We start from the raw sequence: 431,010 nt of genomic DNA, 5'->3' as shown, positions 1-431,010 counted from the left end.
ACTCCATTCGAGAGTGCTGTGAGAGGTTCACTCGAAGGATCACACGGTGACCGCTCTCGTGCTGGCAGCCACACGCTGCCGGCGACAGTCCTGGTCACCGAGTTACACCACTCTATGGGGCACTACTCGCGACCTCGCGAATACTGCCGCACACCCCGCCACGAATTGGGTATTCCGAGGCTACGTCCCTGGCCAACACATCAATCCGGGCCACTTACGGAACCGGCTGAAGTCGACGTTCAGCACCCGTGCTGCCAGGCTCGGCACCCTGCACGAACTCACCCGACTCGCGCCAGCCGCCATCTTGGCCGATACGTTGGGCTACTCCCCCGCCACCATCGAGCGACACGCGCTAGCTTCGGCAGCTGCCTACGCCAGATACGTGTCGATTCTCGACGAACACGACTGACTTAGCGCACGTCGGTCTACTGAACGCTCGTAGCTGGAGTACTTAACTCACTTCCTAGTCTCGACCCTCCTCGAGTTGGCGTACGCGACCGGGTCGCGACATGATCGGAGGGTGGACATCTTCGCTGCGATTGCAGATGAGCGCCGCCGACTATCCGAACAACTCTCGATTCTCACAAATGACGAACAGGCAGCCCAAAGCCTCTGTAATGCCTGGACTGTGCACGATGTGGTCGCGCACCTCACCATGCCGCTAGAAGTCAGTATTCCAAAGTTCGCGATCGCCATGATTCTTGCCGCCGGAAACTTCGACCGCGCAAACGAACGTTTGACGCGACGGCAGGCCGCCCACCCATTCGAGGAGCTCATCAGGATTCTCGATCAGAAAGCCGATACTCGGTTCACACCGCCAGGCGAAGGTCCCGAGGCGCCGCTGACCGACGTCCTATTACATGGGCTAGATATCCGATGGCCTCTCGGCTTGCCCTACGACATCCCTAGCGACCGGGCCCTAACGGCGCTCAACGCGGTAGCCAAGGCCCCGTCAGGGATCGTTGGCAAAGGAACGATGAGCGGCATCCGCTTCGAGGCCACGGATCTTGACTGGACTCATGGAACCGGCGCCACGGTCCGAGGACCTGCACCCGCGCTACTGCTTGCGATAACAGGCCGTGGCACTGCGCTTAGTGCGCTAACTGGCGACGGCACTGAATTGCTGCGCACCCGGATTGCACCGTAGTGCATCCTCGGCTAATGGCCATCGGCTGGCGCACGCTGCGAGGCTCAGGTATCTCGTACATGGTCCGCGATGTGGCTGTATCCTAAGCATATGGCTATCGATGAGAATCTTTCTCAACGAGTACGCGTCCTTCTCTCCGACCACGCGCCGACAGAGAAGTCGATGTTCGGTGGTCTCGCATTCATAGTGAACGGCCACATGACGGTTGCAGTGGGAGATGACGGACTGCTCGTGCGGGTGGATCCTGATGCAGAATGGCTTTCCTCCGACCCGCGCGCCGGCGACGCCATGCCCGGCCGTCCAATGCGAAACTGGCGCTCGTTCGACGTCGATTCCGAAACTGAGGATTTGCCGGCTCTTGTTGAGCATGCCCTTGAGCAAGTCCGCGCGCTACCCAATAAGTAGTGCGCCCGGAACACTCAGTCGGTGGTGCTCTCGCGGGCAGCCTGGCGAATCTGTGAAGATGGGTGCTGGGTGGCTATGGCCAGCAGTTTAGAAACTGCTGGCACGTCCGAAGGCGTGTGGAGCCGGGGAACGATCGATGCGGCGCTCCAAGTTCCGCCAGTTTCCAGGACCTCCGACAGGACTGTCACGATTTCTAGAGATGCGCGATCGGCAACGACCAGCTTGCTCAGTCCGCCGAGTGCCGCGTTGCGTACGGTTTCGTCTGCGTCACCCGCTAGGGCGAGAAGAAGTTCGGACTCTGCCTTGTCGCCGAAACGCTCGATGATCCGTGCACTTGCCGCGCGGCAAGCACTATCGCCGCAGAGAAGTTTTCGTATCAAGGATTCGCGGTAGGCCTCATCCGTGAGTGCGGCGAGTGCTTCGGCGGCGAGACCTCGGATGTCTTCGCTATCATCGGAGAACGTTTGCGCTGGCTCTCGGCTCCGAAGAGTGGACGTGGCTTCGACTAGTTGTGTCTTGACGGAATCAGTGAGTGCAACTCCATGGATGGCGAGTACTTGCAAGGCGGCAGACTGTTGTCGAGGTAGGACCCTGGGAGCTGTCAACAGAGCTTCGATACGATCCCACCGCACACTCGAAGGGTGCCAGACACCGAGCAAGGTCAGTGCGTGACCGGGGTCGAGGCCGCCACGCCCGTATGCGCCTTTGCTGGCTTTCGCGATGAGATCGTCGACGGCGCTGCACAGGCGGTCGGCGAGGGCGTTGACGGCGTCGGTGGGCAGCGTTCGCACGTCGTCGATGGCTTGGAAGATGATCAACTCCCCGGCCTGGGCTCGTTGAAGGATTTGCTCACGGCTTTCCTCGATTGCAGGAGCAGCGATCGCCAGGAATTCCTCGCGTAGGTAGGGTGCGTCGCCCTCAGCCCGGATTGCCGCGCGCTGTCGGTCGTTTTCACGCCAGGCGGTTTCGGGAATCGCACGGATCAGCGGGGCGAGTGTCTGCGCGGTTCCATCGTCGGTGACCGGTGGTTGGTCGAGGAAGTAGTCGATCACGTTGTGAAGGGCGTCCTCGCTCAACGTCCAGACCATGGCCTTCAGTAGATCGATGATCTTGTAGAGCACGATGAATGTAGGCCGAACACGTTCCCTGTACGCCTGTGGCTCTTGGAGAGTCGCTAAGGCCCACGTGCAGATTTGGTCGGCGTATGCCGGTTCGAGAACGTCGCCGGCGGCCGTCAGAAGTTCGATATCTGCCGAAGCGGTTGTTCGGGTTGATCGGGACAAGTTCACGTCACTCGCCGAGATCCTGGCGGCGATTGTTGGACCCCTGCGCACGATGTGTCGAGTTGCGCGCGCAGTGCTCGTGCTGTCACCGGAGAGACGGAGAAGAGTGAGCTGCCCAGCGATTTTGCCGGGATTGTCTGTGGGGTCGGTAGTGACAAGGAAATGCTCGGCGAGAGCGCCGATTGCGCCACGCCATCCGTCATGGTCAGCAGCGCATGAGGACAGCAACGCGGCGGAGAGGAGTCGTTTATGGGCGGCGTCTGAGTTCCCGATCCTAATCGCCGTATCTTCGCTCCACCTCCGGAATTCCTCCGAGAGATGAGCGGACAGGCCGTAGGACATCACCTGTGTTCTCCACCAGGACGCTGGGTTGTCACCCCGCTGGATGGTGTTCGCGATGTCGCCCTGCATCCAGCCGGTTGCCTTGAACGACGTCATCGCACACGTTCCTGCGATGGCCGCGGCTGTGGCGTCTGACGGTGCTTCCCTGTGGATGCGCTGGGCCTTCATCGCGAGGTCGAAAGCCTCCTCGTGTCGTCCGACCTCTAGCAGCGTCCGTGCTCGTTGAGCTTCGAGCCATGCGTGATCCACCGGGGAGTAATCGTCATGTGCAAGGGCGTCGTCGAGCACCTCGAGCGCCGCATCAGGATCGTTCTCGTCGAAGTGATAGACACAGCAGAGGACGGATGCCGCGGCGCGTTCAGACGGCGTCAAATCTAAGTCGGCTAGCCGAAGTAGGTCGGCGGGCTCTCCTTTGTAGTGCCGGAGATGAAGAGCGGCAGTAGCGCGCCAGCACCAGTCCTCGGCCTTTCGTGCAGCGCCGAGGGCCAGGCCCTTCTGCTGAGCGTCACTCTCTCGTGCGATTGGTAGGCTCATCGGTTCCAGAATCCGTTCGAGGTCGTCCCGGAACAGCATTTGCATCGCGAGGGCTTCGACCCCAGTGATCGAATCTGGGGCAAGGTTCGGGTGGGGTGCGATGAGTCGGGGTGTGATGAGGGCATGCCTGATTCCGGCTGCTGATGCGAGGTGCGCGGCTCCGGTCCACGCCGTCCCGTCCCAGGCCGGGGTTGGAAGCTGTGTCAGGGCAACGTCGGAAAGTGCTTCGTTGTGGTTGGCGTCAACTGTTTGTGAGGCCGGCACAAGCATCTTTGCACCCTTACCGGTCGAGACGACTTGCTCGGGGGTGATGTGAACCCAGTACGTGAGGTTGCTGTCTTGGTCGCGCAGGGCCATCACGTGCGGTAGAGCGTGCCGGAGCCAGTAGTCGAAGTGTTCACGGTCGTCCTCGGTAAACCACCACCCGGTGATCGTGCCGTCGGAATCCTTTTGCGGTGATCTGAAGTAGGACGGTCCCGTCTTGACCTGGGCACCCATCACGGCGCCGAGTTCGTATCGGCGGGCGTCCCGCGGTCGCAGATACAGGTCGGTCCCTGTGTCGTGCCGGCTATCGATCACCCCACCCCAGCCCAAACGCTCGAACTGCGCCAAGACCTCAGACTCACCCGAACTTCCCGTAGCTTCGTTCTTAGGCGCCCGCACCTTCGCCTCCTCCGTTGCGATGTCCGCGACAACGCGGACATCGCGCGCTCTCAGAGCCCACGATATACGGCGCAGGGGTTCGCGTGTGGTCAGCGATCACGGGCCGTTCACGAGTCGGCAAGAGCCGGGATTGCCCCATCGTAAACCCCGGCAGATTCGGTTCTGAATCGTGACTTGAAGAAGCAGCTCGTCCTACATCGCACGTCTCGTTGTCAGTCAACTAAGACGAGTGAGACCGATGAAAGGTGTTGTTCTGCTGTCAGTTTCCGCCGTTCGAAATCATCTCTGGTTTGCGCCAGGTCAGCGAGTACCTGAACAACGGGAGCTTCTTCCATGAGACTCCCGGGAGCTCAGCGACGGCGGACCGATATATCTCTTGGTACGAGTGTGCCGGCGGCCAGACTGTCGGCGCGGAGTGTTCCCAGAGCCCGTGACGCCACGGACAGCCATCGGTGCTGGATGACTCCAACTGCATCCATAGCGAAGTCACTCCAGCGAGTCGGCCGTGCGAGTCCAACTACTACCAAGACCCCACCAGGTGAGGTCAGATCGGCGAGACGACGTAGAGCGGCCGATAAGTCATCCAGATGGTGCAAGGTGGCCACGGAGGCTACGACGTCGAACTGTCGGTGGAACTCATGCGTCATGACATCGCCGACGACGAAGTCGACCGCATCGAACTCTGCGCGCGTGGAACCCACGATGTCTCGGTCGACGTCAATCGCCGTGACGTCAGGAAGTCGTTGGGCCAATTCCCTTGCGAGGAGTCCGTCACCCGTCCCGACGTCGAGCGCGGAGACCGCTCCCGCAGGTATCGCCCCTAGCACGATTCGGTGATAGTGGATGTTGTGGTTCCAGCGTTGCTCGATCGGCTGACTCACACTTCCGATGGTAACTACAGCGACAACTCGCCCTACCTCAACACGTCTCGTTACCAGTTGCGAGTGCAAACAGGTGAGACGACTCGTCCTGTTACCTGCCAGCCGAGTTGGCGATCTGTCAGCCTAGTTGGCGCGGTGTTCGTTATGCCGCCAATGCCTGCTGGGGCGGCTTGCGGCAGTCTTGTGCTCGTTCTGATCACGCAGCCTGACTGCCCCTTGCTGGGAAATTCCTGAAACATGCCCCATGGTTAGGCTGTGGCTACAACGAGCCACCCCGGAAATATGTCACCGTGACGAATATCTGAGTGGGTGCATGTCGCCGTCAATCAGTCGCGGCGGTGCGTATTCTCGCTAGGTTTGAACCTTTGCGAGTTTGCGGGCAGAATTCCGGCATTCTGGTCAGCCCAGGTCCACAGCCCTTCGAGTGCCGCCCCCAGTGCCATGCCTCGGTACCGCGTTGCCACACCTCCGCGCCACCGGTCGTGTCGTATTCGTGACGAGCCATAGCCTGACAGTTGGCCATCCCAAGGATCCTCCGCATAGCGATTGCGTAGGCAGCAGAATGAGAACCTAGCCAACGACTTTGACGCTCAGCTAACAGTTGCCGCTGTTGCGACAGCAGATGCCGCTTCCGAAGTGTGAGGTACCGAGAGTACGTCTTGTCGTTCTGGTCGACGGCTTTCCAGCAACGAAATAATCGCTGTGCGTGGCTCGAAAAGAAGAACCGCTTCTTTCAGAGCTCGTCTCCCACCCCTTCCCCCTTGGCTTGAGCTCCCTCCCAGCGTGCTGTGGGTCGAATCAACGTAGTGTTCACGAACATGCCATGAATCGCCAGCCAGGGCCACAATGTCACTACTGCTGAGCCCATTGCTTGCATCAGCGTCAGGGAATGTCACCAGCACCCTGCACGATCTTTCTCGAAGAGCGCTGAGGAGTTGTGCCATAGCGCTAGAGGCCTGAGCTTTCATGCTGAAGTCGGACGACTCTCGATATCCGCGCGCAGGTGACCTACCTGCGCCAAATACGCCATTCCAGCCACCTCGAGAAATTCCCTCTAGCACATGGTAAAAGCGACTGTACTGAACAGCGGAATAAGGAGGGTCGCAGAACACAAGATCTTCGTCACCCAGACTAGATACGGCTTCGAGAGCGTCACCCACACGAGCTTGCCCCTTCACCTTTGCATGCCGTGCTGCGAGGATTGAGACTTGTCGTTGACATTCGTGGACAGGGTCTCTGCTCCAGGCGGACTTTATGTATGGCAACAATTTGGGGGTGGGTTGAAACGGCTGCGCAGTGTGTCCGGGAGCGGCTGCGCAAATGCTAGCCGTATGGAGCAGAGCGGCGAGACATAGTGTTCGATCGGGTTCCTCTTTCGGAAGCTCCTCATACAGTCGATCTAGCGAATACGCTTGTTGCGGCGAGAAATAGTGCCCCCCATAATGCTGAGTTACAAATCCGACGCCGACTGTTCTTTCGGAACTACGTCGGGATCGTAGGACAGTCGCCTTTCCGAGGCGCGCAATTGGCTCGCGCAGAGCCTCATAGATCGCATCGTCGAGTAGCCCCCTACCCACGTCCGCCGTCCACTTGTTAATAATCGGACCGTCAGTCTGAGGGCAATCCCGGCCCGTAATGCTCTCGGCAAGTATTTTCGAGTAGTGCTGTAAGTCAACACTCAATACAGGGATGTTGATGTTCTCCGCAACGTAGTGGCTGACAGAGCCAGAGCCAGAGAACAGATCCACGAACCGCGAGGCGCCCGCGCTAGACGCGACGAGGATCTCCCCCAACTCTCCTCGGAGTAGGGCGCTCTTGCTTCCCATATACTTCACGCGAGCGCTCCGACTCTCTGTGTCATGCTCACTCCAGACCTCAAGCGAAACTCCATGCGACTACACGCTCCGCCTGCCCAAGAGTTAGGAGTTGGGATCCGACGGCATTGAGGAGAGCATGCGGGCTCGCATAAGTCGTCGAATCAAGTGTCACTCGGGCATCTTCGATATCTGACCAAAGATCGAGCATGTCCTCCGGGAGATCATCGGCCTCCCAGAGCCCACGAACGACGCTGAGCGACTGGACCCACGGTGCGATGTTCGCCTCCGAAAGTCCTGAGTCTTCAAGGAGGTGCACGCATGATCCGGTAGCCAGCCGCAATAATACGGATGTTCGAGAAAGCATTGCTTCAATGAACTCAGCTGGTTGAACCGAGTTGTTACCCGCGTCGAACAGAGCCGATAGAACAGGTTGAGCGGGCATCGACAGAAGTTCTTGGAAAAGAGCGGTACCCGGAATCGACGCAGGAGCGACATGCCGGAGCCAATGTTCCCACTCAGTCCAATCGATCTCACCGGTGAAATCTCCGCTGTCATCTACTTCCTGATGAGTAGGAGCATACGATGCCTTGAGAACGTCCTTTAGTAGAAGCTGATCCATAATAGGGAAAGTTCCACGGGAACTCGGCTCAAGCACCTGCCAGAACCTTGAAACCGCACTAGCAGTCACCTCAACGCTAAGATCCTCGATGACCAGCCGGGTGGGCGTATAGCTCGCCGTGTTTCGCCGGGAACGGTCATTTGCGAATGACTGCAGATCGAACGCCATACGAGTCAGAAGCTCAGAAACTACCGAGTTCACACCACCAGAAGGCATATTCTGCGCCCAAACACTAAGAGTTGTTCCGCCTGGTCGCAGAACTTTGGAGATCAGCGACTTTGAACGAACCTGATCGTTCCATGCCGACAAATACATCCAAGCCGCGCTATGAGTGGGATCTTTTGTCACGAGATCGACCGCGCCGCCAGCTGTCAACACAAAATTAACGCTGTTGCCAATATAGATCCCTTCCGAGGCAAGGAGAGAGATAGCCCCCCTCAGTTCGGCGTAATAAGTGAGATGCACGGCTCCGTGGAGGTCGCCACGTATCAACGCATCGATGGCGCGACCAAGATACCCCCAAGAGTCGCCACAGTGAACAAAGGAGCTCGCAGCCAGATATTTTGCAAATTCTCCTTGAGTCGCGGCAGGAACAGTTTTACCGTCGGCTTCGATACGGTCTTGTGCCATCTGGCTATATGGGTTGTTGGAGTCAAGCCATTCGGCAGTTTCCGGAATTGAGATGCTGCTCAGGGCATTGATGACTTCTTGACGCGAGGCTCGCTCAAGAAACGTGCGTTTTGCAGCACTCAGGGGCTGCTGTATACGAGCTGCCACTTCAAGAACCGAGGTAGTTTGCCGCACTTGCAATGTCAGTAAAACTAGACGCTCGCAAATGATTGGCTAGCTGCGACCGGAGTTCCTTATATCCTCCGCTTCCGCGCAGCGCTGCTTTCGCTAGCCGTGCCTGCTCGTCAAGATCGGGGGCACCACTCGTCCTCCAGTCAAACGTTGTCAGCGCCTCGCAAAGATGATTCAGGAACGCCAACACCGGCTGTTCTTTTAGCGTCTCCGCTGTGACCGCAACGTTCTCAGGAGTGACATCAGCAAAATCGGAAAAATCTTGCCAATCAGCGAGCTTCAGCTCTTTCTGTCGAATGAAACAGAGATCATTTACTATGTACTGGAAACCTCGCACGCCCTGGTCGGTAGCGAGCAAAGTATGCGCACCAGTAAACGCGGGATCATGGTACGTTACTCGAACCTCACTCAGATCGTCTAGTTCGGCGGCCTGTTCTCGCAAGATCTCCGCCCACTCAGGCTTCGCTTGCTTGGTCTTCTCCGCAAGCAGCTTCCAAGCAGTTAAGAGAAATGCCGACTGCTGCAATCTGGACCAGGAAAGCCCATCGCTACTGTCAGGCGTTCCACCGAAGATTCCTCCCGGTCCCTTATATGATCGCCATGATTTAACCATGCTCGCTGTCAAGCTGCGAATGAACGCCGCCTGAGTCACCGGCCCGTTCTCTTTTCGCGTCCCCCCAAGCATGTTGATTCGGCGGTACCAAGGACTATCAGGGCTAGACCAAAGTGCCTCTGTAAGCTCCTGTGCGCGGCTTTCGCGATAGACATGTACTACTTCGCCACTCTCTAGCCAGTCCTGCTCGCGGAGCAAAGGGTAGAGATCGAATGCTAGTGAAGGATTGATCTTCTTGGGCTTGATGTTAATTGTCCAGAAGAGGTAGGCCTGCCAAGATATATCCAACCCGTGAAATGCGACTACTGGCAGATAATAGTCTTCAACATCTGCATCGTCATCGTCATCGTCGAACGCGAAGAGCCGGTGCTGACCATCAATGACCTCAATAGGTGGGATTCGATCCCCATCATCTTCTGCCAAAGAAGGCAGGTATAGCGATGCGGAGGTCGATTCCGCATCGTCAGTGACGCGAATTACGTTGTCGGCTGTCGCGGTTTTTCCGGATCGGATATCGCCCTCTGTGAGAATATTTACCACAACCGCCGTGGGTAGCCACCCTGGCTTCTTAAGGCTGTCGTTCTCTGTGTTACGACGCTTCGCGTCACTGAGGCCAGACCAAGGGTATCCACCCTCGACGTATCTCCTAATTTCTTCGCTACGTTCCGGGTCATGCTTGCGCTGAATACCCAGATCGTCTTTTCGGGGTGCGATGACGTCAGTGGAACGACGATAGATCCCCGCAAGCTTGCGTAGCTGCGAAGCGGGGAGAGAGAACAAGTAGAAGTGTTCTTTGGGGCGCGCTTGCCTCTGTGATTCATCGTAAGTTAGCTCGTTCCACTCGGCTAACCACTGCCGTACGCGCAGAGCCGGGACCGGTGCCGATGGATCCTGCTGTGCCACCCTGGTTCTCCTCGTTCAAAGTCTGATCGTCCACTAGACTATCGCGCCCGTCTGACATAGGCCCAGCCAGGCGACTCCGTGGCGACAGGTTGGCGACGTCGAGCCTTCACAAGGCGGGCACCGATGGCTGGGTCTCGATCAGTTCAACGGCACGCTGGCGGACCTCGTGGTAGCCAGCGAATGAGGCGAACGTTGGGCCGTCAGCGCCAGCAGGGACCAGATACTCGTCAATGCTGTCGTCTCCGACGCCCTCATCTCGGTACCTGACCGGACCCTGATCGAAGACCCGCTGCACGCCGTCGACCTCGCTGAACTGAACCGTGTTTCCGACGGCGACCTCGACAGGAGGTTCCCCCGGCACGAACCGAATCCCAGCGCCGTACTCGATAAGAAGTCCGTCATCGAGAATCTTTCGGATGATTGCAACCTCGGGAATCTCCGGCCAAGCACTCTTAGGAACTACCTCCCGCCTCGCTCACTTGCGCACTTCCCTCACGGGGCTTGAAATCTCGAGCTCTCGCCAGTCGGGGACGAGGGCGGTCATCATGGCGGTGAATGCCTTGCCGTGGGAGCGGTAGCGCAGGTGGAGCAGTTCGTGGACCACGACGTAGTCCTGGAACTCCTCGGGCATGTCGACGAGATCGCCGGCCAGGGTGACAACGCCGTCAGGTGCACAGGAGCCCCACTTCGTCTCCAGCTCAGCAATCACGATGCGGGTGGGATTCACGCGGATCTTGGTCGCCCAGGCCATCGCCCTGCGGGTGAGCACCTGATCCGCAGTCAGGATCATCTTGGGCCGCGCCATCAGACCTTCTCCAGCACGTTCATGACGTTCTCGATGATCCCGTTGCATGCCTTCGCGGGAACCCTGTTGTCCAAGAGCGGCTTGTAGAGGCCGCTGCGGAGGCGGCGACGCTCGTCCAAATTCTGCTTCCAGTGCGGGAACTGATCGACGGCGACCTCGATGGTCGTCGCGATCCACTGGATGTCTACCGTCGAGCTCTCCAGCGCGGGCTCCTTGCTGAGTGCCGCATAGATGCCGAAGGCACGATCCGACAGCCCAGCCTTCTTCGCGAACTCACGCAGCCGGTCCTTCTCCTCGGCGATTGCCTTCAGCTCGTCGAGAGCGGCTAGCCCGTTGACCTTGCGCTCTTCGAGGTTTTCGATGACGCAGTCCGCCTTCTCCTTGATGCTCTGGAGCACGACAGCAGCGGCAGGATTGTCCTCGATTTCCTGCCGCAGACCGCGTAGGAGGTTGTAGACCTTTTCCTCCGGTGGTCCGTCGTCCTTACCGATGGCTTCCAGTGTCTGGACGTCGAAAGTGGCAACTTTGCTGAAGCGGCCGAGACCTTCCTGGGTCGCGCTCTCCTCGATCAACCGTTTGGTCTTGTACTCCAGGTCGGCGGTGAAGCCGCCCACGTCGGAGTATGCATTTCGCACAGCGGCGTACAGCACGGAGAGCCGCTTGTATGTCGCGATGTGGTCGCGCAACTCTGCTGACGGCGAGAGGATCTCCCACAGAGACTCGATGTCGCGGTAGGCGTCGAAGAACTCCTTGCGAGCGTCCTCGGTCAGGAACTTGCCGTAGACGAGACTCTCCAACTGCTCGTCGGCTCCCTGACCGCTCTCGACCTGGAGGTACTCGGTCGACGCCACGTCGATCTTGTCGAGCAGATCGGCCAGCAGCACGTCGAGGTCTTCCAGCGCGCCCTCGACGTCGGATGAGTCGAAGCGCAACGCCTTATGTAGCTCTTTGAAGATTCCGACGAAGTCCACCACCAGGCCGACCTTCTTCTGGACTCCCTCGCTGTCGACGTAGGGGCGGTTCACGCGGGCGAGCGCCTGGAGCAGCACGTGGTCGCGCATCGGCTTGTCGAGGTACATCGCGTACAGCACCGGCGCGTCGTATCCGGTCAGCAGCTTGTCGGTGACAATCAGGATCTTTGGCTGCTGGTCAGCCTTCTTGAACTGGCGGCGCACCTCCTTCTCCCGGTCATCCGAGAGCTGGAGATCGTGGACATCCGGCCGCTCGACGACGTCGTTGGCGTTCTTGCTATAGACGACCTCGGACCATTCGGGCGGCAGCAGGTCATCGAGAGCGCGCTTGTACTTGGCGCACGTTTCCCGGTCGACGGCAACGAGGAACGCCTTGTAGCCCAACGGGTCGACGTTCTCCTTGAAATGGTTGGCGACGAACTCGGCCACCTGCTTCACGCGACTGTCTGCACCAAGGAAGGTGCGCAGGCCGACAGCCCGCTGGAGTACCTTGTTGAGCTCCTCCACGTCAGTGATGTCCTCGTCATTGGCGAGGGCGTAGAACTGTTCGTCGAGGTCCTCTGGCTCCATGGACATCGTGGAGGGAGCGAGCATGTACTTGATCGGCAGCGTCGTCTCGTCGTCGATGGACTCGATGATCGAGTACTTGTGCAGATAGCCCTTCTCGTCCTGTGCGCCGAAGATCTGGAACGATCCCGACCCTCCGCCTTGCGTGCCCCCGACAGGAGTTCCGGTAAAGCCGATGATGGTGGAGTTCGGTACGGCGGCCATCAAGTAGGAGCCGAGGTCCGCAGCGACAGAGCGATGCGCTTCGTCAATGAAGACGAAGATGTTGTCCCGGTCAGAGCTGTCTTTCCGGATCGTCTCGAACTTGTGGATCATCGAGACGACGAGCCCACGGAAGTCTGAGTCGAAGATGTCCTGCAGGTCGTCCCTGCTGTGCGCCCGCCGGACGGGGATGTCGTTGGCCTGCATCTCACCAAGGAGCCTGTCGACCCACTCCTTGAGCTGGCCCTCCAGCTCGGTGCGGTCGACGACAAGGATGACGGTCGCGTTCTTGAAGCGGTCCTTCTGGCTCAGGATCAACTGCGCCGCGGTAAGCAAGGTGAATGTCTTGCCTGAACCCTGGGTGTGCCAGATCAGCCCACGGTTCTTCGTCGAGTCGGCGCAGCGTTCGACAACGGCGTCGACAGCCCCGCGCTGGTGCTCGCGGAGGACGGACTTCCGGGTCTCGCCGTCCTCGACGTAGAAGAGCACCCACTCGCGAAGGGTGCGCAGGAAGTCGCTTGGCTCGAAGAACGCCTGCACCGCGTCGCGGTAGGACTCGTCGCTCGTGTGCTTCCACTTGAAGAGCATCCGGCGGTTAACGTTCCAGGTGACGCCGTACCAGTAGTCGATCAGGTGTGTCTCGTTGTGGAGCTGTGCCTGTGTGAGGAGCTCAGGTGTCTCCTTCTCGTAGCGCCGAAGCTGGGTAACCGCCTTCGTCAGGGCGTCGCGATCTTTCGGGTTTTTGTGCTCGACGATCGTGATTGGGATGCCGTTGACGACGAACATGACATCGGCTCTGTTGCCCTTGGCGCGTGCCGGCGGCTCAATCCTCCACTCCCAGGTGACCTGCAGCGCGTTTTGGTCCGGAAAGCCGTATTCGACGACCTGCACTGGTCGCTGTCGCTGCTCGTTCTCGTCGTTCCACTGTCGCTCTCCGCGCAGCCATCGCAGCACCTCGCGGTTGCCCTCGATCGTCGCCGGGAGAGCCTCGATACTTTCGACGATCGCCCGGGCCTGGTCCTCGGACAGCCATGGGTTGAACTCTCGGAGCTTGTCCTCCAGCACTTCGGGGAACAGCATGTTCGCCCGGCCACGCCGCATCCCCTCGGCCTCTTCGGGCGTGAGCTGCTCCCACCCGACAGCCGACGCGTGCTTCACCATCGGGAACTGCACCGACTTGGCCTCGGAGATCTTGATCGGCGTCATGCAGCGCTCCCCTCGAGCGTCGGCAGCGCACTTAAGTCGAGATCCTCAACCGAGACCTCCCCGGTCATCAACTTGTACAACAGCGACTTGAAGAGCTGGTCGAGTACGTCGCGCTTGCGACGCTGCAGGTCGATCTTGCGGTCGAGAGCGTCAAGCACGTCGGCGATCTCCTGTTGCTCATCGGCAGTGGATGGCACCGGCACGTCGATCGTGCGCACGATGTCGAGGTTCAGGTTTTGCTGTTGTCCACCGTGGGCGAGTGAGCGAATCGCCTCATACCGCGACGTCAGATAGTGGTAGAGGTACCTCGGCAGGACATCGTCATCCTTCGGGGTCATCGCCGCACACGCTTGGTTGCAGGTCGCCTCGATACCCAGGATCCCGACCTTCCCTCGCGTTACGCCCTGCCCGTACATGGCCAGGAGCAACGTGCCCGGCGGGAGTAACTTCGCAGCAGAGCCATCGAGCCCGGCCGGCGTGATGTGCTCTTCCGTCTCGGTGATGACGGCATACTTCACCTCGGTCGTCTTGACCCACGGGATCGTGCCATCAAGCCAGTAGGAAGCGTTGCCTCGCGATGGCGTACCTCCGGAGACAACCGAGAAGTGCTTATCGATGGTGACCAACTCCCAGCTCCCGGGAAGCGGGCCGATCTCTGTGTCCTTCTGAGCTTCCGCCCGCAGTCCCTGTGCGAACAGTTGTTGCATCGCTGCAGCCTTCAACTGGTCGAGATTGGCCAAGACAGATCGCTGAAGATCCACCGCGCGACGGAGAGAGTCCAGCACATCGGCAATCTTGGACTGTTCCGTCTCGGGGGGCACGGGTACAGGGATACGGTCGATCTTGCTCTTGTTGAGGGTGTTCCCCTTGATCTGCCGATCCTGAAGTTCTTTGTAGTCGAACTGCGAAAGGAAGTAGCCGAGAAAGCGCTGATCTACCCCAGGACGCGGGAAGATCGAGATGATTGCCTCATTGTGCGCCGCGGGGATACCCAGCGTGGCAACCTTTCCAATCGTGAGCTTGAAACTCATTAGGAGCGTTCCGGCAGGCACGAGCTTTCCTCGGAACACATCGTCAAACGCCTTGCGACTTGCGCGCTCCTTGGTGTCTGTCACGACACCAAAGGGTTCGAGGTCCGAGATTGATACCCACGGAATGTCTTGATCCGACTTGGCCCAGTAGTCGGCGTTCGCGCGCGCTGGCGTCTTCCCGACGCCATAGTCGGCTACTTCTGCAAACGGCCGGATCGGCCAGGGGCCCTGAGCAGTCACTTGACATCCCCCGATGCTGCGAGCGGCCCAAGCAGCTTCAGCAGGTCCGCGGTTAGGCCGGCATCCTCGCCAGTCAAGAGGTCGAGTTCGGCGAGCAAATCACCGACATCAAGTCGGACGACCGCGCCTCCGTTTCCAGCCCATCGGCTAGGGCTGAGGTTGTAATCCGCTTCGGCAGCCTGGGCGCCGTCGATGACTGCAACTTCGCCTTCGACAGACTCACCCGCATTGAAGAGCCGCGCGAGGCCGGCCACGTCTTCGTCGGCGAGGTGGTTCTTAGGCTTGCCCTTGGTGAAGCGTTTACTAGCATTGACGAGCGTGATGTTGCCCTTCTTGGACTCGGGCTTGCGCTTGTTGAGCACCACGATCACGCCTGCGGCGGTGGTGTTATAGAAGAGGTTGTCCGGCATGAGGATGACACCCTCAATGAGGTCCTGCTCTACGAACCACTTGCGGATGTTGCGTTCCTTGTCCTCGTTCTTCGAGCCGGAGCCGCGAGTGACAGCGCCGGTGTCGAGAACCACGGCGGCACGCCCTCCGTCCTTGAGGACCGAGAGGGTGTGCTGCAGCCAGGCCCAGTCGCCCTTGCCCGAAGTCGCCCCGCCATTCCTGATGAAGCGGTCGTAGGGGTCGTCCTCGAAGATGCTAGCGCCAAAGGACTGGTTCCACATCGGATTGGCGACGACGAGGTCGAACTGGTCGAGTGAGCCCGACGGCGTACGGAACTTCGGGTTAATCATGGTGTCGCCCCGGCGCAGGTCAACGTCCATATCGTGGATGATTGCGTTCATCCGCGCGACCGCATAACTCTCGGCTTGGAGCTCCTGTCCGTAGAGCTTCAGAGGCACCTTCGCGGTCGGATCGAGCTCGTTCGCGACGAGTTGGAGCTTGATAAGGAGCCCAGCCGATCCGCTGGCGTAGTCGTGGCAGGTCTGGCCGGGCTTCGGGCGCAAGATCCGGGCCATGAGGAAGCCAACCTCGGTCGGCGTGAAGAACTCGCCAGCGCTCTGGCCGGAACCCTCGGCGAACTTGCGCAGGAGGTACTCGTAGGCACGACCGAGGAAGTCCGGTTGCACATCAGCGAGGCCCAGTCGGTAGCGCGGATCCGAGAAGGTCTCGACGACACCGTTGAGCTTGGCAGGGTTGATGTCTCGCTCGCCGTTGCGCTCGGCCGCGAAGTCGACGACGTCGATGACGCCTGCCAGCGTCGGATTGAAGCGGACGACCGCACGCACCGCCTTGGTCAAGTGCTCTCCGATGTCGCGGGGGCGGGGCGTGCGACCGCGCTCGTCGTCCGGCCAATCGTACTGGTCGCGGCCACTGATGACTGCCCATCGAGACTCGGGCGGGAGGTAGAAGCGGAGGAGATCATGGTCGTTGTCGGCGATCTCGACGGCGACCTCGCGGTCGCCGTACTCCTCGGCCAGGCGGTCGATCTCGTCGTCGAAGACATCGGAAAGGCGCTTCAAGAACAACAACGGGAGCAGGTAGTCCTTGAACTTCGGCGCGTCCTTCTCGCCGCGAATCGAGCAGGCCGCGTCCCAGAGCATCTGCTCCATCGGCTTAGTGGTCGGCGTCGCCGACTTGGCCTGACGGCCGCGACGCCGGGCCACAACCGCGTCGCCCGTGTTCGGGACGTCGCCGACGTCGACGCCGGCCTCTTCGGCCAGTGCAGTGATCTTGGCCAGTTGGACCCGCTGCGGCTTGTTGGCTCCTCCCTCCCACCTGTTGACCGTGGCGAACGAAACCCCGATCCGCTCAGCCAGCTCAGCCTGTGTCAGATCAAGCGTGGCGCGAATAGCCTGAAGGAGGGCGGGAACGGCCGAAACATCTGTCATGCGTGTTATGTTTGCATAGTGATATGACATTCACAAGCGCATCGCGTGACCACCAGAAGGAGGGGTCTGCATGCGAGGGCTTCCCGACGACGACCATCTCGACGGACCCCACGAGTTTCACGTCTTGTCTCGACCACAGCGAGTCGCACTGCCGATCCCTTTCGGCGCTATCGGCGGGGCCTTGGCAGTCATCGAGGACCAATTTCAGGTCTGGGGAGGCGCAACTGCCCACGCCGATCCCACTCGCGCTCAACGGAGCGGTACCCGACGCGTACGCCAGCATCCTTAAAATCGGACGTCCTACCGTCGCCAGGATTCGACCGTTACGACGCCGGGCCAAACGTCATCGTCCTGTGCGGCCCGGGGTCCCTGGACGACCTTGCGCTGCTCTGGAACCTACGTGGGGCGCGGCGGGCGGACGTGTGATGCCCTGTTGTCCTTCCGCTCGACGCTGTCACTCCCGCGGCCATACGGACCCTCATTGGGCACACGAGCGTGTCGCTCGGAACGGATTCGCTCACCGGTCTGCGTGCATCACTAGCGCGAGCATCGACGTCGAAGCAATCAACGAGCGGCTTGGCGCAATCTTGGAGGGAGACCGCCCACTCGTTGCCATCAGCGCCCTCGACTTTGGTCATCCAGGCGGCTGCCATCGCGACGATGTGCTGGTGTGGCGCGAGGGCCGCGCGCAGCTGACCTCACTGCCTGCCGACAGCCATCTCGAAATCTCCCAGCGCGGGTCGATGAGTGCCCTCACCCGAATGATGTACGACCTCGCAGTACCGTCCAGCCCCTTCCCTCACGTCGCCGACGTCCGCGTGGATCCATCCACCGACACCTTCGCACCGGTGGCAGGTGCACGACGACTGCGAACTGCCGTGACTGATCCGCCTGAATCAGGGAGCATCTTCCGGGGGCCGCGACGCACATCGCAGATTTTCGCCGAGTAGCCTGTCACGCCAGCAATGAAGTTTCGAGACGAACACTCAGGTCATCCGCGCCAACTAGCTGGCCAACTCGCCAACTCCCCTGGCAGGCGACACTTTGCCAGCCGAGTTGGCGAATGTTGCCGATGTAGTTGGCAAGGCGTTCGTCATGCCGCCAACGTCCGCTGGGGCTCGTTGTGCGGCCGACGTTCGCCGGGCGGCTTGCGGCAGTCTCGTGGTCGTCCTGACTACGCAGCTCGACCACCACTTGCTTGGAAAATGCTGAAACATGCCATCTTTTAAGCTCTGACTACAAGGGTCGCCTCGTAATGTGTCACAGTGACGAATATTGGAGCGGGCACGTGTGCCGCCGTTAATCAGTCGCGTCGTCGCGCGTTCTCGCCAGGTTCAAGCCTTCGCGAATTTGCGAGCAGAATTGCGGTATTCCGGTCGGCCCAGGTCCACAACCCTTCGAGCGCCGTCCCCAGTGCCAGGCCTCGATGAGCTGTCAGCTCGTAGCGTTTGTCCGGCAATTTCTCGACGATCCCTACATCGGTAAGGGTTGCGAGTCGGTCCGCCAGCATGCTTGAAGAACAGTTACCCATCCGTCGACGCAACTCCAGGAATCCGAGCGGCCCAGGCTCAAGCTCCCACACCGTGCGCAGCATCCAGCGCTGCCCCAGCAGTTCCATCGCCGCGTACACGCCTGCTTCCGAGCCCGAGGCCTCGCTGCCTTTGCCTGTTGCGTTTCCCATTTCGAACCACCATACTCGTACTTCGAAATAAGAAGTAGTTCTAAATTAGAAGTATGGGAGCGGTCAGTGGACAGCCGACGAACGATCCTAGTCACCGGCGCGTCGCGCGGGATCGGAGCCGAGACGGCCCGACTTCTCGCTGAACGGGGAAACCACGTCGTCATCAACTACAGAGAGAAGCGCAAGCGTGCGGAGGACCTAGTCAGCGAGATCGCCGCCGCAGGCGGGCTCGCAACCGCGATACAGGCAGACCTGAGCAAGCCCGCGGATGTTTCGGAGATGCTCTGTACGATCACCAAAGCGCACGGAGGTATCGACGGACTTGTGCTCAACGCTTCCGGAGGGCTTGAGCGGGGCACTCCTGACGACTACCCGATGGCCATCAACCGGGACGCGCAAGCACATCTCCTCGATGCTGCGCTACCGCACCTGCGCGCCACCGGTCGTGTCGTGTTCGTGACGAGTCATCAAGCCCATTTCGTGGACCGTCATGAAGTCCCCAAAGATTACGAACCCGTAGCCGTGAGCAAGCGCGCCGGCGAAGACGTGATCCGCGAGCGACTACCCGTGCTGCTAGGAGCCGACGTTGGACTCTCTATCGTCTCAGGGGACATGATCGAAGGCACGATTATCGTGAGGCTGCTTGAACGGCGCGATCCTAACGCAGTAGACGCTCGCCGTTCGCGCGTGCCGCTTCCCACCGTCGAGCAGTTCGCGAGGGCGGTGGCTGACGAGGCTGTACGGCGCGACCTCGTTCCCCGAACCCTATTCATCGGCGGTAGCGACTACCTCGCCGGATCGCTGTAGTCAGAATCCCGCGTGTTCGCTGTTTCGAACCTTTCGGGCGACACGACCGCACCGCGTAGCCTCGGCTGCTGCATGGTCTCCGGGATGGACAGCCAGCTCTCTACCGCGTTCCGGGCGATCGACTCGACCGTCCTTGACCGACAAAAGACGCAGCGCTGGCCACCGTGGCAGACCACCGTGGCAGACCACTGTGGCGAGCTGACGGCGACCGTCCGGGTCGTCGTCAGGCGACGCGGACGGACGCGCGGACGAACATCGAACCCGACTCCGTGACGTCAAGGTAGACCGGCGGCCCGCCTGGACGATCGAAGAGGCGAACTCCGTCACCAAGCAGCACCGGCGTGAGGTAGACGAGGACCTCATCGAGCTGCCCCATCTCCAGGCATTGTCGAGCGATGCTCGCCCCCAGCACACTCACGACCTTGTCGCCCGCCGCGTCCTTTGCCGCTGATATCGCGGTCTGCAAGTCGTCGACGAAGGTCACCCCTGGGACGGGAGTCTCGGGTAGGCGGTGTGTAAGCACGATCATGGGGCCGTCGTACTGCCCGTCGTAGGCGCCCTCCTGGTCGGTGTCGGCATTGGGATCGTCGCCGTCATAGGTACGTCGCCCAGACAGAACCGCACCTACCGCATGGACCAATGGGTTCATCTCGGGCTCGTCGTTGGACTGGTCACCCGGCGGCCCGGACGCGGTGCTGAGCCAGGACATGTCTCCCCCTGCTCTGGCGATGAATCCGTCCAAAGATGTGGCGCACTGATACTGCACGATGCTCATGATGACCTCCACTGGTCGATACGGGCGCGTCCTGTACTGATCGTCGCCACACGACGACTACGCCAGTGCGAAGGCGCCACCGTCACCGAACGCATGCACCAGAAAGCGATCAGCGATCAGCCGATGCGACTCGGTGTCCGGGTGCAGGCGATCGGTCAGCGGATGATTCTCGGCATCCGCCGAACCGAACAGCTCGAGGCCGTCCAGGTGGTGGATGTTCGCGTCGTGCGTCGCCCGTAACTCGACGATCCTCGCGATCTCCTGGCGGATCGTGTGGAGAGTGAGCTTGCCCGCCCTCACCTCATCAGGATCTCCGGTTGCCCGGTAGCGGATGCAACCGTCACCGAAGTCGGTCGCCAACGGGCCTGGTGTGTCCTCCTGGATAGCGCAGTGGATCGGCGATACAAGCAGCAGCGGTGTCGTCGGATGGCCCTTCCGGATGGTGTCCAGAAAGCCACACAAGACCGGTGTGAACGCGCGCATCCGCATCACGTCACCGTTGACGATGTTGATACCGACTTCGAGGCTGATCAGATCGGCCGGCTGGTCGCAGATCACGCGGGCCACGAATGGATCGAGCATGGCACTGCCGCTGAAGCCGAGATTCGTCAATGCCATCCCGCCCTCACGGGCAACGCGCGCAGCCCAGGTGCTCGTCGGGCTCATGGCGTTCGAGCCCTGGCTGATGGAACTGCCATAGTTCAACCACTTGCGGCGGTACTCATCGACAACCGGCTCGATCAATCCGTCAGTCCGCAGGGCGATGAGCTCGATGCGTTCGTAATGCGGCAGCCAGATCTCAACGGTCTTCTCGCCTGCCGGGACTTCGTCGAAGCGAATCGTGTGGTCCGGCCCCTGCTCGATCTCAGTGGTCCCGGTCACGGCATCGACGATCAACGCCGTGCCGCCTGCCGATTGGACCTGCGCGATCAGCTTGCCCCCGACCATCAGGTCGAAATATCCGTCGGGACGAGGAGTCACACCACGGAACGCCATGTGCGTCCGACGGGCCATGAGCTCGATACGTGTCGCAGAGGTACGGAACGCCAGGCGCACCCCCGCCGGCTGTGCCTGCGTCGAGAGCAGTTGTGGGTCCGCGTATTCGCGCGCCCATCCGGGCAGCCGGCACGGGACGACGCCGCGCTCACCGTCCTCGACGTCCAACGCGCCGTGCAGCAGATCCGCGGTGATCGGAGTGTGGTGGTCCAGCCTCGATGCGCTCACTCCCCGATGCTAAGCGATGACGACGCGGCTGTGGACTGCCCGTGGCACCCAACCGCTGCTTCACTCTCCCGCTGCGAACTCGGCCAGCCGTTGTCAACGGCGTGAATTCGTCCTCCGGCCGGAAGATCAGCTCGGCGATCGGTCCGGTCAGCGTCACCTCGACGCCGCGCGCCCTCTACTTTCACGCCCGCTGTCTGTGCCACCTTCGATTAGCCCGACGCCTTGGATTTACTTGCCGGAACTGGAGCTCCCTTGGGCGTCGCGGGAACGTCCTTCGTCTTCGGTTCGCCGCCGAGTGCCGACATGGACTTCCATTGCTCCCAGTCGATGATCTAGTCGTAGATGTCACCGTCGGCCTCCGACAGATCGAGCCGCGTTCCAGTCACCCCGACGGGGTCACCGTAGACGGCTGTCTCGAAGTACTGCTGCGCCCTCAAGTGACACCTTGATGCAATCGTTGGTGACGTTCGACGCGCCCCGGACACCAAGCGTCTCCGGGTTGGCGTGGATGAACTCGCCGTTGTTGGAGATCCAGACCGCCCAACGCTCGGGAATGTCGAAATACCCGGCCTCAGGGTTGGTCATGTTGAACTGTTCGTACTTCTCGCTGACCACATGGATGCCCGACTTGGTCACGTTCCGGTCGAGGTCACCTGTGCCGTAGCTGCACGGCAGTCTCATCAGAGGGGCCCGTCACGAATGACGACGATCTGGTGCGACGCCGCGTCCGCCTTCACGATCTGGGATCGTCCGATCACGAGATCGCACCGCGGTATTCGCCACAAGGCATCGCCTGCGCGCGACGCCAACAGTTGCGGCGTCCCAACCCCACGATCCGTTACTAGCCAGTCGCCGGGGTCTGAATGAGCTACTGACGGCCTTGATGGAGTGCGTCAGTGGCCGATTTGTACATGGTGGCCTTGATTGCACCGAGGGTGCCGCGGTCCTTCCCCGCAATCGGTGTCAATCGAGCCGTAGCGGCAGCCACAAGCGCGTTCTCCGGAGCAGTTTCGTCCACCAATCCTGCCGCCAGCGCGTCGGGTGCGTTGTAACGGTGACCGGTGGTCATTGCGGTGGTCGCGGTCTGCGGAGTGAGCTTTGCCTGAATCAGAGCGGCCATTCCTGGGGTGAAGGGGATGTTGATGTCGACCTCGGGGAAGCAATAGTAGCCGCGGTCCTCACGCATCGTCCGGTAGTCGTGGGCGATGGCGAGCATCGCCCCCGCGCCGAAAGCGTGGCCGTTCACCGCTGCGACCGTGGGCAATGGGAAAGTCAGGATTCGGTTGAACAACTCCTGAACCTGGTCGACATACCACTCGGCGCGGTCGCCGTTCGACATCAGCCATTCCAGGTCCAAGCCGTTGGAGTAGAACTTGCCGACGCCGATGGTGATCAACCCGCTCGCACCGGTCTCGATCTCGTCTAGATGTCCATTGATCGTCTCGAGCCAGTCAGGCGAGAAACGGTTCTCATCGTCGCCGAGAGTCAGTACCGCAAAGTGGTCGTGGTATTCGAGGTTCGTGGCCATAGGGCTACTCCTTCGGTCCGTCGTTTGATTCGGTGGATAAGGACACTCGTTCGGGCGGAGGAACTTTCAGCACCGCACGTACGGCATACGCAAGGCGTTCGCGAACTAGAGGATCTGGCGTTCGTTCACCTCGCAGCAACAGCGCTGAGGGCAATTCGACGACACAGTCTTTGATGATCGCCACGGCTTCGCGGTCGGCTCGGCCCCATGTCATTTCCGAAAGACGAATGAGCATGTCGGTGACGGACGTGTCGAGACTGCGAAGATCGTCTGCGACCTCAGCGGGGATGTCAGCCGAACCAAGAAGCTCGTTGCGGGAGGCAACCAGCAGGAACCGTCCCGACCGCGGAGAGTCGAGCAAGAACTGAGCCGGTGCATCAGCAGCGGCAACTACGGCATCGACAGCCGAAGCATTCTCCGAGTTGAATGCGGCGGCGACCGCATTGGTCTGAAGCGCTAAGAACGCACGTGCAGCCCGAACCCAGACTCTGCCCATCAAACCCGCTCGCGAACCGAACGCATGATAGATCGCGCCGTTGGAGACGGACGTCAGCTCGGACAGTGAGCGAACGGTGACCGCGGCAGGACCTGACTCAACCGCCAACTGTTCAGCGGCGTCCATCAGGTGGTCGAGGTCGTGAACACGTGGGCGAGGCACACATCAAAGATAACAGAGCGGTCGCTCTGGAAACTAGATGCGACCCGATTAGCCCGATGCCTTGGACTTGCTTGCCGGAACTGGAGCGCCCTTAGGCGTCGCGGGAACGTCCTTCGTCTTCGGTTCGCCGCCGAGTGCCGACATCGACTTCCATTGCCCCCAGTCGATGGTCCAGTCGTAGATGTCGCCGTCGGCTTCCGACAGATCGAGCCGCGTTCCGGTCACCTCGACGGGGTCGCCGTAGACGGCTGTCTCGAAGTACTGCTGCGCGCCCTCAAGTGACAGGTTGATGCAACCGTTGGTGACGTTCGACGCGCCCTGGACACCGAGCGTCTCCGGGTTGGCGTGGATGAACTCGCCGTTGTTGGAGATGCGGACCGCCCAGCGTTCGGGGATGTCGAAATACCCGGCGTCGGGGTTGGTCATGTTGAACTGTTCGTACTTCTCACTGACCACGTGGATGCCCGATCGGGTGACGTTTCGGTCGAGGTCACCTGTGCCGTAGCTGCACGGCAGCGTCATCAAAGGGGCCCCGTCACGAATGACGACGATCTGGTGCGACGCCGCGTCGGCCTTCACGATCTGGGATCGTCCGATCATGAAATCGCTGGTCACATCTGCCGCACCGTACGCGCCTTCGCCCATGTCAACTCCGTAGAGCTTGGCGTCCATTCGTACCTTGGTGCCCGGCGCGAAGTATTCTTTCGTCCGCCAGTGGGCCCGTGAGCCATTGTCCTCGCCGAGCCATGCCCAGGCGCCTTCGGTAGGAGGCGTGGTGGTGACGGTGAGTGCCTTCTCTACGGCCTCCTTGTCCTCGATCGTCCCGTCGAACTGCAGGATGATCGGTGTGGCGATGCCGACTGTCTGCCCGTCGGCGACGTTCACCACCACATTGATCTGCGAGTCGGGGGCCAGTGTGGTGAACGTGCCGCGCAACGGCGCTTTCTTACCGTTGTCGCCGATCGCCGTTCCGCGCCAGGTGTACTCGGCGCCGTAACCGAGGGGTTCGCTGACCGTGAAGGTCTTCCGGTCCGGGGACTGCTCCCCCTTGACCGCTGTGCCCTGTGCATTGACCAGCGCCACGTCGCGGCCGAGCCGACCGGCTTCGACGCTGACCGAGATCGAGCCGACCGGGTTGACGCCGGTCCCGCCCAGGTCGGGATTGTATGTCAGTTCCGGGCCGAGCTCCTGCTGAGCATCGTCGGTCGAATCGATTCCGCACGCCGCCGCGACCAGTCCGAGTGTGCCGATGCCGGCCGCCGTGAGGAAGTGGCGCCGAGTGAGGTCTTGCGAATTCATTTCTCGCAGCCTACCCGCGGTTTCTGGCAAGAAGCTCATCAGCGACTGTCAGGTCGCCCACAGCCCGAGGAGCACGTCCGTCTCGACGGAGCGTCAGGCGGTGTCGTTCGTCGCGTCCTGCTCGCCGCGACCGAGATGCTCGATGTGATAGATCGCCTCATCGAGAAGCATGGCGACGTGGTTGTCGTAGAGCCGATACGTGACACTTCGCCCGGTGCGGGCACCGGTCACCAGGCCTAGAGCCCGCAGCAGCCGAAGTTGATGTGAAACCGCGGATTGCTCCATGTCGACCGCATCGGCCAATGCAGTCACTCCGCATGGCCCATGACGTAGTTCGGTCAGGATTCGGAGCCGACTCGGTGTTGCCAGCGCTTGCAAGGTGGCCGCCACCGTCGCCGCCGATTCGGCGTCGAGATGTGCTGGCGGAGTTGACCTGCCCTCGATTCCATGACCCACCCTCGCACTATAGCTCGGGCGTACATATGTAGACCTCTTCATATGTACGTGTATTGTCGGTACCGACCGCCCACATGACGACCCGAGAAGGCTCGATGGCAACGACTATGGCTCTGCCGACGCAGTCGTCTGCGGCTGACGCACGTTCCGACAGAACGACGAACATCCTGTCGATCAGCGAAGTTCGTTGGGCAGCAGTGTCGTTCGCGCTGTTCCTGCTGGGGCTGGCACTGCAACTGTCGTCGGCGCCAGAGTGGATGTTCTGGGCGGCGTACCTGGCGTGTTACGTCGCGGGCGGATGGGAACCGGCCTTGGTAGGCCTGCAGGCGCTTCGGTCGAAGACTCTCGACGTCGACCTGTTGATGATCGTCGCTGCGATCGGAGCCGCCGGTATCGGCCAGATCTTCGACGGCGCATTGCTGATCGTCATCTTCGCCACCTCCGGCGCATTGGAGGCAGCACTCACCCAGCGCACCGCCGATTCGGTCCGCGGGCTCCTCGCGTTAGCGCCTGAACAAGCGGTGCGCATCGACGAGCGTGGCGTCGAGACCACAGTGAACGCCGCAGAGTTGAGGATCGGAGACACGATCGTGGTCCGGCCCGGTGAACGGATCGGTGGCGACGGGGTGGTGACCGCGGGTGCCAGCGAGGTCGACCAACAGACGATCACCGGTGAATCGGTACCAGCACCGAAACGACCCGGCGAGGAGGTATACGCCGGAACCACCAATGGAACCGGCGCTCTGACCGTTGAGGTCTCACGCGATCCGTCCGACACCGTGATTGCGCGCATCGTCGCGATGGTCGACGACGCCTCGTTGACCAAGGCGAAGACTCAGTTGTTCATCGAGCGTGTCGAGCAGTATTACTCGAGCATCGTCGTGACAGCCACCATCGCCATCTTTGTGATTCCGTTGCTGTTCGGGGCCGACGGTCAATCGGCGTTGCTGCGGGCAATGACGTTCATGATCGTCGCATCACCGTGCGCCGTGGTTCTGGCCACCATGCCGCCGCTCCTCGCGGCCATGGCCACCGCCGCCCGCAACGGCGTCCTGGTCAAATCCGCCGTCGTCATGGAACAACTCCGCAACGTCGACGTGGTCGCCTTCGACAAAACCGGCACCATCACCGAAGGTCGACCACGCGTCCACACCGTGCGAACCCTGCCCGACGGTGATGTCGATCCGGTCGAGATCCTGGCGCTCGCTGCCGCAGTGGAAAGGCGCAGTGAGCATCCACTCGCCGCTGCGATCATGACCGCAGCGCAACTCCAAGCCGTATCCGTTCCCACCGCAACAGATTTCGACTCCGCTCCAGGAATCGGTGTGCACGGCCGGGTCCAGGGTCAACGCATCGACGTCGTCCGCCCGCACGGCCGGCTCCCCGTGGGAGCAACCGAGGTCGTTGCCGAACTCGAACGAGCGGGACTGACGGCGGTCCTGGTGTCCACCGACGACGTCGCCATCGGCGTGATCGGATTGGTCGACACGATTCGCGCTGACAGTGAACGCGCTGTCGTCGAACTCTCCACACTCACCGGCCGTACTCCCCTGCTGCTCAGTGGTGACAACTCCACCCTCGCGACCACGATCGCGAACAGTGTCGGCATCAGCGACATCCGATCGGGGCTCCTCCCGGGCGACAAAGCCGACGCCGTCGCAGCCCTGCAACGCGATGGACGATCGGTTCTCGTCGTCGGAGACGGCGTCAACGACGCGCCGGCCCTCGCCACCGCGCACACGGGTATCGCTATGGGCCGCAAAGGTTCCGACCTCACCCTGGACACTGCGGACGCAGTATTGATCCGCGACGAGCTTGCCGCGTTGCCCAATCTGATGCGCCTGTCGCGGAGGGCCCACCGGGTAGTCGTCGCCAACCTCGTCATCGCGGCGTCATTCATCATCACCCTCGTGATGTGGGACCTGACAGCCACTCTCCCCTTGCCACTTGGCGTCGCAGGTCACGAGAGCTCGACCGTCATCGTCGCTCTCAACGGCATGCGACTGCTGTCCCAACGAGCGTGGAGTGGACCAAACCGCTAGCCAGGCACGACTTTTCGTACAACTGCACACGGCACCGAGACGAGACCGCAGAATCACGACAGTGTGCGCGGCACGTCCAACGCGCACGACTCGGCATTCGGGAGTGAGTCTGCCAGGAACTGTGTCTGCGCCATCATCCGATAGCCGGACATGGACTCGCGGAACACCTCGATCGACTCCTCGGGATGGACCGAGTCGATGACCGCGTGGGGGCCGATCGCGTTGAACTGATGGCTCACCCCACGCGGCACCTGCATGTCGACGAACGCGCACGGCGGCACGATGACGTTGTACCGAGTCCGATCCATGCCGGGTTCGGTGTCAGGAAGGTCGTCCGCGAAGGCCTCGAGCCGGAAGTCGGTGACGCCAGGGACTTCGGTGACGATGATCGGAGACAAACTACTCACCCGGACCTGCGTGTCCGGTCCCGTCATGATTCGCACCAACCGGAGGCCGGTGTGGAGATGCATCCGCGAACAGAGGTCACGGTCGGTCACATCGTAGAAGTCCATGATGTATCGGTCGGCGACGTAGTCGTCGAACGGCTTGTCGATCATGTAGACATCGCCCTCCTCGAACACCTGGGAGCGAGTGACCCCGTCCTCGTCGGGTGTCGTGGCGGCGGTGCTCGCCTTGCCTCGGGTGACGACGGCTGCGAACGCCGAGACGACGGCGAGTGCGACGTCGGGCTCGAGTCGTAGAACCGGGGTCACCACGTTGTGCGATGCGTCGGTGAAGTCGACCAGGTCGATCACCTCGTCGACGGCGTCGGCGTCGGCCTTCATCGGGCCCCCTCCCCCGTCGGCATCGCTGGTCATCGGCCCACCTCGAACGACTGCAACCACATCTCCAATGTCAGTACCAACCACAGCTTTCCGCCGTGACGCGGAAGCAGGGCGCCGTCCTTGCGGAGCCATGCGCGAACGGTCGCCGGATTGAGGAGTCCGCGGTCACGTGCGGCCCGGCTGTCGAGCACGTCGTGCGTGAGGTCGCGCAGCGGCCCGTCGAGCCACTGCTGCACCGGGACCCGCATTCCGCTCTTCGGCCTGTCGACGATCGTCGCGGGCAGCAGGTCGCGGACAGCCTCTTTCAGAATCCATTTCTCGCTGGTGCCGTACAGCTTCTGTTGCGGCGGAATCCGGAACGCATAGTCGATCACGCCACGGTCGAAGAGCGGCGCTCTCCCTTCGACGCCGCTGGCCGCCGTCAATCGTTCGACCTTCGTCAGGATGTGGTGAGCGCCTTTGGTTCGCAGGTTGGTGTGCAGCAACTGGTTGAGCAGACTGCGCATCGCTCCGCGCTCCAGGTACGGCATCAGGACGTCGGTCGGCGGCGCCGTGGCCTCCAGTTCGGCGAGTGCGTCGGCAGTCAGGAGTACCGGCAGGTCGTCGAGACACTTGCGGTAGCTCGTGAGGTACGCCGACGCTCGCGCGGCCGTCCCCTCCTGGCGACGGAAGAGCTCGAAGATCAGCATCGGCAGATTCTTGGGCCCGCCGAAAACCGGGTCGCCGCCCTCACCGTTCAAGATCACGGAATGGCCGTGCGCGGCAGCGGCTTCGGCGAGCATGAGGTTCGGGACGGTCAACGGGTCACCGACCGGACTGTCGAGAAGCGCGACGGTCTCGGCCATGCGCGCCGCGATCGCGTCTCCGGGCACAGTCAGCACGTGCTGGTCGACGCCGCAGTGCGCCGCGACGAGACCGGAGTAGCCGAGTTCGTTCGGTGTATCGGTGTCGAACGCGATCGAGTACGTAGTCACCGGATGATCGTGCAGCTTAGCGGCGAGCGCCGTCACCAGGCTGGAGTCGACACCGCCGGACAGTAGGACGCCGACGGGCTCTGCCTCGGGCAGGCGACAGGCCACGGCCTCCTCCAGCCGTTCGCGCAGCCCGAGCGCGTGATGGTGGGCATCGCGCGGATCGTCGACCTCCACGGGCTCCCAGAACGTCTCCTCGACGGTTCGGCCGTCCGGGCACAGACGCAGTGCACGTCCGGGGAGAGCTTCGGCGATGCCGCAGAAGAAGGTCTCCGCACCAGGCAGGTAGGCGAAGGTGAGGAACGATCGGACCGCGCGGACGTTCAACCTGTCGTCGCACCCGGGAACGCGGGCGAGGCTGCGGTTCGATGTGGAGACGGCCCACCGGTCGCCCGTCCGGGCATAGAACAAGGTCCGCGAACCGACGTGATCGCGGAGCAGAACCAGGTCGTCGCCGTCGACGATCGCGACGGCGAACATCCCCTCGACCTCTGCGACACCCGGCAGACCGCGTTCGCGGTAGACGTGCAGGAGTAGTTCGGCGTCGGATATGTCGTCCGGGACGCCGCCTGAGAGCCGGCGCCGAATCGTCGGCGCGTTGAAGACCGTCGCCTCGCCGACGGCGGTGAGATCACCTACGACCAGAGGACCTTCCGCGACGCCGGGGCCAGGGACGAGCATCGGGACGCCGTCGATCACGCTGAATCTAGCCAATGCCGTTCCTTCTCACCCGAAGTCGCCGCCGTCGTCCCCGTCGCCGCCCCAGTCCGAGTAGCTATCGCCGCTCGATCCGTCCCCGCCCGAACCGCCACCCGGGACCCCGCTGCTGGCCAGCAGATCGGCCTCTTGGTCCGGAGTCAGAGCGTCCGGCGGGTACACGAGAGCGCCGATCAACGCGGCACCTGCGATACCTGTGATCGCGGCACCCAGACGACCGCCGAACCGCGACTTGTTCACCGTCAGAACACCGTCGCTCCACATCGTGCGGCCGAAGCCGTTCTCCCGTCCGTAGATCACGACGCCGTCGGCGTGCGTCCGTTTGACGATCTTGCGGCTCAGCGCTACGTCGGTCCCAGACCGGCCGCGGTCGTCATGCCACTGAATCTCACCGCCGGGAGTGCGGCTCCGCCATTCCTGGCGCCCGTCGGAGTACCGCCGGTACACCGTCCCGTCGGCCAGAAGTTCATCGATGTACGTGGCTTCGTTTGGTTGTTTCGATGTCATCGCGTCTCTTTCGACACTGTTATCGCTGGGGCCAGGTGAGGAAGCCCGCGGACCGGGCGGCGGGCAGGTCGACGAGCGGCTCGCGGCGGCGGTGGACGTCTCGGACCAGACGATGCACACTGCGCAGAAGCACTGCGGGCGCGACGGACTCAACTTCGACGCAGCTCTCCTCGCGCCACCCCGATCGGGTCAGGTGCAGCGGTGCGGTCTGCGACCGTCGAAGTCCGATCGGTACGACGATCGCTGACTCCGGGAGTCCGCCCGTCTCGGCGACTGTCTGGGGCAGGGCGAGACCGACGGACGAATCGTCATGCAGGACGTAGACGCGTGCCCCTTCGTCGGTGACGGAGGTCGCGTCCAGCATCCGCACCAGACCCGGATCGAGCGGGAGCTCGCCGACACTGATTACCGGGCACGCGGACTCCATCGGCAGACTGTTCGCGCGGAGCATATCGGCCACCGCAGACGACTGGCAGACGAGTATCCGGGGCAGTGCGTAGTCGAAGAGATCGTCCTCCGTAGTCGAGTTTCCCAGCTCAGATGTTGCCGACTCAGGCGGATCCAGAAGGCCATCGATGCTGCCGCACCGGTGCAGCCAGCCCTCGAACACACCGATCGGGATGAGCGCCGGCACGGTGAAGGGCAGGCGACGCGGCAGGAGGTGCGCAGGCAACAGCACGCGACAGAGTTCGTAGTACAGCTGGCGCTCGGTGAAACGCAGTCCGGTGGGCCGGCCCGCACGGGCTGCGGCGTAGCGCACCAGGCCGCTGATCAAACGGTCGGCCATGTAAGGAATCCGACGGTCCGGCCTTCGGCCGTGCCGGGCTCGAAGCGGTCGACAGCACGATTGACGGCTGCGATCAGTTTGCGCGGGGGCACCGCAGCTACTGGTGTCCACCAGCCGATCTCCAACCAGGCACGTTCGTCGTCGGAGAGGTCACCCGGGAGGGAGGCCGCGGCATCGCTCGACAACGTCGGCTCACGTAACCAGACGCGTGGCGGCTCGGCAGCCATCGCGGTCCGAGGGGACAGCCCGACGTCGACGGCCAGCGGGCCGAACCGTCGTCGCGCTTCGGCGACCAGGCGCAGTCCGGCAGGGCTCGCATCGTGAATCACCAGGACCGGCATGTTCGGCGGAACCTGATCGGGGTGCAGCGCGAGGATCAGGTCCCGTTCGCGCACGACATCGTTCCACGAGATGCAGACCAGCACGCTTCGGCTGGGGCAGAGCACCGCATACCGGGGCGACGCCGCATGCTCGATCGGTGCTCGCCGCTCGTCGACAAGTCCCGGAATAGTGGTGCCGTACACCGATTTCCATCGATCATCGACTGTCGCGGCGAAGTCGTCGAGCGAACCGTCCACCTCGATGCGGCGATTGCGCAGCATAGACGGACGCCGCAGGCCGTTGATGATCATGCTCAATGCGATCAAGCAGGCCGATCCGATGAACAGCCAGGCGACGAGTGTTCCTCCGGAGACTCCGATGAGCTCGGGACCGACGATCAAGGCCACGGGAAGGCCGGGAGTGAGCGTCAGAAAGAAGATCGCTGCGGCTGTACCCCAGAACGCGGACAACCATGGCGAGTCGAGGTGGGTCTCGAGCGTTCGCTTACCTGCGGCATACCGGAACTGTTCGTAGGTGAACCGTAGTCCTTCGTCGGTGCGGAGTTTGTCTGCCAGACGGAGGGTGCGGAGGTCGTTCAGTTGGAACGCCGTGCTCTTCGGCTCGAGGGCGAACTCGCGATTGCACTGGCTGCACGTGTAGTCGGGCCGCTCGCGGTATCTGACATCGACGCCACAGTGCGGACAGATCACTGACGCTCCTTCATGGCGGTCGCGGTAGTGCCGCGACAGGTGTCCCCCGTTCGGGTCACTATACGAGAGTTTCGCGAAGTGTGTCATCTGACCGGCGCTGGTACCGGACGTTCAGTCGCTGCGTCTAACAGGCGCTCGCCTACGTCACTCGGACGGGACGACCTGCCCGTTCACCGTGACGGTGACTTTGCCGGTCTTGGTGTCGTGGGAGATCGAGCCGTGCTCGAAGCGCGTCGTCTGTACGTGACCGCGCGTCTCGACATCGCTGGCGACCGGTCCGAGCGGCCCCGCAGAGCCGTTCGTGCCGACGAGGGTCGGGACGCCCTGATCGTCCCGTTCGACGTTCCACGCGTCGCGGATCTTGCCGTACGTCACGTATGCGGGCGTGCCGGATCGATCGCTCCGCGCCGTGATCACCCCGCCCTCGAACTGCTGGTAGACCACGCCGCTTTCGCGGGTCCCGGCATTGCGTGATCCGGTGAGCGGAAGTCGCAGGATCTTCTTCTCGGCCTCCGTCGCGGACGAGTAGCGCTCGGCGATCGGTCCGGTCAGCGTCACCTCGACGCCGCGCGCGCCTTCTACTTTCACGTTCGCTGTCTGCGCCACTTTTGAGGCATCCGACGTCGGTGACGTGCTTTCCGGAACCGCCGTGTTCGATGCGGAGGTCTCGACCGAGGATGCCGCAGGGGACGTCGAGTCGCTCTCGTCGGCGCCGCACGCGCTGCCGATCAGCACGATGGCCGTCGCTCCGGTGATGACGCCGACTAAGCGAACGCTCGCGATACTCCTCATGAGTCCCTTTCGTCGCGCTGTCGACGCAGGTGCTGCGTCGGGCATGACAGCGTGTTCTACGTGTGCGATGCGCGATGCACCGCATCGACCGTGCCATAGTGATCGGCACCACGCGAAATCGGGTTCTCGGCACTGGCCTTGGGGTCTGCGACGGGCTCCGCTGTACGCTCGCCTGTAGATAACGATTTTCGTTTACGTTTGACCGGGAGTTGCGGTGGGTACGATGCTGCGTGGCTACGCGTGGGTGCTGGCGCTGGGCACGGCTGTGCTGATCATGACCGTGGTTCTTCTCGCACGTTCGACGGTCTCTGCTGCCGCCCACCCTCCACAGGCGGCTACGCCGCCCACGACCGCCACGACGTCTCCTGTACCGATGGACCCGCAGTGCGCACGCGGCGACGATGAACGCCGAATCGTCGTGAGCGTGGCGCAGCAGCGAATGTGGCTGTGCGAGCACGGCCGCTCGACCCGATCGTCTCCGGTGACCACTGGTCGCTCGGCCAGCGGTCACGGAACTCCGATCGGGAGTTGGCGCATCGTCAGTCACGAGACCGCACGATTCCTCGAAGGTCCCGGCTACCGAATTCGAGTCAAGTATTGGCTGCCGTTCTTCGGCGACGTCGGCTTCCACGACTCGCCCTGGCAGCGATTCCCGTACGGGGACCGCGAACAATACAAGACGCACGGATCGCTCGGATGCGTCCACGTGCCCGGGCCGATGATGGCCGAGCTCTACCGATGGACGCGAGTCGGGACCGCGGTGACGGTTGAGCGTTGACGGCCGTCACAAGTGTCTCGTCGCCCCTCGGAACGCTCAACGCGTCGGCTCCCGCTAATAGTCCGGACAATAAGCGGGAGCCGACGCGGTATGCGTGGCTGGCGAGGGTCTCGACTCCGCTCGACCAGCGTGAGGGTCTCGACTCCGCTCGACCAGCGTGAGGGTCTGCCCAGTTCAGCCACTAATCTTCCCTGGTCCGCGTACGGTCGGACGTAGTCGCCACGATCACCGGCTTCGCTCCCCTCTCAGCCCCGTTCGAAGCCGCGTGCACGAGCGGAAGGGTGGCCAGTCTGATGAACTCGAACAGTTTCAATGCCCGGGACCAGATCGACGTAGGTGGCACAGCTTACGAGATGTACCGGCTCGACAGGATCGACGGCTCGAGCCGTCTGCCGTACAGCCTCAAGGTGCTTCTGGAGAATCTGCTTCGCAACGAGGATGGGCATCTTGTCACCGACGCGCAGGTCGAAGCGTTGCGCGACTGGGATCCGAAATCCGAACACAACCCGGAGATCCAATACACCCCGGCGCGCGTCCTCATGCAGGACTTCACGGGTGTTCCGTGCGTCGTCGACCTCGTCGCCATGCGAGACGCGATGACTGCCCTGGACGGCGATCCGGCGAAGATCAACCCGCAGATTCCGGCGGAACTCGTGATCGACCACTCGGTGATCGCCGACGCGTTCGGCGGGCCGGATGCGTTCGATATCAACGCGCAACTGGAGTTCAAACGGAACAAGGAGCGGTACCAACTTCTGCGGTGGGGCCAGCAGTCGTTCGACGACTTTCTGGTGGTCCCGCCCGACACCGGGATCTGCCACCAGGTGAACCTCGAGTACCTGGCGCGCGTCGCCTTCACCCGGGACGGCGACGGCGTCACGCAGGTCTATCCTGACACTCTCGTCGGCACCGACTCGCACACGCCGATGGTCAACGGCCTCGGAGTGCTCGGCTGGGGCGTCGGCGGCATCGAGGCCGAAGCAGCGATGCTCGGGCAGCCGATGAGCATGCTCATCCCCCAGGTCGTCGGAATCCGGCTCAGCGGCGAACTGCCCGACGGCACCACCGCAACAGACCTCGTTCTGACAGTCGCGGAACTCCTGCGCGGAATCGGCGTGGTCGGCAAGTTCGTGGAGTTCTTCGGGCCGGGCGTCGCCAATGTGCCGCTGGCGACTCGCGCGACGATCGGCAACATGAGCCCCGAGTACGGATCGACGGCGACGATGTTCCCGGTGGACGCCGAGACCCTCGATTACTTACGTCTCACCGGGCGCGACGAGCACCAGATCGAACTCGTCGAGGCCTACACGCGGGAACAGGGCCTCTGGCACGACCCGGCTCACACTCCCGACTTCTCCCTCGTCGTCGACCTCGATCTGGCAACGGTCGAACCGTCGATCGCCGGACCGACGCGGCCCCAGGACCGCATTCCGCTCGGCGACGCGCCCCGGACCGTGCTCGGTTTGCTCAGCGAAGCCAGCGACGGATCACGGTCGGCCAGCGACGGTGTCGACAACGCGTCCGCCGACTCGTTCCCGGCGAGCGATCCGATCGCGCTGGGTTCCAGCGACGGCGACGACGCTCCCCCACGGCACACTTCTGACGAGCAACTCACCGCGAACGCACAACTCGGCTGGCCGAGCGATCCGGCCGACGTGATCATCGGCGGGACCAAGGCCATCGTCGACCACGGCGACGTCGTCATCGCGGCGATCACCTCGTGCACCAACACGTCGAACCCGGCTGTCATGCTCGGCGCCGGACTGCTGGCCAAGAAGGCGGTCGAACGCGGGTTGCGGACCCGCGCGTGGGTCAAGACGACCCTCGCACCGGGGTCGCGCGTCGTCACCGACTACTTCGAGCGCTCCGGACTGACGCCCTACCTGGACGAGTTGGGGTTCAACCTGGTCGGTTACGGCTGCACGACGTGCATCGGAAACTCCGGACCGCTCATCACCGAAGTAAGCGAAGCCGTCGGGGCCAACGACCTGAACGTCTCCGCGGTGCTGTCGGGCAACCGAAACTTCGAGGGCCGTATCCACCCCGAGGTGAAGATGAACTTCCTCGCCTCCCCTCCCCTGGTGATCGCGTACGCGCTCGCAGGCAGCCTGCACACAGATCTGCTCACCGAACCGCTGGGGACCAACGACGACGGCGAGGAGATCTACCTCCGTGACATCTGGCCGACCGGCGAGGAGATCAAGCGGGCGGTCGACGAGAACGTCGAAGCCCGCATGTTCACCGACGGCTATTCGGATGTGTACGCGGGCGACGACAATTGGCGTGGCATGAGCGTCCCCGACACTGCCGTCTACGACTGGGACGACGAGTCGACGTACATCCGGCAGCCGCCGTACTTCGACGGCATGTCTCGCGAGCCAGGCGCAGTGCACGACATCGACGCGGCGCGTGTCCTGGTCAAGCTGGGCGATTCGGTCACGACCGACCACATCTCGCCCGCCGGAGCGATCAAGAAGGACAGTCCCGCCGGTCGGTACCTCGCCGAGAAGGGTGTCGCACGATCGGACTTCAACTCGTACGGTTCACGCCGAGGCAACCACGAGGTGATGATCCGCGGAACGTTCGCGAACGTACGGCTGCGCAACGAACTCGTCCCCGGCGTCGAAGGCGGGTTCACCGCTGCGTGGCCAGGCGGCGAGCAGACCACGATCTACGACGCGTCGATCACATACCAGGAGCAGGGCGTCCCGCTGATCGTCATCGCTGGGAAGGACTACGGGTCGGGATCCTCGCGGGACTGGGCGGCCAAAGGCACCAGGTTGTTGGGTGTACGCGCCGTGATCGCGGAGTCGTTCGAACGGATCCATCGCTCCAACCTCATCGGAATGGGCGTGCTGCCGCTGCAGTTCCCGGACGGCGAGACGGCGAAGTCGCTGCACCTCGACGGCGACGAGACCTATTCGATCTCCGGGATCATGGCCGGAGACCGACTCGCCGACGAGGTCACCGTCACCGTCGAGAAGGACGGGCAGAGCCGTGTGTTCACGGCGACTGTCCGGATCGACACGCCCGCCGAGGCCGCGTACTACCTGAACGACGGAATCCTCCCGTACGTGTTGCGGAGGCTATTGGCCGGCGACTGACGCCCAGCGCTACTGAGGTTCGCGCACCAGCCGCGGCGCCAACTGAGCCGGTTCGAGCTCGGAGCCTCGCCGCAGGTCGGCCATGGCTTTCTGCGCGTAGGAGACCAAGCCTGCCGCGTCGATTCCATATGGCACGGGACCCTCATGGCTCTCGATGCGACGTATCGCGCGCTCGAACAGCGAGAGTGCACCCTTGGGGTTCCCCCGTTGTACGTGCGTGACTCCGACCGCCAATTGCGCCAACCCCTGCCACAGCATGCGCTCCTCGTCGGGACAGCTCTTCCACGCACCTTCGAGGACTTCGTGCGCGTTGAACGCGAGGCCCTGATCCAGGAGGTCCTGCGCCCAGGTCAACGATTCGGCAGGCGGCAGATCGAGGTCGTCGGGAATCCGTTCGACGCCGATGCTCCCAAACGGGAGCGGTCGGCCGAGCCGGTCGCGCGGTCGTGAGTTGCGGGCACGGCCATCGTCGTCGCGATCGCGTTCGAGTTCGCCGGGAGTGGGCATGCACCCATCGTCGCACTCATCGCCGACGGAGCAGGTTCCAGAGTGAGATCAGAGCCAGACTGAGATCAGGGGACGACCACGACCGTGGACACCGGAACACTGGGACGGGTGGTGTGCACGGTGAGCCGCACGCGTCCTGAGCCCGTGCCCACGTATGTTTCTGCCGGGTGGATGCCATTGTTGGTGGCCCGCACGAACTTCTTGACCGTTCCGGACTTGCCGGTGCGGAAGTTCTTCCAATCGATCACCGCGGTGGTGTTGCAGGCCAGGATGGTCGGCGCCCACTCACCGAGCGGGGAGAATCCCTGCGCGAGACGCAGTTTGACGCTGTGGGTCTTGCCGGGCGTGGATTCGTAGCGCCACAGCGGGCCGTCGAACGCCGTGCCGTTGGCGCTGAGAATCCCGGCGCACACACCGTCGCCCAGCGTCATGACCGGGGGCAGGTTGACGGCTCGCATGACGCATGAGCGTGGGCCGACATTCGATGACCCGAGCATGCAGGGGCTCGCGCCCGGAGCAGCATTCGCGGCACCCGGTGCGGTGACCAGCAGCGCAGCTCCGAGGATACCGATGGCGGCGGCAGATAAGGATTTGCGTGAGGTCGACATACCTGGATATCGCACTGTGACCCACGATGATTACATCGTTCGGCCGACAGATCTGTAGCCGTACGCTGAAGGGCGAGCCAGTCCGCCGGACAATGAAGGAGAACCGATGAAGATCGCAGTCCTTGGAGCGACCGGAACTGCGGGTCGATCGGTCGTGCGCACCGCACGTGCCGCCGGTCATGACGTGATCGAAGCGTCGCGGGCCACCGGCGTCGACGTGCAGACCGGTGCCGGACTCGCGGAGACGATCGCGGGCAGCGACGCCGTGATCGACGCCTCCAACCCCTTTCCCGCTGACCCAGACGCGGACGTGGTCGAGGTGTTCGCCGACGCGAGTCGCCGCATCGTCGGCGCGTGCGAACAGGCTGGCGTTCGGGCGCTCGTCTACCTCTCGATCTGCAACATCGATGCCGACGCCTTCGACGACTTCGGCTATTACGTCGCCAAGCGGGCACAAGAGAAGGTTGTCGCTGCCTCGGCGGTGCCGCATGCGATCGTCCGTTCGGCGCAGTGGATGGAGTTCGCACTCAATCCCGCCGCCGTCGAGCAGTTCGACACTGGTGTACGAGTTCAGGACTGGGTGATCCAACCGATCGCGGTGGCGACGGTGGCCGACGTTCTGGTCGACACCTGCGCCGATGTGCGAGACCATGAGATCGCAGGACCCGAGCAGATCAGGCTTCCGGATCTGACCGCTCGTTACCTGCGTACGATCGGCGACCCTCGGACCGTCGACGGTATTGCGGCGCCGATTCCTGAACTGTCCGAAGGCGTTCTTCTCGCTCCCCCGAACGCCGAGATCCTCGGTCCCGGCCCGGACGAATGGCTCGCCGGTCTGGAAGCGTGACTGAACGAAGCGGCCCGGCGTGGTCACGCGACGGACTCAGCGCCCAGTGGTGTCGTCGATCTGTTCGCGCAGGATGTCTGCATGGCCGGCATGCCTACCGGTCTCCTCGATCATGTGGGCCAGCGCCCATCGGACGCTCGGCGCCCGCTTCCCAGGCTGAGGCCGTGGAAGAGGTGCAGCGAGATCAGTGCACCCGTCGAGCACCTCATTCGCTCGTGCCGTGGCATCGCGATAGGCGGCGAGCACATCGGCGACGCTGTCCGATGACGCAGCTCGAAACGTCGCCGGCCAGTCAGTGACGGCCTCGCCGAGGAACGTCGCACGTTCGACGAACGTCAAGTGATTGAGCACGCCGAGAAGGTTCGTGCCCGAGGACACCGCAGCCGTCCGGACTCGGGGTTCCGGAGCGCCGTCGACCTTCGCTGCGATCGAGGAACGCAAGTAGTCGAGGAAGCCGCGGAGTACCTCGACCTCCGTGTTGCCCGTTCGTGGTGGCGGGGTGTCACGGCGTCGCCGTTCGGTGGGAGGCACGCGATTCCTTCTTCCTACTCGCGTCAGCGCGTCGTCGTACACCGTTCAGTCTCAGTGCTGTCGGCACAACGTGTCCGGGTTCTTGCCGTTCTGGCAACACGCGGTCGTGGTGTGGTCCGTGACGACTACTCAGTCCCTTCGACGCGCAGGTGCAGGTAGCGTCGAGTCATGACTCAACGACGCGTAAGTGTGTGGCAACCATTCTTCCTCGCGGGTGACAGCCGGACCGCTGTCGTCGACGCCGCGCGTGAACTGGAGAGTCTCGGCTATTCGAGGATCTGGTCGTCCGCCGGCTTCGGTTCGCATGTGCCAGCACGTTTCCGCGAGATATTGGACGGGACGACGGAGATCGGGGTCGCCACCGGGATCGCCAGTATCTGGCACGTTCCGGCGGCGGACGCTGCCGCTTTCACCGACTCCGCGACGCGCGACCACCCCGACCGATTCCTGCTCGGACTCGGAGCGAGTCATGCCGTCGTCGTGGACGGCGACAGCGCCAAGTACCGCAAGCCGTACTCGAAGATGGTCGAGTACCTAGACGCTCTCGACGCCGCTGGACAGACACCTGAGCAACGAGTACTCGCCGCGCTCGGACCGAAGATGTTGAAACTGGCACGCGACCGTTCGGCTGGCGCACATCCCTACTTCACCACCGTCGAGCACACCGTCGCGGCGCGTGCGGCCCTCGGACCGGATGCTCTCCTGGCACCCGAAGTCGCGGTAGTCCTCGACGACGACCCGGCCACCGCTCGCGCCACCGCCCGGCAGTACACGACCGGGTACCTTGCGCTGCCGAACTACACCAACAATCTGCGCAACTACGGCTGGACCGACGCCGACTTCACTGACGGCGGAAGCGATCGGCTCGTCGACGCTCTCATCCCGTGGGGATCGATCGACGACGTCACGGCAGGCATCGAGACGCATTACACCGCCGGCGCGGACGAGGTGACGATCCAGGTCCTCAACGGCGGCAACGTCGGAGAGTTCCCCGCGGAGGAGTTCCGGGCGCTGGCCGGCGCGTTGATCTGAGAGGTTGAGTGGGGGGTCGACTTCGCTTGACCGGCCAGGGTTTCGACTCGCTTCGCTCGCTCAACCAACTACAAAGGAGCGGCGGCCGGGGGTTTCGACTCGCTTCGCTCGCTCAACCAACTACAAAGGAGCGGCGCGGTCAGCGGACAAGGATCACGTGGAGGTTGCGGGGGCCGTGGACGCCCTCGACGCGTTGCAACTCGATGTCGGAAGTCGCTGACGGCCCGCTGATCATCGTGGTCGGGCGTTCTGGAACGAGTCGTCGGATCGCCTCGGGCACACCTACTTCCACTGTCGATAGGTCGACGACGCAGACGTGTAGGTCCGGGACGAGGGTCAACGCTCGACGTCCTTGGTCGAGGCCGCCGTCGAGGAAGATGGTGCCGGTCTCGGCGCAGGTGACACAGGACCCGGTGACCACGCCGTCGAGCGAGTCGAGCTGCGGTGCCGGTACGTCGGGCGAATCCACCACCACTTCTCCGTCGAACTCCGCGAGCCACGAATCATCGAGTCCGGCAGGAACTCCCACACGCTTGACTCCCGCGTCGTGGAGAACTCGTGCAACGGTGCCCGGAACGTCATCAGAGGTGCACGGGTGCACCGTCGCCTTGTAGTCGACCAACCGGTCGGTCAGCAGTTCTTCGAGCTCGTCCTTCGGCATCGACCGTCCGGTTCGATACTCGCGCGGAATCTCCTGGGGCACAGGCGGCGCCAATTCCAGTGCATCACGGATACGGCCGAGCACCACGTCGCGAGAGGTCATTCGCCAGCCTCCTTGCGTGCGTCGTCGATCTCGCGACGTCCTTCATCGGAGTTCCACCACTGCCGGAACGTCTGCTTCGGCGGTGACGGGATGTCGCGCGCGTCGGTCCAGCCGCTCAGGGGTGGCGGGAGCGCCGAGATCTTCCCCTTCTTCCCCGCCATCAGACGGCCCAACCCGGCGGCCTTCTGTGCGGCGGTGAACTTCCCTGCCGACGACATCGCGATGGACGCCGCCCGCATAGCGGCCGCCTCCGCCCCGAACGCCGCCTGTTGAACCTTCTGATGTCGCAGTTCGACGAGCAACGACGGGATGTCGATCTTCACCGGGCACGCGTCGAAACACGCGCCGCAGAGACTGGACGCGAACGGCAGCGACGAGTTGGGGTCGTGGCTGCCGTGCATCCCGGCGAGCTGCGGAGTGAGGACAGCGCCGATCGGTCCCGGATACGTCGAGCCGTACGCGTGTCCCCCGGTGCGCTCGTACACCGGGCACACATTGAGGCAAGCCGAACAGCGAATACAGTTCAGCGCTTCCCGCCCGATCCCGTCGGCCAATGATGCACTGCGGCCGTTGTCGAGCAGCACGAGATGGAAGTTCTGGGGACCGTCATCGGGCGTCACTCCCGTCCACATCGACGTGTACGGATTCATCCGTTCGCCCGTCGACGACCGCGGCAGCAGTTGCAAGAAGACCTCGAGGTCGGCGTACGTCGGCACCACCTTCTCGATGCCCATCACCGTGATGAGCGTCTGCGGCATGGTCAGGCACATGCGCCCGTTGCCTTCGGATTCGACCACGCCGAGCGTGCCGGTCTCGGCGACGCCGAAGTTGGTGCCCGAGATCGCGACCGGTGTGGTCATGAACTTGTGGCGTAAGAACTTTCGCGCGGCAGCGGCGAGGTTCACCGGATCGTCGTCGAGGTCTGGATCGACGTCGCGCATCTCGTTGAGGAAGATCTCGCGGATCTCCGACCGGTTCCGGTGGATCGCGGGAACCAGAATGTGTGACGGAGTGTCGTGGCCGAGCTGGACGATGAGCTCGGCGAGGTCGGTCTCGTACGCCAGGATGCCCTCGGATTCGAGATGCTCGTTGAGGCCGATCTCCTGGGTCGCCATCGACTTGACCTTGATGACCTCGTCCGAGCCGGTCTCGCGAACCAGCCGGGTCACGATCGCGTTCGCCTCGACGGCGTCGGTCGCCCAGTGCACCACTCCGCCGCGCGCGATGACCGCAGCCTCGAACTGCTCGAGCAGTTCGGGCAGCCGGTTCATCACATCCGTCTTGATCGCCGAACCGGCGTCGCGCAACTGCTCCCAGTCCGGGAGTTCGCCGGTCACTTCCAGCCGCTTCTCGCGGATCGTGTGCGTCGCCTTGCCGATGTTCCGGCGCAACTGGGAGTTCGCGAGCTCGTGGTGAGCGGCGTCCGGGAACGACTCGGTTCCCCGCAGGTTGCCCGCCCCCTCTGGAGCGCGTGGCGGAAATGCCGGCGTCGGCAGCGCGACCCGCGTCATGCCCGCGTTCCCGTGCTCATGGTCCCTGCGTCCTTGCCCACTGCATGTTTGTCCACCGACGCCAGGATCTCCGCGAGATGCACTGTCCGGGTTCCCATCTGCAGGCGCGTCATCCCACCGCCGATGTGCGTCAGGCACGACGAGTCGCTCGCGCAGCAGTATTCGGCTCCCGTGTCGCCGACGTTGCGGATCTTGTCGGCGAGCATCGCCGTGGACGTCTCGGCGTTCTTCACAGCGAAGGTGCCGCCGAACCCACAGCACGAGTCCGCCTCCGGCAACTCGACGAGGTCGATATCGCGGACTTCTCGCAGCAATTGAAGGGGCTTGTCGCCCACCCTCAGCATGCGGAGCGAATGACAGGTGGGATGATAGGTGACCCGATGCGGGTAATAGGCGCCGACGTCGGTCACGCCGAGGACGTCCACCAGGAGTTCGGAGAGCTCGTAGGTCTTGCCTTTAACGGTCTCGACCCCGTCGCACAGGATCGACGTCCCGTAGCGCGACGCGACGATCTCGTGCTGATGACGGACCGACCCCACGCATGACCCGGAGGGTACGACCACCGCGTCGATCGACTCGTCGCTGAAGCACTCGACGTAGTTCTCCACCAGCGGCAGCGCGTCGGGCTGGTAGCCGGTGTTGACGTGCATCTGTCCGCAGCACGTCTGCCCGGTCGGGAACACCACCTCGTGGCCGAGTCTGGTCAGCACCAAGGCGGTCGATTTCACTGCCTCAGGAAACATCGTGTCGCCGATGCACGTGGCGAACAGGGCGATTCGCATATACGGCTCCCGGTAGTGGTCGGGGTTGTCGACTCAACCGTAGACCCGTGCCGGGACGGCCCTCAGGATTTCCGACAGAGGCCATGTTTCATAGCGACGTCGCCGGGATTGATACATGTTTCGACTAACCAGGACGGCGCCGGAATATCGGTCGTACGGTGAGATCATGGCCTCTACCGTGGAGAATCCCGACGCGTCGATGCGCTACGGCTCGAACGCGTCCAATATCGCCGACATCTTCGAGCCCGTCGAGGCGACCGATTCGCTTGTCCTCCTGCTGCACGGCGGGTTCTGGAACGAGACGGACCGGATCCGTACCTGGGACGCAGGACATGCTCTCGCCGCAGCGGGGCATCTGACCGCGTCGGTTGGGTACCGGCATGGTCCGGGCAGTTGGTCATCGGCTTTCGACGACGTCATCGCTGCCATCGATCAGATTCAACTGAGCGGTCGCGAGTGGACCGTCGGCCACGAGGCTCCGCGGAAGATCACGCTCGTCGGACACTCGGCGGGCGGGCAACTCGCACTGTGGGCCGCGAGCCGGTCGAGCCTGCCCGCCGGCAGTCGGTGGAAGACCGACGATCTGCAGGCGACGGCTGTCGTGGCGCTCGCCCCGATCGCCGATCTGGCATTGGCCGCCGAACTCGGTATCGGCGACGGCGCCGTGCAGAGGTTCCTCGGCGGGTCGCCGTCGGACGTCCCCGACGCGTATGCGGCGGCGGACCCGGCTGAGCTCAGCTCGTCGATTCCCGTCCGCGTCCTCCACGGAGCCGATGACGATCTCGTGCCTGTCGAACTGTCGAAACGGTACGCGGAGCGGGCGGGCGCCCGGGTCGCTCTCGATGTCCTCGACGGCGTCGAGAATGCGGAGTGGGGCGACCCGTCGTCGGATGCGTGGCAACGCGTCATCGCCGCAATCGGCGAGGTGACCGGCTAGTCCGTTACCGGCGGCTCGGGCAGCGTCATGTCTGCGAGGCGTCGCTGATCGAGGATCGACGTGATCGCGACCATCCGATCGTCGTCGACCGTGCAGGCCATGACGCTGATCGGCTTTCCGCCGGGGCTCCACGACATGATTCCCGGTTGTCCGTCGACGAGAACGCGTTCGGCGAGTACGCGCGATTGTTGGCCACGCCGCACCGTTTCGACCACATGATCTGCGCCGATCGTCACCGACTCGCCGCGAGCGGTGACCTTGCGCCACGTCACGTCCGGGTCGAGTACGCGAAGCAGGCCCTCGAAGTCTCCGGTTCGAGCTGCGATGAGGAATGCGTCGACCACGTCGCGCTGCCGGTGTCGCTCGCCGTCCGTCTGCGGCGCACCCCGCACTTTTCGACGAGCTCTGCTCGCCAACATCTTGGTTGCGTCGGGCGACTTGTCCAGAATCGAGGCGATCTCGGCGAACGGGACCGCGAACGTGTCGTGCAGGACGAACGCCAGCCGCTCGTCGGGTCGTAGCGTCTCGAGCACGACGAGGAGCGCCGTGCCGACGTTGTCGGCGAGGACGGCCTCCTCCTCGGGTGAGCGCTCGTCAGTTCTGGTCACGACCTCGGGGAAGTCGTGATCGATCGAGACTTCCCGGCGTCCGGCCCTCGAGCGCAGGGTGTCGATACAGATCCGACTCACAACGGTCGTCGACCACGCGGCCAGATCGTCGATGGAACTCGGATCGTGTCGGTTCAACCGGAGCCACGCCTCCTGGACCGCGTCCTCCGCGTCGGAACGCGATCCGAGCATGCGGTACGCGACTGCGGTCAGGCGGGATCGTTCAGCGTCGAAGGTGTCGGCCAGACCGTCGTGTTCGGTCATCGGTTACCTCTCGTCGGTTCGGTTCGTCAGTACTCATGACGGTTCCTCACGACCCGAGGTAACCATGAAGGAGGTTCTGATGAATACGACTCTGTGGATTATCACGTCTGTGCTGGCTGTCGCGTACACGGTCGGTGCAGGCAGTCAGTTGCTGATGTCGAAGGAGAAGTATCGGTCGTTGGCCGAGAGCCAGCATTGGGTGGACGACTTCAGTGCGGGCCAGATCAAGGCGATCGGGACGATCAAACTGATCGGGGCGATCGGCCTGGTTCTTCCAACCGTGGGGAACGTTGCGCCGGTGCTCGTACCGCTGGCGGCGTGCGGCCTCATGCTGTTCATGGCGGGTGCGGCGACGACCCGATTCCGGCGCAGCGAATGGGCGCTGATGGCAGGTGACGTCGTCTTCTTGGCGCTCTTCGGGTTCGTCGCGTGGGGACGATTCGACCTCGCGCCGTTCGTCTGACGAGCGGTGCGGATCTCACCCGGCGGGATCTCAGATCGTGTCGGCCAGGAACCGACCCGTCACGCTCTGCGGGTTCGCCGCGACTTCCTCCGGAGTGCCGGTCGCGACCACGCGGCCGCCGTCGGCTCCGCCTGCCGGCCCCATGTCGATCACGTAATCGGCGTTGGCGATCAGGTCGAGGTCGTGTTCGATGACGATCACGGTCCCGCCCTGATCGACTAGACGCTGAAGCACGCCGAGCAACGTTCGCACGTCCAACGGGTGGAGTCCGACGGTCGGTTCGTCGAAGACGAACACGGTCGCGTCCTGACGACGACCGAGGTCGGACACCAGCTTCAACCGCTGGGCTTCGCCGCCGGAGAGGGCGGGCGTGGCCTCCCCCAGCGTCAGATAACCGAGGCCGACATCCCGCAGTGCGGTCAGCTTGGTGCGCACCGACGGCAGATCGGTGACGTGGACGTACGCGTCGTCGATCGACATCGCGAGCAGATCGGGCAAGGCGACTTCTCGCTCCTTCGTCGCGGACGCACGCAGGTGGGTCCACGCCTGTGGTGCATATCGGCGACCGCGACATTCGGTGCAGTCGATGTCGACATCAGGCAGGAACTGGACGTCGAGCGAGATCTGGCCTGTCCCCTCGCATCGCGGACAGCGGAGAGATCCGGTGTTGTAGGAGAAGTCGGATGCGGTGAGCAGGGCAGTCCGCGCGGAGTCGAGGCGGGCATAGGCGCGGCGGAGATCGTCGAGCGCTCCGGAGTACGTGCCGACGGTGGAACGCACGTTGATGCCGATCGGTGTCGCATCGACGACGTCGACCCGCTCGATCCCGGCGCGGTCGATCCTGGAGACGTGCTCGGGGATTCGCTCGCGCAGGGCGGGGACGAGACTCTCCAGGACGAGCGTCGTCTTGCCGGAACCAGACACTCCCGTCACCGCGGTGAGCCTGCCGCGCGGCATCGCGACGTCGAGACTGTGCACGGTGTGCATGGGTGTGGTCTCGATCGTGATGGCCCCGAAGTCGAATACCGCTGCCGGAGAGCACTTCTCCCGTACGACGACGGTCTCCGTCCCGGTGAGGAAGCCGCCGATGCGCGAGTTCGGATCCGCGGCCACCTGATGGACGTTCCCTTGCGCGATCACCCGGCCGCCGTCGCTTCCGGCACCGGGACCGATCTCGATGAGATGGTCGACGGCTCGGAGGACCTGCGGGTCGTGGTCGACCATCACGACGGTGTTGCCGCCCTGCACGAGATCGTCGAGGACCCCATGCAACCCGACGAGGTTCGCCGGGTGCAGGCCGATGGACGGTTCGTCGAGCACGTAGAGGACGCCGGTCGTCTCGTTGCGGACAGCTCGCGCGAGTTGGACGCGCTGGCGCTCCCCCGTCGACAACGAGTCGCCCGCGCGGTCGAGCGTCAGATAGTCCAGGCCCAAGTCCACCAGGCGTCGCGCCATCCCGATCAGCGTCGACACCAGGACCTCGGTCATCGGCCGGAGATCGCCGGGGATCTTTGTGCCGAGGCTCCGAGCCCAGTCGACGACGTCGTGCAAGGCGAGGCCGGTGACGTCGGCCAGGTTCTGGCCGTCGATCTGCGGTGCACGTGCCGCAGGCGACAGCCGTGTTCCGCCGCAGTCCGGACAGGTGTGTTCGGACAGGAACCGACTGACCCGCGACAACCGCTTCTCGGTGTCGGCGCGTTTGAGTTCCTCGGTGACGGTCAGACGCGCGTTGCGGAACGTGAAGTCCAGATCATGGACGCCCTTCTTCGAGGCAACCGCGATGTGCTTCTTGACTTCGGGACCGTCGAGGACAGTCTCTTTCTCGTCGGCCGTGAGATCCCGCCACGGGACGTCGGTGCGGACTCCCATCTCGCGAACGATCTGCGGCTGCACGCGAAACCCGTAGACCTGCCAGGGAATGACGGCTCCGTCGTCGATCGACTTGGTCGGATCAGGGATCAGTGTCGCGTCGTCGACAAGCCGGACAGAGCCCAGACCCTCACATGTCGCGCACGCGCCACCGGAGTTGAAGGCGAGCTCCTCGGCGCCTGGTGCGAGGAAGCTCGCGCCGCATGTCGGACAGACGATCGGCACCTCGGCGGCCGCGCTGAACGTCGGCTCCTGTCGATGCCCGTTCGGGCAGACGTGCGCGGCCAGCCTCGAGAAGATCAGCCGGAGCACGTTGAGGAGCTCGGTCGACGTGCCGAACGTCGAACGAGGGCCAGGCAACGCGGGCCGCTGCCGAAGGGCAAGAGCCGCGGGCACGTGCGACACCGCGTCGATATCGGCTCGTGGCGCCTGACCGATGCGCCGACGGGTGTAGGTCGACAGGGCTTCGAGGTAACGCCTCGATCCCTCGGCGTACAGCACGCCCATCGCGAGTGACGACTTGCCCGACCCCGACAGTCCGGCGATGCCGACGAGCCTGCCGAGCGGGATGTCGACGTCCACGTCGCGCAGGTTGTGCACGCGAGCGCCGCGGATCTCGATGACGGTCGGCTGGTGGCGCGTCGATGATGTCGTCTCGGTGGTCCCCACAACAATCCAGCATTCCAGCCGTCGGGTCCGCGTGCTCGCCGAAACGCGGTGTTGCGTTCACTGACCGGTTCGTCCGCACGCCGTCTCGGCGTCGAGCAGTGCCGACACGCGCGCTGCAGCCTCGGTCAGAGCCTGTCCGAATCGCCCGCGTTCGGCTGGCTCGACCGACGACCGAAGGACACCGAGCTGCAGTTCGTAGTCCGGTCGTCCTTCGTGGAAGATCGGAGCCGCCAGGTAACTGATCGGCAGCGGCTCGTCTACTAGGAGATCAGCGGAACGGTATGCGCGTGAGCTCAACTCGGCGAGCTGGCGAATCGCCGATCGGCGAACGGTCGGCTCGATCAGCATCGGACCGACTGCGCTCAGCAGGTCGGCGAGCGACTCAACGAGCGAGGCGTCCGACGACGCCGGTCGATACGCTGCGTACCCGAGGTCCCGGACGGTGGCGAGGACTCCGGACGCGCGTTGGCGGACGTCGGGTGCGCGTCCGCGCCACTGTGCCTGTGCCTTCGACGAGCGCCACGCCATAACAGCCGCAGCGGTCGGATAGGACACCGTCAGGGTCTGCCCGAGCCCGAGGCCCGGAACCGGGCGCGCCTGCGAGTGCACCTTCGCTACTACCGTCATGCGGTCGTCGCTGATGCGACTGACAGTGACTCCGCAAGTAGTGGCCGCGACCAGCTCGTCCAGGACGGACACGACGTCCGGCGTGATCACGGACGCGGGCCCTGCCGGACTGCTACCGAGGCCCGCAGCTCCCGGACCGAGACGGTAAGCGCGGGACGCATCACGTTCGACCCAGCCCGCGGCGTCGAGTTCGGAGAGGATCGCCGACATCGTCGGCCGTGCGACACCGACGGCGTCGGCGATCTGCGCGATCGTCAGCGGGGCGTCCGAAGCCGCCAGATGTTCGAGGGTGTCGACCACCCGTCGGGTGGGTGGCGAACCTGGCACTGTGCCCCAGCCTTCCTATTGCCTGCGCATGTCGACACGGCTACGGTGTGCCGGATACTCACATCATAGAAATCGAATATTCGAATCACAAGGGAGCGGCACGTGCTCGACGCGTTCAAATTAGACGGAAAGACTGCCATTGTGACGGGCGCGGGCCGTGGTCTCGGCGCGGCGATCGCCGTCGGTCTCGCGCAGGCCGGTGCGGACGTCGTGATCTCGGCGCGGACCGAGAGCGAGCTCGCTGAGGTCGCCCAGCAGATCCAGGCGTGCGGGCGACGCGCCGTGTCAGTGCCGCTCGACCTCGCTGCCGACGAACCCGGCAGACTCGTGGACGCGGCAGTAGAGGCGTTCGGACGCGTCGACATCGTCGTCAACAACGTCGGCGGTGCCATGCCCAAGCCCTTCCTGGACACGCGAGTGAAGGACCTCGAGCGGGCGTTCTCGTTCAATGTCGGTACTGCGCACGCACTTTCGCTCGCGACAGTCCCGGTGATGCTCGCGAACGGCGGCGGGTCGATCATCAACGTCACCTCGTCGATGGGCAGGCTCGCCGGCCGCGCGTTCCTCGCGTACGGGACCGCGAAGGCGGCACTCGCCCACTACACGCGGCTGGCCGCCGAGGACCTCGCGCCGAAGATCCGAGTCAACGGGATCGCTCCCGGCTCGATACTGACCTCGGCGCTGAGTTACGTCGCCGACAACGACGAGATGCGCACCGAGATCGAGACCAATACGCCGATGCGGCGGATCGGCAGTCCTGACGAGATCGCGGCCACCGCGGTGTATCTCGCGAGCCCGGCAGCCGGATACGTGACCGGAAAGATCATCGAGGTCGACGGCGGACTCGAAGCTCCCAACATCGCCCTCCCCATCCCCGACCTGTGAGGACCGACGATGTCCCTTCTCGAGACCGTCCGTGAGATCGAACAGCTCAAATACCGGTACCTGCGCGCGGTCGACACCAAGGACTGGGACGGGCTGGCCACGACCCTGACCGAGGACGTCCACACCGCGTACGGAACCAAGATGGGCGGCCGCGACCTGTCGTTCACCGATCGGGACGCGGTACTCGCGTATCTCCGTCAGGCGATGGGCGGATCGATCGTCACCGAACACCGCGTGGACCATCCGATCATCGAGGTGGACGGTGAGACCGCTGCGGGCAGTTGGTATCTGCAAGATCGAGTCCTGGTCCCGGAGTACGACACGATGATCATCGGAGCGGCGTTCTACGACGACGAGTACCGCTGGACCGACGACGGTTGGCGGATCAGCAAGACCGGGTACGAGCGGACCTTCGAGGCGGTCGGCAGCCTGTCGGCAGGCGGGTGGAAGGTGCATCCGGGTCCGGCGATTCACTGACGCCGGGCGTCGAGTAGTTTCACAGTCCATGGTCGACCGAATCGCAAGCCCGTCCGACGGAACGTTCGACCGGAGGTTCGTCGACGACCTCGACGAACTCCTGCGGTGGCGGCGAGACGTGCGACGGTTCCGCACCGATCCCCTCGCTCCCGGACTGCTCGACGAGGTCCTGGCGTCGGCGGAGCTCTCACCGTCGGTCGGCAACAGCCAGCCGTGGCGCTGGGTCGAAGTTCGTTCCGCGGAGCCGCGCGCGAGCGTCACCGCATCGTTCGAGCGGTGCAACGCCGAAGCGCTCGACGGCTATCGGGGCGATCGCGCGAGGGCGTACGCAGGCCTCAAACTGTCGGGTCTACGCGACGCACCCGTGCATCTGGCGGTGTTCTGCGCGGCCGCAGGCGATCAGGGACACGGCCTCGGACGGCGCACGATGCCGCAGACCCTCGAATACTCCGTCGCCACCGCTGTCTCCACGCTGTGGCTGGCCGCGCGTGCCCGCGGAGTCGGCGTCGGCTGGGTGTCCATCGTCGATCCCGACGATGTGGCCGACGCACTGGGTGTCCCCGACGACTGGTCGCTCGTGGCGTACCTGTGCATCGGGTACCCCGAGGCCGACGACGACGTCCCCGCACTGGAACGCGCCGGATGGCAGGCTCGCACGGACTCTCAGACTCGTTATCGAGTGGTCTAGAGAGTCCGTGCGAGGCTGGCTCAGCCTGCGACCTGGACCGGCTTCTCCTTCAGCTCACGTAACGCGGTCCGAAGGCCCCGGCGCTTACCCGTCACCGGGTCGACGCCGAACTGCTGCTGCACGCCCTCGCGGACGGCGAAACGCAGCTCCGATGCGGTCTCCGGAGCATCGTCTGACGTCGCTTTGAGGAACGCGTCCGGCAACGCCAACTTCGCGATCGTCCGGAACGACTGGAAGTACTGAACCAGGATCGATCCGCTCGTATACGGGAGGTCGTACTTCTCGCACAGTTCACGGACTCGCACGCCGATCTCCTCGTACCGGTAGCTCGGGAGGTCGGGGTACATGTGATGCTCGATCTGATGGCTCAGATTGCCGGTCGCGAACCGCATCACCGGGCCTGCATTGATGTTCGCCGATCCCAGCATCTGCCGCAGATACCAGCGTGCCTGGTCTTCGGTCTCGTACTCCTCGAGCGTGAACTTCTCCGCTCCGTCCGGGAAGTGACCGCAGAAGATCACCATGTACGTCCAATAGTTTCGGATGATGTTGGCGGTGAAGTTCGCGGTGATCGTCGTCTTCCAGTTGAGACCGGACAACGCGGGATAGACCACGTAGTCCTTGGCCGTCTGCTTACCGACCTTGCGCGCGATGATCCGGAGATCCTTGAACGCCTGACTGAGCGTCTTCTCCTTCTTCCTCAGCTTCTCGGTCTCCACATGGTGCAACGCGACGCCGAACTCGAAGAACGTGCCGAGCATCAGGTTGTAGAAGGTGTTGCCGAGGTTCCACCACTCCCAGGGCTGGTCCCTGGTGACGCGCAGGATTCCGTACCCGACATCGTCGTCGAGTCCGACGATGTTCGTGTACTTGTGATGGACGAAGTTGTGGGAGTGCTTCCACTGCACGCTCGGGCAGGTGCTGTCCCACTCCCACGACGACGAATGGATCTCCGGATCGTTCATCCAGTCCCACTGGCCGTGCATGACGTTGTGGCCGAGTTCCATGTTCTCGATGATCTTGGCTGCCGACAGCGCCGCCACGCCGAGCGCCCACGCGGGCTTCCGGTTGCTGAACATCAGCGCGACGCGGCCCGTGGCCGCCAGTCCGCGTTGCAGGGAGATGGCGCGATGGAGATACCGGGCGTCCTCCTCGCCGCGTACCTCCTCGATGTCGCGACGGATCTGGTCGAACTCGGCGCCGAGTGCCTCTACGTCGGCTTCGGTCAGGTGCGCATACCGATCGATGTCGGTGATAGCCATATATTTCGCCTCCTTACAGGTCGATAGTGCATTCGCCGGAGACACTGCTCACGCAGGTCTGGATTCGCTCGCCTTCACGGTGTTCTTCGCCGCTCCGGAGGTCGCGTACGTAGCCGCCGGCGAGCGGAACCACGCAGGTCTGGCAGATCCCCATCCGGCATCCGAACGGCATCTGCACGCCGAGTTCCTCACCGGCCTCGAGAATGGTTGTCGCACTGTCGATCTCCGCTGTCTTCCCGGACTTGGCGAAGGTGACGGTGCCGCCCTCGCCGCCAACGTCGGTGCGGGCGATGGCGAAGCGCTCGATGTGCAGGTGATCGCGCATGTCGGCGGCAGAGAAGTGCTCCTCCACCGAGTCCAGGAGCGCGACCGGGCCGCACGCCCAGCAGATTCGGTCCCGCCAGTCGGGGACGCGGGACTCGAGTTCCGCCGTGTCGAACTTGCCTTGCTCGCGCGTCAGTTGGAGTCGGAGATCGTACGACTCCATCCCGGCGTTGAGGCCCTCTAGTTCGTCGAGAAAGATCACGTCTTCCTTACTCGGCGCCGAGTGGATGTGGACGATGTCGACGGCCGCGGACTGCGATCGGATCGAGCGCAGCATCGCCATGACGGGCGTGATCCCGCTGCCCGCCGTCACGAACAGGATCTTGTCGGGCAGTGGCTCCGGCAGGTGGAACTCGCCCTTGGGCGCGGCGAGCCGGATGATGGTGCCCGGCGCCACGCCGTCGACCAGGTGTGTGGAGAGGAAGCCGTCAGGATTGGCTTTGACGGTGATGGTGATGACGTCATCGACGGTGTCGCCGATCGACGTCAGCGAGTACGACCGCCAATGCCAGCGGCCGTCGACCTGTAACCCGATGCCCACGTACTGGCCCGCGTGGTACGTCGACGGAAAACCCCATCCGGTGCGGATGGTGACGGTGGCCGAATCCTCGGTCTCGCGCTTCACCTCGAGGATCTCGCCCCGCAGTTCGCGCGCCGACCACAGGGGGTTGACCAGATGTAGATAGTCGTCCGGCAACAGCGGTGTGGTCGCTCGAGCGAGCAGGCCGCGGACGATATTAGCGGTCGGGCTCTTCGCCTCGACACCGGCAGCGGGGCGTTTGCTCCACTTCAGCAGATCCACATGGACTCCAATCCTGAATTAATCGCGACTCTACATGCAGGTGAGTGGTATGGATCACAGTACCCGTGGTGTAGCGACCGGGAACACAGGTTGTCACTTCGTGACGAAGCCTTTGTCCACCATCCAATCGCGGGCGACGTCGGCAGGCTCGACTCCGTCGACGTCGACCTTCCGGTTCAACTCGGTGATCTCCTCTGACGTGAGGGCGTCCATCACGGGCTTGGTGACCTGACGGATGACGGGGTAAGCGTCCGCCGTCTCCTTCCGCAGTGACACGGCCGCGTTGTAGTGCGGGAAGAAACTCTTGTCGTCGTCGAGCAAGGCGAGGTTCAGGGCCTTGATCCGGCCGTCGGTGGTGAAGACCTCGCCGAAGGCGCAGTTTCCGTTTGCCGTGGCCTGATAAATGATGCCGGTCTGCAGGATCTGAGTGCGGACGTCCGCCGGTGAGAAGCCGTAGGCGCGCGCCATGCCGGGGAATCCGTCCTGCCTGCTGCGGAACTCGGTCTCCAGACAGGTGGTCGCGGCCCCTGGATCGCTCTTCACCAGGTCGGCGTACTGCGAAAGCGTGTGGACGCCCGTCGCGCGCTGATTGCTCTGGTTCACGGCGAGGGCGTACGTGTTGTCCATCGGCGCCACGTTCATCCAGACCACGTCGTTGCGTTCGAGGTCTTCGTCGCGCACCGCTTCGAACTGGTGCTGCGCGTCGGGGATCGGCTTCTCGTTCCCGAGATAGTTGATCCAGCCGGTACCGGTGTATTCGATCGAGATGTCGACCTGTCCGGCGAGCATGGCGTCACGCGCCGAGTTCGACCCCTGGATGTTCGTGAGGTCGCGGACGTCGGCGCCTGCGGCCGACAACGCGAACTCGAGGATGTAGCCGAGGATCACCTGCTCGGTGAAGTCCTTGGATCCGACGGTGATCTTGGCGCCTTTTAGTTCCGGCTGCTCGGTGATCGAGCCCGGGTGGACCTTGAGCGGCACGGCGCCGCCTGACTGCAGACCGCAGGCGACGGCCGATCCGAGCATCGCCACCGCGAGCACTCCGGCGACCAGTGCACGGAGCCCGCGTGTGCGAGCGGTTCGGGTCGCCCCGATTCTGTTGTTCACCGCAATCCCTTCGGTCCCAGATAGCGCTCGGCCAAGGCTCCGCACCAGTCGACTACTAGAGCGAGGCAGACGGCGAGGATCGCACCGGTGATCAGGGTGACGTTGTCGCGCAGCTTGTAGCCGGTGTCGATGAGGATCCCGAGTCCGCCCGCGTCCACCAGGAAGCACAGGGTCGCAGTGCCGACGGCGAGGACGAGGGAGGTTCGCAGTCCGGCGAGAATGAACGGGACGGCCAACGGGAGTTCGACCTGACGCAGGACCTTTCCCTCCGACATCCCCTGGCCCTTCGCCGCGTCCTTGGTCGCTGCGTCCACCTCATTGAGGCCCAGGATGCTGTTGCGCAGCACCGGAAGCAATGAGTAGAACGCGACGGGCAGGACGCCGATCCAGAATCCTGTCGTGGCCGTCCAGAGGAAGAACAGGACCAGTAGGCCGATCGCGGGCGCGGCCTGACCGATGTTCGCGATCCCGACGAAGATCGGTGCGAGCCAACGGAATCGGCTGCGCGTCACGAGTATCGCAACCGGGATGGCGACGAGCAGCACAATGGCTGTGATCGCGAGGGTCAGCATCAGATGCTCCACGACCAACTGCCCGATGTACGACGGGTTGATCGTGGCTTTCTGGGTGTCCGTGAGATCCCGGCTGAACGCCCAGACGAGCACCCCGACGACGAGCACGACGACCACGGCCGGTTGGGCCACCAGTTGGATGACTCCGGCTCGACCGACTCTGGCCTCGGTCGAGGCAGTCGAGGCAGTCATCGTTCGGTGTCCCCGGGTGCGGGTTCGGAGATCGCCGGATCGTCCTGATGGACCTCGCGGAGGGACCTGATCGTCTCGACGAGAGTCTCGATGGTGATCACGCCGACGTAGCGGCCACGTGAGCCGGTGACCACGGCGGACGCGTAACTCTCAGCGAGGATCGCCTCCAGAGCGTCTTGGAGGGTCGACGCGGTGGTGACGGTTTCGCCGAGCGGAAGTCCAGCGTCGGCCAGCGAGGTCGCGCGATCCAGGTGGGAACTGTTGACCCACCGGACCGGGCGGTCCTTGCCGTCCAGGATGACTCCGTAGTCGGTGATCCGGCTCGCGAAGTCGGCGATCGAGTCGCCCTCGTGAGCCGTCGGCCGTTGCTCGACGTCGACGTCCCGAACGCGCGTCAGATTGAGCTGCTGCAGTGCGGCGCCGTGACCGACGAAGCCTGCGACCGTGTCGTTGGCGGGATTGGCGAGAATCGCCTCGGGAGAGTCGTACTGCAGGATCCGGGACTGTTCGCCGAGGACGGCGATCCGGTCCCCCAGCTTCACCGCCTCGTTGAAGTCGTGTGTCACGAACACGATCGTTTTACGCAGTTCGGCCTGCAGCTGCATGAGTTCGTCTTGGAGCAGGCCGCGCGTGATGGGATCGACGGCGCCGAACGGCTCGTCCATGAGAAGGACCGGCGGGTCGGCGGCGAGGGCGCGCGCCACTCCGACTCGCTGTTGCTGGCCGCCCGACAATTGACGCGGATAGCGGTCGGCGAACTGAGTCTGATCGAGGTTGACCAGATCGAGGAGTTCGCTGACCCGGGCGTCGATTCGCTTCTTGTCCCACTTGAGGAGTTTCGGGACCACCGCGATGTTCTGCGCGACTGTCATGTGCGGGAACAGGCCGCCCTGCTGAATCGCGTAGCCGATGCTTCGGCGGAGCTTGTTGGCGTCCAACGACAACGCGTCGCGGCCGCCGATGGTGATCGTTCCCGAGGTCGGTTCGATGAGCCTGTTGATCATCCGCATCGTGGTGGTCTTGCCGCTGCCGGACGGGCCGACGAAGACGACGATCTCCCCGGCGGGGATCGTCATCGACACGTCTGCGACGGCAGGCTCCGACTGTCCCGGATAAGTCTTCGACACATGGTCGAGCACGATCTCCACTCCGGAGATGCCGTTGTCCGACGGTGCGCTCTGTTCGCTCAACGGATGCCTTTCGATGTGGTGAGGCGGCCGATCAGAACGTAGATCCCGTCCAGGATGAGGGCGAGGATAACGATGAGAACAGTGCCGGTGAGGGCTTGCGGAACGGCAGTCGGACTGCCGACGCGCGAGAGGCCCGAGAAGATCAAGTTGCCCAGACCCGGCCCCTTCGCGTAGGCGGCGATCGCGAGGATTCCCATCGCCATCTGGGTGCTGACCCGCATACCGGTCAGAATCGACGGCCAGGCCAGACGTAGTTCCACCCGGGTCAGCACGCCGAGTCGGTTCATTCCGATTCCGCGGGCCGCATCGGTGATCGACGGGTCGACGGCTCCGAGCCCGACGATGGTGTTGCGAACGATCGGCAGAAGCGAATAGAGCGTCAATGCGATGACCGTCGGCGGTACCCCGAGCCCGAGAATCGGAATGAGCAGACCGAGAAGTGCGAATGACGGAACCGTCAGGATCGTGCTCGACAAAGCGGTGGCCAAAGCCGATCCCGCCGGGCTGCGATAGACGATAATTCCGACGCCGACGCCGATCACAGTGGCGAGTAGGAGACATTGAAGGACTGCACTGACGTGCAGATATGAATCAACCGCCAGCTGTGATCTGCGTTCGCTTATGAAATCCCAGATGTCATTCAGTGGAGTTCTCCTCTACTCGAGGATTACATTAGCCCACCATTTGATCCGGTAGAACCAATTGCGCTCGCCTAGGCCGATTCCCGCGGCATTCTCGGGCGTTCGGAGAATCTCAGGACTCTCCCCTGGCCTGTTCACGCAGTTCGAATTTGAGGACCTTTCCGGTCGGTGTCCGCGGCAGATCATCGACGAAAACGATGTCTCGCGGAACCTTATAGCCGGCGAGTAGTTTGCGGGCGTGCGCGATCAGGTCGTCGGCGGACAGGGACTCGCCCGACCTGCGTTCCACGTACGCACGCGGTCGTTCGCCCCACTTCTCGTCGACCACGCCGATTACCGCGACGTCGAGGACCGCGTCGTGGCTGACGAGCGCCTGCTCGACCTCGACGGTTGAGATGTTCTCACCACCCGAGATCACGATGTCCTTAGCCCGGTCCTTGAGCTGCACGTAGCCGTCGGCATGCATGACGCCGAGGTCGCCGGTGTGGAACCAGCCGCCTGCGAACGCCTCCTCGGTCGCCGCCGGGTCTCGAAAGTAGCCGGCCATCACGTTGTTTCCGCGCAACACGATCTCGCCCATCGTCGCACCGTCCGCGGCGACGTCGTTCATCTGATCGTCGACGACTCTGGCCGCTTCCGCCTGGACCATTCCGACGCCTTGACGGGACAGCTTCGCCGCGCGTTCATCGGCGGGCAGATCGTCCCATGACGACTGGTACTCGCAGATCGTGTACGGCCCGTACACCTCGGTCAGTCCGTAGACGTGGACCACCGTCACACCGATCGCTTCGAGCTGCCCGATGACGGTCGGCGAGGGCGGCGCACCCGCGGTGGTGATGTTGAGCGGTCGATCAAGGACGTGGGCGCGATCAGAGCTCACGATGGTGGTGCAGACGGTCGGTGCGCCGCACATGTGGGAGACGCCGAGATCGTCGATCGCGTCCCAGACCGCGTCGGCGCGTACTGCGCGGAGGCAGGCGTGGGTGCCGGACGCCTGGGTCACGGCCCACGGCGTGCACCAACCGTTGCAGTGGAACATCGGCAGGGTCCACAGGTAGCGGGTCGCGGGGGTGAACCGGTTGTGGAAGGTCTCGCCGAATGAGTTCAGGTAGGCCCCGCGGTGGGTGTACATGACCCCCTTCGGCTTACCCGTGGTTCCGGAGGTGTAGTTGATGCTGATGACGCGGTTCTCGTCGTCCACCGTCCACGGAATCGGCGTCGGGTCGAGCGACTCGGCACGTGCGAGGTAATCGGTGTACGCGACGGCGCCTGCGACGGCGGCGTCCGATGGAGTCGGCCCGAACTCAGTGTCGACGATCTCGACGAGCGTCGTCAGCCCGGAAACCTGCCCGGCGATCGCGGCGACGACCTCGCGGAACTCGGCGTCGAAGAACAGAGTGGTGACCCCGGCGTGGTCGAGGATGTAGACGAGTTCAGGTCCCGCGAGCCGCGAGTTCAACGCGACGAGGACGCCGCCCGCCAGCGGCACGCCGAAGTTCGCGACGAGGGTCTCCGGAAGATTAGGCGTGAGGAATGCGACGCGGTCACCGTCGTCGATGTGATCACGCAGGACATGGGCCATCGCCTGAGCCTCCTGCGCGAAGTTGGAGTACGTCCACCGCCGGTCGCCGTAGACGATCGCGTCTTTGTCGCCGAAGACGTCGCCGGCTCGTTCTAGGAAGCGGAGCGGGCTCAGTTCACTGCGGTTCGGGACGGGTGCGATCACGGCTTCCTCCAGGAGACGGTCATGAGACGGCTGTCGGTTCTCGACGGTAGGTCGACCGAGCATGCGATCTCTACCCCCGAAAGTGGGTAAGGTTGCCGGGCACGATCGCGAAGAGGGACGTATGGAACGCACAGACCGTGGGGAAAGTCCCCTGGGGGACCTCAAGCGCCCCAGCGATGCCGACGCGTTGGCCGCGGCGTTGCGCGCCGGTGGTCGTGGCGCGGGTCTGCCCGTCATGTTCGGCGGCATCGTCGGCGACGGTGCGAGCGCACTGCTCACCGGCTTCGTCGGCACCCGCAGTCGGATTCTGCAGAATCTCGTGATCGACTCTGCTCGTGGACTGGGCGGTCGCGCGATCGCCGAGGGGCGAGTCGGAGTGGTCACTGATTACGCGAACTCGTCTGAGATCACCCACGAATACGACCGGGAGGTGGCGGGTGAGGGAATCGAGTCGCTGCTGGCCGTCCCCGCTGTGGTGCGCGGCCGTACCCGTGCGGTGATCTACGGCGGTCTGCGACGGGTGGAGCAGATCGGCGACCTCGCCGTCAACCGGATAGTGACGTCCGCGGCCAGGCTCGCCGGCGAGATCCAGATCCGCGACGAGGTGGACCGACGAGTGTCTGTCATCGCCGAATCTGCTGCAGCGCAACCTGGTTCGGTGCCGACCGGAGTCTCCGAAGCGATCATCTCCAGCTACGTGGAACTCGCCGACATCGCACGTTCGACCACCGACCCGCAGATCGCAGGGCGGTTACGCGACGTAGAGACCCTGCTGCGCACTATCGGCACAGAATCCCGCGAATGCGGCCCGCGACTGTCCCCGCGCGAGTACGACGTGCTCAGTCACGTCGCGCTGGGCTGCGCCAATGCCGAGATCGCCGACCGTCTCGGCCTGCGGCCGGAGACGGTGAAGTCGTACCTGCGAGCAGTGATGACCAAGCTCGAAGTCCGGAACCGGCGGGAGGCCGTCGTCGCCGCACGTCGACACGGACTGCTGCCCTGACCAGGGTGATTGACAGGGATTCCGACGCTGTCTAGTTTTGGTGACAGGTGTTACCAGTTTATTAGATCGACTCCCCGGAACAGAGGTCAGCCCGATGAGTGCCGTCATCCCCCGCAGGCATCCCGCCGCTCCGTCGCGCGTCCCGATCGGGGTCGACGCGTTCGCACGAGTGCTGCGTATCCGTCCCGTCACCGAAGTGGAGTTCGCACGCCTCGGCGAGGCGCTCACCGAAGGCGACCCGCTGATGGACGACGTCGTCGAGAAGATGATCGAGGGCGCAGGCGTCGGTGCACTGCGGCCAATGTTCGAGCAGGCTCTCGAGCACGGCATCGACTCGGTTCCCGATGCGCCGGACTTCCTGCGCTCGTTCTTCGAAGTCATCGAGGACACTCCCGACTGGGTCGACGCCGACAGGCTCGAGGTCGCGGCGCAGACCATGAACGGCGGTGGATGCGACGGGCTGTACATCGCCCGCGACGTCGCGCTCGTCGGCGGATACGCCTTCTCTGGTTTCAATCAGACCCTGCTGCGCACGGGGGCGCTCGAGAAGGGGTCGAACACTCGCTTCGCCGAGACCTCGCAGTGGGCGCTGGACGTGATCGCCGACGGCGGCCTACGCAAGCACGGCGTCGGCTACCGCTCGACGCTGCGTGTGCGCTTCATCCACTCGCTCGTTCGCCGTCACGTCGCCGCCATGGACGACTGGGACTCGACGCAATGGGGTCTGCCGATCAACCAGACCGACATGGCTGCGACGATCGTCGGCTCGCTGATCGCACCGATGGTCGGCGGCCTGGGTATGGGGTTGATCAACACTCCGTCCGAATATCGGGCGGTCGCCCACCTGACTCGGTACGTCGGCTGGCTGATGGGCGTCGCTGACGAGTTCTTGCCCGCCGACTTCCGGGACGGAATCAGAATCCTCCACCACACCTCGGCCGCGCTGTCCACGCCCGACGAGACGTCTGCTCAGCTGGCTCGCCCGATGGCCGAGGATCCGATGTCGTGGAACTATCCGTTCTTCGAGCAGGCTCGCCGTCGCATCGCGAAGTCGCAGCACCTGTCCATCAGTGCCTTCTTCCTCGGACGCTCTGCGATGAGGACGCTCGGTCTGCCGACGCGCACCCTCCCCTGGTATCCGATCCTGCGGGTTCCGGTGAACCTCGCGCGGTCGATCGCGGCACTCCTGCCAGGTGGCCGACTCCGCGCATCTGCCCGTGGACGCGACCAGCAGTTGCGTTTCATGCGGACGATGGAAGAGACGCCCGTCACGATCGGCGAGACCACGCACCTGTCGCAGCACGCGGCCTGACCTGCGAACACTGCCCCCTCCGTGCATCTCGCACGGAGGGGACTGTGCTATTCGCGCCCGTTGCCCGACTTTATTTAGCTGAATACAACTAATAATGTTCGTCACCTCGGAGTGTGAGGAGGACGACGATGAACGACATACGCGCGGACGAGATGTCCGCGGACGACGTTGCAGGCATGTACCGCGACCTGACGAGGATCACTCGCACGCTGCGCGCCAAAGCGTCCAAGGCCGGACTGACCGCGAGCGCCGCGGCAAGCCTGTGGACGATCATCAACAACGCCCCCATCCGGGTGACCGCACTCGCTGAAGCCGAATCGGTGTCGGCGCCGAGCATGTCCAAGATCGTCGCGAGTCTCGTCGAACGCGGCTATGTCGAACGCGCCGACGACCCCGATGACGCTCGCGCGAAGCTCGTCCAGCCCACGAGTCAGGGGCGGGCGGTCATCGCCGACATGCGCCTGGTCCGCTCCCGCGCACTGGCCGATGCACTGGAGACGCTGTCTCCGGCTGAGCGAGACACCGTGGAGAGCGGGCTGCGCCTGCTCTCGACCGCCCTCGCCCCCGGACTCGAGCACCGCACCCCAGAGAAGGGCACAACCGCATGACCTCCGCCGCCACGGCGACACAGTCCGCAGACGTCGATCCACACTACAAATGGATCGCGCTGTCGAACACCACCCTCGGCATGCTGATTGCGACGATCAACAGCTCGATCGTGCTCATCGCCCTTCCCGACATCTTCAAAGGCATCGGCCTCAATCCGCTGACGCCGTCGAACACGAGTTACCTCCTGTGGATGATGATGGGGTTCCTCGTCGTCACCGCCGTGCTGGTGGTCAGCTTCGGCAGGCTCGGCGACATGTTCGGCCGCGCCCGCATGTACAACATGGGCTTCCTGATCTTCACGATCTCGTCGATCTTCCTCGCGATCACCTGGTTCGACGGCGCCGAGGCTGCTATCTGGCTGATCGTGTGGCGTGTGATCCAAGGCGTCGGCGGAGCGTTCCTGATGGCCAACTCGTCGGCGATCCTCACCGACGCATTTCCTGCACATCAGCGCGGACTCGCGATGGGTATCAACGGCGTCGCCGCGATCGCGGGCTCGTTCCTCGGCCTGCTCGTCGGCGGCCTCCTGGCCCCGATCCAGTGGCATTACATCTTCCTCGTCTCGGTTCCGTTCGGGCTCGTCGGCACCGTGTGGGCTTACCTCAAACTCCGGGACACAGGTGTTCGCACCAAGGCGAAGATGGACTGGTGGGGCAACCTGACGTTCGCGATCGGCCTCATCGCGATTCTGGTCGCCATCACGTACGGCATCCAGCCGTACGGCGACTCCGACATGGGCTGGGGTAACCCGCTGGTCCTCGCCGGCCTCATCGGTGGGTTCGTCGTCCTGGCGATCTTCGTGTGGATAGAGACACGGGTGGAGAGTCCGCTGTTCGAACTCAGCCTGTTCCGCAACCGTTCGTTCACGGCGGGAAACGCAGCGAACCTGATGGGCTCGATCGGCCGCGGCGGACTCCAGTTCATCCTGATCATCTGGCTGCAGGGCATCTGGCTGCCGCAGCACGGATACGACTACTCGCAGACCCCGTTGTGGGCAGGCATCTACATGGTCCCGATGACCATCGGGTTCCTGCTCGTGGCACCGGTGTCGGGCGCATTGTCGGACAAGTTGGGCACCAAGTGGTTCACCACCATCGGAATGCTGATCACCGCGGGCACCTTCGTCGCGCTCATCATGCTGCCCGTCGACTTCGCCTATCCCGCGTTCGCGGTCGTACTCCTGATCAACGGTGTCGGCATGGGACTGTTCGCGTCGCCGAACCGCGCGGAAGTCATGAACTCGCTGCCCGCATCGTCGCGTGGCTCCGGCGCGGGCATGATGACGACCTTCCAGAACGCGGCGATGGTTCTCTCCATCGGTCTGTTCTTCTCGCTCATGATCGCCGGCCTCTCATCCGGTCTGCCCGACGCGATGTTCTCCGGCCTCACCGCGAACGGCGTGCCTGCCGATCAGGCGAACGCCGTCGCGAACCTGCCGACCGTCGGCATTCTGTTCGCGGCGTTCCTCGGGTACAACCCGATCCAGGAATTGCTCGCGGGGAGCGGTTCGATGCCGGGCGTCGACATGGACCATCTGACGGGCCTCGACTTCTTCCCTCATCTGATCTCCGACCCGTTCGCCGACGGACTCGCCGCGGCGTTCTGGTTCGCCGTGATCTGCTGTGTCCTCGGCGCGATCTTCTCGCTGTTCACCGGAGGCGGGAGGCCGGAAGCGGTCAGTGTCGTCGTCGAAGCGGAACCGCGCCACCACGAGTCCCTCGGCGAAGAACTCGCTGCGACTGCGTCGGCGGCGAGCGGTGAGTCACCGTCCGAACTCGTCGAGTGATGTTCGCTGTGTCGTGACCGCTCGGGTCAGGCGCCCGTGTACGCGGCCAGATGCTCACCGGTCAGTGTCGATCGATCTGAGACGAGGTCGGCGGGCGTGCCCTCGAACACCACGGTGCCGCCGTCCTGCCCGGCACCCGGGCCGATGTCGATGATCCAGTCCGCGTGCGCCATGACCGCCTGGTGGTGTTCGATGACGATCACCGACTTGCCTGCGTCGACGAGGCGATCGAGCAGGCCGAGCAGCTGGTCGACGTCGGCGAGGTGCAGCCCGGACGTCGGCTCGTCCAAGACGTAGCTCGTCGCCTTGTCGGCCATCGCTGTCGCCAGCTTGATGCGTTGCCGTTCGCCACCCGACAACGTCGTCAACGGCTGGCCCAACGTCAGGTAGCCGAGTCCGACGTCGTGCAGACGGACGAGGATCTTGTGCGCGGACGGCGTCCGGGCATCGCCGTCTGCGAAGTAGTCGAGAGCCTCGTCGACGGACATGGACAGCACTTGGCTGATGTCCTTACCGGCCGCGCTGTATTCGAGGACGTGCGCGTCGAAACGTCTTCCCTCGCAGTCGTCGCACACGGTCGCGACTCCCGCCATGGTCGCCAGGTCGGTGTAGATGACTCCGTTGCCCTTGCACGTCGGGCACGCGCCCTCGGAGTTCGCGCTGAACAGCGCGGGTTTGACGCCGTTGGCCTTCGCGAACGTCTTACGGATCGGATCGAGAAGGCCGGTGTAGGTCGCGGGATTACTCCGCCGCGATCCACGGATCGCGGTCTGGTCGATCGTGACGACGTCGGCCGACGCAGGCATGCTGCCGTGGATGAGCGAACTCTTGCCGGAGCCTGCGACGCCGGTGACGACGGCGAGGACGCCGAGCGGCACGTCGACGTCGACGTCGCGCAGATTGTTCGCCGATGCGCCGCGGATCTCGATGGCACCGGCCGGTGTCCGGAACTCGTCCTTGATCGAACTGCGGTAGCCGAGGTGCCGTCCGGTCAGGGTGTCGCTCGCCTCGAGGCCTGCCACGTCTCCCTCGTACCCGATCTGTCCGCCGTCGGCGCCTGCTCGGGGGCCGATGTCGACGGCGTGGTCGGCGATCGCGATGGTCTCCGGTTTGTGTTCGACGACGAGGACTGTGTTGCCCTTGTCGCGCAGCCGCAGCAACAACGCGTTCATGCGGGCGATGTCGTGCGGGTGCAGTCCGATGGTCGGTTCGTCGAACACGTACGTGACGTCGGTCAGCGCGGAGCCGAGATGGCGAATCATCTTGGTGCGCTGCGACTCTCCCCCGGACAAGGTGCCTGTCGGACGGTCGAGCGCGAGGTAGCCGAGCCCGATCTCCACGAACGACTCAAGCGTCGAGTGCAATTTGTCCAGGAGCGGAGCCACGCTCGGGTCCGACCGGTCGCCGATCCACGCTGCGAGGTCGGAGATCTGCATCGCGCATGCGTCGGCGATGCTCACTCCGTCGATCCGGCAGTCGCGCGCATGCGCGGCCAGTCGGGTGCCACCGCACTCGGGGCAGGTGTCGGCGGTGACCGCACGTTCGATGAATGCACGGATGTGTGGTTGCACCGAGTCGATGTCTTTGGACAGCATCGATTTGGTGATTCGGGGAATCAAGCCCTCGTAGGTGATGTTGATGCCGTCGACCTTGATCTTGACGGCCTCCTTGTACAGGAGGTCGTCGAGTTCACGTCTGGTGTACTCCCCGATCGGCTTGTCGGGATCGAAGAATCCCGAACCGCCGTACACGCGGCCGTACCAGCCGTCGGCGCTGAATCCCGGAACGGAGATCGCGCCGTCGTTGAGCGACTTGTCGGCGTCGTAGATCTGTGTCAGGTCGATGTCGGACACGTTGCCCATGCCTTCGCAGCGCGGGCACATTCCGCCGAGCCGTTCGAACGACGCCTTCTTGCTCGTCGTGGTGCCGTCCGCCCGCTTGCTGTCCGTCCTGATGACGCCGCCGCCGGACACCGACGGCACGTTGAACGACAACGCGTTGGCCGTGGGGACCGACGGCGTTCCGAGCCTGCTGAAGAGGATCCGCAGCATCGAGTTCGCATCGGTGATCGTGCCGACAGTGGACCGCGGATTCCCGCCGATCCGTTCCTGGTCGACGATGATCGCCGTGGTGATCCCGTCGAGCATGTCGACGTCGGGGCGCGCGAGGCTCGGCATGAAGCCCTGGACGAACGCACTGTAAGTCTCATTGATCAGCCGCTGGGATTCGGCGGCGATCGTGCCGAACACCAGTGAGCTCTTGCCGGAACCGGAGACACCGGTGAACACCGTCAGACGCCGTTTGGGCAGTTCGACGCTGACGTCCTTCAGATTGTTGACGCGCGCGCCGCTCACGCGGATGCGGTCGTGAGTGTCTGCCTGCCATGCGTGCTCGACCATGCGAGAACCCTAATACGGACTGCCCGATCAGTCCCGGACCAGGAGGCCTTTGACCGCCTTGTCGACAGATGACTTCGTCGAGGCGTCACCGATCGGGCTGATACCGATCGCAACCGTCATCGGTGAGCTGTCGACGATCACCACGACGACGTCGTCCCCGGAGATGCCGGCAGGCCCGCCGCGTACCGGGATCGATGCGTTGAGCAGCGTGTAGTCGGTGTCCCGGTTCTCGATCTTGGCGTTGGTGACCTGCCCGAAGTCGAGGGGACCGACCGTCACCGTGTCGTATCCGGGTCCGGTGGACAGGCATTCGATGAATTTGCGTGCTATCTGCTCGGTCTCATCCCGGAAGTTCGTCGGCAGGACGCCGACGGCGATCTGGGCGACCCACGAATTGGAGCCCGAGGGACGGCCGAGCGTGACGCCGTCCGCCTGGGTGACGAAGGGATAGCGCGTACCGCGGTCCGCATCCCAGCCGCTCGGCATCTCCGCGGTCGGGATGGAGATCTTCCCCGACGAGAGTTGCCGCGTGGACGAGTTCGATGCCGGCCTGCCGTTGACACACCGGGTCGGGACCCCGCCGACCACAGCGGGGTCAGTGGCACCGGTAGACGGCGACGTCGTGACCGACGACGGCCCCGTGGTCGTCGACGTCGTGGGATCCGCTGTGTCGCTCGCGTCGTCGTCGCCGGTCATCGCCTTGACCGTGAACGCGAGTCCGGTCGCGAGCGCAGCGACGAGCACGATGGCGCCGACGATGAGAGCGATCTGCTTGCCGCGCCCTCCCCCTCGACCGGGGCCACCCGTGCCGCCGCCCGGTCCAGTGGGCGGCCCAGGCGGTCCGCCGTAGGGCGGCTGTTGCGGGCCGTAGAGGTTCGATCCGTATGGATTCGATCCATATGCTCCCGGTGCGGGCGGGGCGGGTGTCGGCGTGAACGGGCGTGGTCCCGGCCCCTGTGGTCCCGGCCCCTGTGGGCCAGCAGCCTGGGGATTCGGCGCCTGGGGATTGTGGTTGCCGTACTGCGGAGCCCCGTGGGGATACGGCGTCTGCTGCCAACGGTCGGCGGGTCCGGATGTCGGGACCGGTCCGGGCGCTTTCATCAGGTCAGGCGGGCTCACCGGGACGGGTTGGGCCTGCTGCGGTGGAGTTGCGGGACCACCAGACGCGGCAGGCGGCGGAACCACGGGACCCGGGTTGATCATCGTCGCAGGGAACTGCGGGGCGGCAACCGACGACGTACGCAGTGCAGCGCCCAGATCCCGGGCGAAGTCCATGCACGTCGGGTACCTGTTGACGGCGCGCTTGTCCATGCCGCGCGCCAGAACGGCGTCGACCTCGGGAGGGAGATCCGGTCGAATGCTCCGTGCGTGCGGGATCGGCGCGTTCAGATGAGCGTTGATGATCTCGGTCGGCTTGCGCTCGGGATAGGGCGCGCGACCGGTGAGGAGCTTGAACGCGGTGCACGCGAGTGAGTACTGGTCGGTGCGTCCGTTGAGATCGTCGCCGCGCAACTGCTCGGGCGAGGTGTACTGGATAGAGCCGACCGTCAGATTGGCTGCCGTCAACGCGGTGTCGTTCCCGATCGTCCGCGCGATGCCGAAGTCGGTCAGGTAGATCTTGTGACGCGTGGCCGACGTTCCGTCGATGAGGATGTTCGCGGGCTTGACGTCGCGGTGCAGCAGCCCCTTGGCGTGCGCGTAGTCGAGCGCGTCGGCGACCGCGGTGACGACGTCGACGACGTCCTGCGGCGCGAACGGTCCGGTCTGCTTCATCAGCGCGTTGGCATCCGAGCCGGGGATGTACTTCATCGCGATCCAGAGTTGCCCCTGGTCCTCGCCTCGGTCGTAGACACTGACGATGCTCGAATGGTCGAGGCCCGCGGCCAGGTCCGCCTCTCGAGTGAATCGCGCCCGATAGGTCGGGTCGTCGGTCAATTCGATCGGCAGCACCTTGATTGCGTCCTGGCGTGGTAGCCGCGGGTGCTGAGCGAGGTACACCTCACCCATGCCACCGGCGCCGAGGACGCGCACGACGCGGTACTCGGCGAAGAGCTGTCCCGGACTGAGCATGGATACAGACTAGGGCATGCGTTCAGGCAGTCTGCTCGGGCGCTCTGAGCACCATTTGGTCGACGGACCACACCGCGCACAGAGCCGCCGCGACGCCGAGCAGTAGCCCGCCGACCGCGTCCGAAGCCCAGTTCATGCAGAGGTAGACGCGCGCGGCGCCCATTCCGAGCGCAGCGCACGCCGTGGCCGCCACTAGAACCGCTCGGGCCCTGCTCCGCCCGTTCGGGTGGCTCTTCCCGGCCGTGGTCACGAGTGCTGCCACAAGCAGCAGAGCGGTCAGACCGGCCACGTGCGTCGACGGGAATGCGGGGGTCGCCTCCGGACCGTCGAGCTGCCATCCGACGGGTGGGCGGGGACGGTCGACGACCCGTTTCACGATCTCGGAGACAGCCACCGCCCCCCAGGCCGCGCCGATCACAGCTGCCGGCCTGCCGATCGCCCGATCGCGGACGGCTAGGACGAGCGCACCCACGCATGCCAGGACGACGATGGTCACCGGCCCGGCGACGGTGGAGTATCCGCTGGCCAGATCGATCAACCAGTCGCTCGGATGGCGCCGCACGAAGCGGATCACGACGCGATCGTCGTGCAACGGTCGGGCAACTATCGCGACCGCGATCGCCACGACGACGAACGCACTCGCGGACGCGACGGCGCCGACGATTCGCGGGCGACGTCGCGGTGGGATCTGCATCAGACTCGGCTTCCGAACTCGTGCGTGATGGACGGTGTGACCACAAACTGTGCCATCGACTGAACACCGCCTGAGAGGTGGGCGGATTCGACCTCGTCCGGTCGTCGTTCGCACTAGCGTGGGGAGCGTTGCCGATCCCGCCACGTGGACCGGTCTGATGAGAGGGCACATGGACCGCATCGACACTGTCGCCGGACCGATCGGCGCAGATCAGTTGGGAGCTGTGCTCACCCATGAGCACGTCTTCGTCGTCCAAGAGGACTTCCGACTGAACTATCTGCGCGATTGGGACGAGGGCGCCGAAGTCGAGCGGGCGGTCGCCACCGTGGGCCGCCTCAAGTCGGCGGGGATCGACACCATCATGGATGTGTCGGTGCTCGGCCTGGGGCGGAACATCGAACGCGTCGCACGGGTCGCTGAGTGCGTCGACGTGAACATCGTTGCGGCGACGGGTTTCTTCACGTTCAACGACCTGCCCTTCCAGATGCATTACACCGGGCCGGCGCTCGGGTTCGACGTCCCTGAACCGCTCGACGCGATGTTCCTGCGCGATATCACCGACGGGATCGGGACGACGTCGGTCAAGGCAGGTTTCCTCGTGTGTGTGATCGAAGCCGAGGGGCTGACTGTCGGAGTGGAACGGGTCATGCGCTCGGTCGGCAGGGTGGGGGCCCAGACGGGGCTGCCCGTGGTCGTCCACACGAATCCGCACACGCAGTCGGGCCTGATCGCGCAGCGCGTCCTCGCGGAGGAGGGGATGGACCTCACGCGGGTGATCCTCGCGCACAGCGGAGACTCCACTGATCTGGACTATCTGATGCGCGTCGCCGATGCGGGATCGGTGCTCGGGATGGACCGTTTCGGGCTGGACCTGCTGCTCCCCCATGCGGACCGGGTCGACACCGTCCTGGCACTGATCGACCGCGGTTACGGCGACCGGATGGTGCTCTCGCAGGACGCGTTCTGTTACAGCGACTGGTTCGACCAGAAGGCGATGAACGTGGTCTCAGACGGGTGGGACTACTTCCAGGTGACGAGCCGAGTGATCCCCGACCTGCGTGGGCACGGAGTGTCGGAGGAGGTCATTTCGACGATGCTCGAGGGTGTTCCGGCTCGCCTCCTGTGCCCGCCGACCCTCGAAAGCGCCGAACAGATTCCGCCGTTTTCGAGAAAGACTGGACTGAGTCCAGAAAATAGGGCATAGTCGAGGCATGGTCATCGACGAGCACACCAGCGCCCTCCGGGGTGCAGGACTGCGAGTGACCAGGCCGAGACTCGCAGTGCTGCAGGCGGTCGACGCTCATCCGCACTCGGACACCGAGACCATCCTGGCCGGTGTGCGAGAACTGCTGGACGGGGTCTCGAGACAAGCGGTATACGACGTGCTTCGCGCACTGACGGACGTCGGGCTGCTCCGGCGAATCCAGCCCTCGGGACATGTGTCTCTCTATGAGACACGCGTCACAGACAACCATCATCACCTGGTATGCCGGTACTGCGACAAAGTCATCGACGTCGACTGTGCCGTGGGCCCCGCGCCCTGCTTGACCGCTGCTGACGACCACGGCTTCGTCATCGACGAGGCCGAAGTCGTCTACTGGGGCGTCTGCCCCGACTGTGCCGTCTCGGGTTCGTAGTCAGGCTCGACGACTCGTCCGATCAGCACACCACCCGATCCGCAAGCTCAGCCCAGATCAGATCAATGTGAACAAAGGAACAATGTGACTGACCAACAGAACGCCCCGATCGTAGAAGAATGCCCAGTGGCGCACGGCCCGTCGATGCAGCCGCCGACGGCAGGCGGTGGAAACCGTGACTGGTGGCCCGGCCAGCTGAATCTCAAGCTTCTCGCGGAGAACCCTGCCGAGGGCGATCCGAATGGTCCGGACTTCGACTACGCGAGCGAGTTCGAGTCTCTCGACCTCGCTGCAGTGAAGGCCGACCTTCAGTCGGTGCTCACCGATTCGAGGACCTGGTGGCCTGCCGACTACGGCAACTACGGTCCGTTGTTCATTCGCATGGCATGGCACGCCGCGGGCACCTATCGAGTGGCCGACGGTCGCGGCGGCGCCGGGCACGGCATGCAGCGCTTCGCGCCGCTGAACAGCTGGCCGGACAACGCGGGCCTCGACCGTGCGCGTCGCCTGCTGTGGCCGGTCAAGAAGAAGTACGGCGCAAAGCTGTCCTGGGCCGACTTGATCGTGCTCGCGGGCAACGTCGCGCTCGAGTCCATGGGATTCGACACGTTCGGCTTCGGGGGCGGCCGCCCCGACAAGTGGGAGCCCGAAGAGATCTACTGGGGCCCCGAGAAGATGTGGCTCGACGATCAGCGATACAGCGGTGACCGCGATTTGGAGAATCCTCTCGCCGCCGTCCAGATGGGCTTGATCTACGTCAACCCCGAAGGACCGAACGGGGTTCCGGATCCGTTGGCCGCAGCCAAGGACATCCGGGAGACGTTCGCGCGGATGGCGATGAACGACGAGGAGACGGTCGCACTCATCGCCGGTGGCCACACCTTCGGCAAGACGCACGGCGCAGGCCCCGCAGACGACGTCGGCGAAGCTCCGGAAGGCTCCCCGATGGGACAGATGGGCATCGGCTGGAAGAGTGACTACAAGTCGGGCGTCGGCGCCGACGCGATCAGCTCCGGCATCGAGGGCGCGTGGAACAGCACCCCGATCACGTGGGACAACAACTTCTTCTGGACGCTGTACGGCTACGAGTGGGAGACCTACACGGGGCCGGCAGGCGCAACGCAGTGGCGGCCCAAGGACAACGCGGGATCGACGAGTGTCCCCCACCCGGCCGACCCGGACAAGCGACTCCAGCCGATGATGCTCACCACGGACATCGCGCTGCGCGAGGATCCGGAGTACGGCAAGATCTCCCGCCGGTTCCTGGAGAACCCGCGCGAGTTCGCCGACGCATTCGCCCGTGCATGGTTCAAGCTGACGCACCGCGACATGGGACCGCGCGCCCGCTACCACGGCCCCGAGGTTCCCGAAGAGAAGCTGATCTGGCAGGACGTCGTCGACGCGCCAGAAGGCCCGCTGCCGCGCGAGACCGACGTCGCCGAGCTGAAGCGACGGATCCTCGCGTCCGGACTGACTGTGGCACAACTGGTCTCGACCGCGTGGGCGTCGGCTGCGTCGTTCCGCGGCAGTGACTACCGTGGCGGAGCCAACGGTGCACGCGTCCGCTTGGAGCCGCAGCGGAACTGGGCGGTGAACGATCCCAAGGCTCTGGCCGAAGTCCTTCCCGCACTGGAGAAGATCGCCGAGGAGTTCAACGCGGCATCAAATGCGAACGTGTCGGTCGCCGACATCATCGTCATCGGCGGCGCGGCAGCCATCGAGCAAGCTGCGGCGGACGCCGGGCACACCGTGACCGTTCCGGTCGCGCTTGGCCGCGGCGACGCCACGCAGGAGCAGACCGACGTCGAGTCGTTCACCGAGATGGAGCCGCGGTGGGACGGTTTCCGCAACTACGTCGCCAGCGACGTCGCCACGGAGGCTGAATACCTGCTCGTCGACCGTGCTTACCTGCTGCAGCTCACGCCGCCGCAGATGACTGCCCTGGTCGGCGGTCTGCGAGTGCTCGGCGCGAACCACGGCGGATCGACCCACGGCGTCTTCACCGATCGCCCGGGCGTCCTGTCGAACGACTTCTTCGTGAACTTGCTCGACATGGATACCGAGTGGGTCGAGCAGGCCGACGGAACGTTCGTCGGCGGCGTTCGCGACACCGGCGAGAAGAAGTGGACCGGCACGCGTGCCGACCTGGTCTTCGGTTCCAACTCGCAGCTCCGTGGCGTCGCCGAGGTCTATGGCGCCGACGACGCGGGCCGCAAGTTCGTCGAGGACTTCGTCTCCGCGTGGAACCAGGTCATGAACGCCGACCGCTTCGATCTGCACAACTGATCGAGCGGGTCCCTTGTTGATCGAGCGGAGTCGAGATCCCGTATGCACGTTGTGGTCTCGACTTCGCTCGACCTGCGTGGTGGTGAGTTAGAGCGGCGGCTGCTTTTTGCTGATCGAGCGGAGTCGAGATCCCGTGCGCTCGTTGTGCTCTCGACTTCGCTCGACCTGCGGGGTGATGGTGCGTGATCGTGTGCGCACGTTGTGCTCTCGACTCCGCTCGACCGGTGCGTGATCGTGTGCGCACGTTGCAGTCTCGACTTCGCTCGACCTGCGGGGTGATGGTGCGGTCTCGACTCTTCTCGACCCCAGCGTGGGACCAGCAACGGAAGTCGTCGAGCGTGACGCGCGATACAGTCGGCGGCATGAGACTCGGACTACAGCTCGGATACTGGGGCGCGCAGCCGCCGCACAATCATCGTGAACTCGTCGGGGCGGCCGAGGAGCACGGCTTCGATGCGATCTTCACTGCAGAGGCGTGGGGGTCGGACGCGTACACCCCGCTGTCCTGGTGGGGCGCAGACACTCAGCGTCTCAAGCTCGGCACATCGGTACTTCAACTGTCGGCGAGGACGCCGACAGCGTGCGCGATGGCGGCATTGACTCTTGACCACCTCTCTGGCGGCAGGCACATCGTCGGACTCGGCGTCTCCGGACCACAAGTCGTCGAGGGCTGGTACGGACAGCGATTCCCCAAGCCGCTCGCACGCACCCGCGAATACATCGACATCATGCGGCAGGTGTGGGCGCGCGAGGACGTGGTCACCAGCGACGGCCCGCACTACCCTCTTCCGGTGACAGGCGAAGGGTCCACCGGACTCGGAAAACCACTCAAGCCGATCGTGCATCCGCTGCGCCGCGACATCCCGGTGTACCTCGGAGCCGAGGGCCCGAAGAACATCGCGCTCGCGGGCGAGATCGCCGACGGATGGCTGCCGCTGTTCTACACACCTCGACTGGCGGATCAGTACAACGAGTGGCTCGACGAAGGTTTCGCGCGACCCGGAGCACGACACACGCGCGAGACGTTCGAGATCTGTGCGACCGCCCAGATCGTGCTCACCGACGACCCGGACGCTGCGTACGCCGCGGTCAAACCGTTCCTAGCGCTATATATGGGCGGCATGGGCAGCGAGGACACGAACTTCCACGCCGAGGTGTATCGCCGGATGGGCTACGCCGACGTCGTCGACGAGGTGACCGCCTTGTTCCGCGCAGGGCGCAAAGAGGAAGCCGCGCAGATCATCCCGAACGAAGCGGTCGACGATTCGGCGATCATCGGCGACGAGGCGCGCGTCCGTGAACAGATCGGGGTGTGGGAGGCAGCGGGTGTGACGACGATGCTGGTCTCCCCCGGCACGCCGGAGGAGATAGCGACTCTCGCGCGGGTCGCTGGGTTAACGGAAAGTTAACGACGTACCAACGGTGATTGACGGCGGGTGGATTCTCGGTTACCTTGGTGTGGACTGAAGAAGACGGAGGAGGACCCCCGCAATGCGAAAGAGCACCAGTCCGACGCTTACGTCGACACTCCGCGGCTACAGCCGCCGTATCAACAAGATGATGACCATGAACAACTCCGACCGCGTGGCACTCCAGTTGTCGAACTCGCCGGTCGCAGTACTCGGTCCCACGCCACGGCGTCGTTGATACAGACCACACACCCGCACCAATCGGGCCCCGACCACAACGGTCGGGGCCCGATTCGTGTCACGACAGTCGACGGCACGCGTCGCCGTTCGAGTGACGTCATTCTGGTCGTGGCACACCGCTCGTGAGATGCCAGTAGCCGCAGCGGCATTCGTAACACCGCAGAGACGGACGAGTTCGGGACGCTCGGGTGATCGCCAGGATCGCACCGGTAACGGCCGCGTAGTCCGGATACGCGATCTTCTCTGGTGTCGGGCAGACGATTGCGGCCGTGGTCACGGGACGTCGTCGACGGCGAGGTCGAGACGAGGCAGCTGCGGTGCTGAGCTCGACACGACGATAGAACTCTTCCAGTTCGTCGTCGTCGAAGAGCGCCATGCTCCCGATTTTAATCCCCGGCGGCCGATTCTCGATCCCGGCAACCTTGATCCCGTCAACTACGCGTCGTCGGAGTCGTACCGCGGCAACACGCGGTAGACGGTCAACTCTTTCGGTACGCCCTTTGCGCGGAACCGCCGCTTCTTGACGACGAAGCGGTCGGAGTCGAGGTCGGCGAGCGTCGCGTCGCTGACGTAGACCTCCCCCGAACCTGCCGCGTCGCAGACGCGAGCCGCGATGTTCACGTCGACGCCGATGAAATCGTCTCCGACGGCGCGCGGCTCGCCGGTGTGCATTCCGGCACGCAACGACGGGCGGTGACCGTTCACGGTGATCGCGGCGACCGCCTCGCCGCACTCGTTGGCGGCCTCGACTGCTTGTGCGGCATCGACGAAAACTGCCATCGTGCCGTCACCGAGGGTCTTGACGACGTGTCCGCCGTGACTGCGAATGACGCGTGTGCACGCATCGTTGACCTGTTTGAGGAGATCGAGGACCTGGTCGTCGCCTGCCCGGAGGGCCCAGGAGGAGAAGCTGACGAGATCGGTGAACAGGATCGTCACGGGTACGGGCGTGTCGCTTATCGACGGCCGTCTGCGTTCGATCAGGTTCTGCCACAACGACACCGACGCGAGGCCGAGTTCGCGGGTCGCACTCGGCCTGCCTGCCTTCGTGTCGCCGATGAGGCGGGCCAACCGGTCCGAGGTGCGCTCGGCGGTCGGGAAGACGGGGGTCTCGGGCGGGGCGAGCCTGCGGGCCAGGCGCGCGGCGCGTACCGCGGCATCGGACGAGTCGGTTCGTGACAGGAAGTCTCCTGCCCGATGCAGGGACGACGACGCGTCGTCGTCGGACGGCGCATCCGAGCGCGGTGGGGTCACGGACCAGATTCTACGGCGATGCCTGCGACTCTGCCTTCGTCCACCCGACTACAACCCGATAATTAGCCAACGCTAACCTAAATTGCATTTGCAAGCTCTTCGGAAAGAAGGCTCCCTCCCATGCCATCAACGACTTCCGCCTTGCGCCAGTCCTCACGCCGAACCGGCAGTCGCTGGCTGGCGGCCGGTGTGATCGCCGTGCTCACGTTCACAGCCGGGTGCTCGAGCCGTGCGGAGTCGACTGACTCCGGGGTCGGCGACTCGGGTTCGCTGACGATCGTCGACCAGCGCGGCACAACGGTGACGCTCGACGGCCCGGCCGACAAGGTTGCGTTCACAGTGATGCCTGCACCGGCGATCTTCGCCGCTGTCGACCGCAGCTACGACCGCATCGTCGGAATCAACGAGTCGACGCTCGCGGCGAACAAGGGCGGAATGTTCGCCACGATGTTCCCTGAATCGGCGTCGTCACCGACCGTGGCCGGCAATGACTTCGTGCCAAACGTCGAAACCCTCTTGCAACTCTCCCCTGACGTCGTCGTGCAGTGGGGCGACCGCGGCACCGGTGTGACCGAACCGATCGAAGCGGCCGGAATGCCCGTCGCGGGGCTCGAGTACGGCACTCAGGAGGATCTGGAGAAGTGGATCACGCTCTTCTCGGAGATCGCGGGCAAGCCAGCGCGCGGTGAGCACCTCGTCGAATGGCAGCACACGAAGATCGCCGAGATGCGGGAGCGCGTCGCCTCGGCCAAGGGCGAGCGGCCGCGCGCGATGATCTTGTCTAAAACGGGCGACACCTACAGCACCACGACCGGCAGCGGGTACGACGGATTCCAGTTCGACCTCGTCGGCGCCGATCTCGTTTCGAAGGATTTCGTCTCGGACTCGGGTCAGGTCAACGCCGAGCAGATCCTCTCGTGGGATCCCGAGGTGATCATGCTCAGCGGGTTCGATGAGAGCACGCCGGCCGACATCTACGCCGACACCCGGCTTGCGTCGACCAGTGCGGTCAAGAACAAGCGCGTCTACAAGACCCCGCTCGGCGGCTACCGCTGGCAGGTCCCGAGCGCTGAGTCGCCGCTGATGTGGCTGTGGATGAATCACATTCTGTATCCGGGTGAGCGTTCCGGCGAACTGCGCTCGGAGATGAAGTCCGCGTTCGACGATCTGTTCGCCTACGACATCTCTGACGATGAGATCGATCAGGTCCTGCGTCTGGACTTGAACAGGGAGGCCGCGGACTATGACCAGTTCCTCCGCTGACGTCGTATCGCCACCGACACCTGCTCCGGTATCCGTGGCGTCGAAGCGACGCCGACCGGTAGCTACGAACACCGTGCTGTTCCTTGCCTTCGGAGTAGTACTGGTGGTCGTCGCAGTCGGCGCACTGGCCGTCGGGCGTTATACGGTCCCGGTCAACGAGATCGTCCGCATCCTCACCAGCCAGGTGTTTCCGATCAGGCAGACCTGGTACCCGCAGGAGTACTCGACCGTCATCGATGTCCGATTGCCTCGGGTGCTGCTGTCGGTGCTCATCGGCGGTGGCCTCGCTCTGACCGGTGCGGTGATGCAGGGTGTGTTCCGCAATCCACTCGCCAGTGCTCAGATGCTCGGCGTGTCGTCAGGCGCCTCGTTCGGCGGCGTGCTGGTCCTGCTCACCGGCGCCGGTGGAGCCGCACTCGTCGGTGGAGCGTTCTTCGGCGGCATCGCTGCCCTCCTGCTCGTCCTCGCGATCGGACGAGCGGTGCCCGGGGCTCCGCTGCTCATGATCATTCTGGGCGGCACCGTCGTCGGTGCGATGTTCCAGTCGATGGTCTCGTTCGTCACCTACATCGCCGATCCGTACAGCGAACTCCCGTCGATCGTCTTCTGGTTGATGGGATCGCTCGGGACCGCGACCTACAGCAAGGTCCTCATCGCCGCCGTCCCGATCCTGGTCGCGGGCACCGTGATGCTTGCGCTGCGGTGGCGCCTGAACATCCTCGCGATGGGCGACGAGGATGCGACCGCGATGGGAATTCGGCCCGGAGTGCTGCGTGGCGTCTTGCTGGTGTGTGTCGCCCTCTTGACCGCTGGTTCGGTCGCGGTCGCGGGGGTCGTCGGCTGGGTGGGTCTTGTCGTACCTCATTTGGTGCGGATGATGGTCGGCCAGGACAACCGGAGAGTTCTTCCGATCAGTGTGCTGCTCGGTGCCTCGTATCTGACGGTCATCGACACGATCGCGCGTTCGGCCACGAGTGCAGAGATCCCCATCGGGATCCTCACCGCGATCATCGGAGCCCCGTTCTTCGTGCTCCTGCTGTTCAAGAACCGGTCAACGCTGTGGGGTTCGGATGTTTGAGGCCACCTCGATTTCGTATCGCTACTCCACCGGCCGACCGTGGATCTTTCAAGACGTGTCGGTGACTGCCGAGGCCGGGCAGGTTCTCGCCGTGCTCGGGCCGAATGCTCGCGGCAAGACCACGATGCTCAAATGCCTGTCGGGTCTGCTGCGTCCGGTGTCGGGCTCGGTCACCATGTCGGGTTCGGTGGGCTATGTCCCGCAGTCGCACTCGGTGGCGTTCTCCTTCAGCGTCCTGGACATCGTGCTCATGGGACGCGCCCGCAAGGTTCGGATCTACAGCGCACCGTCGTCGAAGGACCGTCATGCGGCCGAGCAAGCGTTAATCAGAGTCGGCGCCGGACATCTCGCGCAGCGGGAGTACACCGGGCTCAGCGGCGGTGAGCGGCAGCTCGTGCTGATCGCGCGAGCGCTAGTCTCCGAGTGCGACACCATCGTGCTGGACGAGCCGGCGTCGGCCCTGGACCTGCGTAATCAGGCGGGTGTGCTGACCGCCCTGCGAGCACTCGCCGATGACGGCATGTGCGTGGTCATGACCACGCATCACCCCGATCACGCTCTGCACATCGCCGAGCGCTCGATGCTGATGGTGTCGTCCGTCGATCAACGTATCGGTGCAACACAGGAACTGCTGACCGGCGAATTGCTGACCGAGATGTATGGGGTGCCGATCGTGACGTCGGACGTCGACACGCCCAGCGCGGTGCGACGCCTCGCGGTACCAGACTTCGGAAAGGGGGTCTCGGCATGCGAATTCTCAAGGCGCTGATGGCACCGCGACGAGGCGAGTCGGTCGACGGATTCGACGAAGTAGACGTCTACGACCTGCCTGCGCTGCTCGATCGGGATGTGGCAGGCGTCTACCTGACCGGTGACGTCGACCAGGAGTTCCTGGCGGAGCATCGGGCCCTCCTGACCGAGTTCGTGCGCGACGGCGGCCGCGTGCTCGTGAACGGGCATGTGCAGCGAGCCTTCCTCGACGGTTTGACGCGTTGGCGCAAACTCGATTTCCGCTCCCCCGCCGATCTCGTTCTGACGCGCGCCGCTCACCACCCGGTCTGGGCGGGCATCGATCCGCTGGCGCTTCTCTACAACAGTGGTCGCCGCGAGCCGGTGCCCTTCGAGGAGTTGGAGCGGATCGGTGTGGCCGGCTTCTACGGTCGGGGCTGCTACCTCGATCTTCCGGAGAACGCGCGAGTCGTCCACACGATCGGGCGTACGTCGGCGCCGATCGACTACGAGTACCCCCTCGGTGCCGGCCGGGTCCTGGTGCACGGCGGGAACGATCTGCTCCAGTTCTCGGCGCCGCACCGCGGGACCGCAGCCCTCGGCCCCCAGATCATCGATTGGCTGGAGGGCCGATGACCACTCGAATGGTGTTCTTGCACGGCGGAAGTCACTCTCATTTGGCAACGCTCGCCGATCCGGCGCTCGCTCCATACCGGCTGGCTGGGTTGCATGTGCGGACCGGCGATCGTGAGTCGCTCCGCAGCGCGGACGTACTGGTAGTAGCCGACCGTCTTCGGCCCGATCTGTTGACGCCGTGGGCAGATGAGATCCAGAGCATCCTCGAACGGGGCGCCACGGTGCTGATCTTCGGCGAGAATCATGTCGGCGACTGGCTTCCCGCCATCACCGAGCATCCGCGCCCGACGATCTTCTGGTGGTGGCGCACCGGTGAGGACCATCGCTTGCGGACCCGCGCACCGGATCATCCGGCGTGGGAGTTCTTCGCGGAGCGGGCCGTCATCTGGCACTACCACGGGGTTCTGGACGCACCGGAGAGCGCGGTGAGTCTCGTCGACCTCCACACCGAGGCTGGTGAGCGCGACGGTTCGATCCTGTTCATCGATGAACAGTCGACACCAGGCAGGTTCCTGGTCACCACGATGGACCCGGTGTATCACCACGGTTCGGGCTTCATGCCCGGCGCCACCCAAATGTTGTATTCGGCTCTGCAGTGGGCCACGAGAGGATGAACAGTCGCATGTTGACCGTGTTCGAGAACGGAATGTCGATCGACTTCACCGTCGAAGACGTGGATCGCTACCATGGCCCGGGCTTTCCTGGTGGTGTGGCGCATGGGTTCTGCGCGATGTCACACGCCGTCGCACTGCTCGGCGACGTCGAACGACGCCGCGTGCGGGTGCGGACCGCGTTCCCGGGGCCGGGCGGTCGTGACGCCGTCGAGATGGTTCTACGCGCCGTCACCGGCGATCGCTTCGTCGTGGACCCGGACCTGGCGAAACCCGAACGCGGCGCGACGCTGGCCCGGTATGTGTGGGTGTTCGACTATGACGGTCGAACGGTGGCCCTGCAGATCTGCGACGACGGTCTGGTGACTGACGAGTTCATCGCACTCGGAAAGAAGGCGGACCGCACCGAAGACGAGGATGCTCACCTGGCTGTGCTCAAACGGGAGATGACCGACCGCCTCCTCGCTCGGCCCGTCGGCGAGGTTTACGAGGAGATCCACGCGCCCAACTAAACTCTGCCTTCGGACTCTGTCTCGGATCGGGCTTCGGCATTCGTGCCGGCGTCCCTCCTGTTGGCCCAGACACTCGACGCTGTCGCCGCCCCGATGAACACGATGCCGATCAGGCCGGTGACGAGCTCGGGAACCTCGATGCTCTTATCGACGCTCACCAGCATGATGACGGCGAGGGCTCCGATCGCCCAATGCGCTCCGTGCTCGAGGTAACGAAATTCCGAGAGGGTACCGGCACGCACGAGGTAGATCGTGATCGAACGCACGAACATCGCGCCGATGAAACCGAGCCCGAGTGCGATCAGGATCGGGTCCGAGGTGATCGCGAACGCTCCGATGACCCCGTCGAACGAGAACGACGCGTCGAGGACCTCCAAGTACAGGAACAGGAACAACCCCGCCTTGCCGACGGCCTTGGTCGCCTCGCTCGGCCCGGACGACGCATCTCCTGCCTGCCCGTCCGGTTCGTCTGTCTCGATGAGTCCGGTCAGGCCGTTGACGACGAGGTAGGTGAAGAGCCCGAGGATGCCCGCGGTCAGCACCGAGACCGTGTCGTCTGCGGCGGTGAACTGGGCTGCGATCACGAGTGCGCCCAACGAGACGACGGTCGACGCGCCCGGGATGCGTCCGATGCGTCCGAGTGGCTTTTCGATCGGGCTCAACCACGTGACACCTGAGTCGTCGAAGACGAAGTCCAAGAACAGCATGATCAGGAACATGCCGCCGAACGCTGAGATCTGGGGGTGCGCATCGGTGAGGAGCGTCTCGTAACTCGGTGAACCGTCGGCGAAAGCTGCGGCACCGTCGCTCGGCGGGTTCAGTGCGAGGTCCATGGCGTCCACCGGGTTGAGCCCCGAGGTGGCCCAGACGATGACCAGGGGGAACAGCAAACGCATGCCGACGACCGCGATGAGGATGCCGACGGTGAGGAAGATCTTCTGCCACATCGGGCTCATGCGTTCGAGGACGGTCGCATTAATGACGGCGTTGTCGAACGACAGCGAGATCTCGAGGACGCCGAGGATCGCGCACAACGCGACCCCCGACCATCCGGCGTACAGATATGCGACGGCGAGGGCGATGATCGTGACGACGAACGAAGCGCCGAACACCCGCGCGATCATCGCAGGCGTTCCGACTCTTCGGCGAGCCTGACGAGCTCGTCCGCCATCGACCCCAGGGCGCTGTGATCGGCGTTCTCACCGATGGCGGTCCGAATGTCCTGAGCTGCGCAGCGCAACTCGAACAGCCGGTCGCGGAGTGACTCGGCCTCCTCTGCGGACAGGATCAGCGCGTCGCCGGGAATAGCCGTGCCTGCAACAAGCGTTCTCTGTTCGTAGGCTCGTTGGCGGCAGGATCGCTTGCAGTACTTCCGCCTGCGGCCCGATTCGGAGTCGACCATCTGTCGTCCGCACCAGGCACATGCATACGGTCGCTTGTGTTGGGACGTCAAGGACACTCCGTGGACGTTACTCGCATGATCGGACGCGTCTGCGCATCACCGCCGAGTGACGCGTAGACTGGTCTGGATCATCTGTCTGTTGAGAGGAACCATGAATGGCTGATCGAGTACTGCGCGGTAGCCGACTCGGAGCGGTGAGCTACGAGACCGATCGCGACCACGACCTCGCACCGCGGCGGATCGTCCAGTACCGCACCGACAATGGTGAGATCTTCGACATCCCGTTCGCCGACGAGGCGGAGATCCCGTCGAAGTGGCCGTGCAAAAACGGTATGGAAGGCACCATTCTCGAAGGCGCTGAGCCGGAGGAGAAGAAGGGCAAGCCCCCGCGTACCCACTGGGACATGCTGCTCGAACGACGCTCCGAGGAGGAACTCGACGTGCTCCTCGCCGAGCGACTCGACTTGCTCAAGCAGCGCAGGCGCGGCGGAACCGCTTAAGAGAACATCAATACAGGACGGCCCCGGCTCACGCCGGGGCCGTCCTGTTTCCGGTGTTCAGTCGCGTCGGCGGTCAGCGTCGCCGTTTGGCAAGGCGGCCCTGGATTCCCCAGCGCGCGACGTTGATGAACGACTCGGCGATGACGCCCCCGTCCATCTTCGACTCGCCGATGGCGCGTTCGGTGAACGTGATCGGCACTTCGCGGATCGTGAATCCGTGCTGCAGGCTGCGCCAGGCGAGGTCGATCTGGAAGCAGTACCCGGCCGACTCGACCTCGTCCAAGCCGATTTTCTCGAGTACCTCGCGACGGAACGCGCGGTAACCTGCGGTGATGTCGTTGATGTGGACGCCGAGCGCGAGACGTGCATAAGTATTGGCGCCCTTAGACAGGATTTCGCGACGCTTAGGCCAGTTGACGAGTGCTCCGCCGGGGACGTACCGGGAGCCGATGACCAGGTCGGCGCCGTCGTTGATCGCGGCGAGCAGGCGGTGCAACTGCTCCGGAGCATGCGAGCCGTCGGCGTCCATCTCGATGATCACCTGGTACTCGCGGGCCAGTCCCCACGCGAATCCGGCGAGGTAGGCCTTGCCGAGGCCGTCCTTCGCCGTGCGGTGCAGAACATGGATGCGACCGGCTGTGTCGTCGGCGGCGAGTCGGTCGGCGACGTCGCCGGTACCGTCCGGACTCGAGTCGTCGACGACGAGCAAGTGGATGTCGCCGAGCGAGGTGAAGAGTCGATCGACGATGAGCGGGAGGTTCTCTCGCTCGTTGAACGTGGGTACGACGACGAGAGCCCGGGCTCCGTACTTCCCGACCACGTGCTGATCGTTACCGCTCATCGTGCTCCTCCGTCTGTGTGCCGCGCTCGCCCTGCCCCGCTTCGTTGCTCGAGCGGTCCTCCCCGCTGATCGAGCGATCCGTTCCGTCGTTCGAGCGGCCCTTTCCGCTGATCGAGCGGAGTCGAGATCCACCGGCGAACATTTCGAGGCTAGTCGTTGTGTACAACGCGTACAAAAACCCGAGCACCATGACGACCAGTACGACCCGCTCGGGCCAGGGGCCGGCCCATACCGCTGGAGTGGTCCCCTCGCGCAGCTCGAGCGGACTCTGCAGGATCGCAGCCTCGAACAGCCCACTCTGGTCGATGACCGATCCGTCGGGCCTGATCAATGCGCTCAGTCCGCTGGTCGACACCACGGCGACCGACCGGCCCGTCTCGACGGCGCGGACCCGCGACATCGCCAACTGTTGACTGCTCATGTCGGTGAGGCCGAACGTCGCGTTGTTCGTCGGTACGTACAGGAACTGTGCGCCGTCGTCGACGGCTTTCCTCGGTGACCGGTCGAAGGCGACTTCCCAGCACGTGGACACGCCGATGCGGACGTCGCCGCGCGAGGTGTGCGCGGTGATGACGCCCGGCCCGCTGCCCGCCTGGAAGTTGCCTGCGCGGTCGGCGTACGACGAGAAGTGTCGGAAGAAGTCGCGCCACGGCAGGTATTCGCCGAACGGCTGAATGATGTGTTTGTCGTACCGGTCGGACGGCTCTTCGTCGGCGACGCCGCCCTGCAGCCCCCACAGCAAGACACTGTTGGTTGGCCCCTCTTCATTGGGCATGAGGGTTCCGAGAGCCAGCGGTGCACCGGACGCGGTCACCGCGGTACGGATCTCAGTTGCGGCGTCCTGGTTCTGCAGCGGCGGGATGTCGGAGGCGTTCTCCGGCCACAGGACGACGTCGGGCTGTTCGCGCTGGCCCGCGCGTACCTGGCGAGCCATCTCCAGAGTGGTGCGGACATGGTTGTCCAGAACGGCGCGGCGCTGTCCGTTGAAGTCCAGTCCGAGACGCGGCACATTGCCTTGAACGGCTGCGACGTCGAGCGTCGACGTCGGGTGCGTTCCGGGCGCCCCGGTTCCGAGGAGGACGCCGCCCGCAATGAGCGGGACGAGGACGGCTGCAGCAGCGGCGCTCAATCGCTTCCAGGACAGTCGCTGCAACGACGGCGTTGCGCCGCGCGCGGCCACTGCCGACAGCACCAGCGACGCAGCGCCCGCACCGACGAGGGTGATCAGGAACGACACCCCCGGTGCGCCGACGACCGACGTCGTCGGCAGAAGCAGGCCCGAAGTCTGACTGAAAGCCGCTCGCCCCCAGGGGAAGCCGCCGAACGGGAACGACGAGCGGACGGCTTCGACACCGGTCCACGTGATCGCGAACCACAGCGGAGCCCACCGCAAGCGCATGGTCAGCGTCGCGATGGCGCCGAACGCCGCGAGGTAGAGCGCCATGATCGCGGCGAGCGCCAACCACGGCAGCGGGCCGACGTATTCGCCGATCCACGGGAGAAGCGGCACGAAGAACACGAGGCCGTAGACGAATCCGGCGAGTGCTCCGACGCGAACGCGAGGACGTCCCACTCGCAGCACGGCGTACAAGACCCCGAGCGACAGCGGAGCGAGGAACCAGAGGTCCCGGGGCGGAAAGGCCGCGAACATGAGTCCGCCGCCCGCCGCAGCGCCTGCCAGACGCCACGCCCAGCCGGGGAAACTCACGCAGTGGGCCGTTCGTACACGATCTCGCCTGAGATCGCGGTGCGGACGCACTCCGGCAAGCGGGCTCCGGGCTCGACGTTCGGCAGGGCGGGCACCCGGGAACGCGGGTCGGTGGACCACCGTTGGACGCTCTGGTGCGATGCTGCGACGACCAGGTCGTCGACGTCCCACACCGCGTAGTGTGCGGGTGCGCCAGGCACGAGGGTGCCGGTCAGACCGTCGTTCACACCGCCTGCTCGCCATCCGCCTCGGGTGCACGCGGCGAACGCCGCGCGCGGCGAGATCGCATTGGTCGGAGTGTGGTGGTGGACTGCGGCTCGAATGCTCGCCCACGGATCGATGTCACACACCGGTGCGTCGCTGGAGAAGGCCAGCGCCACACCCGCGCGCGCCAGTCCGGCGAAGTCGTTGAGCGTCGGGGCGCGCTCTCCGAGGCGGTGGATGTACAGGGCGTCGTCGCCGCCCCAGGCGTGGTCGAACAACGGCTGCATGGACGCGATGACACCGCAGCGCGCGAACAGCTCGGCTTGATCGGAGGTCACCATCTCAGCGTGCTCGAGGCGGTGCGCACAGCGAGCCAGTGCCGGGGTGCCGAGTTCGTCGGCGACAGTGCTCATCGCCGCGGCGACAGCGGCGACGGCCCCGTCGCCGATCACGTGGAACCCGGCCTGAATGCCTGCGAGGGTCGTGGCGCGCAGATGGGCGGTGATGGTCTCCTCGTCGAGATAGCTGACTCCGTATTCGCCCTCGGCGTCGGAGTACTCGTCGATCAGCCACGCAGTGCGCGAACCGATCGCCCCGTCGATGAACAGGTCTCCTCCCAGGGCGTCCGCGCCCATCGCGGACATCACGGCCCTGGCCTCCTCGAGGCTGCTGACCGGCTGTCCCCAATAGCGGCGGACCAGAACGGGGTGATCGAGATTGGCGACCGACCGGAAGTCGTCGACCCCGCTGATGTCGGGGCCGCCGTTCTCGTGGACGGCCACGACACCCCGTGACGCGGCGTGATCGAGGGCTGTCAGCTGCGCGCGCCGCCGTGCCTCGGGGGTGGTGAGACCACGCGCGGCGGCGCGGACTCGGTGGTGGGCGTCGGCGACGAGGGGCGCCTGCGCCTGATAGCCGGTCGCCGCTTCGATGCCGTGGACGAGGTCGCGCAAGGCGCTCGACGCGACTGCCGAATGCTCGTCGACGCGCGCCAGGTAGACGGGCCGGTTTCCGGCGACGGCGTCGAGGTCGGCCGTGGTCGGCGGGAGTCCCTCGGCGTCCGAGCCGTCCCAGGTGGACGAGTCCCAACCGAGCCCCCACACGATCGGGTCGTCCGAGGTCTCGAGGAAGGCTGCGAGCCGATCGAGGCAGTCGGTCCGGCTGGTGGCCCCGCTCAGGTCCAGTCCGGTGAGGCGTAGACCGGTGTCGGTGAGGTGGACGTGGGAGTCCACGAACGCGGGCGCGACGAAATGCCCGTCCAAATCGACTATCTCGGCGTCCGGATGGAGCGCGCGACCGACGTCGTCGGTCCCGACCCATACGACGATTCCGTCGGTGATCGCGAAGGCAGTGGCATCGGGTACGGCGGGCGAGGAATAGACAGTCCCGCCGAGGAGCAGTTGCGTCGTCACGCCTTCGATTGTGTCAGGGTCGGGCCGCGGGCGGCTCGGGTAGGCCGGGCACGTCGATGTGGACTGTGCCGTCGGGGCGACGCTTAGTGACGTCGACGACGTCCGACGTCTCGTCGATCACGCTGCCCTCGACCGTTCCGTCCACGTAGCGAGCGCCACCGCGACGTCCGCCGAGCGGCCCTCGTCCACCTGTCACCAGGACGGATGCGCGGCGCATCATGCCGGCTTCCACAGCCGGACTGAGGACCTTGCGGGCGGGCGGCGTCATGAGGATCAGCCCGACGACGGTAGACACGACACCCGGCAGGATCGTGAACAGCGCGGACCCCGCGAAGAGGACGCCGTCGCCCGCCGGGCGCGCGCCGGTGGGTTCACGGCGCGCCGCGCTGCGCAGGTCGGCGGTCAACGTACGGGCACGGCGGCCGAGAACCGCGAAGCCGACGGCTGCCGCTCCGATGGTGATCAACAGCGCCCACCCGAATCCCAGGAAGTGGGTGAGCGCCCAGAACGCCGCGATCTCCACGACAAGGTAGGCCACGATTGCGAGCCTGATCATGCTTCGTCACTCTCCGATACACGAGGTGGTGTTCACCTGTGTAACGCATCGTGGGCCGTGAGAGTTCCCGATCGCGACGATCGTCAGTCTTCGGACCGGCCTTCGATGTCTCCTTCGGCTTCGAGATAGACCTGTCGCAACTGGTCCAGGAGCTCCGGCGGCGGCTGTTTCCACATGTCTCGCTCGACGGCTTCCAGGAGTCGTTCGGAGATGCCGTGCAGCGCCCACGGATTGGACTGCTCGAGGAACTCGCGGTTGGTCTCGTCGAGGACGTACTGCTCGGTGAGCTGCTCGTACATCCAGTCGGCGACGACGTCGGTGGTCGCGTCGTACCCGAAGAGGTAGTCGACGGTCGCCGCCATCTCGAAGGCTCCCTTGTAACCGTGCCGACGCATCGCAGAGAGCCAGCGCGGGTTCACCACCCGCGCCCGGAACACGCGGGAGGTCTCCTCGTGCAGGGTGCGGGTGCGCACGGAATCGGGCCGCGTCGAGTCGCCGATGTAGGCCTCGGGGTTCTCACCGGTCAGTGCGCGGACCGTCGCGACCATTCCGCCGTGGAACTGGAAGTAGTCGTCGGAGTCGGCGATGTCGTGTTCGCGGGTGTCAGTGTTCTTCGCGGCGACGGCGATCCGGCGGTAGGCGGCTCGCATGTCGTCGACGGCGGCCACTCCGTCGAGGTCACGTCCGTACGCGTAGCCACCCCACTCGGTGTAGACGGCGGCGAGGTCCTCATCGGTGCGCCACTGCTTGGAGTCGATCAACTGCAGCAGGCCTGCGCCGTACGTGCCTGGTCGTGAGCCGAACACTCGGGTGGTCGCACGGCGCACGTCGCCGTGCTCGGCAACCGCGGCGCGCGCGTGCGCCGCCACGTAGTTCTGGTCATCGGTCTCGTCGGCGTCGGCGGCGAGACGCACGGCGTCGTCGAGCATGGTGACCACGTGCGAGAACGCATCACGGAAGAATCCGGAGACGCGAATGGTCACATCGATACGCGGACGGCCGAGTTCTTCTGCGGGCACGAGTTCGAGCCCGGTGATCCGGCGGGACATCTCGTCCCACACGGGTGCGACGCCGAGCAAGGCGAGGATCTCGCCGACGTCGTCGCCGGAGGTTCGCATGGCGCTGGTCCCCCACACCGACAGTCCGACCGACGCCGGATACTGGCCGTGGTCGGCGAGATAGCGTTCGACCAGTGAGTCGGCCATCGCGCGGCCGGTCTCGAACGCCAGCTGCGACGGGACGGCCTTCGGGTCGACGGAGTAGAAGTTGCGGCCGGTCGGCAGCACGTTGATGAGACCGCGTAACGGCGACCCGCTCGGGCCCGATTCGATGAACCCGCCGTCGAGCGCGTGGAGCACCTGATCGATCTCGCGGGACGTCTCACGCAGTCGCGGAATCACTTCGTGGGCGGCGAACGCCAGAATCTGCCCGACCTGGTCGGGGTGTCCATGTGCTGCCGCGGCGACGGCGTCGTCGGACCAGTCCCCTGCCGCGCAGGCGGACACGACTTCGCGGGCGATCGCCTCGACACGGTCAACCTCGCCGCGGACCGACTCGTTCTCGACGAGGCCGAGGGCTTCGCGCAGGCCGGGCAGAGTCTGTGAGCCGCCCCAGATCTGGCGGGCACGAAGCATCGCGAGGACCAGGTCCACCTCGGTCTGGGCGTCGGGCGCCTGACCGAGGACGTGGAGGCCGTCCCGGATCGCAGCGTCCTTGATCTCGCACAGCCAGCCGTCGACGTGCAGCAGCATGTCGTCAAACACTTCTTCGTCCGGTCGCTGCGCGAGGCCGAGGTCGCTGTCCATCTTCGCGGCCGTCAGCAGAGTCCAGATCTGCTGGCGGATGGCGGGCAGCTTCGCCGGGTCGAGCGCCGAGATGTTCGCGTGCTCGTCGAGCAGTTGCTCGAGACGTTCGATGTCGCCGTACGACTCCGCGCGCGCCATCGGCGGAATCAAGTGATCGACGAGCACGGCGTGTGCCCGGCGCTTGGCCTGGGTGCCCTCGCCCGGATCGTTCACCAGGAACGGGTAGATCAACGGCAGGTCGCCGATGGCGGCGTCGGTGCCGCAGTCGGCGGACATGCCGAGCGTCTTGCCCGGCAGCCACTCCAGGTTGCCGTGCTTGCCGACGTGGACGATCGCGTCGGCGCCGAAGCCCCAGCCGTCGACGTCGGTGCGCGAGGCCAACCAGCGATAGCTCGCCAGGTAGTGGTGGCTGGGCGGCAGGTCCGGGTCGTGGTAGATCGCGACGGGGTTCTCGCCGAACCCACGGGGCGGCTGCACGAGCAGGACGACGCTGCCGAACGTCATCGCGGCGATCACGATGTCGCCGTCGGCATTGTGAGTCCGGTCGACGAACAGTTCGCCGGGTGGCGGCCCCCAGTGCTCGATCACCGACGTGCGCAGCCCTTCGGACAGCGTTGCGAACCATGACGTGTACTCCGCGGCCCCCACTCGTATGGGGTTGGCTGCGAGTGCGTCCTCGGTCAACCAGTCCGGGTCCTGCCCGCCCGCGTCGATGAGCGCGTGCATCAGCGCGTCGGGGTCGTCGTCCGCGGGCGTCGCGCCGAGGCCGGGGATGTCGGCGCCGTCGCCGAGGACGTAGCCTGCGTCGCCGAGCGCGCGGAGCAGGTGGACGAGGCTGCGCGGAGTGTCCAGGCCGACTGCGTTGCCGATCCGGGCGTGCTTGGTCGGGTACGCCGACAACAGCAGCGCTACCCGGCGGTCGGCGGTGGGCAGATGACGCAGGCGGGCGTGTCGGACGGCGATCCCGGCCACTCGCGCACAGCGTTCGGCGTCGGGCGCGTAGAACGGCAGTCCGTTGTCGTCGAACTCCTTGAACGAGAACGGAACGGTGATGATGCGGCCGTCGAACTCGGGGACGGCCACCTGGCTGGCGACGTCGAGCGGCGAGACGCCGTCGTCGGCTGCTTCCCAGTCAGCGCGTGAACTCGTCAGACACAGTCCTTGAAGGATCGGGATATCCAGTGCGGCAAGCCGTTCAACGTTCCACGCCTCGTCGTCGCCGCCAGCGCCCGCGGTCGCGGGCGTCGTACCGCCCGCGGCGAGGACAGTGACGATCAGCGCGTCGTACGTACCGAGCTGGGCGATCAGGTCGTCGTCGGCGGCCCGCAACGACGCGCAGTAGACCGCTTCGGCGGTCGCGCCGAGGTCTTCGATTGCCGCGCACAGAGTGTCGACGTACTCGGTGTTCCCCGCCAGATGCTGTGCCCGGTAGTAGAGGACGCCGACGCGCGACGCGGCACCGAGGCCGCCGACGACGTCGCGAGCGTCGCGGTCGAGCACTCCCCACGCGGGCGTCTCGACGGGCGGCGCGAAGCCGAGACCGGTGAGCAGCACGGTGTCGGAGAGAAAGTCGTGCACGGCAGCGAGATTCGCGTGACCGCCCGCGACGAAATAGCTGTGGGCTTGCGCGGCGACACCGGTGGGCACGGTTGAGAGCGCCATCAGGTCCGGGTCGGGGTTGAGTTCTCCGGAGAGCACTACGACCGGCGTCTGATGCGACAGGACGGCGTCGAGGCCCTCGTCCCACGCACGACGCCCGCCGAGAATCCGGACGACGACGAGATCCGCGCCGTCGAGCAGGCCGGGGATGTCGTCGAGCAGGATTCGGCTCGGGTTGGCCACCCGGTACTCGGCCCCGCAGGTGGCGGCGGTGCGCAGGTCGGTGTCGGACGTGGACAGCAGCGTGATCACGAGGTTCGCTCCTCGCCGGGTTGGCGCGCCCGGCATCGTTGGGACCGACCGGATGATTCCGGTCGATCGACGTGGGTCTGGCTCGAGCCGTCGTCGTTCGGCTCATACAGTGGCGCGTCCGCGCCGGCGTCACACCGGCTTCCACGTCGATTGTTCCCGCTCAGCGTATCTGTGCCGACGCCGCCTAGTCTGGACGGGTGAGTACTTCTGCGACCGGTCCCGCGCCTGATCGCTGCCCCGGCGTGTTCGCGACGCACGAGGCGGCCGACGGTCGGCTTGCCCGCATCCGGATTCCCGGCGGTGTGATCGACGCGGCAGCGCTCGACTCGCTGGCGGCAGCCGCCGACGAGTTCGGTGACGGGACCATCGAGATCACCGTGCGCGGCAATCTGCAGGTCCGCGGGATCGAGGCCTCGCGGGTCGACGAGTTCGGCGCGGCGGTGCGCGCTGCGGGACTGGCGTCGGACGCCGACCACGACCGAGTTCGAAACGTCGCGATGTCGCCGTTCACCGGCCGAGTCGGGGGCCTGACGGACTTGCGGCCGGTGGCCCAAGAACTGCACGCACGGCTCGTCGGAGCATCCTGGTCGACCGTGCTCTCAGGTCGGTTCTGGTTCGGTCTGGACGACGGGCGCGGTGACGTCCTCGCCCGCGCCGCAGACATCACCGGAGCAGCGATCGACGCCGACAGCTCGGTGGTCGTCGTCGGCGGGGTCCGCGTCGGTGAACGGGTCGCCCACACCGATCTGGCTGCCGCGATGATCGAGGCGGCATCGGCGTTCGCCGAGATCGCCGAGGGGGTATGGCGAGTCGCCGACCTCGACGACCGCCGCCACGGCGCGCTGTACGAGCGCCTCGGCCTGCGGGACGAGACGTCGCCTGCTGCACGAGTCCCCGAATCGCGGGTCGGCTGGTTCATACAGGCCGACGGCCGGGTGATGCTCGGAGCCGTCGTGCCGTTGGCTCGGCTGACCGCGCAGCAGGCGCACTTCGCCGCGGCGGTCGGCAGTCCGATCACCGTCACGCCCGAACGAGAGCTCCTCATCGGCGACCTCGACGAGGCGGTGGCCGACACCGTCGTCCGCGTCCTCGCACCGCTGGGGTTCGTCTTCGACGCGCAGTCTCCGTGGACCGCGCTGACAGCGTGCACCGGAGCTCCGGGCTGCGGTAAGTCGTTGACCGACGTTCGCGGCGATCTCGGCCTCCACGTCGCCGGACTCGACCCGGAAGCGGGTCCGCCGCACCCCGAGCACTGGCTCGGGTGCGACCGAGGCTGCGGAACACCGACCCGATCCCATGTGCGAGTGCTCGCCTCGTCGGACGGGTACATCCGCACCGCGCGGCACGGCTGACCCGCCAGACGAGTCCCGCAGGGTCACTCAGTACTGTCGAACGCATTATGACCGACTACATCCGTGATGGTGCCGAGATCTATCGGCAATCGTTCGCCACGATTCGAGCAGAGTCGGATCTCGGCCGCTTCCCGGCCGACACCGAACCCGTCGTCGTGCGCATGATCCATGCGTCCGGGCAGACCGATCTCGCCGCCGACGTCGTCGCGACACCCGGCGTGGTCACCGCGGCCCGCGCCGCACTGGCAGCGGGTGGACCGATCCTGTGCGACACGAACATGGTCGCGTCCGGAGTGACGCGCAAGCGCCTTCCTGCCGACAACGAGGTGCGGTGCCATCTGCAGGAGCCGGGCATCGCCGAACTCGCCGAGAAGCTCGGCAACACGCGTACCGCTGCCGCACTGCAGTACTGGCGAGACGACCTGGCGCGGTCCGTCGTCGCGATCGGCAACGCGCCGACCGCGCTGTTCGCGCTCCTCGATCTGATCGACGAGGGCTGGCCGCGTCCCGCCGCCGTCATCGGGGCGCCGGTCGGTTTCATCGGGGCCGCCGAGTCGTGCGCGGCGCTCGCCGCGCGGTCCGACCTCGAGTACATCACCGTGACCGGCAGGCGCGGCGGTTCGGCGATCACCGCCGCGGCACTCAACGCGCTCGCGAGCGTGGTCGAGTGAGCGGCAAACTCTGGGGTGTCGGGCTCGGGCCCGGCGACTCCGAACTCGTAACAGTCAAAGCGGCGCGGGTCATCGAGCGGGCCGACGTGATCGCGTTTCACTCTGCGCGCCATGGCAATTCGATAGCACTGTCGGTGGCGCGGCCCTACCTGCGCGACGGCCAGACTCACGAGCGGCTCATGTATCCGCTGACCGTCGAGACCACCGATCATCCGGGTGGTTACGCCGGGGCGATGAGCGACTTCTACACCGAGAGCGCCGCCCGTCTCGCCGAGCACCTCGAAGCCGGTCGCGACGTCGTTCTACTCGCTGAGGGCGATCCGCTCTTCTTCAGCTCGTACATGCACATGCACAAGCGGCTCATCGACCGTTTCGAAGCCGAGATCATTCCTGGAGTGACATCGGTGAGTGCGGCGTCCGCCGCCGTCGGCATCCCGCTCGTCGAGGGCGAGGAGACGTTGACGGTTCTTCCGGGCACTGCCGAGCCGGGCGAACTCGTCGCCGGATTCCGTTCGGGCAAAGCGCTCGCCGTGATGAAGCTCGGGCGGACGTTCACGAAGGTACGCGACGCGTTGGCGAAGGCGGGCAGGCTCGACGAGGCGTGGTACGTCGAACGCGCGTCGACCGCCCGGCAGCGGGTGGAGCGCGTCGCCGACGTCGATCCCGAGACGGTCCCCTACTTCTCGCTGATCGTCGTTCCCGGTGGGCGCAATAACCCGTACGCCGGGGAGTCCTCGACCGCAGGCGAGGTGGTCGTCGTCGGGCTGGGCCCCGGACCCCTCGATCAGACGACCCCGCAGGTATCGGCCGAGCTAGCCGCGGCCACCGACTTGATCGGCTACACCACCTACCTTGCTCGCGTCGCCGCGCGACCGGGCCAACGAGTGCACGCCAGTGACAATCGAGTCGAGGCCGAGCGCGCCGAGTACGCCCTCGACCTCGCGTCCCGCGGGGCTCGGGTCGCCGTCGTCTCGTCGGGCGATCCGGGTGTGTTCGCGATGGCCGCCGCTGTCAGCGAAGTGGCGTCCGAGCCGCCGTGGCAGCACGTGCCGGTGCGGGTGGTCCCCGGTGTCAGCGCGGCGCACGCCGTCGCCGCCGCCGCGGGCGCTCCGCTGGGACACGACTTCGCCGTGATCTCGCTCTCTGACCTGCTCAAGCCGGGCGCTGTGATCGAGGACCGGCTGCGGCACGCGATCGCAGCCGATCTGGCCGTCGCGATCTACAACCCGGCGTCGTCCAAGCGGACCGAGCAGATCCAGCGGTTGAAAGAGATCCTCGCGGAGACTGTCTCCGCTGACCGCGTGGTGATTCAGGGGCGCGACGTCGGAGGTCCAGGCGAACGACTGACCGTGACGACCGCCGCCGACTTCGACCCGTCGACCGTCGACATGCGGACCCTCGTGATCATCGGCTCGTCGACGACAGTCGCCGCCCGGCGACCGGCAGGCGATCTGGTGTTCACGCCGCGTCACTACGGGCGCTGATCTCGTTGCTACGAGCCGCGTTACCCGTATGTGGTCACTAGGCTCGTAGCAGAGTGTGAACACGTGTCGCGGCATCGTCGACGGTCGACACCGAGGTGATTCCCGCGGGCTCGGTCGGCCGGTCGACGACGACGACCTCGATGCCCCGATCCGCTGCGGCCTGAAGCTTCGCCGCCGTCAGATCGCCACCGCTGTTCTTCGTGACGAGCAGATCGATCTCGTTGCGTTCCAACAACTCTCGTTCGCACTCGAGGGTGTATGGCCCCCGCGACCGGAGTAGCTCGTGGTTCGGCGGAAGAGTCGTCTCAGGAGCGTCGACGACGCGGATCAGGAACCAGACGTCGTCGACACCGGCGAACGCGGCGACGTCTTGACGGCCCGTCGTGAGAAGCACCCGACCGCCGCGTTCGGCGACGACGGCGGCCGCCGCGTCGACGTCGCGCACGTGCGTCCAGCGGTCCCCCGGTGCCGGCGACCACGGAGGACGCGCCAGGCGCAGGTAGGCGACATCCGAGTCGGCACAGGCGGCGGCCGCATTCGAGGTGATCCGCGCGGCGAACGGGTGTGTCGCATCGACGACGACCCGTACCGCGTTCTCGCGTAGGTAGCGCGCGAGTCCCTCGCTGCCGCCGAAACCACCGATCCGGACCTCGCCGACGGGCAGTCGCGGATCCTTGACCCGTCCCGCCAGCGAGCTGACGAGATCGGTCCCGCCGTCGAGCAGGGCAGCCGCGAGGTCTCGCGCCTCGCCGGTGCCCCCGAGGATCAGCACGTCAGGCATCGTCGAGCGTTCCGTCGGTCCGCAGCTTCTGCATACGGGCGTGCGAGTACAAGTAGCTGTCCACCAGGTCAGGATGCGCCGCGCCGTCCAGGGCGCGTCCGACGAAGATCACCGCGGTCTTGGTGATGCCGGCCTCGGCCAGAACCTGCGGGAGTTCGGCCAGCGGCGTGCGCACGATCTGTTGGTCGTCGCGCGAGGCGAACGCGACCGTCGCGGTGGGACAGTCGGCGCCGTAGTGCGGCGCCAGCGCGGTGACGATCTGCGCGGTGCGATGTGCGGCGAGGTGCAGCGCGAGCGTGACTCCCGTTTGCGCGAGTGACGCGAGGTCCTCCCCAGGCGGCATGTCCGTGGACAGTGTGGACACTCGCGTGATCAGCAGGCTCTGCCCCACCCCGGGCACGGTGAGCTCGACGTCGAGGGCGGCGGCTGCGGCCGCGAATGCCGGCACGCCGGGAACCAACTCGTATGGGATGTCCAGGTCCCGTAAGTGCCTGAGCTGTTCGGTGAGGGCCGAGTAGAGGGCGAGATCGCCTGAATGGACTCGCGCGACGTCGTGCCCTGCACTGTGTGCTTTCGCGATCTCGGCGACGATCCGGGTGAGGGGCATCGTGGCCGTGTCGATGGCGACTGCGTCGTCGGGCAACAGGTCGAGGAGCTCACGCGGGACGAGTGAGCCCGCGAACAGGCAGGTCTGAGATCGTCGGAGGCGGTCGGCTCCGCGCATTGTGATGAGATCGGCGGCGCCCGGGCCCGCACCGATGAAATAGACGGTCATGCAGGTTCTCCGGTCTCGGTCTTCACGGCCGTCCACTGGACGATGGGCAGTGCGGGCCGCCATGCGGTGGAGCGCCCCAGCGGGGCGGCCCGTTCGACGCTGACCCGAACCAGTTCGCCGCCCCACCGGTCGGCGGCGTCGACGACGAGCCGCTCGGTCTCCAAGGTCACCGCATTGGCGACGATACGGCCGCCCGACACCAGTGAACGCCAGGCGATCCCGAGGACGTCAGCGGTCATTCCGCCGCCGATGAAGACGGTGTCGGGCTTCGGCGCACCGGTCAGTGCGGCGGGCGCGGCGCCCCGGAGGTCGAGCCGATCGGCGACGCCGTGACGACGTGCGTTCTCCAGGACGTCCGCGGCTCGCTCGGCGTCCGACTCGAAAGCGACGACTCGCCCCGACCTCGTGAGGCGGAGCCACTCGATGCCGATGCTCCCCGCACCCGCACCCACATCCCAGAGGGTCTGCCCTTCGGCGGGGCGCAGTGCGCTGACGGTCAGGGCCCGCATCGGTCGTTTGGTGATCTGTCCGCGGTGGACGAAGTCGTCGTCGTTGAGGCCGGGTGCCCGGCTGCGAGCGGGTCCGACACAGTCGACCGCGATGACGTTGAGTGCGGACGGAGCACCGGTCCAGGTGTCGGCGCGGCCTGCGTGCGCGCGCTCGGTGTCGGCGCCGAGATCAGACAGGACGGTGAAGGGTGAGCCTTCGAATCCCTTGTCGACCAGGAGGTCTGCGACATCGGCCGGCGTGGTCGCGTCCCGCGAGAGGATCAGGAGCGCCGCGCCGTCGGTCAGATGTGCGGTGAGCGCGTCGACCGGCGAGGTCACCAGGCTGACCACCTGTGTGCTCGCCAGATCCCAGCCGAGGCGGGCGGCAGCGAGCGTCGCACTCGACGGATGGGCGAACACCCGGACGCGCTCGGCGCCGAACGCGCGGACGAGTGAGGTTCCGACTCCGTGAAACATCGGGTCGCCGCTGGCGAGGACATGAACGGGGGCGTCCAGATCGGACGCGGCGAGTTCGGCGAGGTGCGCGCTCATCGGGCTGCGCCACGGCACGCGCGTCGCTCCGATGTCGTCGGGCAGCAGGGCGAGTTGGCGCTTCGAGCCGTAGACGACGAGTGCCTCAGAGAGCTCGGACCGCGCGATCGACGACAGCGACCTCCAGCCGTCGGCTCCGATGCCGACCACGACGACGTCAGCGGTCACCGGGATGTCAGCGGTCAACGGGATGTCAGGGCTCACCGGGACAACCGTCGCCAGATCGCGCGCGGGACGAGGCCCATCGCGAAGGCGACAGCGCGTAGCCGACCTGGAATCCAGACCTCGCCACGCCGCCTGCGGTAGGCGACGGCGACGGCATCGGCGACTTGATCTGCGGTCACCGACATCGGCGCAGGCTCCACGCCGGAGGCCATCAGATCACGCGTCATCGCGCCGATCACGAAACCGGGACGTGCAAGCAAGAGGTGGACACCGCTACCGTGCAACGCATCTGCGAGTCCGCTTGCGAAGCCGTCGAGCCCGGCCTTGGTCGAGCCGTACACATAATTGGCCCGGCGGACCCGCACTCCCGCGATGGACGAGTAGATGATGATCGTGCCCGAGCCCTGTTCGCGGAGGGCGACGGCGAGCGGTGTGAGGACACTGATCTGCGCGTAGTAGTCGGTGTGTGCGATCTGGAGGGCGTGCTCGACGTCGGTCTCGGCGCGAGCGCCGTCGCCGAGGATGCCGAACGCGACGATGGCCGCCTCGATCGGGCCGTGGTCGGCTACGAGCTTAGCGATGAGAGCTGTGTGGGTCGCGACGTCGTCGGCGTCGAAGGCGACGGTGTGCACACTCGTCGCGCCCGCGGCTTGAAGCACGCGGGTCTCGACGCCTAGGTCGTCGGGCCGTCTGGCCGCGAGCACCACCGCGTTGCCTGCCGCGAGCCGGGCTGCGGTGGCGACTCCGATCTCGCTGCGTCCGCCGAAGAGCACGATTGTTCCCACCCCTGCAGTATTCCAGTCGATCGTCGGCGATTGTCCAGACGCTAGTGTCGAACTCATGACGCGCACTCTCGCCGACCTCTCCCCCGCAGCTCACGACCTGCTCACCGAACGGCATCTCGCGACTCTCGCGACGCTGCGAGCCGACGGAACACCGCATGTCTGCGCAATCGGATTCACAATCGACTTCGACGAGGGAATCGCGCGCGTGATCACGTCCGGGGGAAACCAGAAGGCGGTGAATGCTGCTCGAGGCGGGTACGCCGCGTTGACGCACGTCGACGGTGCGGTGTGGATCACCGTCGAGGGGACGGCCCGCGTTCTCTCCGATGTCGACTCCGTCCGCGACGCGGAGGCGCGGTATGGACAGCGCTACCGCACGCCCCGGGAGAACCCCAAGCGCATCGTCATCGAGGTTCAGGTGGAACGGGTCCTCGGCGCGCGGTCGATGTTCGCACGCGAGGAATGACGACGCTGCGGGGTCTTCTGGAGCGTCGGCGATCGACGAAGGCGTACCGCGACGATCGGATCGACTCGGCTGCGGTGCGCGATCTCGTCGCCACAGTGGTCGGACGGTCAGCCGACGGTCGCCGCGGACACGGTTCGGCGCACGCCAGGTACGACGTCGAGGTCACGCTGATCACCCACGCGGTGGACTCTCTGGCATCGGCCGCGTACCGCTATGACCATGTGCACGACGAATTGGTGACCCTTGCAGCCGGCGACTTCATGGCCGACGTGGCCAGGGGAACTCTCGACGCCGATTGGGTGGAACACTGCCCGGCGGCCCTCGTACTGTCTGCCGACACTGCAACCGCGGACACGGTGTTCGCCGATCAAGGGCCCCATCGGGTACGAGATTCTGCTGGATCGAGACCGGCCTCATCGCCCAGAACATCTACCTCTGGGCGGCCGAGAATGGACTCGGAACGGTTCTGATCGGCGGCCTCGACGATCAGGCGATCGCGGCCGCTAGCGCGCCTTGGCTCGGACCGGCGCAGACGGTCACAGCAGTGATGCCGATCGGCATTCCCCAGTTCTAGAGCTGCACCAGACTGTGCGGCCGTGTGTTCAACGGCTCGCAACCGTCGGCGGTGAGCACCACGATGTCCTCGATCCGGGCACCCCAGTCGCCGCTGAAGTAGATGCCGGGTTCGATGCTGAACGCCATGCCTTCTCGGAGTACTTCATCGTTGCCCCCGACGATGTACGGCTCCTCGTGCACCGACAGACCGATACCGTGTCCCGTCCGATGAATGAACTGATCACCGTAGCCGGCTTCGGCGATGACGTCTCGGGCGGCGGCGTCGATCGATTGGGCCGTCACTCCCGGACGTGCCATGGCGACCGCGGCCGCCTGTGCGCGTTCGAGGACGTCGTACACTGCTGCGATCTCGGGACGCGGCGGGCCGAAGCAGTAGGTGCGGGTGGAGTCGGAGTTGTAGCCGGGGTCGACGGGGCCGCCGATGTCGATGACGACCACGTCGTCGGCGGTAATGACTCGATCGGAGTGCTCATGGTGCGGGTCGGCCCCGTTCGGGCCTGATCCCACGATGATGAACTCGGCGACGGTGTGGCCCTCGGCCAGGATGGCGGCGTCGATATCGGCGGCCACCTCGGCCTCGGTGCGGCCGGGCTTGAGGAACTCCCCCATCCGAGCGTGCACGCGGTCGATCGCCGCACCCGCACGACGCAGCGCCTCGATCTCCGCGTCGTCCTTGATCATCCGGAGTTCGCGGAGAACTGCGGTGGCCAGCTCGGGAGCGTGCGACGTCCGCGCCGACAGTGGGACGAGATGCAGTGCGGGCAGCGAGTCGGACACCGCGATCCGACTGTCCGGCCCTAGACCCTCGGTGGCCAACGCGTACTGATCCTGCCCGTCGACCCAATCGACGACGTCCACCGGGAGGTCGGCGATCGCCGAGTCGCGCAGCGATGCCAACTCGAGGCGAGCGGTGACGATCCGTGCACGGCCCTCGGCAGGGAGGACCAGTGCGGTGAGCCGTTCGAAGGTCTCGGCTGGTGAACCGGTCAGATATCGGAAGTCCGGGCCGGTGCCGACGACGATCGCGTCGAGGCCTGCGTCACGGGCGAGGGCGGTCGCGCGCTCCAGTCGTTGGGCGTACACAGAAGAGTCGAATCGAGCTGGCATGCGCCCCAGCGTATTGCACCGATGTGCGACAGTGGTGTCCATGACCGGATCGGTGATGCTGCTCGACGGCGCCAGCCTGTGGTTCCGTTCCTTCTACGCCCTGCCCGAGAAGATGACGTCACCGGACGGGCGTCCGGTGAATGCACTCCGCGGATTTCTCGACACCATCGCCGCACTCGTCACCGAACATCGACCGACACGCCTCGTCGTCTGCCTCGACGTCGACTGGCGTCCGGCGTTCCGTACCGACTTGATCCCGTCCTACAAGGCGCACCGAGTGGCCGACGACAGCGCCGGAGCGAGCGACGCCGAGGACGTCCCCGACACGCTGACGCCGCAGGTGGACATGATCACCGAGGCGTTGCGGTGCGCGGGCATCACGACGTCGGGCGCGGCCGGCTGCGAGGCGGACGATGTCATCGGCACCCTCGCCTTCGATGAAGCCGTGGACGCGGTCCTCGTCGTCAGCGGCGACCGGGACCTTCTCCAAGTGGTGGCCGACGATCCGGTGCAGGTCCGCGTGCTCTACGTGGGCCGCGGTCTCAAGAACGCCGAACTCATGGGTCCCGCGGACGTCGCGGCGAAATACAACGTGCCGACCGACCGCGCCGGGACCGCGTACGCCGAGATGTCGATCCTGCGGGGCGACCCGTCCGACGGCCTGCCCGGAGTGCCCGGCATCGGCGACAAGACGGCAGCCAAGCTGATCACCGAGTACGGCGACCTCGACGCACTCGAAGCAGCGGCCTACGACGCGGGATCGTCACTGACGAAGCGGGCGCGCAACTCGATCGTCGAATCGAAAGACTATCTGGCAGCTGCACGCGTCGTGGTCGCGGTCCGCACCGACGCAGAGACGACAGAGAGTCGCGACGACGACCGGCTCCCGACCACGCCCGACGACGTCGACGGTCTCCGGGCTCTCGTCGCCGAACTCGGTGTCGACAGCAGCGTCAATCGGCTCGCCACAGCCCTGGGGTGGGACGAGACGTTCTAGCGCGCCACCGGGCGAACCGACCTCGCGCAGAACACGTCAGTTCGTCGGACGCGACACCTCGTAGGTTCCGTCAGAGTCCTTGACGGTCACGGTGACGTGCTTGTTGGCTCCGTTGACGGTCACCGAGCAGGTGAACGTGGTGCCTTCTTCGACCTTCTGGCCGCTGGGGCAGTTGACGTCCTTCACATCGGAGATCCCGTACCCGTCGGGCTGGGCTCCGGTCAGAATCTCTTGGACCCCCGACTGGACGGCGTCCTGGTTGAGCCCGCCCTGCGCCCACTTGGGCCATAGGAACGCGGTGATCAACAGGATCGCGGCGATGAGGACGACCGCACCGCCGATGATCCCGATCAGCTTGGCCTTGCCGCCACCGGACTTCGTGCCTGCGTCTGGTTGCGGCGCATACGGGTTCAACGTCGGATCGGCCCCGAACTGCTGCTGACCGGGCTGCTGGGGCTGGCCGGGCTGGCCGTATGCCGGGGCGCCGTACTGGCCCTGCTGCGGGTACTGGCCCTGCTGGGCTTGGCCGTATTGGGGCTGCTGACCGTATTGAGGCTGGCCGGCCGCGCCGTAGGCGGGAGCGCCGTACTGTCCCTGCCCCTGCTGACCCTGCTGACCCTGCTGACCGAACTGACCCTGCTGACCGTACTGGGCCTGCTGGCCGTACTGGGGCTGGCCGGCCGCGCCGTAGGCGGGAGCGCCGTACTGAGTCTGGCCCTGCTGTGGCGCCTGACCGTATTGCGGCTGCCCCTGCGGGGTCTGGCCGAACTGGGGCGCCTGCTGGACCGTCGTTGGATCCGACTGGCCGGGCGGCTGCTGGATCGGAGCCTGGCCGAACTCTGTCGGCTGGTACGCAGCCTGCTGATCGGCAGCGGGGCCCGCCGAAGTCGCGGACTGCTCCGACTGCGGAGCAGGCGTGGCCGGCAGCTGCGAGATCGTCGTCGCCTCTGAGTCCTCGGTCGGCGCGGGAGTCTCTGGAATGGTCGGGCGCTCGACGATCGAGGTCTTGTCGTCGTCGGGCGTGCCCGCGTCAGTCGGCTCGTTACCGTTGGTCATCTCGGACCTCTCCTCGTCAATGTCACATGCCCGCCCGGTTGGTGTCCCAAATGCGTGGTGGTGTCCCAATTTCGTAGTGCTGTCACGGTACCGCAGCGATGTACCCGCCGATCGGTACGACTCCTCGGTGTCGAGAGGTCAGTCGAGTTCCGAGGCGACGACTCCGCGGCGCACTCCGGCCACGGCCCGCTTGGCCGCGCCCGCGAGCGGAGCCTGTGGATCGACGCTGCCGCGGATCTGTTCCAGCAGGTCGATGACCTGCCGATTCCAGCGGACGAAGTCGCCGGGCGACAACTGGTTCCCCTGCTCGGTCGCGGCCAACAAGGCCTCACGCAACGAACGCCCCGCGGCCCACGCCGAGATCGCCGCACAGAAGCCGGTATCCGGTTCACGCGTTTGAACGACTCCGTGTCGTTCCTGGACGCGGTTCGTGGCCTCCCACACCTGGAGCGTGCCGGTGAGCGCGTCGCGTAACTGCCGGTTTCCAGGCATCGAGTCGACACCCCCGCCGTACGACTCACGTCGAGACTGGAACAGCACCGCGGAGACCACGGCAGCGAGGTCCGGCGGCGACAACCGGTCCCATACGCCTGCCCGGATGCACTCGGCGACGAGGAGGTCGCTCTCGCTGTAGATGCGTCGCAGCACCGACCCGGTGGGAGTCACGCGAAGGGTGTCCTCGTCGTCGCTCTCCTCCACGTAGTTCAACTCCAGCAGTACCGCGACGACGGCGTCGAAATCGGTCTCCAGCTGGGAGGTCCGCTTCTCGACTGCGGCCTCCAATGACTCGACCTCGCGTTGGACGCGAGCGCGGCGCTCCGCGAGCCGGAACAAGTCCTCTAGGCCCGCGGCCTTGTGTACCGGGTGACGGCGCAACTGACCGCGCAGTTCATCCAACTCGTGGTCGGTCGGCGCAGCCTTCTTCTTTACCCGGCCTCGCGGCCGCTCGATTCCCGAACTCCGGAGGGCCGCCGCGATCTCGCGGCGAGCGTGACGCGTCCGCGTGTCCTTGGGGACGCGCAGGTTGCCGAGCACCTCGGGCGGGTTGACGTACTCGGTGGTTCCGACGCGCCCCACCCAACCGTCCTCGCTCAATACGAGCGGCTTCGGGTCCGCGCCCCGCCACGCCGGATCGAGGACGACGGCCAGTCCGCGATGACGCCCCACCTGAACCGAGACGACGTGTCCGCGCTTCAGCGCACCGAGGTCCTCAGCGATCGACTGTTCGCTGTCGAGCCGTCGGACGAAACGCTGAGCACGCTCGCGCTCCTTGATGGCTCCGCGTAGCTCCACGTACTCGGTGAACACGTCGGAGTCGAGCGAGTGTCGGCTCGCCGCAGCGTCGAGCTCGAGGTCGATCTTGCGCATCGAGCGTGCTGCGGAGTCGAGCTGCCGTGCCTGGCCGACGACCGAGCGATCCGTCTGGAACTGGGCGAACGACTGCCGGAGCAGAGCCCGCGACCCCTCCAAGCCGAGCCGGTCGATCAGATTCATCGCCATGTTGTATTCGGGAGCGAACGAACTCCGCAATGGAAAGGTCCGGGCGCCGGCCAGTCCCGCGACCCGTTCGGGCTGCACTTCGGGCGTCCATACGACGACCGCGTGTCCTTCGACGTCGATGCCGCGTCGCCCGGCCCGGCCGGTGAGCTGCGTGTACTCCCCCGGCGTCAAGTCGACGTGCGACTCGCCGTTGTATTTCACGAGGCGTTCCAGAACAACGCTGCGGGCAGGCATGTTGATACCGAGGGCCAGCGTCTCGGTCGCGAAGACCACCTTGACCAGGCCGAGCGTGAACAGTTCTTCGACCGCCTGCCGAAACGTCGGCAGCATCCCGGCATGGTGCGCGGCGAAGCCTCGCCGGAGACCTTCCCGCCATGAGTCGACGCCGAGCACGTCGGCGTCTCCCGGAGCCAACTCGGTCAGATGACGGTCGACGACGGCGTCGACACGGTCCGCCTCCTGCGGTTCGAGCAGGCGCAGATCCGACCGCAGGCACTGTCCCAACGCGCCCTCGCATCCCGCGCGGGAGAAGATGAAGGTGATGGCGGGGAGCAGCCCCTCGTTCTCGAGCATCGAGATCAACCGCGGTCGTGACACTCCTTGGGTCCGGTTGCCGCGCCGACCGCGCTCGCGAGCCATCCGATCCCGGTACGACTCGACGGCGTCCGGGCTGACCACCCGGTGTTTGATGTACCGAGTCAGCTCCGGATTGACCTGCGGCTTGCTGCCGTCGTCGCGACGACGGCGGTCGAACAACTCGAACATGCGATTGCCTACCAGCATGTGCTGGTGGAGCGGGACCGGTCGGTGTTCGTCGACGATCACGGCGGTGTCGCCGCGGACGGTGGTGATCCAGTCGCCGAACTCCTCGGCGTTGCTGACCGTCGCCGAGATGCTGACCACTCGCACACTCAGATCGAGACCGAGGATCACCTCCTCCCAGACCGCACCGCGGAAACGATCGGCGAGGAAGTGGACCTCGTCCATCACCACGTGCGAGAGGCCTGTCAGCGTCGACGAGTCGGCGTAGATCATGTTGCGCAGCACTTCGGTGGTCATGACGACCACGGGTGCCGACGAGTTGATCGAGTTGTCGCCGGTCAGCAGTCCGACGTTCTCGTCGCCGTGCACGGCGACGAGGTCGTGGTACTTCTGGTTGCTCAGCGCCTTGATCGGAGTCGTATAGAAGCATTTGCCGCTGTGGGCGAGGGCCAGGTGGACGGCGAACTCGCCGACGATCGTCTTTCCCGCGCCGGTGGGTGCGCACACGAGGACGCCGAGACCGCCCTCGAGGGCTGTGCAGGCGCGGATCTGGAACGGATCGATCCCGAAGTCCAGACGTGCGGTGAAAGCAGTGAGTTCCGGTCCTGTGATGTCGGCGTGCGTAGTCATCCCCTACAGGATGTCATCGAATGACGACGTCTCGCGCACCGAACTCGCGTTGCCGTGCGAGCCCGCGCGGATCGGCGCCGGACGATCGAGTCGTGATGCGGACTCGGAACGGTCCACCTCCTCGAGCGGCGCGGCCTCGTCGTCGTCGACGTCCATCCAGTCCGGGCTGCGCTTGGCCTTGCGACGGTCGTGGAGACGGGAGAACTGGATCGCGAGTTCGAGGAGCACAGTGAGCGCGGCGGCGAGCGCCAGCATCGTGAACGGATCCTGGCCGGGCGTCACAACCGCCGCGAAGACGAACATCCCGAAGATCAGGCCGCGACGCCATGCTTTGAGCCGCTCGTACTTGAGGACGCCGACGATGTTCAACGCGATGATCAACAGTGGAAGCTCGAAACTGATGCCGAACACGATCAACAGATGCAGCATGAAACTGAAGTACTGGTCGCCCGAGAGTGCCGTTACCTGGACGTCGTTGCCGACTGTCAGCAGGAACTCGAACGCCTTGGCGACGACGATGTAGGCGAGCACCGCGCCCGCGACGAACAGGACGGCGGACGTGGAGACGAAGGAGATCGCGTACTTGCGCTCGTTGGAACGCAGACCAGGCGTGATGAATCGCCACAACTGGTAGAACCAGACCGGGCACGCCAGCACGATGCCTGCGGTGAGCGCGACCTGCAGCCGCAGCATGAACTGGTCGAACGGACCCGTCGCGAGGAGGCGGCAGGCGCCGTCCGGAGTGAGTACGGCGCGCGTCGAGGAGGGAAGCTCGCAGTACGGTCCGCGAAGGAGTTCGCCGAGCGATTCGATACGCCAGGGACCGTGGCTGTACCAGATGAAGCCGACGATGGTCGTCAGGACGATGACGCCCAGGGAGACCAGGAGTCGATACCGGAGCTCGTACAGGTGCTCCCGCAACGGCATCGTGCCGTCGGGGTTCAGTCTGCTGCGTCGTTGGCGGGGATCGAGTCGGCGGAAATTGATTCGCACGCGCGTGTCAGGACGCGGCTACGCCGACTTCTTGGTCTCGTCGGTGACGTTCACATTGACGTCGACGTCCGACTTGCCGGCCTTGAGTTCGTGCGGTGCGTCAACGCTCGGGTCGGCTTTCGACTTGTCGTCGCCGTCGTTGGCCATCTCGGCCATCTCCGACTTGAAGATGCGCATCGAACGCCCGAGGCCACGTGCCGCTTCCGGCAGCTTCTTCGAACCGAACAGCACGACGAGCACGACCAGCACGATTGCCCAGTGCCACCAGGAAAGGGCGCCCATGAAGAAACCTCCGATAGAGAAACACGATGTACACGCTCACTGTACTCGCTGGAGTGCAGTCCGTCCGGACACGAGTGGTACACACCGTGCCGGACTGCATCATCGACGGTAGGAGTCAGTACCGTGCGCGGGCCGACCGGGCCGTCGCCGTGACCGCCGCCGCGACGTCACCGTCTTCCGTGGCCTCCAGGAGTCGGACGCGACCACCGAAGCCGAGGAGGAAGCGTTCGAGCCACTGCGGCGAACCGTAGCGGAGAGTCGCGGCGACCGGAGCGTCGTCCGGCACCACGTCGAGATCGTCGTCGGCATCGGCGGCGTAGTACTCGAGCAGCCACCGTGCGTCCGGGTCGATCTCGATCCGGACGGTCGGCAGATCGTCGGGCAACGCCGACGAGCCTGCCGCGACGGTGCGCGCCGGTGCCCGATCGGGCGGCGACGACGGCTCGTCGCGCGGCTCGGCTCGAAGGACTCGGTCGAATCGGAACAGGCGGACGGCGTCCGACGATCGGCACCACGCCTCGAGGTAGCTGTGGCCGTCGACCGCCTTGATCATGATCGGGTCCACGACGCGTTCGGTCACCTCGTCGCGGCTCGGCGTGTAATACCGGATGTCCAGGGCCACGGACTCCGCGACGGCAGCACGGATCGCCTGCCGGACCGGATCGTCGGCGACCACGGCCGCGGCAGCCGAGGCCGACGTGTGCGACTCCCCAACGGCGTCTTCGATCTTCGCCATGGCACGCCGCACTGCGTCGGCGTCCACCGCGCCGGTGTCGAGCAGCGTGCGGAGCGCGATCAGAAGCATGTTCGCCTCGGTGCCCGTCAACTTGAGCGGCCGGTCCATGCCTGCGGTGAAGCCCACGTGGACGTATCCGCTGGAGAACTCGATGTCGATCAGATCGTCCGGCATGTATCCGGGCAGGCCGCACAGAAACAGCTGCTCGAGGTCTCTCGTGAGTTGCTTCTGGGTGAGGCCGAGATCTGCTGCGGCAGTGGACAGCTTGATTCCCGGACGGGCCAGGAAGTACGGGACCATCGCGAGCAGACGCGACAGCCGAGTGGGCAACGTGCTGCTCATCGCGGATCTCCTTCCGGACCGGCGAGTCGGTCGAGTTCGGCGATGACAGTCGCCCGGAGGTCAGCGGGTTCCAGGACAACGGCGTCGGCGCCGGCGCTCAACACCGCGCGAACGACGCCGACGCGCGATCGGACGTCGATCTCAGCGACGTCGCCTGCTTCGGAGCCCAGGACGTGCGGGGTGACCGACCGCGCCATTCGGCGAAGTCCGTGCGCACGCTCGCTCGCCAACCACACGCGCGCCGTACCGCCGGTCGAGTCGTCCGCCCGCGACACGGCCTCGTCCACCAACGCGTTCAGATCGAGTCCCGCGGGGACGTGAACGGCGCCTCGATCGGAGTCGGCAGCGACGTCGCCGATGCGGGAGATCCGGAAGGTGCGGGTCGCGTCTCGATCCAGGTCATGCCCGATCACATACCAGCGGCCTCGGTTTCCCACGACGCCCCACGGTTCCAGGCGTCGTGCGGCGCGACCGCGCGTGGACCGATGCGTGAAAGTGACGGACTGCGCGGCACCGATCGCATCGATCAATCCGCGGATCGCGGTCTCCGATCCCATCGAGCGCGGGCCGCCGGCTTGGACGACTCCGAGTTCGTCGGGGGCCACGACGTCGACGCCCGACGCCCGGAGCTTGAGGACAGCAGTCTGCGATACGACTGCCACGTCCGGTTCGTGCCAGACTGCGGCGGCCGCTGCGACCGCCGCTGCCTCGTCGGTCTCCAACCGGATGTCCGGGAGCGCGTAATCGTCGGGTTTGATGAGGTATCCCTCGTCGCCGACGCCGTTCCTCCCGGTCTCTACCGGAATGCCGAGTTCACGGAGTTCGTTCTTGTCACGTTCGAGCATGCGTTTGAACGTGTCGTCGCCCTGGCCGGTGTCGCTGTAGCCGATGACGTTGGCCCGCAGATAGTCTGCGGTCACGTACTGGCGCGTCGACATCAGACAGATGACGAGGTTGAGCAGTCGCTCGGCTTTCGGAGTGGATGCCACGCGGTGATCCTAGATCCTAAAGAGACGAGATCAGTCGATCGACGCGCTCGTCGACGTTTCGGAACGGGTCCTTGCAGAGGACTGTCCGCTGAGCTTGATCGTTGAGCTTCAAATGGACCCAGTCGACCGTGAAGTCCCGCTCGGCCTTCGTGGCCGCTGCGATGAACTCGCCGCGAAGCTTGGCGCGGGTCGTCTGCGGCGGCGTGCCGACCGCGGCGTCGATCGCGTCATCGGTGACGACACGAGCAGCGAGGCCCTTGCGTTGCAACAGGTCGAAGACCCCTCGGCCACGACGGATGTCGTGGTACGCCAAGTCGATCTGGGCGATCTTCGGATCGGAGAGGTCCATGCCGTGCTTGTCCTGGTACCGGCGGAACAGTTTCTGCTTGATGACCCAGTCGACCTCGGTGTCGACCCCGCTGAAGTCGTCGGACTCGACCGCGTCGAGCATCCGACCCCACAGGTCGACGACCCGGTCCATCACCGGATCCGGGGTGCGGTTCTCCAAATGCTTCACCGCGCGCGCATGATATTCGCGCTGGATGGCGAGGGCGGTGGACGTGCGCCCGCCCGCCAGTCGGATCTCCCGGCGGCCGGTGACGTCATGGCTGATGTCCCGGATCGCTCGGATCGGGTTGTCGAGCGCGAAGTCGTGGAACGAGATCCCCGACTCGATCATCTCCAGTACGAGGAGCGCAGACCCGACCTTCAGCATCGTCGTGGTCTCGGACATGTTCGAGTCGCCGACGATGACGTGCAGCCGCCGGTACTTCTCGGCGTCCGCGTGCGGCTCGTCGCGCGTGTTGATGATCGGCCTGGACCGAGTGGTCGCCGACGACACGCCCTCCCAGATGTGGTCGGCGCGTTGTGACAGACACATCGTCGAATCCTGGCCGACGCTCAAGACCTTGCCTGCGCCGCAGATCAGTTGGCGGGTCACCAGGAACGGGAGGAGGACGTCGGAGACTCGACCGAACTCCCCCACTCGGCTCACGAGGTAGTTCTCGTGACAGCCGTACGAGTTGCCCGCCGAGTCGGTGTTGTTCTTGAACAGGTAGAGATCGCCGCCGATCCCCTCGTCTGCGAGGCGGTTCTCCGCGTCGACCATGAGGTCCTCGAGGATCCGCTCTCCTGCACGGTCGTGCGCGATGAGCTGTTCGACGGAGTCGCATTCGGCGGTCGCGTACTCCGGATGCGACCCGACGTCGAGGTACAGGCGGGCCCCGTTCTCCAGAAACACATTCGACGACCGCCCCCAGGCGACCACCCGTCGAAACAGGTAACGGGCCACCTCGTCCGGGCTGAGCCTGCGCTGCCCGTGCGAGGTGCAGGTGACACCGAACTCGGTCTCGATGCCCATGATCCGGCGTTCCACGTCAGTCCTCTTTCACTTGCAGATCAGTCTTTCGTTAACAACTCGGCGACCCGCTGGTCGGTGAGCCGCTTGAATGCGCGGCGAGGACGCGTCCGGTCGAGGACCGCGGCCTCGATCTCGGCGACCGGGAGCATCGTCGCGGCGGCGTCGCCCGCAGCGTCGCCTTCTTTGGGTGCCGCGAGGGCCCGCGCCGACGCCGTCAGTGCCTCCTCGAGCGTGAGCCCGGTGCGGTACGCGTCCTTCATCGCGGTGACGATCGGCTCGGTGGCGCCGCCCATGACCAGGAACGACTGCTCGTCGAGGATCGACCCGTCGTAGCCGATGCGGTACAGCTGGGACGGCTGGTCGGTCCCGACGCGGCCGACTTCGGCGACGCACAGCTCCACCTCGAACGGCTTGGCCTGTTCGGTGAAGACGTTTCCGAGCGTGTTCGCATAGGCGCTCGCCAACGACAATCCGGTGACGTCGGCGCGATCGTACGAGTAGCCCCGCAGGTCGGCGAGTTGAATGCCCGCCTTGCGGAGGCTCTCGAACTCGTTGTACTTGCCGACCGCAGCGAAGCCGATCCGGTCGTAGATCTCACTGATCTTGCGCAGCGTGTTCGACGGATTGTGGGCGACGAAGAGCACGCCGTCGCGGTAGGTCACGGCGATGACGCTGCGCCCGCGGGCGATGCCTTTGCGCGCCAGCTCCGAGCGGTCGCGCATGATCTGTTCTGCACTGGCGTAATACGGGAACGTCATCGTCGGTCGCCTCCGTCCTCGTGCGCCGACCGCCGTCGGTCGACGACGGCCTGCGCGGCATCGGCGATCGACGTCTCGGCGACGTCGTCCGCGCCGTCCGCGTCGATGCGGACCGCGGTCGGGAAGATCCGGCGGACCAGGTCGGGGCCGCCGGTCGCGGAGTCGTCGTCGGCAGCGTCGTAGAGTGCTTCGACCGCTACTGCGAGAGCGTCGTCGGCGGTCATGTCGCTGCGGTACAGCTTCTTCAACGACGAACGCGCGAACACCGACCCCGAGCCGATGGCTTCGTAGCCGCCTAGTTCCTCGTGCCGTGATCCGGCGACGTCGAACGAGAAGATCCGCCCGTACGACGGCTCGGTCTCGGTGTCGGTCGGCTGGTATCCGACCAGGAGCGGGATCGCCGCCAACCCCTGCATGGCCGCCCCCAGGTTGCCGCGGACCATAGAAGCGAGCCGGGACGCTTTGCCGTCCAGCGTGAGTCGGACGCCTTCGATCTTCTCGTAATGCTCGAGTTCGACAGCGAACAGTCGCACCATCTCGATTGCGATACCCGCCGTCCCCGCGATTCCTGCCGCCGAGTACTCGTCGGTGATGTAGACCTTCTGCACGTCGCGGGTCGCGATGAGGTTGCCCATCGTCGACCTGCGATCTCCCGCGAGGATCACGCCGCCGAGGTAGCTGACGGCGACGATCGTCGTACCGTGTGGGATCGACTGGGCGGCGTCGGCGGGCACCGAGGTTCCGGCGGACGCGCCGGGCAGCCGGTCGGGCGCGTTCACGCGGAGATACTCGGTGAACGAGGAGATGTCATGCCCGGACTGGCCGCCGACTCCGGCGATCACTCCCCGCCCTTCTGCACGTACGCGCGGACGAAGTCTTCGGCGTTCTCCTCGAGCACGTCGTCGATCTCGTCGAGCAGATCATCGGTCTCGACGGCGAGCTTCTCGCGACGTTCCTGCCCGGCGGCGGTGCCGCCTGCTGCCTCGTCGTCGCCCGAACCGCCGCCTCGCTTCGCCTGCTCCTGCGCCATCATCGCCTCCTGAAGAGTGGTTGTCCTTCAACACTACCGGGGCGCGGCGGCGTACGACGTGGCGAACCGCCGGTCAGTCGGCCGTCAACTGGTCGACGAGCTCCACCGCGGACCGTGCGGAATCGAGGAGTTCGCCGACGTGAGAACGGGTGCCGCGCAACGGCTCCGGCATTGGAATCCGTACGAGTGAATCGGTGCCGACGTCGAAGATCACCGAGTCCCAGCTGGCTGCCGCGATGTCGGCGCCGAAGCGCCGTACCGACTCGCCCCTGAAGTACGCACGGGTCGACTCCGGAGGCGACGACACGGCAGCCATCACCTGCTCCTCGCTGACCAAGCGCTTCATCGATCCGCGAGCCACGAGTCGGTTGTACAACCCCTTGTCGAGACGGACGTCTGAGTACTGAAGGTCGATGAGCTGCAGACGGGACGCCGCCCAGCCGAGCCCCTCGCGGGTGCGGAAGCCTTCCAGGAGACGCAGCTTGGCCGGCCAGTCGAGGATGTCGGCGCACTCCATCGGATCGCGTTCGAGCCGGTCCAGGACGTCGGCCCACGTCGCGATCACGTCGGCGGCCCGCTGGTCGTCGGCCGCATGCTCGTCGTGGTGCGCCGAGACGCGCGCCAGGTACTCGCGCTGCAGGGCCAGGCCGGTCATCTCACGACCGTCCACCAACGCGACCGTCGCCCGCAGAGTCGGGTCGTGGCTGATCGTGTGGACGGCGTCGACCGGTCGGGCGAGGGCGAGATCGGTGAGGTCGACGCCCGCCTCGATGAGGTCGAGGACCAGCGATGTCGTACCGACTTTGAGGTAGGTCGCGGTCTCAGCGAGGTTCGCGTCGCCGATGATCACATGCAGGCGGCGATACTTGTCGGGGTCGGCGTGCGGTTCGTCGCGTGTGTTGATCAGACCGCGTTTGAGGGTCGTCTCCAGACCGACCTCGACCTCGATGTAGTCGGCGCGCTGGGACAGCTGGTAACCGGGTTCTTCGCCGCGTTGTCCGATTCCGACGCGGCCCGAACCGCAGATCACCTGCCGCGAGGCGAAGAACGGCATCAGTCCGACGATGATCGAGTCGAACGCCGTGTCGCGCCGCATCAGGTAGTTCTCGTGCGTGCCGTACGAGGCGCCCTTGCCGTCGATGTTGTTCTTGTAGAGCTGCAGGCGCGGAGCCCCGGGCACGCTCGCCACGTACCGTGCGGCCTCCTCCATCACACGCTCGCCGGCCTTGTCCCAGATCACGGCGTCGAGCGGATCGGTGACCTCAGGCGCCGAGTACTCGGGGTGCGCGTGGTCGACGTAGAGGCGGGCCCCGTTCGTGAGGATCATGTTCGCGGCGCCGATCTCGTCGGCGTCGATGATCGGTGCGGGCCCCGAGTGGCGGCCGAGGTCGAAGCCTCGGGCGTCCCGCATCGGCGACTCCTCCTCGTAGTCCCACCGGGTGCGACGTTCGCGGCGCGGGACCCCGGCCGCCGCAGCGTACGCGAGGACGGCTTGCGTCGACGTCATAATCGGGTTCGCGGTGGGGTCCCCGGGTGCCGAGATACCGTACTCGACTTCGGTGCCGATGATGCGCTCCATGCGCCCCAGCGTAACGGGACCTGCGACAGCGCCGCGAACTCCGTCGACTCGCCAGACGCTAGCGGCGACGGAGACGCAGGCGCGAGTAGACCAGCGCGGTCAGAAGGACCGCCATGAGTAGCAGGACGCCATATGCGAGAGTGCTGTGCGCGACGGTCGGCTCCCACCATGGGTACTCCATGCTCTCCCCCGGCCGGGCCTTGACCTGGCTCGCCTCCGGGTTGATCTGCGGGATGTCGACGGCTTGAGCGGCCGCCGTATAGCCCCAGTAGGCCGGGAATATCCAACTGAGCTGCGCAGCGCCCGCCGCGGAGATCGGGAACAGGCCGCCGCAGAACACGAGCTGAACCATCACGACGATCACCAGAGGCGGCATCGTCTGCTCGTTGGAGCGCACCAACGACGAGATAGCGAGACCGACCAGCGTGCTCACACACGCGAGTGCGGCGATCGCCGCCAACAACGCGGCAGCGGGCGGCAGCACGACACCACCGACCTCGGGGACGTCGCGCAGACCGTAGGTGATACCCAGCATGATCGCACTCTGCACCGTCGTAAGCAGGAAGAAGACGACGACCTTCGCCGCGAGATACGCCCCGGGACGTAGACCGACGGCGCGTTCACGCTCGAAGATCGGACGTTCGCCGACGAGATCACGCACCGTCAACGCCGCGCCCATGAACGCCGCGCCGATGACCAGAACGACCAGCAGTTGGATTGCTTCGACGGGGTCCTTGGAGATGGTCGACCCCGGTTCGAGTCCGGGTTCGCTCGAACTGATCCCGAAACCGGTCGACCCGGGAATGACGAGTGTGAGCAGCCCGAGCACGATCGGCAACACCAGCAGGAACACCAGGTATCCGCGGTCGGCGAGGATCAACCGGAGTTGCCTGCGGAACACCGTCGACGTCTGCCTGCCCGCGCTCGCCTGATGCACCTTCACCGGAGGCCCTGCCGCCGGGGTCGGTGCGTGCGAGGGCGGATGCGGGTGTCGGCGGCGATAGTTGTCCCACGCCACGTCGGGCTGGTCCGCGGTGAACGCGAAGATCTCCGCCCAGTCTGTGGTCCCGAGTTCGGAGCCGACGTTCTTCGGCGCACCGCAGAACGCGGTCTTCCCGCCCGGAGCCAGGAGCAGGACCTGATCGCATAGGTTCAAGTACGTCAGGGAGTGCGTGACGACCAGGACGACGCGGCCTGCGTCGGCGAGGCGGCGCAGCGTCTGCATGACCTGACGGTCCAACGCCGGATCCAGGCCCGACGTCGGCTCGTCGAGGATCAGCAGCGACGGTCCGGTCAACAGTTCCATCGCGACCGACGCGCGTTTGCGCTGGCCGCCGGAGAGCTTGTCGATTCGGGTCTCTACGTGCTCGGTGAGCTGCAATTCGCTGAGCACGCCGTCGATCACCTGGTCGCGGTCGGCCGTCGAGAGATCGGCAGGCAGGCGGAGCTCGGCGGCATATCGAAGCGCCTGCCGCAGAGTCAGTTTGCGGTGCAAGACGTCGTCCTGCGGGACCATTCCGATACGAGTGCGGAGCGCCTCGTACTCGGTGTGCACGCCGCGTCCCTCGAACGAGACCAGGCCGACTGTCGGGTTGCCCAAGCCGGCGACGATCTTCGAGATCGTCGACTTGCCAGCGCCCGAGGGGCCGATGACGGCGGTCAACGATCCAGGCGCCGCAGTGAACGAGATGTCGTTGAGCAGCGTCTTGCCGTCGATCGTCAGGGATACGCCAGAAACCTGGACGCCGCCGGCCACGTCGTTCTGCGGACGGCCGCGGAGCAGCGTGCCGCCCGACATCACGAAGTCGGAGTTACCGATCGTGACCACGTCGTTCTCACTCAGCCGGTGCGCCATGACTCGCTGACCGTTGACGAACGTGCCGTTGACACTCCCGAGGTCCTCGAGGAGGAGGCCCTGCGGCGTCGACGTCAGCTTCGCGTGATGGCGGGACGCGAGCACGTCGCTGACCATGATGTCGTTGTCCGGGGTCCGGCCGATCGACTGTGTCCCCGACAACGCGATCGCCTCGCGTCCACGGAGACTGTCGGGGACCTCGAAGATCGCCGATGCGTTCTGGTGGAGCGCGGCCAGGTGCGGAGCATCGGCGAGTTCACCGAACCGCGGCGCCGACGCAGACGTCAGCCCGCGCGTCATGTCCTGCCGGGTGGAACCGGGTCGGATCGGGTCGGGCGGAACCGAACCGTGGTTGACCGGATCGGGCTGCGACGGAAGCGGACGGGACGGAAGCGGACGTGGCGGAAGCGGCTGCGACGGAAGCGGGTGTGACGGGGGTGCGTGTGGACGCGGCGTCTGCGCGCGGACCGGCTGCGACGGCGGAGGCGGCGCGGAGGCCGATCGCGGTGGTGCAGGCGGCACGATCGTCGGCGCGGCCGGGCGCAGCAGTGTCAACTCGAGGACCGGACCGGTCTGGCCGTCCCCCAGATTGATGCGCGTGCTCCCCGCGACGACGACCACGTTCTGACGGACTCCGCCGACGTACATCCCGTTGGTGCTGCCCGCGTCGATGACGTGCCAGCCGGTATCGCCAGACCATTCGATGGACAGGTGCCGCCGTGACACGAGGGGATGGTCGACCACGACCTCGTTGTCCGGCGTGCGCCCGAGCGAGGCAGGCGACGACCGGAGGGTCTGCGGCGTCCCTTGACCGACGCGGACCTGCAGCGGGGCGATTGCGTGAGTGTTCATCGCAGATCACCCTATCGGCTGCCCGAACGTACACCGTTCAGCGAAACGACCTTCGCGAACTACAGATACTGTCCAGTGTTCGATTCGGTGTCGATGGCCCGGCTGGCACCGCTCCCCTTGCCGGTGACGAGCGTGCGGATGTAGACGATCCGCTCGCCCTTCTTCCCGGAGATGCGCGCCCAGTCATCGGGGTTGGTGGTGTTCGGCAGATCCTCGTTCTCGGAGAACTCGTCCAGGATCGAATCCATGAGGTGACCGATCCGCAGACCGCGCTGACCACTCTCCAGATGCGCCTTGATCGCGTACTTCTTGGCACGATCGACGATGTTCTGAATCATCGCGCCGGAGTTGAAGTCCTTGAAGTACATGATCTCTTTGTCGCCGTTGGCGTAGGTGACTTCGAGGAACCGGTTGTCGTCGGTCTCGGCGTACATCCGCTCGACGACACGCTGGATCATCTCGTCCACGCAGGCCTGCGGCTGACCGCCGAACTCGGCGACGTCGTCGGGATGCAGCGGCAGGTCGACGGTCAAGTACTTGGAGAAGATGTCGATCGCCGACTCCGCGTCCGGGCGTTCGATCTTGATCTTCACGTCCAGGCGACCAGGCCGCAGGATGGCCGGGTCGATCATGTCCTCACGGTTCGACGCGCCGATGACGATCACGTTCTCCAGGCCTTCTACGCCGTCGATCTCGCTGAGCAACTGCGGGACGACCGTCGTCTCGACGTCTGATGAGACGCCCGAACCACGGGTGCGGAAGATGGAGTCCATCTCATCGAAGAACACGATCACCGGCGTCCCCTCGGACGCCTTCTCGCGTGCACGTTGGAAGATCAGCCGAATGTGTCGTTCCGTCTCGCCGACGAACTTGTTGAGGAGTTCGGGGCCCTTGATGTTGAGGAAATACGACTTCGCCTCGGCTGCGTTGTCGCCCCGGTGCTCGGCGATCTGGCGTGCCAGCGAGTTCGCGACGGCCTTCGCGATGAGCGTCTTGCCGTTGCCGGGAGGACCGTACAGCAGAACGCCCTTCGGCGGACGCAGCGAGTACTCGGCGAACAGATCGCTGTGCAGGAACGGGAGCTCGACGGCGTCGCGGATCTGCTCGATCTGTCGGCGGAGACCGCCGATGTCGGTGTAGTCCACGTCCGGGACCTCTTCGAGGACGAGATCCTCGACTTCGGCCTTCGGGATGCGTTCCAACGCGAATCCGGCCTTGCCGTCCACCAGGAGCGAGTCGCCCGGACGAAGTTTGCGCTCGGACTCGCCGCCTTCGGCGTCGTGCACGAGATTGTCGGCCAGGTGCACCACCCGCTCTTCGTCGGTGTGCCCGACGACCAGCGCGCGGTGGCCGCCCGCGAGCAGCTCGCGCAGTGTCGAGATCTCGCCGACCTCGTCGTACCCGAGGGCTTCGACGACCGTCAGAGCCTCGTTCAACCGCACCGACTGTCCGCGGCGCAGAGTCTGCACTTCGATGTTCGGCGACACCGTCAGACGCATCTTGCGACCGGAGGTGAACACGTCCACATTGTCGTCGGACGCGACTCCGAGAAGGACGCCGTATCCGCTCGGCGGCTGGCCGAGGTTGTCGACCTCCTCACGCAGCGCGATCAACTGTTGGCGTGCCTCTTTGAGCGTCTCGAGCAGCTTCGCGTTACGCGTCGTCAGCTTCTCGATCCGCTCCTGCGGAGTATCTCCTTGCGCACCGGACTCCGTCGTGGGGGTCATCGGTCCTCCTTCGTCGACGTACCTGGTTCTACGCTACCCGCGTGTCGGACGACGCTTCACGCGGAGCGTTTCGGTCCCGTCGGCGAGTCGTCGCGCCGTGATGAGGAAGGCGGTGTGGCCTTGCATCCGGTGCTCGGGACGCACGGCGAGGCCGACGGCGCTCCAGTCTCGGACGAACGACTCCCACGCGCGCGGCTCGGTCCAGCACTGCAGTTCGCGCAGACCTTCCATGACCTTGGACAACTGCGTGACTGTCGCGACGTAGACGATGAGCACGCCGCCCGGTCGGAGCGTCTTCGACACGAGTTCGAGCTGCTCCCACGGTGCGAGCATGTCCAGGATGACGCGGTCGTACTGATCGGCGGGATCGTGGTTGGCGAGATCGTCCACCACGAGTCTCCAGTTGTCGGGCGCCTGCCCGAGGAAGGTCTCGACGTTGCGGACCGCGTGCTCGGCGTGGTCCTCACGCACTTCGTACGAGAGCACTGAGCCCTCGGATCCGACGGCGCGGAGCAACGCGAGAGTGAGCGAACCCGAGCCCGCACCGGCTTCCAGGACGCGGGCTCCGGGGAAGACGTCGCCTTCGGTGACGATCTGTGCGGTGTCCTTGGGATAGATCACTTGCGCGCCCCGCGGCATCGACAGGATGTAGTCGGTGAGCAGCGGGCGCAACGCCAGGTACTCGGTGCCGTTGACCGTCGTCACGATGGAGCCCTCGTCGGCTCCGATCAGGTCGTCGTGCTCGATCCCGCCCTTATGGGTGTGGAACTGTTTCCCCGGATCCAGTACGACGGTGAACTTCCGTCCCTTGGAGTCGGTGAGTTGGACGCGGTCGCCCTCGGCGAATGGGCCGGTCGTCGGCATCGGAGTGAGTGTCCTTCGGGTCGAGAGCAAGGTGGAACTGCCCCAAGCATAGAGTGACGTTCATGTCCGACTTCGCACCGGCAGCACCCAGTTACTACCGGCCGATCGCAACGCCCGACGCCGCCGATCCGACCTACGACTACTTCCTCCCCACCGAGGCGACCGTCAGCGTCTGGTCGTCGGAGATCCAGCACGGCGGTCCGCCCGCAGGCCTGATGATGCGTGCGATCACCCGTGCGGCAGGCGACGACCCGAAGGCCGTCACCCGAGTCACCACCGAGATCCTCGGCGGTATGGGTCTGGGTGTGAACCGCGTCCGCACCACCGTTCTACGGCCGGGTAAGAGGATCTCGCAGATCGCGGCCGACCTGGAGGTCCAGTCGCCTGCCGGTGAGTTCCGGCCCGTCGCGCGCACCGTGGTGTGGCGCATCGCCACCGGCGACTCGTCGCCCGTCGAGCACCTTCCGCACCCTCCCCTGCCTGCCGGCCCGGACGACCTTCCGCAGATCCTCGGGTTCCCCGACGAGGGCGACGACGCTGTCCCGTGGGGCACGTTCGGATTCATCGGCACAACGGTGCTCGCACGGCAGGAAGGACGCAACGGCGAGACTCCCGCAGTCTGGATCAGACCGGCGATCCCACTGCTGGAAGACGAGGAGATGTCACCGCTCGAATCGGTGTTCACCGTCCTCGACGTAGCGAACGGAGTCGGAACGCGACTCGATCCGACGAAGTGGTCGTGGATGAACGTGGACACCACCGTGCATCTCGTCGCCCAACCGACGAGCCCGTGGCTGGGCCTGGACGCCGACCTCGCGATCGGCGCGACCGGTTACGGCGCGAGCTTCGCCGACCTCTATGACGTCACCGGCTACCTCGGACGTTCCGCGCAGACCGACATGATCGCCCCGAACTGACTCGATCGACGGATCGGCGTGTCCAGCGACGCCTCAGAAGCGGCAGCTGCGGATGTCCGACGCCAGGATCGCTCGGACTCCGAGTTCGGAGAGTTCGTCCATCACTGACTGGTGCGTCTTGCGCGGCACCATGGCGCGCACGGCGAGCCAGTCGGGATCGAGCATCGGCGACACCGTCGGCGACTCGAGCCCAGGAGTCTGTGCGACGGCGGCGTCGAGCAACGACTTCGGGCAGTCGTAGTCGATCATCACGTACTGCTGACCGAACACGACGCCCTGCACGCGGGCGATGAACTGCTTGGCGGCCTTGGACGCCTCCGCCGTCTCCGGGTTTCGGATGAGGACCGCCTCGGAGTCGCACAGCGAGTCCCCGAATGCGGTCAGGTCGTGCAGACGCAGGGTACGACCGGAACCGACGACGTCGGCGATCGCGTCGGCGACCCCGAGCTGGATGGAGATCTCGACGGCTCCGTCGAGCCGAATGATCTCGGCTTCGATGCGCCGCTCGGCGAGGTCACGACGCACCAGATTCGGGTACGAGGTGGCGATCCGCTTGCCTGCGAGGTCTTCGACCCCCCAGTCCTGGTCTGCGGGCGCGGCGTACCGGAACGTCGACGACCCGAACCCGAGAGCGACCTCTTCGATGACTTCGGCACCGGAGTCGGCGGCGAGGTCGCGACCGGTGATGCCCAGATCCAGAGTTCCGGCCCCGACGTAGATCGCGACGTCCTTCGGACGGAGGAAATAGAACTCGACGTCATTGGCGACGTCGATGACCGACAGATCCTTCGGATCAGAGCGCTTGCGGTAGCCGGCTTCGGAAAGGATTCCGGAGGCGGCCTCGGACAGAGCCCCCTTGTTGGGGACGGCGACACGCAACATGAGTGAAGAGTTCCTAGAGGTAGCGGTAGACGTCGGCCGGATTGAGGCCGCGTTTGATCATCATGACCTGGAGCCAGTAGACGAGTTGCGAGATCTCTTCGGCGAGCGACTCGTCGGACTCGTGTTCGGCCGCGAGCCACACCTCGCCTGCCTCTTCGATGATCTTCTTGCCGAGCGTATGGACGCCCGAGTCCAGTGCGGCGACGGTGCCGCTGCCTTCGGGTCGGGTCTCGGCCTTGTCGGCCAGCTCAGCGAAGAGTTCGTCGAAGGTTTTCACATGTCGTATTTTCGCACGAGCGGCGCATCGCCGACTGACCGGGCGCTCATTGCTTCGACCCCTCCTGACCGGGGCGCGGCGACGACCCACTCGCCGATGCTGTTTCCGCAGGCTGCGGAGGGGCACTGAGTCGACCGAGCGCAAACGTGGCGACACACATGAACGCGAGGCTGGCGACGACGACGAAGTCGCCGAACGTCGAGATGCGCAGATGCTCGTGGTAGATCGACAGTCCAAGACCCATTGCGATCATCGGTTTGAGAACGGTCACGGTCGGCAGGGACGTCTGCACGTCACCCGCCTGGTAACTGGACTGCTGCCACAGAGTGCCCAAGGTCGCGGTCACCGCCATCGCCCAGAACTCCCAACTCGACAGACCGTGGAAGAAGCTCTCGCCGAACGCATCGACGACGGTCTTCGTGAACGGTGCCGAGAACCCGAGCATGAGTCCCGCGGCGACCGCGAGGATCAGCGACCGATTGGTTCCGTGCGGCAGACGACTCCCGCCGAGGACACAGGCAGACACCACGACGACCAGGAAGATCAACGGCGCGATCCACGAGGCGAACGAAGGCGCGGTGATGCCCTCGGACGGCTCGCCGAACACCATGAAGAGCACGAGAGCGACGATCAGGACCGTCGCCCACAGCCATTCCGCGCCGGTGAGGCGTCGGCGCTGGACGAATGCGGCGAGCGGGAGCGCGAAGAGCAAGGTACTCACCAGCAGCGGCTGCACGAGGAGCAGACTGCCGACAGCGAGCGCACCGGCCTGCACCGCGAATCCGGCGATGTCGGCGGTGATCCCGAGGAGCCACACTCGCCGTCGGACGAGTTTGGCGAACAGCCCGACACCGACGCCTGCCGCGTCGTCGTCGGACAGCCCATCGGTCCCCTTCTCCTGAAGCACCGCCGCGACCGCGAACAACAACGCGGCGACCAGCGCCAGAACGACGGCGAGTACGTTCACGCGTCCTCCAACCTTCTCGGATCGGCGATATCCGGCGATCGCCGTGAATGGAGATTAGCTAATCCGAGTCCATTTGTAGCTGGTTGAGCGGTTCTCTTTTGTAGTTGGTTGAGCGAGCGGAGCGAGTCGAAACCCTCGGTGGCCGGCCAGACTGATCAGGCCAGGGCAGCGACCAGATCGTCGAGAGACAAACCGACCAACGTCTCTCGGAAGGTGTACGTGGCACGCGGAGGCACGTCGATCGACGACGGGACGACGATCGCTTTGACGCCGGCCGCGAACGTGGCGGCCGCCCCCGTAGGCGAGTCCTCGACGGCCAGGCACCGCCCGATCGGGGCGCCGACCAGTTCGGCCGCCCGCCGGTAGATGTGCGGCTCGGGTTTGCCTGCCTCGACCTCGTCGCCGCACACCGTCGTGACGAACCGTTCCCGGCCGATCGTCTCGAGGAGGACGTCGGTCACTTCACGCATGGTGTTCGTGACCAACACCATCGGGATCTCCGCGGCGGCGACGAGGTCGAGCGCGTCGACAGCGCCCGGACGCCACGGCGGACCGCCCCCGAACTGTTCGAGCACGCGCTGCACCATCCACGCCTCGTCCGTCTCGAAGTCGCGACCGCTGTCGGGCACGAGCGCGGCGTCGTACACCTTCGTCATCGCGTCGACCGAACTGTTGCCCATCGTCGAGTCCCGCAACGCTGCCGTCATCTCGATGCCCAGCCGTTCGGCGAACTCGACGAGTACTTTCTCCCACAACGGCTCCGTGTCGAGGAGGGTGCCGTCCATGTCCCAGAACACGGCTTGCGGCAGGCGCACATCATCGGTCACTGGAGTCCTCCTGTGGGGTCGGGCGCGAGCGGGTCCGACCCCACCTTAGGCAATGCAGGCGACTTCTGTGCCTTACGTGTTGAAGTACTTGGCCTCCGGGTGGTGCAGGACGAACGCGTCCGTCGACTGCTCGGGATGCAACTGCAGTTCCTCCGACAGTTCGACGCCGATTCGGCCCGGCTCCAACAGGTCGATCATCTTCGCTCGGTGTTCGAGATCCGGGCACGCTCCGTAGCCGAACGAGTAACGCGCACCGCGGTATTCGAGATCGAAGAAGCCCTGGGTACGGTCCGGGTCCTCGTCGGCCATCACACCCTTGGTGAAGGCGAGTTCGCTGCGCACCCGCTGATGCCAGTACTCGGCGAGAGCCTCGGTCAGCTGGACGCCGATGCCGTGCACCTCCAGGTAGTCGCGGTACGAGTCGGCCGCGAACAGCTCGTTCGCGAAGTCGGCGATCGGGGTGCCCATCGTCACCAGCTGGAAGGGCAGCACGTCGACGCGGCCGTCGGCGATCGCCTGCTCGCGCGAGCGGATGAAGTCGGCGATGCACAGGAACTTCGACCGCTGCTGGCGCGGGAAGTCGAAGCTGTGACGGATCGGCGAGGTCGGGTCCTGCGACTCGAGGACGTGCACGACGTCCCCCTCGCTGACTGCCGGGAAGTACCCGTACACCACTGCCGCGTGTTGCAGGATGCCGCTCGTGGACAGCCGGTCGATCCATTCGCGGAGTCGGGGCCGCCCTTCGGTCTCGACGAGTTCCTCGTAACCGGGTCCATCGTCGCCGCGGGTGCCGCGCAGACCCCACTGTCCGAGGAACAGGGCTCGCTCGTCGACCATCGCCAGGTAGTCGGCGACCGGGATGCCCTTGACGATCCGCGTCCCCCAGAACGGCGGCGTCGGGATCTCGTTGTCGGCGGCGATGTCCGACCGTGCGGGCACCTCGACGGGCACCTCGGCGGCCTTGCGCTTCTCCGCGATCCGCTTGGACCGCTCGCGCCGCTCCCGGCGCTCGGCGACCTTCGCTGCAGCCGCCTTGGCTTCGGGGCTGTCCGGATCGGGCCCGTCACCACGTTTGATCGCCATGATCTCGTCCATGAGGGTGAGCCCCTCGAACGCGTCGCGGGCGTAGCGGACATCGCCGTCGTAGACGTCGGCCAGGTCGCCTTCGACATAGGTGCGCGTCAGGGCGGCTCCGCCGAGGAGCACGGGGATCTCGCTCTTGCCGCGCGAGTTCATCTCCTCGAGATTCTCCTTCATGACGACCGTCGACTTCACGAGCAGACCGGACATGCCGATGACGTCGGCGCGGTTGTCCTCGGCCGCCGACAGGATCGTGGCGATCGGCTGTTTGATGCCGATGTTGACCACGTCGTAGCCGTTGTTGCTCAGGATGATGTCGACGAGGTTCTTACCGATGTCGTGGACGTCGCCCTTGACGGTCGCCAGCACGATGCGGCCCTTGCCGTCGTCGTCGGAGGCCTCCATGAACTGCTCGAGGTGCGCGACGGCGGCCTTCATGACTTCGGCTGACTGCAGAACGAACGGCAACTGCATCTGACCGGAGCCGAACAACTCGCCGACGGTCTTCATACCGGCGAGGAGGTGGTCGTTGATGATCGCCAACGGCGGCACCGTCTCCCGCGCCTCATCGAGATCCTCGACGAGGCCGTTGCGCTCGCCGTCGACGATGCGCTGCGCGAGGCGTTCGAACAACGGCATCCGGGCCAGCTCCGCTGCGCGGGACTCGCGGGCAGACGCCGCGGAGACACCCTCGAAGAGTTCCATGAGCGTCTGCAGCGGATCGTAGCCGCGATCGTCGGGACCGTCGGTTCCCGGCTCGCGACGACGGTTGTACACCAAGTCGAGGGCGGTCTCCCGCTGCTCGTCGGCGATACGCGCCATCGGCACGATCTTCGAGGCGTGGACGATCGCGGTGTCCAGACCGGCCGCCACACACTCGTGCAGGAACACCGAGTTCAGTACCTGGCGAGCGGCCGGATTGAGACCGAACGAGATGTTCGAGACGCCGAGCGTGAAGTGGATGTCGGGGTGCGACTCCTTGAGACGGCGGATCGCTTCGATGGTCTCGATGCCGTCGCGGCGGACTTCTTCCTGCCCGGTCGAGATCGGGAAGGTGAGGGCGTCGATGATGATGTCCTCTTCGCCCATCCCCCAGTTCTCGGTGAGGTCGGTGATCAGCCGCTCGGCGATGGCCACCTTGTGATCGGCGGTGCGTGCCTGTCCCTGCTCGTCGATCGTCAGCGCGACGACGGCGGCTCCGTGTTCGACGACATGCGACATGATCTGGGTGAACCGGGAGTCGGGGCCGTCGCCGTCCTCGTAGTTCACCGAGTTGACCGCGCACCGCCCGCCGAGGTGCTCGAGGCCTACGCGGATCACGTCGGGCTCGGTGGAGTCGATCATGATCGGGAGCGTTGACGCGGTCGCGAACCGGCTCGCCAGCTCGGCCATGTCGAGCGCTCCGTCGCGACCGACGTAGTCGACGTTGAGGTCGAGCATGTGCGCACCGTCGCGCGTCTGCTCCTTCGCGATCTCGATGCACTTCTGGTAATCGCCGGCGATCATCGCCTCGCGGAACGCCTTGGATCCGTTGGAGTTGGTGCGTTCGGCGACCACCAGGAAGCTGGCGTCCTGGTCGAACGGGACCGCCGTGTACAGCGACGACGTCTCCGAGACGTGATCGGGCGTGCGCTCGCGGGCCTCGAGGCGACCGACCGCCTCGGCGACCTGGCGTACGTGCGCGGGAGTGGTACCACAGCAGCCGCCGACGAACTGCAGACCGTAATCGGTCACGAATCCCGACAGTGCGTCGGCGAGTTCGGCAGCCGTCAGCGGGTATTCGGCGCCGTTCTTGCCGAGGACGGGAAGGCCGGCGTTCGGCATCACCGACACGGGCACCCGCGAATGCTTCGAGAGGTACCGCAGGTGCTCGCTCATCTCGGCGGGGCCGGTGGCGCAGTTGAGCCCGATGACGTCGACGCCGAGGGGTTCGATGGCGGCGAGGGCCGCACCGATCTCCGAGCCGATGAGCATCGTGCCGGTCGTCTCCACGGTGATGTGGGCGATGATAGGCAGGTGACGGCCGAGTTCGTCCATGGCCCGCCGAGCTGCGACCACTGCGGCTTTGAGCTGCAGGAGGTCCTGGCAGGTCTCGATCAGGATGGCGTCGGCTCCGCCTTCGAGCATGCCGAGCACGCACTCCTGGTAGGCGTCGCGGATCGCGGCGAACGTCGTGTGACCGAGGCTGGGGAGCTTGGTGCCCGGTCCCATCGAGCCCAGCACGAACCGGTCGGTTCCGTCGGCGGACGGACCCATCTCGTCGGCCACGCCGCGCGCGATGGACGTGCCCTTGTAGGCGAGTTCGCGGATCCGGTCGGCGATGTCGTAGTCGCCGAGGTTCGACAGGTTGCAGCCGAACGTGTTCGTCTCGACCGCGTCCGCACCTGCTTCGAAGTAGCGGCGGTGAATGTCGGCGAGCACATCGGGGCGGGACTCGTTGAGAATCTCGTTGCACCCCTCGAGACCGAGGAAGTCGGCATCCACATCGAGATCGGCGTTCTGCAGCATCGTGCCCATGGCTCCGTCGCCGATCAATACTCGACGCGACATCGCCTGCAGGAATGTCGAGTCGTAGTCATTCGGTCGAGTTGAGGAGAAAGGCATGCCCCCAGGGTAGTTCGCCGCCGATCGCCGTTGCCCGTAGGCTCTGCCCAGTGAACTCTCCGCGACCCTCTGGACTCCCCGACCTGCGCAGGCCGGTCATGATCGCTGCCTTCGGCGGGTGGAACGACGCAGGCGACTCCGCGACCGCCGCCGTGGAACATCTCGCTCTGACCTGGGACGCCTCTGATCTCCGCGAGATCGACGGCGAGGAGTTCTACGACTTCCAGTCGACGCGACCGACGATCGCACAGGTCGACGGTGTGACCAGACGCATAGAGTGGCCGACCACCTCCGTCTCGTACGCCCGACTCCCCGACTCCGACCGCGACATCGTGTTCGTGCTCGGACCGGAGCCGAACTTGCGGTGGCGCACATTCGCCGGGCGCGTCGTCGAACTCGCCGACGCACTCGGTGTGGAGCTCGTCGTCATGTTGGGGGCCTTGCTGGCCGACACTCCGCACACCCGTCCGGTTCCGGTGTCCGGTTCGGCGGAGACCACCGAGGCCGCTCAACGATACGGACTGTCGCCCAACAAGTACGAGGGGCCGACCGGCATCACGGGCGTCCTGCAGGACGCGTTCGTGCAGGCCGGCGTCCCGTCGGTGTCGCTGTGGGCCGCGGTCCCCCACTACATCGCGCATCCGCCGAACCCCAAAGCCGTTCTCGCACTGTTGAACCGGTTGGAGCCGATCCTCGAGGTCGCCATCGACACGGGACCGCTCGCCGAGCAGGCGCAGCAGTGGCAGGACGCCGTCGACGAGATGATGTCCGATGACGACGACATGTCGGCCTACGTCCGTGAGCTCGAGGAGAACGAGGACGAGGACGCGGCAGACGACGCGCTCACCGAGGTGGACGGTGACACGCTCGCCGCCGAATTCGAGCGTTACCTGCGCAAGCGCAACGACGAACTGTAGGGGTCAGCCGATCCGTTCGATCTCGACGACCGGTGTCGTGATGCGCCAGGTGCGCACGTCCGGGTCGTCGGCGGCCGCGACCCAGAACTGGGCGGGCCCGCCGACGGTGCACTCCTTGACGCCGAGGAGTGGAATGTCCTGCGAGTCGCGACGCAGTTCGCTGACCTCCCACTTCTCGTCCGAGTGGCGTCCGACGCCGGGCGCGCGGAGCAATGTCATCGCGTCGAAGTCGAGCACATAGGTTGACGTGTGCGTCACGACGGTCCACACGCCGTCGGCGGTTCCTTCGGGGATCGTGGTGGTACGCGGCATGCCGGTCACCCCCGCGGTGCGATGTCGACGCCCAAGAGCGCGTCGACGGCGTCGGCGACGAGTGCGGCAGCGTCCGTGGACGATCCGATGCCGAGGATCGCGTCCGCGGCCCAGGCATCGACCGCGGCGAGCGCCTTCGGCGTGTCCAGATCGTCGGCGAGGTGCTGGCGCAGGCGAGCGACCGTGTCGGTGGCGTCGGGTGCAGTGGCCACCGCTGCGGCACGTCGCCACGTCGTCAGGCGCCGCTCGGCGTCGGACAGCACCTGGTCGGTCCACATCCGATCCTGACGATAGTGACCGGTGAGCAGCCCGAGCCGGATGGCGCTCGCGTCCACGCCCTTCTCACGCAGTACCGAGACCTTGACCAGATTGCCGAGACTCTTGGACATCTTCTCGCCGTCCAAGCCAATCATCCCGGTGTGGACGTAGGTGCGGGCGAAGCGGCGTTCGCCGGTCGCGGCCTCCGCGTGCGCTGCGGAGAACTCGTGGTGCGGGAAGATCAGGTCGCTGCCGCCGCCCTGCACGTCGAACGCCATGCCCAGTCTGTTGAGCGCGATGGCCGAGCACTCGATGTGCCAGCCCGGTCGGCCGTCACCGAACGGCGACGGCCACGCGGGCTCGCCGGGACGCTGGACTCGCCACAGCAGGGCGTCGAGCGGGTTCCGCTTTCCGGCACGGTCCGGGTCGCCTCCGCGTTCGGCGAAGAACGTCGCCATGGTCTGCGCGTCGTAGTTCGACTCGTAGCCGAACTGGGCCGTCGCATCGACGCTGAAGTAGACGTCGGGATGGTCCGGGTCGTCGACGACGTACGCCGCCCCGGACTCCAAGAGTGTGCTGACGGCGTCGACGACCTCATCGATCGACTCCACGGCCCCGATGTAGTCGCGGGGAGGAAGTACCCGGAGAGCCGCCATGTCGCCTCGGAACAGGTCGATCTCCCGCGACCCGAGATCGCGCCAGTCGATGCCGTCACGCTCAGCGCGCTCGAACAGCGGGTCGTCGACGTCGGTGATGTTCTGAACGTAATGGACCTCGTGCCCTTGATCGCGCAGCACCCGGTTGATCAGGTCGAACGTCACATATGTCGCCGCGTGGCCGAGGTGGGTGGCGTCGTACGGCGTAATACCGCAGACGTACATCCCCGCGACTGGTCCCGGCGCAAGTGGCTTCACCTGCGCGTCGGCGGTGTCGTAAAGGCGGAGAGCCGGTGCGGTGCCGGGCACGGAAGGGATCTGGGGCGACGACCACGACTGCATGCGCTCAACTCTATGTGTGATGGACACGGCAGCGGAATCGGGGCCGTCAGAAATTGGACATTCAGAACGGCGGCCAGGGAATCGCCCGCTGCGACGGCGGAAACGGAAGCACTCCGTCGTCGCCGAGTGCCCGCGCGCGGCGGGCGACTGCCGAGATCTCCTCGTCCGTGATCAGACTGGCGAGTCGCACGGTCAGCACGTCGTCGGGATCGTCGAGTCGTTCGGTGAGTTCGCGCAGATCGGCGGCGAGGTCGGCGGGCACAGGTTGGCCCGACCAGCCCCACAGGACGGTGCGGAGCTTGTTCTCGGTGTGCAGGCAGATGCCGTGATCGATCCCGTACAGGCGACCGTCGTCGCCGACGAGGACGTGCCCGCCCTTGCGATCGGCGTTGTTGACGACGACGTCGAACACGGCGAGTCGCAGTAGTTCCGGACGGTCTTCGTGCACGAGGGCCACCAGGCGGCCCTCCTCGTCGTAGGCCTGGAGGACAGCCATCTGGTGCTCGGCGACGTCGTCGACGGGGACGAGATCGACCGGATCTGGCCCGGTGGTCTCATCGGGCACGTGGATCCATCGCTGGACCATTCCGGGGCCGAGGTCGACGTCGGCCGGACCGTCGTCGCGCAGTACGGTCTCGGGAACGAGATCCCAGCCCAACGCGTCGCTGATCAGGTAGGACGCGACCTCGCGGCCGGCGAGGTGTCCGTCGGGAAAGTCCCAGAGCGGAGCCTCGCCGCGGATCGGTTTGTAGACGCACATGAAGTCGTCGTCGCCGGCGGACACACGGCAGGCCAGCGTCAGGTTGCTCGCTGTCGGAACACGCCCGAGCAGGGCGAGGTCCCCGCTCGCGAGGACCTCGAGAACATCGGTGTTCACTCGCTCGAGTCGGGGTCAGAACCGTCGGGTTGGTCGTGCGTGCCAGAATCGGGACCAGCAGTATCGGGACCAGCAGAATCCGGGCCAGCAGAATCCGGACCGGCAGAATCGGGAGCGTCGGATTCTGGATCGAGGTCTTCCTCGACTTCGAACGCCGTGTCGAATCCGGGAATCACCCGTCCCAGTGCCGCGAGGACGTCGGGATCGATGAACTCGACGGACCGCGAGAACTCGGCGTCCCGTTTGTAGCCGTTGCTGCGCGCACAGATGTGCCCGCTCGGGTCCAGCGGCTGATCGCACAACGGGCACAGCGGCCGACCGGCCGAGATGACGCGCATCGACCGCGCGCTGAACTCCCGAGCTGCGTCGGCGCTCAGAAAGATGCGGACCGTGTCCGGTCCCTCGTCGGTGTCGTCGAGGATGACGCTCTCGTCCAGCGGCTGCTCGGTGATCGCCAGCAGTTCGACCACGACTGACGACTCCTCGGCGTCCCAGCCCAGTCCCATCGAGCCGACGCGGAACTCCGAGTCGATCGGCATGGTGAGCGGCTGCGTGTCGGCGACGACGTCGGTCTCCGGCGGCACCGCTGCGCCGAATCGGCGGGCGACTTCGTCGAGCAGGTAGCCGAGACGGTCCGCCAGGATCAGGACCTGCTGCTTCTCCAACTCGACGCTCATCAACCGCTGTTCCTGCGTCACCTGTAGGAAGAATGTCCGATCGCCCGGCTCGCCGACGGTCCCCGCGACGAAACGGCTCGGCGTCCTGAACTCATGAATGGTGCGCGACACGTCTAATTCGCCTTCCTTGTCATCGTCTTCACCGTACCCGCGGACTCACGCACCCGCGCCGCCTCCGACCTCCGCGTCCGAGCTGGGACGCGGAGCGGGCAGGCTGAGGGACCCGCTGTTGTTGAGCGTCAGCACGTACGGACGGTCGGCGGCGTACCGGATCACCGTGATCGATCCCGGATCGACGACGACGCGTTGGAATGCGTCCAGGTGCATGCCGAGGGCGTCCGCGACGATGGATTTGATGACGTCTCCGTGCGAGCAGGCCAGCCACAGCCCCTGCCCGTCGTCGCCTCCGTACTCGCGGTCGAGTTCACGGACGGTTGCCGTGGCCCTGCGTGACACGTCGCCGAGACCTTCGCCGCCGGGGAACACCGCATGCGACGGTTGCCGCTGGACGACCTTCCACAACGGTTCGGCGACCAGATCGGTCAGCTTGCGTCCGCTCCACTCGCCGTAGTCGACCTCGGCGAGTCCGTCGACGGTCACCTCTGGAACGCCGTCGAGACCGGCCACCAGCGGCGCGACGGTCTCGGCGCAGCGCTGCAACGGCGATCGAGCGACCGCGCGTAACCGCGGAACGGCGTCGCCGAGTCGTTCGACGAGGCCCTGTGCCTGCGAGCGGCCCTTCTCGTCGAGGGCTACGCCCGGGGTCCGGCCCGCGAGGATTCCGGAGGTGTTGGCCGTCGATCGTCCGTGTCGGACGAGGATCACCGTCATGGGTTTCAGGCTACGGTGTCCCGCTCGGCGAGGACGTTCCGGTCACGGCGATCAGGTGGTGATGACGCCTGCGGTGAGGAGGATGAGAACGAGGAGGCCGAGCGCGATGCGGTAGGCCGCGAACCAGCCGAGGGAGTGATCGGACACGAACTTGAGCAGCCAGGCGATCGAGATGTAGCCGAGGACGAACGCGATGAGGGTGGCGACGAGGATCTGCGGCCCGGAAGCGCTGACTCCGGTGCCGTCCGGCGAGAACGCGTCGGGAAGGCTGAACAGACCGGACGCGAGGACCGCGGGTATCGCGATCAGGAACGAGAACCGGAACGCCGCCTCACGCTTCATCCCGAAGAACAGGCCGGCACTGGCCGTGCCGCCCGACCGCGAGACGCCGGGAATGAGCGCCAGGCACTGAGCGAGGCCCATCGCCAGGGCGTCGCGCGGCTTCATCTGATCGAGGGACTTGCCTGGCCGTTGCGCCGCGGTCATCTCCGCTGCCAGGAACACGAACGAGAATGCGATGAGCATGATCGCCACGAGCCACAGGTTTCGGCCTGCGGTCCGGATCTCGTCTTTGAAGACGAATCCGAGGAGGCCGATGGGGATCGTGGCGAGAATCACGTACCAGCCGAGGCGGTAGTCGAGACCACGACGCTCGGTGTTCCTCAGGCCGCCGAACCACGCCAGGATGATCCGCCAGATGTCCTTGGCGAAGTAGATCAGCACTGCCAACTCGGTGCCCAGCTGCGTGACCGCGGTGAACGACGCGCCTGCGTCCTGGCCGAACCACACCTGCGACACGATCCGCAGATGCCCGGAGGACGAGATCGGTAGGAATTCGGTCACTCCCTGCAATGCGCCGAGCACTACGGCCTGCAGCCAACTCATCGATTCGATCACGAACGTGGATGCTACCCATCCATCCGTGATTCTGGAGGATCGCGCAAGATGGAGGGCATGCGTGTGCGAACCAGATGGACGGCCGGATTGATGGCGGCGGCAGTAGCTCTGACCCTGACGGCCTGCGGATCGGACTCCGGGGACTCCGATTCGTCCCAACTCGACACGCTTCCGCCCGCGACCGCCGCACAGTCGCCGACCGGCACGGCGCAGCCCGTCGGCACGGTCGTTCCGCAGGCCGCAGCTCAGAGGATCGCCGTCGCGGGCGCGACGACTGCGGTGCTCGGCGCCGACGGGCGCACCGTGACTCTGCACGCGACGCCCGGCGGCACGGACGGCGCCGCACCGCGCCCGGTCGGCCTGCCGATCGACGGCGTCGTCGATCTGGTCGCGGTCGACGACCACTTCTTGGCCGTCGGTCCGAAAGGGTTGGTTCGCATCGATGCGGACGGCCGCACCACGCTGACGGATGTGCCGATCGATTCGCCGCTGTCGTTGGCGGTCGACGGAGACAAGGTCCTCGTCGGTACGGAGAAGGGCAAGTTACTCGTCCTGTCGACGACCGGTGAACGCCTGCACGAGTACGGCGGGTATGCGCGCGTCGACGACGTCCTCGTCGCCCCCGACTCTGCGACCGAGGTCTCCGGCCAGGTCAGCGTCCTCGACCGAGCACAGTCCGCCGTGCTGCCGATCGACATCGACAACGGCGACCGCAAAGCGTCGCTCCGCGCGGGCAACGGCGCCACCAACGCCGTCGTCGACCGGTTCGGCCGAATCCTCGTGACCGGCACGCGCGACGACGAGGTCTACGCGTTCTTCGGCGAGCCCATCATCATGCGGCTGCGCCATCCGACGCCCGCCAGCCCGTTCGCTCTCGCGTACGACGAGACGCAGAATCTGCTCTGGGTCTCGTCGACGGCGGAGAACGAGGCGGTCGCCTACGACCTGTCTCGAGGCGACGCCCGTGAACGCGGCCGAGTCGCGACGGTCGGCCAGGTGACCGCGATGACGGTGGACCCGGCCAGCGGACGCCTACTGATCGCATCGGGCCGCGGTGACGGACTACAGGCCGTCGCTCCCGACGCCATCAAGCCGTGATGTTCCCCAGACCCGAAGGCGACACCGTGCTGAGCACTCTGAACCGACTCGCTTACCCGACTCTGCGCAAGCTGATGTTCCTGATTCCGCCCGAACGAATCCACCGGATCATCGCTCGGACGATCTCGGTGGCTGGCCGGCTGCCCCTCGTCCGGACAATGCTGTCTCGGATGTTCGCCGGGACCGATCCGGCGTTGCGCAGCACCGTGTTCGGGGTCGAGTTCCCGGCACCGATCGGTCTCGCGGCTGGCTTCGACAAGTCGGCCGAGTGCGTCAACGCGTGGGGTCAGCTCGGTTTCGGTTACGCCGAGATCGGCACGATCACCGGTCAGGCGCAGCCCGGCAATCCCGGTCCACGACTGTTCCGGCTTCCCGCCGACCGCGCGCTCATCAACCGAATGGGTTTCAACAACCCGGGCGCGGCCGCTGCGGCCGGCCGACTGTCGCAGGGCCGTCCGGGCCCGGTCCGGGCGCCGATCGGCGCCAACATCGGGAAGACCAAAGTCGTTCCGCTCGACGGCGCGGTCGACGACTACCGGCTGTCGGCGCGACTGCTCGGGCCACTCGCCGATTTCGTCGTCGTGAACGTCAGCTCGCCGAACACTCCCGGACTGCGCGATCTGCAGGCCGTCGAATCATTGCGGCCGGTGCTGGCGGCGGCCCTCGAGGTCGCGTCGGTGCCGGTGCTGGTGAAGATCGCACCGGACCTCTCCGACGACGACGTCGACGCCGTCGCCGACCTCGCTGTGGAACTCGGCCTCGCGGGCATCGTCGCGACGAACACGACGATCGGTCGCGGCGGCGTCGCGACGCCGCGAGCCGACGTCGACGCGATGGGCGCCGGCGGACTGTCGGGCCCGCCGGTCGCCGATCGGTCTCTCGAGGTGCTCCGTCGCCTGTACGCCCGGGTCGGGGGTCAGCTGGCTCTCATCAGTGTCGGCGGCATCGAGACAGTCGATCAGGCGTGGGAGCGCATCCGGGCAGGCGCAGACCTGCTGCAGGTGTACACCGGGTTCATCTACGGCGGACCGGTCTGGCTCCGCGAACTCCACGACGGCATCGCTGACCGGCTGCGCTCGCACGGCTTCGCGTCCTTGTCTGAGGCAGTCGGCTCCGAGACTCGCTGACCTGTCTCGCTGGTCGAGCCCCACCGCTGGTCGAGCGGAGTCGAGACCCGTCCCGCTGGTCGCGACCCCCGCTACTCCCCCGGCAGCTCGAACACGGCGGACAGCGTGCCGCGGGCGATGGCGCGCGAGAACAGGTTGAACCCCAAGAATGCGGGGCTCGACCCGTCGGGCAGTTCCAGTGACTCCACGTCGACGGCGTGCACCGCGAAGATGTAGCGGTGCGGGCCGTGTCCGGGAGGCGGACCGGCGCCGACGAACTGTGCGAGTCCGGCGTCGTTGACGAGTGTGACGGCCCCGGCGGGCAGATCGCTCGAGTCGGGCGAACCCGCGCCCGTCGGCAGCGACGTGGTGGTCGCCGGGATGTCGTAGACGGCCCAGTGCCAGAACCCGGACACCGTCGGCGCATCGGGGTCGTAGCAGGTCACGGCGAAACTCTTGGTGTCCGCCGGGAATCCCGACCAGCTCAGCTCGGGTGAGACGTCGTCGCCCCCGGCACCGAAGATTCCCGACACCTGCGGAGTCGGCAGTGTCTGGCCTTCGGTGAAGTCGTTCGACGTCACGGTGATGTCGGGCAGCCTCGGCAGAACCGAGTACGGGTCGAATGCGGTCACGATCGTTTCCTTTCGCCCTCCGCGGCCACGGCCGAACCGGTCAGCAGTGGTGGAGGAAATGCTCAAGAACCTTGGTACCGAACAGAATCGAGTCTACCGGCACCCGCTCGTCGACTCCGTGGAACAGCGCGGCGAAATCGAGTTCCGGCGGCAACTGCAGGGGCGCGAAGCCGAAGCACCGGATGCCGAGTTTGGCGAATGCCTTCGCATCGGTGCCGCCGGACAGCATGTAGGGCACGGTCCGCCCGTCGGCGTCGTGTGCGACGACGGCGTCGTTCATCGCGTCGACGAGGTGGCCGTCGAACGTCGTCTCGTAGGCGTCGAGGTGAGTGACCCATTCGCGGGTGATGTTGGGCCCGATGAGTTCGTCGATGGTCGCCTCGAACTCCTTCTGCCTGCCGGGAAGCACGCGGCAGTCGATGACGGCTTCGGCCTGCTGCGGGATCACGTTGGCTTTGTATCCGGCCGACAGCATCGTCGGGTTCGCGGTGTCGCGCAGCGTCGCGCCGACGATTCGCGCCAGGTTGCCGATCTTGAACAGCGCCGACTCCAAGTCGGGTGTCTCCGGGCTGAAGTCCAGACCCGTCTCCTCCGAGAGCGCCTTCAGGAACTCCGACACCGACTCGGTCATCACGAGCGGGAACTGGTGTGTGCCGATCCGGGCGACGGCAGCGGCGATCTCGGTCACCGCGTTGTCGGTGTGCAGGAACGAACCGTGGCCCGCGGTGGCGTTGCACGTCAGCTTCATCCACGCCAGCCCCTTCTCCGCGGTCTCCACGAGATACAGGCGGCGGGTCGTGCCGTCCGGCCGGTCGACGGTCAGCGAGAAGCCGCCGACCTCGCCTACTGCCTCGGATACGCCGTCGAACAGTTCCGGACGGTTCTTCACCAACCACTGCGACCCCCACGCGCCGCCCGCCTCTTCGTCGGCGAGGAAGGCGAACATGAGGTCGCGCGGGGGCACGGTGCCGTCGCGCTTGAACTGGCGCGCCAACGCCAGGACCATTCCGGCCATGTCCTTCATGTCGATGGCGCCGCGGCCCCAGACGTAGTCGTCTTGGACGGCGCCCGAGAACGGGTGGACGCTCCAGTCCTCGGCCTGCGCGGGAACCACGTCGAGGTGGGCGTGGATCAGGAGTGCGCCGCGGTCGCGGTCGGCGCCTTCGAGCCGAGCGAAGACGTTCGCCCGCCCCGGCATCCCCGATTCGACGTACTCGGTGGTGTAACCGACCTCTTCCAACTGCTGCTGCACCCAGCGGGCGCACTCGGCTTCCCCGACCGTCGTCTCGGGCACTCCGGTGTTCGACGTGTCGAACTGGATGAGGCTGCTGACGATGTCGACGACTTCTTCGGTTGCTTGAATCGGGGTCACACCCTCAATTACTAGGCGATTTGGGATACCGGGGCAACCTTGGTTATTGTTGTCGAGCACGAGCGAAACGCCCGTGCAACAACTGAATCGAGTCCGAGTGGCGGAATGGCAGACGCGCTAGCTTGAGGTGCTAGTGTCCTATTAACGGACGTGGGGGTTCAAGTCCCCCCTCGGACACACTTGATATGAGCCGCGACATCGTGCAAACGATGTCGCGGCTCGTTTCGTTGTGGGGGTTCGCTCCTCCCAACGACGTTCGCTCCCCTCCCGAGGGGAGTGAACGTCGTTGAAGTGAGCGGAGTCAGAATCCTGCTTGGTCGACGATCTGTTCGGCGGCGAGCGCCGGGGTCAAGGATCCGTCGAGGACAGCGGCTTCGACGTCGCGGCGCACGGCTCGGACACCGGGCGCGGCGTCGATCCGGCTGAGCACCGTCTCGCGCACCATCGTCCACATCCAGTCGACCTGCTGCTGGGACCGACGACGAGCGAATTCGCCAGCCTCGGTGAGGACGTCGCGGTGCTTCTCCACCGCCTCCCAGAAGCCGTCGATCCCGGTCTTGTCCATGGCGCTCATCGTGAGGACCGGCGGCGTCCACAGCGCATCGTGCGGATAGATGAACCCGAGGGCGTTGCGCAGTTCTCGAGCCGCTCCCCTGGCCTCGTTGACGTGCTTGCCGTCCGCCTTGTTGACTACGACGATCTCCGCGAGCTCCAAGACGCCCTTCTTGATGCCCTGCAGCGAATCGCCAGTGCGCGCGAGCGTCAAGAAGGTGAACGTGTCGACCATGTTGGCGACGCTCACCTCCGACTGGCCGACGCCGACGGTCTCGACGAGCACCACGTCGTAGCCCGCGGCTTCGACGAGGACGATCGTCTCGCGGGTGGCCTTGGTGACGCCGCCGAGGTTGCCGGAGGTCGGCGACGGACGCACGTAGGCCTCCGGTGCGGCGGAGAGCTGCCCCATCCGGGTCTTGTCGCCGAGGATCGAGCCGCGCGTACGGGTCGACGACGGATCGACGGCGAGGACCGCGACTCGGTGTCCCTGCGAGATGAGGTGCATGCCGAGCGCTTCGATGGTCGTCGACTTGCCCACTCCGGGCACTCCGGTGATGCCGACCCGGAACGACTTCCCTGCGTGCGGCGTGACCTGCAGCAACAGTTTCTGCGCTGCGTCGCGATGGTCCGGGCGGGTCGACTCCACGAGAGTGATCGCCCGCGCCAGATCCGCGCGACGCCCCGCCAGCACACCGGCTGCCAGGGCGTCGACGTCGATCGGGCGGCGTTGTGCCGCGCTCATACGCGTCTCCTGATTCACTTGTCGCGCGAAGCCAGCTCCACGCCCAGTTTGTCGGCCAACTTCTCGATCAGGCCGATCGCCGAATCGGCGATGACCGTACCGGGCGGGAAGATCGCCGCCGCGCCCGCTTCGTACAGCTCGTCGAAGTCGCCGGGCGGGATGACGCCGCCGACGACGATCATGATGTCCTCGCGACCGACCCCCGCGAGCGCCTCGCGGAGAGCCGGCACCAGCGTGAGGTGGCCCGCGGCCAACGACGACACACCGACCACGTGGACGTCGTTGTCGGCGGCCTGCGCGGCCACCTCCTCGGGCGTCGCGAACAGCGGGCCGACGTCGACGTCGAAACCGAGGTCGGCGAACGCCGTCGCGATGACCTTCTGTCCGCGGTCGTGACCGTCCTGGCCCATCTTGGCGACGAGGACGCGGGGACGCCTGCCTTCGGCCTCGGCGAACTCGTCGACCACGGCCAGAGCCTCGTCGATGTTCGACACCGCATCACCCGCTTCGTTCTTGTAGACGCCGCTGATCGTCTTGATCTCGGCCTGGTGGCGTCCGAAGACCTTCTCCATCGCGTCGGAGATCTCGCCGCCGGTCGCACCCGCACGAGCCGCGTCGATGGCGAGGGCCATCAGGTTGTTGCTCAGATCGCTGCCACCGGGCTCTGCGGCCGCGCGAGTGAGATCTGCCAGCGCGGCATCCACCGCGGGCTGATCGCGTTCGGCGCGCAGCTTCTCCAGCTTCGCGATCTGCTCGGCGCGGACCTTCGAGTTCTCGACCTTGAGGACCTCGATCTCCTCGTCCTGCTCCGAGCGGTACTTGTTGACGCCGATGAGCGGCTGACGACCCGAATCGATACGCGCCTGGGTGCGTGCCGCGGCCTCTTCGATACGCAGCTTCGGCAGCCCCTCCTCGATCGCCTTGGTCATACCGCCCGCGGCCTCGACCTCCTCGATGTGCGCACGCGCCTTCTCCGCCAACTGGTGGGTGAGCCACTCCACGTAGTTCGAGCCCGCCCACGGGTCGATCGGCCGAGTGGTCCCCGACTCCTGCTGCAGCAGCAGCTGGGTGTTGCGGGCGATGCGCGCCGAGAAGTCCGTCGGCAGTGCGATCGCCTCGTCGAGCGCGTTGGTGTGCAGCGACTGCGTGTGTCCCTGCGTCGCGGCCATCGCCTCGATGCAGGTGCGGGCGACGTTGTTGTAGGCGTCCTGCGCGGTCAACGACCAGCCGGAGGTCTGCGAGTGGGTGCGCAGCGACAGGCTCTTCGGGTTCGTCGGCTCGAACTTGGCGACCAGCTCGCTCCACAGGAGACGGGCGGCGCGCAGCTTGGCGACCTCCATGAAGAAGTTCATGCCGATGCCCCAGAAGAACGACAGTCGCGGAGCGAACTTGTCGATGTCCAGGCCCGCTTCCAGACCTGCGCGGATGTACTCGACGCCGTCCGCGAGGGTGTACGCGAGCTCCAGATCGGCGGTCGCACCAGCCTCCTGGATGTGATAGCCCGAGATCGAGATCGAGTTGAACTTCGGCATCTTGGTGCTCGTGTACGCGAAGATGTCGGAGATGATCCGCATCGACGGCGTCGGCGGATAGATGTAGGTGTTGCGGACCATGAACTCTTTGAGGATGTCGTTCTGGATGGTCCCGGCGAGCTTCTCGGGCGGCACGCCCTGCTCTTCGGCGGCGACGACGTAGAGCGCGAGGATCGGAAGCACCGCGCCGTTCATCGTCATCGACACCGACACGCCACCGAGGTCGATGCCGTCGAACAGTTGGCGCATGTCGAGGATCGAGTCGATGGCGACACCGGCCATGCCGACGTCGCCCGCGACGCGCGGGTGGTCGGAGTCGTAGCCGCGGTGCGTCGCGAGGTCGAACGCGACCGACAGCCCCTTCTGACCGGCAGCCAGGTTGCGACGGTAGAAGGCGTTCGACTCGGCCGCCGTCGAGAAGCCCGCGTACTGGCGCACCGTCCACGGCTGATTGACGTACATGGTCGGGTACGGGCCGCGAATGAACGGAGCCTCGCCCGGAATCGAGTCGAGGGGGTAACCGCCGTCGGCGGCCACCGCGTCGCGGTCCGCGCGCGTGTACACCGGGCGAACCTCGATCTGCTCGGGCGTGTCCCAGGTGATCTGATCGGCTGAGTAGCCGTGGGCGCTCGCCAGGCCTTCGGTGAGTTCGTCGCCGGTGCCTGCCGGGGCGGAGGGCGCCGTCAGTTCGACGTCGGCGAAACTCGGAATCGTCGTGTCACTCATGTGGTCACGCTCCCGCAGTTGCAGTAGTGGCGGTGTCAGAGGTCGTCTCGTTCAACAACGTGTCGAGCAGGTCGGTCAGGACCGCGACCGCGTCGATGCCGACCTTCAGGTGGCCGTCGACGGTCTCGTCTGCGGTCCATTCGCGTTCGGGGCCTGCGACCAGGAGTCGACGGACGCCCGCCGCACGGGCCGCAGCAGCAGCGGCGGCTCCGTCGTCCGCGTAGCGCGACGTGGTTCCGCACAGGACGGCGACGTCGCTCGCGTTCGCTTCGACGGCTGCACCGATCTCGGCCGGCGTCAACGGACCGGGGTTGACCGCGTCGATGCCACCCGCTGCGAGGAGGTTCGCGACGAACGTGGTTCGACCGTTGTGCTCGGCGATGGGACCGAGTGGGAGCATCAGCACCCGTGGACGCGACGGCGCCGAATCGGCGCGGTCGCGCAGGGCCTCGAACCGGCGAGCGACTCGAGCCAGATTGGGCGTCGCGGTCGGCAGGTTCTCAGTGTCGGCAGAGCCTGCGGCCAGCGTGGCCTCGCCGAGGTTCGGGAACTCGCTGACACCGGTGACCGGCGCGGTGCGGTGCGCGACGGCGTCCTCGCGGGCGGCGAGCGCCTGCGACACCTGGGCGGCGACGTCGCCGCCGTCGAGTGCGGCCCGGTAGCCGCCCTTGCTCTCGACATCGGTGAAGACGGCCCACGCTGCTGCAGCGAGATCGGCGGTCAGAGACTCCACGTACCAGGAGCCGCCTGCCGGATCGAGGACGCGGCCGAGGTTCGACTCCTCGAGAAGGACCAACTGCGTGTTGCGAGCGATGCGGCGGGTGAAGGAGGTCCGCGAGGTCCGTGCGTCAACCGGGATCGCGGCGTCGAAGGTGTGCACGGTGACCTGGTCGGCGCCACCGACCCCGGCGCCGAACGCGGCGACGGTGCTGCGCAGCATGTTCACCCACGGATCACGCTGGGTGAACATCGACAGGTCGGTCACCGCGTGGGTCACCGCGGCACCGGACTCGGGTGCGCCGAGCACGTCGGCGACGCGTGCCCAGACCGTGCGGAGCGCCCGCAGTTTGGCGATGCCCGCGAACTGGTCGTCGTCGATGGAGACGGCGAACATGACCTGGGCGAGCGCGGCGGCGGTGTCGAGTCCGGCGGCGACGGCGTCGCGAACGTGCGCGACCGCTGCTGCGACGACGAGACCCAACTCTTGGGCGTTCGACGCCCCGGCCTGCGCGAAGTCGGTCCCGTCGACGCGGAAGGCGCGCACGCCTGCGGGTGCTTCGGCGGCGAGCGCTGCGGCGTCGGACGTCGACACGCTCGGGCGTCCCGAGAACGCCGCCGTGTACGGCGACAGGCCGAGGCTGTGGGTGGTCGCGGCCGTCGTCGGAGCCTTCTCCGGTGCGGCGGGCGCCGACTCGAGGGCGGCGAGGAACGCACGGGCTGCATCGACTCCGTCTGCACCGGCGTCGAGGGTCACCGGCATCAGATCGAGGTAGATCCCGGCGAGCGCAGCTGCGAGGTCGTCGGCGCGCAGGCCGTCGCCGATCTCCAGCCACAGGCCGCTGGTGCCGTTGGCCGACGCGTCGAGGATCGACTCGTTGAGTGCGGACGGGTCCGTCTCGCCTGCAACGTCGCCGAAGCGCTCGGTGACGCGCCAGCCCTGGGTGACGTCTCGTGCGGGATCGGCGCCGCGGACGAACGGAAACGCACCGGGCACGCCGGTCTCGTCTGCCTCGTCCTTTCGGGTGTAGAGCGGGCGAACGACCACGCCGTCTCGAGTCGGGGTCGACAACAGCGCCTCAGGAGTGTCGGACAACTCTTCGGGAGTGACGCGTGCCGATTTGGCCAGCACACCGGCGGCCGCTGTCGTCCAGCGGTCGTACGCCTGGCTCAGTCCGGGATCCACCGGATTCTCACCTGCCGTCATGGGTCAGCAGCCTTCCGTCGTACGCGAATAGAAACGTGACGCAAGCACCTTAACCGATCGATCGCTCGGGCACGGCACCAGCCTGTGACCTCCATCGTAAGATCAATGTCGATGAGCCCTGATGCACACGGCCGAGAAGGCTTGACCGAGGAAGCCGTCGCACTCGAGGGTGCGACGGTGCTCGACGCACCGCCCGAATCGGCGATCGAGGGGCGGTCCGCGACGACGCGCCGAGTCGTCGTCGGAGCGGTCGTGGTTCTCGCTCTGCTGGCCGGTGCGTACTTCGTTCCGTTGCCGTCGATCGCACAGGCCCGAGAGTGGTCCGACAGCCTGGGTGCGTGGTTCCCGTGGCTGTTCTTCGGTGTCTACGCAGCGGCGACGACGGCTCCGATCCCGCGAACACCATTCACCGTGGCGGCTGGCGTGCTGTTCGGACCTGCGCTCGGATTCGGCGGATCGTTGGCAGCGGCCACGGTCGCCGCCGGTGCTGCGTTTCTGCTGGCGCGCAGGCTCGGCCGGTCGAGGGTCGCACCCCTGCTGTCCAAGCCGGTTGTTGCGACCGTGGAACATCGATTGGCACGACGCGGCTGGCTCGCCGTCGGCTCAATGCGTCTGATCCCGGTCTGTCCGTTCTCGCTCGTCAACTACCTGTCGGGGTTGTCTGCCGTCCGGCCGGTCCCCTATCTCCTCGCCACGGTGGCGGGGTCGGCCCCGGGCACGGCCGCCGTCGTGTTCCTCGCCGACGCGTTGACCGGAGAGACCCATCCGGCGATGGTGTTCGTGTCGGGCGCGCTCTTCGCCGTCGGTCTGATCGGACTGATCGTCGACGCTCGACTACCCGTCAATGACTGAGCATTGATTATTCACTATCAAGTTTCTATCATTGATTTTTACATATCAATCGTGCAGGCTTGATGAAGGAGAGGTGGGCCGTGTTCGTACTCACCGTGGATCAGCGTGCCAGCCGATCCGACCGAGATCGGGTCCCCGATGTGCTCGAGCGGTATGCGTCGGCCCGGACCGTCCGTCCGTTCGATCGCACCGCTGGAGACGAGATCCAAGCCGTGTTCGACGCCGCCGACGAAGTCGCCGCGATCGCCGTCGACCTGGCTGTCACCGGTGGGTGGAGCGTCGGCGTCGGCATCGGTGACGTCGACCTGCCGCTGCCCGCAGCGACACGTGCGGGCCGTGGCCGGGCATTCGAGGCAGCCCGGGAGGCCGTCGAGACCGCCAAGCACGACCGGCGCCGGATACGGGTGGTCGGAGCCTCCGACTGGGCTCCGCACGCTCAGACCGCAGCCGCAGTCCTCGTCGACATCCTCGCTAGCCGTTCGGACGCAGGCTGCGCCGCCGTGGACTTGATGCGCACCGGCGTCACCCAGGCGCGCGCAGCGCAGACCCTGGGCATCACGCCGCAGGCCATGTCCGCGCGTCTCGCCGCAGCCGGCTGGGATCTGGAACAGCCAGCCGAAGACCTCCTGATCCGACTCCTGACCGAGGCGGACGCGTCGTGATCGGAGCAGGGATCGCTGCAGTGACAGTCCCGGTACTGCTGGTCGTCGCCGTGCTCGTGTCCGTCGTCGGCGCCGTGATGCGTGGGCGTCTGGCCGCCGATGCCGCGATCACCGATCGCACCGTCCTGGTGGCCGACGGCGTGACCGCCGCGGTCAGCGCCCTCGTCCTCGTGATCGCCGCCGTTCTCGCATGGGCGGCCGACTCGGTCTCGGACGGCCCGTTCGCCGTCGCCGCGGCCCTCACGGTCGTCGCTGCGGCCGGGACCGGGAGCAGTGTCGTCCGCCTCGTGTTGGCCGCAGGCGGGATCCCCACTCGCGCCGACAATCACGACGACCCGAGCGGCGACGAACCCGATCAGACGCCGCTGCGCGGCGGCCGGATCATCGGCGTGCTCGAACGGGCCAGTGTCGCCGCGTGTCTTCTACTGGCGTGGCCCGCGGGCCTCGCAGTGATCTTGGCTGTCAAGAGCCTCGCTCGGTTCTCCGAACTGCGGGCGCCCCGCGCGAGCGAGCAGTTCATCCTCGGCACGTTCGCGTCGGTGATGTGGGCATGCGGCGTCGCCGGGATCGGTTGGCTCATCGCCGTGTGACGCCAGCCCTCATCACTGATCTGCCCTCATCAGGAATCTGCCCTCATCAGTGATCTGCAGCGTCCGGCCCAACCGTCACGAAGTCGATGAGTTCTTCGACACTCCGCAACAACGGGACCTCGAGGTCCCGAAAGTTCGACACCCCGGCCAGGACCCGACGCCAACCGTCGCGCGGCGACCCCCAGCCGAGTTCGTCACAGATCCCGGTCTTCCAATCGGTCCCCATCGGGATCGTCGGCCACGACGTGATGCCGACCGACGCGGGCTTCACCGCCTCCCACACATCGATGTAGGGGTGACCGCACACGAGGACGTTCTCTCCGACCTCCGCCGTCAGCTTGGCTTCCTTGGTGCCTGCGACCAGGTGGTCGACGAGCACGCCTGCCCGCCGGTTCGAGGCCGGCCCGAACTCGGCGAGCGCCTCGTCGAGATTGTCCAACCCTTCGAGACTCACCACGACGACGCCTTCGGCGCGCAGATCGTCGCCCCAGACTCGCTCGAGGAGCGTCGCATCGTGCACGCCCTCGACGAAGATCCGGCTGGCGCGCGCCGTGCGTGCGCGCTGCTTGGGGATCGCGCGGGACCCCGACGCGGTCTGGATCGTCTCCGGAGCGTTGGGTCCTCGGCCCTTCGGCTTGACCAGGGTGACCGGCCTGCCGTCGATCAGGAACGCGGCCGGATACATGGTGAACACTCGCACCCGGCCATGCCGGTCCTCCAGTCGCACCATGTCGCCGGAATAGCTGCGTTCCAGACCGACCACCGCGCCGCAGAACCCGGTCGCGGCGTCCTCCACGACGAGATCGCGCTCCGCAGCCACCTCCGGCGCCTTCGGCTTGCTCTTGCGGGGAGAGGCCAGCACATCGCGGCCGTAACGATCGTTCATCACGGTCGACAACCCTATGGCATGCGACCGGCCGACGGGGTGAGGCGCTCCGCGTATCGTTGGCAGGCGATGACCACTCCAGGAATCACCATGATGAGGGCCTGGCCGACGTCGACTCTCGCGGTCTGGGCGGCGGCCCGAGACGCCGGTCGCTGTGCGCCCGACGACGTCCTGCACACGCTCTACGATTTCGCGCAGGCGCACGAGTTGGACGGGATCTCGACTCCGCTCGATCGACGGGATGGGCTCGATCAGCAGGGTGGGCGCGATCAGCAGGATCGCGGCGCGCTGGCGCTCCTCGGGGTGCTGGCCGGCAATGCTCACCTCGCGGTACGGATGCCCGCTCCCGGCGACGCACAGGGACTGCCGCCGGATTCTCTGACTGACTCCGCGATGGCCGCGGGCGAAGTCCTTCTGATCGATCCCCGGCCCGCGGGCGCAGAGGGGCCCGTCGACGCGCTGGCATTGATCGCGCGCGGCACCCCCGAACGCTGCCGGTGGTCGTTGACGCGGTCGCAGACGCCGATCGCCGTCGACCGACTGTCCGCGGATCTGCCGCTCGGCGAACTCGAGTACCAGTTGCGTGACGCCGTCGGCCAAGCCGCGCAGATCATCGCGCAGCTGTCCGGGGCACGAGCGGCGTCGCCCGCCGACTTACGGGACGCACTCGCGGGAATGACGCAGGCCCGACGCATCGACCTTCCGCCACACGACAACCCGCGGGTGGACCGGGTACTCGCTTCGGCCGCTCAGATCGACGCCATCGTCGCCCTCGCAGGCACGCCCTCGGTCGGGGTGACCGGGACGCAGCACGAACTGGCCGACGAACGGCTTCGCAGCCTCACCGCGCTGACGCGTACCGCGCGTACCGCCGCAGTCAATACGTGCATCGTGGACTTCCGGCGATCAGTCAGAAGCTGACGGCGACGCTGCGCCCACTGAACGGCCGGGTCGCCTGACCGGGACGCAGCAGTCCGGCCGACAGATGCCGCCGTTGTCTCCGCAACCCATCGCGGTGACGTCGCCGCCGCCGTCGACGTACCGCTCGATCAGGTCGGCGACCATCGCCACGAAGCGCCGGGACGTGCCGGCGGTCGCGACCCGTACGTACTCTATGCCGAGCTCGACGGCGAGGTCGGCGGCTTCGGTGTCGAGGTCCCACACCACTTCGAGATGGTCGGAGATGAAGCCGATCGGGCACACCACCACACGTGACACGCCGTCCGCGGACAGCTCGCGCAGATGGTCGCAGATGTCGGGAGCGAGCCACGGGATCTGGGGCGGTCCCGACCGTGACTGCCAGACGACGTCGAACTCGTCGATGCCGACCAGGCCCGCAACAGCTGCGGACGCATCGGCGACCTGCCGGGAGTACAGGCGTCCGCCGTCAGCGACGGGCCCCGCGGCGCGGTCGGCCGATTCCGGGATCGAGTGCGCCGTGAACACCAGCCGAGGCTGCGGACCGTCCGGGAACTCGTCCAGAGCGGCGCGCACGCCGTCGGCGACCGCACCTCGGAACTCGGGCTCCTCGCAGAACTGCGGCAGCTTGCGCAGGACGACGGGTCTCGACCCTTCGACTCGCTTCGCTCGCTCAGGACGGCGCTCCGCTCGACCAGCGGAATCGAGACCAGCCGAATCGAGGGCCTTCTCGATGTCCTCGTGGTACTGCCGACAACCGGAGTAGCCGCCCCACGCGGAGGTCGGGAACACGAGGATCCGGCGATGGCCGTTCGCCACCATCTCCGACACTGCGTCAGCAGCGAACGGATGCCAGTTGCGGTTACCGAAGTGAATCGGCAGACCTGGCCGTCCCCGCCGGTCGAGTTCGTCGCTCAGCGCCTCGATCATGTCCAGATTCAACCGGTTGATCGGCGACACCCCACCGAAGTGGAGGTAATGCTCCACCACGTCGTCGAGACGTTCGGGCGGCACTCCCCGACCGCGTGTCACGTTCTCCAGGAACGGTCGGACGTCATCGGGTCGGTCGGGGCCGCCGAACGAGAGGAACAGGACCGCATCGAACGGCGCGTCTGGCGCGGTCACGTCAGGAGAGGAAGTCGTCCGGGAACCAGGTGTTGTGGCTCGCGCCGCCGTCGACGTAGACGATCGACCCGGTGGTCGCGGGCAGGTAGTCCGAGAGCAGCGTGCACACGCTGGTGCCGACCACGCTGGGGTCGTCCACGTTCCAGCCGATCGGCGAGGCGCCGTCCCAGTACTCGTTGAGCATGTTCAGCTTCTTGGCGTCGTCGGTCGCAGTGCCCGAGATGGCCTTGGCGGCCAGTGTCTTGATCGGACCGGCGGCCACCAGGTTGGAGCGGACTCGCTTGGCCTCGCCGACCTCACGGGCGACGTAGCGGTTGACCGACTCGAGGGCGGCCTTCGCGACGCCCATCCAGTTGTAGTCCGGCATCGCGGTGCGCGGATCGAAGTCCATGCCGACGATGGAGCCGCCCTCGTTCATGACGGGCAGCGCTGCCCGGGCGAGCGACGCGTAGCTCCACGCCGAGATCTCGAACGACCGCGCGACGTCGGGGCCGGGGCCCTCGAGGAACGGCACGGCGTCCGGTCCCATCAGAGTCTTCGGCGCGAACGCGATCGAGTGGACGACGCCGTCGATGCCCTGCGGAGCGAGCTCACGAACCGCGTCGGCCAACGCACCGAGGCTCTCCTCGTCGGTGACGTCGAGTGCGATCGCAGGCGGGACCTCCTGCGGGAGGCGCTTGGCGATGCGGTCGATGAGACGCAGACGCTCGGGGATGCCGGTGATGATCACCGTCGCCCCCTGCTCCTGCGCGACCTTCGCGGTGTGGAACGCGATCGATGCGTCGGTGATGATGCCGGTGACGAGAATCGTCTTACCGTCGAGAATGCCGGTCACGGAGTGCTCCTACTCGGGATGTTGGGAATGCTGGGACGAGCCGGGCTCAGTGGCCCATGCCCATGCCGCCGTCGACGGGCAGCACCGCACCACTGATGTAGCCGCCCTCGTCGGACGCCAGGAAGCTGATGGCTGCCGCGACGTCTTCGGGCTTGCCGGTGCGGCCGAGCGGGATCGCCTGCTTCGCCATCTCGATGTACCGGTCTTCCATCCCGGCGGTCATGTCGGTGTCGATGAAACCGGGCGCCACCACATTGGCGGTGATGTTGCGCGAACCGAGCTCGCGGGCGATGGATCGAGCCATGCCGATCAGTCCGGCCTTGGACGCCGCATAGTTGGCCTGTCCCGGGACGCCGGACATCGCGACGACCGATCCGAGGAAGATCATGCGACCGAACTTGGCGCGCTGCATGCCCTTGGTCGCGACCTTCGCACAGCGGAAGGCCCCGGTCAGGTTCGCGTCGATGACGTTGGTGAAGCTCTCTTCGGACAGACGCATCAGCAGCATGTTGTCGTCGATGCCTGCATTGCAGACGAGGACCTCGACCGGCCCCTGGTGCTCAGCGACCTCGGCGAACGCGCGCTCGACCGACGCGGTGTCGGTAACGTCGCACTGCACACCGAACAATCCGTCGGGCACGCCCGAACCGCGGTGGGTCACCGCGACCTTGTGTCCGTCGGCGGTCAGCCGACGCGCGACGGCCAGTCCGATGCCGCGGTTGCCGCCTGTCACGAGGACCGAACGCGGAGTCTGCTCAGGGGTCTGTGTCGTCTCTGCCATGGTGAATCAACCTATCTCAGGGCGAACGCTGCTGCGAACGCGGTCTCGGGGCGGTCGGGCGGGCGGTGCGATCAGGGAAGTCTGCGGTTGAGCAGGAGTGCGGCCATAGCGCCCAGAACCGCGAGCAACGTCCCGGCCAGCAGCCAGGGGCGCGAGTTGTCGCCGCGTTCCTTCTCGTAGCCGATCTGCTTCTGCAGGGTGTCGTACACCTTGTTGAGTTCGTCGAGGCTGGACGCGGTGAAGAAGTCACCCTGCGACAGATTCGCGATAGTGCGCAGCGACTCGTCGTCGACGGGTACGCCCACGCGTTCGACCCCGCCGCCCGGCGCCTCGATCTCGACGGTTCCGTGCAGGGTGCCGAAGGAGATCGTCGATACCGGGATCTCCTCCTCTTTGGCCTTGCGGGCTGCGGTGAATGCGCCTCGCGGGTCGTCCGGGCTCTCCGGAACGGTCTGTTTGCCGTCCGAGAGCAGCACGATCCGGGCCGGCGGTGCGGCGTCGTCTCCGCCGAGCGCGGCGTTGAGGGTCTGGACGAGTTGCAGCCCGGCGAAGATGCCTTCGCCGGTGGCCGTCTTCTCGGCGAGCTTCAGATTGTCGAGCGCCGACTTCGTTCGATCGTGGTCCGGTGTCGGCGAGACAAGCGTGGACGCGGTGCCCGCGTACGAGACCAGACCGAGGTTGATGCCGTCGGTCAGGTCGTCGGCGAACCGCTTGCCAGCCGCTTGAGCGGCCTGCAGACGTGACGGCGCCACGTCGGTCGCCTTCATCGACTGCGAGACGTCGACCACGAGCACGACAGTCGCGCGGTTGCGCGCCACGTCGCGTTCGGCGATCGGTCCGGAGAGCGCGACCGTCAGCAGCAGCAGCCCGACGGCGAGGATCGCGAACGGTACGTGGCGGAACCGGTCAGTCTTCGACGGCGCCACTGATTTGAGGACGTCCATGTTCGAGAACGCGAGTGCGCGAGCCTTGCGCTTGCGCAGCACATAGGCGTAGACGCCGACGAGTGCGACGACGAGCAGGATCGAGAACAGCCACCACGGGTGGGCGAACCAGTCGCTCATCGGGCCACCCCCGCCGCCATCCCGCGTCGTCGTTCGCCGACGAAACGCACGGTGTCGGCGATCCAGTCGCGGTCGGTGCGCAGCGACATGACGGGTCCGCCGCTCCCCCGGAACTCCCGATGGACGAGATCGCGATGTCCCTGCGCGGCGGCCGCGAAATCGGTGCGCAGTTGTGGCGTTGCGTCGACGTCGAGCAGTTCACCGGTCTCGGCGTCGCGCAGCGTCAGCTGGCCGACATCGGGGATCTCCAGATCACGGGGGTCGAGGACCTCGACGCCGAGAAGTTCGTGATGGGCGCCGATCGCACGCAGTGACCGTGTCCAGTCCAGTGGACCGAGGAAGTCGCTGACGACCACGGCGAGGCCTCGTCGACGCAGCGGACGTCGTAACGCCTCCAGACCTGCGGCGAGGTCACCGCGGACACCCGGCGTGCTGCGTTCGGTGGTGGCGACGGCCTTGAGGAGCGCCCGATCGTGCGCTCGGCCGGCGCGCGCGGGAATGCGGACGATGTCGTCGCCGGTCACCACGATCGCGCCGTGGCGGTTGCCGCCGCCCGCAGTGAGGTGCACGATCGCCGCGCAGGCCGCGACTGCGAGATCACGTTTGGTGCGCTCACCGGAGCCGAAGTCCAGGCTCGCCGACGCGTCGACGACGAACCACGTCTCGAGTTCGCGGTCGGCGATCATCTGGCGCACGTGCGGCGTCGACGTCCGCGCCGTGACCGACCACTCCATGCGGCGGATGTCGTCGCCGGGCTGGTACGGGCGCGCCTCGCCGGGTTCGGACCCCGGGCCCGGGATCAGGCCGAGGTGCTCGCCCTGGAGCACCCCGTCCAGCTTGCGACGGACAGTCAGCTCGAGGGACTTGAGCGCCGCCGTCAATTGCGGATCGTTGAGGGTCCCCTCGTGAAAGGACGGGTAGCCGCTACCGACCGGCATGACCCTGCTGATCCACACCGCTCGACTCAGGTGCCTGCGGTTGCACCGGCTGCTGAACCTGCGCTGCCGGCTGGGGCGCTGCCTGCTGGGGTACGGCCTGCTGGGGCTGCCCGACGGGCGTGGCGCTGACCTGCGGCAGTCCGACCGTCTGCATGATCCTGGTGATGATGTGGTCGGCGTTGACCTCGTCTGCGAGCGCGTCGTAGCTGAGGACCAGGCGGTGGCGAAGCACGTCCGGAATCACTTCGACGACGTCCTGCGGAATCACGTAGTCGCGGCCGTGGATCAACGCGAGCGCGCGAGCCGCGGCGACGATGCCGAGCGTGGCGCGCGGCGACGCACCGTAGGCCAGCCACTGCTCGACGTCGGTCAGTCCGACCTCTGCCGGGCGCCGCGTCGCGTTGATGACGCGGACCACGTAGTCGACGAGCGCGTGGTGCACGAACACGTTCGCGGCCTTGGCCTGCAGCAGCTTCGTGGTGTCCGGGTCGAGGATCTGCGTCGCCGACGGTGGGATGTTGCCCATTCGGTAGACGATTTCGCGTTCCTCTTCGACGGTCGGGTAGTCGACGAGGACTTTGAAGAGGAAACGGTCGCGCTGAGCTTCGGGGAGCGGGTAGACGCCCTCGTTCTCGATCGGGTTCTGAGTGGCCATCACGAGGAACGGCTCGGGCATCGGGTACGTCGTGCCGCCGATGGACACGTGCCGTTCCGCCATGACTTCCAGCAGCGCCGACTGCACCTTCGCGGGTGCGCGGTTGATCTCGTCTGCGAGCAGGAAGTTCGCGACGACGGGGCCGAGCTCGGTGTCGAACTCCTCACGGCCTTGCCGGTAGATGCGCGTGCCGATGAGGTCGGTCGGCACCAGGTCCGGCGTGAACTGGACACGCGAGAAGCTGCCGCCGATCACGGTCGCGAACGTCTCGACCGCAAGAGTCTTGGCGACGCCGGGCACGCCCTCCAGAAGGATGTGCCCCTTGGCGAGGAGCCCGACCAGGATCCGCTCGACCAATTTGTCTTGTCCGACGATCACGCGTTTGACCTCGTACATCGCGCGTTCGATAACCTTCGAGTCCTCGGCGGTGAGTGCCAGGTCCGGACTGTCCGTTGAAGTCAAGCGTTCGCTCCTGAAGATCGGCGTGCGTGGTTCTGGAGACCACAGTAGCGGTCGGCCCGCGGTCCTCGCCGTTCCACACGCGCTGATGTCGTTCCCGGCGTCGACGCAGCCGCCGCGTACCGAGCTGCCCATCCGTCCGCTCGCGGCGTCAGAGCAAGCGCACCACGTTCGGCGTCGCGCCCGCGGTCCGCACCGGCGAGATCTTCACGACGTCACCCGACTGCGGAGCCTCGATCATCGTGCCGTCACCGAGGATCAGCGCGACGTGCTGGCTGGCGCCGGGGCCGTAGAAGATCATATCGCCGCGGCGCATCTCCGACAGCGGAACCTGCGGGCCCGAGGTGTACTGGTAGCCGGTGTAGTGCGGCAGATCGATGCCGACGCCCGCGAATCCGTAGATCATCAGCCCCGAGCAGTCGAAACCGACCTTCTGGTAGTCGCCGTAGCTGTCGGCGACACCGCCGTCGCGGATGCCGAGAGTGGGCCCGTTGGCGTCGCCGCCGCCCCACGCGTAGGTGACGCCGAGCTGCGACTTCATGCGGTCGACGACGAGGTTGATCGCCTGTTCGCCGCGCAGCCCCGGACGGACCTGACCGGGGGCGCCGCCCTGCCCGCCGAACAGCGAGCCGAGTGAGCCGTTGCCGAGTCTGGTCAACGTGTTGTTGTCGCCTTCTTCGAAGAGGCTCGTTCCACCGATGCCGAGTTCGTCGAGGAGCTGTGAGTGCGGGATCTGCTGTTTTCCGACGAGGCTGGCGAGCAGTGCCTGTCCGGTGTCGGTGGCCAGACGTGCAGCAGCTGCTGTGGCCTGCGCAATCGCGTCGTCGCCTGCGACGGGCTTGGCGGGGATGGCGTCCACAGCGCGCTCGAGTCCGTCGGTGACCTCTGTCGGTGCTCCGGGAACCAGGGGCCGGGCAGGCGTGGTCTTCTCGGTGGCGCGTTCCTTGGCGGCAGGCTTGCCGCGCAACTTCGCCAGGCGGGCGGTTAGCGAGTCTCGCTGGCCAGCGAGTTCGGTCCGTTGAGTCTGCTGGTCGCGGACCGCCGACTGTGCGGCCTTGTACGCGGCCACGGCGTCGTCGCGACGCGCGGATGCGTCGGCCGCCGCTTCGACGCTCTGCTTCTTGGTGACTTCGGTCGCCGCCACTCGGTTGGCCTGCTGGTTGCGGGCGACTTGGAGTCTGCGGATCACGCCTTGCTGTTGGCGGGTCACCTGGTCGACGGCGGACATCTGCTCCAGGACCTTGTCCGGATCGTCGGAGGCGACGTACTTCGTCATCGCGCCACGGTTGTTGCCCTGGCGGTACACGGAACGGACGAATTCGTCGAACTCGTGCTGCGCACGCTCGACGTCGCCGCTCACCTTCTCCAGCGACGATTTGGCTCCGGTGTTCGCTTGGACGGCGAGGTGCCGAGCGGCGACCGCGTTCTGGAAGTCGACGAGCGACTTGTTGACGGTCTCTTGCCTGGCCGCGACCGCGTCGGCGAGTTCAGTGAGGTTCTGGTCGACGTCCGCGATCTGATTGATCAGCACCGCGACCGGATTCGACTTGGTCGGTTCAGCGATCGCGGGACCGGCGCCCAGGAGCGAGGCGAGAGCGAACGCTCCCACCACGCTGCCGCGTCTGGTCCACCGCGTGCCCGTATCAGCTCGCATCTACCGTGTACTCCCTTAACAATCGTCCCCCGCACACCACAAGTGTCCTCTGAACCGTACGTCACTTACGCAACACTGAAAACTGTGGTCAGCGAATTACAAAGGCGTGATTACCTGCACAAACGCAGTGAACAGCACAAAGTGGCGGCGGCTGACGTCGTCACATTTCGATAACACGCGATGGGCATGACAGAACCGGCCCGGTCGAGCGCGGGCGGACCGAATGCGGGCGGTCGAGAAGACGAGGGTCGGGAACCCGGTGAGTCAGGACGTGCGGTCGCCGCTCTGATCGGGTGCAGCGGCGACCGTGTCGTCCGGGGAGTCCGCACCCGACGCGGTGTCGTCCGCCGACTCCGACCGGCGTCGCCCGGTCAATCGAGCAGCGACCGCGCCGAGGATCACCACGACCATCAGAGCGATCGTCACCATCGTCCAGTCGACGTTGGGGTCGGTCGCCTTCTCGTAGATCTCGCGGGCGGCCTGCGGGACCGGCGCTCCGGTGGTCTTCTCGGCCGTCGCGTCCTCGATCTGGACTCGGCTGAAATCGGTGGAGCTGGTGCCGAGTCCGCCTGCACCGAAGACGAGGACGGTACCGCCCGTGGAGGTCTGGATCTCGTGCGCGATGTCGCGGTAGACCGTGAACGGCACATAGTGCTTATCGGTGACGAAGACGAACAGGTCGTGCCCGTCCGCTTTCGCCTCCTTCACGAGCTTCGTCAGCTCGGGAGTCTGATCGGCAGGCGCCACGACACCCGTCGCCTTCAGCTTGGCGGTGACCGCCGCGAGGTCGATGTCGGCCCAGGCGTCAGCGGGTCGTACGCCCACGGGATCGGGGGCAGCGACGGTGAACACGACCGGATCCGGACTCATTCGCAGGCTTCCTCGTCTCAAGTCGGGTGGCGGCGGGCTGTCGGCGTCGAGAATACGGCAGGACGTCGGCGCGACCGGCGCGCAGGTGAACTCGGCGCGTCGACTCGGCGTTCCACGCAAACCAGTACGTACGTACTGCTAGGATGGAGAGCGTAGTGAGACGGCGAAGACCCGTTCGGTCTCGCGACACTTCACGAACTTCCGGCGGCGCAGCCCGTCGCCGGTCAGCCCGAACAGAGTGGAGCACACATGAGCAACAATTCATTTGGAGCCCGCGGCACCCTTGAGGTCGGTGAGAACTCGTACGAGATCTTCCGCCTCAATGCAGTACCCGGCACCGAGAAGCTGCCATACGCATTGAAGGTACTCGCCGAGAACCTGCTGCGTACCGAGGACGGCGCCAACATCACGAGCGATCACATCAACGCACTCGCGAAGTGGGACCCGAGCGCCGATCCGAGCATCGAGATCCAGTTCACCCCGGCCCGCGTCCTCATGCAGGACTTCACCGGCGTTCCCTGCGTCGTCGACCTCGCGACCATGCGTGAGGCCATCACGGCACTCGGCGGCGACCCGAACAAGGTGAACCCGCTGTCCCCCGCCGAGATGGTCATCGACCACTCGGTGATCCTCGACGTGTTCGGCACGGCCAACGCCTTCGAGAAGAACGTCGAGCTCGAGTACCAGCGCAACGGCGAGCGCTACCAGTTCCTGCGCTGGGGCCAGGGCGCGTTCGACGACTTCAAGGTCGTCCCCCCGGGCACCGGCATCGTCCACCAGGTCAACATCGAGTACCTGGCCCGGTCGATCATGGTCCGCAACGGCCAGGCGTACCCCGACACCTGCGTCGGCACCGACTCGCACACCACGATGGAGAACGGACTCGGCGTCCTCGGCTGGGGCGTCGGCGGCATCGAGGCCGAGGCAGCGATGCTCGGTCAGCCCGTCTCCATGCTCATCCCGCGCGTCGTCGGCTTCAAGCTGTCCGGCGAGATCAACCCGGGCGTCACCGCGACCGACGTGGTGCTCACGGTCACCGAGATGCTCCGCGAGCACGGTGTGGTCGGCAAGTTCGTCGAGTTCTACGGCAAGGGCGTCGCCGAGGTGCCGCTGGCCAACCGCGCGACCCTGGGCAACATGAGCCCCGAGTTCGGTTCGACCTGCGCGATCTTCCCGATCGACGAGGAGACCATCAACTACCTGCGCCTGACCGGCCGCGACGACGAGCAGCTCGCGCTGGTCGAGGCGTACGCCAAAGAGCAGGGCATGTGGCACGACCCGGAGCACGAGCCGGTGTACTCGGAGTACCTCGAGCTCGACCTGGGCACGGTCGTCCCGTCGATCGCCGGCCCGAAGCGTCCGCAGGACCGCATCCTGCTGTCCGAGTCGAAGGTCGCGTTCCGCAAGGACATCCACAACTACGTGGAAGAGGGCACCACGCCGCACACTCAGCTCGACGAGGCCGTCGAAGAGTCGTTCCCGGCGTCTGATCCGGTCGCTCTCTCGTTCGCCGACGACGGCGCAGTGAACGTCCGCTCCGCTGCCGACGGCGCCGAGGGTCGTCCCTCGAAGCCTGTCGAAGTGAAGTCGGCCGAGCACGGGAACTTCGTCCTCGACCACGGCGCCGTCGCGGTCGCGGGCATCACCTCGTGCACCAACACCTCGAACCCGTCGGTCATGATCGGCGCAGGCCTCCTCGCCCGCAACGCGGTCGACAAGGGCCTCGCCTCCAAGCCGTGGGTCAAGACCAACATGGCTCCGGGCTCGCAAGTCGTCACCGACTACTACGAGAAGGCCGGCCTCTGGCCCTACCTCGAGAAGCTCGGCTTCTACCTCGGCGGTTACGGCTGCACCACGTGCATCGGTAACACCGGTCCCCTGCCGGAGGAGATCAGCGCCGCGGTCAACGACAACGACCTGACCGTCACCGCAGTCCTCTCGGGCAACCGCAACTTCGAGGGACGCATCTCCCCCGACGTCAAGATGAACTACCTGGCGTCGCCGCCGCTGGTCATCGCGTACGCACTCGCGGGCACGATGGACTTCGACTTCGAGTCGCAGGCACTCGGCCAGGACACCGACGGCAACGATGTCTTCCTGAAGGACATCTGGCCGTCCGCGCAGGAGATCGACGACACGATCAAGAACGCGATCAGCCAGGACATGTTCCGCAACTCGTACCAGGACGTGTTCGCCGGTGACGAGCGCTGGCAGAGCCTGAGCACCCCGGAGGGCAACACCTTCGAGTGGGACGACAAGTCGACCTACGTCCGCAAGGCTCCGTACTTCGACGGCATGACCGCCGAGCCGGAGCCGGTCTCCGACATCACGGGCGCACGCGTGCTCGCACTGCTCGGCGACTCGGTCACCACCGACCACATCAGCCCGGCGGGTCCGATCAAGCCGGGCACCCCGGCCGCCCAGTACCTGGACGCCAACGGAGTCGCGCGCAAGGATTACAACTCGCTCGGCAGTCGTCGCGGCAACCACGAGGTGATGATCCGCGGCACGTTCGCGAACATCCGTCTGCAGAACCAGCTGCTCGACGGCGTCTCGGGCGGCTACACGCGCGACTTCACGCAGGAGGGCGGCCCGCAGTCGTTCATCTACGACGCGTCCGTCAACTACAAGGAAGCCGGCGTCCCGCTGGTCGTCCTGGGTGGCAAGGAGTACGGTTCGGGCTCCTCGCGTGACTGGGCTGCCAAGGGCACCGTCCTGCTGGGCGTCAAGGCCGTCATCACCGAGTCGTTCGAGCGCATCCACCGCTCCAACCTCATCGGCATGGGTGTGGTCCCGCTGCAGTTCCCGGAGGGTGAGTCCGCCAAGACCCTCGGGCTCGACGGCACCGAGGTGTTCGACATCGAGGGCATCACCGCCCTCAACGACGGTGCGACGCCGAAGACCGTCAAGGTGACCGCGACGAAGGAGAACGGCGAGAAGGTCGAGTTCGACGCGGTCGTCCGCATCGACACGCCCGGCGAAGCCGACTACTACCGCAACGGCGGCATCCTGCAGTACGTCCTGCGGAACATGATCAAGAGCTGACGGGGCGAGTGCAACGACAGGAGTTGTAACAGATGCCACGGGTCAGCGATGACCGGCTCGCCGCGCGCCGTCGGGAGATTCTCGACGGTGCGCGGCACTGTTTCGCCGAGTTCGGCTACGAGGGCGCCACGGTCAAGAGGCTGGAAGAGACGACGGGCTTGTCGCGCGGCGCGATCTTTCACCACTTCAAAGACAAAGAGGCCCTGTTCCTCGCGCTCGCACGCGAGGACGCCGAGCGAATGGCTGATGTGGCGGCACAGGAGGGTCTGGTCCAAGTCATGCGCGACATCCTCGCGCGGCCGAAGGACTTCGACTGGCTGAGCACACGCCTCGAGATCGTGCGCAAGATCCGGAGCGATCCGGGATTCCGCGCAGCGTGGGAGGCACAGTCTGAGGATCGCGAGCGGGCGACGCTCGCACGTCTGGAGCGCAAGCGTCAGGCGGGCAGTCTCCGCAACGACGTCCCGCCCGAGGTCCTGGTGACCTACCTGGACGTGATCCTCGACGGCATCGTCACCCGCCTGGCGTCCGGCCAGTCGACCGACGATCTGCACGCCGTGCTCGATCTCGTCGAGTCATCGGTGCGCAAGCCGCGCTGAGGACTGAATCCACGTTGAAATGTCGACGTCTCGACTCCCACCGGAGTCGGGGCGTCGACATCGTGCTTTCCGGCGCTTTCGCGCGGACGCTCGGCTACCGTCTCAAGTGTCACCGAGACATAAGGAGCCTTACGTGTACCCAGGAACTCACGCCGCGGCCACCCCCGACAAGGCCGCGATCATCCGGCCGTCGACGGGTGAGACGGTGACCTATGCCGAACTGATGGACGCGTCGACGCGGATCGCGCATCTTCTGCGCGACGATCTGGGTCTGGTCCCCGGCGACACGGTCGCGATCGTCTCGGACAACGATCTGCGGGTCTTCGACGTGTACTGGGCGGCGATTCGCAGCGGGATGTACGTGACTGCCGTCAACAATCATCTGACGGCGCCCGAAGTGAACTACATCCTCGAGGACTGCGACGCGAAGGCGCTCTTCGCGTCGTCTGCCGTGGCCGGCGCCGTCGAACGCGCCCACGAGATTCCGGCGCTGAGCGACGGGGCCCGACGCATCGCGTGGGGCGATGCTCTGAACGGGTTCGCCGACTACGCGCAGGTCAAGGCGAACGCGTCGGCCGAAGCGTTGACCGCCCAACCGCGCGGCATGGACATGCTGTACTCGTCGGGCACCACGGGCCGCCCCAAAGGCATCAAGCCGAACATGTCCGACGTCCAGGTCGACGAGGTCCCCGACCTGATCTCAATGGTCTTCGGGCCGGTGTACGGATTCGACACCGACACCGTCTACCTCTCTCCCGCGCCCGTCTACCACGCGGCTCCACTGCGCTACTGCGCCATGGTGCACGCTCTCGGCGGCACCGTCGTCCTCATGGATCGCTTCGAACCGGAAGCCGCACTAGCGCTGATCGACGAGTACCGGGTCACGCACAGCCAGTGGGTGCCGACGATGTTCGTCCGGATGCTCAAACTCCCCGAGGACGTCCGCGCGAAATACGACGTGTCGAGCATGAAAGCCGCGATCCACGCCGCCGCGCCGTGCCCGGCCGAGGTGAAGAAGGCGATGATCGAGTGGTGGGGACCGGTCATCAACGAGTACTACGCGGCCACTGAGGCCGCGGGCGTCACCTTGATCGGCTCACAGGACTCCCTCGACCGACCGGGATCGGTCGGAAAAGCGGTACTCGGCGTCGTCCACATCTGCGGCGACGACGGCGCCGATCTGCCGACCGGCGAGGTCGGAACCGTGTACTTCGAGCGCGACGAGATGCCGTTCGCGTACCACAACGATCCGGAGAAGACCGCTGCCGCACAGCATCCGGAGCATCCGAACTGGGCGACAACCGGGGACCTCGGGTATCTGGACGCCGACGGCTTCCTCTACCTGACCGACCGCAAGGCCTTCGTGATCATCTCGGGCGGGGTGAACGTCTACCCGCAGGAGGCCGAGAACGTCCTCATCAACCATCCGTCGGTGTACGACGTCGGGGTGATCGGTCTGCCCGACGAGGATCTCGGCGAGGTCGCGACCGGCTTCGTCCAACTGGTCGACGGAGTCTCCGGTTCCGATGACCTGTCCGCCGAACTGGTCGAATACGCGAAGGGTCAGTTGGCCGCCTTCAAGGTGCCGCGCACCGTCCGCTTCGTCGACGAGCTGCCGCGAACGCCGACGGGGAAACTCGTCAAGGGTGATCTGCGCAAGCAGGTGCTCGGCTCCGCCTAGCTCACGCGGCGTGTCCGGCCCCGGGCCTGTCGGTCATTCAGATGACCGACAGGCCCGGTTCCGGCCGTAACCGATCGTCTCCGATGAGCGACGTACTCCATGTCGGGAACCACCGCCGTGGTGCGTGTGTCACCCGGCCGTCCTCAGGAGACGGACATGATCAGAACCCTCCATCGGATACTTCTCGCCGTCGCTGCCGTGGTGATAGCGCTGGTCGCAGCCGCCGCGCTGACGTCGCCTCCGACGTCCGCGGAGCCGGACACGACGACACCTGCTGAATCGACGACGAGCGAGACCACTCCAGCACCCCCGACTACGACACCCCCGACCACCAAAACCCCGAGCACCACATCCCCGAGCACCCCGCCCTCGAGCACCACGCCGTCGGAGGCCGGCCTGGGCACCGTCACCGTGCAGGCGATCGATCTCAAGACCAACATCCCCGTCTCCGGAGTCGGGGTGGACCTCACCTCGGGCGACGTCGTGAAGACCGTGAACACGTCGGCGAGCGTCGAGATGCCTGCGGGTGTCGTGTCCGCGACGATCACCGCGATACCGGACGGCTACGACTTCGACAGGTCGTGGATCGACCCGTCGAGCGTAAATCTGCCTGTAGGCGGCACCGTGTCGTTCGTCGTCTCCCTGGGCCGTGAAGGTCAGGTCGGCGCGGTGTCGATCACCAAACGCGACGCGGTCACCGGAGCGCTGTTGCCCGGCGCACGCTACCGCATCTCCACGGCGCACAGCGACCAGAGCCTGATCCTCTCCACCAGCCCGTCTGGCACCGGAGCCGTTCACCTTGCCCCCGGCGGCTACACGATCCAGGAGGTCGGCGCACCGGCGGGCTACCTGCTCGACTCGACTGTCAGGTTCGTCGCCGTGAACCCGTCTCAGACGCGGCACCTGGAACTGTACGACTCCCCGATCGAGCAGCCGGTGATCGTCCGCGACCCGAACGGTCGGGTGCCGCTCACGTCGATACCCACCGGCCGGACGCACTGATGTCGGGCGTCCAGCGGACTCTCTCCTGCCTGACTCTCCCCTGCCGGGCACTAGTCTGGACCGTCGCCGCTGTGGTGTTGGTGGCTACCGGCGCCTGCGGCTCACCGGATTCCGCCTCGGAGGCCACCGCGGCTCAGTCCGACCTTCGTCCTCCGATCACCGCTGTGTCGCACGAACCGTCCACGCCGACGAGGGTGGTCATCGACGGCCAATCGGCTCCGACCCAGGCAGTCGCCACCGATGCGCAGGGGACGCTGCTGCCGCCGACCGACGTCGCGCAGCTGGGGTGGTGGGTCGACTCGGCGCTGCCGGGGTCCGGAGCGGGAACCATCGTCATCGCCGGACACGTCGACGACGTCGCGCAGGGCACCGGCTATGCGGCTCGGTTCGGGAAGCTGACCCCGAGGAGCACCGTGACGATCGACACCGCCGACGGCGGGCATCGGGCGTACCGGGTCGCGCGTGTGGTGGATGCGCAGAAGAAGGGCACCGGCGGCGACGCAGTTCCGTTCGACGAGCTCAATCGGCTCGACGGGCCGGAGACCCTGGCGCTGGTCACCTGCGGCGGTCCGTTCGTCGGCCCACCGCTCGGCTACCGCGACAACATCGTCGTCTTCGCTACGCCGGACTGACCGCCTCAGCTACGGCTAACTCGCTGGTCAGGCGAGTTCGATGAGTTCCTGGTACTCGTCGGACCAGTGGTCCTCGGTGCCGTCGGGCAACAGGATGACGCGCTGCGGCTCCAACGCCTCGGCCGCGCCCGGGTCGTGGGTCACCAGGACCACGGCGCCGGTGTAGCTCCGGAGTGCTTCGAGCACCTGCTCGCGGGAGATCGGGTCAAGGTTGTTCGTCGGCTCGTCGAGGAGCAGCACGTTGGCTGCCGACGACACGAGACCGGCCAACGCGAGACGGGTCTTCTCACCGCCGGACAGTGTTCCGGCGGGCTGCTCGAGCTGCGGCCCGGTGAACATGAACGCACCGAGGAGACCGCGGAGGTCCTGCTCGCCCGCATCGGGTGCGGCATGGCGGATGTTCTCCCACACGGACGCATCGTCGTCAAGCGTGTCGTGCTCCTGGGCGAAGTAGCCGATCTTGAGCCCACGGCCCGGTTCCAAGCCGCCGAGATCGGGCTTCTCCACTCCCGCGAGGAGTTTGAGGAGCGTCGTCTTACCCGCACCGTTGAGGCCGAGGATCACCACGCGCGACCCCTTGTCGATGGCGAGGTCGACACCGGTGAAGATCTCGAGCGAACCGTACACCTTGGTCAGGTTGGACGCGATCAGCGGCGTCTTTCCGCACGGTGCGGGCTCCGGGAACCGGATGTGCGCGGTCTTGTCGGACACCCGGACCTCGTCGAGGTCGTCGATCATCCGCTCGGCACGCTTGAGCATCTGCTGCGCAGCCGTCGCCTTGGTGGCCTTGGCTCCGAGCTTGGCGGCCTGTGTGCGTAACGTCGACGCCTTCTTCTCGGCGTTCGCGCGCTCGCGTTTGCGTCGCTGTTCGTCGGTGGCGCGCGCGTCGAGGTAACGCTTCCACGTCATGTTGTAGACGTCGGCCTCGCCGCGGACCGCGTCGAGGAACCACACGCGGTTGACCACGCCGGCGAGCAGGTCGACGTCGTGACTGATCACGACGAGTCCGCCCTCGTGGTTCTGCAGGAAGGCCCGCAGCCACGTGATCGAGTCGGCGTCGAGGTGGTTGGTCGGCTCGTCCAACAGCAGAGTGGTATCCGACTTGCCCGAACCGTCGGACGCAGCGAAGAGGATGCGCGCCAACTCGATACGACGACGCTGACCACCCGAGAGAGTCCGCAACGGCTGTTCGAGCACGCGGTCGGGCAGGCCGAGGCTGTTGCAGATGCGGGCGGCATCGGATTCGGCGACGTAGCCGCCGAGGTTCGAGAAGCGCTCCTCCAGCTGGGCGTACCGCGAGATCGCCTTGTCTCGCACCTTGTCGTCGGCGGCCTCCTCCATCAACGTCTGCTGCTTGCCCATCGACGACAAGATCTCGTCCAGGCCGCGCGCGGAGAGCACCCGGTCTTTGGCGAGGACGTCGAGGTCGCCCTCTTTCGGGTCCTGCGGGAGGTATCCGATCGGGCCGGATGCGCGGACGTCGCCCGCGTACGGCTGGGTCTCCCCGGCCAGGATGCGCAGCGACGTCGTCTTGCCCGCACCGTTACGACCGACGAGTCCGATCCGGTCGCCCGGCTGGATGCGCAGGTGGTCTCCGGGCGCTGACAGCAGAGTCCTCGCGCCCGCTCGAACTTCCAGGTCAGTCGCGGTGATCACGAGGATCCATCGTACGGATGACCGGCCGGTATCGGCGAATCGAGAAACGTGGGGCACCACACCCCGAGTTCCATAAGTCGAGATATGCTCACTGGGACCCGGACTCGACGAGAGGCGATCGATGCGCGCTGCAATCCTGAACGAGATCGGCGGGGACCTCACTGTGCGCGAGGTGGCCGCCACGGACCTCGTCGCAGGCGAAGTCCTGGTGAAAGTGCACGGGGTGGGCGTCTGCCACACCGATCTGACCGTCATCGACGGCGCGCTGCCGCAGCACACGCCCATCGTCCTCGGCCATGAAGGCGCTGGCGTCGTCGAAGCCGTCGGGCCCGGCGTCACCGAACTCGAGGTCGGCGACCACGTGGTGTGCAGTTTCACCTCCTGCGGCCGCTGCCGTCGCTGTTCCGTCGGGTCTCCGGCGTACTGCACCCGGTTCGCGTCGCTCAATTACGCGGGCGTCCGGTCGGACGGGTCCACGACCCTGGTCGATCCGGCCGGCGGCCGGGTGCACGGCAACTGGTTCGGGCAGTCGACCTGGGCGACGCACGCGGTCGCGAGTGTCGCGAACGCGGTGCGGGTCGATGCCTCGCTGCCGATCGAGCTGCTCGGCCCGCTCGGGTGCGGTCTGCTGACCGGCGCGGGCGCGGTCCTCAACGTGCACCGGCCCAGGACCGGGCAGAGCTACGGCGTCTGGGGCCTCGGTCCCGTCGGACTCGCGGCGGTGATGGCCGCGAAGTCGTCCGGGTGCGACGCGATCGTGGGTGTCGACCCGAACCCGGCTCGGCGCGCACTCGCACTCGACGTCGGCGCGACCGCCGTGTACGAGCCTGCGGACGACCTCGCGAAGAACCTCGTCCGCGAGACTCGGGGTGGCCTCGACTTCACGCTCGAAGCCGTCGGGACGCCTGCGGTCGTCCACCAGGCATTGATGTCTCTCGCGTCGCCGGGGTCGTGCGTCACCGTCGGGTTCCGCGGCCCGAAGAACCCTGTCGAGGTAGATCAGGGACATCTGCTTCAAGGGCGTTCTCTGCGTGGTGTCATCGAAGGCGACGCCGATCCGCACGTGATGATTCCGCGTCTCGTGCAGATGTGGTCCGACAGCGAATTCCCATTCGACGCTCTGATCACGACGTATCCGTTCGACGACATCGCGTCCGCTGTCGCCGACTTCCGGACGGGCGTCGTCGTCAAGCCGGTGCTGCTGCCCTAGCGTCCAGCGACTTTGACCTAGCGTTCAGCGCCAGTGCCCTAGCGTTCAGCGACTTTGACCTAGTGTTGCGGCTGTGACCACGATCTACGACCTCGCCGTCGTCGGCGCAGGCCCGGCGGGACGGTCGCTCGCACACCGGGCATTGGCCGCCCGGCTGCGGGTGGCCGTCGTCGACCCGGCTCCCGACCGGATCTGGTCGGCGACGTACGGGGTCTACACCGCCGACCTCCCGGACTGGTTCGACGATTCGGCCGTCGCGGCGTCGGCTCCGACGGTCACCGTGTTCACCCCGACGGAACGAGTGATTCCCCACGGGTACGCGATCGTGGACACTGCGGTGTTCCAACGCACGCTGGGTATCGACGGCGCAGACGTGCGTGTCTGCTTCGCGCTGGCCGTCACCGCGTCGACGGTGACCTGCTCGGACGGCCGGCAGGTGCGCGCCACGCACGTGGTCGACGCGCGAGGAGCCCGGTCCGTCGACCATCAGAGCGGTCCTCGACAGACTGCGGCCGGATCCGTCGTCCCCTCCGACGACGCGTCGATGGTGTTGATGGACTGGCGGCCGGCCGGCCGCACTCCCCCCGACACGGCCCGGTCGTTCAGTTACCGAGTGGCGTTAGGCGGCGGACGACGTCTCGTCGAGGAGACGTGCCTGGCCGGCAACCCGCCCATCGCCGTCGACGCGCTCGCCGAACGGAGTCGGGCACGCAATGGCCGTCCGCTCGTGGATGACGGGCTCGACGAAGCAGTCGACTTCCCGCTCGTGGCCCGAACGACTCCGTGGCGGCGTGTCGCCGACGAGCCGCTGCGGTTCGGCGCGGCGGGCGGACTGATGAATCCGGCGACGGGATACAGCGTCGGACAGTCGTTGCAGGCGACAGACGTCGTGGTCGAGGCGATCGTCGCGGGGCGCGATCCCCACGCCGCACTGTGGCCGCGGCGAGCGCGGCTGGCCTACCGACTGCGCGTTCTCGGGCTCACCGTCCTGCTGTCTCTGGACTCAGACGACGTGGTGGCGTTCTTCGACGCGTTCTTCCGTATCGATCCGAAGCTGCAGCACCGCTACCTGTGCGGGCGGGACGACGCCGTCGGCGTTCTGCGGGCGATGGCTGCGGTCTTTCCACGGTTGCCGATGCGGCTGCGCCGACGAGCCGTGGCGGCCGCAGCATCGGGGCAGCCGTCTGCGCCTGTCACTGATCCAACTCTTTGAGGAACCCGTACTGCGCGGAGATCTGCTCCTGCGCGTCCTTCAGATCCGTCCCGTAGACCTCGCCGACGTACGGACCGACGGCGACGAAGCAACCGGAGCGATCGTCCCTGGTCATGCATTGCGCGACGTTGAGGTCCTGCGGACTCGCCGCCTTGCGCGACGTCTCGTCTTCGAAATCGGCGACGAGAAAGTCGATCCAGCCCTCGGCCTGCTCGTGACTGGCAGCTCTGTAGGCCTGGGTGCCGTTCCACGCGAACTGCTCGATGCCCGCCCTCTTCAGCGCTGCCAACGCGGCCGACTGATCGCTGTAGAACAGAGCAGCGGCGCGCTGGCCGTACACCGAACCGGTCAGCGGGTTGCCGCTGTCGTCACTGACCGTCCCGGTCAACAGGTTGTCCGGGTCGATGCTGCGGTCGTCGCTCTCCGGTCCCATCGCGTCCAACAGTGACTTCTGTCGGTCGTATGCGGTCTTGACGATTCGCTCGGGCCAGTCGCGGTCGGGGGCGTCGGCCCACGTGTAGATGAGTCGCTGCCCGACTGCGGTGAACGCGGCAACTGTGTGCTTGCCGCGCTCGCCGTCGTGGATGGTCACCGACTCGGCGGGCATTCCGGGAATGCGGACTCGCTCGTAGTTCGAATACTCCCGGTCGTCTTTGAGCATCGAACCGGACAACTGGCCGACGGAGGCGGAGGCGGCTTCTGCGTCGCTGAACACATACACGGCGTGGTTGATGCCGGTGTCGTTCTTCGTGCCGTTGCCGGACGACAGCGTGAATCCGTACTGGAAGTCCTTCATCACCGGTAGCCGATCTGTGTCCGGGATGACGGTCTGCGTGTTGGTCACGCTCGCCAGTGATTGGGTCGGCATCTTGCCTTCGTCCATCACCGGATCGAGGTCGTGCGCGAAGATCATGTGCTCGGCGAGTCGGGCGCCCCGCAGTTTCGCCCACGCGATGTCGGAAGTCGCGTCGCCTGCGGGTGCGGTCTGCATTGCCCCGTACTTGCCGGTCTGCAGTTCGATCGGACCGCGCGTCGGGGTTCCGTCGACGGAGCAGCCGGCCAAGACACAGGTCACCGCGGCCGCGGCCGCGACCAAAGACTTTCGCATGCTGCGATAGTACGGGTAGCCCGACGTGGCTCCTCCCAGCGAATGACTCGCCGGTGAGCCTCGTTACTCGCTCTGGCCGCTCTCGCGCAGGGCCTTCTCCACGTCGAGCTCCTTGAGCTGCTCGATCAGCGAATCGAGGGCCTGCGGGGGAAGCGCGCCTGCCTCGTTGAACACGAGGTGCCCGTCCTTGAACGCCATGATGGTCGGGATGGATCTGATCGACGCCGCGGACGCGAGCTGCTGCTCCGCCTCTGTGTCGACCTTGGCGAAGACGATGTCGTCGTGCTTCTCCGAGGTCGACGCGTAGGTCGGTGCGAACTGCTTGCAGGGTCCACACCATTCGGCCCAGAAGTCGACGAGGACGATCTCGTTGTCGTTGACGGTCTTCTCGAAGTCCGCTCCGGTCAAATCAATGGTTGCCATGTGTGTATTCAACACCGTCGCGGTCGCCGCGTATTCCATCGGCGGCGAAGGTCGTGAATTCCGGCGCGGTCAACGGCCCGACGCCGCCTCCCGTGCGGTGCGGACGTCCTCGGTGAGTAGGTCTGCGGTGAGCATCGCGCCTGCCAGGACGCCTTCACTTGCGGCCGTCGCGACCATCGCGGCGAGATTCCCCGCGTTTCCGGCAGCCCACACGCCTGGGACCGATGTCGCCCCGAATTGGTCGGTCGGAATCATCACGCCCATCGGATGATCCTCCGGTCGCCCACCGAGGCGCTCGTAGAGGTCGGTGCGCGCCGTCATCCGCGGACCGACCACGACCGCGTCGACGGCGTGCGGCTCACCGCTCACGCGGACTGCTCGGACATCCCGCCCGTCGACGTCGACGCGTTCGACGTCGCCGACGACCACTGCGACACCCATGGCGTCGAGATCGGTGCGCTGCTCGTCCTCGAACTCGACGCCGTTGGCGAATACCGTTGTCCGGTCGGCGAGACGTGCGAACAGCAGCGCCTGGTGGGTGGCCTGCGGTGCGTTCGTCGCGATCACGCCTACTCGGAGCCCGACGACCTCGTACCCATGACAGAACGGACAGTGCAGGACGCCGTGTCCCCAGGCCTGGCTCACGCCGTCGATGTCGGGCAGTTCGTCGAGAAGACCCGTGGCGAGGAGGATCCGGCGTGCGGCGACCGACCGTCCGTCGTCCAGGTCGAGGACGAATCCCCTGTCCTCGCTGTCCTCGCTGTCCTCGCTGTTGCGCGTGGCGTCGCGGACGGTCCCGTCTGCGAAGTCCGCTCCGTAGGAGGCGGCTTCGGCTCGGCCTTCGCGTACGAGTTCGGCCGGCGCGATCCCCTCCCTGCCGAGGACGTTGTGTGCGCCCGCCGCGGGCAGGTTCCGTTGACTGCCTGCGTCTACGACCAGCACCGACCGCAATGACCGACCGAGTGCCACGGCTGCGGAGAGTCCGGCCGGTCCGCCGCCGACGATCACGACGTCGTACGCCGTCTGTTCGTTCTCATGAAGTCTCATACGGTCAACGGTAGGCAACATATGCCGCAAACGCATACACTATTGCCTATGACGCAAGAATTGCCGAATGGCCACGAATCTCCGGATGACGTAGACGTACTGGTCCGACAGCGCATACGCGGCCTCCGGGTCGCTCAGGGCTGGACCTTGGACTCGCTGGCCCGCCGGTGCCATGTGAGCCCGTCGACGCTCTCTCGGATCGAGACCGGGCATCGCCGGGTGGCATTGGACCAGCTGGTGCCGATCGCCCGAGCGCTGGGCACCACGCTCGACCAACTCGTCGAACCGGTCGGTGACGACGACGTCGTGATCCGCCCGGAGCCTCACCAACGGCCGGGCGTCCTGACCTGGCTGCTGTCCCGCGATCGCGCCGAGAGCGGTGTGATCGTGGCGAAGATGAGACTCTCACCTGTCCCCGGCCCGGTGGCCGAGCAACGCGTCCACCCGGGGCACGAATGGTTCACGGTGCTCGCCGGCACGGTGCGACTGCATCTCGGCGACCGTGTCATCGACGTCCAGGAAGGCGAAGCGGCAGAATTCGACACGATGACGCCCCACTACTTCACGGCCTACCGCAAGAGCGCCGAGATCCTCACGATCTTCGACCGCGACGGCGAGCGAGCGCACCTGCACGACGACTGACCCGCGAGCGAGCGGTGCCAGCCGCCCGACCCGCGGGTCAGTGGTGTGGGAGAAAGTCGTGTGTCAGACGGTGAAGCCGAGGGCACGCAACTGCTCGCGGCCGTCGTCGGTGATCTTGTCCGGTCCCCATGCGGGGATCCACACCCAGTTGATCTCCATGTCGGTGCACAGACCGCTGTTGACGAGAACGCTGCGCGTCTGGTCCTCGATGACGTCGGTCAGCGGGCAGGCGGGCGACGTGAGCGTCATGTCGATCTTCACTGCGGCCTCGTCGTCGACGGCGACCTCGTAGACGAGGCCGAGATCGACGACGTTGATGCCCAATTCGGGGTCGACGATGTCGTACATGGCTTCCAGGACGTCGTCCTGGCTGGGTAGCGAGGTCTGAACTGCGTCGGTCATTTCATGCTCCAGTCTTCTCGGCGACGCTCTGTGATACCGCGTCCTTGAATGCCATCCATCCGAGCAACGCACATTTTACGCGCGCCGGATACTTGCTGACGCCTGCGAAGGCGATGCCGTCACCGATGACGTCCTCGTCGCCGCTGTCCTGGCCGCGCGAGGTCATCATGGTGTTGAACGAGTCGAGAGCGGCCATCGCGTCGTCGACGGGCAGACCGACGACCTGGTCGAACAGCACCGATGTCGACGCCTGCGAGATGGAACAGCCCTGGCCGTCGTACGAGATGTCGGCGATCGAGTCGTCGACGACACAGACCCGCAGGGTGATCTCGTCCCCGCACGTCGGGTTGACGTGGTGGACTTCGGCGTCGAACGGGTCACGCAGACCGCGACCGTGCGGATGCTTGTAATGGTCCAGGATCACCTCCTGGTACATCTGATCCATTCTCATCAGCGTCCTCCGAAGAAATTCTGTGCGACCTTGATCGCATCGGCGAGGGCGTCGACTTCGTCGAGCGTGTTGTAGAGGGCGAACGAGGCGCGCGCGCTCGCGGCGACACCGAACTTCCGGTGCAGCGGCCACGCGCAGTGATGGCCCACTCGGATGGCCACACCCTCGTCGTCCAGGACCTGTCCGAGGTCGTGGGCGTGGATGCCAGCGACGTCGAACGAGACGGCTCCGCCACGTGCGACGGCGTCAGTCGGGCCGACGAGTCGCAGCCCGTCGATCTCGGTGAGTCGCGCCAATGCGTGCACGACGAGATCGTGCTCGTGTGCCGCGACGGCGTCCATGCCGATGGCCTGAAGATAGTCGACTGCCGCGCCGAGCCCGACGACCTGCGAGGTCATCGGCACACCGGCCTCGAACCGCTGCGGCGGGGCCGCATACGTCGAACCCTCCATGGTGACGGTCTCGATCATCGAGCCGCCGGTGAGGAACGGCGGCAACTGATTCAGCAGCGACGTCTTCCCGTACAGGACGCCGACCCCGGAGGGGCCGAGCATCTTGTGCCCGGAGAACGCCGCGAAGTCGACGTCGAGTGCCCGGAAGTCGACGGCCGCGTGCGGCACCGACTGGCAGGCGTCGAGCACGACGTACGCACCGACGGCGCGAGCACGCGACACGAGCTCGTCGACGTCGGCCACGGCGCCCGTGACGTTCGACTGGTGGGTGAACGCAACGATCTTCACGGTCTCGTCGAGGACGAGCGAGTCGAGGTCGATCCGACCGTCGTCGGTCACCGAGTACCACCGGAGGGCGGCCCCGGTGCGACGCGCGAGCTCCTGCCACGGCACGAGGTTCGCGTGATGCTCGAGTTCGGTGACGACGATGGTGTCGCCTTCGCCCAACGTCTTTCCGCCGAGCAACGGCGCGGATCGATCGTCGCCGAGGGTGTACGCCACGAGGTTCAGCGCCTCGGTCGCGTTCTTGGTGAACACGATCTCGTCCGCCGACGCGCCGACGAAGGAGGCGATGGCTCCGCGCGCGTACTCGTACGCGTCGGTCGCCTCCTCGGCGAGTTGGTGGGCTCCGCGGTGGACGGCGGCGTTTCGGTTCAGCAGGAAGTCGCGTTCGGCGTCGAGCACCTGCAGCGGCCGTTGTGACGTGGCCCCCGAGTCGAGGTAGACCAGAGGCTTGTCGTCACGAACGGTCCGCGACAAGATCGGGAAGTCCGCGCGAACGGCGGCGACGTCGAGACCCGTTGCCACAGTCATCGGGCTACTTCGCGACGGCGGCGGTGAAGCGCTCGTAACCGCTGCGCTCCAACTCGTCGGCCAGCTCGGGGCCGCCGGACTCGACGACGCGTCCGTTGACGAACACGTGGACGAAGTCGGGCTTGATGTACTGCAGGATCCGCGTGTAGTGCGTGATCAACAGGAGTCCGCCGTTCTCCCGCTCGGTGTACCGGTTGACGCCTTCGCTCACGATGCGCAGCGCATCGACGTCGAGACCGGAGTCGGTCTCGTCGAGGATCGCGATCTTCGGCTTCAGCAGACCGAGCTGGAGCACCTCGTGGCGCTTCTTCTCGCCGCCCGAGAACCCTTCGTTGACGCTGCGATCGCCGAAGGCCTGGTCGATGTCGAGCTCGTTCATCGCTTCGCGGGCTTCCTTGACCCAGTGGCGGAGCTTGGGAGCCTCGCCGCGGACAGCCGTCGCAGCCGAGCGCAGGAAGTTCGACATCGAGACGCCGGGAACCTCCACCGGGTACTGCATGGCGAGGAAGATGCCTGCGCGGGCACGCTCGTCGACGCTCATCTCGAGGACGTTCTCGCCGTCGAGCGTCACGGTGCCGGAGGTGATCGTGTATTTCGGGTGGCCTGCGATCGCGTACGAGAGCGTCGATTTGCCTGAGCCGTTGGGGCCCATGATGGCGTGCTTCTCGCCGGACTTGATGGTCAGGTCCACGCCCTTGAGGATGTGGATCGGCTCGGCGTCCGGGTCGGAGGCCGAGACGTCGACGTGCAGGTCACGGATTTCGAGGGTAGTCACTGGAGTCTCTGTTTCCTTCGTGAAGATGTGGAAGTCGGGTGGCTCAGGCGCCCGCGGTCTCGAGCTCGGCTTCGATGGCCGCTTCGAGCCGCTCGCGGAGCTCGGGGACGGAGATCTTCGCGAGTACCTCGCCGAAGAATCCGCGGACGACGAGCCGTCGCGCCTGGTCTTCGGGGATGCCGCGCGACTGCAGGTAGAAGAGCTGCTCGTCGTCGAATCGTCCGGTCGCGCTGGCGTGGCCCGCGCCGACGATCTCGCCGGTCTCGATCTCCAAGTTCGGCACCGAGTCGGCGCGCGCGTTGTCGGTGAGCACCAGGTTGCGGTTGAGCTCGTAGGTGTCGGTGCCCTCGGCACTCGGGCGGATCAGAACGTCGCCGATCCACACAGTGTGCGCCTCGCCGCGCCTGTCGACGGAGGTGTCGCCCTGCAGGGCGCCCTTGTAGGTGACGTGCGAGCGGCAGTGCGGCGCCGAGTGGTCGACGAGGAGCCGCTGCTCCAGGTGCTGACCGGCGTCGGCGAAGTACAGACCCCACAGTTCGGCGTTGCCGCCGGGCCCTTGGTACTGGACGTGCGGAGACAGCCGGACGAGGTTGCCGCCGAGGCTGATCGCGAAGTGACGGACGTTGGCGTCGCGTCCCACCGAGATGTGGTGCGCGGCGACGTGGACCATGTCGTCGGCCCAGTCGTTGACGTTGACGACGGTCAGATGAGCGCCGTCGCCCGAGATGACCTCCACGTTCTCGCCGACCGTTCCGCTGCCCCGCTGATCGAGGACGACGACGGCCTTCGAGAACGCCTCCGCGCGGATCTGCAGGTGCGTGTACGCGACCTCGCCTTCGCCGGGCCCGTCGAGGGTCACGAAGATAGGCTTCTCGATCTGCGCGTCCTTCGCGATCGTGATGATGCGCGCCGTGGTGAACGACGAATACGCCTGCGCCGCAATGCGGTCGAACGGTACGCCTGCTTCGCCGAGACGCGAGTCATCGCGCTCGACGAGCTCGGACGTCACTCCTTCGGCGACACCGTCGACCTCATAGTCGACGGTCGCCGTGGCCGGAGCCGTTCCGTCGTGCAGGCCGCGGAGGCGACGGAACGGAGTGAACCGCCACGCCTCTTCGCGGCTGCCCGGCACCTCGAACGCATCGACGTCGAACGAGGTGAACATCTCGCCCTTGTTGACGACGATGTCTCGGCGCTGGGCGGACCCGGTCGGGGCAGCACCAGTCTGGGTGAGTTCAGCCATTGTCAGCCGACCGATCCTTCCATCTGCAGTTCAATGAGCCGGTTGAGCTCGAGGGCGTACTCCATCGGGAGTTCCTTCGCGATGGGCTCGACGAACCCGCGGACCACCATGGCCATCGCCTCTTCTTCGCTGAGGCCGCGGCTCATCAGGTAGAACAACTGGTCGTCGCTGACCTTCGAGACGGTCGCCTCGTGGCCCATCGTCACGTCGTCCTCACGGATGTCGACGTACGGGTACGTGTCGCTTCGGCTGATCTGGTCGACGAGCAGCGCGTCGCACTGCACCGTGGAACGACTGCCGTGCGCGCCCGGGTTCACCTTGATCAGGCCTCGATACGAGGAGCGTCCGCCGGCGCGAGCGACCGACTTGGAGACGATGTTGCTCGACGTGTACGGCGCGAGGTGCACCATCTTGGAGCCGGTGTCCTGATGCTGGCCTTCACCCGCGAACGCGACCGAGAGCACTTCGCCCTTCGCGTGCGGGCCGGTCAACCAGACCGCCGGGTACTTCATGGTGACCTTGGAGCCGATGTTGCCGTCGATCCACTCCATGGTGGCGCCCTCTTCGGCCTTGGCGCGCTTGGTGACCAGGTTGTAGACGTTGTTCGACCAGTTCTGGATGGTCGTGTAGCGGCAGCGGCCACCCTTCTTGACGACGATCTCGACGACTGCGGAGTGCAGCGAGTCGGACTTGTAGATCGGTGCGGTGCAGCCCTCGACGTAGTGCACGTAGGCGTCTTCGTCGACGATGATCAACGTCCGCTCGAACTGTCCCATGTTCTCGGTGTTGATACGGAAGTACGCCTGCAACGGGATGTCGACGTGGACGCCGGGCGGAACGTAGATGAACGAGCCGCCGGACCAGACCGACGTGTTCAGCGCGGAGAACTTGTTGTCGCCCGCGGGGATCACACTGCCGAAGTACTCACGGAAGACGTCTTCGTGCTCACGCAGGCCGGTGTCGGTGTCGACGAAGATGACGCCCTTCTCCTCCAGGTCCTCGCGGATCTGGTGGTAGACGACCTCGGACTCGTACTGTGCCGCGACACCTGCGACGAGGCGCTGCTTCTCCGCCTCGGGGATGCCGAGACGGTCGTACGTGTTCCGGATCTCTTCGGGCAGCTCTTCCCACGACTCGGCCTGCTTCTCCGTGGACCGGACGAAGTACTTGATGTTGTCGAAGTCGATACCCGAGAGGTCGCCGCCCCAGCTGGGCATCGGCTGACGATCGAAGATGCGCAGCGCCTTGAGTCGCTGCTCGAGCATCCACTCCGGCTCGTTCTTCTTGTCCGAGATGTCGCGGACGACTTCCTCGGACAGACCACGCTTGGCGGCAGAGCCTGCGTCGTCGCTGTCTGACCAGCCGTATCCGTATCGGTCGAAGGAAGCGATCGTCTCTTCCTGGGACAGCTGCGGGGTGGCGGGATCGGTGACCGTCATCGGGGGACCTTTCCATCGGGGTTGTCGGCGACGAGGGGCTGCGACGTCGCCTTCGGGTCGAGTGTGCTGTGTGGTCGTGAAGTGCCGGGTTCTGAACTATCAGGCTTCGGCGCGTCGGGTTCTGGCAAGTCCGCCGGGCGGTGGACCGGTACGTGCGTGCTGCACACGCAGTCGCCGTTGGCGATGGTCGCCAGGCGTTGCACGTGCGTGCCGAGGAGTTCGGTGAACACCGCCGTCTCCGCTTCGCACAGTTCAGGGAACTCCGCGGCGACGTGGGCCACCGGGCAGTGGTGCTGGCACATCTGAACCCCGGAGCCGACCTCGCGGACGTCGGCCGAGTACCCCGCGCCCGTCAGGGCCGAGGCGATCTGCTCGACGGTGGCGATGACCGAGCCGGACTCGGCGACGGGAGTCACTCCGGCGACCAGGCCGTCGACCCGCTCGCGCGCGAATTTCTCCACGGCGCCCTGGCCCGCGACGTCACGGAGCGACCGCATCGCCGCACCCGCGAGATCGTCGTACGCGTGACGCAGCTTGCCGCGTCCTGCCGGACTGAGTTGGAACCATTTCGCCGGGCGGCCGCGGCCGCCCTTGCTGAATCCTGCGGGTGCGAGTTCGACGTCGCCGCCGTCAGTGAGATTGTCGAGATGCCTGCGGACTCCCGCTGCGCTGATACCGAGGCGCTCCGCGATGTCGCTCGCTGTCATCGGTCCCTCGTCGACCAGCAATGACACGACGGCTTCGCGGGTCTGGCCGTCTGCGCCAGATCCCTCCGCATGCTGTTGCCACAGCAGTCGCCTCGAGTCGGTCATGCTTTTCACAACACAAGTGTGACGTAATTGATTCCCGCTATCCAGCAAGGGTGACCTAATCGCCCATGCCGTCGGCGCGGCGTTTCGCCGCGACACCGTGCACGAACGGATGGCGCTCGCGAACCGATACAGTGCTCGTGTGCCAGAACTCCCGCTGTTGCGCCGAGGCCTCGACTATCTCGGCGTCGCCCGACCCGCCGTCGTGCGCGACCCCGACGCTACCGGCGAATACGGCACCCGGCTCGCGCGGATGCATTCCGACGAGACCGAAGTCGGCCCGCTCAATCCGCTCGAGAAGTCGCGTCTGCGGCGCATCCAGTTGTTCGGCACCACCGGAGCCGTCCTCATTCTGATCGGTTCGCTCGGCACCGGCATGCTGCCGGTGCTGCAGAACCCGATCGTCGGCGTCCGCATCCTGTCACTGCCGTCTCGGATGTATTCGACGGCGCTGACGGTGTCCATCGGCGGCATGATGATGCTGGTGCTCGCCTGGCTGCTCCTGGCCCGATTCACCGTTGGCCGGTTCTCTGTCGAGGTCGCCGAGCATCGCAGTCCGGCCCGTCGCATGTCGCGGAGCCAGATCTATCAGACACTCGTCATGTGGACCGCTCCCCTGGTCCTCGCGCCTCCGCTGCTCAGCAAGGACGTCTACTCGTATCTGGCCCAGAGCGCCATCGCCTACCGCGGCATGGATCCGTACACCTACAGCCCGATGCGCGGACTCGGCGTCGACCACGTGCTCACGTTGTCGGTGCCGAACCTCTGGAAGGACACGCCCGCCCCGTACGGTCCGCTGTTCCTCTGGATCGGCGAGCACATCACTGCGATCACGGGTGAGAACATCACGGTCGCCGTCCTGTTGCACCGCGTCGTCGCGCTGTTCGGCGTCGCGATGATCGTGTGGTCCCTCCCCCGGCTCGCACGACGATGCGGGGTGTCGAGTGTGACCGCGCTCTGGCTCGGCGCGCTCAACCCGCTGCTCATCCTGCATCTGATCGGCGGCATCCACAACGAGGCGTTGATGCTCGGCATGATGCTCGTCGGCATGGAGTGGTGCTTCCGCGCCATCGACGCCGCCGACCCGCTACGTCGAAAAGACCGAATGCTTCCGTCCCGGACGGGCTGGATACTGATCGCAGGCGTCGCCCTGATCGCGGCATCCGCGATGGTGAAGGTCTCGTCGATGCTCGCCCTCGGGTTCATCGGAATCGCCCTTGCACGACGCTGGGGCGCGACACTCCCGCCGCTGCGGAACGCTCCGGCCTCACAGTGGTGGGCGCGGTCGAAGACGTCGATGGCTGCACTGGTCAAGTCGGCCTCGTTGCTGTTGTCGATCACGGCCAGCGTGATCGTCGCCATCTGCTACGCCACCGGACTCGGATTCGGCTGGACCGGCACGCTGAGCACCGGCGGCATCGTCCGATCCTGGATGTCGATGCCGACGCTCCTCTCGGTGGTCGCAGGCCGGGTCGGACTCTGGCTGGGCATGGGCGAGCAGACCCAGGCCATCCTCGACATCGCCCGCCCCATCGGACAGTTGATCGCCGCGGTGCTCGTCGTCCGATGGCTGCTCGCCTGCCTCGCCGGCCGGGTGCATCCGCTCGGCGGTCTGGGAATCGCGATGGCGACCTTCGTCGTCTTCTTCCCGTTCGTGCAGGCCTGGTACCTGCTGTGGGCGATCATTCCACTCGCCGCATGGGCGACCACCCGCTGGTTCCGCATCGGCACGGTGGTCATCTCCGCGATCATGTCCGTCGTCGTGATGCCGACGAGTTCGGACACGCCACCGCTCGTCGTCGCCCAAGGCCTGTTGACGGGCCTGATCATGGTCGCGATCGCAGCGATGGCGTTCTTCATCGACAGCCCGCTCCGCCTGTGGCTGTGGCGACGCCGCCGAACGCGGACTCGCTGACGCGCACGACCCGGTGACAGCGTTCTCGAGCGCGTCCCCGACACTCTGTGCGCCCGCGCACACCGCCGCGACCCACTGCCCGCTCGCGGCCATGACTCGCTTAGGCTGATGATCGTGCGCAACGCCCCCACCTCTTCGAACGGTATGGCCGAACGTGCCGCGGGCGAGACGACGCTGAGCATCCGCGGTCTGGTCAAGCGGTACGACGACACCGTCGCCGTCGACGGACTCGACCTGGACATGCGCCGAGGCGAGGTCCTCGCGCTCCTGGGCCCCAATGGCGCGGGGAAGACCACGACCGTCGAGATCTGCGAGGGATTCGGCCGAGCCGATGCAGGCGATGTCCGTGTCCTGGGACTCGACCCCGTGTCCGACAACGACGCCTTGCGCAGCCGCATCGGCGTGATGCTGCAGGGCGGCGGAGCCTACCCGGGTGCGAAGGCCGCCGAGATGCTGCGACTGTGCGCGTCGTACTGCGCCGATCCACTCGATCCGGCGTGGCTCATGGACGTCCTCGGCATCGCGGACATCGCGACCACCCCCTTCCGCCGACTGTCGGGTGGACAGCAGCAGCGATTGTCGTTGGCGTGCGCACTCGTCGGGCGGCCCGAGCTCGTCTTCTTGGACGAGCCGACGGCCGGCCTTGACGCTCACGCCCGAATCATGGTGTGGGAACTCATCTCCCGACTCAAGTCCGACGGCGTCTCAGTGCTGTTGACGACGCATCACCTCGAAGAGGCCGAAGAGCTAGCCGACCACATCGTCATCATCGATCGAGGTCGCGCGGTCGCGTCGGGGACCCCGGCCGACCTGGTACGAAGCGGAGCCGAAGGCCAGCTGCGGCTCACCGCGGAAGGCGTCGACCACGACGCTCTGAGCGCCGCCCTCCCGGCGGAGTACCGGTGCACGCGCAGCCAGGCGGGCGACCACCTCGTCCGCGGCGGCGACATCACTCCGCAGATCGTCGCCGCGGTCGCCGCCTGGTGCGCCGCCAACGACGTCCTGGTGACGTCCCTGACGGTGGACACCAATTCACTCCAGGACGTCTTCCTGGAACTGACCGGCCGCGAGGTGCGCGCATGACTGAGATCTCCCACGCCGGTCCCAACCGTTTCCCAGCGGGAACGTTCACACCTGCCCCGGCGCCCGCGCCGTTGCTCGCCATGATCGCGGCGCAGACGCGCATGGAGTTGACGTTGCTGCTGCGCAACGGCGAACAGCTGCTACTCACCATGTTCATCCCGATCACGCTCATGGTCGGTCTGAGCCTGCTGCCGATCGACACCGGATCCGGTGACAGCACTGCAGCCCGCGCGACGACCTTCGTACCCGCGATCCTCGCCGTTGCGATCATGTCGACGGCGTTCACCGGGCAGGCGATCGCCGTCGGATTCGATCGACGGTACGGCGCACTGAAACGGCTCGGCGCCACGCCGATCCCTCGCTGGGGCATCATCGCGGGCAAATCCTGCGCCGTCATCCTCGTCGTGGTCCTGCAGTCGGTGATCCTCGGCGCCATCGGCCTGGCGCTCGGCTGGCGGCCGTCGATCGGCAGCCTGCTCCTGGGTGCGGTCGTCGTCGCCCTCGGCACCGTGGCGTTCGCGGTCCTCGGCCTCCTGCTCGGCGGGACGATGAAAGCCGAGGTCGTCCTCGCGCTCGGCAACTTGATCTGGTTCGTCCTGCTCGGACTGGGCAGTCTCGTCGTCTTCGACGAGCACGTTCCCTCGGTCGTCCACTGGGCGGCCCGCTGTTCACCGTCCGGCGCTCTCACCGAGGCGCTCACGCGGGCACTCGACTCGTCGGTGGATCTGTTCGGCATCGGCGTGCTGGCGGCCTGGGCGGTCGTCGGCGGCGCTCTCGCAGTGAGGTGGTTTCGCTTTCAATGACATCGTCGACCAATGAGCAGCCCGGCGAGCAGTCGTTTCTGCGTTCGTGGGCAGGATTCCGGACGCCGTCGCGCCGGTTCCTCTACCGCTGGGCCATCGCCGACCTCGCGGCGAACATCCTTCTGGTCGTGACCGGTGGCGCTGTCCGAGTCACCGACTCCGGACTGGGCTGCCCGACCTGGCCGCAGTGCACGTCGGGCTCACTGACTCCGCATGCCGCCATGGGCATCCACGGGGTCATCGAGTTCGGCAACCGGATGCTGACCTGGGTTCTCGTGGTCGTCGCCATCGCGACGTTCGTCGCCGCGATGCGGTACCTGCCGGTCGACCGCCTCGCGCGCAGGCTGGCCCTCGGTATCGGACTCGGCGTTCCGTTGCAGGCGGTCGTCGGCGGCATCACGGTGTTGACCGATCTCAACCCGTGGATCGTCTCGTTTCACTTCCTGGCGACGATGCTGATCATCTCGTTCGCGACCTGGCTCGTGGTGCACACCGATCCGAGGCGCGCGAACGATGTTCCGTCGGAGGCCGCACCGGTCATCACGCGGATCACGGTCGTCGCGGCGTGGGCCGTGTACGCGGTCACGTGGGTGACCGTCTACCTCGGCACGGTCGTCACTGGATCAGGTCCGCACGCAGGTGACATCGACTCCAAGCGCAACGGACTCCAGCCGACGCAGGCCACACAGCTCCACGTCGACGCCGTGTGGACTCTCGTCGGGATCTCGGCGGGCCTCATCGTCGTCGCGGTGGTCGCCCGTCTCGCCGTCCGCCGGGCGACGCTGGTCTTCGGCGGCCTGATCCTGCTCCAGGGTCTTCTCGGCTACATCCAGTACGCGACTGAACTGCCCGAGTGGATGGTCGTGCTGCACATGTTCGGCAGTGCCCTGCTCATGTCCGGAGCCACGTATCTCTTGGTGACCGCGATCCGGTCGAGTCGCGCGGCCACGCCGGTCCCCGCCTAGCCGAACGCGTTCTCCACCCCCCACGCTGGTCAGTCGAGGATCTTGCGGTTCCGTGCCTTCGGGAAGCGCTTCTGACCGGCGACCCAACCGGCCATCTTGCGCCAGTGCTTGGGCGTGACGTTCGCCGCGGACGTGAGCTCACGATCCCATTCGGCGGTTTCGAGGCCGTCGACGGCGTCGACGACGGCTTCAGCGGTGGCCACGTCGGCGACGACGCGATCTCCGAGGAGCCCGCCTTCCTCGCCTACCAGCGTCACCCGGACGCCTGCCTGTCCGGTCGGCTGCAGGACGGCCTTCGCGGACCCGCCCGCAGCGGCCACGAAGCCGCGGATCGACGAGACCACGTCGGACGGGGCAGTCGCGGGCGTCTTCTCAGCGGTTTCTTCAGTCATGCGGGTGATCATACCGGCGTGCCAGAATGAGGTCATGCGCGCGATCCATGTGACAGCTCACGGCGGCCCGGACATTCTCGCGGCGGTCGACGTCGCCGATCCTGCGCCCGGCCCGGACGAACTCCTCGTGCGCGTCGGTGCGGCCGGCGTCAACTTCGTCGACACGTATTTCCGGTCGGGCCTGTATCCGTCGACGCCGCCGTACATCCCCGGAGCCGAGGGCGCAGGCGAAGTGATCGGCGTCGGCCCCGACGTCACGGGTTTCGGCCTCGGTGACCGGGTCGCATGGTCGGATGTTCCGGGCTCGTACGCCGAGGTGGCGGTCGTCCCGACGAGTCGGGCGCTGCGCGTCCCGGACGGCGTCGCCGACGAGGTCGCCGGATCGGCGCTGTTGCGCGGGCTCACCGCCCACTACCTCCTCGACGGCAGTGCGCACCCGCAGTCCGGTGACACGATCCTTCTGCACGCCGGTGCCGGCGGTGTCGGGCTGATCCTCACGCAATGGGCTGTGTCCCGGGGCGTCTCGGTCATCACGACCGTCTCCTCGGATGCGAAGGAAGAACTGTCCCGTGCGGCGGGCGCCGCGCACGTGCTGCGGTACGACGACGACATCCCCGCGCGCGTGCGCGAACTCACAGACGGACACGGAGTAGCCGTGACCTACGACGGCGTTGGTAAGTCGACGTTCGACGCATCGATCGCGTCGACCGCGATCCGTGGCACCGTGGTCCTGTTCGGTGCGGCGAGCGGCCCGGTTCCACCCTTCGACCTGCAACGCCTCAACGGTGCCGGATCTCTGTCGGTGACCCGTCCGACCCTCGCGCACTTCATCGCCGAACGGTCCGAACTCGAGTGGCGGGCCGACGAGTTCTTCGGCGCGATCGCCGACGGCGTCCTGGACGTCTCAGTCGGTCAGACGTTTCCGCTGGCCGACGCCGCGGACGCTCACCGCGCGCTCGAATCCCGTGCCACGACGGGCGCGACAGCGCTGATCCCGTGACTCCCTGCTCGCTTAAACGCTTCCCGCGACGGTGGGCAGTTCCCGCTATTGACCAAGCCAATAGCGACAGTCCCGCGACGTCGCGGGAACCGCGACGCGCCGCAGCTTACGAACCGAAGTAGGACGAGATGGGCGCCAGGTTGATGACGGCGTCGACAGCGAGGCCGCAGAACAGCAGCGCGAGGTACTCGTTGGAGACGAGGAAGATCTTGAGCGGCTTGAGTTCCACACCCGCTCGGGTCTGCACGTACAGCTTCGCGACCCACCAGATGAACCAGACACCGGATGCGACGGCCACCACGAGGTAGATCCAGCTCGTCGGCGGGATCAGGAACAGCGACGTGATCACGGTGAGCACCGTGTACACGAGCATCTGGAAGGTGACCTTCTCGTCGGAGGCGATCACCGGGAGCATCGGAACCCCGGCGGCGCGGTAGTCCTCGCGGTACCGCATAGCCAACGCCCACGTGTGCGGCGGCGTCCAGAAGAACACGACGAGGAACAGCACGAATGGCTGCCAGCTCAGATCGTGGGTCACCGCGGCCCAGCCGACCAGCGCGGGCATGCACCCGGCTGCACCGCCCCAGATCACGTTCTGCCAGGTGCGGCGCTTGAGGATCAGGGTGTAGACGCCCACGTAGAACGCAATGGTGATCAGCACCAGGATCGACGGCAGGAACGACCGGTTGCCGTCGTCGTCGGCCGTCCCGAAGTACAGGACCACGAACGACGCGGCAGCCATCACGATCCCGAAGATCAACACGTTCCGGATCGGCACCGCCTTACGTGCGAGCGGGCGCTTCTGGGTGCGCTTCATCTTCTGATCGATGTCGGCGTCGGCCACCATGTTCAGGCTGTTGGCGCTCGCCGCCCCCATCCAACCGCCGACGACCGTCACCAGGATCAACCAGATGTCGATGTGCCCGCGGTTCGCCTGAAGCATCACCGGGATGGTCGCGATGAGGAGGAGTTCGATGACTCGCGGTTTCGTGAGCGCTACGTACGCCAGAACCGTTGCCCGCACCCGAGCCAATCCGGTGGACTCAGTCACGGCGACACCGGCGCTCTCCCGAGTCCTCACACATGCTCCTCACATCAGCACAGCCGTGTCTGGACGCGTCCACGTCGACGGCTACTACAAGCGATGGTAGACCGGGGCGCAGTCGCCGGAGGAATCGGGCGGACACAGGTGCGACGACCGCCACACCAGACGATTACCGGCAGCCGCGCACACACCATGCTCGCACCGCTAGGCTGGAAGTCACCATTGTCCGCGGGGGCAGAAGCCACAGACGCACAGGAGACACCACGATCGTGCCCATCACCGATGAGATTCGCGCGCTGACCCGACCCGTTCACCCGTCCGACTGGACCGATGTGGACACGAAATCAGTCGACACCGCCCGCATCCTTGCCGCCGACGCCGTGCAGAACTGCGGCAGCGGCCACCCCGGCACCGCGATGAGCCTGGCTCCCCTCGCCTACAGCCTGTACCAGCGCGTCATGCGCCACGATCCGACCGACCCGGCATGGGTCGGTCGCGACCGTTTCGTGCTCTCGTGCGGCCACTCGAGCCTCACCCAGTACATCCAGCTCTATCTCGGTGGATTCGGGCTCGAGCTCGACGACCTCGTCGCACTGCGCACGTGGGGCTCGCTGACCCCCGGCCACCCGGAGTTCCGCCACACCAAGGGCGTCGAGATCACCACCGGCCCGCTCGGCCAGGGTCTCGCCTCCGCAGTGGGCATGGCGATGGCGTCGCGCCGCGAGCGCGGCCTCTTCGATCCGCATGCGGCCACAGGCGAGAGCCCGTTCGACCACCACATCTACGTGATCGCGTCCGACGGTGACATCGAAGAAGGCGTGACGTCCGAGGCGTCGTCGCTCGCGGGCACGCAGCAGCTCGGTAATCTCGTTGTCTTCTACGACGCCAACGAGATCTCCATCGAGGACGACACGAAGATCGCCCTCTCCGAGGACACCGCCAAGCGCTACGAGGCGTACGGCTGGCATGTGCAGACCGTCCAGGGCGGCGAGAACGTCGCAGGCATCGAAGAGGCGATCGACGCGGCCAAGGCCGTCACCGATCGTCCGTCGATCATCGTGCTCCGCACGATCATCGGGTTCCCGGCGCCGAGCAAGATGAATACGGGCGCCGCACACGGTGCCGCGCTCGGCGCCGACGAGGTGGCTGCCACGAAGGAAGCCATCGGCTTCGATCCGTCGAAGAACTTCGACGTCGCCGACGACGTCATCGCGCACACCCGCGGTCTCGCTGAGCGTGCGGCCGCTGACCGCGCAGACTGGCAGAAGGGCTTCGATGCCTGGGCCGCAGCCAACCCGGAGAACAAGGCACTGTTCGACCGCCTGTTCGCGGGCGAGTTCCCCGACGGCTGGACTGACGTCTTCCCGACGTGGGAGCCGGGCGACAAGGACGTCGCCACCCGATCGGCGTCCGGCAAGGTCCTCGGCGCACTGGCACCCGTTCTCCCCGAACTCTGGGGCGGCTCCGCCGACCTCGCGGGCTCGAACAACACGACGATGACCGGCGAGCCGTCGTTCGGTCCGGAATCGATCGCGACATCGTCGTGGAAGGCCGAGCCGTACGGCCGGACCCTGCACTTCGGCGTCCGCGAGCACGCCATGGCCTCGATCCTGTCGGGCATCGTCCTGCACGGCCCGACCCGCGCGTACGGCGGCACGTTCCTGCAGTTCGCCGATTACATGCGGCCTGCAGTCCGGTTGGCGTCCCTCATGGAGATCGACCCGATCTACGTCTGGACCCACGACTCCATCGGCCTCGGCGAGGACGGTCCGACCCACCAGCCGATCGAGCACCTGGCTGCGCTCCGCGCGATCCCCAATCTCGACGTCGTGCGCCCCGCGGACGCGAACGAGACCGCGTACGCATGGCGTCACCTGCTGACTCGCCGTGACCACCCGGTCGGCCTGGCGCTGACCCGTCAGAACGTGCCCGTCCTGGCCGGCACCTCGTTCGAGGGCGTGTCGCGCGGCGGCTACGTGCTCGCCGACACCGATGGGACTCCCGACGTGGTCCTGATCGGCACGGGGTCCGAGGTCCAGCTCGCCGTCGAGGCGCGCGAGTCGCTCGCCGCCGACGGCGTCAAGGCGCGCGTCGTGTCGATGCCGTCGATCGAATGGTTCGACGAGCAGGACGCCGACTACCGCGAGAGCGTGCTGCCCGTCGGCGTGCCCCGCGTGAGCGTCGAAGCAGGCATCGCGATGCCGTGGCATGCGGTCGTCGCGGGCGGGGCGATCGTCTCGCTCGAGCATTACGGCGCGTCGGCCCCGTACCAGAAGCTGTACGAGGAGTTCGGCCTCACCGCCGACGCCGTCGCCACCGCAGCTCGCGGCCTGCTCGGTCGCTGAGCGTCACAGATCACCCCTCCCCCAAGATCTGGAGCAGAATTCATGACTCAGAACAGCAATCTCGTCGCGCTCTCCGAAGCAGGCGTCTCCGTATGGCTCGACGACCTGTCGCGTGACCTCATCTCGTCCGGCGGACTGCAGGAGCAGATCGACACGCGCAGCGTCGTCGGCGTCACCACCAATCCGGCGATCTTCCAGAACGCGATCTCGTCCGGCAGCAGTGCCTACGCGGCGCAGATCACCGAACTCGCGAAGTCGGGCGCCGATGTGGACGCCGCGCTCACCGCGATCACCACCGACGACGTCCGGTCCGCCTGCGACGTCCTCGCCCCAGCGTTCGAGGCGTCGGGCGGCGCCGACGGCCGGGTGTCCATCGAGGTGGATCCGCGTCTGGCGCACAAGACCGCCGAGACCGTCGAACAGGCAGTCGAGCTGTGGAACCTGGTGGACCGGAAGAACCTGTTCATCAAGATCCCGGCGACAGCGGCAGGCGTTCCGGCGATCGCCGATGTGATCGCACAGGGCATCAGCGTGAACGTGACCCTGATCTTCTCGGTCGAGCGTTACCGCGAGGTCATGGACGCCTACCTCGACGGACTCGACCGCGCTCTGCGCAACGGCCACGACGCCGGTTCGATCGCCTCGGTCGCATCGTTCTTCGTCTCACGCGTGGACTCCGAGATCGACAAGCGACTCGACGCCATCGGGACCCCGGAGGCCCTCGAGTTGCGCGGCAAGGCCGGGCTGGCGAATGCGCGTCTGGCCTACGCGGCGTACCAGGAGGTCTTCGAGACCGAGACCAGGTTCCCGGATCTGCAGGCGCACGGCGCGGTCCCGCAGCGCGCACTGTGGGCGTCGACCGGCGTGAAGAACCCGGAGTACCCGGACACGTTGTACGTCAGCGAGCTCGTCGCACCGAACACTGTCAACACGGTGCCCGGTAAGACCCTCGAAGCGTACGCAGACCACGGCTGGGTGAACACCGAGTCGATCATCGGCCGCGGCCCGGATTCGCGTGCGGTGTTCGATGCGCTCACGGCCGCGGGCGTCGACCTCCCCGATGTGTTCGCCCTCCTCGAGCGCGAAGGCGTCGAGAAGTTCGAGCAGGCCTGGGACGAGCTGCTCACCGCGACAGCGGCGCAGTTGGACGCCAACCGCTAGCGCACGCGAGATCTAGAGAACTGTCAGACGAAGCGACGGAAGGCAATCAGCGTGCCTCGAAAGGCCCAGCCGGAATGGACCAACCCGCTTCGTGACCCGCACGACCGACGGCTCCCGCGCATCGCGGGGCCGTCGGCGTTGGTCATCTTCGGCGTGACGGGCGATCTGGCCCGTCGCAAGCTGATGCCTGCCGTCTACGACCTGGCGAATCGCGGGTTGCTTCCGCCGAGCTTCGCGCTGGTCGGATTCGCTCGCCGGGATTGGGCGCACGAAGATTTCGCGCAAGTGGTCCGCGAGGCGGTCGAAGCCAACTGCCGCACCGGTTTCCGGACCGAAGTGTGGGACCGGCTGTCCGAGGGCATCCGTTTCGTGTCGGGCACGTTCGAGGACGACGAAGCCTTCGAACAACTACAGAGCACGCTCGCTGATCTGGACCGAGACCGCGGCACCGACGGCAACCATGCGTACTACCTGTCGATCCCGCCGAACGCGTTCCCCGTCGTGCTGAGTCAGTTGCGACGCACCGGGATGGCCGACGAGTCCGGCGACTCATGGCGGCGGGTCGTCATCGAGAAGCCGTTCGGGCACGACCAGGAATCGGCGATCGAACTCAACGAGCTCGTGAACAGCGTGTTCGCCGAGGAGTCGGTGTTCCGCATCGACCACTACCTCGGCAAGGAGACGGTCCAGAACATCCTGGCGCTCCGTTTCGCGAACCAACTCTTCGATCCGCTGTGGAGCTCGCATTACATCGACCACGTGCAGATCACGATGGCCGAAGACATCGGATTGGGTGGCCGCGCAGGCTATTACGACGGCATCGGTGCAGCGCGCGACGTCATCCAGAACCACCTGTTGCAGTTGCTTGCACTGGTGGCGATGGAGGAGCCGGTGTCCTTCTCGCCACGCCATCTGCAGACCGAGAAGATCAAGGTCCTGCAGTCCACGCGCAATATCCTGCCGATCGACCTGAACTCGGCGCGCGGCCAGTACGCCGCGGGCTGGCAGGGTTCCGAACCCGTCGTCGGACTCAAGGACGAGGAGGGGTTCGCGGCCGACTCCACCACCGAGACGTTCGCGGCGATGGCCCTGGAAGTGGACACCCGCCGGTGGGCAGGCGTGCCCTTCTACCTTCGCAGCGGCAAACGCCTGGGTAGACGAGTCACCGAGATCGCTCTCGTCTTCAAACGGGCGCCGCATCTGCCGTTCGACGACACGATGACCGCAGAGTTGGGCCAGAACGCACTCGTGATCCGCGTGCAGCCCGACGAGGGTGTCACACTCCGCTTCGGGTCGAAGGTCCCCGGATCGTCGATGGAGGTGCGTGACGTCAACATGGACTTCAGCTACGGCGGCGCATTCACCGTCTCCTCGCCTGAGGCGTACGAGCGTCTCCTGTTGGACGTGCTGTTGGGCGAGCCGTCGTTGTTCCCGGTGAACGAAGAAGTCGAACTCAGTTGGCAGATCCTCGACCCGGTCCTCGCCGAATGGGCCGCGTCGGGCACGCCCGACGAGTACGAGTCGGGCACATGGGGGCCGCAGTCGGCGGACACGATGATGAGCCGGACCGGGCGCGCGTGGAGGCGACCGTGACGGGCGCCCAGAACAGGAGCCGTCGATGATCGTCGACCTGCCAGACACGGATACCACCACGATCAGCAAGAAGCTCGTGCGCATGCGCAGCAGCGGCGGCGCCGTGACGCTGGGACGCGTGTTGACACTGATCATCGACGTCGACGCGGGCGATGCCACCGAGGACGCCGTCGAGGCGTCGAACGGCGCGAGCCGCGAGCACCCGTGCCGAGTGATCGTCGTGTCGCGCGGCACCAGGGACGGCGAGTCACGTCTCGACGCGCAGATCCGCGTCGGCGGCGACGCGGGAGCGTCCGAAGTCGTGTTGTTGACGCTCTCGGGGCCACTCGCCGAACATCCGCACGCCGTCGTCACACCGTTCCTTCTCCCCGACACGCCGGTCGTCACCTGGTGGCCCGGCCGTGCACCCGACAATCCGTCGAAGGATCGCCTGGGACGGCTGGCGTCGCGCCGCATCACCGATGCGCGCAACGCAGACGATCCGACGGCGTTCCTCGCGGCCCGACGGTCCGGGTACTCCCCCGGCGACACCGATCTCGCGTGGTCGGCTCTCACCCCGTCCCGGGCGCTGTTCGTGTCGGCGCTCGACCGACCGCCGCACACCAAGATCACCGGAGCCGAGGTCACCGGGCCGCTCGACATGCCGGGGCTCGACATGTTCGCTGGCTGGCTCGCCTCGGCACTCGACCTCCGAGTGGTCCGCAAGCGAGGGGGGCTCGCCGTACGGCTGGCCCGCGAGGACTCCGAACTCGCGATGACGGTCAACGACGACGGGACCAGCGGCACTGTGTCGAGCACCGGCCACCCGGACGGCCGCGTCGCCTATGCGAGCCGGACGACGGCCGAGTGCCTTTCCGAGGAACTCCGCAGTCTGGATGCGGACGAAGTGTACGAGGCGGCCCTGCGTGGCCTGCCAACCGTGGAATACGAGGAGGCGCCGTGACATTCCCCGACGGCCGGACAACCCCCGACGGCCGACCCGAGACCCTGGTCTTCGATTCTTCCGCCGAGTTGATCGAGACGGCTCGAGCGCGGTTCGTCGACGTCATCACCCGCGCGCAGGAGTCGCACGGCGTCGCGTCGGTAGCCCTGACCGGCGGCTCCAACGGAATCGGACTGTTGAAAGCACTCGCCGCCGACTCCGGGGACATCGCGTGGGATCGTGTCGAAATCTATTGGGGCGACGAACGTTTCGTCCGGAGCACAGATCCTGAACGCAATGCGGGTCAAGCATTCGACGCACTGTTGTCATCAGTTCCGGTCGACCCCGCGCGCATCCACATCATCGCGCCGTCAGACGGCGAGTTCGGCGACGACGTCGAAGCCGCAGCCCGCGACTACGCCCGCTTGATCGGCCCCGAGACCGTATTCGACGTCCACCTGCTCGGCATGGGCGGCGAAGGACACGTCAACTCGTTGTTCCCGCACACCGCGGCCACCGCCGAGGACTCCGCTCCGGTCGTCGCGGTGACGGACTCCCCGAAACCGCCGCCCGTCCGCGTGACACTGACGTTCCCGGTGATCAATCGTTCACGCGAGGTCTGGCTGCTCGTGTCCGGCGAGGAGAAGGCGCAGGCCGTCGCGGAAGCTCACCGCGGTGCGGCGCGCGCCGACTGGCCGTGCGCAGGCGTCGACGGCGCCGAGGCGACCGTCTGGTTCCTCGACCGCGCCGCCGCGTCCCAGTTGGACTGACCTCCCAATTGGACTGATCTCCCAGTTGGACTGACCTCCGGGCCGGACCAGTCGCCTAGCCGCTGTTCCGTAGCGCTGTCGCCAGACCGTTCATGGTGAGTTGGATCCCTCGACGGATCCGCGGGGAGTCCTCGCCTTCCCGGAAGCGGCGCAACAGTTCCACCTGGAGCAGGTTGAGCGGTTCCAGGTACGGGAAGCGGTTGTAGACCGAGCGTTTGAGCGCGTCGTTGTCGGCGAGGAGGTCGTCGCTTCCGGTGATCTTGGCGCACCAGGCGATCGTGCGCTCGTGCTCGTCGACGAGCATCGAGAACACTCGCTCCCGCAGTTCGTCGTCCGGTACCAGGCAGGCGTAGCGGTAGGCCAGACCCATGTCGCTCTTCGCGAGGACCTGCGCCATGTTCGACATGACCGAGCGGAAGAAGGGCCACCGTCGGTAGTAGTCGGCCAGCGTCGCGATGCGGCCCGGGTCGTCGCCCGCCCACGCCGAGAACGCGCTGCCGGTGCCGTACCAGCCGGGCAGCATCACGCGGCACTGCGTCCACGACAGGACCCACGGGATGGCGCGCAGATCAGAGATCTCGGTGGTCTGCTTGCGCGACGTCGGCCGACTCCCGATGTTGAGGGCTCCGATCTCCGACAGTGGCGTCGACGACGTGAAGTACTCCACGAAGCCGGGGGTCTCGTGGACCAACGCCGAGTACGCGCTGCGGGCCGCCGCTGCGATCTCGTCGAAGACCTGATACGCCTGTTCGGAGTCGTCGCCGAGGCCTTCGACGTCCAGGAGAGACGACTCGATGGTCGCGGCCACCAGCGACTCGAGGTTGCGACGGGCCCCGACCGCCTCGGCGTACTTGGCTGCGATGATCTCGCCCTGCTCGGTGAGACGCAGCGAGCCCTGAACCGCCCCCGGCGGCTGCGCGAGGATCGCGTCGTAGCTCGGCCCGCCGCCGCGGCCGACCGTCCCACCGCGACCGTGGAACAGTCGGAGCCTGACTCCCGCGGTCCGAGCAGATTCCACGAGGTCGAGTTCACCGCGATAGAGCGCCCAGTTCGCGGCGAAGTAGCCGCCGTCCTTGTTCGAGTCGGAGTACCCGAGCATCACCTCGTGGGTGTCGCCCTGGCTCCGAACGAGCGCCCGGTAGAAGTCGAGGGCGAGGGTGTCGGTCAGGATCTGGGCTCCGGCCTGCAGATCCTCGATCGTCTCGAAGAGCGGAACCACTCGCACGCTGCACGACGGCGAACCGTCACCGGCGTCGTAGAGCCCGGCCTCTTTGAGGAGAATCAATGCTTCGAGCATGTCCGAGACCGACTGGCACATGCTGATGATGTAGTCGGGGACGGCCCGAGCGCCGAACCGGTCGACGGCCGCAGCGGCCGCGTGGACGACGCCGAGCTCCTTCGTCGCCAGCTCGCTCAAGTGTGCGTCGCGGCCGCTCAGCGGGCGTCGCGACGTCAACTCCGTCGCCAGGAGGCGCACCCGCTCGTCTTCGTCGAGGGCGGCGTAGTCCGGGCAGACGCCCGCCCAGGCGAGCAACTCGCCGACGACCTCCTCGTGAGTGTCGGAGTTCTGTCGCATGTCCAGACCCGAGAGGTGGAAACCGAAGGTGCGCACAGCTTCTCGTAGAGACGCGAGACGATCGTCGGCGATGGCGTCGTCGACGACGGCGCGCAGGGCCGCATCGATGACGTCGAGGTCGGCGAGGAACGCGGCGGCGTCGGCGTACGGCGGCGACACGGATGTCAGTTCACGATCGGCAGGCGCGACGAAATCGTCTCCGAGCGTCTGTTCGGCGCGTGCCAAGAGCCGTGCGCGGACGGCGGTGACTGCGGACCGGAAAGGCTCGTCGTCGACTCCGTCGGGGTACTCCGGCGCGAAACCATCGCCCAACGCGCTCAGATCGTCGGTCACGCCCTGGACCAGTCGGACCGACATCGCGAGTTCCTGGTGCAGCTTCGCGAGTTCGTCGAGATGGTGCCGCATGACGGTCCGGGCCGCAGACGTCGTGGCCTCGGTGACGATGTCGGAGTTGACGAACGGGTTCCCGTCGCGGTCTCCGCCGATCCACGATCCCATGGCGACGACTGACATCGACTCGAGCCCGGCAGTCGGGAACGTCTCTTCCAGCGCGGCCCGCACATCGTTGTTGAGGGCCGGGACGACGTCGAAGAACGAGGCGTCGTAGTACCGGAGGCCGGTGGTGATCTCATCGCTGATCGTGAGTCGCCGCATGCGGATCAACGCGGTCTGCCACAGCATCAGGATCTGACGGGAGATGTCGCGGGTGATCGCCGCGTCCTCGTCCCCGGTTAGTTCGCGGCCGCCGCGCTGCCGCATGAGGTCGGTGATGCGGTTCTGGGCGTCGGAGATGCTGCGCCGACGGGTCTCGGTGGGGTGCGCGGTGATCACGGGCACGACGTGCGCGTCGCCGAGCACGTCGCCGACGTGATCGTCGGAGAGGCCGGCGGCGGCCAGTCGGGCGAACGTCGCTCCCAACGACGACGCTTGCGGCTCGTCGCCCGCCAGCACGTGAATCCGACGGCGCCGCTCGCGATGGAGGTCCTCGGCGAGGTTCGCCAAGAGTGCGAAGCTGGTGAACGCCCGGATCACGGGCATCAGATCCTCGACTCGCCGTCCGTCGTACCGCTGCGCGAGATCGTCGCGCGTGACATCCGCGTATCTGATGCCGAACGCGTCGACCCGCGAGTTCTCGACCAGCTCGAAGACCTCGTCGCCTGCCTGGCTTCGGATCACGTCGCCGAGGAGGCCGCCGAGATATCGGATGTCGTCGCGTAACGGCTCGGTCGCCGCACGACCGGAGTCCTCGACGACGATGCGGTCGACCATCGGAGTGGAGATCGCGTGACGGATGGAGTCGGAGTTCGCACCGGATGCCATGGCACCCAACGTACTCGGCGCCACTGATCGCAGCAGCGCATCGCACCACCGACGGACCCACAGCGCTCAGGCCGCGCATCCGTCTACGCGGACTGCACGGCCTGAGCGGTGTAGATGTCGCGCAGGATGCGCGGAGGTGCGGGCGGAGTCAGGCGCCGAACTTGATGTCGAGGCCGATGCCGATGATCAGGATCACCCAGAGCAGGCCGACGAAGATCGTGAGTCGGTCGAGGTTCTTCTCGACGACAGACGAACCCGAAAGGCTCGACTGGACGCCACCGCCGAACAGCGACGAGAGGCCGCCGCCCTTGGCTCGGTGAAGCAGAACCAGCACGATCAGCAGGAGGCTGGTGATGATCAAGCCGATGTCGAGCGCGAGAGTCACGAGTCGATGGTCCTGTCAGTCTGTGGGTTGCGGCGTGGCAGCCGCCGGAAAAGCACTGTGGCAGGTCGCTCCGCACGGAAGCAACCTGCCACAGTCTACGCGATGTGATCGCGAATCAGAGCAGCGGCCCGCCTGCCGCGACGGCCGAGAGCTGAGCGAACTCGTCCGACTTGAGCGACGCGCCTCCGACGAGGGCGCCGTCGACGTCGGCCTTGCCGACGATCTCGCCGACGTTCTTCGCGTTGACACTGCCGCCGTAGAGGACGCGAATCGAGTCGGCCGTCGCCTTGTCGGCCAGTTCGGCGAGCGCACCGCGGACGGCTGCGCACACCTCTTGCGCGTCGTCCGCACTGGCGACGCGTCCGGTGCCGATCGCCCACACGGGCTCGTACGCGACGACGACGCTAGCGATCTCGCTGGCGCTCAATCCGGCGAGCGACGCTGTGATCTGCTCGACGTTGTACGCGACGTGCTCGCCCGACTCGCGGACGTCCAGACCTTCGCCGATGCAGACGATCGGCGTGAGTCCGTGCTTGAGCGCAGCCTTGGTCTTCGCCAGGACGGTCTCGTTCGACTCACCGTGCAGCGTGCGCCGCTCCGAGTGGCCGACCACCGCGAACGTGCAGCCGAGCTTCGCGAGGAATGCGCCGCTGATCTCACCGGTGTACGCCCCCGAATCGTGCTCGGAGACGTCCTGCGCACCGTAGGTCAGCAGGAGCTTGTCGCCGTCGACGATGGTCTGGACGCTGCGGATGTCGGTGAACGGCGGGATGACCGTCACATCGACCTTCTCGAAGTACTTCTCGGGAAGGGCGAACGAGATCTTCTGCACCAGGGCGATCGCCTCGAGGTGATTCAGATTGCACTTCCAGTTGCCCGCGATGAGCGGCTTGCGGCCACCGGGAGTGTTCGACGCTGCCATCAGGGCTTCACCTCCAGAACGGAGAGGCCCGGGAGTTCCTTGCCCTCCAAGTACTCCAGCGACGCTCCGCCACCGGTCGAGATGTGGGAGAACGCCTCGTCGGCCAGGCCGAGAGCGCGCACGGCTGCCGCCGAGTCACCGCCGCCGACCACCGAGAACGCGCCGTTGGCGGTCGCCTGCGCGATCGCCTCCGCCACCCCGCGGGTGCCTGCCGCGAACTTCTCGAACTCGAAGACGCCGGACGGACCGTTCCAGAACACGGTCTTCGCACCGGTCAGCACCGTGGCGAATCGCTCAACGGTGCCCGGGCCGATGTCGAGTCCCATGCCCTCGTCGAAGCCGTCGGCCGTGTTCACGATCGTCGTCGACGCGTCCGGCGCGAACTTGTCGGCCACCACCACGTCGTGCGGCAGGTGGATGACGTCGCCGAACCTGTCGAGCAGGTCCTTGCAAGTGTCGATCATGTCTTCCTGCAGCAGCGAGTCGCCGACCGCGCTGCCCTGCGCCTTGATGAACGTGAACGCCATTCCGCCGCCGATCACCAGGGTGTCGACCTTGGGAGCGAGCGCCTCGATGACGGCCAGCTTGTCCGAGACCTTGGAGCCGCCGAGGACCACCGCGTACGGGTGCTGAGCGTCGTCGCCCGCGATCTTCGCCAGCACGTCGACCTCGGTCGCGACCAGGTCGCCCGCGTAGGCAGGCAGCGCCTTCGCGACGTCGTAGACCGACGCCTGCTTGCGGTGCACGACTCCGAAGCCGTCCGAGACGAAGGCTCCGTCGTCGCCGACCAGCTCGACGAGGGCCGCGGCGAGCTGTGCCCGCTCGGCGTCGTCCTTGCTGGTCTCTCGCGGATCGAATCGGATGTTCTCCAGCAGCAGGACGTCACCGTCGGTGAGTCCCTCCGCACGGGCGAGAGCATCACTGCCGACGACGTCGCCGGCGAGCTGGACGTTACGGCCCAGCTCCTGCGACAGACGAGTGGCGACAGGTGCGAGTGACAGAGCCGGATCCGGCTCGCCCTTCGGTCGACCGAGGTGCGCGGTCACGATGACCTTCGCGCCGGCTTCGACGAGCTTCGTGATCGTCGGCGCCGACGCGACGATGCGCCCGGCGTCGGTGATCGTGGAGCCCTCGAGCGGAACGTTCAGGTCCGAGCGCACCAGGACGCCGCGCCCTTCGACGCCGTCGGCGAGGAGGTCGGTGAGTGTACGTACCGCCATGTTTACAGCGACTTGCCGACGAGGCCGATGAGGTCGACGAGGCGGTTCGAGTAGCCCCACTCGTTGTCGTACCACGACACGGCCTTGACCTGATCGTCGATGACCTTGGTCAGACCCGAGTCGAACAGCGAGCTGTGCGGGTCGGTGACGATGTCGCTCGAGACGATCGGCGCATCGTAGTACTTGAGGATCCCCTTCAGCGGGCCCTCGGCGGCAGCCTTCATCGCTGCGTTGACGTCCTCGGCGGTCGCCTTCTTGGCGAGGTGCGCGGTGAGGTCGGTGACCGAGCCGGTGGGGATCGGCACGCGCAGCGCGTAGCCGTCGAGCTTACCCTTGAGTTCCGGCAGGACCAGGCCGATGGCCTTGGCTGCACCGGTTCCGGTCGGCACGATGTTGATGGCGGCGGCGCGGGCGCGACGCAGATCCTTGTGCGGGCCGTCCTGCAGGTTCTGATCCTGTGTGTAGGCGTGGATCGTGGTCATGAGGCCCTTGACGATGCCGAACTCGTCGTTGAGGACCTTGGCCATCGGACCGAGGCAGTTCGTGGTGCACGAGGCGTTCGAGATGATGTTCTGGCTGCCGTCGTACTTGTCGTCGTTCACGCCCATCACGATGGTGATGTCCTCGTCGGACGCGGGAGCGGAGATGATGACCTTCTTGGCGCCCGCGTCCAGGTGGCCCTGAGCCTTGGCGCGCGCGGTGAAGATTCCGGTCGACTCGACGACGACGTCGACGCCCAGGTCGCCCCACGGAATCGAGGCCGGGCCTTCCTTGACCTCGAGGGCCTTGATCCTCATGTCGCCGACGACAATGGTGTCGTCGCCCTCCAGGCTGACGTCCTGGGGCAGACGGCCCAGGATGGAGTCGAACTTCAGCAGGTGTGCGAGCGAGGCGTTGTCGGTCAGGTCGTTGACCGCGACGATCTCGATGTCGGTGGTTCCCAGCGCCTTCTGCGCCTCGACGGCGCGGAAGAAGTTACGGCCGATACGGCCGAAGCCGTTGACGCCTACGCGAACAGTCACTGTTGAGCTCCTTAGCGGTGTGTGAAGGGCCGTGGCTTTCGCACGGCCCGTTGGGGTCCAGCGTAGTGTGCGCCGCACCCGAGGTCACCAAGTGGTCTCGGGTGTGACGACACCCACGAAGGGGACGGGGTGACGCCTACGCGTCGTCCATCAGATCTGCGGTCACGGCCGACTCCGTGTCGGGCAGCCCTTCCGACCGTGCCTTCTTGTCGGCCATGGACAGAAGACGACGGATGCGGCCCGCGACGGCGTCCTTCGTCATCGGCGGATCGGCCAGCTGACCGAGTTCCTCCAACGACGCCTGACGATGTTGGACGCGCAGGCTTCCGGCGGCGACCAGGTGGTCGGGCACCTCGTCGCCCAGGATCTCGAGCGCACGTTCGACCCGGGCTGCTGCGGCGACGGCTGCGCGAGCCGACCGGCGCAGGTTCGCGTCGTCGAAGTTCGCGAGCCGGTTCGCGGTGGCCCGGACCTCGCGCCGCATCCGACGCTCCTCCCACACCAGACGCGTGTCGTGTGCACCCATCCGGGTGAGGAGTGCACCGATGGCCTCCCCGTCGCGAATCACGACGCGGTCCGCGCCGCGGACGTCGCGGGCCTTCGCCGTGACGCCGAGCCTGCGGGCGGCCCCGACGAGGGCCAGTGCCGACTCCGGTCCGGGGCAGCTGACCTCCAGAGCCGACGACCGACCCGGTTCGGTGAGCGACCCGTGGGCCAGGAAGGCGCCTCGCCATGCGGCCTCGGCGTCGCCGACAGTGCCGCCGACGACCTGTGCGGGCAGACCCCGCACCGGACGTCCGCGCATGTCGAGAAGACCGGTCTGTCTGGCCAGGCCCTCACCGTCTTTGGTGACACGCAGAATGTAGCGCGCACTTTTGCGCGCGCCGCCCGACCGGAGCACGTGCACATCAGCCGAGTAGCCGAACAGTTCGTGGATCTCGTACCGAAGCCGCCGCGCGACGTTGCCGAGGTCGACTTCGGCCTCCACGATCACCCGGCCGTTCTGGATGTGCAGATCCCCCGCGAAGCGCAGCAGCGCCGACACCTCGGCCTTCCGGCAACTGATCTGGGTCACCGCGAGACGGCTCAGCTCATCCTTGACGGAACCTGTCATCGCCACTGGTCGTAGCCTCCTGTAATCAACATGATCCTCCCCGACATGCCCACTGCGGTGCTCGGTCACGAGAGCGGACGGCCCACAGTGCAATGGGAGCCACATTACCGGTCACGATCTGCGCCCAACAGCCGAGCCAAGGTCTGAGCCGACTTGCGTGAATCGTGCTCGTGTGTACCGGGCACCGCGAGATCGGCGACCACCAGACGTGCCCCGAAGGATCCGGCCGCACGTTCGAGGTGGTCCCGCTCGGACCCGGCGGGGACCGAGGCCGCGTCGACGACGACGTCGTCCACACGCATCGAGTCGGCATGTGCGTGCAGCACGTGCAGATGCCGTTCGACGGAGAACCCCGTGGTCTCCCCCGGTTCGTTCGCGAGGTTGACGAACAGCACCTTGCGGGCCGCCGTCGCACGGAGTGCCTCCACCTGACCAGGCACCAGGACGTGCGGGATCACGCTGGAGAACCAGGACCCCGGTCCGAGCGTCACCACGTCGGCGGCCATGATCGCCTCGATCGCCTCCGGGCACGGGGCCGGCTCGTGCGGGATCACCCGGACCCGACGGACCTTTCCCGGTGTGGTGGCGACGGCGACCTGTCCGCGGATCACCCGGCTCATCCGCGGATCTGATTCGAGCCCGGACACGTCGGCTTCGATGACCAACGGCACGGTCGCCATCGGCAGGATCCGTCCGTCGACGGCGAACAGGTCGACCATCGCGTCGAGCGCCTCGACGATGTCTCCGGTGAGTTCCTCGACGCCCGCGAGCATGAGGTTCCCGACGGGATGTCCGGCCAGCGCTCCGTAGCCGCCGAGCCGATGCTGGAGGATCCGAGACCACCGCTTGTGTCGGGCAGCGGTCGCCGGATCGCGAGCGAGTTGGTCATCGATCGCGGCAGGCGCACCCATGAGAGCCGCGAGCGCCATCCGCAGGTCGCCGGGCGGGACGCCGCCCAGCTCGTTGCGCAGACGCCCGGACGATCCCCCGTCGTCGCCGACGGTGACGACCGCGGTGACGTCGGGGGTCAGATACCGCACCGCGGTCAGCGTGTTGAACAGTCCGTGCCCGCCGCCGAGCGCAACTGCCTTCAGCGGGACGCGCCCGTCGTGCGCACCCGTCATTCGCGCCCCAGGTCCCGGTGCGTCACCTGCACCTTGTATGCGGGTTCGCCGTCGTCCTCGGCGACCTCTTCCAGACGTCGGGCGAGTTCGCCGGACATGGCAACACTGCGGTGCTTGCCGCCTGTGCACCCGACGCCGATCGTCATGTATCCCTTGCCTTCTCGCCGATATCCACGGGCGACGATGCCGACAAGGTCGACGTACCGCTCCAAGAAGTCGATGGCGTCGTCCTGGCCGAGGACGTAGTCGCGGACGGGAGCGTCCTGCCCGTTGTGGTCCCGCAGCTCCGGAATCCAGTACGGATTCGGCAGGAACCGCACATCGATGACGAGGTCGCAGTCGATCGGCAGTCCGTACTTGAATCCGAACGACTGGACCGCAACCGTGAGAGCACTGCCGCCGACGTTCGGGAACGAGCTCTCGACGATCGCTCGCAAGCGAGTCGAGCTGAGGTTCGAGGTGTCGATGACAGTCCCGGCAGCGGACTGGACGTCGGCGAGGAGTTGCCGTTCCGCCGTGATCCCCTCCCCGAGGGTCCCGTTGCCCTGCAACGGATGTCGCCTGCGAACCTGTTCGAATCTGCGGACGAGGGTCTCGTCCGACGCGTCGACGAAGATGATGCCGGTCCGGGTGCCCGCAGCTTCGAGGTCGTCGCGGAGTGCAGCGATCGATTCGCCGAACGACGAGTGGCCTGCCCGCACCACCATCGCGATCTTCTGGTTCTGGACGCCTTCGGCGCGGACTTGCGCGATGACCTGTGCGATCACCGAGACCGGAACGTTGTCGGTGACGTACCAGCCGTCGTCTTCGAGGACGTTCGCCACCGACGTCCGCCCCGCACCTGACATGCCGGTCACGAACAGGACCGTCGTCAGTCCGTCGTTCTCAGCCATGAGCCGGTTCCTCCTGTGTCGACGGGTTGGTCTCGCTCACGGCATCCCGCACGCTCGCCTCTCCTACGCTCGTTTCGTCCCTCAATGCATCGTGCACCGATTGCGCGGTCGCCGCTCCGATACCGGGGACCTGGGTGATCTCGTCGACGCTCGCCTTGGTCAGGTTCGCCACCGACCCGAAGTGCGTCACCAGCGCGGTGCGCCGGGTGGCTCCGAGCCCCGGGATCCCGTCGAGGGCCGACGCCGTCATCCGTTTGCTGCGCTTACTGCGGTGAAAGGTGATCGCGAACCGGTGGGCTTCGTCCCGTACGCGCTGGAGCAGGAACAGTGCTTCACTGTTGCGGGGCAGGATCACCGGTTCATCATCTCCCGGGACCCACACTTCTTCGAGCCGTTTCGCGAGCCCGATGATCGCAACGTCGGTCACGCCGAGTTCCTCGAGGACGGTCGCAGCCGCGTGCACCTGGGGCGCGCCGCCGTCGACCACGAAGAGGTTCGGCGGATACGCGAACTTCCGAGCCTTCTTCGCTGTCCCGGCACCTGTCTCGGTCTCGGTAGCCGCCCCGGTCTGTGTCCCTGTCTCTGGCCCTGTCCCGGCGCCGTCGACGGGCGGTGGGGCCGCGTCGTCGACGAGATGCCGCAGGAATCGGCGGCGGGTCACTTCCGCGATCGATGCGACGTCGTCGGAGTGACCGTCGCCCGCGGCCTCCTTGATCCCGTAGTGCCGGTAGTCCGACTTGCGGGACAGGCCGTCTTCGAACACGACGAGGGACGCGACGACGTCGGTGCCCTGCACGTGCGAGATGTCGATGCACTCGATGCGAAGCGGTGCGACGTCGAGTCCGAGGTACTCCTGGAGTTCGGTGAGCGCCGCCGACCGGGTCGTGAGATCACCTGCGCGCTGCAGCTTGTGGCGGGCCAGCGCGTCGGATGCATTGCGCTCGACGGTGGTCATCAGGTTCCGCTTGTCCCCGCGTTGCGGGACACGGACTTCGACGCGTGCACCGCGGCGTTCGGACAGCCACTCCTGCATCCGGGCCGTGTCGTCCGGCAGGAACGGGACGAGAACTTCCCGCGGGATGCCGGAGCTCATCTCCGACTCCGCGCCGTAGAACTGGGTGAGGAAGGCCTCGATCTGTTCGGCGGGGGTCGCGTTCTCCTGCACTTCCACGACCCACCCGCGTTCGCCTCGGACTCGACCGTCCCGGACGTGGAAGATCTTGACGGACGACTCGAGTTCGTCGCCGACCATGGCGATGACGTCCGCATCGGTCCCGGTGCCCAGGACCACCGCCTGCTTCTCCATGGCTCGTTTGAGGGCCGAGACGTCGTCGCGAAGCCGAGCCGCCCGTTCGAAGTCGAGTTCCTCAGCGGCGCCGGCCATCTCGCGTTCCATCCGACGGATGAGACCGTCGGTGCGCCCGGCGAGGAACTCACAGAAGTCGTTCGCGATCTGACGGTGTTCTTCGGCCTCGACCCGCCCGACGCACGGTGCGGCGCACTTGTCGATGTAGCCGAGCAGGCACGGCCTGCCCATCTGCTCACTACGCCGGAACACTCCTGTCGAACACGTCCGGACCGGGAACACGCGCGTCAACAGGTCGACGGTCTCCCGGATGGCCCAGGCGTGCGAGTACGGGCCGAAGTATCGGACACCGGGTCGGCGCACCCCGCGGTAGACGAAGACCCGTGGGTACTTCTCGTTGAGCGTCACCGCCAGCATCGGATAGGTCTTGTCGTCGCGGTACCGGACGTTGAACCGCGGATCGAATTCCTTGATCCAGTTGTATTCCAGTTGCAGCGCCTCGACCTCGGTGCCGACGACAGTCCACTCGACTGATGCGGCGGTCGTCACCATCTGCCGGGTGCGCGGGTGCAGCCCGGTGAGGTCGGCGAAGTACGACGTCAGGCGAGACCGTAGATTCTTGGCCTTGCCGACGTAGATCACGCGCCGGTGCGAGTCACGGAACTTGTACACGCCCGGATCGGTCGGTATCGACCCCGGAGCCGGACGATAGGTCGACGGGTCTGCCACGGACTCCAGGGTAGTCCGGTCCTCTGACACGTCTCGGTCGGCCGCATCGCGCCTCGCGTGCGGTTCAGCGGGCCGGCGCGTATTCGCCCTGCAACTCGCGGAAGCGCGTCATCGCATCGATGGCGCGCTCGCCGTCGCGCGCCTGCACGGCCATCACCGGAACGTGCTCGTCGTACGGCAGGAGGAGGTGCGCCGACCAGCCCTTCTCCGGATATTCGAGGCCTTGCACCTCGTCCCAGCCCCATACGCGTTCCCCGACGAGGTTGCGGACGCCGACGCCTTCCGGTCCGACGCACAGCCGTGACCGGGTCAGGAGCAGGACGGCTCCCGCGATGACGAAGCCGACGGCGATGAGACCGATCTTGTCCGACCAGCCGACCCCGACACCGGTGTACGAGATGTCCAGGAGCAGACCGAACGTCAAGTGGATCGCGATGACGACCCCCGCCACCCAGTACGCGACGCGCCGGATCCAACGGGGCGTGTACACCAACACCCACCCGTCAGCGGTCACCTCGCGGTCTGCGGCGCTCACGCCAACTTCCGGAGGGTCAGCGCTGACGCGATCGCCGCCGTCATCGCTTGCGCGCCCTTGTCCTCGGCCGAGCCGGGTAGGCCGGCGCGGTCGATCGCCTGCTCCTCGGTGAGTGTGGTGAGCACGCCGTTGCCGACGGGCGTCGACTCGTCCAGCGATACGCGCGTCAACCCGGCGGTCACCGCGTCGCACACGTACTCGAAGTGCGGGGTGCCGCCCTTGATGACGACGCCCAGCGCCACGACGACGTCGTGCGACCGAGCGAGCGCCTGGACGATCACCGGAAGTTCGATCGCTCCGGCCACTCGTATCACCGTGGGATCGGGCGCGCCCGCGCGCTCCGCGGCCCGCACCGCGCCGTCGAGCAGCGCCGTGCAGATCGTCTCGTGCCACTGCGATGCGGCGATCGCGATCTTCAGACCGCCTGCATCCTCGAGATCGAGTGTGGGTTCGCCGTGCCCGCTCATGCGCCTTCGCCCTTCCCTCGGACCACCGAGTCGCCGACCGCGGTCGGATCCTCGAAGTCGTCGAGGCCGTCCAGCAGGTGTCCCATCCGGTCCCGTTTGGTCTTCAAATACCGCAGGTTCTCGGCGTTGGCGCGCAACGGCATCGGAACCCGGTCAACGATCTGCAAGCCGTATCCGTCGAGGCCGACGCGCTTGGCGGGATTGTTGGTGAGCAGTCGCATCGACCGGACGCCGAGGTCCACGAGGATCTGAGCGCCGAGCCCGTAGTCGCGGGCGTCGGCGGGTAGCCCGAGTTCGAGGTTGGCGTCGACGGTGTCCGAGCCTGCGTCCTGCAGCTGGTAGGCCTGCAGCTTGTGCATGAGGCCGATGCCGCGGCCTTCGTGCCCACGCATGTAGAGGACGATGCCGCGCCCCTCAGCCGCGACCATCTCTAGGGCCGCGTCCAGTTGCGGTCCGCAGTCGCACCGAAGCGAACCGAAGACGTCACCGGTCAGGCACTCCGAGTGGACGCGGACGAGGACGTCCTCGCCCGTGTCGCCGTCGCCTGCGATGTCGCCCATGACGAGCGCCACGTGCTCGGCCTCGTCATACGGACTGGAGTATCCGACCGCACGGAAGATGCCGTGGGTGGTCGGGATCCGGGCCTCGGCGATGCGGTCGACGTGCTTCTCGTGCCTGCGTCGCCACGCGATGAGGTCGGCGATCGAGATCATGGCGAGGCCGTGCTCATCGGCGAAGACACGGAGTTCGTCGGTGCGTGCCATCGACCCGTCCTCCTTCTGCGAGACGATCTCGCAGATGGCGCCTGCAGGCCGAAGACCGGCGAGCTTGGCGAGGTCGACGGCGGCCTCGGTGTGGCCGGGGCGGCGGAGCACGCCGCCTTCCTTGGCGCGCAGCGGCACCACGTGCCCGGGGCGGGTCAGGTCGTGGGCGATCGCCTCGGGGTCGGCGAGCAGCCGCATCGTGGTCGCGCGGTCGGCGGCGCTGATACCAGTGGTGACGCCCTCGCGGGCGTCGACTGTCACGGTGTACGCGGTGCCGTGCTTGTCCTGGTTCTGGGAGAACATCGGGGGCAGGCCGAGGCGGTCGCAGTCCTCCCCCTCCAGCGGCACGCACAGGTAACCGGACGTGTATCGCACCATGAACGCGACGAGTTCGGGAGTCGCCATCTCCGCGGCGAAGATCAGATCGCCTTCGTTCTCGCGGTCTTCGTCATCGACCACCACGACCGCTTTGCCTGCCGCGATGTCAGCGACTGCGCGTTCGACCGAGTCCAACTCGACGTGGTTCTCGTTGCCTTCGCTCATCAGAGCTGTCCTCCGTCCGTGCCGGCGCTCTGCAGGCGCTCGACGTACTTCGCGATCACATCGACTTCTAGATTGACTCGTGCACCGACCGCGATCGCGCCGAGCGTGGTCTCGGTGAGCGTCGTCGGTATCAACGACACTTCGAGCCAGTCCCCGTATTCCCCGTCGTCTGCGCCACGTCCGATACCGGAGACAGTCAGCGAGATCCCGTCGATCGTGATCGAGCCCTTCTCGACGACGTACTTCGCGAGGTCTGCGGGCACCGCGACTCGTACGACGGTCCAGTTCTCGCTCGGCGACACCGAGACCACCGAACCGACGCCGTCGACGTGGCCTTGGACGATGTGGCCGCCGAAACGGCCGTCCGCGGCCATCGCGCGTTCGAGATTGACGGGTGCACCGGCGGCGAGCGCGGCCAGTGAACTCCGGGTCAACGTCTCGGCCATCACGTCAACGGTGAAATCCGCTCCGCCGAGTTCGACCACGGTCAGACAGACGCCGTTGACGGCGATCGAGTCGCCGAACGAGGCGTCACTGGTGACGAGGGGCCCGCGAATGCGGAAACGTGCTGCTTCTTCAAGGTCTTCGCGGCCGACGATCTCGCCGCGTTCCTCAACGATTCCGGTGAACACCGTCTCTCCTTTGCACGTGAGCGCTCGGGACAGACAGGTCGCGGCACCGTACCGCGCTGTCGTTCTCTCGTATCCGGACTATGACCGTCGGCTCCGGAGTCACACCGGAATCTGCTGTCCCCGCACACATGGTGCGGGCGCTCGCGGGCTCGACCCGTTGCCGGGCATCACCGCCGGTGGGGACTTTCACCCCGCCCCGAGAACTACCTTTCGAAGGTAGCACGACGTGCGTGCGCCGTGTCACCCACACCGGCTCCGGCCTGCAGTGTTAGTTCAACTCACTCCGGGCCGAATCGTGTGCCACCGGTCAGTCGAGTTCGCGGATCAACTGCACGAACAGGTCGTCGCCGAGTTCGGTCACGGATTCACGTCGGAAACGGTGCGCCTGCGTCAGCGTCGACACGGATGCGTCGTCGACGGCTGCCGCACCGGCGCCGAGGACCGTCGGCGCGAGGTAGACGTGGACGTCGTCGACGAGATCGGCGACGAGGAACGCGCCGATGATCGACGGGCCGCCCTCGACGAGGACGTGGAGCGCATTCGGAAGCGCTGCCAACGCTGCCGCCGGATCGTGGCTGCCGACCTGCACGAACGGCGACGCCGCGTCGCGCAGACGCGCGGTCGCGGGGATCTCGCGGTGTCCGAGCACGACTCGCGTCGGCTGATGCGCGTGGAGCGAACCGTCGGGGCGACGTGCAGTGAGCGACGGGTCGTCGGCCAGCGCCGTCCCCGTTCCGACGACGATCGCGTCGAGGGTGGCGCGCTGACTGTGTGCGTGTTCGCGGGCCTGCGGTCCGGTGATCCACTGGCTGGTCCCGTCGGGCGCCGCGGTCCGTCCGTCGAGGGTCGCGGCTATCTTCGCGGTCACGAGGGGTCGGCCCCGCTCCTGCACGGACAGCCATGCGCGCAGCGGCCCACGGCGGACTTCCGGCTCGAGTACGCCGCTCGTGACGTCGATGCCCGCCGCTCGCAGAGTCGCCGCTCCCCCGCCTGCGGCCGGGCCGGGATCGTCCACGCTGTAGTGGACGGCCGCGACACCGGCGTCCACCAGTGCCTGCGCGCAGGGTCCGGTGCGACCGGTGTGGTTACAGGGCTCCAACGTGACGACCGCGGTGCCGCCCATCGCCCTCTCGCCTGCGTCACGCAGGGCCATGACCTCGGCGTGCGGCCCCCCAGGCGGTTGAGTGCGCCCTACTCCGACGACCAGTCCGTCCGCATCGAGGATCACCGCACCGACCGGCGGGTTCGGCGAACTCGTGCCGCGGGCTGCGGCCGACGCGGCGACGGCCCGACGCATCGCGGTCTCGATCACGGCGATCAGACCACCGTGCGTGCGGCGGTCGCCTTGCGTCGCAGTTCGGCGACACGCGCGGCCGGGTCGTCGCCGCCGTACACGGCAGACCCTGCGACGAAGCAGTCCACCCCTGCCTCGGCGGCCTGCTCGATGGTCGAGTCGGCGATGCCCCCGTCGATCTCGACCAGCAACTGCAGATCGTCGCGGTCGATCACGCTGCGGATCGTCCGGACCTTGTCGAGCACCTCCGGCATGAACTTCTGTCCCCCGAATCCGGGTTCGACGCTCATCACCAGGAACGTGTCGAAGTCCCGGAGGATCTCCAGGTACGGCTCCAGCGCAGTCCCGGGCTTGATCGCGAGTCCGGCCTTGCCGCCCGCAGCTCGAATGTCGCGGGCGACGCTCCGCGGATCGTCGGTGGCCTCCGCGTGGAAGGTCACGTTGTAGGCGCCTGCCTCCGCGTAGGGCGGCGCCCAGCGGCCCGGATCCTCGATCATGAGATGACAGTCGATCGGGATGTCCGTCGCCTTCAGGATGCTTTCGACGACCGGCATCCCGAGCGTGAGATTCGGAACGAAGTGATTGTCCATCACATCCACGTGCACCCAGTCGACACCGGGGTCGACATCGGACGGACCGACCGCCGCGATCTCGGTCGCGAGATTGGCGAAGTCGGCGGAAAGGATGGACGGAGCGATCATCGGTGCCGGGCGGCCAGGGTTGCACATGCGGAGAAGTCTACGAGAACCGCGAGGACGCGCGGGAACCACTCGTCGGCACGTCGAGGAACTGTTCTGCAGATCGCTGCACTACGTGCGGAGACCAGGCACGGTGCGAGCTACGCCTTCCGCAGCACCGACACGAACATCGCGTCCGTGTCCTGCCGGTGCGGCCACAGTTGGACGTGCGGACCAGCGCCGAGGCTCTCCGCCACGGTCATGTCGCCCGCGACCATTGGCCGCGCATCGATCGGCTCCACGCCGCCGACCGCGCCGAGCACAGCGTCGACGACCCCGGTCGTCTCCGCCGGATGCGGTGAACAGGTCGAATAGACCACGACGCCGCCCGGCCGGACCAGGCGCACCGCTTCGGTCAGCAACTGGGTCTGCAGCGCCACGAGCTCCGGAATGTCCGCGGGCTGCCTGCGCCAACGCGACTCCGGTCGACGCCGCAGCGACCCGAGACCCGAGCACGGTGCGTCGACGAGGATCCGGTCGTAGCCGGGTTCGAGCCCGCTGTCGCGCCCGTCTGCGACATGGACAGTCACGGGCAGCTCGTCGACGATGTTCTCGATCAGTCGTGCGCGGTGTTCGGACACCTCGACTGCGTCGACGTGCGCGCCGTCGAGGTCGGCGAGCGAGCCGAGCAGTGCGGCCTTGCCGCCGGGGCCTGCGCACAGGTCGAGCCATCGGCCGGTGTCCTCGCCGACCTCGGCTCGGGCTACCGCGAGAGCCACGAGCTGACTGCCCTCGTCCTGCACGCCTGCGAAACCGTCGCGCACGGCGTCGAGCGCCCCCGGGTCGCCTTCCGGCAGGTACACGCAGTACGGCGAGAGGCGCCCTTCCTCGCCGCCGCTGACCAGCGCCAACTCCTCGGCGGTGATCTGTCCGGGCCGTGCGACCAGATGGACGATCGGTCGCTCGTCGTCGGCGGCGAGCGCAGCCTGCAGCTCGCCGATCGAGCCGAGAGACTGAGCGAAGACGTCGGCGATCCAGCGTGGATGGGCATAGGTGAAGGCGAGGTTGCCGACCATGTCGTCGGCCATCGACGGCGCGACGGTGTCGATCCACAACTGCTCATCTCGCTGAGACACCTTGCGCAGCACCGCATTCACGAAGCCGGCCTGCCCCATGCCGTATGCGGCGCGCACCAGGTCGACAGACGTCGACACGGCTGCGTGCGATCCGATCCGAGTGCGGAGCAACTGGTACGAGCCCAACCGCAGTACGTCGAGCAGGTCGCCGTCGATCTCCGAGATCGGCCTGCCGGCAGCGGACGCGATGATCTCGTCGAGGACGCCCGACGTACGGGCCGTGCCGTACGTCAGTTCCGTGGCCAGCGCCTTGTCGCGACGATCCAGCTTCCGCTCGCGCAGGAGGCGCGGCAGCAACAGGTTGGCGTACGCGTCGTCACGCCGGACCGCTCGGAGGACGTCGAGTGCGACGGTACGCGCGGGGTCCACCGCCTTGTCTCGAGTCTTGGGGTCCCGGGTCTGTGTGCCCCGAGTCTGTGGGCCCCGAGTGTTGGGGCCCCGCCCGCGTCCGTCCTGTGTCATGCGAGCCGTCCGTTCTCTTCGAGTCGTGTGCCGCGTGCCCAGTCGGCCGCGTTCATCGCCTTCTTGCCTGGAGCCTGAACTGTTCCCAGGCGCACCGCGCCAGATGCGGTTCCGACGAACACCGACTTCTTCGTGACCCCGAGTTGTCCGATCTCGAGGGGGCCGGGAACTGCCGGGTCGTCGTCCGCGGGAGTCACGGGACCGAGTTTGAGTCGAATGTCGCCGACCGCTGTCCACGCGCCCGGAGCCGGGGTGTGGGCGCGGACAGCGCGGTCGATCAGGTGGGACGGCAGATCCCATCGGACGCGCGCGTCGTCGACGGTGATCTTCGATGCGTGGGAGACGCCCGCTGCGTCCTGCGGCACGGCGGCGAGTTCCCCGACGGCGATGGCGTCGATGACGGCCTTGGTCAGCCCGGACCCCGATTCGGCGAGTCGGCCGAGGAGGTCTCCCGCCGTGTCGGTCGACCGGATCTGTTCGGTCAACGTCCCGTAGACGGGGCCGGTGTCCAGACCTGCTTCGAGAGCGAAGACGCTGGCTCCGGTGATCTCGTCGCCTGCGGCGATCGACGCCTGCACGGGCGCCGCGCCCCGCCACGAGGGCAGGATGGAGAAGTGCAGGTTGATCCAGCCGTGCGACGGCAAGTCGAGCACGTCCTGCGGAATCAGCCCACCGTAGGCGACGACGACACCGAGGTCCGGAGCCCACCGAGCGAGGGTCTCAGCGACGTCGGCGTCGGACATGCGGCGGGGGGTGGACACCTCGATGCCTGCCTCGTCCGCGACGGCTCCGACCGCCGAACGCACGGTTCGCCGACCGCGGCCTGCCGTCGTGTCGGGACGCGTGATGACCCCGACGACGTCATGGTCGGGTGAATCGATCAGTTCTCTCAGGGTCGGTACCGCGACGTCGGGGGTGCCCGCGAAGACGAGTCTCATAATCAACCAATCGTAGGCGGGTCGATCTGGACCCGGATGCCCGCGGTGTCGTCGTGCCGGGCGTGGCGCACGTTCTGTCCGGCTCGCAACGCGTCAGCCAAGTGCCATCCGCCGCTTCTCGGCGCCCGCAGCAGCAGCCGTTCGACATCCCCCTCGGCCTCCATCCCGGCAGGCCTGCGTACTCCGCTCGGCAGCGGAACCGGGCCGAGTGTCTCCGCGCCCGCGGGCAGATCGAGCATCTCGACGAAGGAGGTGATCGCCAGTCCTGGACCGTCGATCGACGCCATCGTCACTGCGGGCGGGAAGCCGAGTTCGTGTCGCTGGGCCAGATCTGCGGCCGCGAATCCGACGGGGTTCCACGAGATCAACGCCTGCACCGCGGGACCCGCAGCATCGGCGACCACCACTACCCGCCCGCCATCCGCTTTGCACCGGACGAGGGATGCGATGTCCATCCACATCCGCATCGCGTCCTCACCTGCGCGAAGGTCTTCGCGGTCTAGCTGAGCCCAGGTGTCGAGGAGGATCGCGGCGCCGTACCCGTCGGGGGCGCGCGGCGCCGATCCCGGGGTCGCCACGACCACGCGCGGGCCCTCCGGGATGTCATCGACGATCTTGGCTCCGCCAGAAGTCACGATCGGGACCCCGGGGAACGCCCGACCGAGTTCCTCCGCGGTCCGCTTGTCGCCGACCATCAACGCGCGCACCGTCCGGGCTCCGCATGCGGGGCAGACGAAGCGCAATTCCGGACGGCCACACCATCGGCACGACAGGTCGCCGCGGTCGTTCATCGACAACGGGCCCCGACACTGCCGACACCGGGCATGAGTTCGGCAGCGCGCACACGCGACAGACGGCAGATATCCGCGTCTGGGAACGCTGAACAGGACGGCGAGACCTGCGGAGAGCGCATTGCGCGCGGCGTCGAACGCCGTTGTGGGGATCCGTGCCGACCTGGCGAGCGGATCGCCGCCGAGTCGTCGATCGTCTTCGGCGATGCCCTCGATCCGCGGCGCAGCGGCGCGTACGACTTCGCGCGAGGCGACCAGGTCGTGTGCCCACCCGGATTCGACGAGTGCCTGCGCCTCCGCCGTCCGGGAGTGTCCGCCGATGAGCATGGCCGCGCCTGCGGCGTGTGTGCGCAGCACTGCGACCTCGCGCGGATGCGGATAGGGCGATCTCGGCTCGTGCAGACTCGAGTCCCCGTCGTCGAAGATCACCGTCAACGCGAGGTCCACCACCGGCGCGAACACGGCGCTGCGTGTGCCGATCACCACCGAGGCCTGTCCGCGTAAGGCCGCCAGCCACCGCCGGTACCGCGCGGCGGGTCCGAGTCCGGCCGCCAACGTCACGCATCGATCGCCGAGCAACCGGTCGCAGGCCGCCGCCAGCCGATCGAGATCGCGTTGGTTCGGGACGACGACGATCGCGCCTCTCCCCGACGCCGCTACCGATGTGACGAGTTCGGCGATGCGTTGCGCCCAGTCGTCTCCCGGAAGCACTTGCCACACCGCCCGGGGGCGCCTGTCATCGACGACCGCTCGGACGAACGACTCTCCTGCGGGGTACGGCGCCCAGCCGCCCAGATCCGGTGAGGCGACCGGTGCGGCCGGCCCCGCAGCGACGCCCTCCTTCTCGACGCGCGCATGCCGAGGCGGGATCGCGAGTCGCAGCACATCCGGGAGTGTTCCCGCGTACCGCTGGGCGACGGCGCGACAGGCTTCGAGCAGCTCGTCGGTCAGCACGCGTTCGGGTGAGACGACGCGATCGAGCCAAGACAGGCGTCCCCCGTGGTCGCTGGTCTCCAATCGCTCGAGCAGGTACCCGTCGACCAGGCGCCCCGCGAATCGGATGCGGACGCGGACGCCGGGCTGTGCAGCGGCATCGGTCTTCTCGTCGACGAGGTAGTCGAACGGCCGATCCAGATGCGCCACCGACAGCATGGGGAGCACTCGCGCTACGGGACGCTCCGCCGCAGGCATGCGCCGGTTGCGGTCACTGGTGTCGCTCACAGTGGTGCAGTCCTCGTCGTCGGCTTGCAAGATCTCGACTCCCCAACCGCTGGTCGAGCGGAGTCGAGACAGCCACGCTGGTCGAATGCCGTCGAGGCAGCCACGCTGGTCGAGCGGAGCCGAGGCCCCGTTACAGCCCAGCGGCCTTGCGCAGTTCAGCGACGCGGTCGGTCCGCTCCCACGGCAGGTCGACGTCGGTACGGCCGAAGTGTCCGTACGCGGCGGTCGGTGCGTAGATCGGCCGGAGCAGGTCGAGATCGCGAACGATGGCTCCGGGACGCAGATCGAAGACCTCGGAGATCGCCTTCTGGATGGTGCCGGGGTCCACCTTCTCGGTGCCGAAGGTCTCGACGAACAGACCGACCGGAGCCGCTTTGCCGATCGCGTAGGCGACCTGAACCTCGATGCGCGTGGCCAGTCCGGCGGCGACGGCGTTCTTGGCGACCCACCGCATCGCGTACGCCGCGCTGCGGTCCACCTTCGACGGATCCTTGCCGGAGAATGCGCCGCCGCCGTGACGCGCCATGCCGCCGTAGGTGTCGACGATGATCTTGCGGCCGGTGAGACCGGCGTCGCCCATCGGCCCGCCGAGGACGAAGCTCCCGGTCGGGTTGACGAGCAGGCGCGGGTTGCTGGTGTCGAGTGCGACCGGCAGTTCGAGTTCGTCGAACACAGCCTGCAGCACGTGCTTGCGGATGTCCGGGGCCAGCATGTTGTCGATGTCGATGTCGGCGGCGTGCTGCGTCGAGATGACCACGGTGTCGAGCCGGACCGGTGTGTCGCCGGCGTACTCGATCGTCACCTGAGTCTTGCCGTCCGGGCGCAGGTACGGCAGGACGCCGGTCTTACGGACCTCGGTGAGGCGACGTGAGAGTCGGTGCGCCAGCGCGATCGGCAGCGGCATCAGTTCGGGAGTCTCCGCTGAGGCGTATCCGAACATCAGGCCCTGGTCGCCTGCGCCCTGACTGTCCAGGTCGTCGTCGCTGCTGCCGGTCCGCTTCTCGTGCGACGAGGTGAGGCCCTGTGCGATCTCCGGCGACTGCGCACCGATGGCGACATTCACTCCGCACGACGCGCCGTCGAAACCCTTGGTGGACGAGTCGTAGCCGATCTCCAGGATCTTCTCGCGCACGATCGACGGGATGTCCACATAGCCGAGCGTGCTGACTTCGCCTGCCACGTGCACCTGTCCGGTGGTGACCATCGTCTCGACCGCGACCTTCGCGTTGGGGTCGGCGGCGAGCAGCGCGTCGAGCACTGCATCGCTGATCGCATCGCAAATCTTGTCGGGGTGTCCTTCCGTCACAGATTCGCTGGTGAACAGTCTGGACGCTGAGGCGGTCATCGGTTCCTCTCGGGATGCTCAATCACAGGGATCATCCCCTGCTGACGTAAAACTCAGAACAAGCGGTGTTGTTCGCCTAACTATGAGGCACGACGGCGGCGACTTCGTCAAGGATTCTGCTCGCCATCAATGTCTTCGAACCGAATGGGAGTGCGGTCTCGTTGCCCTCCGCAGTGAGGATCCATCCGGCATTGTCTTCGGTGCCGAACGCTTTACCGTCTCCGACCGCGTTCACCACGAGTAGATCACAGCCTTTTCGACGTAGCTTGGCACGCCCGTGGTCGAGTACTCCGCCGTCTTCGTCGCCGGTCTCGGCTGCGAAGCCGACGATGACGGTCTGGCGCGGAATGTCGCCGGCCGCTCGTGACTGCACGAGGCCTGCGAGGATGTCGGGGTTGGTGTCCAAGTGGATCGGGGCCGGCCCCTCGGCGCCCTTCTTGATCTTCGATCCCGCGATGTCGACAGGGCGGAAGTCCGCGACGGCCGCCGCCATGATGACGACGTCGGCGTCGCGTGCACGGCGGGACATCTCACGTTCGAGTTCCACAGCGGAGTCGATGTCGACGATGTCGACGCCTGCCGGCTCACCCGGGTCGCTCGTAGCGCCTGCCACCAGGGTGACGTGAGCTCCGCGTTGCGCAGCGGCTCGCGCCAACGCGTAGCCCTGCTTCCCCGAGCTGTGATTGCCCAGATAGCGGACGGGGTCGAGGGCCTCGCGAGTGCCGCCCGCGCTCACCAGGACTTCACGTCCGGCGAGGTCGTAGGGAAGCGCGGAGGCTCGATCGAGGAGAAGGTCGCCGATCAACCCGATCTCGGTCGGCTCGGGCATCCGGCCTGCACCCGTGTCGGCGCCGGTCAATCGTCCGTTCGCCGGTGTCATCACGGTGACGCCGCGCTCACGAAGCGTTGCGACATTCGCTGTGGTCGCCGGGTGCTGCCACATCTCGGTGTGCATCGCGGGAACGAACAGCACGGGACACGTCGCGGTCAGCAACGAGGCCGTCAGCAGATCGTCGGCTCGACCCGCGACGGCGCGCGCCATCAGGTCGGCGGTAGCGGGAGCAACGACGACGAGGTCTGCCTTGCGGCCGAGCGCGACGTGTGCGACCTCGTCGACATCGTCGAAGACCTCGGTGCTGACGGGGTTACCCGACAGAGCTTCGAACGTCGCCGCCCCGACGAAGTTCAACGCGGCTCGCGTCGGGACCACCCGAACATCGTGCCCAGCTTCGGTGAAGTGACGAATCACACTGCACACCTTGTAGGCGGCGATCCCCCCGCCGACCCCGATGAGGACGTGCGACACCGGCCGGCCTACTCGCCTTCGGTGTGCTCGAGCAGATCGGAGTGGATCTCACGCATAGCGATCGAGAGGGCCTTCTCCTGGACGCCGGGCTCGACGAGCGGGCCGACGTATTCGAGGATGCCCTCGGCCAGCTGGTTGTAGTAGTCGTTGATCTGACGCGCGCGCTTGGCGGCGTAGATGACCAGCGCATACTTCGACGAAGTGCGCTCAAGCAGTTCGTCGATCGGCGGGTTCGTGATCCCCAGCGGGGTGTCGTACACGGGCTCGTCGACGACGGCCTGATCGATCTCGGTTTGAGTGCTCACTCACATCTCCTGCGCAGTATGTTCGGCCGACCGCATTTCCGACCGCGGCCCGACCAGCAATTTTAGCAATTGTTCGACGGTTTCGTCGACATCGTCGTTCACGACGACGTGCCCGAACTCGTCTTGCGCCGCCATTTCGACGCGCGCTGTCTCCAGGCGGCGCTCGATCACGTCGCCGCTCTCGGTGCCTCTGCCGGTGAGTCGTGAGACGAGTTCGTCCCAACTCGGCGGCGCCAGAAACACCGTTATCGCCTCGTCCAGATGCTCGCGGACGTTGCGTGCACCGACCAGATCCACTTCGACGAGAACGGGACGGCCTTCGGCCATCGCCTGCTCGACGGGCGCGCACGGAGTGCCCGAACGTTGGAGTCCTCCGTGAATCTCCGCCCACTCGAGCATCTCGCCCGCGTCGATCATCTCGTCGAACGCTTCGCGGGTGACGAAGTGGTAGTCGCGGCCGTCGATCTCGCCGGGACGCGGAGCACGTGTCGTAGCCGACACGCTGAAGTGAAGTTCGGGAAGTTCGTCACGGAGTCGGCGGACGACCGTGGACTTCCCGACGGCCGAGGGGCCGACCAGTACAACTAGTCGACCCCTCGATCGGGTGTTCGCGTCGGGCACGCTCAGGAGCTGAACTTCTCGAGCAGCGCCTTACGCTGACGGTCGCCGAGTCCGCGCAGACGGCGGGTCGGGGCGATCTCCAGCTCGGTCATGATCTCCTGCGCCTTGACCTTGCCGACCTTGGGCAGGGCTTCGAGCAGCGCGGAGACCTTCATCTTGCCGAGGATCTCATCGTTCTCAGCATCGGCCAGCACCTGCTTGAGATCGGTGCCGCCTCGCTTCAGGCGTTCTTTGAGCTCGGCACGCACGCGACGGGCTGCAGCCGCCTTCTCGAGCGCAGCAGCGCGCTGCTCATCAGTCAACTGGGGAAGAGCCACGGTTCCTCCGTCTTTCGTTTCTACGGGTTCAGTTGGTCCGCTCGACGCTATCAATATCGACCGGTGGTTTCGCCGCGAGGATCGTTCGTGACCCCCACGGTCTTCGGCGATCGTAACGCTCGCCGCCGAGACCAGCACAAACGGTACCCGCTGCGACCGACACTTTGCACCCTCGGCCCCGGGCGCGCCGCGGAAAACTGTCAGGTAGTACCGTGTGCGTCCATGCTGAACGACCTGCGTACCCTCGCCCGTGTCCTTCGGGACGATTACGCGCCTCGATCCGCGACCGAGTCGGTGATCGTCAGCGACCGTCCGCACGGACGTCTCCGCAGGTACGGGAGCCGCGAGCACCTCGATGCGGCTCGTGCGGCCGGCCGTGTCCCCGTGCTTCTGGTTCCCCCATTGGCGGTCCCCGCGAGCTGTTACGACCTCGCTCCCGGAGTCGATCCGGCGAACTCGGTCGTCGAGTTCCTCTTGTCGACGGGAGCCGTCCCGTACGTCGTCGACTTCGGTGACGCGGCGCGCGGTCTCGGTTTCGAGGACTACTTCGACGGTTTCGTTCCGCGTGCGATCGCCGACGCCGTCGGCGATTTCCGGGCCGGTCCCGGCACGGTCGATCTGCTCGGTTGGAGTCTGGGCGGAACGCTGTCGTTGTTGACCGCCGCCCACCGTCGAGACCTGCCGATCCGGTCGATCATCACTGTCGGCACCCCGTTGAACTACTCGAAGATGCCGATGTACGGCGCGGCGAGCAAAGTCCTCGCACCGACTGATGGGAAGCCGATCGACTACGTGTTGAAGGCGCTCGGCGGCATCCCCGCTCTCCTGGTCCAGCTGTCGTACCGAGCGACGGCGTGGCAGCGCGAGCTGCGCAAGCCGAAATTCATCCTCGACAACCTCGACGACCACGATGCGTTGGTTCGCATGCAGGTGATCGACCGTTTCCAGAACGCTATGCCCGGTTATGCCGGCAAGGTGAGCGAGCAGATGCTCGTGAATCTGGTGGTGCGCAACGAACTCGGCGAGGGGGTACTTCATCTCGGCGGTCATACGATCGATCTGCGCGCCGTGTCCGCCCCGGTGTTCCTCGTCGGCTCCCATCGCGACGCGATCGTCAGTTATGCGGCCGCACGTCACGGTGAGAAGCTCCTCACCTCGTCGTCGCACGTGGAGTTCCACACGATCGAGTCCAGCCATCTCGGCCTGCTGACGGGACCTGACGCGCAGCAGCACACGTGGCCCGCGATCGCCCGCTTCCGCGAGAACCTGGTGTCCTCCCCTGCGTGATCAAAGCTGTCGCGCAGCCTAATAGTGGTTGAGCAGCACCTTCTTGTAATTAGTTGAGCGAGCGCACCCCTGCAGTTGGTTGAGCAACGCCTTCTTGCAGTTGGTTGAGCTGCGTTTTCTTGCAGTTGGTTGAGCGAGCGGAGCGCGCGCCGTCCTGAGCCCCGTCGAAGGGTCGAAACCCCTTACTGCACCGACCAAATCGACCGACCCCCAGCGAACATGCCCACGCTCAAGCGACCACAACGCATCCAGAACGAGTCTTCGACTCGCTCCGCTCGCTCAGCCAACTACACGACGGCGCGAGTCGACCGGGGAACGCATGGACATCGCCGCCCGCAGGTAGCGGTCCGAGAACTCGCTCCCCCGCAGTTGGTTGCACAGCGTCTTCTTGTCGTCGGCTGAGCAGCGCTTTTCTTGCAGTTGGTTGAGCGAGCGAAGCGAGTCGAAACCCCTACCGCACCGACAGACTCGACCGAGCTTCACTGAGCTGACCGAGACAGATCCTCCGACAGCGATCGACCTGATACGACAGCTCGAAATTCGAGAGGCAGGGCACTCGGCGGCGAGTGAGAACGAACGGGGCTTCGACTCGCTTCGCTCGCTCAACCAACTACAGGACGGCGCGTCGACCTGTTGACCGCACGCCCGTCGCCTCCCGCACGTAGCCGTCCGAGAACTCGCTCCCCTGCAGCTGGCGAGCGAGCGCCGTCCTGAGCCCCGTCGAAGGGTCGAAACCCCCTACCGCACAGACCATCTCAATCAGCATCCAGGTGATCGGACGGACGGTAGCCGCGCTTCGAGAGCGCGGGAAGGAGGTCGAACCGACCGGCGATGAGCGCCTCACGCTTCGCTCGCGACCAGCCCTGTACCTTCTTCTCGATCGCATACGCCTCGCCGACCGACTCGAACTCCTCGCAGAACACGAGGACCACGGGCAGTCGCTCACGCGTGTACGCAGAGCCACGGCCGGACTGATGCTGCGCGAATCTGCTCTCGACGCTGCGGGTGCTCCCGACGTAGTACGAGTCGTCGGAGCACCGGAGGATGTACATGTATCCGCTCATTGGTCGAGCGTCGTCGACATCGGTCGGATGCGGAAGTGCGAATTCCACAGGCGGGGTTTCGACCACGCCTAACGCAGCGCGTGCTCGATCTCGTCTCGCGTGGACTCCACGGCGGAGCGGAGCGCTGCGGCGTCGGGGCCCGCACGCAGGATGCTGCGGCTCGCGGCGGGCAGCAGCCACGAGAGGTCTGCATCGGCGAAAATGCGCGCCAGGTCAGCGGCGGTAGCGCCCTGCGCACCGAGCCCGGGCGACAGGACCGGGCCGCCGAGAGCACTCAGATCGAGCCCGTGCTCGCGGGTGGCTCCGACGACGACGCCGACGGTCCCAGAGCTCTGGACGTTGACCGCGGCCGCCGAGTCGACGATCGACTGCGCGACTGTGGTTCCGTCAGCCATGGCCGTCTGCACCCCGCCGCCGTCCGGGTTCGACGTGCGGGCCAGTACGAACACTCCCCGATCGGCGGCTCGGGCCGCTTCGACTGCGGGGTCGAGTGAGCCGAATCCAAGATAGGGCGACACTGTCACAGCGTCGCTGCACAACGGCGACTCGTCGTCGAGCCAGGCCGTCGTATAGGCGGCCATCGTGGAACCGATGTCGCCGCGCTTGGCGTCCGCGAGAACGATCGCCCCGGCGTCCCGGCACCCGGCGATCGTCTCCTCGAGCACCGCGAATCCCGCAGAACCGAACTGCTCGAAGAACGCGACCTGCGGCTTCACGACGGCGGCTACGGGAGCGATCCCGGCGACGCAGGCCTGCGCGAAGTCGCGTAAACCCTGAACCGACACCGGAAGACCCCATTCGCGCAAGAGCTCCGCATGGGGGTCGATGCCCGCGCAGAGACGGCCGCGCGCGGCGACCGTCTCCGCGTAACGCGAACCGAAGGTCACGGTCGGCCCTGCAGCTCGGCGTGACGTCGTTGCAGCGACGCGACGCCCATCGTCGCGCCGATCGCCGCCTCGATGCCTTGAACTGCGGCGCCTGCGCCCGACACGGTCGTGATGCAGGGAACCGTCGCGCCGATCGCGGCCGAGCGGATCTCGTATCCGTCCACGCGAGGACCCGACGTGCCGTACGGGGTGTTGATGATCATGGCGACGTTGCCCGCCTTGATCTCGTCGATCACGGTACGCTTGCCGTCGGCCGACTCGGCGCCCTTGGCGACGGTCGCCACCTCAATGCCGTTGCGGCGCAGTACGTCTGCGGTACCGACCGTGGCCATGATCTGGAAGCCGAGGTCGGCGAGGCGCTTGATCGGGAACAGGATGGACGCCTTGTCCCGGTCGGCCACCGACACGAACACGGTGCCCGACGTCGGCAGTGCGCCGCCTGCACCCTCCTGCGACTTCGCGAACGCCCGACCGAAGTCGGCGTCCAGGCCCATGACCTCGCCGGTCGACTTCATCTCCGGGCTCAGCAACGAGTCGACGCCTGTCCCGTCGGCGCGCCGGAACCGGTTGAACGGCAGGACAGCCTCCTTGACGGCGACCGGGGCGTGCGCGGGCGTGGTCGAACCGTCGCCCGACTCGGGCAGGATGCCTTCGGTCCGCAGTTCGGCGATCGTGCGGCCCATCATGACGCGGGCACAGGCCTTCGCCAGCTGCACGGCCGTCGCCTTCGACACGAACGGGACGGTGCGGCTCGCCCGCGGATTCGCTTCGAGGACGTAGAGCGTGTCGTCGGCGAGCGCGTACTGGACGTTCAGCAGGCCGCGGACGCCGATGCCTTTCGCCAGGGCTTCGGTCGAGGTGCGGACTCGCTCGATGACGGCGGCAGTCAACGTGATCGGCGGCAGCGCGCACGCCGAGTCGCCGGAGTGGATGCCTGCCTCCTCGATGTGCTCCATGACGCCGCCGATGTAGATCTCGCTGCCGTCGTACAGGGCGTCGACGTCGATCTCGACGGCGCCTTCCAGGAAGCGGTCGACGAGAACGGGACGGTCGGCGGAGATCTCGGTGGCGCGCGAGATGTAGTCGGCGAGTGCCTGCTCGTCGTACACGATCTCCATGCCGCGACCGCCGAGGACGTACGACGGGCGGACCAGGACCGGATAACCGATGCTCGCCGCGATGTCGCGGGCGCCGTCGAACGTGGTCGCCGTGCCGAACTTCGGCGCGGGGAGGTTCGCCTCGGTGAGGACGCGGCCGAACTCGCCGCGGTCCTCGGCGAGGTCGATGGCCGCTGGGCTGGTGCCGACGATGGGCACTCCCGCGGCCTCGAGCCGGGCCGCCAGGCCGAGCGGCGTCTGACCGCCGAGTTGGACGATCACGCCTGCGACGGTGCCCGACTCGCTCTCCGAGTGGTACACCTCCATCACGTCTTCGAACGTGAGCGGCTCGAAGTACAGCCGGTCCGCGGTGTCGTAGTCGGTGGACACGGTCTCCGGGTTGCAGTTGACCATGACCGTCTCGTACCCGGCCTCGCTCAACGTCATCGCGGCGTGGACACACGAGTAGTCGAACTCGATGCCCTGCCCGATGCGGTTCGGCCCCGATCCCAGAATGAGCACCTTGGGACGCTCGGTCTGGACGGCGACCTCACTCGTCGCCGCCGGATCGATCTCGTAGGCGCTGTAGTGGTACGGAGTCTTCGCCTCGAATTCCGCAGCGCATGTGTCGACGGTCTTGTACACCGGTCGCACGCCGAGTCCGACACGGAACTCGCGGGCCTCGTCCTCGTCGGCGAGATCACTGCGGAGCGCCGCGATCTGCCGGTCCGAGAGTCCGGTCGACTTCGCGATGCGCAGCAGTTCCTCGTCCAGGACGTCGGCGTCGCGCACGCGGTGCCCGATCTCGCGGATCCCGTCGATCTCGGCCAGGAACCACGGGTCGATGGCGGTCACCTCGTAGAGGCGCTCGATCGACACGCCCGCCTCGAGCGCCAGCATCAGCTTGTGCATGCGACCGTCGCGCGGGACCGCGATATCGGCCAGGAGTGCTTCGACGTCGAGCGTCGCCGGGTCGGGGCGGTCCGCCTCGGTCCAGAACCCGGCGGCCTTGGTCTCCATCGAGCGCATCACCTTGCCGAACGCCTCGGCGAAGCTGCGGCCCAGGCTCATCGCCTCACCGACCGACTTCATGGTGGTGGTGAGAGTGTCGTCGGCGCCGGGGAACTTCTCGAACGCGAACCGCGGAGCCTTGACGACGACGTAGTCGAGGGTCGGCTCGAAGGCGGCCGGCGTCACCTTGGTGATGTCGTTGGTGATCTCGTCGAGCGAGTAGCCGATGGCGAGCTTGGCCGCCATCTTCGCGATCGGGTAGCCGGTCGCCTTGGACGCGAGGGCCGAAGACCGCGAGACGCGCGGATTCATCTCGATGACGACGAGGCGTCCGTCCTTCGGGTCCTGCGCGAACTGGATGTTGCAGCCGCCGGTGTCGACGCCGACTTCACGGAGGATCGCGATTGAGAGGTCGCGCATGATCTGGTACTCGCGGTCGGTCAGGGTCATCGCCGGAGCGACGGTCACCGAGTCGCCCGTGTGGACGCCGACCGGGTCGACGTTCTCGATCGAGCAGATGACGACGACGTTGTCCTTGTTGTCGCGCATCAACTCCAGCTCGTACTCCTTCCACCCGAGGATCGACTCCTCGATGAGCACGTTGGCTGTCGGGGACGCGGCGAGCCCGCCGCCCGCGATGCGGTCGAGGTCAGCGTCGTCGTAGGCCATGCCGGAACCGAGTCCGCCCATCGTGAACGACGGGCGCACCACGACGGGGAAGCCCAGATCGTCGACGGTCTTGCGGACCTCGTCCATCGTGTAGCAGACGGCCGAGCGCGCACTCTCGCCGCCGACTTCGGCGACGATGTCCTTGAACATCTGGCGGTCCTCACCGCGCTGGATCGCGTCGAAGTCGGCGCCGATCAGCTCGATGTCGTATTTGGCGAGGATTCCTTTGTCGTGCAGGCCGACGGCCGCGTTGAGCGCGGTCTGTCCGCCGAGCGTCGCGAGAACGGCGTCGATCGGGTGTCCGGCGGCCGCCTCGGTCTGGATCACCTTCTCGATGTACTCGGGGCTGATCGGCTCGACGTACGTGGCGTCGGCGAACTCCGGGTCGGTCATGATCGTCGCCGGGTTCGAGTTGACCAGCGACACGCGCAGGCCCTCGGCCTGGAGGACGCGGCAAGCCTGGGTGCCCGAGTAGTCGAACTCGCAGGCCTGGCCGATGACGATCGGGCCGGACCCGATCACCAGGACGTGGGAGATGTCAGTACGACGGGGCATTACGAGAGGGTCCCTTCCTGGGCGGAGTTCTCCATGACGTGGACGAACTTGTCGAAGAGGTTGGCTGCGTCGTGCGGTCCGGACGCGGCCTCGGGGTGGTACTGGACGGAGAATGCCTTGCCGGAGAGCAGTTCGACGCCTTCGACCACACCGTCGTTGGCGCACACGTGCGAGACGCGGGCACGGCCGAGAGGCGTGTCGAACTCTTCGCCCGGTTCGCCTTCGATCGCGAAGCCGTGGTTCTGGGAGGTGATGGCGATACGACCGCTGACGGTGTCCAGGACCGGGATGTTGATGCCTCGGTGACCGAACTTCAGTTTGTAGGTGTCGCGCCCGAAGGCCCGACCGAGGATCTGGTTACCGAAGCAGATACCGAACGTCGGCAGACCCGAGTCGACGATCTCACTGGTCAGCTCGACCGCGGCGTCGGCGGTCGCCGGGTCGCCAGGACCGTTGGAGAGGAAGAAACCGTCGGGGTTCAGTGCCTTGATGTCGGCGAAAGTGGCGGACGACGGGAGGACGTGCACTTCGACGCCACGGGCTGCGAGCATGCGGGGCGTGTTGGCCTTGATGCCCATGTCCAGGGCTGCGACCCTGAACTTGGCCTGTCCGCCCGCGGCTTCGACGACGTACGGTTCAGCGGTGCTGACCTCGGCGGCGAGATCGGCTCCGGCCATCGACGGCTGGGCCCGCACGGTCTCGAGCATGTCCTCGGTGGACCGCAGTGCGTCACCGGAGAAGACGCCTGCGCGCATAGAGCCGTTCTCGCGGAGCACGCGGACGAGCGCTCTGGTGTCGATGCCTGCGATCGATACGATGCCCTGGTCGGTCAGTTCGCCTTCGAGGGTCGAACCCGCACGCCAGTTGGACACGCGACGGGTCGGGTTCCGCACGGCGTACCCTGCGACCCAGATCTTTCCCGGATCGTCGTGGTCGATGAAGTCGGCCGACCAGGTGACAGCCGATCGCTTGCCGAGAAGGCTTTCGCTGTCCTCGGTGTTCCAGCCGGTGTTGCCGATCTGCGGAGCGGTCGCGACGACGATCTGCCGGTGATAGCTCGGGTCGGTGAGGGTCTCCTGGTAACCGGTCATCGCGGTGCAGAACACCGCTTCGCCCAGAGTCTGACCGATGGCCCCGTAGGCCAGACCGGTGAACACCTGACCGTTCTCCAGCACCAGTACTGCCTTGCTCATCTAGTCTTCCTTCTTCGTGTCGGTGCCGGACTCGTTCTCCGCGTTCGGGAGGTCTTGCTCCTCGGCGGCCGCGAATGCCCGTTCGTTCAATTCGGCGTAGGCCTCGACCCACTCCGGGTACGTCGTCTTGTCGTCGCCGCGTAGGCCGGAGTCGATCGTGACGCCGGTCGGCAGGGCCCACCGGATCACCAGGACACCGTCGCGGCTCATCACTTTGCCTGCGAGACCGTTCTCGGTGCGGACCGCGACGATCGATTCTCGGGGGATCCAGATCTCCGATGCGCCGCGCCGCGCCATCAACAGACCGCCGGGGTACTCGGTGAGTTCGGCAGTGGCCCGGTCGCCCTTGTCGCCGACGGCGACCCGGTTCTGCCAGCTCGGCGCCAGAGTGCTGCCGACGTACAGGCCGGTGTGCGGGCCACGGATCGGGATTCCGAGCTCGGCGGGCGTCGCGGGGAACTCGCCGACCGTGTCGGCCTGACGGCGTCCTCGGTTTCGCCAACCGAGGACGATGAGCGAGACGAGGAGCAACCAGATCACGAGTGCGACGACCGCGATGACGAGGTAGTACTGCCAGCTGTTCATGTCCAGTCTCCTGACGTCCGCTGCGCCGTGATCCGTCCACGCAGGACGGTCGCCTGCACGACGCCCGGCAGTGTCATCTCTTCGTACGGAGTGTTCCGTGATCTGCTCGCCATCTCGTCGCCGCGGACCGTCCAGTGCGAGTCCGGGTCGACGATCGTCAGATTGGCGGGTTCGCCGACCGCGATCGGCCTGCCCTGATCGTCGAGCCCGACGATGGCGGCGGGGCGTTCGCTCATCACGCGGGCGACGCCGCGCCAGTCCAGGAGACCGGGCTGCACCATGGTCTGGACCACGATCGACAACGCGGTCTCGAGACCGAGCATGCCGGGCCTGGCCTGCGAGAACTCACAGCATTTCTCTTGCGACGCATGGGGCGCGTGGTCGGTGGCGACGCAGTCGACCGAGCCGTCGGCGAGCGCCTGCCGGAGCGCTTCGACGTCGCTGGCCTCCCGCAGCGGCGGGTTGACCTTGTTGACGCCGTCGTAGGTCTCCAACCGCGAGTCGTCGAGCAGCAGGTGATGCGGCGTCACTTCGGCGGTGATCTCGATTCCCTGCCCGCGCGCCCACTTGAGGAGTTCCACGGTGCCTGCAGTGGAGGCGTGCGCAACGTGCACGCGCGCTCCGGCGTCCCGGGCGAGGAGCGCGTCGCGGGCGACGATCGACTCCTCGGCGGCCCGTGGCCAGCCGGCCAGACCGAGTCGTGCCGCGGTCGGGCCGTCGTGGGCGACGGCTCCGACGGTCAGTCGTGGGTCCTCCGAGTGCTGCGAGATCAGGACGCCGAGTCCCGTCGAGTACTCGAGCGCCCGCTTCATCAAGACCGGATCGTGCACGCATTTGCCGTCGTCGCTGAACAGGCGCACGCGAGCCGCTCCCTGCGCCATCATCCCCATCTCGGCGAGCTGCTCGCCGACGAGGCCGACGGAGACCGCGCCGACGGGGTGGACGTCCACGAGGCCGACTTCCTGGCCGAGTCGCCATACGAGGTCGGTGATGGTCGAGTTGTCGGCGACGGGCGCAGTGTTGGCCATCGCGAACACGGCGGTGTACCCGCCGCGGGCCGCCGCCGCCGATCCGGATGCGACGGTCTCGGTGTCTTCGCGGCCGGGTTCGCGCAGATGCGTGTGCAGGTCGACGAAGCCGGGGAGCAGCACGCCTCCCCCGCCGTCGACGATCTCGGCGCCCTCGGGCGCGTCGAGTCCCTGGCCGATCTCGGTGATGACGCCGTCGACGACTGCGATGTCGACCGGGTCGCCGTCACCGTAGGGCCGGACGTGGGTGATCAGGGCCGAACCGGTGACGGTCACTGCTTCTCTCCTCGAAGGTCGGGCGTCTGGGACTCGACAGCGCGACTGTCGACGGGAGCATCGTGGCCGCTGGCGGATTCCTCGGCGCCCGCGATGAGGCGGAAGAGGACGGCCATGCGGACGTGGACGCCGTTGCGGACCTGTTCGAGAACTGTCGCCTGCGGGATGTCGGCGACGTCGAAGCCGATCTCCATGCCGCGCAGCATCGGACCCGGATGGAGGAGCACGACGTCGTCGCGGAGCATCGCCGTCCGGGCGTCGGAGAGCCCGTATCGGACGGAGTACTCCCGGCTGCTCGGGAAGAACCCGCCATTCATGCGTTCGGCCTGCACGCGAAGCATCATGACCGCGTCGGCTGCAGGCAGTTCCGCGTCCAGGTCGGTCGCCACGCGCACCGGCCAGGTGTCGATGCCCGTCGGCAGCAGCGTCGGCGGTGCGACGAGGACCACCTCGGCGCCCAGCGTCGACAGCAGCATCGCATTGGATCGGGCGACGCGCGAGTGCAGGACGTCGCCGACGATGACCACGCGGCGGCCCGCTATGCCGCCGAGGCGCTGGCGGATCGTGTACGCGTCGAGCAGCGCCTGGGTCGGGTGCTCGTGCATGCCGTCGCCCGCGTTGATGATCGACGGCCCGCTCGATCCCGGGATGCCGAGTACATCGGTGCCGTCGTTCGTCCACCGCGCGATCTGGGCGGCCGCCCCCGACGCCGGATGCCGGACGACGAGTGCGTCGGCTCCGAGTGCGCGCAGTGTCTTCGCGGTGTCCCGGAGCGATTCGCCTTTGTTGACCGACGACGTCGACGCGCTCACATTGATCGCGTCGGCGCTCATCCATTTGGCTGCGACTTCGAAGGAGACGCGGGTGCGTGTCGAGTTCTCGTAGAACACGGTCATCACGGTTCGCCCGCGCAGCGTCGGAAGCTTGCGCACCTCGCGACCGGCGAGCGCCTGCTCGAACCGCTGTGCCTCGTCGAGGATGTCGATCGCCTCGTCGTGTGAGAGGTCTGCCGCGGAGAGCAGGTGCTTCATCGGAGCACCACCTCGTCGAGGCCGTCGTGCTCGTGGAGGTGAACCTGCACGTCTTCGCCGCGCGCGGTCGGAATGTTCTTGCCGACGTAGTCGGCGCGCAGCGGGAGCTCGCGGTGACCACGGTCGACGAGGACCGCGAGTTGGACGGCGGCCGGACGACCGAGGTCGCGCAGTGCGTCGAGTGCCGCTCGTACGGTTCGTCCGGAGAACAGTACGTCGTCGACGAGGATCACGAGGGCGCCGTCGACGCCGCCTTCGGGGACCAGCGTGCGCTCGAGCGGACGGTGCGGTTTGTCGCGCAGATCGTCGCGGTACAGCGTGATGTCGAGGTAGCCGGTCGGCACGTCGACGCCGGTGAATTCGGCGATCTTCGCGGCCAGACGCCGCGCCAGGGACGTGCCGCGGGTAGGGATGCCGATCAGGAGGACCCGGCGCGAACCGGGTGCGTCCAGAGCGGTCTTCTCGATGACTTGATGCGCCATCCTCGCCACCGTGCGGCCGACGTCTGACGCGTCGAGCAGTACACGGGTGTTCGAGTTGTGGGCATCATCGACCGGCGGAACCAAGCCGACCTCCTTCTCCGCCTCACTGGACGGTCCGTTAAAGGATTAGCGCTTGTTGAAGAAGTCTACTCCGCCGAGGCTGCGGCGCGGACCTGAGGGGCGAGTTCGGCCACTCGGCCGAGCACCCCGTTGATGAACGCGGGCGACTCGTCGGTCGACAGCTCTTTGGCGAGCTTGACGGCCTCGTCGATGACGACGTTGATGTCGACGTCGTTCGCGTACAGCAACTCCCACACAGACAGCCGCAGGATGGCGCGGTCGACGGCAGGCAGACGGTGGAGCTTCCAGTTCTCCAGATGCGACGAGATGACCGCGTCGATCTGCGCGGCATCCGATGACACGCCTTCGACGAGAGTGACGGTGTACCCGGTCATCTCGCCGACTGCGTCGTGCTCGCCGAACCATTCGCGGCGCTCTTTGACCAGTTGGGTCGCCGGGACCTCCTTGGCCTCGGCCTCGAACAAGATGTCGACTGCACGCCCGCGCATGCGGTGGCGGCCCTTAGCTTCACTCACTGATGGTTCTCGTTACTACTGGTCTCGATGTGGTCTGGTCAGCTGTTGACGCGGCCGAGGTAATTGCCGTCGCGCGAGTCGATCTTCAGCTTGTCTCCGGTGTTGATGAACAGCGGAACGCTGATCTCGGCTCCGGTCTCCAAGGTGGCGGGCTTGGTGCCACCGGTCGACCGGTCGCCCTGCAGGCCCGGGTCGGTGTGGGTGACGATGAGCTCCACGGTGACCGGCAGGTCCACCGACAGCGGCTCGTCCTCGTGAGTGGAGACCTGCACGCTCATGTTCTCGAGGAGGAAACGCGCGCCGTCGCCGAGGACCTCGGGCAAGATGTTGATCTGCTCGAAGGTCTCGCCGTCCATGAAGACGAAGTCGGCGCCGTCCTTGTAGAGGAAGGTCATGTCGCGACGGTCGACCGTCGCGGTCTCGACCTTGACGCCCGCGTTGAAGGTCTTGTCGACGTTCTTACCCGACGTGACGTTCTTGATCTTGGTGCGCACGAAGGCCGGTCCCTTACCGGGCTTCACGTGCTGGAATTCCATGATCTGCCACAGCTGGTTGTCCATCTTCAGAACGAGCCCGTTCTTGAAATCGGCGGTCGTCGCCATGAATGTTCTCCTTGCGGTTGTTCGTCTCTGTCTGCCGGGCCGTGCCCACAGACGTTGTCTACAGTTCGTTCAGGGTCTACCGGGCGGGTCGGGGCCTATAGGGCGGTCAGGGCCCGGGACGTCGCCGTCAGCGACGTCGCTCCGGTATCGGTGACCACCAGGGTGTCCTCGATCCGCACGCCGCCGCGGCCCGGGAGGTAGATCCCGGGTTCGACGGTGACCGTTGCGCCGTCAGGCAGTGTACCGCTCGCAGCGGCACCGATTCCCGGCGCTTCGTGGATCTGCAGGCCGACACCGTGCCCGAGGCCGTGCACGTAGTACTCGCCGTATCCCGCGTCGGCGATCACCGTGCGGGCCGCGGCGTCGATCCCGGCGAGGTCGGCGCCGACGGCGAGTGCGTCTCGTCCGGCCTGCTGCGCGGTCGCGACGACGTCGTAGATCTCGCGCTGCCACGACTGCGGCTCCCCGAGCACGAAGGTGCGTGTCATATCCGAGTGGTACCCGCCTGCCACGGCGCCGAAATCGATCTTGACCAGGTCGCCGACCTCCAGGACGGTGTCCGTCGGACGGTGGTGCGGGACCGCCGACCCCGCTCCTGCCGCGACGATGGTCTCGAAGGCGACGGCGTCGGCCCCACGCTCGTACATCGCCCATTCGAGGTCGCGGGCGACTTGGCGTTCGGTGCGGCCCGGCGCGATCGCACCGCGCTCGACGAGGGCCGCGAGTGCGGCGTCGCCGATGGCGCACGCCGACGTGATCAACTCCACTTCGCCGTCGTCCTTGCTGATCCGCAACTCCTCGACCGCGTCGACGACCGGCTGCAGATGCAGACCGAGCTCTGCGGCGAGTTCGGTGAGCCGGGCGAATGCAGCGACGGTAACGACATGACCTTCGATCGCTACGTGTGCGCCGGGCCGCTGTTCGGCGACCGTCCGCAGCAGCTCCCTCGGACAGTCTCGCGAGATCGCGGCGATCAGGTCTGGGCTCTGTTCGGCCACCTGTGTGACGTATCGTCCGTCCGTGCCGATCCGGTCGCCGTCACGCGAGGGCCCCGTCCACGCCAGGACCGCCCCGTTGCTGCCGGTGAAACCGGTCAGGTACCGCACATTGTTCAGGTCGGCGACGATGATCGCGTCGACCTCATCGACCGCTGCGGAGTCCGCCAGCGCGGCGCGGCGTGAGGCGTTCGTATTACTCATCGGTATGTCTCCATTGTTGAACATGTTCCATCCGGCTACTGTGTCCTACATGACTTGGCTTATTCGTGGCGTCGTGATGTCCATTGTGCAGATCGCGGCACGCCTGATTCTCGGTGCCGTCGTGATCGCTGCGCCGTTGTCGAAGACGCTGTCCACGTCGATCGCACTCGCCGCCGTCGTCCTCATCGCCATCGTCTGGGGCGGGATCGACGGGATCCGCGACGCCCGAGCCAACGCCGACCCCGACGACTACGCGGATCTCACCGTCCGTTGGCTCAAGGCAGGCGTCTTCGCTGGGTTCGTCTCGTGCCTCGTGTGCTGGATAGTCGGCACCGCCGGGTGGTTCAACGGCATCGGCCAGGCATCGTTCCCGATCGAGATCGTGGCAGGCACGTCGTTCATCACCTTGATCGTCTTCGTTCCTGCCTTCTTCGGCGTCTCCATCGGCCGCCTGATCATCCGCCGCGAGCAGCGCAAAGCCGAGAATCGCGCACAGGAGCAGGCCGAGGAGCAGACCCAGCAGATTCCCGTCTCCGCCTGAATCACGCCTGACCGGTAGTTCTGGCCGTCGCCCGCCTACGCCTCGCGTAGGCGGGCGACGTGTGTCAGAGGAGGATCGCGCCCCCGCCGGACGGTTTGGCGCCAGAGACCGCCGAGTACGCCGCTGCGATCAGCGACGGGTCCGGAGCCTCCAGCCGTCCCGGCTTGGCCAGGCCGTCCAGGACGACGAAGCGCAGCATGCCGGACCGGTTCTTCTTGTCCCCCGCCATCGTCTTCAGGAGTGCGCTGAGAGCATCGTCGTCGTACGACGTCGGGAGTCCGACGAGTTCGAGGATCGTGCGGTGCCGGTCGGCCGTCTCGTCATCGAGTCGACCGGCCAGACGCGCGAGTTCCGCCGCGAACACCATGCCGACCGAGACCGCGGCCCCGTGCCGCCACTTGTACTGTTCGCGACGCTCGATCGCGTGCCCGAGCGTGTGGCCGTAGTTGAGGATCTCCCGCAATGACGACTCTTTGAGGTCGGCCGACACCACGTCGGCCTTCACCTGCACCGAACGACGGATCAGTTCGGGCAGGACGTCGCCCTTCGGGTCGAGGGCTGCGGTCGGATCGGCCTCGATCAGATCGAGGATCACGGGGTCGGCGATGAAACCGGTCTTCACCACCTCGGCGAATCCGGACACGACCTCGTTGTGCGGCACCGTCTCCAACGTCGCGAGGTCGATGAGGACGGCGTCGGGTTCGTGAAACGAGCCGACCAGGTTCTTACCCGCATCGGTGTTGATCCCGGTCTTGCCGCCGACCGCTGCGTCGACCATCGCGAGGAGTGTCGTCGGGACGTGGATCACGCCGATGCCGCGCATCCAGGTCGCGGCCGCGAAGCCCGCGAGATCGGTGGCCGCGCCACCGCCGAGGCTGATCACTTTGTCGTTGCGCATCATCCCGATTCGGCCGAACACCTCCCAGCAGAACGAGGCGACCGACAGGTCCTTGCCTGCTTCGGCATCGGGGATCTCGACGCGGTGCGCGTCGAAGCCCCGCTCGGCGAGATACGCACGGATCTGCTCGGCGGTTGCGGCCAGTGTCGGCTGGTAGACGATCGTGACGCGGTCGGCGCCGTTCGCCGCAGCCGCGACGTCGTCGAGCAGCCCTCGGCCGATCGTGACGTCGTACGGCGACGCTGCGCGGACTGCGACGGTGACCGGTTCGGTCATGAGTTCTCCTGATCAAGTCGGCGGATAATGGCTGCCACGACGGACGACACCGGTTCGGCAGCATCGACGACGTGGGTGGCGACTGCCCGATAATGCCCGGTACGAGCAGCGAGGATGTCCCGGTAACGGCCGGCAGGATCGTCGGCAGCGAGCAACGGACGGTCCGAGTCGCGGACCCGCGCAAAGCCGTCGTCGGCGCCGATCTCGAGATAGACGACGTGGTGACCGACCATCGCGGCACGGATCGCAGGCACCGTCGGCGAGCCGCCGCCGAGCGCGACGACGCCACGGGCCGACGCGAGCACATCGCCGACGACGTCGGCTTCGATCCTCCGGAACCCGTCCTCGCCCTCGGCTGCGAAGATCTCCGGGATGCTGCGTCCCGCACGTCTCGCGATCTCGGCGTCGGTGTCCACGAAGTCGACTGCCAGGCGCTCGGCGAGCATCCGTCCGACCGTCGACTTCCCGGACCCCATGAAGCCGGCCAAGACGACGGTCGGTCTGTCAGCGGGGGGCCAGTCGGGCACTGGCCGATCGGTCATGGACGCGGTGGACGCGAGTTCACGGCGTCCTGGTACGCGCGGACGTTCCGCTGCGTCTCGGCCACCGAGTCGCCGCCGAACTTCTCCAACGCCGCCTGCGCGACGACGAGTGCGACCATCGCCTCGGCCACGACTCCGGCGGCAGGCACCGCACACACGTCGCTGCGTTGGTGGATCGCGCTCGCCGGCTCGCCGGTGGTCATGTCGACGGTCGAGAGGGCGCGCGGCACCGTCGAGATCGGCTTCATCGCGACGCGCACACGCAGATCTTCGCCGTTGGTCATGCCGCCTTCGAGTCCGCCTGCCCGGTTCGTCGACCGGAGTACGCCGTCGGCGCCCGGAACCATCTCGTCGTGCGCCTGGCTGCCACGGCGTCGCGCGGTCTCGAAGCCGTCACCGACTTCGACGCCTTTGATGGCTTGGATGCCCATCAGCGCCGCCGCGAGTCGCGCGTCCAATCGAGTCTCGCCGCTCACATGGGAGCCGAGACCGACTGGAACAGCGGTGGCGATGACCTCGACGACTCCGCCGAGCGTGTCGCCCTCTCGTTTGGCTGCTTCGATCTCCTCGATCATCGACGTCTCAGCGTCCTTGCCGAACGCGCGCACGGGGCTCGCGTCGATGGCCTCGAGGTCGTCCGGCCGCGGCGGAGGACCCGCGTACGGTTCGCTGTCGCCGATGGAGACGATGTGCGACACAATCTCGATGCCGAGGACCTGCTTGAGGAAGTTGCGTGCGACGGTCCCCGCGGTGACCCGCGCCGCCGTCTCGCGGGCGCTCGCCCGTTCGAGGATCGGGCGAGCGTCGTCGAATCCGTATTTGAGCATGCCCGAGTAGTCGGCGTGGCCGGGGCGCGGCCGAGTCAGCGCGGCATTGCGCGCCGTGCCTGCGAGTTCGTCCGCGTCGACCGGATCGGCCGCCATGACCTTCTCCCACTTGGGCCATTCGGTGTTGCCGATCTCGACGGCGATCGGTCCGCCGAGCGTCCGGCCGTGGCGAACACCGCCGATCACGGTCACCTCGTCGGCCTCGAACTTCATTCGGGCGCCGCGACCGTATCCGAGTCGGCGTCGAGCCAACTGTTCGGCGATGTCGGCGGTGGTGATCTCCACACCCGCGACCATTCCCTCGACCAGGGCAACCAGGGCCGGTCCGTGTGATTCTCCGGCAGTCATCCAACGCAGCACACGTCGATTCTTCCAGAGTCCGCGGCAAGCGCCGAATTCGCCGTCTTCAGGGCCCGCTCACCGCACGACGAGTACGGTCGCCCCGAGGAGGACGGCGGCCCCGACCAGCGCCGGGCCGTGTGCGGTGACACGCCGTCGGGTCACCGCACTCACTGCCAGGGACAGCACTGCGGCGAGCACCACCGTCAGCAACGCTGCGGCTGGGATCCCGACTGCTCCGCCGACGACTACCGCGAGCTTCACATCGCCGCCTCCGCACGCCCGGAACACGAACGCGCACAGGTACACCGCTCCACACGCGAGCCCGGCGATCAGGACGCTCGGCGCGACGACGCCCACCGCGACGACTAATCCGATCGCAGGCAGTGTGATCGCGTTGGGGATTCGCCCGGTCCGCGCATCGATCACCGCGCACACCACCGACACCGCGACCAGGACGAGAGTGACGAAAGGCATGAGTCGAGCATCGTCGACGGCGACGCCGGTGCCAACTGCGTTGTCCACAACCGGCGAGTAGGGGTTACGGCAGGTCGATACCCACGGCGGCAGCCATCGCAGCTTTGGGCGCTGGCTTGCCGGTGAACCGCTCCACCTGGTTGTACGCCTGGTGGAGGAGCATCACTAGGCCGCCGACGACGGTGCCGCCTGCGTCGGCGACGGCGGCCGCGAGAGGTGTCGGCCACGGATCGTAGATGACGTCGACGAGCCGCGACGTCGCTGCGACCGACGACGCGAGGATCTCAGCCGCCGAGGCGGGGACGGTGGAGACGGTCACGTCGGCCGACGTGCACGCGTTCCGCAGGTCGCTGCTCGGAGCGAAGTCGAGCACCTGCGCGTGTACCGACAGTCGCTCGGCGAGTTCGAGGACGCCGCTGGCTCGGCCCGCGTCGCGCGCCACGACGACGACGTCGGAGACTCCGGCTTCGGCGAGTGCCGCCAGCGCGGGCCGAGCAGTGCCGCCCGCGCCGATGAGGACCGCGCGGGTCGGCGGCTGCGCAATTCCCGTCTGGGCGAGCGCACCGGTCACCCCGTCGACGTCAGTGCAGTCGGCCAGCCAACCGTCTGCAGAACGGACCAGTGTGTTGGCCGAGCCGATCAACTCGGCGCGGTCAGTGACGGCGTCAGCGAACGCGAGCGCCGCCGATTTGCACGGCATCGTCACTGAGTAGCCGATCCACTCCGGGCCCGCCTCGCCGACGGTCTGGGCGAGTCCGTCCGCCGTCGTATCGATCGCATCGTACGACCACCCGTCCAGCCCGAGCGCGGCGTAGGCGGCCCGATGCAATGCAGGCGATCTCGAATGTCCGACCGGCGAGCCGAGCACCGCTGCTCGACGAGCGGGCGGTGCGCTATTCACAACCGACCGTCAGGAATTTGTTGCGGCACGCCACCTGACGGTTCTGTTTGTGCTTGTCGAAGGTCTTCGCGAACAGCGTCGTACCGTCCTCGTCGACCGTCACGAAGTACAGCCACTTCCCGTCGGCGGGGTTCTCCGTAGCGTGCAGCGCACGGTCGCCGACAGCGCCGATCGGCGTCAACGGCAGCCCGTCGTGTTTGTACGTGTTCCACTCGTTGTCGTTGTTGTACGCCGCACCGTGTAGGTCGTTGGCGCGGACGTCCGCGGTGTAATTGGCGGTGGAGTCCATCTCCAGACGCTGGTCACGGTCGAGCCGATTCAGGATCACGCGGGCCACCTTCGGGAAGTCGACCTCCTTGCGCGCCTCCCCCTCGACGATCGACGCGACGGTGAGCGTGTCGTACGGCGACAGGCCGGAATCGTTGCCGCTCAACAGCCCCCAGGCCGTGTAGCGCGTCTCGCTGCGCGTGATGAGTTCCCGCAAGATCTCTCGAGCGTCGAGCGTCGGATCGATGTCCTCCCACGCCCCGGACGCGATGAGCCCCTCGATGCGACGGTGGTCGCCGGTCAGCTCTTCGACCTTCTCCCGCGCCCACGACGGAACACCGAGTTCGTCCGGTGACGACTCGGCCGCAGCCTCTTCGAGTTGCGCGACGGTCACGCCGTACTCGGCGTCGTCGGTCTTTATGGTCGTCGCCCCGGCGATCATCTCGAAGATTCCCGGCCGAGTGTGTCCACCGGTGCTCTCCTTCGAATCGAGCTGGAGGCCTTCGGGCACGATGATTCGGCCGACGCGACGGTCGGCCCCGCTCATCATGTCGATAGCGCTCTTGGCGGAGATCCCCTTCGGCATGTCGTAGAAGCCTGCCGCGACGCCCGGGCCGGACTCTGCGGCGTCGACGAACGCACGCTTGCTGCCGACGACGCCTGCATCGGCGAGGGTCTGTCCGACGTCGCGGATCGCGGCGTCCTCGGGAACATGGACGAGAACCGAGCCGGAACCGGTCGCACTGTCGTAGTCGGTCCGTGAGTCGAACACACCGAGCCACTTGAGTCCGAGGCCGGCGATCACGAGGATCACGATCAGCGCGATGGCGCCGACTGCGAGCAGGACTCGCTTGTTGCGTCGACGGGCAGGCATCGCGCCGCCGACTGTCGGCCCGTCCCCATAGCCCCCGTCCCCATAGCCATCGTCCCCGTCCCCGTAATCGGAGTCGAGGAAGTCGGGTTCCTGATCGCTCTCGTCGACGGGCGGGTAGACCGGTGTCTCGCGTGAGTACTCGCCGACCTCTCCGGGACGGGATTCCAGGACGTCGAACGTCGGCTCGGCTGGCCGCTCGGGCGCACGCTCGCGCGCTGCCGCCGGCTCCGGTTCCCACTGCGGGTCGGGCGCGGCCGCCGTATCGGCCGCCTCCTGCCCCGCAGTTGTGAACGGCACCGCGTGTCCGGCCGGCCGGACACGGTCGATCGGTCCGGTCTGCACGTGCGATTCGGCGTCCGGGGCAGATCTCGACGGCCGAGGCGGCTGGACGGGCTGTGCGGGTGGTGCGGGCGGGCCGGGCTGGCGCGGCGGCTCGGTGAACTGGGTCCGCGGCTCTTCCGAGCTCCGGTAGCGGACCTCGAAGTACGGCGACGTGCCCGGGGACGGATCCGGGGTCCGGTACTCGATTGTCGGATCGGGAAGTGACTTCTCGACGCGCACGATGGGAATGCTTCCCGTAGTCGTCGGGTCACCGGGGCCTCGTCGACGTCGGTGCCTGTTTGCGGCCTGCGCCGATGGGCGGTCGGTGAAGTACCGCCGGGAGTCGTCATCTCCCTGCCCCCGGCGGGACGTCGGGTCTTGATCACTCACGTGCGTCGATCCTCCTCATCGGTGAACACCTCACCGGTGCGCGTCCAACCATCCCTGCAGAATAGCCACTGCTGCGGCCTGATCCACGACGGCGCGCGCGTCCTTCGCTTTAACGCCGCTTGCCCGTAATGCCGTAGTTGCGGTGACCGTGGTCAACCGTTCGTCATAGAACTCGATCGGTGCGTCGCGTCCGGCGTCGCGGTCGCGGACCTGTGTGTCGAGAGCGCGCGCGAACCCACGTGCGACTTTCACGGCTCGCCCCTCGGTGTTGGCGAGGGTCCGCGGAAGTCCCACGACGATCCCGATCACCTCGTATTCGTCGACGATCTCGACGATCCGGGCGATGTCACTGCCGTCTTTCGCGCGCCGCACCGTCTCGACCGGCGTGGCGAGGATCCCGTCCGGGTCGCACACCGCGACACCGATGCGGACGCTGCCGACGTCGATCGCGAGACGACGGCCACGAGGCGAGATCATCGACCCCCGACGACGTCGCGCAACCGGACCAGCGCGGCGTCGACGCCCGAGGCGTCCGTGCCCGACCCTTGAGCCAGGTCGGGCTTTCCGCCGCCCCGACCCGCGACCAACGGCGCGATCTCCTTGACGACGTCGCCTGCCTTGATCCCCGCGGCCCGCGCGGCGTCGGTCGTGCCGACGGCGAACGGGACCTTGTCGCCGTTCGCGGAGAACAACGCTACGACTGCATTGCGATCGGCGACACGTCCGCGCAGATCGGTGACGAGGGTCCGCAGACCGTTCGCGTCCACACCGTCGGCGACACGACCGGCGACGACGAGTGTGTCGCCCACGGTCTGCGCCTGGTCGATCAACCCGGACACCGCAGCCCGCGCCTGCTCGGCCTTCGCCGAGTCGAGCGCCTTCTCCGCGTCGCGCAGACGCGCGACGAGCTGCTCCACACGGCCTGGAACCTGATCGGACGGTACCTTCAACGACGAGGCGAGACCCGCCATGAGCGCCCGCTCCTTCGATAGGTAACGGAACGAGTCCATGCCCACGTACGCCTCGACCCGTCGGACGCCCGATCCGACGGACGACTCCCCGATCACCGTGATCGGCCCGACCTGTGCCGAGCTTCCGACGTGCGTGCCTCCGCACAACTCCATGGAGAACGGTCCGCCGATCTCGACGACACGCACACGGTCGCCGTAGTTCTCGCCGAAGAGCGCCATCGCGCCCATCGCCTTGGCCTTGTCGAGATCCGTCTCGAAGGTGTTGACCTGGAAGTTCGACTCGACGGCCTCATTGCTGATCTGCTCGATCTGTGCCCGCTGGTCGTCGGTGAGTCCCGTCGCCGAGTGGAAGTCGAACCGCAGGTAGCCCGGCCGGTTCAACGAGCCGGCCTGGGTCGCCGTCGGCCCGAGGATCTGACGCAGTGCCGCGCCGACCAGGTGGGTGCCCGAATGCCCCTGGGTCGCCCCGTGACGCCATCCGGCGTCCACGCTGGCCAGGACTTCGTCGCCCTCGGCGATCTCGCCTTCGTCGACGACCACGCGGTGCAGCCACACCTGCTTGCCGACCTTCTGCACATCCTTGACCGACAGCCGGACGCCGTCGGACGTGGTGATCTGTCCCTGGTCTGCGGTCTGTCCACCTGCCTCCGCGTACAGCGGGCTGCGATCGAGGACCACTTCGAGTTCGGTGCCGGGCGTCGCCGAACGCACCCGCTCGCCGCCTGAGACGAGGCCGACGACCCGAGCCTCGGAGACGAGTTCGTCGAAACCGGTGAACACGGTCGGGCCGCGGTCCAGGAAGTCGCGGTAGACGGTCTGATCCGTGTGCGACGACTTCCGCGACGTCGCGTCGGCCTTCGCGCGGCTGCGCTGCTCGGCCATCAACTCGGCGAACCCGTCCCGGTCCACCTGGAGGCCCGCCTCCGACGCCATCTCCAGTGTCAGGTCGATCGGGAAACCGTACGTGTCGTGCAGCGCGAATGCGTCGCCGCCGCTGATCTGCGAACTCCCGCTCGCCTTGGTGGCGTCGGCGGCTTCGGAGAACAGTTTCGAACCTGCCGCGAGAGTCTTGGAGAAGCTCGCCTCCTCCCCGACCGCGACCGCGACGATGTGCGCACGCTGCTGCTCGAGCTCCGGGTACGACGGACTCATCAGGTCGACGACGGCGTTCACAATCCGCCCCATCGTCGGGTCCGACGCGCCCAGCAGCCGCACCGAACGCACCACACGCCGCAGAAGCCTGCGCAAGACGTATCCGCGGCCGTCGTTGGCCGGGACGACGCCGTCGCCGATCAGCATCACCGAGGTGCGGGCGTGGTCGGCGATCACGCGGAACCGGACGTCGTCCTCGTTACTGCCGGTGCCGTATCCGCGACCGGTCACTTCCGCGGCCAGGTCGATGATCGGCCTGCACAAGTCGGTCTCGTACACGTTGTCGACGCCCTGGAGGAGGCACGCGACGCGCTCGATCCCCATGCCCGTGTCGATGTTCTTCTTCGGCAGCGGCCCGAGGATCTCGTAGCCCTCCTTGCCGCCGCCCTCACCGCGGATGTTCTGCATGAACACGAGATTCCAGATCTCGATGTAGCGGTCCTCGTCGGCCTCCGGGCCGCCCTCGACGCCGTATTCGGGTCCGCGGTCGTAGAAGATCTCCGAGCACGGGCCGCACGGGCCCGGCACACCCATCGACCAGTAGTTGTCCTTGAGTCCGCGACGTTGGATGCGCTCGGACGGCACACCGATCTCGTCACGCCAGATCGTCTCGGCCTCGTCGTCGTCGAGGTAGACGGTGGGCCACAGCCGCGTCGGGTCGATGCCGTAGCCGCCCTCGTCGACGGGATTGGTCAGCAGCGTCCACGCGAAGGTGATCGCCTCGCGCTTGAAGTAGTCGCCGAACGAGAAGTTGCCTGCCATCTGGAAGAACGTGTTGTGGCGGGTCGTGACGCCGACTTCTTCGATGTCGAGCGTGCGCACGCACTTCTGCACACTGGTCGCACGGTCGTACGGCGGCGTCTGGTCGCCGAGGAAGTACGGCTTGAATGGGACCATGCCCGCGTTGACGAACAGCAGGTTCGGATCGTCGAGAATCAACGATGCGCTTGGCACCTCGGTATGTCCGGCCCGGATGAAGTGATCCAGGAACCGCTTCCGGATGTCATGCGTCTGCACTGCGGATGTCCTTCGTCGAGAATCGCTGATGGTTCGGGGGCGAGTTTACCGGGGCGCGGTTCACCGTCTGCGGGTACGGCTCGCGACTCCGCGGATGATCGAGCGCAACTTGCCCACGCGGGTTACCAGTTCCCGTTCGAAACCGTGATCGGTCGGAGTGTAGTAGTCGACGCCGACCAGTTCGTCGGGCGGATACTGCTGCGGCAGAACACCGTCGGGGTCGTCGTGCGGAAACCGGTAACCGATGGCGTTGCCGAGCTTCTTCGCGCCCGCATAGTGACCGTCGCGCAGGTGGGCGGGCACCGCCCCGGTCTTCCCCGCCGACACGTCTGCTGTGGCGGCCCCGAGTGCGGCGGTCACCGAGCCCGATTTGGGGGCAGTCGCCAAGTGGATCGTGGCCTGCGCCAACGCGAGTCGGGCCTCCGGCATGCCGACGAGTTGCACGATCTGTCCGGCGGCCACCGCAGTCTGCAGCGCCGTCGGGTCGGCCATCCCGACGTCTTCGCTCGCGTGGATCATCAGGCGACGTGCGATGAACCGAGGGTCCTCGCCCGCCACCATCATCCGGGCCAGATAGTGCAGCGCCGCGTCGACGTCCGAGCCGCGAATCGATTTGATGAACGCACTCGTCACGTCGTAATGCTGATCGCCGGACCGGTCGTAGCGGACGGCGGCGCGGTCGATTGCCGCTTCGACGTCCGCGACGGTGATCTGACCGTCCGAGGCGCCGTCGGCGCTCGCCTCCAACGCCGTCAACGCTCGTCGAGCGTCACCGCTGGACACCGCGACCAGATGGTCGAGTGCTTCGCCGGTCATCTCGACCGAGCCGTCCAAGCCGCGCGGATCGGCCACTGCCCGCTCCAGGACCGTCCGTACGTCCCCGTCGGTCAGCGACCGCAGATGCAGGACCAGGGACCGGGACAGGAGCGGTGCGACGACCGAGAACGACGGATTCTCCGTCGTCGCTGCGACCAACAGCACGATGCGGTTCTCGACGGCGTCGAGCAGCGCGTCCTGCTGGGTCTTGGAGAAGCGATGGACCTCGTCGATGAACAGGACGGTCTGTTCGCCCTGCACCAGGCGTCGCCGGGCGGCATCGATGACGGCTCGGACCTCTTTGACGCCCGCGGAGAGCGCCGACAACGCCTCGAAACTGCCGCCCGTCGCCTGACTGATCAGCGACGCCATCGTCGTCTTACCGGTGCCGGGCGGGCCGTACAGCATCACCGACGATCCACCCGAGCCCGCGATCAGCCGTCGAAGCGGCGAGCGTTCACCGAGCAGGTGGTCCTGCCCGACGACCTCGTCGAGCGTCGTCGGTCGCATCCGCACCGCGAGCGGCGCCGACGGAGCGGGTGTCTGCGGCGTGGTGCGACTGCCGGTACCGACGTCGTCGAAGAGGCTGTCCGACCCGGTCATCGGTGCCCGATCACTCGAACCAGAGTCGTTGCAGTGCGCGTTGCACGTCGTGCGCGACGGCGCTCACCGATTCCGCGACGTCGCCGCCGACCGAGTCGTCGGCGTAGACCGCGAGGTCGGCCCACCGCGCGGTCACCACCCGCGGATCGCTCGTGTGCAACGCCCAGTCGTGACCGGACGTGTCCGATTCGAGCATCCAGTAGGTTCCGAGCCACGTCCACAGCGTCCGCGCCGTCAGGAGCAGCGTTGCGAGGGTCACGTCGTCGTTCAGCGCGGGCCACAACGGTCCGGCCTCCGAGCGCCACGCGTCGACCAGCGCCGACTCCAACTCGACCTGATGTTGCAGCGCCTGGTCGGACAGTGCCGACGGGAACGTCGTCAACGCGTATCCGACGTCAAGCGGGGCATCACGGAAAGCGCCCCACTCGTAGTCCATGAACTGGACGCCGTCCTCGTTGATGAGGATGTTGTCGGGACCGACGTCGCACGGACTGAACGCGCGGAAGCGTCCGTCGTCGAAGAGATCGAGTCCCGCATTGAGGACCCGCCGGAACTCGACAGGGACGTCGACGCCGATCTCGGAGGCGACCTCGTCGGCCCGCCGAACGGACGACGACGCCTGACTGCCGATGCCCGCGAGACTCAGCGGGCCTTCGACGGTCCGAGCTCCGGAGCCGCCTCGCCCGCTCACGCGGAGAAGGGCGCGGAAGTCGTCCTCGCCTCCGTAGGTTGCGGCGTGCATCCGGCCGAGCGCCTGTCCCCACGCGCTGACGCCGCGGCGGACCTCGTCGATGTCCGCAGATGCGAGCAGGTCGAGCATGCCGCGGCCGTTGCCCAGGTCGGTCAGGACCAGGATCCGCGTGTCCAGGTCGGATGCGAGGAGTTGCGGTCCGGGGCGCGACGCCGTCGGCAACGCCGTCGCATACCGGTACGACGCGATCTCGCGTAACACCTGGCCTGCTTCGGAGTTGTCGTCAAACGCCTTGACCACGAGGGTGCGGTCGAGGGAGACGGGGTTGTCGGCGACGCGGACGCGCACCACGGTGCTGCGTCCGGACCCGCCGAGATCTTCCGGGTCGTCGATCCGAACCTGACTCCCCGCCCGACGCGCGAGGACGTCCTGCGCCGCGTCGAGCACGGAGTCGATTCGATCGTGTGCCACAAGGGTCATGACTCACTCAGGCGTTGACCGCCTGTCCCTCCTGGGCCGCCTGGCCCTGTTCCTTCTTCGGTGCGGGCTTCGCGTCGATGCCCGACTCCTTACGCTGTGCAGCCGTGATCGGCGCGGGCGCGTCGGTCAACGGGTCGACGCCGCCACCCGACTTCGGGAAGGCGATCACCTCGCGGATCGACGACTCGCCCGCCAAGAGCGACGTGATGCGGTCCCAGCCGAAGGCGATGCCGCCGTGCGGCGGAGCGCCGTAAGCGAAGGCGTCCAGGAGGAAGCCGAACTTCTCCTGCGCCTCTTCTTCGCCGATGCCCATGATCGCGAAGACCCGTTCCTGTACGTCGCGACGATGGATACGGATCGAACCGCCGCCGATCTCGTTGCCGTTGCAGACGATGTCGTAGGCGTACGCGACTGCGGAGCCCGGATCCTCTTCGAGGCCGTCGAGGCACTCCGGCTTCGGCGAGGTGAACGCGTGGTGCACAGCGGTCCAGGCTCCGGATCCGACGGCGACGTCGCCCGCAGCGGTCGCGTCGTCGGCGGGCTCGAACATCGGTGCATCGACGACCCAGGTGAACGCCCAGTCGCCGTCCTTGATGAGTCCGAGCTTGTTCGCGATCTCGCCGCGGGCCGCGCCGAGGAGGGCACGCATCGGCTTGGTCGGGCCTGCGGCGAAGAAGATGCAGTCGCCCGGCTGCGCACCGACGTGTGCGGCGATGCCTTCGCGTTCGGCGTCGGAGATGTTCTTCGAGACGGGACCGGTCAGGCTGCCGTCTTCCTGGACCAGTACGTAGGCGAGCCCCTTGGCCCCGCGCTGCTTGGCCCATTCCTGCCACGCGTCGAGCTGGCGACGGGGCTGCGAGGCTCCACCCGGCATCACGACGGCGCCGACGTACGGCGCACGGAACACCCGGAACGGGGTCTCGGCGAAGTACTCGGTGCATTCGACGAGTTCGAGGTCGAAGCGCAGGTCGGGCTTGTCGCTTCCGAATCGGCGCATGGCGTCGGCGTAGGTGATGCGCGGGATCGGTGCGGTGATCTCGTGCCCGATCAGCTTCCACAGCGAGACGAGGATCTCCTCGGCGAGCGCGATCACATCGTCCTCGTCGACGAAGCTCATCTCGATGTCGAGCTGGGTGAACTCGGGCTGGCGGTCGGCGCGGAAGTCCTCGTCGCGGTAGCAGCGAGCGATCTGGTAGTAGCGCTCCATGCCCGCCACCATGAGCAGCTGCTTGAACAGCTGCGGGCTCTGCGGAAGCGCGTAGAAGCTGCCGGGCTGCAGGCGTGCGGGCACCAGGAAGTCACGCGCTCCCTCCGGGGTGGAGCGCGTCAGCGTCGGCGTCTCGATCTCGACGAAGTCGTGTCCGCCGAGCACAGTGCGGGCGGCAGCGCTCACCTGCGAACGCAGGCGGATCGCACGCGCCGGCCCCTCACGACGAAGGTCGAGGTAGCGGTGGCGCAGGCGCGCCTCTTCGCCGGGCTGCTCGTCGAGCTGGAACGGCAACGGCGCCGACTCGTTGAGAACCACCAGTTCGCGCGCGTTGAGCTCGATGGCACCGGACGCCAGCGCGGAGTTCTCACTGCCCTCCGGACGCGCTTCGATCTCGCCGGTCACCTGCACGCAGAACTCGGACCGCAGTCGGTGCGCGGCTTCGGCGACCTCGTCGTCACGGAACACCACCTGGACCAGGCCCGAGGAGTCGCGGAGGTCGATGAAGACGACCCCACCGTGGTCGCGGCGTCGTGCCACCCAACCGGCGACGGTGACAGTCTGCGAGGCGTCCTCGCGGCGCAACGATCCAGCGAAATGCGTGCGGAGCACTGGGTTCCTTCCTGATAAGGACAAGATGATCTCGTCACAGTCTACGTTTCGGGTCGGACAATGCGACATCTGGATCCGCTCCCGCGACGATGCTCCATAAGGCGCAGCGCACCGGCTAGCCTGACTCCATGACTTTCCAGGGAAGCGGGCCGCTCGACACCAGCGGAGTCTCGGCTGGCGGCGGTGGCGGCGGTGGTCGGATCGCCATGGGCGGCGGCCTCGGTCTCGTCGTGACCGTCGTCGCGCTGCTGTTCGGCGTCAATCCCGGCGACCTCATGGGCGGTTCGGGCTCGATGGGCTCGCAGCAGTCGGCGACGGACCAGTCCGAGCTGCAGCAGCGCATCGAGTCGTGCACGAGCATCGATCAGGCCAACTCCGACGACGTGTGCCGGCTGATCGCCACCAAGAACAGCCTCAACGACGTCTGGCCGACGCTCATGAACGGTTACACCGATCCCGACATGAAGATCTTCTCGGGCGACATCAGCACCGGCTGCGGCGCGGCGTCGTCGGCGATGGGACCGTTCTACTGCCCGAGCGACGAGACGGCCTATTTCGACCCGAGTTTCTTCCAGGAGCTCAAAAGGATGGGTGGCTCGGACGGCCCGCTCGCCCAGGAGTACGTCGTCGCCCACGAGTTCGGGCATCACATCGAGAACCTGACCGGCGTTCTCGCGAAGGGCCAGCGGATGGGCAACGACGGCTCGGTCCGCATCGAGTTGCAGGCCGACTGCCTGGCGGGCGTCTGGGCTCAGCACGCCGACGACGGCCCCGACGCGATGCTCGCTCCCCTGACCGACGACCAGATCGCCTCGGTCATCCAGACCGCGAAGGCGATCGGCGACGATACGATCCAGGGTTCGGGATCGAACCCCGAGGGCTGGACGCACGGCAGCGCGCGCCAGCGTCAGCGCTGGTTCACCACCGGCTACCAGTCCGGCGACCCGAGCCGCTGCGACACCTTCGCCACCGACGACCTGTAGACGCGAGTTCGCTCACTTCCGCCCCGTCCGCGCACACGCGAAGCGGGGGGGGCCCCCCCCCCGGGGGGGCCCCCACGCCTCTACGGTGAGCGGACACCGAGTCTCTCGTAGTGCGCTGCGAGCTTCGGCACCATCAGTCCCCGGCCGAGATCGGACCAGATCCACCGTGCGACGTCGAGGCCGAGTTCGCGGAGTTCGTCCTCGCGGATCTTCTCGCGGATGACGACGTCCTCCGGCGCTTCGCCCTTGCGCATCTCGCGGCGATACTTCACGAGGCCGTCGAACTCGCCGACGAACACGTCACCGATCCCGAAATCGCAGAATGCGCGACGACCCGAGCCCAACCGGTACTCGACCTGCAGATCTGGAACAGGCAGTCCCGCGTCGATCATCTGCGCCCTGCTCCACGACTCCCCGGGCGAATCGGAGCGGTCGTCGGCAAGCCGATAGGCGCGGCGTGCGAGAGCGACGCCGTGTCGACTCGCCGCGAGCAGTCGCTCGATGTCCTCACGGTCGGCCGCGGTCCCCACGGCGCCGTCGAACACCGTCAGTGCCTGCGGGAAGGTGCCGGCCGCGAGAGCGACATCGACCGCGGTCCGCGGCACGCTGGTCACCAGTACCCCGTCCACCTCGACGACGTCCTCATCGGGAAGTCGGCCCGAATGGATGATCCGTCGGGACCGTCTGGACCCTCCGGCGTCCCGTCCGGTCGTCACGTGGACGTGCTCGTGATCCGGGTAGAGCAAGGCAATCCGGTGGATCGCCGCCGCCGAGTCGTGACTGAGCACGGGCCGTCCCGGCCCCGAGGCCGCCGCGACGCATTGTGCGCGGTAGAAGACGTCCGCAGCGTCGTCGCGCCCGGCGAGGTCTGACGCGAGGATGTATCGGCCACGAGCGACAGCCCGCAACTCACCCGCGTGCAGAGCTCTCGCGATCCGCCGCTCAGTGAGTCCATGCTCGAGAGCGAGTTCGCGATGCACGATTCGGTATCGATCGACCGGCCACATGCGAACAGTGAACGGCAGTCTCGACCGAACCGCACCCCCGTTATCCACAGGCGCGCACTCACGCGGCGTCCGCTCACTTGCGATGCGCTCGCTCCTCTCCGGAGGTGAGCGAACGGCCCCGAAGTGAGCGAACGACGCCGAAGTGCGCGAACGCGTCAGCTGTCGAGGCGGCGGCGGACCTGGGCGAGGACGTCGTCGATGGACACCGCCTCCTGCTCGCCGTTGGCGAGGTTCTTGATCTCGATCACTCGGTCGTCGAGTTCGCGTTCGCCGAGCACGAGAGCGAGGCGCGCGCCGGAGCGGTCGGCAGCCTTCATCGCGCCCTTCAGTCCGCGATCGCCGTACGCGAGGTCCACCGAGACACCCGCGGCGCGAAGGTCTCCGGCGAGGTTGACCATCGCCGACTTCGCTGCGGCGCCGAGCGGCACGCCGAAGACCTGGACGCGGCCTGCGCCTGCGACGGAGACTCCCTCAGCCTCCAACGCGAGGACCGTACGGTCGACGCCGATACCGAATCCGATGCCCGACAGCTCCTGCTTGCCGCCGATCTGCTTCATCAGACCGTCGTAGCGGCCGCCGCCGCCGATGCCCGACTGCGCGCCTAGTCCGTCGTGCACGAACTCGAACGTCGTCTTGGTGTAGTAGTCGAGGCCGCGGACCAGGCGCGGGTTGATCTCGTACTTCACGCCGAGACCGTCCAGGTGGGCTTTCACGTGCTCGAAGTGCTCGCTCGCCGAATCGCTCAGGCAGTCGAGCATCAGCGGCGCGTCGGCCGTGGCCGCGCGCACTTCGGGGCGCTTGTCGTCGAGGACTCGCAAGGGGTTGATGCGGGCGCGTTCCCGAGTCGGCTCATCGAGGTCGAGACCTAACAGGAACTCCTGCAGCGCTTCTCGGTACTGCGGGCGGCACGTGTCGTCGCCCAACGACGTCAGATCGAGGCGGTAGCCGGTCAGGCCGAGCCTGCGGTAACCCTCGTCGGCGATCGCGATGACCTCGGCGTCCAACGCCGGATCGTCCACGCCGATCGCCTCGACGCCGACCTGCTGAAGCTGACGGTATCGACCGGCCTGCGGACGTTCGTAACGGAAGAACGGACCCGAATAGCAGAGTTTCACGGGTAGCTGTCCGCGATCCAGACCATGCTGGATGACGGCACGCATCACGCCAGCGGTGCCTTCCGGACGCAGGGTGACCGTGCGACCGCCGCGGTCGGAGAATGTATACATCTCCTTGCTCACGACATCGGTCGACTCGCCGACCCCGCGAGCGAACAGCGCCGTCTCCTCGAAGATCGGCAGTTCGATGTGGCCGTAGCCTGCGCGGTACGCCGCGTCGGTCAGCGCATTGCGAACGGCGAGGAAGTCCGCCGAAGCGGGCGGAAAATAGTCCGGAATGCCTTTCGGCGCGGAGAACTCGCTCACAGTCCGTAACGTCCCTTCTTCTGTACATCGGGCAGATCGACGAGAAACGGATTCCCGGTGCGTTCGGCGCCGATCGTCGTCTGCGGTCCGTGACCGGGCAGGATCACCTGGTCGTCGTCGCGCGGCAGCAGTTTCGCCGCGATCGAGTCGAGTAGTTGCTGGTGGCTCCCGCCGGGCAGATCCGTGCGTCCGATCGATCCGTTGAACAGTACGTCGCCGGAGAAGCAGACCGAGATCCTCTCCCCCGTCTCCGGGTCGGCCGGCAGCTCCGGGGTCAACAGAACGCTGCCGCGCGAATGGCCTGGCGCATGGTCGACGGCCCAGCGGACGCCTGCGACTTCGACGTCCTCGCCGTCGACGAATTCGACGACCTTCTGCGGTTCGACGAACTCGAGGTCGCCGATCATCGACGACAACGCCGACCCGATGCCCATTCCGGGATCGGTGAGCATCGGCCGGTCATCCGCGTGAATGTATGCGGGAATCGAGTACTCGTCGGCGAGTTCCTGCGCGTTCCACGTGTGATCGAGGTGCCCGTGCGTCAGGAATACGGCCACCGGCGTCAGCGAGTACTCGTCGAGCACCGACCGCACATTCGGTGCGGCGTCTTGACCCGGGTCGATGATGACCGCATCTGAGCCAGGACCCTCCGCGACCAGATAGCAGTTGGTCTGAAACGCTCCGGCCGGAAATCCCGCGATCAGCAACAGACGTCACCCTTCTTCTCGTGTCTCAAGAACCATTGTCTCATCGACTGATCAGACCACTGCGATAGCATGGGGCCGCCCCGCGCGGACTCCCGCCGCGGACATCGCTTACAGGAGGTTCCACCAGCGTGTCGACCAACGAAGAGCGTCGCGACGCCGCCCGCCGCAAGCTCGAAGAACGGCTGGAGCGTGAGAAGCAGGCCGCGAAGAAGCGTCGCCTCTCGATGATCGCTGCGGCAGGCGTCGTCGTGGTCGCGATCGCAGCGGTCGGCGGCTACTTCTGGTGGCGTTCCTGGGACAACGACCGACACACCACGTGCGACTACGCCGATGCACCCGCAGATTTCCCGGGCGAGATCAAGAAGCTTCAGGACATGATGCCGCAGATCCCGCAGGAGCAGAAGGCGGGAGCCGAGGCCTTCCTCACGACTCTTCGCGAGGGCGCGGCCAAGCAGCGGACCTCGCCGAAGCCGGAGTCGCGGACTCGGAACACTGGGACCGCGGAGTTGACTCTCGCCACAAACAAAGGCGACGTGGTCGTCGACCTCGATCGCAGCCACGCCGCGTGCAACGTGAACGCGATCATGTCGTTGGCCGACAACGGCTACTACGACAAGACGTCGTGCTTCCGTCTCGCCCAGAGCCCGACCCTGTCGGGTCTGCAGTGCGGCGACCCGACCCGCACCGGTATCGGCACCCCCGGGTGGCACTCCCCGGATGAGGCTCCGGACCACTTGGAGATGACGCCCCCGGACCCGCAGATGGCGCAGATGGGCATGTCCCAGTCGCAGATCACCTATCCGCGCGGAACAGTCGCGATCATCAACTCCAACAATCCGCAGTCGCAGGATCCGGCCGAGCAAGCGAACACCGGCAGCGCGAACTTCATCGTCTTCACCAAGGACTCGACGCTCTCGACACCGCTCTCGGTAGTCGGCAAGGTTTCGTCCGAGGGGATCAAGGTCATCGACCAGATCGCCAAGGAAGGCACGATCATCGGCCCCAACTCCACCAAGGAGAACGGTGTGCCGAAGGCCGACCTCGAGATCACGAAGGCGTCGGTCAGCGACTCCGAGTGACGGCGCGTCCGCAGGCCAGCCGTCTCGGTCAGTCTGCGGAACCGTCAGCCTGCGGAGGTCACTCGGTAGACGTCGTAGACGCCTTCGACGTTCCGGACCACGTTCAGGACGTGGCCGAGGTGCTTCGGATCGGCCATCTCGAAAGTGAAGCGGCTGATCGCGACCCGATCGCGGCTCGTCGTCAATGACGCCGACAGCAGGTTGACCCGTTCGTCGGCCAACACGCGCGTCACGTCCGACAGCAACCGGTGACGGTCGAGTGCCTCCACTTGAATCGCGACGAGGAACACCGCACTGGTCGTCGGAGCCCAACTGACCGGGACGAGACGCTCGGGCTGAGACCGGAGCTCCTGCGCGTTGGTGCAGTCGGCTCGGTGAACGCTGACACCGCCTCCGCGCGTGACGAATCCGAGGATCTCGTCGCCCGGCACGGGAGTACAGCACTTGGCGAGTTTGACGAGCACGTTGTCGATGCCCTCGACGACGACGCCGCTGTCGCCCACGCTCGGTCGGGTTCTCTGCGCGGTCGACGGGGTCGCGCGGTTCGCGATCTCCTCTTCGGCGCCTTCGACGCCGCCGAGCATAGCGACCAGTCGGTGCACCATGCGACCGGCGGGCACATGGCCCTCGCCGACAGCTGTGTAGAGCGCGTCGACGTCGTTGAATCCGAACTCCTTGGCGACCGCCATCACGGAGTCGCCGGACAGAAGACGATGCAGCGGGAGCCCGCCGCGTCGTACTTCCTTGGCGATCGCCTCCTTGCCTGCTTCCAGTGCCTCTTCGCGACGTTCCTTGGCGAACCACTGCCGGATCTTCGCTTTGGCGCGCGGCGAGACGACGAAGTTCTGCCAGTCCTTGCTCGGCCCCGCGTTCTCGGCTTTAGAGGTGAAGACCTCGATGACTTCGCCGTTCTCCAGCGGACGCTCGAGTGCGACGAGGCGCCCGTTGACGCGGGCCCCGATGCAACGGTGTCCGACCTCGGTGTGCACGGCGTAGGCGAAGTCGACCGGTGTCGACCCCGCGGGAAGAGTCACCACGTCGCCCTTCGGCGTGAAGACGAAGATCTCTCTGACTGCCAGGTCGTAGCGCAGCGACTCGAGGAACTCCCCCGGATCCGCGGCTTCCCGCTGCCAGTCGAGAAGTTGCCGCATCCACGCCATGTCGTCGACTTCGGCGACGTCGGTCGCCTTGCGCCCCTTGCCTTTCCGCCCCTCCTTGTAGCGCCAGTGCGCGGCGATGCCGAACTCGGCGGTGCGGTGCATCTCGTGAGTACGGATCTGGATCTCGAGCGGCTTGCCCTCCGGCCCGATCACCGTGGTGTGCAACGACTGGTACACCCCGAAACTCGGCTGCGCTATGTAGTCCTTGAACCGACCGGCCATCGGTTGCCACAACGAGTGGACGACGCCGATCGCGGCATAGCAGTCCCGGACCTCGTCGCAGAGGATGCGCATGCCGACGAGGTCGTGGATGTCGTCGAAGTCCTTGCCCCGGACGATCATCTTCTGATAGATCGACCAGTAGTGTTTGGGTCGTCCTTCGACGTTCGCGTCGATATGAGCCCCGCCGAGAGCATTGTCGAGGTCGGTCTGCACCCGCGCCAGGTACGTGTCCCGACTCGGCGCGCGATCGGCGACGAGACGCACGATCTCCTCGTACTTCTTGGGATGCAGGATCGCGAAAGAGAGGTCTTCCAATTCCCACTTGACCGTCGCCATACCGAGGCGATGTGCCAGCGGCGCAATCACTTCCAAAGTCTCGTGCGCTTTGCGCGCCTGCTTCTCGGGCGGCAGGAAACGCATGGTCCGCATATTGTGCAGGCGGTCGGCGACCTTGATCACGAGCACGCGGGGATCGCGCGCCATCGCGATGATCATCTTGCGGATGGTCTCGCCTTCAGCGGCGCTTCCGAGCGCGACCTTGTCCAATTTCGTCACGCCGTCGACGAGGTGCGCGACTTCTGGACCGAAGTCCTTCTCCAGCTGTGGCAGTGAGTAACCGGTGTCCTCCACAGTGTCGTGGAGCAGTGCGGCGACCAGCGTGGTCGTGTCCATGCCGAGGTCGGCGAGAATCGTCGCCACCGCGAGCGGATGCGTGATGTACGGGTCCCCGGACTTCCGCATCTGGCCGGTGTGGTGCTCCGCGGCGACGTCGTAGGCCTGCTGCAGGACGGCGACTTCTGCCTTCGGATACACCGACCGGTGCAGCGTGACCAGCGGTTCAAGCACTTGCGCCACGCCGCCGCGCGGCGCCGCCGTCATCCGGCGCGCGAGTCGTGCCCGCACGCGCCGGGAACTCAGCGGTGCAGCTGTGTCGTCAGCGCGGCGCGCGGCATCGGGTTCGCTCATGGTGCGAGTCTAGGTCACTCGTCGACGGTGATTCATATCACCCTTGACAGAGGTTGTGCACGCGCAGGTCGCCGCCGCCCGCGGCCTCGATGCGAGCGCGCCCCGGGAAACCGCTCAGTTCCATCACGACCGCGACGTCGGACACCAGAGCACCCATCTGACGAAGCAGATCGAGTGTGGCGCAGAGAGTTCCACCGGTCGCGAGGACGTCGTCGACGACCGCCACGCGTCGCCCGGCGAAATCGATACCGGATGCGGGCACCTCCAGTCGGGCCGAACCGTACTCGAGGTCGTAGTCGACGCCGATGACCGGTGGAGGCAGCTTGCCGCCCTTGCGCACGGCGACGACCCCGATGCCGAGGTGGTGGGCGATCGCGCCGCCGAGCAGGAACCCGCGGGCATCGATGCCTGCGATCAGATCGGCTCCTGCGCACGCGTCGGCCAGTGCCGTCGTTACCGTCCGGAGCCCGTCCGGCGCGGCGAGGACCGGCGTCAGGTCTTTGAACTCCACACCGGGTTCGGGAAAGTCGGGCACGAGACGGGCATGTGCGTCGATCGCCGCCCGAGCCGACTCCAGTCGGTCGCGCACCTCGGCGGTTGCGGTTCCTGCACTCATCCGGTGACTCCCCATCGATCCATGTTCCATCCGGTTCCCGAACGCCCCATGCCGGGCACCACGCGTTGCACCGCGTCAGACGCCTCCCGCCCGCGGACTGCGCCGTAGAGCGGGATCGTCGGCAACTGATCCCACGCCTGGGTGTCGATCGTTCGCAACAGCGGCAGGCGGGCGCTGTCGCTGGCGGTCTCGGACAAGCCGGTGATGGCCTTGCCGACCGCGCCGTTGCGGTACCCGGACAGATTGAGCGGGTCGCCGGGGTACAGCGCGTAGACGGCCGGGATACCGCTTGCCGTGCCCGAGGCCGCGAACGTGTCGCCGGAGGACAGGAGCGCGTCGGCGCCCTTGCCGAGGTCCGTCACAGAGAAGTCCGGTGACGACACGTCTTTCACCGTGAGGCCTGCGGGCGCGCAGGCATCCGAGATCGACTTCACGACGGCGGCCGACGTCTTGCTGCCCGCCGGGTAGCCGATGCGGACGACGGGCTTTCCGCTGCCGCCGTCGCCGGAGTTCCGCTCCTCGAGGAGCGTGCGGGCGCGGGCGACGTTCGACCGCGGGTAGCGGCGACCGAACTGCACGTTCAACGACGGTCCGAGCGAGTCGGCGGGTCCTGCGCTGCGCAGACTCCACACGATCCCGTTCGATCCGTGGTCACGAGCGAGTCGGCTGCGCGGCATGCAGGTGGCCAGCGCCTGCCGGACCTTGACGTCGGAACCGGTGCCGGTCCGCGCGAAGACCAGGTTCGTCACGGCGAGCGGCCGTACGTCGCGTGCCGCGCTTCGGTCCGTGTCGGTGGGCGCGGCTTCGTTCCCGGCCACCTTGTCGGCTTCGGCGACGTCGGCGGTGTCCGCGACGTCGACGACGCCGTCCTCAACCGCCTTGGCTCCGTCGGTGCCGAGTGGCCACACCGTCACGTCGCCCAGGACGGGCTTCTGGCCCCACCACTTCTCGTTGGCGACGAGCCGCAGACCGCGGTCCGTGGTGTAGCTCTCGACTCGGTACGGCCCGGAGGCCACGAACTTCTCGGGGTCGATCTCGTCGCCGGGTTTCAACGCGAAGCCGGTGTTCCACGCGTCGGCGATCTTCGCGATCGCGCGACGGTTCTTGCCGTTCAGCGTCCCGACGACGTCCGGCACGCCCGCGAGACGACCCACGACGTGCGCGGGCAGCAGGGTGCCCGCGCCGAACAGAGCCCGCCATTCGCGGTACGAGCTGTCCTTGTCGAACGTCACCGTCGCGGTCTTGGCTCCGGGTCTGCAGTCCACCTTGTCGATGTCGCGATACCCGGCCCGGGTCGCGGCGTCGAAGCCGCGCGTCATCCCGCCGAGCGCGGAGGCGGCGAGCACGAGGTCGTCGCACACCATCGGTCGGCCGTCGGAGTACACCGCGTCCCGGTTGAAGTCGTAGCGCACGGTCATCGGCGACGTCTCGGTGAGCGTCGCCGTGCCGATGTCGCGGTCGGCGACGATCTGCCCGTCCGGCCCGATGAACGAGAATCCGGGCAGCACGCGCGTCAACGCCATCAGGCCGCCTTCGGCGTATCCGTCCGGAGTGTTCACGTTGTAGTCGGAGACGCGCGCATCGATCAGGTAGTCGATGCTCGACCCCTTCTCGTCGTCACCGCACGCCACCAGCATCGTGCCCGCGGCCGCGAGGGCCGCCGCGAGTGCTGCGACCCTTCGCAGCCGCGACCCGCTCATGCGCTCGCCACCTTCTCTCGGCGCGCGAGCACCTTCGCCGTGTGACGTTTGACGTCCTTGCGACGTTCCTTGAGCGACACCAGCATCGGCGATGCGAGGAACACCGACGAATAGGTGCCGACGACGACGCCCACCAACTGGATCAACGCGAGGTCCTTGAGGGTGCCGACCCCGAGCATCCACACCGCGATCACCATGAGAGCGATGATCGGCAGCACCGAGATGACAGTCGTGTTGATGGACCGCATCAACGTCTGGTTGACGGCGAGGTTCGTCTGTTCACCGTAGGTGCGACGGGAGGTCGCGAACACCGATCTGGTGTTCTCCTCCACCTTGTCGAAGACCACGACCGTGTCGTAGACGGAGAAGCCGAGCACGGTCAGCAGACCGATCACCATCGCCGGAGTCACCTCCCAACCGACCAGGGAGTACGCACCTGCAGTGACGACGACGTCGAACAGGAGTGAGACGAGCGCCGCAGCGGACATCTCTCGGTCGAAGCGGACCGCGATGTAGATGAACACCACGACGAGGAACACCAGGAGCGCGATCACCATTTTGCGGGTGATCTCCGCGCCCCACGTGGAACTCACGTCAGAACTGCTGACGTCGGCGAGCGTCAGCTCGGGTTTGAACGTGTCAGCCAGCGCATGCGCCAGTTTGCCCGCATCCTCCGCCGACATGGTCTCGGTGCGCAGCTGAATGGTCGCGGAACTGCCCGCGCCTGCCGTCTGCACCGATTCCGGTTCCTGACCGAGCGTGTCGGCGAACACCTTGCTCACCGAGTCGGTGGTGATCGACGACGAGACCGCAGGCAACGACACCTGGGTGCCGCCCTCGAAGTCGATGCCGGGCGTGAAACCGCGGAAGACCATCGACAGGATGCAGATCAGCATGATCACGGCCGAGACCGTGTACCACGTCTTGCGCCTGCCGACGATGTCGAAGGCGCCTGTGCCCGTGTAGAGGCGGGACAGGAACGAGCGGTTCTCGGCGGCGACGTAGTCCTCGTCGGCCCAGACTGTAGTTGGCTTCTCGTCGCTCACAGCGTGTCCTCTCCCGCGCCCGACCGCGTACCCGCGGAAGTGCGGCGTCTACGCGCGACTTCCGAGACAGCGCCCAGACCGTTGATGCTCGGTTTCGACAGGAAGGCTGTCCGGCTCGCCAGCACGACCATCGGATGCGTCACCAGGAACACGATCACGACGTCGATGATGGTGGTCAGGCCCAACGTGAACGCGAAGCCCTTGACCTGGCCGACCGCGAGGAAGTAGATGATCGCGGCGGCGATGAAGCTGACAGCGTTACCGGTCCAGACCGTGCGGCGGGCACTCTGCCAACCGCGGTTGACGGCGGACCGGAACGATCTGCCTTCACGCATCTCGTCCTTTATTCGCTCGAAGTAGACGACGAACGAGTCGGCGGTCATACCGATGCCGATGATCAGACCCGCGATGCCCGAGAGGTCGAGCGTGAACCCGATCCACCGGCCGAGCAGGACGATCAACCCGTAGACCATCGCCGAGGCGAGGATCAGCGACAGGAACGTCAAGAATCCGAGCATCCGGTAGTACAGCAGCGCGTACAGCAGCACGGCGAGCAGCCCCACGGCGCCTGCGATCAGTCCGGCCTTCAACGAGGAGAGGCCGAGCGTCGCCGACACGGTCTGCGCGTCGGACGTCTCGAACGACAACGGCAGCGAACCGTACTGGAGCGCGTTCGCGAGTTCTTGAGCTTCGCCCTGCGTGAAGTCGCCGGAGATCTCGGTGGTGCCGATGATCGCCGAGTTGATGGTCGCGGCGCTCACGACCTGGGTGTCCAGCACCGTCGCCGTCGTCTTGCCGACGTTCTTTCCGGTGTAGTCGGCCCACGTCTTCTTGCCGTCGCCCTTGTAGTCGACGGCCACGACCCATTGGCCGCTCTCGTTCTGCTGTGCCTTCGCCTGATCGACGTCGGTGCCCCTGATGATCATCGGCTCGAGCAGGTACACCTGCCCGTCCTTGTCACCGCAGGCGACGAGATACTGGTCGGGCCGGTCGTAGCCGACGAGCGGATCGACGGCGTCCGGCGAACAGTTCACCTTCGCCATCTCGGCCTGCAGTCGCTGCATCTGGGCTTCGTCGGCTCCCGCGGGAGCCTGTCGCGCCTTGCGCGCAGCGTCGATGGCTGCCGTCTGCTCCTCCGGCGTCATCTGGGACACCTTCTTGGCGTTCGGGTCGGCCTTCTGCGGCGTCGCGGGCGTCTGTGTCACGACCGGGCGGATGTACAGACGCGCAGTCTGACCGAGAGAACGGGCCTGTTTGCCATCGTCACCAGGCACGGTGATGACCAGGGTGCTGCCGTTGACGACGACCTCGGACCCACCGACGCCGAGCCCGTTGACGCGCTGCTCGATGATCTGGCGGGCCAGGTCGAGCTGACTCTTCTCCGGGGCCTTGCCGTTCTCGGTACGCGCGGTCAGGACGACTCGGGTACCGCCCTGCAGGTCGATGCCGAGCTTCGGCTCCGCCTTATGGTCTCCGGTTCCGAAGACGATCGCGAAGATCGCGACGAGCACGGCGAGAAAGCCCAGGATCGGAACCCAGGGGGAAGTCTCTCGCTGTGCGGTGCGTCGCGCGGTGAGTGGGTTGTTACTGCTCACGTTGCGGCGGCCTACTTCTCTTCGGGCTTATCGTCACCGGACTCGTCACCGGACGACTTGTCGAGGTTCGGCTTTCCGGAGGTCGAGCCGCCGGCCGCCGACTCACCCGAGTCGAGGCCTTCGAGGCTGTCCGGCACGTGGAAGTCGTCGGCGGAGCTCTCGTCGAGGGCGGCCTCGGTCGACGGATCGGCGACCGTCTCCCGGATCGCGAGACGGTTCCATTCGGTCACGACGCCCGGTGCGATCTCGATCTGCACGACGTCGCCGTCGGAGGAGTCCACCACGGTGCCGAACAGGCCGGACTGGAGTTGGACGCGGGTGCCGGGTCCGACGGAGGACTGCATGTCTGCGGCCGCCGCTGCGCGCTTCTTCTGGTTGCGGACGCTCACGAACATGAACACGGCCATCGCAGCCAGCATCAGCGGGATGATCAATGAGGATGACATGCGCTCCAGTGTGCCAGGCCCGGCGCTCGCACTGTGCAGCGCACACGCCGAGTGAGGCGAGGACCGCACCACCGACTCCGCGGTGACATGTCGCTGAGCAGGCCGAGGGCCTGCACCGTACTCAGTCGAACAGTGTCTCCTCGCGTGCACGCACGCCGTGAACCTGGTCGATGGCATCCGGCGGAGCCTGCAGACCCAGGTGATTCCAGGCCGCTCCGGTCGCCACGCGGCCACGCGGTGTCCGAGCGATCATCCCCGCACGGACCAGAAACGGCTCGCACACCTCTTCGACGGTGGCCGGTTCCTCGCCGACCGCGACGGCGAGGGTCGACACGCCGACCGGTCCCCCGCCGAAACCTCGGACGAGTGCGCCGAGTACCGCGCGGTCGAGACGGTCCAGTCCGAGTTCGTCCACGTCGTAGACGGCCAATGCCGCACGAGCAGCCTCGACGTCGACCCGGCCATCGCCCCGGACCTCCGCGTAGTCACGGACCCGACGCAGCAGGCGGTTCGCGATACGCGGGGTTCCGCGCGAACGTCCCGCGACCTCGGCCGCGGCCTCCGCATCCATGTCGATGCCGAGGATCGTCGCCGACCGCACGAGCACCCGCACCAATTCGGCAGGCTCGTAGAACTCCATGTGGGCGGTGAAACCGAACCGGTCGCGCAGCGGACCGGTGAGCGCGCCCGACCTGGTCGTGGCGCCGACCAGGGTGAACGGTGCGACTTCGAGTGGGATGGACGTCGCGCCCGGCCCCTTGCCGACGATCACATCGACGCGGAAGTCCTCCATCGCCAGGTACAGCATCTCCTCGGCGGGCCGCGCGATCCGATGGATCTCGTCGATGAACAGCACGTCGCCCTCGACGAGGTTCGAGAGCATCGCAGCCAGATCGCCTGCCCGCTCCAAAGCCGGCCCTGAGGTGATTCGGATGGCCGCCCCCATCTCGCTCGCGATGATCATGGCGAGCGAGGTCTTGCCCAGTCCGGGCGGACCCGACAGCAGAATGTGGTCGGGCGTGCTCCCGCGGGCCCGGGCCGCGTGCAGCACCAGTTCGAGCTGTTCGCGGACTTTCGGCTGGCCGATGAAGTCGCCGAGGGTGCTCGGCCGCAGGCTCGCGTCGAGGTCGCGGTCGGCCGGCACGGCGTCCGGCGACAAGAAATCGTCTGACGTTCCGCCGAAGGCATCGGTCATCGTCGAGGTCCGAGTCCGGCGAGTGCAGTGCGCAACAAGGTCGACGAGTCTGCGTCGGGCTGGTGCGCCAACACCGCCGCCACCGCTTGCTGCGCCGCGTTCTCGGTGAACCCGAGCCCGATCAGAGCCTCGGTCACCTGTCCGCCGACGCCGACCGCGGGTGCACCGGACACCGTCGAGCCGACCGGGCCTGCGTCGACCTTGTCGCGCAGCTCCACCACGAGGCGCTCGGCGACGCGTTTTCCGATGCCCGGCACGGCGGTCAACGCCTTGGCGTCCGATTCCGCGAGCGCACGACGCAGACTGTCCGGTTCCAGGACGGCGAGCGTCGCCATCGCCAGACGTGGTCCGACGCCGGTGACCGTCTGCAACAGCCCGAACAGTGCGCGAGCGTCCGGGTCGGTGAAGCCGTAGAGCGTCATCGAGTCCTCGCGCACGATCATCGAGGTGAGCAGTCTGGTGTGTTCGCCGCGAACCAGGCGACCCAGCGTCGGCGGGGTCGCGAGCACGCGATATCCGACACCGGCGCATTCGACGACGGCGTGGTCGAGTGCGATGTCGACGACTTCTCCGGACACGGACGCGATCATCGTGCCGCAGCCTCCTCCTGTGCCGCCTTGACGCGTGCACGATGACGGTCCTGCGCGGCCTTCGCCTGCGCAGCTGCCGCTTCCATCCGCTCGTTGACCGGACCGCGCCAGCAATGGCAGACGGCGAGCGCCAACGCGTCCGCGGCATCCGCAGGCTTCGGCGGCTTCTGCATGCCGAGGATACGGGTGATCATCAGGGTGACCTGCGCCTTATCGGCCCGGCCAGAGCCGGTCACCGCAGCCTTCACCTCGGACGGGGTATGAAAACGCACGGGGATGCCACGTTGGGCTGCGGCGAGGGCGACGACGCCTGCCGCCTGCGCAGTGCCCATCGCCGTACTCACCTGCCGTTGCGCGAACACGCGCTCGACAGCCACCACGTCGGGATGGTGGGTGTCGAGCCAGTGTTCGACAGCACGGTGGATCGCCAGGAGTCGCTCGGCGAGATCCATATCGGACGGGGTGCGGACCACGTCGACGTCGAGCGCCGTGACCTTACGTCCGCTCCCCGACTCCACCAACGCGACGCCGCACCGGGTGAGGCCGGGATCGACCCCCATCACTCGCACCGAGTACCGACCTCCCAGCAACCGCGCCGCGCCTGCCGCAGCGAACGTTTGTTCGATATCGTATCAGTCGTCTTCGAGCTCGGCGAGCACCTCGTCGGTCAGGTCGACGTTGCTGTAGACGTTCTGCACGTCGTCGGAGTCTTCGAGTGCGTCGATCAGCTTGAACACCTTGCGTGCGCCGTCGGCGTCCACGGCGACCTCGACCGAGGCACGGAAGTCGGGCTCCGCCGAGTCGTAGTCCATCCCGGCCTCTTGCAACGCGGTGCGCACGGCGATGAGGTCGCCCGGCTCGCTCACGATCTCGAAGGTCTCGCCGAGGTCGGAGACGTCCTCGGCTCCCGCGTCGAGCACGGCCATGAGGACGTCCTCCTCGCTCTGCCCGGCCTTCTCCATCGTGACGACGCCCTTGCGAGTGAACAGGTACGACACCGAACCCGGATCGGCCATGTTGCCGCCGTTGCGGGTCATCGCGGTGCGGACCTCGCCTGCTGCGCGGTTGCGATTGTCGGTGACGCACTCGATGAGGACGGCCACACCGTTGGGCCCGTAGCCCTCGTACATGATCGTCTGCCAGTCGGCGCCGCCGCCTTCTTCGCCGCCGCCGCGTTTGCGGGCGCGTTCGATGTTGTCGTTGGGCACCGACGACTTCTTGGCCTTCTGGATCGCGTCGAAGAGCGTCGGGTTGCCTGCCGGATCACCACCACCCGTGCGGGCGGCCACCTCGATGTTCTTGATCAGCTTGGCGAACATCTTGCCGCGCTTGGCGTCGATGACCGCCTTCTTATGCTTGGTGGTGGCCCATTTGGAGTGGCCGCTCATGGTGGTGATCCCTTCGGTTTACGCCCGCTCGCCGTGACCGGCCGAGCGGAGTGACTGTCAGATTCTACGCTGCGCGCACCAGGTCGACGAAGTACCCGTGCACCCGGTGATCGCCGGTGACCTCGGGGTGAAACGACGTGGCCAGCACGTTCGCCTGCCGCACGGCGACGACTCGCCCGGCGGCCGGTCCGGTCGGCACCGTGGCGAGGACCTCGACCCCGTCGCCGACGGACTCGACCCACGGGGCCCGGATGAACACCGCGCGCATCGGATCGGCTCCGGGCGCGTCGGTGATTCCTGCGAACTCCAAATCGGTCTCGAACGACGCCACCTGCCTGCCGAACGCGTTGCGGCGGACCGTGACGTCGAGCGCGTCGAGGTGCCGGGCGTCGGGCCGGGTGTCGAGGATGTTCGAGGCCAGCATGATCATGCCGGCGCACGACCCGTAGGCGGGCAGCCCCTCTCGGAGACGAGACACGAGCGGATCGTAGAGGTCGAACACGCCGAGCAGTCTGCTCATGGCCGTCGACTCACCGCCCGGAATCACCAGTCCGTCGACCCTGTCGAGTTCGCTCACCCGGCGGACGGCCAGGACGTCGGCACCGGCCGCTCGCAGGCCTTCGGTGTGTTCCCGGACGTCGCCCTGCAGGGCGAGCACCCCGATCAGTGGACTCACTTGTCCCCGGCCTTGTTCTTCGCAGTCTCGTCGTTACCGGCCGATCGGTCCACGATGACGCTCGCCTTCGTCTCGGGCACTCCGGTCCGAGCGAGTCCCTCCTGCGTCACGGCGGCCACCATGCGACCGCCGCGGTCGTAGATCCGGCCCTGAGTCAGAGCGCGGGCGCCGCTCGCCGACGGCGAGGTCTGGTCGTACAGCAACCAGTCGTCGGCGCGGAACGGCCGCAGGAACCACATCGCGTGGTCGAGCGACGCGCTCTGCAGCATCGCGTCGGGGTGGGCGACCTTCGCCGAGCCCAGCAGCGTCATGTCGCTCATGTACGCGAGGGTGCAGACGTGCAGCAGTTGATCGTCGGGCAACGGTTTGCGATAGCGGAACCACACGCGCTGCTGCGACGCGAACCAGCCGTGGGTGACGAGCTGATCCCCGGGAACCACGCGGACGTCGAAGTTGTCCCACTCCGCGAGCAACGCCTTGTTCGGACCTTCGATGTCTCGGCCGTCGACCAGCGACTCCGGTTCCGGAGCCTCGGGCATCGTGTCCTGGTGTTCGATCCCCTCGTCGCCCGCAATGTGGAAGGACGCCGACATCGAGAAGATCGTCTCGCCGTTCTGCACTCCGTTCACGCGGCGCGTCACGAACGACCTCCCGTCCCGGATGCGGTCGACGATGAACACCGTCGGCTGATCGGGTTTGCCGGGACGCAGGAAGTAGCCGTGGAGGGAATGCACGCGGAACTCGGGAGCGACGGTGCGGGTAGCGGCGACCAACGCCTGTCCGGCGACCTGCCCGCCGAATGTTCGGCGCAGCGAGCTCACGAACACGCTGCTGCGGAAGATGTCGTCGTCGATGCGTTCGACTGCCAGGATGTCCTCGATGTCTGCCACAACTCGCATTATCCCTCAGTAGCTCCGCGCGAACATCGTCCGCCCTGCTGCAGGGAGTCGTACGCGTCGGTAGTGTCGCTTCCATGGCTGAACGTGAGCAGGTCTCCGCCCCCACAACCGACACTCCCGAAGACCCGATCCCCGAGATGTCCGCCGCTGAGGTCACCGCCCAGCTGCGTACCGTCCTTGACGGACGCTGGGCGGCGACGCGAGACGTCGTTCGCGACCAGATCCAGGCCGCAGGCCTGGTCCCGAAGTCGGGCGTGTCGATTCCCGACTACCGCGCGAACATGCTCGACGCGATGCACGCGATGATTCCTCTCGGGTTCCCCGCCGACGGTTTCGCCACCACGCACGGCGGGACCGGCGACGTCGGCGCCGCCGTCACCGCCATCGAGGAGCTCGGCTACGGCGACCTGTCGTTGATGGTCAAAGCAGGTGTCCAGTGGGGTCTGTTCGGCGGCGCCGTCGAGAATCTGGGGACCGAGCGCCACCACGAGAAGTATGTGCGCGGGCTCATCGACTTGGACGTACTCGGCTGCTTCGCGATGACCGAGACCGGCCACGGCTCCAACGTCCAGGCCTTGGAGACCACCGCGACCTACCTGCCCGAGTCGGGCGAGTTCGAGATCAATTCCCCGACGCCGAGTTCACGCAAAGACTTCATCGGCGGCGCCGCCCAGCACGCGCGCTACGCCTCGGTGTTCGCGCAGCTCATCACCGCGGGCCCCGGTGAGGAGCCGACGGGTCACGGCGTGCACTGCTTCGTCGTCCCGATCCGCGACGCCGACGGCAACGACCTTCCGGGCGTCACCACCTCAGACTGCGGACTCAAAGGCGGTCTGCCCGGCGTCGACAACGGCCGGATCGTGTTCGACCACGTCCGTATCCCGAGAGAAGACCTGCTCAACCGTTACGGCGACGTCGCGGCCGACGGCACGTACTCGAGTCCGATCGAATCGCTGAACCGACGGTTCTTCACCATGCTCGGCACGTTGATCCGCGGGCGCGTGACCGTCGGCGCCGCAGCAGGCGCCGCGGGCCGACTCGGGCTGGCTCTCGCAGTGAAGTATGCCCTGGTTCGCAGGCAGTTCGCGGCCCCGGACAGCGAGGAAGAGCTCGTCCTCCTCGACTACCGCACCCACCAGCGTCGACTCCTTCCGCTCGTCGCACGTGCATACGCGTTCGCGGTCGCGCAGAACGAGGTGGTCGCCGAGCTCCACGAACTGCAGTCCGGCGACCCGGCCGACGCCGACCCCGACGAGGTCCGCAAACTCGAGGTCAAGGCCGCGGCGATCAAGGCCGGACACACCGAGCTCGCCTCTCGAGCGATCTCCGAGGCGCGGGAGGCCTGTGGCGGCGCCGGTTACCTCGACGAGAACCGACTTCCCCTGCTGCGCGGCGACATCGACGTGTTCACGACGTTCGAGGGCGACAACCTCATCCTGCGGCAGCTCGTCGCGAAGCAGCTTCTCACCGCGTACGCGGGCGACATCAGCGATCTGGACGCGGTCGGCTGGATCCGATTCGTCGCGTCGACCGTCAAGGACATCGCCTTGGAGAAGACCGCGGCCCGGCAAGTGGTGCAGACGCTGCTCGACGACTCCGACGAGGACCCGGAGAACAGCGACCTCACCCACCCGGGAACGCAGCTCCGACTTCTCCGCAACCGCGAAGACCATCTGCTGCGTACCGCGGCGAACCGGATGCGCCGCGCGCAGGACGACGACGCCGACGCTCAAGAGGTGTTCACTGCGACTCAGGACCACCTGATCAAGGTCGGCGACGCTCACATCGAGCGTGTCGTGTTGGAGAGCCTCGTCGACGTGATCGGCACGGTGACCGACAAGCAGACGCGGACCCTGCTCAAGCGGGTCCGCGATCTGTTCGTCTATTCACTCGTCGAAGACGACCTCGGCTGGTACTTGATGCATCGTCACGTCTCGGTGGAGCGGGCCAAGGCCGTCCGGCGCGGGGTCAACGATCTGTGCGGGACTCTGCGTCCGCATGCTGAGCAGCTCGTCGATGCCTTCGGCGTTCCGGACGTTGCCCTCGACGTCCCCATGATTCGGCACGGCTGACTCCACGCCTGGCCGGTCGCCGCAGGACGGTCACAGCTCTTCGATGTCGATGATGTCGTCCTGAATCGCGCGGGCGACGAGCGCGGCCTTGGTGGAGGCCGGGCGACCGATGTCCGAGTACTTGGCGCGGATCCGCGTCAGGTGGGTGTTGACGGTGCCGAGCGAGATGTGGAGTTCCTCGCCGCACGCGGGCTTCGAGTCGACCATCAGCCAGGTGCGCAGGACCTCGACCTCGCGGTCGGTCAGCGTCGGCCGCGGCAGTTCGGGAGCGATGCTTCCGATCGGATCGCTCTCGGCGGCGACCGGAGCCAAACGTCCACGGCGGCGGAGCGGAGCCTCGACGTAGACGGGGCGGCCGGGCAGTGGCATCACGCGTGAGCTCAGGCGGGCGAGCGCCTCGCGGCGGCGGGCCTCTGCAGTTGGCTGGCGGACTGCTGTGCGGGTGGCGGTCTGGTATCCGGGGGCGGTGTGGATCGCGGCGACGGTCATCTTTCTTCCCTTCCTCGGTGCCCGGGACCGGTCGATCACCGGGCTGATGAGAAGAACGTTATGGTGGTCGCGACCATAACGCGATGGGGAGAACTACCCATGGTTAAATGGCAGGTCAGAAGGCATTTTTCCGAGGTGTCGGCGGGTCGGTGCCCACGGTCTCCCCAGTGCCGATCACCTGGTCTGGCAACCGCGTGCGGCGAGCAGGACAGGTTCTAGGCGCCCGCGGGAGGCTGGGTGTTGCGCGCGTACTCGGCGTCGAGCATCGGGAGGTCGCCGCGTCCGATGAGACCGGTGGACAGTGCGTATTCGACGAGTTTGAGACGTCGGTTCGATGCGAGACGTCCGCCACCTGCCCGCATCCCACCGACACCGATGAGGTCGAGCTTGTCGCAGACGTTGTCGAGTTTGCGGTTGAACTTGGTCAGCGACCACCCGAGCCGCGCAGCGGCTTTCGCCGAACTCGGCAGGGTGCTGGCACCGGTTCCGTCGTGTCGGAGGATCGCCTCGGCCAGCACGAGCACGGCGAGTTTCTGGCTTTCCGTGAAGTTCGGTACGCCGCGCGTGGTGTCGCCGCCGACGGTGGTCGTGCCGACCGGCGGAGCGACCGCGGGCGCACCGGCCTGTACCTGAACCTCGTAGGTCGTCGGTCCGGCGCTGAAGACGATGCTCGTTCTGCCGAACACGAGGGGCATCCGTGCACCGGGTCCGAGGGTCGCAGTGAATCCGAGGTCGGCCGCGGTCACCGTCGCCGACAGATGGGTGCCGAGATTCGTCAACCACCACATGCCGTTCTCGTCGTGCAGGAGCAGGAATCGCCGATGCAGGTACGGATTGTCGTCGACCGTCAGAGTCGCTTCCCGCCCGATGTAGAACGGCTGACCGGGTACCACGGGATACCGTTCGCCTACGAACTCGACGAACGTCGTGCCGTGGCCGGCCGGCTGCACCGTTATCGACTCACCGTCAGTGCGGCGACTGTGACGTTGTCATGTGCTCCGCTTTCCAGCGCGGCCTCGACCAGCGCCGCAGCGGCACGCTCGACGTCGCCGTCGGCCGACTCGACGACGGAAGCGATCTCGGAGTCCTCCAATTCGCCGTCCAGCCCGTCCGAGCAGAGCAGCACGATGTCGCCGGGCACCGCGGCGAACGCGAAGTAGTCGGCGATCGGCTCGGCCATGCCCGCCCCGAGGGCCCGAGTGATCACGTTGCGGCGGGAGTCGACGCGTGCCTGCTCCGGAGTCAGATACCCGGCCTCGACCAGTTCCTGCACCTGAGAGTGGTCGACGCTCACCTGAGTCAGCGCCCCCTGCGAGTACAGGTAGGTGCGCGAGTCGCCGATGTTGAATGCGACCCACGCCGCGCCGTCATCGCCTTCGGCGAGAAGCACGCCCGTCGTCGTTGTTCCCGCTCGACGGCCGGACTCCGATGTGAACGACCCGATCTTCTCCTGCGCCTGCACGAGTAGTCCGGCGACTGCCGTGCGGGTCGTGTCGAAGTCTTCGCCGACTGGAGCGTCGACGAGCGTCACGAGCGCGGCTTCGCTCGCCAACTCGCCACTGTCGTGTCCCCCCATGCCGTCGGCGACGAGGTAGCGGCCCGGCTGGGCCAGCGCGGCGTCCTCGTTGGCTTCACGGACCCGACCGACATGGCAGACCACCGACCAGTCGACAGTGACGTCGCCGACCTGATCACGTCCGGTCTGCGCCTCGTCACGCAAGATGACGGAGTCGTCCATGCTCACCTCTCCCTGAGTGCCCCTGACTCATGAGTCCATAGATTCATCGGCCGCGCTCGGCGACCCGATCCTGCCGTGTCTCGCGGCTCGCTGCCGCAGCACGAACCATGCACGACAGACTAGTCGAGATCGTCGTTGCTCGGTTCACCAACCGCGTTCCGCGAGCCGGTGGGGCTGCGGCAGTTCGTCGACGTTGATGCCGACCATCGCTTCGCCGAGACCGCGCGAGATGTTCGCGAGCATGTCCGGGTCGTCGTGGAACGTCGTCGCCTTGACGATCGCGGCCGCGCGCTGAGCGGGGTTACCCGACTTGAAGATGCCCGAACCCACGAACACGCCCTCGGCGCCGAGCTGCATCATCATCGCGGCGTCGGCCGGGGTGGCGATGCCGCCCGCGGTGAACAGCGTGACCGGAAGCTTGCCTGCCTTCGCGACTTCGACGACGAGATCGTAGGGCGCCTGCAGTTCTTTGGCGGCCACGTACAGCTCGTCCTCGGGCAACGAGGTGAGGCGGCGGATCTCCTGGCGGATCTTGCGCATGTGAGTCGTGGCGTTCGAGACGTCGCCCGTGCCCGCTTCGCCCTTCGAGCGAATCATCGCGGCGCCCTCGTTGATGCGGCGGAGCGCTTCGCCGAGGTTGGTCGCGCCGCAGACGAACGGCACGGTGAACGCGAACTTGTCGATGTGGTTCTCGAAGTCCGCCGGGGTCAGTACCTCGGACTCGTCGACGTAGTCCACGCCGAGGCTCTGGAGGATCCGGGCCTCGACGAAGTGGCCGATACGGGCCTTCGCCATGACCGGGACCGACACGGCTTCGATGATTCCGTCGATCATGTCCGGGTCGCTCATCCGCGAGACGCCGCCCTGGGCACGGATGTCGGCGGGAACCCGCTCAAGCGCCATCACGGCCACTGCGCCCGCGTCCTCGGCGATCTTGGCCTGTTCCGGGGTGACCACGTCCATGATCACGCCGCCCTTCAGCATTTCGGCCATGCCGCGCTTGACACGGGCAGTACCGGTTGCCGGAGTGTTCTGCGGATCAGTGGTCACGGGCGGTGCTCCTTGGTCTCAGGGATCTCAGTGATCTGAGCTGGTCTCGGGTGAGACTGACGCATCAAGTAAACCCGATCGCCGCGCAGGCGGCCAACGGCGGGTCGTCGGATTCGAGACGTGCGCCACGTACGGGCTCATCCCCTGGTCACTCGTTCGGTGATCTCGAAGTAGTCCGGCTGGAGCGCGTGGCCCGCCAGGTGCAGCCATCGGACCATCCGTCGACCGCGGAGCGACCTCGCGTCGCGCACGGCGTCGTTGTAGAAGCGGCGCGCCATCGTGACTCTCGTCTGCGCTTCGGCCAGCTCCGACGTCAGTGCGGCCGAGCGGTTCGCCGGGTCGGTGTGCGCGATGGCCGCCGACAGGAGATTCTCGGCTACCTCGCGGGCCGCCGGGGCGGCGGACTCTGCACTGTCGGCAGCACTCAGGAGTGCGTCGGCCCCCGTGGCCTCGGGCTCGGCCGCAGCGATCGCGCGGGCGACCACGGCGCGGCGCTCCAACGCGCCGAACAATGCTTGACGCGCCAAGTCGACCCGGATGTGGAGGCGATTCAGGCGGGACGCTCGCGTGGCCGACAGGATGGCGAGCCAGACGACACCGAGGACGACTACGGCGCTGATGAGGACGGTCGTGGCTGTGGCGGTCATGCGGTGACTCCGACGGATGGCATCAGTCCGACACCACCACGGGACCCGCGTTGAACGTCACGGTGTCGTAGACGTTCTGGATCTGGTCGGCGACCCGCGACCAGTCGTACAGATCGGCGCGTTCGTGTCCGCGCGCGACGTAATCTGCACGCAGTTCGTCGTCGCGCAGCAGGGTGATGACCTCGTCGGCGAGCGCGGTCGGCGACCCGGTCTTCACCAGGCGTCCTGCCCGACCGCCGTCCAGGACTCGGGAGAAGGCGACGAGATCGCTGGCGACCACAGCGGCGCCCGCGGCCATCGCCTCGACGAGCACGATGCCGAAGCTCTCGCCGCCGAGGTTCGGTGCGACGTACACGTCGCTGCTGCGCAGTGCACGAGCCTTCGTCTCGTCGTCGACCATGCCGAGGAACTTCAGGTGTCCGGCGAGGTCGCCGGCGCGTCTACGCAGAGCAGACTCGTTGCCGCCGCCGACCACCAGGACCTGCACGTCGGGGAACTCCTCGACGATGCTCGGCAGCGCGCGCATCAACACGTCGACGCCCTTGCGGGGCTCGTCGAACCTGCCGAGGAACATCACGGTGCGTCCGGCACGCGGATAGCAGTCGAGCGGCCGGACTCGACCGAACGACGCAACGTCCACCCCGTTGGGGATCTCGACCGCATCGTTGCCGAGAGACTCCATCTGCCAGCGTCGGGCGAGCTCGGAGACAGCGATCTTGCCGCGGATCCTTTCGCGGAACTGACGCAGCATCGAGTCGAAGAGCGCCAACCACATCGATTTCGTGGTGGCCGTGTGAAAGGTCGTGACGATCGGCCCGCTCGCCACCATCAACGAGAGCATCGACAGGCTCGGTGCGTTGGGTTCGTGCACGTGCAGCACGTCGAACTCGTTCACCGCGATCCACCGACGCAGGCGGTGGTAGGCCTTCGGCGAGAACGTGACCCGCGAGACCGAGCCGTTGTACGGGATGCCGAGCGCCGGGCCCGCAGAGTCGACGTAGTCGGGCAGGACGACGTCCGTTCCCGCCGGGGCGAGGACGCGCACCTCGTGGCCGCGGCCGATGAACACTTCGGCAAGTTCGACGACGTGTGCTTGGACTCCGCCCGGCACGTCGAACGAGTACGGGCAGATCATGCCGATCTTCACGCGTGCCTCACTCGATTCCGAGCCTGGCCCGACGTTCCGGAGACCAGTCGGCCTCCCACAGCGGCTGCAGCATGTGCCAGTCCGCGGGTGCGGTCGCGATGTCCCGGGTGAACGTGTCGGCGAGACGTTGTGCGGTCGGTCCGACTCCGCCTGCGGTGTCGATGACGGTGCCGCAGTTCAGATGCGACTTCCCGACCCCGTCGTACCGGTGGTGCACGGCGTGCAGGACTGCTCCGGTCTCGATCGCGAGCTTCGCCGATCCGGCCGGAATGCGGGTCTTCTGACCGAACATGGTCACCGGAACGCCGTTCGCAGACAGGTCGCGGTCGGCCATCAGGCAGACCAGGCCGCCGGCGCGGAGACGTTCCGCGAGCAACGTGAACGGCGGCTGTTCCCCACCGGTGAGCGGGAACACTTCGAAGCCGAGCGATTCGCGATAGGCGACGAACTGGTCGAACAACGACTCCGGTTTGAGGCGTTCGGCGACAGTCGAGAACGCACCGTGGGTCTTCACCAGCCACACGCCCGCGATGTCCCAATTCCCCGAGTGCGGCAGTGCCATGACGACGCCGCGCCCCGACTGAACGGACTCGGCCAGACGGTCCCGGTCGTGGTCGCTGACCGTCACGCTCGCGACGATCTCGTCCGGGTCGGTCGTCGGCAGCCGGAACGCCTCGCGCCAGTAGCGCGCATACGAGCGCATCGCCTCTTCGACGAGCTCGCCCGGAACATCGTCCGGTGTCGTGCCGATGACGCGCGCGAGATTCTTGCGGAGCTGTTCCGGTCCCCCGTTTCGCTTACCGGCTAACGTGCCTGCCGCGTCGAAGACGCCGCGCGCCACCGACTCCGGCGAATACTTGACGGCAGCCCACCCGGCTCGGTAGCCGAAGTCGGATACGACGTCGCCCAGTCCACCCAGCACGCGGTCAGGCCTCCTCAGTCGAATCGTCGGCCGCAGCGGGAGCGGCCGGAATGAGATCACGTGCGCCAGGCGAACAGTAGATCGACCACATGCGTTGTGCGACGGTGATCAGGCTCAGTACGGCGAGCGCCCACATCGCGACGTGGACGGCCCACCACCAGTGCAGGCCGGGGAAGTCGGTGAGGCCGGTGCCGACGAGCACGATGATCAACCGGTCGGGTCGTTCGATGAGTCCGCCGTCGCCGTTGAGTCCCGCGGCCTCGGCGCGCGCCTTCGCGTACGAGATCACCTGAGACGTCACGAGACAGATGATGGTCGCGATCAGCAGGAGTTGGTGCGGTTCCTGAACCGCGGCCCACCAGGCGATGGCGCCGAAGATCGCGCCGTCGGCGATCCGGTCGCAGGTCGCGTCGAGCACCGAACCGAACCGGGTGCCGCCGCCGCGTGCGCGAGCCATCGCGCCGTCGAGCATGTCGAACATCACGAACGCCCAGGTCACGAGTGTCCCCGCGAACAGGTGGCCCTGCGAGAACAGCCAGATCGATGCCGCGACCGTCACCACGGTGCCGATGATCGTCATCAGGTCCGGTGTCAGGCCGGTGCGGATGAGGGCTCGGCCGATCGGCAGTGTCACCTTCGACACCGATGCCCGGCCTTTGATGCTAAGCACTGTGTGGTCCCCCGAGGTCCGTCCACGCCTGCGCGAGAAGCGCGCGTGTGTCGTGAAGCAGTTGTGGCATCACCTTGGTGTCGCCTACGACGGTGATGAAGTTCGCGTCGCCCGTCCATCGTGGCACAACGTGCTGATGCAGATGCTCGGAGAGCGAGCCGCCTGCGGCGGCGCCCAGGTTGAGTCCGACGTTGAACGCGTCCGGATTCGACACGGACTTGATGACTCGGACCAGATGCTGGGTGAACGCCATCAGCTCGTGCGACTCATCGACGGTCAGATCTTCCAGGTCCGCCACCTGCCGATACGGCACGATCATCGTGTGGCCCGGATTGTACGGGTACAGGTTGAGCACTGCGTAGACGGATTCGCCGCGCGCGATGATCAAACCCTCCTCGTCGGTCATTCGCGGGATGTCGAGGAACGGGTGCCCGGTGAGCTCACCGCCGTCGGACGCCTTCTTCGGCGCCGCCGCCGTGATGTAGCTCATCCGGTGCGGCGTCCAGAGTCGTTCGAGCGCCTCGCGCGCCGACCCGTCCGCCGCGGTCATCGGCGCTTCCGCACGAGCTCCAGGAACTCGCGCATCGTGTCGGCGGTCGGCGAGTCGTTGCGGCGCGACTCCTCCCACTCGTCGATCGCCACCACCGCGTCGTCGACGTCCACCCCGTTGAGCTGAGTACCGTCGCGGAACCGGAAGCTCACCGCGTTGGCCTCGACGTCGCGTTCGCCCGCGAGCAGCATGAACGGGACCTTGGCGGTGGTGTGGTTGCGGATCTTCTTCTGCATCCGGTCGTCCGAGTGGTCGACTTCGGCGCGCACCCGGCGGCTATTGAGCCGGTTGATCGTCGTCTGCAGGTGGCCTGCGAACGTATCGGCCACGGGGATGCCGACCACCTGGACTGGCGAGAGCCAGACCGGGAAGGCCCCGGCGTAGTGCTCGGTGAGAACGCCGAAGAATCGCTCGATGGAGCCGAAGAGCGCGCGATGGATCATCACCGGCCGCTTCTTGGTGCCGTCGGATGCCGTGTACTCGAGGTCGAAACGCTCGGGCAGGTTGAAGTCGAGCTGGATCGTCGACATCTGCCAGGTGCGTCCGAGCGCATCCTTGACCTGCACGGAGATCTTGGGACCGTAGAAAGCGGCGCCTTCGGGATCGGGGACGAGTTCCAGACCGGAGCCCTCGCCGACCTTGCGCAGGGTCTCGGTCGCCTCGTCCCAGACGTCGTCCTCGCCGACATACTTCTCCGGGTCCTTCGTCGAGAGCTCGAGGTAGTAGTCGTCGAGACCGTAGTCCTTGAGGAGTTGCAGCACGAAGTTCAGCGTCGTCGTCAGCTCGTCGACGACCTGTTCTTGCGCGCAGAAGATATGCGCGTCGTCCTGTGTGAAACCGCGTGCGCGAGTCAGGCCGTGGATGACGCCGGACTTCTCGTACCGGTACACCGACCCGAATTCGAACAGTCGCAGCGGAAGCTCGCGGTACGAACGGCCACGCGAACGATAGATCAGGTTGTGCATCGGGCAGTTCATCGGCTTGACGTAGTAGTCCTGGCCGGGCTTGCGGATCTCGCCGTTCTCGTCGTACTCGGCGTCGAGCTGCATCGGCGGGAACATGCCGTCGGCGTACCAGTCGAGGTGTCCGGACACCTCGAACAGATTGCTCTTGGTGACATGCGGGGTGTTGACGAACTCGTACCCGGCGGCCGCATGCTGTTCGCGCGAGTAGTCCTCCATCTCCTTGCGGATGATGCCGCCCTTGGGGTGGAACACCGGCAGTCCCGAACCGAGCTCGTCGGGGAAGCTGAACAGATCCAGTTCACTGCCGAGGCGACGATGGTCGCGCTTCTCGGCTTCGGCGAGCCGGTCCAGGTAGAGGTCCATCGCCTCGGTCGACTCCCACGCGGTGCCGTACACGCGCTGGAGGTCGGCCAGGCTCTGGTCGCCGCGCCAGTAGGCGGCCGAGCTGCGGGTCAGTTTGAACGCCGGAATGTACTTGGTTGTCGGCACATGCGGGCCGCGGCACAGGTCGCCCCACACGCGGTCGCCCGTCCGCGGATTCAGGTTGTCGTAGGCGGTGAGCTCTCCCCCGCCGACCTCCATGATCTCGTCGTCGTCGGCTGCGCCCTTGTCGTCGATCAACTCGAGTTTGAACGGCTCGTCGGCGAGTTCTTCGCGCGCCTGGTCCTTCGACTCGTAGACGCGACGAGAGAACTTCTGCCCCGACTTGATGATCTTGCGCATCGACTTCTCGAGCGCTTTGAGATCGTCGGGCGTGAACGGCTCGTCGACGGCGAAGTCGTAGTAGAAACCGTCGGCGATCGGCGGCCCGATCCCCAACTGCGCCTTCGGATTCAGATCCTGCACCGCCTGGGCGAGGACGTGCGCGGCGGAATGGCGGATCACTGAACGACCGTCGTCGGAGTCGGCGGTCACCGGCTCGACGTACTTGTCGGTGTCGGGCGTCCACGACAGATCGCGGAGCGTGCCGTCGGCCTCTCGGACGACGACGACGGCCTGCGGTCCCTTGTTCGGCAGTTCAAGGCCCTCGGGGAGTTCGGTGTCCCGCATCGCTGCGCCAACCGTAGTGCCCGCCGGAACCCGCACGGTCTCGGGAAGGCGAACTCGTTGGACGGACGCGACGTTGTCGGGCACTTGCAGACTCCTGTGTTCCTCGGACTGACGACATGAAACTGTCGAGCCTGATGGTATCGGTTCGCTCCGAGCATCGCCGGACCGCACCCGCACGCCGATCGAGCGGAGTCGAGATCCCCACCTGCCGATCGAGCGGAGTCGAGATCCCCACCTGCTGATCGAGCGGAGTCGAGATCCCCGCTCGATCAACAACACCACCCCGTTCAGCGAGGCGGCGTCGTCAACTCCACATAGCGCGCGAGGTGGCGGTCGGTGCTGCCGTACTCGTACTGCATCGCGGCCAGGCGTTTGAAGTAGTGGCCGATCGCGAGTTCCTCGGTCATCCCCATTCCGCCGTGCAACTGCACTGCGTTCTGACCGACGAAGCGGGCTGCGCGGCCGACGGTGACCTTGGCCGCCGACACTGCGCGCGCTCGTGCCTCCGGGGCGGCGTCCAGTCTGATAGTCGCGAGAAGTGATGCGGCAGAAGCTTGTTCGACCTCCATCAACATGTCGACCATGCGGTGGCTCAGCACCTGGAAGCTACTCAGTGGCACACCGAACTGTTGACGCTGGTTGCTGTACTCGACGGTGTCGTCGAGTACCTTGCGCATCGCGCCGACGGCTTCGGCGCAGATCGCCGCAGCCCCGTCGTCGACGGCCCGCTCCAGCGCGGAGGCCGCCTCGTCGCCGGTGGCGAGGAGTGCATCGCTCGGGACCCGAAGGCCCTCGAACACGATGTCGGCCGCCTGGCGGTCGTCGACGGTGCGAATCGCGTGCGCGGTGACGCCGTCCGCCGCATCGTCGTACGGGAAGACGAAGAGGCCGATTTCGTCGTCGATCCGTGCGGTTGCGATCAGGTGGGTCGCCAGCGGTGCGTCGACGACCAGCGCTTTGGAGCCGTCGAGCACCCACTGGTCGCCGTCGCGCCGAGCGGTGGTCAAGACCGAGGTCAGGTCGTCGGACGAGTCCTCGGCCGCCGCGAGTGCGACGATCGCGTCGCCTGCCGCGATCTGTTCGGCGACGGCGTTCGCGACGTCGGAGCCGATCCGGGCGAGAAGTCCGCCCGCCACGACCACTGTGTTGACGTATGGCTCGACGACGAGTGCATGGCCGAGCGCTTCGGCGATGACCATCGTCTCGACCGGGCCACCGCCCATGCCACCGACGGATTCGGGCAGCGTGGCGCCCAGGATGCCGAGTTCTTCGGCGAACGCCTTCCATGTCTCTGGCTGCCATCCGGCACCTGTCTTGACCGCGGTCCGCGATGCCGCGAGCCCGTACCGGTTGGCGAGGAAATGAGTGAGTCCGTCACGCAGCAACTGCTGCTCTGCGGAGAGGTCGAAGTCCATGTGTGTCAGAGCCCCAAAGCTGCTTTAGCGAGAATGTTCCGTTGAATTTCGTTGCTGCCCGCGTAGATGGATCCAGCGCGGTCGTTGAAGTAGTGCAGTGGCGCGACGGCCTGCCAGGGCTCACCTCCCGCGTATCCGTCGACGGGCGGCGTGAACTCGGCGATCGGCCCGCCCGGCGCAGCGACGTGCGGCTGGTAGGCGCGTCCGTAGCGGCCGGCGGCCTCCATGGCGAGTTCGGTGATCGCCTGGCTCAGTTCGGTGGCGAGCACCTTGCCCATGGACGACGCCGGGCCTGGGTTCTTTCCCGCGGCGACGGTGGCCAGCGCGCGGTACTCGAGGATCTCGAGCACCTCGGTGCGGATGCGGGCGTCCGCGAGTTTCGCGGCGAACAGCGGATCGTCGACGAGGCGCGCGCCGCCGGGGGTTCGTTGCTCGGTGGCGTCGGACGTCAGGTTCTCGAGCATCACCTGGAGTGCGGGGGCGGCCGCGCCGCCACCGCGTTCGAATTCGAGGAGGTATTTGGCGACCGACCAACCGTCGTCGATCGTGCCGAGGACACCCGACTTGGGGACGCGTACTTGGTCGAAGAAGACCTGGTTCTGCACCTCTTCGCCCGATGTCATGACGAGTGGCCGCACTTCGATGCCCGGCGACGTCATGTCGATGAGGATGAAGGTGATGCCCTGCTGTTTGCGTTCCAGGCGTGAGGTGCGGACCAATGCGAACATCCAGTTCGCCTCGGTGGCGTGCGTCGTCCAGATCTTGCTGCCGGTCAGGACCAGATGGTCACCGTCGTCGACGGCCGCCATACTGAGCGACGCGAGGTCCGAGCCGGCTTCCGGCTCGGAGTAGCCCTGGCAGAAGAAGACGTCTCCGGTGAGAATTCCCGGAAGGAAGTAGTCCTTCTGCGCTTCGGTTCCGAACTTCATGATCGCGTGGGCGACCATCCGGATGCCCATCGGCGACAGCGCAGGCGCGCCGGCGAGGGTCATCTCACGGCTGAAGATGTAGTGCTGGGTGAGACTCCACTCGCAGCCGCCGTATTCGACCGGCCACGCGGGTGCGGCCCATCCTCGCTCGTGAAGGATCCCCTGCCACGCCATCGATGCTTCATGGTCGGAATAGACGCTGGTCATCAATCGGCCCGCCCGCTCAAGGTCGGGCGTCAGCTTCTCATCCAGAAAGGCCCGGACCTCGTCGCGAAATGCGATGTCTGCCGGGGACCACTCCACATCCATGTGTTTCCCTTCGACCGGCACCACGCCGGCGTATCTGATAACAACCGTTCTCGGATATGAAACGTCGGCGTCCGAACGTTTGTCAAGACGGCGCGATCGTCGCCTCCGGATCGCTCTCGACCCGTCGTGACCGCTTGGTCCACACCAGCGTGACGGCGATCGTGCCGAGAAGAACGATCGGATAGGCGCCACTCGCGAGCAACTGCAACGGCAGGTGCCAGCCCGCCGTCGGCGAACTGATGAACCCGCGGAACGCCCCGAACACCATGCCGTCGAGGAACTCGCCTCGCGACCCGAGGATCGGCACGACAGTCGGCTGCGTGTACGCGAAGGTCAGAGCCACGATCGCGGCGGGCGCCGTCCACCACGCCCAGGTCACCGGCCGCGCACGGCGCGCCTGGTCGGCGGCGTGCACGGTTGCGACCAACAGGAGTGGCACAACCCAGACCCAGTGGTGCCCCCAGGAGAACGGGCCGACCGCGCAGGACGTCATGCCGGTGATCGAGATCGCGAGGAGGTTGGCTCCGGCTCGGTACGCGACATGCGCCGCCCACAGCCCGAGAACTCCGACGACGAATCCGACGGGCAACCACAGCCACGACGGCGGGTGCGCCACATCGAAAGTCTCGAGCCGTGCGAAGTAGCCGTGGAACGTCTGGTTGGCAGACGCGTCGAGCCGACCGATGCGTTTGGTCTCGGACACCTGGTCGGTCCAGAAGCGTGTCGCTTCGTCGCCGAGAACGAGGACACCGACCACGACGGTCACGACGAACGTGGCGACGGCGATCGCAGCAGCACGGAACCGTCTGGTCGACAGCAGGTCGGCGACGAAGAACAGCGGGGTCAGCTTGATTCCGGCGGCGAGGCCGACGCCCAGGCCACGAAGTCGTTCACTCCGCACGCTCAGGTCGAGGATCACGACCAACGCGAGGACGAGGTTGATCTGCCCGTTCCAGAGGGTCGTGTGAACGGGTTCGAGGACGGTCGACGCGATCGCCGCCAGGACCGTGAATCCCACCAGCCGTGCGTCGACCCGGAATCGCATCGCGTGCATCGAGACGCCGATCACGAGCAGCAGGCTCACGACATTGCCGATGTTCCACAGCAGCAGTGCGGTGTGCGCGCCGAATCCGGCAAGCGGCACCATCAGGAGTCCCGCGAACGGCGTGTACGTGAAGCGCCAGATCTTGTAGACGGGCAGGTCGTAGAGCGGATTCCCGTTCCACACTGCAGTTCCCGCGCCGCGGTACACGCGGGTGTCGATGCCGTTGTGGAACAGTCCGTACACCGGGTCGTTGAACGGTGCTGCCCAGATGTGCCAGCAGACAGCCAGCACCGCGGCGCACGCCGCGATGACGATCAGCGTCGTAGTCGTCGAGCGCATCGACGAGCGGTCTCTCACCACACGATGGTACGTCCACCCCCTGCCTCGGACACGTGCAGACACAGTCGTGACCGAACCTTCCCGTCTGCCCTGTTCGTCCAGGTCATGACGCTCGCCGCGCCGCATTGCTCGCGCCAGTCGAGCCGCCCCCGCCGGTCGAGCCGTTCCGCCGGTCGAGCGAAGTCGAGACACCCCGCCCCATCACCTACCGCGCCGCACTCTCAATGTGTCTTAGCAGCCTGTGCTGAGCATGCGGAAACGTATTGAGAGCGCGACGACGCATTTGAGCGTGCGACAACCGCCCCGGGGGGGCACACTGCACCAACGAAAAACGCCCGACATCGATTGATGTCGGGCGTTTCACCTTGTGGTCCCGGCTGGGATCGAACCAGCGACCTTCCCGGTGTGAACGGGACGCTCTTCCACTGAGCCACGGGACCGTATCGAGTTGTCGCGCAGCAGCTGCAGCGCAGCGCTTCGCACGAGGGATGAGACTACACACTCTCGCGCAGGCACGGCAAATCCCCTCACGGCCTGCCGGATCCGCCGTCGAAGGCCCATTCCAGACGGCGCCCCACCCGGTCAACGAGCTCCTTCATGTGCAGAAACACATAGCTGTAACTCTCTCACCAGCCGATTTGTCATCACGCTGTCTGTACCTATAGTGTTCTGTCCGCTGGCGAGCAGCCCACAAGGCGAGCTCACCAGCATGCGGATGTGGCGCAGCTGGTAGCGCATCACCTTGCCAAGGTGAGGGTCGCGGGTTCGAATCCCGTCATCCGCTCGGAGCGAGTTTCTCGCCTCGTGGTGGCGTGGCCGAGTGGTGAGGCAACGGCCTGCAAAGCCGTGCACACGGGTTCGATTCCCGTCGCCACCTCCACCACAGATTGATCCCGCGCGATTAGCTCAGTGGGAGAGCGCTTCCCTGACACGGAAGAGGTCACAAGTTCAATCCTTGTATCGCGCACCATCGACGAAGACCCGCTCATTCGAGCGGGTCTTCGTCGTTTTCACGCTCTCCTTACCGTTCCTCGGACGTCGAATGCAGGTGCTGTTCATATCCCCGACCACCCGATTTGGCATCGGCGACGACGACCGGATAGAGTTTCTTCTCGCTGGCCGACAACAGTTCGGCCATGCGGTGCGGATGTGGCGCAGCTGGTAGCGCATCACCTTGCCAAGGTGAGGGTCGCGGGTTCGAATCCCGTCATCCGCTCGGAAACGAGTTCGATAAGAAATCTCGTCACGGTGGCGTGGCCGAGTGGTGAGGCAACGGCCTGCAAAGCCGTGCACACGGGTTCGATTCCCGTCGCCACCTCCACTGGAGAACAACTTCACAAGACTTGCGCGATTAGCTCAGTGGGAGAGCGCTTCCCTGACACGGAAGAGGTCACAAGTTCAATCCTTGTATCGCGCACCATCAATGAGTACAGCCCCGGCCTTCCACGGCCGGGGCTGAACTCTTTCTCGTGTCGAGCGGCGTCAGCCGGATCCGACCGGCCTGCGTGACGGCGAGGTCGTTCGGTCCGAGCACCTCCTGCTACGGCAGCGGAGCCTGCCTGTTGTCGAGTTCGTCGACGGCGAACCAAGGACTGGATGCGGCAGTTCGTCGACGTCAAACCGTTGCCATTTCCGCCGTAGTTCCCACGAACGGACTACCGGCGGGCACGCTGCAGGGCGGCCCCGAGCACGATGGCGGAGCCCACGTACTCTGGCGGGTGAAGAACGCCGGTCACCGGGCGATCGACCGCACCGACTCCCTGTGCGCAGGTCGCGTGCCCGACGACCGCTCAGCCCTGTTTCCGGCCTTCGTCGCCCCCGATCGCCCAGTGTAAGGACTTCATAGCCGTGCCAAGCCTCGCGATGCTGTTCCAGAGCCGACTCGACCCGGACCTCACGGGTGAGAGGCTCAGGCAGCAGATGCTCGCCGACTTCCCCGACCTGAAGCCGGACTCGCTGTCCGTCGATGCTCCCGAGAGCGTCGACGAGGACCGTCCGCTCACGCTGTCGTACGACGACGCGTTGATCGCGGTGATGAGCGTTCCGGCCCCGGTGGGCGACGACCTCCACGAGATCGCTCAGTACAGCCGCCTGTGGCCGGATTCGACAGCCGTCCCGACGTCGTACGACGCGCACACGATCATCAGCGTGATCCGTCCGGGCGGTGACGCCGCTTCACATCTGACGGCGATCTCGGATGCCGCGCTCCTGTCGAAGGCGATCGCCTCGGCCATCGCGGTGAGCGACTCCATCGTCGCTGTCTATTTCGGCAGCGCGAATCACGTGATCGTGCCCGAGATCTTCCGAGACCTCACGCTCGAGACGCTCCCCGATCCGATCCTGCCAGCGTGGGTCGCGTTGAACGTCGCTCCGCGCAGCGCTGACGGAGTGATGACCGGACATACCCGCGGTCTGGACATGCTCGGTCTGATGGACATCGAGATCGTCGAGTCGCCCGAATCGGCCGAGGAGACATTCGCGCGGCTCGCGAACATCGCGATCTACCAGCTGCAGAGCGGACCTGTGATCGGCGACGGCGACTCGCTCGGCACCACCGACGACGCCGAACTGTTCGCTCTGCATGCACCGTCTGCGTTGAACCCGGAGAAGACGGTTCTGCAGTTGACCTTCGCTGCCGGCGACGAACAGCCGGTCGCCGCGACCGCCGTGGAGCCCGAACGCAAGCGCGGTTGGTTCCGACGGAAGTAGACGGATTCGACAACGAGGACGGTGGTCGAGAGCATTGTCAGAACTGCACACTATGGTGTGCATCATGGCGATCGTTTCCTTCTCGGAGTTACGTTCCGGCCAACGCCTGTCCGGTCGGTGGCGTGATTCGGTCGATCTGATCGCCGTGACGCCGTCAGGCGATGCGGCGGCAACACTCGTCGTCCGCGATTCCCGGCTCGGCGTCCGCGAAGAACTCGTCTTCGCCGACGATCTCTCGCGGATCGTCATCGAGACCACGTCGGCCACCTCGTGGACGTTCGACGCAGACCCTGCCGCGTTCCGGATCGCCACGGAGGCACTTCGCATCTCGAAGACGGCCGAGCACGACCCGATGGCAGCCGTCGGCACCAGCGACATCTCGCCACTACCCCACCAGATCCGGGCGGTTTACGGCGAACTTCTTCCACGGACTCCGCTTCGATTTCTACTGGCCGACGACCCCGGTGCAGGCAAGACTGTGATGGCCGGCCTGTACGCAAAAGAGCTACAGCTCCGTGGCGACTTGACGCGGATGCTGATCGTCGCGCCCGGCGGACTGGTCGAGCAGTGGAAGGAGGAACTGCTCACCAAGTTCGGAATGGTCACGACACTACTCACCCGAGAGCTGATCAACGTGAGTCCCGGCGGCGATCCGTTCGGCGAGCATCCGCTGATGATCGCCCGCATGGATCAGCTCGCACGCGACCCCGAGTTGATCGGCCATCTCGAACACACCGAGTGGGATCTGATCGTCGTCGACGAAGCGCACCGGATGTCGGCGAGTTGGCAGGGGTCAGATCTGGAGGTTCGGGAGACCGAGCGATTCAAACTCGGTCGGGTCCTGGGTTCGGTCACTCGCAACTTCCTCCTGATGACGGCCACACCCCATGCTGGAAACGACGACAATTTCGAGCTGTTCCTCTCGTTGCTTGACGAAGACCGTTTCGCTGGTCGGCGACGCGGCGACGCATCTGTCGACACCTCCGGTCTGATGCGTCGCATGATCAAGGAGGAACTACTGACTTTCGAGGGGCGGCCACTCTTTCCGGAACGAATCGCAGAGACGGTGCCTTACGAGTTGTCTGCGGGTGAGAGCGAACTGTACGAGGCCGTCACGCAGTACGTCCGCGTAGAGATGAACCGTGCGCAATCGTCACCGGACTCGCCGAAACGCCGCACAGTCGGGTTCGCGTTGACGGTCCTGCAGCGGCGTCTCGCGTCGAGTACTCATGCGGTCTTGCGCAGTCTGATCAGGCGTCGAGACCGATTGGCCTCGCGCCGAGCCGATCTCATCGCCGGTCGCATTCCGGTCGACGACCGAGTCTCACTTCCCTCCCCCGATCTTCTCGACGATCCCGACGAGTTCAGCGCCGAGGAGTTCGAACAGTTGGAGGAGGAGGTCGTGGACGCCGCGACGGCCGCCCGCACCGTCGCCGAGCTGGATACCGAAATCGCAATTCTCACGGACCTCGTCGCCCTCGCCACTCGCGTCCGCGATCGCGGTGACGACCGGAAATGGGCCGAGCTGCGAGGCCTGCTGACCGACCGTGGACTGCTGCGGGATGCGGGCGGGGTGCCTCGCAAGCTGATCGTGTTCACCGAGCACAGGGACACTCTCGACTACCTCGTCGCCCAGATCCGCAATGTAATCGGGTCCGACGATGCCGTACTGACCATCCACGGCGGCACACGACGGACCGATCGGGTCGCGGTGCGCGAGCAGTTCACGAACGAGCCCGAGCGGTTGGTTCTGGTCGCAACCGATGCTGCTGGCGAAGGCTTGAATCTGCAGGCCGCTCACCTGATGGTCAACTACGACCTGCCGTGGAACCCGAACCGGCTGGAGCAGCGCTTCGGGCGCATTCACCGTATCGGTCAGCGCAATGTCTGCCGGCTGTGGAACATCGTCGCGTCGGACACCCGAGAAGGACAGGTGTATACGCGGCTCCTGTCGAAGATGGAACAACAACGAGCCGCGTACGGCGGCAAGCTGTTCGACGTCCTGGGCGAGGAAGCGTTCGGCGGGAAGCCTCTCCGAGACCTGTTGTGGGACGCAGTCCTCTACGGCGACGACCCGGCACGGCTCGACGAGATCGAACGCGTCGTCGACACCGAGGTGGCAGCGGGCTGTGAGGCGTTGGTGTCCGAGCGCGCTCTGGCACGCGAGACCTTGGAACCGCTCGAGCTGGATCGGCTCCGAAGGCAGATGGACGAGGCGACAGCCCGCCGTCTGCAACCGCACTACATCGAACAGTTCTTCGCCAGTGCGTTCGCGACGTTCGGCGGACGGTTGATCAAGCGGGAGAAGAATCGCTTCCAGATCTCCAACGTTCCGGCGTCGTTACGGAACCGTCCGGCCCGTCGCGAGCATGCGTGGCGACCGGTGACCCGATCGTACGAGCGGGTCACATTCGAGCCGACTGCTGTGTCATCGGCGGCCACGCGTGCCGATCTTCTGGCTCCCGGGCATCCGTTGCTCGACACGCTGCTCGACTCCCTGGTGGAGCGCGACCGCAGTCTGCTCGTCGCAGGCTCGACACTGTTCGACCCATTTGACCCTGGGACGACGCCACGCGTCATAGTCGCGGTGACCTCCGAGGTCGTCGACGGAGCGGGCTGCGTAGTCGGTCGGCGCTTCTCGTTCGTGTCAGTGTCGTCGGACGGTTCGGTGATTGACGCAGGTACCGCGCCTCAACTCGACTTGCAGCCGCTTCCCGACCCCACGCTCGCGAAGAAGGCGGTCGACGCGCTCGGATCGTCGTTCACGGACGACGCAACCCGATGGTTGACGGGCACCGGAGTTCCGGCGCACCTTTCGCAGGTCCGCGATCGGATCTTCCCGGAAGTAGATCGGGTGGAGGCGGCCGTGCGATCGAGACTGGTCGAGCAAGTGAACTATCTGGATGCGGAGGCAGCGCGACGCCGCGAGGAGGCCTCGTCGGGGCAGGTTTCGCGCCGGCGGCGCCGGATCAGTCCGGAGCGGCTGACCAGGCAGGCTCGTGAGTTGGAGGCTCGGCTGTCGCATCGGTTGACGGAGTTGGCTGACGAACGGGCGCTGTCGGCGCGTCCACCACGTGTGGAGACTGCGTTTGTCGTGGTGCCTGCCGGATTCGTGGGCGGCGACGTCGGCCGATATGCGAAGGACACGATGCTGACCGATGCACGCGCGGTGGCAGCGGTGTTGGCTGCGGAGCATCGCCTGGGGCGTTCTGCCGAGGAGATGCCGCACAACAACAAGGGGTACGACGTACTGTCGACGTCTGCTCGGTTGTCGGACCGCTCGCGACCGCCGTCGATCTTCATCGAGGTGAAGGGGCGGATCGCGGGTGCGGACAGTGTGACGGTCTCGTACAACCAGGTGATGCACGGTCGGAATTCCGGGAAGAATCACCGCTTGGCATTGGTCGCCGTGAGTCCGGAGGGACCGGAGTTCGACGAGGTGAGATACCTGACGAACTACTTCCACGACGTCGAGTTGGGTGATGTGGACGTGAGCAGCGTCCAACTCGATTGGCCGAAACTGTGGCGGAAAGCCTCGGCGCCGCACTGAGCGGAGTCGGACGACCGCGTCAGAACTGCGGTTCGCCCCATCCCGCGAACTCCGCTTCCTCTGCACCGCGGGCACGGCGGTTGGCCGCCCGGATCTGCATCCGGTAGCGGTGTTTGGCCTGAGTCCGGGTCAGCTCCCGTTGCGGCCCCGGGCCGACCTCGTGTCGCGCTCCGCGCGTCGGTGCGGGATGGTTGCACGGCAGGAGACCGAGTTCGGGCAGGAGCCAGGTGTTGAGCGCTTGACTGCGGACGGTGAGGCCTTCCGGGGTGGTGACCTCTGTCCATATGGTGCCGTTGGCGTCGACGATCTGGTCGTCGACCCAACCTGGAACATGGGTTTTGAGTCCGTGATGGAAGCGGCACTTCGGATTGAGGTTGCACGGACAGGTCGGTCCGCCTGACGCAGGATCGATATGGTCGTACTCCTGGACGTGGTCGAGGTCGCATTCCCACGCCGGTGCGTCGCAACCGATCATCGAGCATTGGCCGTGAAGCGTCCGGACCGCGGTGTCACAGGTTGCGGTCGGTCGGTAACCGTTTCCTGCTTGCGCGCTGCCGTCCATCAGATCTCCGATATCGAGATCGCGCGCGACGGTATCGCTTCGGCCCGCGATCTCGCGTGCGTGGTCGCCGCTGATCGGACCGAACCCGTCGAGGTAAGCGGGAGTTTCAGCTTCGCCGGTAAGGGTTTCGCGGCGGGCGACCACGTGGAGAACGATCTTGGCGCAACGCGCGGCAACCTCGTCGTCGGAGAGACGGGCCGGGCACTTGTCGTTGCCGCACCGGCAGGTGAACTGTGCGCCGCTCAATCGCGCGACGGCTGCGTCCGAACGACGGACTTGCTTGGTGCGGGGATCGTCGGCGCACACCCCCTCAGCGACGGCGTCGAGAGAGCGCATGACGAGGGCAGCGTCCTCGGTGGTCGCGGTGATAGTGATGCCACTGAGTTCGCCGTCGACGGGCGCGGTGATGACCCGCTTGCTGATCTTGGCCGCTTCGCGGGCTGCGCGAGCAGCGTCAGCGTCGTGCTCGGCGACGATCCCGTTGACGATCTTGGTGACGCGGTCCTTGGAGAGTCCTCCCACTCCGCGCAGCCGGTTGGCCGACTCGTGATCGATGACGGCCAGGACGTCATCGTCGAGCACGGCTTCGGTCTGGGCAAGCGCGGCGTGGAACCAGACCGGGGTGATGACACCGTCGCGCATCAGCTTGCCGAGTTCGGGGACTCGCTCGACGCAGGCGATGGCGCGATCGACGAACCGCTCAGCGGTGTACTGCTTGGAACCAGTGAGGACTGCGTATGACGCAGCTGTCTGGCACATCGGATCGTAGACGCGCGAGAAGCTGTCCGCGCCGACCGCGTCAGCGACGTTGACCTTCTTCTGCCACACCCGGTACGCGGCCACATACCGCTGCCACAGCATGAAGCCCTGGAACGAGTCCGCACGAGCTGCGAACTGCAGCAGCGCCGCCTGGTCGGCCTCGACCCCGTCCTCTGATTGAGGCATGGCGATCCGAATCACGATCGAGTCGCCCTCGACCGAGATGGTCGACGCCGCTTGGTCTCTCAGCGTTGTCCTCATGGCGACCTCGTATTCGTGTTCGAACATACATTCGATTCTAATGCGTCGGCGCTGGTAAATCAATAGAAAATTTCCGATCCATCCCCCTCGTTGAGTAATGACAACTTCGTTGTGCAATTCTGTAACGTTCACCTCCACCCCAAGTCTTGAACTGAGGAACCGTGTCGAGTAATGCACAACAAGTTGGTCGTCGTAAGTTGATCGAGGTCAGCATCCCCCTGCAGAAGATCAACGAGGAGTCCGCGCGTAAGCGCCCAACAGCGCATCCATGGAGCATGGCCTACTGGTGGGCCCGGCGACCACTACCCACGACCCGTGCGATCTTGTTTGCCCAGCTCGTCGACGATCCCAAATACCGACCAGATCTCTATCCGACTGTGGAACTCCAGGACGCGGAGCGCGCAGACCTGTTTCACCTCATCGATAGGCTTGCCTCATACGACCGCACCGGTGACGATTCCGCGATCGCAGCGGCGCGAGCAAAGATTCTAGAATCGACGAACGGGAACCCGCCGCCCATACTCGACATGTTCGCTGGCGGCGGTTCAATCCCGATAGAGGCACAGCGACTTGGCCTCGATGTTCTCGCTACAGACCTCAACCCGGTTGCAGTCCTCCTCAACAAAGCACTGATCGAGATACCACCGAAATTCGCCGATCAGCGACCTGTGTTCCCCTGCGCCGCCGATGAAACCATTCAGGACTGGCCCCGCGCAACTGGGCTCGCCGAGGACGTGCGACGGTACGGCCAATGGATGCGCGACGAAGCCGAGAGACGCATCGGCCACCTCTACCCGAAGGCGACGTTGCCAGACGGTTCGGAAGCAACCGTGATCGCCTGGATCTGGGCCCGCACAGTGACCTGCCCCAACCCGGAATGCCAGATCGCAATGCCTCTCGTCCGATCCTGGTGGCTCGGAAAGAAGAAGGCCAAAGAGGCATATGTCGTGCCGGTGGTCGATGGCAAGACCGTTCGATATGAGATCGGACATGACCTTGCCTACGCACCGACGCCGGAAAGCGACGGGACCGTCGGACGGCAGGGTGCGTCATGCATCCGCTGCGGGACCGCTGTGCCGCTCAGATACATCCGCAATGAAGGACAAGCCGGACAGATCCGCGCGCAGTTGATGGCCACCGTTGCAGAAGGACAGAGACGAAGGATCTATCTGGAGCCGACCGAGTCGCATCAGAACGCGGTCGCGATACCCGGGCCGTTGAGCACACCTGACGGCGACCTACCGAAGAACCCACGAGACTTCAAAACTCCGAACTACGGGATGACAACCTTCGCATCCCTCTTCACTCCACGCCAGCTCACCGCACTCACAACTTTCAGCGACCTCGTCGGCGAGGTGCGCGAACTCGTCGTCCGCGACGCACTCGCCCACGGAATGGCGAGTGGGGATCGACTTGACGCTGGTGGAACCGACGCATCTGCGTACGGGGATGCCGTAGCAACATACCTAGGTTTGGCAATCACCCGGTGCACTGATCAAGGATCGACGATCACGACGTGGCACAACAGAAATGAGCAGATCCGCTCGACGTTCGCGCGGCAGGCCATTCCCATGACCTGGGACTACCTTGAGCCAAACTTCTTGGGCCGGTCCATCGGATCGTGGGACGCACATCTCAAATTGGTGACAGGCGCGATCGAGTCATTGCGTCCCACAGTGCACGGAATGGCCCGTCAGGCCAACGCAATCGACACCATCTCGAATCAGCTCATTTCCACCGACCCTCCGTACTACGATAACATCGGCTACTCCGATCTCTCCGACTTCTTCTACGTGTGGCTGCGTCGTTCCCTGAAGGACGTCCACCCCTCCATCCTCTCGACGATGCTCGTCCCGAAGACTGAGGAGCTCGTCGCGAACCCGTACCGCCACGATGGGAAAGCCGGTGCTCACAAGTTCTTCGAGGACGGCTTCCGTGAGGTGTTCCGGCGCGCGCGAGAGAATGCGTTCGACGACTTCCCGATCACCGTCTACTACGCGTTCAAACAGCAGGACGCGGCGAAGTCTGGTCAAGCATCAACCGGTTGGGAGACCCTGCTCGAAGGGATGATCACCTCCGGCTGGCAGATCACCGCCACGTGGCCGATGCGTTCCGAACTCGGCAATCGCATGCTCAGCCAAGGCACCAATGCTCTCGCCTCGTCCATTGTTCTCGCCCTCCGTCCGCGGCCCGAGAACGCCCCGCGGATCGACCGCCGCGGCTTCCTCGCGCGCCTGCGGCGAGAACTGCCGAACAAGCTCCGCGAACTTCAACAGGGCGCCATCGCTCCCGTCGACCTCCCTCAGGCCGCGATCGGCCCGGGCATGGCGATCTTCTCCGAGTACAGCGCGGTCCTCGAGGACTCCGGATCGAAGATGACTGTCCGCACCGCATTGGAGCGGATCAACGTCATTCTCGACGAGGTACTCGGCGAGTTGGAGAACGACTTCGATGCCCCGACGCGGTTTGCCCTCACGTGGTACCGCCAGACCGGGTTCGATACGGGCCGCTTCGGCGACGCCGAGTCATTGGCCAACGCGCGCGGCATATCGCTCAACGCGCTCGAACGCTCGGGAATCGCGATCAAGGGCGGCGGCAAGTTCGGCCTAATCGCTCCTGTCGATCTGGCCGCCGACTACGATCCGTCGACCGGCACCTCGATCAGCGAGTGGGAGGTCGTGATGCACCTCGTCCGCGCACTCGACACCGAAGGCATCCCGGCCGCAGCCGGACTGCTGGCCCGCGTACCAGAGTCCGTCGATCCCGACCTGTGTCGTGAACTCGCATCCCTGCTGTTCAAGCTGGCAGAAGATCGAAAGTCGACCTCGCACGCGAACAGCTTCAACGGTCTCGGTGCCGCGTGGCACGACATCGCGCGGCAAGCGCGGACCTCCGGCGGCGTACAGGGCATGCTGACGTAAGCAACCGTCAGCGGCCCCACCACTCACTGGTAGTTCCACCGCGCCCCCGCTTCGGTCAGAGCTGTCCGATATCCTCCATTCTTGAATGCACACTCAGTAGTGCATTCAAGATTGGAGGAACTGTGGCTGCCAGTAATCGGGATCGGATTCACGCTGCGTTAGAGCTTCTCGGACCCGCACTGAACAGTTTTCTCGACGAGACGGTGGGCGCCGACCTCGACGCTCAAGGATTCGACGGTGGGTGGATTGAGATCCTCCGCGCAGTGAAGTCGCCCAATGCACACTCCGACAAGAAATACAGTCCCCTCGACCCGTACGACAGCCTTCGCATGGTCACCGACAGCGTGCCCTACAAGTTCAAACGCGGCTGGGACCCGATCGGCAAGCGGCTGTCACGCGCGGACACGGGCCGAGCTACTCAACTGCTCGATGTGCGCAACCGCTACGCACATCACGAGCCGTTCTCCAACGACGACGCGGCGTACGACCTCGATACCTGCCACCGCTTCCTCCTCGCGATCGGTGCACCGAAAGAAGCCGCAGAGGTCGCGAGGTTTCGCGACGACGTGCGTGCGATCGGCGCACGACAGGCCGACGACCGCGCTGCGCGCAAGCAGCCGAGTCTGCAAGCCGGGTCCGACAGCTTGCCCGCCTGGCGTCAGGTGATCAGCCCGCACCCGGACATCCAGAGCGACCAGTTCAACGCCGCCGAGTTCGCCGCTGACCTGTACACCGTTGCCAACAAGAGCGGCCGCCACAAGACCGAGTACACCGATCCCGCAGAGTTCTTCGGGCGCACCTACCTGACCGAAGGGCTGCGCGATCTGATCACCCGCAACGTCGCTCGCCTGACCGGCGACGCCAATGCGTCGCCAGTGGTCAACCTGCAGACCAACTTCGGTGGCGGTAAGACGCACTCGATGCTCGCTCTATGGCATCTCGCCTCCGGCGAGCCGAGTTCGTCGTTCGGCGACGACGTCGCACCGCTCGCGCAGCCGCTCGACTCGCTGCCGCACGGCGTCCGCCGAGTCGCACTCGTCGGCAACCAGATGGTGCCGGGCCGCGAGAACGATGAGGACAGTCGCCCGAACATCCGCACGGTGTGGGGCGAACTCGCATGGCAGTTGGGCGGGCGCGACGCATACGAGATCGTGGCTGACGCCGACCGCTCGTCGACAAACCCGGGTTCGTCGTTGCGGGAGTTGTTCGAGGCGTACTCGCCGGCCGTCATCCTGATCGACGAATGGGTCGCTTACGCACGACAACTGGTCAACGCGACAGGGCTGCCGGCCGGCGACTTCGACACCCAGTTCACCTTCGCCCAGACGCTCACCGAAGCCGCACGCGCGATCCCCGGAATCCAGGTCGTCATCTCCATCCCCGCATCTGCGAGTGCCAGCGACAACGATGACGTCAACGACGAGGAAGTCGGCGGCGAATACGGTCGCGAAGCCCTCTATCGATTGAAGAGCGTCGTCGGGCGCACCGCCGATCAATGGCAGCCCGCGAACGCACACGAAAGCTTCGAGATCGTGCGGCGGCGCATCTTCGCCGCCCCCGACGCAGAAGCCTCCGCGACCATCAACAACGTCGCCAAGCTGACCGTCGACTTCTACCGCAAGCATCACACCGACTTCCCATCCGAGGTTCGGGACTCGCAGTACATCGACCGGATCAAACAGTGCTACCCGATCCACCCGGAACTGTTCGATCGCCTGTACCAGGACTGGTCAACGCTCGACCGCTTCCAGCGCACCCGCGGAGTCCTGCAACTAATGAACCGAGTCGTCGGAACGCTTTGGCGCACGCAGGATTCGAGTGCGTTGATCATGCCGGGCACCGTCCCGCTGGGCGACGCCGACGTGGTCTCCGAGATCACCAAGTATCTCGGCGACGAATTCAAAGCGATCATCACCACCGACGTGGCAGGGACCGAATCGGTTCCGTATCGCGTCGACAAAGACAATGAGTACTTCGGCAAGCGGGGAGTCTCCCAGAGGCTGGCTCGATCCGTGTTCATCGCTGCCACACCGGGACTGCACACTGCTCACAAGGGCGCTGAGAAGGCCCGCATCTTCCTCGGCACTGCGCTCCCCGGCGACGTTCCCGGCAGCTTCCACTCGGCACTCGACGCGTTGACCGGGTCGTCGACGTACCTGTACACGGAGTCGTCCCGATTCTGGTACGACACCCAGGCCAACGTCACCCGGGCTGCCCGCGACCACGCCGCCGGGCTCGCACCCGCCGACGTCTGGGCCGAAGTGGAGCGCCGGCTCACCGTCCAGCGAAAGTCGACCAACGACCGGGTCTTCGCGGGCATTCACGTGTTCCCCGACTCGGCAGACGTGCCCGATGAGACCGAGGTCCGGCTCGTCGTGGTTCCCATGGAATACACGCACACCGCTCGCAGTGGTCAGCTCACCGCAGCCCCGTGGGCGGCGAATCTGACCGCCAACCGCGGGAACGCGATCCGCACCTTCAAGAACTCGATCGTGTTCCTGGCCGCGGAGGAGAAACGAGTCGGCGAACTCGACGGCGCCGTCCGAAACTATCTTGCATGGAAGTACGTCGCCGACAGCGCCGACGATCTCGGTCTCGGCGGCCAACAGACCAAGCAGGCCGTCGAACGACGCGGCGCAAGCGATGACATCGTCGATTCCCGGCTCCTTGAGACATTCAGTTGGGCGCTCTACCCCGACCAGTCCGAGGGTGAGGCCACATACCGGATCGAGACCAGCAGCGTCACCGGCAGTTCGACCGATCTCTACCTCCGCACCAGCACCAAACTCGGCGAGGACATCGCGACGACCCGCGCATCGACGACGATCGCGCTCGACCTGACAGGCTCTCTGTCGAGCGCGTGGTTGTCCGGGCACCTCGAGGTCGGCCAGCTTCTCCGGTATTACGCCACGTACCCGTACTTGGCACGCCTGCGGAACCGCGATGTCCTGATCAACGGCCTCTACTCGGTGGCCGACGATCCGATCACCTGGCAGCAGTACGGTTTCGCGTTCGCCGACGGATACGACGAGGCCGCCGGGGCCTACATCGGTCTGCACCTGCCGACCGACGAAGCGACCCTCCACATCTCCGACTCGACACTGATCGTCCAGCCCGACATCGCTGTTCGTCAACGCGACGAGGAGGTCCGTCGAGCAGGGGGACGAGGCAACGGGACGGGAGACGAAGGAGCGGGACACGACGGGTCTGACAGCGCCGGGACAGGCGAGAGTGACAATAGGAAACGCCGCTTCTTCGGCTCCATCGCCCTCGACGACACCTACCCGGCGAAGAGCTTCAACGAGATCTACACCGAAGTGCTCAGCCACCTGGCTGGAGACGGCAGACTCGAAGTCCGACTCGAGGTGACTGCCGAGAATCCAGACGGATTCAGCGACCGCACCAAGCGCACTGTCTCCGAGAACGCGAGTGTCCTCGGATTCGAACAGGCCGAGTTCGAGGAACGCTGAGGTCTCCGGGATGATCCGCGCGTCGCTATCATGTCAGGAGTGAACTCTCCGACCGTCGACATCGTCACCGACCCCGGATACGCAGAGGACGTGGCCGCCGTCGCCGCCGCAACGTTCCCGCTCGCCTGTCCGCCGCACTCGTCCCCAGAGGACATCGCGGCCCACATCGACGCACAGCTATCGCCCGCCAAGTTCGTCGAGTACATCGCCGATCCCGCCAAACAGGTGCTGGCGGCCCGAGACGACGACGGGAGCGTTATCGGTTACGCCCTGATCGTCTACGGGAAGCCCGACAGCGTCGACGTCCTCGCCGCGATCGAGTCGACCGACAGCGGCGCGGCGGCGTTGGCCGCAGGCACGCTCGCCGAGGTCTCGAAGATGTATGTGCTCCCCGACCACCATTCGTCACACAACGCGACCCGACCGTCGCACGCATTGATGCAGGCGACGCTCGACGCCGCACGCAACCACGGAGCCGACTACGTGTGGCTCGGCGTCAACCAACTCAACGACCGCGCACAGAAGTACTACCGGAAGACGGGATTCGCCGAGATCGGCACCAGGACATTCGACATGAACGGGTCCATCGAGCAGGACTTCGTGATGGGCCGGTCGGTGTAGGTCGGGGGTCTCGACTCCGGTTCTCCTGAGCGGAGCCGAAGGGCTCGACCAGCGGACGGGGGCGCTACCAGCGACGGACGGACCTACGCGTCGGCCTCGGCGAAGCGTGACAGGGCCAGGAGACGAGACGTGGCACGCAGGTACTTCTTGCGGTAACCGCCGGCGACCATCTCCGGAGTGAAGATCTCGTCGAGCTTCACGCCCGACACGCTGACCGGGATCTCCGCGTCGTACAGGCGGTCGGCGAGCGCGACGAGGCGCAGGGCGACGGCCTGGTCCGAGGCGGGACGCAGGTCCTTGACGCAGACGAGGGCGACGCCGTCGACGAGCGACTTGTACTTCGACGGGTGCAGCTTGGCCAGATGCGCGACGAGTTCGTCGAACGTGTCGAGAGTCGCGCCATCGGTGGCGGCGGCCTGCTCCTCCAGCTGGGCGTCCGTTGACGGCTCCGGGGCAGGCGGGAGGTCGCGATGCCGGTAGTCCGGACCGTCGACGCGGAGAGTCTCGAAGATCCCCGACAGCTTCTGGATCTCGCGCAAGAAGTCCTGCGCGGCGAACCGTCCCTCGCCGAGCTGGCCGGGCAACGTGTTCGACGTCGCGACGATCGAGACGCCGCGCGCCACCAACTCGGTCAGCAGACGGGAGACGACCATCGTGTCGCCTGGATCGTCGAGCTCGAACTCGTCGATGCACAGCACGCTGTGATCGGCCAGACGCTCGAGGGCGTCGATGTAGCCGAGGGCGCCGACGACGTTGGTCACCTCGCCGAACGTGGCGAATGCTTTGGGGCCCGGCATCGAGTGGTAGACGGACGCCAGCAGGTGTGTCTTACCGACACCGAAGCCGCCGTCCAAATACAGACCGATGCCCTCGGGCGTCGACGCCTTGCGGAACAGACCCTTCTTCTTGGCTCCCGTGCGCACCTTCGATGCTCGAGCGACGAAGTCGCGGGCCGCGGCCACCGCAGCCGACTGACTCGGCTCGTTCGGGTCGGGGATGTACGAATCGAAGCTCACCTCGTCGAACATCCTCGGAGGAACCATTTCGCCGATGAGTTGGTCGGGAGCCAGAACAGGATTCCGGTCGCTCAGTCGTGCCAGCATCCGGTAAGGGTAGCGAGGACATGGATGATGGACTCATGTTCCTCATGCAGAAAGCGACAGACATCACAGAGTCGGACCTGGCCCGGGTGTTCGCGTTCCCCGCCACTTCCGCGCCCACCGTGCGCGCGACCATGGTGGCGAGCATCGACGGGGCGGCGACGATAGACGGCCGTTCCGGCATACTCGGCGGCGACGGCGACCAACTCGTCTTCCACACGATGCGCCGACTCGCGGACGCGATCGTCGTCGGAGCCAAGACAGCGATCCTCGAGGGATATGGGCCGGCGAAGTCGGACGACGACACCCCGCCCCCCACTCTCGTCCTGACCTCTCGCAGCCTGGACATCCCGGACGACTTCACGACCGCGGCAGCCCCGAACGTCCTCATCGCCACATGTGCGTCCGCTCCGGCCGACGCCCGGGAACGTCTGACCGCAGCGGGTGCGACCCTCGTCGACTGCGGAACCGACGACGTCGACCCGGCCGCGCTCGTCGCCGAGTTGGCCTCTCGCGGACTGAACCGGATCGACATCGAAGGCGGGCCGCGGCTCCTCGCCTCCTTCGCCGCCGCAGGCGTCCTCGACCAACTGATCCTCACCGTCAGCCCCACGCTGGCCCTGGGCGACGCACCGCGGATCGCGCACGGCGCCGAGGTCCCGCTCCCCGACCAGGAACTGCCGCTCCCGTTCCGTCTCCCCCGCCCGATGCGTGCCACGACGGTCCTCGGCGACGACGACGGTTTCCTGTACCAACTCTGGGAGACCGTGCGCGACGGCGACGCCACCGCCGGTCGGTAGGCTCGCGGCTATGCCGTCCACGCTCCGCGCACGACTGTCCGCCGCTGTCCTGGCGGCCGCCACCATCACCGTTCTGGCGGCCGGTTGCGCAGTGGGTCCAGACACCGGGCCGGACATCGTCCGCGGCGACCGTCCGGGCGGCGAGGCCACCGAGGCGCCGAAGCTCCCCGATCTCCAAGTCCCGGACCGGGATCTGAACTGGCGGTCCTGCGGAGACAAGCTGACCACGGCGTACGACGTCGCCGCTCCGGCCGGAGTCCTCGTGCAGTGCGCTATCTACGACGCACCCGTCGACCCCGACTCCGACGAGACCATCCGGATCGGCGCGATGCGCGCGACGACGAAGTCGACGCCGAAGCAGGCTCCACCGCTCGTCCTCACCAGCGGCACCGACCTGCCGAGCTCCCGCACTCTGCTGGCGCTCGCCGACGGCGACGGCAAGACGCTCCTCGACCGGCATCCGATCGTCGCCGTCGACTTCCGCGGCACCGGCCTCGGCGCCACCGTCGACTGTCTGACGAACGCGCAGCGGGACGTCATCTCCTCGAACGCCGCAGGTCCCAGACGCGACGTGGAGGCGCGCGCGACCGAGGTCGGGACCGCGGCCAGAGCCGCGGCCGACCTGTGCACCGAGACTCTCTCCCCGAACCAACTCGCCTACTCAGTGAACGCCGCCGCACGCGACCTCGAAGGCCTTCGCGAACGGTGGGGCGTGGACCGACTCGGCCTCATCGGTGTCGGCGACGGCTCATCGGTCGCGCTCCGTTACGCCGCGGCTCACCCCGATCAACTGGGCCGCCTCGTCCTCGACTCGCCTGTCGGCTACAACGTCGCGGCCCGCGAGAGCACCGCCGCCCGCGTCCGCGGCGTCCAGAAGTCGTTGACCACCTTCGCGCAACGCTGCGCCAACGCGGCGTGCGCACTCGGCAGCGACGGCGCGGCGGTACTCCGACGAGTGATCGACGCCGGAGCGTCCGGTGACCTCGACGGCTTGTCCGACAAGCAGGTACTCGACGCCGTCACCACCGCGATAGCCCTCGACGACATGTCACCCGCCGGGATCAAGAAGCTCGGCGCAGCGGTCGCCGACGCCGACCACGGCGACACCGGGGCCCTGCGTTCGTACGCGAGCGCGGCCGCAGCGCTTCGCGGCACCGACGGCCGTCTGGTGGGAAGGTGCAACGACCTCCGCGGGCGGCCCGGTCTGCAAGAGTTGTCCGGTCTGGTCAAGGACTGGTTCGGCGAGGCCCCGATGACCGCACTGACCGGTGCCCTCGACCTCGCCGACTGCGACGGCTGGGGCAGTACCGACGCCCCCGCTGCGCCCGAGTCCCTCGCGGTGAATCCGTTGATCCTCGTCGGCGCCAACGATCCGTTCAACGGCAGCGCCGTCGTCGACCAGTTGACTCAGACCTTGTCTGCGGCGAAGGCCTCCCCGACCGCCGTCACCTGGGACGGTCTCGGATTCTCGGTGCTCGCACACAGCGACTGCGCGGCCGGCGTCCTCGACGAATATCTCGGCGCCGAGCCGATGAAGGCGCCTGCCACGCGGTCGTGTCCGGCGTGAGCGATGGCGTCGGTTCCATGTAGTACGGTTCGCGGGTGAGCGTTGTAGACCGTTACCTGCATCCGCGCGTCGATCCGACGCGTATCGGGCATCTGATCCTCTGGCCGATCAGCATCATGATGGTGATCCACCGGTCATTGATCCTCGCCGTCAACGGTGCACGCACCGACGACTTCACCCCCGTCTACAACGCGGCTCTCGCATTCCTCAACAAGGGTGCGGTCTACAACGAGAACTACGACACGGTCGACCCGCACTACCTGTACCCGCCGTCCGGCTCGCTGTTGATGTCGCCGCTCGCGATCATCGACCCGCAGACCTCCCGGTGGATCTTCATCGCGGTCAGTGTCGTCGCCATCCTCGTGTGCGCGTACCTCCTGACCCGCTTGTTCGGGTACGACCACCGTTCCTGGATCTTCCCAGCGCTGATCTTCGCGTTCTTCAGCACTGAGACCGTCGCGCACACCCTGATCTTCACCAACTTCAACGCGTTCGTCCTTCTCGGCATGCTCGCGTTCATGATGCTGATGCTGCGCCGGAACGACCTGTGGGCCGGTGTCGCGATCGGACTGACCTTCGCCGTCAAACCGATCCTCGCGCCGTTGCTTCTCTTGGTCTTGCTGAACCGTCAGTGGAAGATCTTGATCACCGCGGTCGGCGTTCCTCTCGTTCTCAACGCTCTCGCGTGGCCGCTGTCGAACGATCCGATGGACTTCGTCAAACGGACCGTCCCCTACCTCGGCGAATCCCGCGACTACTACAACAGCTCGATCACCGGAAACGGCGCGTACTTCGGGATCGACGGCTGGCTGGTCCTGCTGCTGCGCATCGCGTTCGTCCTGATGGCCGCATTCAGTCTGTGGTTCCTGTACCGCTACTACCGACGCAGCGACGAACTGATGTGGCTCGCCACGTCGTCCGGCGTCCTACTCTGCACGTTCTTCCTCGTCGGATCGCTCGGCCAGGCCTACTACTCGATGCTGCTGTTCCCGTTGATGGCGACGGTCCTGCGCGCCGGATCGGCGGTCCGGAACTGGCCTGCCTGGCTCGGCGCTTACGGATGCCTGTCGTTCGACGTGTACTACTCGAGCGAATGGGAGCCGTTCGGTCGCTACCTCGAGTACGGCAAGGTCACGTGGGGCTGGTCGCTGCTGATGGTCGCGGTGTTCGGTTCGCTGCTGTTCCGCTACCTCGACATGCGACGCGACGGCGTCCTCGACGTGCCGTCCGATGTCCCGGACAGAACGAGCGACACCGCGCCGCCTGTCGGCCGCGAGCCGACGCCCGCAGCGTGACGTCGCTACCCTGGGACGTATGACGAACGACGCATCGAACGGCCGCGAAGACTTCACCAAGCTCACCGACGCCGACTGGCGCGAACGCTTGACCGCAGCCGAATTCCAGGTGTTGCGGCAGGCAGGCACCGAACGCCCGTTCATCGGCGAGTACACCGACACGAAGGACGTCGGCGTCTACGCCTGCCGGGCCTGCGGCGCCGAATTGTTCCGCAGCGAGACCAAGTTCGAATCGCACTGCGGCTGGCCGTCGTTCTTCACGCCCCTCGCCGGCGAGACCGTCATCGAACGACACGACGACTCGCTCGGCGCCCGCCGCACCGAAGTGCTGTGCGCCAACTGCCACAGCCACCTGGGCCACGTCTTCGCCGGTGAAGGCTACGACACGCCCACCGATCTCCGGTACTGCATCAATTCGATCAGCCTCCGACTCCTGTCCGCCGACGACTGAGCGTCTCGACTGCCGTCACGCTGATCGAGCGGAGTCGAGATCCAATGTCTCGACTCCGCTCGACCAGCGGGACCGTCTCGACTCCGCTCGACAAACGGGACCGTCTCGACTCCGCTCGACAAGCGTGGGGAGCCTCTCAGGGCAGGGCGTTGAGGAGCTTGGCCGGCTCGACGCGCGGACCGGTGAAGAAGGGGATCTCCACCCGGACGTGCATGCGGGCCTCGGTGGCACGCAGGTCGCGCATGAGGTCGACGATGCGGTCGAGTTCGGGAGCCTCGAACGCGAGGATCCACTCGAAGTCGCCGAGGGCGAACGCAGGAACCGTGTTGGCGCGCACGTCCTTGTAGCTGCGAGCGGCCATCCCGTGGTCGGCGAGCATCTTGCGGCGTTCCTCGTCTGGCAGCAGGTACCACTCGTACGACCGCACGAACGGGTACACGCAGACGTATGCGCCTGCCTCTTCGCCCGCCATGAACGCGGGGATGTGGCTCTTGTTGAACTCGGCGGGACGGTGCAGTGCCGCGCCGCTCCAGAACGGATCGCTCGCCCGGCCCAGGATCGTCGTGCGCCGGAACGTCGAGTATGCGGCTTGGAGTTGTTCGATGGTGTCGGCGTGCCACCAGAACATGAAGTCCGCGTCGCCGCGCATTCCTGCGACGTCGTACACGCCGCGCACGACGACACCGGTCTCCTCGACGTCGGCGAGGAAGCGTTCGAAGTCGGCGACCGCTTCGGTGCGGTCGTCCGGCAGTTCTCCGGCGCGCACGGTGAACACCGAGAACATCAGGTAGCGGAGGGTCGAGTTGATTTCTGCGTAATCCAGGCGGCTCATGCATCCATCGTGCCACCGCGCGGATCGGGCATCTCGATCAGGTGAGAGCGTTCACCTGTCCGGCAAGCCGCGACGCCCCGTCGCGAGCGGTCCCGATGCACGCGGGCACGCCGACGCCGCGATAACCTGCGCCCGCGACTGCGATACCGGCGGGCAGCGAAGCGATGGCCGACGACATCGCCGACAGGTGCCCTGGCCGGTAGTGAGGCAGCCCCGTCGGCCACCGTTGCACGGCGGCGTCCACGACGTCGGGCGCCGGGAGGCCTGCCGCACCGAACACGGTTCCGAGGTCGGCGGTCGCGCACGCGATGAGTTCGCTGTCGGTCGCCGTCACTGGGTGTCCGAGCCTTCCGATCGATGCGCGGAGCACCGATCGCCCGTCGGTTCCGGCGAGGTGCGGCCATTTGCGGCTGCTGAGCGTGATCGCCTTGATCGACAGATCGGTGGCGTCCGACGCCACGAGTACCCCGGAGTGCTCCGGGGTCGCCCCGTCGACCGCACAGGCGATGACCGCCGATCCGGCAGCGTCGACCGCCGAGAACGCGGCAGCCGCGTCGGGAGCGATGTCGCCGAGAAGCGTGCCAGCCGCCCACACGGGAACGGCGACGAGCACAGCGTCGTAGCCGGAGCCGTCGATCGTGTCGGCAGCTGAGCCGACGTCCAGGTGGTATGTCGTGCCGTCGGTGTGCACGGCGCCGACAGTCACACCGGTGTGCACGTGAGCGCGGGCCGCCTCGACGAGCGAGTCGACGAGGGTGCGGTATCCGCCGCGCAGCGCGCCGAAGACGGGTCCGTCGCCCGTCGGTCGGGACAACACGTCGGCCACCGCAGCGGTCAACGACGGCGCCCCGGCGTCGAGCGCTGCCGCGAGAGCCGGAACTGCTTCGCGCAGACCGAGATCGTGGGCCCGGGCCGAGTACACGCCGCCGAGCATCGGGTCGACGCTGCGGGACACGACGGCCTCGCCGAAGCGGTCGGCGACCAACTCCCCCACTGCGACGTCCGCGCCGCGCGTCCAATACATCTCGCGATCGGCCTCTGTCTCGACGACGCGACGTTCGGCGTCGTCGACGAGGTCGCCGAGTGCGGCCGCGGTGGCGGGAATACCCATCAGCGCAGGCGACGGCAGCGGGTGCAGGCGGCCGCCCGACCAGACGGCCGGGCGCATGCCGCCCGGCGAGACGACGTCGCCGCCGAGACCGAGTTCGGCCACCAGGTCGCGCGCTTCGGGACGCCGGACGATGAACGCCTCCGCTCCGACGTCGATCGAGAGTCCGGCGACGCTCACGGACGTGAGCGTCCCGCCGGGCGCGTCGTCGGCGCAGAAGACGTCGATGTGTGCGTCGTCGCCTAGGAGTCGGCGCAGGTCGTAGGCCCCGGTGAGCCCGGAGACACCCGCGCCGACGACGGCGACTCGCACAGTCACAGCGAGTGGACGGTTTCCACGGCGTGCGTGACGGCGTCGGCGTCGGTGTTCGGCAACACACCGTGGCCGAGGTTCACGATGTGGCCGGGAGTGCCCGCAGCCACGGCACGGTCACCCTCGGCGATGATCCGAGCCAGCTCGGTCTCGACCACGTTCCGGCCTGCCAGGAGAGCCGTCGGATCGAGGTTGCCCTGGATCGCGACGCCGCGCCCGACGCGCTGGGCCGCGACATCCAACGGGATTCGCCAGTCGACGCCGATCACGTCCGTGCCGACGCGGGTCATCGAGTCCAGCAGTTCGCCGGTGCCGACCCCGAAATGGATCCGCGGCACCTCGTACTTCTCGATCTCGGCCATCACCCGCGCCGAGTGCGGGGCGACGAACGCCTCGTACGCCGCCTCCGACAGCGTTCCCGCCCAGGAGTCGAACAGTTGCACTGCGTCGACGCCCGCATCGATCTGTGCACGCAGGAAGGCGATGGTGAGGTCGGCGAGCCGCCCCATCAGGGCATGCCACAGGTCGGGGTCGCCGAGCATGATCCGCTTGGTGTTCTCGTACGTACGGGTCGGCCCGCCCTCGATCAGGTACGACGCGAGGGTGAACGGTGCGCCCGCGAATCCGATCAGCGCGACGGTCGGCGGCAGCTCGTCGAGCAGACGGCCGATCGCCGCCGTCACCGCGCCGACCGCTTCGGGCTCCAGCCGCGGCAACGCGGCGACATCGGACGCCGTACGGATCGGCGATGCGATGACCGGGCCGGTACCGGGCACGATGTCCAGGTCGACGCCCGCAGCTTTCAACGGGACGACGATGTCGGAGAACAGGATCGCCGCATCGGTGTCGTGCCGACGCACCGGCTGCATGGTGATCTCGCAGACCAACTCTGCGTCGAAGCACGATTCGAGCATTCCGCGGTCGGCACGGATCGCGCGGTACTCGGGGAGCGAGCGACCGGCCTGGCGCATGAACCAGACGGGCCGACGGGACGGGGTCTGGCCTGTGGCGGCGGCGATCAGCGGCATTTCGGTCGAAGTTCGACGGGCACGCACCGTAGTCATGTGTTCACTGTGCCATCTGCACCCGGGACGATCCGGTCACACCCCGGAATCCCGGCGCGCCTCCGCCACACCGGCCTGCACCCGGCTTACCCTGACGGCCGTGACCACTTCTGGAGCCCCGACGGAGCCGGCCGAGTTCCGCGACGCCGTGCAGTCGCTGCATGCTGCGACGGTGCGGCCGGAAATCGAAGTCGGTTCGATCCGTCCCCCGCAACGTCTCGCGCCGTACAGCTATGCACTCGGCGTCGAAGTCCGGCCCCCGGACGAATCGGACCCCAACCAGGTGCCGACGGACTCGACGGGCAACGCGTTCGGCCGCCTCGTCTTGTTGTACGACCCGGACGGCCAGGACGCATGGAACGGCACGTACCGTCTCGTCGCGTTCATCCAAGCGGAGGTCGAGGCCGCGTTGGCCGCCGATCCGCTGCTGCCCCAGGTCGCGTGGAGTTGGCTCGCCGAAGCCCTCGGGGTGCCGGACGGCGACACCGAGTCGACGCCGCCGTTCGGCGCCGATCTGCCTGCCGTCCGGGCCCTCGGCGGCACGGTGACCGCGACGACGTCGGTGCGCTACGGCGACATCGCGGGCCCCCCGCAGTCCCATCAGCTGGAACTCCGCGCGTCGTGGACCGCGACCGGAGCCGATCTGTCGATCCATCTCGAAGCGTTCTGCGACGTGCTGGCTTCGGTCGCGGGGCTGCCGCCGACAGGCGTGGCCTCTCTCGGCTCGATCTGAGGGTTGCGGTGACCGATTCCGACGCAGATCATCCCCCCGAGGTCCCCGTCGTTCCACTGACCGCTCCCCGTGAGGGTGTCCCGCCGGTCGTGTCGACACCGGACGAGTTCGCGTCGGTCGCCGCACGACTGGCCGCCGGAACAGGTCCGATCGCGGTCGATACGGAACGGGCGAGCGGCTTCAAGTACTCGCAACGTGCCTACCTCGTGCAATTACGTCGCACCGGGTCGGGGAGCTTCCTCATCGATCCCATCGAGCACCCGGACGCACTGGCGCCGGTCATCGAGGTGATGACCGGACCGCAGTGGATCCTGCACGCTGCCGACCAAGACCTTCCGTGCCTTCGGGAACTCGGATTCGTCTGCGAGAGCGTCTTCGACACCGAGCTCGCGGGCCGTCTCCTCAACGTCCCGAAGGTCAACCTGGCGGCGATGGTCGCCGAGTTCCTCCATCTCGGACTCGCCAAGGGGCACGGTGCGGCTGACTGGTCCCGCCGTCCGCTGCCCGACGACTGGTTGAACTACGCGGCGCTCGACGTCGAGGTCCTCGTCGAACTGCGCGACGCCGTCAACGCCGCTCTCCGCACCGCGGGACGCGAGGAGTGGGCAGTCCAGGAGTTCGCTGCCGTCCTCGCCCGACCGCAGCCCGAGCCCAAGACCGATCGGTGGCGACGCACATCCGGCATCCATGACCTGAAGTCGGCTCGAGCATTGGCCATGGTCCGCGAACTGTGGACGGCGCGTGAAGAGGTCGCCCGGCGCCGCGACATCGCGCCGGGCCGCATCCTCCCCGACTCCGCGATCGTGAACGCCGTGTCGAAGGGGCCCCGCACTACCGCCGAGCTGACGGCACTGCCGGTGTTCAGCGGTCCTCGCCAACGTCGACAGGCGAACACCTGGCTGGATGCGCTCGAGCGCGCCCGGAACCTTCCGGACGCTGAACTGCCTGCGAAGAAGGCTCCGCAGACGGGCGTCCCGCCGATCAACCGGTGGGAACCCAAGCACCCGGCGCCTGCCGCGCGTGCCAAGGCGGTACGCCCCGCTCTCAAGACTCTCGCCGAGACCATCGGTCTGCCGACCGAGAACCTGTTGTCGCCGTCGATCGTCCGCGACCTGTGCTGGTTCGGCGTCGACGAGAGTGTCGGCGTCGCACAGCGTCTCGCCGACCTCGGCGCGCGCCCGTGGCAGGTGGAGCTCGCAACGGAGCCCATCGAGGCCGCGCTGGCTGCCCCCGTCGACGGATCTCCTACCGGCCGGTTCCGGCACCAGGGTCAGGTCGCAGACGAGAACTCGGCGAGGAGTTCGTCGAGCATCGGCCAGTCACCGAATCCGGAAGCCGGGTTGAGGTGACCGACATCGCCGAGATCGACCAATCTGCTGCCCCACGCCTCGGCGAGGCCCGCACTGGCCCGGTACCGAGCGAGCGGGTCGTCGCGGCTGACCGCAAGAACCGATGGGAACGGAAGTCGGTTCCGCGGGACCGGCTCCCACCCGGCCGCCGACAGGTCGGCGGAACGCGGGTGCGGGCTCGGCCAGACGACGCCGAGATCCGGCGGTGTCACGAGGATCGCGCCGACGACCTTCACGAGAGCCCGCCCGTCACCGGGCCCCTCGGCGTCGGCCTGACTGTCGTTCGCGCAGCTGCGGACCCAGTGAACCGTCGCGAGCACTCCAGCGCTGTGTGCGACAAGCACCACCGGTCCGTCGACGGCTGCGACTGTCTCGCCGATCAGGCCGGCCCGGACCCTGATGTCGTGCCAGTCGTCCGCGGCGGGGAACGGCACAGTCGTCGTGCCGCTGCTGCGAGCGGCAAAGCGTTCCTGCCAGTGGTCCGGTGCGTCACCGCGAAGGCCGGGGACGATCACGACCGTCGGTTCACTCATCGAGCCACCGCCACTGTCAACGCCTGCAGCTTCGCCTGGCCGCGCGGGTGCAGCCTGCGTCCGATGTACATCGCCGTCGCAGCAGGCAGATAGATCAACGGAGCGATCTTCAACGCACCAGACAGGGACACGTGGTCGGCGAGAATTCCGATCAGGAACGGCGCCGCCGCGAGGCCGAGAAGGTTGTTCGCCAACGTCAGGGTTCCCATCGCGGACGCCTGAATGGATTTGTGCGTCAGCGACGCGACCATCGCGGCGGTCGTCCCCGAACAGCCGGCGGAGAAAAAGGCTCCGATAGCGAGCAGGATCAATTGTTCCGGGCCCGTCGGCAACCGGAAGGCGGCGAGGAGAGCGATGCAGGCGATGCCGCAGAACGCGATCCCGACCGTCCACTTCCGCAACGGGTCGGTTCGGCTCACCCGGTCCGCGAGGTACCCGCAGCCGATCATTCCGCTACCGACCAGCATGACGAACACTGCTGCGGTACCCGCCGCCTTGTCGACGCCCATGCCGTACGACTCTTTGAAGAACGTCGGCAGCCAGGTGAGCATCACGGCCGCCATGAACATCTGCAGACCGCTGCCGAGGTACGCGCAGACCACGGCCGGGTTGGTGAACAGACTGGAGAGCGGCGCTCGAGGAGGCTTCGCCTTCGCCGTGATGCTCGGTTCCCGTTCGACGGCGTCGCCGTCGTACTGACTTCGGCGGACTCGGACTTCGGTGACGATCACCTTGAACACCGCAACCAGGAGGAGCCCGCCGATCGCCATCGCGCCGATCGACCAGCGCCACCCGATCTGTACCGCGATCACGCCGCCGATCGCGGTGCCGAACATCGTCCCGAACGAGCCGCCCGCCATGAATGCAGCGGAGAGGGCCGCGTGGACCCGCGGCGCGAACAGCCCGAGGACCAGCGCGATCCCCACGCTGCCATAGGCGGCCTCGCCCACACCGACGAAGAAGCGCGCAATCAGGAGCTGTTCGTAGTTCTGGGCGAATGCGCATGCGAGGGTGGCGAACGACCACACCACCGCCATGACTATCAGGCTGCGCACTCGCCCCCACCGGTCGGCGAGGATCGAGACGGGAAGGGTGAGCAGGCCGACCATCAAGGCGACAACCGAGATCAACGATCCCAGCTGCCCCTTGTCGAGGTCGAGTTCCTGTCCGAGTGGCACGAAGACTGCCGAGAGCACCTGGCGCGACATGTAGTCGGACAGGAGCAGCGCGAAGGCCAGGGCGAAGACGATCCACGGGTAGACCCGTCGGCGGGACGATTTACGTCCCGTCGACGGCTCTGCCATGTGCGACGCGGCGACGCTCGGGCGGGGAGGCATGAGGGCCATTGTTCTCGGATTCCTATGCGTGCTGGGTGAATCCGAGCTGACCGGGCAGGCGATTCGGCGCGTACCCGAGTCGTGCCAGGGTCTCGTCGACCGAGTCGTACTGCTCGCCGATGCGGTAGATGTCGCGCGCCTGTTTGCCGTTGGCGACCTCGCGACCCAACTCCTCGCTGATCCGAACCAGCTGCTTCACCTGGTCGACGGACTTGATCTTCTCACCCTTGCTGCGCCAGATCGTGTCCTCGTTGCCGCAACGGGTGTGCAGTCCCATAGCGATGGCCATTGTGTTGACCGGGAGCACCGATCGCATCAAGGTCTCCAGAGTCAGCATCGCCCCGTCCGGGACGCGCTGCATGAAGTTCATGATGTTGTACGGGTTCGGGCCGTCGAAACCGCCGCCGATGCCGACCCACGTCAAGTTCAACGGACCCATGTACTTCCCGCGGCGGATCAACCGCTCGACCGTCTCCAGCTGCGGGATCGACGACAGCTGGAAGTGCGGTTGGATGCCGTTGGCGGTGAGACGACGCAGATGCTCCTCCACCCACTCCGGGCCGGCTGGCACAGTCATCTCGCGGTAGGTGTCGTACAGTTCGGGGCGCTGCATCGAGGTGCCCGCGATGTCGTCGTCGGTCATCAGCTCCATAATGTTCATCTGGCTGGTGTTGATGGCGATGGTGACCTGGTCCGGCTTGGGATCGAGTTCGGCGAGCATGTGCCTGGTGTCGTCGGACAGCCACTTCGCGTCTTTGCCGTCGCCTTCGGGCGCGAACGAGATGGAACCGCCGACCTGCAAGATCATGTCCGGCACGGCCTCCCGCAGACCGGTCAACAGCTCGTTGAACTTCGAGAGCCGCTTGCTGCCCTTACCGTCTTCTTCGCGGACGTGGATGTGCAGCACCGTCGCACCCGCCTCATAGCAGTCGACGGCCTGTTGGACGTGCTGCTCCATGGTGAGCGGCAGATCGTCGGCGAAGTCGTCGAGCTCCCATTCGGGTCCGTACGGCGCAACGGTGATGACTTGCTTCTCCTGGACCTCGGGGAACAGGGCGTCGTCGTGGAAGTGCATGATCAGTCTCCTCTTGTGTTGAATTCGGGGTCGGGTCAGTACGGTCGGTCGCCGACGATTCCGGCGCGTTCCATGCGTCGGACTGCGGGCCAGTAGTCCTGGACTGCGTAGTGCTGTGTGCACCGGTTGTCCCAGATCGCGAAACTGTCCGGCGTCCACCGCCAACGGACCTGGAACTCAGGCACCGATGCCTGACGGATCAGGTACTGCAGCAGCTCGGCTGCGCCAGGTGCGTAGTCGTATCCGAACCGGACGTTCTCAGGGGTGTGGAAGTTCGTCAGATGAGTCGCGAACGAGTTGACGAACAGGATCTTCTCCCCGGTCTCGGGGTGAGTCCGTACGACAGGGTGCTCGGCGTCGGGGAAGGTCTCGTGTAGTTCGGCACGCCGCTCCGCCGACATCCCGGCGCCGAAGCTGGCTTCGATCGAGTGGCGGGCGCGGAGTCCGTCGATGCGAACCTTGACGTCCGAGGGCAATGCCGCATAGGCGGCGATCATGTCGACCCAGATGGTGTCCCCGCCGACGGCAGGTCCGTCGACGCATCGGAGCACCGAGCCGAAAGGCGGTCGGTCGCGCCAGGTGGCGTCGCAGTGGAAGGCGTTCTCGAAGTGTTCTGGCGGGCTGTCGAGGTCCTTGTAGATACGCACCAGGCCGGGGTGATCGGGATCTGATGCCAGGACCGGGTGAGGTTCGAGGTCGCCGAAGCGGCGGGCCAGCGCGACATGGTCGCCCCGACTGATCCGCTGATCGCGCACGAACAGGACCTTGTAGTCGATCAGCAACCCGCGGAGTTCGGCGAACAGGGTGTCGTCGGCCGCGACGGCTGCGAGGTCGACGTCGAACAGTTCGGCTCCGAGGTGGGCGGTGAGGCGTTCGGCACGGATCCTGCGACGGTGCGTCTCACCGAGATCGGCGGTCTGCGTGAGTGTCATCTGCGCTGCTCCCTTCGATAGTGGTCTGAGTGCCGGTCAGACGGTGAGGATCGAGGAACCGGTGAGCAGACCGGACTCGAGTTCGGCGTGGGCGCGGGCCGCGTCTGCGAGAGGGTAGGTCTGGCCGACCCGGACGCGGATCCGTCCCTCCGCGATGTGACCGAAGAGCTCGCCTGCGAGTTCGGCCCGCTCGGCCGGGTCGGCGATGTAATCGGCCAGACCGGGCCGGGTGACGAAAAGCGATCCTTTGATCGCCAGTTGCATCGGGTCGATCGGCGGGATGGGGCCCGACGACGTGCCGAAGCACACGAGCAGGCCGCGGCGCGCGAGGCAGTCCAGCGACGTCTCGTAGGTGGTCTTCCCGATACTGTCGAGAACCACCGGAACGCCTGCGCCGCCGGTGATCTCACGGACTCGAGCAGCGGTGTCCTCGTCGCGGTAGTACACGATGTGGTCCACGCCGTGGGCGCGGGCGACCTCCGCCTTGTGCTCCGTCGAGACCGTGCCGATGACCGTGAGTCCGAGGAGCTTGGCCCACTGCGCGACGATCAGCCCTACTCCCCCGGCTGCGGCGTGCAGCAGAATCGTGTCGCCCTCGCGGTACTGGTGAATGCGGCGCATCAGGTACGCGGCGGTTAGCCCGCGCATGGTGCACGCCGCAGCGGTCTCGAACGAGATCTCGTCCGGCAGCGCGATCAGGTGGCGAGCAGGCAGCACGAAGTCGGTGCTGTACGCCCCGAGTGGGGAACCGGTGTACGTGTAGGTCACGCGGTCGCCGGGCTCGACACCGGTGACGTCGTCGCCAATCGCCTCCACGACGCCTGCAGCTTCGACGCCCATTCCGTTCGGCAGTGGAACAGGGTAGAGCCCGGTCCGGTAGTACGTGTCCGCGAAGTTGAGGCCGATCGCGTGGTGCCGGACCCGGACCTCACCGGACCCGGGCTCACCGGTCACGACGTCTTCCAATCGCAGAACCTCGGGTCCGCCGATCTGGTGGAAACGGATTGCTTGCGTCATGCAGATCGTCCTCTCGACACGGCCTCGGTGGCCTGGTGTGTGTGATGGACACGACACTATGAGGACAGACACAGCTAAACTGTTCTTGTCGGGACATGTTTCTATTCCTGCTGGGACATCGTTGAGTCGGGTTCGAGCTGGACTGAGGAGGGCGCGCATGAAGCCACTCGCGCGGTACGCGTCGTTGGCCAACTTCGTCGAGCTGGCACGGTCGCTGAACACCGATCCCGTCCGACTGCTGCGCTCGGTCGGTCTCGACCCGGGCGGCGTCGCCCTGCAGGACCGCTGGATTCCCGCGTCGGCGGTCGCCGACCTCCTCGAGCGCACCGCAGTTGAAGCGGGCCGCGACGACCTCGGCACTCGACTAGCCGAACTGCGCAAGCTGTCGCATCTCGGGCCGTTGAGTCTGGTGCTCCGCGAGGAACCCAACATGCGAAGCGCCCTCACCCTCCTCATCCGACATGAGCGCATGTACAACGAGGCTCTCCACACGAGCTTGCAGGTCGCCGACGGCGTGGCGACCGTACGAGTGCACCTCGACCTGGGCAGGCCCGGCGCCGACCGCCAGTCCATCGATCTGGCGGTCGGCGTCCTGTACGCGCTGATGCGTGAGTTGTCGCCGCCGACATGGCAACCCTTGTCCGTGTCGTTCGTGCATTCTCCGCCGATCAATCCCACCACGTCGCTGCGCATGTTCGGCGGGCTCGCGCGACACGACCGGGCCTTCAACGGGATCACCATGCTCGAGACCGACCTCGACCGGCCGATCCGAGAGTCCGATCCGCAACTCCTCGAATACACGAGGCGGATGCTCGACGATGACGCCGGCAATCCCACGTCGGCCGTCGCCAACCGGACTCGGCAACTCGTGGAGATGCTCCTGCCCACCGGCAGGTGCTCGGCAGATCAGGTGGCCCGCAGCCTCGGAGTGGACCGGCGGACTCTGCATCGACGGCTCACGGCCGAGGGCACGACCTTCACCGCCGTTGTCGACGACACGCGTGCGGGGTTGGCTGGGCACCTGGTGACGAGCCAGCGGTACTCGTTCGTCGAGATCGCGGCGACGCTTGGATTCTCCAGCCCGTCGAACTTCTCCCGGTGGTTCCGTGGACGGTTCGACTGCACTCCACGTCAATGGCGCAGGTCCACCGACCCCGAAGACACAGAGGCCGTCGCGGCCGGCGTGCCGCCTACGTCAGATCTTTGACGATCGAATCGGCGAGGTCGACATCGGTCAATCCGAAGTCGACGAGGATCTCTTCGCGCGTCGAGTGCGCCACGAACTGCTGCGGGACACCGCGTTGGCGAACGGGCGTCGACACCCCGGCATCGGCGAGCGAACGCACCACTGCCGCGCCGACGCCGCCTTGGACGCCGCCGTCCTCGAGGGTGACCACCAGTCGGTGATCGCGCGCGAGCACCGCGATCGAGTCGGGTACGGGCAGCACCCACCGCGGATCGACGACGGTTGCGGTCACCGAGTGCGACGACAGGTTGGCCGCCACGTCGAGGGCCAGACGTGCGAACGCGCCGACGCCGACGATGAGCACATCGGCTCCGTCATCGCCGCCGTCCGCGAGGACGTCGACGCCGTCGGACAGCCGGCGTATCGCCGGGATATTTTCGGGGACAGCGCCTTTCGAGTACCGGACCGCCGTCGGGCCGTCGGCGGCGTCGAGGGCTTCGGCGAGTTCCTCACGGACCCGGATCACGTCGCGCGGTGCGGCCACTCGCAAACCCGGCACCAGTGACATCAGCGACAGGTCCCACATGCCGTGGTGGCTCGGACCGTCCGGGCCCGTGACACCGGACCGGTCCAGGACGAGTGTCACCGGGAGCTTCAACAACGCGACGTCCATCAACAGTTGGTCGAACGCACGGTTGAGGAACGTCGCGTAGATCGCGAGCACCGGGTGCATGCCGCCCAGTGCGAGTCCGGCGGCGGAGGTCATCCCGTGCTGCTCGGCGATGCCCACGTCGAACATGCGATCGGGAAAGCGTTCCCCGAACTGGACGAGGCCGGTCGGCCCCGGCATCGCAGCAGTGATGGCCACGACTTCCGGACGCCGCTCCCCCTCGTCGACGAGCGCATCGGAGAACACCGACGTCCAGTCTTTGGCAGCGACCGACATCGCTTTGCCGGTCGCCGGGTCCATCTTGCTGGTGGAATGCATCTGCTCGGCCTCATCGGCCTCGGCCGGCGCGTACCCCATGCCTTTACGGGTCACGGTGTGCACGATCACCGGACCGCCGAAAGCCTTGGCGCGACGCAGCGCCTCCTCGAGCGCGACGAGGTCGTGCCCGTCGACGGGGCCGACGTATTTGAGTCCGAGGTCGGCGAACATCGCCTGCGGAGACACCAGGTCTTTCACACCGCTCTTCATCCCGTGCAGGACCGCGTATGCGGGATCACCGACGAGCGGAAGGCTGCGGAGTCGGCGACGACCCGACGAGAGGAGCCGTTCGTATGCGGGCTGCAGTCGGAGCGCGGACAGGTTCTTGGCGAGACCGCCGATCGTCGGCGCGTACGACCGTCCGTTGTCGTTGACGACGATGACCACGGGCCGATCGCCGTCGGCGATGTTGTTGAGGGCCTCCCAACACATTCCGCCGGTCAGCGCGCCGTCGCCGACGACGGCGACGACGGTCCGGTCCCCCTCGACGGCCGACAGGTGCCCAGGGGTCTTCGACGCCAGTTCGAAGGCCTTCGACAGGCCGTCGGCGTTCGACAACGCGGCCGACGCGTGGGACGACTCGATCCAGTCGTGCGGGCTCTCGGCGCGGTCCTGGTAGCCGGTGAGACCGTCGCGTTGGCGCAAGGTGTCGAACCGACCTTTGCGTCCGGTGACGATCTTGTGGACGTAGCACTGGTGGCCCGTGTCGAACAGGATCGGATCGACGGGCGACTCGAAGACGCGGTGGATCGCGAGCGTCAGTTCGACGACGCCGAGGTTGGGTCCGAGGTGTCCGCCGGTCGCCGCGACCTTCTCGATGAGGAATCCGCGGATCTCGGATGCGAGCTGCTCGAGTTCGGCTTGCGAGCACGCCCGCACATCGGCCGGTGAATCCACTCGATCCAGCACTCCCATGTGCGGTCCCTCCTCAAGAAACGATGATCCCGGCCAGTCTACGGATTCCCGTGTTCGGCTAGCGCGTCAGCACTGCCATCGCTTCGACGTGGTGGGTCATCGGGAACGCCTCGAACCCGCGCCATTCGCGGACTCGGTACCCCTGAGCAGCGAACCGACCGAGATCACGAGCGAACGCTGCAGCGTCGCACCCGACGTGCAGCACTGCGGTGGGCGACGCCGCGACGATCGCGTCGACGACGTCGGCGCCTGCGCCCGAGCGCGGCGGGTCGGACACGACGACGTCTGGACGCTCGAGGTCCGCGAGCGTCGCGGCGACCGCGCCGCGGTGGGTCAGCACCGGATCGTCGGAGAGGGTCCGCTCAGCTGCGGCGAGCGCGCCCGGATCGGTGTCGACGATGTCGCTGCCGGTCACCGTGAAGCCGTGGGCGGCGTCGCGCAGCGCAGCGGTGAACACACCGGCGCCCCCGTACAGATCCCACAGGTGGACGTCGCCGCTGACACCGACCGCGCCGAGCAGGTCCGCGGCCGCAGCCGAGTAGACGCCTGGCGCGTCCCGGTGCGCCTGCCAGAAGCCCGTCACCGGGATCGACCACGTCCGATCGCCGACCGTGTAGTCGACGTAGGCGTCGCCTTCGACGGCGCGGACCGCGCGAGCGGCACTGCGCGCCGACCGGGCCCGTTGGGCGCGGCCGCGCCTGTCCCGTCCCCTGCCCCGCTTGTCCGCACCCACAGGAGCGGCGAGTTCGGCGATATGGCGGCGTCCGTCACTTCCGACGGCGAGCACGAGTTCGGTGCCCGGTGCGCCGCCGAGCGCGGCGACGCCGTCGAGGAGTCCCGGTACCGGAGCCGCGCACGGCTGCGTCACCAGGTCAGTGGACTTCAGGCCGCGGAGACCGACGGTTCCGCCCGGCCCCACCGCGAGACGGGTCCGTACCCGCCACCCGGTAGTCGAGTCGCCGAGCGCGGCGATCCTCGGCGGCGTCGGCGCGTCGGCGCCGAGTCGTCCGATACGGGTCAACACGTCGCTCAGTGCGGTCGCACCGAGTTCGCGAGCATAGGCGGAGTCGACGAACGACAGGTCGCAACAGCCCGCTCCGGCGGCCGCAGCCGGGCACTGGGGATCGACGCGGTGCGTACTGGCGTCGACGACTTCGACGACCGTCGCACGCGCGTAGGAGGCGTGCTTGTCGTCGACGATCCGTGCGCGCACCCGTTCTCCGGGGAGCGCGCCGCCGACGAAGACGACGCGCCCGTCATCGCGGGCCACTCCGGCACCGCCGTTGGCGTAGCCGGTCACGTCGAGTTCGAGATCGGCCATGTCTATTGGTCCTCCGAGGTGAAGCCGCGTCGCACGTCGCCGGGCGCGACGTACTGGGACTGCATGCGTTTGCCACGGTTCTCCGACGACGTCAACTGCCACGGCACGGACGTCACCATCACTCCGGGCTCGAACAGCAGGCGGGTCTTGAGTCGCAGCGCCGACTGATTGTGCAGGATCTGCTCCCACCAGTGACCGACCACGTACTCGGGGATGAACACGGTGACGACGTCGCGCGGTGACTCCCTGCGCAGTCTGCGCACGTAGGTGATGATCGGCCGGGTGATCTCGCGGTACGGCGACGCGACGACTTTCAGCGGCATGCCGATGTCGCTGTCCTCCCATTCGGCGACCAGTTTGCGGGTGTTCCGGTCGTCGACGTTGACAGTCACCGCCTCCAGCACGTCGGGACGGGTGGCACGCGCGTATCGCAGCGCTCGCCGAGTCGGCAGATGCAGGGACGACACCAGGACGATGGAGTGGGTCCGGCTCGGCAGGACTTCGTCGCCGCCCTCGTCGGCGTATTCGAGTTCGCGCTCGACGGACGAGTAGTGCCGGTGAATGAGCTTCATCACCACGAACAGCACGAGCATCGCGAGGATCGCCATCCATGCGCCCGCCGTGAACTTCGTGACGAGGACGATGACCAGGACGACGCCGGTCATGACCATTCCGACGGCGTTGATGATCCGCGACCGGATCATCCGGGCTCGAGCGTCGGGGTCGGTCTCGGTCTTGAGGTGACGTGTCCAGTGCCGCACCATCCCGGTCTGGCTCAGAGTGAACGAGACGAACACGCCGACGATGTACAGCTGGATCAGCGAGGTCACCTCGGCGCCGAACGCGACGACGAAGCCGACCGCGACCAACGCGAGGAAGACGATGCCGTTGGAGAAGGCGAGGCGGTCGCCACGGGTGTGCAGCTGACGCGGCAGGAAGCGGTCCTGGGCGAGGACCGACCCGAGGACGGGGAATCCGTTGAACGCGGTGTTCGCGGCGAGCATCAAGATCAGCGCGGTGACCGTGGCGATCAAGTAGAAGCCCGGCGGGAATCCGTGGAAGACCGCTTCGGCGATCTGCGCGAGAATCGACTTCTGCTGGTAGCCGTCGGGAGCCCCGGCCAGGTCCTTCGTCGGGTCGAGGACGTACTTGGCTCCGATCTCCTGCGCCAGCAGCACGATGCCCAGCAGCAAGATGATCGAGAAGCCGCCGAGCATCAGCAGCGTCGACGCCGCATTGCGCGACTTCGGCTTGCGGAATGCGGGCACCCCGTTGCTGATGGCCTCGACACCGGTCAAGGCGGCACAGCCGGACGAGAACGACCGGGCGATCAGGAACACCATGGCGATGCCGACCAGACTGTCGTTCTCCGCGATGATCCCGTAGTCGCTGGTCTCGGCTTCGACGCTGTCGCCCAGAACGAATATCTGAATGAAGCCCCAGACGAGCATGACGGCGACGCCGACGATGAAGGCATACGTCGGGATCGCCAGGACTGCACCCGACTCCTTGATGCCGCGCAGATTGACCGCCGCGATCAACGCGATCGCGAGCACGCAGAACCACACCTTGTGCTCATGGACGAACGGGATCGCCGAGCCGATGTTCTCCGCGGCCGAGGTGATCGACACCGCGACCGTGAGCACATAGTCGACGAGCAGTGCCGCGGCGACCGTCAGTCCGGCATTCGGCCCGAGGTTCACTGTCGCGACCTCGTAGTCGCCGCCGCCGGACGGGTAGGCGTGGACGTTCTGCCGGTAGCTCGCGACGACCACCACCATCACGACGGCGACGGCCAGCGCGACCCAGGGCGCGAACGCGAACGCGCTGATCCCGGCCACCGACAGGACCAGGAAGATCTCCTGCGGCGCATACGCGACCGACGACATCGCGTCGGAGGCGAACACCGGGAGCGCGATCCGCTTGGGCAGCAACGTGTGGCCGAGGCGGTCGCTGCGGAACGGTCGGCCGAGCAGCAGTCGCTTCGCGCCGACCGACACCTTCGTCATCGTGGACACGGAGCAACAGTAGGCCGTCCCGGCACTGCATACCACCAGGGTGCGTTTTGCCGCGTCGGGAAGTAACGTCTCCCACCGTGCGTGTGATCATCATGGGCTGCGGCCGCGTCGGATCGTCCCTGGCCATCGCCATGTCCGACCGGGGGCACGACGTCGTCGTCATCGACCGGAATCCCGACGCCTTCCGCCGCCTCGGCGACGACTTCAACGGGCGAACGGTGACCGGCGTCGGCTTCGACCGAGATGTCCTCACTGAGGCGGGCGTCGACTCGTGTGACTCCTTCGCTGCGGTCTCCTCGGGCGACAACTCGAACATCATCTCAGCGCGCGTCGCGCGCGAGACGTTCGGCGTGGACCGAGTCGTCGCCCGCATCTACGACGCCAAGCGAGCCGCGGTGTTCGAACGGCTCGGCATCCCGACCGTCGCGACCGTCCCGTGGACCACGGAGCGCTTCGTCGCGGCTCTCGGCGAGACGTCGACCACACCCGTATGGCACGACCCCTCCGGTTCCCTCGTGATGGCCGTCATCGAAGTCCACGAGTCGTGGATCGGCGTCGACGTGAATCGGTTCCAGGAGCGCACCGGCGCCCGGATCTCCTTCATCCACCGTCTCGGCAGGCCTATTCTTCCCGAGCAGCGCACCGTCATCCAGCAGGACGACGAACTGTACGTCGCGACCCTGTCCGCGAACGTCGACAACGCGCGGGCCGTCGCGGCCGCCGAATTCCAGGAGTGAGGTCGTCGTGAAAGTCGCCATCGCCGGGGCCGGAGCCGTCGGCCGCGCCATCGCCCGAGAACTGCTGCTCAACGAGCACGACGTCACACTGGTCGAACGGGACCCCGACCACATCAACGTCGAGGCCGTCCCCGGTGCGACGTGGCTGCACGCCGATGCCTGTGAGCTCGACGACCTCGAACGCGCGCGCCTACAGACCTTCGACGTCATGGTCGCCGCCACCGGCGACGACAAGGCCAACCTGGTCGTCAGCCTGCTCGCGACCACCGAGTTCGCCGTGAGCCGCGTCGTCGCCCGCGTGAACGATCCGCGCAACGAGTGGCTGTTCAACGACGACTGGGGAGTCGACGTGGCGGTGTCCACTCCGAGGATGCTGGCTGCCCTCGTCGAAGAGGCTGTCTCGGTCGGCGACCTGGTGCGGCTCATGACTTTCCGTCAAGGGCAGGCGAACCTCGTGGAGCTCACGCTCCCCGACGACACACCGCTGGCAGGCAAGGCGGTACGCCGCCTGCAGTTGCCCCGTGACGCGGCACTGGTCGCGATCATCCGCGGTCGGCGTGTGATCGTGCCCGAAGCCGACGACTCCCTGGAGGGCGGTGACGAGCTCGTGTTCGTCGCACCGGAGGAAGTCGAGCAGGAACTCCAACGAGCCATGAAGCTGCCCGTCTAGCCCACTCACTTCAGCTCGATCCACTTCACCGGTCCACCCCTCAATCACTGTGGACTGTCGCGGACTTCAGCGGTACTCATCACCGCCACGAGCCGAGAACGATTGGCCCACAGGACTTTCGTCCCTACCGTCTGTGCGCTTCGTCCCGACCTTGCGGCGAGCGAGGAGACGTCTACCACGATGCGTAGTAGACCTGTGGTCGGCCGTGCTCAGATCGATGTGGGCGGTCGCCTCCCGTACCGCCCGCACAGTCTGACCCCACCTGTGAGGAGCACTCCGCCATGATCTCGACCGACGCCCGCACCACGCTCGAGGCGACCCTTCCCGTCGTAGCCGCCCACATCGACGAGATCACCGCGAACTTCTATCCCCGGATGTTCGACGAACATCCCGAACTGCTGTCCGATCTGTTCAACCGGGCCAACCAGAAGTCCGGTTCGCAGTCGGCTGTGCTCGCCGGTTCGATCGCCGCGTTCGCACGACTGCAACTCGAGTACGACGAGGCCACTCAACGAGACATCATCGAGCGCATCGCCAACAAGCACGCATCGCTCGGTATCGTCGCAGACCAGTACCCGATCGTCCACAAGCACCTGTTCGCGGCGATCGTCGAGGTCCTCGGCGACGCCGTGACGCCGGAGGTCGCCGCCGCGTGGGACGAGCTCTACTGGGAGATGGCGAACGTCCTCATCGGCCGCGAGCAGGAACTGTACGAGCAGTCAGGCGTCGCACCTGGCGCGGTGTGGCGAACGGTGACGATCGCCGAACGTGACCAGGTGGCCCCGGACGCGGTCTCGTTCACCCTCGCCTCCACGGACGGCGAACCGCTCCCCGACTTCGTTCCGGGACAGTACGTCTCGGTCCAGGTACCGCTCGAGGACGGAGCCAGGCAGATCCGTCAGTACAGCCTGACCGGTCGGGTCGGTGCGCCGACGTGGCGGTTCAGCGTCAAGCTCGACGGCGAGGTCTCCACGTGGCTGCACGAGCACGCGTTCGACGGCGACGATCTGGCCGTCAGTTCACCGTTCGGCGATCTGACGCTCCCCGACGGCGACGGTCCCCTGGTGCTGGCGTCGGCAGGCATCGGGTGCACTCCGATGATCGGGGTGCTGCACCATCTGGTCGCGACCGGCGACACCCGGCCCGTTCAGGTGATGCACGCAGACCGTTCGCGCGCCAGGCAGCCGCACCGCGGCGAACTCGGCAGACTCGTCGCGCAGTTGCCGGGGGCTACGCTGTACCAGTGGTACGAGCACGGCGTGAGCGCCGAGCCGACCACCCGCATCGGCCTGATCGACCTGGCCGACGTGCCGGTGGATCCGGCGGCCACCGCACTGGTCTGCGGGCCGACCGGGTTCATGTCATCGGTCCGTGACGCGCTCGTGGACCGGTCGCTTCCGGCCGAGCGGATCCAGTTCGAAGCATTCGGAGGCACCCGGTGACAGCGACGTTCGCTCTCGTTCTCGCACTCACGTTCATCTGGCTCGGCATGGTCGCGGCCATCTCGTTCATCGAGGCGCCGCTGAAGTTCCAGGCCCCGGGCGTCACCATTCCGCTCGGTCTGGGAATCGGTCGGCTGATCTTCCGCGCGTTGAACGCCGTCGAGGCCGTGTGGGCGGTCGCGATCGTCGTCGCGGTCATCGTCGGAGACGGTTGGTCTGGCACCACGCTCGCCGCGGTGGGTGTGGCCGTCGCCGCGCTGGTGATCCAGGTCGTCGGGATCCGTCCGGCGCTCTCGCGACGGGCCGACGCTGTTCTCGCGGCCCCGGACGAAGTTCCGAGCGAACGCAGTCACGCCCACCTCTGGTACGTGGGGTTCGAACTGATCAAGATCGCCGCACTGATCACCCTCGGAACGAGCCTCGTTCTCGCCTGAGCGACGACCGACGTCTAGTTCGTCGACGGCCCACGCCGTCGGCGATCTAGCCCTCGCGTGTCGTGCGGAATCAGTCGTCGCCTGCGTGGAGCTCGTACTCGGGGTTGTAGACGACCTTCATCCCGTCGGCAGTGGCGACGCGGCCACGGACTGTGATGCGGCGACCCGGCTCGATTCCGGGGATGCGGTTGCGGCCCATCCACTTGAGAAGGACGGTATCCGTCCCGTCGAAGAACTCTGCTCGTACACCGGAGCTGGTGTTCCGGGAGCAGGTCTCCACCGAACGCAGCTCGCCGATCATCACGGCCTCGTCGCCCCGGCTGCAGTCACGAGCGCACTGAGCGCCGGTCGCACGCTCGGCGTTCGCTGCCGCCGACTCACGCTGGACTCGCTCGTCCTCGACGTTCTCGAGGTCCTCGGTGAGCATCTTGCCCAACCGCTTCAGCAGACCTGTGTTCGCCATCCCCAACCTCCGGGCACCGCATCAGTGGCTTGCCAATAGTGGCTCGCTAATAGTGACTCACTTGCGACCCTCACCCTACGCCCCGTGCACCATGGTCGTATGACCACCGTGATCGTGATGCCCGGCACAGGTTCGGACGCCGACTACGCCGCTCGGGTGTTCGGCCCGGTCGCACGTGCAGCAGGTGCTCGCATCGAATGTCTCGAACCGGAGCCGAACCTCGTGGAAAGCTACCTGACCAGGATCGACGAGATCGCCGACCGCGGTGACCGAGTGATCGTCGGAGGTGTGTCGATAGGTGCAGCGGTTGCCGTCGGATGGGCGTGCGATCCGGTGCGCGCGGCACGGTGCGACGGTGTGCTCGCCGCGCTGCCGCCGTGGACGGGCCGACCCGACGGTTCGCTGGCCGCACTGTCGGCCCGGATCACCGCCGACAACCTCGACCGCGACGGTCTGGAAGCGACCGTCGAGGCGATGGTCGCGACGAGTCCCGCGTGGCTCGGCTCCGAGTTGTCGCGGTCGTGGCGGGCACTGCACCCCCGGGGACTCCTCACCCAGTTGCGCGCTGCATCGACGTTCGTCGGCCCCGCGCTCGACGACATCGCCGGGCTCGCCGCGCCGCTCGGCGTGGCCGTCGCGCCCGACGATCCGCTGCACCCGGCCAATGTGGGCCGTGCCTGGGCGCATGCTGCCCCGCGTGCCGCTGTCGCAGAGGCACCGCTGAGCGAGTTCGGTCCTGCCGAACACGTGCTCGGCGAGGCCTGCTGGACCGCGTTGGTCGCCGCCAGGAACTGCCGCTAGCGGTTGCGGCGCCTGTTGCGCAGACGGGACAGCGCCGATCCCTGCGACGGCGCAGCCTCCGCCTCCGACTCGTCGACGTCGGCCTCCCCGTCGAAGGCTGGCGCGCCGTCGACAGCAGCGCCGTCTTCGTCGGTCGCAGCTTCCGCCGTCTGCGCGGTCGAATCGTCGTCGAGGACGTCTGGCGCCTCACTGAAGACGGTCGCGCTGGCGCTCTGCGCCACCGCACCTCGCGGATGCACCTCGTCCGCGGGCTCTTCCGTCGACGCTGACGCGGATGCACGAGACGGTGCGTCGGTCAACGGCTGGGACGTCGGCTCGGTCGACTCCTCGGCGGCATGTTCGCGCTGCGCGGCCGCGACCTGCTCAGCGAGAACGGGCGGCAGCACGATCGGCAGGACGTCACGCGGCGGGTAGGGCTGATCTCCGCGCCGGACGACGGTCTCGGCGAGCACCGCACGAGCCAGCTGCCCCAGTTGTTCGTCCGACTCCTCCGGACCGCTGGCCACGCACCGCACCATCCAACGGGCGCCGTCCACACCGATGAAGCGGTGGACGCCGCCGGTGACGCGGGCGACGACCTCGCGTCCCCAGTGGCCGTCTTCGATTGAGGTCGTCGCACCGTCCGACCGCAGCGACTCCGCCAGTTCACGAACCACTTCGCGCCACAGGCCTCCACTGCGCGGCGCGGCGAACGCGTGGATGCCGATCCGGCCCACCGGCGTCACGAGGTACACGGCCTCGGGAGTGTGATCGGCCGACATCTCGACCGTCACCTGACCGCCTTCGACGACAGGCATCAGCACCGACCCGAGATCCAGATGCGAATTCGCCAGTTCCTCCGGCGAATTCACGAGGTCGTCGATGTCGTACGGCCCGCCGGCCTCGCCGATCTGATTCGTCTCGCTCATCGCTGTACCTTCCCATCCGAGAGGATCGCGTGGCCGCCACTCGAGCCGTATCCGCCTGCGCCACGTTCAGTGTCATCGAGTTCATCGACTTCAAGCACCTCGGGCAACTCAACACGCTGGACGAGGAGCTGCGCGATCCGATCGCCCCTGGCGATCGTGATCGAGGTGTCGGAATCGTGATTGATCAGACAGACCTTGATCTCACCGCGGTACCCGGCGTCGATCGTGCCCGGAGTGTTCACGATCGACAGTCCGGCGCGAGCCGCGAGACCCGAACGCGGATGAATGAGTCCGACGGTCCCGACCGGCAGCGCCACAGCGATGCCGGTCCCGACGAGTTGACGTCGGCCGGGCGCGAGTTCGAGGTCGGTCGCCGCGAACAGGTCGATGCCTGCGTCGTCCGGGTGGGCACGTGCGGGCAGCGGGAGACCCGGATCGAGTCGTTTGATCTGCAGCGGCGGATACGTGTCAGACAGGTTCGCGTCTGGGGAGGTCTGCGTGGTCACCCCCGCAGAGTACTAGCCGACCGCCCGACTAACCTTGGCTGTGTGACCGAATCTCCTCAGACCGGCTCCGTACGCGGAAATCGTTACACCGAACACCTCACCACGCCGTGGTGGTGGTGGATCGCCGCCGCCGTGGTGACCGCGCTACTCGGCTTCGAGATCCAGTTGGCGGGCTACCACCAGCCGTGGACGTGGGCGGCGTATCCGGTCCTCGCCGTCCTGCTCGGCTGGGGCATCTGGTCGATGGGGCGCACGCAGGTCTCCGTCGACGCGGACGGTTCGTTACGCGCACACAAGGCGGTGCTGCCGCGCGACGTGATCGCTCGCGGCGCGGCGATCGCCCCCTCGGCCAAGAGCGCGGCGATGGGGCGCCAACTCGATCCGGCCGCGTTCCTGATGCATCGCTCGTGGATCAAGTCGATGGTCCTGCTCGTCCTCGACGATCCCGACGACCCGACCCCCTACTGGCTCATCTCCACGCGGCATCCGGAGAAGGTGCTCGAAGCGTTGAATATGACAGACGCCGCACAGGGCTGAAACCCCGTACGGCGTCATCGTCCGTCGTGCCCCTGGTGCGTCACGCACAGTCGACGCAGAGCAGCTCGTTTCCGTGCTGCTCGGCCAACCGGTTGCGGTGGTACACGAGGAAGCAGCTGGTGCAGGTGAACTCGTCGTCCTGCTTCGGAACCACCCGCACCGAGAGTTCTTCGCCGGAGAGGTCAGCGCCCGGCAGTTCGAACGACTCGGCGGTGTCGCCTTCGTCGACATCGACGTCGCCCGACTGCGCCTCATTGCGGCGCGCCTTCAGTTCTTCGAGCGAATCCTCGGCGAGATCGTCGTCGTTGGTCCGTCGCGGCGCGTCGTAGTCAGTTGCCATTGTGTGCCTGCCTGAGTCTTGTGTCGTATTGCTGGTGTCCGGTCGTTCATCGCTGAACTCACCTGGTTTATTCCCGGTAGGCCAATCCTGCTGGGGCGACGCACTTGTGGCCCGTCACACCATCTCAAGTCCCATTCGTTATGACCTTGGGCGACCGTATTCTAGGTAGCGGACCGTGCCCTGTCAACAACGGCGGGTCGATCGATTACCCAGGTGCCGCCCGAGCACTCGGAAACGAGTCGCGAGCAGGTGTGGGCGACACCCCCACGCGAACCCGTTCCGGCGCGCCACCGCCGCCGGAGGGCTCTGGCGCGATTACAGTGGTGCCGATCTCCCCTCACGGAAGAAGGTGCTCAGCGACGTGGTCTCGAGAATCGCCACCGGTTACACGACCGACGCGAAGGGGCGGCCGTTCCACCGTCGTAATCTGCGATCCGGTCTGGTCGTCATCACCATCGTCGCGATCGCCGCGGTCGTGGGCTGGGTCTTCGTGTTCACGGGCGACGAGGCCGAGTCGTATCCCACCGATTGCAACATCGCCGACTCCTCGAAACTGACCCCGGTCAGCGACACCGACATGCTGAGCGTCGGTCCCGCACCCCTCTCGACGTTCAGCGTCCGAGTGCTGAACGCCGCGGCCGAACGCGGCTCCGCCCAGTCGGTGAGCGACGATCTGACATCGCTCGGCTACCGCCCGGCTCAGCCCGCCTACAGCGACGACACCGTGTACACCGACCGCGACCTCCACTGTGTCGCCCAGATTCGATTCGGGCAGGACGGCCAGGCCGCAGCGGCTGCCGTATGGCTGATCGCCCCCTGCGCGCAACTCGTCAACGACGGGCGCAAGGGGTCCGACATCGATCTGACGCTCGGCGAGTTCTACACCACGACACAGCCCAGTCAGGACGCCCAAGCCGCGATCGAGGCGTTGCGGGTGGCCGCCCCGAAGCAGAAGCAGTCGCCGGTCGACGCGTCCCTGCTCGACGCGGTCCACGCCCAGACCTGCTGACTGCCGCAGGCAGCAGCTCTCACTCAGGCAGCGGGCCGGTGGCACCGATCTCGTCGAGAACGGCAAGGAAGTCCACAGCGATCCCCGGGGCCGCAGCGATCGTCGCGTCGCCCTCGCTCGACCGTGAGTCCGCGGGCGGCAGTACCACGTGTGCACCCGCTTCAGCAGCGATCAAGCCGCCCGCAGCCCAGTCCCACGGACTCAGGCCGTGCTCGATGTGCGCGTCGACGGCTCCGGACGCGACCATGCACAGATCCAGTGCGCCCGCACCGATACGACGCAGGTCACGTACTCGAGGCAGCAGTTCCGCCATCAGCCGGCCCTGCTGAGCTCGCCTGCTCGCGTTGTAAGCGAAGCCGGTCGCGACGAGCGCCAGGCTGACGTCGTCGATTGAATTGGCGCGCAGGCGGATCGGTGCGCCGATCGGTTCCTGCTGACTTCCGGCGCACGCATACGATCCGCCGCCCGACCACGCCCAGTACGTGATCTCCCGAGCGACGTCCACGACCGCGCCAGCCACCGAGCGACCGCCGATCTGCGCGGCCACCGAGACTGCGTAGGCCGGAATGCCGTACAAGAAATTGACCGTGCCGTCGATCGGGTCGACCACCCAGCGGACTCCGTCGGGCACGTCGACGCTGCCGCCCTCTTCCTCGCCGAGGATCGCGTCGCCGGGACGCTGCTCCTGCAGCAGTTCCCGGACCAGCGACTCGGTCTCGGTGTCGGCGACGGTCACCGGGTCGGTCGGGGTCGATTTCGCGCTCACGGACGTGTCGTCGGACCGGGTGCCCCACGGGGCGAACAGTTCGGAACGGCGGACGCGGACGTGCTGTGCCGCCGTTTCGGCAACACGGCGAGCGACAACGGAGAGTTCTTCTGCACGGTCAGGGGAACTGGTCACGCAGTCGAGTCTACGGCGGGTCGTCTGTGCCTTAGAGTTGCCGATCAGACACACTGTGTTCCGACCGACACGACGCGCCGAGTCACGCCGATGTTCCCGGCGTGCCGACGTCCGCTCCCACGAAAGTGAATTCACTGATGACCGACGCACCGTCCGGCGCAGCACTCGGGCGCGTTACCTACCTCGGGGCCGACAGCACACACGACCCGTCGCCGCAGATCGGATTCGGAATCGACGTCGGCGGATCGGGCGTCAAAGGCGCGATGGTCGATCTGCGCACCGGGTCGTTCGTCGGTGACCGCCTCCGTCTCGACACTCCGCAGCCCGCGACCCCCGACGCAGTGGCCCAGACGTGCCGGGAGATCACCGACCACTTCGGCTGGACCGGGCCCGTCGGCATCACCGTCCCGGGAGTGGTGCGCGACGGCATCGTGCGATCGGCAGCCAACATCGACGCCTCGTGGGACGGCGCCGACATTCAGGACCTGTTCGGCAAGCACCTCGGCGGGCGCACCGTCGCGGGTCTCAACGACGCTGACGCTGCAGGACTCGCCGAAGTCCGGTTCGGCGGACGGCCCGGACTCGACGAAGGCACGGTGATCCTTCTGACATTCGGGACCGGCATCGGTTCGGCACTCTTCCACGACGGTGTACTGGTCCCGAACACCGAGTTCGGCCACCTCGAGGTCGGCGGCCGAATCGCTGAGGCCCGAGCGTCCGCGAAGGTCCGCAAAGACCACGATTGGTCGTATCGCAAGTGGTCAGGAAAGGTCTCTCGGGTCCTTGCGCACTACGAGCGGATCTTCTCCCCGAACCTGTTCGTCGTCGGTGGCGGCATCAGCCGAAAGGCCGACGTCTGGATCCCGATGCTCACCGTCGACACGCCCGTGATCGCGGCAAGTCTGCGCAACACCGCGGGCATAGTAGGCGCTGCGATGGCCGTTGACGAGGGTCTGCGCATGTGAGCTTCGCGGCGGCGAGAGTTACAATGGAACACATCGGTCCCGCACCGAAGCCTCAAGCCCCTTCACCCACGGCATCACGTTCTAATTCAGGATGCGATCAACCGTGCCGCACGTGAGAACAGTCGAAAGGTTGTACGTGGCAACCACACAGTCACCCGACGCATCCGTCGAAGCAGCAGGCGATACCGCCCCCGCAGCTGACGCCGCCCCCGCCAAGAAGGCCCCCGCCAAGAAGGCGGCGGCGAAGAAGGCCCCCGCCAAGAAAGCAGCGGCGAAGAAAGCTCCTGCTAAGAAGGCAGCAGCGAAGAAGGCCCCGGCCAAGAAGGCGGCCGTGAAGGCGCCCGCGTCGACTGGAGTCGAGGACGCCGACCTTGAGAAGGCGACCGCCGACCTCGACGACGTCGACGCCACCGACATCGATCTCGCCGACGAAGAGCTGGTGGTCGACGACGCGAAGCCCGCCAAGGGCAAAGCCAAGGCCAAACCCAAAGGCAAGGCCGACGACGAGGCGAAGTCCGGCGACTTCGTGTGGGACGAGGAGGAGTCCGAAGCGCTCCGTCAGGCCCGCAAGGACGCCGAGCTCACGGCATCGGCCGACTCGGTCCGCGCCTACCTCAAGCAGATCGGCAAGGTCGCACTCCTCAACGCCGAAGAGGAAGTCGAACTCGCCAAGCGCATCGAAGCCGGCCTGTACTCGACCGAGCGCATGCGCCGCATCATGGAGTCCGGCGAGAAGCTCACCGTCGCTCAGCGCCGCGACCTGTCGTGGATCTCGCGGGACGGCAACCGCGCCAAGAACCACCTTCTCGAAGCGAACCTCCGCCTGGTCGTCTCGCTCGCGAAGCGCTACACCGGACGCGGCATGGCGTTCCTGGACCTCATCCAGGAGGGAAACCTCGGTCTGATCCGTGCGGTCGAGAAGTTCGACTACACGAAGGGCTACAAGTTCTCCACGTACGCGACCTGGTGGATCCGGCAGGCCATCACCCGCGCCATGGCCGATCAGGCCCGCACCATCCGCATCCCGGTGCACATGGTCGAGGTCATCAACAAGCTGGGCCGCATCCAGCGCGAACTCCTGCAGGACTTGGGCCGTGAGCCCACGCCGGAGGAACTCGCCAAGGAGATGGACATCACGCCGGAGAAGGTGCTGGAGATCCAGCAGTACGCCCGTGAGCCGATCTCCCTCGACCAGACCATCGGCGACGAGGGCGACAGTCAGCTCGGCGACTTCATCGAAGACTCCGAGGCCGTCGTCGCCGTCGACGCCGTCAGTTTCACGCTGCTGCAGGATCAGCTTCAGGACGTCCTCGACACGCTGTCCGAGCGCGAGGCAGGCGTCGTCCGGCTCCGGTTCGGTCTGACCGACGGCCAGCCGCGAACTCTCGACGAGATCGGTCAGGTGTACGGGGTGACCCGTGAGCGCATCCGGCAGATCGAGTCGAAGACGATGAGCAAGCTGCGCCACCCGAGCCGTTCCCAGGTCTTGCGCGACTATCTCGACTAGTTTTTCCGGGGCCGAACCCGGGTGTCCTGCGACACACCCGGGATCTCAGGGAACAAATACGCGGCCCCATACGTCTGACAAGGTGAAGCCATGACGGATCGACTCGGATCTGTCATATGAAGGGACGGAGGAAGCCATGCCTGACATCGCAACGCCCGACACACTCGTCTCCACTGGCCTGACCGCCGCCGATCGCTGCGACCGTTGCAGCGCTGCGGCCAAGGTGCGTGCCGAGCTCCCGACAGGCGGAGAGCTCCTCTTCTGCCGTCACCACTACAACGACCACGAGGCGCGCCTCGTCGAAGTCGGCGCAGTGGTGTCGATCTCGGAGTGAGCCGAACCCAGCGCCCTTCACGCGAGACATAGTCGTCGAACGATACGAGGGAGGCGAGCCGATCATCGGCTCGCCTCCCTCTTTCGCTGTCTGCAGCTCTTCAGCCGACTACACCGTCACTTCCACGGCCGTCACTTCCACGCGCGCAGCGCTTGAATCCGCTCGTTGAGTTGGTCTGCGGTCGCCATCGCCGTCGGCGGACCGCCGAGTCGCGAGCGCAGTTCTTTGTGCACCATCGAGTGTGGGCGACCGGTGCGCTGATTGTGCAGTGCGACGAGAGTGTTCAGTTCTTTACGGAGGGCGAGCAGGTTCTCCCCCGTGCCACGTTCGGCGGGGTTCGGTGCGGCCTTCGCCTGATCGTCCTCCCGCGGACGCGCGGTGCTCCGGTTCGTGACCTGCTGCGCCTGACGCTGCTGGAGCAGCGTGCGTACCTGATCGGCGTCCAGGAGGCCCGGGAGCCCGAGATAGTCGGACTCCTCGTCCGACCCCACGAGTGTCGACGTGCCGAACGACGACCCGTCATAGATCACCTGGTCGAGTTCGGCGTCGGCGTGCAGCGACTGGAACGGCTTCTCGTCCTCACCCGGCTCGTCTTCCCGCTTGTTCGCCTCGGTGAGCAACCCGTCGTCCAGCCCGTCGGACTCCCGATGCGGTTTGCCGAGCACGTGATCGCGCTCCGCCTCCAGTTCGCTGGCGAGCTGGAGCAGGACCGGGACCGACGGGAGGAAGACGCTCGCTGTCTCGCCGGGGCGGCGGGACCGGACGAAACGGCCGATCGCCTGCGCGAAGTACAGCGGGGTCGACGCGTTGGTCGCGTAGACGCCGACCGACAGCCTCGGGACGTCGACGCCTTCGGACACCATGCGGACCGCGACCATCCACTCGTCGGTCGAGTTCGAGAAGGTCTCGATCCGCGACGACGACTTGGGATCGTCCGACAGCACGACCGTCGGCTTCTTCCCGGTGATGGACAGCAGGAGATCCGCGTAGTCGCGCGCGTTCTGCTGATCGGTCGCGATCACGAGGCCGCCGGCATCAGGCACCCCGGATTCGCGCAGTCGCGTCAGGCGGCGGTGCGCCGCGGTGAAGACCGCGTAGATCCAGTCACCGTGCGGATCGAGCGCTGTACGCCATGCGCGTGCCGTCTGCTCGGCCGACAGCGGCTCGCCCAGACGGGCGGTGAACTCCTCACCCGCGCTGGTACGCCAGCTCGCCTCACCGGAGTACGCCAAGAACACCACGGGGCGCACGACGCCGTCGCGCAACGCTTCGGCATAGCCGTATGAGCTGTCGGCACGCGATCGCTGTCCGCCGCCCGGCTCCGACTCGTAGGTGACGAACGGGATCGGTGAGTCGTCCGACCGGAACGGCGTACCCGTGAGCGACAGACGCCGCGTCGCGTCGCTGAAGGCTTCCCGGATTCCGTCGCCCCACGACTTGGCGTCGCCGCCGTGGTGGATCTCGTCGAGAATCACCAGCGTCCGATACTGCTCGGTGCGGACGCGGTGCCGGAACGGGTGTGCGGCCACCTGCGCGTAGGTGAGGACGACGCCGTCGAAGTCCGAGCTCGTGGAGCCGGTCGAGTTGGAGAAGTTCGGATCGAGCGCGATGCCGTTGCGAGCCGCCGACGCCGCCCACTGATGTTTGAGGTGCTCGGTCGGCGCGACGACGGTGATGCGCTCCACGGTGCGATCCGCGAGCAGTTCGGCCGCGACCCGCAGACCGAACGTCGTCTTGCCTGCACCCGGGGTCGCGACCGCGAGGTAATCGGTCGGTCGGGACGTCAGATACCTGGTGAGCGCCCGTCGCTGCCACGCGCGCAGCGGCGCCCCCGATGCAATTCGGCGGTCGGCGTCGACATCGGTACTGGTCACCTTGCTCCTGACAGATCGACTTGTGAACTCTCCCCCTGGCATGCGTGTCCGACAGCCTTCGCGAGGCCGCTTCGGTGCACGGATACGAGATTGATTCTAGCCCCTGGCTCAGACACTCCCGCCACGCCATCGGCGGGTCGGTGATCGATCCCGAACCCGCCATCGGCCATGCTTGTCTCATCAGCACTCACGGCACGCAGTACGACGACGACGCCGCAGAGCCCGCATCGGAGGCCTCGGCGTCGGTGTCCCCTACCCGCGACTTCGACGATCCGCCGAGTGGTCCGCGACGACCGGTACTGCGCAGTCTCCCTGCGCTGGCGTGGCGGACGACGGTCAAATGCTGGGACGATTCGATCATCGGCTGGGCGGCACAGGCCGCGTTCTGGCAGGCGTTGTCATTGCCTCCCCTGATCCTCGGTGTACTCGGCAGCATCGGCTACATTGCGGGCTGGTTCGGCCCGGACACCATCGACGTCATCTCCCAGCGCATCATGTCGTTCGCCGAGCGGACGTTCAGCGACCAGGTGGTGACCGACTTGATCGAGCCGACAGTGGACAACGTCCTCAGCCGTGGCCGGGTGACGGTGATGTCGTTGAGTTTCGTGCTGTCGCTGTGGGCCGGGTCGTCGGCGATGTCGTGCTTCGTGTCGTCGATCGTCCACGCGCACCACCAGCATCAGGTGCGAAATCCGGTGTGGCAGAGGATCTTCGCCCTCATCATCTACTTGTTCTTCTTGATCATGGCGATCTTCGTCCTGCCGTTGGTCGCTCTCGGTCCGACCTACTTGCAGAACGTGCTGCCCCAGTCGTGGGGTCCGGCGGTGGCCGAACTCGTCGACTGGGGGTACTTCCCATTCGTCGGCCTGCTGTTGATCGGCGCTTTGTCGGCGCTGTACCGCTTCGCACTTCCCTATCCGCCACCACGGCGTCGCCTGGTTCCGGGCGCGATACTCGCGGGCGTCGGATTCTGGCTCGCGAGCTATGTCCTCCGCGCGTACCTGACGACTCTCGCAAAGACCGGCTACACCTACGGCGCGCTCGCGACGCCTATCGCGTTCCTGCTGTTCACCTACTTCCTGGGCTTCGCGATCGTGCTGGGCGCAGAGTTCAACGCAGCGTGTCAGGAATTCTGGCCGAGCCGCCAGAACAGTCCCGTGATGCGCCACTGGGTGACGACGCAGACCACGGAACTGACCGACACGCTGCGAAACCGGGCCATCACCCGGCGTAACTCTCGCGAGTGACTACTTCTTCATCTTCGCGAAGATCTTCTTGCACTTCTCGCACACCGGCGAACCGGGCTTCGCCTGCTTGGTGACGGGAAAGACCTCGCCGCACAGCGCGACGACGTGATTGCCCATCACCGCGCTCTCCACGATCTGGTTCTTCTTCACATAGTGGAAGACCTTGGGTGTGTCATCGTCTTGTTCAGTCCGCTCGTCGATGTCCGGGCGTTCGATCGTCTGCGTTGCCATGAAGCCATTGTTACTCACTGTGGAACCATGGAGGTATGGCGCACGACGAATCCGACCCGAACACTTTCCTGATCACCGGCGCCGAGCAGGATCAGGACGCGGCCTTCCGTGCGCGAAAGCGACGGTATCTGGTCATGATGAGCGTTCGCGTTCCCGCGCTGATCATCGCATCGATCGTCTACGCGACGACCCAGAACGGATGGATCGCGTTGGCGATCATCGTCGTGTCGATCCCGATCCCCTGGATCGCCGTGCTGCGCGCCAACGACGCCGAGCCGCGTCGACGCGGGGAGGTCGCGACCTACCATTACGGACCGAACCGCGTCGTCGGTTCACCCGAGCTCGCGGATCGTCCCGCACCGCGAGACCGCTTCGACGACGGCGATCACCCGGTAATCGACGCCCAGTCCAGTGACGAGCAGTCGAGTGACCGGCCCGGGTCCGACGAGCGCCGGGGCGTCGACGACGACTGACGACCAGACCGCAGCCTGCGTTCTCGTGCCGCCGCATCAGATCGCGTATCACCGCATCATTGCGTCTTAGCAGCCTCCGCTGAGCATGCGGAGACGCAATGAAGGTGCGTATACGTGCACGAGGCTGCGCAAGCACAGGCGAGGACGCGGAACTATCCCACTGCGAACGGAGAACACCTTGATGGAGCTGAAGACTCCCGCAGAGATCGAGAAGATGGCTGTCACCGGCCAGTTCGTCGGCGAGGTGCTGAGCGATCTGTCGCACCGCGCTCGACCCGGGGTCAATGTCCTCGATCTCGAGCAGCGCGCACGCACGATGATCGCCGACCGCGGAGCCGTGAGCTGTTACTGGGACTACGCGCCGTCGTTCGGCGAGGGACCGTTCCGGAACGTGATCTGCCTGTCGGTCAACGACGCGGTGCTGCATGGACTCCCCCGTGACCACGTCCTCGTCGACGGCGACGTCTTGACTCTCGACTTCGCGGTGACGATCGACGGCTGGGCTGCCGACTCCGCGGTCACCGTCCGCGTCCGAGACGACACCGACCCCAGCACCGGCGCCGATCACCCCGACTCACGGCTGATCGCCTCCACCGAGCGGGCCCTCGACGCCGCGATCGCTGCGATGACACCGGGCGGCCGGCTCGGCGACGTCTCGGCCGCGATCTTCGACGTCGCCCGAGCGGCGGGCTACCGCGTCAACACCGAGTACGGCGGCCACGGCATCGGGCGGACGATGCACGAGGATCCGCATGTGCCGAACGTCGGCCGCGCGGGCCGCGGGCCGGTCCTGCGGCCGGGCATGACGCTGGCACTCGAGCCGTGGTGGTCCGCAGGCGCCGAACGACTGGTCCACGACCCCGACGGCTGGACCCTGCGCTCGGCCGATGGCTCGATGACCGCCCACTCCGAGCACACCGTCGCCGTCACCGACGATGGTCCGCGTGTGCTCACGGCGCGAGACACCCTGCCGGAAACCAGGCGCCCATCCGACTGACTGTCCGCGCCGCATCCGGCAGCGCGGCGGTCAGTGCGGCCGCCATCGCCGAACGACTGCACATCGCGTGGACGTCGACCCGGACATCGGCGTCGTACAACACGTCGAGCAGCGCGGCCCAGCGAGCGAGCGACGGCCGACCGAGATCGCATCGCACGCCGGTCACCGTCATCGCGGCGTACTCCCGGGCGAGCCACAGGTAGTCCGCGGCATTCGTCGGCCGGTCGCACAGATCGGCGAAGTCGATCCGTACCCCGCCGTCGGACCCTTCGACCACCGGGAACGGCTGCGACCCCGGCCGCACGACTCGCTCGCGCCCGGCCGAGCCCCGGCTCGATGCCTCGTGCCACACGCCCGAGTCGAACCCCGAGTCGCGCCCCGCCGCGACGCGCATGTCCTCGCCGTCGGCGAGGGACACGATCGTGAACATCGCCTCGATCGCCTCGATGGTCGGCTCGAAACCCGCGTGAAACAACGGGTTCGGCATCAACTCCGCCGGCAGGCGGTTCGACGTCACGACGATCCGCGTCCCTCGCGCGGCCAGCGTCCGCAACACCCGATCGAGAAACACTCCGTCTGCCGGATCGTGAACGGTGAACTCGTCGAGGCACACCACGTCGACCTGCCGACCACTTCGGCCAGTCACGGCCTCCAGACCCGACTCCCATCCGCCGTGCACGCCGATCCCTCGATGCAGGTCCGCGAAGAACTCGTGCAGGTGTCTGCGCAGCACTCTCGGTCTTCCGGCCGCCCCGCACGCCCCGATCCACCAGTCGACGACGGCAGTCTTCCCGGTCCCGGGCGGCCCGACCACGTACACCCCGACCGGGCGCCCGCCGACCGTGGGCGCCTCAGCGGAGGCCGTCAAGGCTGCCGCCACCCGTTCCTGGGCCGGAGTCAGCGTCATGCCGCGGACAGCGGCGTGCACGGCGACGTCGTCGCGAGTGACCGCCGCCCTCGAGCGCCGCCAGTTCGTCCGGAGTGACCTCATGACCATGACTCTATGTTTATAGAGTCATGGTTGGATAGAGTCCGTGGCCGACCTCACCGCACGCCCCGACCGTCGCACTCGGATCGCCGACGCCGCCCTCGACCTCGCCGCCGACGGCGGGAACCGCGCGGTCACCCACAGCGGCGTCGACCGATGTCTCGATCTCCCGAAGGGCTCGACGTCCTACTACTTCCGCACACGCCGTGAACTTCTCGACGCGGCCCTGACGCACCTCACGGCGACGTCGGCCGCGTCGTTCGAGACCACGCGCCGACCCGACGCCTCATCGGCGGCAGACGCCGCCGACGTCGTCGGCAGATACCTGCACACCCTGACCACCGCGCGCACACGCGACGTCCGCGCCAGGTTCGCGCTCGCACCGGACGCCGCACACGACGCCGACCTCGCGACCGCACTGCGCGACAGTCTGTTCTCCCGCCCCGGTGCACGCGCGCTGTTCACATCGCTGGGCTCGCCCGACGCCGAATCGGACGCCGCCGATCTCCTCGTGTTCTGTGAGGGCGTCGCCGCGACACACCTGTTCAGCGGAGTGTCGCAGACCACAGCGGAATTGACCTCGGCAGTGCGGCGACGCTTCGAACTCACATCTCAGAAACTTCTCAGCGACCGCCGGGAACCTTTTGGTCACCGAGGGCGTTAGACCAGGTGAACGCACTCGAACAGCGCACTCCAGGAGGTCGTATGTCTCGCACGACGATTGCACGCCCGTCCGTAGCCCCTGCCGCCCGCACTCGCCCGGCCCTCACCGAACAGGATCTCGACGCACAGTCGCCGTCTGCCGACCTCGTCCGTGTCTACTTGAACGGCATCGGTCGCACCGCCCTCTTGAACGCCGAGCAGGAAGTCGATCTCGCCAAGGCGATCGAGGCCGGTCTGTACGCCAAGCATCTGCTGGCCACCACGAAGCCGACGCCCGCCAAGAAGCGGGACCTGAAGATCATCGCCCGCGAGGGCGAAGCGGCTCGCGCGCACCTCCTCGAGGCGAACCTGCGACTCGTCGTCTCGCTCGCTAAGCGCTACACAGGCCGCGGCATGCCGCTGCTCGACCTCATCCAGGAGGGCAACCTGGGTCTGATCCGCGCGGCCGAGAAGTTCGACTACGCGAAGGGCTTCAAGTTCTCGACGTACGCGACCTGGTGGATCCGCCAGGCGATCAGCCGCGGTATGGCCGACCAGAGCCGGACCATCCGCCTCCCTGTCCACCTCGTCGAGCAGGTCAACAAGCTGGCCCGCATCCGCCGCGAACTGCATCAGCAGTTGGGACGCGAGGCCACCGACGACGAACTCGCCGCCGAGTCGGGCATCCCGGCAGCCAAGATCGCCGACCTGATGGATCACAGCCGCGACCCGGTGAGCCTGGACATGCCGGTCGGCAATGACGAAGAGGCTCCCCTCGGCGACTTCATCGAGGACTCCGAGGCGACCTCGGCCGAGACCGTCGTCATCGCCAACCTGCTGCACTCGGACATCCGCTCGGTGCTCGGCACGCTCGACGAGCGTGAGCAGGCCGTCATCATCATGCGCTACGGCCTCGAAGACGGTCAGCCGCGCACGCTCGACCAGATCGGACGCGCCTTCGGCCTGTCCCGCGAGCGCGTCCGCCAGATCGAGCGCGACGTGATGGGCAAGCTGCGCCAGGGCGACCGTGCCGAGAAGCTGCGCTCCTACGCCAGCTGACTCCTCCGCCAGCTGACCCCTACGCCAGCTGATCCGAACAGTTCCTGATCACTGCCTGCTGACGACTCGAACTCGTCAACTCAACCGTCTGGGCCCGGTGTCCGCGAGAGTGGGCACCGGGCCGACGTGTATCTGCGCGCCGAGGAGCGCGACGCCGTCCACGGACGCCAGCACCGGATCGCAGCGGACCTCACGAACCTCGGGCACCTCGTCGATCAGCGCAGAGATCCGCAGGATCAGGTCGACGAGCCGATCGGTGTCCACCGGGTCGTCCACCGGCCCGCCGGCCAGAAGCATCGCGGACTGTGGTTCGGCGATGAGCTCGCGCGCGTCTGTCTCGGTCAACGGAATCGCCCGGTAGCCGCGATCGCCGAGCGCGTCGAACAGCCTGCCCGACAGCCCGAAGCTGAGCAGCGGCCCGAACGACTCGTTGTCGCTCACTCCGATCGAGGTACCGAGTCCCTTCGGCGCCATCTTCTGCACGTGCAACACCTCGTCGCCGGTCAGTGACTTCAGTTCGGTGAACGCGGTGAGCACCGCCGTCGCGTCGGGGAGGTCGAGTCGAGCGCCCTCCCGGTCGAGCCTGCCGACCCAACTCGACGACGTGGCTTTGACCGCGACCGGGAAACCGAGTTCACGGGCCGCCGCCGACGCCTCCTGCATGGTCCGGACCTCGCGGAACGCGACGACGTCGATGCCGTAATGCTTGAGCAGGTGCGCCGACTCGACCGCAGTCAGATCGCGCGCACCGTCGGCCATCGCCTCTCGGACGAACGACCGGGCGTCTTCGGCGACCGTTCCCTCGATCGTCGGAATCTCGGCGACCGGGCGCGCCCGCCACGCCGCGTACTTCCAGGCGTGTGCGAGCGCCTTCGCCGCCCGTTCGGGAGTCGAGTACGACGGGATGGACCCGCGGACCGGCATCCCGCCGGGCCCGGGCCGCGACAGTCCGTCCGGCACGCCCTCCACCGCGAGGAACGTCGTGACGACGGGTTTGGTCGGCACCGTCCCGCCGTCTGCGGGCCGGACCGCTTCCATCAGGCCGTGCGCGTAGTCGTCGGCGTCCACGGCCACGGGCGGCACGAACACGACCATCACCGCGTCGACGCCGTCGTCGGCCATCGCGACAGCCACGGCCTCGGACAGGTCGGGCTGCGACACGGCCGGGCCGAGGTCTACTGTTGCGACGACGTCGAGGCCCGATGAGCGCGCGGTCGCTGCGGCGAGCGCGGCGATGACTGACGAGTTTCCGATGATCGCGGTCCGGGGGCCTGCGGGCAACGGCTGATAGGCGAGGATGGTTCCGCAGTCGAACAGTTCGGTGATCGTCTCCACCTGGATGACGCCGGCTTGGCCGAGGACCATCTGGGCGATCGCGTCGTCGCGGCCGGCCTCCCTGGTCCGCGATGCTCGGACCGGTGTCATCGCACCACGTCCCGATTTGATGGCGACGATCGGTTTCGACGACGACACCCGGCGCGCGATCCGCCCGAACTTGCGTGGATTTCCGAAACTCTCCAGATACAGCAGTACGACGTCGGTGCTCTCGTCGGTGTCCCAGTACTGGAGCACGTCGTTGCCGGACACATCGGCGCGGTTGCCCGCCGACACGAATGTCGACAAGCCGAGCTGCCGGTGTGCCGCCGTGTCGAGGATCGCAATCCCCAAGGCTCCGGACTGGCAGAAGAAGCCGACCCGACCGGCTCCCGGAACGCGCGGGGCGAGCGTCGCGTTCAGGGCTATGTCGGCGCTGTTGTTCGCGACGCCGAGCGCGTTCGGTCCGACCAGCCGCATGCCGTGCGCTCGAACTCGCTCGGCGAGGCGGCGTTCGCTCTCCCAGCCCTCTTCGCCGCTCTCACCGAACCCGGCCGAGACGACGACAAGAGTGCGGACGCCCTTGGCCAGACAGTCGCTGAGAACGTCGTCCATGCCTGCTGCCGGGACCGCCACGACGGCGAGGTCGACGGGATCGGGGATGTCGCGCACCGTCGGATAGGCGCGGATGCCGCGTACCGACGGCGGAGCCGGGCTCCGATCGCGGACCCTCTTGCGCACCGGTGCCGCGAACGGCGACACCGACGGCGACTCGACGACGGTGGTGTCGTCGCCCACCGGCGCCGGACCGTTCACCGGGAACACCGGCCCGGTGAACCCCGCCGCGATGATGTTCGCGAGCAGCACGTTGCCGACCTTCTTCGGGTCGGTCGACGCACCGATCACCGCGACTGACTGAGGGCTCAGCAGGTTGGCGATGCTGCGTGCTTCCGACGCGCGTTCACGCGCGTTGCGGACCGACGTCAACGCCTCGGACGGGTCGATCAGGAACTCGACGTGGACGGTGCTTCCGTCGAACGCGCGACTCACCTGGTAACCGGCGTCGCGGAACACCGCGACCATGTTCGGGTTCTCGGAGAGGACTTCGGCCTCGAATCTGGTGAAGCCGTTCTCGGCGGCCACGCCCGCCAGGTGCTCGAGGAGGATCGGGCCGAGCCCGCGACCCTGATGGTGGTCGGCGACGACGAACGCGACTTCGGCCGACTCGGGTTTGTCGTCGGCCGCGAGCCCCTCGTACAGGCCCATCGCGATGATCTCGTCGCCGAGCATGGCCAACAGCGCGACCCGGTTCCGATAGTCGACGGTCGTCATCCGCACGACTTCGCGGGGCGGCAGGGTCGGCGTCGGACCGAAGTAGCGCAGGTACCTGGTCCGTTCACTGAGTCCGTTGTGGAACTCGACGAGGGCGTCGGCGTCGGACGGCATGATCGGCCGCAGGTGGACGACGCCTCCGTCGGAGGCCAGGACGTCGGCGACCCAGTCGCGCGGATAGTCGGTGTCAGTCACGGGGGTCCTCCGGGTCGAGTCCGTGTAGGGGGAACACAGCGCGTCGGGTGGCGAGGATCGCTTTGTCGGTCTGGCGTTGAGCGACCTCACTCACCCCCTCGGGTGGCGGGGCTCCGGTGTCGCCGTCCCACGGAACGTAGTCGACGTCGCCCGCGTCGCCCATCGTCGTCTCCGGCGGCCGCGAGTAATCGGGATGCAGATCGACCTGGGCGGCGGTCGCCGCCGTCATCCACTCCTCACCGATTGTCGTCGCCGGGTCGACGTCGCGGTCGAGGGCCGACGCGATCAGGTGCGTCCACGCGCGCGGCACGACGTCGACGATGCCGTATCCGCCGCCGCCGACCGCGAGCCAACGACCGTCGCAGTACTTATCGGCGAGGTCTCGCAGGGTGCGGACCGCGGCGGCCTGACCGTCCACGGTCAAGGCGAGGTCGGTGAGCGGGTCCGCGGCGTGCGAGTCGACCCCGATCTGGGTGACGAGGATCTGTGGTTTGAACGCGTCGATCATCGATGGGACGACGGCGTGGAAGCCACGCAGCCACATCCGGTCGGTGATCCCCGGCAACAGCCCCAGGTTGACCGACGACCCCTCGGCGCCCGATGCCCCCACCTCCGTCGACCACCCCGTGCCCGGCCACAGCGTCGCCGGGTGCTGGTGGAGCGACACCGTCATCACCCGGGGATCGCTGTAGAACTGGTTCTGGACCCCGTCCCCGTGATGCGCGTCGACGTCGACGTACGCGATCCGGTCGTACCCCTGCTCCAACAGCCATTCGATGGCGATCGAGCAGTCGTTGTAGATGCAGAACCCGGCTGCGTGACCGGGCATCGCATGGTGCATGCCGCCGCCGATGTTCACGGCTCGGCGCACGGCTCCGGACGTGATGGCCTGCGCGGCCGCCAGGGTGCCGCCGACGAGCATCGAACCGGCTTCATGCATGGAGGCGAAGACCGGGTTGTCGTCGCTGCCGAGGCCGAACACTCTCTCGAACAGCGCGTTGTTGGACGCGACTGAGCCGGAGCCGACTGCCCGGACCGCGTCGACGTACGCCTGGGTATGCACCGTCGTCAGGACTGCGTCGTCGACCGGCAGCGGCCCGATCGTCTCGACCCCGTCGAGCACACCGAGGCTTCGGGCCAGGGACATGGTGAGCGCCAACCGAATCGGACTCATCGGATGGGTGTACGCCCACTTGTAGTCGAGGAAATGGTCACTCCAGATGATCGCCGCGCTCACCCCCGCAACGCTAGCCGGTGACGGCGACGGCCGTGGACGCAACGCCCGGTGAGGCAGGAATCGCCATGCGACAGGGACTTTGGGTAGCCTGTGAGGCAGCGAAAGGACGATGGCTGCCGTGAATGATCTGGTCGACACCACCGAGATGTATCTACGCACGATCTACGATCTCGAAGAAGAGGGCATCGTGCCGCTGCGCGCACGAATCGCCGAGCGATTGGAGCAGAGCGGACCGACTGTGTCGCAGACCGTCGCACGCATGGAACGCGACGGACTGGTGCGCGTCGCGGGCGACCGTCATCTGGAACTGACCGCCACTGGCAGGAGCCTCGCGGTGTCGGTGATGCGCAAGCACCGCCTCGCCGAGCGTCTCCTGGTGGACGTCATCGGGATGCCGTGGGAGGACGTCCACGACGAGGCCTGCCGCTGGGAGCACGTGATGAGCGAGAACGTCGAGCGTCGGCTGCTCGCCGTCCTCGACAACCCGACGACGTCGCCGTACGGCAACCCGATCCCGGGTCTCGCCGAGCTCGGCGTCACCTCGTGGTCGGATGACGACTCCGCACTGGTGCGTCTGGTGGACCTTCCCGAAGGAGAGACGGCGGTGATCGTGCGTCGGATGTCCGAGCATGCGCAGGCCGACGGGGACCTGATCGCCGACCTCCGGGAGGCAGGCGTGGTTCCGAACGCTCGCGTCACGGCGACCGTCGGGCCGCGCGCGGTCATCATCAGCACACCGGGACATCAAGGACTGACCTTGTCGTCGGAGATGGCGCACGCGATCTTCGTCGTTCCCGCCTGAGCTATTAACCCAGGCTGATCCGTCAGCCCGCCGCACGATGCGTTGCGGGCGGGAAGCTCACGCCGAGCCGGTGCGCGAGATCGAACGCCAACTCTGCGAGTCCGGCCAACTCCTGTGGACGCATGCCGTTCATGAGCGCGGTGTCGAGGAGGTTCGCCAGCCCGTACGACGGGTCTGCCTCATGCGCGACGTCGAAGGCCGTGGCCGCGAAGGCCCCCGACCCCTCCATGTAGTGCAGGTGACCGAGCAGTGTCGCGGCCGCGGCTCGCGGCGTCCCCGACAGCCGACGCGTCAGATCGAGCCACAGACTCTGCGCCGCATCCCGGTGGACCGTCATGCTGAGCCCGATGGCGGCGTCGCGGACATGGACCGAGACGAGGGCTTCGGCCAATCCGTTGAGCTGCGCGCACGTGAACGACGTACTGCCGCAAGCCCGTTCGAGGACTGCTTCATACACTCGCGCGAGACGCGGAGCGTCGGCATCACTCATCGGCCCCCGCAACGCGGCAGGAGTCGTCGCCGAGCACACCGCGTCGGCGCAGTGCTCGACCGGTGTCATCATCGCGGCGATCTCCGATCGTGAGTGCAGGACCACGCGGCCGGTCTCGAACGCCCGGTGCAGCGCGGCAGGCGACGCCTGCGGATCGCTGAGCGTGCCGTCCGACGCGAACTCGTGTCCGAACACCGTCGCCGCTCCCCGCGCCTGCCACACCGTTCGCCAGTACGCGCCCGCGCGCAACTCCCCTACAGCGAACGCCGCCGCCAGTCCGCCGGTGCCTGCGAACTCGCGCGCCATGTCCCGCGAGATCCGGACGTAGCGTTCGTCAGTCGGTTCATCGCGGTCGTCGATCATGACGGCGATGATGCCGCACGCCCCGTACGACCCGGCCAGGCCGCCGAGATGCTCGAACAGGGACCGCATCGACGCCGACGTGCGTCCGCCGCGGGTGAACTGCAGATCGTGCCGCATCGTGGCGATCACCTGTCTGCGATCGTCGAAACACATGAGGACGATCGACTGTTCCGGAACGAACCCCAACAACGCGGGGACGGCGGCGATCAACGGGTCGGGATCGGCGACTGGCTCGGATCCTTCAAGGCGGGCGGTGAGTGTGATCTTCATGGACCGACGATCCCCAGTCCAGCGCCGCGTCGACACCCCTACTCGCCGGTTGTGGAGGCGACAGGTCGTTGTCCACAGATTCACCTGGCGGTTCGCACCGGTCGACCTGTCAGTCAGTCGCCGAACGCTGTGGTGTACGCCGAGTCGAACAGGTTCCGCGTCGCGGCGCGCTCATCGGGGCCCAGGTCGTTGCCCGAGAAACGGTTCTGCACGTACACCCGGAGGTCACCGTGCTGGCCGACGATCTCGTATACGCGGGCGTACGGGACGCCGTCTGCGCTGAGTGTCCGTCCGCTCTCGACGGTGTCGTCGGCCACGGTGCCGACGTCGGTCACGACTCGTGTGCCCACGGTGCCGCCGAGCGCGAAGTCCGAGCATTCACGCAGCCCCGCCACGTAGTCGTCGAAGGTGTCCGGCACCTGGGCCAACATCACCGTGACCGTGCCGCCCGCCTGTCCACCGGGGCCTACCCGGATCTGGGCGCCGGACACGTCCACCTGCGACGGCGTGCATTCGGCAGGCCGGTTCTGCGACCGCAGCGGCGTGAACGTGATGTCGGCGACGGCGTTGGGAACCTGGGCCGCTGGCACCGCGACACCCGGACCGTAGGGAAACGCGGTCGCGCCGACCGTCCGCGGTGCGAGATCGGGGACCCGGGCCGGGGCGCCGTCGACCGAACACGCCGCCACTGACAGTGCGACCGCGGTTACCGCGATCGCACCTTTCACTCCTGTCACAACACGCACAGGTCCACTGTGCCACGTCGCGAATCGCGGCTGCGGGAATGTCCGATGCGGGTGTCGTGTTGTAGCCGAAGACGCCAGTGCGGGACAATGGACTCCTATTCCGATGGAGTTCTGTCCCCACTGTTCGCATACAGCCAGACCGACCCTCATAGAAAGGGGGCACCGATGGACGAGTCGTCGATGGAGCCGAGTTCCCTGTACGACCTCGAGTTCCCCGCTCCCGCTGTCACCGGCGCCGAAGGCGACGGTCCCGTGTTGATCCACGCACTCGAAGGGTATGCAGACGCCGGCCACGCTGTCGCGCTCGCAGCCGCCCACCTGCGTGAAGCGCTCGACTCCGAACTGGTGGCCACGTTCGACACCGACGAGTTGATCGACTACCGCTCCCGGCGGCCGGTGATGTCGTTCACCGGAACCGAGTTCGACGGCATCGACATGCCGCGGCTCGCCATGCACGCGATCCGCGACAACGACGGCGCGCCGTTCCTCCTCCTGGAGGGCCTCGAGCCCGACATGCGGTGGGAGCAGTTCGTGACTGCGGTCCGCGGACTCGCGCAACGCTTCGGCGTCTCGCAGATCGTGGGTCTCAACTCGATCCCGATGGCTGTGCCGCACACCCGACCGGCCTCGGTCACCGCGCACGGCAACGACGAGGACGCGATCGCCGACATGCACAGCTGGGGCAATGCACTCAAGCTCCCGGGCAGCGCGTCGATGCTCCTCGAGTTGCGTCTCGGACAGGCCGGCTACCGCACGGCCGGGCTGTCGGCACACGTGCCGCACTACCTGTCGCAGACCAACTATCCGTCTGCGGCCGCGGCGCTCGTCGAAGGCCTCGTCAAGGTGACCGGACTCGATCTTCCGGTTGCCGCGCTCGAGAATGCCGCGTCCGAGGTTCGCAAGCAGATCGACGGCGAAGTCGAGTCGAACGCCGAGGTCGCGGCAGTGGTCACTGCGTTGGAGAACCAGTACGACGCGTACATGCGGTCCAAGGACGAGCAGAAGTCCCTGTTGGCGCCCGATGAGTCGATGCCGACCGGCGACGAGATCGGCGCCGAGTTCGAGAAGTTCCTCGCCGAGCACGCGGGCGAGTTCGGCGACACCGACGAAGGACGTGATCAGGCCTGAGCGACACGGACGCACCGCCCGCGCCCATCGAGCCGACCGACGACGAAGACCTCGCTTTCGAGCGATTCGTCGACTGGTGGGCTGCACGAGGGATCGACATGTATCCCCACCAGGAGGAGTCGCTCCTGGAGCTCGCCTCGGGGAGCAACGTCATCTTGGCGACGCCAACCGGCTCCGGCAAATCGTTGGTCGCCTCCGGTGCGATCTACTTCGCATGGTGTCGCGGGCGGCGTTCGTATTACACGGCGCCGATCAAAGCACTGGTCAGCGAGAAGTTCTTCGATCTGTGCAACCAGTTCGGCGCGGACAACGTCGGCCTGCTGACCGGCGACGCATCGGTCAACGCCGGCGCACCCATCGTCTGCGCGACCGCCGAGATCGTCGCGAACATCGCACTGCGCGAAGGCTCCGACAACGACATCGGCGTCCTCGTGTCCGACGAGTTCCACTACTACGGCGAATCCGACCGTGGCTGGGCGTGGCAGGTCCCGTTGGTCGAACTGCCGCCCGCCTCGGCATCCGGTGACGGAACCCAGTTCCTGCTGATGTCGGCGACGCTCGGCGACACGTCGTTCTTCGTCGACGACCTCACGAAACGGACCGGTCGTGACACGGTCCCCGTGACTGGAGTCGAGCGTCCCGTCCCTCTCGAGCACCGGTACGCGATGACCCCGATCCACGAGACCATCGAAGACCTGGTCGAGCGTGGCAAGTCTCCGGTGTACGTCGTCCACTTCACGCAGCAGCAGGCTGTCGAGCGCGGCCAGGCGCTGCTGTCCGCGAAGCTCTGCAGCAAGGAGGAGAAGGCGGCGATCGCCGACGCGATCGGCGACTTCTCGTTCAGCACCGGATTCGGCGGCACCCTGAGCAAGCTGCTGCGGTCCGGGATCGGCGTCCACCACGCAGGCATGCTCCCCCGCTACCGTCGCCTCGTCGAACGGCTCGCCCAAGCGGGGTTGCTCAAGGTCGTCGCCGGAACCGACACCCTCGGCGTCGGCATCAACGTGCCGATCCGCACCGTCCTGTTCGCCGGCCTCACCAAGTACGACGGGCAACGCACTCGTCGGCTCCGCGCTCGCGAGTTCCACCAGATCGCCGGTCGGGCGGGTCGCGCCGGATACGACACCGTCGGCTACGTCGTCGCTCAGGCTCCCGACCACGACGTCGAGAACGCTCGGCTGCTCACCAAGGCCGGCGACGATCCGAAGAAGCTGAAGAAGCTCGTGCGCCGCAAACCACCCGAGGGCTTCGTCAGCTGGGGCGAGCAGACGTTCACGACGCTGATCGACGCGCCCGACGAGGAGATGCGATCGCATTTCCGGATGACCACCGCGATGCTCATGGAAGTGCTCGAACGCCCCGGTGACTGCTTCGCCGCGTTGCGGCACCTGCTCGAAGAGAACCACGAGCCGCGGACGCGGCAGCTCCGGCACATCAAGCACACGATCGCCCTCTACCGAGACCTGTGCGAGACGGGGATCGTCACCAGGCTCGACTCCCCCGCTCCGGACGGCAAGCATGTCGAGCTGTCCGTGGACCTGCCGGAGAATTTCGCACTCACCAATCCGTTGTCGGCGTTCGCCGTCGCCGCGTTCGAACTCCTCGACAAGGAGTCGGAGACATACGTGCTCGACGTCGTCTCGATCGTCGAATCGATCCTCGAGGATCCGCGGCAGGTTCTGTTCGCGCAGCGTCGGGCGGCACGCGACGAGGCCGTCGCCGAGATGAAGGCCGACGGGATCGAGTACGAGGAGCGCATGGAGCGGCTCGAAGAGATCTCCTGGCCCCAGCCGCTCGCCGAAGAGATCGGCTTCGCCTACGAGACCTATCGGCGCGGGCACCCGTGGCTGGCCGGCTCGACGCCGTCGCCGAAATCTGTTCTCCGCCATATGCGCGAGCGATCGATGACATTCGCCGAGTTGATCTCACAGTTCGGTCTCGCACGCAGTGAAGGCGTGGTGCTGCGATATCTCACGGACTGCTATCGCGCGTTGTCGAACGGGCTGCCGATGACCGCGGTGACCGACGAGATCGAGGACCTCACCGACGAACTCGGTGACCTGATCCGCGGCGTCGACTCGAGTCTGCTCGACGAATGGGCGGAGCTCACCGGCGCTCAGTCGTGAGACGGAACGCCGTGACCGCGGTTCAGCCCGCCGCGATCGGCACCGTCACGTCCCCGCTCTGCGCGACGACCGACGTGATATCCTGCGCCAGTGTGCGATACGCGTCCGCACGGCCGGACGACTCGCGGTAGACCAGACCGATCCGGCGCCCGGGTCGCGGTCGGGCGAACTCGGCGACGGCGAGTCCGCCCGCAGCTGTCTCCACCCCTACCGAGGTCGCCGGGATCAGTGTCACGCCTAGGCCTCCCTCGACGCATTGAACGGCTGTCGTCAGCGACGCCGCCCGAGTCTGCTGCAGATCCGGGTCCACACCTGCGCGCTGGCACACGTCGAGCGCCTGATCGCGCATGCAGTGACCTTCGTCGAGCAGCAACAGCGGCAGGTCGGCCAGCAGAGCGGGAGACAGCCGCTTACGCCCCGCCAGCGGGTGCCCCTTGGGCAGAGCGAGGACGAAGTCTTCGTCGTACAAAGTGATCTCGCCAATCCCCGGCATGCCAGCGGGCAATGCCATGACAGCTGCGTCGAGCGAACCGTCCCGCAGTTGCCGGAGCAGGCGATCGGTCTGATCCTCGATGACGAGCAGATCCAGTTCCGGCCTGCGCAACGACAATCCGCGAAGCATGCGAGGCAGGACGTACGGCGCGATGGTCGGGATGATCCCGAGCCGCAGTCGCCCTGACAACGGGTCGAGATCGCCAGCCGCGTCGAGGCGGAAGTCGTCCACGGCGTCACACGCGGCGATCGCTGCCGGCAGCAGTCGCGTCCCCTCGGGAGTCAACATGACACGCCGTGTAGTGCGTTCGACGAGTTGGAGCCCGAGGCCGGTCTCCAGCCCGGCGAGGGCCTGTGACAGCGACGGCTGACTGACGCCGAGTTCGGTTGCCGCCGAACCGAAGTGCAGCGTCCTCGCGACCGCGACGAAGGCCCGTAGTCCACCGATCGACGGCTGATAGCTTTGATTGCTCATACCTATCAATATAGTGCCTGTAATCACGTTTACTTTTTAAGGGGTGATGGGCAGAATGGATGTCAGACGGAGAGCGGCCACCGCCGACTCCGCGGAGAACGAGTTCCGCCCAGATCTGTCGTCCCCGACTGCTCGCGCCGGACCGTTCTCACCGAGCATTCATCGGATTCCACTCAACAAACAAGGAGTACGTTCATGGCACTGCTGACCATCGGCGACCAGTTCCCGGCCTACAACCTGACCTCTGTCATCGGCGGCGATCTCTCGAAGGTGGACGCCCAGCAGCCTGAGGACTACTTCACGACCGTCACCTCCGACGACTACGCGGGCAAGTGGCGCGTGGTGTTCTTCTGGCCCAAGGACTTCACGTTCGTGTGCCCGACCGAGATCGCTGCGTTCGGCAAGCTGAACGACGAGTTCGCCGACCGTGACGCTCAGGTCCTCGGCGCATCCGTCGACAACGAGTTCGTCCACTTCCAGTGGCGCGCACAGCACGAGGAGCTCAAGACCCTCCCCTTCCCGATGATGTCGGACCTCAAGCGTGAGCTGGTCGAGGCCGCAGGCGTGCTCAACGCCGACGGTGTCGCCGATCGTGCGACCTTCATCGTCGACCCCAACAACGAGGTCCAGTTCGTCTCGGTGACCGCGGGCTCGGTCGGCCGCAACGTCGACGAGGTCCTGCGAGTCCTCGACGCACTGCAGTCCGACGAGCTGTGCGCATGCAACTGGCGCAAGGGCGACCCGACCATCAACGCCGCAGAGCTGATGTCGGCCTGATCTCAGGCGTCGTCTTCGACCATTCGACCGTAGAAGGAACATTCACGTGAGCATCGACAATCTGAAGGCCGCTCTTCCCGAGTACGCCAAGGATCTCAAGCTGAACCTCGGTTCGATCAGCCGCACCACCGTGCTGAACGAGCAGCAGCTGTGGGGTTCGCTGCTGGCCACCGCCGCGGCGACTCGCAACGCGACGGTCCTCAAGGAGATCGCGGACGAGGCCGCCGACAACCTGTCGGCCGAGGCGTACAACGCCGCCCTCGGCGCCGCATCGATCATGGGCATGAACAACGTCTTCTACCGCGGTCGAGGCTTCCTCGACGGCAAGTACGACGATCTGCGTCCGGGTCTCCGGATGAACATCATCGGCAACCCGGGCGTCGAGAAGGCCGACTTCGAACTGTGGTCGTTGGCCGTCTCGGCCATCAACGGCTGCCATCACTGCGTCGGCGCGCACGAGAACGTCGTGCGCGAGGCCGGACTCGACCGTGAGGCCGTCTTCGAGGCGCTCAAGGTCGCGTCGATCGTCGCGGGCGTCGGCCAGGCCGTCGCCGCCGCGGAGGCCCTCGGCTGACACGTTCTGACATCTGACTCTCTGCAGCCCCGCAGTAGACAGGAACACACTCGTGCCCCGCCGGTGATCCGGCGGGGCACGAGTGCTTTCTACCGCAGCCGATTCCGGCTAACGTCGGTCCACATGGTCCCCTGGAACCGCATTCAACTCGCGCTGATGTCGCCGCCACCGACCCCGATCCGCGGCTCGATCGTCTCTCGAGAGCCCGAGTCCAAGCATTTCGCCGGCGCAACGGTCGACCACGAGGTCCGCCGCTACTGCACCCGAGCACACCGTGCACGTGTGGCGCGACGGTGCCAGGCTCGCATCGAATCGAACGACGGCGAGCCGCTGTACTTCTGCGACGGCGTCCACAGCTGGACGCCGAGATCTGATCGGGGCTGGCTCGTCAGTCCGGCGTCGCCGCACGGCTATCACGGACCCGGGCGACAGATTTTGACCGTGCGCGGCCCCACAGAGTGGAGCGACGACGACTTCACCCGCCCGAGGAGGAGTTCCGTGCCGAGTTGCGTCGCGAGGATGCGCGTCGGCAAGAGCGAGAAGCGCAGTGGTTCGCCGACAACGTGACACCCGACCCGATCACCATCTCCGTGCCGGTCACACTCGCACCTGAACACGTGCGGCACCTCGACGGTGACGCGATCGTCTTCGGACTCAGGCGGCGGCGCCGCAGGGATAGTCCTAGTCGTCGCTCGACGGCCTCGCTCGAGTTCCGCCTGGGTCCATCCGGGCGGAACACGCCATGCACGGTTCTGGTCGACGGACTTACATGATTGGGCTGTCGGCGCTGGCATGCCTGTCCATGCGGCGACAGTCACGGGACTGCAGAACGCTCTTCATCCGGGCCAGGTCGGACGAGCCGTGACCTTCCCGACCGCGCAACGGTAGCGACACCGAACGAGCCCCGTACGGCGCGGCGTTCACGCGGTACGGGGCTCGTCTTCTTCAGGTGGGCAGCCGCCTCAGGCGGCGGCCACCTCCTCGGTCCTGAAAGAAATCATCTGTCGGACCACCTCCTTTCCCTTGACGTGGTCGACGCTACGCCGGGGCTGAGACGGCCCGCAATGCATTTTCCTGCAGCGGGTCTCTACAACTCGTTCAGAGCCTTGGTGAAGCGATCGGCCATCTCGCCGACCTCATCGGTGGTCATGACGAACGCAGGCGAGATCTGCAGCGCACCCTGCCCGGCGGCTCGCCCGCTGACCCCGTGCTCTCGCAGCTTGGCGATGGCGGCCATCGCCTTGCTCGGGTCGGCGAGCTGGACTGCGGACACCGCACCGAGACCGGTGCGCACCTCGGCGACCGAGTCCAGATCGGCCAGCGGCGAGAACGCCTGCGCCAGATCTGATTCGAGGCGGTTCGCTTCGGCGAGCAGGTTCTCTCGCTCGATGATGTCGAGGTTCGCCAACGCCGCCGCGGCCGACACGTTGTGGCCGCCGTACGTGTAGCCGTGCCGGAACCAGGTTCCGCCTGCGAAGAACGGCTCAGCCACGCGCGGAGCGACGATCAACGCACCCATCGGCACGTATCCGCTGGTCAGCCCCTTCGCGGTGGTCATCATGTCCGGCTGCAGATCGAAGCGCGACGAGGCGAACCACTCGCCTGCGCCGATCCGGCCGAAACCGGTGACGACCTCGTCGGCGACGAACAGCACGTCGTGGTCGCGGCAGATCTCGCGGACCTCGCGCAGGTAGCCCTCGGGCGGGAGGTAGACGCCGCCCGCGCCGATGATCGGCTCGATGAAGAATGCTGCGATGTTGTCGGCGCCCACCCGCTCGATGAGCCCGAGGAGGCTCTTCGCATCGTCCCAGTCGACGGTCTCGGTGTCGGGCAGGATCTGCCCGTACCCCTCCGCGTTGGCCGGGATGCCTGCGAGCGACGTACCGGCGGCGTGCATGCCGTGGTAGGCCTTGGTGCGACCGACGACGATCTTCTTGTTCGGCTTGCCCTGCTCCACCCAGTAGCGGCGGGCCAGCTTGAACGCACTGTCGACCGAGTCGCTGCCACCGAGGGTGAACATGACCTTCGAGCCCGCGACCGGAGCCATCGCAGCCACTCGCTCGGCGAGTTCGATCGTCACGTCGGACGCGAAGTCGCCGAAGTTCGAGTAGTGGGCGATCGTGGACGCCTGCTTGGCGATGGCTTCCGCCATCTCCCTGCGGCCGTGCCCGATGTTCGTGAACCACAGTCCGGCGGTGGCGTCGATATACTCGCCGCCCTTGTCGTCGAAGATTCGAGTGCCTTCACCGCGAGTCACGACGAACGGCCCGCTCGTCGTCACCGCACCCATGTCTGCAAATCCGTGCCAAAGAGAACCCATAGTCCAAATATCGCACGAACGATCAGTCGCCCGCCGGGCGGACCCGCGAAGTCTCACCGAAATGTGAGGCGTTCGATCACCTCTCGCGTTCGGCGAGCGCCGCGAGTCGATCGACGGACGCCAGCAGCTTGTCCGCAGTCGTCGCTCGCGCCCGGACCTGTCGCTTCTCGTCGTTCAGGTCCGACCAGTCGTAGGTGTGGACGACGGTGACGCCGCCGTCGGCGGGTTCGATCTCCCAACGCCACAGATGCCCAGGGGACGGAGCGTCCACCTCGGACGGCCGCCACGCGATCAGCCGACCTTCGGTGAACTCGACGATGTGGTTGCGGCGCACGCCGCCGTTCGTGAGGACCGTGTCGAACGTGTCGCCGACTGCCCGAACACGTTGTCGGGGAGCCGACTCGGCGAGATTGTCGTTACCGTCCCATTCAGGCTGGCGCGACGGGTCCGCGATCAGTTCGAACACCGTCTCGGGTGCAGCCCGGACAGTTCGACGTGCCGACACCACGCGCTGCTCTGTGCTCATGCCGGTAAGCGAATCACGTCCGGCGCAGTGCGGCAACGACAACGTCGATGCGACGAGCCACTGTCTCCGGCCGCTTGGCGTCGGCGACCGAGCGAGCCGCCTCCTTCCGCCGCGTGTAGGACCAGGCGTCGAATGCCTCGCGCACGGCCGCGCCGTCGAGCGCCGACGCGAGCGTGTCCGGCACGACGACTTCCCGCTCACCGTGGTCGAGCACGATCGTCGCCTCGATCTCGTCACCGATGTCGACGCGCAGCTCGACACGCGCGGCCTTCGACAGCCCGATGAGATTCGCACCGCCCATCCGGGCCACACGCAGCCGCGCGCTGTGCTCACCGACCGTCACGACGACCGCCGCCCGTTTCCCGCCACCGAGCTCGGCGACCTGTCGGTCGGACAACTCGATCGCCGTCGCCGGTCCCACCGGTGCGAGCCGAGTGCGCACGACGAGCACACGGCCGCCTCGATTCGCATCGCTCATGCGACCCGATTATGCCGCAGCCGTAGAATCGACGACATCATGTCGTCGCCTCTGACCATCACGTATCCGCCGGAACTTCCCGTCAGCGCCTGCCGTGCGGAGATCGCCGAAGCGATCGCCGACCACCAGGTCGTCGTCATCGCAGGCGAGACCGGATCGGGCAAGACAACCCAGCTTCCGAAGATCTGCCTCGAGATGGGCCGGACCGCCATCGGCCACACGCAGCCGCGTCGCATCGCCGCTACGTCCGTCGCCGGTCGCATCGCCGACGAACTCGGCACCGAGATCGGCGCCACCGTCGGCTACCAGGTCCGGTTCTCCGACAAGAGTTCCACGGACACCCGCGTCAAAGTGATGACCGACGGCATCCTGCTGCGCGAGATCACCACCGACCCGCTCCTGCGCGGTTACGACACGATCATCATCGACGAGGCACACGAACGCAGCCTCAACATCGACTTCCTGCTCGGCTACCTCAAGCAACTGCTGCCCAAGCGGCGCGACCTCAAACTGATCATCACCTCCGCGACGATCGAACCCGATCGTTTCGCCCGCCACTTCGCCGGCCCCGACGATGCCGTCCCCATCATCGAGGTGTCCGGTCGTACGTACCCGGTCGAGATCAGATACCGACCGCTGGCCTCCGACGACGAAGACAACGTCGACCTCGACCAGCTTGCTGCGATCGACGCCGCCGTCGGCGAACTGTGGGCGCGCGGATCGGGTGACATCCTGGTGTTTCTGCCGACCGAACGCGATATCCGAGAGACCGCTGACGCTCTCGGCAAATCCCGCCGCAACGCCGATATCGTCCCGCTGTTCGCCCGACTGTCCGTCGCCGAGCAGCATCGGGTGTTCAGCCCGTCCGATGGACGACGGATCGTCCTGGCCACGAACGTCGCGGAGACCTCGCTGACCGTCCCCGGCATCCGCTACGTCATCGACGCGGGCACCGCACGCATCTCGCGGTACTCGACGCGCACCAAGATCACCCGCCTCCCGGTGGAGAAGGTGTCGCAGGCGAGTGCTCGCCAGCGCGCGGGCCGCTGTGGCCGCGTCGCCCCCGGCATCTGCATCCGGCTCTACTCGGAGGACGACTTCGACGCACGGCCCGAGTACACCGATCCGGAGATCCTCCGCAGCAACCTCGCCGCGGTCATCCTGTCGATGCTGTCCCTGAAGCTCGGCGACATCACCGACTTCCCCTTCGTGCAGTCACCGGAGTCGCGCGCGGTCCGCGACGGCATGGCGCTGCTCTCCGAACTCGGAGCCGTGACCGACACCGACTCGGCGGTCGCCCGTCTGACCTCCGTCGGAAAGACACTGTCGCGCTTGCCCGTCGATCCGCGACTCGGGCGGATGCTCGTCGCGGGCCACGAGAACGGCTGCCTGGACCACATCCTGGTGATCGCCGCGGCACTCGCGCTCCCCGACGTCCGCGAGTTCCCGTCGGACCGACGCGAAGCTGCGCAGACTGCGCACCGTCGCCACGCCGTCCCCGGCTCGGAGTTCATGGGCTACCTCAAGCTGTGGGCGTACTTGCAAGAACAACGGGACGAACTCTCGGGCAACCAGTTCCGCCGTCAGTGCGAGCGCGAGTTCATCCATTATCTCCGCGTGCGGGAATGGTGGGACCTGCACCGCCAGCTCAAACGGACCGTCCGCGACCTCAAATGGCAGACCCCCGAGACGGAAGCCGACGCCACCACGGTGCACAAGTCGATCCTGACCGGCCTGCTCACCAATGTCGGTGCCCGACAAGGCGACACCCGCGACTTCCTCGGTACCCGGGGAACCCGTTTCGCGATCTTCCCCGGATCGACCCTCGCCGCCAAGCCGCCTGCGTTCGTGATGGCCGCCGAACTCATGGAGACCTCACGCCTGTTCGCCCACACCGTGGCGTCAGTCGATCCGGAGTGGGTCGAACAGGCCGCAGGCGACCTGGTCACACGTACGTGCAGCGAACCGCACTGGTCGACGCGACGCGGGGCCGTCATGGCGTACGAGCGTGTCACCCTCTACGGCGTTCCGCTCGTCGCCCAACGCCGCGTCCATTACGGCCCTCTCGATCCGAAGACCGCCCGCGAGATCTTCATCACCGAGGCCCTCGTCGGCGGCCGATGGCGCAGCAGGCACGCGTTCGTCAAACACAACGCGCAGATGCTCAAGGACGTCGAAGACCTCGAGCACCGGTCCCGCCGCCGAGACGTCGGAATGAGCGACACCGAACTGTTCGACTTCTACGACGCCCGCGTGCCGGCGAACGTCGTCTCCGCGCGCCACTTCGACTCGTGGTGGAAGAAGGCGGGACGGTCCGATCCGACTCTGCTCGATCTGACCCCCGAGATGTTCGCGGCCGACGACGTTCCGCAGGCCGCCGAGTACCCGTCGGCCTGGCTGCAGGGCGAGACACGGCTGGAATTGCGCTACCACTTCTCCCCCGGCGCACCCGACGACGGGGTGACCGTCGTCGTCCCTCGCGAACTGCTCGACCACGTCCACGACGGTGGGTTCGACTGGATCGTCCCCGGCATGCGGTCGGAGTTGGCGACGGCACTCATCAAGTCCCTGCCCAAAGGCCTCCGCAAGTCGATGTCCCCGGCACACCGATACGCCGACCTCGCACTAGACCAGTTGTCCGCGAGGTCTGAGCCGCTGGTCCCGGCCTTGGCCCGCGAACTCTCGACGATGACGCGAACATCGCTGGCGCCCCGCGACTTCCGCCTGGAGAGCCTTCCCCCGCACCTCCGGATGCATTACGCCGTCACTGACGCCACAGGCGCGGTCGTGGCCCGCGGTGACCGGCTCGCCGACCTGCGGTCGCAGTTCGCGGCGCCCGGTGCCGCGGCGACGACCGCACAGACCTTCACCTCCTGGACCGCCGACGGTCTCGGAACGCTCGCCGACGAGCGCACCCAGACACTCGCGGGCCAACAGGTCACCCGATACCCGACCCTGTCTGCCGTGCCGGGATCGGGCGTGAAACTCGTCGACGTTCCGACTCCCGCAGCCCGCGACGCGGGAATCGTCGTCGGCGTCCGTGAGCTTCTGACTCGCGCCATCGCTCCGCCCGCCCGACGCCTCGCCTCCTCGCTGCCGCCCGGCCGAAAGCTCGCATTGAGCCAGAGTCCGTACCGTGACGTCGACGCCCTGCTCGCCGACTGCACGCGACGCGCGATCGTCGACGTCCTCGCCGCCCAGTCCGATGTCGCAGCCGTGCGATCGGCCGCAGACTTCGACGCACTCTCGGCGCGAGTGTCTCCGGCGGTGCGACAGACCGCCCCCGCCTACTTCGACGCCGCAGTCGACTCTCTCGCCGAGTACTCGCAGGTGCGGCGGGCCATCGACGATCAGACGGGAACGTTGGCCGCCGACGACGTCGCCGATCAGATCGCGGATCTGGTCTTCGACGGTTTCGTCGGCGTCACCTCGGGTCCGCACTTGCGGGCTCTGCCGCGATATCTGGCGGCCGCGCGTGCACGACTGGAGGCACTGCCTGGGTCAGCGACCCGGGACAACGACGGCACAGCGGTGATCGACCGGCTCGTCGCGGTCTGGAATCAGCGTCTGGCGCAGATACCCCAAGCCCGGCACGATGCGCTCAACGACATGGTGCAATGGCAGCTCGAAGAGCTTCGGGTCAGTCTGTTCGCTCAACAGCTCGGCACGGCAGGAACGGTGTCGGAGAAGCGGATCCGTAAAGCGATAGAGAGCTTCTAAAGCGACCGCAGTTTCTAAAGCGACCGCGTGCTCAGACGCGGGTGCGGAGTTCGTCGATCTCGCGTTGGAAGTCGTCGGCCGACTCGAACGACTTGTACACCGACGCGAACCGGAGATAAGCGACCTCGTCGAGATCGCGCAGCGGGCGCAAGATCGCAAGGCCCACTTCGTTACTCGGGATCTCGGCCGAGCCGGATCCGCGGACGGCGTCCTCGACCTGGTAGGCGAGTTTGGCGAGGGCGTCCTCGTCGACGTGTCGGCCCTGGCAGGCGCGTCGGACACCCTTCATGACCTTCTCGCGGCTGAAGGGCTCGGAGACACCGTTGCGCTTGACGACGGAGAGCACTGCGGCTTCGACCGTGCTGAATCGGCGACCGCACTTGGCGCACGAACGACGGCGGCGGATCGCCAGGCCGTCGTCAGCCACGCGGGAATCCACCACTCGTGTGTCGTCGTTCTTGCAGAACGGGCAGCGCATGCCAAAAGAGTACTCGCAGGGTCGACGTGCACTCACACGCCGGGCCGGTACTACCGGCGCCACGGCACGGGTCCTCAGTACGCGGGAGCGATCAGCGACTGGCCGACGCGCAGGCCGGACGACTGCAGATGGTTCAGTTCGCGCAACTGCTCCACGACGCCTGCGACCGGCAGGTCGGTAGCGATGCGTCGTGCGATGTCCGACAACGACTCTCCGCTGCGGGCGTGAACGACCTGAGTGACACCCGGCGTCCCGGGGGTCGCCGCGTCCTCGTAGTCCGATCCGACGATGGTGAACAACCACACGACGCCGGCCAGGAGCGCACCGACGGCCAGCGCGCCGACCAGTCGGCGACGGCCGATCACCGCATCGATGTTCGAACGACCACTGACCGCGCCGCGCATCACGTCGAGGTCGGCCTCCCGACCCCCGTCGACCGCCGAACGGCGACGCGACCCGCGCTCCGGAGTCATTCTCTGACTCCGAACGCCGACCCGTGCGCGGCGCGGATCACGGCCCGTCGGGCTGCACACCGCCGCGCGACGCTCGGGCCGGACCGGCGCGCGCGAAGCCCCACGGACGACCGGTATATCGCAGGTCATAGTCGTTATCTGCGGACGCTCCGCTCCGCGGCGGCGACGCTCGGCGGTAGTGGAGATCAGTGCCTGACTCATCGTCTACTCCTCATCGATCACTTGTTCGAAGAACCTTTGCTCGACAGTAAACACCACACCTACGACAAAGTCAGCAACACGTCGAACAAATGTTTGAAATCTGTGATCTGGTCGACTATTCTTCAGGTCAGATCGGACCGATGTTCGAACAGTCCGGCAGCCCGTTCCGATCACGTATTCCACCCCGATCACGCACCGCGCGGATCACGCACGATGAGGAAGGACCGACGATGGCCGACACGCCCGATCCACTGCTCTCGACGTCGACACTGGAGGCGTCGCTGACGCAGCGCCAGCGGGAGGTGCTCGAGGTCATCCGCAAGTCGGTCCGCGAGCGGGGGTATCCGCCGAGCATCCGCGAGATCGGCGAGGCCGTCGGACTGACATCTACGTCGTCGGTGGCCCACCAGTTGCGCACCCTCGAACGCCGCGGTCTCCTCAAGCGGGATCCCCACCGTCCGCGGGCGGTCAACGTACGCGATGACAACCGCAATCCCCCGGCCGACGACTCGGCCGAAGACCTTCCGACACCGACCTTCGTCCCGGTCCTCGGTCGGATCGCTGCCGGCGGTCCGATTCTCGCCGAGCAGGCGGTCGAAGAAGTCTTCCCGATGCCCAAGGAGCTCGTCGGCGACGGTTCGCTGTTCATGCTCCGCGTGGTCGGCGAGTCGATGATCGACGCGGCGATCTGCGACGGCGACTGGGTGGTCGTCCGTCAGCAGAACGTCGCCGAGAACGGTGACATCGTCGCCGCGATGATCGACGGAGAAGCCACCGTGAAGACGTTCAAGCGCAAAGACGGCCACGTGTGGCTCATGCCGCACAACGAGCACTTCGATCCGATCCCGGGCGACGACGCCGCCGTCCTCGGCAAGGTCGTCACGGTGATGCGCCGGATCTAGGCCAGGCCGGAGAACCTAACCGAGCGCAGAACGCGCCGCGTCCCGCGCGTCGGATGCACTGGTCGCCGCGAGCGCCGCACGAGCGGCCTCGCGGCACTGCTCTAGCGTCACCTGGCCGAGCTTGAGGCCGACCGCGGACGACGCGGCGGGCGCCGACGACAACGAACGCACTCCGAGTCCGACGAGGACGCACGCGAGCAGCGGGTCGGCGGCGGCCTCGCCGCAGACGCCGACGTTCTTGTCTGCCCGGTCGCCCGCTGCGCCGACCATCCCGATCAACGCGAGGACGGCAGGCTGCCACGGGTCGGTCAACGACGCCAGTTCCGGCGACATACGGTCGGCAGCCATCGTGTACTGCGTGAGATCGTTCGTTCCGATCGAGACGAAGTCGACCTCGGCAAGTATGGCGTCCGCCAGGATCGCCGCCGACGGGACCTCGACCATCACCCCCGGGATCAGTCCGCGATCGCGGACCTGCGCGGCGAACTCACGCGCCTCGTCCACCGTCGCGATCATCGGAGCCATCACCCATGGCACTGACGCGGCGCCGTCGGCGGCCGAGGCGAGGGCGTCGAGTTGGCCACGACGGATCTCCGGATGCGTGAGGGCAGTCCGGTTTCCACGCACGCCCATCGCCGGGTTCGGTTCGAGGTCCGTCTCGACGAATCGCAACGGCTTGTCCGAACCGGCGTCCAGCGTGCGGATGACGACTTTCTGGCCGTCGAACGCGTCGATCACCTCGCGGTACAGCGCCGCCTGCTCGGCCACCGTCGGTTCGGTCGCACGGTCGAGGAACGCCAACTCGGTGCGAAACAGGCCGACGCCCTGCACCGGCGAGTTGGTGGCAGTACGCGCGGAGACCCCGTCGGCGACATTAGCGAGCACCGCGACCGGCACGCCGTCCACGGTGGTTCCGGGTCCGGTCCACGCCGCCGCCTCCGCCGCCTGCTCACGCGAGAGGGCCACCGCCGCAGAGATCACCGACTCGTCGGGCTCGGATCCGATCGTGCCTGTGTCGCCGTCGATGTAGGCCGCTGCGTCCGACGGAATGTCGCCGAGGTCGGCCGCAGCGACGACGCATGGGATCCCCAGTTGACGCGCGATGATCGCCGTATGGCTGCTCGGACCGCCCAGCCGCATCGCGAGTCCGACGACGAGGTCGGGGTTCAGGCCCGCGGTGTCCGCGGGCGCGAGGTCGTCCGCACACAGAATCGCCGGAACCTCCGGAGTCGGAACGCCGGGTTCGGGCTGACCCAGCAGTTCCGCAATCACTCGATCGCGTACGTCCCGCAAGTCGGTGACACGCTCGGCCATCAGGCCGCCGAGGGAGGTGAACATCTCCACGAACTTCTCGGTTGCCGCCGCGGCTGCCGCAGGTGCGGGGCGCCCCGAAGCGATGAGCCCGGTCGCCGTCGAGATCCAACCTCGGTCGCGCGCGAGACCTGCTGTGGCAGTGAGCACTTCGGCGGACACACCGGTGCTGTGCGACGCCCGGTCGGCAAGCCGTGCGCCCACTGTCTCCGCGGCGTCGACGAACGCCTGCTCGTGCGCGGCCCGCTCGCCCTCCGCTATTGCCGGAGCGTCCGCGTCGAACGCCGGACGGGCCCCTACTCGGATCACCGGGCCGTACGCGAGCCCGCCGACCACCGGGGTGCCGGTCACGACGACCGACGCGTCGAACGGGTTGGGAACGGGTGCCGCGGCCGCTGCCGTATCGCTGGACTTCATGTGAGAGAGGTTACAAGAATGTCTTGACTATGCAAGCATTACACGGGTAAAAAAAGGTAGATTCCAATCAAACACAGATGAATCAACACGCTGCGGGTGTCGGGGAAGGACGGTCACATGTATGCCGAGGAACGCCAGCAGGCGATCGCCGTCGAGATCCGTGAACGCGGACGCGCATCGGTGGCCGAACTCTCCGAGCGTTTCTCCGTGACAGGTGAGACGGTGCGCCGAGACCTCGCCGTCCTGCACCGCGCGGGATCGGTCGTCCGCGTTCACGGCGGCGCCGTCCGCCTCGACGTCGCCGCCGTCGTCGACGAACCCGATCTCTCCGAGCGCGAGAGCGCTCACCGGCCCCAGAAGACGGCCATCGGGATCGCCGCACAACGGTTCCTGCCCACTGTCGGCGGCTCGGTCCTGTTCGACGCAGGAACAACGACATTCGCGGCAGCCGCAGCCATCGGGGGCGACGTCCGCCACCAGTTCGTCACGAACAGCCTGCCGATCGCCGCGACTCTCACCGGTCTGACACGGTCGAGCGTCGTCCTCATCGGCGGCCGGCTCCGTCCGAAGACCCAGGCCGCTGTCGGAGCCGACGCCATCGACGCGATCGCGCGGCTCCACACCAGCGTCGGCTTCATCGGAGCCAACGGGCTCACTCTGGCACACGGGCTCTCTACCCCCGACATCGACGAGGCCGCCGTCAAACGCGCCATGATGGCCGCCTGCGACCGAGTCGTCGTGCTGGCCGACTCGTCGAAGATCAACCGTCAGGAACTCGCGGGTTTCGGAGCCGTCGAGGACATCGACGTGCTCATCACCGACGACGGAATCGATCCCGCTTTCGCCGATGCCCTCTCCGCTCACGATATCGAGGTGGTCACCGCATGATCCTCACCGTCACAGCCAACCCGAGCATCGATCGCACCATCGAGCTCGACGGTCCGCTGCACCCGGGCGGCGTGCACCGCACGCGTTCGGTCGGCGATCAACCAGGCGGAAAGGGAGTCAACGTCGCCCGCGCGGTGACTGCCGCGGGCATGGACGCGATCGCGCTGATTCCCGCCCGTCCGAACGACCCGTTCGTCGGGCACCTCGATCGTGTCGGTCTGCCCCGGGCCGCCGTCGACATCGCAGGCGATGTCCGAGTGAATCTGACACTCGCGGCCCCGGACGGCGTGACCACGAAGGTCAATGCACCGGGCGCGAGTATCGACGACGACGAAGCCGCCACGCTCACCGCAACCGTCGTGGAACTCGCCGCAGGCGCGGACTGGCTGGCGTTGTGCGGCTCACTGCCCCCCGGCCTGCCACCGTCGTGGTACGTGGACCTCGTGACCCGGCTCGCCGGATCGGGCGTGCGGGTGGCCGTCGACACCTCGGGCACCCCTCTCACGCTCGTGGCGAGCGCGCGGCCAGACCTCCTGAAGCCGAATGCCGAGGAGCTCGCCGAGCTGACCGGAGCAGACGCCGCCGCGCTCGAGGCCACCGCGGCCGACGGCGATCCGTCGTCGGCCGCCGATGCGTCCGCCCGGCTCGCGGCCGAAACGGGCGGCGTCGTCCTCACCACCCTCGGCGGCTCGGGAGCGCTGTTGGCGACCGGAGACGGCGTGTGGTTCGCGACGGCGCCGACCGTCCGCGTCCGCAGCACCGTCGGCGCGGGCGACTCGTCCCTCGCCGGTTATCTGATCGCCGAACAACGGGGCGGTGACGAGGCTGCTCGCCTGCGCCACGCCGTCTCCTACGGTTCGGCGGCCGCAGCTCTCCCCGGAACCACACCGCCGACACCCGATCTCGTCGACGAGACCGCCGTGTCGGTCACCCGACTCTCCTGAGAACCCAACCCCCCAATCAGAGGTAGAGGCCATGTCCGAACCCATCATCACATCCTCGCTGGTGCTCCTCGACGCCGACGCGGGAGACGACGCCGAAGCCGTCATCCGCAGGCTCGCCGGGCTCGTCGGCGACGATGGACGCTCGTCCGACCCCGCCGACTTGATCGACGGCGCACTCGCCCGTGAGTCCAGTTCGCCTACCGGACTGCCGGGCGGCATCGCGATCCCGCACGCCCGCGCCGAATCGGTGAGCGTCGCGACCCTCGCGATGGCCCGACTGTCGAAGCCGGTCGACTTCGGCGCCGCCGACGGTCCGGCCGACATCGTCTTTCTCATCGCCGCGCCCGCAGGTGCGGGCAGCGAGCACATGAAGGTGCTCAGCGCGCTGGCCCGCGCACTCGTGCGACCCGAGTTCGTGCAGAGCCTGCGCGACGCGCCGGACAGCGACAGTGTGGTCGACCTGGTCACCGAGGCGGTGACGCCCGCCGCGAAGCCGGAACCCGCCGCCGCGCAGGCAGCCCAGTCATCCCCGGCCACACAGTCATCCCCGGCCTCCCAGTCAGTCCCGGCCGCGCAGGCGTCGACGGCGACCGTCGGCGCTCCGCGACGCACCTCGATCCTGGCGGTCACCGCATGCCCGACGGGCATCGCGCACACCTACATGGCCGCCGATGCTTTGAAACTCGCCGCCGACCGGGCCGACGTCGACTTCGCCGTCGAGACCCAGGGTTCATCCGGCACCACGCCGTTCACGGCGCAGCAGCTCGCCGACGCCGACGCGGTCATCTTCGCGACCGACGTGGGGGTCAAGGGGCGGGACCGCTTCGCTGGCAAGCCCCTGGTCGAGTCCGGAGTCAAACGCGGAATCAACGAGCCGGACACGATGATCGCCGACGCCGTCGCAGCGTCCACCGATCCGCACGCGCGGACGGTGTCCGCAGGCGAGTCCGCTGACCGCACCGACGAGACCGAGGGTGCGGGCATCGGAATCGGCGGCCGCCTCAAGCAGTCGCTGCTGACCGGCGTCAGCTACATGATCCCGTTCGTCGCAGCGGGTGGACTGCTGATGGCCCTGGGCTTCCTGATCGCCGGGTACGAGATCGGCAGCAGCACACTGTCGCCCGACATGTCCGACGGCGCGTACGTCGCCTTGAACAACAGCCTGTGGAACCTGCCTGCCGGCGGTCTCGGCCAGTACATCGGCGGGGTGAGCTTCGCGATCGGCTCCACAGCGATGAGCCTGATGGTCGCGGTCCTCGCCGGCTATATCGCGTACGCGATCGCCGACCGGCCCGGTATCGCCCCCGGCTTCACCGCGGGCGTCATCGCGGTGACCGTCGGCGGCGGCTTCATCGGCGGCATCGTCGGCGGCCTGATCGCCGGTGTGATCGCCCTGTGGATCTCCCGGATCCCGCTGCCCCAGTGGGCGCGCGGCCTGCAACCGGTCGTCATCATCCCGTTGATCGCAACGCTTCTCACCGGTGCGATCATGTTCATGCTGCTCTCGCGTCCGCTGTCGTGGGTCAACACCGAACTCGAAGACGCCCTCAACTCGATGTCCGGGACCTCCAAGGTGGTCCTCGGCGTGATCATCGGCCTGATGATGTGCTTCGACCTCGGCGGTCCGGTCAACAAGGCGGCCTACGCGGTCGGCGTCGCCGGACTCGGCGCCGCAGGCGCCGGTATCGCGCAGTGGGAGTTCATGGCGGCGGTGATGGCCGCAGGCATGGTGCCGCCGCTGGCACTCGCCCTCGCCACCGTGGTGCGCCCCGGCCTGTTCACCGAGCCCGAACGCGAGAACGGCAAGGCCGCCTGGCTCCTTGGCGCATCGTTCATCTCTGAAGGCGCCATCCCGTTCGCCGCAGCCGACCCGCTGCGGGTGATCCCGCCGATGATGCTCGGCGGCGCGGTGACCGGCGGCCTGTCGATGGCTCTCGGCGTCCAACTGCGAGCCCCGCACGGCGGCGTGTTCGTCATGTTCGCGATGAACGGCACCTGGTGGAAGTTCCTCATCGCTATTGTCGTTGGCATGGTGGTCGCGATGATCGGCGTGATCGCCGCCAAACAGCTCACGACTCGCGAACCAGAGAAGACCCTCGAGGCGGCATCCTCCTGATCGGCACCGTCCTGACAGCCCCGATAGAAGTCCCGAAGTAGAAAGGCACCATCATGCCAAGCACCACCGTCTCCGTCGGTTCGGCCGTCGGCCTGCACGCCCGTCCCGCCACCATCATCGCCGAAGCCGCCACCGCGCTCGGCGCCCCCGTCACTCTTGCCGCAGGCGGCGGCGACCCCGTCGACGCCGGCAGCGCGCTGATGATCATGACCTTGGGGGCCGAGAAAGGCGCGTCGGTCACCGTGTCGAGCGACGACCAGGCTGCCGTCGATCAGATCGCAGCACTCGTCGCGAAGGACCTCGACGCCGACTAGCTCGACCGTCAGACGATGAGGTCGGCGTACTCCCCGGCCAACGGCGAAGGCATCCGCACATGCAGGCGGGTGCCTTCTTCGTTGTGATCGGTCGTGATCACGTGCGCATGCTGGTGAAGTCGCGAGATCACCTCGCCGCGCGAGAACGGGACCTGCAGGTCCACTTCGACGTCGTTGCGCTGCACGAACTCAGTGACGGCTGCGAACAGTTCCGGCAGGCCCTCCCCGGTTCGCGCGGACACGAAGACTGCGTCCGGGAACTCGGCGCGCAGCGTGGTCACGCGGGTGTCGTCCATCGCGTCGACCTTGTTGATGACGAGCAGCTCCGGCGGCGCGGGCAGGTCGTCCTCGTCGAGGACCTCGCGCAGCACCTGTCGGACCGTCGAGATCTGCAGGTTGGGAAACGGGTCGGCTCCGTCGACGACGTGCAGCAGCAGGTCGGCGTCGACGGCCTCCTCCAACGTCGAGCGGAAGGCCTCGACGAGTTGCGTCGGAAGGTGGCGCACGAATCCGACGGTGTCGGTGAACACCACTTCGTGGCCGTCGGCGAGCTCGGCGCGCCGCGTCGTCGGATCGAGCGTCGCGAACAGCGCGTCCTGCACGAGGACACCGGACCCGGTCATCGCGTTCACGAGACTCGACTTGCCCGCGTTGGTGTAACCGACCACCGTGAGCGCCGGGACTCCGCCGCGTCGTCGGGCCGTTCGTTTGACGGTGCGCGCCGTCTTCATGCCGCGGATCTCCTTGCGGAGCTTGGCCATCCGCTCGCGGATGCGCCGTCGGTCGGTCTCGATCTTCGTCTCACCGGGGCCACGCAGACCCACGCCGCCGTTACTGCCCGCACGACCGCCTGCCTGCCGGGACATCGACTCGCCCCAACCACGCAGCCGCGGCAGCATGTACTCCATCTGGGCGAGCGTCACCTGTGCCTTGCCCTCACGCGAGGTCGCGTGCTGGGCGAAGATGTCGAGGATCAGCGCAGTCCGGTCGATCACCTTGACCTTGACGATCTTCTCCAACGCGGTCAGCTGGGCTGGTGTCAGTTCGCCGTCGCAGACCACCGTGTCCGCGCCGGTCGCGAGGACCACCTCGCGCAGTTCGTGCGCCTTGCCGGACCCGAGGTACGTCGCCGCGTCGGGCTTGGAGCGTCGTTGGAAGAGCGCTTCGAGGACTTGCGAACCCGCGGTCTCGGCGAGCGCCGCGAGCTCGGCCATGCTGGCGCGCGCCTGCGCAGCCGTGCCGGAGGTCCAGACTCCGACGAGCACCACTCGCTCGAGTCGCAGCTGCCGGTACTCGACTTCGGTGACGTCGTCGAGTTCGGTGGACAGCCCGGCGACACGTTGGAGCGAGGCTCGGTCGTCGAGGGCGAGTTCGCCGGTCGTCGGGAGATCCGACAAATCCAGAGAGCTCGGATGATCAGTGTGCGGGGAATCAAGCCGCGAGGAGTCTTCGTCCACGGTGTGCGGGGCCGGAGAGTCGATTCGTGTCATGTCAGTCATACGTAAGACCATTGTGCCCCGTCGAGCAGGGACGACGCACGTCCTTTTATCCGGCGATCCACCCCGGCAGCGTCTCACCACGCGCCACGAGGCGCGACGGCCCCCGCAGGACGGCAGCGTTGTCGCCGACGGTCACGACCACGGACCCGCCGGGCACCGCGATCCCGACGACGCCCTGATCCCGTCCGATCCCGTGCAGCGCAGCGCCTGCTGCGGCGACCAGACCTGTTCCACACGAACGGGTCTCGCCGACGCCCCGCTCCAAGACACGCATCTGAGCGGTGAAGTCGACACCGGCGTCCGACGGTTCGAGCGGCGTCAGTATCTCGACGTTCGCACCGCGGGGGAACGCAGCCTGGTCCAGGATCGCGCCCCTGCTGAAGTCGAGGCCTGCGAGGTCGGCTGCGGTCAGGCCGTCGACGACGCAGGCGAGATGCGGATTACCGACGTCGACGCGTTCACCGGTGAACCGACGCCCGGCCATCTCGACCTCGCTCGGTCCGCCGAGAGCGACGTGCCCCATCGCGACACTGACGTCTGCCGCCGAGTCGTCGACGGAGTGCACGACCACCGGACGCCCGCCCGCCCGCGATCCGACGGTGAACGTGTCGGCGTCGACGTGGCCGGCGACGCGCAGGTAGTGCGCGAACACTCGGACGCCGTTGCCGCACATCTCGGCGATCGATCCGTCGGCGTTGCGGTAGTCCATGAACCAGTCGTCCGAGGCGACCCCGTCGGGCAACGCCGTCAGGACTCCAGCCGACATCAGAGCGCCCGCAGTCGCCACCCGGAGAACGCCGTCCGCGCCGATCCCCCGCTGGCGATCGCACAGTGCGCTCACCAGGTCTTCGGTGAGTCCGAGACGGACCCCGGGATCGTCGAGGACGACGAAGTCGTTCTGGGTTCCGTGGCCTTTGACGAACGCGAATGTCGGCGCAGCAGTCATGCCCGCTATTTTACCCGGTGAACCGTCGCCAACGCGTCGTCGAGGAGTGTCGAGGACGCTGCGTCGAGCCAGACGGCCCGGTGGTCTCGCCGGAACCACGATCGCTGCCGCCGTACGTACTGGCGTGTGCCGATCATCGTGCGCTCCTGCGCCTCCTCGAGTCCGTACTCGCCGTCGAGGTACGCGAGGACTTGCGCGTAGCCGATGGCCTGCGACGCTGTCTTGCCGTCGCGGAGCCCACGCGTGCACAGGCCGACGACCTCGTCGACGAATCCGGCGGCGAACATCTGCGCCGTCCGCGCTGAGATCCGTGCGTCGAGCTCGGCGCGATCGCGGTCGACGGCGAGGATCGTCGTGCCCCATCGTGGCTCCCCGATCCTCGGGGCGGACGCCGCGAACGGCTCCCCGGTGATCTCCACCACTTCGAGTGCGCGCACGATGCGCCTGCCGTCCGAGTCGAGGATCGTGCCTGCGGCCGCCGGGTCGGCGGCGGCGAGCCTCGCGTGCAGTGCGCGAGCGCCGATCCGTGCGAGATCGTCCTCGTAACGCGCCCGCACCGCGGGGTCGGTCGGCGGAAACGCCCAATCGTCGAGCAGTCCTTGGACGTACATCATCGAGCCGCCGACGATCACCGGCACCCGGCCCGCTGCGACGAGGTCGTCGACGACCGCGGTGGCCGCCTCCTTGTAGCCTGCGACGGTCGCCGTCTCGGTCACGTCGAGGACGTCGAACAGGTGATGGCCGATGCCGCGGCGTTCGGCCACCGGCGGCTTCGCGGTGCCGATGTCCATGCCGCGGTACTGCGCCATCGCGTCGACGTTGACTATCTCGCCGCCGAGCCGCTCCGCGAGGTCCAGTGCCAGAGCTGTTTTTCCGCTGGCGGTCGGACCGACCACCGCGATCGGGACGGTCACGACCGGGCTCCGACGCGGCGCCAGGTCGCCACGGTGTAGCCGACCCCGAACGGCGCGCCCGCGTAACGCAGGTCGACGTCGACGGGCGCGTCGCCCCACAGCCCGGCCAGCACCTCGAACACCGGGCGCCCCTCGACGCCGTTCGCTTCGCAGTCCTGCGGGTCGAGCGTCGCGAGCGCGTCGAGTGTGCCGTCGGCGATCGAGGCGTCGATGAGCGATTGGAGACGGTGCGCGCTCTCCCGCTCGCCGCCGCCTGGCGCCGAGGGGCTCAGCATGGTCGATCCGTCCGCGATGACGAGGACGCCGATCGGCTCCGCGTCGGCAGCAATGCGCTCCGCGAGGTCCACGCCGATCCGGCGCGCGTCCGCCGGCGCTGCGCCCGCGTCGACGAGGAGCGGGTCGAGTTCGACCGGTGAGCCCGCCTGACCCCGACACCAACAACCGATGAGCATCGACAACGGCATCGACGCGTCGTCCCCGTCGGGGGCCGCGGCGACCGGCACGTCGACGCCGTACGCCGAGAACCGCCTGGCCGGACCGTCGATTCCGACCGCGATCCACCGGCGCGCCGCCGATCCCAACGACTGCGCGGCGTCGACGACCGAGCGGCGGACCTCAGCGGCCTCTGTCGCGTACGGCCCTGACAATTCGGGCACCACGACGGGTGCACTTGGTACGATCGCAAGCTCAGCCAACACGGCAACGACGCTACCGGCACGGCATCGGCTTTACCCAAATGCCGCAGCCTCGCCCCACTTCCGAGTCTGACCTGCTTGAATGAAGACGAACGTGACCGGCAGCCGTGACGCGCGGCGAGAGACACAGAGGGACACCCGAGATGACCAACCCCCCGCACGGCTCCGAGCCGGCTACTACCCCTCCCAAGCCCGGACCCAAACCGGGTCCTCGACCCGGACCTCGTCCCGGAGCGTCTCCCCTGTCTCGCCCCGCCCCGTCGCCGACCGGCCCCGGTCCGATACCCGCGGTCCCCGTCCACCACGTCGAGTTGGGCGACCCGTCCGAGTACGGCCGCATCGACGCGGACGGCACGGTCTGGCTGATCACCGCGTCGGGCGAACGTGCGATCGGATCGTGGCAGGCGGGAACCCCGGACGAGGGGCTCGCACATTTCGGGCGCAAGTTCGCCGACATGGCCACTGAGGTGGAGATTCTTGAAGAACGCCTGGCGGCTCGATCCGGCGACCCGCGAAAGACCCAGGCCGCGGCGGCGCAGATGATCGATGCACTGCCCACCGCTCAGGTGATCGGCAACGTCGACGAACTCGCGTCACGTCTGTCCAAGATCGTCGCCGACGCCGACGATGTCGCCGAAGCCGTCCGGTCCGAACGCAGCGAACAGCGGGCCGTCGCTGTCGCCCGCAAGGAGGAGTTGGCGACCGAGGCCGAGGCGATCGGAGCCGAAGGCACGTCGTGGAAGGCGGGCGGCGATCGTCTGCGCGCGATCCTCGACGAGTGGAAGACCATCAAAGGAGTCGACCGCAAGACCGACGACGCCCTCTGGAAGCGCTTCTCGAAGGCCCGCGACGCGTTCAACCGGCGCCGCGGAGCCTATTTCGCCGACCTCGACCGGGAACGCGCGGGCGCCAGGGCACGCAAGGAAGAACTCATCGAGCAGGCCGAAGCGCTGTCGTCGTCGACTGACTGGGGTCCTACCGCCGGGAAGTTCCGGGACCTGCTGCAGGAGTGGAAAGCGGCGGGCCGCGCGCCCCGCGACACCGACGACGTGCTGTGGGCACGTTTCAAAGGCGCCCAGGACGTCTTCTTCCAGGCCCGCAACGCGGTGAACTCCGAACGTGACGCCGAGTTCGCCGAGAACGCCAAGGCCAAGCTCGCGCTGCTCGCGGACGCGGAGAAGACGATCGATCCGACGTCCGACCTCGACGCTGCACGCCGCGATTTCCGAGTCTTCCGCGACAAGTGGGAAGCGATCGGCATGGTTCCCCGCGATCAGATGCACTCCCTCGAGGGCCGCGTACGCGCCGTGGAGAAGGCCATACGCGACGCCGAGGACTCGGAGTGGACACGCACCGACCCGGAGGCTCAAGCGCGTGCGGCCCAGTTCGCCGAGCGGGCCGACAAACTGGAAGAGCAGGCAGCGAAAGCAGCCGAAGCCGGCAAGGACAAGGACGCGGCGAAGCTACGCGAACAGGCGGCACAGTGGCGAGACTGGGCAGGAACCGCCCAATCCGCGCTGGGCGACAGGTGAGACGCGACTGACTATTCCGGGTCGGACGACTCGCTGTCGGACGCCCGACCTCCGGACGCCTGTGTGCCGCTTGTCTAGTCGTTCGACTCCTGGCCCTTCACGATCTTCTGGAGCGAGCGTCCGCGCTGTTCGGCTACTGCGGCCTTCTGCCTGCGCTCGTCCTCGAGCGCGAGGTGGTAGTTGGTCCGCGCCCACACGACGCGTGCCCAGTGGAACGTCAGCACGATCATCGTGACCCAACCGAGGATCAGTCCGATGCCGCCGCTCGACGGCGCCGTCATATCGAGCGAGTCGACTCCGACGGTGTTCCTCGTCCACAACGCGAGAACGCCGGCGACCGAAGCGACGGCACTGCCGCACAGGGCGATCCAGGCGATCACCCAGCGTCGGGTGACGAGCGCCAGCATCGAGAAGCCGACGCCGAAGATCAGCAGCAGGTACACGAAGATCTTCGACGGCAAGGCGATGTGCTCGGCGTGCGAGTCGCTCGACATCGTCAGGACGTCGAGTCCGTTGGCCGCGCCCGCATGCGGCAGGATCACCGATACGATCGCGACGAGAACACAGACGGCGACGACGACGGCGCGCGCACCCGGATCGATCTCCCCTGCGACTTTCCGCTCGGCTTTGCGAAGATCGTCTTCGAACTCGCCGAAGACCTCGCGTTCGGCCGCTCTGTCGGCCGGGTTGGAACCCGATGTGGTCATGAACATCCTCCTGTACCGCATGCCGAGACGGCTTCGACGACCGGCGCGGCGCCGATCGTCGGCATGCCGAGTCCGACGCCGACGGGTGCCGTCGTCGGGGTGGTGCCTGCTTCGTGCGCGTCACCGGCGCGCGTGCGGCGGACCGAGGCGACGCCTGCGTCCGCGATGAGATGATGCGGTGCGACCTCGGTGATCGTACTGGTGACGATGTCGCCGGGACGCACGTCGGTGCGGCCGCCGACCGCGAAGTGCACGAGGCGCCCGTCCCGCGCCCGACCGGTCATCCGTCCGGTCGCGGCGTTCTTCCTACCTTCGCCTGCCGCGACGAGCAGCTCGACGTCAGTGCCGACGAGTCTCGTGTTCTCCTCGAGGCAGATCCGCTCCTGCAACGCGATGAGTCGCTGGTAGCGCTCGGTGACGACCTCCGGCGGGACCTGATCGCCCATCGTCGCCGCCGGGGTACCCGGACGCGGCGAGTACTGGAAGGTGAACGCACTAGCGAAGCGCGCCTTCTCGACGACGTCCAATGTCTCTTGAAAGTCTTCTTCGGTCTCGCCGGGGAATCCGACGATGATGTCCGTGGTGATCGCAGCGTGCGGCATCACGTCGCGGACGCGGTCGAGGATCGAAAGAAACTTCTTGGTGCGATAGCTGCGACGCATCGCCTTGAGGACGCGGTCCGAACCGGACTGCAACGGCATGTGCAGTTGCGGGCACACGCTCGGGGTCTGCGCCATCGCATCGATGACGTCGTCGGTGAACTCTGCGGGATGCGGCGATGTGAACCGAACTCGCTCGAGCCCGTCGATGTCGCCGCACGCCCGAAGCAGTTCGGCGAAGGCCCCGCGGTTGCGCGGCGTGTCCGGGTCGGCGAACGACATGCCGTACGCGTTGACGTTCTGCCCGAGCAGCGTCACCTCGAGAACCCCCTGATCGACGAGCGCCTGGACTTCGGCCAGGACGTCGCCGGGGCGTCGATCGACCTCTTTGCCGCGCAACGACGGGACGATGCAGAACGTGCACGTGTTGTTGCAGCCGACCGACACCGACACCCACCCCGAGTACGCGGAGTCACGGCGTGCTGGAAGCGCTGATGGAAATGTCTCCAGCGAGTCGAGGATCTCGACCTGCGCCTCCTCGTTATGGCGGGCACGGTCGAGCAGCGCAGGAAGTGAACCGATGTTGTGGGTGCCGAACACGACGTCCACCCAGGGAGCCTTGCGGAGGACGACGTCCTTGTCCTTCTGCGCCAGGCAACCACCGACCGCGATCTGCATCCCCGGCCGGGAAGACTTGACGGGCGCGAGATTCGACAGATTGCCGTACAGCTTGTTGTCGGCGTTCTCACGGATCGCGCAGGTGTTGAACACCACCAGGTCCGCATCGTCGCCGTCCGGCGCCGCCACGTACCCGGCGTCCTCCAAGAGGCCAGAGATGCGTTCTGAGTCGTGGACGTTCATCTGACACCCGAACGTCCGAACCGAATACGACTTCGTCACTGCACCACTCACAGTTCACAGGTTACGCCGGAGCAACAGTCGACTCGAATCGTGGCGATGCCGACCCGAACACACCGGGATTGGCGGTCCTGCTGTGGTGTCACCACTCCCACAACTACCGTAAGACCCTATGAGCGACGCGAACGTCACACCGATGATCTCGATGAAGAATGTTCAGAAGCACTTTGGGGACCTCCACGTGCTGCGCGACATCGACATCGAGATCCCCAAGGGGCAAGTCGTCGTCGTCCTCGGACCCTCGGGTTCGGGGAAGTCGACGCTCTGCCGAACCATCAATCGACTCGAGCCGATCGACAGCGGTGAGATCCGCATCGGGGGCGAGGTCCTCCCCGACGAGGGCCGCGATCTTGCGCGCCTGAGGTCGGACGTCGGCATGGTCTTCCAGTCGTTCAACCTGTTCGCGCATAAGACGATCCTGCAGAACGTCACACTCGGGCCGATCAAGGTGCGTAAGCAGAGCAAGTCCGACGCCGAGAAGCACGCGCTCGACCTCCTCAAGCGGGTCGGTGTCGAAGTGCAGAAGGACAAGTATCCGGCTCAGCTGTCGGGCGGCCAGCAACAGCGCGTCGCGATCGCCCGGTCCCTCGCGATGGACCCGAAAGTCCTCTTGTTCGACGAGCCGACGTCTGCGCTCGACCCGGAGATGGTGTCCGAGGTCCTCGACGTCATGGTCTCGCTGGCCAAAGAGGGCATGACGATGGTCGTCGTCACGCATGAGATGGGTTTCGCCCGTAAAGCCGCCGACCGCGTCCTGTTCATGGCCGACGGCGCGATCGTCGAAGACACCGATCCGGAGAGCTTCTTCACCGCCCCGAAGTCCGATCGCGCCCGCGACTTCCTGTCGAAGATCTTGGGGCACTGAGATGCGGAGGATATCGATACTCGTCGCCGTCGTCGCGATGCTGGCGACCGCGCTCGCCGCCTGCGGCAGCTCCGATCCACGCAATCTCCTCGACTCGATCCGTGACGGCAAAGTGATCCTCGGCACCAAGTTCGATCAGCCGGGTATGGGCCTTCAGCAGCCAGACGGATCGATCATCGGATTCGACTCCGACGTCTCGGAGTACGTGGTGAACCACATCGCCGACGAGATGGGCGTCGACCGTCCCGAGATCACCTGGCGGGAGACTCCGTCCGCACAACGCGAGACACTCATCAACAACGGCGAGGTCGACATGATCGCCGCGACCTACTCGATCAACGAGGACCGTTCGTCGAAGGTCGACTTCGCCGGACCGTACCTGGTCACGTATCAGGGGCTGCTGGTGCGCGACGACGACGAGACCCTCAACTCCCTCGAAGACCTCAACAACGGTCGCAAGCTCTGCTCAGTGACCGGCTCCACGTCGGCACAGAACGTGAAGGCTCAGCTGCCGGGCGTCCAGTTGCAGGAGTACGACACGTACTCCTCGTGTGTGGAGGCGTTGCGTCGCGGCAAGGTGGACGCGCTCACCACCGACGAGACCATCCTCGCCGGCTACTCCAGCTGGTATCCGGACGAGTTCAAGCTCGTCCCCATGACGTACCTGAAGAGCGCATGCGTGAAAGACGCGCTCAAGAAAGCCGGCGCACCGTTCTCCACCGAGCGGTACGGCATCGGCATGGCGAAGGAGTACCCCGACGCCGTCGAGACCGTGAACCGTGCGATCACCGCTATGCTCGCCAACCCCGCGGGCGGCGGCCCGTCGGCGTGGGAGACCGCGCTGCGCGAGAATCTCGGCGACAAGGAGATCAACACGTTCTTCGACCGTGCCAACGCGCCAGACTCCCAGTACAAGTTCGCCCCCGATGTCGGTGACCTCGAGTTCCTCACCGCTCCGTCGACACCCTGTGAAGGAGTCTCCTGATGAGTGAACTCTGGGACTCGATGGGCCCCGCGCTGTGGCCCGCGTTCTGGGTGACGATCAAGCTGACGATCTATTCGGCGATCGGCGCTCTGATCTGGGGCACCGTGCTCGCCGCGATGAAAGTGTCACCGGTCCCGGTGATGCGCGGATTCGCGACCGTCTACGTCAACGTCGTCCGCAACACCCCACTCACGTTGATCGTCCTGTTCTGCTCGATCGGCCTCTACCAGAATCTCGGGCTGACACTGGCCGCCGAGAACGCGACCTTCATCGAGGACAACAACTTCCGGCTCGCGGTCCTGGCGTTCGTCCTCTACACCGCGACGTTCGTCTGTGAGACGCTCCGCTCCGGCATCAACACGGTGCCGATCGGTCAGGCGGAGGCTGCGCGGTCGATCGGCATGTCGTTCCCGCAGATCCTCGGCCTGGTGATCCTGCCGCAGGCGATTCGCGCAGTGATCGCTCCGATGGGGTCCGTGCTGATCGCCCTCACCAAGAACACGACGATCGCGTCGATCATCGGCGTCGCTGAGGCGTCGTTGCTGATGAAGACCGAGCTCGAGAGTCACGGCAGCCAGATCTTGGCGATCTTCGCCATCATCGCCGTCGGCTTCATGATCCTCACGCTCACCGAGGGCGCACTCTTCGGCTGGGCGTCCAAGCGATGGGTGGTCAGACGATGACACAGTCGACAGTCCTCTACGACGCTCCCGGACCTAAGGCACGGCTGCGCAACCGCATCACGACGATCATCTTCCTCGCGGTTCTGATCGCCATCGTGGTCTACGTCCTCCTCATCTTGAAGGACAACGGCCAGCTCACAAGCGAGAAGTGGAGTCCGTTCGTCACCGAAGGCGGGACCTGGACCACCTGGATCCTGCCGGGGCTGTGGGGAACGCTGAAAGCCGCCGCACTCTCGATCGTGTTCGCATTGATCATCGGCGCCGTCCTCGGCGTCGGCCGACTCTCGGAACACCGGTGGGTCCGCGGCGTCTCCGGCGCCCTGGTCGAGGTCTTCCGCGCTATCCCGGTCTTGATCCTCATCTACTTCGCCTACTACTTCTTCGCGAAGTACGCGATCGTACCGTCGTCGCAGTTGGCGTTCGCCGCTGTCGTCTTCGGGTTGACGTTCTACAACGGCTCGGTGATCGCCGAGATCCTCCGCGCAGGCATCGCCTCGCTGCCGAACGGGCAGTCGGAGGCCGCGAAGTCGATCGGCATGCGCAAGTCGCAGATGATGCGGATGATCCTGTTACCGCAGGCCGTGACCGCGATGCTGCCCGCGCTCGTCTCGCAGATGGTGATCGCCCTCAAGGACAGCGCGCTGGGTTATGCCATCGGCTACATCGAGGTAGTGCGCTCGGGCATCAAGACGGCGTCGTACTTCGGCAACTATCTGCCTGCGCTGGTGGTCACCGCGATCATCATGATCATCGTCAACTACGCGCTGACCTCGTTCGCGCATCGACTCGAGCGCCGACTCCGTACCGGCAAGCGCAAATCGGCGGCGACGAAGGCCGTCGAACTGGCCGACACCGAGTAACTGACCGACCGACCGTCAGGCCCGCCGGGCGGCGATCACGTCCTTCACCACGGACGTGATCACGTCCGGCGGGTACCCGCGTCGGCCGAGTGCCCCGGCCAGCCGCCGGAAGGCCTTGGTCCGGATCGCGGGATCCGAGAGTTCGTCGGCGTCGAACCGCAGCTTCTTGTCGGCGAGCGCGTAGGCGATCTCGCGTTCGGCCTCCGGGTCGATGGTGTCGAGCGCTTCGACGACGATGTCGTCCGCGACTCCCTTAGTTCGGAGCTCGCGGCGTAGGGCGTGGCGCCCACGCGCTGAGTGGGCGTGCCGGGAACGGACCCATTCGTGAGCGAACGCGGTGTCGTCGATCAGCTTCCACTCGTCCAGTCGGGCCAGCGTCGAGGCCACCTCGTCGTCGGTGAAGCCGCGCGCTACGAGCCGATCGTGCATCTCTCGACGACTGCGGGCCCGTGCGCCGAGAAGCCGCAGTGCGGCGTCCCAAGCGGACGGGCCCGAGCCGGTGGACCGAGATTCGCGAGGTTGGTCCTCCCCCATGATCGCTGTCAGAAGTCGACGGGCTCGGGTGCGACGGCTTCGGCGTCGGCCTCCGGGCGGCGTCCGATGCCGAGCTTGTCTTTGATCTTGGTCTCGATCTCGTTCGCGATGTCCGGGTTCTCCATGAGGAAGGTACGAGCCTTCTCCTTGCCCTGGCCGAGCTGATCGCCCTCGTAGGTGAACCACGATCCGGACTTGCGGATGAAGCCCTCGGCGACACCGAGGTCGATCAGCGAGCCCTCACGGCTGATGCCGTGGCCGTACAGAATGTCGAACTCGGCCTGCTTGAACGGCGGTGCGACCTTGTTCTTGACGACCTTGACGCGCGTCCGGTTTCCGACCGCGTCAGTGCCGTCCTTCAGAGTCTCGATACGACGAACGTCCAGGCGCACCGACGCGTAGAACTTGAGCGCCTTGCCGCCCGTCGTGGTCTCGGGCGAGCCGAACATCACGCCGATCTTCTCGCGCAGCTGGTTGATGAAGACCGCCGTGGTGTTCGAGTTGTTCAGCCCCGACGTCATCTTGCGCAGCGCCTGGCTCATCAGCCGAGCCTGCAGGCCGACGTGGCTGTCGCCCATCTCTCCTTCGATCTCTGCCTTTGGCACGAGAGCGGCGACCGAGTCGACCACGAGGATGTCCAGGGCGCCGGAGCGAATCAACATATCGGCGATCTCCAACGCCTGCTCACCGGTGTCGGGCTGCGACACGAGAAGAGCATCGACGTCGACACCGAGCTTGGCGGCGTAGTCCGGGTCCAAGGCGTGCTCGGCGTCGATGAACGCCGCGATACCGCCCTGCGCCTGCGCGTTCGCGACTGCGTGTAACGCGACGGTGGTCTTACCCGAGGACTCGGGACCGTACACCTCGACGACGCGGCCACGCGGGAGCCCGCCGATGCCGAGCGCGAGGTCGAGCGCGACCGAACCGGTCGGGATGACCTCCATCGGAGGCCGCGTGTCTTCGCCCAGTCGCATGACCGAGCCTTTGCCGAAGTTCTTGTCGATCTGCGCGAGCGCGAGATCGAGCGCCTTCTGTCGATCGGGGACGGGTGCCATCGTGGTCTCCTCGTTCTGGTCGGACGTGTCCGTGGTCTGGTCGGGCGGAACGTCGGGGGTCTGATCCGCTTCTGGTGGTGATGTGATCACCGTAGATCCGACCTCTGACAATTTCGTCTCGCCGCCCCGATCGGCCGCCGTCGTGCTGGATCCGCCGGTGATGTTCTTGATCTGTTTGGTGGTCGTACCCTGTTTGGTAGTCATACAAGGTCGGACGCAGCCCGCGGCTGTTCGGTTCCATTTCAGTCTAACGAACAGATGTTCGATAGCAAGCGACACGCCCGGAGATGACGCGTCGGAACCGGGCGGCCTGGCGATTCACCACCGTTCGGGCGGAACGTCGAACTCTCTGCACAGGGCGCGCCACACTTCGCGCGGATCCACGCCGTCGTCGATCGCCTGAGCGCCGGTCCGTCCGCCGAGCTCGGTGAGGACCAGATCGACGAGCAGAGCGTCGGCTCGGAGCCGACCGAACTCGATGCCGGTCAGTTCAGTGAACTCCGTCAGTCGCACGGGACTGGCCTCCCTCCTCGAGTATTCGGTGAGCGATGCGCACGGGGTCGACGGTAGTGGATCGTGTCGACGCGACGCGACGCGCGGCAACGGCGTACGACTCGTCGTCCAGCACCCGGGTCACCGCGACAGCGACTGCGTCGGCATTCGCGGGCCGGACCAGGACTCCGCAGCCGATCCGCGCCACCCGGTTCGCCAGCTCCCACTGATCACCCCCGCCGGGCACCGTCACGACCGGCACGCCTGCCCCGAGGGCCTTTGCGAGCATCCCGTGTCCCGCACCGCAGACGACGACGTCCGCGTGCTGCAACAAGTCATCCTGGCGAGCGGTTCCGGCCACGAACGCCTCGGGCGTCGCGACCCCCGACGGCGGAGGCGTCAGCGCCGAGTACACAAGTCGCAGATCGCGAGTCTGCGACAGCGTGGCAAGTCCGCTGAGCGCAGCAGAGCCCAGGTCGGCTTCGCCGCTCTGCGCCGTGGACGGAGCGACGACGACGAGTGGACCCTCGCCTGCCGGTGGCACGAAAAGGTCGTCGGTCGGCTCATAGGCCGAGGGGCCGATCACGTGGGTGCGGGCAGGCCAGTCGGGTCGATGAACTTCCAGACCCGGCAGCGTCGCGACCAGGTGTGCGGCGGGTCGAGGCTCGTCCGACAATGCGATACCGCGTCGTGCGACCGCGGTCGCTCGACGGCCGACGGCGAGCGAACGGGCCGTCAGTGCGCGCAGTGCGGTGTCGCGGAGACGCCCGCGGACACCGACGCCGACGGTCATGCCCGCTCCGATCGGCGGGAGCGCACGCGACTGCTCGTACAACGGGTGAGGCGAGAGTTCGATCCACGGAACACCCACCAGTTCGGCGGCCCAGCCGCCCGCTCTGGTGATCACGTCGCTGACGACGAGTTCGACTCCCGCTGTCGCCAATTCGGGTGCGAGAAGGAGCGCCATCCGGGCCGCTCGGGTACTGAGCTTGGCCCCAGCGTCATCATCGTCGTCGCCCGGCAGCGCGGCCAGTCCGGGGAGCTCACGGACGGTGACGCCGGAGCGCGCGCCCTCCCCGAGCCATCGAGTCCCGGTGTAGACGATCGCGTCGTCGCCCGCATCGGCGAACCGTGTCGCCAGTCCGAGGGCCGCGAACGCGTGGCCCGCGTCCGAACCCGCAACGACGGCGACGATCGTCAGTGCTTCTCCGTGTCGATCGACGGTGCGGCCTGGCCGGGCGCCGCCTGGCCCGCGGCAGGCTGCTGACCGGCAGACAGCGCGCCGCCCATGCTCGCTCGGATCTGCTCGAGTCGAGCGTGACCCGCCATCTGAACGCCCGCCGCCTCGACCTCGGCCATCCGACCGGACACCGAGCCCTTCGCGAGCTCCGCCGACCCGAGTGCAGTGGCGTAGCGCCGCTCGATCTTGTCGCGCACCTGGTCGAGGTTCGGCGTGTTGCCGGGAGCGGAGAGCTCGCTCATGTTGTTGAGCGACGCGCTGACCTGCTCCTGCATCTTGGCCTGCTCCAGCTGGCTGAGCAGCTTGGACCGCTCGGACAGCTTCTGCTGCAAGGCCATCGCGTTGCGCTCGACGGCTTGTTTAGCGCTTGCCGCTGCGGTCAGCGACTGGTCGTGCAGCACCTTGAGGTCTTCGACGTTCTGCTCGGCGGTGACGAGCTGCGCGGCGAACGCCTCGGCGGCATTGGTGTACTCGGTGGTCTTCGCGGTGTCGCCTGCGGCGGACGCCTGATCGGCGAGCGAGAGCGCCTGACGCGTGTTGCCCTGGAGCTTCTCGATCTCCTCGAGCTGCCGGTTCAGTCGCATCTCGAGCTGGCGCTGGTTTCCGATGACTGCGGCAGCCTGCTGAGAGAGGGCCTGGTGCTGGCGCTGCGACTCCTCGATCGCCTGCTGGATCTGGATCTTCGGATCGGCGTGCTCGTCGATCTTCGAGTTGCCCAGCGCCATCAAGTAGTGCCATGCCTTCACAAACGGGTTCGCCATAACCTTGTCCTCAACTTCTCGTGTTCGATGCTCGGGCGGGCATACGGCTGATCAAGCCGCAGCGAGGGCGGCCGCACCGTCGGCCTGTGGAGCGATGACTTCGACGACGGCGTCGGACGAGGAGACCATCGACACCGGAGTCATGACGCCTGCGACATCGCGCAGCACGTCGCCGATCTCGACCTCGAGCGCGACGCAGATCGACGCGAGCAGTTCACTCGACGCCTCCTTCTGCCCCCGCTCGACCTCCGACAGATAGCCGAGAGACACGCGTGCATCCGTCGACACCTCGCGCAGTGTTCGGCCCTGATCGGTCCGGACCCGCCGCAGCTGGTCGCCGATCGCTTCGCGCAACAACAGTGTCACGTGTGTCCTTCCCGCATTCGGGTCCCGCAGTCAGTTCGTCCCACGGTCAATTCGTGCCGCAGTCAGTTCGAGTAACTCTAGTTCCCAGTCGCCATAAATCTCATGAGCCTGTGACGACGACCCTAGCGGAATTTCGCATCGGTCGCCGCCGCATCGGCGGTGCGTCGCAGGCTGATCGACTGCCAGATGTAGTCGACTCCGGTCAGCAACGTCGCGACGACTGCTGCGATCATGAACACCCAACCCACCGTGTGCAGTACTCCGTGCAACGGCAGTACGAACAAGCCTATTCCGATGCATTGCAACAGGGTCTTGAGCTTGCCGCCGCGACTGGCCGGGATCACTCCGTGCCGAATCACCCAGAACCGCAGGATCGTCACGCCGATCTCCCGGATGAGGATCACGACGGTGACCCACCACGGCAAGTCGCCGAGAATCGACAGTCCGAGGAGCGCGGCGCCGATGAGCGCCTTGTCGGCGATCGGGTCGGCCATCTTGCCGAAGTCGGTGACGAGGTTCCAGCCTCGAGCGATTCGCCCATCGATCTGATCGGTGATCGCTGCGACGGCAAAGATCACGAATGCGATCACCCGCCACAGGTCGGAGCGGCCATCATCGATGAACAATGCCACCACGAAGACCGGCACCAGGACGATCCGGAACATGGTCAGGGCGTTCGCGAGATTGACCACCGGCGGAGCCGCGTGACCGGCTGCTGCACGGCGTTCGGGTTCACTCACGGTGGTAAGCCTATCGGCACGCGGTGTCGCGACCTGCGCGGGGACTACCGCTGTCGGCGACTACTGTTGACTGCCATGTCCACGTCTTCGCCCGCAACCCGTTCCGACGAACCGTCGAAGATCGTGGTTCGACGAGCCAGGACGTCCGATGTGCCACGGATCAAGGAACTCATCGACATCTATGCAGGCAAGATTCTGCTCGCGAAGAACCTGGTGACCTTGTACGAGGCGGTGCCGGAGTTCTGGGTCGCGGAGAGCGACGGCGTCGTGGTCGGATGCGGCGCGCTCCACGTGCTCTGGTCCGACCTCGGCGAGGTCCGCACTGTCGCCGTCGACACCGACTACTCGGGTCGCGGCATCGGCCACCAGGTGGTCGGTCGTTTGATGGACGTCGCCCGCGAGTTGGGACTCGAACGAGTCTTCGTCCTCACCTTCGAGACCGCATTCTTCTCGCGGCACGGTTTCGTCGAGATCGACGGAACCCCGGTCACGAGGCCGGTCTACGAAGAGATGACGCGTTCGTACGACACCGGCGTCGCCGAGTTCCTCGATTTGAGCTTCGTGAAGCCGAACACCCTCGGCAACACGCGGATGCTCGCCCACCTCTGACTCCCGACCACTTCCACACAAGGACCACTTCCAGACAAGGACCAGCCGATGACCATCTTCGCTGTCGAGTACACGTACGCCGAAGCCGCGGCCGGGATCCGCGACGAGCACCGACCTGCCCATCGCGAGTTCCTCGGCGCGCTGCACGAGTCGGGCGAACTCCTGTTCGTCGGACCGTTCACCGACGGTTCCGGAGCAGCCCTGATGGTCGTCGCCGACGACGAGGCCGCGGCACGCGCCCTCCTCGCCCGCGATCCCTTCGCGGCTGCCGACGCCATCGCCGCCGTCAGCCTCCGCGAGTGGAAACAGGTCTACGGCCCCTTCTGACGGGACTACCGACCCACCCGACTCAGCTCCGTGCCCGGCGCTTCGACACCACCAGGCTGGCCACGGTCGTCACGACCAGGGTGCCTGCGATGACCCCCAGCGAGAGCCCCGTCGAGATCTCGGGGACGGCCACCGGCTCACCGCCGTTGACGAAACCGAGCGTGTTCTCGTGCAAGGCGTGCAGTACGAGCTTGACTCCGATGAACGCCAGGATCAGTGACAGCCCGTACGAGAGGTAGATGAGCTTGTCGAGCATTCCGCCCAGCAGGAAGTACAGCTGCCGAAGCCCCATCAATGCGAAAGCGTTGGCGGTGAACACGAGGTAGGGCTCCTCGGTGAGGCCGTAGATCGCCGGAATCGAGTCGAGCGCGAAGAGCACGTCGGTGAAACCGATGACGATGAGCACCAACAGGAGCGGGGTGATCATCCGGCGCCCGTCGACTCTGGTGACCAGCTTGTCTCCGTCGTAGCTGTCTGATGTGCGGAGCACCTTCTTGACGAGGCGCTCCATCCGTGAGTCGCGCTCCTTCTCGTGCGCGGCGGGCTCGTCGCTCTCACGCAGCAGCTTCACTGCGGTGAACAGCAGGAACAGCCCGAATAGGTAGAACACCCAGCTGTAGGCGTCGATCGCGGCCGCGCCGACGGCGATGAACGCCGCGCGCATCACGAGCGCCATGACGATGCCGAGGAGTAGCACCTTCTGCTGGTAGATCCGCGGAACCGCGAACTTGGCCATGATGACGACGAAGACGAACAGGTTGTCGACCGAGAGTGCCTTCTCGGTGACGTAACCGGCGAAGTACTCGCCGCCGTACGTCGAACCCCACTGCCACCACACGACGCCGCCGAAGATCACCGCGATAGTGATGTAGACAGCCGACCAGAATCCCGATTCACGCAGGGTCGGTTCGTGCGGAGTCTTGACGTGGGCGAAGAAGTCGAAGACGAACAGGCCGACGATCACCACCCCGGTGATGATCCAGGCGGTCAACGAGACATTCATGGAATTCCTCCAGCGTGCACTAGTACGTGTGCGATGCCAGAGGTCTCTCCCACCGCGGTGACAGCACCGGCGGCGACGCTCCGGGAGGTCGGCCCGGGATCCGATCGGCGGATCCGAGGCGTCGTCCGTATTGACGGAGTCGTCATCGAGTCGGGGATACTCCCCTCATTGATCATGTGTCAGTCTACGGGCGGGTCGTCGTCCCCGCCACCGTTGATCGAGGCGATGACTCCCGCGAGTTCGTCAGGCTTCACGAGGACGTCGCGCGCCTTGGAGCCTTCGCTGGGGCCGACGACGCCGCGCGTCTCCATGAGATCCATGAGGCGGCCGGCCTTGGCGAAACCGACGCGCAGCTTGCGCTGCAGCATGGACGTCGACCCGAACTGGCTGGACACGACGAGTTCGACGGCTTGCAGCAGATCGTCGAGATCGTTGCCGATATCGGAGTCGATGTCCTTCTTGTCGGAGGCCTTCGCCGCGGTGACGCCCTCTGTGTACTCGGGTTCGGACTGCTCCTTGGTGAACTCGACGACGGCCGAGATCTCCTCATCGGTGATGAACGCGCCCTGCATGCGGATCGGCTTGTTGGCGCCCATCGGCAGGAACAGACCGTCGCCCATGCCTATGAGCTTCTCGGCGCCCGGCTGGTCCAGGATCACTCGCGAGTCCGTGAGAGAACTCGTCGCGAAGGCGAGCCGCGACGGGACGTTGGTCTTGATGAGTCCGGTCACGACGTCCACCGACGGGCGTTGTGTGGCGAGAACCAGGTGGATGCCTGCGGCGCGCGCCTTCTGCGTGATGCGGACGATCGCGTCCTCGACGTCACGCGGAGCTGTCATCATCAGGTCGGCCAGCTCGTCGACGATCGCGACGATGTACGGGTAGGGCTTGTACACGCGTTCGGAGCCGAGCGGAGTCGTGATCTCGCCGGAGCGCACCTTCGAGTTGAAGTCGTTGATGTGCCGGACGCGGGAGGCCTTCATGTCCTGGTACCGCTGCTCCATCTCCTCCACCAACCAGGCGAGCGCTGCCGCGGCCTTCTTCGGCTCGGTGATGATCGGCGTGATCAGGTGCGGAACGCCCTCGTACGGCGTCAACTCGACCATCTTCGGGTCGATCAGGATCATGCGCACATCGTCGGGCTTCGCCCGCGACAGGATGGAGACGAGCATCGAGTTGACGAAGCTCGACTTACCCGAGCCCGTGGAACCGGCGACCAGCAGATGCGGCATCTTGGAGAGGTTCGCGCCGACGAAGTCGCCTTCGATGTCCTTGCCGAGGCCGATCATCAACGGATGCTGGTCGAGACCGATCTTCGGAGAGTCGAGGACGTCCGCGAGGCGCACCATCTCACGGTCGGTGTTCGGCACCTCGATGCCGACCGCCGACTTCCCCGGGATCGGCGCGAGGAGACGCACGTTGTCGGTCGCGACCGCGTACGAGATGTTGCGCTGGAGCTGGGTAATCTTCTCGACCTTGACCGCAGGACCGAGCTCCACCTCGTACCGCGTGACTGTGGGACCGCGGGTGTAACCGGTGACGGCGGCATCGATTTTGAACTGATCGAGCACGGACTGGATCCGGTCGATCATGTCGTCGTTCGCTGCGCTGCCCATCTTGGGCGGATCGCCTGCGACCAAGAGCTCAGGCGGTGGGAGCTGGTAGTCGTCGTCGGAACGCGGCGCTGCGGGGACGGGCGCTGCGGCGGCAGGCGCGTCGGCCACCGGCGCTGCGGCGCGGCGCGGTGCGCGGCGCGGGACCGGTGCGGGTTCCGGCGCGAGCGGACCGATCGGCTCGGTGACCTCCATGTCGGGGACGATCGGCTCGGTCATCATGTCGCCCATGTGGGCGTCACGATCCTCGCCTGCAGTGCGCCGACCGACGGCCGCAGACGGCGACGTCCGTGAGGCGCGATCGTGTGCGGACGCGCGAGTACGGCGGGCGCCCTCCGGCGCGGCCGGGCGTTCGCTGCGGCGGCGCTGCTGCGGTCGGCGACGCTCGTCCGGCGGGTAGTTGTCGTACGGATCGCCGTAGTCGCCGTCGAACGGAGCCTCGTCGACCGGTTCGGCTTCGTCCTCGTCGTCGAGTTCGTCGTCGAACTCGTCCTCGAGTTCCTCGTCCTCGTAGAAGTCCCCGTCCTCGTACAGCTCGTCGTCGTACGGGTCGTAGTCGTAGTCGCGGCTGAGGCCGAGGTAGTCGGCGGCGCCCGCGACGACGTCGCTCATCGTGCGGCCGCTGATAGCAAGGGCGCCGAACGCTGCACACAGCAGGTAGACGGGCACGGACAGCCACACGGTCACCGCATCGGTGAGGGGCCCGCCCACTGCGTATCCGGCGAATCCACCGCCGTGCGCTCGGCCGTCGTAATCGGTCGGTGCGCCTTGCACGAGGTGGGTCATGCCGAGCACGGCGATCCCGAGCAGTACCGTGCCGCCGATGTTGCGGACCCGACGATCGGGGTTCGGTTCCAGACGCATCAGGCAGAGCGCCCACGCGACGAGCGCGACGGGGGCGATGACGGCGAGGGCCCCGATAGCCGCACGTACAAGCGCGTCGACGAACGCGCCGACGGGGCCGAGCGCGTGGAACCAGACGCCTGCGGCGATGAGCACGCCGACCAGCACCAGCGCGAGGGCCGCTCCGTCGCGGCGCGGCGAGGGCTCGTCTTCTCGGTGCGCTCCGATGCGCGCGAGAGAGCCGAGTCCACGGGCGAGCATCGTCCACGCCGAGGCGACGCCGTGTCCGGCGGTGGCCACCGCTGACGGGCGATGCATGTCCTGAGAGCGGTTGGCGCTGCGCGGCGCGGGCCGCCCGGAAGACGCCTTACCTGTGCCGCCCGATGCCGGGCTCCGCCGCTTGGCCACGGGAGAATTGGCAGGCGGGCGCTTGCCCGTCTGCCCGCTAGCTGCGGGCTTCCGGCTCGTGTTCGCCCGGTTGCCGGATCTGCGCGCGGCGGCGTCGCCGCCGCGTGAGGAACCGGCAGCCGCACGACGACGCGTGGTTGCTTCTGAAGCCATGGCCACTACCCTAGTGCCCATCAATCACAACAGTCACACCCGCAACACCCATTCGGGTGCGGTCGTGTCGAATTCGTGACGTTATGCAGGTGTACGGGCGGTGATCTGCCCTACACCGACCGTTCGGCACTCGCTAACGCCGCGACAGCGGCGTCGGGGCCGGTGATCTTCACGTCGACGGGAGCCCGACCGAACGCCCAGAGGAGCAGTTCGCCAGTGCTTCCAGTGACGCTCACCGCATCGCCGCGGCCGACCGTCACGAGTTCACGTCCGTCGACGGAGCCCAGGGTGACGCGGGCAGGCGACGACCGCAGGGTCACTCGAGCCACCATCGTCAATGGACGCTCGAGCGCCTTCTGCAGTCGCGGACTCAGTTTGCGCGGGAGGAACGGCCCGTCCGGGTCCGCTCCCCCACGCAGCAGATCCTCGTGGTGGACGAACATCTCCGAGAGGTTGAGTACGGAGTCGAGCAGCCGGAACGGCGAGTACCAGGGCGGGCCGTTCACAACGAGATCGAGCAGGTCGGGCCACGGCTTCGCCGTGTACTCACGCTCCACCGAACGCGTGTGCCCGGCCAGGAACGGCACGAACATGCCGATCGCCGCATCGGGGCGACGTTCCCGCAGAATCAGGTGGACGGCGAGGTCCCGAGCGGTCCAGCCCTCGCACATCGTCGGAACATCCGGCCCCGACGCGCGCATGGACTCGACGAGCGCCTCCCGCTCGTCCCTCGCCAGCGACATCAGTCGTCCTCGCCCACCGCGATGACGTTCGGCACGATCATCGGACGGCGCCGGTACTTGTTCGCCACCCAGCGCCCGACGGCGCGACGGATTCCCTGAGCGATCCGGTGAGTCTCGGTGACGCCCTCGTTCGCGAGCTCGGTGAGAACCTTGTCGACGACCGCAGCGGCCTCCGACAGCGCAGACGGATCGTCGGAGAACCCACGGCCGCTGACCGTCGGTTCACTGACCGCACGACCAGTCGCGGTGTCGACGGCGACCGTGATCGTGATGAACCCGCCTTCGCCGAGGACGAGTCGGTCCGACAACGTCGACTCCCCGACATCGCCGACCGACAGTCCGTCCACGTACACGTGACCGACGGGCACCCGGCCCGTGATCTGTGCCCGGCCGTCGACGAGGTCGACCACCACGCCGTCCTCGGCCAGCACGATCCGATCGGACGGGACGCCGGTCGCTTCGGCGAGTGCAGCGTTCGCCCGCAGGTGCCGCCACTCACCGTGAACCGGCATCGCATTGGACGGACGCACGGCGTTGTACAGGTACAGCAGTTCGCCCGCGGAAGCGTGACCGGACACGTGGACCTTCGCACTGGCCTGGGTCACGACCGTCGCTCCGCGCTTGGCCAACCCGTTGACCACTGCGAACACCGAATTCTCGTTGCCCGGGATCAGCGACGACGCGAGCACGACGAGATCGTTGGCACGGATGTTGATCTGACGGTGATCGCCGCGTGCCATCCGCGACAACGCCGACAGCGGCTCACCCTGCGACCCCGTGGAGATCAGGACGAGGCGATGGTCGGGCAAGGTCGCAGCGGTGTCCATGTCGACGACCACGCCCTCGGGAACCGACAGGTAGCCGAGATCCTGTGCGATCTCCATGTTGCGGACCATCGAACGGCCGACGAAGGTGACTCGTCGTCCGTGGCGATGTGCGACGTCGACGATCTGCTGGATGCGGTGCACGTGGCTAGCGAACGACGCGACGATGACCCGCTGCTTCGCCTTGCCGATGACGGTGTCGAGGACCCCGCCGATGTCGCGCTCGGGCGTGACGAATCCGGGCACTTCGGCGTTGGTCGAGTCCACGAGGAACAGGTCGACGCCCTCGTCACCGAGTCGCGAGAATCCCGCGAGGTCGGTGAGCCGGTTGTCGAGCGGCAACTGGTCGAGTTTGATGTCACCGGTGTGCAGGACCGTTCCGGCAGCCGTGCGGATCGCGACGGCGACCGCATCCGGGATGGAGTGGTTCACGGCGAAGAACTCGCAGTCGAACCCGCCGTACGACAGGCCGTCGCCCTCGACCACCTGAACGAGGTTGGGGCGCAGACGGTGCTCACGGCACTTCGCGGCGACCAGCGCCAGCGTGAACCGCGAGCCGACGATGGGGATGTCGCCGCGCAGTTTCAGCAGGAAGGGGACGGCTCCGATGTGATCCTCGTGACCGTGAGTGAGGACCACGGCTTCGACGTCCGCCATACGGTCCTCGATGTAACCGAAGTCCGGCAGGATCAGGTCGACGCCGGGCTGCTGGTCCTCGGGGAAGAGGACGCCGCAGTCGACGATGAGCAGTTTGCCGTCGTACTCGAAGACCGTCATGTTGCGGCCGATCTCACCGATGCCGCCCAGTGCGACGACGCGCAGTCCGCCCTTCGGGAGCGCGGGCGGCCGACCCAGCCGATCTATGATGTCGCCGGTCACGCCGATGCCGGTGGCTTCGGCGACGGCAGCCTTGCCGGTCTTCTTCTTCGGGGCGTTCTTGTTCCGGTTCGTGTTCTTGTTCCCGTTCTTGTTCTCGCGCCGGGGCCCGCCGGACTCGTTCCGGCGTGCGCCTGCGTTCTCGGTCTTGGCAGTGCCTGCCTCGTTCACGGCTGCACTCGCGTTCTCTGGAGTCTTGTTCTCTGGCGCCTTGTTCTCTGCGGGCGGTCCTGCCGGACGGCCTGCACGACGACGACGCTGCTGCGATGCGGACATCAGGAGATCACCTCCGCTGCACGCAGATCTGCGATGAGCGCTTCGATCTGCGGTCCGTCCGCGGGCACTTGCGGAAGTCTCGGATCTCCCACGTCGATCCCGGCGATGCGCAGCCCCGCCTTGACCATGGTGACGCCGCCGAGGCGTCCCATGGCGTCGACGAGCGGAGCCATCGACGCGGCGAGGCGTCGTGCCTGCGCCAGGTCGTTCGACGCGACGGCGTCCCGCAGGTCACGGAGACGTCCGGGGACGAGGTGTCCGATGACGCTGACGAAGCCCGAGGCGCCGACCGACAGCCACGGAAGGTTCAGGGCGTCTTCGCCGGACAGGAACTCGAGGTCCGTCGCGGCCATGATCTTCGACGCCGCGTGCAGGTCGCCCTTGGCGTCCTTGACCGCGCGGATGGTCGGCAGTTCGGCCAGGCGCAGGATTGTCTCGGTCGCGATGTGGACGACGGAACGGCCCGGGATGTCGTAGAGCATCACCGGCAGATCCGTGGCTTCGGCGACGGCCTTGAAGTGCGCGTACACGCCGGCCTGCGGCGGCTTGCTGTAGTACGGCGAGACGATCAAGAGACCGTGTGCACCGAGTTCGGCTGAGTCGTGGGCGCGTCGAACTGTCTCAGCGGTGTCGTAGCTCCCCGCTCCTTGGACGATCCGGGCGCGGTCGCCGACAGCGTCGAGCACCACTTTGAGCAGCTCGTTCTTCTCCGGAACCGTCGTGGTCGGCGATTCGCCTGTGGTCCCCGAGACGACGAGGCCGTCGCACCCGCCCCGGACGAGGTGGTCGGCGAGCTCGGCGGCCTTGTCGTAGTCGACCGACCCTTCCGGAGTGAAGGGGGTCACCATCGCCACCGATACAGTTCCGAACGGGTGTTCCACGCGCCCAGCGTCAGCCGAATCCATGCCGCTCAGGCTACCGGTTCCACGGCATCGATCCGGTGTCAGCCCTCAAAAACGAACGGGGATGTCGCGACGTGCGATCCATCGGCGAGTTCGCCGATCTCGAAGTCCCCGAACGCGGTCGGCGCGACCTCGACGAGCCGTCGGAGGCATTCGACGGCGAGCTGCCGGATCTCGACGTCTGCGTGTTCGGTGGCGCGCATCCCGATGAAGTGACGCCACGCCCGGTAATTGCCGGTCACGACGATCCGGGTCTCGGTCGCATTCGGCAGGACCGAACGCGCGGCCTGGCGGGCCTGCTTCCGACGCAGAATCGCGTTCGGCACGTCTTCGAACTTGGTCTCCAGCTCGGCGAGCAACTCGGTGTACGCCTCCCTGGACGCATCGGTCGCCATGACGAACAGGTCCTCGAGACGAGCGTCGCCGCGGATCGCGGGCGGCGCGACGACGTTGGAGTCGTGTTCGGGGACGAATCGCTGCGACAGTTGCGAATAGGAGAAGTGGCGATGCCGGATCAGTTCGTGAGTGCACGACCGGGAGATCCCGGTGATGTAGAAGGTGACGGTCGCGTGCTCGAACAGCGAGGTGTGCCCGACTTCGAGGACGTGGCGCAGATAGCCTGCGTTGGTCGCGGTGCGCGGATTCGGCTTGTCCCAGCTCTCATAGCAGGCTCGGCCTGCGAACTCGATGAGTGCCTCGCTCCCGTCGACGTCTGTGCTCCAGTCGATGTCGGTCGGCGGGTTGAACTGAGTCGCCGCCACCAGTTGCACTTTCAACGGCACCAGCTCGGACACCGGGACTCCTCTCGCAGACTGTGATCCCTCGATTCTCCCTTGACGCGTCCGCCACGATTCGGTCGGGTCCGCCTGTCGTGTCCACGTGCCAGGTACGACGCTCCTCGGCGCGCGCCTGCGCCGTCCGCGGCGCATCATGGTCGTCATGAATCCCCACGCTCCCGGTCGCCGCCCTGCCCGTAATCGTCCCGCCCGCACGCGTGTCGCGATGATCGCGCTGTCCACCGCGCTCCTCGCGTCCCCGATCGCGGCGCCCGCCGTCGCGCACGCCGCACCCGGTGTCATTGCGACGGCGTCGTCGTCGCCGACCGCACCTGATCGCGAGATCGGTCTGGCGGGGACCCAGAACACCCGCACACTCGGCGGCTATGTCGGAACCGGCGGCCGGACCGTGAACGATCGAGTCCTGCGCAGCGACAGCCTGTCGAAGCTCACCGCCGCTGACGTCGAGAAGTTGACCCAGCGCGGGCTGAAGACCGTCGTCGACCTGCGGACCGATATCGAGAAGCGAGTCCAGCCGAACAAGCGAGTGTCCGGTGTCGAGACAGTCGACGCGGACGTGCTCGGCAAGGTCTCACCGGTGGCGCTCGTCGACCTGGATCAGGCGTATCGAGCGTTCGTGACTGACGCCAATGCCCGTGCGCAGATCCGTGCGGCGATCGTCGCGATCAAGGACACCGCAGCCGACGGCGGCACGACGTTGTTCCACTGCTCGGCGGGCAAGGACCGCACGGGGTGGACTGCTGCAGTCCTGTTGACGATCCTCGGCGTCGACCGATCGACGATCGACGCCGATTACCTGGCGTCGAACCACTACCGTCACGCCGACGCAACGGGCCCGCTGAACGGCGTGAACATCGGGTGGCTCAACGCATCGTTCGCGGCGGCCCAGAAGAAGTTCGGCTCGATGGACGGCTACCTCACCGACGGTCTGAAGCTGACCGACCGCGACATCGCGTCACTGCGGGAGAACTTGCTGAACTGACGCGGACCCGACCGGTCAGCCGCGGACGACCGCTCCGAGGCTGCGGTAGGTGTCCTCCCAGCCGTGCACGTGCACGGAGTCGATGCCGAGGTCGGCGACGGGGCGGTCGTTGCCGCCCTCGTCCAGGCGATCGCCGAAGAACAGGATGTCGGCGGTGTCGAGGTGGAGCAGATCCATGAGTCGTCGAGCGCCGAACGCCTTGTCGATCCCCTTGGCGGTGATGTCGACCGACGTCGACCCGCCGCTGCGGACCTCCAGTTCCGGTAGACGCTCTGCGGCGTAGGCGCGCAGCGCCTCCTTCTTGCGTCCGTCAGGGTCCCACGCGGCTTTCGCGTCGACTGGAGCGGACTGTCCCAATGCCGAGAACGTCACCTGACTGCCACGGTCTTCGAGGATCGGCCCCCAGGTCTGCGACTCCCACAGCCCGAGCGAGCGAGCGCCCTCTTCGACGACGCGCATCGCCTCGTCCTTCTGCTTGGCCGACAGGTCTTCGGCGTACACGGTCTCCCACTCGTTCCCCGACCACCGGATGTACCGGGTGCCGTTGGTCGGCATGAGGTGCAGGTTGGCCTTGTGCGCGGAGTCGCCGAGCCGGTCGAGGACCTGGGACTGGAACTGGCCGTATTGGCCTCCGGAGATGATGCACGCCATCGATGTGGCCAGCAGTTCGCGGAACAGGGCAACCATCTCGTCGCTCATCGCGGTCTTCGACGGGGCGAGCGTGTCGTCGAGGTCGAACATGACGAGCTTGTAGCTCTTACCGTCGCGGGTCACTCCATCAGACATGCCGGGTAGCTTACTGGTGGTAGACGGCAGTCGGCCGATGCCCCTGTGTTAGCCGATGACCCAGTCGAACGCCTTCGCCTCCGACCGCGCGCCCTGCGCCGCCTTCGAGCGGGACGCTTCGCCGAGTTCTGCGAGCAACTCCTCCCCTGCACGCACGAGTTCCGCGAGCACCTGCGGGGTCAGGTAGTCGGGCCGCGTCGCGAACAGCAGGTCCTCGGATGCGGTGTTTCCGCTCGCACCGGGCGCGAACGGGCAGCCGCCGAGTCCGGCCAGAGCGCCGTCGACGACCTGCGCGCCGCCGTCGATCGCCGCGAGCGCGTTCGCCACGCCCATCCCCCAGGTGTCGTGCCCGTGGAAGACGAGGCGGCGGTCGCCGACGGGCGCGGTCGCGAACAGGTCCCGAACCTGCCCCGGGTGCGCCTGACCGAGCGTGTCGGCGAGCACCACGTCGTCCGCGCCCGCCGTGCGGGGGTCGGCGACGATCCCGCGGACCCGATCGGGGTCGACGGCTCCATCGAACGGACAGGTGAAGCTGGTGGCGATGCACAGCTGGATCCGACCGCCGGCCTCCTTGACGATGTCGATGGCCGCAGGCATCGCGGCCACCGAGTCCTCGGTGAGACGTCCGATGTTCGCCTTGTTGTGTGCGTCCGACGCGGAGAAGCAGTACTGGACGTTCTTCGCTCCTGCCGCGACCGCCTTCTCGACGTGCCGGGGCGTGGCGACCCAGATCCAACAGCGGTCGAGTTCCTCGGGGGTCAGTGCGGCGACGATGTCGAGGCTCCCCGCCATCGGCGGCACCAGATCCGGTCGGGCCATCGAACCGATCTCCAACTCCGGCACTCCGGCGTGCAGGAGTGTGCGTGCGAGCTCGACGCGTGTCGCCACGTCGAGTGTCTTGCCGGTCAGCTGCAGGCCGTCGCGGAGGGTGACGTCACGAAGGAGGGCGGTGCTCATGACGCGAGTGTATCGAGCGGATCTGCCGGGTCACACGTCGTCGAGAGTGACGACGACCGAGGTCCCCTTGTTCCCGACCTTCGCGACACCGGTACCGGTGCGTTCGACGCCGTCCAGCTCGATGGTGATCGGTGTCGGCCCCGGCTGGAAGTTCCGCCACCACGTCTTCTGAGACGCTGCGGCGACGCCGACGAGGATCGTTCCGTCGCCCTGTCGTCGGAACGCCACAGGCAGCGTGAATCGTTTTCCGCTCTTGCGCCCGGTGTAGCTGATCTGGGTCATCGACTTGCCGAGCAGCGGGCCGATGACCGGCGCCGACAGCAACGGGGTCACGGCGGTGTTGACGACGCGGGCGACTCGCGCGAATGTGCTCATTCCTCGACAGTAGAGGCCGCACCGATGGTCCGCACCATGCATGCGCGAGGCCATCGATCCAGTCCCAGTGACTTCTCGTGCGCGCGTTTGGATATCAGTCCCGGCGTCTCGTCGCATTCGGCGAGGTAATCGAATCCGAGCCGCACGTAGTACGGGCCGTTCCAGCCGACGTCGACGTACGTCGTCAGCGTGACTGCCGATGCTCGCCTACTCATGCCCCACTGCACTGCTCGCTCGATCAGCGCGGCGCCGACCCGTCGCCCTGCGAAGTCGGGATCGACGGAGATCTGTTCGATGTGCGCCGCAGCGTCGACCATCTCGACGAGGATGTACCCGATCGGTCGATCGCCGGAATCGACTGCCACCCAACAGCGTCCGCCGTCGACGTACTGCTCGATGGTCTGTGTGGGCAGCGGGTCGTCCGCGGCGACCAGGTCCATCCCCAGATCCGCGAACATCCGGCCCGCCGCGACCTCGATCCGCTGCGTCGCAGGCACGTCGTCGCGCCGCGCATCGCGTATCTTCACGCGGATCAGCCTAGTCCGCCGAATCGCTGACGACTTCGGCACTTTATTTCGGCGTAGAGCCGAAAGAAAGTGCCGACTTCGTCGGAAGTCTCAACTCACCGCCGACAACGCCCCGGACAGCTCGCCGCGACCGTGGATCACGACGTCGTCGAGGCCACGCCATGCCGCCGTCGCGCGTAGATCTGCCGCCAATCGCTCGGCGACTTCCCCTTGGTCGACCCCGGGCTCGACGTGGGCCGACAGCACGTGCAGGACGCCGGTCGAGCGGTCGGCCTTCAGGTCGACGCGAGCCGCGACCTGTTCGTCCATCAGGTACGGAAGCACGTAGTAGCCGTGCACCCGTTTGTGTTCGGGCACGTAGATCTCGATGCGGTAGTGGAAGTCGAACAACCGCTGGGTGCGCGGCCGGAAGAAGACGAGCGGGTCGAACGGCGACAGCAACGTCGATCGCCGGACCTTCCTGGGGATCCGTGCGTCGCGATGCAGGTACGCCCGATCGCCCCATCCGTCGATCGACACCTCGCGCACGATCCCGGCATCGAGCAGATCGGGCAGCACGGCCTTCACGTCGGCGGTCTTCAAGCGGTAGTAGTCGGCGAGATCGGCGACGGTCCCGACCCCGTGCGCGGCTGCCGCACGAGTGACTAGTTCGCGGTGGGCCTCGGCCCGCGGAATCGAGACGTTCACCTGGTCGCCGACGATCCGTTCGGCCAGGTCGTAGTGTCGGACGAAGTTTCCGTTGCGGGTGGCAGAGAGGTCGCCTGAGGCGAACAACGCCTCGCACACATGCTTCACTTCACCGCGCGTCCACCACGACCCCTTCTCCCCCGGGGTGCGCTCGATCCCGAGTTCGTCTTCGACACTGCGCGGCGTCGACGCTCCGCGCCCGACGATCACATCGCGGACATCGGCAGCGAGAGATCTGTTGCGTGCCAGAACTTCTCGGGTGTATCGGTACCGCCCGCCGCGGTAGTCGTCCATCCGCCACCCGAAGAGCGGCCAGTCGTCGACGGGAATCAGCGCGGCCTCGTGGGCCCAGTACTCGGCGAGCAGGCGTGGAGACCGCGTAGTGTCGCGCCAGGCCGCCGTGTCGAGCAGGGTGTCGTCGTAGGCGCCGAGTCGGCTGAAGGCAGGCAGGTAGTGCGCTCGGGCCAGAATGTTGACCGAGTCCATCTGCAAGAGTCGGGTGCGTCCGAGCACCCGCCGGAAGTGTCGCCGAGTCGGCGGACCGCCGGGCACGGGGTCAGCGAAACCCTGTGCAGCCAAGGCGATTCGACGGGCCTGCCCGACCGACAGGTCGGCCATCAGGACGTTCCACCGATCGTCGGCGAGGTCATCGAGCGGCCCGGCGATAGTCGACGAACCGGTATCGAGTACCGGTCCTCGACGTCTCCCATTCACCCCGAGCCGCGCGGGTCCACACGTCGGCGTCGATCTCCGGGGCGAACGCATCCGCGCCTTCGACCAGGACATCGATCTCAGTGACTCGCAGTTGGGTCGCGAACTCCATTGCGGCCGTATAGATCTCGCCGCCGCCCATCACGGAGGCCACGCCACCGGTCAGGTCGAGCGCTTCAGCTAGTCCACCGACGGTCTCTGCGCCCGGCGCCTCGAACCCGGCGTTGCGCGTCACCACGACGTTCCGTCGACCAGGCAACGGGCGGAACTTGGCCGGCAGCGACTCCCACGTCTTCCGGCCCATCACGACGGCGCCGGTCCCGGTCAATTCCTTGAACCGGGCCATGTCCTCGGGGACGCGCCACGGAATCGTGTTCGCCTTGCCGATCGCGCCGGCGAGGTCCTGTGCCCACACGAGCGAGACGGTCATCGTGTCCTCCGATCTCAGACGGCGACGGGAGCTTTGATCGCCGGATGCGAGGTGTATCCGACCACCTGCACGTCGTCGTACTGGTAGTCGAAGATCGAATCCGCCTTGCGCAGTTCGAGCGTCGGGGACGGGTACGGGTCACGCGAGAGCTGTTCGCGGACTTGGTCGACGTGGTTGTCGTAGATGTGGCAGTCGCCGCCGGTCCACACGAAATCGCCGACTTCGAGACCGGCCTGCTGCGCCATCATGTGCGTGAGCAGCGCGTACGACGCGATGTTGAACGGGACGCCGAGGAACAGGTCGGCGCTGCGTTGATACAGCTGGCAGCTGAGCTTGCCGTCGGCCACATAGAACTGGAAGAACGCGTGGCACGGCGGCAACGCCATCTGCGGGATCTCGCCGACGTTCCACGCCGAGACGATGTTCCGCCGCGAGTCGGGATTGGACGTCAGCGTCTCGAGCGCCACTGAGATCTGGTCGATGTGCTCCCCCGACGGCGTCGGCCAGTTGCGCCACTGCACGCCGTAGACGGGACCGAGTTCACCGTCGTCGGCTGCCCATTCGTCCCAGATCTTGACGCCGTGGTCTTGAAGCCAGGTGACGTTCGAGTCGCCGCGCAGGAACCACAGGAGTTCGTAGACGATCGACTTGAGGTGCACTTTTTTGGTGGTGACGAGCGGGAAGCCCGCCGACAGGTCGAATCGCATCTGATGTCCGAACACGCTCCGTGTCCCGGTGCCTGTGCGGTCGGCTTTCGGGGTGCCGGTCTCCAGGACGAGCCTCAGCAGGTCCTCGTACGGGGTGGGGATGGGCGTGCTCACCTCGCCGAGTCTACCGAGGCGGCAGGCAAGGCTGCACGGCCACGCCGGAGGAACCCTACAGTGATCGCATGACCTATCGACTCGGCGACATCGTCGACGCGCACATGCACCTGTGGGATCCGTTGACCACCCCGCGCGAAGCGTCCGGTCCCGCACGTCTGTACTCGATCGCTCCCCGGCTCCTGGAGAAGGCCTTCGGGGTCGTCGTCCCGCGTGCAAACCGCGGGTTCGTCGGCTCGCCGCAGTGGGTCGCTCAACCGTTCCTGCCGGCCGACTACTCGGCGCTGGCCCGCAGCGACGACGACGCCTACCGCGTCGGGAGCGCCGTGCACATCGAAGCGTCGTGGAAGGCCGAGGGATTCCGAGCCGCCGACGAGTCCGCGTGGATCAACGGACTCGAGTTTCCCGACTCCCTCTCGCTCGGCGGGATCGTCGGACACTTCGACCCACGGTGGACCGACAGCGCCGCGGTACTCGACGCCCACCTCGCGTCGACGCCGAATCTCGTCGGCATCCGTTGCTCTGCCCCGGTCCACCCCGACCCGGGAGTGAAGTCGTGGACAGATGTCCCGAACCTGTATGCGGACACGAGGTTCCTATCCGGATTCGCTGCGATCGCCGAGCGCAGTCTCACCTTCGACGCGTGGGTGTACGCCCACCAACTGCCCGACGTCGTCACTCTCGCTCGCGAGTACCCGGAGACGACGATCATCCTGAACCATCTGGGCACCGAACCCGGTGTCGTCGGACCGCGCGGAGAACGCACGGGATCTTCGAGCGCGCAGCGCGCCGGGATGCGCGATCGGTGGCTCGACGCGATATCCGCCGTCGCCGCCGAACCCAACGTCGTCGCGAAACTGTCCGGGTACGGGATGCCGGTCCTCGGCTACTCGTCGCCGCCGGACCGTGCGGAACTCACCGACCTCTGGCATCCGATCCTGACCTCGACGGCATCGGCGTTCGGCGTCGACCGGCTGATGTTCGGCTCCAACATGCCGATCGACGCTCCCGTCCTGACCTTCGGTGACGCCGTCCAACTCGTCGCCGCAGCCGTCGACGCCGCGCATGGTCCGACTGCTCTTCCCGCCGCGTTCTCCGCCAACGCGCGCCGTATCTATCGGATCCCGTCTCCCCGCTGATCGAGCCCCTTCTCGCCGATCGAGCCCCTTTTCGCCGATCGAGCGCAGTCGAGATCCCTCCTACAGCGGTGTCACCGTCACCGATGTCGTGACCACGTCGTCGACGATGAACCACAACGCGATTCCGCCGTTGTACTCGGTCGTCGCGATCGTCGCGTCGTCGCGCGGGGTGATCGGTCGCAGATACTCGATGACGGCGCGGTGCGGCGCCGCGGTCAGGCCGGGGACTCGGTCGAGGACGGCGTGCACGGCATGCCAGTATGCGACGTTGTTCATGTGCCCCAACGCGTCGAAGTCGGTGGTGCGCAGCGCGAACGTCGTGTAGTCGATCTCGCCGTCCGGGACGTCGCCAGGGGCGGCTGGGTTCATCGCCTTCCATTTGAGGCGAGTCTCGGTGACGTCGGTGTTCCAGTCGTCCATGGACTCGTCGTCGATTCGAGACGGACGACCCTCTCGGGTCACGTTGATGCAGAAGCTCGACGTCTCCACCAGGCCGGTCGGACGATCGGCGTCGGCGAACCCCGTCGCAGTCGGCGTCCCGGTGAGTCGTTGACGCATCCCGACCCATCGCGACGACGTCGCCTCGCACCACCGTTCGATGTGCACGTCGCCGGGCCAGGTGATCGGCTCGAGGACGTCGATCACGTTGCGGCGCACGATCCAGAACGGATTCGTCTTGCCCCACTCCGACTCGTCGATCATGTCCATGGCGATGTTCTGGAGCAGACGCGCGATCGCGTCGTGACGCACCCCCATGTCAGGGGTGACGTCCTCCATCCGGAGTCGGTACGTCCGCTCGAAGAAGCGTGCGTGCGACGGACGGTCGTCGAGTGTGCTGGTGTGCGGCATCTGGGTCCCCTCGATTGCGCTGTCGAGTCGATCGTGTCATGGGCAGCTCGACGCCACGTGTCCGACCGCACGTCTACTGACTCGCGGACCGGCCCAGGGAGAATCTGCCACAGTGGACGCATGGCTCGCCTGCTGATCGTCCACCACACACCGTCGCCGCACTGTCAGGCCATGTTCGAGGCCGTCGTCTCCGGCGCGACGGACCCGGAGATCGAGGGCGTCGAGGTGGTTCGGCGCGCGGCACTGTCGGTGACCGCGACCGACTTCCTCGATGCCGACGGTTATCTCCTCGGCTCGCCGGTGAACCTCGGCTACATCTCCGGAGCGCTGAAGCACGCGTTCGACTGCAGCTACTACCAGATCCTCGACTCGACCCAGGCTCGCCCGTTCGGGCTGTATCTGCACGGCAACGAGGGCTCCGAGGGCGCCGTGAACGCCGTCGACCGGATCACCGCAGGTCTGGGCTGGACCAAGGCCGCCGAGTATGTCATCGCGTCGAACAAGCCGACCAAGGATCAACTCGACGCGTGCTGGGAACTAGGTGCGACGGTGGCCGCCGGGCTCTCCTAGCTGGTTGAGCCGGTGAGGAGCGCTAGCGACGAGCCGAGGCGAAACCTCGCAAGGACCACGGTTTTCCGATCTCGACTCCGCTCGATCAGCGGGAAACGGTCGCTCGATCAGCGGGAAACGGTCGCTCGATCAGCGGGAAACGGTCGCTCGATCGGCGGTAGGAACGCCTCGGCCAACATCTGCTCGTGCCCGGGCATTGTCAGTCCTTCGCCTCGCGGTACTGGCCCGATGCCCGCTTCATCATCTCGCGGGCCCGGGAGCGGTCACCTGCGTAGTCGTATGCGCGCGCAATCCGGTAGGTGCGGACCCAGTCGCTCGGATCGGCCTCCCACTCCTGCTTCACCTGGGCGAACAGGTCGTCCGCTGCGTCGCGCTCGATGCGCCCCGATGGTCGTCGAGGAAGGTCGTCGACATCGAGTTCGCGCCCCCGGTCTGCGACCTCGGCGGCCATCCTCTGGTGCTCGATCCCCGAGCGGAGCGTGGACACGATCATCCACACGCCGAGCAGCGGGAGGATGAAGATGCCGATGCCGAATCCGATCGACACCACGGTCCCGTGCTCGATCATCCGGTACGCCATCCGGCCGAGGATGACGAAGTAGACGCACATAGCGATCACCAGGAAGGCGATCACCGCGACGATCGGCCGCGCGTCGGATTTACGAGTCGAGGACACGTGTCACAGATCCATCAGGTGTTCGAGGCCGACCGTCAGTCCCGGCCGCGAACCGATCTCGCGGACCCCGAGCAGGACGCCCGGAACGAACGAGTTGCGGTCCATCGAGTCGTGGCGGATCGTCAGCGTCTCGCCTTGCGTACCGAACAGCACTTCCTGGTGCGCGACGAGCCCCGCGAGACGAATCGAGTGCACGCGCACGCCGTCGACGTCCGCTCCGCGGGCGCCGTCGACTCCGGTGGACGTCGCGTCCTGCGACGCACCGAGACCCGCGTCGGCACGGGCCGCTGCGATCAACTGAGCGGTCCGGCCTGCCGTACCCGAGGGCGCGTCGGCCTTATGCGGATGATGCAGCTCGACGACCTCGGCCGATTCGAAGAACCGTGCGGCCTGCTGCGCGAAGTGCATCGACAAGACGGCGCCGATCGCGAAGTTGGGAGCGATGAGCACCCCGCTGCGCGGGTCGTCGCCCAGCCAGCCGCGGACCGTGTCCAACCGTTCCTGTGTGAATCCGGTGGTACCTACGACGGCGTTGATCCCGTTGTCCACCAAGAACTTCAGGTTGTCCATGACGACATCGGGGTGCGTGAAATCGACCACCACACTGGTCTCGGAGTCCACGAACGTCTGAAGCGAATCACCTTTGTCGACGCCGACGGTGAATTCGACGCCGTCGCCGGACTCCACTCCGTCGACGATCGCCTTGCCGACCTTGCCGTTGCTGCCCAACACACCCGTGCGGATGGCGTCACCCATGACTTGTAAGCCTTTCGTCGCTGATTACCTCCCAGTCTAGAAGGCGGTCCGCGACCGTGCGGGACACGATCACCGTTACCGGACATTCGACAATATTGATCGATCGATCAGGTGAGGTTAGAGTCACAACGTCGATCAATGAGAACTTGTGTCATTCAAGGAGCCCGATGCCTGACGTCCCACGCCGCACCGTTCTACACGCGACCGCTGTCGGCGCAGCGGCGACCGCCGCCTCGATCGGACTCGGAGCCGGCGCAGTCGACTCCGCCGGGCAGGCGCAGGCCGCGACCGGCTACCTGGTCGGTGCGGGCAAGGGCGATATGACCGGCGCGATCGCGGGCCAGGGAATGATGGGCTACTCCGATCTCGACCAGGTGGCGAACGGCCTGTTGCAACGCACGTGGGCGCGCGCCTACATCGTCGCCGACGCCGCGACCGGTCAGCGCGTCCTGTTCATCACGGCCGACATCGCGTGCGTGTTCACCTCCCACCACAACACGCTTCTCGCCGAGCTGCGCAAGCGTCACGGCGACCTCTACAACGTGCACAACGTCAACATCAACGCCACCCACAACCACAACTCGTGCGGTGGCACCTCGTGGGACTACGCCTACGTCCTGGCGGCGAAAGGCCACCGACACAACTCATTCCGGGCCGAGATCGACGGGCTGCTCGAAGCTGTCGAGCAGGCGCACTCCTCGCTCGCACCCGGAACCGTCGAGCTCGGACACACCGAACTGCACGATGCGAGCGCCAACCGGTCGTACGACGCGTTCACGCTCAACCCGGAACCCGATCGAAAGCATTTCTCGTCGCACATCGACCCTCAGGTCACCGCCATCCGACTCAAGCAGGGCGGCGCGAGTATCGGCGAGATCACCTGGTTCGCCACCCACGGCACGTCGCTGACCGATGCGAACTTCCTGATCGGCCCCGACAACAAGGGGTACGCGGCATATCTGGGAGAGCAGCGCGATCCCGACGTCGTGAGCGCACATGCGCAGACCAACGCGGGTGACATGACGCCGAACCTGTGGGTCCGCAAGATGCATCCGGGCGGCCCGACGGCCGACAATCGGAGCAACCGGATCATCATCGGGCGACGCCAGGACCGCGCAGGGCAGGCGGCTCTCGCAGCCGCCCGGCCGATGACCACCGGAGGAGTCGATTCCGCGACCCGCTATGTCGACATGGCGAACGTCCACATCGACGGACACTTCACACCGCACGGCAAGTCGGCTCGCACTTCCCCCGCGATGATGGGCGCGGCAGCCGCCGCGACGAGCCAGGAGGAGAACACCCGCAGTCAGCTCGGCTTCTTGAACGAGGGCGTGCGGAACGAGTTCGCGATGGCGCTCGGCGCAGGCGCGACGCCGACACCGCCCGCGTGGATCGCCGACAATCAGTCGCCGAAGGCGATCCTGTTCCCTCTCGGCATCCTTCCGCCGCGTTCGTGGATCGAGCAGCGACTGCCGCTGCAGCTGATGCGGATCGGTGATCTGGTCCTGGCCGCGCTGCCGACGGAGTCGACCATCGTCTCCGGCCTGCGCGTGCGGCGGATCGTGGCAGACGCGATGGATGTCCCACTGGAAAACGTTCTGCTGCAGGGATATTCGAACGGTTACTGCCAGTACGTCGTGACTCCCGAGGAGTATGTGTCGCAACAGTACGAGGGCGGCGAGACCTTGTTCGGCCGGTGGACGCTGTGCGCGTACATGCAGGAGATGGATGCGTTGGCGAAGGCGATGCGACGCGGCGCGAAACGCTCGGCCGGGCGGGCTCCCGCCGACCGGGCCGATCTGCAACCCGACCTGCTCGGCGCACAGCCCGCCGACACCCCGATGCCGGGGAAGCGGTTCGGTCAGGTCGTCTCGAAGGTTCCCGCCTCAGCGAAACCTGGATCGACGATCTCCGCGAGCTTCTGCGGCGCTTACCCGAGCAACCGGGTCCGTCGCGGAGCGCGTCGCTACTTCAGTGTCGAGAAGTTCACCGGCACCGGCTGGACGACGGTCTACGACGACGACCACGAGTCGACCGAGATGACGTGGGCGCGGCCCGGCGGAAGCATGTCGGCATCGAAGATGACAGTGACCTGGCGCGTTCCGCGGAACGCGGCTCCAGGCGATTACCGGATCCGCTACTTCGGGGACGTGAAGTCCGCGTCGGGACGCCTACGTCAGATCGACGGAGCGACGGGCCGGATCAAGGTCGACTGACGAGCCGAGCAGAACCGCTCACGCGGAGGCACGAACAGAGACGAACCGGCCCGCGACACATAGTGTGTCGCGGGCCGGTGTCAGTTCTCGTCGGGACTGATCAGGCGTCGACGGCTTCGTCGTCCGATGTCGCCGCAGGGGCGTCGTCGCTGACGAGGATGAGGCTGATCTTGCCGCGCTCATCGATGTCGGCGATCTCGACCTGAAGCTTGTCGCCGACCTTGGCGACGTCTTCGACCTTGCCGATGCGCTTGCCGTTGCCCAGCTTGCTGATGTGGATCAGACCGTCACGGCCCGGCAGCAGCGAGACGAATGCGCCGAACGCGGGCGTCTTGACGACGGTTCCGAGGAAACGCTCGCCGACCTTCGGCAGCTGCGGGTTCGCGATGGCGTTGACCTTGTCGATCGCAGCCTGTGCGGACAGACCGTCAGCAGCGCCGATGAACACGGTGCCGTCGTCTTCGATCGAGATGTTGGCGCCGGTGTCCTCGGTGATGCCGTTGATCGTCTTGCCCTTGGGGCCGATCAGCTCGCCGATCTTGTCCAGCGGGATCTTGATCGTCGTGATGCGCGGCGCGAACGGGCTCATCTCGTCCGGCTCGTCGATGGCCTCGGCCAGCACGTCCAGGATGGTCAGCCGGGCCTGCTTGGCCTGGCTGAGAGCACCGGCGAGGACCTTCGACGGGATGCCGTCCAGCTTGGTGTCCAGCTGCAGGGCGGTCACGAAGTCCTTGGTGCCTGCGACCTTGAAGTCCATGTCGCCGAACGCGTCCTCGGCGCCGAGGATGTCGGTGAGGGCCACGTAACGGGTCTCGGTCTTGCCGTCGATGGTGACCTCGTCGGAGACGAGTCCCATCGCGATGCCTGCGACCGGGGCCTTCAGCGGCACACCGGCGTTGAGCATCGAGATCGTCGACGCACAGACCGAGCCCATCGAGGTGGAGCCGTTGGAACCGAGTGCCTCAGACACCTGGCGGATCGCGTACGGGAACTCCTCGACGCTCGGCAGGACCGGCACGAGAGCACGCTCGGCGAGCGCGCCGTGTCCGATCTCGCGGCGCTTCGGCGAACCGACTCGACCGGTCTCACCGGTCGAGTACGGCGGGAAGTTGTAGTGGTGCATGTAGCGCTTGCTGGTCTCGGCTCCGAGGGAGTCGATCTTCTGCGCCATCTTGACCATGTCGAGGGTGGTGACGCCCATGATCTGGGTCTCGCCGCGCTCGAACAACGCACTGCCGTGTGCGCGCGGGATGACGCCGATCTCCGCCGAGAGCGCACGGATGTCGGTGATGCCGCGACCGTCGATACGGAAGTGGTCGGTCAGGATCCGCTGGCGGACCAGCTTCTTGGTGAGCGAGCGGTAGGCTGCGCCGATCTGGCCTTCACGGCCTTCGAACTTCTCGCCCAATGCTTCGAGCACGTCGCCCTTGAGGGCGTCCGTCGCGTCGTCGCGCTCGTGCTTGCCCGCGATCGCGAGAGCCTCGCCCAGACGACCGGTGGCGAACTCGGCGACCGCGTCGTAGACGTCGTCGTCGTACGGCGGGAACAGCGGGAACTCGCGGGTCTCCTTGGCTGCGGCGCCTGCGAGCTGCTTCTGCGCCTCGCAGAGCTGCGCGATGAACGGCTTGGCCGCCTCGAGGCCCTCGGCGACGATGGTCTCGCTCGGGCCCTGTGCTCCGCCTGCGATCCGGTCGAGCACGTTCTCGGTGGCCTCGGCCTCGACCATCATGATGGCGACGTCGGCGTCAGCGCCGGAGCCGGTCACGATACGGCCTGCGACGACCATGTCGAAGACAGCGCCCTCGAGCTGCTCGATCGTCGGGAACGCGACCCACTGGCCCGCGGTGTTCTCGGGGCGACCCTCGCCCTCACCGGGCAGGGTCGGGATCAGGGCGACGCGCACGGCGCCGACCGGGCCCGAGAACGGGAGTCCGGAGATCTGGGTGGACGCCGACGCGGCGTTGATCGCCACGACGTCGTACAAGTCCTTCGGGTCGAGGGACAGGATGGTCTCGACGACCTGGACCTCGTTGCGGAGGCCGGCGACGAACGTCGGGCGCAGCGGGCGGTCGATGAGGCGGCACGTGAGGATCGCGTCGGTCGACGGGCGGCCCTCGCGGCGGAAGAACGATCCGGGGATGCGACCCGCGGCGTACATACGCTCTTCGACGTCGACAGTCAGCGGGAAGAAGTCGAAGTGCTCCTTCGGAGCCTTCGACGCGGTGGTGGTCGAGAGGATCATCGTCCCCTCGTCGAGGTATGCGACGACGGCGCCTGCGGCCTGCAGGGCCAGACGTCCGGTCTCGAAGCGGATGGTCCGCGTGCCGAATGCACCGTTGTCGATGACGGCAGAGACTTCGGTGATCGACTCGTCGAAGTCTTCGTTGATGACATCAGTCATGTAGTGAGAATCCCTTGTGTTGTGCTGGTCACTGTGTTGTTTCTGGTCGCCCTGCGATTCGGTCGCTGTAGTCGGTCACGAACGTGAGGCGAACAGGATATGCAGTTGCCGACCCACCGCAATGCGCGGCGGATCGGGGTGGATGACGAGATTGAGTGGCCGGACCAGTCGTGATCAGCACGTCGTGTGCTGTGGGTAGACGGCCTTCGATCGAAGCGGCCGGAGTTTTTCACTTCCGACAGCCACTACCGAGGACCGATCTGACGATTCACGACTGCGTATCCGCTGTAGGCAGATCATCACACCGGAGCCATTCTAACATTTCCCCTGGCTAATACACTTCAAGGCCGCGACCTGTGTGACAGGTCGCGGCCTCGAAGAGATCAAAGTCGGCTCGGCGAGCGGACTCGAGCTTGCGTCAGCGACGCATGCCCAGGCGCTCGATCAGCGAGCGGTAGCGGTTGATGTCGACGCTCGCCAAGTACTTGAGCAGGCGACGACGGCGACCGACCAGCAGGAGCAGGCCACGACGGCTGTGGTGGTCGTGCTTGTGATGCTTGAGGTGCTCGGTCAGGTCCTTGATCCGCTTGGTCAGCAGTGCGACCTGAGCCTCCGGCGAACCGGTGTCGGTCTCGTGCACGCCGTACTCGCTGAGGACAGCCTTCTTCTCGTCGGCAGTAAGTGCCATGAGAGTCTCCTTGATTTTCAGTTCCGTGCTCGGTCTCCACCACCAGGCGGAGGGTGCGCCACCACGGACCGCAGCTGACACCAGCGATGAAGTGTACCAGGATCCCGGCGTCTACCGGCAATCGCCGGACGCCGATCGAGTCAGTTGTCCTCGGCAGACAGGATCGTCCGGGTCTGATCGACGTCGTTGCTGATCGCGGCGATCAACGCGTCGATCCCGTCGTACGACTCCATCCCGCGCAACCGGCTGACGAAGTCGACGGCCACGTGCTGTCCGTAGAGGTCGGCGTCGAGGTCGAGGACGTACGCCTCGACGGTGCGGTTTCGGCCGGAGAACGTCGGGTTGGTGCCGACCGACACCGACGCCGCATAACGTTCGCCGATGCGGAAGCCGTCGCCCTCCTTGCCGCCGAGCACGGTGAACCAGGCTGCATAGACACCGTCGCCCGGGATCGCCGCATGTTCGGGCGGGGCCACGTTCGCTGTCGGATATCCCAGGTCACGGCCTCGTCGTTCGCCGTGCACCACGGCGCCTTCGACACGATGCGGCCGTCCGAGCGCTTCGGCGGCGAGTTCCACGTCGCCGGAGGCGATGCACGACCGGATGTACGTCGACGAATACGTGACGGCATGCTCGCCGAACAGCGACACCGCTGTCACCTCGAAGCCGAACCGCTGCCCTAGTTCGCGGAGCTTCGGCACGTCGCCGAGGGCTTTGTGCCCGAACGTGAAGTTGTCGCCGACGACGACTACTGCGGCATGGAGTTCTTCGACGAGAACCTCGTGGACGAACTCTTCGGGCGACTGGGCGGCGACCGTCGGCGTGAACGGGATGACGCAGAACACGTCGACGCCCATCTCTTCCGCGAGGTCGGCCCGTCTACGCAGCGTCGAGAGCTGGGGCGGGTGCGTGCCCGGGCGCACCACCTCGGACGGGTGCGGGTCGAACGTCATCAACACCGACGGCACACCACGTTCGGCCGCAGCCCGGGTCGCTGCGTTCACCAATTGGGCGTGCCCACGGTGAATGCCGTCGAACACGCCGATGGTCACCACACATCGACCCCACCCGGCAGGTACATCGTCCAAACCTCGCCAACGCAACACGGCTCTACAGTACGACTCGACGCGTGACGCGGCACGCCCGCGGTGGAAGCCGTGACACACGGCGGTGGGTAAGGTCATACATATGCCCGACTCTCGACCGGTCGACGAACTCTCGTCTGTGACCCAGGACTATCTGAAAGTGATCTGGACGACGCAGGAGTGGTCTGACGTGAAGGTCACGACCAAGCTACTGGCCGAGAAGCTCGGGGTATCGCCGTCCACCGCTTCCGAGGGCATTCGCAAACTCGCAGATCAGGGCCTCGTCGACCACGCACCGTACGGTGCGGTGACGCTCACCGACGAGGGCAGCGAAGCAGCGATCAGCATGGTCCGGCGACACCGACTCCTGGAGACGTTCCTGGTTCGCGAACTCGGCTACGGTTGGGACCAGGTGCACGAGGACGCCGAAGTACTCGAGCACGCGGTGTCTGAACGCCTACTGCGCCACATCGACACCAAACTCGGCCACCCCAAGCGCGACCCGCACGGCGACCCGATCCCCGGAGTCGACGGCATCGTTCCCGGCGCCGCGGCCCTCCAACTCGCGGACCTCGCGATCGACGAGACCGGTGTCATCAACCGCATCTCCGACTCCGATCCCGAAATGCTCCGCTACTTCGAGGAGATCGGCATCACTCTCGACTGCCGCGTCTGCATCGTCGAGAAGCGCCCGTTCGCAGGCACTGTGACGATCTCCGTCGACGACGGGGAACCGATCCATTTGGGCGACATCGCCGCTCGCGCTATCTTCCTCCACCAGGACTGACACATTTCGCACCAGGACTGACGCGTTTCGGCCCCGCCCTCCCCTCGTCTGCGGCTACCGTCGACATCGTGACCGAAGCCTCCTCGCACAGTCCCGTCGCCGACACCTCGTCCGGCCCGGTCCGTGGCCGAAGTGTCACGACCTCCACCGGCTCGACCGTCTCCGCCTTCCTCGGAATCCCGTACGCCGCACCGCCGGTCGGCCCACTGGCGTTCGCGGCTCCACACCCTCCCGAACCGTGGACTGCAGTCCGGGATGTGACCGAGTACGGCCCGGCAGCTCCGCAGGTCGGATACCCGGAACCCGTCGCGTCGATCCTGGAGAACGTCGTCGCCCCCGGCGACGACTACCTGAACGTCAACGTGTGGACGCCCGACCCGGACGGCGAGGACCTGCCAGTCCTCGTCTGGATTCACGGCGGCGCGTTCACTCGTGGAGCAAATCGGATCGGGATCTATTCGGGCGATACGTTCGCACGCGACGGTCTGGTCTTCGTCGGCGTCAACTACCGTCTCGGCGCTCCCGGTTTCGCATCGCTCGACGGCGCACCGGAGAACCGCGGTCTCCTGGACCAGATCGCCGCATTGGAATGGGTGCGCGACAACATCGCAGCGTTCGGCGGCGACCCGTCTCACGTGACGGTGATGGGCGAGTCTGCGGGCGCGATGAGCGTCGCGTCCCTGCTGTCGTCGCCGCGCGCGGCCGGCCTGTTCGGACGCGCGATCATGGCGAGCGGCAACGGGGTCAGCGTCGCGGCGATCGACGACGCCCGGAAGGTGACCACTCGAACGTCCGAGATCTTGGGCGTGGAACCGACCGCGCAGGCGTGGGCCGAGGTCTCGACCGACGCGCTGTTGGCCGCCCAGACCGAGGTCGCGTTGGCGCACTCACTCAAGCCCGACCCGGCGGTCTGGGGCGAGTCGGTGGTACGGGCCGGTCTCGGCGTGATGAGTTTCCTGCCGGTGATCGACGGCGACGTGCTGCCCGCCGTGCCGGTCGACTCCATCGCCGAAGGCGCCGGAGCGGGCGTCGCGCTGCTCGCGGGGTGGAACGCCGACGAGTTCCACTTCTTCCTCGCACCGACCGGGGTGGTCGCCGCCGTCGACGCGCCGACGGCGAGATCGGTTCTGGCACGGTCCGGCGCGTCCAGCGAGCGATTCGACGAGTCTCTCGCGCGTGGCGTGAAGGCCGGCGACGCATTGTGTGCGGAACTCACGCGCAACGGATTCTCCGCGCCGACGCAGGCGATCGCCGACGCTCGAGCCGACGACCAGACGTTCCTGTACGAATTCGGCCGACACAGTCCAGTGATGGGTATCCGGGCCGGTCACGCGGTCGAGATCCCCTACGTCTTCGATCACCTCGACGACGCACACTCACTCGTCGGCCCTACTCCCGACCACGACCTCGCCACCAGGATGCACGCCGCGTGGACGTCGTTCGCCATGGCCGGCGATCCCGGGTGGGACGTGTACCGCGTTGGCGAAGCGCCGCGCCTGTTCGCGTGAGGAGTTCGCCGAGAGGGTTACGACGTCAGCGGAGTGTCGCCGGACGCACCACCATCACCGAACTCGCTCGGCGTCCCTTCTCTTGGACCAGCGCGATGGCCTGACCCGCCGGGTCGACGACGGTGTAGAGGCCCTTCCGTCCGATCGGCTCCAGCCAGCGGCCCTGGCTGATCGACTCGGCCTCCTCGTCGGAGATGTCGCGAAGCGGGAAGCAGAGCTTGGCCGCGTCGTCGATGCCCATGCTGAGCCCCGGGTCGGCGATGACGTCGTCCAACGTGCGGGCGTGTTCGAGGGTGAACGGCCCGACAGCGGTGCGACGCAACGCGGTCAGGTGCCCGCCGACACCGAGACCAGCACCGAGATCGCGTGCGAGAGAACGAATGTAAGTCCCGGACGAACAGTCCACCTCGACCTCCAGGTCGATGAATCCGTCGACGCGGCGGCTGTCGAGAACGGTGAACCGCGACACGGTGACGGGGCGGGCGGCGAGTTCGAACTCCTCCCCCGTGCGCGCCAACGCGTGCGCTCGCTTGCCGTCCACCTTGATGGCACTCACCCGCGCGGGAACCTGGGAGATGTCACCGGTCAGTTCGGCGACTCCCGCGGCGATCTGCTCGTCGGTCACTGCCGCGGTGTCGAATGTCCCGATCGCTTCGCCCTCGGCGTCGTCGGTGTCGGTCGACTGCCCGAGCCGGACGGTCGCCGTGTACGACTTGGTCGTCAACGACAGCAGGCCGAGGAGTTTGGTCGCTCGCTCGATGCCGAGGACCAGCACGCCGGTCGCCATCGGGTCGAGGGTCCCCGCGTGGCCGATCCGTCGGGTCCCGAAGACCTTGCGCGACTTGGACACCATGTCGTGACTGGTGACTCCGGCAGCTTTGTCCAGGACGAGGAGTCCGGCGTTCTCGATGGATAGCGCAGCCATGTCAGGTCAACGCGATCGTGGTCAGGATCAGACCGTCGGCGACACGCCAGCGGCCGGGAAGCGTGAGCAACGGCGCACCCCCGTCGATCGTCGCGCCGTCGATCAGAATCCTCGACGAGAAGGTGCCACTGACACCGTCTCCCCCGGAGTCCGCGTCCAACTCGAACGTGATGTGGGCGTCTTCGAAACCGAGCCAGCGCTGGGTCAGCGGAAACCACGCCTTGTATGTGGCTTCCTTTGCGCAGAACAGGAGCCGGTCCCAGTGGATCGAGTCGTCACGAGTGGCGAGCACGTCGCGTTCGGCCTGGACCGAGGTGTGATCGAGCACGCCGCCGGGCAGCGCGAGATGTGGTTCGGCGTCGATGCCCAACGATCGGACTTGCATCGAGTACGCGACGACCGCTCCCCGGTAGCCGTCGCAGTGGGTCATGCTGCCGACCACCTGGCTTGGCCATAACGGCATCCCACGCTCGCCGCGCATGATCGGGACCGGCTCGAACCCCAACTGCCCCAATGCCTGACGCGCGCAGTGCCGGGCCGTGATGAACTCACGCCTGCGCTTCTCCACAGCCTTGGCGATCAAGACGTCCTCGGCGGGCATCGCCGTCAGACCGGGCGGGTCGTCGAACGCCTCGGAGGCGCCGACGCCGGCCGGCACGAGTCGCGAAATCATGGCATCAATGGTGCCATGCGCTGGAGTTACGTCGAGCCGCGGGAGGCCTGGCGGTCGCGACGCTCGTCCAGCTTCTTCTGGAACTCGGCGGCGCGCTCCTTGTAGTCGGGTGGCACCTCGAAGCGAAGACCCTCGTGCGGCACGTCCTCGGGCGTGGTGCCGGGGTCGGGAACGATCTGCCGCAGCAGCGGCTCGGGGAGCCCTCGACGCTTCCATTCGCGCGGATACCCGACGGACACCTCTTCGAACCGGACGTCGTCGTACCACGTGGTACGGGGGATGTGCAGGTGCCCGTAAACGCTGCACATCGCGTTGAAGCGCGTGTGCCAGTCGGCGGTCAGCTCGCTGCCGCACCACAAAGCGAACTCGGGGTACATGAGCACGTCGCACGGCTCTCGTCGCAGCGGCCAGTGGTTGATCAGCACCGTCTTCTCGGCGGGATCGAGCGCTTCGAGGCGTCGCACGGTCTGCGCGATCCGGTCCCTCCCCCACGCGTCGCGCGTACCGAAGGGCTCCGGCGACAGCAGGAACTCGTCGGTCGCGACGACGTTCCGGTCGCGCGCGACGGCGAGCGCCTGCAGCGCGGTCACCGTCCCCTCGGGACGGAACGTGTAGTCGTAGAGCAAGAACATCGGGACGATCCGGACCGGACTGCTCCCGTCACGCGGGTCGAACAGCGGGTAGATGTCTTCGGGCGTCACGACGCCGATCTCCCGACACGCCTGCACGAGGTAGTCGTATCGCGCCACCCCGAAGATCTGCAACGGATCCTTCGCCGTGGTGTAGAGCTCGTGGTTGCCCGGCACCCACAGCACCTTCTCGAAGCGGGCCGCGAGGCGACGCAGCGTGTCGACGATGTCGTCGGTGCGTTCGGCCACGTCGCCCGCGACGATCAGCCAGTCGTCCTCACCGGCCGGCCGGATCCGATCGAGCATTTCCTCGTTGCCGCGATGCGACACGTGCAGGTCGCTGATCGCCCAGAGTGTCGCCATGGCAACCATGCTGCCACGACCGCATCCGCCGGCCCGGGTGGGATTACTGTGTACCGATGACACGAGTCCTTGCGGCGAGCGCTGTGATCGTCGACGACGTCGGTCGCGTCCTTCTCGTCCAACGCGGTCACGAACCCGAGAAGGGGCATTGGTCGGTTCCCGGCGGACACGTCGAGGACGGTGAGACGTTCGCTGAGGCTGCGCGGCGTGAGGTTCTCGAGGAGACGGGCCTGCACGTCGAGATCGGCGACGAACTCTGGGCCGTCGACGTTCCGTACGACGAGTACGGCGTGTTCGAGATCCACGACTTCGCCGCCACCGTCGTCGGCGGGACGCTTCAGGCGGGCGACGACGCGGACGACGTGCGGTGGGCCTCGGACACAGATCTGGACTCGCTGCCGCTGACCAAAGGACTCGCGACGTATCTACGTCGTTCCGGCGCCATGTCGTGACGGCAGATCGAACGTACAGCGGATTCCTGTACGTGCACGCCCGCGACGGTAAGGGACGGCCTGCCGCCCTCACGGCACTCGTCGCCTCGGGTGTCGGCATCCTCGGCGTGCTCGCCGCGACCTGTGTGACGGTCGTCGGCTACATCTGCGTCGGGGCGACGATCCTCTCGATCGCTTCCCAGGACAGGGGCGAACCCGTTCCCACCGTCGCCTGCGTGCTCGTCACGATGCTGTTCGCAGCGAACGGAGTGATCTGGTTAGAGGACGTAGTGCACGAGCGCGTGATGAATCGACCGCGGGATCTGGCCGGGTTCTCGACGAGTCGGCGCGATGCGCTCAGAAGGCGAACGACCAGGCGAGGACAGCAAGCGACAACGCGAGCATCCCCAGGCAGTTGAGCCAGAACTCGGATCCGAGGAACCGTGCTCTCAGGTGGGCGATGGTCGCCGCGACGAAGTAGGCGACGACGCCTGCCGTGGCCGCGACGCCGACGCCGTCGTGCCAGATTCCGACGATCAGTCCGGCGGTGGCGAGCAGCTTCACGTAGACCAGCGCCCAGCCCCATTCGAGCGGGAAACCGACTCCTGCGTAGCAGTCACGGATGAACCGTGGTGGGCGGATCGACATGAGTGCATCGCTGCCGATGACGACGGCGAGGACGATGACCGGCCAGATCGGATCAGGGGTGGAGAACATTCACGAGTCCTTTCGCGGGGATCGCAGTATCACTGCTGCGACCGATTCGAGTTCGTTGCGGATCGAGGCGGCATCACTGCCGGTGACGGCCGAGGTCATCACGAGTCCCAGGTAGGCGAAGTAGACGGCGCGGGCGGCGCGGGGCGCGTCCTCGCCGAGGCCCGCGTCGGCGAACACCGCCGCGAAGTCGTAGTGGAGCGCGATCGCCAGCTCGCCGAAGACTTCCGTCGCGGCTCCACCCCGCGCCAAGACCGCTCCGTACTCGCGCGCAAGGGACATATCGGCGTCGAACAGGTCCAGGAACGGCGCGACGGCGTCGCCGATGCGAGTGACTGGATCAGCGCCTGGCGACACTCGGGCGGGCACGTCGCGCGCGTTATGCACCGCGCCGATCCACCCGTCGAAGGCCGCGAGCAGGAGCGCGTCCTTGTCGCCGACACCCATCACCGTTCCGACGCTGACTCCGGCCTCAGCCGCGATCTGTCGCACCGTCGTCGCTGCGAAGCCCCGCTCTGCGAACAGGCGTTGAGCACACTCGACGACACGTTCGCGAGTCTGATCGCGTTGCCCGGCACGGCCGGACTGAACACGTTCACTGAACATGTTCAATACTCTTGCACAGGGCCTGTCAACTGTCCAGAGGTCGGCGTACGGTGGATTTATGAGCGACGCACAGGTGATCATCGGTGGCGGATTGGCGGGCGCGAAGGCAGCGGAGGCGCTCCGCGACCAGGGATACGACGGCGCGATCGTCCTGATCGCCGCGGAGCAGCACCTCCCCTACGAGCGACCGCCGCTCTCGAAGGGATACCTCGCAGGCAGTGACGAGCGCGCGAGCGCGTTCACCTTCGACGCCGACTGGTACCTCTCGCACGACATCGATCTGCGCGTCGGAGTCCGCGCCGACCGGATCGACCGCGACGCACACCAGGTGCACCTCGACGACGGGTCGTCGGTCGCCTACACCAAACTCCTGCTGGCGACGGGATCGGCGTCACGGCACTTGGACGGGGCCGAGGGCGCCCTCTACCTGCGGACCATCGACGAGTCGGAGCGGATCCGCGACGCCATCGGCGAGGGCCGACATCTCGTGATCGTCGGCGGCGGATGGATCGGCCTCGAAGTCGCCGCGACCGCGCGGCAGGCAGGCACAGATGTGACAGTGATCGAACCGCAGAGCAGCCCGCTGGCGAAGATCCTCGGATCTCGGATCGGCGACGTGTTCGCCGACCTGCACCGCGAGCACGGAGTCGACCTCCGACTCGGCGTGGGTGTCGACACCGTCGCTCCCCGTTCGGTCACGACCGACGACGGCGACCAGATCCCCGCCGACGCCGTCCTCGTCGGCATCGGGGCAGTGCCCAATGTCGAACTCGCGCGGGACGCAGGCCTGGAGGTCTCGAACGGTGTGGACGTCGACGCGGGCCTGCGCACCAGCGATCCCGACGTCTACGCCGTCGGCGACATCGCGAACCACGACCACCCCACGCTCGGGCGTCTACGCGTGGAGCACTGGGCCAACGCCCAGAACCAGCCCGCCGTGGCCGTCGCGAACATGCTCGGCGGCTCGCAGGTCTACGACCGTCTCCCCTACTTCTTCAGCGACCAGTACGACCTCGGCATGGAGTACCGGGGACTCGCATCCGAGGAGAACGACGTCGTCGTCCGCGGCGACACCGCGACACGCGAGTTCCTCGCCTTCTGGCTCGACGGCGGAGCCGTCGTCGCAGGGATGAACGTCAACATCTGGGATCAGGGCGACGCCGTCGCCGACCTCATCGCGTCCGGACGAAGGGTCGACGTCGACAAGCTCGCCGACCCGAACGTTCCGCTCGAGTCGGTCTGAGGACTCACCGAATCCAGGCACCGGACCGCACCCGCCAGACCACCGCGGCCAGTCGCGTGCACATGAACGCCAGGAGTCCCGTCCAGATCCCGGCCAGCCCCCAGTCGAACACGAGCGACAGCCAGATCATCGGGAGAAACGCGCACAACGCACCCGCGAGGGTCGCCGTCCGCAGGAAGGCGGCGTCACCACTGCCGAGCAGGACGCCGTCCAACGCGAACACGATCCCGGCGATCGGCAGCATGGCGACGAAGAACCACCACGGCGTGGTGATCGCGTCCAGGACCGCAGTGTCGGAGGTGAAGATGCGCGGCAGCACACCGGCGCCGACCGCCAAGAGGGCAGCCAACACCGCGGACACGGCAAGAGATGTCCCGGTCACGCTCCGCGCCGTGCGCCGTGCGACGTCGAATGTCTTCGCGCCCAACGCCGCTCCCACGAGTTGCTGAGCCGCGATCGCGAGTGAGTCCAGCAACAGGGACATGAATTCCCACAGCTGCAGCACCACTTGGTGGGCGGCCACCTGAGCGACGCCGAAGCGAGCGGCGACGGCCGCTGCCGAGATGAAGCAGATCTGGAAGGACAGGCTCCGCACGATCAAGTCGCGGCCCATCCGTAGTTGCGCGGCGATCATCGATCGGACCGGGGCCAAGCCGGACGGCGCCGCACGGACCAGACGTGCAGCGAACAGGACACCGGTGATCGACTGTCCGACGAGGTTGGCGACGGCGCTGCCGTCGAGCCCCATGCGGGGCAGGCCTGCCATGCCGTGCACGAGACCGACACAGAGCACAGCGCCGACGGCCAGCCCGCTGACGACGTAGTAGACGGGTCGACGCTTGTCCTGCACCCCGCGCATCCATCCGTTCCCCGCCATCGCGACGAGGATCAGCGGAACCCCGAACACCGCGATGCGCAGCCAGCCTGCGGCCTCGGCCGCGACTGTCTCGTCGGGTACGAGGGCTCCGGCGACCCAGGGAGCGAGCAGCCAGGCGAGTACGACGATCACGGCGCCGACTCCGAGAGCTATCCACGTGGCCTGCACACCTTCGGTGACGGCACGGTCTCGGTCACCGGAGCCGAATGCCCGCGCCGACCGCGCAGTCGTCCCGTACGAGAGGAACGTCAGCTGCGTGCTGATGACGGAGAGGACGAGGGTGGCGACCGCCAACGCCGCGAGCTCGGACGCACCGAGCCGACCGACCACGGCGAGGTCGAGCATCAGGTACAGAGGAGGTGCGACGAGCACCACCAGCGCCGACGCGGCGAGCCGCAGCATCAGCGGCCTACAGCTTGGCGCGTAACCGAGCGACGACCTCGTCGGCGGTCCCTGAGTCGGAGTAGCCTGCCGCCCGAGTGTGTCCACCGCCGCCGAGCGAACTCGCGATCGGGACCAGGTCCACGCTCGTCTTGCTGCGCAGCGACACTCTCCACTCGCCCGGAGCAGCCTCCTTGAAGACGGCTGCCACTTCGGCCTCGCGGGCAGTCCGCACGACGTCGATGACGCTCTCCGACTCGTCCCAGGCGAGACCCGCCATCTGGTCCTCGGTCACCATCGCGTAGACCAGTCCGCGTCCATCGCACGCCTGCTCGTCGAGCCTCGACGTGCCGAGCACCGCAGACACCATCTGCAGCCACGAGTACGGATGCGAGTCCAGGAGCACGCGGCTCCACTTCGGAGCATCGACTCCCGACTCGAGGAGTCTGGCCGCGACTGCGAACGACGCCGGACGCGCCCACTTGAACGACCCGGTGTCGGTGACGAGACCCGCGTACAGGCAGGTCGCGATGTCGGCGGTCACCTCCACGCCGAGCTCGTCCAACACACGAAGGACCAGCACAGCTGTGCAGTCGGACTCAGCGTCGATATAGGCGACGTCGCCGAAACCCGTGTTCGACACGTGGTGGTCGATGCAGACTCCGAGGTCCGCCGCGGCGAAGAACTCCTCGTACGATCCGAGGCGGTTGAGAGTCGCGGCGTCGACCGCCACCACTGCCTCCCCCGGTGCGGGAGAGGTCAGCGGCGCGAGCAGTTCGGTGCCTGGCAGGTCGTGAAGCGAACCGGGCAGTGTGTCCGGTTCGGCGAACCCGCACCGCACGTCGACGCCGATGGCCGCCAGGCCGAGCCCCAGACCGAGCGCACTGCCGATCGTGTCCGGGTCGGGACGGACATGACTGATGATCATGACCGAGTCCCGACCACGCAGAGCGCCTGCCACCTCGGCTGCGGACGCCTGCGTCACCCGAGACGGTCCTCGCCCGACGACTCGTCGTCCTCGTGCTTGTAAGGATCCGACTCTCCGGCCGGCTGCGCGTCCTCGGCAGCCCTGGCGACCAGCTCGTCCTGCGCACGTGCGCGAGCCAGGAGCTCGTCCATCGCGCGAGTCGCGTCCGGCACCGTGTCGAGCTCGAACCGGAGGGTCGGCGTGAACCGCACTCCGGTACCGGCTCCGACCTTGGTCCGGAGCACTCCGGTGGCGGCGGCCAGACCGGCCGCCGCCTCCGCGACGTCTGGTTCGGCGTCCACCGAGGCCCCCATCACGGTGTAGAACACCGTCGCGTCGTGTAGATCGCCGGTCACCCGGCAGTCTGTGATCGTCACGTGCGCGAGACGAGGATCTTTGATCTCCGTGCTGATGGCGGTCGCCACGATGGTGGTGATCCGCTTCGCGAGCCGTGCGGCCCGTGCATGATCGACCATCAGCCGTGCGCCTTCTGGAGCTTCTCGGCGACGCCGAGAGTGTCGAACACCTGCGAGGGCGTCATCACTCCCTCGCCTTCTCGACCATCTCGTACGTCTCGATGACGTCGTCGACCTTGATGTCGCTGTAGGTGAGCGTCAGACCACATTCGAAGCCTTCGCGAACCTCGGTGACGTCGTCCTTCTCACGACGGAGCGACGACACCGTCAGGTTCTCGGCGACCACCGTGTTGTCACGCAGCAGACGCGCCTTGGCGTTGCGTCGAACCACGCCGGACTGCACCATGCAACCCGCGATGTTGCCGACCTTCGACGACTTGAAGATCGCGCGGATCTCCGTGCGTCCCAGCTCGACCTCTTCGTAGATCGGCTTGAGCATGCCCTTGAGTGCCGCTTCGATCTCCTCGATCGCCCGGTAGATGACCGAGTAGTAGCGGATCTCGACGCCTTCGCGGTTCGCCAGCTCCGTCGCCTTGCCTTCGGCACGGACGTTGAAGCCGATGATGATCGCGTCGGACGCGGTCGCCAGGTTGACGTTGGTCTCGGTGACACCGCCGACGCCGCGGTCGATGATGCGCAACGACACCTCGTCGTCGATCTCGATGCCCAGGAGCGCTTCCTCGAGGGCCTCGACGGTACCCGAGTTGTCGCCCTTGAGAATCAGGTTGAGCTGGCTGGTCTCCTTGAGAGCCGAATCCAGGTCTTCCAGACTGATCCGCTTGCGGCTGCGCGCGGCCAGCGCGTTGCGCTTGCGCGCATTGCGGCGATCCGCGATCTGGCGTGCGGTGCGATCCTCTTCGACGACCAGCAGGTTGTCGCCTGCGCCCGGAACGGACGTGAAGCCGATGACCTGGACCGGACGGGACGGAAGCGCCTCAGCGACGTCCTCGCCGTGCTCGTCGACCATGCGTCGGACGCGACCGTAGGCATCGCCCGCGACGATCGAGTCGCCGACCCGCAGGGTTCCGCGCTGGATGAGCACCGTCGCCACCGGACCGCGACCGCGGTCGAGGTGAGCTTCGATGGCCACACCCTGTGCGTCCATGTCGGGGTTGGCCCGCAGATCGAGCGACGCGTCGGCCGTCAACAGCACGGCCTCGAGCAGCGCTTCGATGTTCTCGCCCTGCTTGGCCGAGATGTCGACGAACATCGTCTCGCCGCCGTACTCCTCGGGGATCAGACCGTATTCGGTGAGCTGTCCGCGGATCTTCTGCGGGTCAGCGCCCTCCTTGTCGATCTTGTTGACCGCCACGACGACCGGCACGTCTGCTGCCTGCGCGTGGTTCACGGCCTCGACCGTCTGCGGCATGACGCCGTCGTCGGCGGCGACCACGAGGATCGCGATGTCGGTGGCCTTCGCACCACGGGCACGCATGGCGGTGAACGCCTCGTGACCCGGGGTATCGATGAACGTGATCAGACGATCGTCGCCGTTGAGGTGCGTGTTCACCTGGTAGGCACCGATGTGCTGGGTGATGCCGCCGGCTTCCGACCCGCCGACGTTCTCCTTGCGGATGGTGTCGAGCAGTCGGGTCTTGCCGTGGTCGACGTGACCCATGACGGTGACCACCGGAGGACGCTGCTGGAGGTCTTCCTCGTCGCCTTCGTCCTCGCCGTAGGTGAGGTCGAACTTCTTGAGAAGCTCGCGATCCTCGTCTTCGGGGCTGACGACCTGGACGGAGTAGTTCATCTCCGAGCCGAGCAGCTCCAGCGTCTCGTCGTTGACCGACTCGGTAGCCGTCACCATCTCGCCGAGATTGAACAACGCCTGTACCAGTGCTGCCGGGTTGGCATCGATCTTCTCCGCGAAGTCCGACAGCGAGGCGCCACGGGCGAGGCGAATGGTCTCGCCGTTGCCGTGGGGCAGACGGACGCCGCCGACTGCCGGAGCCTGCATCGAGTCGTACTCTTGACGCTTCTGGCGCTTGGACTTGCGTCCACGACGCGGCGCGCCGCCCGGACGACCGAAGGCGCCTGCGGCGCCGCCGGGACGACCACGACCGCCGCCGCCGGGGCGACCGCGGAAGCCGCCGCCTGCGGGAGCTCCACCGGGACCGCCGCCACCCGGGCCGCCGCGGAAACCGCCGCCGCCTCCGGGTCGACCGCCGCCGCCACGACCACCAGGTCGGGCGTCAGGACGTGCCGCGCGCTGCGGCATCGCACCCGGCGAAGGACGCGAGGGCATGTTGCCCGGGGTCGGACGAGGTCCGCCCTGGCCTGCGGGCGCACGACCGGTGCCGCTGCCCGGCTGGCCGGGGCGTCCTGCACCGGGGCGACCGGCTCCGGGACGGGGACCTGCCTGGCCGGGACCCGGACGCGGGCCCTGGGGCCGCGGAGCCGGAGTCGAAGAGAACGGGTTGTTTCCGACACGCGGCGGACGCGGGCCGGGACGCGGGCCCGGACGAGGTCCGGGAGCCTTCGCGCCGCCGTCTGCGGGTGCCGACGGGGTCGGTGCGGACGCCGCGGGAGCCTGCGGGGTCTCCGGCTTCGGAGCCGGAGTCGGGGCCGGAGCCGGCTTGGGTCCGGGACGCGGTCCCGGGGTCGACGGCTTCGGGGCCGAGGCCTCCGGAGTCGGTGCTGCGGGCTTCGCTGCAGCCGGGGCCGCAGGCGCCGGCTTCGGCGCACCGGGCTTCGGGCCGCCGGGCTTCGCCGCTGCCGGCTTGGTGGGCGACGCCTTCGGGGCGTCGGCTCCGGCGTCGCCGCCGGAGAAAGATTCGCGGAGTCGACGGGCCACGGGGGCCTCAACGGTCGACGACGCAGATTTGACGAACTCGCCCTGCTCTTTCAGACGCTCCAGCACTTTCTTGCTGGGTACGCCGATTTCCTTGGCCAGTTCGTGAACGCGGGCCTTGCCTGCCACTGCTCTCCTCACTTGGAGGTCGAGCGGGCTACCCGCTACGACCTCAGTTTATTCGGTCAACGTGCTCATCGTGGAGACTTCACGGTGTGCTCATGTCTTCTGCTACCTGTCCTGATTCCCTACGGAATCGTCTCGGTGATCTCGCCGATCAGATCGGCGAGGTCCTTCGGAATCACGGTGAGACCGCGAACCCGTAGCGCCGGTCCGAATGCCTTACGCCGCACCGCCGCCGACACGCAGTCGGAGTCGCGATGCAGCCAGGCGCCACGTCCCGGCAGCGTCCTCGTCGTATCCACGACCACGGTCTGTGCACGCCCGGGCGCCGATCGCACGACTCGAACCAGGGATGATGCGAGATCGCGGCGTCGGCATCCGATGCACGTACGAACCGGAGCGGTCGACGTTCGAGGAGCCACCGGTCAGTCTATCTCATCGGCAGGGCTGCTCGTCACATCATTGCCGTCGACCACGCCATCTGTGACGACGCCCTCAGTCGGGCTCGCGTCCACCCGCGGACCGCCGTCGCCGCTGTCGGAACGGATGTCGATCCGCCATCCCGTCAACCGGGCGGCGAGTCGAGCGTTCTGACCTTCCTTACCGATGGCCAGCGACAGTTGGTAGTCGGGGACGATGACGCGGGCCGCACTCAACTCCGCGTCGATCACCGTGACCGACAAGACCTTGGCAGGCGAGAGCGCGTTGCCGACGAACACCGCAGGGTCGGTCGCGTAGTCGATGATGTCGATCTTCTCGCCCGACAGTTCGCTCATCACGTTGCGCACGCGCTGCCCCATCGGGCCGATGCAGGCGCCCTTCGCGTTGAGCCCGGCGACGCCGGTGTGCACGGCGATCTTCGACCGGTGGCCCGCCTCTCGGGCGACGGCGACGATCTCGACGGATCCGTCGGCGATCTCGGGGACCTCGAGTGAGAACAGTTTGCGAACCAGGTTCGGGTGCGTACGCGACAACGTGATCTGCGGTCCGCGCATTCCGCGCGCCACGCCGACGACGTAGCACTTGATCCGGTCGCCGTGGTTGTAGCTCTCCCCCGGCACCTGCTCGACCGACGGGATGATGCCTTCGGTCGCGTTGGCGTCGGTACCGATCTGGACGACGACGATCCCCTTCGCATTGAGGCGGGAGTCGGCCTGCACGACACCGCCGACGACCTCGCCTTCGTGCGCCACGAGATCGCCGTAGGTCTTCTCGTTCTCCGCGTCACGGAGACGCTGCAAGATCACCTGGCGGGCCGTCGTGGCGGCGATCCGCCCGAAGCCCTCGGGAGTGTCGTCCCATTCGTGGACGACCTCGCCCGACTCGTCGAGTTCCTGTGCCATGACTCGAACCGCGCCGGACTTCCGGTTCACGTCGATGCGCGCGTGCGGAGCGAAGCCGTCGGTGTGCCGGTACGCGGTGAGCAGCGCTGTCTCGATCGCGGTGATGACGGTCTCGATCGACACGCCCTTGTCTGCTTCGATCAGCCGCAATGCGTTGATGTCGATGTGCATGGTGGATGCTCCTATTCGCTTGTCAGTTCCAGTTGTGTACGACAGTTATGTATTCAATTGTCCGAGTCGGTGTCTGCGGGATCGGTGTCTGCGGGATCGGCGTCTGCGGGGGCACGACGCCGCGCGATCTCGTCGTCGTCGAGTCCGCATGCACGGAGCTCGGCTTCGCCCGGCCGCCGGAAGTCGACCTCCACCACGGCCCGCTGAACGTCATCCAGGTTCAGCTCGATGGTCCGGAGCCTGCCCTTGTCGGCTTTGACCAGCGTGACCGCGTCACCGTCGAGGCTGCCGATCCGCGCGACCACGCTCGTCGACTTCCCATCGTCCGTGTACTCGATCTTCGCGCTGCGCCCCTGGTTGCGACGCCAATGCCGGGGCAACGTGAGCGGACGGCCGATGCCAGGTGTGGTGACCTCGAGGTCGTAAGGCTGCTCGCCCATCAGATCGGTCGCCTCGAGCGCGGCGTCGAGCTCACGACTGAGGTCGGCCAGCGCGTCGAGGTGCGCCCCGCCGTCCCGGTCGACCACCACCCTGATGTCCCGACGCCCGGGCGGAGTCAGCACGACGATCTCTTCGAGGTCGTAACCCGCCGCAGCGAGGACCGGCTCCACGACATGCCCGATGGCCTCGGTCTTGACGCCGCTCATACGCGATGGTCTCCCTCATGTCGGTCTTCGGTGCGCGGGGCTGCGCCGTGCCCACTTTACGTGCGACACGCACGCCGTTCAGGGCCTGCTGAGTGTAGTCGATTCCGGGCACTGGCAGAATTCGACGATGTGAGCGTCCGCCCATCGAACTTCAGCCCCTCCCGACGATCCGTGCTGCGCGGCGTCGCTGTATTGCCGGTGGTCGCCGCCGCCGGTGCCGCGGTCTCCGCGTGCGGCCCTACGACAGACGAGGAACGCGACCTCGCCGAGCGGCTTGTCGAGCATGCGCGCGCCGCGGTCCGCCAGCAGGAGGCCGCTGCGGCGTTGGCTCCGCGCACCACCGAGTACACCGCGGCACTGACCGTCGTGGCACAACAGCGCGGCGAGCACGCGCAGGCGCTGCGCGACGAGGTCAATCGCGTGCATTCGTCGTCGGCGGGCCGGATCGACGATCCTTCCGCGCCGTTGGCGACGGTCGATGCGTTGCGCGAAGCCCTCGTGTCGTCGACGCGCGCCAGCGGCGGCGCCGCCGTCACCGAATCAGGTTTCGTCGCGGGCCTTCTCGCATCGGTCTCGGCGTCCTGCAAGACTCTCGCGGAGGTTCAGCTCGCATGACCCAGAACGATGCCCTCACCACGGCCGTCGACGCCGAGTTCGCGGCGATCTTCACCTATGGGGTGACGACCGCGTTCATCGGATCGGATCAACGGGACGCCGTCGGCGAGTTCAACGCCGCACATCGAGTGCGGCGAGACGCGGTGAACGCCGCCATCGTGTCTGCAGGCGCAGCCGAGCAGGTGCCTGCGGCCGGTTACACGCTCCCGTTCGAGGTCACCGACGACACGACCGCGGTCAAGGCCCTCTTACAAGCGGAGACGACCTGCGCGAGCGCCTACCGAGCACTGGTGGAGCAGGCCGTCGACGCCGATGCCCGCCGACTCGGTGTCGACGGGCTCACCGAATGCGCGACGCGAATCGCGTTCTGGCGCGGCGTGTCCGGCCTGTCGCCCGCGACGGTGGCGTTCCCCGGCGCCGAATAGTCAGCCCCGAACGGCTGCGATCACCGCATCCTGTGCGCCGTCGACCGGAGCTTCGGCGGTTTCGCCGGTGAAGCGGTCGCGGATCTCGACGGTGCCGTTGGCCCAGCCGCGGCCGACGACCACCACGACGGGCATGCCGAGGAGCTCGGAGTCCTTGAACTTGACGCCGGGCGACGCCTTGCGGTCGTCGAGAAGAACCTTCAGCCCGGCGGCGTCGAGTTGCTCGGCGAGTTGCTGAGCACCGGTGATCGCCGCCTCGTCCTTGTTGGCGATGACCAGGTGCACATCGAACGGGGCGACCTCCCGCGGCCAGCGAAGCCCCTTCTCGTCGTGCATCTGCTCGGCGAGGACTGCGACCATCCGCGAGACGCCGAGTCCGTACGAACCCATCGTGACGCGGACCGGCTTGCCGTTCTCGCCGAGAACGTCGAGGTCGAAGGCATCGGCGTATTTGCGGCCGAGTTGGAAGATGTGGCCGATCTCGATGCCCTTGGCCGATTCGAGAACGCCTGCGCCGTCGGGTGACGGATCGCCGTCACGCACGGCTGCGGCTTCGATCACGCCGTCGGGTGCGAAGTCGCGACCGGCGACGAGGTTGACGTAGTGCCGACCCTTCTCGTCGGCGCCGGTGATCCACGAGGTGCCGTCGACGACGCGCGGATCGACGAGGTAGGCGAACTCGGCGCCCTGCACACCCTTGGGGCCGATGTAGCCCTTGACGAGGGCCGGGTTGGCGGCGAAGTCCGCGTCGTCGAGCAGTTCCACTTCGCTCGGCTCGACTGACGCTTCGAGGCGCTTGACGTCGACCTCGCGGTCGCCCGGGACGCCGATCGCGGTGATCTCCCAGTCGCCGCCCGGCTTGCGGATCTTCACCATCACGCTCTTCAAGGTGTCGGCGGCGGTGTACTCGCCGTCGAGGGTCGCGTTCGCCCACGCGACGAGGGTCTCGATGGTCGGGGTGTCACCGGTCTCGTGCGATACGGCGTCGGGAAGACCGTCCACGGGCAGCGCGTCGGGAACGGTGGTGGTGACGGCTTCGACGTTGGCGGCGTAGTCCGATTCGGTGCTCCGGACGAACGTGTCTTCGCCGACGTCGCAGACGGCGAGAAATTCTTCGGACTTACTGCCGCCCATGGCTCCTGCGGTCGCCCGCACGATGACGTACTCGACACCGAGGCGGTCGAAGATCCGCTGGTAGGCGGTGCGATGCTTGTCGTAGGAGACCTGGAGCGCGTCGTCGTCCAGATCGAAGGAGTACGAGTCCTTCATCACGAACTCACGGCCGCGCAGGAGTCCCGCGCGGGGCCGCTCCTCGTCCCGGTACTTCGTCTGGATCTGGTACAGGACGGCGGGGAGATCCTTGTACGAGCTGTACTCCCCCTTCACCAGCTGAGTGAAGATCTCCTCGTGGGTCGGGCCGAGAAGCATGTCTGCGCCCTTGCGGTCCTTGACGCGGAACAGGTTGGGGCCGTACTCGGTCCAGCGACCGGTGGCCTCGTAGGGTTCGCGCGGCAGTAGCGCGGGCAGGAGGATCTCCTGGGCGCCGATCGCGTCCATCTCCTCGCGCACGAGGTTCTCGACGTTGCGGAACACCCTGAGCCCCAACGGCAACCACGAGTACACGCCGGGGGCGCTGCGTCGGATGTATCCGGCGCGCACCAACAGTTTATGGCTCGGCACCTCCGCGTCGGCGGGGTCGTCGCGGAGCGTGCGGAGGAACAGGTCGGACATGCGTGTGATCACGGTGTACCAGCTTAGTTGTGACGGCAGACGGTTCGTTAGGGTGGTCGCGTGCTCGTGATCCTGCCTCCTTCGGAGACCAAGTCCGACGGCGGGAAGTCCGCCCCTCTCGACCTCGAATCGCTGTCGTTGCCGGAGTTGACCGGCGTGCGGCGCCGTATCGCCGACGCGCTGGTCGCGCTGTCCGGCGACCTCGAGTCGTCCCGTGCAGCATTGGGTCTGGGAACGACGGACGCCGCGATCGCCGAGGTCTCGCGCAATGCGGAGCTGTGGACGGCGCCGACCAGGCCTGCTATCACCCGCTACACGGGCGTCTTGTACGACGCGCTCGACTACCCGGGGATGACTCGGGCGTCGAGGACGAAGGCTGCAGACCGTCTGATGATCGGCTCGGCGCTCTTCGGAGTGGTGTCCGCGGCCGATCTGATTCCCGCGTACCGACTTTCCGGCGGCTCCAGACTGCCGGGATTCGGGACGCTGGGGTCGGTGTGGAAACCGGTGCTCTCACCCGCACTGGACGCGATCGACGATTTCGTGGTCGATCTGCGATCGGGGGTCTACCAGAAACTCGGACCGGTCGACGGTGCGGTGACCGCGACCGTCGTCACCGAGTACGCCGACGGTTCACGCAAGGTCGTCAGCCATTTCAACAAGCATTACAAGGGTCTCGTCGCTCACGAGTTGGTGCGGACGCGCCGCACTGTCCGGGACGTCAACGCGTTGGCGAGCGTGCTCTCCGACGCGGGCCAACGCGTCGAGATCACGTCTGGACTGGAGATCACCGTGGTGACCGAGGGCTGAAGCACCTCACGTGACCGACAGCCGCATGGCCACTCGCCCGGGGCCTCCCGGCACGGCTCCCGCCGGGCCCGCCACGGTGAAACCCTCCCGCTCGTACATGGACCGGATACCCGGATAGGCGAAGATCGGGCTCACCGTGCCGACCGGGTCGACGGGGTACGCGTCGACGACGTCGGCTCCGTTGTCGACCGCGAAGTCGACAGCGGCCTGCAGGAGTCGCTGACCGATTCCGCGGCGGCGGCGGCCGCCTCTGGTTCGAAGGCAGTAGACGGTCCACGGGTCGCCGTCGCCTATCGGTGGAAAAGTCGTATGGTCGGCCAGCGCCGCGATGGCACCGCGCCTCGCGACTGCGGCCCACCCGACCACGTCGCCTGCGGTGTCGTACGCGAGGATGCCCGGCGCCGGTCGGCGGCCGCACGAATCGAACACCGCCTGGCGACGTTCCGGAGCGTCGAGCCTCGCGGCCTCCCGGTTTCCCAGGCGGTACGTGAGGCACCAGCACGCGATTGCGTCGGGACGACGCTTGGGTCCGAGAATGGTCTCGACGTCGTCGAAGACGTCTTGGGTGGCGGCGCAGAATGTGAGAGTCGGTTGGTCGGACACGTCCACTCCTCTCCTGCCCCGACCCTACCGCCGAGCTGCTACTTCGCCTGCGGAAAGAACCAACTGTCGCCGTCGGCGACGCCCGGCTCGTCGTCGGCGAGGTCTACCTCGACGACCTCGTTCAGCTGGGCCTTCTGAGCGCGGACCCGACCGTAGCCGTAGGCGGCGGACATCCCGACGACGCCGGTGGTCAGTCCGACCACCATCTGCAGATCGCCCGATTCGGTGCCTGCGTCGGCCGAGATCCGGTAGATCCAGCCGTTGAGTGCGACGACGGCGAGTGCGGCATAGGTCAACGGGACGACGATCGCGACCCAGGTGCTCTGCTTGAGCGGTTCGATACCGGCACGACGCCGGAAGACCTGCCAGACGGACATGACCAGCACCGCGGCAGCGACGAGCGCAGCGGTCACCGCGGGGTGCACGTACCAGGACGCGATCGCGGCGATGAGCAGCAGCGCACCCGTCGCGAGTCCGACGATCCGTGCGGTCACAGCGGTACCGCCCGGTCGGCGTCGTCGAACCCCGCGACCGGACCGATCACGGCGATCGCGGGTGCGATCAGGGCCTGTTCCCCCGCGACCCGGGCGGCACTCGACAGGTCGGCACGGATGAGTCGCTGATCGGGGCGCGATGCGTTCTCGATGAATGCGACCGGGGTGTCGCCGGGACGACCGCCGTCGAGCAGAGCCCGCGCGAAGGCGTCGATCCGCTTGACGGCCATCATCAACACGATGGTGCCGCGCAGCTTGGCCAGCGCGCTCCAATCGGTCAGGGAGTCGGGATCGTCCGGTGCGACGTGCCCGGAGACGACGACGAACTCGTGTGCCACGCCCCGATGGGTCACCGGGACGCCCGCGAGTCCGGGAGCCGAGATAGGACTGGTCACGCCGGGGACAACAGCTACCGGCACCCCGGCGGCGACACACGCCTGCAGTTCCTCGTAGCCGCGGCCGTACACGTACGGGTCACCGCCCTTGAGTCTGACGACGAACTTCCCGGCCTTCGCCCGGTCGACGAGGATCTCGTTGATCTGTTCCTGCCGCATCGCCCTGCCGTACGGAACCTTCGCCGCATCGATCACTTCGACCTGCGGACCGAGTTCGTCGAGGAGCGCGACCGGAGCCAGTCGGTCGGCGACCACGACGTCCGCTTCGGCGAGCAGCCGTCGCCCACGCACTGTGATCAGGTCGGCCGCGCCTGGACCGCCGCCGACCAACGCGACTCCCGGAGCATGCCGCGCCTCGTCGTCGACCGTCAGGGAGGCTCCGTCGGCGAACGCCGCGGTGATCGCGGCACGCGCAGCGGCGGAACGGCGGTGGTCGCCGCCGGCGAGCACGCCGAACTGCAAGTCGCGATGGTGCCCAGACGCCGGGGTCACCGCGGTTCCGGCACTGCCGTCGTCGGCACGGACGCAGAACACGCGCGACGCGGTGGCCTCGTCGACGACTGCGGCATTGACGTCGGGATCGTCGGTGCAGGCGATCGCGTACCAGGCGCCGTCCAGATCGCCCGTCGCGTACGCGCGCTGGTGCACCGTGATCGCAGGCTCCGATTCGACCGTCGGTGTCGGGTCGATCGCGACCACGTGCACATCGGCTCCCGCCGCAACGAGATTCGGGATCCGACGTTGCGCGACACTACCGCCGCCGACGACGACGACTCTGCGTCCACGCAGGTCGAGTCCCGCCAGATAATGAGCTTGCACCATGGTGGTCGAGTTTAGTCGGGGCCCGGGTCTCGACTCCGCTCGACCAGCAGAAGCTGTCTCAACAGACTCCGCTCGACCAGCAGAAGCTGTCTCAACAGACTCCGCTCGACCAGCAGAAGCTGTCTCAACAGACTCCGCTCGACCAGCAGAAGCTGTCTCGTCGCCTCTCGACAAGCGGCTGGCAGGGACCAAAGTCCCGCCCTCACCTGCGGTAATGTGACCGCCATGAGCACAGCGCAATCGCAGTCTCCGAGTCGTCCGGTCCGGGTGTTCCTCGTCGACGATCACGAACTCGTCCGACGCGGGCTGCGTGACCTGCTGTCCACGGCCCCCGACCTCGACGTGGTCGGCGAGGCCGCGACTGTCAACGAGGCTCGGGTACAGATCGCGGCGACCGCTCCGGACGTCGCCGTCCTGGACGTCCGACTTCCCGACGGGAACGGGGTGGAACTGTGTCGCGACGTCCGGGCCGAGAACCCGCTGATTCACTGCCTCATGCTGACCAGCTATGCCGACGACGACGCCCTGCTCGCCGCCGTGCTCGCGGGCGCTTCGGGATTCGTCCTCAAACAGATCCTCGGCCACAACCTCGTCGACGCGGTGCGCACCGTCGGCCAGGGTGGCTCGCTGCTCGACGCGAAGAGCACGTCGGCGCTTCTCGCGAAGCTCCGCCAGGGTGAGCCCGCGGACCCGATCGCGCAGTTGACCGCGCAGGAACGTGAGGTGTTCCAACTCATCGGCGAAGGTCTCACCAACCGCCAGATCGCCGATCGGATGTTCCTCGCCGAGAAGACCATCAAGAACTACGTGTCCCGGATCCTCGCGAAACTCGACATGCAACGCCGCACTCAGGTCGCGGTCCTCGCGACCGAACTCCGCGGCCGCGAGCGCTGAATACGACTGCACGCCGGCGTCACCGCAACGGCGCCGTCCAACTGATCCTCGTCCCGCCCCCGCCAGCTCCACCAACACCGCCACCTCCACCACGGCCACCGCCCGACGACACGACGAAGGCACCGCCGCAGTCGTCGGCGCGCCGCGTCAAGTTCAGCAGACCGGATCGAGTCACCTCTGCGGGAACTCCCACACCGTTGTCGATGACCTCGACGGTCACTTCCTCGGCTGCGACGATCCGAACACTGATCCGGTCGGCGCCCGAATGCCGTAGGGCGTTGGACAGGCCTTCTCGCAGGACCGCTTCGATATGCGGCCACAGCGTGTCCGGCACCATGGTGTCGACCGGGCCGACGAACGTGACGCCGGGCGTGATCGCCGTGTACGCGGCGATTTCGGACACGATGTCGAGCGCTCGACGACGCAGCGTCCGCATGTCCTTCCCGCCGTGCAGGCTCTGCAGGTCGAAAATCGATGTGCGGATCTGTGCGATCGTCGCGTCGAGATCGGTCACGACCTGTTCCATCCGGGCGTCGAGGTCGACGTCGCCGCCCCCGGACCGCATGGCCTGCATCGACATGCCGATGGCGAACAGCCGCTGGATCACCAGATCGTGCAGATCACGGGCGATGCGATGACGTTCCTCCAGAAGGGCCAGTTCGCCGGCGAGTTCCTGCTGCTCGGAGTAGGCGATCGACAGCGACGCGACTCGCGCGACGCCCGCCATCCCGGCCCGCTCCTCGGCCGTCCAGAATCGGCGTTCAGGGTGAGTGAGGACCAGTGCACGGAACTCTTCGGGCTCGCTCTGCACCGGTTGCACGGTCGCCCACCGCGCACCGCCCCGCAACCAACTCCGTTCGTGATCGAAGCTGCGGACCGACACGACACCGCCCGCGGTCTCGACGACGGTCGCGAGATCGGTGATGTCGACGTCGTCGCCGGTGTGTGCGTCCAACCGTGTCCCCGTCACGATGTAGACGTCGACGGCGTCGGTCAACGCAGCGACGTCGCTGCACATGCCGTCGAGGGTCTCGTCGACGGAGACCCCGCGCAGAGGCTCACTGCCTCGGTCGGCGAGAAGCTTCATCCACCGCATGCGCGTCTGCGCGCCCTCGTACGATCGTGCGTTGTCGACGGCGATCCCCGCCGCGACGGCGAGCACGCCGACGATCGTCTCGTCGAGTTCGGTGAACTCGGCCGCGTCCTGCTTCTCGGTCAGGTAGATGCTTCCGAACAGTTCGCCGCGGACGATGATCGGGGCTCCGAGGAACGTGTCCATCGGCGGATGGTTCGGCGGAAAGCCCACGGAGGACGGGTGATCGGACAACCGCGGGATGCGAAGCACTTCCGGGTGGTGCAGCAGCTCCCCGAGAACGCCGCGCCCGACGGGCAGCGGCCCCATCTCGGCGCGTTTATCGGATGCGATCCCGGTGTACACGAACGCCTGCAGACTCAGTTCGGGGCCGCGAACGCCCAGCGCGCAGTACTGCGCGTCCAAGACGGCGGCAGCCACCTCGACGATCCGTTGCAGTGCGGCGTCGAGTTCGAGTCCCTGACCGACGAGGAGAACAGCTTCCAGAACGTCACGCAGGGCGGTGGGATCCTTGCCGTCCTCGGCCGCCAACGCGTCGACCGCCGCCCGCACCTCGATGACGGCCTTGCTCTCGAAGGGTCCCCGATCGGTCATCGAGCCTCCTGTGCCGCCTTCACGAATCGTCCCACGGCGTGTGGCGTGCCCGCCGGATGTACGTGGAGATAGCTCGCGTGGACACCGCGCGTGACGACACCGTCCACGGCATTGCCCTCCGCCCCGCTCCACGCCCACGCAGCCACCCGATCCTTCCCGAACTCGACTGTGCTGCGGTGGAACTCGTGACCGGTGACCCGCTCTCCCGTCCGATAGAGGACGGAGTCGGCGACGGCTACGGCGTCTCGATAGCCGAGCGTGAGGCGAGGCCCGAATGCTCCGTGCGCATCGACGGCGTCGACCATCGGATGGCCGTCGAGCGCCGACGTCAAGTACAGCAGGCCTGCACATTCGGCATGCACGGGCCGACCCGACGCGACGTGCTCGGCCAGGTCACGTCGCAGCCCGTCGTTGGCGGCCAGGTCGGCTGCGTGCTCTTCGGGAAAGCCACCGCCGATGACGACGCCCGCCGTCTCGGCGGGCAGCCGGTCGTGGAGCGGATCGAACGCCACGACCTCGGCTCCCGCCGCAGTCAGGAGTTCGGGGTGCTCGGCGTAGCCGAACGTGAACGCCGACCCCTGAGCGACGGCGACCACTGGGCGACCGTCGACGCGGTAGTCGGCGGTCTCGTCGGCGGCCGACCACGGGGCTGCGGCGGCCGGCGCCGCCGACCGCGCGAGACGCACGACGGCGTCGACGTCCAGTCCGGCCCGGACTCGCTCCGTGATGGCTGCGACGGCCGCGACCGCGTCGGCGCTGCGTTCGGCGGCTGGCACCAGGCCGAGGTGTCGGGACGGGACGCTCAACGCGGTGTCGCGCCGCACGACGCCGAACACCGGCAACCCCACTCGGTCGCAGGCCTGGCGGAGCACCAGTTCGTGCCGGTCCGAGCCGACCCTGTTGAGGACCACCCCGGACACCCGGACCGCCGGGTCGTACGAGACGAAGCCGTGCAGCAGCGCGGCCAGGGACTGGCTGTGGCCGCCCGCGTCCACGACGAGGATCACGGGCGCCCCGATCAGCGCCGCCACGTGAGCGGTGGAACCGACGCCGAGAGTTCCGGGGTCGTCGGTGATCCGACCGTCGAACAGCCCCATGACACCTTCGACGACGGCGATGTCGGCTCCGGTGCAGCCCGACGCGAAAAGCGGGCCGATCCGGCTCTCGCCCACCAGGTTCGGGTCGAGGTTGCGACCCGGCCTGCCCGCAGCCACCGCGTGGTAGCCGGGGTCGATGTAGTCGGGGCCGACCTTGAACGGTGCGACGGTGTGGCCCGCCGCGGTGAGAGCTCCGACGAGACCCGTGGTCACCGTCGTCTTGCCGCTCCCCGAAGCAGGGGCCGCGATGACGACGGCAGGCGTCGCACGTGTCACCACTCGATGCCCTTCTGGCCTTTTCGTCCGGCGTCCATCGGGTGCTTGATCTTCGTCATCTCGGTCACCAGGTCGGCGGCCTCGATCAGCGCGTCGGGCGCGTATCGACCGGTGATGATCACGTGCTGTCGTCCGGGACGGTCGGCGAGCGCCTGCACGACCTCGTCGACGTCGATCCAGCCCCAGTGCAGGGGGTAGGTGAACTCGTCGAGAACGTAGAAGTCGTGCTCCTGTGCGGCGATCCGTCGGGCGATCTCGGACCACCCGGCGCGTGCCGCTTCGGCGTGGTCTTGCTCTGCGTCGTCATTCTTGCGGATCCACGACCACCCCTGGCCCATCTTGTGCCACTGCACGGGGCCGCCCTCGCCGGTCTGCTCGTGCAGACGTCCGAGGGCGAGCATCGTCGACTCCTCGCCGACCTTCCACTTGGCGCTCTTGACGAACTGGAACACGGCGACGTCCATCCCCGCGTTCCACGCTCGCATCGCCATTCCGAAGGCCGCGGTCGACTTCCCCTTCCCGGCGCCGGTGTGGACGCCGAGGACGGGCTGGTTACGACGCTGACGAGTCGTCAGTCCGTCGTTCGGGATGGTCTCGGGAACTCCTTTAGGCATGGTGCTCAGCCTAGGGCAGCACGATCACGCCACGCCGCGCACGCCTGCAGCGAGCCCGGTCTCGGCGAGATCTGCCAACGGCACGTATTCAGCGCCGAGACGGCGGGCGAGGGTCACGGCCGTCCCGAGCTTCACGAACCCCTGCTCGCAGTCGACGACGACGCTCGCCACGCCGCGGCGGACCACCTCGTCGGCGGCGGCATCGGCACGATGTGCGGCGTCCTTGCCCCCGGTGGCTCGACCGTCGGAGACCACGACGAGCAGCGGTCGACGGTTCGGATCGGTGCGGGCCGCGCGGTCGATGACCTCGACGCTGCGGAGGAGGCCTTCACCGAGCGGCGTTCGGCCGCCGGTGCGGACCTGAGCGAGGCGGGACACTGCGATGTCGACCGACCTGGTGGGGGGCACCGCGACGTACGCGTCCTTTCCGCATGCGACGACGACGGCCACCCGGTCCCGTCGGGTGTACGAGTCGCGTAGCAGTTCCACGCACGCTTCTCGTACGGCGGCGAGCCGAGAACGCGCGGTCATCGATCCGGACAGGTCCACGAGGAACACGACGAGATTCGACTCGGTGCCGATCCGTTCGGCGCCGCGGAGGTCACCGGGCTCCAGCGCGGGCATGCCGGCGCCCGAACTGCGACGAGCGGCAGCGAGGACGGTGCCGAACAGGTGGACGGGTGTGCTGGCTGTGAAGTCGACGTCTCGGACGGTCGCGCCGCGCGTGCTGCGCGCCCGTGACCGACGGCCGGGATCACCGTCGCCGACGCCGTCGGCCCGGAACGTCCGGACCCGGGACGAGCCCGAGGCAGGCCGCGACCCGAACTGCGGTCCCGTCGCTCCTCCGCCGCCGCCCGGCGGGTCGGTGTCGGGCCCGTCGTCGTCCGGACCATCGGGATCTGGGCCGCCGGGATCTGTGCCGCCGGGATCTGTGCCGCCGGGATCTGGGCTGTCGTCAGGTCCCGAGTCCGGCCGGCCGGACTGATCTCCGTCCTTGTCTCCGTCTCCGTCCCTGTCTCCGTCTCCGTCTCCGGAAGTGTCGTCGCTTGACGTAGCGTCGTCCGCGGCCTCATCACCTGCGCCGAGTGCTTCGTCGAGTTGCTCCTCCGACATCGACGAGTCGTCGAACGGATTCCGGCGACGTCGGTGCGGCAGAGCGAGTTCCGCGGCGACGCGGACGTCGTCTTCGGTCACCTGCTCCGCTCCGCGCCACGCCGCGTGCGCCGACGCGGTACGGGCCATGACGATGTCGCCGCGGAGACCGTCGACGTCCAGGTGCGAGCAGATGCCTGCGATTCGGCGCAGTTCGGCGACGGGCAGCCCGACCGAGGGCAGCAGCCTGCGGGCGTCGGCGATACGGTCCGACAGTTCGACCTCGACGTCGGAGTGCTCGGCGGCAAATCCGTCGGGGTCGGCGTCGTACGCCATGCGCGAGGTCACGATGTCGACGCGTTCGTCCACATCGCGCGGACCTGCGACGTCGACGACCAGCCCGAAGCGGTCGAGGAGCTGCGGACGCAACTCGCCTTCCTCCGGGTTCATGGTGCCGACCAGCACGAACTTCGCGGCCTGCGTATGCGAGACGCCGTCGCGTTCGACGGTGACCCGCCCACTCGCCGCAGCGTCGAGGAGGACGTCGACGAGGTGGTCCGAGAGCAGGTTGACCTCGTCGATGTAGAGGACTCCGCCGTCGGCCTGCGCGAGCAGACCGGGCGTGAAGTGGGCTTGACCGTCGCGGAGGACACGCGTCAGATCGAGGGACCCGACCACCCGGTCCTCGGTGGCTCCGATCGGCAACTCGACCACGCGGGACGCCTCACCGAGCAACGGAGCCAGCCCGCGCACGATGGTCGACTTGGCGGTGCCCTTCTCGCCGCGAATCAGCACCCCGCCGATCCCTGGGGACACCGCCGACAAGATCAGCGCGAGCTTCAGTCGGTCTTGCCCGACCACTGCGCTGAACGGAAAGTGCGCGCCCGCAGCCGTCATCGTGTCAGGCGTCGTCGGCGGTCAGCTGCAGGCTCTTGCCGGTCCAGTCCCACAGTTCGCGGTAGAGCGCAGGATTGTCGTTGAGCTTCTGTCCGAACGACGGGATCATCTCGGTCAGCTTCGGCTTCCAGCCGTCGAAGTGCGCGGTGAAGCACTTCTCGAGGATCGAGATCATCGCGGGCACCGCGGTGGACGCACCCGGCGAGGCGCCGAGCAGTCCGGCCATCGACCCGTCCTCGGACGTGACGACGGCGGTGCCGAACTCGAGGCTTCCGCCCATGCCGTTCTTGCGGATCACCTGAACGCGCTGGCCCGCGGTGATCAACTCCCAGTCGTCGCCGACCGCCTTGGGCGCGAACTCCTGCAGGTTGGTGACGCGGTCGTTGAGGTTCGCAGCCAACTCCGAGATCAAGTACTTGAGGAGTCCGAACTCCTTGGGCGCGATCGACATCATCGGCAGCAGGTTGCTCGGCTTCACCGACTTCGGCAGGTCCATGACGCTGCCCGTCTTCAGGAACTTAGGCGACCAGCCCGCGTACGGTCCGAACAGCAGGCCCTTGTCTCCGTTGATGACGCGGGTGTCCAAGTGCGGCACCGACATCGGCGGGGCGCCGACCGCGGCCTGGCCGTACACCTTCGCCGAGTGCTCTGCGATGACGTCTTCGTTGGTGCAGCGGAAGAACTCACCGCTCACCGGGAATCCGCCGAATCCCTTGGCTTCCTTGATGCCCGAGCGCTGCAGCAGGTGCAGGGCTCCGCCGCCTGCGCCGACGAACACGAAGCGCGCCTCGACGCGAAGCTTCTCGCCGGTCCGGGTGTTGCGGATCTTGGCGACCCAGCTGCCGTCGGACTGCTTGGTCAGGTTGCGGACCTCGTGCCCGTAGTACAGGTCGGCGTCGCGGCCGACGTAGTTGAGGAGTTGCTGACTCAGCGCACCGAAGTCGACGTCGGTGCCCTGCGTGAACCAGTTGAGCGCCACCGGATCCGAGTAGTCGCGGCCTTGGCCCATCAACGGGAGGCGGTCGGCGAAGACGGCGTCGTCGTCGATGAACTCCATGCCTTCGAACAGCGTCTGGCTCGACAACGCGGCGTGCCGCTTGCGCAGGTAGTCCACGCCCGACGCACCGTGGCAGAAGCTCACGTGCGGGATCGGGTTGATGAACTCGTTCGGGGCGCCGAGCAGACCGTTGTCGACACCGTGCGCCCAGAACTGGCGGGACATCTGGAACTGCTCGTTGATGTTGAGCGCCTTGGTGATGTCGATGTCGCCGTTGGCGTCAGCGGGGGTGTAGTTGAGCTCGCACAGCGCCGAGTGGCCGGTTCCCGCGTTGTTCCACGGGTCGCTGCTCTCGGCGGCTGCCGCATCGAGGCGCTCGAACAGACTGATGGACCAGCTCGGCTCCAACTGCCGGATGAGCGCGCCCAGGGTGGCGCTCATGATTCCGGCGCCGATCAACGCCACGTCCGTCTTGATGACCTTCTGCGACACGCTGCTGCTCTCTTCCGCCCTCGGGGTGCTCTGGTCGTCTCCACGTACCGACGTGGAGACACTCACGGAGGCCATTGTTCACCATCGGCCGTTGACACGTGGCATCGGTGCGCGCAAATGTGTCGTGAGCGACAAGCCTTAGAGTTGGGGTGTGATCACCGACTGGCGACCCGACGAATTCCTTGCGGGCTACGAGGTCCGCACTCTCCCCCTTGCCCCCGATCCCGACGGCGAAGACCCGATCAACGCGCACCTGGTCCGCAAGCCGGGTGCGGTCGACGCGCCGCGCGGAGCAGTGCTGTACGTGCACGGCTTCACCGACTATTTCTTCCAGACCGAGCTCGCCGACTTCTTCCACGACCGCGGATACGCCTTCTATGCGTTGGACCTGCGCAGATGCGGCCGGTCGCTGTCGGCGCACCACCAACCGCACTACACGACCGATCTCGCGCACTACGACGAAGAGCTCAATGCCGCACTCGACATCGTCACCGACGAGGTCAGCGGCATGGGCGGATCGCCGCGCGTGATCGTCGCCGCGCACTCGACGGGCGGGCTCGTCACGCCGCTGTGGCTCGATCGCCTGCGTACCGACGATCCCGAGCGCCACGGCCACGTGATCGGCCTCTTGTTGAACAGCCCCTGGCTCGACCTGCAGGGCGATCCGCTGCTACGGACGTCGGCCGCGGGCAGGCTGATCTCAGCGGTCGGCTCGGTCCGCGGCAGACAGGCGATCCCTCGCCCCCTCTCCTCGGCGTACGGCGACAGTCTCCACTCCGACGTCCACGGCGAATGGACGTACGACCTGGTCCGCAAACCGCTCGGCGGTTTCCCCGCGACGTTCGGCTGGATGACGGCGGTCCGCGCAGGTCACCGGACGGTGCATGCGGGCATCGACTCCGGGGTGCCGACCCTCGTCCTGCGATCGGACAAGTCAGCCTTCCGCGGGCAGTACGATGCGGCCGTCGACACGGCGGACTGCGTGCTGGACGTGAAACAAATAGCCCAGTGGTCTGGTTGTCTCGGACAGCGTGTCCTCGCGGTCGCCGTACCCGACGCCCGCCACGACGTGTTCCTGTCGATCGAACCCGTACGCAAGACCGCGTACGCGGAGGTCGACTCCTGGATGGAAAGCGAGTTCGGACGATGACAGCACCGGAACAGGCAGGCTCGGCCGCACCGGCCGCTCGAGCAGATCACGCCGCTCGGACGGTCGACCTGGCGATCATCGGAGCCGGAAGCGGGAACTCGATTCCCGACGAGCGCTTCGACGCGACCAGCATCGCGATCTTCGAAGAGGGACTGTTCGGCGGGACGTGCATGAACGTCGGCTGCATTCCGACCAAGATGTTCGTCTACGCGGCGGACATCGCAGCCGCTGCACGAGAGTCCGCGAAGTACGGGGTCGACGCCCGGGTCGAGGGCGTCGACTGGCCCGCGATCGTCGCCCGTGTGTTCGGTCGCATCGACCCGATCGAAGCGGGTGGACGCGAGTACCGGGTGGAACGCTGCGACAACGTGACGGTCTACGCCAGCCATGTCGTGTTCGACGGCCGCGACGACGAGACCGGCCGTTACCGGTTGGTGACCGCCGACGGCGAGACGGTGCTGGCCACTGACGTCGTGGGGGGGGGGGGGGGGGGGGGGGGGGGCCCCCCCGGGGGAAGCGGCGGGGGGCGGGGGGGGGGGCCCCGGAG

Annotated in this window: 392 protein-coding genes, 8 tRNA genes, 2 pseudogenes and 1 riboswitch; of the genes and pseudogenes, 135 read left to right on the top strand and 267 right to left on the bottom strand. The window is 66.6% G+C overall.

The features are described from left to right. Window positions 1-520: 520 nt before the first annotated feature. On the top strand, window positions 521-1,147 hold the full coding sequence (locus L5G32_RS06705) for a maleylpyruvate isomerase family mycothiol-dependent enzyme (protein ID WP_237010229.1): 627 nt from the start codon (window positions 521-523) through the stop codon (window positions 1,145-1,147). A 90-nt stretch (window positions 1,148-1,237) separates the two neighbouring features. After that, entirely contained in the window at window positions 1,238-1,552 is a 315-nt protein-coding gene (locus L5G32_RS06700; protein WP_237010228.1) for a TfoX/Sxy family protein, read from the top strand. A gap of 14 nt (window positions 1,553-1,566) precedes the next feature. Here L5G32_RS06700 and L5G32_RS06695 read toward each other — a convergent pair whose 3' ends face one another. The 10 genes from L5G32_RS06695 to L5G32_RS06655 form a co-directional block, all read right to left on the bottom strand. Further along, entirely contained in the window at window positions 1,567-4,374 is a 2,808-nt protein-coding gene (locus L5G32_RS06695) for a DUF4365 domain-containing protein (RefSeq protein WP_308192019.1), read from the bottom strand. 350 nt (window positions 4,375-4,724) lie between these two features. Beyond that, the gene (locus L5G32_RS06690) at window positions 4,725-5,201 is read right to left on the bottom strand and encodes a class I SAM-dependent methyltransferase (protein WP_237010262.1); all 477 of its coding nucleotides are present in this window, start codon (window positions 5,199-5,201) and stop codon (window positions 4,725-4,727) included. Between the two features lie 644 nt (window positions 5,202-5,845). Beyond that, on the bottom strand, window positions 5,846-7,081 hold the full coding sequence (locus L5G32_RS19445; RefSeq protein WP_372491647.1) for a DNA adenine methylase: 1,236 nt from the start codon (window positions 7,079-7,081) through the stop codon (window positions 5,846-5,848). Between the two features lie 49 nt (window positions 7,082-7,130). Further along, window positions 7,131-8,495 carry a hypothetical protein gene (locus L5G32_RS06685; protein WP_237010226.1) on the bottom strand — a complete coding sequence of 455 codons (1,365 nt, stop codon included), beginning with the start codon at window positions 8,493-8,495 and terminating at the stop codon, window positions 7,131-7,133. After that, the gene (locus tag L5G32_RS06680; protein WP_237010225.1) at window positions 8,470-10,008 is read right to left on the bottom strand and encodes a DGQHR domain-containing protein; all 1,539 of its coding nucleotides are present in this window, start codon (window positions 10,006-10,008) and stop codon (window positions 8,470-8,472) included. Before L5G32_RS06680 ends, L5G32_RS06685 begins: the two co-directional genes overlap by 26 nt. Before the next feature lie 475 nt (window positions 10,009-10,483). Then, window positions 10,484-10,813: a M48 metallopeptidase family protein gene (locus L5G32_RS06675; RefSeq protein ID WP_237010224.1), complete on the bottom strand. Its 330-nt coding sequence runs from the start codon at window positions 10,811-10,813 to the stop codon at window positions 10,484-10,486. Continuing rightward, window positions 10,813-13,758, bottom strand: a complete 2,946-nt coding sequence (locus tag L5G32_RS06670; protein WP_237018566.1) for a type I restriction endonuclease subunit R — start codon at window positions 13,756-13,758, stop codon at window positions 10,813-10,815. Before L5G32_RS06670 ends, L5G32_RS06675 begins: the two co-directional genes overlap by 1 nt. After that, window positions 13,755-15,029, bottom strand: a complete 1,275-nt coding sequence (locus L5G32_RS19345; RefSeq protein ID WP_237010223.1) for a restriction endonuclease subunit S — start codon at window positions 15,027-15,029, stop codon at window positions 13,755-13,757. Before L5G32_RS19345 ends, L5G32_RS06670 begins: the two co-directional genes overlap by 4 nt. Next, window positions 15,026-16,897, bottom strand: a complete 1,872-nt coding sequence (locus tag L5G32_RS06660; protein WP_237010222.1) for an N-6 DNA methylase — start codon at window positions 16,895-16,897, stop codon at window positions 15,026-15,028. The genes L5G32_RS19345 and L5G32_RS06660 overlap by 4 nt, the downstream gene beginning before the upstream one ends. A gap of 1,273 nt (window positions 16,898-18,170) precedes the next feature. Continuing rightward, window positions 18,171-18,548, bottom strand: coding sequence for a winged helix-turn-helix transcriptional regulator (locus L5G32_RS06655; protein WP_237010221.1), 378 nt, complete (start codon window positions 18,546-18,548; stop codon window positions 18,171-18,173). A 66-nt stretch (window positions 18,549-18,614) separates the two neighbouring features. On the opposite strand from L5G32_RS06655, the gene L5G32_RS06650 reads away from it, so the two are divergent. Beyond that, window positions 18,615-19,355, top strand: a complete 741-nt coding sequence (locus L5G32_RS06650) for an SDR family oxidoreductase (protein WP_237010220.1) — start codon at window positions 18,615-18,617, stop codon at window positions 19,353-19,355. 223 nt (window positions 19,356-19,578) lie between these two features. On the opposite strand, the gene L5G32_RS06645 is transcribed toward L5G32_RS06650, so the two are convergent. The 7 genes and pseudogenes from L5G32_RS06645 to L5G32_RS06615 form a co-directional block, all read right to left on the bottom strand. Then, window positions 19,579-20,130, bottom strand: a complete 552-nt coding sequence (locus tag L5G32_RS06645; protein WP_237010219.1) for a dihydrofolate reductase family protein — start codon at window positions 20,128-20,130, stop codon at window positions 19,579-19,581. Window positions 20,131-20,187: 57 nt separating this feature from the next. Continuing rightward, the gene (locus L5G32_RS06640; RefSeq protein ID WP_237010218.1) at window positions 20,188-21,354 is read right to left on the bottom strand and encodes an SGNH/GDSL hydrolase family protein; all 1,167 of its coding nucleotides are present in this window, start codon (window positions 21,352-21,354) and stop codon (window positions 20,188-20,190) included. A 209-nt stretch (window positions 21,355-21,563) separates the two neighbouring features. Then, a pseudogene (locus L5G32_RS06635) lies at window positions 21,564-22,118 on the bottom strand (L,D-transpeptidase); the annotation flags it as partial. A 104-nt stretch (window positions 22,119-22,222) separates the two neighbouring features. Beyond that, on the bottom strand, window positions 22,223-22,882 hold the full coding sequence (locus tag L5G32_RS06630; RefSeq protein ID WP_237010217.1) for an enoyl-CoA hydratase-related protein: 660 nt from the start codon (window positions 22,880-22,882) through the stop codon (window positions 22,223-22,225). A gap of 4 nt (window positions 22,883-22,886) precedes the next feature. Continuing rightward, window positions 22,887-23,504, bottom strand: a complete 618-nt coding sequence (locus L5G32_RS06625; protein ID WP_237010216.1) for a TetR/AcrR family transcriptional regulator — start codon at window positions 23,502-23,504, stop codon at window positions 22,887-22,889. A gap of 84 nt (window positions 23,505-23,588) precedes the next feature. Further along, a complete protein-coding gene (locus L5G32_RS06620; protein WP_237010215.1) occupies window positions 23,589-24,839 on the bottom strand; it encodes a L,D-transpeptidase in 1,251 nt (416 codons plus the stop codon). A 93-nt stretch (window positions 24,840-24,932) separates the two neighbouring features. After that, window positions 24,933-25,295 carry an ArsR/SmtB family transcription factor gene (locus L5G32_RS06615; protein WP_237010214.1) on the bottom strand — a complete coding sequence of 121 codons (363 nt, stop codon included), beginning with the start codon at window positions 25,293-25,295 and terminating at the stop codon, window positions 24,933-24,935. Window positions 25,296-25,390: 95 nt separating this feature from the next. On the opposite strand from L5G32_RS06615, the gene L5G32_RS06610 reads away from it, so the two are divergent. Further along, window positions 25,391-27,337: a heavy metal translocating P-type ATPase gene (locus L5G32_RS06610; protein ID WP_308192018.1), complete on the top strand. Its 1,947-nt coding sequence runs from the start codon at window positions 25,391-25,393 to the stop codon at window positions 27,335-27,337. A 53-nt stretch (window positions 27,338-27,390) separates the two neighbouring features. Here L5G32_RS06610 and L5G32_RS06605 read toward each other — a convergent pair whose 3' ends face one another. From L5G32_RS06605 to L5G32_RS06580, 6 genes are all read right to left on the bottom strand, one after another. Further along, a complete protein-coding gene (locus L5G32_RS06605; protein WP_237010213.1) occupies window positions 27,391-28,155 on the bottom strand; it encodes a hypothetical protein in 765 nt (254 codons plus the stop codon). Further along, window positions 28,152-29,807 (bottom strand): asparagine synthetase B family protein, encoded by a 1,656-nt coding sequence (locus L5G32_RS06600; RefSeq protein WP_237010212.1) that lies wholly within the window; start codon window positions 29,805-29,807, stop codon window positions 28,152-28,154. The genes L5G32_RS06605 and L5G32_RS06600 overlap by 4 nt, the downstream gene beginning before the upstream one ends. Window positions 29,808-29,819: 12 nt before the next feature. Continuing rightward, window positions 29,820-30,317 (bottom strand): hypothetical protein, encoded by a 498-nt coding sequence (locus L5G32_RS06595; RefSeq protein WP_237010211.1) that lies wholly within the window; start codon window positions 30,315-30,317, stop codon window positions 29,820-29,822. A 19-nt stretch (window positions 30,318-30,336) separates the two neighbouring features. Then, a complete protein-coding gene (locus L5G32_RS06590) occupies window positions 30,337-31,104 on the bottom strand; it encodes a hypothetical protein (RefSeq protein ID WP_237010210.1) in 768 nt (255 codons plus the stop codon). After that, window positions 31,089-32,135, bottom strand: coding sequence for a hypothetical protein (locus L5G32_RS06585; protein WP_237010209.1), 1,047 nt, complete (start codon window positions 32,133-32,135; stop codon window positions 31,089-31,091). The genes L5G32_RS06590 and L5G32_RS06585 overlap by 16 nt, the downstream gene beginning before the upstream one ends. Window positions 32,136-32,279: 144 nt before the next feature. Further along, window positions 32,280-32,927, bottom strand: a complete 648-nt coding sequence (locus tag L5G32_RS06580; protein WP_237010208.1) for an LGFP repeat-containing protein — start codon at window positions 32,925-32,927, stop codon at window positions 32,280-32,282. A 223-nt stretch (window positions 32,928-33,150) separates the two neighbouring features. Here L5G32_RS06580 and L5G32_RS06575 point away from each other — a divergent pair, with 223 nt between their 5' ends. Together L5G32_RS06575 and L5G32_RS06570 are read left to right on the top strand one after the other, a co-directional pair. Continuing rightward, entirely contained in the window at window positions 33,151-33,705 is a 555-nt protein-coding gene (locus tag L5G32_RS06575; RefSeq protein WP_237010259.1) for a L,D-transpeptidase, read from the top strand. Window positions 33,706-33,998: 293 nt separating this feature from the next. After that, on the top strand, window positions 33,999-36,809 hold the full coding sequence (locus L5G32_RS06570; protein ID WP_237010207.1) for an aconitate hydratase: 2,811 nt from the start codon (window positions 33,999-34,001) through the stop codon (window positions 36,807-36,809). 9 nt (window positions 36,810-36,818) lie between these two features. Here L5G32_RS06570 and L5G32_RS06565 read toward each other — a convergent pair whose 3' ends face one another. Together L5G32_RS06565 and L5G32_RS06560 are read right to left on the bottom strand one after the other, a co-directional pair. Then, window positions 36,819-37,316 (bottom strand): DUF309 domain-containing protein, encoded by a 498-nt coding sequence (locus L5G32_RS06565; protein ID WP_237010206.1) that lies wholly within the window; start codon window positions 37,314-37,316, stop codon window positions 36,819-36,821. A gap of 65 nt (window positions 37,317-37,381) precedes the next feature. Next, window positions 37,382-37,774, bottom strand: coding sequence for a hypothetical protein (locus L5G32_RS06560; protein ID WP_237010205.1), 393 nt, complete (start codon window positions 37,772-37,774; stop codon window positions 37,382-37,384). A 256-nt stretch (window positions 37,775-38,030) separates the two neighbouring features. Here L5G32_RS06560 and L5G32_RS06555 point away from each other — a divergent pair, with 256 nt between their 5' ends. After that, window positions 38,031-38,771, top strand: a complete 741-nt coding sequence (locus L5G32_RS06555) for an SDR family oxidoreductase (RefSeq protein WP_237010204.1) — start codon at window positions 38,031-38,033, stop codon at window positions 38,769-38,771. Between the two features lie 36 nt (window positions 38,772-38,807). Here L5G32_RS06555 and L5G32_RS06550 read toward each other — a convergent pair whose 3' ends face one another. Further along, entirely contained in the window at window positions 38,808-39,302 is a 495-nt protein-coding gene (locus L5G32_RS06550; RefSeq protein WP_237010203.1) for a DinB family protein, read from the bottom strand. A 168-nt stretch (window positions 39,303-39,470) separates the two neighbouring features. On the opposite strand from L5G32_RS06550, the gene L5G32_RS06545 reads away from it, so the two are divergent. Next, on the top strand, window positions 39,471-40,334 hold the full coding sequence (locus L5G32_RS06545) for a TIGR03620 family F420-dependent LLM class oxidoreductase (protein WP_237010202.1): 864 nt from the start codon (window positions 39,471-39,473) through the stop codon (window positions 40,332-40,334). Between the two features lie 139 nt (window positions 40,335-40,473). Here the strand turns inward: L5G32_RS06545 and L5G32_RS06540 are convergent, their stop codons facing one another. Genes L5G32_RS06540 through L5G32_RS06530 form a run of 3 tightly spaced genes read right to left on the bottom strand, consistent with a single transcriptional unit; the run spans window position 40,474 to window position 43,390 of the window. Further along, window positions 40,474-41,097 (bottom strand): LutC/YkgG family protein, encoded by a 624-nt coding sequence (locus L5G32_RS06540; protein ID WP_237010201.1) that lies wholly within the window; start codon window positions 41,095-41,097, stop codon window positions 40,474-40,476. Next, window positions 41,094-42,608, bottom strand: coding sequence for a LutB/LldF family L-lactate oxidation iron-sulfur protein (locus L5G32_RS06535; RefSeq protein WP_237010200.1), 1,515 nt, complete (start codon window positions 42,606-42,608; stop codon window positions 41,094-41,096). The genes L5G32_RS06540 and L5G32_RS06535 overlap by 4 nt, the downstream gene beginning before the upstream one ends. Continuing rightward, the gene (locus tag L5G32_RS06530) at window positions 42,605-43,390 is read right to left on the bottom strand and encodes a (Fe-S)-binding protein (protein WP_237010199.1); all 786 of its coding nucleotides are present in this window, start codon (window positions 43,388-43,390) and stop codon (window positions 42,605-42,607) included. Before L5G32_RS06530 ends, L5G32_RS06535 begins: the two co-directional genes overlap by 4 nt. 166 nt (window positions 43,391-43,556) lie before the next feature. Here L5G32_RS06530 and L5G32_RS06525 point away from each other — a divergent pair, with 166 nt between their 5' ends. Next, window positions 43,557-44,327, top strand: a complete 771-nt coding sequence (locus tag L5G32_RS06525) for an alpha/beta hydrolase (protein WP_237010198.1) — start codon at window positions 43,557-43,559, stop codon at window positions 44,325-44,327. Here the strand turns inward: L5G32_RS06525 and L5G32_RS06520 are convergent. Beyond that, on the bottom strand, window positions 44,324-45,199 hold the full coding sequence (locus tag L5G32_RS06520; RefSeq protein ID WP_237010197.1) for a sigma-70 family RNA polymerase sigma factor: 876 nt from the start codon (window positions 45,197-45,199) through the stop codon (window positions 44,324-44,326). The genes L5G32_RS06525 and L5G32_RS06520 overlap by 4 nt on opposite strands. Before the next feature lie 79 nt (window positions 45,200-45,278). On the opposite strand from L5G32_RS06520, the gene L5G32_RS06515 reads away from it, so the two are divergent. After that, entirely contained in the window at window positions 45,279-45,662 is a 384-nt protein-coding gene (locus L5G32_RS06515) for a DoxX family protein (RefSeq protein ID WP_237010196.1), read from the top strand. A 30-nt stretch (window positions 45,663-45,692) separates the two neighbouring features. Here L5G32_RS06515 and L5G32_RS06510 read toward each other — a convergent pair whose 3' ends face one another. Beyond that, the gene (locus tag L5G32_RS06510) at window positions 45,693-48,200 is read right to left on the bottom strand and encodes an excinuclease ABC subunit UvrA (RefSeq protein ID WP_237010195.1); all 2,508 of its coding nucleotides are present in this window, start codon (window positions 48,198-48,200) and stop codon (window positions 45,693-45,695) included. Window positions 48,201-48,257: 57 nt separating this feature from the next. Further along, window positions 48,258-49,154, bottom strand: a complete 897-nt coding sequence (locus tag L5G32_RS06505; RefSeq protein ID WP_237010194.1) for a helix-turn-helix domain-containing protein — start codon at window positions 49,152-49,154, stop codon at window positions 48,258-48,260. 102 nt (window positions 49,155-49,256) lie between these two features. On the opposite strand from L5G32_RS06505, the gene L5G32_RS06500 reads away from it, so the two are divergent. The 3 genes from L5G32_RS06500 to bluB are packed head-to-tail and all read left to right on the top strand — an operon-like array spanning window position 49,257 to window position 51,204. Next, the gene (locus tag L5G32_RS06500) at window positions 49,257-50,039 is read left to right on the top strand and encodes an SDR family oxidoreductase (RefSeq protein WP_237010193.1); all 783 of its coding nucleotides are present in this window, start codon (window positions 49,257-49,259) and stop codon (window positions 50,037-50,039) included. A gap of 9 nt (window positions 50,040-50,048) precedes the next feature. After that, complete coding sequence (locus L5G32_RS06495) at window positions 50,049-50,516, top strand: nuclear transport factor 2 family protein (RefSeq protein ID WP_237010192.1); 468 nt, start codon at window positions 50,049-50,051, stop codon at window positions 50,514-50,516. Between the two features lie 28 nt (window positions 50,517-50,544). Then, complete coding sequence (bluB, locus tag L5G32_RS06490; RefSeq protein ID WP_237010191.1) at window positions 50,545-51,204, top strand: 5,6-dimethylbenzimidazole synthase; 660 nt, start codon at window positions 50,545-50,547, stop codon at window positions 51,202-51,204. Window positions 51,205-51,224: 20 nt separating this feature from the next. Here bluB and L5G32_RS06485 read toward each other — a convergent pair whose 3' ends face one another. The 7 genes from L5G32_RS06485 to L5G32_RS06455 all read right to left on the bottom strand — a co-directional run bounded on the left by L5G32_RS06485 (window position 51,225) and on the right by L5G32_RS06455 (window position 59,020). Beyond that, a complete protein-coding gene (locus L5G32_RS06485) occupies window positions 51,225-52,466 on the bottom strand; it encodes a fatty acid desaturase family protein (protein WP_237010190.1) in 1,242 nt (413 codons plus the stop codon). A 13-nt stretch (window positions 52,467-52,479) separates the two neighbouring features. Further along, window positions 52,480-53,592: a ferredoxin reductase gene (locus tag L5G32_RS06480; protein WP_237010189.1), complete on the bottom strand. Its 1,113-nt coding sequence runs from the start codon at window positions 53,590-53,592 to the stop codon at window positions 52,480-52,482. A gap of 93 nt (window positions 53,593-53,685) precedes the next feature. After that, window positions 53,686-54,618 carry a glycine betaine ABC transporter substrate-binding protein gene (locus L5G32_RS06475; protein ID WP_237010258.1) on the bottom strand — a complete coding sequence of 311 codons (933 nt, stop codon included), beginning with the start codon at window positions 54,616-54,618 and terminating at the stop codon, window positions 53,686-53,688. Between the two features lie 77 nt (window positions 54,619-54,695). Next, window positions 54,696-55,463, bottom strand: a complete 768-nt coding sequence (locus L5G32_RS06470; protein ID WP_237010188.1) for an ABC transporter permease — start codon at window positions 55,461-55,463, stop codon at window positions 54,696-54,698. Next, complete coding sequence (locus L5G32_RS06465; RefSeq protein WP_237010187.1) at window positions 55,460-56,653, bottom strand: ATP-binding cassette domain-containing protein; 1,194 nt, start codon at window positions 56,651-56,653, stop codon at window positions 55,460-55,462. Before L5G32_RS06465 ends, L5G32_RS06470 begins: the two co-directional genes overlap by 4 nt. Beyond that, on the bottom strand, window positions 56,650-57,297 hold the full coding sequence (locus L5G32_RS06460; protein WP_237010257.1) for an ABC transporter permease: 648 nt from the start codon (window positions 57,295-57,297) through the stop codon (window positions 56,650-56,652). Before L5G32_RS06460 ends, L5G32_RS06465 begins: the two co-directional genes overlap by 4 nt. 109 nt (window positions 57,298-57,406) lie before the next feature. Beyond that, entirely contained in the window at window positions 57,407-59,020 is a 1,614-nt protein-coding gene (locus tag L5G32_RS06455) for an AMP-binding protein (RefSeq protein WP_237010186.1), read from the bottom strand. Between the two features lie 121 nt (window positions 59,021-59,141). On the opposite strand from L5G32_RS06455, the gene L5G32_RS06450 reads away from it, so the two are divergent. From L5G32_RS06450 to L5G32_RS06435, 4 genes are all read left to right on the top strand, one after another. After that, a complete protein-coding gene (locus L5G32_RS06450; RefSeq protein WP_237010185.1) occupies window positions 59,142-60,023 on the top strand; it encodes a helix-turn-helix transcriptional regulator in 882 nt (293 codons plus the stop codon). Window positions 60,024-60,117: 94 nt separating this feature from the next. Beyond that, complete coding sequence (locus tag L5G32_RS06445) at window positions 60,118-61,335, top strand: oxygenase MpaB family protein (RefSeq protein ID WP_237010184.1); 1,218 nt, start codon at window positions 60,118-60,120, stop codon at window positions 61,333-61,335. A 128-nt stretch (window positions 61,336-61,463) separates the two neighbouring features. Then, window positions 61,464-61,943 (top strand): MarR family winged helix-turn-helix transcriptional regulator, encoded by a 480-nt coding sequence (locus L5G32_RS06440; protein ID WP_237010183.1) that lies wholly within the window; start codon window positions 61,464-61,466, stop codon window positions 61,941-61,943. Next, window positions 61,940-63,730, top strand: a complete 1,791-nt coding sequence (locus L5G32_RS06435) for an MFS transporter (protein WP_237010182.1) — start codon at window positions 61,940-61,942, stop codon at window positions 63,728-63,730. The genes L5G32_RS06440 and L5G32_RS06435 overlap by 4 nt, the downstream gene beginning before the upstream one ends. A 26-nt stretch (window positions 63,731-63,756) precedes the next feature. Here the strand turns inward: L5G32_RS06435 and L5G32_RS06430 are convergent, their stop codons facing one another. Genes L5G32_RS06430 through L5G32_RS06420 form a run of 3 tightly spaced genes read right to left on the bottom strand, consistent with a single transcriptional unit; the run spans window position 63,757 to window position 68,893 of the window. After that, window positions 63,757-66,129 carry an ATP-binding cassette domain-containing protein gene (locus L5G32_RS06430; protein ID WP_237010181.1) on the bottom strand — a complete coding sequence of 791 codons (2,373 nt, stop codon included), beginning with the start codon at window positions 66,127-66,129 and terminating at the stop codon, window positions 63,757-63,759. A gap of 27 nt (window positions 66,130-66,156) precedes the next feature. Continuing rightward, the gene (locus tag L5G32_RS06425; RefSeq protein WP_237010180.1) at window positions 66,157-68,199 is read right to left on the bottom strand and encodes a serine/threonine-protein kinase; all 2,043 of its coding nucleotides are present in this window, start codon (window positions 68,197-68,199) and stop codon (window positions 66,157-66,159) included. 22 nt (window positions 68,200-68,221) lie between these two features. After that, window positions 68,222-68,893: a phosphatase PAP2 family protein gene (locus L5G32_RS06420; protein WP_237010179.1), complete on the bottom strand. Its 672-nt coding sequence runs from the start codon at window positions 68,891-68,893 to the stop codon at window positions 68,222-68,224. 169 nt (window positions 68,894-69,062) lie between these two features. On the opposite strand from L5G32_RS06420, the gene L5G32_RS06415 reads away from it, so the two are divergent. The 5 genes from L5G32_RS06415 (at window position 69,063) to L5G32_RS06395 (ending at window position 74,463) form a co-directional block, all read left to right on the top strand. Then, window positions 69,063-70,097: a phosphotriesterase family protein gene (locus L5G32_RS06415; RefSeq protein WP_237010178.1), complete on the top strand. Its 1,035-nt coding sequence runs from the start codon at window positions 69,063-69,065 to the stop codon at window positions 70,095-70,097. A gap of 7 nt (window positions 70,098-70,104) precedes the next feature. Further along, window positions 70,105-70,530, top strand: a complete 426-nt coding sequence (locus L5G32_RS06410) for a Fur family transcriptional regulator (protein WP_237010177.1) — start codon at window positions 70,105-70,107, stop codon at window positions 70,528-70,530. A gap of 21 nt (window positions 70,531-70,551) precedes the next feature. Continuing rightward, complete coding sequence (katG, locus tag L5G32_RS06405; RefSeq protein ID WP_372491646.1) at window positions 70,552-72,816, top strand: catalase/peroxidase HPI; 2,265 nt, start codon at window positions 70,552-70,554, stop codon at window positions 72,814-72,816. A 362-nt stretch (window positions 72,817-73,178) separates the two neighbouring features. After that, window positions 73,179-74,225: an LLM class F420-dependent oxidoreductase gene (locus tag L5G32_RS06400; RefSeq protein ID WP_237010176.1), complete on the top strand. Its 1,047-nt coding sequence runs from the start codon at window positions 73,179-73,181 to the stop codon at window positions 74,223-74,225. An 82-nt stretch (window positions 74,226-74,307) separates the two neighbouring features. Next, window positions 74,308-74,463, top strand: a complete 156-nt coding sequence (locus L5G32_RS06395; protein WP_237010175.1) for a hypothetical protein — start codon at window positions 74,308-74,310, stop codon at window positions 74,461-74,463. 99 nt (window positions 74,464-74,562) lie between these two features. Here L5G32_RS06395 and L5G32_RS06390 read toward each other — a convergent pair whose 3' ends face one another. Both L5G32_RS06390 and L5G32_RS06385 read right to left on the bottom strand, forming a co-directional pair. Then, the gene (locus tag L5G32_RS06390; RefSeq protein WP_237010174.1) at window positions 74,563-74,841 is read right to left on the bottom strand and encodes a hypothetical protein; all 279 of its coding nucleotides are present in this window, start codon (window positions 74,839-74,841) and stop codon (window positions 74,563-74,565) included. Window positions 74,842-74,900: 59 nt separating this feature from the next. Then, window positions 74,901-75,719, bottom strand: coding sequence for an adenylate/guanylate cyclase domain-containing protein (locus tag L5G32_RS06385; protein WP_237010173.1), 819 nt, complete (start codon window positions 75,717-75,719; stop codon window positions 74,901-74,903). A gap of 120 nt (window positions 75,720-75,839) precedes the next feature. Here L5G32_RS06385 and L5G32_RS06380 point away from each other — a divergent pair, with 120 nt between their 5' ends. From L5G32_RS06380 to L5G32_RS06355, 6 genes are read left to right on the top strand one after another with little or no spacing between them, the layout of a single operon-like run. Further along, on the top strand, window positions 75,840-76,982 hold the full coding sequence (locus L5G32_RS06380; RefSeq protein WP_237010172.1) for an ABC transporter substrate-binding protein: 1,143 nt from the start codon (window positions 75,840-75,842) through the stop codon (window positions 76,980-76,982). Next, window positions 76,963-78,060, top strand: coding sequence for a FecCD family ABC transporter permease (locus tag L5G32_RS06375; protein ID WP_237010171.1), 1,098 nt, complete (start codon window positions 76,963-76,965; stop codon window positions 78,058-78,060). Before L5G32_RS06380 ends, L5G32_RS06375 begins: the two co-directional genes overlap by 20 nt. Next, on the top strand, window positions 78,053-78,829 hold the full coding sequence (locus L5G32_RS06370; protein WP_237010170.1) for an ABC transporter ATP-binding protein: 777 nt from the start codon (window positions 78,053-78,055) through the stop codon (window positions 78,827-78,829). Before L5G32_RS06375 ends, L5G32_RS06370 begins: the two co-directional genes overlap by 8 nt. Continuing rightward, entirely contained in the window at window positions 78,808-79,425 is a 618-nt protein-coding gene (locus L5G32_RS06365) for a hypothetical protein (RefSeq protein ID WP_237010169.1), read from the top strand. Before L5G32_RS06370 ends, L5G32_RS06365 begins: the two co-directional genes overlap by 22 nt. Beyond that, the gene (locus L5G32_RS06360; protein WP_237010168.1) at window positions 79,422-80,039 is read left to right on the top strand and encodes a hypothetical protein; all 618 of its coding nucleotides are present in this window, start codon (window positions 79,422-79,424) and stop codon (window positions 80,037-80,039) included. The genes L5G32_RS06365 and L5G32_RS06360 overlap by 4 nt, the downstream gene beginning before the upstream one ends. Before the next feature lie 8 nt (window positions 80,040-80,047). After that, on the top strand, window positions 80,048-80,548 hold the full coding sequence (locus L5G32_RS06355) for a hypothetical protein (RefSeq protein WP_237010167.1): 501 nt from the start codon (window positions 80,048-80,050) through the stop codon (window positions 80,546-80,548). On the opposite strand, the gene L5G32_RS06350 is transcribed toward L5G32_RS06355, so the two are convergent. Together L5G32_RS06350 and L5G32_RS06345 are read right to left on the bottom strand one after the other, a co-directional pair. Next, window positions 80,545-81,672: a DUF475 domain-containing protein gene (locus L5G32_RS06350; protein ID WP_237010166.1), complete on the bottom strand. Its 1,128-nt coding sequence runs from the start codon at window positions 81,670-81,672 to the stop codon at window positions 80,545-80,547. The genes L5G32_RS06355 and L5G32_RS06350 overlap by 4 nt on opposite strands. Then, complete coding sequence (locus L5G32_RS06345; RefSeq protein ID WP_237010165.1) at window positions 81,669-81,950, bottom strand: hypothetical protein; 282 nt, start codon at window positions 81,948-81,950, stop codon at window positions 81,669-81,671. Before L5G32_RS06345 ends, L5G32_RS06350 begins: the two co-directional genes overlap by 4 nt. A 155-nt stretch (window positions 81,951-82,105) precedes the next feature. On the opposite strand from L5G32_RS06345, the gene L5G32_RS06340 reads away from it, so the two are divergent. After that, window positions 82,106-82,450 (top strand): RNA polymerase-binding protein RbpA, encoded by a 345-nt coding sequence (locus tag L5G32_RS06340; RefSeq protein WP_237010164.1) that lies wholly within the window; start codon window positions 82,106-82,108, stop codon window positions 82,448-82,450. 73 nt (window positions 82,451-82,523) lie between these two features. On the opposite strand, the gene L5G32_RS06335 is transcribed toward L5G32_RS06340, so the two are convergent. From L5G32_RS06335 to L5G32_RS06315, 5 genes are all read right to left on the bottom strand, one after another. Beyond that, the gene (locus tag L5G32_RS06335; protein WP_237010163.1) at window positions 82,524-83,291 is read right to left on the bottom strand and encodes a polyprenol monophosphomannose synthase; all 768 of its coding nucleotides are present in this window, start codon (window positions 83,289-83,291) and stop codon (window positions 82,524-82,526) included. Then, window positions 83,281-84,942 carry an apolipoprotein N-acyltransferase gene (lnt, locus tag L5G32_RS06330; protein ID WP_237010255.1) on the bottom strand — a complete coding sequence of 554 codons (1,662 nt, stop codon included), beginning with the start codon at window positions 84,940-84,942 and terminating at the stop codon, window positions 83,281-83,283. Before lnt ends, L5G32_RS06335 begins: the two co-directional genes overlap by 11 nt. 53 nt (window positions 84,943-84,995) lie before the next feature. Continuing rightward, window positions 84,996-86,615 (bottom strand): amidohydrolase, encoded by a 1,620-nt coding sequence (locus L5G32_RS06325; protein ID WP_237010162.1) that lies wholly within the window; start codon window positions 86,613-86,615, stop codon window positions 84,996-84,998. Between the two features lie 13 nt (window positions 86,616-86,628). Beyond that, window positions 86,629-87,171, bottom strand: a complete 543-nt coding sequence (locus L5G32_RS06320; RefSeq protein ID WP_237010161.1) for an FxsA family protein — start codon at window positions 87,169-87,171, stop codon at window positions 86,629-86,631. Window positions 87,172-87,254: 83 nt separating this feature from the next. Further along, on the bottom strand, window positions 87,255-90,887 hold the full coding sequence (locus L5G32_RS06315) for a cobaltochelatase subunit CobN (protein WP_237010160.1): 3,633 nt from the start codon (window positions 90,885-90,887) through the stop codon (window positions 87,255-87,257). 197 nt (window positions 90,888-91,084) lie between these two features. Here L5G32_RS06315 and cobG point away from each other — a divergent pair, with 197 nt between their 5' ends. The 3 genes from cobG to L5G32_RS06300 are packed head-to-tail and all read left to right on the top strand — an operon-like array spanning window position 91,085 to window position 94,394. After that, window positions 91,085-92,239 carry a precorrin-3B synthase gene (gene cobG, locus L5G32_RS06310; protein WP_237010159.1) on the top strand — a complete coding sequence of 385 codons (1,155 nt, stop codon included), beginning with the start codon at window positions 91,085-91,087 and terminating at the stop codon, window positions 92,237-92,239. A gap of 47 nt (window positions 92,240-92,286) precedes the next feature. Further along, window positions 92,287-92,910 carry a precorrin-8X methylmutase gene (locus L5G32_RS06305; RefSeq protein ID WP_237010158.1) on the top strand — a complete coding sequence of 208 codons (624 nt, stop codon included), beginning with the start codon at window positions 92,287-92,289 and terminating at the stop codon, window positions 92,908-92,910. After that, window positions 92,907-94,394 (top strand): precorrin-2 C(20)-methyltransferase, encoded by a 1,488-nt coding sequence (locus L5G32_RS06300; RefSeq protein ID WP_237010157.1) that lies wholly within the window; start codon window positions 92,907-92,909, stop codon window positions 94,392-94,394. The genes L5G32_RS06305 and L5G32_RS06300 overlap by 4 nt, the downstream gene beginning before the upstream one ends. A gap of 37 nt (window positions 94,395-94,431) precedes the next feature. Here L5G32_RS06300 and L5G32_RS06295 read toward each other — a convergent pair whose 3' ends face one another. Genes L5G32_RS06295 through L5G32_RS06280 form a run of 4 tightly spaced genes read right to left on the bottom strand, consistent with a single transcriptional unit; the run spans window position 94,432 to window position 97,997 of the window. Further along, the gene (locus tag L5G32_RS06295; protein WP_237010156.1) at window positions 94,432-95,175 is read right to left on the bottom strand and encodes a cobalt-precorrin-6A reductase; all 744 of its coding nucleotides are present in this window, start codon (window positions 95,173-95,175) and stop codon (window positions 94,432-94,434) included. Continuing rightward, complete coding sequence (locus tag L5G32_RS06290; RefSeq protein ID WP_237010155.1) at window positions 95,168-95,950, bottom strand: cobalt-precorrin-4/precorrin-4 C(11)-methyltransferase; 783 nt, start codon at window positions 95,948-95,950, stop codon at window positions 95,168-95,170. The genes L5G32_RS06295 and L5G32_RS06290 overlap by 8 nt, the downstream gene beginning before the upstream one ends. After that, window positions 95,947-97,194 (bottom strand): precorrin-6y C5,15-methyltransferase (decarboxylating) subunit CbiE, encoded by a 1,248-nt coding sequence (gene cbiE / locus L5G32_RS06285; protein WP_237010154.1) that lies wholly within the window; start codon window positions 97,192-97,194, stop codon window positions 95,947-95,949. Before cbiE ends, L5G32_RS06290 begins: the two co-directional genes overlap by 4 nt. Further along, window positions 97,191-97,997, bottom strand: a complete 807-nt coding sequence (locus L5G32_RS06280; protein WP_237010153.1) for an SDR family NAD(P)-dependent oxidoreductase — start codon at window positions 97,995-97,997, stop codon at window positions 97,191-97,193. Before L5G32_RS06280 ends, cbiE begins: the two co-directional genes overlap by 4 nt. On the opposite strand from L5G32_RS06280, the gene L5G32_RS06275 reads away from it, so the two are divergent. The 3 genes from L5G32_RS06275 to L5G32_RS19440 are packed head-to-tail and all read left to right on the top strand — an operon-like array spanning window position 97,996 to window position 98,980. Next, window positions 97,996-98,406 carry a PPOX class F420-dependent oxidoreductase gene (locus tag L5G32_RS06275; protein ID WP_237010152.1) on the top strand — a complete coding sequence of 137 codons (411 nt, stop codon included), beginning with the start codon at window positions 97,996-97,998 and terminating at the stop codon, window positions 98,404-98,406. The genes L5G32_RS06280 and L5G32_RS06275 overlap by 2 nt on opposite strands. Continuing rightward, the gene (locus L5G32_RS06270) at window positions 98,403-98,876 is read left to right on the top strand and encodes a nitroreductase family protein (protein WP_237010151.1); all 474 of its coding nucleotides are present in this window, start codon (window positions 98,403-98,405) and stop codon (window positions 98,874-98,876) included. Before L5G32_RS06275 ends, L5G32_RS06270 begins: the two co-directional genes overlap by 4 nt. After that, on the top strand, window positions 98,807-98,980 hold the full coding sequence (locus L5G32_RS19440; RefSeq protein ID WP_372491644.1) for a nitroreductase family protein: 174 nt from the start codon (window positions 98,807-98,809) through the stop codon (window positions 98,978-98,980). The genes L5G32_RS06270 and L5G32_RS19440 overlap by 70 nt, the downstream gene beginning before the upstream one ends. Here the strand turns inward: L5G32_RS19440 and L5G32_RS06265 are convergent. Further along, window positions 98,977-100,089, bottom strand: coding sequence for a M24 family metallopeptidase (locus L5G32_RS06265; protein ID WP_237010150.1), 1,113 nt, complete (start codon window positions 100,087-100,089; stop codon window positions 98,977-98,979). The genes L5G32_RS19440 and L5G32_RS06265 overlap by 4 nt on opposite strands. A 55-nt stretch (window positions 100,090-100,144) precedes the next feature. Here L5G32_RS06265 and L5G32_RS06260 point away from each other — a divergent pair, with 55 nt between their 5' ends. After that, on the top strand, window positions 100,145-101,086 hold the full coding sequence (locus L5G32_RS06260; RefSeq protein WP_237010254.1) for a 5'-3' exonuclease: 942 nt from the start codon (window positions 100,145-100,147) through the stop codon (window positions 101,084-101,086). 36 nt (window positions 101,087-101,122) lie between these two features. Here the strand turns inward: L5G32_RS06260 and L5G32_RS06255 are convergent, their stop codons facing one another. The 14 genes from L5G32_RS06255 to L5G32_RS06190 form a co-directional block, all read right to left on the bottom strand. Next, window positions 101,123-102,142 carry a DUF4333 domain-containing protein gene (locus L5G32_RS06255; protein ID WP_237010149.1) on the bottom strand — a complete coding sequence of 340 codons (1,020 nt, stop codon included), beginning with the start codon at window positions 102,140-102,142 and terminating at the stop codon, window positions 101,123-101,125. 138 nt (window positions 102,143-102,280) lie between these two features. Then, the gene (locus L5G32_RS06250) at window positions 102,281-105,034 is read right to left on the bottom strand and encodes a DEAD/DEAH box helicase (RefSeq protein WP_237010148.1); all 2,754 of its coding nucleotides are present in this window, start codon (window positions 105,032-105,034) and stop codon (window positions 102,281-102,283) included. A gap of 3 nt (window positions 105,035-105,037) precedes the next feature. After that, the gene (gene tatC / locus L5G32_RS06245) at window positions 105,038-106,027 is read right to left on the bottom strand and encodes a twin-arginine translocase subunit TatC (RefSeq protein ID WP_237010147.1); all 990 of its coding nucleotides are present in this window, start codon (window positions 106,025-106,027) and stop codon (window positions 105,038-105,040) included. A gap of 18 nt (window positions 106,028-106,045) precedes the next feature. Beyond that, on the bottom strand, window positions 106,046-106,309 hold the full coding sequence (tatA, locus tag L5G32_RS06240) for a Sec-independent protein translocase subunit TatA (protein ID WP_237010146.1): 264 nt from the start codon (window positions 106,307-106,309) through the stop codon (window positions 106,046-106,048). Window positions 106,310-106,424: 115 nt separating this feature from the next. Beyond that, entirely contained in the window at window positions 106,425-107,387 is a 963-nt protein-coding gene (locus L5G32_RS06235) for a helix-turn-helix transcriptional regulator (protein ID WP_237010145.1), read from the bottom strand. Then, on the bottom strand, window positions 107,384-108,325 hold the full coding sequence (locus L5G32_RS06230; protein WP_237010253.1) for a helix-turn-helix transcriptional regulator: 942 nt from the start codon (window positions 108,323-108,325) through the stop codon (window positions 107,384-107,386). The genes L5G32_RS06235 and L5G32_RS06230 overlap by 4 nt, the downstream gene beginning before the upstream one ends. 67 nt (window positions 108,326-108,392) lie before the next feature. Then, window positions 108,393-109,751, bottom strand: coding sequence for a Pup--protein ligase (pafA, locus tag L5G32_RS06225; protein ID WP_237010144.1), 1,359 nt, complete (start codon window positions 109,749-109,751; stop codon window positions 108,393-108,395). 23 nt (window positions 109,752-109,774) lie between these two features. Continuing rightward, window positions 109,775-110,494, bottom strand: coding sequence for a proteasome subunit alpha (gene prcA, locus L5G32_RS06220; RefSeq protein WP_237010143.1), 720 nt, complete (start codon window positions 110,492-110,494; stop codon window positions 109,775-109,777). Next, window positions 110,491-111,336: a proteasome subunit beta gene (gene prcB / locus L5G32_RS06215; RefSeq protein ID WP_237010142.1), complete on the bottom strand. Its 846-nt coding sequence runs from the start codon at window positions 111,334-111,336 to the stop codon at window positions 110,491-110,493. The genes prcA and prcB overlap by 4 nt, the downstream gene beginning before the upstream one ends. Beyond that, the gene (locus L5G32_RS06210; protein WP_237010141.1) at window positions 111,333-111,524 is read right to left on the bottom strand and encodes a ubiquitin-like protein Pup; all 192 of its coding nucleotides are present in this window, start codon (window positions 111,522-111,524) and stop codon (window positions 111,333-111,335) included. Before L5G32_RS06210 ends, prcB begins: the two co-directional genes overlap by 4 nt. Window positions 111,525-111,597: 73 nt before the next feature. Then, window positions 111,598-113,103, bottom strand: a complete 1,506-nt coding sequence (gene dop, locus L5G32_RS06205) for a depupylase/deamidase Dop (protein WP_237010140.1) — start codon at window positions 113,101-113,103, stop codon at window positions 111,598-111,600. A 58-nt stretch (window positions 113,104-113,161) separates the two neighbouring features. Further along, a complete protein-coding gene (locus tag L5G32_RS06200) occupies window positions 113,162-115,810 on the bottom strand; it encodes an FHA domain-containing protein (protein ID WP_237010139.1) in 2,649 nt (882 codons plus the stop codon). Window positions 115,811-115,869: 59 nt separating this feature from the next. Next, window positions 115,870-117,537 carry a proteasome ATPase gene (gene arc, locus L5G32_RS06195; protein WP_237010138.1) on the bottom strand — a complete coding sequence of 556 codons (1,668 nt, stop codon included), beginning with the start codon at window positions 117,535-117,537 and terminating at the stop codon, window positions 115,870-115,872. A 33-nt stretch (window positions 117,538-117,570) separates the two neighbouring features. Then, window positions 117,571-118,401: a tRNA (adenine-N1)-methyltransferase gene (locus L5G32_RS06190; RefSeq protein ID WP_237010137.1), complete on the bottom strand. Its 831-nt coding sequence runs from the start codon at window positions 118,399-118,401 to the stop codon at window positions 117,571-117,573. A gap of 62 nt (window positions 118,402-118,463) precedes the next feature. On the opposite strand from L5G32_RS06190, the gene L5G32_RS06185 reads away from it, so the two are divergent. After that, window positions 118,464-119,318: a thioesterase family protein gene (locus tag L5G32_RS06185; protein WP_237010136.1), complete on the top strand. Its 855-nt coding sequence runs from the start codon at window positions 118,464-118,466 to the stop codon at window positions 119,316-119,318. 33 nt (window positions 119,319-119,351) lie between these two features. Here L5G32_RS06185 and hisG read toward each other — a convergent pair whose 3' ends face one another. From hisG to metH, 5 genes are all read right to left on the bottom strand, one after another. Then, entirely contained in the window at window positions 119,352-120,200 is an 849-nt protein-coding gene (hisG, locus tag L5G32_RS06180; RefSeq protein ID WP_237010135.1) for an ATP phosphoribosyltransferase, read from the bottom strand. 13 nt (window positions 120,201-120,213) lie between these two features. Further along, window positions 120,214-120,477, bottom strand: coding sequence for a phosphoribosyl-ATP diphosphatase (locus tag L5G32_RS06175; protein ID WP_237010134.1), 264 nt, complete (start codon window positions 120,475-120,477; stop codon window positions 120,214-120,216). A gap of 46 nt (window positions 120,478-120,523) precedes the next feature. Then, on the bottom strand, window positions 120,524-121,444 hold the full coding sequence (locus tag L5G32_RS06170) for a DMT family transporter (protein ID WP_237010133.1): 921 nt from the start codon (window positions 121,442-121,444) through the stop codon (window positions 120,524-120,526). A 155-nt stretch (window positions 121,445-121,599) separates the two neighbouring features. Beyond that, window positions 121,600-122,271, bottom strand: a complete 672-nt coding sequence (locus tag L5G32_RS06165; RefSeq protein ID WP_308192017.1) for an HAD family hydrolase — start codon at window positions 122,269-122,271, stop codon at window positions 121,600-121,602. Window positions 122,272-122,343: 72 nt separating this feature from the next. Next, window positions 122,344-125,955 carry a methionine synthase gene (gene metH, locus L5G32_RS06160; RefSeq protein ID WP_237010132.1) on the bottom strand — a complete coding sequence of 1,204 codons (3,612 nt, stop codon included), beginning with the start codon at window positions 125,953-125,955 and terminating at the stop codon, window positions 122,344-122,346. Window positions 125,956-126,005: 50 nt separating this feature from the next. Between metH and L5G32_RS06155 the strand changes: the two genes are divergently transcribed. Continuing rightward, window positions 126,006-126,872, top strand: coding sequence for a PAC2 family protein (locus L5G32_RS06155; RefSeq protein WP_237010131.1), 867 nt, complete (start codon window positions 126,006-126,008; stop codon window positions 126,870-126,872). Window positions 126,873-126,875: 3 nt separating this feature from the next. On the opposite strand, the gene L5G32_RS06150 is transcribed toward L5G32_RS06155, so the two are convergent. The 6 genes from L5G32_RS06150 to L5G32_RS06125 all read right to left on the bottom strand — a co-directional run bounded on the left by L5G32_RS06150 (window position 126,876) and on the right by L5G32_RS06125 (window position 131,722). After that, the gene (locus L5G32_RS06150; protein WP_237010130.1) at window positions 126,876-127,184 is read right to left on the bottom strand and encodes a hypothetical protein; all 309 of its coding nucleotides are present in this window, start codon (window positions 127,182-127,184) and stop codon (window positions 126,876-126,878) included. 5 nt (window positions 127,185-127,189) lie between these two features. Beyond that, entirely contained in the window at window positions 127,190-128,440 is a 1,251-nt protein-coding gene (gene mshC, locus L5G32_RS06145; RefSeq protein WP_237010129.1) for a cysteine--1-D-myo-inosityl 2-amino-2-deoxy-alpha-D-glucopyranoside ligase, read from the bottom strand. A 61-nt stretch (window positions 128,441-128,501) separates the two neighbouring features. Next, the gene (locus L5G32_RS06140; RefSeq protein WP_237010128.1) at window positions 128,502-129,317 is read right to left on the bottom strand and encodes an SCO1664 family protein; all 816 of its coding nucleotides are present in this window, start codon (window positions 129,315-129,317) and stop codon (window positions 128,502-128,504) included. After that, the gene (locus L5G32_RS06135) at window positions 129,314-130,105 is read right to left on the bottom strand and encodes a DUF3090 domain-containing protein (RefSeq protein WP_237010127.1); all 792 of its coding nucleotides are present in this window, start codon (window positions 130,103-130,105) and stop codon (window positions 129,314-129,316) included. Before L5G32_RS06135 ends, L5G32_RS06140 begins: the two co-directional genes overlap by 4 nt. Window positions 130,106-130,150: 45 nt before the next feature. Then, a complete protein-coding gene (locus L5G32_RS06130) occupies window positions 130,151-130,825 on the bottom strand; it encodes an MSMEG_4193 family putative phosphomutase (protein WP_237010126.1) in 675 nt (224 codons plus the stop codon). 51 nt (window positions 130,826-130,876) lie between these two features. After that, window positions 130,877-131,722, bottom strand: coding sequence for an undecaprenyl-diphosphate phosphatase (locus tag L5G32_RS06125; protein WP_237010125.1), 846 nt, complete (start codon window positions 131,720-131,722; stop codon window positions 130,877-130,879). A gap of 57 nt (window positions 131,723-131,779) precedes the next feature. Here L5G32_RS06125 and L5G32_RS06120 point away from each other — a divergent pair, with 57 nt between their 5' ends. Together L5G32_RS06120 and L5G32_RS06115 are read left to right on the top strand one after the other, a co-directional pair. Further along, on the top strand, window positions 131,780-132,820 hold the full coding sequence (locus L5G32_RS06120) for a YncE family protein (protein WP_237010124.1): 1,041 nt from the start codon (window positions 131,780-131,782) through the stop codon (window positions 132,818-132,820). Window positions 132,821-132,846: 26 nt separating this feature from the next. Next, window positions 132,847-133,947, top strand: coding sequence for a quinone-dependent dihydroorotate dehydrogenase (locus L5G32_RS06115; RefSeq protein WP_237010123.1), 1,101 nt, complete (start codon window positions 132,847-132,849; stop codon window positions 133,945-133,947). A gap of 71 nt (window positions 133,948-134,018) precedes the next feature. Here L5G32_RS06115 and L5G32_RS06110 read toward each other — a convergent pair whose 3' ends face one another. After that, complete coding sequence (locus L5G32_RS06110) at window positions 134,019-134,558, bottom strand: YbhB/YbcL family Raf kinase inhibitor-like protein (RefSeq protein WP_237010122.1); 540 nt, start codon at window positions 134,556-134,558, stop codon at window positions 134,019-134,021. Window positions 134,559-134,598: 40 nt separating this feature from the next. Then, the gene (locus L5G32_RS06105) at window positions 134,599-135,930 is read right to left on the bottom strand and encodes a M20/M25/M40 family metallo-hydrolase (protein ID WP_237010121.1); all 1,332 of its coding nucleotides are present in this window, start codon (window positions 135,928-135,930) and stop codon (window positions 134,599-134,601) included. Between the two features lie 91 nt (window positions 135,931-136,021). Here L5G32_RS06105 and L5G32_RS06100 point away from each other — a divergent pair. Beyond that, window positions 136,022-136,107 (top strand) — tRNA-Leu (locus L5G32_RS06100). Between the two features lie 124 nt (window positions 136,108-136,231). Here the strand turns inward: L5G32_RS06100 and meaB are convergent. From meaB to L5G32_RS06085, 3 genes are read right to left on the bottom strand one after another with little or no spacing between them, the layout of a single operon-like run. Further along, window positions 136,232-137,227, bottom strand: a complete 996-nt coding sequence (gene meaB / locus L5G32_RS06095) for a methylmalonyl Co-A mutase-associated GTPase MeaB (RefSeq protein WP_237010120.1) — start codon at window positions 137,225-137,227, stop codon at window positions 136,232-136,234. 14 nt (window positions 137,228-137,241) lie between these two features. After that, entirely contained in the window at window positions 137,242-139,485 is a 2,244-nt protein-coding gene (gene scpA, locus L5G32_RS06090; RefSeq protein ID WP_237010119.1) for a methylmalonyl-CoA mutase, read from the bottom strand. Between the two features lie 4 nt (window positions 139,486-139,489). Beyond that, window positions 139,490-141,409, bottom strand: a complete 1,920-nt coding sequence (locus L5G32_RS06085) for a methylmalonyl-CoA mutase family protein (protein ID WP_237010118.1) — start codon at window positions 141,407-141,409, stop codon at window positions 139,490-139,492. A gap of 111 nt (window positions 141,410-141,520) precedes the next feature. Between L5G32_RS06085 and L5G32_RS06080 the strand changes: the two genes are divergently transcribed. From L5G32_RS06080 to L5G32_RS06070, 3 genes are all read left to right on the top strand, one after another. Beyond that, entirely contained in the window at window positions 141,521-142,261 is a 741-nt protein-coding gene (locus L5G32_RS06080; protein WP_237010117.1) for a TVP38/TMEM64 family protein, read from the top strand. A gap of 80 nt (window positions 142,262-142,341) precedes the next feature. Next, window positions 142,342-142,923 carry a hypothetical protein gene (locus L5G32_RS06075; protein WP_237010116.1) on the top strand — a complete coding sequence of 194 codons (582 nt, stop codon included), beginning with the start codon at window positions 142,342-142,344 and terminating at the stop codon, window positions 142,921-142,923. 20 nt (window positions 142,924-142,943) lie between these two features. Continuing rightward, complete coding sequence (locus L5G32_RS06070; protein ID WP_237010115.1) at window positions 142,944-143,513, top strand: hypothetical protein; 570 nt, start codon at window positions 142,944-142,946, stop codon at window positions 143,511-143,513. Window positions 143,514-143,559: 46 nt separating this feature from the next. Here L5G32_RS06070 and L5G32_RS06065 read toward each other — a convergent pair whose 3' ends face one another. Next, window positions 143,560-144,399 (bottom strand): DUF3097 domain-containing protein, encoded by an 840-nt coding sequence (locus tag L5G32_RS06065; RefSeq protein ID WP_237010251.1) that lies wholly within the window; start codon window positions 144,397-144,399, stop codon window positions 143,560-143,562. Window positions 144,400-144,468: 69 nt separating this feature from the next. Here L5G32_RS06065 and L5G32_RS06060 point away from each other — a divergent pair, with 69 nt between their 5' ends. Next, on the top strand, window positions 144,469-145,320 hold the full coding sequence (locus L5G32_RS06060; RefSeq protein WP_237010114.1) for an Rv1486c family protein: 852 nt from the start codon (window positions 144,469-144,471) through the stop codon (window positions 145,318-145,320). Here L5G32_RS06060 and L5G32_RS06055 read toward each other — a convergent pair. The 8 genes from L5G32_RS06055 to L5G32_RS06020 all read right to left on the bottom strand — a co-directional run bounded on the left by L5G32_RS06055 (window position 145,306) and on the right by L5G32_RS06020 (window position 153,698). After that, window positions 145,306-146,442 (bottom strand): ferrochelatase, encoded by a 1,137-nt coding sequence (locus L5G32_RS06055; protein WP_237010113.1) that lies wholly within the window; start codon window positions 146,440-146,442, stop codon window positions 145,306-145,308. The two genes, L5G32_RS06060 and L5G32_RS06055, sit on opposite strands and share 15 nt — an antisense overlap. Window position 146,443: 1 nt before the next feature. Continuing rightward, entirely contained in the window at window positions 146,444-147,277 is an 834-nt protein-coding gene (gene inhA / locus L5G32_RS06050) for an NADH-dependent enoyl-ACP reductase InhA (protein WP_237010112.1), read from the bottom strand. A 46-nt stretch (window positions 147,278-147,323) separates the two neighbouring features. Further along, on the bottom strand, window positions 147,324-148,058 hold the full coding sequence (gene fabG1, locus L5G32_RS06045; RefSeq protein WP_237010111.1) for a 3-oxoacyl-ACP reductase FabG1: 735 nt from the start codon (window positions 148,056-148,058) through the stop codon (window positions 147,324-147,326). A 71-nt stretch (window positions 148,059-148,129) separates the two neighbouring features. Then, window positions 148,130-149,122, bottom strand: a complete 993-nt coding sequence (locus L5G32_RS06040; RefSeq protein ID WP_237010110.1) for a VWA domain-containing protein — start codon at window positions 149,120-149,122, stop codon at window positions 148,130-148,132. Beyond that, window positions 149,119-150,060 carry a DUF58 domain-containing protein gene (locus tag L5G32_RS06035; protein ID WP_237010109.1) on the bottom strand — a complete coding sequence of 314 codons (942 nt, stop codon included), beginning with the start codon at window positions 150,058-150,060 and terminating at the stop codon, window positions 149,119-149,121. The genes L5G32_RS06040 and L5G32_RS06035 overlap by 4 nt, the downstream gene beginning before the upstream one ends. Next, entirely contained in the window at window positions 150,047-151,177 is a 1,131-nt protein-coding gene (locus L5G32_RS06030; protein WP_237010108.1) for an AAA family ATPase, read from the bottom strand. The genes L5G32_RS06035 and L5G32_RS06030 overlap by 14 nt, the downstream gene beginning before the upstream one ends. 148 nt (window positions 151,178-151,325) lie before the next feature. Further along, entirely contained in the window at window positions 151,326-152,828 is a 1,503-nt protein-coding gene (locus L5G32_RS06025; protein ID WP_237010107.1) for an NlpC/P60 family protein, read from the bottom strand. A gap of 264 nt (window positions 152,829-153,092) precedes the next feature. Beyond that, window positions 153,093-153,698 (bottom strand): Rv1476 family membrane protein, encoded by a 606-nt coding sequence (locus L5G32_RS06020; protein ID WP_237010106.1) that lies wholly within the window; start codon window positions 153,696-153,698, stop codon window positions 153,093-153,095. A 249-nt stretch (window positions 153,699-153,947) separates the two neighbouring features. Between L5G32_RS06020 and acnA the strand changes: the two genes are divergently transcribed. The 5 genes from acnA (at window position 153,948) to L5G32_RS05995 (ending at window position 160,657) form a co-directional block, all read left to right on the top strand. After that, window positions 153,948-156,743, top strand: a complete 2,796-nt coding sequence (gene acnA / locus L5G32_RS06015) for an aconitate hydratase AcnA (RefSeq protein ID WP_237010105.1) — start codon at window positions 153,948-153,950, stop codon at window positions 156,741-156,743. A gap of 32 nt (window positions 156,744-156,775) precedes the next feature. Continuing rightward, the gene (locus L5G32_RS06010) at window positions 156,776-157,342 is read left to right on the top strand and encodes a TetR/AcrR family transcriptional regulator (protein ID WP_237010104.1); all 567 of its coding nucleotides are present in this window, start codon (window positions 156,776-156,778) and stop codon (window positions 157,340-157,342) included. Window positions 157,343-157,475: 133 nt separating this feature from the next. Then, the gene (locus tag L5G32_RS06005) at window positions 157,476-159,023 is read left to right on the top strand and encodes an acyl-CoA synthetase (RefSeq protein WP_237010103.1); all 1,548 of its coding nucleotides are present in this window, start codon (window positions 157,476-157,478) and stop codon (window positions 159,021-159,023) included. 156 nt (window positions 159,024-159,179) lie between these two features. Further along, a complete protein-coding gene (locus L5G32_RS06000; RefSeq protein WP_237010102.1) occupies window positions 159,180-160,025 on the top strand; it encodes an MSCRAMM family protein in 846 nt (281 codons plus the stop codon). Continuing rightward, a complete protein-coding gene (locus tag L5G32_RS05995; protein WP_265794750.1) occupies window positions 160,025-160,657 on the top strand; it encodes a class F sortase in 633 nt (210 codons plus the stop codon). Before L5G32_RS06000 ends, L5G32_RS05995 begins: the two co-directional genes overlap by 1 nt. 27 nt (window positions 160,658-160,684) lie before the next feature. Here L5G32_RS05995 and L5G32_RS05990 read toward each other — a convergent pair whose 3' ends face one another. Further along, the gene (locus L5G32_RS05990) at window positions 160,685-162,313 is read right to left on the bottom strand and encodes an ABC-F family ATP-binding cassette domain-containing protein (RefSeq protein ID WP_237010100.1); all 1,629 of its coding nucleotides are present in this window, start codon (window positions 162,311-162,313) and stop codon (window positions 160,685-160,687) included. A 121-nt stretch (window positions 162,314-162,434) separates the two neighbouring features. On the opposite strand from L5G32_RS05990, the gene L5G32_RS05985 reads away from it, so the two are divergent. Next, the gene (locus tag L5G32_RS05985; protein WP_237010099.1) at window positions 162,435-163,523 is read left to right on the top strand and encodes an NAD(P)-dependent alcohol dehydrogenase; all 1,089 of its coding nucleotides are present in this window, start codon (window positions 162,435-162,437) and stop codon (window positions 163,521-163,523) included. Between the two features lie 73 nt (window positions 163,524-163,596). Further along, window positions 163,597-164,736 (top strand): lycopene cyclase family protein, encoded by a 1,140-nt coding sequence (locus L5G32_RS05980; protein WP_237010098.1) that lies wholly within the window; start codon window positions 163,597-163,599, stop codon window positions 164,734-164,736. Here the strand turns inward: L5G32_RS05980 and L5G32_RS05975 are convergent. From L5G32_RS05975 to L5G32_RS05965, 3 genes are all read right to left on the bottom strand, one after another. Next, window positions 164,717-165,844: a DUF7373 family lipoprotein gene (locus L5G32_RS05975; RefSeq protein ID WP_237010097.1), complete on the bottom strand. Its 1,128-nt coding sequence runs from the start codon at window positions 165,842-165,844 to the stop codon at window positions 164,717-164,719. The genes L5G32_RS05980 and L5G32_RS05975 overlap by 20 nt on opposite strands. Window positions 165,845-165,907: 63 nt before the next feature. Further along, on the bottom strand, window positions 165,908-166,267 hold the full coding sequence (trxA, locus tag L5G32_RS05970; RefSeq protein ID WP_237010096.1) for a thioredoxin: 360 nt from the start codon (window positions 166,265-166,267) through the stop codon (window positions 165,908-165,910). Between the two features lie 69 nt (window positions 166,268-166,336). Continuing rightward, window positions 166,337-167,314, bottom strand: a complete 978-nt coding sequence (locus tag L5G32_RS05965; RefSeq protein ID WP_237010095.1) for an NAD(P)/FAD-dependent oxidoreductase — start codon at window positions 167,312-167,314, stop codon at window positions 166,337-166,339. 48 nt (window positions 167,315-167,362) lie between these two features. Here L5G32_RS05965 and L5G32_RS05960 point away from each other — a divergent pair, with 48 nt between their 5' ends. Next, complete coding sequence (locus L5G32_RS05960; protein WP_237010094.1) at window positions 167,363-167,956, top strand: helix-turn-helix domain-containing protein; 594 nt, start codon at window positions 167,363-167,365, stop codon at window positions 167,954-167,956. A gap of 63 nt (window positions 167,957-168,019) precedes the next feature. Here the strand turns inward: L5G32_RS05960 and L5G32_RS05955 are convergent, their stop codons facing one another. The 7 genes from L5G32_RS05955 to L5G32_RS05925 are packed head-to-tail and all read right to left on the bottom strand — an operon-like array spanning window position 168,020 to window position 174,343. After that, window positions 168,020-168,358, bottom strand: coding sequence for a metal-sulfur cluster assembly factor (locus tag L5G32_RS05955; RefSeq protein ID WP_237010093.1), 339 nt, complete (start codon window positions 168,356-168,358; stop codon window positions 168,020-168,022). 1 nt (window position 168,359) lies between these two features. After that, entirely contained in the window at window positions 168,360-168,809 is a 450-nt protein-coding gene (sufU, locus tag L5G32_RS05950; protein ID WP_237010092.1) for a Fe-S cluster assembly sulfur transfer protein SufU, read from the bottom strand. Further along, window positions 168,809-170,074, bottom strand: coding sequence for a cysteine desulfurase (locus L5G32_RS05945; RefSeq protein WP_237010091.1), 1,266 nt, complete (start codon window positions 170,072-170,074; stop codon window positions 168,809-168,811). Before L5G32_RS05945 ends, sufU begins: the two co-directional genes overlap by 1 nt. A 4-nt stretch (window positions 170,075-170,078) precedes the next feature. After that, complete coding sequence (gene sufC, locus L5G32_RS05940) at window positions 170,079-170,849, bottom strand: Fe-S cluster assembly ATPase SufC (protein ID WP_237010090.1); 771 nt, start codon at window positions 170,847-170,849, stop codon at window positions 170,079-170,081. A 43-nt stretch (window positions 170,850-170,892) separates the two neighbouring features. Further along, window positions 170,893-172,092 carry a Fe-S cluster assembly protein SufD gene (sufD, locus tag L5G32_RS05935; RefSeq protein ID WP_237010089.1) on the bottom strand — a complete coding sequence of 400 codons (1,200 nt, stop codon included), beginning with the start codon at window positions 172,090-172,092 and terminating at the stop codon, window positions 170,893-170,895. Window positions 172,093-172,094: 2 nt separating this feature from the next. Continuing rightward, complete coding sequence (sufB, locus tag L5G32_RS05930; RefSeq protein WP_237010088.1) at window positions 172,095-173,531, bottom strand: Fe-S cluster assembly protein SufB; 1,437 nt, start codon at window positions 173,529-173,531, stop codon at window positions 172,095-172,097. Then, window positions 173,528-174,343, bottom strand: a complete 816-nt coding sequence (locus L5G32_RS05925; protein WP_237010087.1) for a helix-turn-helix transcriptional regulator — start codon at window positions 174,341-174,343, stop codon at window positions 173,528-173,530. Before L5G32_RS05925 ends, sufB begins: the two co-directional genes overlap by 4 nt. Window positions 174,344-174,452: 109 nt before the next feature. On the opposite strand from L5G32_RS05925, the gene mptB reads away from it, so the two are divergent. The 4 genes from mptB (at window position 174,453) to L5G32_RS05905 (ending at window position 179,106) form a co-directional block, all read left to right on the top strand. Then, the gene (mptB, locus tag L5G32_RS05920; protein ID WP_237010086.1) at window positions 174,453-176,255 is read left to right on the top strand and encodes a polyprenol phosphomannose-dependent alpha 1,6 mannosyltransferase MptB; all 1,803 of its coding nucleotides are present in this window, start codon (window positions 174,453-174,455) and stop codon (window positions 176,253-176,255) included. 144 nt (window positions 176,256-176,399) lie between these two features. Beyond that, a complete protein-coding gene (locus L5G32_RS05915) occupies window positions 176,400-177,338 on the top strand; it encodes an ABC transporter ATP-binding protein (protein WP_237010250.1) in 939 nt (312 codons plus the stop codon). Continuing rightward, complete coding sequence (locus tag L5G32_RS05910) at window positions 177,335-178,141, top strand: ABC transporter permease (protein WP_237010085.1); 807 nt, start codon at window positions 177,335-177,337, stop codon at window positions 178,139-178,141. The genes L5G32_RS05915 and L5G32_RS05910 overlap by 4 nt, the downstream gene beginning before the upstream one ends. Continuing rightward, window positions 178,138-179,106: a COX15/CtaA family protein gene (locus L5G32_RS05905; protein ID WP_237010084.1), complete on the top strand. Its 969-nt coding sequence runs from the start codon at window positions 178,138-178,140 to the stop codon at window positions 179,104-179,106. The genes L5G32_RS05910 and L5G32_RS05905 overlap by 4 nt, the downstream gene beginning before the upstream one ends. A gap of 29 nt (window positions 179,107-179,135) precedes the next feature. On the opposite strand, the gene L5G32_RS05900 is transcribed toward L5G32_RS05905, so the two are convergent. Next, window positions 179,136-179,498 (bottom strand): hypothetical protein, encoded by a 363-nt coding sequence (locus L5G32_RS05900; protein WP_237010083.1) that lies wholly within the window; start codon window positions 179,496-179,498, stop codon window positions 179,136-179,138. Window positions 179,499-179,532: 34 nt separating this feature from the next. Between L5G32_RS05900 and L5G32_RS05895 the strand changes: the two genes are divergently transcribed. Continuing rightward, window positions 179,533-180,498: a quinone oxidoreductase family protein gene (locus L5G32_RS05895; protein WP_237010082.1), complete on the top strand. Its 966-nt coding sequence runs from the start codon at window positions 179,533-179,535 to the stop codon at window positions 180,496-180,498. A gap of 106 nt (window positions 180,499-180,604) precedes the next feature. On the opposite strand, the gene L5G32_RS05890 is transcribed toward L5G32_RS05895, so the two are convergent. Next, window positions 180,605-181,579 carry a heme o synthase gene (locus L5G32_RS05890; RefSeq protein ID WP_237010081.1) on the bottom strand — a complete coding sequence of 325 codons (975 nt, stop codon included), beginning with the start codon at window positions 181,577-181,579 and terminating at the stop codon, window positions 180,605-180,607. 233 nt (window positions 181,580-181,812) lie between these two features. Between L5G32_RS05890 and tkt the strand changes: the two genes are divergently transcribed. From tkt to pgl, 5 genes are read left to right on the top strand one after another with little or no spacing between them, the layout of a single operon-like run. Continuing rightward, window positions 181,813-183,888: a transketolase gene (gene tkt, locus L5G32_RS05885; protein WP_237010080.1), complete on the top strand. Its 2,076-nt coding sequence runs from the start codon at window positions 181,813-181,815 to the stop codon at window positions 183,886-183,888. 42 nt (window positions 183,889-183,930) lie between these two features. Beyond that, the gene (gene tal, locus L5G32_RS05880; RefSeq protein ID WP_237010079.1) at window positions 183,931-185,049 is read left to right on the top strand and encodes a transaldolase; all 1,119 of its coding nucleotides are present in this window, start codon (window positions 183,931-183,933) and stop codon (window positions 185,047-185,049) included. Between the two features lie 51 nt (window positions 185,050-185,100). Then, the gene (gene zwf / locus L5G32_RS05875) at window positions 185,101-186,642 is read left to right on the top strand and encodes a glucose-6-phosphate dehydrogenase (protein WP_237010078.1); all 1,542 of its coding nucleotides are present in this window, start codon (window positions 185,101-185,103) and stop codon (window positions 186,640-186,642) included. Between the two features lie 25 nt (window positions 186,643-186,667). Then, the gene (locus L5G32_RS05870) at window positions 186,668-187,585 is read left to right on the top strand and encodes a glucose-6-phosphate dehydrogenase assembly protein OpcA (protein ID WP_237010077.1); all 918 of its coding nucleotides are present in this window, start codon (window positions 186,668-186,670) and stop codon (window positions 187,583-187,585) included. Next, complete coding sequence (gene pgl / locus L5G32_RS05865; protein ID WP_237010076.1) at window positions 187,582-188,334, top strand: 6-phosphogluconolactonase; 753 nt, start codon at window positions 187,582-187,584, stop codon at window positions 188,332-188,334. Before L5G32_RS05870 ends, pgl begins: the two co-directional genes overlap by 4 nt. Window positions 188,335-188,389: 55 nt before the next feature. On the opposite strand, the gene ppc is transcribed toward pgl, so the two are convergent. The 23 genes from ppc to mihF all read right to left on the bottom strand — a co-directional run bounded on the left by ppc (window position 188,390) and on the right by mihF (window position 213,299). Beyond that, the gene (ppc, locus tag L5G32_RS05860; RefSeq protein ID WP_237010075.1) at window positions 188,390-191,230 is read right to left on the bottom strand and encodes a phosphoenolpyruvate carboxylase; all 2,841 of its coding nucleotides are present in this window, start codon (window positions 191,228-191,230) and stop codon (window positions 188,390-188,392) included. Between the two features lie 148 nt (window positions 191,231-191,378). Continuing rightward, window positions 191,379-191,615, bottom strand: a complete 237-nt coding sequence (secG, locus tag L5G32_RS05855; protein WP_236997216.1) for a preprotein translocase subunit SecG — start codon at window positions 191,613-191,615, stop codon at window positions 191,379-191,381. Window positions 191,616-191,730: 115 nt separating this feature from the next. Continuing rightward, window positions 191,731-192,537, bottom strand: coding sequence for a triose-phosphate isomerase (tpiA, locus tag L5G32_RS05850; RefSeq protein WP_237010074.1), 807 nt, complete (start codon window positions 192,535-192,537; stop codon window positions 191,731-191,733). Then, window positions 192,537-193,757 (bottom strand): phosphoglycerate kinase, encoded by a 1,221-nt coding sequence (locus L5G32_RS05845; RefSeq protein WP_237010073.1) that lies wholly within the window; start codon window positions 193,755-193,757, stop codon window positions 192,537-192,539. Before L5G32_RS05845 ends, tpiA begins: the two co-directional genes overlap by 1 nt. A gap of 2 nt (window positions 193,758-193,759) precedes the next feature. Next, window positions 193,760-194,779, bottom strand: a complete 1,020-nt coding sequence (gap, locus tag L5G32_RS05840; protein WP_237010072.1) for a type I glyceraldehyde-3-phosphate dehydrogenase — start codon at window positions 194,777-194,779, stop codon at window positions 193,760-193,762. 136 nt (window positions 194,780-194,915) lie between these two features. Then, window positions 194,916-195,893, bottom strand: a complete 978-nt coding sequence (whiA, locus tag L5G32_RS05835; RefSeq protein WP_237010071.1) for a DNA-binding protein WhiA — start codon at window positions 195,891-195,893, stop codon at window positions 194,916-194,918. Between the two features lie 104 nt (window positions 195,894-195,997). Continuing rightward, window positions 195,998-197,017: a gluconeogenesis factor YvcK family protein gene (locus tag L5G32_RS05830; RefSeq protein ID WP_237010070.1), complete on the bottom strand. Its 1,020-nt coding sequence runs from the start codon at window positions 197,015-197,017 to the stop codon at window positions 195,998-196,000. After that, window positions 197,014-197,910 carry an RNase adapter RapZ gene (gene rapZ / locus L5G32_RS05825; RefSeq protein WP_237010069.1) on the bottom strand — a complete coding sequence of 299 codons (897 nt, stop codon included), beginning with the start codon at window positions 197,908-197,910 and terminating at the stop codon, window positions 197,014-197,016. Before rapZ ends, L5G32_RS05830 begins: the two co-directional genes overlap by 4 nt. Next, on the bottom strand, window positions 197,903-199,945 hold the full coding sequence (gene uvrC, locus L5G32_RS05820; RefSeq protein WP_237010068.1) for an excinuclease ABC subunit UvrC: 2,043 nt from the start codon (window positions 199,943-199,945) through the stop codon (window positions 197,903-197,905). Before uvrC ends, rapZ begins: the two co-directional genes overlap by 8 nt. Window positions 199,946-200,009: 64 nt before the next feature. After that, window positions 200,010-200,480, bottom strand: a complete 471-nt coding sequence (locus tag L5G32_RS05815; RefSeq protein WP_237010067.1) for a PH domain-containing protein — start codon at window positions 200,478-200,480, stop codon at window positions 200,010-200,012. Then, window positions 200,477-200,947 (bottom strand): 6,7-dimethyl-8-ribityllumazine synthase, encoded by a 471-nt coding sequence (ribH, locus tag L5G32_RS05810; protein ID WP_237010066.1) that lies wholly within the window; start codon window positions 200,945-200,947, stop codon window positions 200,477-200,479. The genes L5G32_RS05815 and ribH overlap by 4 nt, the downstream gene beginning before the upstream one ends. After that, complete coding sequence (locus tag L5G32_RS05805) at window positions 200,944-202,254, bottom strand: bifunctional 3,4-dihydroxy-2-butanone-4-phosphate synthase/GTP cyclohydrolase II (RefSeq protein WP_237010065.1); 1,311 nt, start codon at window positions 202,252-202,254, stop codon at window positions 200,944-200,946. Before L5G32_RS05805 ends, ribH begins: the two co-directional genes overlap by 4 nt. After that, window positions 202,254-202,886, bottom strand: coding sequence for a riboflavin synthase (locus L5G32_RS05800; RefSeq protein ID WP_237010064.1), 633 nt, complete (start codon window positions 202,884-202,886; stop codon window positions 202,254-202,256). The genes L5G32_RS05805 and L5G32_RS05800 overlap by 1 nt, the downstream gene beginning before the upstream one ends. 57 nt (window positions 202,887-202,943) lie before the next feature. After that, a riboswitch (FMN riboswitch) is annotated at window positions 202,944-203,094 on the bottom strand. A 99-nt stretch (window positions 203,095-203,193) separates the two neighbouring features. After that, window positions 203,194-204,183, bottom strand: a complete 990-nt coding sequence (gene ribD, locus L5G32_RS05795; protein ID WP_237010249.1) for a bifunctional diaminohydroxyphosphoribosylaminopyrimidine deaminase/5-amino-6-(5-phosphoribosylamino)uracil reductase RibD — start codon at window positions 204,181-204,183, stop codon at window positions 203,194-203,196. Window positions 204,184-204,203: 20 nt separating this feature from the next. Next, complete coding sequence (gene rpe, locus L5G32_RS05790; RefSeq protein ID WP_237010063.1) at window positions 204,204-204,908, bottom strand: ribulose-phosphate 3-epimerase; 705 nt, start codon at window positions 204,906-204,908, stop codon at window positions 204,204-204,206. 110 nt (window positions 204,909-205,018) lie between these two features. After that, on the bottom strand, window positions 205,019-206,455 hold the full coding sequence (locus L5G32_RS05785) for an RsmB/NOP family class I SAM-dependent RNA methyltransferase (RefSeq protein WP_237010062.1): 1,437 nt from the start codon (window positions 206,453-206,455) through the stop codon (window positions 205,019-205,021). After that, window positions 206,452-207,393 carry a methionyl-tRNA formyltransferase gene (gene fmt / locus L5G32_RS05780; RefSeq protein WP_237010061.1) on the bottom strand — a complete coding sequence of 314 codons (942 nt, stop codon included), beginning with the start codon at window positions 207,391-207,393 and terminating at the stop codon, window positions 206,452-206,454. The genes L5G32_RS05785 and fmt overlap by 4 nt, the downstream gene beginning before the upstream one ends. Window positions 207,394-207,395: 2 nt before the next feature. Further along, window positions 207,396-209,375, bottom strand: coding sequence for a primosomal protein N' (locus tag L5G32_RS05775; protein ID WP_237010248.1), 1,980 nt, complete (start codon window positions 209,373-209,375; stop codon window positions 207,396-207,398). 160 nt (window positions 209,376-209,535) lie between these two features. Beyond that, window positions 209,536-210,750, bottom strand: a complete 1,215-nt coding sequence (gene metK, locus L5G32_RS05770; protein WP_237010060.1) for a methionine adenosyltransferase — start codon at window positions 210,748-210,750, stop codon at window positions 209,536-209,538. A gap of 76 nt (window positions 210,751-210,826) precedes the next feature. Next, window positions 210,827-212,056 (bottom strand): bifunctional phosphopantothenoylcysteine decarboxylase/phosphopantothenate--cysteine ligase CoaBC, encoded by a 1,230-nt coding sequence (gene coaBC, locus L5G32_RS05765; RefSeq protein ID WP_237010059.1) that lies wholly within the window; start codon window positions 212,054-212,056, stop codon window positions 210,827-210,829. A gap of 8 nt (window positions 212,057-212,064) precedes the next feature. Then, the gene (gene rpoZ, locus L5G32_RS05760) at window positions 212,065-212,361 is read right to left on the bottom strand and encodes a DNA-directed RNA polymerase subunit omega (protein WP_237010058.1); all 297 of its coding nucleotides are present in this window, start codon (window positions 212,359-212,361) and stop codon (window positions 212,065-212,067) included. Further along, window positions 212,362-212,982, bottom strand: coding sequence for a guanylate kinase (gmk, locus tag L5G32_RS05755; RefSeq protein WP_237010057.1), 621 nt, complete (start codon window positions 212,980-212,982; stop codon window positions 212,362-212,364). A 2-nt stretch (window positions 212,983-212,984) separates the two neighbouring features. Next, window positions 212,985-213,299 (bottom strand): integration host factor, actinobacterial type, encoded by a 315-nt coding sequence (gene mihF / locus L5G32_RS05750; RefSeq protein ID WP_132993466.1) that lies wholly within the window; start codon window positions 213,297-213,299, stop codon window positions 212,985-212,987. Window positions 213,300-213,521: 222 nt separating this feature from the next. On the opposite strand from mihF, the gene L5G32_RS05745 reads away from it, so the two are divergent. After that, window positions 213,522-214,586: a polyhydroxyalkanoate synthase family protein gene (locus tag L5G32_RS05745; protein WP_237010056.1), complete on the top strand. Its 1,065-nt coding sequence runs from the start codon at window positions 213,522-213,524 to the stop codon at window positions 214,584-214,586. Window positions 214,587-215,341: 755 nt separating this feature from the next. Here the strand turns inward: L5G32_RS05745 and L5G32_RS05740 are convergent. From L5G32_RS05740 to L5G32_RS05690, 11 genes are all read right to left on the bottom strand, one after another. Further along, a complete protein-coding gene (locus L5G32_RS05740; RefSeq protein WP_237010055.1) occupies window positions 215,342-215,650 on the bottom strand; it encodes a GIY-YIG nuclease family protein in 309 nt (102 codons plus the stop codon). Between the two features lie 68 nt (window positions 215,651-215,718). Then, window positions 215,719-216,537 (bottom strand): orotidine-5'-phosphate decarboxylase, encoded by an 819-nt coding sequence (gene pyrF, locus L5G32_RS05735; protein WP_237010054.1) that lies wholly within the window; start codon window positions 216,535-216,537, stop codon window positions 215,719-215,721. Further along, a complete protein-coding gene (gene carB, locus L5G32_RS05730) occupies window positions 216,534-219,869 on the bottom strand; it encodes a carbamoyl-phosphate synthase large subunit (protein ID WP_237010053.1) in 3,336 nt (1,111 codons plus the stop codon). Before carB ends, pyrF begins: the two co-directional genes overlap by 4 nt. Further along, window positions 219,869-221,062 carry a glutamine-hydrolyzing carbamoyl-phosphate synthase small subunit gene (gene carA, locus L5G32_RS05725; RefSeq protein ID WP_237010052.1) on the bottom strand — a complete coding sequence of 398 codons (1,194 nt, stop codon included), beginning with the start codon at window positions 221,060-221,062 and terminating at the stop codon, window positions 219,869-219,871. The genes carB and carA overlap by 1 nt, the downstream gene beginning before the upstream one ends. Continuing rightward, a complete protein-coding gene (locus L5G32_RS05720) occupies window positions 221,063-221,647 on the bottom strand; it encodes a PH-like domain-containing protein (protein ID WP_237010051.1) in 585 nt (194 codons plus the stop codon). It abuts the gene before it with no gap. Beyond that, window positions 221,644-222,951, bottom strand: a complete 1,308-nt coding sequence (locus tag L5G32_RS05715; RefSeq protein WP_237010050.1) for a dihydroorotase — start codon at window positions 222,949-222,951, stop codon at window positions 221,644-221,646. Before L5G32_RS05715 ends, L5G32_RS05720 begins: the two co-directional genes overlap by 4 nt. Further along, on the bottom strand, window positions 222,948-223,982 hold the full coding sequence (locus tag L5G32_RS05710) for an aspartate carbamoyltransferase catalytic subunit (protein ID WP_237010049.1): 1,035 nt from the start codon (window positions 223,980-223,982) through the stop codon (window positions 222,948-222,950). Before L5G32_RS05710 ends, L5G32_RS05715 begins: the two co-directional genes overlap by 4 nt. After that, complete coding sequence (pyrR, locus tag L5G32_RS05705; RefSeq protein WP_237010048.1) at window positions 223,979-224,548, bottom strand: bifunctional pyr operon transcriptional regulator/uracil phosphoribosyltransferase PyrR; 570 nt, start codon at window positions 224,546-224,548, stop codon at window positions 223,979-223,981. The genes L5G32_RS05710 and pyrR overlap by 4 nt, the downstream gene beginning before the upstream one ends. Window positions 224,549-224,610: 62 nt before the next feature. Further along, a complete protein-coding gene (nusB, locus tag L5G32_RS05700) occupies window positions 224,611-225,060 on the bottom strand; it encodes a transcription antitermination factor NusB (protein ID WP_372491640.1) in 450 nt (149 codons plus the stop codon). A 38-nt stretch (window positions 225,061-225,098) separates the two neighbouring features. Further along, on the bottom strand, window positions 225,099-225,662 hold the full coding sequence (gene efp, locus L5G32_RS05695) for an elongation factor P (RefSeq protein ID WP_237010047.1): 564 nt from the start codon (window positions 225,660-225,662) through the stop codon (window positions 225,099-225,101). A 95-nt stretch (window positions 225,663-225,757) separates the two neighbouring features. Beyond that, window positions 225,758-226,861: an aminopeptidase P family protein gene (locus L5G32_RS05690; protein ID WP_237010046.1), complete on the bottom strand. Its 1,104-nt coding sequence runs from the start codon at window positions 226,859-226,861 to the stop codon at window positions 225,758-225,760. A gap of 49 nt (window positions 226,862-226,910) precedes the next feature. Here L5G32_RS05690 and L5G32_RS05685 point away from each other — a divergent pair, with 49 nt between their 5' ends. Then, window positions 226,911-227,402, top strand: a complete 492-nt coding sequence (locus L5G32_RS05685; RefSeq protein ID WP_237010045.1) for a B-4DMT family transporter — start codon at window positions 226,911-226,913, stop codon at window positions 227,400-227,402. 64 nt (window positions 227,403-227,466) lie between these two features. Here the strand turns inward: L5G32_RS05685 and aroB are convergent, their stop codons facing one another. The 11 genes from aroB to aspS form a co-directional block, all read right to left on the bottom strand. Further along, window positions 227,467-228,576: a 3-dehydroquinate synthase gene (gene aroB / locus L5G32_RS05680; protein ID WP_237010044.1), complete on the bottom strand. Its 1,110-nt coding sequence runs from the start codon at window positions 228,574-228,576 to the stop codon at window positions 227,467-227,469. Beyond that, a complete protein-coding gene (locus tag L5G32_RS05675) occupies window positions 228,573-229,118 on the bottom strand; it encodes a shikimate kinase (protein ID WP_237010043.1) in 546 nt (181 codons plus the stop codon). Before L5G32_RS05675 ends, aroB begins: the two co-directional genes overlap by 4 nt. Then, on the bottom strand, window positions 229,115-230,293 hold the full coding sequence (gene aroC / locus L5G32_RS05670; RefSeq protein WP_237010042.1) for a chorismate synthase: 1,179 nt from the start codon (window positions 230,291-230,293) through the stop codon (window positions 229,115-229,117). The genes L5G32_RS05675 and aroC overlap by 4 nt, the downstream gene beginning before the upstream one ends. Window positions 230,294-230,362: 69 nt before the next feature. Next, window positions 230,363-230,809 (bottom strand): prepilin peptidase, encoded by a 447-nt coding sequence (locus L5G32_RS05665; protein WP_237010041.1) that lies wholly within the window; start codon window positions 230,807-230,809, stop codon window positions 230,363-230,365. A 16-nt stretch (window positions 230,810-230,825) separates the two neighbouring features. After that, entirely contained in the window at window positions 230,826-231,662 is an 837-nt protein-coding gene (locus tag L5G32_RS05660) for a shikimate dehydrogenase (RefSeq protein WP_237010040.1), read from the bottom strand. Further along, on the bottom strand, window positions 231,655-233,514 hold the full coding sequence (locus tag L5G32_RS19340; RefSeq protein WP_237010039.1) for an endolytic transglycosylase MltG: 1,860 nt from the start codon (window positions 233,512-233,514) through the stop codon (window positions 231,655-231,657). Before L5G32_RS19340 ends, L5G32_RS05660 begins: the two co-directional genes overlap by 8 nt. A gap of 30 nt (window positions 233,515-233,544) precedes the next feature. After that, window positions 233,545-233,991: a Holliday junction resolvase RuvX gene (gene ruvX, locus L5G32_RS05650; RefSeq protein WP_237010038.1), complete on the bottom strand. Its 447-nt coding sequence runs from the start codon at window positions 233,989-233,991 to the stop codon at window positions 233,545-233,547. Then, window positions 233,988-236,654, bottom strand: coding sequence for an alanine--tRNA ligase (gene alaS, locus L5G32_RS05645; protein ID WP_237010037.1), 2,667 nt, complete (start codon window positions 236,652-236,654; stop codon window positions 233,988-233,990). Before alaS ends, ruvX begins: the two co-directional genes overlap by 4 nt. A gap of 60 nt (window positions 236,655-236,714) precedes the next feature. Further along, the gene (locus L5G32_RS05640) at window positions 236,715-238,073 is read right to left on the bottom strand and encodes a replication-associated recombination protein A (protein ID WP_237010036.1); all 1,359 of its coding nucleotides are present in this window, start codon (window positions 238,071-238,073) and stop codon (window positions 236,715-236,717) included. A gap of 10 nt (window positions 238,074-238,083) precedes the next feature. Next, window positions 238,084-239,244 (bottom strand): hypothetical protein, encoded by a 1,161-nt coding sequence (locus L5G32_RS05635; protein ID WP_237010035.1) that lies wholly within the window; start codon window positions 239,242-239,244, stop codon window positions 238,084-238,086. 7 nt (window positions 239,245-239,251) lie between these two features. Next, window positions 239,252-241,063 carry an aspartate--tRNA ligase gene (aspS, locus tag L5G32_RS05630; RefSeq protein ID WP_237010034.1) on the bottom strand — a complete coding sequence of 604 codons (1,812 nt, stop codon included), beginning with the start codon at window positions 241,061-241,063 and terminating at the stop codon, window positions 239,252-239,254. 128 nt (window positions 241,064-241,191) lie between these two features. Here aspS and ypfJ point away from each other — a divergent pair, with 128 nt between their 5' ends. After that, complete coding sequence (ypfJ, locus tag L5G32_RS05625) at window positions 241,192-242,046, top strand: KPN_02809 family neutral zinc metallopeptidase (RefSeq protein ID WP_237010033.1); 855 nt, start codon at window positions 241,192-241,194, stop codon at window positions 242,044-242,046. An 80-nt stretch (window positions 242,047-242,126) separates the two neighbouring features. On the opposite strand, the gene L5G32_RS05620 is transcribed toward ypfJ, so the two are convergent. The 3 genes from L5G32_RS05620 to L5G32_RS05610 form a co-directional block, all read right to left on the bottom strand. Continuing rightward, window positions 242,127-243,053 (bottom strand): hypothetical protein, encoded by a 927-nt coding sequence (locus L5G32_RS05620; RefSeq protein ID WP_237010032.1) that lies wholly within the window; start codon window positions 243,051-243,053, stop codon window positions 242,127-242,129. 155 nt (window positions 243,054-243,208) lie between these two features. Continuing rightward, window positions 243,209-244,474: a histidine--tRNA ligase gene (gene hisS / locus L5G32_RS05615; protein ID WP_237010031.1), complete on the bottom strand. Its 1,266-nt coding sequence runs from the start codon at window positions 244,472-244,474 to the stop codon at window positions 243,209-243,211. Beyond that, a complete protein-coding gene (locus tag L5G32_RS05610; protein ID WP_237010030.1) occupies window positions 244,471-245,181 on the bottom strand; it encodes an MBL fold metallo-hydrolase in 711 nt (236 codons plus the stop codon). The genes hisS and L5G32_RS05610 overlap by 4 nt, the downstream gene beginning before the upstream one ends. A 128-nt stretch (window positions 245,182-245,309) precedes the next feature. Here L5G32_RS05610 and L5G32_RS05605 point away from each other — a divergent pair, with 128 nt between their 5' ends. Then, window positions 245,310-246,260 (top strand): peptidylprolyl isomerase, encoded by a 951-nt coding sequence (locus L5G32_RS05605; RefSeq protein ID WP_237010029.1) that lies wholly within the window; start codon window positions 245,310-245,312, stop codon window positions 246,258-246,260. Window positions 246,261-246,304: 44 nt separating this feature from the next. On the opposite strand, the gene L5G32_RS05600 is transcribed toward L5G32_RS05605, so the two are convergent. From L5G32_RS05600 to L5G32_RS05545, 12 genes are all read right to left on the bottom strand, one after another. Then, window positions 246,305-248,608: a RelA/SpoT family protein gene (locus L5G32_RS05600; RefSeq protein ID WP_237010028.1), complete on the bottom strand. Its 2,304-nt coding sequence runs from the start codon at window positions 248,606-248,608 to the stop codon at window positions 246,305-246,307. A 37-nt stretch (window positions 248,609-248,645) separates the two neighbouring features. Next, on the bottom strand, window positions 248,646-249,224 hold the full coding sequence (locus tag L5G32_RS05595; RefSeq protein WP_237010027.1) for an adenine phosphoribosyltransferase: 579 nt from the start codon (window positions 249,222-249,224) through the stop codon (window positions 248,646-248,648). Then, on the bottom strand, window positions 249,221-250,924 hold the full coding sequence (locus L5G32_RS05590; protein ID WP_237010026.1) for an ABC transporter substrate-binding protein: 1,704 nt from the start codon (window positions 250,922-250,924) through the stop codon (window positions 249,221-249,223). Before L5G32_RS05590 ends, L5G32_RS05595 begins: the two co-directional genes overlap by 4 nt. Beyond that, window positions 250,921-251,970 carry a protein translocase subunit SecF gene (gene secF / locus L5G32_RS05585; protein WP_237010025.1) on the bottom strand — a complete coding sequence of 350 codons (1,050 nt, stop codon included), beginning with the start codon at window positions 251,968-251,970 and terminating at the stop codon, window positions 250,921-250,923. The genes L5G32_RS05590 and secF overlap by 4 nt, the downstream gene beginning before the upstream one ends. Next, window positions 251,967-253,565 (bottom strand): protein translocase subunit SecD, encoded by a 1,599-nt coding sequence (gene secD, locus L5G32_RS05580; protein ID WP_237010024.1) that lies wholly within the window; start codon window positions 253,563-253,565, stop codon window positions 251,967-251,969. Before secD ends, secF begins: the two co-directional genes overlap by 4 nt. An 11-nt stretch (window positions 253,566-253,576) precedes the next feature. Further along, window positions 253,577-254,011 carry a preprotein translocase subunit YajC gene (gene yajC, locus L5G32_RS05575; RefSeq protein WP_237010023.1) on the bottom strand — a complete coding sequence of 145 codons (435 nt, stop codon included), beginning with the start codon at window positions 254,009-254,011 and terminating at the stop codon, window positions 253,577-253,579. A 121-nt stretch (window positions 254,012-254,132) separates the two neighbouring features. After that, window positions 254,133-255,206, bottom strand: a complete 1,074-nt coding sequence (ruvB, locus tag L5G32_RS05570) for a Holliday junction branch migration DNA helicase RuvB (RefSeq protein WP_237010022.1) — start codon at window positions 255,204-255,206, stop codon at window positions 254,133-254,135. After that, window positions 255,203-255,796, bottom strand: a complete 594-nt coding sequence (gene ruvA / locus L5G32_RS05565; RefSeq protein WP_237010021.1) for a Holliday junction branch migration protein RuvA — start codon at window positions 255,794-255,796, stop codon at window positions 255,203-255,205. Before ruvA ends, ruvB begins: the two co-directional genes overlap by 4 nt. Beyond that, window positions 255,793-256,365, bottom strand: coding sequence for a crossover junction endodeoxyribonuclease RuvC (gene ruvC / locus L5G32_RS05560; RefSeq protein WP_237010020.1), 573 nt, complete (start codon window positions 256,363-256,365; stop codon window positions 255,793-255,795). Before ruvC ends, ruvA begins: the two co-directional genes overlap by 4 nt. 63 nt (window positions 256,366-256,428) lie before the next feature. Further along, window positions 256,429-257,184 carry a YebC/PmpR family DNA-binding transcriptional regulator gene (locus L5G32_RS05555; RefSeq protein ID WP_237010019.1) on the bottom strand — a complete coding sequence of 252 codons (756 nt, stop codon included), beginning with the start codon at window positions 257,182-257,184 and terminating at the stop codon, window positions 256,429-256,431. A gap of 64 nt (window positions 257,185-257,248) precedes the next feature. Next, entirely contained in the window at window positions 257,249-257,860 is a 612-nt protein-coding gene (gene pdxT, locus L5G32_RS05550; RefSeq protein WP_237010018.1) for a pyridoxal 5'-phosphate synthase glutaminase subunit PdxT, read from the bottom strand. Beyond that, window positions 257,857-258,750 carry an acyl-CoA thioesterase gene (locus L5G32_RS05545; protein WP_237010246.1) on the bottom strand — a complete coding sequence of 298 codons (894 nt, stop codon included), beginning with the start codon at window positions 258,748-258,750 and terminating at the stop codon, window positions 257,857-257,859. The genes pdxT and L5G32_RS05545 overlap by 4 nt, the downstream gene beginning before the upstream one ends. Before the next feature lie 146 nt (window positions 258,751-258,896). Here L5G32_RS05545 and L5G32_RS05540 point away from each other — a divergent pair, with 146 nt between their 5' ends. Continuing rightward, window positions 258,897-260,831, top strand: coding sequence for an acyl-CoA dehydrogenase family protein (locus tag L5G32_RS05540; protein ID WP_237010245.1), 1,935 nt, complete (start codon window positions 258,897-258,899; stop codon window positions 260,829-260,831). A gap of 30 nt (window positions 260,832-260,861) precedes the next feature. Here the strand turns inward: L5G32_RS05540 and L5G32_RS05535 are convergent, their stop codons facing one another. The 14 genes from L5G32_RS05535 to L5G32_RS05470 all read right to left on the bottom strand — a co-directional run bounded on the left by L5G32_RS05535 (window position 260,862) and on the right by L5G32_RS05470 (window position 274,536). Continuing rightward, on the bottom strand, window positions 260,862-261,320 hold the full coding sequence (locus L5G32_RS05535; protein ID WP_237010017.1) for a helix-turn-helix transcriptional regulator: 459 nt from the start codon (window positions 261,318-261,320) through the stop codon (window positions 260,862-260,864). Window positions 261,321-261,535: 215 nt separating this feature from the next. Then, window positions 261,536-262,276, bottom strand: coding sequence for a hypothetical protein (locus L5G32_RS05530; protein ID WP_237010244.1), 741 nt, complete (start codon window positions 262,274-262,276; stop codon window positions 261,536-261,538). Continuing rightward, window positions 262,273-263,058 carry a PP2C family protein-serine/threonine phosphatase gene (locus tag L5G32_RS05525; protein ID WP_237010016.1) on the bottom strand — a complete coding sequence of 262 codons (786 nt, stop codon included), beginning with the start codon at window positions 263,056-263,058 and terminating at the stop codon, window positions 262,273-262,275. Before L5G32_RS05525 ends, L5G32_RS05530 begins: the two co-directional genes overlap by 4 nt. Window positions 263,059-263,202: 144 nt before the next feature. Next, window positions 263,203-264,108, bottom strand: a complete 906-nt coding sequence (pdxS, locus tag L5G32_RS05520; protein ID WP_308192015.1) for a pyridoxal 5'-phosphate synthase lyase subunit PdxS — start codon at window positions 264,106-264,108, stop codon at window positions 263,203-263,205. Window positions 264,109-264,245: 137 nt separating this feature from the next. Continuing rightward, window positions 264,246-264,755, bottom strand: coding sequence for a LemA family protein (locus tag L5G32_RS05515; protein WP_237010015.1), 510 nt, complete (start codon window positions 264,753-264,755; stop codon window positions 264,246-264,248). Between the two features lie 22 nt (window positions 264,756-264,777). Further along, the gene (locus L5G32_RS05510; protein ID WP_237010014.1) at window positions 264,778-265,902 is read right to left on the bottom strand and encodes a glycosyltransferase family 4 protein; all 1,125 of its coding nucleotides are present in this window, start codon (window positions 265,900-265,902) and stop codon (window positions 264,778-264,780) included. Window positions 265,903-265,909: 7 nt separating this feature from the next. Further along, window positions 265,910-266,821: a phosphatidylinositol mannoside acyltransferase gene (locus L5G32_RS05505; protein ID WP_237010242.1), complete on the bottom strand. Its 912-nt coding sequence runs from the start codon at window positions 266,819-266,821 to the stop codon at window positions 265,910-265,912. A 7-nt stretch (window positions 266,822-266,828) separates the two neighbouring features. Next, window positions 266,829-267,494 carry a phosphatidylinositol phosphate synthase gene (pgsA, locus tag L5G32_RS05500; RefSeq protein ID WP_237010013.1) on the bottom strand — a complete coding sequence of 222 codons (666 nt, stop codon included), beginning with the start codon at window positions 267,492-267,494 and terminating at the stop codon, window positions 266,829-266,831. After that, on the bottom strand, window positions 267,487-268,044 hold the full coding sequence (locus L5G32_RS05495; RefSeq protein ID WP_237010012.1) for an ATP adenylyltransferase: 558 nt from the start codon (window positions 268,042-268,044) through the stop codon (window positions 267,487-267,489). Before L5G32_RS05495 ends, pgsA (L5G32_RS05500) begins: the two co-directional genes overlap by 8 nt. Continuing rightward, a complete protein-coding gene (thrS, locus tag L5G32_RS05490) occupies window positions 268,041-270,143 on the bottom strand; it encodes a threonine--tRNA ligase (RefSeq protein ID WP_237010011.1) in 2,103 nt (700 codons plus the stop codon). Before thrS ends, L5G32_RS05495 begins: the two co-directional genes overlap by 4 nt. Window positions 270,144-270,346: 203 nt before the next feature. Then, window positions 270,347-271,474, bottom strand: a complete 1,128-nt coding sequence (locus tag L5G32_RS05485) for an acyl-CoA dehydrogenase family protein (RefSeq protein ID WP_237010010.1) — start codon at window positions 271,472-271,474, stop codon at window positions 270,347-270,349. A gap of 5 nt (window positions 271,475-271,479) precedes the next feature. Next, window positions 271,480-272,712, bottom strand: a complete 1,233-nt coding sequence (locus L5G32_RS05480) for an acyl-CoA dehydrogenase family protein (protein ID WP_237010009.1) — start codon at window positions 272,710-272,712, stop codon at window positions 271,480-271,482. A gap of 82 nt (window positions 272,713-272,794) precedes the next feature. Continuing rightward, window positions 272,795-274,114, bottom strand: a complete 1,320-nt coding sequence (locus L5G32_RS05475) for a glycosyltransferase 87 family protein (RefSeq protein ID WP_237010008.1) — start codon at window positions 274,112-274,114, stop codon at window positions 272,795-272,797. A 350-nt stretch (window positions 274,115-274,464) separates the two neighbouring features. After that, window positions 274,465-274,536, bottom strand: a tRNA-Val gene (locus tag L5G32_RS05470). 271 nt (window positions 274,537-274,807) lie between these two features. Here L5G32_RS05470 and L5G32_RS05465 point away from each other — a divergent pair. The 8 genes from L5G32_RS05465 (at window position 274,808) to L5G32_RS05430 (ending at window position 280,355) form a co-directional block, all read left to right on the top strand. Next, window positions 274,808-274,880, top strand: a tRNA-Gly gene (locus L5G32_RS05465). 22 nt (window positions 274,881-274,902) lie between these two features. Then, window positions 274,903-274,976, top strand: a tRNA-Cys gene (locus L5G32_RS05460). Window positions 274,977-274,991: 15 nt separating this feature from the next. Then, window positions 274,992-275,066: transfer RNA gene (locus L5G32_RS05455), tRNA-Val, on the top strand. Between the two features lie 173 nt (window positions 275,067-275,239). After that, window positions 275,240-275,312 (top strand) — tRNA-Gly (locus L5G32_RS05450). A 31-nt stretch (window positions 275,313-275,343) separates the two neighbouring features. After that, window positions 275,344-275,417, top strand: a tRNA-Cys gene (locus L5G32_RS05445). Between the two features lie 24 nt (window positions 275,418-275,441). Beyond that, window positions 275,442-275,516: transfer RNA gene (locus tag L5G32_RS05440), tRNA-Val, on the top strand. A 428-nt stretch (window positions 275,517-275,944) separates the two neighbouring features. Further along, window positions 275,945-276,805: a DUF4261 domain-containing protein gene (locus tag L5G32_RS05435; protein WP_237010007.1), complete on the top strand. Its 861-nt coding sequence runs from the start codon at window positions 275,945-275,947 to the stop codon at window positions 276,803-276,805. 64 nt (window positions 276,806-276,869) lie between these two features. After that, window positions 276,870-280,355 (top strand): helicase-related protein, encoded by a 3,486-nt coding sequence (locus L5G32_RS05430; RefSeq protein WP_237010006.1) that lies wholly within the window; start codon window positions 276,870-276,872, stop codon window positions 280,353-280,355. 19 nt (window positions 280,356-280,374) lie between these two features. On the opposite strand, the gene L5G32_RS05425 is transcribed toward L5G32_RS05430, so the two are convergent. Further along, window positions 280,375-281,964, bottom strand: coding sequence for a DUF222 domain-containing protein (locus tag L5G32_RS05425; protein ID WP_237010005.1), 1,590 nt, complete (start codon window positions 281,962-281,964; stop codon window positions 280,375-280,377). A gap of 134 nt (window positions 281,965-282,098) precedes the next feature. On the opposite strand from L5G32_RS05425, the gene L5G32_RS05420 reads away from it, so the two are divergent. The 3 genes from L5G32_RS05420 to L5G32_RS05410 all read left to right on the top strand — a co-directional run bounded on the left by L5G32_RS05420 (window position 282,099) and on the right by L5G32_RS05410 (window position 288,949). Continuing rightward, complete coding sequence (locus tag L5G32_RS05420) at window positions 282,099-284,858, top strand: DUF1156 domain-containing protein (protein ID WP_237010004.1); 2,760 nt, start codon at window positions 282,099-282,101, stop codon at window positions 284,856-284,858. A gap of 122 nt (window positions 284,859-284,980) precedes the next feature. Continuing rightward, entirely contained in the window at window positions 284,981-288,328 is a 3,348-nt protein-coding gene (locus L5G32_RS05415) for a DUF499 family protein (RefSeq protein WP_237010003.1), read from the top strand. Between the two features lie 30 nt (window positions 288,329-288,358). Next, window positions 288,359-288,949 carry a GNAT family N-acetyltransferase gene (locus tag L5G32_RS05410; protein WP_443669355.1) on the top strand — a complete coding sequence of 197 codons (591 nt, stop codon included), beginning with the start codon at window positions 288,359-288,361 and terminating at the stop codon, window positions 288,947-288,949. A gap of 83 nt (window positions 288,950-289,032) precedes the next feature. On the opposite strand, the gene zapE (L5G32_RS05405) is transcribed toward L5G32_RS05410, so the two are convergent. Then, window positions 289,033-290,052: a cell division protein ZapE gene (zapE, locus tag L5G32_RS05405; RefSeq protein WP_237010001.1), complete on the bottom strand. Its 1,020-nt coding sequence runs from the start codon at window positions 290,050-290,052 to the stop codon at window positions 289,033-289,035. A gap of 20 nt (window positions 290,053-290,072) precedes the next feature. On the opposite strand from zapE (L5G32_RS05405), the gene L5G32_RS05400 reads away from it, so the two are divergent. The 4 genes from L5G32_RS05400 to msrB are packed head-to-tail and all read left to right on the top strand — an operon-like array spanning window position 290,073 to window position 294,162. Continuing rightward, on the top strand, window positions 290,073-290,849 hold the full coding sequence (locus L5G32_RS05400; protein ID WP_237010000.1) for a dihydrofolate reductase family protein: 777 nt from the start codon (window positions 290,073-290,075) through the stop codon (window positions 290,847-290,849). A gap of 10 nt (window positions 290,850-290,859) precedes the next feature. Then, window positions 290,860-292,416, top strand: a complete 1,557-nt coding sequence (locus L5G32_RS05395; RefSeq protein ID WP_237009999.1) for an alpha/beta fold hydrolase — start codon at window positions 290,860-290,862, stop codon at window positions 292,414-292,416. A 35-nt stretch (window positions 292,417-292,451) separates the two neighbouring features. Then, window positions 292,452-293,711: a glycosyltransferase family 87 protein gene (locus L5G32_RS05390; RefSeq protein WP_237009998.1), complete on the top strand. Its 1,260-nt coding sequence runs from the start codon at window positions 292,452-292,454 to the stop codon at window positions 293,709-293,711. A gap of 19 nt (window positions 293,712-293,730) precedes the next feature. Continuing rightward, entirely contained in the window at window positions 293,731-294,162 is a 432-nt protein-coding gene (msrB, locus tag L5G32_RS05385; RefSeq protein WP_237009997.1) for a peptide-methionine (R)-S-oxide reductase MsrB, read from the top strand. A gap of 136 nt (window positions 294,163-294,298) precedes the next feature. On the opposite strand, the gene hemQ is transcribed toward msrB, so the two are convergent. Genes hemQ through hemE form a run of 3 tightly spaced genes read right to left on the bottom strand, consistent with a single transcriptional unit; the run spans window position 294,299 to window position 297,442 of the window. Then, window positions 294,299-294,994 carry a hydrogen peroxide-dependent heme synthase gene (gene hemQ / locus L5G32_RS05380; RefSeq protein WP_237009996.1) on the bottom strand — a complete coding sequence of 232 codons (696 nt, stop codon included), beginning with the start codon at window positions 294,992-294,994 and terminating at the stop codon, window positions 294,299-294,301. 37 nt (window positions 294,995-295,031) lie between these two features. Continuing rightward, complete coding sequence (gene hemG / locus L5G32_RS05375; RefSeq protein ID WP_237009995.1) at window positions 295,032-296,420, bottom strand: protoporphyrinogen oxidase; 1,389 nt, start codon at window positions 296,418-296,420, stop codon at window positions 295,032-295,034. After that, on the bottom strand, window positions 296,417-297,442 hold the full coding sequence (hemE, locus tag L5G32_RS05370; RefSeq protein ID WP_237010241.1) for a uroporphyrinogen decarboxylase: 1,026 nt from the start codon (window positions 297,440-297,442) through the stop codon (window positions 296,417-296,419). Before hemE ends, hemG begins: the two co-directional genes overlap by 4 nt. A gap of 136 nt (window positions 297,443-297,578) precedes the next feature. Between hemE and L5G32_RS05365 the strand changes: the two genes are divergently transcribed. Both L5G32_RS05365 and L5G32_RS05360 read left to right on the top strand, forming a co-directional pair. Beyond that, entirely contained in the window at window positions 297,579-298,211 is a 633-nt protein-coding gene (locus tag L5G32_RS05365) for a DUF3000 domain-containing protein (RefSeq protein WP_237009994.1), read from the top strand. An 8-nt stretch (window positions 298,212-298,219) separates the two neighbouring features. Beyond that, window positions 298,220-299,560, top strand: coding sequence for a ribonuclease D (locus L5G32_RS05360; protein ID WP_237009993.1), 1,341 nt, complete (start codon window positions 298,220-298,222; stop codon window positions 299,558-299,560). On the opposite strand, the gene L5G32_RS05355 is transcribed toward L5G32_RS05360, so the two are convergent. The 5 genes from L5G32_RS05355 to L5G32_RS05335 are packed head-to-tail and all read right to left on the bottom strand — an operon-like array spanning window position 299,482 to window position 304,454. Beyond that, on the bottom strand, window positions 299,482-300,093 hold the full coding sequence (locus tag L5G32_RS05355) for an RBBP9/YdeN family alpha/beta hydrolase (RefSeq protein WP_237009992.1): 612 nt from the start codon (window positions 300,091-300,093) through the stop codon (window positions 299,482-299,484). The genes L5G32_RS05360 and L5G32_RS05355 overlap by 79 nt on opposite strands. Next, window positions 300,090-301,430, bottom strand: a complete 1,341-nt coding sequence (locus tag L5G32_RS05350; protein WP_372491638.1) for an MFS transporter — start codon at window positions 301,428-301,430, stop codon at window positions 300,090-300,092. Before L5G32_RS05350 ends, L5G32_RS05355 begins: the two co-directional genes overlap by 4 nt. A 22-nt stretch (window positions 301,431-301,452) precedes the next feature. Beyond that, window positions 301,453-302,505 carry a beta-keto acid cleavage family enzyme gene (locus tag L5G32_RS05345; protein ID WP_237009991.1) on the bottom strand — a complete coding sequence of 351 codons (1,053 nt, stop codon included), beginning with the start codon at window positions 302,503-302,505 and terminating at the stop codon, window positions 301,453-301,455. A 35-nt stretch (window positions 302,506-302,540) separates the two neighbouring features. After that, the gene (locus L5G32_RS05340; protein WP_237009990.1) at window positions 302,541-303,437 is read right to left on the bottom strand and encodes a TauD/TfdA dioxygenase family protein; all 897 of its coding nucleotides are present in this window, start codon (window positions 303,435-303,437) and stop codon (window positions 302,541-302,543) included. Between the two features lie 36 nt (window positions 303,438-303,473). After that, window positions 303,474-304,454, bottom strand: coding sequence for a quinone oxidoreductase family protein (locus L5G32_RS05335; RefSeq protein ID WP_237009989.1), 981 nt, complete (start codon window positions 304,452-304,454; stop codon window positions 303,474-303,476). Window positions 304,455-304,611: 157 nt separating this feature from the next. On the opposite strand from L5G32_RS05335, the gene L5G32_RS05330 reads away from it, so the two are divergent. After that, window positions 304,612-305,661 (top strand): AraC family transcriptional regulator, encoded by a 1,050-nt coding sequence (locus L5G32_RS05330; protein WP_237009988.1) that lies wholly within the window; start codon window positions 304,612-304,614, stop codon window positions 305,659-305,661. Here L5G32_RS05330 and dxs read toward each other — a convergent pair. Genes dxs through L5G32_RS05315 form a run of 3 tightly spaced genes read right to left on the bottom strand, consistent with a single transcriptional unit; the run spans window position 305,645 to window position 310,882 of the window. Then, the gene (gene dxs / locus L5G32_RS05325; RefSeq protein WP_237009987.1) at window positions 305,645-307,543 is read right to left on the bottom strand and encodes a 1-deoxy-D-xylulose-5-phosphate synthase; all 1,899 of its coding nucleotides are present in this window, start codon (window positions 307,541-307,543) and stop codon (window positions 305,645-305,647) included. The two genes, L5G32_RS05330 and dxs, sit on opposite strands and share 17 nt — an antisense overlap. Before the next feature lie 58 nt (window positions 307,544-307,601). Then, a complete protein-coding gene (locus tag L5G32_RS05320) occupies window positions 307,602-308,864 on the bottom strand; it encodes a class I SAM-dependent RNA methyltransferase (protein WP_237009986.1) in 1,263 nt (420 codons plus the stop codon). Window positions 308,865-308,866: 2 nt separating this feature from the next. Beyond that, a complete protein-coding gene (locus L5G32_RS05315) occupies window positions 308,867-310,882 on the bottom strand; it encodes an APC family permease (RefSeq protein ID WP_237009985.1) in 2,016 nt (671 codons plus the stop codon). Window positions 310,883-310,959: 77 nt separating this feature from the next. Here L5G32_RS05315 and L5G32_RS05310 point away from each other — a divergent pair, with 77 nt between their 5' ends. The 4 genes from L5G32_RS05310 to L5G32_RS05295 all read left to right on the top strand — a co-directional run bounded on the left by L5G32_RS05310 (window position 310,960) and on the right by L5G32_RS05295 (window position 314,165). Continuing rightward, complete coding sequence (locus L5G32_RS05310) at window positions 310,960-311,619, top strand: potassium channel family protein (protein ID WP_237009984.1); 660 nt, start codon at window positions 310,960-310,962, stop codon at window positions 311,617-311,619. Between the two features lie 7 nt (window positions 311,620-311,626). Further along, window positions 311,627-312,289, top strand: coding sequence for a potassium channel family protein (locus tag L5G32_RS05305; protein WP_237009983.1), 663 nt, complete (start codon window positions 311,627-311,629; stop codon window positions 312,287-312,289). 281 nt (window positions 312,290-312,570) lie between these two features. After that, complete coding sequence (locus tag L5G32_RS05300; protein ID WP_237009982.1) at window positions 312,571-313,731, top strand: globin domain-containing protein; 1,161 nt, start codon at window positions 312,571-312,573, stop codon at window positions 313,729-313,731. Then, window positions 313,728-314,165, top strand: a complete 438-nt coding sequence (locus L5G32_RS05295; RefSeq protein WP_237009981.1) for a hypothetical protein — start codon at window positions 313,728-313,730, stop codon at window positions 314,163-314,165. The genes L5G32_RS05300 and L5G32_RS05295 overlap by 4 nt, the downstream gene beginning before the upstream one ends. A gap of 70 nt (window positions 314,166-314,235) precedes the next feature. Here the strand turns inward: L5G32_RS05295 and L5G32_RS05290 are convergent, their stop codons facing one another. Then, window positions 314,236-314,628: an OB-fold nucleic acid binding domain-containing protein gene (locus tag L5G32_RS05290; RefSeq protein WP_237009980.1), complete on the bottom strand. Its 393-nt coding sequence runs from the start codon at window positions 314,626-314,628 to the stop codon at window positions 314,236-314,238. Window positions 314,629-314,727: 99 nt separating this feature from the next. Here L5G32_RS05290 and L5G32_RS05285 point away from each other — a divergent pair, with 99 nt between their 5' ends. Next, complete coding sequence (locus L5G32_RS05285) at window positions 314,728-315,429, top strand: alpha/beta hydrolase (protein WP_237009979.1); 702 nt, start codon at window positions 314,728-314,730, stop codon at window positions 315,427-315,429. Here the strand turns inward: L5G32_RS05285 and L5G32_RS05280 are convergent. Beyond that, complete coding sequence (locus L5G32_RS05280) at window positions 315,426-316,337, bottom strand: DUF3710 domain-containing protein (protein ID WP_237009978.1); 912 nt, start codon at window positions 316,335-316,337, stop codon at window positions 315,426-315,428. The two genes, L5G32_RS05285 and L5G32_RS05280, sit on opposite strands and share 4 nt — an antisense overlap. Beyond that, complete coding sequence (gene dut, locus L5G32_RS05275) at window positions 316,334-316,843, bottom strand: dUTP diphosphatase (protein ID WP_237009977.1); 510 nt, start codon at window positions 316,841-316,843, stop codon at window positions 316,334-316,336. Before dut ends, L5G32_RS05280 begins: the two co-directional genes overlap by 4 nt. A gap of 42 nt (window positions 316,844-316,885) precedes the next feature. Between dut and L5G32_RS05270 the strand changes: the two genes are divergently transcribed. Continuing rightward, window positions 316,886-317,380, top strand: coding sequence for a DUF3093 domain-containing protein (locus L5G32_RS05270; protein WP_237009976.1), 495 nt, complete (start codon window positions 316,886-316,888; stop codon window positions 317,378-317,380). Window positions 317,381-317,420: 40 nt separating this feature from the next. Here L5G32_RS05270 and L5G32_RS05265 read toward each other — a convergent pair whose 3' ends face one another. Beyond that, window positions 317,421-317,720: a DUF4193 domain-containing protein gene (locus L5G32_RS05265; RefSeq protein WP_237009975.1), complete on the bottom strand. Its 300-nt coding sequence runs from the start codon at window positions 317,718-317,720 to the stop codon at window positions 317,421-317,423. Between the two features lie 361 nt (window positions 317,721-318,081). Between L5G32_RS05265 and cei the strand changes: the two genes are divergently transcribed. Then, complete coding sequence (gene cei, locus L5G32_RS05260) at window positions 318,082-318,729, top strand: envelope integrity protein Cei (protein WP_237009974.1); 648 nt, start codon at window positions 318,082-318,084, stop codon at window positions 318,727-318,729. A 19-nt stretch (window positions 318,730-318,748) separates the two neighbouring features. Here the strand turns inward: cei and L5G32_RS05255 are convergent, their stop codons facing one another. Continuing rightward, window positions 318,749-319,630, bottom strand: coding sequence for an inositol monophosphatase family protein (locus tag L5G32_RS05255; protein ID WP_237009973.1), 882 nt, complete (start codon window positions 319,628-319,630; stop codon window positions 318,749-318,751). A 137-nt stretch (window positions 319,631-319,767) separates the two neighbouring features. On the opposite strand from L5G32_RS05255, the gene ppgK reads away from it, so the two are divergent. From ppgK to L5G32_RS05240, 3 genes are all read left to right on the top strand, one after another. Next, window positions 319,768-320,595: a polyphosphate--glucose phosphotransferase gene (gene ppgK, locus L5G32_RS05250; RefSeq protein ID WP_265738706.1), complete on the top strand. Its 828-nt coding sequence runs from the start codon at window positions 319,768-319,770 to the stop codon at window positions 320,593-320,595. Window positions 320,596-320,731: 136 nt separating this feature from the next. Beyond that, on the top strand, window positions 320,732-322,102 hold the full coding sequence (locus L5G32_RS05245; protein WP_237009972.1) for an RNA polymerase sigma factor: 1,371 nt from the start codon (window positions 320,732-320,734) through the stop codon (window positions 322,100-322,102). Window positions 322,103-322,238: 136 nt separating this feature from the next. After that, a complete protein-coding gene (locus tag L5G32_RS05240) occupies window positions 322,239-322,436 on the top strand; it encodes a DUF7455 domain-containing protein (RefSeq protein WP_237009971.1) in 198 nt (65 codons plus the stop codon). Between the two features lie 131 nt (window positions 322,437-322,567). Here the strand turns inward: L5G32_RS05240 and L5G32_RS05235 are convergent, their stop codons facing one another. Beyond that, complete coding sequence (locus L5G32_RS05235) at window positions 322,568-324,310, bottom strand: DEAD/DEAH box helicase (protein WP_237009970.1); 1,743 nt, start codon at window positions 324,308-324,310, stop codon at window positions 322,568-322,570. Window positions 324,311-324,555: 245 nt separating this feature from the next. Between L5G32_RS05235 and L5G32_RS05230 the strand changes: the two genes are divergently transcribed. After that, a complete protein-coding gene (locus tag L5G32_RS05230; protein WP_237010238.1) occupies window positions 324,556-325,557 on the top strand; it encodes a YihY/virulence factor BrkB family protein in 1,002 nt (333 codons plus the stop codon). Here the strand turns inward: L5G32_RS05230 and L5G32_RS05225 are convergent, their stop codons facing one another. Next, window positions 325,558-325,788, bottom strand: a complete 231-nt coding sequence (locus L5G32_RS05225) for a DUF3039 domain-containing protein (RefSeq protein ID WP_237009969.1) — start codon at window positions 325,786-325,788, stop codon at window positions 325,558-325,560. It abuts the gene before it with no gap. Window positions 325,789-325,823: 35 nt separating this feature from the next. Between L5G32_RS05225 and L5G32_RS05220 the strand changes: the two genes are divergently transcribed. After that, complete coding sequence (locus L5G32_RS05220) at window positions 325,824-326,261, top strand: DUF3099 domain-containing protein (protein WP_237009968.1); 438 nt, start codon at window positions 325,824-325,826, stop codon at window positions 326,259-326,261. A gap of 178 nt (window positions 326,262-326,439) precedes the next feature. Next, the gene (gene map / locus L5G32_RS05215; RefSeq protein WP_237009967.1) at window positions 326,440-327,258 is read left to right on the top strand and encodes a type I methionyl aminopeptidase; all 819 of its coding nucleotides are present in this window, start codon (window positions 326,440-326,442) and stop codon (window positions 327,256-327,258) included. On the opposite strand, the gene zapE (L5G32_RS05210) is transcribed toward map, so the two are convergent. Further along, window positions 327,212-328,249, bottom strand: a complete 1,038-nt coding sequence (zapE, locus tag L5G32_RS05210) for an AFG1/ZapE family ATPase (protein ID WP_237009966.1) — start codon at window positions 328,247-328,249, stop codon at window positions 327,212-327,214. The genes map and zapE (L5G32_RS05210) overlap by 47 nt on opposite strands. 43 nt (window positions 328,250-328,292) lie before the next feature. On the opposite strand from zapE (L5G32_RS05210), the gene L5G32_RS05205 reads away from it, so the two are divergent. Both L5G32_RS05205 and L5G32_RS05200 read left to right on the top strand, forming a co-directional pair. Continuing rightward, window positions 328,293-328,910, top strand: a complete 618-nt coding sequence (locus L5G32_RS05205; protein ID WP_237009965.1) for a TetR/AcrR family transcriptional regulator — start codon at window positions 328,293-328,295, stop codon at window positions 328,908-328,910. Between the two features lie 41 nt (window positions 328,911-328,951). Next, a complete protein-coding gene (locus L5G32_RS05200; RefSeq protein WP_237009964.1) occupies window positions 328,952-329,947 on the top strand; it encodes a sigma-70 family RNA polymerase sigma factor in 996 nt (331 codons plus the stop codon). A gap of 75 nt (window positions 329,948-330,022) precedes the next feature. Here L5G32_RS05200 and L5G32_RS05195 read toward each other — a convergent pair whose 3' ends face one another. Together L5G32_RS05195 and L5G32_RS05190 are read right to left on the bottom strand one after the other, a co-directional pair. After that, entirely contained in the window at window positions 330,023-332,788 is a 2,766-nt protein-coding gene (locus L5G32_RS05195; RefSeq protein ID WP_237009963.1) for a bifunctional acetate--CoA ligase family protein/GNAT family N-acetyltransferase, read from the bottom strand. Beyond that, complete coding sequence (locus L5G32_RS05190; protein WP_237009962.1) at window positions 332,781-334,025, bottom strand: acetoin utilization protein AcuC; 1,245 nt, start codon at window positions 334,023-334,025, stop codon at window positions 332,781-332,783. Before L5G32_RS05190 ends, L5G32_RS05195 begins: the two co-directional genes overlap by 8 nt. A gap of 118 nt (window positions 334,026-334,143) precedes the next feature. On the opposite strand from L5G32_RS05190, the gene L5G32_RS05185 reads away from it, so the two are divergent. Next, the gene (locus L5G32_RS05185; protein ID WP_237010237.1) at window positions 334,144-334,827 is read left to right on the top strand and encodes an iron-dependent transcriptional repressor DtxR; all 684 of its coding nucleotides are present in this window, start codon (window positions 334,144-334,146) and stop codon (window positions 334,825-334,827) included. Between the two features lie 22 nt (window positions 334,828-334,849). On the opposite strand, the gene L5G32_RS05180 is transcribed toward L5G32_RS05185, so the two are convergent. Both L5G32_RS05180 and L5G32_RS05175 read right to left on the bottom strand, forming a co-directional pair. Beyond that, complete coding sequence (locus L5G32_RS05180; RefSeq protein ID WP_237009961.1) at window positions 334,850-335,950, bottom strand: DUF4192 domain-containing protein; 1,101 nt, start codon at window positions 335,948-335,950, stop codon at window positions 334,850-334,852. A gap of 113 nt (window positions 335,951-336,063) precedes the next feature. Further along, window positions 336,064-336,696 carry a hypothetical protein gene (locus tag L5G32_RS05175; protein WP_237009960.1) on the bottom strand — a complete coding sequence of 211 codons (633 nt, stop codon included), beginning with the start codon at window positions 336,694-336,696 and terminating at the stop codon, window positions 336,064-336,066. A 165-nt stretch (window positions 336,697-336,861) separates the two neighbouring features. Between L5G32_RS05175 and L5G32_RS05170 the strand changes: the two genes are divergently transcribed. Then, window positions 336,862-337,824: a proteasome assembly chaperone family protein gene (locus tag L5G32_RS05170; RefSeq protein WP_237009959.1), complete on the top strand. Its 963-nt coding sequence runs from the start codon at window positions 336,862-336,864 to the stop codon at window positions 337,822-337,824. Window positions 337,825-337,922: 98 nt separating this feature from the next. After that, complete coding sequence (locus L5G32_RS05165) at window positions 337,923-339,950, top strand: DEAD/DEAH box helicase (protein ID WP_237009958.1); 2,028 nt, start codon at window positions 337,923-337,925, stop codon at window positions 339,948-339,950. A 22-nt stretch (window positions 339,951-339,972) separates the two neighbouring features. Here L5G32_RS05165 and L5G32_RS05160 read toward each other — a convergent pair whose 3' ends face one another. Beyond that, the gene (locus L5G32_RS05160; protein ID WP_237009957.1) at window positions 339,973-340,917 is read right to left on the bottom strand and encodes a hydrogen peroxide-inducible genes activator; all 945 of its coding nucleotides are present in this window, start codon (window positions 340,915-340,917) and stop codon (window positions 339,973-339,975) included. Between the two features lie 195 nt (window positions 340,918-341,112). Between L5G32_RS05160 and L5G32_RS05155 the strand changes: the two genes are divergently transcribed. The 3 genes from L5G32_RS05155 to L5G32_RS05145 all read left to right on the top strand — a co-directional run bounded on the left by L5G32_RS05155 (window position 341,113) and on the right by L5G32_RS05145 (window position 342,835). Continuing rightward, entirely contained in the window at window positions 341,113-341,694 is a 582-nt protein-coding gene (locus L5G32_RS05155; protein ID WP_237009956.1) for a peroxiredoxin, read from the top strand. 46 nt (window positions 341,695-341,740) lie between these two features. After that, window positions 341,741-342,268, top strand: a complete 528-nt coding sequence (gene ahpD / locus L5G32_RS05150; RefSeq protein ID WP_237009955.1) for an alkylhydroperoxidase, AhpD family — start codon at window positions 341,741-341,743, stop codon at window positions 342,266-342,268. Between the two features lie 123 nt (window positions 342,269-342,391). Then, entirely contained in the window at window positions 342,392-342,835 is a 444-nt protein-coding gene (locus tag L5G32_RS05145) for a hypothetical protein (protein ID WP_237009954.1), read from the top strand. Window positions 342,836-343,355: 520 nt separating this feature from the next. On the opposite strand, the gene L5G32_RS05140 is transcribed toward L5G32_RS05145, so the two are convergent. The 3 genes from L5G32_RS05140 to L5G32_RS05130 form a co-directional block, all read right to left on the bottom strand. After that, window positions 343,356-344,588, bottom strand: a complete 1,233-nt coding sequence (locus L5G32_RS05140) for an aminotransferase family protein (RefSeq protein WP_237009953.1) — start codon at window positions 344,586-344,588, stop codon at window positions 343,356-343,358. A gap of 76 nt (window positions 344,589-344,664) precedes the next feature. Further along, window positions 344,665-345,114 (bottom strand): SRPBCC family protein, encoded by a 450-nt coding sequence (locus tag L5G32_RS05135; protein WP_237009952.1) that lies wholly within the window; start codon window positions 345,112-345,114, stop codon window positions 344,665-344,667. A 13-nt stretch (window positions 345,115-345,127) separates the two neighbouring features. Further along, a complete protein-coding gene (locus L5G32_RS05130; RefSeq protein ID WP_237009951.1) occupies window positions 345,128-345,592 on the bottom strand; it encodes a YdeI/OmpD-associated family protein in 465 nt (154 codons plus the stop codon). On the opposite strand from L5G32_RS05130, the gene hrpA reads away from it, so the two are divergent. Then, window positions 345,584-349,312: an ATP-dependent RNA helicase HrpA gene (gene hrpA / locus L5G32_RS05125; RefSeq protein ID WP_237010236.1), complete on the top strand. Its 3,729-nt coding sequence runs from the start codon at window positions 345,584-345,586 to the stop codon at window positions 349,310-349,312. The two genes, L5G32_RS05130 and hrpA, sit on opposite strands and share 9 nt — an antisense overlap. Before the next feature lie 31 nt (window positions 349,313-349,343). Here the strand turns inward: hrpA and nrdR are convergent, their stop codons facing one another. Together nrdR and L5G32_RS05115 are read right to left on the bottom strand one after the other, a co-directional pair. Further along, window positions 349,344-349,790 (bottom strand): transcriptional regulator NrdR, encoded by a 447-nt coding sequence (gene nrdR, locus L5G32_RS05120; RefSeq protein WP_237009950.1) that lies wholly within the window; start codon window positions 349,788-349,790, stop codon window positions 349,344-349,346. Between the two features lie 74 nt (window positions 349,791-349,864). Beyond that, window positions 349,865-350,263: a LysM peptidoglycan-binding domain-containing protein gene (locus L5G32_RS05115; RefSeq protein WP_237009949.1), complete on the bottom strand. Its 399-nt coding sequence runs from the start codon at window positions 350,261-350,263 to the stop codon at window positions 349,865-349,867. Window positions 350,264-350,694: 431 nt separating this feature from the next. Between L5G32_RS05115 and lexA the strand changes: the two genes are divergently transcribed. Further along, window positions 350,695-351,366, top strand: coding sequence for a transcriptional repressor LexA (lexA, locus tag L5G32_RS05110; protein ID WP_237009948.1), 672 nt, complete (start codon window positions 350,695-350,697; stop codon window positions 351,364-351,366). 15 nt (window positions 351,367-351,381) lie between these two features. On the opposite strand, the gene L5G32_RS05105 is transcribed toward lexA, so the two are convergent. Continuing rightward, window positions 351,382-353,094 carry a putative PEP-binding protein gene (locus L5G32_RS05105; protein ID WP_237009947.1) on the bottom strand — a complete coding sequence of 571 codons (1,713 nt, stop codon included), beginning with the start codon at window positions 353,092-353,094 and terminating at the stop codon, window positions 351,382-351,384. A 117-nt stretch (window positions 353,095-353,211) separates the two neighbouring features. On the opposite strand from L5G32_RS05105, the gene L5G32_RS05100 reads away from it, so the two are divergent. The 4 genes from L5G32_RS05100 to L5G32_RS05085 are packed head-to-tail and all read left to right on the top strand — an operon-like array spanning window position 353,212 to window position 357,356. After that, on the top strand, window positions 353,212-353,982 hold the full coding sequence (locus L5G32_RS05100; RefSeq protein ID WP_237009946.1) for a DeoR/GlpR family DNA-binding transcription regulator: 771 nt from the start codon (window positions 353,212-353,214) through the stop codon (window positions 353,980-353,982). Then, complete coding sequence (locus L5G32_RS05095; RefSeq protein ID WP_237009945.1) at window positions 353,979-354,926, top strand: 1-phosphofructokinase family hexose kinase; 948 nt, start codon at window positions 353,979-353,981, stop codon at window positions 354,924-354,926. The genes L5G32_RS05100 and L5G32_RS05095 overlap by 4 nt, the downstream gene beginning before the upstream one ends. Window positions 354,927-354,957: 31 nt before the next feature. Beyond that, entirely contained in the window at window positions 354,958-357,042 is a 2,085-nt protein-coding gene (locus L5G32_RS05090) for a PTS fructose transporter subunit IIABC (protein WP_237009944.1), read from the top strand. A gap of 53 nt (window positions 357,043-357,095) precedes the next feature. After that, window positions 357,096-357,356 (top strand): HPr family phosphocarrier protein, encoded by a 261-nt coding sequence (locus L5G32_RS05085; protein ID WP_237009943.1) that lies wholly within the window; start codon window positions 357,096-357,098, stop codon window positions 357,354-357,356. Window positions 357,357-357,364: 8 nt separating this feature from the next. Here L5G32_RS05085 and hflX read toward each other — a convergent pair whose 3' ends face one another. The 4 genes from hflX to L5G32_RS05065 are packed head-to-tail and all read right to left on the bottom strand — an operon-like array spanning window position 357,365 to window position 361,413. Further along, complete coding sequence (gene hflX, locus L5G32_RS05080) at window positions 357,365-358,855, bottom strand: GTPase HflX (RefSeq protein ID WP_237009942.1); 1,491 nt, start codon at window positions 358,853-358,855, stop codon at window positions 357,365-357,367. 46 nt (window positions 358,856-358,901) lie between these two features. After that, the gene (gene dapF / locus L5G32_RS05075) at window positions 358,902-359,801 is read right to left on the bottom strand and encodes a diaminopimelate epimerase (RefSeq protein ID WP_237009941.1); all 900 of its coding nucleotides are present in this window, start codon (window positions 359,799-359,801) and stop codon (window positions 358,902-358,904) included. 5 nt (window positions 359,802-359,806) lie between these two features. Further along, on the bottom strand, window positions 359,807-360,715 hold the full coding sequence (gene miaA, locus L5G32_RS05070; RefSeq protein WP_237009940.1) for a tRNA (adenosine(37)-N6)-dimethylallyltransferase MiaA: 909 nt from the start codon (window positions 360,713-360,715) through the stop codon (window positions 359,807-359,809). Continuing rightward, on the bottom strand, window positions 360,712-361,413 hold the full coding sequence (locus L5G32_RS05065; RefSeq protein WP_237009939.1) for a class III extradiol ring-cleavage dioxygenase family protein: 702 nt from the start codon (window positions 361,411-361,413) through the stop codon (window positions 360,712-360,714). Before L5G32_RS05065 ends, miaA begins: the two co-directional genes overlap by 4 nt. A gap of 140 nt (window positions 361,414-361,553) precedes the next feature. On the opposite strand from L5G32_RS05065, the gene L5G32_RS05060 reads away from it, so the two are divergent. Continuing rightward, on the top strand, window positions 361,554-362,942 hold the full coding sequence (locus tag L5G32_RS05060; protein ID WP_237009938.1) for a DUF349 domain-containing protein: 1,389 nt from the start codon (window positions 361,554-361,556) through the stop codon (window positions 362,940-362,942). A 74-nt stretch (window positions 362,943-363,016) separates the two neighbouring features. Here L5G32_RS05060 and L5G32_RS05055 read toward each other — a convergent pair whose 3' ends face one another. Further along, the gene (locus tag L5G32_RS05055; protein ID WP_237009937.1) at window positions 363,017-363,649 is read right to left on the bottom strand and encodes an Rv2732c family membrane protein; all 633 of its coding nucleotides are present in this window, start codon (window positions 363,647-363,649) and stop codon (window positions 363,017-363,019) included. Then, complete coding sequence (miaB, locus tag L5G32_RS05050) at window positions 363,646-365,160, bottom strand: tRNA (N6-isopentenyl adenosine(37)-C2)-methylthiotransferase MiaB (RefSeq protein ID WP_308192014.1); 1,515 nt, start codon at window positions 365,158-365,160, stop codon at window positions 363,646-363,648. The genes L5G32_RS05055 and miaB overlap by 4 nt, the downstream gene beginning before the upstream one ends. A 142-nt stretch (window positions 365,161-365,302) precedes the next feature. Between miaB and L5G32_RS05045 the strand changes: the two genes are divergently transcribed. From L5G32_RS05045 to L5G32_RS05030, 4 genes are read left to right on the top strand one after another with little or no spacing between them, the layout of a single operon-like run. Beyond that, window positions 365,303-366,031 carry an amino acid ABC transporter ATP-binding protein gene (locus tag L5G32_RS05045; RefSeq protein WP_237010234.1) on the top strand — a complete coding sequence of 243 codons (729 nt, stop codon included), beginning with the start codon at window positions 365,303-365,305 and terminating at the stop codon, window positions 366,029-366,031. A 1-nt stretch (window position 366,032) separates the two neighbouring features. Next, window positions 366,033-367,016: a glutamate ABC transporter substrate-binding protein gene (locus L5G32_RS05040; RefSeq protein WP_308192013.1), complete on the top strand. Its 984-nt coding sequence runs from the start codon at window positions 366,033-366,035 to the stop codon at window positions 367,014-367,016. After that, window positions 367,016-367,699, top strand: a complete 684-nt coding sequence (locus tag L5G32_RS05035) for an amino acid ABC transporter permease (RefSeq protein WP_237009936.1) — start codon at window positions 367,016-367,018, stop codon at window positions 367,697-367,699. Before L5G32_RS05040 ends, L5G32_RS05035 begins: the two co-directional genes overlap by 1 nt. Further along, window positions 367,696-368,559: an amino acid ABC transporter permease gene (locus tag L5G32_RS05030; RefSeq protein WP_237009935.1), complete on the top strand. Its 864-nt coding sequence runs from the start codon at window positions 367,696-367,698 to the stop codon at window positions 368,557-368,559. Before L5G32_RS05035 ends, L5G32_RS05030 begins: the two co-directional genes overlap by 4 nt. Window positions 368,560-368,574: 15 nt before the next feature. On the opposite strand, the gene L5G32_RS05025 is transcribed toward L5G32_RS05030, so the two are convergent. The 7 genes from L5G32_RS05025 to pgsA (L5G32_RS04995) form a co-directional block, all read right to left on the bottom strand. Then, complete coding sequence (locus L5G32_RS05025) at window positions 368,575-369,093, bottom strand: regulatory protein RecX (RefSeq protein WP_237017457.1); 519 nt, start codon at window positions 369,091-369,093, stop codon at window positions 368,575-368,577. A gap of 8 nt (window positions 369,094-369,101) precedes the next feature. Continuing rightward, a complete protein-coding gene (gene recA, locus L5G32_RS05020) occupies window positions 369,102-370,148 on the bottom strand; it encodes a recombinase RecA (protein WP_237010232.1) in 1,047 nt (348 codons plus the stop codon). A gap of 318 nt (window positions 370,149-370,466) precedes the next feature. Then, complete coding sequence (locus tag L5G32_RS05015; RefSeq protein WP_237009933.1) at window positions 370,467-370,661, bottom strand: DUF3046 domain-containing protein; 195 nt, start codon at window positions 370,659-370,661, stop codon at window positions 370,467-370,469. Next, window positions 370,639-371,607: a glycosyltransferase gene (locus L5G32_RS05010; RefSeq protein ID WP_237009932.1), complete on the bottom strand. Its 969-nt coding sequence runs from the start codon at window positions 371,605-371,607 to the stop codon at window positions 370,639-370,641. Before L5G32_RS05010 ends, L5G32_RS05015 begins: the two co-directional genes overlap by 23 nt. Window positions 371,608-371,837: 230 nt before the next feature. After that, complete coding sequence (gene pspA, locus L5G32_RS05005) at window positions 371,838-372,641, bottom strand: phage shock protein PspA (protein WP_237009931.1); 804 nt, start codon at window positions 372,639-372,641, stop codon at window positions 371,838-371,840. Between the two features lie 51 nt (window positions 372,642-372,692). Beyond that, entirely contained in the window at window positions 372,693-373,007 is a 315-nt protein-coding gene (locus L5G32_RS05000) for a helix-turn-helix domain-containing protein (RefSeq protein WP_237009930.1), read from the bottom strand. A gap of 122 nt (window positions 373,008-373,129) precedes the next feature. Continuing rightward, the gene (gene pgsA / locus L5G32_RS04995; RefSeq protein WP_237009929.1) at window positions 373,130-373,747 is read right to left on the bottom strand and encodes a CDP-diacylglycerol--glycerol-3-phosphate 3-phosphatidyltransferase; all 618 of its coding nucleotides are present in this window, start codon (window positions 373,745-373,747) and stop codon (window positions 373,130-373,132) included. A 75-nt stretch (window positions 373,748-373,822) separates the two neighbouring features. Between pgsA (L5G32_RS04995) and L5G32_RS04990 the strand changes: the two genes are divergently transcribed. Both L5G32_RS04990 and L5G32_RS04985 read left to right on the top strand, forming a co-directional pair. After that, the gene (locus L5G32_RS04990; protein ID WP_237009928.1) at window positions 373,823-374,356 is read left to right on the top strand and encodes an amino-acid N-acetyltransferase; all 534 of its coding nucleotides are present in this window, start codon (window positions 373,823-373,825) and stop codon (window positions 374,354-374,356) included. A gap of 48 nt (window positions 374,357-374,404) precedes the next feature. Then, a complete protein-coding gene (locus L5G32_RS04985) occupies window positions 374,405-374,683 on the top strand; it encodes a YciI family protein (protein ID WP_237009927.1) in 279 nt (92 codons plus the stop codon). A 22-nt stretch (window positions 374,684-374,705) separates the two neighbouring features. Here the strand turns inward: L5G32_RS04985 and L5G32_RS04980 are convergent, their stop codons facing one another. The 6 genes from L5G32_RS04980 to thyX all read right to left on the bottom strand — a co-directional run bounded on the left by L5G32_RS04980 (window position 374,706) and on the right by thyX (window position 383,118). Beyond that, window positions 374,706-375,686 (bottom strand): TerC family protein, encoded by a 981-nt coding sequence (locus tag L5G32_RS04980; protein ID WP_237009926.1) that lies wholly within the window; start codon window positions 375,684-375,686, stop codon window positions 374,706-374,708. Window positions 375,687-375,865: 179 nt separating this feature from the next. Next, complete coding sequence (locus tag L5G32_RS04975) at window positions 375,866-378,703, bottom strand: FtsK/SpoIIIE family DNA translocase (RefSeq protein WP_237009925.1); 2,838 nt, start codon at window positions 378,701-378,703, stop codon at window positions 375,866-375,868. Window positions 378,704-378,813: 110 nt separating this feature from the next. Beyond that, window positions 378,814-379,446 (bottom strand): TIGR03085 family metal-binding protein, encoded by a 633-nt coding sequence (locus L5G32_RS04970; RefSeq protein ID WP_237009924.1) that lies wholly within the window; start codon window positions 379,444-379,446, stop codon window positions 378,814-378,816. Continuing rightward, window positions 379,446-381,422 carry a ribonuclease J gene (locus L5G32_RS04965; protein WP_237009923.1) on the bottom strand — a complete coding sequence of 659 codons (1,977 nt, stop codon included), beginning with the start codon at window positions 381,420-381,422 and terminating at the stop codon, window positions 379,446-379,448. The genes L5G32_RS04970 and L5G32_RS04965 overlap by 1 nt, the downstream gene beginning before the upstream one ends. Beyond that, window positions 381,422-382,327: a 4-hydroxy-tetrahydrodipicolinate synthase gene (gene dapA, locus L5G32_RS04960; protein WP_237009922.1), complete on the bottom strand. Its 906-nt coding sequence runs from the start codon at window positions 382,325-382,327 to the stop codon at window positions 381,422-381,424. Before dapA ends, L5G32_RS04965 begins: the two co-directional genes overlap by 1 nt. Window positions 382,328-382,365: 38 nt before the next feature. Continuing rightward, a complete protein-coding gene (gene thyX, locus L5G32_RS04955) occupies window positions 382,366-383,118 on the bottom strand; it encodes an FAD-dependent thymidylate synthase (protein ID WP_237009921.1) in 753 nt (250 codons plus the stop codon). Between the two features lie 85 nt (window positions 383,119-383,203). On the opposite strand from thyX, the gene L5G32_RS04950 reads away from it, so the two are divergent. Next, window positions 383,204-384,103, top strand: coding sequence for a tyrosine-protein phosphatase (locus L5G32_RS04950; RefSeq protein WP_237009920.1), 900 nt, complete (start codon window positions 383,204-383,206; stop codon window positions 384,101-384,103). A 15-nt stretch (window positions 384,104-384,118) separates the two neighbouring features. On the opposite strand, the gene L5G32_RS04945 is transcribed toward L5G32_RS04950, so the two are convergent. The 7 genes from L5G32_RS04945 to L5G32_RS04915 all read right to left on the bottom strand — a co-directional run bounded on the left by L5G32_RS04945 (window position 384,119) and on the right by L5G32_RS04915 (window position 389,397). Continuing rightward, the gene (locus tag L5G32_RS04945) at window positions 384,119-384,889 is read right to left on the bottom strand and encodes an HAD-IIB family hydrolase (RefSeq protein WP_237009919.1); all 771 of its coding nucleotides are present in this window, start codon (window positions 384,887-384,889) and stop codon (window positions 384,119-384,121) included. Between the two features lie 48 nt (window positions 384,890-384,937). Beyond that, the gene (locus L5G32_RS04940) at window positions 384,938-385,846 is read right to left on the bottom strand and encodes a hydroxymethylglutaryl-CoA lyase-like TIM-barrel protein (RefSeq protein WP_237009918.1); all 909 of its coding nucleotides are present in this window, start codon (window positions 385,844-385,846) and stop codon (window positions 384,938-384,940) included. Between the two features lie 30 nt (window positions 385,847-385,876). Continuing rightward, complete coding sequence (locus L5G32_RS04935; RefSeq protein ID WP_237009917.1) at window positions 385,877-386,221, bottom strand: nitroreductase/quinone reductase family protein; 345 nt, start codon at window positions 386,219-386,221, stop codon at window positions 385,877-385,879. Then, window positions 386,218-386,748 carry a GNAT family N-acetyltransferase gene (locus L5G32_RS04930; protein WP_237009916.1) on the bottom strand — a complete coding sequence of 177 codons (531 nt, stop codon included), beginning with the start codon at window positions 386,746-386,748 and terminating at the stop codon, window positions 386,218-386,220. The genes L5G32_RS04935 and L5G32_RS04930 overlap by 4 nt, the downstream gene beginning before the upstream one ends. 90 nt (window positions 386,749-386,838) lie before the next feature. Beyond that, complete coding sequence (locus L5G32_RS04925) at window positions 386,839-388,053, bottom strand: winged helix-turn-helix domain-containing protein (protein ID WP_237009915.1); 1,215 nt, start codon at window positions 388,051-388,053, stop codon at window positions 386,839-386,841. 28 nt (window positions 388,054-388,081) lie between these two features. Next, a complete protein-coding gene (locus L5G32_RS04920; protein WP_237009914.1) occupies window positions 388,082-388,576 on the bottom strand; it encodes a dihydrofolate reductase in 495 nt (164 codons plus the stop codon). A 14-nt stretch (window positions 388,577-388,590) separates the two neighbouring features. Beyond that, window positions 388,591-389,397, bottom strand: a complete 807-nt coding sequence (locus tag L5G32_RS04915; RefSeq protein ID WP_237009913.1) for a thymidylate synthase — start codon at window positions 389,395-389,397, stop codon at window positions 388,591-388,593. A gap of 68 nt (window positions 389,398-389,465) precedes the next feature. Here L5G32_RS04915 and L5G32_RS04910 point away from each other — a divergent pair, with 68 nt between their 5' ends. Then, window positions 389,466-390,536 (top strand): amidohydrolase family protein, encoded by a 1,071-nt coding sequence (locus L5G32_RS04910; protein ID WP_237009912.1) that lies wholly within the window; start codon window positions 389,466-389,468, stop codon window positions 390,534-390,536. Window positions 390,537-390,596: 60 nt separating this feature from the next. Here the strand turns inward: L5G32_RS04910 and L5G32_RS04905 are convergent, their stop codons facing one another. Continuing rightward, window positions 390,597-391,385, bottom strand: coding sequence for an acyl-ACP thioesterase domain-containing protein (locus tag L5G32_RS04905; RefSeq protein WP_237009911.1), 789 nt, complete (start codon window positions 391,383-391,385; stop codon window positions 390,597-390,599). Between the two features lie 120 nt (window positions 391,386-391,505). Between L5G32_RS04905 and L5G32_RS04900 the strand changes: the two genes are divergently transcribed. Next, window positions 391,506-391,955, top strand: a complete 450-nt coding sequence (locus tag L5G32_RS04900; RefSeq protein ID WP_237009910.1) for a flavodoxin family protein — start codon at window positions 391,506-391,508, stop codon at window positions 391,953-391,955. A 199-nt stretch (window positions 391,956-392,154) separates the two neighbouring features. Here L5G32_RS04900 and L5G32_RS04895 read toward each other — a convergent pair whose 3' ends face one another. Together L5G32_RS04895 and dapB are read right to left on the bottom strand one after the other, a co-directional pair. Then, entirely contained in the window at window positions 392,155-392,631 is a 477-nt protein-coding gene (locus L5G32_RS04895; protein ID WP_237009909.1) for a hypothetical protein, read from the bottom strand. Window positions 392,632-392,634: 3 nt separating this feature from the next. Beyond that, complete coding sequence (dapB, locus tag L5G32_RS04890) at window positions 392,635-393,387, bottom strand: 4-hydroxy-tetrahydrodipicolinate reductase (RefSeq protein ID WP_237009908.1); 753 nt, start codon at window positions 393,385-393,387, stop codon at window positions 392,635-392,637. A gap of 167 nt (window positions 393,388-393,554) precedes the next feature. Between dapB and L5G32_RS04885 the strand changes: the two genes are divergently transcribed. Beyond that, a complete protein-coding gene (locus tag L5G32_RS04885) occupies window positions 393,555-395,603 on the top strand; it encodes a neutral/alkaline non-lysosomal ceramidase N-terminal domain-containing protein (protein ID WP_237009907.1) in 2,049 nt (682 codons plus the stop codon). Between the two features lie 100 nt (window positions 395,604-395,703). Here L5G32_RS04885 and L5G32_RS04880 read toward each other — a convergent pair whose 3' ends face one another. The 3 genes from L5G32_RS04880 to L5G32_RS04870 form a co-directional block, all read right to left on the bottom strand. Next, window positions 395,704-398,004, bottom strand: coding sequence for a polyribonucleotide nucleotidyltransferase (locus L5G32_RS04880; protein ID WP_237009906.1), 2,301 nt, complete (start codon window positions 398,002-398,004; stop codon window positions 395,704-395,706). Window positions 398,005-398,422: 418 nt separating this feature from the next. After that, window positions 398,423-398,692, bottom strand: coding sequence for a 30S ribosomal protein S15 (gene rpsO / locus L5G32_RS04875; RefSeq protein ID WP_237009905.1), 270 nt, complete (start codon window positions 398,690-398,692; stop codon window positions 398,423-398,425). A gap of 140 nt (window positions 398,693-398,832) precedes the next feature. Then, window positions 398,833-399,798: a bifunctional riboflavin kinase/FAD synthetase gene (locus L5G32_RS04870; RefSeq protein WP_237009904.1), complete on the bottom strand. Its 966-nt coding sequence runs from the start codon at window positions 399,796-399,798 to the stop codon at window positions 398,833-398,835. Between the two features lie 82 nt (window positions 399,799-399,880). Here L5G32_RS04870 and L5G32_RS04865 point away from each other — a divergent pair, with 82 nt between their 5' ends. Beyond that, complete coding sequence (locus tag L5G32_RS04865; protein ID WP_237009903.1) at window positions 399,881-400,564, top strand: metal-dependent transcriptional regulator; 684 nt, start codon at window positions 399,881-399,883, stop codon at window positions 400,562-400,564. A 68-nt stretch (window positions 400,565-400,632) separates the two neighbouring features. Then, the gene (locus L5G32_RS04860) at window positions 400,633-402,072 is read left to right on the top strand and encodes a carboxylesterase/lipase family protein (protein WP_237009902.1); all 1,440 of its coding nucleotides are present in this window, start codon (window positions 400,633-400,635) and stop codon (window positions 402,070-402,072) included. Between the two features lie 25 nt (window positions 402,073-402,097). Here L5G32_RS04860 and truB read toward each other — a convergent pair whose 3' ends face one another. From truB to L5G32_RS04845, 3 genes are read right to left on the bottom strand one after another with little or no spacing between them, the layout of a single operon-like run. After that, complete coding sequence (truB, locus tag L5G32_RS04855) at window positions 402,098-402,997, bottom strand: tRNA pseudouridine(55) synthase TruB (protein WP_237009901.1); 900 nt, start codon at window positions 402,995-402,997, stop codon at window positions 402,098-402,100. Between the two features lies 1 nt (window position 402,998). Further along, window positions 402,999-403,670: a 4'-phosphopantetheinyl transferase family protein gene (locus tag L5G32_RS04850; protein ID WP_237009900.1), complete on the bottom strand. Its 672-nt coding sequence runs from the start codon at window positions 403,668-403,670 to the stop codon at window positions 402,999-403,001. A gap of 26 nt (window positions 403,671-403,696) precedes the next feature. After that, entirely contained in the window at window positions 403,697-404,662 is a 966-nt protein-coding gene (locus tag L5G32_RS04845) for a metallophosphoesterase family protein (protein ID WP_237009899.1), read from the bottom strand. Window positions 404,663-404,718: 56 nt separating this feature from the next. On the opposite strand from L5G32_RS04845, the gene L5G32_RS04840 reads away from it, so the two are divergent. Together L5G32_RS04840 and L5G32_RS04835 are read left to right on the top strand one after the other, a co-directional pair. Then, a complete protein-coding gene (locus L5G32_RS04840) occupies window positions 404,719-405,114 on the top strand; it encodes an NUDIX hydrolase (protein ID WP_237009898.1) in 396 nt (131 codons plus the stop codon). Continuing rightward, a complete protein-coding gene (locus tag L5G32_RS04835) occupies window positions 405,111-405,512 on the top strand; it encodes a hypothetical protein (protein ID WP_237009897.1) in 402 nt (133 codons plus the stop codon). The genes L5G32_RS04840 and L5G32_RS04835 overlap by 4 nt, the downstream gene beginning before the upstream one ends. Here L5G32_RS04835 and L5G32_RS04830 read toward each other — a convergent pair. Continuing rightward, window positions 405,451-405,810: a DoxX family protein gene (locus L5G32_RS04830; protein WP_237009896.1), complete on the bottom strand. Its 360-nt coding sequence runs from the start codon at window positions 405,808-405,810 to the stop codon at window positions 405,451-405,453. The two genes, L5G32_RS04835 and L5G32_RS04830, sit on opposite strands and share 62 nt — an antisense overlap. Continuing rightward, a complete protein-coding gene (locus L5G32_RS04825; protein ID WP_237009895.1) occupies window positions 405,811-406,413 on the bottom strand; it encodes a TetR/AcrR family transcriptional regulator in 603 nt (200 codons plus the stop codon). 58 nt (window positions 406,414-406,471) lie between these two features. On the opposite strand from L5G32_RS04825, the gene L5G32_RS04820 reads away from it, so the two are divergent. Further along, a complete protein-coding gene (locus L5G32_RS04820; protein ID WP_237009894.1) occupies window positions 406,472-407,656 on the top strand; it encodes an NAD(P)/FAD-dependent oxidoreductase in 1,185 nt (394 codons plus the stop codon). Between the two features lie 4 nt (window positions 407,657-407,660). Here L5G32_RS04820 and L5G32_RS04815 read toward each other — a convergent pair whose 3' ends face one another. From L5G32_RS04815 to rimP, 7 genes are all read right to left on the bottom strand, one after another. Continuing rightward, the gene (locus L5G32_RS04815) at window positions 407,661-408,935 is read right to left on the bottom strand and encodes an MATE family efflux transporter (RefSeq protein WP_237009893.1); all 1,275 of its coding nucleotides are present in this window, start codon (window positions 408,933-408,935) and stop codon (window positions 407,661-407,663) included. A gap of 7 nt (window positions 408,936-408,942) precedes the next feature. Beyond that, entirely contained in the window at window positions 408,943-409,899 is a 957-nt protein-coding gene (locus tag L5G32_RS04810) for a DHH family phosphoesterase (RefSeq protein ID WP_237009892.1), read from the bottom strand. Then, the gene (rbfA, locus tag L5G32_RS04805) at window positions 409,896-410,357 is read right to left on the bottom strand and encodes a 30S ribosome-binding factor RbfA (RefSeq protein ID WP_237009891.1); all 462 of its coding nucleotides are present in this window, start codon (window positions 410,355-410,357) and stop codon (window positions 409,896-409,898) included. Before rbfA ends, L5G32_RS04810 begins: the two co-directional genes overlap by 4 nt. Before the next feature lie 64 nt (window positions 410,358-410,421). Next, window positions 410,422-413,217, bottom strand: coding sequence for a translation initiation factor IF-2 (infB, locus tag L5G32_RS04800; protein WP_237009890.1), 2,796 nt, complete (start codon window positions 413,215-413,217; stop codon window positions 410,422-410,424). 119 nt (window positions 413,218-413,336) lie between these two features. Continuing rightward, window positions 413,337-413,549 (bottom strand): YlxR family protein, encoded by a 213-nt coding sequence (locus tag L5G32_RS04795; protein ID WP_237009889.1) that lies wholly within the window; start codon window positions 413,547-413,549, stop codon window positions 413,337-413,339. Window positions 413,550-413,636: 87 nt separating this feature from the next. Continuing rightward, window positions 413,637-414,725, bottom strand: a complete 1,089-nt coding sequence (gene nusA / locus L5G32_RS04790; RefSeq protein ID WP_237009888.1) for a transcription termination factor NusA — start codon at window positions 414,723-414,725, stop codon at window positions 413,637-413,639. A 53-nt stretch (window positions 414,726-414,778) separates the two neighbouring features. After that, window positions 414,779-415,372 (bottom strand): ribosome maturation factor RimP, encoded by a 594-nt coding sequence (rimP, locus tag L5G32_RS04785; RefSeq protein ID WP_237009887.1) that lies wholly within the window; start codon window positions 415,370-415,372, stop codon window positions 414,779-414,781. Window positions 415,373-415,501: 129 nt separating this feature from the next. Here rimP and L5G32_RS04780 point away from each other — a divergent pair, with 129 nt between their 5' ends. Continuing rightward, window positions 415,502-415,987 (top strand): ferritin family protein, encoded by a 486-nt coding sequence (locus tag L5G32_RS04780; RefSeq protein WP_237009886.1) that lies wholly within the window; start codon window positions 415,502-415,504, stop codon window positions 415,985-415,987. Beyond that, window positions 415,984-416,412, top strand: coding sequence for a ferritin-like domain-containing protein (locus L5G32_RS04775; protein ID WP_237009885.1), 429 nt, complete (start codon window positions 415,984-415,986; stop codon window positions 416,410-416,412). Before L5G32_RS04780 ends, L5G32_RS04775 begins: the two co-directional genes overlap by 4 nt. Here the strand turns inward: L5G32_RS04775 and L5G32_RS04770 are convergent, their stop codons facing one another. Then, complete coding sequence (locus L5G32_RS04770) at window positions 416,413-418,143, bottom strand: proline--tRNA ligase (protein WP_237010231.1); 1,731 nt, start codon at window positions 418,141-418,143, stop codon at window positions 416,413-416,415. Window positions 418,144-418,203: 60 nt separating this feature from the next. Here L5G32_RS04770 and L5G32_RS04765 point away from each other — a divergent pair, with 60 nt between their 5' ends. Then, window positions 418,204-418,953, top strand: coding sequence for a YaaA family protein (locus L5G32_RS04765; protein ID WP_237009884.1), 750 nt, complete (start codon window positions 418,204-418,206; stop codon window positions 418,951-418,953). Window positions 418,954-418,959: 6 nt separating this feature from the next. Here the strand turns inward: L5G32_RS04765 and L5G32_RS04760 are convergent, their stop codons facing one another. The 3 genes from L5G32_RS04760 to cobA are packed head-to-tail and all read right to left on the bottom strand — an operon-like array spanning window position 418,960 to window position 421,267. After that, window positions 418,960-419,556 carry a GNAT family N-acetyltransferase gene (locus tag L5G32_RS04760; RefSeq protein ID WP_237009883.1) on the bottom strand — a complete coding sequence of 199 codons (597 nt, stop codon included), beginning with the start codon at window positions 419,554-419,556 and terminating at the stop codon, window positions 418,960-418,962. Between the two features lie 38 nt (window positions 419,557-419,594). After that, entirely contained in the window at window positions 419,595-420,050 is a 456-nt protein-coding gene (locus tag L5G32_RS04755; RefSeq protein ID WP_237009882.1) for a hypothetical protein, read from the bottom strand. Continuing rightward, complete coding sequence (gene cobA, locus L5G32_RS04750; RefSeq protein ID WP_237009881.1) at window positions 420,047-421,267, bottom strand: uroporphyrinogen-III C-methyltransferase; 1,221 nt, start codon at window positions 421,265-421,267, stop codon at window positions 420,047-420,049. The genes L5G32_RS04755 and cobA overlap by 4 nt, the downstream gene beginning before the upstream one ends. Before the next feature lie 225 nt (window positions 421,268-421,492). Here cobA and L5G32_RS04745 point away from each other — a divergent pair, with 225 nt between their 5' ends. Beyond that, window positions 421,493-422,161 carry a response regulator transcription factor gene (locus L5G32_RS04745; RefSeq protein WP_237009880.1) on the top strand — a complete coding sequence of 223 codons (669 nt, stop codon included), beginning with the start codon at window positions 421,493-421,495 and terminating at the stop codon, window positions 422,159-422,161. 19 nt (window positions 422,162-422,180) lie between these two features. Here the strand turns inward: L5G32_RS04745 and L5G32_RS04740 are convergent, their stop codons facing one another. The 5 genes from L5G32_RS04740 to mqo are packed head-to-tail and all read right to left on the bottom strand — an operon-like array spanning window position 422,181 to window position 429,313. Continuing rightward, window positions 422,181-423,848 (bottom strand): GAF domain-containing sensor histidine kinase, encoded by a 1,668-nt coding sequence (locus tag L5G32_RS04740; RefSeq protein WP_237009879.1) that lies wholly within the window; start codon window positions 423,846-423,848, stop codon window positions 422,181-422,183. Beyond that, window positions 423,845-425,224: a cobyrinic acid a,c-diamide synthase CobB gene (locus tag L5G32_RS04735; protein ID WP_237009878.1), complete on the bottom strand. Its 1,380-nt coding sequence runs from the start codon at window positions 425,222-425,224 to the stop codon at window positions 423,845-423,847. Before L5G32_RS04735 ends, L5G32_RS04740 begins: the two co-directional genes overlap by 4 nt. Beyond that, window positions 425,218-425,835: a cob(I)yrinic acid a,c-diamide adenosyltransferase gene (gene cobO / locus L5G32_RS04730; RefSeq protein ID WP_237009877.1), complete on the bottom strand. Its 618-nt coding sequence runs from the start codon at window positions 425,833-425,835 to the stop codon at window positions 425,218-425,220. Before cobO ends, L5G32_RS04735 begins: the two co-directional genes overlap by 7 nt. Before the next feature lie 24 nt (window positions 425,836-425,859). Further along, window positions 425,860-427,824, bottom strand: coding sequence for an AAA family ATPase (locus L5G32_RS04725; protein ID WP_237009876.1), 1,965 nt, complete (start codon window positions 427,822-427,824; stop codon window positions 425,860-425,862). 4 nt (window positions 427,825-427,828) lie between these two features. Further along, window positions 427,829-429,313: a malate dehydrogenase (quinone) gene (gene mqo, locus L5G32_RS04720; RefSeq protein ID WP_237010230.1), complete on the bottom strand. Its 1,485-nt coding sequence runs from the start codon at window positions 429,311-429,313 to the stop codon at window positions 427,829-427,831. 151 nt (window positions 429,314-429,464) lie between these two features. On the opposite strand from mqo, the gene L5G32_RS04715 reads away from it, so the two are divergent. Further along, a complete protein-coding gene (locus L5G32_RS04715; RefSeq protein ID WP_237009875.1) occupies window positions 429,465-430,463 on the top strand; it encodes an alpha/beta hydrolase in 999 nt (332 codons plus the stop codon). Continuing rightward, a pseudogene (locus L5G32_RS04710) lies at window positions 430,460-431,010 on the top strand (hypothetical protein); the annotation flags it as partial. The gene L5G32_RS04715 and the pseudogene L5G32_RS04710, both read left to right, overlap by 4 nt.

It is taken from the genome of Gordonia zhenghanii, from assembly GCF_021738965.1.
Taxonomy (GTDB): domain Bacteria; phylum Actinomycetota; class Actinomycetes; order Mycobacteriales; family Mycobacteriaceae; genus Gordonia; species Gordonia zhenghanii.
The sequence above is the reverse complement of the archived record's forward strand: the minus strand, read 5'-3'. Positions and strand labels throughout refer to the sequence as shown.

Excerpts from the sequence above, each read along its gene's own strand:
- L5G32_RS05140 (WP_237009953.1), bottom strand. The coding sequence starts at position 344,588 with ATGGGTTCTCTTTGGCACGGATTTGCAGACATGGGTGCGGTGACGACG.
- L5G32_RS05085 (WP_237009943.1), top strand. The coding sequence starts at position 357,096 with ATGCCAAGCACCACCGTCTCCGTCGGTTCGGCCGTCGGCCTGCACGCC.
- L5G32_RS05345 (WP_237009991.1), bottom strand. The coding sequence starts at position 302,505 with ATGCACTTCCACGACGACGCCCTGTTCCCCGAGGTCCAGGAGAAGCAA.
- L5G32_RS06415 (WP_237010178.1), top strand. The coding sequence starts at position 69,063 with ATGGACCGCATCGACACTGTCGCCGGACCGATCGGCGCAGATCAGTTG.
- nrdR (WP_237009950.1), bottom strand. The coding sequence starts at position 349,790 with ATGCGCTGCCCGTTCTGCAAGAACGACGACACACGAGTGGTGGATTCC.
- rapZ (WP_237010069.1), bottom strand. The coding sequence starts at position 197,910 with ATGGCTGAGAACGACGGACTGACGACGGTCCTGTTCGTGACCGGCATG.
- L5G32_RS06450 (WP_237010185.1), top strand. The coding sequence starts at position 59,142 with ATGGAACGCACAGACCGTGGGGAAAGTCCCCTGGGGGACCTCAAGCGC.
- L5G32_RS05025 (WP_237017457.1), bottom strand. The coding sequence starts at position 369,093 with ATGGGGGAGGACCAACCTCGCGAATCTCGGTCCACCGGCTCGGGCCCG.
- L5G32_RS06525 (WP_237010198.1), top strand. The coding sequence starts at position 43,557 with ATGGCCTCTACCGTGGAGAATCCCGACGCGTCGATGCGCTACGGCTCG.
- acnA (WP_237010105.1), top strand. The coding sequence starts at position 153,948 with ATGAGCAACAATTCATTTGGAGCCCGCGGCACCCTTGAGGTCGGTGAG.
- tpiA (WP_237010074.1), bottom strand. The coding sequence starts at position 192,537 with ATGGCAGCGTCGAACACTCCCGGTGGCCGCAAGCCGCTCATCGCGGGC.
- L5G32_RS06670 (WP_237018566.1), bottom strand. The coding sequence starts at position 13,758 with ATGACGCCGATCAAGATCTCCGAGGCCAAGTCGGTGCAGTTCCCGATG.
- L5G32_RS04745 (WP_237009880.1), top strand. The coding sequence starts at position 421,493 with ATGAGCACAGCGCAATCGCAGTCTCCGAGTCGTCCGGTCCGGGTGTTC.
- L5G32_RS05905 (WP_237010084.1), top strand. The coding sequence starts at position 178,138 with ATGACATCGTCGACCAATGAGCAGCCCGGCGAGCAGTCGTTTCTGCGT.
- pspA (WP_237009931.1), bottom strand. The coding sequence starts at position 372,641 with ATGGCGAACCCGTTTGTGAAGGCATGGCACTACTTGATGGCGCTGGGC.
- L5G32_RS06595 (WP_237010211.1), bottom strand. The coding sequence starts at position 30,317 with ATGACATCGAAACAACCAAACGAAGCCACGTACATCGATGAACTTCTG.
- L5G32_RS05925 (WP_237010087.1), bottom strand. The coding sequence starts at position 174,343 with ATGACCGACTCGAGGCGACTGCTGTGGCAACAGCATGCGGAGGGATCT.
- L5G32_RS05690 (WP_237010046.1), bottom strand. The coding sequence starts at position 226,861 with ATGAGTAATACGAACGCCTCACGCCGCGCCGCGCTGGCGGACTCCGCA.
- L5G32_RS04880 (WP_237009906.1), bottom strand. The coding sequence starts at position 398,004 with ATGACTGATGTCATCAACGAAGACTTCGACGAGTCGATCACCGAAGTC.
- mshC (WP_237010129.1), bottom strand. The coding sequence starts at position 128,440 with ATGCAGTCGTGGTCGTCGCCCCAGATCCCTTCCGTGCCCGGCACCGCA.
- L5G32_RS06380 (WP_237010172.1), top strand. The coding sequence starts at position 75,840 with ATGCCATCAACGACTTCCGCCTTGCGCCAGTCCTCACGCCGAACCGGC.
- L5G32_RS05225 (WP_237009969.1), bottom strand. The coding sequence starts at position 325,788 with ATGGCAACGCAGACGATCGAACGCCCGGACATCGACGAGCGGACTGAA.
- zapE (WP_237010001.1), bottom strand. The coding sequence starts at position 290,052 with ATGCTGGCACGACTGAGCGACCGGAATCCTGTTCTGGCTCCCGACCAA.
- L5G32_RS05280 (WP_237009978.1), bottom strand. The coding sequence starts at position 316,337 with ATGAGCGAGACGAATCAGATCGGCGAGGCCGGCGGGCCGTACGACATC.
- L5G32_RS05285 (WP_237009979.1), top strand. The coding sequence starts at position 314,728 with ATGACCACCGTGATCGTGATGCCCGGCACAGGTTCGGACGCCGACTAC.
- ppc (WP_237010075.1), bottom strand. The coding sequence starts at position 191,230 with ATGGCATCCGGTGCGAACTCCGACTCCATCCGTCACGCGATCTCCACT.
- L5G32_RS04825 (WP_237009895.1), bottom strand. The coding sequence starts at position 406,413 with ATGTTCAGTGAACGTGTTCAGTCCGGCCGTGCCGGGCAACGCGATCAG.
- L5G32_RS05095 (WP_237009945.1), top strand. The coding sequence starts at position 353,979 with ATGATCCTCACCGTCACAGCCAACCCGAGCATCGATCGCACCATCGAG.
- L5G32_RS04900 (WP_237009910.1), top strand. The coding sequence starts at position 391,506 with ATGGCTCGCCTGCTGATCGTCCACCACACACCGTCGCCGCACTGTCAG.
- hemQ (WP_237009996.1), bottom strand. The coding sequence starts at position 294,994 with ATGAGCCGCCTGGATTACGCAGAAATCAACTCGACCCTCCGCTACCTG.
- L5G32_RS06545 (WP_237010202.1), top strand. The coding sequence starts at position 39,471 with ATGACTCAACGACGCGTAAGTGTGTGGCAACCATTCTTCCTCGCGGGT.
- L5G32_RS06470 (WP_237010188.1), bottom strand. The coding sequence starts at position 55,463 with ATGACTGCCTCGACTGCCTCGACCGAGGCCAGAGTCGGTCGAGCCGGA.
- L5G32_RS06250 (WP_237010148.1), bottom strand. The coding sequence starts at position 105,034 with ATGACTACGCACGCCGACATCACAGGACCGGAACTCACTGCTTTCACC.
- L5G32_RS06675 (WP_237010224.1), bottom strand. The coding sequence starts at position 10,813 with ATGGCGCGGCCCAAGATGATCCTGACTGCGGATCAGGTGCTCACCCGC.
- L5G32_RS05620 (WP_237010032.1), bottom strand. The coding sequence starts at position 243,053 with ATGTGGCCGGTCGATCGATACCGAATCGTGCATCGCGAACTCGCTCTC.
- L5G32_RS04990 (WP_237009928.1), top strand. The coding sequence starts at position 373,823 with ATGTCCACGTCTTCGCCCGCAACCCGTTCCGACGAACCGTCGAAGATC.
- L5G32_RS05805 (WP_237010065.1), bottom strand. The coding sequence starts at position 202,254 with ATGAGCGAAGGCAACGAGAACCACGTCGAGTTGGACTCGGTCGAACGC.
- L5G32_RS04910 (WP_237009912.1), top strand. The coding sequence starts at position 389,466 with ATGACCTATCGACTCGGCGACATCGTCGACGCGCACATGCACCTGTGG.
- L5G32_RS05635 (WP_237010035.1), bottom strand. The coding sequence starts at position 239,244 with ATGACCCTTGTGGCACACGATCGAATCGACTCCGTGCTCGACGCGGCG.
- nusA (WP_237009888.1), bottom strand. The coding sequence starts at position 414,725 with ATGCACATCGACATCAACGCATTGCGGCTGATCGAAGCAGACAAGGGC.
- L5G32_RS05480 (WP_237010009.1), bottom strand. The coding sequence starts at position 272,712 with ATGGATGTGGAGTGGTCCCCGGCAGACATCGCATTTCGCGACGAGGTC.
- sufB (WP_237010088.1), bottom strand. The coding sequence starts at position 173,531 with ATGACGGTCACCGATCCCGCCACCCCGCAGCTGTCCCAGGAAGAGACG.
- L5G32_RS05775 (WP_237010248.1), bottom strand. The coding sequence starts at position 209,375 with ATGCCTGCGGCGGAGCGTCCCGTAGCGCGAGTGCTCCCCATGCTGTCG.
- L5G32_RS04920 (WP_237009914.1), bottom strand. The coding sequence starts at position 388,576 with ATGACCGTCTCGCTCGTGTGGGCACAGGACCTCGCCGGCGCGATCGGC.
- L5G32_RS05355 (WP_237009992.1), bottom strand. The coding sequence starts at position 300,093 with ATGAGTGAACCGACGGTCGTGATCGTCCCCGGCCTTCGCGGTGACGCA.
- trxA (WP_237010096.1), bottom strand. The coding sequence starts at position 166,267 with ATGGCAACCATTGATTTGACCGGAGCGGACTTCGAGAAGACCGTCAAC.
- L5G32_RS06305 (WP_237010158.1), top strand. The coding sequence starts at position 92,287 with ATGACCGACTACATCCGTGATGGTGCCGAGATCTATCGGCAATCGTTC.
- ruvA (WP_237010021.1), bottom strand. The coding sequence starts at position 255,796 with ATGATCGCGTCCGTGTCCGGAGAAGTCGTCGACATCGCACTCGACCAC.
- recA (WP_237010232.1), bottom strand. The coding sequence starts at position 370,148 with ATGGCACCCGTCCCCGATCGACAGAAGGCGCTCGATCTCGCGCTCGCG.
- L5G32_RS06275 (WP_237010152.1), top strand. The coding sequence starts at position 97,996 with ATGACGCGCACTCTCGCCGACCTCTCCCCCGCAGCTCACGACCTGCTC.
- L5G32_RS05180 (WP_237009961.1), bottom strand. The coding sequence starts at position 335,950 with ATGAAGATCACACTCACCGCCCGCCTTGAAGGATCCGAGCCAGTCGCC.
- L5G32_RS06290 (WP_237010155.1), bottom strand. The coding sequence starts at position 95,950 with ATGACCGTCTATTTCATCGGTGCGGGCCCGGGCGCCGCCGATCTCATC.
- L5G32_RS05685 (WP_237010045.1), top strand. The coding sequence starts at position 226,911 with ATGACTTGGCTTATTCGTGGCGTCGTGATGTCCATTGTGCAGATCGCG.
- L5G32_RS06645 (WP_237010219.1), bottom strand. The coding sequence starts at position 20,130 with ATGAGCATCGTGCAGTATCAGTGCGCCACATCTTTGGACGGATTCATC.
- L5G32_RS06040 (WP_237010110.1), bottom strand. The coding sequence starts at position 149,122 with ATGAGCGACTGGTTCGCCCACCCGTGGTGGCTGTTCTCGATCCTGCTC.
- hflX (WP_237009942.1), bottom strand. The coding sequence starts at position 358,855 with ATGACTGACATGACACGAATCGACTCTCCGGCCCCGCACACCGTGGAC.
- L5G32_RS06700 (WP_237010228.1), top strand. The coding sequence starts at position 1,238 with ATGGCTATCGATGAGAATCTTTCTCAACGAGTACGCGTCCTTCTCTCC.
- L5G32_RS05900 (WP_237010083.1), bottom strand. The coding sequence starts at position 179,498 with ATGACTGAAGAAACCGCTGAGAAGACGCCCGCGACTGCCCCGTCCGAC.
- L5G32_RS06560 (WP_237010205.1), bottom strand. The coding sequence starts at position 37,774 with ATGCGAGCCGTCAACCTGCCCCCGGTCATGACGCTGGGCGACGGTGTG.
- L5G32_RS06355 (WP_237010167.1), top strand. The coding sequence starts at position 80,048 with ATGTTGACCGTGTTCGAGAACGGAATGTCGATCGACTTCACCGTCGAA.
- L5G32_RS06350 (WP_237010166.1), bottom strand. The coding sequence starts at position 81,672 with ATGATCGCGCGGGTGTTCGGCGCTTCGTTCGTCGTCACGATCATCGCC.
- L5G32_RS05910 (WP_237010085.1), top strand. The coding sequence starts at position 177,335 with ATGACTGAGATCTCCCACGCCGGTCCCAACCGTTTCCCAGCGGGAACG.
- L5G32_RS05055 (WP_237009937.1), bottom strand. The coding sequence starts at position 363,649 with ATGACCACATCGGGTTCCAACCCGGCCGACAGAGCGGCCGAACGCGAG.
- L5G32_RS06190 (WP_237010137.1), bottom strand. The coding sequence starts at position 118,401 with ATGCCGACGACCGGCCCATTCGCCGAGGGCGACCGCGTCCAACTCACC.
- scpA (WP_237010119.1), bottom strand. The coding sequence starts at position 139,485 with ATGAGTGACACGACGATTCCGAGTTTCGCCGACGTCGAACTGACGGCG.
- L5G32_RS05975 (WP_237010097.1), bottom strand. The coding sequence starts at position 165,844 with ATGCGAAAGTCTTTGGTCGCGGCCGCGGCCGCGGTGACCTGTGTCTTG.
- dxs (WP_237009987.1), bottom strand. The coding sequence starts at position 307,543 with ATGGGAGTGCTGGATCGAGTGGATTCACCGGCCGATGTGCGGGCGTGC.
- L5G32_RS05745 (WP_237010056.1), top strand. The coding sequence starts at position 213,522 with ATGCTGAACGACCTGCGTACCCTCGCCCGTGTCCTTCGGGACGATTAC.
- ruvX (WP_237010038.1), bottom strand. The coding sequence starts at position 233,991 with ATGATCTCGCCTCGTGGCCGTCGTCTCGCGATCGACGTCGGCAGCGTC.
- L5G32_RS05040 (WP_308192013.1), top strand. The coding sequence starts at position 366,033 with ATGCGGAGGATATCGATACTCGTCGCCGTCGTCGCGATGCTGGCGACC.
- L5G32_RS06295 (WP_237010156.1), bottom strand. The coding sequence starts at position 95,175 with ATGCCTGACGTGCTGATCCTCGGGGGCACCGGCGAGGCGCGAGACCTC.
- L5G32_RS06515 (WP_237010196.1), top strand. The coding sequence starts at position 45,279 with ATGAATACGACTCTGTGGATTATCACGTCTGTGCTGGCTGTCGCGTAC.
- L5G32_RS05290 (WP_237009980.1), bottom strand. The coding sequence starts at position 314,628 with ATGGCGAACACAGGTCTGCTGAAGCGGTTGGGCAAGATGCTCACCGAG.
- L5G32_RS04940 (WP_237009918.1), bottom strand. The coding sequence starts at position 385,846 with ATGAGCACCGCCCTCCTTCGTGACGTCACCCTCCGCGACGGCCTGCAG.
- L5G32_RS05240 (WP_237009971.1), top strand. The coding sequence starts at position 322,239 with ATGCCTGACATCGCAACGCCCGACACACTCGTCTCCACTGGCCTGACC.
- yajC (WP_237010023.1), bottom strand. The coding sequence starts at position 254,011 with ATGTCATCCTCATTGATCATCCCGCTGATGCTGGCTGCGATGGCCGTG.
- L5G32_RS05410 (WP_443669355.1), top strand. The coding sequence starts at position 288,359 with ATGTCAGGAGTGAACTCTCCGACCGTCGACATCGTCACCGACCCCGGA.
- L5G32_RS05675 (WP_237010043.1), bottom strand. The coding sequence starts at position 229,118 with ATGACCGATCGGCCAGTGCCCGACTGGCCCCCCGCTGACAGACCGACC.
- L5G32_RS05060 (WP_237009938.1), top strand. The coding sequence starts at position 361,554 with ATGACCAACCCCCCGCACGGCTCCGAGCCGGCTACTACCCCTCCCAAG.
- rimP (WP_237009887.1), bottom strand. The coding sequence starts at position 415,372 with ATGAGCGGCGTCAAGACCGAGGCCATCGGGCATGTCGTGGAGCCGGTC.
- L5G32_RS04965 (WP_237009923.1), bottom strand. The coding sequence starts at position 381,422 with ATGTCCGCATCGCAGCAGCGTCGTCGTCGTGCAGGCCGTCCGGCAGGA.
- bluB (WP_237010191.1), top strand. The coding sequence starts at position 50,545 with ATGGTCGACCGAATCGCAAGCCCGTCCGACGGAACGTTCGACCGGAGG.
- L5G32_RS05035 (WP_237009936.1), top strand. The coding sequence starts at position 367,016 with ATGAGTGAACTCTGGGACTCGATGGGCCCCGCGCTGTGGCCCGCGTTC.
- L5G32_RS06085 (WP_237010118.1), bottom strand. The coding sequence starts at position 141,409 with ATGACGGCAGGTGAGAATCCGGTGGATCCCGGACTGAGCCAGGCGTAC.
- L5G32_RS05300 (WP_237009982.1), top strand. The coding sequence starts at position 312,571 with ATGATCTCGACCGACGCCCGCACCACGCTCGAGGCGACCCTTCCCGTC.
- L5G32_RS05540 (WP_237010245.1), top strand. The coding sequence starts at position 258,897 with ATGTCCGCCGCTGAGGTCACCGCCCAGCTGCGTACCGTCCTTGACGGA.
- L5G32_RS05400 (WP_237010000.1), top strand. The coding sequence starts at position 290,073 with ATGGATGATGGACTCATGTTCCTCATGCAGAAAGCGACAGACATCACA.
- L5G32_RS05495 (WP_237010012.1), bottom strand. The coding sequence starts at position 268,044 with ATGACCGCGGCGGACGGGTCGGCGCGCGAGGCGCTCGAACGACTCTGG.
- L5G32_RS06655 (WP_237010221.1), bottom strand. The coding sequence starts at position 18,548 with ATGGGAAACGCAACAGGCAAAGGCAGCGAGGCCTCGGGCTCGGAAGCA.
- L5G32_RS06400 (WP_237010176.1), top strand. The coding sequence starts at position 73,179 with ATGAGACTCGGACTACAGCTCGGATACTGGGGCGCGCAGCCGCCGCAC.
- L5G32_RS06430 (WP_237010181.1), bottom strand. The coding sequence starts at position 66,129 with ATGGTCGAGCACGCATGGCAGGCAGACACTCACGACCGCATCCGCGTG.
- L5G32_RS06230 (WP_237010253.1), bottom strand. The coding sequence starts at position 108,325 with ATGTCGACGCGCCAGTACGTGACCGCAGACTATCTGCGGGCCAACGTC.
- L5G32_RS04980 (WP_237009926.1), bottom strand. The coding sequence starts at position 375,686 with ATGAATGTCTCGTTGACCGCCTGGATCATCACCGGGGTGGTGATCGTC.
- aroC (WP_237010042.1), bottom strand. The coding sequence starts at position 230,293 with ATGACTGCCGGAGAATCACACGGACCGGCCCTGGTTGCCCTGGTCGAG.
- L5G32_RS05995 (WP_265794750.1), top strand. The coding sequence starts at position 160,025 with ATGTCGGGCGTCCAGCGGACTCTCTCCTGCCTGACTCTCCCCTGCCGG.
- L5G32_RS05710 (WP_237010049.1), bottom strand. The coding sequence starts at position 223,982 with ATGAAGCACCTGCTCTCCGCGGCAGACCTCTCACACGACGAGGCGATC.
- L5G32_RS06540 (WP_237010201.1), bottom strand. The coding sequence starts at position 41,097 with ATGACCTCTCGCGACGTGGTGCTCGGCCGTATCCGTGATGCACTGGAA.
- L5G32_RS05265 (WP_237009975.1), bottom strand. The coding sequence starts at position 317,720 with ATGGCAACTGACTACGACGCGCCGCGACGGACCAACGACGACGATCTC.
- mptB (WP_237010086.1), top strand. The coding sequence starts at position 174,453 with ATGGCGCTCGCGAACCGATACAGTGCTCGTGTGCCAGAACTCCCGCTG.
- L5G32_RS04840 (WP_237009898.1), top strand. The coding sequence starts at position 404,719 with ATGACACGAGTCCTTGCGGCGAGCGCTGTGATCGTCGACGACGTCGGT.
- L5G32_RS06235 (WP_237010145.1), bottom strand. The coding sequence starts at position 107,387 with ATGAGCAGCACGTTGCCCACTCGGCTGTCGCGTCTGCTCGCGATGGTC.
- L5G32_RS06345 (WP_237010165.1), bottom strand. The coding sequence starts at position 81,950 with ATGGTCGACTCCGAATCGGGCCGCAGGCGGAAGTACTGCAAGCGATCC.
- L5G32_RS05170 (WP_237009959.1), top strand. The coding sequence starts at position 336,862 with ATGGACGAGTCGTCGATGGAGCCGAGTTCCCTGTACGACCTCGAGTTC.
- L5G32_RS06025 (WP_237010107.1), bottom strand. The coding sequence starts at position 152,828 with ATGCGAGCTGATACGGGCACGCGGTGGACCAGACGCGGCAGCGTGGTG.
- efp (WP_237010047.1), bottom strand. The coding sequence starts at position 225,662 with ATGGCGACGACCGCCGATTTCAAGAACGGGCTCGTTCTGAAGATGGAC.
- L5G32_RS06200 (WP_237010139.1), bottom strand. The coding sequence starts at position 115,810 with ATGAACACTCACGCAATCGCCCCGCTGCAGGTCCGCGTCGGTCAAGGG.
- L5G32_RS06130 (WP_237010126.1), bottom strand. The coding sequence starts at position 130,825 with ATGACGGTGATCCTCGTCCGACACGGACGATCGACGGCCAACACCTCC.
- meaB (WP_237010120.1), bottom strand. The coding sequence starts at position 137,227 with ATGAGCGCGGCACAACGCCGCCCGATCGACGTCGACGCCCTGGCAGCC.
- L5G32_RS06375 (WP_237010171.1), top strand. The coding sequence starts at position 76,963 with ATGACCAGTTCCTCCGCTGACGTCGTATCGCCACCGACACCTGCTCCG.
- arc (WP_237010138.1), bottom strand. The coding sequence starts at position 117,537 with ATGACCCCCACGACGGAGTCCGGTGCGCAAGGAGATACTCCGCAGGAG.
- dapA (WP_237009922.1), bottom strand. The coding sequence starts at position 382,327 with ATGGATTCGGCTGACGCTGGGCGCGTGGAACACCCGTTCGGAACTGTA.
- L5G32_RS06445 (WP_237010184.1), top strand. The coding sequence starts at position 60,118 with ATGAGTGCCGTCATCCCCCGCAGGCATCCCGCCGCTCCGTCGCGCGTC.
- L5G32_RS05640 (WP_237010036.1), bottom strand. The coding sequence starts at position 238,073 with ATGACCGGGTCGGACAGCCTCTTCGACGACGTCGGTACCGGCAGTCGC.
- L5G32_RS05870 (WP_237010077.1), top strand. The coding sequence starts at position 186,668 with ATGATCGTCGACCTGCCAGACACGGATACCACCACGATCAGCAAGAAG.
- L5G32_RS06150 (WP_237010130.1), bottom strand. The coding sequence starts at position 127,184 with ATGCCGCGTACCACCACGATCCCCGAAGGAACCGCCGACGGCGTGTGG.
- L5G32_RS05945 (WP_237010091.1), bottom strand. The coding sequence starts at position 170,074 with ATGACTGTGGCAACGGGTCTCGACGTCGCCGCCGTTCGCGCGGACTTC.
- L5G32_RS06060 (WP_237010114.1), top strand. The coding sequence starts at position 144,469 with ATGACCACTCCAGGAATCACCATGATGAGGGCCTGGCCGACGTCGACT.
- L5G32_RS06485 (WP_237010190.1), bottom strand. The coding sequence starts at position 52,466 with ATGGCTATCACCGACATCGATCGGTATGCGCACCTGACCGAAGCCGAC.
- L5G32_RS06440 (WP_237010183.1), top strand. The coding sequence starts at position 61,464 with ATGAACGACATACGCGCGGACGAGATGTCCGCGGACGACGTTGCAGGC.
- zapE (WP_237009966.1), bottom strand. The coding sequence starts at position 328,249 with ATGAGGTCACTCCGGACGAACTGGCGGCGCTCGAGGGCGGCGGTCACT.
- L5G32_RS06265 (WP_237010150.1), bottom strand. The coding sequence starts at position 100,089 with ATGCCAGCTCGATTCGACTCTTCTGTGTACGCCCAACGACTGGAGCGC.
- L5G32_RS05135 (WP_237009952.1), bottom strand. The coding sequence starts at position 345,114 with ATGAGCACAGAGCAGCGCGTGGTGTCGGCACGTCGAACTGTCCGGGCT.
- L5G32_RS05590 (WP_237010026.1), bottom strand. The coding sequence starts at position 250,924 with ATGAGCGGGTCGCGGCTGCGAAGGGTCGCAGCACTCGCGGCGGCCCTC.
- carB (WP_237010053.1), bottom strand. The coding sequence starts at position 219,869 with ATGCCCCGTCGTACTGACATCTCCCACGTCCTGGTGATCGGGTCCGGC.
- L5G32_RS06210 (WP_237010141.1), bottom strand. The coding sequence starts at position 111,524 with ATGGCGCAGGAGCAGGCGAAGCGAGGCGGCGGTTCGGGCGACGACGAG.
- L5G32_RS05220 (WP_237009968.1), top strand. The coding sequence starts at position 325,824 with ATGGCGCACGACGAATCCGACCCGAACACTTTCCTGATCACCGGCGCC.
- L5G32_RS06570 (WP_237010207.1), top strand. The coding sequence starts at position 33,999 with ATGAACTCGAACAGTTTCAATGCCCGGGACCAGATCGACGTAGGTGGC.
- L5G32_RS05160 (WP_237009957.1), bottom strand. The coding sequence starts at position 340,917 with ATGAGCAATCAAAGCTATCAGCCGTCGATCGGTGGACTACGGGCCTTC.
- L5G32_RS04815 (WP_237009893.1), bottom strand. The coding sequence starts at position 408,935 with ATGCTGCGGCTCGCCGCGTCGGCGCTGGTGGTGCTCGTCGCACCTCCT.
- cobA (WP_237009881.1), bottom strand. The coding sequence starts at position 421,267 with ATGGTGCAAGCTCATTATCTGGCGGGACTCGACCTGCGTGGACGCAGA.
- L5G32_RS05430 (WP_237010006.1), top strand. The coding sequence starts at position 276,870 with ATGGCGATCGTTTCCTTCTCGGAGTTACGTTCCGGCCAACGCCTGTCC.
- L5G32_RS04885 (WP_237009907.1), top strand. The coding sequence starts at position 393,555 with ATGCCTGACGTCCCACGCCGCACCGTTCTACACGCGACCGCTGTCGGC.
- L5G32_RS04845 (WP_237009899.1), bottom strand. The coding sequence starts at position 404,662 with ATGGCGACACTCTGGGCGATCAGCGACCTGCACGTGTCGCATCGCGGC.
- L5G32_RS05200 (WP_237009964.1), top strand. The coding sequence starts at position 328,952 with ATGTCTCGCACGACGATTGCACGCCCGTCCGTAGCCCCTGCCGCCCGC.
- ppgK (WP_265738706.1), top strand. The coding sequence starts at position 319,768 with ATGACCGACGCACCGTCCGGCGCAGCACTCGGGCGCGTTACCTACCTC.
- tal (WP_237010079.1), top strand. The coding sequence starts at position 183,931 with ATGACTCAGAACAGCAATCTCGTCGCGCTCTCCGAAGCAGGCGTCTCC.
- L5G32_RS05600 (WP_237010028.1), bottom strand. The coding sequence starts at position 248,608 with ATGAGCGAACCCGATGCCGCGCGCCGCGCTGACGACACAGCTGCACCG.
- L5G32_RS05965 (WP_237010095.1), bottom strand. The coding sequence starts at position 167,314 with ATGAGACTTCATGAGAACGAACAGACGGCGTACGACGTCGTGATCGTC.
- L5G32_RS06320 (WP_237010161.1), bottom strand. The coding sequence starts at position 87,171 with ATGATCAGGCTCGCAATCGTGGCCTACCTTGTCGTGGAGATCGCGGCG.
- L5G32_RS06520 (WP_237010197.1), bottom strand. The coding sequence starts at position 45,199 with ATGACCGAACACGACGGTCTGGCCGACACCTTCGACGCTGAACGATCC.
- L5G32_RS06255 (WP_237010149.1), bottom strand. The coding sequence starts at position 102,142 with ATGACCAACGGTAACGAGCCGACTGACGCGGGCACGCCCGACGACGAC.
- L5G32_RS05100 (WP_237009946.1), top strand. The coding sequence starts at position 353,212 with ATGTATGCCGAGGAACGCCAGCAGGCGATCGCCGTCGAGATCCGTGAA.
- lnt (WP_237010255.1), bottom strand. The coding sequence starts at position 84,942 with ATGTTCGCGGCCTTTCCGCCCCGGGACCTCTGGTTCCTCGCTCCGCTG.
- L5G32_RS06120 (WP_237010124.1), top strand. The coding sequence starts at position 131,780 with ATGCGTGTGCGAACCAGATGGACGGCCGGATTGATGGCGGCGGCAGTA.
- fabG1 (WP_237010111.1), bottom strand. The coding sequence starts at position 148,058 with ATGGCAGAGACGACACAGACCCCTGAGCAGACTCCGCGTTCGGTCCTC.
- L5G32_RS06580 (WP_237010208.1), bottom strand. The coding sequence starts at position 32,927 with ATGAGGAGTATCGCGAGCGTTCGCTTAGTCGGCGTCATCACCGGAGCG.
- L5G32_RS05045 (WP_237010234.1), top strand. The coding sequence starts at position 365,303 with ATGATCTCGATGAAGAATGTTCAGAAGCACTTTGGGGACCTCCACGTG.
- L5G32_RS06495 (WP_237010192.1), top strand. The coding sequence starts at position 50,049 with ATGTCCCTTCTCGAGACCGTCCGTGAGATCGAACAGCTCAAATACCGG.
- L5G32_RS06410 (WP_237010177.1), top strand. The coding sequence starts at position 70,105 with ATGGTCATCGACGAGCACACCAGCGCCCTCCGGGGTGCAGGACTGCGA.
- L5G32_RS19445 (WP_372491647.1), bottom strand. The coding sequence starts at position 7,081 with ATGGGAAGCAAGAGCGCCCTACTCCGAGGAGAGTTGGGGGAGATCCTC.
- aroB (WP_237010044.1), bottom strand. The coding sequence starts at position 228,576 with ATGACCGAACCGGTCACCGTCGCAGTCCGCGCAGCGTCGCCGTACGAC.
- L5G32_RS05330 (WP_237009988.1), top strand. The coding sequence starts at position 304,612 with ATGAAGCCACTCGCGCGGTACGCGTCGTTGGCCAACTTCGTCGAGCTG.
- L5G32_RS06340 (WP_237010164.1), top strand. The coding sequence starts at position 82,106 with ATGGCTGATCGAGTACTGCGCGGTAGCCGACTCGGAGCGGTGAGCTAC.
- L5G32_RS06260 (WP_237010254.1), top strand. The coding sequence starts at position 100,145 with ATGCTGCTCGACGGCGCCAGCCTGTGGTTCCGTTCCTTCTACGCCCTG.
- L5G32_RS06280 (WP_237010153.1), bottom strand. The coding sequence starts at position 97,997 with ATGAGTTCGACACTAGCGTCTGGACAATCGCCGACGATCGACTGGAAT.
- L5G32_RS05155 (WP_237009956.1), top strand. The coding sequence starts at position 341,113 with ATGGCACTGCTGACCATCGGCGACCAGTTCCCGGCCTACAACCTGACC.
- ypfJ (WP_237010033.1), top strand. The coding sequence starts at position 241,192 with ATGACTTTCCAGGGAAGCGGGCCGCTCGACACCAGCGGAGTCTCGGCT.
- metK (WP_237010060.1), bottom strand. The coding sequence starts at position 210,750 with ATGACCGCCTCAGCGTCCAGACTGTTCACCAGCGAATCTGTGACGGAA.
- L5G32_RS05955 (WP_237010093.1), bottom strand. The coding sequence starts at position 168,358 with ATGACCGACGCAGTTCAGACCTCGCTACCCAGCCAGGACGACGTCCTG.
- L5G32_RS06555 (WP_237010204.1), top strand. The coding sequence starts at position 38,031 with ATGAAGATCGCAGTCCTTGGAGCGACCGGAACTGCGGGTCGATCGGTC.
- L5G32_RS04905 (WP_237009911.1), bottom strand. The coding sequence starts at position 391,385 with ATGCCGCACACCAGCACACTCGACGACCGTCCGTCGCACGCACGCTTC.
- L5G32_RS05145 (WP_237009954.1), top strand. The coding sequence starts at position 342,392 with ATGGTCCCCTGGAACCGCATTCAACTCGCGCTGATGTCGCCGCCACCG.
- tatA (WP_237010146.1), bottom strand. The coding sequence starts at position 106,309 with ATGGGCGCCCTTTCCTGGTGGCACTGGGCAATCGTGCTGGTCGTGCTC.
- L5G32_RS06185 (WP_237010136.1), top strand. The coding sequence starts at position 118,464 with ATGTCCGACTTCGCACCGGCAGCACCCAGTTACTACCGGCCGATCGCA.
- L5G32_RS05595 (WP_237010027.1), bottom strand. The coding sequence starts at position 249,224 with ATGAGTGCAGGAACCGCAACCGCCGAGGTGCGCGACCGACTGGAGTCG.
- L5G32_RS04945 (WP_237009919.1), bottom strand. The coding sequence starts at position 384,889 with ATGTCTGATGGAGTGACCCGCGACGGTAAGAGCTACAAGCTCGTCATG.
- L5G32_RS05105 (WP_237009947.1), bottom strand. The coding sequence starts at position 353,094 with ATGAAGTCCAGCGATACGGCAGCGGCCGCGGCACCCGTTCCCAACCCG.
- rpe (WP_237010063.1), bottom strand. The coding sequence starts at position 204,908 with ATGTGCAACCCTGGCCGCCCGGCACCGATGATCGCTCCGTCCATCCTT.
- L5G32_RS05395 (WP_237009999.1), top strand. The coding sequence starts at position 290,860 with ATGCCGTCCACGCTCCGCGCACGACTGTCCGCCGCTGTCCTGGCGGCC.
- L5G32_RS05320 (WP_237009986.1), bottom strand. The coding sequence starts at position 308,864 with ATGGCCGATCTCGAACTCGACGTGACCGGCTACGCCAACGGCGGTGCC.
- L5G32_RS06065 (WP_237010251.1), bottom strand. The coding sequence starts at position 144,399 with ATGAACGATCGTTACGGCCGCGATGTGCTGGCCTCTCCCCGCAAGAGC.
- L5G32_RS06625 (WP_237010216.1), bottom strand. The coding sequence starts at position 23,504 with ATGGACGCCGCTGAACAGTTGGCGGTTGAGTCAGGTCCTGCCGCGGTC.
- L5G32_RS06335 (WP_237010163.1), bottom strand. The coding sequence starts at position 83,291 with ATGAGCGGTAACGATCAGCACGTGGTCGGGAAGTACGGAGCCCGGGCT.
- L5G32_RS05960 (WP_237010094.1), top strand. The coding sequence starts at position 167,363 with ATGACGCAAGAATTGCCGAATGGCCACGAATCTCCGGATGACGTAGAC.
- L5G32_RS05740 (WP_237010055.1), bottom strand. The coding sequence starts at position 215,650 with ATGAGCGGATACATGTACATCCTCCGGTGCTCCGACGACTCGTACTAC.
- L5G32_RS06035 (WP_237010109.1), bottom strand. The coding sequence starts at position 150,060 with ATGCCGGTCGGTAGCGGCTACCCGTCCTTTCACGAGGGGACCCTCAAC.
- whiA (WP_237010071.1), bottom strand. The coding sequence starts at position 195,893 with ATGACAGGTTCCGTCAAGGATGAGCTGAGCCGTCTCGCGGTGACCCAG.
- L5G32_RS05515 (WP_237010015.1), bottom strand. The coding sequence starts at position 264,755 with ATGACCGCCACAGCCACGACCGTCCTCATCAGCGCCGTAGTCGTCCTC.
- L5G32_RS05985 (WP_237010099.1), top strand. The coding sequence starts at position 162,435 with ATGCGCGCTGCAATCCTGAACGAGATCGGCGGGGACCTCACTGTGCGC.
- L5G32_RS05915 (WP_237010250.1), top strand. The coding sequence starts at position 176,400 with ATGGCCGAACGTGCCGCGGGCGAGACGACGCTGAGCATCCGCGGTCTG.
- L5G32_RS06360 (WP_237010168.1), top strand. The coding sequence starts at position 79,422 with ATGACCACTCGAATGGTGTTCTTGCACGGCGGAAGTCACTCTCATTTG.
- L5G32_RS05485 (WP_237010010.1), bottom strand. The coding sequence starts at position 271,474 with ATGGACTTCGACCTCTCCGCAGAGCAGCAGTTGCTGCGTGACGGACTC.
- sufD (WP_237010089.1), bottom strand. The coding sequence starts at position 172,092 with ATGGCTGAACTCACCCAGACTGGTGCTGCCCCGACCGGGTCCGCCCAG.
- L5G32_RS06020 (WP_237010106.1), bottom strand. The coding sequence starts at position 153,698 with ATGAGTCCGGATCCGGTCGTGTTCACCGTCGCTGCCCCCGATCCCGTG.
- L5G32_RS04975 (WP_237009925.1), bottom strand. The coding sequence starts at position 378,703 with ATGGCTTCAGAAGCAACCACGCGTCGTCGTGCGGCTGCCGGTTCCTCA.
- dapB (WP_237009908.1), bottom strand. The coding sequence starts at position 393,387 with ATGGGTGACGCCATCCGCACGGGTGTGTTGGGCAGCAACGGCAAGGTC.
- L5G32_RS04830 (WP_237009896.1), bottom strand. The coding sequence starts at position 405,810 with ATGTTCTCCACCCCTGATCCGATCTGGCCGGTCATCGTCCTCGCCGTC.
- L5G32_RS05030 (WP_237009935.1), top strand. The coding sequence starts at position 367,696 with ATGACACAGTCGACAGTCCTCTACGACGCTCCCGGACCTAAGGCACGG.
- L5G32_RS05335 (WP_237009989.1), bottom strand. The coding sequence starts at position 304,454 with ATGACGCAAGCAATCCGTTTCCACCAGATCGGCGGACCCGAGGTTCTG.
- L5G32_RS05425 (WP_237010005.1), bottom strand. The coding sequence starts at position 281,964 with ATGTTCGAACACGAATACGAGGTCGCCATGAGGACAACGCTGAGAGAC.
- L5G32_RS05535 (WP_237010017.1), bottom strand. The coding sequence starts at position 261,320 with ATGACCGTCGCCGCGATCCACACCGCCCCCGGATACCAGACCGCCACC.
- L5G32_RS05090 (WP_237009944.1), top strand. The coding sequence starts at position 354,958 with ATGTCCGAACCCATCATCACATCCTCGCTGGTGCTCCTCGACGCCGAC.
- L5G32_RS04770 (WP_237010231.1), bottom strand. The coding sequence starts at position 418,143 with ATGTCCGACCTGTTCCTCCGCACGCTCCGCGACGACCCCGCCGACGCG.
- carA (WP_237010052.1), bottom strand. The coding sequence starts at position 221,062 with ATGAGCAAGGCAGTACTGGTGCTGGAGAACGGTCAGGTGTTCACCGGT.
- L5G32_RS06610 (WP_308192018.1), top strand. The coding sequence starts at position 25,391 with ATGGCAACGACTATGGCTCTGCCGACGCAGTCGTCTGCGGCTGACGCA.
- L5G32_RS06435 (WP_237010182.1), top strand. The coding sequence starts at position 61,940 with ATGACCTCCGCCGCCACGGCGACACAGTCCGCAGACGTCGATCCACAC.
- L5G32_RS05350 (WP_372491638.1), bottom strand. The coding sequence starts at position 301,430 with ATGCCTCCCCGCCCGAGCGTCGCCGCGTCGCACATGGCAGAGCCGTCG.
- L5G32_RS06605 (WP_237010213.1), bottom strand. The coding sequence starts at position 28,155 with ATGACCAGCGATGCCGACGGGGGAGGGGGCCCGATGAAGGCCGACGCC.
- truB (WP_237009901.1), bottom strand. The coding sequence starts at position 402,997 with ATGGCTGCGCTATCCATCGAGAACGCCGGACTCCTCGTCCTGGACAAA.
- ruvB (WP_237010022.1), bottom strand. The coding sequence starts at position 255,206 with ATGACCGATGCCTTCGGCGGAACGTCAGACGATTTCTTGTCGCCGGAC.
- L5G32_RS05555 (WP_237010019.1), bottom strand. The coding sequence starts at position 257,184 with ATGAGCGGCCACTCCAAATGGGCCACCACCAAGCATAAGAAGGCGGTC.
- L5G32_RS04820 (WP_237009894.1), top strand. The coding sequence starts at position 406,472 with ATGAGCGACGCACAGGTGATCATCGGTGGCGGATTGGCGGGCGCGAAG.
- L5G32_RS06370 (WP_237010170.1), top strand. The coding sequence starts at position 78,053 with ATGTTTGAGGCCACCTCGATTTCGTATCGCTACTCCACCGGCCGACCG.
- L5G32_RS06365 (WP_237010169.1), top strand. The coding sequence starts at position 78,808 with ATGCGAATTCTCAAGGCGCTGATGGCACCGCGACGAGGCGAGTCGGTC.
- dapF (WP_237009941.1), bottom strand. The coding sequence starts at position 359,801 with ATGACTGCTGCGCCGACATTCGCGTTCGTCAAAGGCCACGGAACCCAG.
- L5G32_RS05720 (WP_237010051.1), bottom strand. The coding sequence starts at position 221,647 with ATGAACAGCTGGCAGTACTACCTCGTCATCGCGGTCGTCGCACTCGTG.
- L5G32_RS06395 (WP_237010175.1), top strand. The coding sequence starts at position 74,308 with ATGCGAAAGAGCACCAGTCCGACGCTTACGTCGACACTCCGCGGCTAC.
- metH (WP_237010132.1), bottom strand. The coding sequence starts at position 125,955 with ATGCCTTTCTCCTCAACTCGACCGAATGACTACGACTCGACATTCCTG.
- L5G32_RS06590 (WP_237010210.1), bottom strand. The coding sequence starts at position 31,104 with ATGGCCGACCGTTTGATCAGCGGCCTGGTGCGCTACGCCGCAGCCCGT.
- L5G32_RS04865 (WP_237009903.1), top strand. The coding sequence starts at position 399,881 with ATGCCCGACTCTCGACCGGTCGACGAACTCTCGTCTGTGACCCAGGAC.
- msrB (WP_237009997.1), top strand. The coding sequence starts at position 293,731 with ATGACGAACGACGCATCGAACGGCCGCGAAGACTTCACCAAGCTCACC.
- prcA (WP_237010143.1), bottom strand. The coding sequence starts at position 110,494 with ATGACGTTCCCGTATTACGCCAGTGCAGAACAGATCATGCGCGACCGC.
- L5G32_RS06620 (WP_237010215.1), bottom strand. The coding sequence starts at position 24,839 with ATGAATTCGCAAGACCTCACTCGGCGCCACTTCCTCACGGCGGCCGGC.
- rbfA (WP_237009891.1), bottom strand. The coding sequence starts at position 410,357 with ATGGTCGATCATGCACGGGCCGCACGGCTCGCGAAGCGGATCACCACC.
- L5G32_RS05525 (WP_237010016.1), bottom strand. The coding sequence starts at position 263,058 with ATGGACGACTCCGTCATCTTGCGTGACGAGGCGCAGACCGGACGTGAT.
- L5G32_RS04725 (WP_237009876.1), bottom strand. The coding sequence starts at position 427,824 with ATGACGGCTGCGGGCGCGCACTTTCCGTTCAGCGCAGTGGTCGGGCAA.
- L5G32_RS06630 (WP_237010217.1), bottom strand. The coding sequence starts at position 22,882 with ATGGCCACGAACCTCGAATACCACGACCACTTTGCGGTACTGACTCTC.
- L5G32_RS06475 (WP_237010258.1), bottom strand. The coding sequence starts at position 54,618 with ATGCTCGGATCGGCCGTCGCCTGCGGTCTGCAGTCAGGCGGCGCCGTG.
- L5G32_RS05785 (WP_237010062.1), bottom strand. The coding sequence starts at position 206,455 with ATGACACAGGACGGACGCGGGCGGGGCCCCAACACTCGGGGCCCACAG.
- L5G32_RS05130 (WP_237009951.1), bottom strand. The coding sequence starts at position 345,592 with ATGAGCGATGCGAATCGAGGCGGCCGTGTGCTCGTCGTGCGCACTCGG.
- L5G32_RS06565 (WP_237010206.1), bottom strand. The coding sequence starts at position 37,316 with ATGCCCACTCCCGGCGAACTCGAACGCGATCGCGACGACGATGGCCGT.
- L5G32_RS05845 (WP_237010073.1), bottom strand. The coding sequence starts at position 193,757 with ATGGCGGTACGTACACTCACCGACCTCCTCGCCGACGGCGTCGAAGGG.
- hisG (WP_237010135.1), bottom strand. The coding sequence starts at position 120,200 with ATGTTGCGTGTCGCCGTCCCCAACAAGGGGGCTCTGTCCGAGGCCGCC.
- sufU (WP_237010092.1), bottom strand. The coding sequence starts at position 168,809 with ATGAGAATGGATCAGATGTACCAGGAGGTGATCCTGGACCATTACAAG.
- L5G32_RS06530 (WP_237010199.1), bottom strand. The coding sequence starts at position 43,390 with ATGCGAATCGCCCTGTTCGCCACGTGCATCGGCGACACGATGTTTCCT.
- L5G32_RS05115 (WP_237009949.1), bottom strand. The coding sequence starts at position 350,263 with ATGACTCCGGAGCGCGGGTCGCGTCGCCGTTCGGCGGTCGACGGGGGT.
- rpsO (WP_237009905.1), bottom strand. The coding sequence starts at position 398,692 with ATGGCACTTACTGCCGACGAGAAGAAGGCTGTCCTCAGCGAGTACGGC.
- L5G32_RS05010 (WP_237009932.1), bottom strand. The coding sequence starts at position 371,607 with ATGGCGCTCCTTCTCGCACCCGAATTGGCGACAGCGGGAGTCGAACTC.
- lexA (WP_237009948.1), top strand. The coding sequence starts at position 350,695 with ATGGCCGACACGCCCGATCCACTGCTCTCGACGTCGACACTGGAGGCG.
- L5G32_RS06420 (WP_237010179.1), bottom strand. The coding sequence starts at position 68,893 with ATGCAGATCCCACCGCGACGTCGCCCGCGAATCGTCGGCGCCGTCGCG.
- L5G32_RS05830 (WP_237010070.1), bottom strand. The coding sequence starts at position 197,017 with ATGACGGGTGCGCACGACGGGCGCGTCCCGCTGAAGGCAGTTGCGCTC.
- L5G32_RS06575 (WP_237010259.1), top strand. The coding sequence starts at position 33,151 with ATGCTGCGTGGCTACGCGTGGGTGCTGGCGCTGGGCACGGCTGTGCTG.
- L5G32_RS04985 (WP_237009927.1), top strand. The coding sequence starts at position 374,405 with ATGACCATCTTCGCTGTCGAGTACACGTACGCCGAAGCCGCGGCCGGG.
- L5G32_RS06390 (WP_237010174.1), bottom strand. The coding sequence starts at position 74,841 with ATGGCGCTCTTCGACGACGACGAACTGGAAGAGTTCTATCGTCGTGTC.
- L5G32_RS04775 (WP_237009885.1), top strand. The coding sequence starts at position 415,984 with ATGACCCAGAACGATGCCCTCACCACGGCCGTCGACGCCGAGTTCGCG.
- L5G32_RS06270 (WP_237010151.1), top strand. The coding sequence starts at position 98,403 with ATGACGACGCTGCGGGGTCTTCTGGAGCGTCGGCGATCGACGAAGGCG.
- L5G32_RS04925 (WP_237009915.1), bottom strand. The coding sequence starts at position 388,053 with ATGGCCGACCTGTCGGTCGGGCAGGCCCGTCGAATCGCCTTGGCTGCA.
- L5G32_RS06660 (WP_237010222.1), bottom strand. The coding sequence starts at position 16,897 with ATGTCATATCACTATGCAAACATAACACGCATGACAGATGTTTCGGCC.
- L5G32_RS04850 (WP_237009900.1), bottom strand. The coding sequence starts at position 403,670 with ATGATTTCGCGACTCGTGCCGGCCGGCGTCGGCGCCTCCGAGGCGTTC.
- L5G32_RS06425 (WP_237010180.1), bottom strand. The coding sequence starts at position 68,199 with ATGCTCAGTCCGGGACAGCTCTTCGCCGAGTACCGCGTCGTGCGCGTC.
- hemE (WP_237010241.1), bottom strand. The coding sequence starts at position 297,442 with ATGCCGCTGATCGCCGCCGCCACAGGCCAGACCCCGTCCCGTCGGCCC.
- fmt (WP_237010061.1), bottom strand. The coding sequence starts at position 207,393 with ATGAGACTCGTCTTCGCGGGCACCCCCGACGTCGCGGTACCGACCCTG.
- L5G32_RS06535 (WP_237010200.1), bottom strand. The coding sequence starts at position 42,608 with ATGACGCGGGTCGCGCTGCCGACGCCGGCATTTCCGCCACGCGCTCCA.
- ribH (WP_237010066.1), bottom strand. The coding sequence starts at position 200,947 with ATGAGCGGGCACGGCGAACCCACACTCGATCTCGAGGATGCAGGCGGT.
- L5G32_RS05165 (WP_237009958.1), top strand. The coding sequence starts at position 337,923 with ATGTATCCCCACCAGGAGGAGTCGCTCCTGGAGCTCGCCTCGGGGAGC.
- dop (WP_237010140.1), bottom strand. The coding sequence starts at position 113,103 with ATGGAGCGCATCATCGGCACCGAAGTCGAGTACGGTATCTCGGCACCC.
- cobO (WP_237009877.1), bottom strand. The coding sequence starts at position 425,835 with ATGCCTAAAGGAGTTCCCGAGACCATCCCGAACGACGGACTGACGACT.
- L5G32_RS06010 (WP_237010104.1), top strand. The coding sequence starts at position 156,776 with ATGCCACGGGTCAGCGATGACCGGCTCGCCGCGCGCCGTCGGGAGATT.
- ribD (WP_237010249.1), bottom strand. The coding sequence starts at position 204,183 with ATGCGTCGGGCCGTCGCCGCGTCGGCCGCAGCCCGCGGCACGAGTTCG.
- L5G32_RS06080 (WP_237010117.1), top strand. The coding sequence starts at position 141,521 with ATGAGCCCTGATGCACACGGCCGAGAAGGCTTGACCGAGGAAGCCGTC.
- L5G32_RS06000 (WP_237010102.1), top strand. The coding sequence starts at position 159,180 with ATGATCAGAACCCTCCATCGGATACTTCTCGCCGTCGCTGCCGTGGTG.
- L5G32_RS04935 (WP_237009917.1), bottom strand. The coding sequence starts at position 386,221 with ATGAGCACATTCGCGCGAGTCGCCCGCGTCGTCAACACCGCCGTGACC.
- L5G32_RS05895 (WP_237010082.1), top strand. The coding sequence starts at position 179,533 with ATGCGCGCGATCCATGTGACAGCTCACGGCGGCCCGGACATTCTCGCG.
- L5G32_RS05340 (WP_237009990.1), bottom strand. The coding sequence starts at position 303,437 with ATGACACTCACGCAGACCGCCGATCTCGGTGAGACGCACCGTCGCAGG.
- L5G32_RS04740 (WP_237009879.1), bottom strand. The coding sequence starts at position 423,848 with ATGACCGATCGGGGACCCTTCGAGAGCAAGGCCGTCATCGAGGTGCGG.
- L5G32_RS04970 (WP_237009924.1), bottom strand. The coding sequence starts at position 379,446 with ATGTCGCTGGCGAGGGACGAGCGGGAGGCGCTCGTCGAGTCCATGCGC.